We start from the raw sequence: 454282 nt of genomic DNA, 5'->3' as shown, positions 1-454282 counted from the left end.
CGCCGAGGGCCCTGTCCGCCATCTCGAGGATCAGCTCCTCCTTCGCGGTGACATGGCGATAAAGCGCCATCGTCGCGACCCCGAGGCCGGAGGCGACGCGGCGCATCGAGAGCGCGCGGATGCCCTCCGCGTCCGCGATCCGGATCGCGGCCTTCACCACCCGCTCGCGTGACAGCTCCGCCTCGGTTCTCGGCCCGGGCTTCCGGCCGCGGCTCGCGACGACAGTGCCCGCGCCGGGTTTGGCGACGACCAGGCCGTCCCGCTTCAGCGTGGCGAGCACCTTCGTCGCGGTCGCCATCGCGACGCCCCACTCGGCGATGATCCGGCGGGTCGACGGGACCTTGTCGCCCTCGCGCAGCTCACCGGAGGTGATCCGGTGGCGGATCTCGGCGGCGATCCGCAGATAGGGCGGATCGGTCATGGTCGACTCCCTGCCATAGTGCGCTTAATCTCGGCCTGACTGGCGCACTAGCCTAACCGTACTAGTGCATTGCAGGTTTTCTGCGCTTTTTCCTGGGTTTTGGGCTGGACGTCCATACGTTGTACGCAGTGCTTCAAGACACCGTACACAAGGAGTGGACATGCGGAAGGTCCTGATTTCGGGGGCGGGAATCGCCGGTACAACATTGGCGTACTGGCTGCGGCAGCACGGTTTCGCGCCGACGGTCGTCGAGCGGGCCCCCGCACCCCGCGTCGGCGGGCACGCGGTCGACATCCGCGGGACGGCACTCGGCGTCGTCGACCGGATGGGGGTGCTCGGGCGCCTCCGGGAGCTGAGCACCGGCATGCGCGGGATGTCGTTCGTGAACGGCGCGGGGAAAACCCTCGTGAGGGTCACCGACCACACGCTGACCGGCGGGCTCACCGACAGCGAGGACGTCGAGATCCTGCGGGACGACCTCACCGGCACACTGGCGTCGGTCGCCCAGGAAGGCGTCGAGTACGTCTACGGGGACTGGATCACCGGGATCGCGCAGCGGACCGACGGCGTCCGGGTCACCTTCGCGCGCGGTGAGGCGCGGGACTTCGATCTCGTCGTCGGCGCGGACGGCCAGCACTCGGCCGTGCGATCGCTGGTTTTCGGTGCGGAGAAACAGTTTTCGCACTACCTGGGCACCTGTCTCGCGGTGTTCACCGTGCCGAACTTCCTCGATCTGGACCGCTGGCAGACCTTCCACATGACCCCGGGAAAGCTGGCCGGGCTGTACAGCGCCCGGAAGAACACCGAGGCGCGGGCAATGCTCGGCTTCCAGTCGCCGGAAATCGACTACGACCGTTATGACGTCGAGCAGCAACGGAAGCTGATCGCCGACCGATTCCTGGGCCACGGCTGGGAAGTGCCGCGGTTGCTGCGGGAAATGGAGTCGAGCGAGCTGTACTTCGACTCCATGACCCAGATCCGGATGGACCGGTTCACCGACGGACGCGTCGCGCTGGTCGGCGATGCGGGCTACGGTCCTTCGCCACTTTCGGGACAGGGCACCAGTTTGGCGCTCGTCGGAGCCTATGTACTCGCCGGTTCATTGGCCGCTTCGCTCGACCACCGCGCCGCTTTCGCTTCCTACGAAAGGGAAATACGGCCGTTCGTGCGCCAGAACCAAGCGCTGGCTTCGATGAACCAGAAGAAGCAGACGCGGTTTCGGCAGTGGAAGCAAATCCAGTCGATGCGGCTGCTGCCTTACCTTCCGCTCCGGGGCCGGGTGATGAAGGCGGCCATGCGGCCACTCACGGAGGCGGCGAATGGCCTGGTGCTCAAGGATTACCGATCGCTCGGGGTGTCGGGCACCGGGGCGTGTCGCGAAAGCCACTTTCGCGACGCCTGATGTCCCGAAAGTGGCTTTCGCGACACGACGACCAGGGACTCGCGTGATCGGCCGGACGACACCCGTGACCGGATGGACGACACGCGTGTCCAGACGGACGGCACGCGTGATCGGCCGGACGACGCGCGACGCGATACGGCCGCGAGCGTGTCGGCCATCCAGTCACGCGTGTCGTCCATCGGATCACGCGTGTCGGCCATTGGGTCACGCGTGGCGGCTAGGGCCTGGCCAGGGCTAGTAGCCCTGGTATCCGCCGCCACCGGCCATGGACTTCAGCCCCGGGTGCCCCTCGAAGCCGCCGTACCGCGAGAACGTGTACCGGACGCCCGCGATGATGTTGTCCACCGGGTTGTAGATGTCGTCGTGCCCGGGAAGCTTGTGCGCGTTGAAGGTCGGGTCGATGCACTGCATCAACCCCTTGGACGGCGTGCCCTTCGCCGCGTTGGAGTCCCAGTTGTTGATGGCGTTGGGGTTGCCGCCGGACTCCTTCTCGATGATCGTCCAGATCTTCTGGATATCCGCCTCGGTCACTGGGATCCCGTTGGCCTGCAGGATCTTGATGGCCTCCTGGATCCACTGCTGGACGTTGCCCGGTGGCGTCGTCGACGGCGGGCCACCGCTCGGGCCGAGGCCGCCGCCCCCACCGCCACCGCCGCCGCCTCCGCCGCCACCGCCTCCGGCGTGGAGACCACCGGTGCGCTTCGGGACGGAGCCGTCCTTACCAGGCATCGGGATCTTCGAGTAGCCGCCCTCGATGTCCTTCTTCATCAACTCTTGCGACTTCTGGATCATCTGGTTGGCCTGGTCGAGCAGGCCCTTGACCCGGGTGTCGGCATCGCCGGCGATCTTGTTGATGTCCGTCTTGGCCTTCTGGATGATCTCGGCGGCCGAAGGGCTCGGCGCCGGCTTGTGATCCTTCTCGGCCTGCGCGGCGGCCTGGATCGCCGCGTTCTTGTCCGTCTCCGCCTGGGTGTTCCGCTTGTTGATCGCTTCCTCGGCGCCCTTGTAGGCGTCGGCGACCTGGGTCTTGATGTTGCCGAGGTCGGCGTGGACCCGGTCGAGGTCGTCGACGACCTTGCCCAGCTGCTCTTCGACGTTCTTCCCGGCCTTGGTGATCGACTTGACGTACTCGAAGAAGGCGTCCGCGGCGGGCCCGGCCCAGACCCCGCCGTTCAGCGCCTGGGTCGAATTGGTCAACGCCGCGCTGTGGTCACCCGCGTTGTCGGCGGCCGTCTTGAACTGCTTCGAGGCGTTCTGAATGGCGGCCAGATTGACCTTTTCGATCTGTTCGGCCTTCTTGACCAGTTCGCCCCAGCCGTCCGGCACCCCGGCGCCGACACCGTTCAACCCCACTGCTCAAGCCCCCTTGTTCCCTGGCCCCCGGCCTGGCGAATCGTCACAGATCTCCGTGCACCTTCAGGTTGTCCACGTGGACCGCTTCGGTCTCCTTGATCAGGCCTGCCGCCTTTCGCAGCACGAAGGCCGTGGCCTCCATCAGCTGACCGGCCGAATCGAATTCGTTGTGGACCCCTTGCTTGAACTTGCCGACCGCGCCCTTCGCGTCCCCGTGCTCGTCCACTCCGCCGAAGGGGCTTTCCTTCTCGTCATCCATCCCGGTGACGCCTTTTCTGGTCTTCTCGAACTCGTCCTTGAGCTTCTCCACCTGACCGGCGGCGATCCCCATGGATTCCGGGTCGTACACAGGCACGGTTCGTCATCCCCTTCACGGAAAAACTCGTCTCCGCCCGATCAGACGCGCGGCCGATCAGGACGGTTCCCGCGCATACTTTAAGACCTCGGAAGCAAGCCGTGTGCGCATCCACGCCAACTTCCACCCCGCCGATAATCGGGCGAATCAGAAATCGGCGACTTCCCGGATCCGGGTCGCCAGCAACTGGTTGTCCGCCGGGGTGATGGTCGCCCAATCCCGCCCGTCCCGGTTCCGCGCGACCTGGAACAGGTACCGGCCCGCGTCCGTGTCGTAGAAGGCGACCACGCTGTCCGCCCGCCGGGGGCGGCCGTCGCGGCCCGCGCGTTCGACACCGAACTGGCCGCGTGCCTCCTGGCCGAGCAGCATGCCCGCCACCTCCTGGGCCTGCCAGAGGGGCACGTCCAGGTCTTCCAGCGCGGTCACCAGTGCCTTCGCGTCGCCGCGGGCGGCGGCGTCGGCCTGGACGAGGACGTCGTGGGGGATGCTGATCGACTGGCCCACGCCGGGACCGAGATCACCCGCGACCGAGACCGCGGCTTCGGCGAGGGAGCTCTCCCTGGCGGGGATCAGCCACACCTGGCCGGAGTCGATCACGCCGAGCAACGCCTGGTTGCCGACACTCACCGCCTGGCCCTTGATCTCCCGGTCGGTCCACACCCAGACGTCGATCGCGACCCGAGGGTGCGCGAACAGGTTCAGCATGTCGACCAGCTCGCCCGAGGCCTGGTGCCCCCGCGCGAGACCTCGCGCGCGCAGGGATTCCCAGGCCTCTTCGATCAGCGCCGCCCGCTCCGTGTGGGTCGTTCCGGGGCTCGGCACGTCGAGGGCGACATGGCGGCTGGGCAGCCTTTCGGCTTCCCAGAGCGTTTCGAACTCGAGTGCGGACAGCACCAGGCTGCCGTTGTCGTTCGGCACAGGTTCAGCGCGTTTCGGAGTTGCCGTGGTCGCCGATCACGTCCGGCGACACCAGCCGCTCGTCGGTGAACAGGTCCTTGTCATCGACGCCGTAACGCCTGATGTGCTCCGCGTCCTCCTCGACGTCCTGAGTGGCCGCGCGCTCCATGAATTTCGACTCGGGCTTCGGCTGCTTCGCGCCGATCTTCTCCGACCGCCGCATGGCCTCCTCTTCGGGAAGCTCACCGATCGGGAGCTGACGAGTCGGCTTCACGCCGCCTTCCTGGCGGGGACGGCGGTCGCGTTCCTTGTCGCCGCTCAGCGCACCACCGGCGACACCGGCGCCGAGCGCAGCGGCACCCGCGCCCAGGTCACCAGCGGCCGGGCCGGTGATCTTCGGGACGGCGGGGAAACCGCGGCCGGATTCGTTGCCGGGCGCCATCGGCGCCTGCGGACCGGAACCGACCGAGCGGCCCTTGCCGAGCGCCTGGTCGCCACCCGCGCCACCGCCGATGTTGCCGAAGACACCCGGTCCGGAGCTGGAGCCGGGGCCCTTGCCGAGAGCGCCGTCGACACCGGGTCCGGTGCCGAACGACTTGCCGGCCGGCTGCGCCGACGTGGTGCTGTTCGGCGGTGCGCTGCCGATGGACTGACCCGGCGGGACGTTCGGGATGTTCGAGGAGTTCGGCGCGCCCGGCGGGACGAACGGCGGCGACGTCGGCGAGCCGGTGCCCGGGTACGAAGGCCTGCCCTGCTCGGGCTGCGGGGACGGCCGGTTCGGCGTCACCCAGCCTGCCCCCGGTGCCGGGGCTTTGGACGGCACCGTCGGCGCGGCGGCCGCGGGCGCCGTGGCCCCGGTGTGCGGCGCCGACGCACCGGTTTTGCGAGCCGTCCCGCCGCCCATGGCGACGCCGTAGGCCGGGGTCGGCGCGTCGTAGGACGGCGCCTTCGGGTTGCCGACGGGCTGCGCGACCGGCGGCACGTACTTCGACTCGACGGCGGCCGACGCGGGCCGCACACTGCCGTCCGGCGTCAGGTCCGTGGCCGTGCCCGCCAGGTCGAGCGGGGCGGACCCGCCACCCGATCCGGCGGCCGTCGTGGTCTGGGTCAGGTTCATCGCCTGGGGGTCGGCCAGGGTGTCGGCCGACAGCAGGTTCTCGCCGCTCGTCTTCGCGTAGTCGTTCAACGCCTCCTGCGCCTGCGCCCGCGCGTTGTTCGCGGCGCTGACGCTCTTGGCGTGGTCGGTCTCGAACCCGATGAGGCTCAGGACGACGTCACCGATGGTCAGGCCGCCGGCGCCCTTCCGGACCACTTCCGGATCCGGGAGCTTGTGCAGGGTCCGGTTGAAGGCCTCACCCTGGGCGAAGATCATCTCCGCGGAATGCGAGACCTTCGAGTTCGCGTCCTGGGAGAAGCCCGCCTGCTCGGTGAACACCTGACCGGCGGCACCGCCTGCCTCGCTCTGCCATTCCACGCCGAGCTTGCCCAGCTCGTCGCGCAGCGTCTTGTCGGTGTCCGCGAGCGCGCCCGCGACGGATTTCAACGCGTCGACGGCGATACCGATGCTGCCGGTGCCGTCACCGCTGCGGAAGCGTTCGATCTCGGTCGCGATCCCGGTGTCGGTGTAGCCGTCGAACCGAAGATCGCGGAGCCTGCCCGCGAGGTCGGAAACGTTCACGCCGCCCTCCCTAGTTGCGTGCTTTCAAGGTCTGCAAAGCCGAATCGGCCGCCTGCGCGGACATCTCGCACAGCCGCGGCATGGTGAACGCGCCGGCGGTGACGGCGACCGCCCGCACCGCCAGCGTCTGTCCTCGGGCGACACCGACGAGCGTTTCGCAATCGCCCGGCGTCCCGGCATCACGGTGGTTCTTGATGGCCGGGAACCCGCCGACCGCCGTCGGTTCCGTCGTCATGCTGTTCTTGCGGCGCTTGCCGGTGAACCACTCTTCGACGTCCGCGGTGATCGTGCGGACGTAATAGCCGTGGAAGGGTTGCGCGGCGTCCGAATCGAGGACACAGGTCGGGCCGTCGATCGGTTCCGCGGCCGCGCGCGGTTTGCTGTTGATCTTGAGCTGGTCCAGCTGCTGCTCGGTGAGCAGGGCACACGGGTCGACGCCCTGCAGGTTCAGTTCGGCGGGCCTGGCAGGCAGCGCCGACGCTTTGGCGCCCTGCGTGACCGAGGCCAGCGCCGGTTCGTCGGGGAACGCCTGCCCGCCCGTGTCCGTGGCGCATCCGGCCAGCACGAGGGTGAGCACCCCGCCGGTCACCAGCACACGAGGCCTACGCCCGGTGTACACCACGGTCCCCGAACGCGGCGGCCTTGTCCGCATCACTGGTCTTGTACTCCTTGGCCGCCGTGCGGAGCTGGTTGACCAGGCCCCGCAGACCGGCCACGTAAGCCCGGACCTGCGCGGCGTACGACTGGTCGCCGTCGGCCACGAGCTCGTTCCAGACGCTGGTCGCGTGGACGCTCACGGTGTCGTTGGCCGGTGTGTCGATGCGCAGCTGGTCAAGCCGCGTCATCAGCTTGTCCTGCAACGCGTCGACCTGTTCTTCGACGATCTTCGCGACTTCGAGCAGCTTCGACGGATCGACTCTGATGTCGGCCACCGACGGTGGTGTCGGGACCGCCGACGTGAGGTCCTGGATCTTGCTCGATGCTGCCATTCCCCACCCCTTGGAAACACGCACGGTGACCGTTCGCCCTGCCGAGGCTACCAACGCCGATGTATCGAGCGCTTAAGCTTCTCAGGAAATACCGGGTTAGACGCAGCGGTCGCCCGGACGGTTCCGCCGGGAATTCACGAGACCGGGGTGGCGATCTCTCCCTTGGCGGCGAGCAGGGCGATGTCGGTGCGGTGGTGGGAGCCGGCCAGATGGACCTTCTCGACCGTCGCGTAGGCGTCCTTGCGGGCGGCCTTCAGGTTCTTGCCGGTGCCGACCACCGACAGCACACGGCCGCCGGAGGAGACCACGGCGCCGTCGTCACGGCGGCGGGTGCCGGCGTGGAGCACGCCTTCGAGTTCGCCACCGGTGATGACGTCGCCGGTCCTCGGCTTGCCGGGATAGCCGTCCGCGGCGAGCACGACGGTGACCGCCGCGCCGGAGTCCCACTCCAGCGGCGGCAGTTCGGCGAGCTTGCCGGTCGCCGTCGCGTGCAGGACCTTGCCGAGCGGGCTGCGCAGCAGCGCCAGGACGACCTGGGTTTCCGGGTCGCCGAACCGGCAGTTGAACTCGATGACCTGCGGGCCCTCGGAAGTCAGCGCGAGACCGGCGTAGAGCAGGCCGGAGAAGGTGGCTCCGCGGTTGTCGAGCTCGTCGACCACGGGCTGCACGATGCGGGCGACGACGTCGTCGACCAGGTCCTTCGGCGCCCACGGCAGCGGGGCGTACGCGCCCATGCCGCCGGTGTTCGGGCCCGCGTCGCCGTCGCCGACGCGCTTGAAGTCCTGCGCGGGCAGCAACGGGACGACCGTGCGGCCGTCGACGAAGCAGAAGAGAGAGGCCTCCGGGCCATCGAGGAAGGACTCCAGGAGCACCGGGTGCCCGCCGTCGAGCAGCATCAGGGCGTGCTTGCGCGCGACGTCGACGTCCGTGGTGACCACGACGCCCTTGCCCGCGGCGAGGCCGTCGTCCTTGACCACCCAAGTGGGGCCGAAACGGCCGAGCGCGGCGTCGAGGCGGGCCGGGTTGTCGACGACCTCGCAGTGCGCCGTCGGCACCTTCGCGGCCGCCATGACGTCCTTGGCGAACGCCTTCGAACCCTCGATCCTGGCCGCGGACGCGGACGGGCCGAAGCAGGCGATGCCCGCCTTCCGGACCGCGTCGGCGACACCGGCCACCAGCGGGACCTCGGGACCGACCACCACCAGATCCGCCTGCCACTGCTTGGCGAGGGCGGAGACGGACTCGGGGTCGGCCGCGTCCACGCCGAGTTGTTCGGCCACCGCGGCGGTGCCGGCGTTACCCGGGGCACAGGCCAGTGCGGTGACGGAAGGGTCTTCCGCGACCGCGAGGACAAGTGCATGCTCACGGGCGCCGGACCCGATTACCAGTACGCGCACGACGCACAGGGTAACCGGGCCGGTGAGCCCCGAACACGTCGCCGTCCTCGAGCGGGTGGTTCCATCCGGCGTTCACCCGGCGGTCAGCGCTCCGCCGGTCCGTCTTCGCCGTCCGGACGCCTCCTGCGTCAAGGGTTGCGCGGTACCCCGAGTTCAAGCGAAAGAGGTTACCCACCATGCGAAAGCGCCTGGGCGTGCTCGCCCTGTCCGGACTCGCCGTACTCAGCGTCACAGGGCTGGCGGGCGCTGCCGAGCCGAGCGCCCAAGATGTGTCGGCGCTGGCGAAGGGCCACGATGGGCCGGTGATCGTCGGACACCGCGGCGCCCCCGGCTACCGCCCGGAGCACACGCTCGCCTCGTATGAGCTCGCCTACCGCCAGGGCGTCGACTGGGTCGACGTCGACCTCGTGCCCACCAAGGACGGCCAGCTCGTCGCCCGGCACGAGAACGAGATCGGCGGGACCACCGACGTCGCGAAGCACCCCGAGTTCGCGAACCGGAAGACGACGAAGGTCATCGACGGCACGTCGTTCACCGGCTGGTTCACCGAGGACTTCACGCTCGCCGAGCTGAAGACCCTGCGCGCGACCGAGCGGATCCCGCAGCTGCGGCCGAACAACAAGATCTACGACGGCCGCTACCAGATCGCCACCTATCAGGAGGTGATCGACCTGACGCGCCGGCTTGGCCGCGAACTGCGCCGTGAACTGGGGACGTACCCGGAGATCAAGCACTCGACCTACTTCTCGTCGATCAAGAACCCGACCGAGCCGAAGCTGGTCGAGCTGATCAAGCGCAACGGGCTCAACCACCCGAAGGCGCCGGTGATCATCCAGTCGTTCGAGGTGTCGAACCTGATCGCGCTCTCGCGTCAGGTGCGGGTGCCGCTGCTGCAGCTGACCTCGGCGACCGGCGCTCCGGCCGACTTCGTCGCGAAGGGTGACCCGCGGACGTACGCCGACCTCGTGACGCCTGCGGGCCTGAAGGAGATCTCGAAGTACGCGGACTACCTGGGCCCGGAGAAGGCGCAGGTCATCCCGGTGGTGAACGGTGCGCTGGGACAGCCGACCAAGCTCGTCGCCGACGCGCACCAGGCCGGCCTGAAGGTCGGGCCGTACACGTTCCGCAACGAGAACAACTTCCTCCCGCAGAGCCTGCGCTCGTCGGCGAACCTCGCCGAGTACGGCAACGCGTTCGCCGAGCAGGAGGCGTTCCTCAAGGCCGGCGTCGACGGGTACTTCGCGGACCACCCGGACACGGCACTGGAGGCCGTGAAGGCGTTCCGGGGGCGCTGAGCAGCTGCCCAGTACATGAAGGCCCCCTTCCTCGCGCCTGGTGCGAGGAAGGGGGCCTTCATGTATTTCAAGAGCGCCGGTTCGGCTGGTCCAGGGTGGCGACTCGGGCCCGCAGGGCTCCGACCGTGTGGATTTCGGGGCGTTGGACGACCAGAAATCCACACGGTGCCCGCGCGACAGGCCCGGTTACCGCGGCCAGACCGCCTGAGGCGTGACAGGTGTGTGGAAATAGAGACGTTCAACGTCCCTGTTTCCCCACACCTCTCACCCACGGTGACACTCGCACCGCGCCGGGCGAGCTATTCCTTGCATCCGGAGGGGGGCGAGGTCTTGACGGGACCTTGACATGCGCAGGTCGGCGGGCCTAATTTCGGCGGATCTCAATGGTCTGTCCGCATACCTTTGAAGTGGGTGCCCGATGGATGTCTCTGACAAGCAGGCCGCAGAACCCGCCGACGAAGACAGTGCCCGGCTCCACCAACTCGGCTACGCGCAGGAACTCCGGCGCACGATGTCGGCGTTCTCCAACTTCGCCGTCTCCTTCACGATCATCTCGATCCTGTCCGGTTGCCTGACCCTCTACGGGTTCGGCATGAAGACCGGCGGACCCGCCGCGATGATCTGGGGCTGGCCGCTGGTCGGTCTCTTCGTCATCCTGGTCGGGCTGGGCATGGCCGAGGTCTGCTCCAGCTACCCGACCGCGGGCGGCCTCTACTACTGGGCGGCGAAGCTCGCCCCGCGCAACGGCGCGGCGTGGTCGTGGTTCACCGGGTGGTTCAACCTCATCGGGCAGATCGCCGTCACCGCGGGGATCGATTTCGGTGCGGCGTTGTTCCTCAACGCCTTCCTCGACCTGCAGTTCGGGTTCGAGGCAACGCCGGGGCACACGATCCTGCTGCTGGCGATCATCCTCGTGATCCACGGGCTGCTGAACACCTTCGGCGTCAAGATCGTCGCACTGCTGAACAGCATCAGCGTGTGGTGGCATCTCGCGGGTGTGCTGGTCATCGTCGGGGTGCTGATCATCGTTCCCGAGAACCACCAGGACGCGTCGTTCGTCTTCGGCGAGTTCGTGAACAACACCGGCTGGGCATCGCCCGTCTACGTCTTCTTACTGGGCCTCCTGCTCGCGCAGTACACACTCACCGGGTACGACGCCTCGGCCCATATGACCGAAGAGACCAAGAACGCGGCGAAGGCCGGACCGCGGGGGATCATCAACTCGATCCTCGTCTCCCTGGTCGCCGGCTGGATCCTGCTGATCGGCCTCACCTTCGCCATCCAGGACTACGAGGGCGCCGCCGGCTCCGAAACCGGGGTGCCGCCCGCGCAGATCTTCATCGACGCGACCGGGGCGACGACCGGCAAGTTCCTGCTGCTGATCTGCATCGGCGCGCAGTTGTTCTGCGGGATGGCGTCGGTGACCGCGAACTCGCGAATGATCTACGCCTTCGCTCGCGACGGCGCGATCCCGGGTTCGAAGTTCTGGCACCGCATCAACAAGCGCACCCAGACGCCCACCAACGCGGTGTGGCTGGCCGCGGGCGGCGCGCTCCTGCTCGCTCTGCCGTACCTGTGGAGCGCGACCGCCTACGCGGCGGTGACCTCGATCGCCGTCGTCGGCCTGTACGTGGCCTACGTGATCCCGGTGTTCCTGCGGGTGCGCAAGGGTGACGATTTCGAGCCCGGACCATGGAACCTCGGCCGCTGGGGGAAGCTCATCGGGACCGTCGCGACGGTCTGGGTGTGCTTCATCTTCGTGCTGTTCATGCTCCCGCAGGGATCACCGGTCACCATCGACAGTTTCAACTACACGCCTATCGCCTTCCTCGTCGTGCTCGGTGGTGCGGCGGTGTGGTGGTTCGCCTCGGCGCGCAAGTGGTTCACGGGCCCGAAGGTGCAGGGTTCCGAGGAGGAACTCGCCGCGGTGGAAAAGGAACTCAAGGAACTGGGGTAGCGGCGCCCTCCCGGGAGCGGCCGGCGCGGACTCCGGTCACCGCGGCCGCTCCCAACGCCCCGACTCCGGCGAAGGCGTAGAAACCCCACGGGTAGGCGATCCCGGCGGTCAGCAGCGCACCGCCGAGGATCGGCCCGCTGATCGCGCCGACCCGGCCGACACCCGCCGCCCAGCCGATTCCCGTGGCTCGCATGGCATCCGGGTACGTCTTGCCGATGTAGGCGTACACGAGCACCTGCGCGCTGAACACGAAACCACCGGTGAGGAACACGGCCGCGTACAGGCCGGCAGCAGGCAGCTTCACGCTCAACAGGGCCAGGAACACCGCCGCCCCGAGGAACCAGAAGATCACCGCCGGCCGCACGCCGACCTTGTCCGCCACCCGGCCCGCGACGAGAAGGCCGACGACGCCGCCGAGGTTCAGCGTCAGCAGCAGCCCGAGCGCCGCGCCCAGCGGATATCCGGCCTGGCGCATGATCTCCGGCAGCCAGGTGTTGAGCCCGTAAACCAGCAGCAGCCCCATGAACGACGTCACCCAGAACGCGATGGTCGCGCGCAGGAGCCCACCGCGGAACAGCCCGCCGACGACTTGCGCGGCCGACTTCTCCTGCGTCTCCCGTGCCTGCTCGAAGGTCTCGGATTCCGGCAGGTACTTGATCATCAGCGGCACCAGCACGAGCGCGGGCAGCGCACCGGCGACGAACATCGCCCGCCAGCCGAGCGGCTGGATCAGCCAGATGCCGAGCAGGGCCGTGAGCACCGCGCCGACGTGATAGCCGGTCATCACCGTGGTGGTCGCGCTGCCGCCCTTCCCCTTGCGGGCGTACTCGGTGACCAGCGCGATCGCCGTCGGCAGACAGCCGCCGAGGCCGAGCCCGGCGAGGAAGCGCAGCAGACCGAAGACGAACGCCGACGGCGAGATCGCGCAGAGCGCGGTGAACGCCGAGAAGGCGGTGACCGCGATGATCAGCGCCTTGCGGCGGCCGATGAGATCGGTGATCGTGCCGATCGCCATCGCGCCGATCATCATGCCGATCAGGCCGAACGTCGAGATCACCGACGCCGAGCCCGGCGTCAGGCCCCAGACGTGGTCACGGAGCAGCGCGGGCAGCACCGTGCCCAGGACGACCAGGTCGAATCCGTCGAGCAGTACCGCCGTCCAGGCGAGTGGGACCACCCACGAACGGGCCGCGGCAGGGGACATTGGGGACCTCCAGTTTGTTCGCTATGCGCACGAGTATGCACAATACGAACACTGTGAGCAAGGCCACTGGGCCCCTGAATGTCATGAAAGGGGCGTTCAGGACGATGAATGTCCTGAACGCCCCTTTCATGACGTGCGAGTTCAGCGCTTGACGAGGTCTCCGAGGACGCTCCAGGTGCGAAGCCGCTCTTCCGCGTTACGGATGCCGCTCTGCGTCGCGACGACCTCGGTCGCCCCGGCGTCGAAGTACCGCCGGATTTCGGCCGCGACGGTCTCCTCGTCCCCGGCGATCACCAGCTCACCGGCGGAATCGACGCCTTGGAGGTCGAAGACCGCGCGGTAGGAGGGGATGTCTCGGAAGAACGCGTACTGCCGGTCGACCTGGGCCCGGACGGCGTCGGGATCGTCGGTCACCACGACCGGGACCATCGCGATGATCCGCGGCACCGGGCGGCCGGCGGCGGCCTTGGTGATCTCCGGGACGATCAGCCCGGACAGGGCCTTGGGCCCGGCGAGGAAGGGGATCGTGCCGTCGGCGAGTTCGCCGGTGACACGCAGCGCCTGCCGTCCCATCGCCGCGATGATCACCGGGATGTCCGAAGACCCAGCGACGGTCAGCGAAGCCGCGAAGCCTTTGGCGTGCGCCCGAACCGTCTCGCCGTGGAAGTCGACTTCGCCGCCTTCGAGCACCTGCCGAAGGATGGTGAGGTACTCGCGAAGGTGTTTGATCGGCGACGGGTACTCGACGCCGTACGCCGGTTCGAGCCAGTTCTTCGCGCCGGTTCCGAGACCGAGGACGAACCGGCCCCCGGTGGCGGCCTGCGCCGTCTGCGCGAGACCGGTGATCAGCAAGGGATGCCGCGGGTAGATCGGGACGACACCGGTCCCGACGGTGATTCCCGGGACGGCGCGGCCCGCGAGGGCGGCGACGGTGATCGCGTCGTGCTCCATCTGCTGGGAGAACCAGACCGACGTCAGGCCCGCGTCGGCGGCTTGCCGGGTCTGCGTGATGAGTTCGTCGACGATGTTGACGGCGTCCGCGGTGTCCCCGGACGGGAGTGCCACTCCGATGGTCATGTTCAACGCTAACCGCGCTGTCGAAAGGATATTTCGCTGTTCACGGACTGAGATCACGCGCGCGGTTCGCGGTGTTGCCCCACCCTGGGCGGCGTCCGAATCCCCGATCCTGGAGTGGCCCGATGTCGCTGACCGATGTCATCGAAGGAACCAAGACCGCCGTCGACGCCGACCCCCGCAACGCCGCCGTCTCGTTCAGCGTCGCCAACGCCTTGAACCCCGGAACCGCGACGCAGGTGGACGTGCGGGTGCGCGACCACTCGTTCGCCGTCGACGAGCCCGCCGCCCTCGGTGGCACCGACACCGCGGCGAACCCGGTCGAATACGCGCTCGCCGCGCTGGGCTCGTGCCAGGTGATCACCTATCAGTTCTGGGCGGCGAAGCTCGGCGTGCCGCTCGAAGGGGTGAAGGTGACCGTGGACGGTGACATCGACCTGCACGGGTTCTTCGGGTTCTCGGAGACTCGCCCCGGCTTCGGCGACGTACGCGTTTCGGTCGAGCTGAGCGGGCCCGCGGGGGCGGAGGTCTACGAGGACCTGAAGCGGCAGGTGGACGAGCACTGCCCGGTGCTGGACCTGTTCCGGAACCCGACGCCGGTGAAGACCTCGCTCACCTGAGTCGTGAGTGGCTAGGACGGTTAGAACCGTCCTAGCCACTCACGAGGTCAGACGAACTCGTGCCGCACGATCGTCTGCTCCCGGCCCGGACCGACGCCGATCGCCGAGATCCGCGCGCCCGAGAGCTCTTCGAGCCGCTCGACGTAGGCACGCGCGTTGGCAGGCAGCTCTTCGAAGGTGCGGCAGCCCGAGATGTCCTCGAACCAGCCCGGCAGCTCTTCGTAGATCGGCAGCGCGTGGTGCACGTCGGTCTGCGTCATCGGCATGTCGTAGGTACGGAAGCCGTCGACCTCGTAGCCGACGCACACCGGCACCTTCTCCAGGCCGGACAGCACGTCCAGCTTGGTGAGGAAGTAGTCGGTGATGCCGTTGACCCGCACCGCGTAGCGCGCGATGACCGCGTCGAACCAGCCGGTGCGCCGCGAGCGGCCGGTGGTGACGCCGAACTCGCCGCCCTGCTTGCGCAGGTACTCGCCGGACTCGTCGTCCAGCTCGGTCGGGAACGGGCCGGAGCCGACACGCGTGGTGTAGGCCTTGAGGATGCCCAGGACGGTGTCGATCTTGCCGGGGCCGATGCCCGAACCCGCGCTCGCGCCGCCGGAGGTCGGGTTCGACGACGTCACGAACGGGTAGGTGCCGTGGTCGACGTCGAGCAGGGTGCCCTGCGAGCCTTCGAGCAGCACGGTCTCACCGCGTTCGAGGGCCTGGTTGAGCTGGAGTCGCGTGTCGGCGATGCGGTGCGCGAACTTCTCGCCCGCGGCCAGCACCTCGTCGGCGACCTGGTTCGCGTCCAGTGCCTTGCGGTTGTAGACCTTGACCAGCACCTGGTTCTTGAACTCCAGTGCCGACTCGACCTTCTGCCGGAAGATCTTCTCGTCGAGCAGGTCCTGCACGCGGACGCCGACGCGGGCGATCTTGTCCTGGTAGCAGGGGCCGATGCCGCGGCCGGTGGTGCCGATCTTGCGGCTGCCGAGGTAACGCTCGGTGACCTTATCGATCTCCACGTGGTACGGCATGATCAAATGCGCGTCGGCGGAAATCAGCAGCTTGCTGGTGTCGACGTCGCGTTCCTCCAGCCCGGCGAGCTCGTCGAGCAGCACGCCCGGGTCGATGACGACGCCGTTGCCGATGACGTTGGTGACGCCCGGCGTGAGGATCCCGGACGGGATGAGGTGGAGGGCGAAGTTCTGCCCGTCGGGAAGGACTACGGTGTGGCCCGCGTTGTTACCGCCTTGGTAACGCACGATCCACTGGACGCGGTCGCCGAGCAGGTCGGTGGCCTTGCCCTTGCCCTCGTCCCCCCATTGGGCCCCGATCAGCACGATGGCCGGCATGTGACACTCCAGGTGTTCGGCGACTTGTGGTTTGGCGCTGGTAAATGCCGGTGCATGAGCGTAACGGAGGGCCTTCGGGTGCGCGGAATAGTGGTGGTCTGTCCCGAGGGCGAGCCCACACTCCCGGAGATCGACGACGTCGAAATGGTGCACGTCCCGAGCCGCCCCGGCAAGGCGGATATCGACCCCTTGCTGGGGGAACACGATCACCTGGTGGTCGCGGGCACCGACGCGGACCTCGCGGCCGTCGCGCTGAGGCTGTTACGAAAAGAACAGCTCTCGGGCGTGTCGCTCGGTTTCGTGCCGTCGTCGCCGGACTCCGACGTCGCCCGCATCTGGAGCCTGCCGACGCAGCCGCTGCGTGCCCTCTCGCTCGCTCTGCGTGGCGAGGTCGACCCGGTGCCGTTGATCCGCGACGACACCGGCGGGGTACTGGTCGGGCGCGGGGTGATCGGGATGATCCGCGGCGTGGCCTACTGCGACGAGCACACCGTGCTGCGCGGGCCCGCGCGCTCGATCGAGGTCGAGCCGGACACGAGCGGCCCCGGAATGATGGTCCGGGTGACGAAGGGGACGCTGTTCAAGCGGCCTTCGACGCATTACGCGCGGGCGTTCCAGCTCGGTTGCATCCCGACCCGGCCGAGCATCGACGGCGTCGCCCATCCGCGCGCGATGAGCCGGTGGACCTGGTACCGGCACACGGAGGACCTCCGGCTGGTCCGCGGGCTGGACTAGCGGCACCCACTAGCCCGTTTGGCTCAGAACCTTCAGCTGGACTTTCCGAAGATTTTTCGGCGACGGACACCCTGTCCTACCTGCTCGTGACACCGTCCGTTCACGAACAGCCAGCAGAGTGTCATCCGATGGTGTTGCGTGGGCCATATCCGTACCGCAAGGTGACCAGGTCCCCAAACCTGACACGGAGGCAGCAATATGCCAACTGCGCTTGCTGTTCGTCGCTCCTTCACCGTTCTCGCCGTCTCGGCGATCGTCTCGGCGGGCGTGGCCGGCGTCGCCGAAGCGACGCCCCCTGGCATCCCGTCGGCCGACACCGCCAAGACCCAGCTCGCCGCGCTGACCGTCAAGCCGGACGGTTCGTCGACCGGGTACAGCCGCGACAAGTTCCCGCACTGGTCCGATCAGGGCAACAGCTGCAACACCCGCGAGGTCGTGCTGAAGCGGGACGGCACGAACGTGCAGCAGGACAGCAGTTGCGCCGCCGTCTCCGGCAGCTGGTTCAGCCCGTACGACGGCGCCACGTGGACCGCGGCGTCCGATGTGGACATCGACCACGTGGTCCCGCTGGCCGCCGCGTGGCGCACCGGGGCGTCGTCGTGGACCACGTCGCAGCGGCAGGCGTTCGCGAACGACCTCAGCGCACCGCAGCTGATCGCCGTCACCGACAACGTCAACCAGGAGAAGGGCGACAAGTCGCCGGACGCCTGGAAGCCGCCGACCGTCGGCTACTGGTGCACCTACGCGAAGATGTGGACCACGGTGAAGTACAAGTACAAGCTCTCTATCAAGTCCGCGGAGAAGACCGCGCTGACGGACATGCTCAACCGCTGCTGAACCACTTTTCCCGTGAAGGCCCCCTTCCCTCGGCTCAGCCGAGGGAAGGGGGCCTTCACGCGCGATGCGCGCTGTCAAGCGGAAAGGTGGGACGTTTCGCGGGCTGGGAGCCGGGCTCAGTATGTGGGCGGGCCTCAAGGGCGTGATTAGCGTGAATCGGGTAGGCGCAAGCAGAAGACGCGCCCCCGTTCCCCGCTGGAGGCCACCCGGTGTCCCGTACCGCCGCCACGTCCTTGCTCGCCCTCACCGCACTTGTCGTCACCGCCTGCTCCTCCGCCGGCGGCTCGACGGGCGCGGACGCCGGGCCGCCCAAACCCGGTGGCACGCTGCGCCTCGGGATCTCGTCGAGCCCGGACTGCGTCGACCCGCAACAGGTCGGCACCAACGCTTCGCTCAACGTCGGCCGGCAGCTGGTCGATTCGCTGACCGATCAGGATCCGGCCACCGGCGAGATCAAGCCGTGGCTGGCCGAAAAATGGGAGAGCAACGCGGATTCGACCGCGTTCACCTTCCACCTGCGCGACGGCGCGACCTTCTCCGACGGCAGCCCAGTCGACGCGGCCGCGGTCAAGACGAGCTTCGACGCGATCAAGGCGCTCGGCCCGAAATCGCAGCTCGGCTCCGGCTATCTGGCCGTGTACAAGGGAACGACGGTCGTCGATCCGAAGACGGTCAAGATCGAGTTCTCCGTTCCCAGCGCCCAGTTCCTGCAGGCCAGCTCGACGATGTCGCTCGGCGTCCTCGCGCCCGCCGCGTACAAGAAGACCGCTGATCAGCGCTGCCAAGGCGACGGCCTGATCGGCTCCGGGCCGTTCGTTTTCGAGAGCCTGAAACAGAACCAGGAGATCGTCCTCGCCAAACGCAAGGGCTACAACTGGGGCTCGTCGCTGTTCAAGCACCAGGGCGAGGCGTATCTCGACAAGATCGCCTACAAGATCGTGCCGGAACCCGGTGTGCGCACCGGAAGTCTCGCGTCCGCGCAGCTCGACGCCATCACCGACGTCCAGCCGGTCGACGAGCCGCAGTTCACCGGCAACGGCTTCACCGAGCCCACCCGCCCGAATCCCGGCGTCGTGTTCAACCTGCACGCCAACGTCACCAAGGGCGTGCTCACCGACGAGAAGGTCCGCCAGGCCGTGGTCAAGGGCATCAACCGGCCCGAGGTCACGAACACCGTGCTGACGCCGAACTACAAGCCCGCCACCAGCATTCTCGGCTCGGCGACGCCGTTCCACACCGACCTTTCGCCGCTGCTCGCCTACGATCCGGCGGGCGCGACGGCGCTCCTGGAGAGCGCGGGCTGGCTGCCCGGCCCTGATGGGATCCGCACCAAGAACGGGCAACGGCTGACCGCGAAGGTCGTCTTCTCGCTCGTGTTCAACCAGAACAAGAGCGTGCTCGAACTCGTCCAGCAACAGCTGCGGAAGATCGGCTTCGACCTTCGGATCGAGCAGCGCACGACGGCCGAAAGCGTGCAGATCACGCAAAGCGGGAACTACGAGTACCTCTGGTACAACACGACGCGCGCGGATCCGGACATCCTGCGCAACCTGTTCTCCACCAAGGCGAACAACCGCAGCAAGCTACCCGCGGAGAACCCGGTCGACGCGCCGCTCGACGCGCAGTCGTCCACTGTGGACCCGGCGAAACGGAAGCCCGCCGCCGAGGAGGCGCAGCGCGCGATCATCGAACACGGCTACTCGGCGCCGGTGTTCGAGCTGACCCAGGTGCTGGCGCACGGGCCGAACGCGCACGGTATCGGTTTCGAGGCGTCGTCCCGGCTTCAGCTGTTCGACGCCTGGGTGTCCGGCTCATGAGGCGGTACCTGCTCCGGCGACTCCTCCAGGCGGTTTTCGTCCTGTGGGCGGCGTTCACCCTGTCCTTCGTGATCCTCTACCTCCTGCCGGGTGACGCGGTCAGCGCGAAGCTCGGCGGAGGCGAGGCCGGCCTTTCGGTCACGCCCGAACAATTGGCCGCCGCGAAGACGGAGTACGGACTCGACGATCCGTTGCCGCTGCAATACGGAAAGCGGCTGGTCGCGGCGGTACAGGGCGACTTCGGCCGCTCGATCGCCACCGGGGAAGACGCCACGGACATGGTCGTCTCGGCGCTGCCGCCGACGCTCGCGGTGACCGGCTTCGCCCTCGTGCTCGCGGTCCTGTTCGGCGGCGGGATCGCGTTCGCCGGCACTCTCACCCGGCATCGCCGGCTGGGCGATCTCCTGCTCGCGTTGCCACCGCTGGGGATCTCGCTGCCGCCGTTCTGGGTCGGGCTGCTGCTCATCCAGTTCTTCTCCTTCCAGCTCAAACTGGTGCCCGCACTGGGTTCGAACGGTTTCGAGTCGCTGATCCTGCCCGCGATCACGCTCGCCATCCCGACCGGCGCGATCATCGGGCAGGTGCTGGCGAAGAGCCTCCGCACGCAGCTCGGGGAGCCCTACGCCGAGATCGCGCTGGCGAAGGGAGCGAGCCGGTCAAGAGTCCACTTCGGACACCTTCTGCGCAACGCGGCGGTGCCGACACTGACCATCGCGGGAGTGGTCGCGGGAAACCTGATCGCGGGTTCGGTGATCACCGAGACGGTGTTCTCGCGTGACGGCCTCGGCCGCGTGACGTCGTCGGCGGTCACCGCGCAGGACATTCCGGTGGTACAGGCGGTGATCGTGCTCGCCGCACTGGTGTTCGTCGTGATCAACCTGCTCGTCGACCTCGTCTATCCCCTGCTGGACCCGCGGATCCGACACCGGGAGACCGCCGATGCCTGACGTTCTCGTGCGCACCCGGCCGAAGCCGGGTCTGCTCCTCGCGATCGCCGTTCTGGCGTTCGCCCTGCTGGCAGCGCTCGTCCCGAGCCTCTTCACCGGGCAGGACCCGCTCGCCGGCGTCCCCGCGGAGAAGATGCAGGGGCCGTCGCTCGGGCACCTTTTCGGCACCGATGAAACCGGGCGGGACATCTTCGCGCGGGTGGTGCACGGTGCCGCGCTTTCGTTGCAGGCGACCGTGATCGCCGTCGTCGTCGCGCTCGTCGCCGGTTCCGCGCTCGGCCTGCTCGCCGGGTTCCGGGGCGGCATCCTCGATTCGGCGATCATGCGTTGCGTCGACGTCCTGCTGGCCATCCCGTCGATCCTGCTGTCGCTGGCGCTGCTCACCGCGCTCGGTTTCGGCACGACCAACGTCGCGATCGCGGTCGGGGTCGCGAATCTCGCGCAGTTCGCCCGGCTGATGCGGGCCGAAGTGCTGCGTGTCCGCAGTGGCGTGTTCGTCGAGGCCGCCCGCGCCGGAGGCGTGCGGTGGACCGGGGTGCTCGGACGGCATGTGCTGCCCAACGCGCTCGGCCCGGTGCTCGCGCTCGCGACCCTCACCTTCGGCACGGCGGTGCTGGAGGTGAGCGCGCTGAGCTTTCTCGGCTACGGCGCCACCCCGCCGACCCCGGAGTGGGGCTCGCTGGTGGCGGGCGGCCGCGGCTTCCTCGCCACCGCCTGGTGGATGACGACCTTCCCCGGACTCACCGTCGCGGCCGTGGTGCTGTCCGCGAACCGGCTGTCCAGAGCGATCGAAGGAGACGTGCGGTGAGCGAACTGCTGACCATCCGCGATCTCGCGGTTTCCTACAAATCCGTGCCCGCGGTGAACGGCGTGGACCTGTCCATCCACAAAGGACAGATCGTCGCCGTGGTCGGCGAGTCCGGCTCCGGCAAGAGCACGACGGCGCACGCGGCGATCGGGCTGCTGCCGCGCGGCGGGCGGATCGACCGCGGCGAGATCACCTTCGACGGCCGTGACCTCACGAAACTCTCCGACCGCGCCTGGCGTTCGGTGCGGGGACGCGAGATCGCCCTGGTCCCCCAGGACCCGACGGTGTCGCTCAACCCCGTGCACCGGATCGGTGACCAGGTCGCGGAAGTGCTGCTGATCCACGGCCTGGCGGACAAGCGCACCGCGGGCGCCGAGGCGGTGGAACTGCTGCGCAAGGCCGGGATCGCCGACCCGGAAGCGCGGGCACGCCAGTATCCGCACGAGCTGTCCGGCGGGCTCCGTCAGCGCGCGCTGATCGCCGCCGCGCTGGCCGGACGGCCGAAACTCGTCATCGCCGACGAGCCGACGAGCGCCCTCGACGTCACCGTGCAACGGCAGATCCTCGACCATCTCGAAGAACTCGCGGCCGACGCGGGCACCGCCGTCCTGCTGATCACCCACGACCTCGGCGTCGCGTCCGACCGGGCGTCGCGGATCGTGGTGCTGTCACAGGGCGAAGTCGTCGAGGAGGGCGCGACCGGCGAGATCCTGGCGGCACCGTCCCGCAAGTACACGCGGGATCTGCTCGCCGCCGCGCCGAGCCTGTCCGACACGCCGTTGCGGGAGCCGAAGCCGCCGTCGTCCGACTTCCTGGTCTCGGTCCGCGACCTCGGCAAGACCTTCGGAACCGTCCGCGCCGTGGACGGCGTCTCGTTCGGCATCGCCCGCGGCCGGACGCTCGCGCTGGTCGGCGAGTCCGGTTCGGGCAAGTCGACCACGGCGCGGATGATCCTGCGGCTGGAGACACCGACCGACGGCGTCGTCGAGTTCGACGGCGAGGACATCACCTCGCTGCGCGGAGAAGAACTGCGCAGGCTGCGGCGCCGGTTCCAGCTGGTGTACCAGAATCCGTACGCGTCGCTGAATCCGAAGTTCAGCATCGAGGACGTCATCTCCGAGCCGCTGCGGGCCTTCGGCGTCGGCACCAAGGCGGAGCGCCGGGCGCGGGCGGCGGAACTCGTCGACCAGGTCGCGCTGCCGTCGTCGGTGCTGAAGCGCAAACCCGCCGAACTTTCCGGCGGGCAACGGCAACGGGCGGCCATCGCGCGGGCGCTCGCGCTGCGCCCGGAGCTGATCGTCGCCGACGAACCCGTGTCCGCGCTGGACGTCTCGGTGCAGGCGCAGATCCTGCGGCTGCTCGCCGACCTTCAGGACGAACTCGGCCTGACCTACCTGTTCATCTCGCACGATCTCGCCGTGGTCCGGCAGATCGCGGACACCGTCGGCGTGCTGCGTGGCGGCGAACTCGTCGAACTCGGTCCCGCTCAGGACGTCCTCGAACGGCCGGGCGCGGATTACACCCGGGAGCTGCTCGCCGCCATCCCCGGCCGGAAACCGTTGGAGACCCGATGAAATTCGCGCTCTTCTCGCTCGTCGCCAATCACCCCGATCCGGCGACCGGGGTGACACCGACCCAGCACGAGCGCTTGCGCCGGGTCGTCGACGAAGCGATCTTCGCCGAGGAACTGGGCTTCGACGCGTACGGCGTCGGCGAACGGCACGGCGAGCCGTTCCTCTCTTCGGCGCCGCCGGTGCTCCTGGCCGCGGTGGCCGAACGCACCCGGCGGGTCCGGCTGCTGACCACGCTGACCGTGATCAGCGTGCTCGACCCGGTCCGCGTCGCCGAGGACTACGCGACGCTCGACCAGCTTTCCGGCGGGCGGCTGGACCTCATGATCGGGAAGGGCAACGACCCCCGGCACTTCCCGCTGTTCGGCCTCGAAGAGGACCGGCAGTGGGAGTACCAGGCGGAGAAGTTCGCCCTGCTGCGCAGACTCCTCCTGGAGGAGGGCGTGACGTGGGAAGGCGAATTCCGCCCGCCGCTGACCGACGTCACGACGCAACCGCGGCCGTTCCACGCACGGCCGCGGATCTGGCACGGGAGCGCGTCGAGCACCGAGTCGACCGAGCTGGCGGCGAAGTTCGGCGACCCGCTGTTCACCGCGAACGGCTTCCATCCCAAGAAGAAGTACGCCGATCTGATCGACCACTACCGCCGTCGCTGGGCGGACCACGGCCACGATCCGGCGGACGCGCTCGTCGGTTCGGGCGCGGGCGGGCTGTACGTCGCCAAAACCTCGCAGGAGGCACTGGACGGCTACCGGCCGTACTTCGAGGCGCTGATGAAGACACCCGCGTACCAGCACAACAAGTCCGAGTTCACCACTTTGGAGGACAAGATCACCCACGGTTCCGCGCTGGTCGGGAGCCCGGAGCAGGTGATCGACAAGATCGGCGACTACCACGCGTCCTTCGGGCACGAGGTGCAGGCGGTGTCCGTCGACGGCCTGGAATCCGGGGAGGCACGAGAAGTCCTGGAGCTGTTCGCCGCCGACGTCGTCCCGACCGTGCGGAAGGAACTGCCCTCGCGGGTCTGGGAAAGCCAGTACTCGCGTGCTTGAAGACGTAACTCGCGTGATACGTCTCCAATCACGTGAGTTACGGCTCTGATCACGTGAGTTACGCCTCCGCGACCAGCTTCAAGATCTCCCGCGCGACGACGTCGTTCTGCCGGAACGGGAGGGCGTTCGTCCGCGGCCGGGTGAACGCCCCGGCCGACCGCGCGGAGGTATGCGGCCCGAGCGCGAACCGGCGGGGATGCGGGCGGCCCTCGCGGTCGAGCATCCGGCCGTCGGAGACTCGGGTGTGGATACGCCCGGCGAGCAGCCGGTCACCGGTCACGGGGTCGAGCACGGTCTCCTCGCCGAGCGCGCCACTGGCGTGCAATTGGCGCAAAAGGGCATCGGAAGCCCTGGCTACACTCGGTTCGGGCAGCCGCGCCTCGACGAGTGTCCTGGCCTCGGTCTCGCCGGGGAAACTCGCGCCGGAAGCGACGAAGGCCCGCCGTTCCTCGTCCGCCGACACCCGCGTTTCCGCGCCCAGGAAGGAAACGAGGCCGGCCTCCTGGAGGGCGAGCAGTTCTTCGAGCCGTCGCGGCGGCGGTCCGCTGGCGAAATAGGAGAAGAAGCCGAGGAACCAGCCGTCCAAATCGGACAGTTGAGAGACCGCGTCGAGCCGACCGGTCTGCACCAGCGCGGGAAGCTGACCCATCGCGGACAGCAGTGCGGTGAACGCGCCCAGATCCGCGCTGTACTCGGGGTCCGCCCGTCGGCTCAAGTCCGCTTCGACGTACTCGCGTAGTTCCTTGCCGTACTCCTCGGCGGTGCCGAAGTCCTTGCCCGCCATGGGCCGGTCGAGACGATCCAGGTCCAGCCGGTCGTCCGGCGACGGCACCGCGCGCGCCACCAGCGCGTCGAGTTCGCCGGGCGCGGCGTCCGCGAAGGCGTCGGCGAAGACGGCGAAATCCATGCGCACGCGCTCGGGGTGAGCGGTGAACAGTTCGCTGTAGTAGGCCCACGCGATCTCCTTCGAGATCAGCGGCCAGACGTCGCGGCGGAAATCGATCCGCCCGGGCGCGGCGCACAGCTTCCCGATGGCGTGGGCGTCGAAGAACTTGGGCAACCGCAGGGGTTTCCCGCGCAGCCGATAACCGATCTTCGCGTGGTACGGCACGCCACGCCGCGAACCGACGTGCAGCACGGGCTCGGCGCCGGACGGGTGATACTTCAGCCCGCCGCACGCCTGCTCTTCGAAGCGGCCACCGCGGCCTTCGGTCAGCAGCAGCATCAGATCGACGAACGCGAGGCCGAATCCGCGTACCAGAACGGTTTCTCCCGGACCGATCGCCGAATAGTCGACGTCGGCGGTGTAGCCGGCCGGATAATAGGCGAGATCGTGGCGGGCGGCGAAGTCCGCGAGCGCGGCTTCCTGTTCGTCCGGTTCGGCGTCGAGGTGCCCGACGGTGAAGAGGACCGCGTCCACCGCCAAGGGTTCCGCGTGGCCTTCCAGCCAGAGCGACTGCGGCTCGCCGTCTTCGAGCCGCACCGCGCGGGTCCGGTGCTCGACGACCTCGATCCCGGCCGGGAGTTCGGCGCGCACCTTGCGGTGGAACCAGGCGAGGTACGCGCTCTGCAACCTTCGCGTCGGGAAGTGATCGCTTTGCAGTGCCTGGAGTTCGGCACGCAGGCTGTCGTCGATTCCGGTGCCGAGCCCGCCCGAGCGGACCAGCCGCGCCCACTCGATCAGCGACGGGCCCGGCCTGATCGGACCGTCGATCCGCACGGTGTCGTCGGTGAAGACCGTGACGTCCTCGGGCATGGAGTTCATCCGCAGCAACGGCGACTGCTCGTAGCGCCAGACCCGCCCGGCCCCGGCGGGAAAGGGATCGACGAGATGCACCACCAGCCGCCGCCCGCCGAGCAGCTCGGCGGCGTTGGCACCGAGCCGTTCGAGCACGCCCACCCCACGTGGACCGGCGCCGACCACCGCGAGCACGTAGGGAAGGTCTGCGGTACTCACGAGGCCGAAGCTACGCCGGGATTCCGGACGGTGTGCGGGTTCTCAAGGAGCGGAACCCGTTGCCACGGCGGAGAACCGGCGCGTACTCGTCGAGCAGGGGGACACGGACGAGAGGAACGCGCGATGCCGGTCGAATTCCTGGGTATCGGAGGCACCAACGACGGTTCGGAGACCCATCCGCGATCGGGCGGCGTCTTCGACAAGGACTACACGCTGCGCCTCGCGCGGGCGCACGAGGACTTCGGCTGGGACCGCGTGCTGTTCGCGTACGGCTCCAGCGGACCGGACCCGGCGCAGGCAGCCGCATACGTCGCGTCGAAGCTCGACAAGCTCCAGATCCTGTTGGCGCACCGGCCGAACGTCTCGTATCCGACCTTCGCGGCCAAGACGTTCGCCACGCTGGACCGGCTTTCGGACGGGAGGCTGACGGTCCACTTCATCACCGGCGGCAGCGACCACGAACAGCAGCGTGAAGGCGACTACCTCACCAAGGACGAGCGCTACTCCCGCACCCGCGAGTACATCCAGATCGTGAAGCAGGCTTGGACATCCGAAGAGCCCTTCGACCACGAAGGCGAGCACTACCGCTTCGCCGACTTCGTCCTCGACGTCCGTCCCGCGCAACAACCACGCCCTGGCGTCTCGTTCGGTGGTTCGTCTCCGGCGGCGTACGCGGCAGGCGGGGCCGAAGCGGACATCTTCTGCCTCTGGGGTGAGCCTCTCGCGCAGACCGCCGAGCAGATCGAGTCCGTCAAGGCCGCGGCCAAGGCCGCCGGGCGGACCGATGTCCCGCGGATCCAGGTCGCCTTCCGCCCGATCATCGCGCCGACCGAGGAACTCGCCTGGGAGAAGGCCTATCGCACGGTCGACGCCATCAAGGCCCGGACGAACGGGGGCAGGCAGCTGACGCGGCGGCATTCGCTCACGAATCCGGAGAACACCGGCTCGCGGCGGCTCCTCGCCGTCGCCGCCGAAGGGGAACGATTCGACCGGGCACTGTGGACCCCCACCGCGGCCGCGACCGGTGGCGCCGGGAACTCCACCGCGCTGGTCGGCACGCCCGAAACCGTCGCACAGGCCCTGCTCGACTACTACGACCTCGGTGTCGACATCCTCTCCGCGCGCGGTTACGACATGCTCGGCGACACGATCGACTTCGGTCGTCACGTCATCCCGATCGTGCGCGAAGAGGTCGCCAAACGCGACGCGGCTCGGGCGGCTTCAGCCCGCGAGGTGCTCGCGGTCGACGGCTGAGCCGCCACTACACCGAATGGACGATCGGTCATCCATTCGGGCGAATGTCTCCATACCGCCTGATGGACCCGACGGTCGCGGAGTGGAGTCGGAGGGCGTTCGCGCACCGTGCGAACGCGAGCGGCCCGGGGTACCCCACAGCGTGTCTTCGCGGCGCCGTATCCCCGCGCCGGGCGACGCGGGCCCGGCGCGATTTTCCCGGCGAAACCCCCAAAAAGGCCGAAATTCGCAGGTCCGAGCCGAGGGACCGGTCACCGGGACATCTTCGCGGACGGCCGTCCCTCCACGAAAAAGATCTCCAACTCCAGAAACCCGGCGAAAGAACCTAGCCAATCACCAACAGTCAGGAGACACTTACGTGAACGAATGACGCTTCGTGACGAGCTCGTGACCGCGTTACTCTCGGTCACGAGTTTGTCGCGTAATAAGGACCCTATTGGGGGCAGCATGGCTTCGGCCGGACGGGTCACTTACCGAGAGGTGTTCGGTGTAGCCGAGTTCCGTTCGCTCTGGTTCGCCGAGCTGTTCTCGATCTTCGGTGATCAACTCGCCAGGGTCGCGCTCTCCGTCCTCGTCTTCACCGAAACCCGCTCCGCGACCCTGACCGGTCTCACCTACGCGCTGACCTACGCCCCTTCGCTGCTCGGCGGCATCTTCCTCACCGGGTTCGCGGACCGGTTCCCCCGGCGGACCGTGATGGTGGTCGTCGACCTGGTGCGGGCCTTGCTGATCGCGCTGGTCGCGGTGCCGGTACTGCCGTTCTGGGTTTTGTGTGTCCTCGTCGGCGCCGTCTCGCTGCTGAATCCTCCGTTCAAGGCGGCCCAGCTGGCCCTGCTGCCACAGATCCTCGAAGGCGACCGGTTCGTCGTCGGTATGGCGATCCGCAGTATGACCGTCCAGTCGGCACAACTGGCCGGATTCGCCGGCGGCGGTCTCCTGCTGACCGCGCTGGAACCCCATATCGCCCTCGCGCTGGACGCGGTCACCTTCGTGGTCTCGGCGCTGTTCGTCCGGTTCGGGCTGAAGTCGCGTCCGGCCGCGGCGTCCGGCGAGAAGCGCAAGTCGTTCTTCGCGTCGATCGGCTCGGGCGGGAAGATCGTCTTCGCCAGCTCGGGGTTGCGTTCACTGCTGCTGTTCACCTGGCTGATGGGCCTGCTGCCGGTGTACGAGGGCATCGCGGCGCCTTACGTCGCGTCGTCCGGCGGCGGCCCCGAGGTGATCGGCCTCCTGCTGGCCGCCGACCCGATCGGCAGCGTGATCGGCGCGTTCATCTACTCGCGCTGGGTGCCGGCCCACATCAGACCGAAACTGATCGGGCCGCTTTCCGCGTTGACGGCGATCCCGCTGCTGCTGTGCTTCCTGCAGCCGGGACCGTGGGCGTCGATCGTGTTGTTCGTGCTCTGCGGCGGCTTCGGCACGGTGGCGCTGATGCAGGCGACCGCGTCGCTGACGCTGGCCGTGCCGGACGAGAGCCGGGCACAGGTCATGGGGCTGTCGAACACCGGATTGACCACGACGATGGGCGTGAGTCCCCTGATCGGCGGCGTCCTGGCGGACCAGGTCGGCCCTCAGTCGACGGTCGGCGTCTTCGGGCTTGCGGGATTGGCGCTGACCGTCCCGCTCGCGTTGAGCTGGTTCCGGACCCTCAGCCGCGACCCGGAACGATGGCAGGAAAAAGACGCCGCGCGCGCAGAACATTGAGCTGTTCCACGCGCCGGCCCGATCGCGCGGACGTCTGGCGCGCGCCCCAGTTCACTGATCCCTACCGGCCATCGCTGGCACCTTTCCCTCGACCTCTCAGAGAAAAGTACACACCTAGGGAGCTTGTCGACAGCCCGCAAGTCGGTAGAAGCTGTCCGTAAGTAGGGGGTTTCGGAGAATGACGCAAGAGTCAGGGGGAAAGATGATCACATCGGAGGAACACGCTGGACATCGTTCGGCTCTCACGGTAGCGACGTGGGAGCTGTGGAAGAGGCCCAAGCACTGGATCGCCTACACCGGGCTGTCCGTCGCGACGATGCTGGCACTGACGGGGGTCTTCGCCGCATCCATCGCCATCATGTCTTCGCAGGTCCTGCTGTGTTTCCTCCTCGCGGGCCTCGCCATCGCGCACACCGAGGCGACCCGCCGGATCGAGCGTCAGCGGCGCAGCATGAGCGTCACCCCGCATATCAACATGACCTCGGTCTGGGTCCTGCCGGGCGCGATTCTGCTTCCGCCGCAGTTGACCGCACTTCTCGTAACCGTGATCTATCTTCACCTCGGATATCGCAGCTGGGCAGGCCTTCACACGGTCAACCCCCATCGAACTGTGGCGAACGCCACATCGATGACGCTCACCGCGTTCGCCGCGTGGGCGGCCGTGCAGATCGTCGGTGCCGACACGGCGTCGGTGACGTCGATCTGCGCCGCGAGCCTCGCCTTCTTCCTGATGAACGCCGTCTTCACCGGCACCGGCCTGTACTTCGCGGCGCCCAAGAAGGCGACCGTCCAGACGCTCCTCGGCTCTTGGGACGACAACATCCTCGAGGCCTCGACGGTCTGCATCGGCGCGCTCGTGCTCGCCGTCCTGCCGCATCAGCCGGTGCTGGTGCTGCTCGTCTTCCTGCCGCTGTACCTGCTGCAGCGCTCCGTGCTGATCAAGCAACTGGAGGAACTCGCCACCACCGACCAGAAGACCCAGCTGCTCAACGCCACGACCTGGCAGCAGGGCGCCGTCCGTGAGGTTTCCCGCGCCGAGCGCGAGAACGGCCAGTTCGGCGCGCTGATGATCGACCTCGACCACTTCAAGAGCATCAACGACACGTACGGCCACCTCGCGGGCGACGACGTGCTCAAGGGCGTCGCGGCACTGGTCAAGTCCGAAACGCGGACGCAGGACCTCGCCGGCCGCTTCGGCGGTGAGGAGTTCGTCGTGCTCCTGACCTCGTCTTCGAAGCAGGAGTCCGTCGCGGTCGCCGAGCGGATCCGGCAGCGGATCAGCGAAATGGTCATCAGGACCCAGGACAACGAGGGTAACCCCGTCGTCATCGAGCAGCGGACGGCGTCCGTCGGCGTCGCGACGTACCCGCTGGACGGCCGGACGATCGACGAGGTCATGGCCTCGGCCGACGCCTCGGTCTACGCGGCCAAACGCAACGGCCGCAACCGCGTCGTCTCGTCCCCGGACCTGGCGTCGGTCACCGAGGAAGCGCTGGAGGCCGTCGCGGCCTAGCGCAGCCTTTCCATCACGTCGGCGGCCTCGGTCCGCAGGCGGACGACGCCGCCGACGGTGAATTCGGTGAGCAGGTCGATGAGCGCGTCCGCTTCGGGCGGCTCACCGTCCCAGCTCGCCTGGACGAGTGCCTCGGTCATCGCGAAGAACAGCGTGACCAGCGCCTTGTCCGCGCGACCGGAGTCGACGCCGTGGCGGGCCCAGCGCTGCCTGCTCGCCTCGGTGTAGACGGCGGCGAGCCGTTCCCGCAGCCGGGTGAGGGCTGGGTCGCCCATGCGCTCCGCCTCGCGCAGGACGGGGAAAGCGTCGGGGTTCGCCGCGACGAAGGCGAACATGTTGGCGTAGTTGGCGCGCGCCCAGGACCGCAGTTCGGGCTGTGAGAGATCCAGGGCGGGTGCGCCGATCGCCTCGAAGGCCCGCTCCTCGATATCCGCGACGACCTGTGCGAACAACGTCGTCCGATCGCCGAACTGCTCGTAGACGGCCTGGCGGGACACCCCCGCGCGCCGGGCGATCTGCTCGATCGTCGCGGCCTGCGCGCCGTGCACCGCGAAGACACCGGCGGCCGAACTCAGCACCCGCGCGCGTTGCTCGCCGATCGGGAGTTTGCGGGGTCTCCCTCGCGGCGCCGGACTTGACATTGTGCGCCACCTCACTGACTCTCTTTTTCGACACGTCTGTCGAAAATGTTTGTGCTCAACGAGGAGCAAGCATGCGTCCAGGATCCCGGCCCGGTGTTTCCGCCGCCGTCTCAGCGGCCACCATCGCGGCCCTGCTGACCTTCGGGGCACCACAGGCAACGGCCGCCCCGTCCTTCTACGATCCCCCGTCGCCACTGCCCGCGGGTGCTCCCGGCGACATCATCCGGCACGAACCGTCCACCTTCTACGTCGATCCGGTGAAACTCATCAAGGCCGACGCGGACGTCCAGCGGATCATGTACCGCAGCACCGACACCCACGGCAAGGCCAACGCCGTGACCGGCACCGTCCTCACCCCCAAGAAAGCGTGGACCGGCGCGGGCGAACGGCCGGTCATCGGCTACGCGGCCGGGACGCAGGGTGTCGGCGACCAGTGCGCGCCGTCGAAAGCCCTCGCGGCGGGCATGGAGTACGAAGGCCCCTTCATCGCCGGGCTGCTCCTTCGCGGCTACGGCGTCGTCGTCACCGACTACGAGGGCCTCGGCACCCCGGGCGTCCACACGTACGTCAACCGCGTCGCCGAGGGCAACGCCGTCCTCGACTCGATCCGCGCGGCACAGCGCCTGCCCGAAGCGAACCTGCCGGACAACGGGCCGGTCGCGACCGCGGGCTACTCGCAGGGCGGCGGGGCGTCGGCGTCGGCCGCCGAACTTCAGCCGTCGTACGCGCCTGAACTCAAGCTGAAGGGCTCGTACGCGGGCGCCGTCCCGGCAGACCTGGCCGAGGTCGGCAAGAACATCGACGGGCACTACGCCTTCGGGTTCCTCGGATTCACGCTGGTCAGCATGGACGCGGCGTACCCGGAACTGAACATTCCCGCCCTGCTGAACGCGAAGGGCGTCGAAGCGTTCGAGAAGGTGAAGCAGGAGTGCACCGGGGACGCGATCTTCGGACACGCGTTCACCCAGTCGAAGGACCTGACGAAGGACGGAAGGCCGCTGACCGCGTACCTCGGCGAAGAGCCGTACAAGACGCGAGTCGGCGAGCAGCTCATCGGAGCGCGGAAGCCGGGCGCGCCGACGCTGGTCGTCCACAGTGCACTCGACGACATCGTCCCTTATGCGCAAGGGCGGACGATGGCGCGCTCGTGGTGCGCGAAGGGCGCGAAGGTGCAGTTCTCGACTTCGCTGGTCCCGACGCACGTCGGCGGGGCGATCCGGGCTTTCCCGGAGGCTTTCGCCTGGCTTGAGGGACGCTTCGCGGGGCTGCCTGCCGTCGGGAACTGCGGGCTGTTCTAGCTCGTGAGTGGTAAGGACGGTTCTAACCGTCCTTACCACTCACGAGACCCGACCGGGGTTTCGCCGCGAGTCGTCCGTCTGATCACGCGTGCCGTCTGTCCAGTCACGCGTGTCGTCCGTCCAGTCACGCGAAACCGCCGCTCGCGCACCGGCGGTAGGGACTAAGCCACCGTCGGCGCTAACCGTCCTAACCACTCACGAGGTCACTTGAGGCCGGTGGCTTCCGCGGCGGCGGGGTCCGAGTCGCTCAGGAAGGTGCGGCAGCGGTCGTACTCCTCGGTCTCGCCGATCTTGCCGGCGGCCTTGCCGAGGACCGCGAGCGAACGCAGGAAACCCTGGTTCGGGCGGTGCGACCACGGCACCGGGCCGTGTCCCTTCCAGCCCGCGCGGCGAAGCTGGTCGAGGCCGCGGTGGTAACCGGTGCGGGCGTACGCGTACGCGGCGACGGTCTCGCCGGCATCGAGCGCCTTCTCGGCGAGGGCGGCCCACGCCTCGCTGTAGTCGGGGTGTTCGGCGGCGACGGCGGCCGGATCGGTCCCGGCGTCCAGCGCCGCCTGCGCGGCGGTGTGCTCGGGGAGATGCGTCGGCTGGGGGCCGAGGAGGTTCGTCATACGGCCATTGTGCCGACCGCGTGTGACTAGAAAAACAGGCTCCCGAGAATGCCCCCACCGGCCAGCACCAGAGCGGCGACGAGGACCGCCGCGACGAGTCGTTTCGGCATCATGGCGGCACACCTTGCCCTGCTTCGCACGCCGACCGCAAATCCGCCACCCCTACGGGTGAACCCCGATTTTCGACCCCAAATGCTCATCCCGTGATCTGGAGCAGGGAAGATGGCCCGCATGACAAAGGCGACAGAAGTGACCGGGGACCTTTCGCCGGGTGTCATCCCCCGCAGCCCGATCGCGAAGACCAGGCTGTTCTTCAAGCTCCACTGGCACCGCGGCGCGCCGGGACAGGCGACGCCGGACTGGGTGCTGAACTTCTGCTACTCGATGTGGCTGGCGGCGTTCGCCTTCAAGCTGGTCGGCTCGTCGTGGGACATGTCGTGGCATTTCATGTGGCTGCGCGACGATCTCGCCCCGCCGCACCTGATCAACACCGTCGGCACGGTGATCATCATGGTGCTGGTGGCGATCCACAGCTACACCGGGATGGGCGCCGACCGGCGGTCACTGCGGCTGATGCAGATCGGGCTCGTGGTGTTCCTCATCGCGGCGCCGCTGGACGTCATCAACCACCGGGTCAACGGTCTCGACCTGACCGCGTGGAGCCCGTCGCACATGATGCTCTACATCGGAACGGGCATCATGCAGGCCGGCGTGATCATGGGCTGGCTGAAGTACGCCAAGCCCGGCCGCCTGCGCACCGGTGTCCTGATCGGACTGTGGGCGTTCTTCCTGGAGAACACGTTCTTCCCGAACGGTCAGCAGGAGTACGGCATCCTCGGCCTGCGCGCCTGGGAGCGCGGCACGCCCGAGGCCGAGCCCGAGCTGCTGAACTTCGCCGCCAACCAGATCGGGCATCCGGTCGACCGGGTGGCCGTCGAATACTTCACGATGCCGATCGACGACTGGGTCTACCCGCTGTGGGGTATCGGCGTGATGGCGTTGATCTTCGCGCTGGCGCGGCACACCACCGGCTTCCGCTGGGCCGGGACGACGGTCGCCGCCGCCTACCTCGCGTACCGGTTGGTGATGTGGCCGCTGCTGCTCGGGATGGGCTTCCCGGTCTCGGTCGTGCCATTTTACCTGCTCGCCGTCGGCCTCGCCGTGGACCTGGCCTTCCGCATCGGCCGAGACCATCCGCTGCTGACGGCGGGCGCGGGCGCGCTGCTGGTGACGGCGTTCGGCTACGGGATGCTGTGGGTGCAGTCGCAGTTCCGGCCGTGGATCCTCGGTGACGCGCAGACGGAGTCGGCGCCGCCGGTGGCCTACTGGACGGCCGCGGTCTGCCTGGTCGGCGTCGGCGTGCTGTGGGCCGCCGCCGGGCCGGGGACGCGGGCGCTGAACTCGCTGCTGGAGAAGCGCCGCGAGAAGACGACGCTCCCGGCCGCCTGAGGCTCCGAGTACGTGAAGGCCCCCTTCATTGCGTCTAGCGCAGTGAAGGGGGCCTTCACGTACTTACGTATTCAGCGGACTGGTCAGAGCTTCTTGCCCGCGGAGCCCAGCGACTGGGCGGCCTCGACGACGCGCGTGGCCATGCCGGCCTCGGCGGCCTTCAGGTAGCTACGCGGGTCGTAGACCTTCTTGTTGCCGACCTCGCCGTCGATCTTCAGGACACCGTCGTAGTTCTTGAAGAAGTGGTCCGCGATGGGCCGGGTGAAGGCGTACTGCGTGTCGGTGTCGACGTTCATCTTCACGACGCCGTAGGACACCGCCTCGCGGATCTCCTCCGGCAGCGAGCCGGAACCGCCGTGGAAGACGAGCTCGAACGGCTTCGAACCGGCCGCGAGGCCGAGCTTCTTCGCCGCCGCCTCCTGGCCGCCCTTGAGCACGTCCGGGCGCAGCTTCACGTTGCCGGGCTTGTAGACGCCGTGCACGTTGCCGAAGGTCGCGGCCAGCAGGTAGCGGCCGTTCTCGCCGGAGCCGAGCGCGTCGATCGTCTTCAGGAAGTCGCCCTCGGCGGTGTACAGCTTCTCGTTGATCTCGGCTTCGACGCCGTCTTCCTCGCCGCCGACGACGCCGATCTCGACCTCGAGGATGATGTTCGCGGCCGCGGCCTTGGCGAGCAGCTCCTGCGCGATCTCGAGGTTCTCGTCGAGGTCGATCGCGGAGCCGTCCCACATGTGGCTCTGGAACAACGGGTGCTGACCGTTCTTGACCCGCTCGGCGGAGATCTCGATCAGCGGGCGGACGAAGCCGTCGAGCTTGTCCTTCGGGCAGTGGTCGGTGTGCAGCGCGACGTTCACGTCGTACTTGGCGGCGACGACCTGGGCGAACTCGGCGAGCGCGACCGAACCGGTCACCATGTCCTTGACCTTCTGGCCGGACGCGAACTCGGCGCCGCCGGTGGAGAACTGGATGATCCCGTCGCTCTCCGCCTCGGCGAACCCGCGGATGGCGGCGTTCAGGGTCTCCGACGAGGTCACGTTGATGGCCGGGTAGGCGAATTCGTTCGCCTTCGCCCGGTCGAGCATCTCCGCGTAGACCTCGGGGGTGGCGATGGGCATCGTTTACTCCTCCTCGAAGCAGGCTGGTGCACCTCTCGGCCGCATCGTACGAGGTCGGCCGGGAGGTGCCTACAGCCGTCGCGTCAGAGGAGGACCGCGGCGAGCGCCCGGTAGACCGGCAGGGGGTCCTGGTTCAGTACCTGGATGTTGACGTGGTCCGCCCCGGCCTCGATATGCGCGGTGACGCCGCGGGCGACCGTTTCGGCGTCGCCGTGCACGGCCAGTGCGTCGACCAGCTTGTCGCTGCCCTCACCCGCCAGGTCCTCGTCGGTGAAACCGAGTTTCCGCAGGGAGTTCGTGTAGTTGACGAGGCCGAGATAGAACTTGACGGTCTTCCGGCCGATCTCGCGGGCCTTCTCCGGATCGGTCTCGAGGACGACCTTCTGCTCGGGCGCGAGCAGCGGGCCCTCGCCGAGGATCTCGCGCGCCTGACGCGTGTGCTCGGGCGTCATCAGGTACGGGTGGGCTCCCGCCGTGCGGTCTCCTGCGAGTTTGATCACCTTCGGGCCTAGCGCGGCGAGCGCGCGGCCTTCGACGGGCACTCCGGCGGCGTCGAGGGCGTCGAGGTATTCGACCAGCGCGGCGTACGGCTTCTTGAACTCCGCGGTGTGCTCGCGGTGCCCGGCGCCGACGCCGAGGAGGAAGCGACCCGGGTGTTTCGCCTCGATGCGCTTGTACGACTCGGCGACCGTGGCCGCGTCGTCCTTCCAGATGTTGACGATGCCGGTGGCCACCTTGATCGTCTTCGTCGCGTCGAGCAGTTCCTCGGCCTTCGCGAGGTCGCCCGCCGGTGATCCACCGATCCAGATGGCGCCGTAGCCGAGTTCCTCCACCTCGCGTGCGAGCTCCGGGGTGAGCACGCCTTCGAGCTGCCAGATGCCGATCCTGCCGAGTTCGATTCCCATGATCCGAGCCAACGCCCTTTCCCGCCGATGTCTTCCCTTAAGTTCGGAGTATGGCGAAACTCGGCAACACCGACCTCGACGTCCGTGGGATCAACCTCGGCGGGAACGTCTTCGGCTGGACCGCGGACGAGCAGCAGTCCTTCGCCGTCCTCGACGCCTACACGGCGGCCGGCGGCAACTTCATCGACACGGCAGACCTTTATTCGGCGGGCGGTTCCGAGACGATCATCGGCGAGTGGCTGACGAAGCGCGGCCGACGCGACGACGTCGTCATCGCGACCAAGACCGGTATGTGGGAAGAGCGGAAGGGCCTGTCGGCGGCGAACATCGCGGCGGCGGCCGAAGACTCGCTCCGGCGACTCCGGACCGACCACATCGACCTCTACTACGCGCACATCGACGATCCGGACACCCCGATCGAGGAGACGCTGCGGGCCTTCGACGCGCTCGTGCGCGCCGGCAAGGTCCGCTACGTCGCGGCGTCGAACTACTCGGCCGAACGGCTGAGCGAAGCACTGTCCATTTCGGACCGCGAGGGGCTGGCGAAGTTCGTCGCGCTGCAACCGCACTACAACCTCGTCGAGCGGGACTACGAGCGGGACCTGGCGCCGACGGTCGACCGCGAAGGACTGACCGTCTTGCCGTATTTCTCGCTGGCCAAGGGTTTCCTCGCCGGGAAGTACCGCTCCAAGGACGACCTCGGCGACAGCCCGCGCGCCGCCCGCGCTTCGTCCTATTTGGACGAACGCGGCGAGCGTGTGCTCTCGGCGCTCGACGAGGTCGCGGCATCCCGCGACGTCTCGGTCGCCGCCGTTTCCCTCGCCTGGCTGTTCGCTCAGCCGACCGTCACCGCGCCCATCGCGAGCGCCCGCTCGGTCGAGCAGCTGAACGACCTCCTGCCCGCCGCCGACCTCTCGCTCACCTCCGACGAGATCGACGCCCTCACCGCCGCCTCGCGCTGAAAACCCCCGCAATTCGTCACCTACTCGCGATGGTTCGCATCGCCAACTATCGCGAGCAGGTGACGAATTGCGGACTTACTTGCGGGTAGCTTACTCCGGGTAGGTTGGGGTACCGTCCGAAAGCCTTAGGGCTCGGACGAGGAGGCAACGTGGCCAAGAACAGCGTGAACGGCAAGGTCGTCCTGATCACCGGCGCCGCCAGGGGCATCGGCGCGGGGCTCGCCGAGCGCCTGGCCGCGCAGGGCGCGAAGGTCGCACTGGTCGGCATCGAAGCCAAGGAACAGCAGGCCGTCGCCGACAAGATCGGCCCCAGCGCCCACGCCTGGGAAGCCGACGTCACCAGCTGGGACGACCTCGAGCGCGCCACCGCGGGCGTCGTCGAGCATTTCGGCGGCATCGACATCGTCATCGCGAACGCCGGTATCGCGACCTCCGGTTTCGTCCGGTCGGTGGATCCGGCCGCCTTCGAGAAGGTCATCGAGGTCGATCTCCTCGGCGTCTGGCGCACCTTCCGCGTCACCCTTCCGCATGTCATCGACCGCAAGGGCTACCTGCTCGCGATCTCCTCGCTGGCCGCGATCACCCACGCGCCGGGCATGGCCAACTACGCCGCCGCGAAGGCGGGCGTCGAAGCGTTCTGCAACAGCTTCCGCGCCGAAGTCGCCCACCTCGGCGTGAAGGTCGGCGTCGCACACCCGACCTGGATCCGCACCGACCTCGTCGAGAGCGCCGACCAGCACCCGGTCTTCGGCAAGCTCCGCGCCGGCATGCCCGGCCTGCTCGGCAAGACCTACCCGCTGTCCGTCGCGCTCGACCACCTCCAGGCCGGGGTCAACAAACGCGCCCGCACCGTGCACGTGCCGCGCTGGGTCGGCGGTCTCAAGCTGATCCGCGCGTTCCTGCCGCCGATCATCGAGATCGGCGCGAAGGGCCGGATCAAGAAGGCCGACGCCGCGGCACTCATGGACATCAAGGAGCGCGGCGCGTACGAATCTTCAGTGACCGGCCAGGCAGGCCGGGCCGCCACACGGAAGGGCTGACCCTATGTCCCGTCGCGACCAGATCCGCATGTCACCCGACGAACTCGCCGCCTTCCTCGACGAGCAGAAGGTCATCAACGTCGCGACGATCGGCCCGAACGGCCGCCCGCATCTGGCGCCGCTCTGGTACTACCCGCACGAGTCCGGCGTCGCGACCTGGACCTATGGCTCGTCCCAGAAGGCGAAGAACCTGGAGCGCGACCCGCGCGCCACGGTGCTCATCGAGGACGGTGACAGCTACGACAAGCTCCGCGGGATCTCCCTCGAAGCCGACGTCGAGGTCATCACCGATACCGCCGTGGTCACCCAGATGGGTATCAACCTCATGCAGCGGTACGCGGGCGCGAAGCCAGGGGACCCGGTGCCCGACGAGCTCTCGGGGTTCATCGGCAAGCAGGCCCCGAAGCGGATCGGGCTGATCTTCCGGCCGACCAAGATCGTGAGCTGGGACCACACGAAGCTCGGCGGCACATACTGACGGGTAGGTAGTACTAGCAAGTAACTGTTACTTGAGGTAACGTCATCTGGGCCCGAACGCCTCGAAGTGGAGGATTGCCAGATGACCGAGCGATTCAAGGTCGTGATCGTGGGCACCGGGTTCTCCGGGCTCGGCCAGGCCATCCAGCTCGAAAAAGCCGGGATCTCCGACTACGTGATCCTGGAGAAGGCGGACGAAGTCGGCGGTACGTGGCGCGACAACTCGTACCCCGGCTGCGCCTGCGACGTGCAGTCCCACATGTACTCGTTCTCGTACGAGCAGAACCCGGACTGGTCGCGGTCGTTCTCGCCCGCCCCCGAGATCTTCCAGTACCTCAAGGACGTCACCGACAAGTACCGGCTGCGGCGCAAGATCCGCTTCGGCGTCGAGCTCACCGGCGCGACGTGGGACGACACCGAGCGCCGCTGGCACGTGCACACGAAGTCGGGCGAGTTCGAGGCGCAGTTCCTGGTCTCGGGCGTCGGCGGCCTGCACATCCCGCAGGTGCCCGAGCTGCCCGGCATCGAGAAGTTCAAGGGCCAGACCTGGCATTCCGCGCAGTGGAACCACGAATACGACCTTCGCGGCAAGAAGGTCGCCGTGGTCGGCACCGGTGCCAGCGCGATCCAGTTCGTCCCGAAGATCGCCCCCGAGGTCGACGAGCTGACACTGTTCCAGCGCACGCCGCCGTGGATCATGCCGAAACCCGACCACGCCATGCCGGGCTGGGCCAAGACCGCGTTCCGCCGGATCCCCGGCGTGCAACGGCTTTACCGCAACGCGCTGTACTGGTTCCTCGAAGTGCGCGCCGTCGGCTTCAACGGTCATCCCGCGATCATGAAGGCGGGCGAGGTGATCGCGAAGCGCCACATCGGCAAGGCCATCAAGGATCCGAAGCTGCGCAAGAAGGTCACCCCCGACTACACCATGGGCTGCAAGCGGGTGCTGATCTCCAACGACTACTACCCGGCGATCGACCGGTCCAATGTGGACGTCAACACCGAAGGCGTGCGTGAGGTCACGGCGCACGGCGTCGTCGACGGGAACGGCGTCGAGCACGAGGTCGACGCGATCATCTACGGCACCGGCTTCAAGGTCACGGATGCCTTGGAATACCTGGACATCACCGGGATCGACGGCCGCGACCTCGCCAAGGAATGGGCGACCGAGGGGATGCGGACGCACAAGGGCATCGCCGTCTCCGGCTTCCCCAACCTGTTCTTCCTCCTCGGCCCGAACACCGCGCTGGGCCACAACTCGGTGGTCTTCATGATCGAATCGCAGGCGCGGTACGTCGTCGACGCGATCAGGCTCGCCGATTCGCGTGGCGCCGCCGCGCTGGACGTCCGCGCCGGTGTGCAGGAGAAGTTCCAGCGCGAGATCCAGGACAAACTCGTCAAGGGCGTGTGGACCCAGGGCGGCTGCAAGAGCTGGTATCTCGACGCGAAGGGCGTCAACCGGACGATCTGGCCCGGGTTCACCTGGCGCTACTGGCTCGACACCCGCAAGGTCGACGCGAGCGACTACGAACTCAGCGGGAGGTCGTCGTGACGGACCACGAGCAGATCGTCCTGCACGCGCGCGACGTCGAGTTCGACTGGGCGTCGTTGCCGATGCACTGGATCCCGGGCGAACCGCAGGCGACGCACACGATCAACGTGCTGCATCTGGCGCTGCCGGAGGGCGAACGCTGGTTCGTCGAGGTGTTCAAGCAGGCCGTGCCGCTGATCCGCGACGAACGCCTCAAGGAGGACGTCCTCGGCTTCATCGGCCAGGAGGCCATGCACGCCGAGGCGCACGACGGCGCCGCCGAACACCTCGAAGCGGCGGGCGTCCACGTGCGGCCGTACATCGCGCAGATGGAGTGGATGTTCCGCCGCCTGCTCGGCGACCGGGAGCTTTCCGCCAAGCGGCGCGAGGAATGGCTGATCGAACGGCTCGCCGTCATCGCCGCGATCGAGCACTACACCGCTTTCCTCGGCCAGTGGATCCTCGACGCCGAAGCGCTCGACAAGGCGGGCGCCGACCCGACGATGCTGGATCTTCTGCGCTGGCACGGTGCCGAAGAGGTCGAGCACCGCTCCGTCGCCTTCGATCTGTTCATGCACCTCGACGGCCGCTACGCCCGCCGCGTGCGCAGCATGCTCGTGGTGACGCCGGTGCTCGCGTGGGTCTTCCTGCGGGGCACCAGGTTCCTCATGAAGAACGATCCGACCCGGCCGGGAAAGACGAGTTTCCGGACCTATCTGCGCGTCGCGAAGCTCGGGCTTCTGCCGTCGGGCAAGCAGTTGCGGCGCGAGATCCGGCCGTACTTCCGGAAGTCCTATCACCCGACGGAAACCGGCAACACCGATCAGGCCGTCGCGTATCTCGCGAGTTCGCCTGCCGCCTTGGCCGCCGACGAACCCCGATGACGGCACCGTCGCCGCCGACCAGACCGCTGCGGCTCGACGGCAGCGGGCGGACCGACCGCGCGATGGCGTCGCTGACCGGTGTCGTCGCGCTGTACCGCAGGCTCAGCGGGGTGAGCGGCCGCCGTCGTCCGCCGGTGGCCACCGTCGACCGTGATCTCCCGCTGGTCGTCGACGAGGTCCGTACCGAAGCCGACGGCGTCGCCGCCCTGCGGCTGGTGCACGAAAACGGCGAACCCCTGCCGCGATGGCGGCCAGGCGCGCACATCGACCTTTCGCCACGGCCCGGGCTGACCCGTCAGTACTCCCTGTGCGGCGATCCGGACGACCACTCCGCCTACCGCGTCGGTGTCCGCTTGATCGGCGAGGGATCGGCGGCCGTGCACGCGTTGAAGAAGGGCGCCCGGGTCACGGGGCGCGGCCCGCGCAACGCGTTCCCGTTCGTCGCGAGCCCGGCGTACCTGTTCATCGCGGGCGGAATCGGGATCACGCCGATCCTGCCGATGGTGCGACAGGCCGCCGCGGCGGGCGCGGACTGGCGGCTGGTCTACACCGGGCGCGACGAGGCCTCGATGCCCTTCCTGGCGGAATTGTCCGAATTCGGGGAGCGTGTCTGGATTCGTCCGGACACGGACTACGGGATTCCCGCTTCGGGCGCCGAACTTCTCGAAGGGGCACAGGAAGGCGCGCCGGTCTACTGCTGCGGCCCGGTTCCGATGATCGTCGGCGTCCGCACGGACGCGGCACTGCGTGCATCGGGACCGGTGTTCTTCGAACGGTTCTCGACGCCGCCGATCGTCGGCGGCCGGCCGTTCCGCGTCGAACTGGCCCGCAGCGGCAGGGTTTTGGACGTGCCCGCCGACCGGACGACGCTCGACGTCCTGCGGGAAACCGTGCCCGGTATCGCGTATTCGTGCCGCCAGGGGTTCTGCGGGACGTGCGAACTGCCGACGGTGACCGGCGACCGCGTCCGGGTCTGCGTCGAACGCGAGCCGGTCACCCTTGATCTCTGAACCTTCAGGCTTCCTTCGGGATCCAGGAACCGATCACCGGCTTGAACTCGCGCACGGTCCGCTCCGCGACGACACCTTCGAGGTGGTACGGATCCTGGTCGATGATCTCCAGGAGCGCCGCCTCGTCCGCCGCCTGGTACATCGAGATGCCGCCGGAGCCGTCGCCCAGCGGGCCGCCGAGCGCGACGACGCCCTGGTCGGCGAGGCGGGAAAGGAATTCCCGGTGCCGGGGACGCACGTCCGCCAGCTTCTCCTGCACGTACGTGATCTCCACCAGGAACCAGGCCATCGACATCTCCAAGGTCGCTCCAACGGACGCCCCAGCTTCTCAGGATCCGATCAGGCAGGACTCCCGCCCCACCCGATACGCTGATCGAGCGCCACGCACAGGTTGTGCTTCAAAGGGGTAAATGAACAGGTAGGGGTACATGCTCGAGGGCAATGCGGAACGCAGTGTCGAGGCGACCCTCGGCCACCTGCGCACCATGGACGGACCGGTCACGCCACCGCCGCCTGCGGCACCGCTGACCCTTGAGGATCTCTATCGCCAGCACCGGATGCGGCTCGTCCGGCTGGCCATCCTGCTCGTGGACGAACCCGCGACCGCCGAGGACGTCGTCCAGGAGGCCTTCACCGGGCTGCACCGCAACTGGGGGCGCCTGCGCGACGCCGCCGCGGCCGTCGGATACCTGCGCACCGCCGTGGTCAACGGATCACGCAGCGTGCTGCGCCGCCGCAAGACCGCGCGCGAGTACGTCGCACCGCACGCCGTCAACGCGCGTTCGGCCGAAAGCCTCGCCATGCTGTCGAGTGAACATCAGGCCGTGGTGAGCGCTTTGTCCAAACTGCCCCCTCGCCAGCGCGAGGTTCTGGTCCTCCGTTACTACGGTGGGCTGAGTGAGGCCGAAATCTCCGAGGCCGCCGGGATTTCGAAAGGTACCGTTAAGTCAACCGCCAGCCGGGCGCTGGAGGCACTGCAGAAAGCGATGCAGTCGCCGAACTGACACCCGGCCTTAATCTCGAGCGCTGGGTTGTGCCGCCATGCTTGGTCCAGACCAATATATGCTGGGGGGCGTGAGAGGCGCCGGAGATTTCGTGATCGTGGGCGGCCGGGTCGTCGCCCCGGACCGTGTACTCGACGACGGCTGGCTGGCTATCGCCGCCGGCAAGATCGTCCAAGTCGGTTCCGGGGCACCCCCGGACATCGATCGCGTCGACGTCGACGGATGCCTGGTCGTGCCCGGCTTCGTCGACACCCACTGCCACGGCGGTGGGGGCGGATCGTTTTCCAGTTCGAACCCTGAGGAGCTGCTCCGCGCGGTCCGCGCGCATCGGCGGCACGGGACCACGACCATGCTCGGCAGTCTGGTCTCGGATCCCATCCCGGTGCTCAGGGACCAGATCGCGGCCCTGCGTGAGCTGGTCCAAGAGGGTGAACTTGCCGGAATTCACCTTGAAGGACCCTTCATCTCGAAGGCGCGGTGCGGAGCGCACGACCCGGCGACGCTGATCGAGCCGGACACGGCGACGGTCAACGCGCTGCTCGGCGCCGGCCGCGGCGACATCCGGATGGTCACCCTCGCCCCCGAACTCCACGGCGGGATCAAGGCGGTCCGGCAACTGGCCGAATCGGGCGTCATCGCCGCCATCGGGCACACCGACGGCGTCGAGGACCAGATCATCCCCGCCATCGACGCGGGCGCCTCCGTCGCGACGCACCTCTTCAACGCCATGCGGCCTCTCCACCACCGCGAACCCGGCCCGATCGGCGCCCTCCTCGACGACGAGCGCATCACCGTCGAGCTGATCTGCGACCTCGTCCACGTGCACCCGACCGTGCTGCGGCTGGCCGCGCACCACGCGGGCAAGGGCCGGACGGTGCTCATCACCGACGCCATGTCAGCCACCGACGCCGCCGACGGCAGCTACATCCTCGGCCGCCTCGAAGTCGACGTCCGTGACGGTGTCGCCACCCTGGCGGGCAACGGTTCGCTGGCGGGCAGCACGCTGACCATGGACGCGGCCTTCCGCAACATGGTCCGCGGCGCGGGCATCGACCTGCTCGACGCCGTCCGCGCGACCTCCGGCCGCCCCGCCGAACTGCTCGGCATCGCCGACCGGACCGGCTCGCTGCGCGCCGGGCTCGCGGCCGACGTCGTCGTGCTCGACCGCGACCTGCGGCCGGTCAGGGTGCTTCGTCAGGGCGAGTGGGTCAAGGACGACGCTGCGGCTACATTGAGCGCCACGGCCCCGCTGAGCGGGGCGGTCGAAGGCGGTGTGTCGGTCAGCGACGGGTAGCGGCGAAAGGAGTCCCGGATGAGCGAGCCCAAGGACCCGGAGAAGCTCCTGGCCGACGCCTTGCGCGCTCAAGCCGTCTTCGCGCCTTCGGCGGAGCGGGCTTCCGAGTCGACCGCGGACAAACCGGCCGAAACGGACACCGAGAGTAACTCCGCATCCCCTGGGGAACACGAGCTGCCGCTTCAGTATGGGCTGCTTTCGGGCGCCGGCGCCGACTCGCTCGAACGGGAGCGCGTCGCATTGGAGGACGCGGAAACGGCCAGGTTGGCGGAGCGTCCGGCTCCGCCTCCGGCACCTACGCCGAGCAGCCCGCCTCTGCCCGCGTACTGGGTGTTGCTGCTGGCTGTCCTGCTGGGGCTCGCCGCCGGCTCGGTGATCGGGCTGCTCACGCTGATCTGAGCCGCCCTCTCCCGCCGAGTCAGGGCACTCAGCGTCACCCTGTACCGTTTTGGTGTGATCCTGGCGCAGAACAACGTGACGACGATGGGCCTCCTGCCGGAGTGGCTGGACCCGCAGCACCTGCTCAGCGGACTGACCGTTCCGGTCATCACCGTGCTCTGCCTGATCATCTTCATCGAAAGCAGCATCTTCCCGGTGCTGCCCGGTGACTCGCTCCTGTTCACCGCGGGCCTGTTCATCGCGAACGGTTCGATCGAGGCGCCGTTGTGGCTGGTGTGCGTCCTGGTCACCATCGCCGCTCTGATCGGCAACGCGGTCGGATACGGCCTCGGCTGGAAGGTCGGGCCCTGGCTGTTCCGCAAACCGGATTCGAAGTTCTTCAACCAGAAGTACGTGGACCAGACCCACGCCTTCCTGGAGAAGCACGGACCGAAGGCGGTCGTGCTCGCGCGGTTCGTGCCGTTCGTCCGGACGTTCATCACCTGGATCGCCGGCATCGGCAAGATGGACCCGAAGAAGTACTTCGTCTACACCGTCATCGGCGGCATCCTGTGGGCCGCCGGGATCACCGCGCTTGGCCACCTGCTCGGCGGCGTCGCGTTCATCCGCGACAACGTGGACGCGATCTTCATCCTGATCGTGCTGGTGTCCGTGGTGCCGATCGTGATCGAGTACCTCAAGGCCCGCCGCGAGAAGAAGCACGCGAACACCGCGACCGGCCTGGTCGCCGACACCGCCGAGGACATCACGCAGCAGATCCCGCGCGTGCGGGACTGACCCTTCCGCCTCGCAATTCGGCACCTGGTTGCGATTCTTGCGTCGGCAAGGATCGCAACCAGGTGCCGAATTGCGTCAAAGGGAGAACATCGAGCCCGGGTTGAAGAGGTTCCCCGGGTCCAGTGCCTGCTTGATCTGCCGGTGCACGCGGATGCCGACCTCGCCGATCTCCTTGGCGAGCCACTCGCGTTTGATCCGGCCGATGCCGTGCTCGCCGGTGACCGTTCCACCCAGCGACAGGCTGACGTCGAGGATCGCGTCGAAGGCCGTCCGCGCGCGGGCGAACTCCTCCTCCGAGTCGGGCGCGTAGACGATCGTCGGATGCATGTTGCCGTCACCGGCGTGGCCGACGACGGCGATCCGCAGCCCGACCTCTTCACTGATCCGCTCGCAGCCGGCGATCAGTTCGGCGATACGCGTGCGCGGCACGCAGACGTCGTCGGTCAGCCAGACGCCGTACATCTCCAGCGCGGTGAGCACGACCCGCCGTGCCTGCAGCAGCATCTTGCCCTCTTCGAGATCCTCGGTGGCGTAGGCCAGATCCGCACCGCAGTCGACACAGATCTGTTCCAGCGCCGCGAGTTCCCGGCGGGCGACCTCGCCGCCGGAGTCGGATTGCGCGAGCAGCAGGGCTTTGCAGTCCGAGCTCGTGCCGAGGTCGGTCTTGAGGTAGGTCTCGGCCGCTTTGATGGAGGTCGCGTCCATGATCTCCATGAGCGACGGCACCAGTCCCTCACGCACGACTCGCGCGACGGCCTCGCCCGCGGCCTCCGTGCTGTTGAAAGCGGCGACGAGCGTGGCGGGCAGCTGCGGCAACGGTTTCAGCGCGACGGTCGCCTGGGTGATCACGCCGAGCGTGCCCTCACTGCCGACGAAGAGCCGCGCGAGGTCGTAGCCCGCAACGCCCTTCACGGTGCGGCGCCCGGTCTTCAGCACCGAGCCGTCGGCCAGCACGACTTCCAGCCCCAGCACGGAATCCGTGGTGACGCCGTACTTCACACAGCACAGCCCACCGGCATTGGTGGAGAGATTCCCGCCGATGGTGCACCAGTCGTAGCTGGACGGGTCCGGCGGGTAGAACAGGCCGTGCTTCTCCACCGCGTTGCGGAAATCGAGGTTCACCACGCCGGGCTGCACGACGGCGAGCCGGTTGCCTTCGTCGATCTCGACGATCTTGTCGAGCTTCGTCAGCACCAGCACGACACAGCCGTCGATCGCGTTCGCGGCGCCGGACAGACCACTGCCGGCGCCGCGGGGCACGATCGGCACCTCGAACTCCGCACAGGCCTTGACCACGGCCCGCACACCCTCCACATCGGACGGCAACACCACCGCGAGGGGTTTGCCGCTGTCGGCCAGCGGCATCATGTCGCGCGAGTAGGCGTCCGTGACGTCGGTGTCGGTGAGCACCGCGGCGTCGCCGAGACGCTCGCGGAGCCGGGTGACCAGGGCATGGTTGCTCATACCCCCATCGTAAGCTCGATTAGATCCGCACTGCGGAAGTTTTTTTCCGATCGAGCAGAACGAAGGCCTGAACACCTGTATAGACGAGCACGGCCACACCCGCCCATGCGGTGACGTGCACCCCCTGGGTGAAGGCTTCGCGAGCCGATTCCAGAAGGGCCTGTCCCGCGGCAGGGTCGAGCTGCTGCGCCGTCGCGACCGCGCCGCCCAGCGTGTCCCGGGCGGATTCGGCCGTCCCTTCCGGCAGACCGGACCGGTAGACCGCGGTCGCGACACTGCCGAGGATGGCCGTGCCGAGCGCACCGCCCAGCTCGAACCCGGTCTCGGAGATCGCCGAAGCGGCTCCGGCGCGTTCGGCCGGAGCGGCCGAGATGATCAGGTCGTTCGTCAACGTCTCCGACAGGGCGACACCACCGCCGAGCAGCGTGAACGACACCACGACGTACGCGAGCCCACCGCCGGACGACACCTGGGTCAGCGCCAGGAAGCCGACCGCCGCGACCAGGAGACCACCGGAGACCAGCAGCGAAACCCGGATCCGCTTTGCGAGCCAGGCCGCGAGGAGCGCGCCGGCGATACCGGCGACCGTCGCCGGGAGCATCCACAGCGCGGCGACGACGGGGGTCAGCCCGAGCACCAGCTGCAGGTACTGCGGCACCAGGAACAGCAGGCCGACCATGGCGAACACGCCGAGCATGTTCGTCACGACGGAGCCGCTGAAGGCCCGGTTCGAGAACAGCGTCAGGTCGAGCATCGGCTCGTCGAGACTGTTCTGCCTGCGGACGAACACGACACCGAGCGCGAGCCCGAGCACGACGCTGACCGCGGCCTTCCAGGTGAAGCCGTGTTCGGCGACCAGCTTGATGCCGTAGACCACCGGCAGCATCGCGGCCAGGGACAGCAGCGCCGACAGCGGGTCGAAGCGGCCCGGCTTCGGGTCACGCGCCTCCGGCAGCAGGAACGGGCCGACGATCAGCAGCACGACCATCACCGGGACGTTGATGAGGAAGACCGAACCCCACCAGAAGTGCTCCAGCAGCCAGCCGCCGAGCACCGGCCCGACCGCCATACCGCCGGAGAACCCGGCACTCCACACGGCGATCGCGATCCGGCGCTGTTTCGGGTCGACGAAGATGCTGCGGATCAGCGAGAGGGTCGACGGCATCAGCGTCGCGCCACCCACGCCGAGCAGCGCCCTGGCGATGATCAGCATGAACGCGCTGGTCGAGAAGGCCGCGAGCACCGACGCGGCACCGAACGCCGCGGCGCCCATGAGCAGCAGCTTGCGACGGCCGATGCGGTCACCGAGCGTGCCCATCAGGACCAGCAGACCGGCCAGCATGAACGAGTAGATGTCGACGATCCACAACTGCTCCGCACCGGTGGGTGCCAGATCCTCGGACAGGAATGGCAGCGCGAACCCGAGCACCGTCATGTCCACGCTGATCAGCAGCACCGGAAGTACCAGTACCGCCAGCGCCCACCACTGCTTGCGCCTCGCCATGGCGCACTCTCCTTTAGCTAAACCGTCTGGACGGTACAGTTACCGCCTCCGTCGAAGGTAAACCGTCCAGACGGTATAGTCAACCGATATGGCGAAGCCCACCGCGAAGGAACGCATCCTCGACTCCTACGAGGAGATCCTCATCGAGCAAGGCCCCGGCGGGGTCACCCTCGACGCCGTCGCCGCGCACGCCGGGGTCTCGAAGGGCGGCCTGCTCTACCACTTCGGCTCCAAGGAAGCCCTGGTAGAGGGCCTGATGGAACGTCTCGCCACCTTGTCGGACGAAGACCTCGAACAGGCACAGAAGGCACCGGAAGGCGTCGTTTCCTGGTACCTGCGCACCGCCATCACCGACGTGACCCAGCGCAAACCGCTGCACCGCACGACCATGGCGACGATCCGGATCATGCTCAACGAACCGCGGGTCGCCGAGGTCGTCCAGGTCTACAACCAGAAGATCCACGACCTGATCAGCGAGCACGTCGACGACCCGCTGACCGCCGAACTGATCATCCTGGTGGGTGACGGCCTCTACCTGCGGGCGGCGCTCGGCCGGGACGACGCGAGCCCCCTGCTCGACCGGATCGACGAGATCAAGGCCCGCCTCCAGCGCAATTAGTCACCTACTTGCGATGAACGCCCCCCTCGCGCGCGCAGTCCCACCGTAAGCAGGTGACTAATTGCGGGAGAGGCCGTAGACGCGCTCGATCGGGATGGTGAGCAGGACGCGCTGGTCGGCGACCATGGCGTCACGGAACTCGTCCCAGTCCGGATGTTCGCCCCGGGCCCGCCGGTAGTGGTCCACCAGCGCGTCGACGGTCGCGTCGTCGCGCGAAGCGGCGGTCGGCGTGAGCACTGCCGGGCCTTCGACGACGACGTAGCCGTCGCCGCTCTCGGTCGACACGTGGAACGTCGCCCGCGGGTCGCGCTGGAGGTTCTTGGTCTTGGCGCGCGGCGCGGTGATCGAGATCAGGATGGCGCCGGCGTCCGCGTCGTAGAGGTAGTTGACGGTCGACAGCTGCGGCCTGCCGTCCCGCTTGACGGTGGCGAGGGTGCCGAAGTTTCGGGCGGCGAGGATCGCGTAGAGCGCGGAGTCGGTCATGCCTCCATCAAAGCAAAAGTGCAGCTCAGGGCGAACCGGACAAACATGCACGAATAAATGTGCTTGCATGCGGCAACTAAAGTGTCATCCGACACACAACATCACTTTCTCCTTGCGATGCGAGCCCTGGGAGGAACATCCTTGCTCTAGGCAACTAGTTGCAGTGACCAAGCAACCGGCGAGAGAGACCACCATGACACCCACGACCCCCGGCACCAGGTCGAAGGCCGACCTCGATCTGGCCGACACCCTCGGGCACGAGCTCGTGCGGCTCGTGCGCCTGGTCAACCGGGCGAAGTCCCAGGTGTCCAAGCAGGGACCGGACGGTATCGAGCGGGCCGCGTACGCGATCCTCTTCTGCCTCATCCACGTCGGCCCCCAGCGGACCAGCAAACTCGCCGAGTTCCTGCACTCCGAGATCTCGACCATCAGCAGGCAGTCGAGCTCTCTCGTCCAGCACGGGCTGGTCGAGCGCCTGGCCGATCCCGAAGACGGCCGCGCCTGCCTGCTCGCACCGACCGCCGAAGGACTCCGGGTGTTCGAGGAGAACCGGAAGCAGCGGAACCAGTGGCTCGCCGAGGTACTCGGTGACTGGTCCGACGACGACCGGAAGACCCTCAACTCGCTGTTCCACCGGTTGAACGACGACATCGAGAAGACATCTCCACAGTTCGCCGACCCCGCGTCGGCGTCGAAGGCCAAGGGGGCCTGAAGCAATGAGTTCCGCAGTAGAAAGTCCGCCAGCCGTCCACGAAGACGGTCCCCGGCTCAGTCACCGTCAGATCGTCACGATCCTGATCGGCCTGATGTCGGGCATGTTCCTGGCGGCGCTCGACCAGACGATCGTGGGCACCTCGATCGTCCGGATCGCGAACGACCTCAACGGGTTCGACCTGCAGGCCTGGATCACCACGGCCTACCTGATCACCTCGACGATCGTCACGCCGATCTACGGCAAGCTGTCCGACATCTACGGGCGCAAGCCGTTCTACATCGCCGCGATCTCGATCTTCCTGATCGGCTCCGTCGCCTCGGCGTTCGCGACGTCGATGTACGAACTGGCCGCGTTCCGCGCGATCCAGGGCCTCGGCGCCGGCGGTCTGATGTCGCTGGCGATGACGATCATGGGCGATATCGTGCCGCCGCGGGAACGTGCCCGCTACCAGGGGTATTTCCTCGCCGTGTTCGGTATCTCCACCGTGCTCGGCCCGGTGCTCGGCGGATTCTTCGCCGACTTCGACACGCTCGGCACCGTCTTCGGCTACCAGATCGACGGCTGGCGCTGGGTCTTCCTGATCAACGTGCCGATCGCGATCGTCGCGCTGTTCGTCGTCGCCCGCGTGCTCAACGTGCCGCACCAGCGCCACGACCACAAGATCGACTGGTGGGGCGGGCTGGCGCTCATCGTCGCCGTCGTCCCGTTCCTGATCGTCGCCGAGCAGGGCAACAAGTGGGACTGGGGCTCGCAGAACGCGATCATCTGCTACGTCATCGGCGCCATCGGCGTGGTCGCCTTCATCTTCATCGAGAAGCTGATGAAGGACGCGGCGCTGATCCCGCTGCGGCTGTTCAAGAACTCGACCTTCACGGTCGCCATCATCGGCGGCATCATCGTCGGTGTCGCGATGTTCGGCGCGATCATGATGATCCCGCAGTACATGCAGGTGGTTCAGGAGTTCTCGCCGACCGAGTCGGGGCTGCTGATGATCCCGCTGATGGCGGGCATCATGAGCGCCTCGATCATCTCGGGCCAGATCACCAGCAAAACCGGACGCTACAAGGTGTTCCCGGTGATCGGCACGCTGCTGATCGCGGGCGGCGCGTTCTTCTTCGCGCAGGTCGAGTACAACAGCGCGCTGTGGCACCCGCTGGTCGCGGCCGCGATCATCGGGCTCGGCCTCGGTTCCTGCATGCAGACGCTGATCATTGCGGTGCAGAACGCCGGTCCGCGCAGCGACATGGGCGTCTCGACCGCTTCGGCGACGTTCTTCCGGCAGATCGGTGGCACCGCGGGTGTCGCGGTGTTCCTGACCATCCTGTTCAACGTCCTGCCGGGCAACATCACCAAGGCGTTCGGCGGCAACGCGCCGACCGGGGAAGGCGCCGCGGCGCTGGGCGACCTCACCACGAACACGAGCGGTATCGCGAACCTGCCCGAGGCCATCAAGACCCCGGTGCTGATCGGCTTCACCGAGTCGATCACCACGGTGTTCTACGTGGCGGGCGCGGTCGCGCTGCTGGCGACGCTGGTCCTGATGTTCATGAAGGAGATCCCGCTTCTCGGCGGCTCCGCTCCTTCGGCGGCTTCGGCCCTCGAAGGCGGCGAAGCACTCGTCGAAGAGGACGACGCACCTGTCGAAACGGCCTCCGAGAAGACGGTCGTGACCGCGCCCGTCGAGGTGGGCAAGCACGCCATGACCAACGGCAACGGGGCCTACCGGGCGGGATCCGCGCAGATCAGCGGGCACGTCCGCCGGGACGACGCCACGAACGTCGCGGGCGCGGCGCTGACCCTGATCGACCACAACGGCAATCAGGTGGCCAGGACGCACACGAACGAGAACGGCGTCTACTCGTTCGCCGGGATCGTGGGCGGGCGGTACACGCTCGTCGCCAGCGGCCGCTGGTTCCGGCCGGTCGCGGCGACACTGACCGCCACCGGCGCCGGGGTGCTGCGCCACGACTTCGAACTGGTCAGCACGATCCTGCTGAGCGGGGTCGCCCGCACCGACGGCGACCGGGTGGTGCCGGACGCGCGGATCACCGTGCTCGACTCCTCGGGCGGTGTCGCCGCCGTGGCGAGGACCGACGCGGAGGGCAACTACACGGTCAGCGACCTGCCGGCCGGGACCTACACGGTGATCGCCAGCGGTTACCCGCCGGCGACCAGCCGGGTGGAGCTGCTGGGCGGTGACCAGGCCGAACATGACGTCCGGCTGAGCTACGACCAGGCGCTCGACGAGCTTGTCGAGCACTAGTCACAAGCGCTATGAACGGGCCGTTCCTTGCGAAATTCGCAAGGAACGGCCCGTTCATAGCGTGGGTGGGGCGCATGACCGGACCTTTCGGACACCCCGATTCCACCGATCGGTGAAGTGCGGTTGGCGAAGTACACGTAGGCTCGCGTCGTGACTGAGGTGTACACCGAGGCCGCGGGCATCGGCGTGAGCTGGCTCGACACCGCCGGGCCGGTGCTCGTCTGGGTGATCGTGCTGAGCTTCATCTTCGTGGAGTGCGCGCTGATCATCGGACTCTTCCTGCCCGGCGACTCCCTGCTGTTCGCCGCCGGGGTCGTCCTCGCGCAGCACGGCTCCGACCTGAACGCGTGGCTGCTGTCGGCCGCGGCACTGCTGGTCGCGATCCTCGGCAACCAGGTGGGGTATTACATCGGCCGGTCGACGGGCACGAAACTGATCGCGCGCCGCGGCGGCAAGGTGCTGAACCGGCACAACCTGGACCGCGCCAGGGCCTTCCTGGATCGCAAGGGTTTCTTCGCCATCGTCGCCGCACGCTGGATCCCGTGGATCCGCACGCTGGCGCCGCTCATCGCGGGGACCGCGCGGATGGATCCGCGCCGGTTCGCGCTCGCGACCGCGCTCGGCGGGTTGCTCTGGGTGCCGACGCTGGTGCTGCTCGGCTACTACGGCGCCGGCCTGCTGGACCAGCTTCCGTGGGTGAAGACGGTCGCGCTCTGGGTGAGCGTCGCGTTCTTCGTGGTGGGCACGGCCTACGGCGTGATCCGCTATCGCCAGGAGATGCGGCGGCCCGCCGAAGAGACCGAAGAGAGCACGGCCTAAACCTCGGGATCCGCCCAGATCTCCAGCTGGATGCCGTCGGGGTCGCGGAACACGATGACCGACGAGCCTTCCAAGGTCCGAGAACCCTTCGACGGCGTGTAGAAAACGCCGTATTCCGACAGCCGCGCTTCCCATTCGGCCAGCTCCGAGCGCGAAGAGACCTTGAACGCCACGTGGTCCAGACCTGTGCGCCGTTCGTCGAACCGCGGCCGCTCGGTGTCCTGGTGCTCGACGAGTACGACCGCGAAACCCTCGCTGGGCGACCTGAGCACGACCTTCCGCAGACCCGTTTCGGGGTCCTCGCGACGCGTGAACTCTTCGAGTTCGAGCACTCGGGCGTACCAGGGCACGCTCCGGTCCACATCGGTCACGGTGAGTGCCAGGTGGTGCACAGACATGAGCTTGGACATCGGGGATGACCGTCCTGATCAAGAGCTTGGGGGCGCAACCAGGGTGACACAGGCGCCTCTGGCCACGAGGTGATCCGCCGACTTCCCACATGAATCGTGATATCCGCCGGGAAACAGTGTTAAAAAGTGGCTGAACCGCACGCGGAGCCGATATCGCCCCGTGACCGCTCCGTGGCCCCGGGTGTCAACGGCCTCCGCCGACGGTCAGCACCGTCCCGGTGGTGTACGACGCGGCCGGGGAAAGCAGCCACAGCACGGCTTCCGCGACTTCGCCGGGTTCGCCGGCCCGCCCCAGCGGAATGGTCGGCGCGATCCGCTCCATGCGATCGGGCATTCCCGCCGCCGCGTGCAGTCCGGTGTGGATCATGCCCGGCGCGACGGCGTTGACCCGGACGGATTCTTTCGCGACTTCTTGCGCCACGCCGTAGGTCATCGTTTCGACTGCGGCCTTGGTGCCCGCGTAGTGGACCCATTCGCCGGGCGAACCGGTTCGCGCGGCGGTGGAGGACAGCGTCACGATCGCGCCGCCGTCACCGCCGTACCGGGTGGACATCCGGCGGATGCCCTCGCGGACGCACAGGAAGACACCCGTGATGTTGACATCGACGACACGACGGACCACGTCGACGTCGTATTCGTCGAAGCGGCCCGGGGTGTTGCCGGTGATCGCCGCGTTCGCGACCAGCCCGGCGAGCGGGCCGAGCTCGACGGCGGCGTCGAACAGGGCCACCACGTCGTCTTCGGACGCGACATCGCCGCGCTGGGTGATCGCCCGGACCCCGTGCTTCCGGACGCGCGAGGCGACGTCTTCGGCCGCTTCGGCGTCACCCGCGTAGTTGACGACGACGTCGTAACCGCGCGCGGCGGCCAGTTCGCAGACCGCCGCGCCGATGCCCTTGCTACCGCCGGTGACGACGAGAACACCACTCATATGGCGAAGTTGACCAGCGGGAGGTTCTCCAGGACCAGGTCGGCCCGGCCGCTGGTGGACGCGATCAGATCGGCGTTGCGCTGGTCGGAACCGAGCGCGCGACGGCGCGCGTCGACCAGCGAACGACCGTAGCGGCGGTGCCGTGAGACGAGCCGCTCGATGCGCTCGGGCTCGTCCGGCGCGAGGAACCACGACTCGGCGAGGATCGGCTTCACGCCGCTCCACGGGTCGTCCTGCATGAGCAGGTAGTTCCCCTCGGTGATGACCAGCGGGACGTCCGGCGTGACCGCGACGGCGCCGGCGATCGGCTCCTCGATCTCCCGGCGGAATTCGGGCGCGTAGACGGTCTCGCGGCCTTCGGCCAGCCTGCGCAGCAGGTGCACGTACCCGGCCGCGTCGAAGGTGTCCGGCGCGCCCTTGCGCTCCACCCGTCCGAGCCGCTGGAGTTCCACCTGCGCCAGGTGGAAGCCGTCCATCCCGACCACCGCGGCCCTCGTGCCCAGCGCCTTCGCCAGGCCCCAGGCCAGTGTCGTCTTGCCGGACGCGGGGGCGCCGACGATCCCGAGCACGCTGCGCTGTCCCGGCTTCGCCAGCGCCTGTGCCCTGTTCAACAGGTCCTCGAACACCGGAGGCATGGCAGTCATCCTTCTCCCATCTTCGCGACCGCGGCCGTCCACGACCTCGGTCCTTCATGCCGCACCCGTTCGGCGGCCACCTCGTTGGCGAACGCGATCCAGCCGGGGACGTCCCCTTCGCCCCTGGCGACCGCGTACGCGAAAGCGCCGTGCCAGACGTCGCCCGCGCCCAGCGTGTCACGCGCCCGGGTGACAGGGACGGGGACGGCACCGGATCCGTCCGCAGTCGACCAGCGCACGGGGTCGGGCCCGGCGGTCGTGATCACCACGCGGACGCCGTACTCGCGCGGGTCGTCCCCGCGGTACAGCGACGAGCACGCGGCGATGTCGACCAGCGGCAGGAGTTCGGGGAAGACCGGCTTCCAGCTCCCGGCGTCGAGCACCACCGGTATCGCGCGCTCCTTCGCCCAGCGCGCGACCTCCAGCGCCACCTCCGGATGGTGCCCGTCCACCAGCACACACCCGGGCAATTCGCCACCTGCTTGCGCTAGTCGCGCGCGCAAGGATCGCAAGTAGGTGACGAATTGCGGGGAGGCGTGGGCGTTGCGCGAGACGACGGTGCGCTCGCCATCGGAGTCACGGACGACGATGGCGCTGATCGCGGGCGGATCGGGCCGTCCGGGATCGAGGTCGGCCAGGTCGACGCCGTGCGCTTCGAGGTCCGCGCGGGCGAGTGCCGCCAGCGGGTGCGCACCGGCGACCGTCAGGAGCGTCGCCCCGGCGCCGAGCGCGGCCACGGTCACCGCCGCGTTCGTCGCCGGCCCCCCGGCGGCGACGTCCATCGACAGCGAACGCACCTTCTCGCCCGGCGCCGGGATCTCGGTGACGCGCTGAACCTGGTCGACGGTGCACAGGCCCGCCAGCAGCACCCGCACTAGCATCGAAGTACTTTTTCCCGCTGAGAGGCCATCAGCTCAGCCCCGTGTGGACGGCCGAAGCGACCTCTTCGACCTCGCCGTTCTCACCGATCTTCAACGCACCCGTGAGCAGGCCGACGACCTGGTTCATGGTGTGCGTCTTCGGCGAGACCACCGCGACCCGCTTGCCGAGGCGGTGCACGTGGATGCGGTCGGCGATGTCGAACACGTGCGGCATGTTGTGGCTGATCAGCACCACCGGGAGGCCGCGTTCGCGGATACGGTTGATCAGGTCGAGCACCTTGCCGGATTCGGCGACGCCGAGCGCGGCGGTGGGCTCGTCCATGATCACCGCCTTGGTGCCGAACGCGGCCGCCCGCGCGACCGCGACACCCTGACGCTGCCCGCCGGACAGCGTTTCCACCGGTTGCGTGATGGACTTGATGTTGATGCCGAGTTCGTCGAGGATCCGCTGCGCGTCGGCCCTCATGGTCGCGGTGTCCAGTTTCCTGAACAGCTGCCCGAAGAGGTCCTTACGCCGCTTTTCGCGGCCAAGGAACATGTTGGACGCGATGTCGAGCGCGGGCGCGACGGCGAGATCCTGGTACACCGTCTCGATCCCGTAGTGGCGAGCGTCCAAAGGGGACTTGAAGTGTACGGTCTCACCGTCCACTTTGATCTCACCGGAATCCGGGATCACCGCGCCCGAAAGGGCTTTGATGAGGCTCGACTTCCCGGCACCGTTGTCGCCGACGACGGCGAGCACCTCGCCGGGGAACAGTTCGAAGTCGGCACCGTCGATGGCGGTGACCCGGCCATAGCGTTTGACCAGGCCCTGCGCGGACAACGTGGGTGTCGTCATGACTGCCGCCTCCTCGCGAAACGGTCGACGCAGACAGCGCCGATGAGCAGGGCACCGGTGGCGACGTCCTGGTAGAGCGCGTCCACCCCGAGCTGGGTCAGCCCGGACCGCAGGACCGCGACGACCAGCGCGCCCATCATCGTGCCGAGTACGGAACCCCGGCCGCCGAACAGGCTGGCGCCGCCGAGCACCACCGCGGTGATCGAATCGAGGTTGCCGAGCTGGAAGGCGTTCGGATCGGCGTTCGGCACGCGGCCGAGCGCCTGCCAGGCGGCGATCCCGACGATCACCCCGGCGACGATGTACACCGAAAGGATCGTGCGGTTGACCTTGATGCCGGACAGCCGCGCGGATTCCGGCGCGTTGCCGACCGCGTAGACGTGCTTGCCCCACGGAGTTCGCGTGAGCGCGTACCAAAGTCCCAGGTACATCAGCAAGGCCAGCGTCATGCCGTAGGTGATCGGGATGCCGCCGAAGAGGTACCGGCGGGTGCCGAGCCATTTGAGCAGTTCGTCGGCGACCGGGACGGCCTGGCCGCTCGCGAACAGTTTCGCGGCCGCGGTGAGCACGGTCAGCAGGCCGAGCGTGACGATGAACGGCGGCAGTTTGATCCGGGTGACCAGCGAACCGGTGACCATCCCGATCACCACCGTCGCCACGATTCCCAGCAGCAGAGCCCAGATCCCGGAGACACCGCCGACCACGAGCTTCGCCATGATCAGCGTCGCGAGCACCATCGCGGCCGCATTCGCCAGGTCGATCCCCGCGGTCAGGATGATCAGCGTCTGCCCGAGGGCGAGCGTGCCGACCACCAGGGACTGTTGCACCACAAGGGAAAGGTTGTCGAGATCGAGGAAGGTGTCCGTCGAGAGGGAGAACACCACGATCGCGACGAGCAGGGCCAGCGCGGGCCCGACCGCGGGCGCGCGGAGGAAGAACTCACCGATCGACGGACGCTCGTTGTTCTTGAGGGTTGCGGTGGTCACTTCGTCCCCCAGCAGTTCTCGAGGCCCCACTTGGTGTCCTGGCTTTCCACGCCGGGGATCGGCTTGTCGGTGATCACCGCGGATCCGGTGTCGACGAACCCGCCCGGCTTCTTGCCGGTCTTGGCGTATTCGACGGCGGCGAGGACGCCCTGCTCGGCCATCTTCTTGGGGAACTGCATGACCGTGGCGGCGTACTGGCCGTCGCGCACGTTCTTGACGCCTTCACAGCCGCCGTCGATCGAGCCCATCACGATCTGGTTCACGAGACCCCGGGCCTGGAGCGCGGCGTAGGTGCCGCGACCCATCGGCTCGTTCATCGTGTAGACGGCGTTGATGTCGGTGGTGCGCTGCAACAGGTTCTCGACACCCTGCTGCGCGAGGCTCTGGTCGCCGTTCGCGGGCGTCTTGCCCTTGATCTCCGGCGACGCGTCGGTCAGCCCGATGCCCTTGAGGAACCCGGTATGCCGCTGGGTGTCCACTGTGGACCCGGCGGTGCCGTCCACCATGAACAGCTTCGGCGGCTTGCCTGCCAGTGCGGCCTTGACGTACGCGCCTTGCCGACGTCCGGCCTCGAAGTTGTCCGTGGCGAAGGTGGCGTCGACGGCGGTGTCCGGTTCGGTCGCCGTGTCGAGGGCGATGACCAGCACCCCGGCCTTGCGGGCGCGATCGATGGCATCGAGGACGCCGGTCGAGGAACTCGGCGTGATCAGGATGGTGTTCGCACCCTGCTGCATGAGGTTCTCGATGGCCCTGACCTGGCCGTCGTTGTCGCCGTCGAACTGGCCGGCGAGCGCGCTGAACTCCGCGCCGTTCGCCTCGGCGGCGGCCTTGGCGGCCGCTCTCAGTTCCACGAAGTAGGGGTTGGTGTCGGTCTTGGTGACCAGGCCGACCTTGGCCTTGCCGCCGCCGCCCGCGTTCGAACCGCCACCCCAGTGGCGTTCGACGGTGCACCCGGCCGAGGTCACCGCGAGTGCGGCGGCCATGGCGAGCGCGGCGAGACTGCGCTGTCTCATGGGGGATGCCCTCCGATTCAAGGCTGTCCGTGATGGACCGGAAGGTAGACAGGGTTATGCTCAGTCGCAAGCGTTTGCGCAAACGCTTGCCAGCTGACTTCACCGAGGAACGTTGATGCCGCCGTCTCGCTCGTCCCGCCCCACCCAACGCGACATCGCCGAGCTCGCGGGAGTCTCGATCACCACCGTGTCACACGTGGTCAACGGGACGCGGGCGGTGGCCGAGGAGACCAAACTGGCGGTCCTCCGCGCGATCGAGCAGACCGGCTACACCGGCGACGCCATCGCCCGCTCGCTGGTGACCGGCGGGACGAGGTCGATCGGCGTCGCGATCTCCCTCATCGCGAACCCGTACTTCGCCGTCCTGATCCAGGCGATCGAACGCGAAGCCGCGCTGGCCGGGTACACGGTCTTGCTCGCGGACACCCACGACACCGTCGACACCGAGCGTGAGACCGTGCGGACCCTGCGTTCACGCCGGGTCGACGGGCTGCTGATCACGCCGTCGCCGGGCGACGGTTCGGTGATCGGCGAGCTCGTCTCGCTCGACGTCCCGACCGTGCTCATCGACCGGCTGTCCACCCGCACCGACGTCGATCAGGTCGGCGCCGAGAACATCCAATCGACGTCCGCGCTGACCGCGCATCTGGCCTCGCTCGGACATCAGCGGATCGGCATGATCAGCGGCACCGCCGGGCTGAGCACCAGCGAAGAGCGGATCCTCGGCTATCGGCTGGGGCTCGGCCGCTCGGGTTTGACCTGGTCGGAGGACCTGGTCGCGTGCGGGCAGTCCTCACAGGCGGGCGGGGCCCTGGCGCTGAGCACGCTGCTCGCGCTGCCGGAGCCGCCGACGGCGCTGGTGGTCGCCAACGACACCATGATGGTCGGGGTGCTGCACGAGTTGCGGCGCCGCGGGCTGCGGGCAGGCGTCGACCTCCCGGTGGTGGTCTACGACGACGTCGAATGGGCCGATCTGGTCGATCCGCCGCTGACCACGATGGCGCAGCCGATCGAGGAGATAGGCACACAGGCGGTACGCCTGCTGCTGGCCAGGATCAACGATCCGGCACGCAAGGCCCAGACGATGCGGATTCCGCCTACGCTCCGCCATCGCGCGTCCTGCGGATGCGCTCTCGTTCACTCACATTGATGATTGTTGGGAGACTTTCCGGTCTCGCCGCCGAGTGACGCTCGGTCAGCCGTTACCGTCATTCAAGCTCGAATGAAGGCGTGGAGCGATGACCGCACTGTCCCCGGCGTTACCCCTGTGGGAGGACACCCCTGTCACCCACCGGTTCGGGGTGGCCATGGCGATGCACGCGAACCCGTATTCGGGTGAACTCGTCCGCGCCATCCGCCGCGCCGCCCGCCGTCACGGCTGCGAGATCACCCTCGCCGACACCGGCGACAGCGTCGCCGAAGAAGCCGCGGTCATCCGAGCGCTGCGCGCGGACCGCGTCGACGGTGTCCTGCTCGTCCCGGCGGCCGGTGACGAAGCGGTGATCAACGGGCTGGTCCGGATGGGCGTGCCGACCGTGCTCGTCGACCGGATGGCCGGCCGCAACGACGTCGACCAGGTCGGCTCCGAGAACATCCAGGCCGTATGCGCGCTCGTGCGGCACCTCGCCGGGCTGCGGCACCGCAAGATCGGCTTCATCTCGGGCGAAGAGGACATGACCACCTACGAGGAGCGGGCGCTGGGCTACCGGCTCGGCCTCGGCCGGTCCGGCCTCCGGTGGACGTCGCAGCTGGTCGCGTGCGGACAGTCGACCCCGGGCGGGGCGGCCGCCGCGACCGCGAAACTGCTCGACAGCTGGCCCTCGCCGACCGCGCTCGTGGTGGCGAGCGAGGCGATGATGATCGGCGTCCAGTACGAGGCGCACCGGCTCGGCATCCGGATCGGGCGGGATCTCGCGATCGTCGGCTACGGAGACATGGAGTGGGCGGGCCAGGTGACCCCGGCGGTCACCACGATGGCGCAGCCGATCGAGGAGATCGGGCGCAAGGCCGTCGAACTCCTGCTGGCCCGGATCACCGACCCTGAGCGACGACCCGAATCCGTACGGCTCGCACCGCGCTTCATACACCGTCAGTCGTGCGGCTGCTGAGTCACAACAGCGCGCCGTCGGAACCTCAGCGGTAAAGAGTGCTTCGGATCTCGCTGGTCAGAACGCCGCCGCCGGGTGAAGATGGCGGAATGACCGACCTGTGGACCGTGCACACCGCCGACCTCGAAGCAGGCGTGCTGAGGGCGGCACGCGCTCTGCTGGACGACGCTTTCGACGGTGATTTCAGCGACCACGACTGGGAGAACGCGCTCGGCGGCATGCACACGCTGGTGTGGGAGAGCGGCGAGCTGATCGGGCACGCGTCGCTGGTGCAGCGGCGGCTCGTGCACGACGGCCGGGTCCTCCGTACGGGTTATGTCGAGGCGGTCGCCGTCCGGTCGGATCACCGGCGGCGCGGGCACGGCGCCGCGATGATGGACGCGCTGGAGCGGGTCCTGCGGAAGGCGTACGACCTCGGAGCGCTGTCGGCGTCCGAAGACGCACTGGAGTTCTACGCGTCGCGGGGCTGGCTGCTGTGGCGCGGTACTTCGTCGGCTTTGACACCTTCGGGTATCGAGGCGACGAAGGAGGACGACGGTTCGATCCACGTGCTGCCGGTCGGGGTCACTCTGGACCTGGACGGGGAGATCACCTGCGACTGGCGCTCCGGTGACGTCTGGTAACCCCCGCAATTAGTCACCTACTTGCGACGGTCCCAGAACGTGACGCTCGATCGAGTGTCGCAAGTAGGTGACTAATTGCGGGGTCGGTGGTCCAGGGTGGCCGCGGCTTCCAGCAGCATCCACGCGCTCACCTGAACGGACAGGTCGCGTTCGGGCGCGTCACCCGCGAGGGGGAGAGAAGGCGCCGGAGTCGCCCAGTCGGCGCTGAAGAGCGGCCCGTGCGGTGTCTCGGTGGCGCCGGACCAGCAGGCGTCAGCCGACCGGATGACCAGGTCGCGCGCCACCCCGCTCGGCAACAGCGGCGCCGCGAGCGCCAGGTAGCGGGCGAGGATCCCGGCGAACAGACCGCCGTCGCCACCTTCCTGGCCCCGGATCACCCCGTTCGGCGCGACGTGTTCCGCGACGGCCCCGATCGTGCGCCCCACTCTGTCCATTTCGGACAGTTCAAGACAGGCGCCGAGGTAGACCCCTTGGCAATACGTGAAAATATGCTTGACCAGTTCACCGCTGCCGACCCGCAGGCCGTCCCACACCAGTCCGGAATCCGGGTCGACGAGCCGCTCGGTCATCCAGTCGGTCAACCCGCGAGCGTGCTGCGTGGCGCCTTCGCGGGCGTGGAAGATCGCGGCCGGGCCGTTCGCGGGGGCGTTCTTGAAATCGTCGCCGGCGCGCCACCAGATCCCACCGCCCGCGTCATCGGTCCAGCCCTCGCGCAGCCGCGAACTGATCGCCTCCAGCCCGCCCCGGACGTCCAGCCCGAGATGCCCGACGCGTTGCAGCGCGAGGCCGAGCCAGGCGATGTCGTCGTAATAGTCGTTGATCCACTTGCCGAAGTTGCGCAGCCGCACGGACCCCACGAACCGGTCGATCAGCTTCAACCGATCCGGTGAAGGGTCCCGCAGCTGGGCGTCGACGAGGGTGTCCAGCAGATGGGCCTGCCACCAGTAGTTCCAGTGCCAGTGGACGCGCTGCCCCGCCGACGGCGGCCAGCCGCTGCGGCCGAGCACGGTCCCGGGCAGCCCCCACACACGGCGCAGATGCCGGTCGCGGATCGCGCGCTCGGCGATCGCGGCCCGGTCGGCGAGAGCAGTCATCGCGCCATCATCCCTTGCCCGGTGACATACCGCTCAGTATGTTGGGAGTACTCCCGAACCCGCGAGGTGCTTCATGACCACGGCGCACGTGACCTGCCCGCTCTGCGAAGCCACCTGCGGGCTGGAGGTGACGATCGACGAGAAGAGCCTGGTCACCCGGGTTCGAGGCGACAACGAGGACGTCTTCTCGCAGGGCTACATCTGCCCGAAGGGCGCTTCGCTCGGCGCGCTGCACCATGACCCGGACAGGCTCACCGCGCCGCTGGTGAAACGCGACGGCGAGTTCGTCGAGGTCACCTGGGACGAGGCCTTCGCCGAAATCGACCGGCGGCTCCGGCCGATCATCGACGAGCACGGCAAGAACGCCGTCGCCGTCTACTCCGGCAACCCGACGGTGCACAACGCGGCACTCGTGCTCTACGGCCGCGTGTTCTTCAAAGCCTTGGGCACCAGGAACTTCTACACCGCGACCACGGTCGACCAGATGCCGAAGCACTTCTCCTCCGGCTACCTCTTCGGCGACCCGCAGACCATTCCCGTCGCCGACCTCGACCGCACCGAGCACCTGCTCATCCTGGGCGCGAACCCGTTGGTGTCCAACGGAAGCCTGATGACCGCCCCGGACGCCCGAGGGAAGCTGCGCGGGATCCAGCAGCGTGGCGGCAAGGTCGTCGTCCTCGATCCGCGCCGCACCCGGACCGCTCAGCTCGCCGACGAGCACCACGCGATCCGGCCGGGCACCGACGCGTTGTTCCTGTTCGCGCTGGTCAACGTCCTGTTCGCGGAGAACCGGGTCACTCCGGGAGAGCACGTCTCCGGTGTCGACGAGGTTCGCGTGCTCGCGGAGCCGTTCACCCCGGAGGCGGTCGCGCCCGCGACCGGGATCGACGCCGCCGAGATCCGCCGTATCGCGCTCGAACTCGCGGACGCCGGGCGCGCCGCGGTGTACGGCCGGATGGGGACGACGACGCAGTCGTTCGGCACCATCGCGAGCTGGCTGGTCGACGTCGTCAACACGCTCACCGGCAACCTCGACCGCGAAGGCGGCGTGATGTTCCCGCTGCCCGCCCTCTGGCGGCCGCGCCGGTCCGCGCCGTTCACCAGCGGCCGCTGGACGAGCCGGGTGCGCGGGTATCCCGAGGTGCTCGGCGAGCTGCCCGTGGCCACGCTCGCGGACGAGATCGAGACGCCCGGCGAAGGCCAGGTGCGGGCGCTGGTGACCATCAGCGGCAACCCGGCGCTGAGCACGCCGAACTCAGCGCGGCTCACGGAAGCGTTGCGGCAGCTGGACTTCATGGTTTCGCTGGACGTGTACCTCAACGAGACCACGCGGCACGCAGACGTCATCCTGCCCGGGCCGTCACCGCTGGAGCGGCCGCACTACGACGTCGCGCTGTACGCGCTCGCCGTGCGCAACGTCGCGAACTGGACACCACAGCCGCTGGAAACCGACCTGCCGCAGGAATGGGTGACCCTGCTGCGGATGGCGGGGATCGCCGCCGGCCAGGGTCCGGACGTCGACGTCGCCGCCTTCGACACGATGGTCGCGGGCGAAACGGCGCGGCGCACCGGCGTCGACCTGTCGCTCGCCGAAGGCCGCACGGGACCGGCGCGGATGATCGACCTGATGCTGCGCGGCGGACCGTACGGGCTGAGCCTGGCCGATCTCGAAGCCGCCCCGCACGGCATCGACCTCGGCGCGCTGAAACCGCGGCTGCCGGAGGCGCTCGCCACCGCGAGCGGGAAGGTCGAACTGGCGCCGGACGCGATCACGAAGGACGTCCCCCGTCTGCGCGCGGAACTGGACAAGGCCCCGGACGGCGGGCTGCTGCTGATCGGACGGCGGCATCTGAGCTCGAACAACTCGTGGATGCACAACCTGACGCCGCTGGTGCGCGGCGGGAACCGGTGCACCGTCCAGGTGCACCCGGACGACGCCGCCCGCCTCGGGCTGGCCGACGGCGGGCTCGCGGCGGTGACGTCGAGGGCGGGGAAGCTCGAAGCGCCGGTGGAGGTCACGGCCGACGTCCGGCCCGGCGTGGTGAGCATGCCGCACGGCTGGGGTCACGACCTCGAAGGAACGCGGACACGGGTCGCGGCCGCGCACGCCGGGGTCAACTCGAATCTGGTCGCCGATGAGACCCTGCTCGACGTCCCGTCCGGGAACGCCGTGCTGAACGGCATCCCGGTCGAGGTGACCCCCGTCTCCCGCAATTAGTCACCTACTTGCGGACCAGGCTTGGGACAGGTCGGCGTGCTGCCGGATCCAGGCGTGCATGACGATCCCGGCGGCCACGCCGGCGTTGATCGAGCGGGTCGTGCCGAACTGCGCGATCGAGACGACCAGCGCGGCCGTCTTCTGTGCCTCGGCCGACAGACCCGGCCCTTCCTGGCCGAACAGCAGGACACACTCGCGCGGCAGCTCGGCCGTCTCGACGGGCTGCGAGCCGGGAGTGTTGTCGACGGCGACCACGGCGAGCCCTTCCGTCGCGGCGAAGGTCAGCAGCCCGTCGACGTCCTCATGGTGGAGAAGGTGCTGGTAACGGTCGGTCACCATGGCGCCGCGCCGATTCCAGCGCCGCCGCCCGACGATGTGCACCGCGGCCGCGGCGAACGCGTTCGCCGTCCGGACCACGGTGCCGATGTTGTGGTCGTGCTGGAAGTTTTCGATCGCCACGTGGAACGGATGCCGACGGCTGTCCACATCGGACACGATGGCCTCGCGCCGCCAGTACCGGTACGGGTCGACGACGTTGCGGCGGTCGCCGTTGGCCAGGAGTTCGGGGTCGTAGCGCTCGTCCGAAGGCCACTCGCCCTCCCACGGACCGACGCCGACCTCTTCCTTCGCCACCCATTCGGTGGGACCGGCTTCTTCCGAGTTCACCCGAGGATTGTCACTCAGCCCATGCTGACGCGGTGCGCCGGTGCGTCCCCGTCGTGGTGACGGTGACGCCAGCGCTGGTACGCGCCGATGTAGGAGATGATCACCGTCGCCATCGCGATCACCACGACGACCGGCAGCGACGAGCGCGGGAACACGGTGTCGTACAGGTAGTACGCGTTGAAACCGCCGGGCAGGTCGCCGAGGCCCTGCTGGTGCCGGAAGTAGTTCTCCGCCGCCGTCAGCGGGCAGGGCCACGGGAAGACGTTGACGAGGACACCCCATGCGGCGAAGAACACATGCACGAAGATCACCTTCGGCCACCGCCACGCGAGAAAACCACCGAATCCGATGAACAACAGCGCGAAAATGTGCACCGCGACTGTCACGTTCGCCAGGAAACCCGCCACCTCAAGCCCCCTTTCACACCCCTACCAGGGACGTTACCCCTCTCCGATTGAGAAACGCTCACGAAAAAACGGGGCATCCTCCGTTCGCACGGAGGATGCCCCGTTCGGGACGCTTTACTCAGGACAGACCGAGATCATCCTTGTTCAGAATGTAACGGTATTCGAGGCCTTCCTTCTCGATGGCCTCGCGCGCTCCGGTGTCCCTGTCGACGACGGTCGCGACGCCGACCACGTTCGCGCCGGCCTCGCGCAGCGCCTCGACGGCGGTGAGCACGCTGCCGCCGGTGGTCGAGGTGTCCTCGACGGCCAGCACGCGCTGCCCCAGCACCTCGACGCCTTCGATCCGGCGCTGCATGCCGTGTTCCTTGACGGCCTTCCGGACGACGAACGCGTCGAGCACGACGCCGTCGGTCGCCGCGGAGTGCAGCATCGCCAGCGCCACCGGGTCCGCGCCGAGGGTCAGGCCGCCCGCGGCGACGTAGTCCCAGTCGTGCGTGAGCTGGCGGAGCAGCTTCCCGATGAGCGGGGCGGCCGCGTGATGGAGCGTCGCCCGCCGGAGGTCGATGTAGTAGTCGGCCTCCTTGCCCGAGGACAAGGTCACCTTGCCGTGCACGACGGCGAGTTCGCCGACCAGTCTCGCCAGTTCGAGTTTCGCCGCTTGATCAACACCGGGGTACGCCACGGCCGAGAGTCTTACACACGGCCAGCCGGGTCCTTCGACGGTAGCTCTAGTCATTGCCCGCCGTCGCCGCGTCGACGGCTTGGCCGCGCGTCGCCGCCCAGGCCGGGACCAGGGTCGCCGCCAGCGCGAGCGCCGCGGCGAGCCCGATGATGGTCAGGTAGATCAGCGGGGAGCCCATCGGCAGCAGGGAATCGGCCGCCACCAGGCAGAACGGGACGATCGAGCCCGCCGCGACGATGGTGCCGAGCACGATTCCGACCAGCGCGACGAGCCCGCCCTCGAAACCGGCCATCCGCAGCACCTGCGCCCTGGTCGAGCCGGTGAGCCGCTGGAGACCGAACTCGCGGCGCCGCCGGACGGTCGCCATCACGAGCGTGTTCGCGACCGAAATCACCGTGTAGGCGATGATCATCCCGACCAGCAGGTAGTTCACCCACGCGCCGACCGCCTGGTCCTTGTCGTGCGCCGCGACGAGTGCCGCGCGGTCGCCGACGGAGACCGGCAGCCCGGCCGTCGCCTCGCGGAGCCGTTCGGTGAGCGCCGCCGGATCGACGTCCGGAGCGGCGCGGACCAGCATCTGCGGGGCGAGCCCGGCGGTGGTGTGCGGGGCGAGCAGACCGGCCGGGAGCAGCAGGCTCTCGAAACCGGGGCGCTGGCTGGTCACCGCGACGACCTTGACGTCGACCGGCACACCATCGCCGAGCCGCAGGCCCAGGGTGTCGCCGACGCCGCGGCCGAAGTCCTTCGCGAAGACCTCGGGGAGCGCGACGGTCATGCCGGTCAGCGCCTTCAGATCGCCTTGGACCACCTTGGTGTCGGTCGTCGCGCCCGCGCCGGAAGCGGTGAGGCCGACCGCCGGACGGCCTTCGTCGGAGGAGTCGTACGGGTTCTCGAGGAACACGCTGCTGGTGACGTACTCGGACGCTCCGGCGACCCCGGGCACGGCCTGGATCCGCTGGACGAGGTCCGGGGACAGGCCGCCCGCGGCGGAGGCGATGACGGCGTCGGCGCGGACGTCTTCGGTGAACGCCTGGTTCGCCAGCTCCTGCTGGGTGGTCTGCAGGTAGATGTTCGCGGTCGCGATCCCGACGGCGAGCATGATCGGGGTGACCGCGCCCGCCGCCCGGACGATGCCCGCCCGGGTGTTGAGCACGGCGAGCCGCGCGTCGATCCCGCCGAGCAGCCGCAGCGGCCACTGCAGGATCGCCGTCATCACCTTGGCGACGCCGGGAGTGATCATCGCGACGCCGAGCGCCCAGAGGATCACGGCGGGTCCGGCGGTGCTGGCCGCGATCGGGCCGGTCATCACCGCGACGGTCACGATGGCCAGCGCGGTGCCGCCGCCGAAGCAGAGCGCGGCGACGATGACGCGCGTCGGGGTCAGCCAGCGTCGGGTGACCGCGGCCTCGGCGAGCGCCTCGGTCGGCCGGATCTTCCCGGCGCGGCGGCCCGCGAAGAAGGCGGCGATGAACACCGCGAGCATCGCGGCGCCCGCGCCGACTACGGCGGGCAACCAGCCCTGGTAGAACCGCAGCACCGCGGGCACCACACCGTTTTCGACAAGCTGCCCGAACAGCCACTCGCCCAGGAACGGGCCGAGTACCGCGGCGAGCGCGGTGGCGAGCAGGCCGACGGCCAGTGCTTCGCCGAGCACCATGCGCCGGAGCTGGCGCGGGGTCGTGCCGATCGCCCGCATCAACGCGAGTTCGCGGGAACGCTGCTGGGTGGACAGGCTCAGTGTGCTGGCGACGACGAACATCGCGACCATCACCGAGAGCCCGCCGGACACCGCGGCGATGACGATCAGGTTGGAGCCGCTCGAATCGGCTTCGGGGAATTCCGCGACACCGCGGTCGATACCGGTCAGGACGTTCGCCCCGGTAGCGACCTCGGCGACCTTCGCCCGAACCGCTTCGACGTCCGCGCCCGGCGTGGTGAAGACGCCGATGACGTCGGCCTTGCCGGGGTGCCCGGAGAGCCGGGCGGCATCGGCGGCGGAGAAGAAGACGGCTGCCTGCGTGATCGAATGCGGAGCACCGGCCACACCCGCGACACGGAATGTTTCGGTCTTGCCGCGCGCGGCGACCTCGACGAGGTCACCGGGCTTCGCTCCCGACGCGGATTCGACGACCACCTCACCCGCGGCCGGCGCGGCACCCGCGGCCAGCGAGTACGGGGTCAGGACGGCGGAGTCCCAAGCGTGACCGAGGCCGGGCTTCCCGCCCGCCGCGAGCGGGAAGCTCACTTCGCCGACGACGTTCGAGACACCGGGTACGGACCTCAGCCGGGAGACCAGCCCGTTGTCGAGCCGGACGCGTTCGGGGAGCCGCGCGTCTTCGAACTTGCGCTTGTCGTCGGGTTCGAGGGAGGCCGGATCCTTCTTGGGAAGTTCGAAGGTCTGGCCGCCGATGACGACGATCGGCGCGGCGGCGAGGCGCTGGGGTTCCGCGTTGCCGCGGATCCCCGTCTCCATCAGGCCGCCGCACGAGGCGACGATCAGCGCGCCGAAGAAGACGGCGATGAAGGTGCCGATGAAGCCGCCCTTGCGCAGGCGCAAGGTCCGGAAGGCGAGTCGCAGCATCACACACCCGCCCTGACCGGGCTGCCCCAGGCACCCAGGTGGGTCATGCGTTCGGCGACGACGTCCGCGGTCGGCGCGTGCAGTTCGTCCGCGATCCGGCCGTCGGCGAGGAAGATGACGCGGTCCGCGTAGGAGGCGGCCATCGGATCGTGGGTCACCATGATCACCGTCTGGCCGGTCGTCCGGACGGAATCGCGCAGCAGCGCGAGGACCTCGGCGGCGGTGCGGGTGTCGAGCGCGCCGGTCGGTTCGTCGGCGAAGACCACCGCGGGCCGGGTGACCAGCGCCCGCGCGATCGCGACCCGCTGCGCCTGCCCGCCGGAAAGTTCGCCGGGAAGGTGCTTGCGGCGGCCGGAAAGCCCCACTCGGGCGAGGATCTCCTCGACCAGGCGCCGGTCCGGCTTCGCGCCGGCGAGCTGCTGCGGGAGCGTGACGTTCTGCTCGACGGTCAGCGCCGGAAGCAGGTTGAAGGCCTGGAAGATGAAACCGACCCGGTCGCGGCGCAGCTTCGTCAGCTTCGTCTCGCTCATCCCGGCCAGCTCTTGCCCGTCGAGCACGACGGACCCCGACGTCGGCCGGTCCAGCCCGGCCGCGCAGTGCAGGAAGGTGCTCTTGCCCGAACCCGACGGGCCCATCACCGCGGTGAAACCGCCGCGCGGGAACGCCAGCGTCACCCCGTCCAGAGCGACGACGCCCTTGCCGTATTCCTTGCCGACGCCGTCGAGCCGGACCGCGTCACCGTGCCACCCAGTGTTCATGGGGAAAACACTAGGAATCCCAGGTCGGAAGCACCCTGGGGCAAGCGTGCGTCTCCTGGGTAGGGCGGGCCCTACCTCACCGCGCCGGTCCTGGCATCGACGTCGACGTCGTGCTCGACACCCTTGCCGTCGCGGAGCCCGACCTCCCAGACGAGGGTGCCGTCGGCGGCGTAATCGACCTCCATCTCGTCGAGCTCACCCGGCTGGCGTTGCTGCGCGGCCTGGAGCGCCTTGACCGCGTCGACACCCGCCTGTTCGACCTTCGCCAGGTCGTCGCTCGGTTTGGCGGTCTGCTGCTTGCCGAGGACCTGGCCGCCGTCCGGGCTCACGCGCACCTTGTGTTCCTGCCCGTGTGACGCGACCTTGATCTCCCACCCGTCGTTCGCGGGCTCCACGTCGAACACCCGCCCGTCGGGCAAGGCGCTCGCCGCCGCTTGGATCGCCTTCACCGGCTGGGCTTCGACCGGCCCCGGTCCGGCCGGGGCGGGCGCCGGTTCGGTGGAACACGCGGCCAGCGCCAGCACTCCCGCGATGACAACACGTGATGATTTCATGATCCACGCGTACCCGCCCGGCACGAGCTCGAACCGTCGTCAGGCCGATGGCGCCGATGGCACTGTGGGGTGATGGTCTCGAACGGACAAGGCTGGCTCCAGATCGGCGAGCTGACGACGGCGTTCGCGCTGTCGGCGGCGATCGGGCTGGAACGGCAGCTCAGGGGCAAGAGCGCCGGACTGCGGACACAGACCATCGTGGGCACGGCGTCCGCACTGATCCTTTTGGTCGGCAAGTACGGTTTCGGCGATATTCTCGCGACCGGGCAGGTGGTACTCGACCCGTCCCGGGTCGCCGCGCAGATCGTCTCCGGTGTCGGGTTCCTCGGCGCCGGGCTGATCATCACCAGGCAGGGCGCGATCCACGGGCTCACCACGGCCGCCGCCGTCTGGGAGACCGCGGCCATCGGCATGGCGGCGGGTGCCGGTCTGCTGGTGCTGGCGGTCGTGGTGACGGCCCTGCATTTCGTGGTGGTACTCGGTTTCACCTGGCTGGCCGGGCATCTCCCCGGCGGCACGGGCACGACCAGGCTTCGCGTGAGTTACGTGGACGGGCAAGGCGTCCTGCGCGACCTGCTGGCGCTGTGCACGAGCCATCGATGGTCGATCACGTCCCTGCGGATCGCCGACGACCGCGACGGCGAGGTGACGGTGACGCTCGACCTCACCGGTCCCGATGCCACCACCGCCCCCACCGTGCTCGCCGGGGCCGACGGCGTGCGGTCGATCGAGACCGCCGACGACGACTGAGCGCGGCTAAGTGCGGCCCTTGCCGCCGAAACCGCCGCCGAGTTTCCGCAGCACCGCCCTCGGCAGCAGCCCGCCGACCGCGACGAGCACCTTGTACTGCAGGCTCGGCACCGAGAGCACCTTGCCGCGGCGCAGATCCGCCAGTGCCTCGTCCACGACCTGCTCGACACCGAGCCAGAACGCCTTCGGACCGGGCTTGTCCAGACCGGCCCGCTCGTGGAACTCCGTGGTGGTGAACCCGGGGCAGAGCGCCATCATGCGGATGTTCGCCGGCAGCGAGGCGGCGATGCCCTCGGTGAACGAGGTGACCCAGTTCTTGCTGGCGGTGTACGTCGAGCCGCGGCCGCTGAAGAAGCCGGCGACCGAGCTGACGTTGATGATCGCGCCTTCGCCGCGGTCGATCATCCCCGGCAGCGCCGCGCGGGTCAGCCGCAGGACGGCGGTGACGTTGACGTCCAGCTGACGCTGCAGCGCGTCCGGCGGGATGGTCCAGAAGTCGCCGTTGAGGCCGAAGCCCGCGTTGTTCACCAGGAGGTCCACCGGCGCTTCGGCCAGGCGGTCCTCGACCAGGGTCCGTCCGTCCACTTCGGACAGATCGGCGGGCAGGACGACGACGTCGACGCCGTGCGCCTCGACCAGTTCCGCGGCGAAGCCCTCCAGCCGGTCGACGTCGCGGGCGACGAGCACGAGGTCGTATCCCTCGTCGGCGAGCCTGCGCGCGAACTGCGCGCCGATGCCGGCGGTGGCGCCGGTGATCAGGGCGGTCTGTGTCATATCGGGAACCTACTCCTCGGTCGGGTTCCGGGAAGGTACTCGGATGGGACAAGCGTGGGGGTCACCCACCGTGGGGATTTGACGTGCAACGGCCGGAGTCGGGAAGTATCGTGCGGCCCCATGGGGAAGCACAGCAGGCGCAAGCCGAGCTACCTGCCCAAAGTCGCGGTCGGCGCGGCGCCGCTGGCGCTGTTGCTCGCCGGCCCGGCCTCCGCGCTCGCCACTCAGACCGACCCGTCGATCCCGCTCCCACTCGATCACCAGCGTGAAGGCAGCCTCGATCGCGGAGTCGGCTTCACCAGCGAAGGCGACACGACCGTCTTCCGCGGTTTCCTGACCAACACCGAACGGAACGTCTTCAGCAAGGACACCGGTGACGTCAAGACCGTCGCGGACGTCCGCCGCTCGGTGAGCGAGACCATCGAGACCCGCGACGGCGTCACAGCCCGCCCGGACAAGATCGGCGCGCTCGCCGCGGCGAAGACCTCCGAGGCCGTCAAGCAGGGCCAGCGAGAAGCGGTGAAGGTCGAGCGTTACGGCAGCGTCGTCGCCGGGAACGAGACCGAACTCGAACGGACCGGCGCACGGCTGACCGAGGTCGCGCTCGACCCGCGCACCGGCGTCCCCACCTTCGTCTCCGAGGACAGCCGCGGTCTCCGCGCCGCCGAAGGGACCTATCACGCCGTCCGCCCGCTGCCCGGGGTCGGCGTCATCAACGAGACGGAACAGCGTGCCGGCGGCGGCCTCGACCGGGCCATGCGGCTCGACGGCGGTTTCTCCGGGGAACTCGGCGGAGTGCTGGAGGCCGGGCGGTCGTCCGGACACGCGGTCGACGTCGGCGACCTCGTCGCCGTCGGTTCGACCTCGGCGCAGCACGGCAACGGCCGGTTCAGCGGGGTCCTGCCACTCGATGTCGGCTCGGGCGCGGGTTACGGCCAGGAGCACGCTCTCGGCGGCAGCGTCGGCCCGTCGTCCGGGCTGGTCACCACCGGGCAGAACCTGAATCTGGCACACCACGGCGCCGGGCTCTCCGGCTCCGGTGCGCACACGATCAGCGGCGACCTCGGCCTCGGTGAAGTCGCGTCCGTCCGCGGCACCTCGACGTCGTCCGTGCGCGGGATCCTGCCCAGCACCGACCCGGCTCAGGCAGGGCACCTGACGCAGTCCGGAACGCTCGACCTGACCCTGCTCGGTCAGCCGTCGCACACCGGCTTCGTCGCCGGGGCACTCCCGCTGGAACTCAAGCAGTCCTGATCAGGCCTGGGGCTCGATGTCATCGGCGGCCTCGGCCTGCCAGTGACGGCCCGGGGTCGAGGCGTTGTCGTACTCCTCGTCGAACGGGTCCACGATGTCGGCGATCTCGCCGAGGTCGCGCAGCAGCCGCTCGAGCCGCGACGGCCCGGCGTTCGGGGCGACGCTCGCGAGCACCCACTCGTTCTCCAGCCACGCCACGCCGACGTCGCCGCCGAGCGAGTCCGCCGCGTCGACGAGATCCTGCGTGATCACCTTGCGGGCCCCCTCGGAGTCGTCCGCGAAGGCGTAGCGCTGACCGATCGGGCCGAGCATCTCGGGCATGTCCTGGCGCTGGAACGGCACGCTGGACAGCCACATCTCCAGCGGCACCTCGTGCACGCGGTTGCACCGCACGGCGACCACGACCGCCGGGATCTGGCCCTCGGTCTCGATGTCGAAGATGAAGACGGGACGCCGCCCGTCGGAGGTGAAGGTGGACCCGGCGACGACGTTGACCGCCAGCTGGGCGCCGAAGTACCCGATCGCGCCGTTGGACCACTGCCGCGGCAACCGTTCGTCCTCTTCGACGAACTGCCAGCCGCGCAGCTCGGCCCAGCGCATGCGCTCGCGATTGCGCGAGCCCTCCTTCGCCCGGTCGGCCGCGAGCAGCGCCAGCCCCGCCACCAAGGCGACGGCGGCGATGACGAACCAGATCCACGCCGGAATACCCACGACGGTCAGGGTATCCCCCTGCCCTCACCGGATGTGACCGCCGGGCGCCGTGTCGCGCCACCCCTTTCGGTGCCGCGCCCGGGAAAGACCACGAAAGACGCTGCGAAAGGTCGACAAATCGCTGTGTCGCCAAGGTCATGAACGAGCCGGGTCAGTCCTCCCGGGTGATCGCCAGAGCAGGCGAGCGGGTCGCGAAAGCCACTTTCGCGACGCCTGATGTCCCGAAAGTGGCTTTCGCGACATCGTCACCCAGCGGTCCCGGGCGGGTCACCGGCGGCTCGGGCTCGCTTGCTTTACCCGGCAAGGGAACCGGGTCTCACCCAGGTGCCTACGGTCTGGCGATCGCGCGTGATCAGACGGACGGCACACGTGATTGGACGGCCGGCTCACGTGATCGCCGGATCTCGTTCGGGCACCAAGGCTCGTGAGTGGCGAGGACGGTTCTAACCGTCCTCGCCACTCACGAGGCCTCAGTCCACCCGGGTGACCGTGAGCGCGGCCGACGCCTCCTCGGCCGGGATGTCCACCCGCACCGTGTCGCCGTCCCGGATTTCACCGGCCAGCAGCTGTTTCGCCAGCTTGTCGCCGATCGCCGACTGCACCAGCCGCCGCAGCGGCCGCGCGCCGTAGATCGGGTCGAAGCCGTTCAGCGCGAGCCACTCGCGTGCTCCGTCGGTGACTTCCAGCGTCAGGCGACGCCGCGACAGCCGCGTGGCGAGCCGCTCGATCTGGATGTCCACAATGGACGTCAGTTCGTCGGTGCCCAGCGCGTGGAAGACCACGATGTCGTCCAACCGGTTCAGGAACTCCGGTTTGAACTGCCGCTGCACCACCGACATCACCGCGTCGGTGCGCTGCCGCTCGTCGAGCGACGGGTCGGCGATGGCCTGCGAGCCGAGGTTCGACGTCAGCACCAGGATGGTGTTGCGGAAGTCCACCGTGCGGCCCTGGCCGTCGGTGAGCCGTCCGTCGTCGAGCACCTGCAGGAGCACGTCGAACACGTCCGGGTGCGCCTTCTCGACCTCGTCCAGCAGCACCACCGAGTACGGCCGCCTGCGCACCGACTCGGTCAGCTGGCCGCCCTGGTCGTAGCCGACGTAGCCCGGAGGCGCCCCGACCAGGCGCGCCACCGAATGCTTCTCGGCGTACTCGCTCATGTCGATCCGCAGCATCGCGCGCTCGTCGTCGAACAGGAACTCCGCCAGCGCCTTCGCCAGCTCGGTCTTGCCGACACCGGTCGGGCCGAGGAACAGGAACGAACCGGTCGGCCGGTCGGGGTCGGCGACGCCGGCCCTGGTGCGGCGCACCGCGTCCGAGACGACCTGCACGGCCTCCTTCTGCCCGACGACCCGCTTGCCGAGCTCCTCCTCCATCCGGAGCAGCTTGCCCGTCTCGCCCTCCAGCAGCCGTCCGGCCGGGATGCCGGTCCACGCGCTGACCACGTCGGCGACGTCGTCCGCGCTGACTTCCTCCTTGAGCATGACGTTCTGCTGGCTGACCTCGCTGGCCGCGATCGCGGCCTCGAATTCCTTTTCCAGCGCGGGAATCCGGCCGTAGCGGAGTTCGGCGGCCTTGCCGAGGTCGCCGTCGCGTTCGGCGCGTTCGGACTCGCCGCGCAGCTGCTCCAGCTGCTCCTTGAGGTCACGGACGCGTTCGATCGAACCTTTTTCGTTCTGCCAGCGCGCGGTCAGCGCCGTCAGCGTCTCCCGCTTCTCGGCGAGTTCCGAGCGCAGCGCGGCAAGGCGGTCCTTGGAGGCGGCGTCGTCCTCTTTGGACAGTGCCATCTCCTCGATCTCCATCCGCCGCACGGCGCGCTCGACCTCGTCGATCTCGACCGGCCGCGAGTCGATCTCCATACGGAGCTTCGACGCGGCCTCGTCGACCAGGTCGATCGCCTTGTCCGGCAGGAACCGGGCGGTGATGTAACGGTCGGACAGGGTCGCGGCGGCGACCAGCGCGGCGTCCGTGATGCGCACGCCGTGGTGCACCTCGTACCGCTCCTTGAGCCCGCGCAGGATGCCGATGGTGTCCTCAGTGGACGGTTCACCGACCAGCACCTGCTGGAAGCGCCGCTCCAGCGCGGCGTCCTTCTCGATGTGCTGGCGGTACTCGTCGAGCGTCGTCGCGCCGACCATCCGCAGCTCACCGCGGGCGAGCATCGGCTTGATCATGTTGCCGGCGTCCATCGCTCCCTCGCCGGTCGCACCCGCGCCGACGATGGTGTGCAGCTCGTCGATGAACGTGACGACCTCGCCCGCGGAGTCGGTGATCTCCTTGAGCACGGCCTTCAGCCGCTCCTCGAACTCGCCGCGGAACTTGGCCCCCGCGACCATCGAGCCGAGGTCCAGCGCCACCACACGCTTACCGCGCAGCGACTCCGGCACGTCACCGGCGACGATGCGCTGGGCGAGCCCTTCGACGATGGCCGTCTTGCCGACGCCGGGTTCACCGATCAGCACCGGGTTGTTCTTGGTGCGCCGCGAGAGCACCTGCACCACGCGGCGGATCTCGGTGTCGCGGCCGATCACCGGGTCCAGCTCGCCGGCGCGGGCGCGCTCGGTCAGGTCGACGCCGTACTTCTCCAGCGCTTTGAACGTGCTTTCGGGATCCGCGCTGGTGATCCGCGCGGAACCGCGCACCTTGGCGAACGCCTCGCGCAGCGCGTCCGGGGTGGCACCGTGCCGCTTGAGCAGTTCGGCCACCGGCCCGCCTTCGGTGGCGAGGCCGACGAGGAGATGCTCCGTCGAGACGTACTCGTCGCCCAGTTCGGTCGCGAGCTTCTGGGCGTGCGTCAGCGCTTTGACGGCGTTCGTGTCGAACTGCGGGCTCGACACGGTGGCGCCCGTCGCCGACGGCAGCGCCGCGATCAGTGGCTCCAGCTCCTTGTGCACCTGCGCCGGATCGGCCCCGACCGCGGTCAGCAGCGGTGCGGTGAGCCCCTCACCCTGCGCCAGCAGGGCGCCGAGCAGGTGCGCGGCCGCCACGTGCGGGTTTCCCGCCATCGTGGCCGCCTGCGCCGCCGACGAGATCGCCTGCTGGGTCTTCGTGGTCGGGTTGAAAGCGTCCATCCCTCACCTCGTACTAGGTCGTGCAAAAGCTTGTCGACAGGTACAACGTCAGCAAAGTTGAGTCTGTTCCGCTCAACCCTGAAAATTTTCAGCCCCCGTCGGGGACACGGCCTCCACGGGCAGACGCGGACCCACCCGGCCGAGGCCGACGACGGCCGTACAGGCACACGCGGCCACGAGCACCCACGGGATCCAGACTGCCACGGAGAACAACGCCACGACGGCCGGAGCGATCACCGCCGCGAGCGTGAACGCGTACTGGAAGGCCGCCAGATACCGGCCCCGCGCCTCCGGCGGCGCCGCGGCTTCGGCCAGCGCCCCGGACCGCGGGCCGAACGCGAGGTCGCCCGCGGCGAGCACGAGGGTCGCGCCGAGCAGGTAAACCGGCTGGAAGACCTTCGGCACGAACACCACCAGGAGGCACGCCAGGCACCACACCGCGAACAACGCCGAGCCCGCGCGCATGGCGGCGATCCGGGTCATCCTCCGGGTGAGCCGCAAGGCGACGACTCCACCCAGACTGGTGACGACGGTGAGCAGCGCGATGATCGCGCCGGGAAGCCACCTAGGGCCCTGCAAGGCGTTGAAGACGTACACCGGCATCCCGATGAGGAAGAAGTCCATCGTCAGCGCGAACAGCCCGCTGAACACGATGAGCGCCAGGTACGGGCGGTTCCGCCAGACCCGCGCGGATCCCGAGGGGCGTGGCGGGTGCCGCGGGGCGGGGGTGACCAGTGTCGCCAGGATGGCCGCGGCGACGACGAAGGTCGCGACGTCGATCATCACGGCGACGTACAGGCCCTCGCGCCCGATCCACACCAGCAGTCCGGCGGCCGCGACCCCGCCCAGCCCGAAGCCCGCGGAGCGGACCATCGCGGCTTCGGCGAACGGCCGGTCCTTCGGCCCCTCACCCGCGACGTCGGCGATGAGCGAGAACTGCGAGCTGTAGAACAGCTGTTGGCCGGCCGCGAGCATGACGGACGCGCCGACGACGCCCGCGAACCCGTCCGCCAGCAGGAAGGCGCCCACTCCGGCGGCCTGCAGAACGTGGGAGCAGATCATCACCGTCCGCGGGCCGATCAGATCGACGAGGCGCCCGGCGAGCGCGGGAACGAGCAGACCGGCGAACGCACCGAGAGTGACCGCGGCCCCCGCCTGGGCGAGCGGCAACCCCACCACACGGATGACGAAGACCAGCCCGAGCGGAAGGAAGAGTCCCGAGCCGAAGTTGTCGATTCCCAAGGCGACCAGCAGCGCGACCCGGTTACGCACCGGATAAACGCTACCGGCGTGACGGCCAGACGAAAGGTCCGTTCAGTCAAGACCGGCGGGTAGGAACGGCCGCCGTCAAACGTCGCAGGTGCGGACGGACAGGGCCGCTCGGACGTCCGCGTTCATCTCCGCCAGCCGCGTGGTCAGTTCGAGGACCTTTTCGTCGTCCCAGTCACCGAGCGCGCGCTCCATGAACTCCAGATATCCGGCCCGCCTGCGGCCCAGTTCTTCGCGGCCGCGCTCGGAGATGCTGATGATCGACGCACGGCCGTCCTCGGGCGCGGGACGGCGGTCCACCATGCCCGCCGCGGACAGCTGGGAAATTTGACGACTTATGACCGAAAGGTCCACAAAGCGTCGTTTGGCCAACTCCGATGGGCGCGCTTCGCCGTGCTTCGCCAGGTCGGACAACAGCATCGCGGCCGCCGGATGCAGGCCGGGGTCGTCCTGCCAGGCCTGCATTATCCAGGCGTGCTGCAGCTGGGAGGCGGCCTTCAACTCACGCATCAGTTCGACCCTGGCGTCGTCGGCGGAGCTCATCGGTGCCTCCTGGCTACTTGTACAGTACAACTTTATTCGGCGACACTTGCGTAAGACAACTATTTACCTCGTGAGATCCCCCACTGCGGGCCGGTTTCGAGTACACCCGTCCGGAGCAACGATGCGGGCAAAAGGGCTCTCGGCGGCTAGTCTCGCGAACGAGCCGGAACCAGCCGACCGGCCCGACAGCCACTGACCGGAGAGGTGAATGATCCGTGAATTCTTCTCCAGTGGATCCTCGTCCGTGAAATTGGGGAACTGTCTTCCGGCATGCGCTACCCGATCAGCGACTCCCAGCCCGTGACTGCCGACGCGGTCAGTCCGGTGCCGCGGTCCTCGGCGCCGAGAGAAGCCCCGCCCGCGGTCACCGCGATGGTGCGGCTCATCCGGGACACCTGGGCGAAGTCGGAGCCCTTCATCCCGGAGATCTCCCAGTTCTTCTACGGGATGCTGTTCACCCTCGCGCCGGCGACCCGCGACTTCTTCCCGATCAACATGGAGGTCCAGCGCGGCAGGCTGGTGCGCGCGCTGGTCCACATCGTGCAGATGGTCGACCGGCCCGACGACCTCGTGCCGTTCCTGACCCAGCTCGGCCGCGACCACCGCAAGTTCGGTGTCATCCCGCGGCATTACGAGGCCGTCGGCACCGCACTGCTCGCCGCGCTGAAGAACCACCTCGGTCCGGACTGGACACCGGAGGTCGAACGGGCCTGGGCGGAGGCGTTCACCATCGTCGCCCGCGCGATGCAGGAGGCCGCCGCGGCCGACGTCAACCCGGCGTCGTGGTCGGCCACCGTCCTCGAACACCGGCGGCTCACCTGGGATCTCGCCCTGGTCCGCGTCCAGCCCGAATTCCCGGTGCCGTACCAGCCCGGTCAGTACATGAGCGTCGAAGTCCCACAGCGGCCGAGGCTCTGGCGCTACCTGTCGCCGGCGAACGCGCCGCGCGAGGACGGTGGCATCGAGTTCCACGTGCGCGCCGTCGACGGCGGCTGGGTTTCCCGCGCCATCGTCAGCCACACGCAGCCCGGTGACGTCTGGCGGCTGGGGCCGCCGCTCGGCAGGCTTTCGGTCGACCGGACCGACGGCCGCGGCGTCCTGATGATCGCCGGTGGCACCGGTATCGCGCCGCTGCGCGCTATCCTGGACGACCTCGCGCAGTGGGGCGAGAACCCGAAAGTCCAGCTGTTCTACGGCGGACCGTCGCGTGAGGACCTTTACGACCTCGACGAGCTGCGTGCCCTCGCGGCCACGAACCCGTGGCTCACCGTGACACCGGTGGTCGAACACGGTGAAGAGGCCCCCGGCTGCGTGCAGGGCACGCTCGCGGAAGCCGTTACACAGCAAGGATCCTGGCCGGGGCATCGGATCCTCGTCGCCGGTTCGCCCGCGATGATCCGCGCGACGGTGTCCCGGATGCTGGTCGCGGGCAGCGCGCTCGACCAGATCGCATACGACCCCTTCACCATCGACTAGGAATTCGATTCCACAATGGTGATCAGCCACGGGACGCCTACCGTTACGTGACGCGGTAATCACAGAGAAAAACCCACCCGATCGGCGGATCACGCTTTCCCGCGCCGGTGGCGAAAACCACTGGTGAGCAAGGAAAGTCCCGCTCGCTTGATCACCTTTACTTAGTGCCAGACGGTGTTGACGGCGCGTATATCGTCTGCTCCGTTCGAGCGGGAAACAACCATTCGTGGATCCTTTCGCGACGTTCGGGCATACAGTCGGGAACCCTCGGGGGAACACGAGCACGATGACATCGGGTCTGGAGAATATGCCCGATCCAACTGGAGAAAATCGTTCACCCATGACTGCCGAAACAGTGAAGTACGAGCATCCACCGAGTTCGTCGAGATCTTCACCGATTCCCGTTCCGCCCTTGATCGAAACGCCGTCGGCGGACAAGACCGTCGAGATGGCCAAGCTCATCAGGGAGAGTTTCGCCGCCGTCGAAACGAAGGCCGAAGAGCTGTCCCAGTACTTCTACGGCGTGCTCTTCTCGGTTTCGCCCGACGCCAGGGCACTGTTCCCGATCAACATGGCCACGCAGCGAAATCGTTTGCTGCGCGCACTCGTCTACGTCGTCCAGATGGTGGACCGGCCCGACGAACTGGCCACGTTCCTCGCTCAACTGGGCCGTGACCATCGTAAGTTCGACGTCCTCGGGCGCCATTACGACGCCGTCGGCGTCGCGCTGATCGCCGCGCTGAAAAGGTTCCTGAAGGACGACTGGACACCGGAACTGGAAGACGCCTGGGTCACCGCGTACGGCGTCATTTCGAAGAACATGCGCGAGGCCGCGGGCAAGGAGATCGGACCCGCGTGGTGGAAGGCGACCGTCGTCGAGCACCGCCTCGCCTCCCGCGACGTCGCCGTGATCAAGGTCCGCACCGATCAGCCGCTTCCGTACCGGGCCGGCGGCTACGTCAGCGTCGAAGTCCCCCAGCGGCCGCGGATGTGGCGGTACTTCTCGCCCGCCACCGCGCCGCACCAGGACGGGACGATGGAGTTCCACGTGCACGCCGTGCGCGGCGGCTGGGTCTCGCGCGCGATCGTCCACCACACCCGGTTCGGCGACGTCTGGCGCCTCGGCCCGTCGCTCGGCGCGCTTTCGGTGAACCACACGGAAAGCCGCCCGCTGCTGATGATCGGCGGTGGCACCGGCGTCGCGCCGCTGCTCGCCCTGCTCGACGACATGTCGCGCTGGAAGAACAATCCGCCGGTGCACCTGTTCTTCGGCGGCCGCCGTCCGGAAGACCTCTACGCCCTCGACGAACTGCGCGGGCTCACCGTCACCTGTCCTTGGCTGACGGTGACCCCGGTGACCGAGGAAGGCACCATCGCCGGCGGCGACCGCGGCACGCTGGCCACGGCGGTCACCCAGCGCGGCGCCTGGAAGGAGCGCGACGTGTACGTCGCCGGGTCGCCGTCGATGATCCGGGCGACGATCGCGAAACTGATCGCCGCGGGCACTGATCTGGCGCGGATCAAGTACGACCCCTTCACCCTGGACTGAGGCGATGCGTCCTTCGTATTAGGCCGATCGGCTGTTCCACCTGGTCTCGACGCAGCAGTAGGTCAGTGAATCATTGACCGCGGTCACCGGCGGATTTATGGTCTAGACCACATTGCTCCCCCTCACGGGAACACCGTCGTTCCATCCCCCAGGAGCCGGCATGACCGTCAAACGCAAGCTCGTGGCAGCCGCCGCCGGTGCGATCCTCGCCCCGATCGCCATCGTGGCCATCCCGCAGGTGGCCAGCGCCCACGGCTATGTGCTGTCCCCGCCCAGCCGCCAAGCGAACTGCGCCCAGGGCAAGGTTTCCGGCTGCGGTGCCATCGTCTACGAACCGCAGAGCGTCGAAGGCCCCAAGGGGCTCCGCAGCTGCAACGGTGGTCTTCCCGGATTCGCCGAGCTCAACGACGAATCGAAGCCGTGGCCCGCCGCGTCGGTCGGCAACAGCGTGACCTTCAACTGGAAGTTCACCGCCTACCACCGGACCACGAACTACGAGTACTACATCGGCGGCACCAAGATCGCCGACATCAGCGGGAACAACTCCGCGCCGAAGGACCCGACGTCGCACACGGTGAGCCTGAACGGCTTCAGCGGCCGCCAGAAGGTGCTCGCCATCTGGAACATCGCGGACACGCCGATGGCCTTCTACAGCTGCATCGACCTGCAGATCGGCGGCGGCAACCCGCCCACGACCAGCAATCCGCCGACCACCAGCAACCCGCCCACGACGTCGAACCCGCCGACCAGCACCACCAACCCGCCCACCGGCGGCACCTGGGCGGCCGGGACGTCCTACTCGGTCGGCAGCACGGTGACCTACGGCGGCGCCACCTACCGGTGCCAGATGGCGCATACGGCGATCCAAGGCTGGGAGCCGCCGAACACACCCGCGCTGTGGACGCGGCAGTGAAGCTGGCCGTCGTACTCGTCGCCGGTCTCGTGGCCCTCGCGGGCTGCGGGGCCGGCGACGGCTCACCCCCCAACGCCGGCGCCCCGCTCTCCCCGGTCCCCCAATCGGCGGGTGCGTCCGCGGCGTACAACGACGCCGACGTGATGTTCCTGCAGATGATGATCGCCCACAACGACCAGGGCGTGGAGATCGTCAAACTGGTGAAGGCCAAGCAGGGGCAGAAGCAGGAGCTGACGAATCTCGCGGCCGCCATCGAGGCGACACAGCAGACCGAGACCTCCGACATGCGGAACTGGTTGAAGGCCTGGGGCAAACCCGAGACGGGCTCGGCGGATCCGCACGCGCACCACCATCACGGTGGCGACGGGCTCACCGACAAGGGACTGCTCGAAGCACTGTCCAAAAAGGATGGTGCGGAGTTCAGCCTCGACTTCGCCGACATCTTCGTCGCGCACCAGCACAACGGGGTCGCGCTGGCGAGGACCGAACTGAAGGACGGCAAGAACCCGGAGGCGAAGGCACTGGCCCAGCGGATCATGGACTCGCGCACCGGCGAGGTCCAGCAGATCCGGACCCTGGTCCCCGGCCAATAAGGCGATTCGTCACCTGAATGCGGCTAGTGAGGTAAAGCGAACGCGTCGCGAAAGCCACTTCCGGGACATCAGACGTCGCGAAAGTGGCTTTCGCGACACGTCTCGGGCGTGAGGTGCACGAAGGGGCAGGTCGGCGGCATAGCGCAGGGCCCCTCGGGACACAGGCCCTGCGACCATCTGGTCCGACCGCTCGCCCCTGCCGCCCGCCGACGTTGCGAAAGCCACTTTCGCAACGTTGAAGGTTGCGAAAGTGGCTTTCGCAACCTGCCACCTTGGTCGACCCGCATTTAGCGGACTAAGTGCGCTTCTTGGGCTTCCAGACCACGAGCGCCGTCTGCTGCCGCAGCGGGACGAGATCCTTGCGGTAGGAGGCGTGCACGGCCGCGGCCGTCTGTTCGGCGGCGACGTACGCCGCGGTCAGTTCCTCGGTCAGTTCGGCGATCCGGGCACGGAGCGCGTCGACCTGGTTCTCCAGCTCGATGATCCGCTTGATGCCGGCGAGGTTGACACCGTCCTCTTGGGACAGTCGCTGCACTTCGCGCAGCAACGCGATGTCCCGCATCGAGTAACGCCGTCCACCGCCGGAGGTCCGGCCCGGCGACACGAGACCCTGGCGGTCGTAGGACCGCAGGGTCTGCGCGTGCAGGCCGGAAAGCTGCGCCGCCACCGAAATGACGAACACCGGGGTGTCCTCGTCCGCACCGTGCGGCAGCCCGCCGAACATCGTGCTCACCTGCCTTCGAGAAGTTCGGTGATCTCCGGTCGCGGATCGTGGTCGGCCATGGCCTCCGCGTAGGCCTCCAGCGCTTCACGGGCCTTGTCGTCCAATTTGGCCGGGATGGCCGCCTGCAGGGTGACCAGCAGATCGCCCTGCGAGCCGTCGCGCTTCGCGATTCCCTTGCCGCGCACCCGGAGCACGCGACCGCTCGCCGTGCCCTGCGGCACCTTCAGCGAGACCTTGCCCTCGAGCGTCGGCACGGTGATCGTGCCGCCGAGGGCCAGTTCCGTGAAGGACACCGGCACGGTGATCGTCAGGTCGAGATCCTTGCGCCCGAACACCGCGTGCGGAGCGACGTGCACGCGGACGTACAGGTCGCCAGGCTGCGCGCCGCCACGGCCAGGTTCGCCCTGGCCCGCCAGGCGGATCCGCTGGTCGTCGGCGACGCCCGGCGGGATCCGCACGGTCAGCGTGCGGGTGCGGGTGCTGATGCCCTCGCCCGCGCATTCCGGGCAGGGGTCGTCGATGATCGTGCCGCGGCCACGGCAGTCACGGCACGGCTCCGAGAACGCGAACGCGCCCTGGCTCCGGCTGACCAGCCCGCTGCCCTGGCAGGTCGCGCACGTCCTCGGGGAAGTCCCCGGCTTCGCGCCGTTGCCGCCGCAGGTGGAACAGGTCGCCGGGCTCGACAGCCGCAGCGGCAGGGTCGCGCCCTTGACCGCTTCCGCGAAGTCGATCCGGACGTCGGTCTCCACGTCCGAGCCGCGCTGCGGACGGTTCGCGGTGGCACCGGCCGCGCCGCCGCGGCGGCCGAAGAGACCGCCGAGGATGTCGCCGAGACCGCCGAAACCGCCCTGCTGCTGACCCGCCTGACCGAAGATGTCGCCGACGTCGAAACCGCCGCCACCGCCCGCACCCGGGAAACCGAACCCGCCGGGACCGCCGGAGCCGAAGAGGCGGCGGGCCTCGTCGTACTCCTTGCGCTTGGACGTGTCGGAAAGAACGCCGTACGCCTCGGAGACCGCCTTGAACTTCTTCTCGGCCTCCGCGTTGCCCGCGTTCGCGTCGGGGTGGTTCTCCTTGGCCAGCTTGCGATAGGCCTTCTTGATCTCGTCCGCGGTGGCGTCGGAGGAGACGCCCAGCTCACGGTAGAAGTCCTTACCGATCCATTCCCGTGCACTCACCGAACGTCTCCTCCTTTCACGCCGTATCGCCGATCAGCGGTTGTTCTCATCGAAAAGTTCGCCCTCGAGCGGCAGCTCGCCGCCGACGGGCTGGTCTATCGGTTCAGTCGTGGAACCGCCCGGCTCGTGGTCGGTGACCCCGACCAGCGCCGCACGCAGCACGCGTTCGCCGAAGCGGTAACCGCGGCGCATGACCGTGGTGACCGTCGGCCCGGCGACGTCCGGCGACGTGCTGTGCTGGACGGCCTCGTGCACGCTCGGGTCGAAGGGCTCGCCCTCCGCGCCGAACGCCTCGAGCCCCGACCGCTGCAGGCTTCCGACTAGCTTCTCGCCGACCGCCTTGAAGGCGCCCGTCAGATCGCCGTGCTGCTCCGCGCGCTCGAGGTCGTCGAGCAGCGGGAGCAGATCGTTGACGACCGACGCCTTCGCGCCGGCGACGACCTGCTCGCGGTCGCGGTCCACGCGCTTGCGGTAGTTGGCGTACTCCGCCTGAAGACGCTGGAGGTCGGCTGTGCGTTCCGCCAGCTCCTTCTCCAGACCGGTGGCCACCGACACGGAGTCGTCCACAATGGACTCCCCGAGGCCGGGGCCCGCGTGTGCCGCGGGCCCCGGCTCTGGCGGGACAGCCGCCTCTTCGGCAGGAGCGGCGTGCTTCGGCCCCTCCTTGGGTTCGGCCTCCGGGGCGGCCGAGCGGACCTCACCGGTCAGCGGATCGATCCGCCTACGGTCCCGCACGACCACCGGTTCCTCCGGGCCCTGGCCCTCGGTTTCGTCGTAGCGTCCGGTCACTTCTTGTCCTTCTCGTCCTCTTCGACGATCTCGGCGTCGACGACGTCGTCCGCCTTGGCCTGCGAGCCGGCGCCCGCGCCCGCCGCACCGGCGGCGCCTTCACCGGCGGCACCCTCGGCGCCCGGGGTGGCGTTGGCGTAGAGCGCGGTGCCCAGCTCCTGCGAAGCGGTGTTCAGCTTCTCGATGGACTCGCGGATCTTCGCCGAGTCGGTGCCCTTGAGCGCCTCGTTGGCCTCGTCGATCGCGGACTTCACCTTGCCCTTGAGCTCGTCGGGCAGCTTGTCCTCGTTGTCCTTGACGAACTTCTCGGTCTGGTAGACCAGCGTCTCCGCCTGGTTGCGGGTCTCCGCCTCCTCGCGGCGCTGCTTGTCCTCCTCGGCGTGCGCCTCGGCGTCCTTGACCATGCGCTCGATGTCGTCCTTCGGCAGCGCGGAGCCACCGGTGATCGTCATCGACTGCTCCTTGTTCGTGCCGAGGTCCTTCGCGAGGACGTGCACGATGCCGTTGGCGTCGATGTCGAAGGTGACCTCGATCTGCGGCACGCCACGCGGGGCGGGCGGGAGACCGGTCAGCTCGAACATGCCGAGCTTCTTGTTGTGCGCCGCGATCTCGCGCTCACCCTGGAACACCTGGATCTGCACCGAGGGCTGGTTGTCGTCCGCGGTGGAGAAGATCTCCGAACGCTTGGTCGGGATCGTGGTGTTGCGCTCGATGAGCTTGGTGAACACGCCACCCTTGGTCTCGATGCCCAGCGAAAGCGGGGTCACGTCGAGCAGCAGGACGTCCTTGACCTCACCCTTGAGCACACCGGCCTGCAGCGCCGCGCCGACGGCGACGACCTCGTCCGGGTTCACGCCCTTGTTCGGCTCGCGACCGCCGGTCAGCTCCTTGACCAGCTCGGACACGGCGGGCATGCGGGTGGAACCACCCACGAGCACGACGTGGTCGATGTCGCCGACGGCGACACCCGCGTCACGGATGACGTTGTTGAACGGCTTGCGGGTGCGCTCGAGCAGGTCCGAGGTGATCTTCTGGAACTCGGCGCGGGAGAGCTGCTCGTCGAGGAACAGCGGGTTCTTGTCCGCGTCCACCGTGATGTACGGCAGGTTGATGCTGGCCGAGTTCGAGCTGGAGAGCTCGATCTTCGCCTTCTCGGCGGCCTCACGGATGCGCTGGAGCGCCATCTTGTCCTTGGTGAGGTCGATGCCGTTGGACGACTTGAACTTGTCGACCAGCCAGGTGACGATGCGCTCGTCCCAGTCGTCACCGCCGAGGTGGTTGTCACCGGAGGTCGCGCGGACCTCGACGACACCCTCGCCGATCTCCAGCAGCGAGACGTCGAACGTACCGCCACCGAGGTCGAAGACCAGGATGGTCTGTTCCTTCTCGCCCTTGTCGAGGCCGTACGCCAGCGCCGCCGCGGTGGGCTCGTTGACGATGCGGAGCACGTTCAGGCCGGCGATCTGCCCGGCCTCCTTGGTGGCCTGCCGCTGGGCGTCCTCGAAGTAGGCGGGGACGGTGATGACCGCGTCGGTGATGGTCTCGCCCAGGTACGCCTCGGCGTCGCGCTTGAGCTTCATCAGCACGCGGGCGCTGATCTCCTGCGAGGTGTAGGCCTTGCCGTCGATCTCGGTCTTCCAGTCGGTGCCGATGTGCCGCTTGACCGACCGGATGGTCCGGTCGACGTTCGTCACGGCCTGGTTCTTCGCCGGCTGGCCGGTCAGCACTTCGCCGTTCTTGGCGAAGGCGACGATGGACGGGGTGGTGCGGGAACCTTCCGAGTTGGCGATGACCGTCGGCTCGCCGCCCTCAAGGACAGCGACGACCGAGTTGGTCGTGCCGAGGTCGATGCCGACCGCTCGCGCCATGGTGTGATCCTCCTGCTAGTTCGTGACCTGCACGTTTCGACCCAGCTTGAGTGGGCTCAACGCAAGTTGTATCGGGATGGTGGGGCTTCCGTCAAGCCGGACTTGAGTCACCCTCACTCAACCTTGCATCCGGCTCAACGAGCAGCACGGCCGTCTTGTTCCCGGATCTACCGGCAGACCGTGCCGGGAGCGGGTGTGACACCGCTCACCAGGTACTTCACCTCTTCGGTGCGCACGCAGGCCGAGTTGAGCAGCCCCGTGTGCCCGTACCCGGCGTCGACCAGCAACGTCGAGTTCTCGATGTTCCGCGCGAGCCCCTTCGCCCACACCAGCGGCGTCGCCGGATCGTGTTCGCCGCCGACCACGAGGATCGGTGCCGTGCCCTGGACGCGCTGTGGCCGCGGCAGGTACGCCGAAGGCACCGGCCAGCCCGCGCACCCGCTCGCCATGTCCCAGAACTCCGAATACCGCCAGCCGTGCGGCGAGAGGGTCTTCACCAAACCCTGCATCGCCCGCATGTCGGCGTAGGAGGTGAACGGCGAGCCGAAGTCGTGACAGCCGATCGCGCGATACGCGCCGTAAGACGGGTCGAGCTGGGAGTACGGCACCAGCCCGTCCGCGTTCCCCGCCGTCGCGGCCTCGATCGCCTTCGCGAGGTCCGGCCAGAACGCCGGCAGGATCAGGCCGCCGTAAGCACCGGCCGCCAGCTCCTCCGCGGTCACGTTCCGTCCGAGCTGTTTCGACGGCACACCCCCGGGCGTCCGCATCAGCGCGTCGTAAGCGTCGAGGACGTCCTTACCGCGAAGCGCGCAGTCGGCCGACGTCGTGCACCACCGCGCGAAGTCCTTGAGCGCGCTTTCGGTCGCGATGGCCTCTTCGAGGACCGCCTGCCTGGTCGGCCGCGAATGGTCGACCGCGCCGTCGAGCACCATCGTCCGGACGCGCTTCGGGTACTTCTCCGCGTACACGGCACCGAGTTCGGAACCGTAGGAGACGCCGAGCCAGTTCACCTTCGGCTCGCCGAGAGCGCCCCGGATCGCTTCGATGTCGTCCGCGGCGTGCCAAGTGTCCACAGAGGACAATCCAGGCCCGGTCCTTTTCAGGCATTCGCCGCCCGAAGCGCGGTTGTGCGCGAGGAGCTTGTCGTAGTCGGCGCGGCTTCGCGGAAAGCGGCTGATCGCCGGATCGTGCAGCCCCGGCCCGCAGGCGATCGCGGGCCTGCTGTCGCCGACGCCGCGCGGGTCGAACCCGATGACGTCGAACCGCTGCCGCACTTCGGCCATTTCCGGCTGGTCCAGCGCGAAACCGCGACCGCCGTACTTGAGCACGGTGACGCCGGCCCCGCCCGGCCCGCCCGGATTGGTCAGCAGCGAACCGACACGGCGCGCGGGATCGGTCGCGGGCAGTTTCGCCAGCGCGATCGAAAAGCCGTCGCTCACCGGCAGGCTCGCGCATTCCAGCGTCGGCGCGTACTCGGTGGCGCACGGCTTCCAGTCGATCCCGGGCGCGGCGGACGCGGGCAGCGCGGAAAGCGGCAGCAAGGTCAGCGCGGTGATCGCGGCGAGCGTCTTCATACGGGCTTCACCGTGATCGAGCCGGTGCCGGACTGGAGGTCCAGGACGTTCGCGGATGCCTGGTCCCGCCGGATGCCACCGGTCTCGACCTTGCCCGTGTCCGTCTTGGCGCGGACCTGGTACGCGCCGTCAGGGACGGACACGACGACCTCCCCCACCTCCGCGTTCGCGGTGACCGCGCCGGGCTTCGCGAGACCGACCTCGATGTCGCCGGTGCCGGTGCGCAGGTTCACCGGCCCCGACGTGTTCAGCACCTGGAAGTCGCCGACGTCGCCCTTCAAGTCGACCGAAGCCGCACGGGCGAGCGTGACCTTGCCGGTGCCGATGAACCCGGAGACCGCCAGCTCGCGCGGCACCACGACGTCGTAGTCCACGCCGCACTGCTGACAGCCGCCGAGGACCAGCGTGCCGTTTTCGACGCTGTGGGTCTTGCCGGGATTCTTGCCGGTGTACGTCACTTCGCGGCGCAGCGAGACGGGCGCGCCGTCCTCCACCCGGAGCGTGACCGCGCCGACCGGGACGTCCACCCGGATCGCGGTGACCTGCTCGGTGACGGGTGCGCCGTCGCTCAGCTTCTGCTGGAATTCCCCTGTGCAGCCGACGATCCCGAAGGCGGTCAGCGCGCCGAGAGCGAGGGCGCCGAGGACGCGCTTTTCCTTGTTTCCCATGAGAAAGTGTTCCCCCGATATATCCGTCAGGCCGCTTTGACCTTGACGCTTCCGCTGTCGGTGTTGAGATCGAGCTTGTGCTGGGCCGAACCGGACTGGTTGACGTCGATGTCGCGACTGCCGCTGCCGGTGCTGCCGGTGACGTTGTACTCGCCGGCCGGGACGGTGACCTCCACCGAACCGCTGTCGGTCCGCGCGGCGACGTCGGCGCCCTTGACCAGTTCGAGTTCGATGCGGCCGCTGTCGGTGCGGGCCTCGACGTTGCCGCCGAGCCGTTCCCCCTTGATGGCGCCGGACGCCGCCTGCACCGTGACGGCCTGGCCGATGTTCGCCAGCTCGACGCGGCCCGCTTCGGACCGCACCTTCACGGTGCCCGGCACGTCGGTGACGGACACGTCGCCGGAATCGACCATGATGTCCACAGTGGACACTCCCGCGACGTCGAGCGCCCCCGAGTCCAGCTTGCCCGAGACCGGGACGCCCGCCGGGACCACCACGTCGTAGCGGACCTCGCAGGTGGTGCCGCAACCGGCAAGGACCAGCGTGTCGCCTTCCACGCGGAAAGCGTCGCCAGGCTTGTTCCAGCGGTACTGGAACTCCTGGTGGATCCGGACCGGCCCCTCGCCGGTGCGGATCTTGACCCGGCCCTCGCCGTTGTCGATCCGGACGCTGCGGATCGGCTGGGTCACCTCCGAGGTGGCCTCCGCGTCGGACGGCCACCACCAGCCGAGGCCGGTGAGGACACCGACGCCGATCAACGCGATGCCTCCGATCGCGAGGAGTGGGCGCGCCATGGTCTTGAGTCCCTCCAGAGCAGGTTTTCGTGTAGCTCGACGCTAAGGGCAGCGCGGCGGGTTGGACATAGGGGTAACCCCCGGATTCGTCCCTGATCCCGCACCGGGGTCCTCGGGGTCATAACCTGGCTCCGTCATCTGTTCGACGATCAGGAGGACGCATGCCGCAGGCACCCGATCCGTACGAATTCCTGCCCGATCTGCCTGCCTTCACCTTGAGCAGCACCGACATCGAGGAAGGCGGCTTCCTGCCGACGCCCCAGCTTTCCGGGATCTTCGGCGCGGGCGGCGAGGACCGTTCCCCGCAGCTGTCCTGGGAGGGCTTTCCCGCCGAGACCAAGAGTTTCGCGGTGACCTGCTACGACCCCGACGCCCCGACGGCGAGCGGGTTCTGGCACTGGGCGGTGTTCGACATCCCCGCGTCGGTGACCGCGCTCGCCGCGAACGCGGGCGACGAAGCGGGCTCCGGCCTGCCGGAGGGCGCTGTGACCCTGAAGGGGGACGGTGGCGTGAAGCAGTTCCTCGGCGCCGCACCGCCGCCCGGACACGGACCGCACCGGTACATCTTCACGGTGCACGCCGTCGACGTCGAAAAGCTGGAAGTCGGCGAAGACGCTACGCCTGCTTTCCTCGGCTTCAACCTCTTCAGCCACGCCATCGCCCGGGCGTCGCTCACGGCCCTGCACGAGAACAAGGGCTGAACCGGCTGTCCGTGAAGGCCTCCTTGAGGGACTCTGGGTCCCTCAAGGAGGCCTTCACGGACTTGGTGGCCAAGCGCACCCGTCAGACCTGCCCGTTCGCCCGGCTTCGCTCCATGTACTGCCCGTCGGGCGGGTCTCCGAAGCCGAACTGCCGGTACAGACCGTGCGCGTCGGCGGTGTGCAGCATCCACCGGAACTCGGCTCCCGGCCCGTTGTCGATCATCTCCCGGACCAGTTCCTTGCCGAGCCCCGCGCCGCGCGCCTCGTCGACGACGAAGACGTCCGCGAGGTACGCGCTGCCGATGGTGTCCGAGAACGCCCGCGCGAACCCCACCAGCCGTCCACTCGAAGTCTCGTATGCGCCGACGACCCGCCACGCGTTCCGGAAGACCTTCTCCACCAGTTCGCGGTCTCGCCACTTACCCCAGTAGACCTCGGTGGACAGGCACTTCCACACCACGTCGAGGTCCATCCGTGCCGGGTCGTCGTCGAGTTCGTATGCGCCGACAGTCCTCATGATCCGAACGCTACCCAGCAGGTCAACGAGGTTTCAGCAGGTAGTCCACCACCGGCCGCAGCTCTTCCGCGGACGGCGGTTCGTCGTCGATGAGGCCCTGGATCAGCAGGCCGTCGATCCCGGCGAGGAACACCCGGAACGCGACTTCGTCGTCGTGGCGGACCATCGAGGTGAGCACGTCCAGCCAGCGCCGGGCGGCGGGCCGCAGCTCGGGTTTGCGCGCGGCCAGCAGGTACAGCTCGTACTCCGCCATCGTCCGCCCGCGGCGCGGGCCCAGCGCCTCCGCGAGCAGCCCGGCGACCTCTTCCGCGCCGCGGCTGCCGCGCGAGCGGGCACGGTCGATCATCCAGTAGACCTCGGTCGCCATATCCCTCGCGCACGAGATGAGGGTGGCGACCAGCAGGTCGTCGAGGCTCGAGAAGTGATAGGTGGTCGACGCCGTCGGCACGCCCGCCTCGGCGGCGACCGTCCGATGGGTGACACCGGCGACGCCGTCCCGTTCGATCACGCGCAGCGCGGCGGCGAGGATCTCCTCGCGCCGCTTCTCGCCCCTGGCCTTGCGACCGTCGACCTGGATCTTCACTTAGTGCGCGCCTCCTGCCTCGATCAGCACGACGCCGCCGATCACCAGCACCAGCCCGGCGATCACGGAGAGGTTGACGGGTTCCTTGAAGAAGACGATGCCGACGGCCGCCACCAGCGCGACCCCGGCCGCGGCCCAGATCGCGTAGGCGACGCTGACCGGCACGCCCGCCTTCAGTACGTATGCCAGCGCGACGAACGCGAAGGCGTACCCGGCCACGACGACGATCGACGGCCCCACCTTGCTGAAACCCTCGGAAAGTTTCAACGAGACCGTGGCGGTTACCTCAGCGGCGATGGCCAAAGCGAGAAGAAGGTACGCACCCATGTCACAAAAATTACCTGGACGATCGTCTTAAAACCAAGAGAGGCGTACACCACATCGGTGGGACTTGGGCGCGGTCAGTGGGTTACCCATCAGTAAGAAGCATTAGTCTGCCCGAACCACCACACGCTTCACTCGGACGAAAGGCACCCGACGATGGGCGCTGTACAGCTGACGCTCGGCGGGATCTCGGTCCTGCTCGGCGTCGTCGCCTGGGGAATGTTCTTCGCGACCATCGCCCGCTTCGTGCGGGTGATCCGCCTCGGTCAGCCGGACTCGACCCGCAACGGCCCGTTCATCCCGCGCATGAAGACCCTGATCAAGGAATTCGCCGCGCACACCCGGATGAACAAGGTCAAGAGCGTCGGCCCGGCGCACTGGCTGGTCATGTGGGGCTTCCTGATCGGGTCGCTCGCCCTGTTCGAGGCGTACGGCGAAGTCTTCGTTCCCACGTGGGGCTGGCCCATCCTCGACGACTGGTCGCTGTTCCAGCTGCTCATGGAGCTGCTCGGGGTCGGCACCATCGTCGGCATCCTGGTGCTGATCTGGGTCCGCCAGAAGAACCACCCGCGCCGCGCCGACCGGCAGTCCCGCTTCCAGGGCTCCAACTTCAAGTGGGCGTACTTCATCGAGGCCGTCGTGCTCATCGAGGGCATCGGCATCATCGGCGTCCGCGCCGCGAAGTCCGCGCTGAACGTCCACGAGACCCCGATCTGGGCCGCGTTCGTCTCGCACCCGATCGGTGAGCTGCTGCCCGCCAGCCCGGACCTGGTGTCGGTGTTCGCGTTCGTCAAGCTGATGAGCGCCACGATCTGGCTGATCGTCATCGCCCGCACGATGACCATGGGCATCGCGTGGCACCGGTTCAGCGCCTTCTTCAACATCTACTTCAAGCGCGAGGACGACGGCGGGGTCGCGCTGGGCGCGCTCAAGCCGATGATGAGCAACGGCAAGGTGCTCGACCTCGAAGAGGCGGACCCGGACGAGGACACCTTCGGCGTCGGCAAGATCGAGGACTTCAGCTGGAAGGGCTGGCTGGACTTCTCCACCTGCACCGAATGCGGCCGCTGCCAGTCGCAGTGCCCCGCGTGGAACACCGGCAAGCCGCTGTCGCCGAAGCTCCTCATCACGCAGCTTCGCGACCACGCCTACGCGAAGGCGCCGTACCTGCGCGCGGGCGGCAAGCGCGACATGGCCGGTGACGAGATCGGCCTGTCCGGGGACAACATGTACGCCGGTATTGACGTCCTCGCCATCGCGGAGTCCCAGAAGGCCCTCATCGGCGACGACGGTGGCGTCATCGACCCCGAGGTGCTGTGGTCCTGCACCTCCTGCGGCGCCTGTGTCGAGCAGTGCCCGGTGGACATCGAGCACGTCGACCACATCGTCGACATGCGCCGCTACCAGGTGATGATCGAGTCCGCGTTCCCCAGCGAGCTCAACGGGATGTTCAAGAACCTGGAGAACAAGGGCAACCCGTGGGGCCAGAACGCCAAGGACCGGCTCGCCTGGACCGAGGACCTGGACTTCGAGGTGCCGGTGTTCGACGGCGACCTCGGCGACACCGAGTACCTCTTCTGGGTCGGCTGCGCCGGCGCGTTCGAGGACCGCGCGAAGAAGACGACGCGCGCCGTCGCGGAGCTGCTCCACATCGCCGGAGTCAAGTACACCGTGCTCGGCTCGGAGGAGTCCTGCACCGGTGACCCGGCCCGCCGCGCGGGCAACGAGTTCCTGTTCCAGATGCTGGCGCAGCAGAACGTCGAGATCCTGAACTCGGTCTTCGAGGGCCGCGAACGCAAGGCGCGCAAGGTGGTCGTCACCTGTGCCCACTGCTTCAACACCCTCGCGAACGAGTACCCGGAGCTGGGCGGCCAGTTCGACGTCGTGCACCACACGCAGCTGCTCAACCGCCTGGTGCGCGAGAAGCACCTGACCCCGGTGGCCCCGGTCGCCGAGGACGTCACCTACCACGACCCGTGCTACCTGGGCCGCCACAACAAGGTCTACGACGCTCCTCGTGAGCTCGTCGGCGCTTCGGGCGCGCAGCTGCGCGAAATGCCGCGGCACGGCGACCGCTCGATGTGCTGTGGTGCCGGCGGGGCGCGGATGTGGATGGAAGAGAAGATCGGCAAGCGCATCAACGTCGAACGCGTCGACGAGGCGCTCGGCACCGCGCCGTCCAAGATCGCGACCGGCTGCCCGTTCTGCCGCGTGATGCTCACCGACGGCGTCACGGCGCGCCAGAGCGACGGGCAGGCGAGCGAGAAGGTCGAGGTCGTCGACGTCGCCCAGCTGCTGCTGACCGCCGTCAAGCGGAAGCCGGAGCCGCAGCTGGTCCCCGCGGGGGCGCCCTCGTTGGACGCCGTCTCGGACGCCGAACTCGACGGAAAGGCCGACGTGCCCACCGACGAAACGGCCACCGGAACGCCGCTGCCGGAGGAAGACAAGTAGAACGTCACAACCGGAGGGGATATTCTCTCGCACATAATGCGAGAGAATGTTCCCTCTTGTTTATGGCGTCCGGGCCATTCGGTCCCGTTACCCGTTCGGCGGTACACCGTGGCGATAGGCTGCAGCGGATCCGAAAAAAGGGGCGAGGAAATCAATGGGCAACCGGCACGAACTCCGCTCGGTCAAGGAACACCGGCTCGCACTGCCGGGATCGCCGACCGTTCGCCCGCCCGCCCGCGTCCCTTCGTCCGCGGCATTCGCCAGGATGGCCCAGGAAGCGACCATCCCCAGCATCCCGGCCGCCCGGCGGCCGCCGCGGCAGGAACGTCGTCGCACGCGCGTCCGCCCGTACGTCCGCACGGGCGGACGCACGCAGTCCAAACGGAACTTCGCGATCGAAGCGATGATTTCCGTCCGGAACGACGCACCGTGGAACGCGCCGGGGTTCAGCGTCGAATTCCATTCCGTGAGAACTCTCTGCCGACGGCCGACTTCCGTCGCCGAAGTAGCGGCGTCACTATGCGTTCCACTCGGCGTTGCAAAGGTCCTTTTGGGTGATATGGCCGAACTCGGTTTGGTCACCGTTCATGAAACACAGGCTGAATTCGACGGTCATCCGGCACTCGCCTTGATGGAACGTGTCCTGCAGGGATTGCGTCGCCTGTGAGATCACCGCACTCGCACTACGCTACGCAAGGTGAGTGAAGAATCCGGTGACGAAAGCACCCTGACCGTGGTGCTGGCCGGCGGGGTCAACCTCGCCATCGCCGTGCTGAAACTGATCGCCGGGATCATCACCGGCTCCGGCGCGATGCTGTCGGAGGCCGCGCACTCGGTGGCCGACACGATCACCGAAGTCCTCCTGCTGACCGCGCTGAAACGGTCGGACCGCCCCGCCGACCGCGTCCACCCGTTCGGCTACGGCAAGGAGCGCTACTTCTGGTCGCTGCTCGCGGCGGTGTCGATCTTCGCCTCCGGCGCGATGTTCGCACTCTACGAAGGCTTCTCGACGGTCTTCGGTGAGGAGACCGAGCAGACCGATCCGATCGTCGGCTACGTCGTCCTCGCGATCGCGTTCGCCCTGGAGTCCGTCTCGTGGTTCCAGGCCGTGCGGCAGGTGCGGCGCGACGCCGCGGAATCGGGCCAGAAGGTCTCGGTCTATCTGCGGATGATCGACGATCCGGCCCCGAAGACCGTCCTGTTCGAGGACTCGGCCGCCCTGATCGGCCTGCTGCTCGCGTTCGCCGGGATCGGGCTCCACCAGCTCACCGGATCACATGTCTGGGACGGCGCGGCGTCGATCGCGATCGGGGTGCTGCTGGCGCTCGTCGCCTACATGCTCGGGCGCACCAACCGCGGCCTGCTGATCGGCAGGCAGGCCGATCCCAGGCTGGTGCGCGGCGTGCGGGACCACCTGATGGGCACGCCCGAGATCGAGGCCGTCGTCGATCTGCAGACCATGCTGATGGGCACCGATCAGGTGCTCGTCTGCGCCCGCGTCGATTTCGACGATTCCCTCGGCGCCGCGGAGGTCGAACGCGCCTGCGTCCGGATGGCGGCCGAACTGGCGGAGACGTTCGGCGACGTCACCGAGGTGTTCATCGAACCCGTCCCGCGCACGGACACCGAACTGCGCGCGGCCGTGCTGGCGCGCTACGGCGACTGGGGCAAGGGTCAGTAGCCGAAGTTCTGCGTCCAGTACATGCCCTTGGTGTTGACGCCGACGCCGATCTTCTTCAGCTTGCAGTTGAGGATGTTCGCGCGGTGCCCCGCGGAGTTCATCCAGGCGTCCATCACCTTGGCGGCGTTCGACTGGCCCTTGGCGATGTTCTCGGCACCGGGCTTGTCGTAGCCGGCGGCGCGGATGCGCTGGTCGAACGTGACGCCTTCCGGTGTCGTGTGCGAGAAGTAGTTGCGGGCCGACATGTCGTCGCTGTGGCCCTGCGCGGCGGCGGCGAGATGCGACTCGTTGCTCACCGGCGAGCAACCGGCGTCGGCGCGCTCGGCGTTCACGAGGTCGATGACCTGCCCGGCGAGCGAGCTGTCCTGCGAACGAGGCGGCTCCGGCGCCTTGCTCGACGAGGGCTTGGGGGCCTCGGAGGTCGGAGCGGGCGGCTCGGCCGCGGCGGACGACGAACTCGGCGGCGCGGAAGAAGACGTGGCGGCGGCGGAAGACGAGGTCGGCGCGGGCGAACCGGTCGCGGGGCCGCCAGGGGCCGGAGCGGACGTCTGACCGAAGTACGAAGGAGGCTTCGCGAGGGCGTCGCCGGGCCTGCCCTTGGTGTCGGGAACACTCAGTGAAAGATTACTCAGCGCAGTACCTTGGAACCGATCGGTCACCATCAGGTAGCTCGCACTGGCGATCACTCCGCCCAGCAGGACGCTGAGCGTGACCAGCAGTAACCGGCTTCGTGTTCTATTGGGGGACACGGGGCCGAAAACTATCACGAACTGGTTACGGCAATACCCCCGAAAGTAGTAATACCGGTCAGCGGCCGAGGCGACCCGTGGAGTCGTGCGTGATCGCCGTCGCGTCGGCGAGGAACCGGATCACGGTCTCCAGCTCCCCGTCCGTGTACTTCTCGCAGGCCTCGCGGACCGACTTCACCAGGTGATCCCACAACGGCGCGGCCGAGGCCATCGCCGCCCGGTCGATCTCGATGAGCACCTTCCGCCGGTCCTCGGGATGCGGCTTCCGCGCGACGATCCCCTTGTTCTCAAGCCTGTCGATGAGCGCGGTGATCGAGGCCGGCGCGAGCCCCGCAAGCCGCGAGAGCGCCTTCGGCGTCTGCGGTCCGAAGCGGGCGAGGTAGTCGGTCACCTTGCTTTCGACCACCGAAAGGCCGCGCTGCTCGGCGATCGCGGCGTGGAACATGACCGTCTCGGTCGACAGCGCTCGCGACCCACCGAGGACCCGCTCGATCAGTTCAGCTCGCTCGCTTGACACGCCGGCCAGCCTAGCGGACTCTTTAGTTCGACAGAACGAATTAGTTTCTAAGATATTCGATGGGGTGAACTACATGGCGAAGGTACTGATCGCCGGCGGGGGTATCGCGGGCACGATCACGGCGATCGCCCTGCACGAGACGGGTCACGAGCCGGTGATCCACGAGGCGTACGACCGGACCGCGGAAGGTGTCGGCGCGTTCCTGACCCTGGCAGTGAACGGTCTCGACGCGCTGGGACCACTGGGCCTGAAAAGTCTGGTCAAAGGACTGGGCTTCGACACACCGCGGATCAAGATGCGGCTGGGCGGCGGCCGTGAACTCGCCGACCTCGCGCTCGGTGGACAGCTTGAGGACGGCACCGTGAGCCAGACCGTGCTGCGCTCCGAGCTGTACATCGGACTTCGCGACGAAGCCGTCAGACGCGGCATCGAAATCCGCTACGGCAAGCGTCTGGCCGATGCACGCGAGACCGCTTCGGGCGTACTCGCGACCTTCGAGGACGGCTCGTCGGCCGAGGGCGACCTGCTGGTCGGCGCGGACGGGCTCCGCTCGCGGGTGCGGACGGTCATCGACCCGCGGGCGCCGTCACCGCGCTACGTGCCCCTGCTGAACACCGGCGGCGTGACCGAAGGCCTGCGGCTGGACGACGAACCCGGCGTCATGCACATGACGTTCGGCAAACGGCTGTTCTTCGCCCACGTCGTCCACCCGGACGGCGGCGTCTGGTGGTTCGCGAACGTCCCCCGGAAGCACGAGCCGTCTCCGGCCGACCTCGCGGTGACGACCACCTGGCGAGACGACCTGATCCGGCAGCTGGCGGTGGACCGCACCCCGGCCGCGCGGATCGTGCGCGCGACACCGGAGATCTACCGGCCATGGGCGACGTACGACTTCCCGAGCGTGCCGGCCTGGCGGACGGACCGGATGGTCATCATCGGCGACGCCGCGCACGCGACCTCACCGGCGGCGGGGCAAGGCGCCGCGATGGCCATCGAGGACGCCGTCACGCTGGCGCGATGCCTGCGTGACGTGCCCTCGATTCCCCAGGCGCTCGCCGCCTACGAAGGACTGCGCCGCGAACGCGTCGAGGCCGTCGTCGAGCGTGGCAAGCGCAACGGCGACGCGAAGGCGGCCGGGCCCGTCGGACGCTTGATCCGGGACTTCTTCCTCACGCGCGCGTTCAAGAACACGCCGGAGGAGGACCCGAACGCCTTCATGTGGCGGCACCGGATCGACTGGGCAGCCCCGGTGGGCTGACGCGCTACCTCCAGGTGTCGACGCGGTGGAAGTTCTTGTACGCGCGGCTCGGGGTCGGCCCCCGCTGCCCCTGGTAGCGCGAACCGGCCTCGTTCGAGCCGTACGGGAACTCCGCCGCGCTGGACAGGCGGAAGATGCAGAGCTGACCGATCTTCATCCCCGGCCAGAGCGTGATCGGCAGGTTGGCGACGTTCGACAGCTCCAGCGTGATGTGACCGGAGAAGCCGGGGTCGATGAAGCCCGCGGTGGAGTGCGTGAGCAGCCCGAGGCGGCCGAGGGAGGACTTGCCTTCCAGACGGCCGGCGAGGTCGTCGGCGAGCGTGACGGTCTCGTAGGTGGAGCCGAGGACGAACTCCCCGGGGTGAAGGACGAAGGGGTCTTCGCCCTCCTTCTCGACCAGCGAGGTCAGCTCGTCCTGCTGGAGCTGCGGGTCGATATGCGTGTACTTGCTGTTGTCGAACACGCGGAAGTAGCGGTCGAGTCGCACGTCGATGCTCGACGGCTGGACCATCGTCGGGTCGAACGGGTCGACGCCGAGACGGCCGGCGTCGAGCTCTTTACGGAGGTCACGGTCGCTGAGGAGCACGCGATCAGCGTAGTCAAGCGGCCTTCATGTGCCTGCCGTAGGTCGGGTCGAGCCCGAACACCTTGGTGACCTGCCGCAGGTAGTGGCGCCGCCCGGCGGCCCCGAGCAGCTCCTGGAGCGCCGTCGCGCCGGGCACCACCCGCCGGACCGTCTCGGCGGCGAAGTTGACGCCTGCCGCCGCGACCACGGCCGCCTGCGCGATCGGATCGTCGGGCAGCTCCAGGAAGTCGGCGTTGGTCTTGCCCAGCAGAAGCCTGCTGATCGCTCCGTGCCCGGCGACCGACACGTGCGCGAGGACCTTGCCGAGCGCGCCCCGGCCCTCGCCGATCCCGGCGTGGGATTTCATGAGCGCGGCGGCGAGCCGTTTGGAATCGTCGTCGGGGATGAACTCGGTGCTGGCGAGCAGCCACAACAGACGCCAGGCGTCGTCCTCGCCGGCGGGCAGGAGTTCCTCGTCGACGCCCATCAGCCAGCCGACGTAACGCCAAAGGTGCAGGATGTCGGCGCGCTCGCGGGCGCTGTAGCGGAGCCCGAGCAGTTGCGTGCCGAAGACGTAGACGAGCGAGAAGAGCAGGAGCGTGCCCGCGGTCTGGACCTGGTTGACCGGCTTGTCCCAAGCGGCGTAATCCCAGTCCTTGCGGCGATTCATGGCCGCGCGGACATGGGCGTGCACGATCCGCACCCGCAACGCGGACTCGTACCCGCGCCCGCCGGGCACCAGCGCGCCGGGCGTCGTCACGTGGATCCACCACGTCGCCGTCTCGACGAGACGTCGCGCCGCCTTGTACTCGATCTCACCGGTGCCGACGAGCGCCTTCGTGGCGCGCGACGCGAGATAGCCACCCATCAGCGAGACGTCGCCGAGCGGGAAGAGACCGAGCAACCCGGCGCGCGTGATCGCCCGCGCTCCGCGATCCAACCGGTCCGGGTCGACCCAGTACGGCGTCGCCTCGACGTCGCGGAAGAAGGCTTCGAGTTCCTCCGGCGGACTCTCGACGCTGTCGATGCCTTGCCGCAGCGCCTGTTCGAACTGGCCCTGGGCACCTTGGCGCAACAGCGGCACCAGCACGTCGGCCGCCGGATCCTCCCGCTGCGCGAACCGCCGCAACCGAGCCACCTGGCGCTCGTCACCCCTGATGTCGCCCTCGATGAACAACCTCGACGCGACGCGGAAGCCGCCTTGACGGAACAGTTCGGGATCAGGCAGCCGTTCGCCCATCCGGATCACCTCCGAGGTCGACAACAAGTGTTGTCACTTTTGCGGGCGGCGTCAAGGATGGGGTGGGGCTTGGCAAGGGGAGATCCGGACCATGTATGCTGGCCACGCACTGCGGATGTAGTTCAATGGTAGAACATCAGCTTCCCAAGCTGAATACGCGGGTTCGATTCCCGTCATCCGCTCTCACGCGAAAGCCCCAGGTCAGTGGATGTCCACTTTGGACCTGGGGCTTTCGCTTTGCTTCGGAGTCCCGATGACCGCAACCCTGCCGGACGATCTTCGCGCCGACGTCCAGACGCTCTGGGACTACCACGACATGCGCCACGAACTCCGGCCCGCGGACGTCGGAATCGGACTCGGCAGCCACGACCTCGGTGTCGCCACCTACGCCGCGGAACTGTTCCACGCCGGGATGTTCCCGCTCGTCGTCTTCACCGGGGCCAACGCCCCGACCACCATCGAACGCTTCCCGCGCGGTGAGGCGGTGCACTACCGCGAGCACGCACTGGAGCTGGGCGTCCCGGATGACGCCATCCTGGTCGAGCCCGAGGCGCGCAACACCGGAGACAACATCGCGCTCACGCGTCGCCTGCTGAAGACTCGCGAGGTCGGGTCGGTCGTTCTCATCTCACGGCCCTATCAACAACGGCGCGCATACGCGACCTGCAAGAAGCTGTGGCCGGAGGTCGACGTCATCTGCGCTTCCCGGCCCTTACCGCTGGATGACTACGTCGAGAGCATCGGCGACGTGGACCGCGTGATCACCATGCTCGTCGGTGACACACAACGGATCACCGTCCACGCCGAGCGCGGTTTCGCCATTCGACAGCCGATTCCAGGCAGCGTGACCGACGCCTACAATCGCTTGGTACAGGCCGGTTTCAGGAAACGCCTCCTTTGATATCAGCGTATTCGCGGTCGCAGGAGAACTTCAGGGCAACAAGGTGAACGCGGCAACATGCTTTGGCTTGACTACAGAGAAGTGACGCGTATCGAGGGTCGCCACACGTGTGATGCCAAGCCGCACTGCGATGGCGATGACGCACGCATCATGGACCCGACGGTGTAAAGCCCGTCAGCGACGTCCGGAGGAAATCGGCCTCTGCTGAGGCGCGGCACGGGAGCCGAGCATGCAGCCGATCTCCACCCAGCAGCGGCTCCGGCAAGATCAGTGGTTCGAGTGTCGAAGCCAGGAGCTCCGCGCAGCGTTCGTGGTCATCATCGCGCAACACCGGTGGCGACCTGAATCACGCGGACTTACTCGATCCGCCGCCGAGTTCGTCACGGGCCAATTCCTTGGCACGCCGACCAAGATCATGTTCGCCGTCGAACACACCTACAGTACGGAAACGACGGCGCCGCGGCTCGGCGCCCAGTGGCGCCTCAGTCAGCCGCCTGAGCGCTGCCAGCGCGGCAGACACCCGCTCATCGGGGACGGCCGTGAGGAGACGGCGCGCCTCCTCACGGGGAGCAGCCGAATTTGGGCTTTCGCCAGTCGTCATGCCTTCATCCTGGTCTCAATCAGGCGCGCGACCCGTGAACACAACCCTTGGACGGCCACCCCGAACGAGCGTCGCCCGCAGGTCAGAGCCCGCTTCCGATCATCAACCGGAAGGACTACTGAGCCGATCGGCTCGACACTCTTCCCCTGCTATCCGGCTTCGCCTGGCAATGGCCAGGACCGCCGGGCGAGTTTTTGATTACCGTGCCAGGTATGGAGATCCGGGAATTCACCGAAGAGGACTGGGCGCACGTCTGGCCGATCGTGCGCGAAGTAGTGCGGGCCGCGGACACGTACACCTACGACCCGGACCTCACCGAGGACGACGCCCGCCGGACATGGGTCGAGGCGCCGCCGGGCCGGACGGTGGTCGCGGTCGAGGACGGCCGCGTGCTCGGAACGGCCAAGATGGGGCCGAACCGCGGCGGGCCCGGATCGCACGTGTCGACGGCGAGCTTCATGGTGGACAAAGACTTGCGCGGCAAGGGGGTCGGGAGCGCGCTGTGTGCGAACGCCCTGGAGTGGGCCAGGGAACGGGGATTCGCGGGGATGCAGTTCAACGCGGTCGCCGAGTCGAACGTCGCCGGAATCCGGATCTACGAACGGCTCGGGTTCGAGACCGTCGGCACGGTACCGGGCGCGTTCGAGCACCCGACGCTGGGGCGCATCGGGCTTCACGTCATGTACTGCGACTTCGGCCGGACAGAATGAACGAGACGATCAAGAGACACGTGGTCACGGCAGTCGTGGCCGCGACGGCGGTTGCCGTGACCGCGACCTGGCTGCTGAACCGCGACGTCCGGCCGACCACCGTCGAAGGCTGGGCGCGGCCGAACTCGGCCGGCAACACGGTCTGGCTCACCGAGACACCGGAGGGCAACTCGAAGGGCGAAGGCTTCATCCTCGCGGGCGCCCGGTGGACCAGCGCCGACAACATCTGGCGTGATGGCTCATCGGGGCCCACCTGTGTCGGCACGGACACCATGGCCGCCACCCACGTCCAGCTCGGAGTCGTCGACGTCCAAGCCGACGGGATGTCGTGGCGCCACGCCGTCTGGCTGCGCTGCTTCTAGCCTTCGACGAGTTCCCACGGGGCGTCGGCGCTCGGCCGGTCGTACACCTGGCCGGGCGCGGCGCTCAAGACCAGGGCGACGTCCGGGTACAGCGTGACGGCGTGTTCCATTTCGAGGGCTTCGACCTCGAAATCCTCGTTTTCCGGCACCTGGAAGCCGACGAGCAGCCAGCTGCCGTCGGCCTCGCGGACGACCTGGCGCACGGCGCGGGCCGGGGCGGCGGGGTCGGTGGAGATCTCGGCGAGTTCGGTGCTCACGTGGACTTCCTCCAGCGGCGAGCCCGGATGCGTCCACGCGGCGAGGCGGGCGGCGCGCACCAGGAGGTCTTCCTCGTCGTCGTCCGAGTCGGCGACCGAACTCAGCAGCCACGAACGCCGCTCCGGATCCCAGTCGGCGGCCATACCGGTGGGGAGGCCGGCGAGCGCGGTGAGTTCGGGGATGAGCTCCACCGCTTCCCGCAGCGGCAGCGCACCGAACGCGTCCTTGTTCTCCTCCATGTCCTCGGAGAACTCGTTGCCGTCACTGATGAACCAGTCGCCGTCGTCGTCCAGTACGACGAACGCGAGGTTCGACGGGTCCTCCACCAGCGACCGGGAGATGATCACCGGCGACTCGGGATCCTGACTCAGCGGCCAGTTCTCGCTCGACATGCTGGGCTCCCAACGGGGTTGTCCGGCTGTGGGGCACCATCCCACCATCTTCGGCGTTCCCGCCGCGCACCGGACCGGCGGAAGCTCATTCGCTGAGGTCGTACTCGTCGACGTCGAGGGCGGCGGCGGCTTCGGTGAGGAACGCGAGCACGGCTGGCGAGAGGTGCCAGCCGAATTCCTCGCCGCCGTCACGGTGGTGGAAGTACCGCACCACTTGCAGCACCGCGCTGGCGCCTTCGTCCACCAGCTTCCGGATTTCCGGCCGGACCGGGGCGAGCCTGCCGATCACGCTCTCGATCTGGTCGTCGACCGGTTCCGAACCGCGATGCGTCACCTTCCAGGCGTGCATCCGCGGCAACCGGTGTTCGGCGGACCGCGAACCCAGTACCAGGACCTCGTCGGGCTCCATGCCGAGCCGCGCGGTGATCTCCCCGGCGGTCACGGTTTCGCTCTTCAAGGCGAAGTAGCAGTACTGGTGGACCTTCATACGCCCGGCACCCTAGCTTTCGGGCAGGCTGACCAGGTGAAACGTGATCAATCGCTTATCGAACGGCTCGCCTGGGAGCGCAACGCGTGGTTCTGCACGCTCCGGGCCGACGGATCACCGCACGTCACGCCGGTGTGGTTCGTGTACCTCGACGGCGTCTTCTGGATCGGCAGCGGCGAGCGGAATGTGAAGGTGCGCAACGTCGGCAATGATCCGCGCGTCAGTCTCGCGCTGGAAGACGGCGACGCGCCGGTCGTCGCCGAAGGCCTGGTACGCGTCCATCGCGGAACGCTGCGCGCGGACGTTCTCGAGGCGCTGGCGGCGAAGTACGACGGCTGGGCGGCGGGCGAGGAGATCGAACCGTTCGGTGCCAGGGTGCTGCTGGAAGTCCCCGTTAAGCGGTGGCTGCTCGCAGGTGTCGCCCAATAGTCTGGAAAGTCCCGATACCGATCTTGGGATGGACGATGCTGACCGGTGAACTGATCCGCTTGCGCCCGTTGGAACCCGAGGACGCGGACACGCTGTGGCGATGGCACAACGACCCGGAGGTCACGCGCTGGCTGACCGCCGACCATCCGGAATCCCTCGCCCAGATCCGCGAGCGCTTCGCCCACCGGAAGCCCAACAGCTTCAGCCAGGTGGACTTCGCGATCGAGAGCCTCGCGGTCGGCACGTTGATCGGCACCTGCACCCTGCGCGACGCCACGCCCGAGGGAGGCCGCGCGGAGCTCGACATCTATCTCGGCGAGAAGGACCACTGGGGCGGCGGCTACGGAACCGACGCCATGCGCACGCTCTGCCGCTACGGCTTCGACATGATGCGGCTGCACATGATCGCGCTGTGGGTGGTGGTCGACAACGAGGCCGCGATCCACGTCTACAAGAAGCTCGGGTTCCAGGTGGACGGCAGGCACCGGCAGTCGTTCCGCGGCCAGAACGGCGAGTGGCACGACGAGTACCTGATGAGCCTGCTCGAAGGGGAACTCCGCTAGTCGTTCAGTCCTTTCGTGAGCCTGGCGGGGGCCTTCATCCGCCAGGCCTCCTCGATGAGTTCGCGCAGTTGCGTCTTCTCGACCTTCTCCAGGTCGACGAGGATCGCGCCGTAGCCGTCGTAATGCGGTGTGGTGAAGTACGCGGGGTCGCCGGAGGCCAGCAGCGCCTCCTTCTCCGCGTGCTCGCACAGCAGCATCAGCGCACCTTCGGCCTCGGTGCGCAGGCGGGCGAAGCTTTTGCCCGCGACCTTGAGCGACGGCGTGCGGTACGAAGTGGACTCCTCGACCTCAGGCAGCCTGCCCGCCATCTCCACGACTTCTTGCCAGGTCGTCATGGCGGCCATTGTGCCCTGGGTCACTGACAAAACCACCCCGTAGACGCCATGAACGGTCCGTTACTCGCAAATTTTGCGAGTAACGGACCGTTCATGGCACTCGCGAGGGCTACGGCAGGACGGTGATCCGGTCCGCGGGAGGCGGAGCGATACCGGGGTGCGCCCCGAAGTACGCGATCAGCGCGTCGAGGTCCACCGGACCACCCGACAGGTTGGTCCCCTTCGTGAACTCGGTGAAGCCGTCCCCGCCGGCGGCGAGGAAGTTGTTCACCGAAACGCGGTACGACGCCGCCGGGTCGATCGGCGTGCCGTCGAGCGTCAGGTTCGAGACGCGTGTGCCCTGGGCAGCCGACGCCGAGTACGAGTACTTGAGCGACTTCGAGATCTGCAGGATCCGCACGACCCCGTTGGCCTGCCACTGCTGTTCGAGCACGTTCTTCAGGTCGGCCCCGGTGAGCGTGATGGTCTGCATGATGTTCGCGAACGGCTGCACGGCGAACGCCTCGCCGTAGGTCACGACGCCTTCGCCTTCGCCGGCGGGCGACGACTTGTGGGTGAAGTCCGTGCGGATCCCGCCCGGGTTCGTCATCGCGATCTGCGCGCCGTTCGACTTCGTGGCTTCGAGCTGGGCGTCCGCGATGACGTCGCCGAGCGGCGATTCACCGGAGGGGGCGCCCTTGGCGGACAGGTCCGCGGTGATGGTGCCGACGGCCTTGTTCGCGATCGGCGCGGCCTTGGTCCTTGCCTCGTCGATCAGGTCCTGCACGTCGCGGTCCGGTTTGACGTCACGGGTGACGATCTGGTTGTGGGCCTTGGTTTCACCACGCACGACGTCGAGGGTACGGCGGTCGATCTTCAGGTCGACGACCGACAGCAGACGCCCGAACGACGCGCCCTGGATCACCGGGCGCGGTCGGCCATCGGGATCGTTGATCAGGCAGTTGTACTGCTGGTGGCTGTGCCCGGTGAAGATGGCGTCCACTGTGGACGTCACTTTCTGCGCGATGGCAGTGGCCGCGCCCGGCTTGACCTTGCATTCGTCCGGACCGGCGGTCTCGGAGTTGTCGCCCTGGTGCAGCAGCACGACCTGCGCCTTGACTCCGACCATGTCGAGCAGCTTGGCGGTGCGGTCGATGGCCTGGACCTCTTCGCCGAACTTCAGGCCCTTGATCGCCTCCGGCGTGACGACCTGCGGCAGATCCTTCAGCGTCGCGCCGATGACGCCGATCGGGACACCGCCGGAGAACTCGATGCTGAACGGCAGTAAGGCCGGGAGGCCGTTCTCGTAGTACACATTGGACCCGAGGAAGGGGAAGTTCGCGCCCTTGAAGGACTCGCGGAACTGGCAGCCGTCGGTCGGGTGACAGCCGCCGTGCTGCATCCGCCGGAGTTCCTTGAGCCCTTCGTCGAATTCGTGGTTGCCCACCACGGAGGCTTCGACCCCGAGCCGGTTCAGCAGTTCGACGGTCGGCTCGTCGTGGAACAACGCCGAGATCACCGGTGACGCGCCGATACTGTCACCTGCCGAAAGGACGACCGAGTTCTGCGCTTCGCCGCGAAGCTTCTTCAGGTGCGTCGCGAGGTAGGCGGCACCTCCCGCGTCGACGGTCTTGCCGCCGGGGAGCGTGACACGGCCACTCGAACCGGACGGCGGTTCGAGGTTGCCGTGCAGGTCGTTGAAGGTGATCAGCCGGACGTCGGTGGTCGCCGACGTGGCGGACGCGGGCGCGGCGACGGCGGCCAGCGCGGTCAGCGCGGCACCGGCGACCACGGCCAGCCGGGTAGTGAGTTTCATGCTTCCTCCGATTCGCACGGCGGAGGAGTCTGCCTCGCGGATTCGACCTTCACCAGGGCAGAAAGACGGACGATAGGCAAACGTCACCCGGCGACCGGCAGATAGAGACGTTCGCGCCGGCGGGTGACGTCGTTCGGCATCGGCTCCAGTTCCCCCGTCGCGATGAAACCGAGTTTCAAATACAGCCGCCGGGCGTGGTCGTTGTCCTCCGCGACGTGCAGCCACACCTCGCGCGCGCCATGGTCCTCGGCCGCCGACCGCACTTCACCCATCAGCTTGGCGCCCAATCCCCGGCGGCGGGCTTCGGGCGCGACCCACATCGAGTAGAGGATCCAGTCGTCCTCCCGCACCCGTCCGGCGACGAGACCCACCGGACGCCCGTCGTCGAAGGCGGCGAACCAAACGTCCCCGGTCAGCTTCGCGAGCCACTCCTCGTCGGATTGCGCGCGTTCGGCCGCGGCGATCGAGCCGTAGTTCTCGGGCGTGTCCGTGAGGGCACGCAGGCGGATCTCACGGAAGACGTCGAGATCCGCGGGGATGAGCCGTCGAACGAGCACCATCCGGGCAGAATCCCACGTCCACCGGCGGAACAGGGAACGAATATCGCCGATCGGCCAAGATCCGGATCGGCCACTCGGCCGATCCGGATCCGGCAGCGGCGGCCCTTCGACCGAAGTGGCCGCACCCGGTTGATCCATAACGTCGTGGCCATGACGAACGCACAGGTCACCGCCCTGCAGTACGGCTTGATCGCCTTCTTCGCCCTCTGGGCGACGGTGCTGATCCCGCAGCTGATCGTCCTGCACGCGCGGCACGGCCGGGTGCGGCTTCGTCCCGTCCTGACCACGGCCGCCGTGCTGCTCTACACCACCATGACGCTGGCGGTGACCTTCCTGCCGCTGCCCGGCCCCGGCTTCAAGAGGCTGAGCCAGACCGTGCAGCTGAACCCGTTCCAGTGGGTCTCCGACATCCACACCGAACTGCTCAAGCACGGGCTGCCGATGGCCGACTGGTTCACCACCCAGACCTTCCAGCAGGCCACCATGAACGTGCTGCTGTTCGTCCCGCTCGGCTTCTTCGCCAGGGCGCTCTGGAAGCGCGGCCTCATCGGTACGACGCTGATCGGGCTCGCCGCGTCGATGCTGATCGAGGTCACGCAGCTGACCGCGAACTTCGGCACGGCGCCCTACGTCTACCGGATCTTCGACGTCGACGACCTGCTCAACAACACCGGTGGCGCGATGCTCGGCTGGATCGCCGGCGCCCTGCTGCTCAGCCTCGTGCGGAAGCCCGCTCCCTCAACGGTCGAGGTGCAGCCGCTGCGCGGCGAGCGGGTCGACCTCGCCCAGGTCCGCTAGCCTCGCCTGCCGCCGCTGGGCCGCGCGCCGCGCGGCCCGCCGGTCTTCCGCGATCACCAGCACGGTGGCCACGACGAAGATCAACGCGACCAGGCCGAGGATGAGCGAGAGCTGCAAAACGCCTCCTCGAAGACGACCTTGTGTGCGAGATCACAAACAGTACGCACATCGTGGTGACTTGACCACCCCTTGAGACGAAAGTGGGTGTCCCAGGTCACGCGGGGTTCGCCGAGAACCAGGTCCGGTCGTCGGTACACCAGCGCTCGAAGACCAGGCCTGCCCTGGTCAGCGCGGCGTTCAGCGCCTCCGAGTCCAGACGCCGGCAGGTGAAGGGCTGGCTCCACGATCCGCCGGCCACCGAGTACCGCACGACGGCCGACAGCAGGTCGCCGTCACGGACGACGCGCTCGAGTCGGACGTCGACCTCGCCCAGCCTGCCGCCCTGGGCTTCACGGACCGACTCGAACCACTCCGGCGGATGCCACTCGACGAGCACCCGGCCACCGCGCGCGACGTGGGCGCGAGCAGTGGACAGGAAGGCCTCGCGATCGACCGCGGAAGCGGTGTTGACCAGGTGGCTGCCCAGCAGTACCGCGTCGAAGACCCGGCCGAGCCGCAGTTCCTCGATCTTCGAACACACCTTGTCCGCGCGGACGTGCGCGAGCATCTCCGGCGAGTCGTCCACCGCGACCACCTGATGCCCCAGGTCCAGCAGGGCGTGCGTGATCCGCCCGACGCCGCTGCCGAGTTCCAGGATCGAGGCGCCGTCCGGGATCGCCGCGTGCACCGTCTCCGGCTCGTCGCCGGGCGGCAGCAGCCGGTAGACCTCGACCGGACAGCCGTCGGCCGTGAACGCCCCCTGCTCCATATCCGCCAGCTTGCCGGAAACTGGCACGGTGAGGACCAAACCGACCAAGGACGAGCTGGCCGCCGCCTACGGCAAGACCATCGACGACGTCATCGCGCCCGATCTGGACGTGCTGTTCTGCGGGATCAACCCCGGTCTCTACTCGGGCGCGCTCGGTCTGCACTTCGCCAGGCCGGGCAACCGGTTCTGGCCGGCGCTGCACCGCGGCGGTTTCACCCCGCGCCTGCTCGACCCCAGCGAGCAACACGAACTGCTCGGCCTCGGCCTCGGCATCACGAACGTCGTCGCGCGGACGACGGCGCGGGCCGACGAGCTGACCCCGGACGAATTCCGCGAAGGCGGGCGCCTCCTCGCCGCGAGGGTCGCCGAATACCGGCCACGCTGGCTCGCCGTGGTGGGGATCACGGCCTTCCGGACGGCGTTCGGGCTGCCGAAGGCGAAGATCGGCCCGCAGGACGGCGAGATCGGCGGGGCACGGGTCTGGGTTCTGCCCAATCCCAGCGGATTGAACGCGCATTGGACACCCGCGGCGCTCGGGGACGAATTCGGCCGCCTTCGCATCGAAGTCCACTCTGAGTAGCGAACTTGTCAGGTTCTGACCTCCGCGCGCTCATTCGAGCAAGAGTTCCACCACCAGCCGATACGCAGAGTTTGCCGAGACGGAGCGATACATCTATGAGGGGGATATCGCGTCACGTGCTCCCACCTACTGACTCGTAATAGTTACGAGGTGTCATCTCCGTCCGGTCCCGCAGGGGGACCGGTTGACGAGGGTGACCACGCCGGGGGGCGGTGGTCACCGAATGGACTTACGGGTCCTCTCGTCCGGAGATGGCGGGGCAGGAAAACGGAGGGGTCCGTGATGAGAAGCATCGAGCCGAACCGAACTCAGGCCGGCAGGCCTGGCGGACTGTCACCAGGCGGCCGCGGACTCGGCGTGGCCGCCGTCGATCCGATCCCGATCTTCTGCGAGGGCCTGAGCTCCCTGGTCCATCGCACGCCGGGCCTGCAGTGGCTCGGGCACGCGGCCAGTCATCACGCGGCGCTCCAGCTGTGCGAACAGCTCAAACCGGACGTCATCGTGCTGGATTCGGCGCTCGACCCGAACTGTCATCTGTCCCGCCTGCTCAGCGGCGGCGATCCGGCGCTGGTCATCATCACGATGATCAGGGACACGAACCGCACGCAGCAGTACCTCGCCGCGGCGATCGCGGCGGGTGTGCACGCGATCGTGCCGAGGGCGACCGACGGGCGGCATCTGGCCGAGGCGATCCGGCGCGCGCACAGCGACCGCCGCTACATCGACCCGACGCTGGCGGCGCTGACCGCGCGGCCGAAACGCCAGCCCGTGCTCCCCAAGCCGGGCGACGCCCCCAAAGCGGCGACCGCGCGCGGCCTGATGCCGCTGTCCCGCCGCGAGTACCAGGTCCTGCAACTGGTGGCGGAGGGACTGGAGAACTCCGGGATCGCGAAGATCCTGTTCCTGTCCGTGGAAACCGTGCGGACGCACGTCAAGAGCATCCTGCGCAAACTTTCCGCCCGTGACCGGACACATGCGGTGACGATCGCGTTCCGCTCCGGCATCCTGGTGGCGAACCCGGACGACGGGCACACCCCGGTCGAGACGCCCGCCGCTTCTTCGATCGCGCCGTCATCGCGCTGAGACCCCCCGTATTGCTGATTTACACATCACAACAGTGGCCATTCACTTGCCGCCGGTTACCCACAGGTAATATCCTGAAGTTACCGGCGAGTAGGGGACGTGTGCCCGGCCGGGGAGCCGAACACATTGGAGTGACGAAATGGGCCACTACAAGAGCAACGTCCGAGACCTGGAGTTCAACCTCTTCGAGGTACTCGGCGTGCAGGACCGCCTCGGCAAGGGCGTCCTCGCGGAATCCGACGAGGAGACTGCCCGCGGCGTGCTGACCGAGCTGAACAAGCTCGCTTCCGGTCCCCTCGCCGACTCGTACGCCGACGCGGACCGCAACCCGCCGGTGTACGACCCGAAGACCTTCTCGGTGAAGATCCCCGAGTCGTTCAAGAAGAGCTACCAGGCGCTGATGGACGGCGAATGGTGGCGGCTGGGCCTGCCGAACGAGCTGGGCGGTTTCGGTCTGCCCCCGACCGTGCAGTGGGCCGCGGCCGAGCTGATCCTCGGCGCCAACGCGCCGCTGTTCATGTACATGGCGGGCCCGAACTTCGCCGGCATCGTCGACAAGAACGGCACCGACGAGCAGAAGCGCTGGGCGCAGATCATGATCGACCGCGGCTGGGGCGCCACCATGGTGCTCACCGAGCCCGACGCCGGTTCCGACGTCGGCGCCGGCCGCGCCAAGGCCGTCAAGCAGGAGGACGGCTCCTGGCACATCGACGGCGTGAAGCGGTTCATCACCTCGGCCGAGAACGACATGGTCGAGAACATCATGCACCTGGTGCTCGCCCGTCCCGAGGGCCCCGGCATCGAGACCCGGCCCGGCACCAAGGGCCTTTCGCTCTTCCTCGTGCCGAAGTTCCACTTCGACGGCGAGACCGGTGAGCTGGGCGAGCGCAACGGTGCCTTCGTCACCAACGTCGAGCACAAGATGGGCATCAAGGCCTCCACCACCTGCGAGCTGACCTTCGGCCAGCACGGCACGCCCGCCAAGGGCTGGCTGCTCGGCGAGGTGCACGACGGCATCGCGCAGATGTTCCAGGTCATCGAGTACGCCCGCATGATGGTCGGCACGAAGGCCATCGCGACGCTGTCGACCGGTTACCTCAACGCGCTCGAGTACGCCAAGGAGCGCGTCCAGGGCGCCGACCTGCCGAACATGCTGAACAAGGCGGCGCCGCGCGTCACCATCACCCACCACCCGGACGTCCGCCGCTCGCTGATGCTGCAGAAGGCGTACGCCGAGGGCCTGCGCGCGGTGTACCTCTACACCGCGACCTTCCAGGACCAGGTGTGGACCGGCGAGGGCGACGAGGCTTCGCAGAAGGTCGCGCACGGCGTCAACGACCTGCTGCTGCCGATCGTCAAGGGGGTCGGCTCCGAGCGCGCGACCGAGCAGCTCGTGCAGTCGCTGCAGACCCTCGGCGGGTCGGGCTTCCTGCAGGACTACCCGATCGAGCAGTACATCCGTGACGCGAAGATCGACTCGCTGTACGAAGGCACCACCGCCATTCAGTCGCTGGACTTCTTCTTCCGCAAGATCGTCCGCGACAAGGGTGCTTCGCTGGCCTACGTCGCCGGGGAGATCACGAAGACCATCGAGTCGGAGATCGGCAACGGGCGGCTCAAGAACGAGCGCGGCCTGCTCAAGCAGGCGCTGGAAGACACCCAGGGCATGCTCGGCTCGCTGATCGGCTACCTGACCTCGTCGCAGGAAGACCCGCAGAACATCAACAAGGTCGGCCAGCACACGGTCCGCCTGCTGATGTCGGTCGGCGACCTGCTCATCGGCTGGCAGCTCATCAAGCACGCCGAGGTCGCCATCGGCAAGCTCGACGCGGGCGCGTCCGCGAAGGACGTCCCGTTCTACGAGGGCAAGCTCGCCGTGGCGTCGTTCTTCGCGAAGAACGTGCTGCCGGAGCTGACGTCGCGTCGCGCGATCGTCGAGGCCGCGGACAACAGCCTCATGGACATTCCCGAAGCCGCGTTCTAAACGGTTTCGTGACGAAAGGCCCTCTCCCGCGTGGAGGGGGCCTTTCTGGTTTCGAGGGCGTTGCGGCCGGGCATCTCCGTGCTGAGTCCGCCCTCCCGGCGGAGACCTCGGCAAAGGAGTCTCAATGACAGTCACCGGCATCATCACGGCGATCGTGGTCGGTTTGATCCTCGGGGTGCTCGGCAGGTTCTTCGCCCCCGGCAAGCAGTCCATCCCGATCTGGCTGACCATCGTCGTCGGTATCGTCGCCGCCTTCATCGGAACGGCGATCGCCCGTGGGCTCGGCTACGCGGACACGAAGGGCTTCGACTGGCTCGAACTCATCACCCAGATCGTCCTCGCCGGTATCGGGGTGACCCTGGCCGCGAACCTCTACGGACGCCGAGGTGTCACCCGGTAAGGGGTCTTGAGGCGCGATGAGCCCGAATCGGTGTCACCGTGGGCTCATCGATCTCCAGCGAAGGAGGAACCATGTTGGGTGGCCTTTGGGGCATCATCACCACGATCGTGGTCGGGCTGATCCTCGGTGTCATCGGCCGGATGCTGGCGTCCGGCGATCAGAAGATCCCGATGTGGCTGACGATCGTGGTCGGCATCATCGCGGCTTTCATCGGCAACTGGCTGGCCGGTGTGTTCGGTGTCCGTGACACCCCGGGCATCGACTGGATCCGGCACGCCTTCCAGGTCGGCGCCGCCGTCGTCGGCGTCATCGCCGCGGCCGCCATCTACGCGAAGGTGAAGGGCGGCGGGCACCGCGCCGTGACCTGATCGGGGCCGGCACATCGCCTATGGTCGGCCCCTGTGACCACTCGACTCGATCTCAGTGGCCAGGGGCTGACCTCCCTGTCCGGCCTTCCCCTCCCTGCCTCGCTCGAACATCTGGACCTGTACGACAACCAGCTGACGTCGATTCCCGACGAGCTGTGGTCGCTGTCCGGGCTCCGCGTGCTGAATCTCGCCGCCAACCGGCTGACCGCCCTCTCGCCCGCGATCGGCGCCCTGCGGAACCTGCACACGCTGGATCTGGGGCACAACGAGCTTCCGGCCCTGCCGGACGAACTCGGCGAACTCTCCGGGCTGACCGAATACCTCTACGTGAGCGACAACCGGCTCACCGAATTCCCCGCCGCGCTCTGTTCGCTCGGACGGCTGAAATACCTTGGCTGCACGGACAACCGCATCCCCACCCTTCCGGATGACCTCTCCGGGCTGGCCTCGTTGCGCGAATTCCGCTTGTACGGCAACGGGCTGACCGAACTGCCGGAGTCCATCGGGACGCTCTCCGCGCTACGCGAACTGCATCTGCGGAAGAACCTGCTGACGTCCTTGCCGTCCTCCATCGGGGAGCTGAGCGAATTGCGTCAGCTGGATCTGCGCGAGAACAAGCTCACTTCGCTGCCGTCGTCCATCGCCCGGCTGTCCAAATTGGACAAGCTGGATCTGCGCTGGAACAAGGAACTGCGGGAGCCGTCGTGGCTCGCGGACTTCGAGGCGCGCGGCTGCATGGTGCTGCGGTGAAGCTCAGGCGCAGATGACCGCGGCCCGCGGCGAATAGGTCGCGTTGCGGGTCTCCCGGCGGACCTCCGTCCCGGTGACCACGTCGATCAGCACGCGGGTGTCCGACGTGCTGAACCCGGCCGTGCCGGGATCGGGTACGCAGCCGGGCCCCGACCCCATCTGCACCGGCTGAGGGACGTAGGAGTGCCGCTCGCCGCCGACGCTCTGCACCGAAAACCGTTTCGTGCCCCAGATCCGCACGGTCACCGAACCGTTCGCGGGGAGCACCTGGATCGCGATCCCGGTCGGGGCGTCGTTGACGATCTGCAGCTCGACCGGCGAACCGTCGTCGTTGATCGCCTTCACGTCGCGCGCGACCGGATAGCGGTCCAGGTAGTGGTCGTGTTCCAGATGCCCGCCGTCGGCCAGGCCCGCCAGGTACGCGGCGTTGTAGAGCGTCGTCGCGAGCTGGGAGACGCCGCCGCCGACCACGACCGGCCCGGTGCCGTCTTCGTTCACCGGAGCGGGGACGTACCCCGCGTCCGCCGTCCTCACCCCGGACCGCGCGCCGAGGCTGAACGTCTCGTTCGGCTTCACGATGGCGCCGGAAACCCTGCTCGCCAACGCCTGCACGTTCGTCATCGCCGGCCCGCTCAGTCCCGACGTGGTGAATTCGCCGATGACCTCGTTGATGCCGAGGACGTTCGCCGCGTCGGTGCTGACGGCCGGGCTGCTGGCGTCGTAGACCGCCTTCAGCTCCCGCTCTTCGCTCTTCGCGAGCACCGAGGTCAGCGACGAGAACGTGTGGTCCCAGTTGATCTTCCGCGCGTCCTTCGAGGGCTGCACCGCCGGCCTGTCGCCGACGAAGACGATCTGCGCGTCCGCCCCGTCGGTCTCGGTCTCCTTGAGCTGGGGCTGCGCGGCCGCGCGCAGTTTGCCCTGGTCGATGCGGACTTCGAGGTTCCCGTCGTCGCGCGCGGCGAACTGGAAGGACTCCGCGATCGTGTGCGGTTTCAGCGTCGCGTCCTTGCCCTCGCCACGGATGACGAGCGGTTTCGCGACCGCGGGGACGACGATTTTGACGAGCGCCGCGTGCACACCGGGCGAAGTCGCCTTCACGGGCGCGACGTTCACCTTGAACTCGACGCCCTCGTCGCTCAGCCAGCGATCCGTGACGGCGGTGACCGCCTCCTTGACGTCGGCCACCGTCTGCCCGTGCCGCGGCTCGACCGCGGCCGCGACGACCCCGCCGTCGCTGCCCGGAACGGGCTGGAACGTGATGTTCCCTTCGACCGGCGGGCGGTTCAGCTTCGCGGCGGCGAGGTCCGAGACGGCCTTTTCGAGCTTCGGCGCGTCGGTCCAGGTGACGACGCCGACCTCACGGCTGCTGAAGAACGACATCAGCCGCGTGTACGGGCTCAGCGGCTGATGTCCGGCGCGCCCCAGCGTCTGCGGCCAGTCCAGGCCGAGACCCGACGACGTCGGGTACAGCACCGTCCGGACGTCGCCCGCCCGCACCCGCACCGGCTCGATCAGCCTGGGCTCCAGCTCACGGCGGAGCTTCGACTCGGCCTCCTTGTGCGTGAGGCCGCCGACGTCGATCCCCGCGACCGTGACACCGCGCGGGACGTCCCCGGCGCTGACGATCAGATCGACCGCATAAGCGACCACGAAGAGGCCCATGAGCACCCCGGTGACCATGAGGGCCTTGCCGAGCCCCCTGCGGAGCTTCGACGCGGGCGTAGGTGGCGGCTGGACCACCCGGTCGCCCTCGAAGAGCTCGTCCACCAGGTCCTGGTCGGAGTCCGGGAGGAGGTCGTCGGTGAACAGGTCGTCTTGCCCATCGCGTGCCAACTCTCCCCACCCCTCCCGCAGCCGAGCTACAAGTACAACCCCGTGCCGTGTTCGGTCCGTTCGGTCGCCACGGCGTGGATGTCACGTTCCCGCATCACCAGGTGCCCCTCGCCCTGGATCTCGACCTCGTGCTGGTCGTCCGGGTTGAACAGCACACGATCGCCGGTCTTGACGTTCCGCACACTGTTGCCCACGCCCAGTACATCACCCCACGCGAGGCGCCGCGCGACCTGCGCGGTGGCGGGAATGACGATGCCGCCGGAACTCCGGCGCTCGCCGTCCTCGGGGGACAGCTTCACGAGCACCCTGTCCTGCAGCATCTGAATCTCGAGTTTCGGCCGATCTGACACGAGTACGACTCTACTTACCCGGATCGCCCGCCATGACCAGGCTCAGCGCGGTTTCCCCGCCCTTTTCGAATCGCACCGGCACGCCCCAGTCCTGGCGGGTGATGCGGCACGCGGGGTGTTCGCCTCCGTCATCGCAGCTGGCGGCCTGCGCGACGACCTGCAGGACCCCGCCGGAGACGCCCTCGGCGAAGCGGAGCTTGCGGAACAGGTCCGTGCCCACCCCGGCGCCGTCGGCGAGCAATTCGGGCGGCGACGCGCTGATCTCCAGCCGCGTCGACGGGCCGAACCGATCGTCGAGCTTCTCGCCGGGCGGCGGGGTGAAGACGACGGAGAACTCCAGCTCACCCGGCGCCAGCACGGTCGGCGGACGGCGGACCGCGTGCGCGTCCCCGGCCACCGCCTGCTCCCCGAGCGGCACCGGGCCGACGCGGCTTCCCGCCGACTCGACGACCAGCAGTTCACCGTCGTGCACCAGCAGACCGGACGGCTCCGCGAGCCCGGTCGCGAGCGTGGTCACCTGCCGGGTGATCGGGTCGTAGCGGCGGATGGCGCCGTTGTAGGTGTCGGCGATCGCGATGGTTTCGCCGGGCAGCACGGCGAGCCCGAGCGGATGCTGCAGGAGCGCCTTGTCGGCGGGCCCGTCGACGTGCCCGAAGGAGAACAGGTCGACGCCGACCGCGGTGTGCACGGTGAACGTCTCGCCCTCGGGCTGGATCCAGCGCAGCGCCGACGTCTCCGCGTCCGCGAGCCACAGCTTCCGCCCGTCGGGCGTGAGACCGGACGTCTGCGCGAAGAACGCTTCGTGGACGTCGCCGTCACGCAGGCCCTCGACGGTCGTCCCGGCGAAGCGGCGGATGGTGCCCGAGACCGGCTCGAACACGCTCAGCGTGTGGTTGCCCGCCATGGCGACCACGACGCCGCCCGCGGGCCCCCACCAAGCGACGTCCCAGGGGCTGGTGAGATCGATGTCGAGCGCCTTGCCGGTGTCGACGCCGTCGCGCCACTGACGGCCGGTGCCGGCGACCGTGGAGACCTCGCCGGTGATCAGGTCGATACCGCGCAGCCGGTGACCGGCCGTGTCGGCGACGACGGCGTGGTACCCCGCGCGCTCGGCGACTTCGTACGGCAACAGGGTGATCCCGGACGGTTCGGTGAAGCTCGCCAGGTCGAACGGCCCGTCCTGCGCACCGCGTTCGCCGCTGCCGAAGCGGCGGATGATCGTCTCGCCGTCGGACGCGAACTCGACGATCGAGTGGTTACCGGTGTCGGCGACCAGGATGCGGCCTTCGGCGGTGGTGACGGCCTTGCTCGGGAAGCGCAGCTCGGTGCGCTGCTCCTCGACCGGGACGTACGGGCTGCCACCGCGGCGCAACGTGCCCTTGGCCTCGTGGGTCGCGACGAGGTCGGCGATCACCCGGCGCAACGCCTCGGCGTGCCCCTCACCGGCGGCGACGTGGACGACGTAACCCTCGGGGTCGACGACGACCAGCGTCGGCCACGCCTTGACCGCGTACTGCGACCAGGTGGCCATCTTCGGGTCGTTGAGGACCGGGTGGTGCACCTCGTAGCGCCGCACGGCGGCCTCGATCGCGGCCGGCTCGCCCTCGTGCAGGAACTTCGGCGAATGCACGCCGATGGTCACCAGGACGTCGGCGAACTCGGCCTCCAGCGGGCGTAGTTCGTCCAGCACGTGCAGGCAGTTGATGCAGCCGCTGGTCCAGAAGTCCAGCAGGACGACGCGGCCGCGCAGCCCGGCGAGCGTGATCCGCTCGCCGCCGGTGTTGAGCCACCCGTCGCCGTCGAGCTCGGGAGCCCGGACGCGGGACTGCGTTCGTGGGGAAGTCACGACATGAGTGAACTACACCCGTGGCCGTGCTGTTCCGAGGTCCAGGCGTTGAGAGGGCGAGCTCACCCCGAGGGAGGAGGCCCATGTGGGTGATGAGGGAGTGGTGTTAAAAGGGAAGGCGTCTTCGCGGTGCGCAATTTAGGCTCGAACACATGTCCACTGTTGAGCACGCCTTCACCATCGAGGAGGCACACGACCTCCAGGCGAGCTTGGCCGAACCCGTGCGTCCCGGGTTGAGCGAGGCCGAGCTCGACGACGTCGAAGCCCGCTTCGGCTTCCGGTTCGCCGCCGACCACCGCACTTTCCTCTCCGCCGGGGTGCCGATCGGCGACCGCTGGCCGGACTGGCGCTGCGGCAACCCCGACCAGCTGCGGAAACGCCTGGACTGGCCGGTCGACGGGGTGCTGTACGACGTCGAACACAACGGCTTCTGGCCGTCGGACTGGGGCATGCGCCCGATCGACCTCGCCGACGCGCTTTCGCGGGCCCGCTCGCAGCTGGCGTGCGCCCCTCAGCTCGTGCCGGTCTGCGGGCACCGGTATCTGCCCGGGATCGCCGGGAGCTCGGGATATCCGGTGCTTTCGGTGTATCAGACCGACATCGTCTACTACGGCTACGACCTGCGGGGATACCTGCGGCACGACTTCTGTGACCAGCCCTTGGGCCCGCCGCCGCCCGGCGGGCCGCGTCAGATCGAGTTCTGGTCGCGGTTCGTGGAGTGAGCGGACTCGGCGGCGGCCTTCAGCCTGGCCAGCGTCGCGGCGATGTTCGCGCGGTTGGCGTCGTCCCGCTTCCAGACCCCGGTGAACAGCGACGTCGGCCCGCGTAGCCAGCCCGGCCGCCGGTCCCACGTGCTTTCGACGGCCACGCAACCGTCAGCCGTCGCCTCGATGTCGTACTGCCAGCGCGCGACGGGGAGACCGGCGAACGTGGTCACCTCGAACGCGAACCGTTTGCCCTCGTCGGCGTCGGTGATCGTCGAGAGGGTGCTCCAGCGACGGATCCCGCGGCGGTTGCGGCCGCGGAACCGGGCGCCGACGGCGGGCTCCTTCGCCGCACCGACCCAGCGGTGTCCTTCGTACTCTTCGGCCATGTCCGCGAGGGCGCCCGGGTCGCTGACCAGGGCGTACACCTTCTCGGGCGGGGCGGCGATCGCGATCTTGCCGGTGGCGCTGCGCTGCGTCATCACATACCTCCGTACTGAGGGTATGTGAAATACCCTCAGTTGTCGCGGCGGAGCATGCGGCTTATGCCGGCCGCCACCGTCGTCGCCAGCACCCAGCCCGAGGCGGTGAACCCGGCCGCGACCCAGTTGTCCATGCCGTGCATGTACCAGCGCGACTTGTTGCCGAAGTCGACGATCGGGACCAGGAGGTCGATCGTGTAGAGCACCGGATTCCACTGCAGCCCGGTGTCGTCCTGGTTGACCAGGCACCGCGGCCCGCTCACCGTGAGCTTCGGATTCGTGATGCAGTCGTCGACGCCGAGCCCGAACCACAGGCTTCCCAACACGAGCAGCGTCAGCAGCCAGCCCAGCGCGCGCACCGGCCGGAAGCCGTAGCCGACCATCGACCGCTGCAACCAGCTCCACACGTGCACGCCGGGCCCGAAGAACTTGAAGCCCTTCGCGAGCGCCTCGTACCGGAACTGCTGCTTCTTCAGCAGCACCGTGGAGGCGTGCTCTTCGTTACCGGACGCGCGCAGCGTCGCCGCCAGCTGGTCGTAGGGCCCCGGGCGGTAACCGTCCATCGCCTTGCGCAGCAACGCGATCCGATGGTCGATCGCCCGGTCGTCGTCGAGCGCGATGTCCTCTTGCAGTGCGTCGTACCGGAAATCCTCCAGCTCGATGCCGGTCGTCGACGCCCAGAACGCCTCGTTGTCGCCCAGTGTCCCGCAATGCGCGCGCCGCAGCACGATCCGGCCGTCCGGCGGGACACCGGGCGTGAGCAGGAATTCGTCGGCCGAGACATCACTGCCGTCGAGCGCGATCCCGTGCTGCGGCAGGGAACCCAGCCGCGCGCCGCGGAAGTCGACGCGCCGGGCGACCTGTGCGCCGTCGAGGTTGACCCCGCCCTGCGCGACGAACGGGCGCTCCTTGTTCTCGGTGAGGATCAGGTCCCGGCCGATCCGCGCGGTGCGGACGTCCAGCGAGTAACTGGTGCGCGTGCGGGCGCCCGGCTCGGTCAAACTCGTGCCGAAGAGGTTCACGCTGCCGCCGATTTCGGCGCCCTGCAACCGCAAGGTGCCCTGGACGGTCGCGTCGGTGAGCTGGAAATTGCCCGCGATCTTCGCGCGCCGCGCGGAAAATACGTCGCGGCGCGGGTGGAGGAACATCGAGTTCCACGCCAGCACGTTGCCGCCGACGGTGATGTCGGCCATGCGCAACTGCCCGGACGGCACCCGCAGGCTCGTCGCCTCCAGGTCGCCGCCGATGGTGGTCCCGTCGAGGTGGATCGCGCGGTCGTAGTAGGGAATGGTCTGCCCGCGGACGACCTGGACCTCGGCACCGGCCAGCCGCAGCGAACCGCCGATCCTGGCGTTGACCATCCGCAGCGTCCCGGTCGCCTGCATCCCGTCGCTCAGCTCGAGGTTTCCCTTGACCGTCGAGCGATCCGCGACCAGCGCCGGCCGCGGATCGATGTAGGGATCGTTCGACTTCCACGCGTCGACGACGATCGGCCCGGACTGGTTCACCGAAAGCCTCGCCTCGCGGAAGATGATGTCACTGTCCACAGTGGCGCTCGGCAGGAACATGATCCCGCTGGCGGAGAAGCGTTTCCGCTGCGCGGCGGGCCCGTAGTTGTCCACCTCGCACAACAGGCTGCCGCCGATGTGGATCCCGTTCCCGTTGAGCGCGAAGCCGTCCCGGTTGTTCAGCGTCGCGCCGGAGAAGTTGACGTTACCGCCGGCGCGCATGCCGGGGATGCGGACTTCCCCGTTGGCCACCAACCGATACGCCAGCAACGCGCCGACGATGTTGACCCGGTCGGCCTGGATCGCCTTGCCGCGCGGATGCGTGATCACCGTGCGGGTCAGCACGACCGAGCCCTCGATGACCGCGTCGGTGAGGTTGACCGCCGCGTTCGGCATCCCGCGCTCGCGATCGTCACCGCGCTGGACCGTCGTCTCCTCGATTTCGTGCTCGGCGTCGACGTGCACGACACTGCGGATGAGGCGGACGTCGTTGCGGGTGCGGAGGTTGCGCGCCTTGAGCCCGGGCAGCCAGCATTTGCGGAACACGAGCCCGAGCAGATGCGCCTCACGGACGTCCGGCGGATGCTCGAACCTGCACCGCTCGAACCGGAACAGGTACTTGATGTCGGCCGCGCGCAGATCGAGCGTCCCGGTGATGTACGCGTCCTCGACCTGCACGATCGGCGCGTTGGTCGCCTGACGACGCCAGCGGAGCAGCCCCGTCGTACCCGGCTTCATCAGCTCGGACGCCGGGACCTCGTACCGCTTGTCGGGGTTGGGATCGAACGGATCGAGCGGTGGCAGCGACGTGTCGCCGTTCTGGTCGCCTTCCCCCGGATCGCGCGGCCCGTTGTTGCGCCGAAAACCCGGCATCGTTTCGTTCCCTCCCCCGTCGTTCCTCGGGCACCAGCGAAGCCGATCACACACGGGATTCGCAAGTGGCCCAGGACATCAGACCGGAACCTGCCACGGGGTACGACGGCAGAACGGCCGTCCGGGGTTCCGGACCAGGCCGTTCGGGTTCGGGGTGGTGATCTTGGCCGGATCGGCCGCCGGTTCAGCGGTTCGCTGCTACGGTCACGCACCGCAGTCGGTGATGACTACGGGTAGGTCGCGCCCTTCGGGGCCCGTGCGGGGAGCACGAGATGAAGCGTTTCTTGGTCTTGGCGGCGGCAGCATCGCTCTTGAGCGGTGGTTGCGGCACACAGGTAGCTGGCAGCCCGACGAGTTCGCCGTCTTCGCCGCGGCTTCCGTCCGATGGAGCACCGGCGGTGACGAAACCGATCGCCGCCACGGCGACCGTCGAGGCTGACCCGTGCAGCGCCATCCCCACCACCGAGATCGAGGCGATCGGCGGAAAGATCAAGAGGACGCGAGTCGACGACCTGACCATGGGGAACGCCTGCGCCTGGATCTTCCAGGAAGCGCCGAACACCCTCAGCGCTGGTCTCGTCACTGGGAACAAGGACGGTCTAAGTGCCCTCTATGCACAGAACGCAACTGGTGGCCTCACCACCTTCAAGCCGGTCGATCCGTCGGTGTTCGAGATGACCTCGTCAACACCGTCATCCCGCGCCTGACCGACCACCATCCTTCCTACTCGGACCCATGCGGGATGGCGACCAAGGTCGCGGCAGCGGCGATCACGAACCTCGCCGGCGCTTAGCTCGCCGACGACTCGCTTCATTCGGAGGGGATAGCGCGTCTGTCTCCTCCCAAGCCCTGCGATCCGGCCAGCCAAAATGGTCATCCGGGACGAAGTGCACCAGATCGGATCGAGCGACCCATCTTTCGATGGCGATCTTCACGAAGGTGCTGATCACCGGTTTACCTGCTGCTATCGTCACCGGTTGGAGTCGGTAGGGAACTACGGGTAGGTCGCGCCCCATCGCGGCCCGTGCGGGGAGGCACGACATGACCAGACCGGGAAGCGGCCCTCGAGGGGTCTACGACCAGCTGAACACCACGCCGCCGCAGGCACCGCCGCCGGGTGCGGGGATGATCTCCGGTGCAACTGCTGCGCCACCTCCGGCTGACCCGGATCAATACACCAAACTCGGCAGTGGCCAGGCGAAAGCGGACTTCGCGGCCGCTTCGGCTAACAACGGCTGGGAGTTCGACCCGGCAGCCATGGACAAGGTCATCAAGGCGCTCCAGGACAGTCTGGACAATGACTACAGCCGTGCCAATACCGAGGCGACGTTCCTCACCGGGATCGATGCCATGGGTACAGAGGTGGGCAGCGAGGGATACGTAGCCAAGGCCAACGCGTCCGGCGCCGCCTACCAGGAGTTTCTCCGCAGCGCGGTGGACTACACCACTGCCTATGTGGATACGTTGAGGCAAATCCGTGACGCGTACCAGCGGCAGGACCAAGCCGCTTTGGACGCTATCCGCGACGTCGGAAAGGCAGTTTGAATGGGATCGCGTTCGGCCCTTTTGGTTTTGGCGACAGCAGCGTTGCTCGTCAGCGCATGCAGCGATTCCAACAACGGCAACCCGACCACACCAGCGCCCTCGTCCCCCGCCGGCCAGGCGAGTTCGCTACCGCGGGCCGGTGCGCCGAACATCGATCAGCCTCTCGACACCGCTGCCGCCGAAGCCGATCCTTGCAGCGTCGTGAAGAACGACCAGGTACAAGCGTTCGGCGGGGGCGCGGTGGACCGATCCCGCGTGGAAGAACTGTCCTCCGGCAAGGTCTGCACCTGGGTCTTCGCCAACGGGCTGGGCACGATCAGTGCGGGCATGAACACCGGCGAACGTGACGGCCTGAGTCACCTGTACGCGTTGAACGCACAGGGCAGCGGCCTCACTACCTTCAAGCCGTCGGAACCGATCGACGGGTATCCGTCTGTGGTCTTCGCCAACGGCGGCGAACGCAGCTATGTCTGCAATCTGGCCGTCGGTGTCCGCAACGACCTCATGTACACGATCATCGCGACACCTGGGACCAGTAACCCGAACCGGTCTGATCCGTGTGGCATGGCCACCAAACTGGGTACGTACGCGATTCAGCATCTCAAGGCGGCGCAATGACCTACAGCGGCTGGGAGATCTTCGAGAAGCTCAACGCCAACCCCCAGACCACGAAGCGGCTCGACGCGGCGCAAGTGGCCTCCCACAAGCTGTTGGTGATCCACGAGGACATCAGCAAGGCGATGGAGAACAGCCAAACCGCGCTCAGTTCCTTCTGGAAGGGCAAGGCCGCCGACAGCGGCGTAGCGGGCCTGGCGCCGCTCATCGCGACCTCCAAGATCGCGGGCGAGAACATGGATCGCGCTCGCCAGTCGATGTTCGATCAGAACGCCTCTTTCCATTACACGCGTGGCAATGTCCGTCCGGTCGAGAAGGAGCGCGCGGGGGACAGCGGGCCCGAGGACGTCTTGTCCATCGGCGCGAGTGACGACGAGATCGCGGCGGCGAAGTTCGACGCGGACACGAAGCACAACGTCGAGATCTACGAGCCGTATTACCAGAGCACTCAGCCGCGGCAGCAGTCGCTCGCGCCGGCCTATCCGGCCGCGCACGATCCGAACGTCTCGTCCGGGCCGATCACGCCGGATCCGGTCGATCCTGGTCAGACCAAGGTCAGCGGGTTCAGCGGCGGGCCCGGCGACTCCGGGCGGCACAGTGGCCCCGGGGGGTATACCGGCGGGCCGAGTTCGTACAGCGCGCCTCCGGGCGCCGAGGGTTATCAGGCGCCGAGGCCGCCGCAGGTCCCGCAGCCGCCGAGGATTCCGCAGGTTCCGCGACCGCTGCCTTCGCCGCAGCCGAACGATCGAACCGAGCTGTCCCAGTGGGACCGAGGGACGCAGGTGCGGCCCGGCGACCACCGCCCGCCGAGCTTCGGGCCAGGCCCAGGCGGCCCTGGACCTGGTGGCGGTAGCGGTTTCGGCCCGGGTTCGGGTGGGTTCAGCGGCGGTTTCGGGCCCGGCGGAGGGTTCGGGCCAGGCGGCTCGACGGGTGGGCCGGGGAGTATGGGGCCCGGCCGCGGCGTCGGCGCCGGTATGCCTGGCGAAGGTGCGATGCGCGGTACACCGGCGGGAGGGCCCGCGGCGGCGGGACGCCCCGGCGCGCCTGGCATGGGTGGCGGCGGGATGGGCGCCGGTGCCGGCAAGGGCAAGGGCGGCGAGGACGAAGAGCACCAGCGCAAGATCACGCTGCAGGAAGAGGACGGCGACACCCTCTTCGGCGGCTACGACGGGGACAAGCCGGTTCCGCCGGTGATCGGCGCGTAATCGTGCTGCGGAAACCCGTCGAGCTGACGCTCCAGACCTACGAAACCCTGCTGGACCACCACAATCTCGGCGACATCCATCCGACGCTCGTCCGCGGCGCGCAGTGGTACCTGCCCGAGGAACGCCGCGAGCTCGCGGCGACCGCACAGTCCGAATTGGACGGACAAGGTCTGCTCACCCGTGGCCGGATCGACGACGAATTCCTTGACACGCTGCGGTTTCTGCAGCGGCCGGCGGTGGAGTACTACTCGTGGGTGAAGTCCGAGGGCCGTGAGCGGACCGTTCGCGCCGCGGGCAGCGGCCGGGAAGCGGTCACGGTCGTCTTGGTCGACAAGGTCGTCTACCTGACACCGACGCGGCCGGACACGCTGGCGCAGGATTTCACCGGTCTGCTCCCCGAGGCCCCCGCCGCGCGCACACCGTCCCTGAACTGTTCGGAAGACGACCTGCAGGTTCTGATGAAGGGCGAAACGCTGACCGGCGGCGGCCCGAGCGTCCGTGACGCCAAGAAGATCCTCCAGTGGATCCGGTCGCCGCATACCTTCTTCGGCAGGCTTTACGTCGCCATCCGTGACGGCGGCGGCAACCGGAAACGCGTCGAGAGACCACCGGGCTGGATGGACACCGATCAGGGCCGCGTCGTGTTCGGCCCGGACGCCAAGGGCTGGGTGAGCCTCATGGGCGCCGGGCCGCACGAAATCGTCGCGAAGGTCGTCCAGCTGGAGTCGCAGCTCCGAGGACGCTAACCCTGGTGGTTCGGGTTCAGGACCCGTGAGAGGAACGTCTTCGTGCGTTCCTCCTGCGGGTCCCCGATCACCTGGTCCGGCGCGCCCTGCTCGACGACGACGCCGCCGTCCATGAACAGCACGATGTCGGCCACCTCGCGGGCGAACTGCATTTCGTGTGTGACGACGAGCATCGTCATGCCCTCCTGCGCGAGCTGCCGCATGACCGCGAGGACGTCGCCGACCAGTTCGGGGTCCAGCGCCGAGGTCGGTTCGTCGAACAGCATGACGTCGGGGTCCATCGACAGCGCCCTGGCGATCGCGACGCGCTGCTGCTGCCCGCCGGAAAGCTGCGTCGGCAGCGAAGACTCCTTCTCCGCCAGCCCGACCTTCGCGAGGTTTTCCCGCGCGATGCGCACCGCCTCGTCCTTGCCGCGCTTCAACACCTTGCGCTGCGCGACGGTGAGGTTGTCGAGCACGCTCAGGTGTGAAAAGAGGTTGAACGACTGGAAGACCATGCCGATCTTCGTGCGGGCGCCGTCGATGTCGACGTCCGGGTCGGTGATCTCGCTGCCGTTGACGACGATCTTGCCCTGCTGTGGTTCCTCGAGGAGGTTGACGCAGCGCAGGAGCGTCGATTTGCCCGAGCCCGACGGGCCGATGATGCAGACGACCTGGCCCCGCTGGACCGTCAGGTCGATGCCCTTGAGCACCTCGAGCTCGCCGAACGCCTTGTGCAGTCCCGAAACCTCGACGATCGTCTGGGTGCTCATACCGTTCCTCCGCCGGGCACTCCGGCTCCGTATTTCTTCTCTAGCCGCTGCTGCAGGATCGACAGCGGGATGGTGATGACCAGGTAGCACAGACCGGCGACGACGATCGGGGTCAATCCCTTGGCCTCGAGCAGTGCCTGGCGGCTGAACTGCGCGAGTTCCTGCTGCGCCGGGGTGGTGCCGAGCAGGAACGCCAGCGACGAGTCCTTCGTCAGCATGATCAGCTCGTTGGCCAGCGGCGGCAGGATGATCCGGAACGCCTGCGGGATCACGACGGTGATCATCGTGCGAGCGGGTGACATACCGAGCGAACGCGCGGCCTCGACCTGTCCGCGCGGCACCGCCTGGATCCCGGCGCGGATGGTTTCCGCCATGTAGGCGGACGACACGATGCCCAGTGCCAGCATGATCGCGACGTTGCGCGGCAGGGTCGTGTCGAACGCGGTCGGCACGCCGATGCCGACGGCGAGGAAGATCAGCAGCGCGGGCAGGCCGCGGAAGAACTCGATGTACCCGCGCGCGAACCAGCGGTACGGGCCGACCGAGGAAAGTCTCATCAGGGCGAGCAGCAGGCCCAGCCCGAGGCCGAGCGCGAAGCCCAGCGCGGTGAAGACGATGGTGTTCTTCAGTGCGACGGTGATGACGTCCGGGAACTGCTTGGCGGCGACTTCGAGGTCGAAGAACGCCTTGCCGATCCGGCTCCAGTCGGCCAGCAGCGCGAGCACGATGACGATCACCAGCAGCAGGACGTACTGCCCGGTCCGGAAGGCCGAACGTCGCTGGCGGCGGCTCAGAGCCATTTCTCTCCTCAAACAGGTGGCGACAAGCCTGTGGCCGGTGCGTGGGCACCGGCCACAGGGCGGCTTCAAACTAGTGCTAGGCGGCACCGCCCGGCTGCCAGGTCGGCGCCTTGCCGAACCACTTCTGGTAGATCTGCGCGTACGAGCCGTCCGCCGCGGAGGCCTTGAGCACCTCGTTGATCTTGCCGAGGAGGGCGCTGTTGCCCTTCTTCACGCCGATGCCGTAGAACTCGTTCGTCTTGAACTCGGTGACGACCGTCGTGTCCGGGTTCGTTTTCGCGAAGTCGTAGAGCACGCCGTTGTCGTTGACGCCCGCGTCGACCGTGCCGTTCTTGACGGCCTGCTCCAGCAGCGCGAGGTCGTCGAAGGTGACGATCTCGGCGCCGGCGGCCTTCTCCTTGGCGTAGTCGGCGCCGGTGGTGGCCGACTGGACACCGATCTTCTTGCCCGCGACGTTGGACAGGTCCTTGATCGGCGAACCGGTCTTGACCAGCAGCGCCTGGGTCGCCTCGAAGTACGGGTCGGAGAAGTCGAACTTCTCCTTGCGCTTGTCGGTGATCGTCATCCCCGCGGCGGCGAGGTCGCATTGCCCGGTGTTCATCGCTTCGCCGGACTCGATGGTTTCGAAGGCGATGTCGACGATGCTCTGCTCGACCCCCAGCTTCTTGCCGACCAGGTCGACCAGGTCGACGTCGAAACCGACGATCTTGTCACCCTGCTTGACCTGGAAGGGCTGGTAGGGCAGGTGCGTGCAGGTGGTGACCTTGCCGGACGCGACGAGCTGGACGCCGCCGGCCGCGGTTCCGCCTTCCTCGCCGCACGCGGACAGCGCACCCGCGGCCAGGGCGAGCGCCGGGATCAGGGCGAGCGCTTTGAATCGAGCCACGTCGTCACTCCTCGTAGTTCCCATGTGTCGAGAGCACGCATATTGCCACTCATCCGGCGGCAAGCACAGCACTACGACGTTACAGCGCCGTTTCGGCCGTCACGGGCGTTGCATGAGGTATCGCGCCGGCATGGCAGGGTGAGCGAGTATGGCGACCATGAACAACAACTCGGCGCCGCGGCTCCCACCTGCGGGCCGCCGCCCTCGGACGACGACGTCGGCGCGACGCGCGGCGAAACCCGGGGCGCAGTTCGACGGCTATCTCTCGCCGTCCCGGCCGCACTCGGGCGCGTACGACGAGATGTTCATGGCCGACGGCACGGTCCGCCAGCCGTACCGGGCGCTGTACGAATCGATCTCCGCGCTGACGTCGGCCGACCTCTCGTCCCGGTCGGCGGCGATCGACCGGGCCATGGTGGACCAGGGCATCACGTTCTCGCTGTCCGGCCAGGAGCGTCCGTTCCCGCTCGACCTGGTGCCGCGCGTGATCACCTCCGCCGAATGGAGCAAACTCGAACGCGGTGTGGCGCAACGGGTTCGCGCGCTCGAAGCGTTCCTCGCCGATGTGTACGGCGACCGGCAGATCCTGCGCGACGGCGTGCTCCCGCGGCGGCTGATCACCTCGTGTGAGCATTTCCAGCGCGAGGCGTTCGGGATCAACCCGCCCAACGGCGTCCGCATCCATGTGTCCGGTGTGGACCTGGTGCGGGACGAGGAGGGCACCTTCCGGGTGCTGGAGGACAACCTCCGCAACCCGTCCGGCGTGTCGTACGTGATGGAGAACCGCCGCACGATGGCGCGCGTGTTCCCGGACCTGTTCGCCCAGCACCGGGTCCGCCCGGTCGGCGATTACGCCTCGCATCTGCTGCGCGCGCTGCGGGCGGCGGCCGCGGCGAACGTCGCCGACCCGATGGTCGTCGTGCTCACACCCGGCGTGCACAACTCCGCCTACTTCGAGCATTCGCTGCTGGCCCGGCTGATGGGGGTCGAACTGGTCGAAGGCCGCGACATGTTCTGCCGTGACAACGTCGTCTACCTGCGCACCACCGAGGGCGAACGGCAGGTCGACGTCATCTACCGGCGGATCGACGACGAGTTCCTCGATCCGGTGCACTACCGGCCGGATTCCGTGCTCGGCGTGGCCGGGGTCCTGAACGCGGCGCGCGCGGGCAACGTGGTGATCGCCAACGCGGTCGGCAACGGCGTCGGCGACGACAAGCTCGTCTACACCTACGTGCCCGAGATGGTGAAGTACTACCTCAACGAAAAGCCTCTGCTGCCCAACGTGGACACCTTCCGGTGCTGGCTGCCGGACGAGTTCGACCACGTCATGCAGCACATGGACGAGCTGGTGATCAAACCGGTCGAAGGTTCGGGCGGCTATGGCATCGTGTTCGGCCCGGAGGCGACGCCTGCCGAGCTGACCGCGCTCAAACGCAAGGTCCGGGCGCACAAACGCGGCTGGATCGCGCAGCCGGTGGTCCAGCTGTCCACCGTTCCGTCCAAAGTGGACGACAGGCTGGCGCCTCGGCACGTCGACCTCCGCCCGTTCGCGGTCAACGACGGCAAGGAGATCTTCGTGCTGCCGGGCGGGCTGACCAGGGTCGCGCTCCCGGAGGGCAGCCTGGTGGTCAACTCGTCGCAGGGCGGCGGCTCGAAGGACACCTGGGTACTGGCGACGCGGTCCTCGACCGCGGAACGGGAACTGGAACGGCCCGCGCTCGGTGCGCTGTCCCAAGTGGACGGTCTGGTCGCCGAGCAGGGCCCCGAGCTGACCACCACCCAGCAACAGCAGCAGCAACAGGCATAAGGGAGGTTGATGTGCTCGCCCGCAACGCGGAATCGCTGTACTGGATCGGCCGGTACGTCGAACGCGCCGATGACACCTCCCGGATCCTCAACGTCTCCGTGCACCAGCTGCTCGAAGACGCGAGCGTCGACCCGGACCACGCGAGCCGCCAACTGCTCGCCGTCCTCGGCATCTCACCGGAGGGCATGGACACGCTCGACGTGTGGAAGCTGACCGAACTGGTCGCCTACGCCAAGGACAATCCCGCGTCGATCGTCGGTTCGATCAACTCCGCCCGGGAGAACACGCGCGGCGCCCGCGAGGTCGTTTCGACCGAGCTGTGGGAATGCCTGAACGCGACGTGGAACGCGGTGCCGGACAGGCAGCGGTACGCGCGCCGCGCCGGCCCGCACGCCTTCCTGTCCTTTGTGGAGGAACGGGCGGCGATGTTCGCCGGGCTCGCGGATTCCACGATGAGCCGCGACGACGGCTGGCTGTTCATGGTGCTCGGCAGGTCGGTCGAACGTGCGGACATGGTGGTGCGGCTGCTGCTCTCGCGGGTCCAGGACAGCGCGTCGTCACCCGGCTGGATCACGGTGCTCCGTTCGGCTGGCGCGCAGGACACCTACCTGCGGACCTATCGCGGCGCGCTCGACGCCGGCCGCGTCGTGCAGTTCCTGTTGCGGGACACGCTCTTCCCGCGTTCGGTGTTCCACGCGCTGCGGCAGGCCGAGGAATGCCTGGAGCGGCTGGACCCCGGCGTCAATTCGAGGGCCAACGAGAAGTCCGAGGCGCTGCGGCAGCTGGGCCGCGCGCGCAGCGAGCTGGAGTTCCTGCGGCCGTCGGACCTGCTGGAGGACCTGCCGAAGCGGCTCGGCGCCCTGCAGACTTCGATCAAGGACATCGGCGACGCGGTTTCGGTGCAGTACTTCCATTCGTCGCCTTGGGTGGCCTGGAGCGGTGCGGAGGTTTCGCTGTGACCTGGCAGCTTCGGGTGGCCCACCGGACCGGATACCGGTACGCGACGCCGGCCACGCAGTCGTACAACGAGGCGCGGCTGACCCCGCGCTCCGACCGGCGGCAGACCACGGTCGTGAACCGGGTCGAGACGACGCCCGCGACCCGCGCCTACCGGTACACGGACTACTGGGGCACCGTCGTGACGTCGTTCGACCTTCACGCGCCGCACACTGAGTTCACCGTGCTCGCGACGTCGGTGGTCGAGACCGCCGACGAAGGCGAGCCGGTCCGCTCGGCGACGTGGAGGGACCTGCGGAGCGACACCGTCGTCGACCACCGCACCGAGTACCTGACGCCGACGCCGTACACGCCCCGCGACCCGGAGCTGACGAAGGTCGCGCGCGAACTGCGGAAGGGGCTCGAGCCGGCGGAGGCCGTGCTCGCGGTCTGCGAATGGGTCAACAAGCAGCTCAAGTACCAGCCGGGGACGACCGGCGTGCACAGCACGGCGACCGACGCGTGGCGTGCGCGCGAAGGGGTCTGCCAGGACTTCGCGCATGTCACGCTGGTGATGCTGCGCGCGATCGGCGTCCCGGCGCGGTACGTCTCCGGGTACCTGCACACGAAACCGGAGGCGAAGCTCGGCGAGACGGTCGAAGGCGAAAGCCACGCCTGGGTCGACGTCTGGACCGGCGGCTGGTGGGCCTACGACCCGACGAACGCGATCCCGGTCGGACCGCGGCACGTCTGGGTCGCCTATGGCCGCGACTACGCCGACGTGCCTCCGCTCAAGGGCATCTTCACCGGTGGCGGCCAGTCCACTTTGGACGTCTCGGTGCAGCTGACCCGGCTGACCTAGACGCGCCGCCGGAGCAACAGCCAGAGCAGGTACGCGCCGCCGAGGGCCGCCGCGACGACGCCCGCTGGCAGCAGCGAGAACTCCAGCAGACGCTGGCCGAGGTAGTCCGCCGCGACGACCAGCGTCGCCCCGACGAAGGCCGACGCCGCCAGATTGGGCCCCGGCAGACGCGTCATCCGGCGCGCCAGCTGAGGCGCCGCGAGCGCGATGAACGGGAGCGGCCCGGTCGCCGCGGTGGCGGCGGCGACCAGCGCGACCGCGACCAGCACCAGGGTCAGCCGTACCCGGTGGACGTCGACGCCGATACCGGTGGCGGTGTCGTCGCCCATCTCCAGCATGCGCAGCGCGCGGCCGTGCGCGAACACGATCGGGACGAACACCGCCATCGCGACCGCGAGCGGCACGAAGTAGCTCCAGTCTCGGCCGGAGAGGTCGCCGACCAGCCAGCCGACAGCCTGCGCGGCGGCTTCGAGGTTCGCCTTCACCAGCAGGTACGAGTTCACCCCGACCAGCACCGCGCTGACGGCGATCCCGAGCAGCACCAGCCGCGAACTCAGCAGGCCGTGCGGTGCGCACAACGCCATCACGACCAGCGCGGTCAGCAGGCCGCCTCCCAGCGCACCGAACGAGACGAGGCCGGGGCCGGAGCCGAAGAGCAGCAGGGTCACGATGCCGCCGGTCGCCGAACCGGTGGTGAAGCCGATGATGTCCGGGCTGCCGAGCGGATTACGGGTGATCGTCTGGAAGATCGCCCCGGCCAGCGCGAGTGCGGCGCCGACGAGGATCGCGACCAGCACGCGCGGAAGCCGTCCCATGACGACCAGGTACTGCGCCTTCGTCCCTTGGCCTGCCAGGGTCGCGAGCACTTCACGGGGGCTCATCTCGTAGTCGCCCGTGCCGACCGAAAGCACGACGAGCGCCAGGACCACCAAGGTCAGCGCGGCGATGACGATCAGCGATCGTCTGTCCAAACAGGACTCACGACGCACGAGCGAGGTCATCGGCGCACCGCCTTGAGCCGGCGCGCCACGATCACGAACGCGATCCCGCCGACGACGTCGGTCATCACGCCGACCTGGATCTCCCCTGGCGAACCGAGCAGACGGCCGAGGACGTCGCAGCCGAGCAGCAGTACCGGTCCGAGCAGCGCCGACAGCGACATCACCCAGCGCTCGTCCTGGCCGATCAGCGTCCGGACGACGTGCGGGATCATCAGGCCGACGAAGGCGATCGGCCCGCAGGCCGCGGTCGCCGACGCCGAAAGCAACCCGACGGCGACCATCCCGGCGGCGCGGACGAGCGCCGGATTCGCGCCGAGACCGCGGGCCGTGTCCTCACCCAGCGCCAGCGCGTTCAGCGCCCGGGCCAGCACGATCGCGATGACCACACCCGCGACGAAGAACGGCAGCAGCACGGTCAACTGGTCGGCGTTCCGGTTGACCAGCGAGCCGACCAGCCAGAACCGCATGGCCTGCAGGTTGTGCGTATCGACCATCTGCATGCCCTGGTTGATGCCGACGAACACCGCCTGGACGGCGACGCCGGCCAGGACCAGCCGCAGCGGGCTCGTGGCGCCGCGCGTCCCGCCGATCACCGAGACCAGCGCGGTTCCCGCGAGCGCCCCCGCGAAGGCGAACCAGACGTACTCGCCGGGCGAAGTCACCGAGAACACCGCGGAGCCGAGGACGATCGCGACGGCGGCGCCGTGGTTGATGCCGAGCAGACCGGGTTCCGCGACCGGGTTGCGGGTGATCGCCTGCATGAGCGAGCCCGCCAGCGCGAGCGCCATCCCGACCAGGACGCCGAGCACCGTGCGAGGGAGGCGATCGTCGCGGACGACGACGTCGGTGTAGCTGCCGTCGTAGGCGAAGAGCGCGTGCAGGACTTCGCCGAGGGACAGGCGGTTCGAGCCGAAGCCGATCGACAGCAGGATGACCGCGGCGAGCGCTGCGAGCGACCCCGTCAGGACCAGCGTTCGCACGGAAACGCTGGTCCTCGGTGATCTGACGCGCTCCGTGACCTGGACCATGGCGTTCACGATAAGGGAAGGCTAGCCTAACGCCGAACTTCGGTCCCTCGGTGAAAGAAGATCCTCCATGCACCTCTCTCGACGCGGCTTCCTCGCCGGCACCGCGGCGCTCGGCGCGACCGGCCTCCTGACCGCCTGCGGCTACCAGGAAGAGGCCCCCACGCAGGGAGCGGGCGCGACCTGGTCGTTCACCGACGACCGCGGCCGCAAGCTCGAAGGCGAGCGGCCGACCCGGATCGTCGCGCAGGTGACCGCCGCGGCGGCGCTGTGGGACCTCGGCGTGAAGTCGATCGGGATCTTCGGCCCGTCGAAGTTCGCCGACGGCAAACCGGATCCGCAGGCTGGCGGCGTCGACCTGAACGCGGTGACCTCGCTCGGGAACGTCTACAACGAGTTCAACTTCGACAAGTTCGTCTCGCTGAACCCGCAGTTGCTGGTCAGCGTGATGTACCTGAAGGACCAGATGTGGTACATCCCGGACACGCAGACGGAGAAGATCGACAAGGCCGCGCCCAGTGTCGGCGTCCGGCTGCAGGGGCTCGCGATGCCGGAGGGGATCGCGAAGTTCATCGCGCTGGCGAAGGCGCTCGGGGCCGACACGGAAACTCCGGCGATCCAGGCCGCGAAGGCCGAGTACGAGAAGGCCGACGCCGCGCTCGGTGACGCGATCAAGAAGGCCTCCGGGCTGAAGGTCCTCCTGATCTCCGCGCAGAAGGACACCGTCTACATCGCGAATCCGCCGTCGTTCGCGACCTCTAGGCACTATCAGAACAAGGGGATGAACTTCGTCCTCCCCGAGGCGCCGGACGCGAGCCAGGGCGGTTACTACCAGCAGATCAGCTGGGAGAACATCGGCAAGTACACCGCCGACGTGATCATGTACGACAACCGCGGGGGGTCGCTCTCGCTCGGCCCGGACGGGCTCGGCGGCGTGCCGACCTGGGCCCAGCTGCCCGCGGTGAAGGCCGGGAAGCTGATCCCCTGGAACAACGAGACTCCGTTCTCGTACCAGCGCTTCACGCCGCAGCTGACGGAACTGACCGCGGCGCTGAACAAGTTCGCCTAGGTCAGGAGCGAAGGCGGCGGTACCCGCTCAGCCCAGGAACTCCCGCAGCGCGGCCGCGAGGTCGGCCGGGTTCTCCTCGGCCACGTGGTGCCCGGACTCGATCGCGAAACCGCGGACGTCGTCGGCCCATTCGCGCCACACCGCGATCGGGTCGCCGTACAGCTCGGCCATGTCGTCGCGGCTGGACCACAGCATGAGCATCGGGCAACCGACCTTCCGCCCGGCCGCCTTGTCGGCGTCGTCGGCTTCGCGGTCGGGCCCGAGGCCGGCGCGGTAGTCCTCCAGCATCGCGTGGACCGTCTCGGGATCGTGGATCGCGCGCAGGAAGTCGGCGTGGTTCTCCGCGCCCATCGCCTCGGGATCGCCGCCGTACCAGGCGTCCGGGTCCGCGTTGATCACGCGCTCGGCGGGTTTCGCGAGCTGGCCGAAGAAGAACCAGTGCCACCATTCCCGCGCGAACTTGGCGTCCGCGCGGGTGAGCGCTTCACCGATCGGGACGCCGTCGAGGACGACCAGCTTGGTGACCGCTTCGGGGTGGTCCATGGCCAGCCGGTGCGCCACGTAGCTGCCGCGATCGTGCCCGACCACGGCGAACCGTTCGTGGCCGAGATGCCGCATGAGCGCGACGACATGCCTGGCCATGGCGCGTTTCGAGTGCGCGGAGTGGTCTTCGGTGGTCTCGGGTTTCGAGGACTGGCCATAGCCGGGGAGATCCGGGCAGACGACGGTGAACGCGTCCGCGAGCCTTGGCGCGACGTCGTACCAGGTGGTGTGGGTGCGGGGATGTCCGTGCAGAAGCACGACGGGTGCGCCCGATCCGCCGTGGCGGACCCTGAAGGTCACTTCGCCGGTGTCGACGTTCGCAAGCTCGAAACCCTCGAACATGATCCTCCCGTACACGCCATGAACGGTCCGTTACTTGCGAATTTTGCAAGTACCGGACCGTTCATCGCAGCGTGAGCGGGGAAATCAGCTCCGGGCGTGCGCGTCCAGGATGTGCGCGACCGCCTCGGTGACCCGCTGCGCGAAATCGATGTTCAGCCACTCGTCCGGCACGTGGATGTTCGAGTCCGGCCCGCAGGCGCCGGTGACCACGAACTGCGCGTCCGGGTACTTCTCGCCGAGCAGCCCCATGAACGGGATCGACCCGCCCATGCCGAAGCTCTTGTGCGGCGCACCGAAGACCTCGCCGCTCACGTGGTGCAGGACGTCGTCGAGCCACGGCGCGGTGTCCGGCGCGTTCCAGCCGTTCTCGGCCTGGAAATCGCCGAGTTCGACCGAAGCGTCGTACGGCACGTCGGTGGTGAGGACGCGGCGGACCGCCTCCATCGCGGCCTTCGCGTCGGCCGTCGGCGGAAGGCGGAAGCTCAGGGTGAGCGTGGTGCTGTCGCGCAGCACGTTGCCCGCGTCGGCCGGGAGCGGGAAGCCCTCCGCGCCGATCACCGACAGCGTCGGCCGCCACGAGTTGTTGAGCAGCAGTTCCAGGTCGTCGTCGGACACCGTGCGGCCGACCACCGGGAAGAGCGTCTTCGCCGCGCCGGGCGCGATCTCGACGACACCGCGAGCGTCCTCGACGCGGTTCTCCGGAATGTCGACGCTCAGCTCGGCGAGCTTGATCTCGCCGGTCTCGGCGTTCTCGATCCGGTCGAGCAGGACACGCAGGACGCGGAACGAGCTCGCCACGATGCCGCTGGCCATACCGGAGTGCTGCGCGGACTCGAGCACCTTCACGGTGACGTTGACGTGCAGCATGCCGCGCAGGCTGGTGGTCAGCCAGAGCCGCTGGTAGTCGGTGCCACCGGCGTCGAGGCAGACGACCAGCGAGACCTCGCCGAGCTTCTCCTTCAGGTGCTCGACGTAGGCGGGCAGGTCCGGGCTGCCGGACTCCTCGCCGGTCTCCAGCAGCACGACCGCGCGGGAATGCTCACCGCCGGCGGCGCGCACGGCCTCGATCGCCGTCGTCGCCGCGTAGCCGGAGTAGCCGTCGTCGACCGCGCCGCGGCCGTACAGCCGCCCGTCGCGGATCACCGGCGTCCACGGGTCGAGCCCCTCGGACCAGCCGCCGACCGGGGGCTGCTTGTCGAGGTGCCCGTACATGAGCACGGTGCCCTTTTCGGCCGCTTCGGACGTCGCCGGGATGTCGACGACCAGCAGCGGGCTGCGGCCTTCGAGCTCCACGACCTCGAGCGTCGCGCCGGGGATCCCCCGTGCGGCGATCCAGGAGCGGACGTGCTCGACGGCGGCGGCCAGATGCCCGGTCTTCGCCCACTCGGAGTCGAACGCCGGCGACAAGGCGGGGATCGCCACCAGGCCGGACAGGCTGGGAAGGACGTCGTTCGTCCAGTTCGAAACCACGGTTTCGCGTACGGATTTGTGCTCCACGTCCGCCATCCTGCCACGGGTCGCGGAGGGTGTGATGGATCACAGCGGCGGGCACGGATCGTCATCGATCAAGCCGGACAGGACACCCGTCCGGACGAGTCGTCCGCTGGTCGGCCCGCGGGTGAATCCCCTACTTTCGGCGGCCCCACACTCGGGCTTCCTAGCATTTTCCCTGATCAGGCACCCTTTCTCAGCAACAAATCAGCATCCGCCACTGACCAAAACGGCATCCGGCATGCCAGGATGTCCGCACGAACCGTCAACGCCGACGGTGACCCAGCGCTTCAGATCCGACGCGCTGGTCCCCGCCGGCGCAGTCACTGTGGCCGCCACAAGTGGCCGCCAGAGGCGCCGACATCAAGGAGAGCAGCGCATGCCGTCCGAACACTGGACGCACCCGGAGCCTGGAGATGGTCCCGCCGCCGTAGCGGCGCAGCCTTCCCCTGAACAGGTGATCGCCGGTTTGCGAGCAACGAGCGAAGGTGGCGCTGAGCTGACTCAGCTGCTCACCCCCGAAGGCGAACGGATCTCTTCGCCGCAATTCGACCGCTACGTCGACGACATCGACGCCGAAGCCCTCAAAGGCCTGTACCGCGACATGGTCCTGGTCCGCCGCGCGGACCGCGAGGCCAACGCGATGCAGCGCCAGGGCCAGCTCGGCATCTGGGTGCCGCTGCTCGGGCAGGAAGCCGCGCAGATCGGCTCCGGCCGCGCGCTGCGGAAGGGGGACATGGCGTTCCCCAGCTACCGCGAACACGGTGTCGCGTACACCCGCGGCGTCGACCTCAAAGAGGTGCTCGGCATCTTCCGCTGCACCGACCACAGCGGCTGGGACTACAAGGCCCACGGTTTCCACCCGTACACCATCGTGATCGGCAACCAGGTGCTCAACGCCGCCGGCTACGCGATGGGCCAGAAGTTCGAGGGCAAGGTCGGCGACGACGACAGCGAAGCGACCATCTGTTACTTCGGTGACGGGGCGACTTCGCAGGGCGACGTGCACGAAGGCTTCGTCTGGGCCGCTGTCTACGACGCGCCGCTCGTGTTCTTCTGCCAGAACAACCAGTGGGCGATCTCGGAGCCGACCGAACGCCAGTCGCGCCTGCCGCTGTACCAGCGCGCCCGCGGCTACGGCTTCCCCGGCATCCGCGTGGACGGCAACGACGTCCTCGCCTGCCTCGCGGTCTCCCGCTGGGCACTGGAGGAGTGCCGCCACGGCAACGGCCCCGTGCTGATCGAGGCGTTCACCTACCGGATGGACGCGCACACCACCACCGACGACCCCACCCGCTACCGGCTCTCCGACGAGCTGGAGGAGTGGAAGCTGAAGGACCCGATCGAGCGCGTCCGGGCGTACCTCGCCCGCGGTGGCGGCGCCGACCAGGCGTTCTTCGACCAGGTGCAGGCCGATTCGGACGCGTTCGCGGCCGAGCTGCGCGAGTACTGCTTCAACATGCCCGAACCGCCACCCGAGCGGATCTTCTCCAACGTGTACGCGGAATCCACGCCGCTGCTGGACGCGCAGCGCGAAGAGTTCCTGTCCTACATGGACGGTTTCGTCGGGGCGGAGGGACACTGAAATGAGCGACCTCCAGAAACTCACCATCGGCAAGGCGATCAACCTCGGCCTCCGGCGCGCCATGGAAGAGGACCCGAAGGTCCTGATCATGGGTGAAGACGTCGGCAAGCTCGGCGGCGTCTTCCGCATCACCGACGGCCTGCAGAAGGACTTCGGCGAGCAGCGCGTCCTGGACACGCCGCTCGCGGAGTCCGGCATCATCGGCACCGCGGTCGGCCTCGCCGTCCGCGGTTTCCGCCCGGTATGCGAAATCCAGTTCGAAGGCTTCATCTTCCCTGGCTTCGACCAGATCTCCAGCCAGGTCGCGAAGCTGCACTACCGGACGCAGGGCAAGATCAAGATGCCCATCGTGATCCGGGTGCCGTTCGGTGGCGGCATCGGCGCGGTCGAGCACCACTCGGAGTCGCCGGAATCGCTGTTCGCGCACATCCCCGGCCTGAAGGTCGTGTCGGTTTCGAACGCCGTCGACGCCTACTGGGGTATCCAGCAGGCGATCAAGTCCGACGACCCGATCCTGTTCTTCGAGCCGAAGAAGCTGTACCACTCGGGCGCGATGAAGTCCGAGGTGGACACGGAGGGCACGCCGGACGAGCTGTTCAAGTCCCGCGTCGTCCGTGAGGGCACGACGGCCACGGTCGTCGCGTACGGCCCTTCGGTGAAGGTCGCGCTCGACGCCGCGGCCGCCGCCGAGGACGAGGGCAAGTCCCTGGAAGTCATCGACCTGCGGACGCTGTCCCCGCTCGACCTGGAGCCGGTGTTCGAGTCGGTGCGCAAGACCGGGCGGCTCATCGCGCTGAGCGAGGCGCCGTCGGAATCGTCGCTGACCTCGGAGATCGCCGCGCGCGTGCAGCAGGAATGCTTCTACTCGCTGGAAGCCCCCGTGCTGCGGGTGACCGGATTCGACACGCCGTACCCGCCCGCCAAGCTCGAGGAGCACTACCTCCCCGACCTGGACCGGGTGCTGCACACCGTCGACCGTTCGCTCGCCTGGTAAGGGGGAAATCGCTGAAATGCCCGAGTACAAACAATTCCCCCTCGCCGACACGGCCGAGGGGCTGACCGAGGCCGACATCATCGCCTGGCAGGTCAAGCCGGGTGACAAGGTCACGGTGAACCAGATCGTCGTCGAGGTCGAGACCGCGAAGGCCGCCGTCGAACTGCCCATCCCGTGGGCGGGCGTGGTCACCGAACTGCTCGTCGAACCGGGCCAGACGGTGGAGGTCGGCGCGCCGATCCTCACCATCGACGTCGACCCGGACGGCAAGGCGGCGCCCTCACCCACCGCCGCGCCCGTGGCGGAGGAGCCCGCGGAAGAGGAGATGAAGCCGCTGGTCGGCTACGGCTCCAAGGCCGTGGTCACGCAGCGGCGTGCGCGCAAGGGCGCGGCTCCTGCCGCTCCTGCCGCTCCTGCTCCGGCGGCACCTGCGGCGCCTGCTGTGGCTGCGGTGTCCTCAAAGCCGAAGGGCGGGTACGTGCCACTGGCGAAGCCGCCGGTGCGCAAACTCGCCAAGGACCTCGGCGTCGATCTGCACGCGCTCACCGGCACCGCCGAGGGCGGCGTCATCACCCGTGACGACGTGCAGGCGGCCGCCAACGGTTCCGCCGCTCCGGCCGCCGCTGTGTCCAGTGTGGACAGTGGCTACGACCCCGCGACGCGGGAACGCCGGGTGCCGATCAAGGGCGTCCGCAAGGCCACCGCCGCCGCGATGGTGCAGAGCGCCTACACCGCCCCGCACGTCACGGAATTCCTCACCATCGACGTCACGCCGATGATGGAGTTCCGGGAGAAGCTCAAGAAGTCTCGCGAGTTCGCCGGGGTCAAGGTCACCCCGCTGACCTTCGCGGCGAAGGCCGTGTGCCTGGCGGCCAAGCGCACTCCGGACGTCAACGCGGTGTGGGACGAGGCGGCGCAGGAGATCGTCTACAAGGACTACGTGCACCTCGGGATCGCCGCGGCCACGCCGCGCGGGCTCGTCGTGCCCAAGGTCCGTGACGCGGATTCGATGTCCCTCAAGGAACTCGCGATCGCGCTCACCGAGCTGACCGACGTCGCCCGCGAGGGCAAGACCACCCCGGCGGCCATGCTCGGCGGCACGATCACCATCACCAACGTCGGCGTCTTCGGCGTCGACACCGGGACGCCGATCATCAACCCCGGCGAGTCCGCGATCCTGTGCCTCGGCGCGATCAAGGACACCCCGTGGGTGGTCGACGGCGAGATCAAGGTGCGCAAGGTGCTCCAGCTGTCGCTGAGCTTCGACCACCGCGTGGTCGACGGGCAGCAGGGTTCGGAGTTCCTGGCCGACGTCGGCGCGCTGCTGGCCGACCCCGCGGTCGCGATCACCTACTGACGTTTCGCGCGTGAAGGCCCCCTTCCCTCGGCTCAGCCGAGGGAAGGGGGCCTTCACGCGCTTCAGCCTTAATCGCTTGACGGAGTGAGCGCTCACTCCGCAGACTGGAGACATGACAGAAACCGCCGCCCGGCGTAGAGCGCCGGGGATGAGTGCCGACGAGCGGCGCCGGATGATCGTCCGGTCCGTGCTGCCCTTGCTGGTGGAACACGGCGCCGGTGTCACGTCGAGCCAGATCGCGCGCGCCGCGGGCATCGGCGAGGGCACGGTCTTCCGCGTGTTCAAGGACAAGGACGAACTGTTCGCCACCTGCTTCGCCGAAGCGCTGAAACCCGACCAGGTACTCGACGCGATCGCGGTCATCGACCTCGACCAGCCCCTCGACGACAGACTCGTCGAGGCGGCCGACGCGCTCAGCGCACACCTTCAGCGCATGGGCGCGCTCATGGCGGTCATGCACGGCTCCGGCAAGCGGCCGGAACATCGCCACGGCGACCGCAGGGACCGGGGGAAGGAGTCGATGAGTGCCATGCGCGACGCCATGGCCGAGCTGTTCAAGCCGGAGAAGGACCGGCTCCGCCTGCCGCCGGCGCAGTCCGCGGCGCTTTTCCTGTCGTTGCTGTTCAGCGGCCGGATCCGGTTCGGCGAAACCGGCGACGAACCCACCACGATGGAACTCGTCGACGTGTTCCTCAACGGCGCCTTGGCGGCCGCGTGATCGGCCCGCCCGGCGGGGGAGGCGGCCTGGAACTGTTCATGGCGCGCGGCGGTAGGCGACGCCGTCCGCCGTCGACGGTGCCCGACAGCGGCCTGACCGGCCCGGTCGACATCCCGGAGCCCGAACCCGAAGCCCTCCCGAAAGACCTGAAGTCCCGGCTCAACCGCATGTGGGTCAACGTCGCGGGCACGGTCCGCGGCCTGCCGAAGGTCGCGAAGCTGACCTGGCAGGCAAGCCCGGTGCTGACCATCGTGATCACGCTGGTGACGCTGCTTTCCGGCCTCCTCCCGACGGCGACCGCGTACGTCGCGAAGCTGCTGATCGATTCGGTGGTCGCGGCGATCCAGGGGCACGGGACGAAGAGCGCGATCGTCGGTGTCGCCCTCTTCCAGTTCGGCATCCTCGTACTCACCGCGATTTCGCAGGCGCTGACCACCTACGGTCAATCCCTGCTGCAGGAACGGATGACGCTGACCATCCGCCACCAGGTGATGGACCACGCGAGCGAACTGCACCTTTCGTACTTCGAGGGTTCCGCGTCCTACGACATGCTGCGCCAAGCCGCGCAGGAGGCGCCGACGCGGCCGCTGTCGATGATGAACTCGGCACTGGGCCTGATCCGGACGTTGATCACCTTCGGCAGCATGATCGCATTGCTCGTCTCGATCAGCCCGCTGCTGGCGCTCGTCGCGCTCGTGGCACCGATCCCCGCGTTCATCTCCCAATCGAAGTACGGCGCCCGCGCGTTCTGGCTGACGGTGATGATGTCCCCGCTGAAACGGCGGATGGACTATCTGTCCTCTTTGGTCACCACGGACACGTACGCCAAGGAGACCAAGCTGTTCGGGCTCGGCCCGTACTTCGTCGACCGGTTCCAGCGGCTCGGCCAGGTCTTCTACGACCGGCAGCGCACACTGACCCGCAAGCGCAGCGTCAGCTCGACGTCGTGGGGCCTGCTCAGCACCGCCGCGGGCTCCGCGATCGCGCTGTACATCGCACTGGAGGCCGTCGGCGGCAGGCTCACCCTCGGCGATCTCGCGCTGTACACGGCCGCCGCGGCATCGGTGCAGACGTCCGTCCAAGGGTTGTTCACCGCGTTTTCCGGGATGTACGAGAACAATCTCTACCTCGACACGCTGTATCGCTTCCTCGGGACGAAACCGGAGATCGTCGCGCCACCGGAGCCGCGCCTCCTTCCGTCCACTGTGGAGGGACACATCCGGTTCGAAGAAGTGTCCTTCACCTATCCCGGGGCGGCCGACCCCGCTCTCGACGGCGTGAGCTTCGAGATCCGGCCGGGCGAGACGGTCGCCGTCGTGGGCCGCAACGGCGCCGGAAAGTCGACACTGTTCAAACTGCTGTGCCGGCTGTACGACCCGACGGGCGGGCGGATCCTGCTCGACGACGTCGACATCCGCGAGTACGACCCGGTGGAACTGCGGCGGCGGATCAGCGCGATGTTCCAGGACTACGTGACGTATCAGGGCACCGCGGCCGAGAACATCGGGCTCGGCGACCTGACGCATCTCGTCGACCGGGAGCGGATCGAGACGTCGGCGAAACGGGCCGGTGCCGACGAGCGGATCGAGCGCCTGCCCAGCGGCTACGACACCCCGCTCGGCCGCTGGTTCGACCAGGGCGTCAGCCTGTCCGGTGGCGAATGGCAGAAGATCGCGCTGTCCAGGGCGTTCCTGCGGGAAGCGCCGATCCTGATCCTCGACGAACCGACGTCCGCACTGGACGCGCAGGCCGAGCACGACCTCTTCTCGAGGTTGCGTGAGCTTTCGGAGGGGCGCACGACGCTGTACATCTCGCACCGGTTCTCCACCGTCCGGCAGGCGGAGCGGATTCTGTTGCTGGAGCGCGGAAAGGTCGCCGAATACGGGACACACGACGAGCTGATGGCGGCGAAGGCGGGCTATGCCGAGCTGTTCACGTTGCAGGCCGCCGCTTATCTCGACGAGGCCTGACGATGCGGCGGATCATGGTCGTCGGGTGCGGCGGCGCCGGGAAGTCGACGTTCGCGCGACGGCTCGGCGCCGCACTCGGCCTGCCGGTCACCCATCTCGACCGGCTCTACTGGCGGCCGGGGTGGACACCGGCGCCGGACGCCGAGTTCCACGCCGCGCAGCAGGAGATCATCGCGTCCGATTCCTGGGTGATCGACGGGAACTACGGAGCGTCGATGCATCTCCGGCTCCCGCGCGCGGACACGATCGTCTTCCTCGACCTCCCGCGCCGCATCTGCCTCCGGCGGGTGCTGGTGCGGAGCTTGCGCGAGTACGGGCAGGACAAGCAGGCGCCCGGCTGCCCCGAAAGGCTGGACCTGGAGTTCTACTCCTACGTCTGGCGCTGGCCGAAGCACCACCGGGAGCGGACGGTGCGGCGGCTGGCGGAACAGGGAGCGCACGCTCGGCGGATCGTGCTGACCAGGCCGCGTGACGCGGAGGAGTTCCTGCGCCGGATCGGTTGACCCAGGTCACCGTATCGGGGGTTGGGAGCAAAACGGGCAAGCCGTACGTTGTCCCAGTATGGCTGTCGCGTTCCTGCTCTATGTCGTCGCCGAGATCGCCGCCGTGTGGGCGGTGGGCTCGGCCGTTGGCGTCCTCGGCACGATCGCGCTGCTCTTCGCCGGCGCATTCGTCGGCTCCTGGCTCGCGCGCCGCGAAGGCGGCCGTGCCTTCCGTGCGTTCGCCGAGTCCGCGCGGCTCGGCCGACCGGCCGACGCGGAGAAGGAACTCACCGACGGGATGCTGATCGGGCTCGGTGGTCTGCTGATCCTGCTGCCCGGTTTCGTCAGCGACGTCATCGGTCTGCTGTTCATCCTGCCGCCGACCCGGAGTGTCGCGCGGAAGGTCTGGCAGAAGCGGATGGCGCGCCGGGCGGTCAAGTTCGCCAACCGCACGCGCGGGCCGGTGATGGTCGTGGACAGCGAGGTCGTCGTGGACACGCCGCCCGCGGAGGCCGCCAAGAAGCAGCCGCCGGTGATTGAGGGCCGCATCATCGAGGGCTGAAGAGCGCCTTTCGGCCCTCACTCGACTTCGCCACTAGCTTCGCCACTACACTGCTAGTGGCGAAGCTAGTGGCGAAGCTAGGACGGCGGCGTGCTCACCGAAGAACTCACCGAGATCATCGCGAATCTGCGTGCGCTCGGTGGTGATCATGCGTTCGTGGAGGCCAAACGCGCCGAGACGAAACTTCCCAAGAGTGTCCGCGAGACACTTTCGGCCTTCGCCAATACCAACGGGGGCGTGTTGATCCTCGGCCTCGACGAAACCCGCCGGTTCGAAGCGACCGGCGTCCGGGATCCGGCGAAGCTGGAAGCCGATCTGGCCTCGATGTGTTCCGAGAACCTCGAACCACCCCTCCGGCCGCTGATCGGGACACACCGGTTCGAAGGCGCTGACCTGGTAGTGGCCGAAATCCCCGAACTTCCCCCAGGCAGCAAGCCCGCGTACAACCGCGGCACCGGCATGACGCAGGGAAGCTTCATCAGAGTCGCCGACGGTGATCGGAAACTGAGTCCCTACGAGGTCCAGTTGATGGTGGCGAACCGAGGCCAACCGCGAGACGACGAGCAACCCGTCCCAGGCACGACGGTCGCGAACCTCGACGGAGCACTGACCGAGACCTTCCTGAGCCGCCTCCGCCGTCACCGCGGACGGGCCTTCGCGAACCTCGACGACGCCTCGGCATTGCGTCGCGCGAAAATTCTCGTCGGAGACGAGTTGTCGTTGGCCGGGCTCCTGTCGTTGGGCGAGTATCCGCAGGAGTTCTTCCCTCAGCTCATGCTGACCTTCGTCCACTATCCGACCCGGTCGGGCCCGGACGCCCGAAGCGGTACGAGGTTCATCGACAACGTCGCGGCCGAAGGGCCGATTCCGGCGATCGTCGACGAAGCCCTTGTCGCCCTCCGGCGCAACATGAAGCGCCGATCGACGATTCGCGGCGCGGGGCGAGCCGAGACTTGGGAATACCCCGAAACCGCTTTACGCGAAGCCGTGGTCAACGCCCTGGTCCATCGCGACTACTCCGGCCCATCGCAGGGAACTCAGGTGCAGGTCGAGATGTATCCCGACCGGCTCGTCATCCGCAATCCCGGCGGCCTCTACGGATCGGTTCGCGAAGAGAACCTCGGGGTGGAGGGCACGTCCTCAGCGCGGAACGCGACCTTGCTGAAGATCCTGGAAGACACCCCGCTGCCCGGCTCGGATCGCCCGATCTGCGAAAACCGCGGCTCTGGAATACCGGCGATGCTCGCGGCCATGAGGGACGCCAAGCTCAGTCCACCGCGGTTCGCCGATGACATCTCCACTTTCTCGGCCACCTTCCCCAATCACACGCTGATGGGAGACGGCGCCGTCCAGTGGATCGCGTCGCTTCGTGAACACGGCTTGACCGACAGCCAGTGCCACGGCCTCGCGATGTTGTTCCACGGCGAGACGCTCAACAATCAGGCTTACCGGAACGCGAACGACCTCGACTCTCGTGTCGCCACCGAAGAGCTCGGCGATCTGGTCGCCCGCGGGTTGCTCGTCCCGACCGGCGGAAGGCGGTACGCGCACTACACGCTCGCCGACGATGTCGTTCCAGTGGCCGCCGACGGCCCGGAGCGGGAGCAACGTCGCGCCGATCGCCGTGAGGAGATCCTTTCGGCACTCGACGAAAGGGAAGCAAGTCGCGCCGATCTGGTCGCGGAGACCGGTCTTCCCGATCGGACGGTATCCCGCTGGATCGGTGTTCTCCTCCGCCAAGGATTGATCGAGGCGACAGAGAAGAATCTGCGTAGCCCCAACGTCCGTTATCGCCGCACGACTCAGCGAACCCTCGACGAGACCGGCCGTTAACTCCCGCTCGGCTTCGGGATGTCGAAATACCCGCTGAACCGCACCGCCGGCGCGTACTCGCCCTTGACCTTCACCTTGCCCGTCACGAACATCGCCGCCACCGCCGCGTTGCCGGTGGCCATCCGGATGAAGTCGTCGACGGACAGCGTGATGGTGGTGTCCGGAGTACGCGCGAGATCGGTACTGGAAACGCAGACGCCGTCTTCGATGACCGTTTGAAAACGATCGAAACCGTCTTCTCCGTCACCGTCGGTGAAACGCCACGCGACGACGAAGTCGACATGCCGCGCGCGTTCGGGAACGAAATGGTCCGACATTCTGCGGAAAATCTCGTCGAGGAAAGCCGAACGCAGTTCCGGATGATCGGCGATGGCCTTGAGCTGCTCCCGCGACGCGCGTTGCACGACGTCGACGAGCACCTCGGTCTCCAGTGAGCTCAGCTCGATGCCCGCACCGGTTTCGCCCAGCATGTGCAGGGTTTCCAGCACCTGGGTGAACTGCTCGGGGCTCAGTTTGGCGAGCTCGAGTTTCTCCGCGAAGGCGTTGACGACGTGCTCGCCACCGGTGCGCGTTTTGTGCGTCCTCGACGGACGGGAAAGGCGTACCTTGTCCCGCCAGCGCCGGTTCGGAGAATTTCGGGGCACGGCACGGAAGTGTATCTGCCCGGCCGGGCTCAAGCCGGTTTCGGCAGGTCGAAGAAACCGATCAGACCGGCCGCGAATGCCAGGTCACCTTTTACTTTGATCTTTCCCGTGACGAATAGCACAGCGGGCGTCGCCTGATGGGTGATGAGCCGGAAGAAATCGACGGGCGCGATCGTGATCGTCACCCTCGGCTTCTCCCTCATGTCGCGACTGACCGTGCACTCGCCGTGCTTGATCACCGTCTCGTAGCGGTCGTACCCGCCGTCGCCGGTGCCGCCGGACAGCCGCCAGTGCACCACCGCGTGCAGTGTCTTCGCGCGGTCCTGCCGGATGTGGGCGCCCATGCGGTCGAAGATCTCGCGCAGCACGCGCTCCCGGAGCGGCCTCTCGGCGACGACGCTCTCGAGTTGCGTACGCGAGGCACGGGCGACGAGGTTCGCGAACCGGACCGGGTCGACCTTCCGGAGGTCGAACGCGGGCGCGGATTCGGCGAGCCGGCCCAGCGCGGTGAGCAGCCGCCGGACGTCGTCCTTGCCGAGGTCCTTCGGGTCGATGGCGCCCGCGACCTCGTTGACGTCGAGAGAGTGCGCTTCGGCCGAATCCGGCTCGATCCGGTCCAGCGCGTCGACCAGCGCGCGGCCGGTCAGCCCCACGATCTCGGTCATCTTCCCTCCAGTTCCGCCTACCCGAGCGTAAGGCTACCCGCGAGTAGGTAAGCGGGCAAGCGTGCCGAAATCACCCTTGCCGGTGGTAGCCCGGTAGCGTCTTACGCGAACTAAGGGGAGGTCCTGAGTGTCCGAGGAAGTACCGCGTCCCGCCGAACGCGCCAAAAGGCTGCCGAGAGCGGTGCGGGAACGCCAGATCCTGGACGCAGCGGTCTCGGTGTTCTCGCGCTACGGCTATCACTCCGCGTCGATGGACGAGATCTCCGAGGTCGCCGGCGTGTCCAAGCCGATGATCTACACCTATCTCGGCTCGAAGGAAGACCTCTTCGGCGCGTGCATCCGCCGCGAAGCCACCCGCCTGCTGGAGGCGGTGCAGGACGGGATCAAACCCGACCTGCCGCCCGACATGCAGCTTTGGCACGGGCTCCGCGCGTTCTACCGGTTCGTCGCCGACTACCGCGAGTCCTGGACGGTGCTGCACCGGCAGGCCATGACCGTCGGCGGCGCCTTCGCCGCGGAGATCACCGACATGCGCACCCGCGCGATCGAGCTGGTCGCCGCCCTGGTCGTCTCCGCCGGCACCCGCAAGGGCCTCGGCGAACAGGCCGAGTTCTCCGGTGCCGGGCTGTCCGCCGCGCTGGTCGGGGCGGCCGAGTCGCTGGCCGATTGGGCCCTCGACCACCCCGACGTCTCCGACGGCGTGCTCGCCTCGTGGCTGATGAACCTGGTGTGGCTCGGGTTCAACGACCTCGTCGAGGGCGAGATCTGGAAGCCGTCAGAGAGCGACGACTGAGCCCTCCAGGTGCGGCTTCGGCTTGCGCGCGTTCCACAGTTCGAAGGCCCAGCCGTCGCCTTCACTCCAGGTGGTGAAAGCGACCTTGGCGGGCAACAGGACCGGCTGCTTGAACTTGACGTCGACGGTGAACGCCTCCGGGAGCCTGCCCTCGAACGCCGCGAGCGCGTGCGCCTTCGTCCACATGCCGTGCGCGATCGCGGACGGGAACCCGAACGCCTTCGCGGTGATCGGGTGCAGGTGGATCGGGTTGCGGTCGCCGGAGACCTCGGCGTAACGGCGGCCGATGTCGCCGGGCACGTGCCAGATCGCGTTGGCCGTCGGCTGGGTGAGCTGACCACGCGAGGTCTTCTCGCCGCTGCCGCCACCGCGGCGCAGGTACGTGCTGACGTCCGTCCACACAGGACTGTCATTGACCAGCAGCTCACTGACGACGTCGAACTGCTTGCCCTTCTCGTGCGGGCGCAGATCCTCGGCGCGCACGCGCAGGGTGAACGACTCGTCGAGCCGCAGCTGCCGGTGCTGGGTGATCCGGTTCGCGACGTGCACCATGCCCAGCAACGGGAACGGGAAGTCGGCCTCGGTCATCAGCGCCATCTGCAACGGGAACGCGAGGATATGCGGATACGTCGCCGGGAGCACGTCGTCCAGCCGGAATCCGCACACCTGGTTGTACGCGGCGAGGTGCGCCGGGTCGACGACGACGCCCTCGCGGACGAACTCGGTGCCCGGCAGCGTGTCCCCGCCGCTCTTGCGCAGCGAGCCGAGCAACGCCTTGGGATACAGCGAAGACAGGCTCGGTGACTCGTGGAGTTCCTTGACGGCCATGCTCACGCCCCCAGCAGTGCCTGGCCGCAGACGCGGACCACGTTGCCGTTGACCGCGGCCGAAGCCGGGTTCGCGTACCAGGCGATGGTCTCGGCGACGTCGACCGGGAGCCCGCCCTGGCCGAGGCTGGACAGCCGCCGCCCGGCCTCACGGATGAACAGCGGGACGGCGGCGGTCATCTTGGTCTCGATGAAACCGGGCGCGACGGCGTTGATCGTGGCGCCGTACTCGGCGAGCTTCGGTGCGCCGTCGTTCACCATGCCGATGACGCCCGCCTTGCTGGTAGCGTAGTTGGTCTGGCCGACGTTGCCCGCGATCCCGGCGATCGAGGAGACGCCGATGATGCGGCCGTTCTCGTGCAGCACCTTGTCGGCGAGGAGCTTCTCGTTCACCGCGAGCTGCGAGGCGAGGTTGACCGCGATGACCGAGTCCCAGCCGCCTTCGGTCATGTTGCCGAGCGTCTTGTCCCGCGTGATACCCGCGTTGTGCACGACGATGTCGACACCGCCGTGGCGCGTGGTCAGGTACTCGGCGAGCTTCTCGGGCGCGTCGGCGGCGGTGATGTCCAGCTGCAGCGACGAGCCGCCGACCTTGTTCGCCACCTTGGACAGGTCCGCGCCCTGCGCGGGGATGTCGAGCGCGACGACGTGGGCGCCGTCTCGGCCGAGCACCTCGGCGATGGCGGCGCCGATACCGCGGGAAGCGCCGGTGACCAGGGCGACCTTGCCGTCGAGGGGCTTCGTCCAGTCGGCCGGGGCGGAGGCGGTCTTGGTCTCGGTGCCGACGCGGATGACCTGGGCGTCGACGAAGGCGGACTTCGCCGACAGCAGGAACCGGAGCGTGGACTCAGTGGCCTCTTCGGCACCTTCGGCGACGTACACGAGCTGGGCGGTCGCGCCGCGCTTCAACTCCTTACCGACGGAACGGACGAAGCCTTCGAGAGCGCGCTGCGCGATCCGCTCGTGTCCCTCGGCCAGCTCCGGCGGGGTCCCGAGGACGACGACGCGGCCCGACGGCCCGACGCTCCGGATCACCGGGTGGAAGAAGTTGTAAACCTCGCGAAGCTGCTTCGGGTCCTTCACGCCTGTCGCGTCGAAGACGAGCGCGGCGTGCTTGTCGGCCGCCGTCGAGAGGACCTCGACACCCGCGCGGTGCAACTGGGCCTCGATCACCTTTTCGAGGCGGCCGCCCGGCGCGGCGCCCAGAAGTGCGGCACCCTCGAGAGCGGGCTGACCGGGCTTGTACCGGCGGAGCGTGGCGGGATTCGGCAGGCCGAGCTTCGGCACCACGAACTTCCCCACCGGGGATTTCGTGAACTGCTGGTACCTGTCAGCCATTACATGCCTCCCGTGCAGTTTGCGTCACGTCGCAGTCTAACCTACTCGCTAGTAGGTTACAGTGTGAGAGAGCCTACGGAGGAGTGGAAAAAATGGCCACGAAAAGGACGGCACCCGTGCGCAAGGTCGCGATCATCGGCGGCAACCGGATCCCCTTCGCCCGCTCGAACGGTCCGTACGCGAAAGCGTCGAACCAGGACATGTTCACGGCCGCCCTCGACGGCCTGGTCAGCCGCTTCTCCCTGCAGGACGAGGTGATCGGCGAGGTCGCCGCCGGCGCCGTGCTCAAGCACGCCCGCGACTTCAACCTCGCCCGCGAAAGCGTCCTCGGCAGCAGGCTGAACCCCGCCACCCCGGCGTCCGACGTGCAGATGGCCTGCGGCACCGGCCTCCAGGCGATCATCAACGTCGCCAACAAGATCGCCCTCGGCCAGATCGACTCGGCCATCGCGGGCGGCGTCGACACCACGTCCGACGCGCCGCTGGCGGTCAACGACGACCTGCGTCAGATCCTCGTGCAGCTCAACGCCGCGAAGACGCTGCCAGAGCGGTTGAAGCTCGCCGCGAAGCTGCGCCCCGGCCACATCGTCCCCGAGATCCCGCGCAACTCCGAGCCGCGCACCGGCCTGTCCATGGGCGAGCACGCCGCGCTGACCGCGAAGGTCTGGGAGATCACGCGCGAGGCGCAGGACGAACTCGCCGCCACCAGCCACCAGCGCCTCGGCGCCGCGTACGACAAGGGTTTCTTCGACGATCTGGTGACGCCGTACCTGAAGCTGGCGCGTGACCAGAACCTGCGGCCGGACTCGAGCGTCGAGAAGCTCGCGAAGCTGAAGCCCGCCTTCGGTGGCCCCGAGGGCACGATGACCGCGGGCAACTCCACGCCGCTGTCCGACGGCGCGTCGACGGTCCTGCTCGCGACCGAGCAGTGGGCCAAGGCGCGGAAGCTGCCGGTGCTGGCGTACCTGACGTTCTCGCAGACCGCGGCCGTCGACTACGTCCACGGCGACGAGGGCCTGCTGATGGCGCCCGCGTACGCCGTCCCGCAGATGCTCACGCGTGCCGGGCTCACCTTGCAGGACTTCGACTTCTACGAGATCCACGAGGCTTTCGCGTCGCAGGTGCTGGCCACCCTCAAGGCGTGGGAGGACCCGCAGTTCGCGAAGTCGAAACTGGGCCTCGACGAGCCGCTCGGCTCCATCGATCGGGCGAAGCTGAACGTCAACGGTTCTTCGCTGGCGGCCGGGCATCCGTTCGCCGCGACCGGTGGCCGTATCGTCGCCACCCTCGCGAAGCTGTTGAACGAGAAGGGGTCCGGCCGCGGGCTCATCTCGATCTGCGCCGCGGGCGGCCAGGGCGTCACGGCGATCCTCGAGAAGTAATCCGTTCGCCTGGAGCGGATCGGGGAAAAACCCCGGTGCCTTTGTCGGTGCCGGGGTCTAGGTTGACCGCATGTTCGCAGTTCAGGCGAAAGCGCTGGTCAAAACCTACGGGTCCACACGCGCGCTCGACGGGGTCGACCTGTCGATCCCGACGGGCAAGGTGCTGGGCCTCCTGGGGCCGAACGGTGCCGGGAAGACGACGACGGTCCGCATCCTGACCACGCTGCTCCGCCCCGATTCGGGCGAGGCGGAGGTGGCCGGGCACGACGTACTGGCCCACCCCGACGCCGTCCGGCGGTCGATCGGGCTCTCCGGGCAGTACGCCGCCGTGGACGAGAACCTCACCGGGTTCGAGAACCTGTACATGGTCGGCAGGCTGTACGGGAGCAAGAAGGCCGCGGCGAAGTCCCGGGCGCGTGAGCTGCTCGCCCGGTTCCGGCTGGAGGACGCGGCGGACCGCCCCGCCAAGACCTACTCCGGCGGGATGCGGCGACGGCTCGACCTCGCGGGCGCGCTGGTCGCCGAGCCGACCGTGGTGATCCTCGACGAACCGACCACCGGGCTCGACCCGCGCGGCCGGATCGACACCTGGGAGGTCATCAAGGAACTCGTCGCCGACGGCACCACGGTGCTGCTGACCACGCAGTACCTGGAGGAGGCCGATCAGCTGGCCGACTCGATCGTGGTGATCGACAAGGGGAAGGTCATCGCGCGCGGCACCGCCGACGAGCTCAAGCAGGAGATCGGCGGCGAGCGGCTCGAACTGGTCGTGGCGAACACGAGTGACCTCGCGATCACCACGCAGGTGCTGACCGAGGTCGGCTCGGGCACGCCGTCGGTCGACGAGCACACCCGGAAGGTCGACGTCCTGGTCGAGGGCGGGCCGAAGGCGTTGATCGAGGCACTGCGGCGGCTGGACGGCCACGGCGTCGCCATTCAGGACGTCGCGCTGCACCGGCCGACGCTCGACGACGTGTTCCTTTCGCTGACGGGGCACGCCACGGACGAGGGGGAAAAGAAGTGAGCGCGGTCGCGAAGGCCTTTTCCGACGGTGGCGTGATCACCTGGCGGAACCTGAAGAACGTCCAGCGCAACCCGGACTGGCTGATGGCCGCCACCCTGCAGCCGATCATGTTCGTGCTGCTGTTCGCGTACGTCTTCGGCGACGCGATCGGCGGGGAAGCGGGAGGGCTCGCGTACCGGGAGTTCCTGATCGCGGGCATCTTCGCGCAGACGGTCGCGTTCAACTCGGCCTTCACCGTGATCGGCTTCGCGAACGACCTGCAGAAGGGCATCATCGACAGGTTCCGTTCGCTGCCGATCTCCCGCCTCGCGGTGATCTTCGGCCGGACGACGTCGGACCTGGTGATCAGCGTGGTCGCGCTGGTCGTCATGTCGCTGTGCGGGCTGCTCGTCGGCTGGCGGATCCGCGGCAGCTTCCTCGACGCGGTACTCGGCTACCTCGTGATGCTGATGTTCGCCTGGGCGCTGTCCTGGGTCGGTGCGTGGATCGGGCTCGTCGCGCGCAGCGTCGAGGTCGCGCAGAGCGCCGGGCTGATGTGGATGTTCCCGCTGAGCTTCATCTCGACGGCGTTCGTCCCGGCGGACAAGCTGCCGGGCGTGCTGAAGGCCATCGCCGACTGGAACCCGTTCACCGCGGTGATCAACTCGGCCCGTGACCTGTTCGGCAACCGTTTCGGCGCGGCCCCGACAGGCTGGCCGGCCGAGAACGCTTCGCTGTACGCGATCCTGTGCTGCGTCGCCATCATCGCGATCTTCGCGCCGCTGGCGACGGCCCAGTACAAGAAGGTCGCGAGCCGCTGAGAATTTTTCCGAACGAAATGTCGAACCGTCGTCGAGCCGCTCGACGCGTCGGTGAAGGCGGGGTAGAAACAGCCCCGCCAAGACACTGAGGAGCAGCGATGCGGTTTCTGATGATGCACCGGCTCGACGAGAGCGCCCCGGAAGCCTGGAACCCCAGCAAGGAGTTCATCGAGAAGATGGGCGCCTTCATCCAGGACTCGTTCGAGAAGGGCTTCCTGATCACGGCCGAGGGCGTGCACCCGTCGGAGAAGGGCGCGAAGGTCCGCAAGGTGCGCGGCGGCAAGATCACCGCGACCGACGGCCCGTTCACCGAGGCCAAGGAGGTCATCGGCGGGTTCGCGCTGATCAACGCCAAGGACCTGGCCGAGGCCGTCTCGTTCGCCGAGTCCTATGCCGCGCTGTTCGACGAGATCGAGGTCGAGGTGCGCACCGTCGTCGAGGCGGAGGACATCGAGGCCTTCACCTCGTGACCGCACGCAATTAGTCACCTACTTGCGACCTCTTCTCGGCGCAAGTAGGTGACTAATTGCGGGATTTCAGCTGGTCAGACGCTTTTCGGCCTTCTTCGCCAGCTTCTCGGCGCGCTTCTCCGTCTTCGACGCGGCGCGGCGGGCACGCCAGCCGAGCGACGGCTTGCCGGCGGTGTCCGCGGCGGCCAGCAGCAGGCCACCGGCGAGGCCGGCGTTCTTGATGAACTGGATCTGCTGCTGCTGGCGCTCGGCCGGTTCCTTGATCTCCCAGAACCGGTGCGCGGCCAGCGTCGTCGGGACGAGGCTGCCGAGCAGCAGGAGCGAGGCCAGGCGCGGTGCCTTGCCCGTGGCGAGCGCGAACCCGGCGCCGACCTTCACCGCGGCGTCGATCCGGACGAGGGTGGCGGGGTCACGCGGCACCGATTCCGGCACCACGCCCTCCAGCTTGTCGAAGGACTCGGTGAGGAACGGCTCCGCGGCCTTGGCGTGCCCCTGGGTGTCCCTCAGCGCGCCGATCCCGCCGGAGATGAAGATCGCGGCGAGGAGCGGACGTGCGACGCGACGGAGAATCACGGTCGTAACCTTTCTGATCCGGACCCGGGAAACAAACCTAACCCCAGTCTTCCCGCCCGCCACCCCGCCGAACCGCGCTAACGGTGTATCCGGGAATATTTCTCTGGCACTAGACAGGGCTAGATTGCGTTAGCGGGCTCGATACGCCTTGGGCAGCTTGAACCCGCGGTCGGCCGCGACCTCCCGCAGCCGGTCCGGGTAGTCGGTGATGATGCCGTCGACGCCGTCGTCGACCAGTTTGTGCATGGTGGCCGGGTCGTTGATCGTCCAGGGCACGACCTTGATCCCCGCCCGGTGCGCCTCGGTGACCAGCGCCTTCGTCGTGAACGGCCGGTAGTCCGGGTCGCCGACCTTGCCGCCTTGCGGGTTGCCGTGCACCGGCGAGAGCGCCTTCGCGCCGAACGACTTCACCGCGCGGACGGGGCTGCCGCCGAAGTCGTCGATGTCGAGCCCGCCGAGCCACGGTGACTTGCCGGGCTGCCCCACCTGAAGGAACTCGGGCTGAGTCAACGCGACCGTCGGGAGCCAGGGCGCGACCTCGCGGAACCGCATCAGCGCGCCCCAATCGAAGCTCTGGATCGAGACGTTGTGCGCGAAGCCGCCGCGCACGATCTCGCGCACCGCCCGCTGGACGAACTGTTCACGCGGCGCCGTCTCGTGCGGCGCGGCGGCCTCGACCTTCGTCTCGATGTTGAACTTGATACCCCAGGCTCGGTGGTCGCGGGCGAGCTGGAACAACTCGGCGAGCGTCGGCATCTTGGCGCCAGGGGAGAGCGTCTGGCCGGGGTGGGCGGGCTGCCGGATCGAACCGCAGTCCAGCGTGCGGACCTGCGCGAACGTCAGGTCCTTCACGTATTTGCCGACGTACGGATACGCCGGATCGCCGGGCGTCGCGGGCGCGGTGTCGCGGCATTTCGCGGGTGTCGTCTTGCGGTCGTGGGTGATCACCTCGCGACCGTCCTTGGTGATCTGGATGTCGAGTTCGAGCGTGGTCACCCCCAGCTCCATCGCCTTGCCGAACGACGCGAGCGTGCTCTCGACCGTGAGGCCGAGTCCGCCGCGGTGAGCCTGGATGTCGAAGGCGCGACGCGGATGCGCGTCGGCGACCCCGGCCGTCGTCAGGGTCAGCGCAGCGGCGATGACCAGCGCGAATGTCTTCATTCGTGAACCATGCCACGGTCGGGTGAACTTCGATTGACTTTGACGCAACGTCAACCTCTACCTTCGTGGACATGCCGAACGAGAAGGAGTGGTCGATCCAGGACATCGCCCGCTCTGCCGGAACCACGAGCCGCACGCTGCGCCACTACGGCGACATCGGGCTGCTCGAACCGAGCCGGGTGGGGAGCAACGGATACCGCTACTACGACCAGGACGCGCTGGTGCGCCTGCAACGGATCCTGCTGCTTCGCGAACTCGGGCTGAGCCTGCCCGCGATCGGCGAAGTCCTCGAGGGGGAGCAGGACACGACGGCGGCGCTGCGCACGCACCTGAAGTGGCTGGAGCAGGAGCGACAGCGGCTCGGACGGCAGATCGAATCGGTCAGGACGACCTTGAAGAAAACGGAGAGAGGTGAACAACTGATGGCAACGGAAGTGTTCGACGGCTTCGACCACACGAAGTACGAGAAGGAGGTCACCGAACGCTGGGGCGCCGACGCCTACAAGCAGGGCGATCGGTGGTGGAAGTCGCTGAGCGCCGAGGACAAGAAGGCGCACCAGCAGGAGCAGAAGGACATCGCCGCCGCTTTCGGTGAGGCCCGCGCCAAGGGTCTGCCCGCCGACGGCGACGAGGCCCAGGCGATCACGCAGCGGCTGTACGAATGGCTTCGGCCGGCCGTGCGTGCAGTCTCGAAGGGCTACTTCGCCGGTCTCGGGCAGCTGTACGTCGACGACCCGCGTTACGGGCAGTACGACGAGAAGCAGGGCGCGGGCACCGCGGAGTACATCCGTGACGCGATGGCGGTCTACGCCGAGCGCAACCTGCGCGACTAAAACGAGGGACGGGGCTGCAGACCCGTCCACTCGGAGTAACCCGGCGCGACACGCCTATCCCTCTATGGCGGAATATCGGGTCCACGCTAGAAACGCCGATAGCGTGTGAGAGTGGATCCCATCCGCAACCCCTTCGCCCCGGGCGCCGGTCAACGGCCGCCCGAACTGGCAGGCCGTGTGCGCGAGCTCCAGGCCTTCGAGGTCGTGCTCGAACGGGTCGCCCGCGGGAGACCCGAACGCAGCCTGATGCTGACCGGGCTGCGTGGCGTGGGCAAGACCGTGCTGCTGGGCGAGCTGCGCTCGCGGGCCATCAAGCACGGCTGGGGCGCGGGCAAGATCGAGGCCCGCCCGGACACCGAACTCAGGCGCCCGCTCTCGGCCGCGCTGCACCGCGCGATCCGCGACCTCGCCGTGCGCCATCGCGCGCCGGACCGGGTCGAGCAGGTGCTCGGCGTGCTCAAGGCGTTCGCGCTGCGCGCCAACAAACCGGACGCGAAGCTCCGTGACCGCTGGCAACCGGGCATCGACGTGCCCGCCGCGCAGGGCCGCGCCGATTCGGGCGACATCGAGATCGACCTGGTCGAATTGTTCACCGAGGTGGCGGAGCTGGCGGCCGACGTCGGCACCGGGGTCGCGCTGTTGATCGACGAGATCCAGGACTTGCTGCCGGAGGACGTTTCCGCGCTTTGCGCCGCCTGCCACGAACTCTCGCAGTCCGGGGCGCCGCTGGTCGTGGTCGGTGCGGGGCTGCCGCACGTGCCCGCCGTCCTTTCGGCGTCGAAGTCGTACTCGGAACGCCTCTTCCGCTACGCGCGTATCGACCGGCTGGAGCGCGAAGACGCCGACCTAGCGGTGATGGCGCCCATCGAACGCGAGGACGCCGGCATCGAACCGGAGGCGCTGGACGCCTTGTTCGACGCGTCGGGCGGATATCCGTACTTCATCCAGGCCTACGGCAAGGCCGCCTGGGATGCCGCTCCGGCGGATCCGATCACCGTGAAGGACGTCCAGGTCGCGGCACCGGAGGCCGAATCGGAACTCGCGGTCGGCTTCTTCGGCTCCCGCTACGAGCGCGCGACGCCCGCCGAACGCGAGTACCTGCTCGCGATGGCCGAGCTGACCCAGGGCCGGGACGAGTCCGCCGGTACCGCCGATGTGGCCGTCTACCTGGGGCGGAAGCCTTCGTCACTGTCACCGGCGCGGGACAGCCTGATGAAGAAGGGCCTGGTGTACTCCGCGGAACGCGGGCATATCGCCTTCACCGTCCCGCACTTCGGTCACTACCTGCTCGGCCGGGACTAAGTCTCTCTCCGGGTTTATCGGCTCAACGCTAGAAAGCGGTAGATATTCCTACCGTCGCTTCATCGCGCCCTCTTCGGCCGTATAGAGCAGACACTAGAGACGGTCGGCGTTATCAAGAAGTGATCGGCGCCACCAAATCTCTCCGGTTTTACGCTCTAGTTGCCGATGATTCATCGGCAGGTGTGCCAAGTCACCGGATAATCGTTGGATTCCTTGTGAAAAAGGGTGCATACTAGAAGCACAGCCACGAAGACGCAAGATCTACTCCCAAGGGGATGACAAAAACCGATGAACAACATCGCCGCCAAGCTCCGTGCCCGTCGCGCCGAGGCTCGCACTCGCCGGGCCCTGAACCGGGCGATCGACACCGCGGCCACCGCGACCGTTCGTCAGGAGCTCATCGCTATCTCCCAGGCGCGTCACACGCACATGCGCTGACCCGAGGACAACCGTTGTAGGTGTCGCCCATTCGAGTGACCTACGACACATAGTGCGTGAGGTGTAACGCCGCGGAACGCGGCGTCGATACCCACTACGACCCCGTGATGCTGGCGGACCCCCGACCTGGCAGCATCACGGGGTTTCCATTTGTTCACCCCCGAAAGATTTCTTGCCTTCACCGCTTCGCGGAGTAACACTTGACTCAGTCAACGAATATGTTGAGGTGGTCAAATGAATCGATCCGCGGACCGGGTGGCGACCGTCCGGGCCTTCAACCGCCTGTACACCGGCGTGATCGGCATCCTCGACGAAGGACCGGCCGACGCCGAGTACTCCCTGAGCGAAGCCAGGGTCATCTTCGAACTCGCGCAGCAGGATTCGACCCAGGTCACCGACCTGCGCAAACGTCTCGACCTCGACGCCGGATACGCGAGCAGGCTGCTCGCGAGGCTCGAGGGACGAGGCCTCCTCACCCGTGAGCGCAGCGACGAGGACGCTCGCCGTCAGATCGTCCGGCTGACCGACGACGGCCGCAAGGCCTTCGCCGTCCTGGACAACCGGTCGGTGGGCCGGATCGGCTCGCTGCTCGGGAAGTTCGGCGAAGACGAGCAGGAGCGGCTGCTCGGCGCCATGGACACGATCTCGTCGCTGGTCGGCGAGCGCGCCTCGAATCCCGCACTGGTCCTGCGCCCGCCCCGGCCGGGTGACTTCGGCTGGGTCGTCCATCGCCACGGCGCGCTCTACTCCCGCGAGTACGGCTGGGACGAACGGTTCGAAGCGCTCGTCGCCCGTGTCGTCGCGGAGTACGTCGACAGGCGCGGAGATCCGCGCCAAGCGGGTTGGATCGCCGAACTCGACGGCGAGCGCGTCGGCAGCGTTTTCTGCATGCCCGCCGAAGACGGCACCACCGCGAAGCTGCGGATGCTGCTCCTGGAGCCGGCCGCACGAGGCCGTGGCGTCGGGAAACGCCTGGTCACCGAATGCGTCGAGTTCGCGAGGGCATCGGGTTACCGGGCGATGGAGCTCTGGACGGTCTCGCTGCTGGACGCGGCGCGGGCGATCTACCGGAAGGCCGGCTTCCAGCTGGTGAGCGAAGAGACGATCACGGGCTTCGGTTACGAGCTGACCGGGCAGACCTGGCGGCTGGAGCTGTGAGGTGTTCGTCGTCTACTGCCCCACCCGCGACCGCCACCGATGTCGATTCGCGGAGCGCTCGTTCGTCTAGGGACCATCGATTCCCAAGGAGGACGCCATGCCCCAGTACATCGGATTCATCCGCTCCACGACGGACTCGCACGACCACCTCGGCCCCGACGAAGCGCAACGTGTGCTCGAGAGCTACCTGGCCTGGGCTGACGAACGCACCAAGGAGGGCCGCTTCGTCGGCGGCGGCGGGCTGTCGAAGAGCGGCCGGGTGCTGCGCGGTTCCGGCGGCGAGGTCGGCGCGACCGACGGACCGCACACCGAGGCCACCGAGATCGTCGGCGGCTACCAGGTGATCGAAGCCGCGGACCTCGATCAGGCGGAGAAGATCTTCGCGACGCATCCGCATCTGGCGTTCGGGCCGATCGAGGTGCGCAAGGTCGGCGAACGCGGTTGTGAGGACTGATGCCGTCATGAGCCGCCCGGCCGGCGTGGTGGAGCATCTGTTCCGGCACAGTGCCGGGCGGATCGTCGCCACGCTGGCCAGGGCGCTCGGCCCCGAACGGCTGGACCTGGCCGAAGAGGCCGTGGCCGACGCGCTGGAGCAGGCGCTGCGCACTTGGCCGCAGTGCGGAGTTCCGGACAACCCGCGGGGCTGGTTGTTCCGGGCCGCACGGAACCGGGCGATGGACGTCGTCCGGCGCGAACAGACCCTGCGCACTCTGCTCCCTCGGCTCGTGGAACTCGACGGCCACGAAACCGGCAGGCGGACGGACGACGAACTCGTGTTGATGCTGCTGTGCTGTCATCCCGCGCTGCCGACGGTCTCGCAGGTGGCGCTGACGTTGAAGACCGTCGGCGGGCTCGGGGTGAACGAGATCGCGGCGGCCCTGCTGACGAAACCGGCGACGGTGGCGCAGCGGCTCGTGCGGGCGAAGAAGTGGTTGCGGGAGTCGGGGAAGCCGCTTTCCCTGCCGGGGCCGGACGCACTGGAGTCCAGAGTGGACAGTGTGCTGGCCGTGCTCTACCTGCTCTTCACCGAGGGCTACGACGCGACGACCGGAGAGGTCGCGGTGCGCGGTGAACTGTGCGGGGAGGCGATCCGGCTGGGGCGGCTGCTGCTGGCCGAGCCGAAGACGGATCTGCCGAGGGTGCGGGCGCTGGTCACGCTGATGCTGCTGCAGGGGAGCAGGCTGCCCGCGAGGGTCGACCGGGACGGTGACCTGCTGCTGCTCGACGAGCAGGACCGTGACCGCTGGGACCACGCGATGATCGCCGAGGGGACGCGGCTGTTCGAGCAGGCGTGCACTGGGCCGGAGATGTCGGCGTACCACGTCGAGGCGGCGATCGCGCTGTGCCACGGCACGGCTTCGCCACCGGACTGGCGCCGGATCGTCTCCCTGTACGACGATCTGCTGGCGCTGCGGCCGTCACCGGTGGCGCGGCTGAACCGCGCGATCGCGCTTTCGATGGTGGGCGGCGCCGTCGCCGGGATCGCCGAACTCGAAGCCATCGAGGCCGACCTGCCGGACTACACCTTGCTGCCCGCCGTCCTCGGCGCCCTGTGGCTGCGGGCCGGCGACCCCGTGCGCGCCGCGGAGCACTACCGGCGAGCACTCGCGCTGCCCTGCTCGGAACCGCGTCGCCGCTTCCTCACCCGACGCCTGACGGCCTGCGCGACAACTCCCTGACCAGCGCTTTTAGCTCGCTCTGGGCGTACCCCACCCCCCACCACTCCCAGGGGGGCGCGCCCCGCACCAGCGTATCGGGAGGGGGTGTCGCGGGGTGGGGTCCGGAGGCATTCGGGGGCGATTTGTCCACAATGGCGGCGGGGTGTGGACAACTCGGCGTGCGGGGGCATGGGGCACGGTGGACGTGATGCGAAAGCCACTTTCACCACGTTGAAGGTTGCGAAAGTGGCTTTCGCAACGCGTCGGCCTCCCGCAAGCGGAGCCGGCGACGTCGAAGACATCCGCAGTTCACGCGGGCAGGGTTATCTGGGGGAGTGAACTGGACGGCGTACGTCGACGGCTACTGCGAACGCCTCGTCCCCGGCCTCTGGGGCGAGCCGCTCAACAGCCTCAGCAATCTCGCGTTCCTGATCGCGGCGATCGCCGTCTGGCGGCAACCGAAGGGCCGCGTGTTCGGCGTCCTCATCGGACTGGTGTTCCTCGGCAGCACGGCGTTCCATCTGCTCGCCACCCGCTGGTCCGCGGCGGCCGACACCGGCTTCATCCTGGTGTTCGTCCTGTACTACGCCGCCGTGTTCCCGCACGTGTTCTTCGGCGTCCGCAGGCGGCTGGCCTGGCTCGGCATCCCCGTTTTCCTCGCCTTCACCGCCGCCGTCGCGGCACTGGGCGGCGGGCTGTATCTCTCGGCGTTGATCGGGCTCGTGATCTTCGCGGTCATCCTCCGGGGTGAAGATCGCCGCAGGTTCGCCGTGGCCGCCGGCGTCTTCGGGGTATCCCTGTCGTTCCGCACGGCCGACCACACGGTCTGCGGGAACTTCCCCGCCGGGACGCACTTCCTGTGGCATCTGCTGAACGGCCTCGTCCTCTACCTGGCGGCGACCGCGGCCACGAGAAAGGCCGCGTCCCGGCAGGACGCGGCCCCTTCTCGCAGCTGACTCAGTGGACGCCGATTTCGCGGAGCCCCTTGTCGTGCTCGTCGGCGTGGTAGTCCTCGGCCTCGGTGTCGTCCGTGCCGTTGAAGACCTTCAACCGCCGTGCGATCACCGTGAAGATCACCGCGATCAGCAGGTTCGCGATCAACGCCACGAAACCGACGTAGATCTGCAGCTGCGAACCGCTGAGCGGGTGCCAGCCGAAGATCGACAGATCGCCGAGCTTCAGCGCCGAGCCACCGAAGTGCGCCTTGCCGGTCGCCGGGTTGGGGATGTTGTAGAGCATGATCAGGCCCCAGCCGATGCCGACCACCCAGCCGGCGATCAGGCCCCAGCGGTGGAACCACCGCGTGTAGAGCGAGATCGCGACCGCGGGCAGCGTCTGCAGGATCAGCACACCGCCGATGAGCTGCAGGTCGATCGAGAACTGCGGATCGATGAACAGGATGAACGCCACCGCGCCGAACTTCACGATCAGCGAAGCGAGCTTGGCCTGCTTCGCTTCCTCGCCCGGCGTCGCGTTCTTCTTGATGTACTCCTTGTAGATGTTGCGAGTCCACAGGTTGGCCGCCGCGATCGACATGATCGCCGCGGGCACCAGCGCGCCGATGCCGATCGCGGCGAACGCGATCCCGGCGAACCACGACGAGAACTGCGTGTCGAACAGCACCGGGACGACGGTGTTCGTGTCGGGCTTGCCGGTCGCGTTGTTGGTGATCGGCGAGACCGACGCGCTGATCGCGACGTAGCCGAGCAGCGCCAGCAGACCCAGCACCAGCGAGTACGCCGGGAGCGCGACCATGTTCCGCTTGATCACGCTGCGGCCGCGCGAGGCGAGCACGCTGGTGAGCGAGTGCGGGTACAGGAACAGCGCGAGCGCCGAACCGAGCGCCAGCGTGGCGTACTGCAACTGGTTGTTGGCGTTGAGCAGGATGCCGTCCGCCTGCGACGGCGTCTTGTCGAACTTCGCGTCGGCCGCGTCGAAGATCGCCGACCAGCCACCGAGCTTCGAGGGCAGGTAGATGATCGCGACGATGATCACGAGATAGATCAGGATGTCCTTGACGAACGCGATCAGCGCGGGCGCGCGGAGACCCGACTGGTAGGTGTAGACCGCGAGGATGATGAAGGCGACCAGCAGCGGCAGGTGACCGACGATGCCGGAGCCGTTGATGCCCATGGTCCTCAGCACCGCTTCGAGGCCGACGAGCTGCAGCGCGATGTACGGCATCGTCGCGATGATGCCGGTGATCGCGATCAGCAGCGCCAGCGTCGGCGAACCGAACCGGCCGCGGACGAAGTCGGCGGGCGTCACGTAACCGCGAACGCGCGAGACCGACCACATGCGCAGCGCCGGCATCAACACGATCGGGTAGACGATGATCGTGTACGGCAGTGCGAACAGGCCCATCGCGCCGGCGCTGAACATCAGCGCGGGGACGGCCACGAACGTGTAGGCCGTGTAGAGGTCACCGCCGAGCAGGAACCAGGTGATCCACGAGCCGAACTTGCGGCCGCCGAGCCCCCATTCGTCCAGGTGGTCGAGGGTGTTGCCGGCCTTCCAGCGCGACGCGACGAAGCCGAGCACGGTGACCACCGCGAAGAGGATGGTGAAGATGATCAGCTCTGGCCATTGGATGTTGGTCACTTGGCGTCCCCCTCATCGAGTTCGTCCACGGACAGCCGGTCGGGACGCTCACTGGTCGGCTTGTCCTTGGTCATCACGAAGACGATCCAGGTGCACAGGACACCGACCGCCACGAACACGAATTGGAACCAGTAGAAGAACGGCATCCCGAACAGCCGGGGACCGTCCGTATTGAACAAGGACGTGATCAGCACCAGCAACGGGATGATCAGCAGGAGGTTCCAGGGGCTGAACTGAAAGCCCCTCACCTTCCCGTCTGCCTTACCTGACGCCATCGGACCTCACCTAACGTTCCCGTACCCCCGGATGGTCCCGATGACCCTAGAACCTCTCACCCGCCCGGGTCACGCGTACCCGATATCGATTTGATCAGCGACGCCCCATACGACGAAGGGCGGTTGCCGTCGGAGTCCCCGCCGGATATCAATAGCCGCAGTCGCGAACAGGAACTTCGCACGCAACATCAAAGGGGCATCGGATGAAGAAACTCCGCTATGCGGTGGTGATCCCGGCTGTCGCCGGCACCATGCTGGCCGGGTTCACGCCTGCGTTCGCAGGGCCGGAGGCTGCCGGGCAGCAGCCGCTGAACTCCACCAACATTCCGGCGAAGTACGCGGACCAGAAGCTGGACTGGCACAAGTGCACCGCCAGTGAGCTGCCGTCCGCGCCGCCTCCGGGGGCCGAGAACATCGAGTGTGCGACGTACCGCGCGCCGCGTAACTGGTACAAGACGAACGAGAACATCGACCTGACGATCGCCGTCAGCCGCCTCGCCGCCACCAGCGGCAAGGCGACGGCCAGCGTCATCACGAACCCGGGTGGCCCCGGCGCTCCGGGCCGTAACTTCCCGGCCCGTCTGCGCAACCAGACGAAGCTGCGCGTGAACCAGGAGATCATCGGTCTCGACCCGCGTGGCACCGGCAAGAGCACGAACATCACCTGCGGCAACGCGATCGGCACCGGCTCGGACCTCGACCCGCGCGACCGCAGCCGGGCGAACCTGAACCTGATCCTGGACGCCACCAAGTACGCGGCGGACTCCTGCCAGGTGAAGTCCGGCGAGCTGGGCCCGCTCATCAACACCGCGCAGACCATCCGCGACATCGACCTGCTGCGTGTTCTGCTGGGCCGCGACAAGATCAACTGGGTCGGCTACTCGGCGGGCACCTGGATGGGCGCGCACTACGCGCAGCAGTTCCCCACCCGCACCGGGCGCTTCCTGCTCGACTCCGCGACCGAGTTCACCACCACCTGGCAGAACTCGTTCGACTGGCAGCCGCTCGGCTTCGAGCGCCGCTGGCGTCAGGACTTCCTGCCGTGGATCGGCAAGTACGACAAGGTCTACGGCTTCGGCAAGACCGGTGAAGCCGCGCGTCAGACCTACGAGAAGGTCCGCTTCGCGCTGACCCAGAACCCCGTCGAGGTGGACGGCGTCCCGGTTTCGGCCAACGCCCTCGACTCGACCATCGCGTCGTACCTCTACTCGAAGCGCAACTTCACGGCGCTGGCCGACTACCTGGTCAACCTGAAGACGCTGACCGAGGGCACCGCGACGCAGCAGCAGAAGACGTCGGCCGCGCAGAAGGTCAAGGCGGAGACGGTGGACGGTGACGGCGTCATCGGCCCGCAGCCGCTGTTCGTCCCGACCGACGGCGACTCCTACAACGCCAGCTTCTGGACGATCCCCTGCAACGAGGGCCCCTGGTACGGCAACCGGAACAGCGTGATCCGGCAGTCGCAGAAGCTGATCGACCGCGATCTGCCGCTGCTCGGCGCCGGCTGGCTGATCCAGCCGTGCATCTTCTGGAAGAACAAGCCGGTCGACCTGCCGAGGCTCGACGGCCGCGGTGTTCCGCCGGTGCTGATCGTCCAGTCGGTGAACGACCCGGCGACCCCGATCGAGGGCGCGACCCGTGCGCACCGCGCGTTCGCCGGCTCGCGGATGATCACCGTGACCGGTGAAGGTGACCACGGTATCTACGCCGGCGGCAACGCGGGTGTGGACAAGGTCGTGGAGGACTACCTCGTCGACGGCAAGGTGCCGAACGACCAGAGCCTCCCCGGACTCCCACTTCCGGTGCCCGCGGGCGCCTGAAGCCACTAGGGATTGTGGCCCCGTCGAGTTTCGGCTCGGCGGGGCCCTTTTCTTGGGGTTGTCCACGACCTGTGCACAGAGTTGTCCACAGGCTGGGGGTAACTCGGTGGGGACAACTCGGTCTCCGGCACGGAAGTCGCGTGCGTGAGGCCGTAACTCGCGTGATCGGGGCCGTAACTCGCGTGCTTGGAGGCGGAACTCGCGTGCGCGTGGCCGGGCCGGTATTAGTATTGGGCCTATGGTGCGAGTGCCGTTGACGGACGAGGAACGCGAGCGCGGCGAGCGGCTGGGGCTGGCGCTCCGTGACGCGCGCGCGGCGTCTTCGCGGAGCATGGTCGAGGTCGCGGCGGAGGCCGGGATCTCGGTCGAGACGCTCCGGAAGATCGAGACCGGTCGGATCCCGACGCCCGCCTTCTTCACCGTGATGGCGATCGCGGACGCCGTCGGACTGCCGCTGGACGCGCTGCGGGCGGCCGCCGAGGGCGGCGGCGGACAAGTCGCCGAAGCGAGTTAGGGACGCAGGACGGCCAGGGCGTGTGCCCGGTCGTTCAGGTAGAGAAAGCCGTCGATGGGCAGGTCGAAGCTGTTCAGCAGGCTTTCCAGCGTGGCGTATTCGTCCACGCCCAGCCGCAGGTTCTCGTTCAGCGCGTGCGCGACGAGGACGTCGGCCAGTTCTTCCCACTCGCCCGACCAGTGCAAGGTGCGATAGAAGGCCAGGACGTCCGGTGCGATGCGGTCGCCGATCTGGTCGAGCAGGCTGTCACCGAAGAAACTGATCCGGCCGTCGGCCAGGTCGGCGACGGTCGGGTTCGCCGGGTCGGCGGCGGTGTCGGGATTGCGGACCACGCCGGGGCCCGCCACCGGATAACCCGTCTTGACGTGGCCGTTGTCCTCGACCAGCACGATCAGGTGCACGCCGTACCGTTCGCCGGCGCACCGCCAGCGGCCGTTGTGCAGTCTGACGCGGGGTTCGCTCGGATCGTTCGCGACGTCCTTGATCACCGCGATGATCTGCTCGTCGGTCCAGCCCGCGGGGAACTCGCTGGTCGCCCGCCGTCCCTTTCCCGGTGCGTGCCCGCCGCCCACTCGTGCTCCTTTCGTCGCATCGAGGGTAACCCGCGTTCGGAGTATTCGAATGATCCGAACGCGGGAACGGGTGACCTCAGGCGAGCACGCTGAGCAAGACGGCACCGACGACGAGCACGTCGAGTCCCCGGAGGGCCTGGAATCCGGCGGCCCCACCGCTGACGTCGTAGTTCATCGGCGGCCGGGTCGCCGTCCGCGAAGCGGCGACGACGGCGAGCGGGACCGCGAGCCACACCGGCCATCCCGGGACCACCCCGAGTGTCAGCGTCACCAGGCCGAGCAGAATCCCCCAGACTAGGCCGAGCAGCGCGATCACCAGGCCGTTGACCAGCCGTAACTCCCAGTCGGACGCGCCGAGCCACCGCCTGCGGCCGGGGTTGCGCCACAGTTCGCCGAGCCCGCCGACGAACGGCACGAGCGCCGCGTACGCGCCGATCGCGAACAGCGGCGTGGGCGGGATGGCCGGAAAGGCCAGGTGCGCGACGCCGACCAGGCACGCGATCACCACGCCGGCCGCCGCGTAGCGCATCCGGCCCAGCACCCCGGCCCACGCGAGCCGCAACGTCGTCGGACGCCGCAGCGACAGCCACGGCACCGGCTTCGATTCCGGGATCAGCAGCATGGGGTCCATGAAGACCGCGGCCATCGCCCGCAGGAGCCGCGCGTTCCAGCCGTCGACGAGTTCCTGGCGCCCGGCCCCGGACATCGGCTCGCCGCCGAAGGCCACCGCGACCGCCACCACGAACAGGGCGCCGGCCAGCACCTCGACGGCGATCGGGCCCCATCCCGCGGCGGCGAACGCCAGACCGGCCATGGCGAGCACGACCGGCGCGAGCGTTTCCCCGCGGATCGCCGTCCGCCGCGCGGTGACCGCGGCCAGGATCGCCCCGGACGCGGTCAGCGCCGACATCGCGATCCAGACGTCCTTCGAGCCGCCCCCGATCGCGGTGACCAGCGCCCCGGTGTAGCCGACCACCAGGACCAGCCCGGCCCAGAGCGTCCACATCCGTTTGACGACGACACGGCGCCTGTCGACGCGGGCGAAGTCCATCCAGGTCAGCGCCGCCGGTTCGGCCCAGACGAAACCGCGGCGCAGCAGGCCGCGCCAGAAAATCGCGCACAGCACGATCAGCAGCCCGAACACCGCCGGAAAGTCTACAAAGGACTGTCCGAAAAGGAAATCCCGGAGTTTCGGCAGGTTCTGGAAGGCGGTGAACAGCGCGCCGAAACCGAACAGTGCCAGGAAGGTCTGGTAGTCGCCGTTGAACAGACCGCCGAATCGCTGTCGTCCTGGGACGTGTGTGGGGGCTTTCGTGGTCACCACAGCACGAGGGTGGAATCGGCCGCTTCGAGCAGCGGGGGATGGTGTGTGGCCACGACGACGGCCGCCCCGGCGTCGGTCGAACGCTTGATCAGCGACGTCAGCCATTCCTTACCCGCGGCGTCGAGCGCCCGTTCGGGCTCGTCGAGCAGCAGGACTTCGTGCGGGCGCGCGGTCGCGCCGAGGAGCAGCAGACGACGGCGTTGCCCGGCCGAGAACTTGCCAGCGGTGACCTTCGCGCGTTCCGAAAGCCCCGCGTCGGCCAGAAGCGCGTCGAAATCGCCGAGATCGGCACCGAACGAGCCCTCCAGCAGTTCGAGATGCTGCAACGGGGTCAGCTCGGCGAAGAAGTCGGAATCGTCGAACAGCACGGAAACCTTGCGACGGAAGGAAACCTCGCGTTCGTCGGGCTTACCGCCCGCGACGACGACGCGGCCCCGCTGCGGAGTCTGCGTTCCGTAGAGGCACCGCAGCAAGGTCGACTTCCCGACCCCGTTGGGGCCGACGATGACGGCGCATTCGCCCGCCTCGACTTCGAAGTCGAGGCCGTCGAACAGCCAGTGCTCCCCGGCCTGGACGCCGAGCCCGCGTACGTCGATCATTTGTCGCGCAACAACTCGATCACCGGGGCGAGCGCGTCCATGTTGTGCTCCAGCACGGTGAAGTAGGTGAAACCGAACCGCTCGCGGTGCCCCAGGATCTGTTCGGCGATCTGCTCGTCGGTGCCGACGAGGGCCGTCGGAAGTTCGGCGAGCTGGTCGACGGTGAGCTTGCCGTCGAGTAGTTCCCGCAGGCTTTCCAAACCCGTTCGCCGGTCTTCGACCACGGCGACGAAATGCGCGAGGATATTGAATTCGGCTTCACGGCCGTTCAGTTTCCCGCGGACGAAGTTCACCCGCTCCTCGATTCCGGCGGCGTCGTCGACAGCGAGCGCGCCACCGTCGGGAACGGCCGCCGTACCGGTGAATCCGATGATGTCGGCGTGCTCGGCGGCGAGTGTGAGCAGCCTGTCCCCGCGTCCGGCGATCATCAGCGGCGGGCCCGGCTTCTGCACCGTCGGCGGTTTGTGACTTTCGTCGGCATAGAGCCTTTTGAGCACCTTGATGGTGTTCTCGAGATGATCGACGCGCTTTCCGGCGCGCGGGAACTCCATACCCGCCGCTTCGAATTCGGCCTTCACGTAACCGGCCCCCAGGCCGAGTTCCAGCCTGCCCTCGGTGAACTGGTCCGTGCCGGTGACGTCGCGGGCCAGCAGCACGGGGTTGTAGAAGGCGGTGTTGATGACGAAGGTGTTGAGCCGGGGGCGGCTCGTCACCTCGGCGGCGAGCACGAGGGCCGGGAACGGCGGTGCCATGCCGAGATGGTCGGCCGCGCCGATCACGTCGAAGCCGAGATCCTCGGCCTTGCGGCACTTCTCGACCCACGCCGCACGGGTCTCCGGGACGACCATGTTGACGCCGAACTTGACCATGCGGCCACGGTACCGAGCGCGCAAGAAGAAGGCCTCATCCTCGGGAATGACTCCGAGGATGAGGCCTTCTCCGCCGTTCAGGCGATCAGCCGAGGCGCTGCTTGAGCGCGTCCAGCTCGTCACGCAGCGAAGCCGGGACCTTGTCGCCGATCTTCTCGAACCACTCCTCGATCAGCGGCAGCTCCTGGCGCCACTCTTCGGCGGAGACGTCGAGCGCGGCCTGGATGTCGGCCAGCGGCTCCTTGAGGCCCTCGGTGTCGAGGTCCTCGGCGTTCGGCACGAAACCGACCGGGGTCTCGTTCGCGTTGCCCTTGCCCTCGACGCGGTCGATGACCCACTTCAGGATCCGCGAGTTCTCGCCGAAGCCCGGCCACAGGAAACGGCCGTCGTCGCCACGGCGGAACCAGTTGACGTAGAAGATCTTCGGCAGCTTGTCCGCGTCGGCGTTCTTGCCGAGGTCCAGCCAGTGCTTGAAGTAGTCACCGGCGTGGTAGCCGAGGAACGGCAGCATGGCCATCGGGTCGCGGCGCACGTTGCCGACCGCGCCGGCGGCGGCCGCGGTGGTCTCCGACGACATGGTGGCGCCCATGAACACGCCGTGCTGCCAGTCGCGGGCCTCGTTCACCAGCGGGACCGTGGTCTTGCGGCGGCCACCGAACAGGATCGCCGAGATCGGCACGCCCTGCGGGTCGTCCCACTCGGGCGCGAGGATCGGGCACTGCGACATCGGCGTGCAGTAGCGCGAGTTCGGGTGCGCGGCCTTCTCTTCCGACTCGGGCGTCCAGTCCTGCTTCTTCCAGGAGGTGGCGTGCGCGGGCTTCTCGCCCATGCCCTCCCACCAGACGTCGCCGTCGTCGGTGAGCGCGACGTTCGTGTAGACCGTGTTGCCCTTTTCGATGGTGCGCATCGCGTTGGGGTTGGTGTGCCAGTCGGTGCCCGGGGCGACGCCGAAGAAACCGAACTCGGGGTTCACCGCGTACAGGCGGCCGTCCTCGCCGAACCGCATCCACGCGATGTCGTCACCGAGCGTCTCGGCGCGCCAGCCGGGGATGGTCGGCTGCAGCATGGCGAGGTTGGTCTTGCCGCAGGCGCTCGGGAACGCCGCCGCGACGTAGTGGACCTTGTCCTCGGGCGAGATCAGCTTGAGGATCAGCATGTGCTCGGCCAGCCAGCCCTCGTCGCGGGCGATGACCGAGCCGATGCGCAGCGAGTAGCACTTCTTGCCCAGCAGCGAGTTGCCGCCGTAGCCGGAGCCGTAGCTCCAGATCTCGCGGGTCTCGGGGAAGTGCGAGATGTACTTGGTGGTGTTGCACGGCCAGGAAACGTCCTCCTGGCCCGGCTCCAGCGGCGCGCCGACGGAGTGCAAGGCGGGGACGAACTCGCGCTCGGTGCCGTCCTCGGTGACGAACTTGTCCAGCGCGGCCTTGCCGGCGCGGGTCATCACGCGCATGGAGGCGACGACGTAGGCGAAGTCGGTGATCTCGATGCCGAGCTTGGGGTCCTCGGCTCCGAGGGGGCCCATGCAGAAGGGGATCACGTACATCGTGCGACCGCGCATGCATCCGCGGTACAGCTCGGTCATCGTGGCCTTCATCTCGGCCGGGTCCATCCAGTTGTTGGTGGGACCGGCGTCCTCTTCGTTCTCCGAACAGATGAAGGTGCGCTCTTCGACCCGGGCGACGTCATTCGGGTCGGAAGCCGCCCAGTACGAGTTGGGCTTCGCGTCGAGCTGCACGAACGTGCCGGCGGAGACCAGCTCGGCGTTGATGCGCGCGGCCTCTTCGTCGGACCCGTCGACCCACACCACGCGGTCCGGAGTGGTCAGTTCGGCGACCTCCCGGACCCAGGACAGCACGCCACTGTGCGTCGTAGGCGCATTTTCCAGTCCAGGGATGGCGACTGCGGTCATCTCTACTCCTGACTTCCGACGGCAGAAGCCCACACCGGGAACGACGCTGTTCCGATGCGGGCTTCGATGCCGGCGACCGAATGGCTTCGCACACCGGCGGGAAAGCCGGTGTGCAGGTTTTGGGATTCCCCGAGAGTAGCCGGATGACCGGCAGGTAACCGAGAGCTGACCTGTCGGTTCTCTCACAAGAACGATAAGGGAATCGATTCAGTATCACCGGAATGGGCCATACGCAGAAATTCTTCCGGTGATCGATGGCACAGGCGCGAGGCGCGCGAAGGACGAATCGGACACGAGAAAGCCCGGTACGAGGTGTCGTACCGGGCTGTTCTGTGACCAGGATTACAGGAATAGCGGCTTCGAATTGGCCTGGACCATTCTTGTATTGGTCCAGGCCATTTCGGGAATCAGTTGGGGCTGATCCACTGACCGGTGGCGGAATCGATCTTCGCCACCCCTTCGAGTGTTTCGGTGCCCGCGCCACCCCACGCCGCGTCGCCCGCCGGGTCCCCTTCGGTCGCCGGGACGCTCGCGAAGGCCGCGCCGATGTCGTTGTTGACCACACCGCTGCCGACTTCGGTCCACTGGCCGGGCCCGGTGTGCTCGTAGGTCTTGGAGTTGCCGGAAGCGTCGGTCTCCACCGCGATGTCGGCGCTGCCGTCGCCGTCCTTGTCGGTGAAGGCGATCGTGCGGCCGTCCTCCGTCTGAATGACGGCGGTATCGGGGGTTCCGTCACCGTCCGTGTCAATGGTGGGCGGGCCGACCTCGACGTCGCCATTGGGCATGTCGGCGTGCATGGTGCCGCTGGTGCCCGCGTCGGAACCGTCGTCGTTTCCGCCGCCACCCGCTTCGACCCAGGCGCCGGATGCCTCGTCGTAGACGGCCTCCTGGACGACCTTGCCGTTCTCGTCGAGCACCGCGTACTGGTCGGCCTCGCCGTCGCCGTCGGTGTCGACGAACGCCTGGCCGGTGCCGTCCTCGTGCTGGATGACCGCGGCGTCGTTGACGCCGTCCTTGTCGAGGTCGTAGTTGAGCTCGGCCTGGTACTCCTCGCCGTCAACGTGGACGGTGACCGCTTCGGTGGAGCCCGACTCGGTGTCCGTGCCGCCGCTCTCGTCGACCCACATGGGATAACCCCCTCGTTGACCTGCTGGTGTGTCGAAGCTTATGACTCACCGTAGGCCGGTTCGGTTCCGGTCCACAACAGGACCACCCACCCGAGCCGTCGGGAGCGGGAGCACCGCGAAAGGTGGTCGATCGCCACGCCGGCTGCCGCGTCGCCGAGGAAAGGTCACGCTTGATTGTCGCGCAGTGACCGAATGCGACCGAGCAGTGCCTCAGCGCGGTCCCTGCCGTCCGACACGTCCTTCAGGCGCTTCGCGACGACCGAGATCTTCTTCGCCCGTTCCTGCGCGCCCATCTTGATCGTCTTGTCGACTTCCTTCAGCTCCGCCTCGATCGCGTCGATGCGGCGGCCGAGGGCTTCGTCGAGCGCCATCGACAGCTGCTGTTCGGCCTCGATCAGCTGCTCCGCGACGAGCTGGTCCAGCGTGGACCGCGCGTCGGCGATCGCCTCGACCAGCCACTGCTTCATATGCTGCTTGTCCGACGCGTGTTTGCGGGTCCGCGCCATCCACCAGCCGGCGCCGAGGCCGATGATGATCGTGGCGGGCAGGATCACCGGGTTCAGGATCGCGACCCCGGCCAGCGGCAGCGCGGCGACCTTGCCGGCGCCGAGGCCACCGGAAACCCCCATGAAGATGAGCAGTTTGTCCTCGGCCGTCGGCGGTTTCTTGTCCGGCGGGCGCAGCACGACCGGCGGGCCGCCCGCCCTGGCGAACTGGCCGCGGATGATTTCGAGCTCTTCGGGCGAGAACAGCTCCGAAAGCGCGACGTTGGTGACCTGGTTGAGCCGCTGCGAGAGCAGCATCGAGATCCGCTGCGACGTCGTCTGCAACGCGATGTCGACCTGCTGGGGCAGCGCGGCGAGGGCGTCCCGTTTCGCGCCGTCGATCAGCTGCCGGAAATGCGTCGACGCGTCGCGCATCTGCCTGCTGGTCTCGTGCCCGACCTCGACGCGCGTCCGCTGGATCTCCGCGCGCAGCTTCAGCTGCCAGCCCCGCGTCGAAGACCGGCGTTCGGTGGTGAGGTCGTCACGACGCTGGCGCAGCTGTTCGGCTTCGGCCTCACCGGCGGACAGCGCGCGGCTTTCCGCCTGAAGTTTCGCCTTGAGCTCGCCGAGCGCGCTCGACAGCGCGCGCAGGGTGTTGGCCTCGCCCAGCATCGCCGAGCGGCCGACCAGCATCTCCTGCAACGCGCCCTGCAACGCGGCGATCCCGGCCTTCTCGCGCAGCATCGTGGCCATCTGCTCGTTCGGGGCCTTGGCCGCCGTCTCGAACATGCGCGCGGAAACCGGGTGGAACACCGCGTCGGCGAACCGGGGGGCGTGCTCGGCGAGCAGCCGCCGGTCGGCTTCGAGGACCTCGCGCCAGCCGCGGAACTGGTCGGTCTTGGTCAGCGCGAACAACACGGTCTCGACGCGTTCGCCCATGTCGTGCAGGAAGTGCAGCTCCTGCGCGGTGAACGGCGACGACGCGTCCACGACGAACAGCAGCGCGGTGGCGCCGGCGGCGGCCTCCTTCGCCAGTTCCCCGTGCATCGAGTCGAGCCCGCCGACCCCAGGCGTGTCCACAATGGACACTCGTTCGAGCAGTGGGACCGGACCCGAGACCTCGACGTAACGCGGCGGGATCTGTCCTTCGGGCAGTTCGTGCGCGGCCGAAACCCAGTGGATCAGTTCGTTGAGGTTGATCGGCACCGGCGCCAGCTGGCCCGGGTAGCAGGCCTGCGCGGACCATTGTTCGCCGTGCTCGAAGACGAGATAGGTCGCCGTGGCGACGTCGGCGTCCACAGGGGACAGTCCCGGCATGGACAGGAGCGCGTTCACCAGCGAGCTCTTGCCGCGGTTGGTCTCACCGACCACCACCACCGACGGCTTCTTCGGCCGCGCCTTCCGGATGTCCTCGACCCATTTCGCGGCCTGAGGATCGGCTTCGCGGACGACGGTGAGCAGTTGTTCGCGCGTGCTCTTCACGACCGCCGGGAGGTTGGCCGCCGCGCTCGGAGCCGTCACTGGGCCTTCTTCGCGTAGACGATGACGATCGGCGCGCGCAGGACCCGCTCGTGATCGGCGAAACCGACCACCTCGGTCTCCGCGACGAGCCCTTCGAGCGCCGGATCCTCGGTCGCGACCGCGCCACCCGCCTCGTGCACGGCGGGGTCGAACCGCTCGCCGTCCGGGCGCAGGGCACGGACGCCGATCCCGGCGAGACCGTGTTCGAGCCGCTCGACGACGCCGCCGCTGCGCGCGCGATCGAGGGCGTACAGGCACAGCTGGATCAGCGTCTGCCTGTCGGCGAGAGCCTGTTCGAGGTCGGCCGGACCCGTGGTCGTGGACTCCACATCGGTGTTCGACGCGGCTTCGACGGCCTCGGTTCCCTCGGACGGCGAAGTCTCGCCATCCGCTTCGGCGATGATCGCCGCGGAGATCTGGCCGGTCGGCACATCGTCCGGATTCACGCTTTCGATCTGCACAGTTTCGACCGCCTTCTTGCGCAGCCAGGCACCCACCCGAATCGACCCCCGTAACTGGTGTCCCGGGCTTATCGATCAGCCCGGGGAGATTTCACCAGTGTCGGCCACGAGCCCGCCGGCCGGGGGCGAAATCGGCAGAACGGGACGGAGGAATCTGGCGATCAGCTCCTTCATCACCGCGAGTTCCGCCGCCGGATCGAGGTCCGGCTCCAGAATCACGCGGGAAAGTGGCGCGTCGACCAAGGCGACGAGCCAGCTGGCCACCGTCTTCGGCTCGAAACCGGGATCGATCCGGCCCGCGTCCACCGCCCGCTTCACCAGGCCGACGAGACCGTCGCGCAGCGCGCGGTCGTTGCCCTGGATGAGCCTGGCCAGCTCGGCGTCACGGGAACACTGCGCGGCGACCTCGAGGACCAGCTTGGCGATGACCGGATGCAGAAGCTGTTCCGAGACGTGGGTGATGACCTGGAGGACGGCTTCCGCCGGATCCTCGATCTCTTCGGCGGCTGCGAGCAGGGCAGCGGTCTCGTCGGCGTCCTGCTCGAAGATGCCGACGAACACCGCGCGCTTGTTGGGGAAGTAGTGGAACAGGCTGCCGGTGCTGATCCCCGCGGCACGGCAGATCTCCGCCGTCGTCGTCTTCTCGAAGCCCTTCATCGCGAAACAGCCCGCGGCGGCGTCGAGGATGGCGCGGCGTTTCGCCTCGTGTTTGGCCGGGTCGACCGTCCTCATTTCACCGCCGGTGGCTCGTCCTGCCACGGGTAGCCGTGGTCGAGGAAGGCCTTGGCGACGGCTTTGCGGTCGACGTCGGCCTTCTGCCGGACCAGTTCCCGCCCGTCGGAGGCGAGCAGGACGAGCTCCTTGCCGTCGAGGAAGACGGCCTCCAGCTGTGCTTCGTACGCGCGACTGCGGCCCTTGGTGGTCAGCGTGATGCGGGTCGGCGTCACCTTGACGATCAGCCGCTCGTGCGCCCAGACCGCTGCGAAGAACAGGCCGAGGGCCAGGCCGACGCCGATCCCGGTGACCGTGCCCCATGGCCGCGGCATATCCGAGACGAGCTGGAAGGGGCCCTTGAACGGGACCCAGCTCAGGGACGCCACCCAGCCCGAAATCGACTGGAGGAACCAGCCCAGCGCGGCGCCCGCCAGCGGGCAGCCGAGCCAAGAGGCCGTGCGCAGCCACTGGGGCTCGTCGACGATCGTTTCCATGCGCTCATTATTAGACCGAGCGCTCGGTTTATCAATCCCACGCAATTAGTCACCTACTTGCCTGGACGTTTTCCGGCGCACGGAGGCGCTCCAGGGGCAAGTAGGTGACTAATTGCGTGGGGGGTCAGTCGCGGATCTGCTGCCAGATGAGGAAGTACGCCCGGTGCACGACGTGCGCGACGCGGCTCTGCGCGGGCGTCGCGCCGAAAGATGCGAAGGAGCGCCACCAACCGGCGCGCTCCAGGGCGTGGGCCGCGAGCTCGGTGCGCGGAGCGCCCGGCTTGCCCAGCTGGGCGCCGATGTCCGCGTTGCTGCCGACCCGCAGGACCTCCTCGGACAGGTCCTCGGGCATGTCGACGGCGCCGGACGCGACCAGCGTGAGCGCTTCGAGCAGCCGCAGCTGGTGTGCCTCGGGCTTGGCGAGCAGGACCTCGATCGCGTCGTGGACGCGCTGCCGTTCGGCCGGGTCGCCGGACGCGTGGGCCAGCGCCGTGACCGAGGCCAGCGCGGCCGCCGCCTTGATGCCGTCGGCGCGGGCGGCGAAGACGATGCTCAGCCGCTGGCGGACGGCTTCGAGCCCGGAGGCGTCGAGCAGCTTCCGCCGCAGCGAGCCCGCGGTGATCTCCGGTTCCTTGCGGATCGCCTCGACGGCGTACCGCACGCCGAACAGGTCCAGCTTCTCCAGCAGCCGCAGCCGGGTGCCCGCGGCGACGTCGCATTCCCAGCTGGTGAAGATGTCCGCCGAGATCAGCATGGTCTCGAGGATGTCGTCGTCCATCTCGGCCAGCTGACGCAGCGCTTCGGCGTCGGGCGAGGTGAACCCGCCGGACTCGGCCGACTCCGCGATCAGCCCGATCACCGGCAGCACGTCGGCGACGCGGGGCTTCAGCGTCGCGGCCTGCTTCTCCGACAGCAGCGTCGCGGCCTTCCACACGTCGCCGCCCGAGCCTTCGACCGACTCCGGCGCGATGGTGTCCGCCTTGTTGAGCACCGCGATCGCGTTGACCGGGCCCGCCTCGCGGCTCGCCGTCGCGGCGGTGAACGCGGCGAGCGCCTGCTGGTCGTCGGCGCGTACGCCCTGGGTGACCACGTAGAGGACGGCTTCGGCGCCCGCGACGGCGTTGCGCGAGGTGTCGTCCAGCTCGTCGGAGCCTTCTTCCTCCTCGTCACCGTCTTCGGGCTTGCGGTGCTTCGCCGCGCCCAGCAGCTCCTCGGTCCGCGACACCGAAGCCGCGTCGAGCGAGCCGAGGCCCGGGGTGTCGATCACGGTCATACCCTGCAGGACCGCGTTGGTGAGGTACGCCTCGATATGCGAGACCTTGTCGATGTCGATGCCCAATTCGGCCGGGATCATCCCGTCGGCGGAGAAGGGCAGCACCTGTTTGCGGCCGTCGTTGAAGACGATCTCGACACGGTCGACCGTGCCGTACTGGAACCTGGTGACCAGCCGGGTGCACTCGCCGACGTCGGTCGGCGCGACCCGGCGCCCGATCAGGGCGTTGACCAGGGTGGACTTCCCCGATTTGATCCGGCCCGCGACGGCGACCTGCAACGGGCCGCCCAGACGCCGCAGCACCTCGGCGAAACCGGCCGCGGTCCGCGCGGACACCTGGGGCTGGAGGCGGTGGCAGAGGTTCGCCACCGACATCGACAGCGGGCCGGCCAGACGCCCCTGCTCCGGCGCTGAGGTCACGGTGCCCACCCCTCCCAGTCGTCGAGCACACCGAGGGGAATCGTGCCATGCCGCTCATCCTCGGGTCGCACCGAAGGTGGTACCGGCGACCGACGCGCGAGCGGCACCGGCCGACATAGTGTTACCAGGTGCGACGGTTGAGCCTCTGGATGCGTGCCCACCCCATGGCGGGGGACAGTCTCATCGCCGTCGTCCTGCTGCTGACCGACCTGCTGGTCTACGTGGCGGCGACCGAAACGCCGGAAGTCCCGATGCCGCCTTGGTACGTGACGGTGCCGCTGGACATCGCGATGGTCGCCCCGCTGGTCTTCCGGCGGAAGGCGACGCTGTGGTCGGCGTACCTGGTGCTGCTGATCGGCATCCCGCACGGCGCGCTGGAACTGGGCGCCGCCAGCGCGTTCGCCGTGATGATCAGCATCTACTCGGTACTGGTCTACGTCGGCCGCAAACAGGGGCTGCTGTATCTGGTGGCGACGCTGGTCACTTCGGGGATCCAGCTTTGGGTCGATCCGCCGGAGGACGTGTGGGTGCTGGCGATCATCGGCGTCTTCTCCAGCGCACTGTGCTGGACGCTCGGCGAGTTCGCCGGCGCGAGGCGCGCCTATCACGAGGAGGTGGAAGCCAGGTTGCATCTACTTGAAACGGAACGGGACCAGGCGACCAGGATCGCCGTCGGCGAAGAACGCGGACGTATCGCCCGTGAGCTGCACGACGTCGTCGCGCACGCGGTGAGCGTGATGGTCGTGCAGGCCGACGGCGCGTCCTACGCGGTCGACGGGAATCCCGAGATGGCGAAACGGGCCTTGCAGACGATTTCGGAGACCGGCCGCGGCGCGCTCGCCGAGCTGCGGCGGCTGCTGGACGTGCTCCGCAGCGACGGCGACGACGAGCCGCGCGTGCCGCAGCCGGACGCCAGCGCGCTGACCGACCTGGCGGACCGGATCCGCCAGGCGGGGGTGCCGGTGACGCTGGCGATCGGTTCGGACGCGCTCGCCGGGCTGCCCGCCGGGGTGTCCCTCGGCGTGTACCGGATCGTGCAGGAGTCGCTGACGAACACGCTGAAACACGCAGGCCAGGGTGCGCAGGCCGAGGTGGTGGTGCGGCGGGAGGCGGACGTGATCGACGTCAAGGTCACCGACGACGGCGCCGGCCGCGCGAAACAACTGGTGCCCGCGGCGGCTAAGCACGCCGCGCCGCCTCGAAGACTCACCGTCCCCGGTGGGAACGGATTGATCGGAATGAGGGAACGGGCGAACGTCTTCGGCGGCACGCTGGAGGTCGGGCCCGCCCCCGGTGGAGGGTGGCAGGTGCACGCGAGGCTCCCGGTTAGGTTGGCGACGTGATACGGGTGGTGGTCGTCGACGACCAGGAATTGATGCGCGTCGGGTTCCGGATGGTCCTGGGCGCACAGGCCGACATCGACGTCGTCGGCGAGGCGGGCGACGGCGCGCAGGCCATCCGCCTGGCGGAGGAACTGCGGCCCGACGTCGTGCTGATGGACGTCCGGATGCCGGTGCTGGACGGGGTCGAGGCGACGAAACGGATCGTCGAGGCCGGGACGGCGCGGGTGCTCGTGATGACGACGTTCGACCTGGACGAGTACGTCTATTCGGCGTTGCAGGGCGGGGCGAGCGGCTTCCTGCTGAAGGACACGCAGCCGGATCACCTGGTGTCGGCGCTGCGGGCGGTCGCTTCGGGCGACGCCGTGGTCTCGCCGTCGGTGACCCGGCGGCTGCTCGACCGGTTCGTCGGCGGCGGCGGGAAACCCCTGCGGGACGCGGCCGAGCTCGACGTCCTCACCGAACGGGAGCGGGAGGTGCTCGTGCTGATCGCGAAAGGCCTCTCGAACCTGGAGATCGCCGAGACGCTGTTCCTGTCCGAGGCGACGGTGAAGACGCACGTCGGGCGCATCCTGTCGAAGCTGGATCTGCGTGACCGGGTGCAGGCCGTGGTGCTCGCGTACGAGACCGGGCTGGCGCGTCCCGGGGTCACCTGAGAAGCGCCTCGGAAAAGTGGTCATTCGGTGAGCACTTTGCGGTGGATCCTTGTCCTCAGAGCCACTACTTGAGGAGAAGGAAATGCTGCGAGGTCTCACCACCACCACGTTCTACGCCGACGACATGACCGCCGCGATCGAGTGGTACTCCGATCTCTTCGGGATCGAGCCGTACTTCGTCCGCAACGGTCCCGACGGAACGCCGGCGTACGCCGAGTTCCGGATCGGCGACTACCAGCACGAGTTCGGCCTGGTCCGCGGCGACTTCCGGCCGTCGATGGCCCAGCCCGGCCCCGGTGGCGCCATCGCGAACTGGGCCGTCGACAACGTCGAGGACGCCTTCACGAAGCTGCTCGAGAAGGGCGCGAAGGAGTACGAGCCGATCATCGAGCGCGGGCCGGGCTTCGTGACCGCGGCCGTCGTCGACCCGTTCGGCAACGTCCTCGGCGTCATGTTCAACCAGCACTACCTGGACGTGCTGGCCGGGAAGAACTCGTGAGTGGCTAGGACGGTTCTAACCGTCCTAGCCACTCACGAGGCTCCAGGCCGGCGCCTCAGCGGTACAGGGCGTGCTCCGCCGTCTCCGGATCCTTGCCCGCGTCCCGGACTTCGGCCATCCACTTGCCGAAGTCGGGGCGTGAGCCGTCGACGTCGGCCAGGCCGTACTCGTTCATCAACGTCCACGACGCGAGCGTCTTGCCCGCGAACCGCGAGACCTCCGGGTCGGTCGCCAACTTCGCGACACCCCGCCCGAGCAGCGCCGGGGTCTCCGAGATGGCGAAGTCGACCGGAGCGGACTTGCCCACCGCGTCCCGCCAGGTCTCCTCGGTGACCCCGAAGTGGTCGAGCATCGCCTCCGACCGCAGGAAACCCGGCGTGACGGTCATGCCGACGCAGTCGTACTTCTTCAGTTCGGCGCCGAGCGCCCTGCCGATCGCGCGGATGCCGCATTTCGCGAGGAAGTACGGGATCCCCGCGCCGACGTACTCGTCGTGGTCGCCGTCGGTGACCTCGATGACGAGGCCGCCCTCCCGCTTCACCACCAGCGGGAGAAGCCGGTGCAACGCGATCAGATGCGTGTCGATCGCGTTGTGCACCAGGGTGAGCGCGTCGTCGAGGCTGGAGTCCCAGTACGCCCCCTCGAAGTCCGCGTACTGGTCGCCGCCCCAGACGTCGTCGACCAGTACGTCGATCCGGCCGTCCACTTCAGACTCGATTCGCCGCTTCAGCGCGTCCACATCGGACACCACGGTGAAGTCGGTCCGGACGGGGATGCCCCACCCGCCCGCCGCGTCGACGAGCTCCGCCGTGTCTTCGATCGTCTCCGAACGCTTCATCGGCGACTGGTGTTCACGCGTCGTACGGCCGGTGACGAACACCGTCCAGCCGAGCCTGCCCAGCTCCACCGCGATCGCCCGGCCGCATCCCCGCGTCGCCCCCGCGACCACGGCCACTTTCCGGTCCATTCAGGACACTCCTTTCCACGCGGTCAGCACCGCGTCCACGTCTTGCCCCATCCGTTCGGCGATCCGGCCCTTCGGCCGGATCGACCAGTCCAGCGCGGCCCCGTTCGCCACCCCCAGCAACACCCGCGCCGCGCGGACGACACCCGGCGCACCCGGGAGGTCACGCGCCGCGACGCGTGTCAGCCGTCGCAATTCCGCTTCCACGGCGGTGAAATGTTCACCGAGCAGGGCACGCAGCTCCGGGTCACCGATGTCCACGCCCAGCTGCCCGAGATGGTTCGCCGCCGTCTCCGCGTCGCCCAAGCCCTCGTAGACCACGACGACCGCCGCGCGCAGCGCCTCCACCGGATCGTCCAGCTCGCCACATTCCCGCATCCGCCCCACGACGGATCGCGTGTTCGCCCGGCTCAACGCCAGCAGAAGGCCGTTCTTCGAACCGAACCGCTGGGCGACGGTGCCGACCGCGACACCGGCCTCCGCCGCCACCTGGGCCAGCGTGAAACCCGGTCCGACCATGCCGATCACGGTTCCCGCCGCTTCCAGCAGTCGCTCGTCGGTGATGGTGCGGGGTCTCGCCATGTCATTATTGAACCACGGTTCATTAACCAGGGCGAATCAGGGTCACTCTCAGGGGTATCACCGATCGCGTACGCCGCCGGAAGACGGCAAGCTACGTCTCAGGTCGGGTATCAGGTTGGCACCTCAGGATGACGCGCTCGGCCACCCACATGGACGACGATTGTTCTCGCAGTCGCCGAGGGGAGCAGACATGATCGAGGCAGCAGGCCTCACCAAGCGGTACGGCAAGACACTGGCGGTGAACGATCTGTCCTTCTCCGTCGCGTCAGGGGAGGTCACCGGCTTCCTCGGCCCGAACGGGGCAGGCAAGTCGACGACCATGCGGATGATCCTCGGCCTGGACAATCCGACCGCGGGCCAGGTGCGCATCGGGGGCAAGCTCTACCGCGAGCTGAAAGATCCACTGCGGACGGTCGGCGCACTGCTGGACGCCAAATGGGTGCACCCCAACCGGTCGGCGCGGGCGCATCTGCAGTGGATGGCGCGGTCCAACAGGATCCCGGCGAGCCGGGTCGACGAGGTACTCGACATCGTCGGGCTCACCAGCGTCGCCGGGAAGCGCGCCGGCGGATTCTCCCTCGGCATGTCGCAGCGGCTGGGGATCGCGGCGGCCCTGCTGGGCGACCCGGAGGTCCTCCTCTTCGACGAGCCCGTCAACGGTCTCGACCCCGAGGGCATCCTCTGGATCCGCAAGTTCATGCACCGGCTGGCCGACGAAGGCCGCACGGTGTTCGTTTCCTCGCACCTCCTCTCGGAGATGGCGCTGACCGCGAGCCACCTGGTCGTGATCGGCAAGGGGCGCCTGATCTCGCAGTCCTCCACCGAGGACTTCGTGGCACGGGCCGCCGAGAACACGGTCAAGGTGCGGTCGCCGCAGCTGCCCGCGCTGCGCGCCGCGCTGACGCAGGCGAGCGCCCAGGTCGCCGACGCCGACCGAGCGATCGTGGTGTCCGGTTTGGACAGTGACAAGATCGGCGAGATCGCCGCGGCCAACCAGATCGTGCTGCACGAGCTCAGCCCGCAGACCGGCTCCCTGGAGCAGGCCTTCATGCAGATCACCGGCGACTCGGTCGAGTACCACACAGGTCTCGAAGCCGAAGCAGCCGAAGTGGTCATCGCCGCCCAGTAGCCGATCACTCTTGTTGAGGAAAGAAAAGCCATGACTCTGCTCGCCGTGGAACGCATCAAGCTGTTCACCACCCGCTCACCCTGGTGGTGCGCGCTGGCCGCACTGGCGGTCGTGATCGGTTTCGCCGCCATCATCTCCGGTGCCGCACCCGAAGGGGAACTCACCGACGTCAGCCTGACCCAGTTCGGTTACGGCTTCGGCATGGCCGTGATCATGGTGCTCGCCGCGCTTTCGGTGACCACCGAATACCGCTTCAGCACCATCCGGACCACCTTCCAGGCCGTACCGAACCGCACCGCGGCGCTGCTGGCCAAGACCGGCGTGGTCGCGGCCCTGTCGCTCGTGGTCGGCGAGGTCGCCGCGTTCGGCGCCTGGGGTCTCGCCTCGGTCATGCGGCCGGAAGACCTCGCGCTGAACACCGCCGCGGAGTGGACCAGTGTCGCCGGGGTGGGCGTGGTGTTCGCACTCGCCTCGGTGATCGCGATCGCCGTCGGCATCCTGATCCGGCACAGCGCCGGGGCCATTTCGCTCGTGCTGATCTACGCCCTCGCGGTGGAGAACCTGATCCAGCTCATCCCGAAGATCGGCAAGGACATCTACGACTGGATGCCGTTCCACGTCGCGGACCGCTTCCTCACCGGTTCGGGTCCCGCGGCGGCGGAAGCGCCGCTGAGCCAGGCCGGATCGCTGGCCTACTTCGCCGGCTTCGCGCTGGTGCTGCTGGTCATCTCGCTGGTCGTCGCGAACAAGCGCGACGCGTAAGAACTTCCACAGGGGAGAAAGCCGGATGCCTCGCTCGGGGGGAGTGAGGCATCCGGACGGGGAGAAAAGGGGAACAAGGACCGGGCCGCCTATCGGGGGGCAGCCCGGTCCTTTCCCGCGTAATGTCAGGATCCACTGGAGGGAGGGCTGATGATCGAAGCCACCGGACTCACGAAGCGCTACGGCGACAAGCTCGCCGTCGACGGACTTTCCTTCACCGCCGAAGCGGGCCGGGTGACGGGATTCCTCGGCCCCAACGGGGCGGGGAAGTCCACCACCATGCGGATGATGCTCGGGCTCGACAACCCCACGTCGGGCTCGGTGACGATCGACGGCATGGCCTACCGCGAGCTGCGTGATCCACTTCGGACGGTCGGCGGCATGATCGACGCCACCTGGCGGCATCCCGGCCGCACCGCGCGCGAGCACCTCCGGTGGATCGCCGCGACGAACGGCCTCCCGGACAAGCGCGTCGACGAGGTACTCCGGCTGGTCGGGCTCGACTCGGTCGCCCGCAAACGGGCCGGGCAGTTCTCGCTCGGGATGTCGCAGCGGCTCGGGATCGCCACGGCGCTGCTGGGCGACCCCCGGGTGTTGCTGTTCGACGAGCCGGTCAACGGGCTCGACCCCGAGGGCATCGTGTGGATCAGGAAGCTGATGCACGCGCTCGCCGCCGAGGGGCGCACCGTGTTCGTGTCCAGCCATCTGCTGCCGGAAATGGCGCAGACCGCGCAGGACCTCGTCGTGATCGGCCGGGGAAAGCTGATCTACCAGGGCACGATGGAGGAGTTCGTCGGCCGGGCGAAGGGCCTCGGCGTGCGGGTCCGCAGCCCGCATCTGCCCGAACTGCGGACCGCGCTCACCGGCAAGGGCGCCGAGTTCCGCGAGGAGGACGGCGCGCTCGTCGTGTCCGAAATGGACAGTGACACGGTCGGCGAGCTCGCGTTCGCCGCCGGCGCGACCCTCCATGAGCTGAAGCCGCTCGCCGGCTCGCTCGAACAGGCGTACATGCAACTCACCGCCGAGTCCGTCGAGTACGGCGCCGGCGTACCGGAGGTGGCCCGATGACCGCGGCGAACATGCTCCGCGCGGAGCGGATCAAGCTCCTGAGCACGCGCACTCCGTGGTGGTGCGCGGCCATCGCGGTGGTGGTCGCACTGGCCTACACCGCGCTCTTCTTCGGCTTCGTGCCGCTCGAAGGCCAGTCAGGCGTCACCTCGACGCAGGTCGCCAGCGCGCTCGGCCGCACCGTGGTGCTGGTCCTCGCCATCCTCGCGGCGGCGACGGAGTTCAACTGGGGCACGATGAAGCTGACCTTCCAGGCGGTGCCGTCGCGCGTGCCCGCCCTGCTGGCGAAGGGCGCCGTCGTCGGGGTGTTCTCCGGGCTGATCGGGCTGCTGGTGGGCTTCGGCTCGTGGGCGGTCGCGTACCTGATCAAACCGGCCGCCGACCTGGGCCTGGCTTCGGGTGCCGATTGGCGTGCGGTGGCGGGTCAGGGCCTGACCTTCTTCCTGACCGGCCTGCTCGGCGTCGGCCTCGGCCTGCTGTTCCGCAGCCCCGCGTTCGCGCTCGGGTTCGCGCTGGCCTGGACACAGGTGCTCGAAGGACTCGTCGTGCTGATTCCGAAAGTGGGCGACGACATCTACCAGTGGATGCCGTTCTTCGCGGCGAATCAGTTTTCCGGGCCGGACCTCACGGTGTCGATGTTGAAACTCGAACCACCGCTCGGGCCGTGGGGTTATTTGGCTTATTTCGGCGGCATCTGCGTGATTGTCTATGCGGCTGGGCTGATGATCACCCATCGAAGGGATGCGTGAGCTTTTACCGCGGCCAAAGGAGTTAAGTCCACGTTAAGAGCCTGTGGCTTCTCTCACACGGAGCGGACATACTGTTCCACACCGGGCGATGCTCGGGATGAGCCTATTTTTCGGCTCTCGGCCCCGGAGGTGATCCTTGACGGTGGATTCCGGTCAGGGAGTAGAACGCATGATCCCGCAAGCCCGCACGGAAAGTATGCAGCCCCGGCTCGAGCCCATGCTCGACCTCGAATGGTCACAGGCGATCGAACTGCCCCGCACGGTCGCGTCCGCGACCCGGCCATCCGATATCCGCCGCGCCTGGGTACACCGCGCACCCGAAGATCTCGTTGTCGCGCTGTACCGCGCGTCCAGTGGAATGCACGGCGAAATCCCCGCGCCGTGGTGGCTTCGCGCCGTCGTGGAAGGCAGGCTCGAATCGCGGGAACTCGGTTTCCGCATCGAAGATCGGATCGCCGGTCTGCTCGGCAGGCGTCCCGGCTGGGAATTCGTCCCGTGGGCCGCGGACGGAGAATCCGGTTACTGGGAGTTCATGCCCTCCGAACGCGGAGCGTCCGGGCATTCGATCCCGACCACGGTGCTGAACACCAGCCGGCACGACGGCTGGATCGACGTCCTCCCCGCCCATTCCAGTACGACGCCGTCGCCGATCGCGGTCGCCGGATTCGCCGGGCTGCGCTCGCGGCTGGGGGAGTTCGAAGCGGTCCGGTAACCCCCGCGTTTAATGGGCTGGTGGAAAACGAGGACCAGCCACGGATGCGCAGCGTGGTCAGCTATGTCAAACGCGGCGGCCGGATGACCGTCGGGCAGCAGCGAGCCTGGAACGAACTCTGGCCGTCGCTCGGCCGCACCGTCGGCGAACTGCCCGAAGGACCGGTGGACTTCGACGACTGGTTCGGCAGGCAGGCGCCGGTGCTGGTCGAGATCGGTTCGGGCATGGGCGAGACCACGTCCCAGCTCGCCGCCGCCGCGCCGGAACTCAACTACGTCGCGGTCGAGGTCTACGACCCGGGGCTCGGCCAGCTGATGTTGCGCGCCGAGAAGCTCGGGGTGAAGAACCTCCGGCTGATGCACGGTGACGCCGTCGTGCTGCTGACCTCGCATGTGGAGCCGGGCTCGCTGGCCGGGGTCCGGCTGTTCTTCCCGGACCCGTGGCCGAAGAAGCGGCACCACAAGCGGCGGATCGTGCAGCCGGAGTTCGTCTCGCTGGTGGCCTCGCGGCTGGCGCCGGGCGGCACCTTCCACATGGCGACCGACTGGGAGAACTACGCCGAGCAGATGATGGAGGTCTGTTCGGCCGAGCCGCTCCTGCGCAACCGGCACGCCGGCGAGCCCGGCGGCTGGGCACCGCGGCCGGAGTGGCGGCCGATCACGAAGTTCGAGAACCGCGCCGACGTCGAGGGGCGGATCTCGCACGACCTGATCTTCGAGCGGGTCTGACGACGGCACGGAAAGGGCCGGTCAGGACGTCCCCACGTCCTGACCGGCCCTTTCTGCACACCCCGCGCCTTGGAACGCCCCCTGCGCGTCCCCGATGCCCGTTCGTCCCTCCCCCGACAGAGAGACGACCGGGCACCCGGCCCGTGGGTGGATCACCACCGACTCCACCCACGAGACCTGCCCGCCCGGGCGCCATGACGCCATTCGGGCGAATCTTTTACTCGTCGGCCAGCGGCTCCGACTGCACCCGCTTGAGCGCCGGGGTCGAGACGGATGCCCCGAGCAACGCCACCCCGATTCCCAGCACCACGGGTGCCAGCAGCCACGGGCTCAGCACGACCGCCTCCTTCTCGACCAGGCTGTAGAGCCCCATGCCGACTCCGATCCCGACCACACCCGCGCCGATGGTGGCCACCATCGCGGGCAGGGCCGCTTCCATCCGCAGTGCCCTCGACAGCACCCGGACCGGTGTCCCGGCCGCGATGAGCGCCCCGAAGGTGCGGCGGCGGTCCATCACCGAGCCCGCGGTCGCCACGGCCGCGCTGCATCCGGCGAGCACGCCGGCGGCGATCAGGCCGATCACGGTGACCCGGCGCAGGTCGCCGAGCTCCTGCTGCTGACCGATCAGGTGCAGGCCACGGCTGCCGACCTCCTGACCGGGGGCCGCCCCGACCAGCGCGGTCCGCACGACCTCGCCGTTCTCCGGGGTGGTCGGCACGATCACGTCGAAGCGCTCCGGAGTGATGCCCGCCGGCACCAGGGCCGGGTCGATGACGATCGCGCTGGACGTGTCTTCGTCACCTCGCGGGAGGACGTGCACGGGAGCCTTCGGGTCCAGCGGCGTGCCGGCCTTGTCGTACTCCGACGTCACGCGATACGCCGCCGGGTCGAGCGCGGACCCGCTGTAGATCGCGGGACCCGACTGGCAGGAACCGGCGATGTTCACCCGCAGGAGTTTCGTGGCGTCTTCGCAGGTCATCACGAAGGCCCGGTTCAAGCTCTGGGAGCGGGTGCCCAGCTCACCCGTGGCCAGGTAGACCTGCCCGACCGAGACGGCCTTCTCGGTGATCCCGTAGCGGGTGAGGGAGGCGTTGGCCTGGTCGGCCGTCTGCTGCGCGTGGGCCGCGTCGGATTCGGCGTAGAGGACGTTGTCCTTGAAGGTCCGGCCGCCGCCCGCCATTGATTCGAACGAAGGCAGCAGGGTGAGCGCCATCGAGCCGGTGAAGACGGCCAGCACGACACCCGCGGTGGCGCGGTAGGCGCTCTTCGGGTCGTCGCGAAGCCTGCGTCCGGCCAGCAGCGATGCCGGTTTGCGCCAGATCCGGACGAACGTGCCGCCGACCGCCGAGGTGACCCACGGTCCGATGATCGCCGCCGACCCGACCAGCAGGAACAGGCCGAGCATCACCATCGGCAAGCTGGCGTTGTCCTGGCTGATCGCGAAGAGGAAGAAGGCACCGGCCACGGGGACCGCGAGCAGCCGCCACCAGTGGAGCGGTTTGCGGGCGTGTGCCGAAGCCGCGAACAGCGGCGTCTTCAGCACTCGGCGGATGCCGAGGACCCCGGCGAGGACGACCAGCAGCGGGATCGCCACGGCGACCGCGATGGTCGAGCCGACCGACAGGCTGAAGTCCGACGCGAGCCAGGTTCCGCCACCCCACGGGACGAACGTCGAGAGGCCTTGGAGCGCCGGTGCCACGAGGATGCCGAGCAGCGCGCCGACCGTGGCGGACAACGCCGTCTCGGCGGCGACGATCTTCGTCACCTGGCCGGGAGTCGCCCCGGCCAGCCGGAGCGCCGCCATCCGCAGCTCACGCCGGGCGGCGGTGAGCCTGGCCGAGGACGCGACGAGCACCAGGCTCGGCACGAGCAGGACGATCACCCCGACCCAGGCGAGCAGTTCGAGCAGCGGATCGGGCTTCGCTTCCTTGTTCGGGAAGCCGTCCGCGGCCATCGCCGTCTTCGGCATCGACTCCGGGGTGTGGCCGACCACGGCGACCAGCTGCTCCGGATACATCAGCGATTCGGGTCCGAGCGCGTCGACGAGTTTTCCGAACCGGTCCCCGAGCTGCGCCTGCGGCGTCGACTGGATCAGTTTCCCGAGGGCGGGGGAGACGATCGACTCGCCGGGCGCGGGCAGCCGAGGGATGCCCGGAGGCAGGCTGAGCATCGGCGAAGTACCGGTCTGGGCGATGTCGACGCGGGTGATCTCGCGGTCGCCCGAGTAGTCCTTGTTGGCCGCCATCAACAGCGGCGCCGCGCCCTGGCTCTCCCCGGACTGGGAGTAGTAGCTGCCGATGTCCTGCCAGATCGCCCGCTGGGAGCGGGCCTGCGTGGCACCGGGAAGGGAGGCCAGCAGGAGCACCAGGCTGGTCGCGACGGCGACCCCGACCGCGGTGAGGATGGCCGACGTGCGGGTCCGGCGGTCGACCCGGAGCACCCGCATGGCCAGCTGGAAGCTGTTCATCAGGCGGCCAGCCTCGTCGCGATCAGGCCGTCCCGGATGGAGACCGTGCGCGGCATGGCTTCGGCGAGCTCGCGGTCGTGGGTCACCACGATCACCGCGGCACCGCTGTCGGCGGCCGCGGCGAGCAGCGCGTCCATGGTGGCGCGGCCGGTGCGGGTGTCGAGCGCGCCGGTCGGCTCGTCGGCGAAGATCACCTTCGGCCGGTGCGTCAGCGCCCGTGCGATCGCGACGCGCTGCGCCTCGCCGCCGGAAAGCTCACCGGGGCGGCGCTTCTCCTTGCCCGCGAGGCCGAGCTTCGCCAGCCATTCGCGGCCGGCCTCGATGGATTCCTTGCGCCCCTTGCCCCCCAGCAGCGACGGTAGCGCCACGTTCTCCTCGGCGCTCAGTTCCGCGACGAGCATCCCGGACTGGAACACGAAGCCGAACTCGGTGCGCCGCAGTTCGCTGCGCTTGCGCTCGTTGAGCTGGTCGACCCGCTGCCCGGCCAGGAAGATCTGCCCGGAGTCGGCGCGGAGGATGCCGGCGAGCACGTGCAGCAGGGAGGTCTTGCCCGAGCCGGACGGCCCGACGATGGCGACCGCGTCACCCGCCTGGATGTCGATGTCGATCCCGGCCAGCGCGTGCTGCGTGCCGTACCGCTTCACCAGCCCGCGGCCCGAAAGCACCGGCTGCCCTGTCCACTGTGGATCTACCACCGTGATTCTCCCTAGTCAGTCACTTGTGTTCTGCTTCGGGAAAGAGCTTCGCGGTGGACCACGTGTGTCCACTTCGGGCAGACGGCCAGTGCTGATCACCCGCGCATCGGCCGATCGGCCGATGCGGCTCGGGCCGGTCGGCCAAGGTGCGGACGCCCGCCGATCCTCTACCGTCACGGTGTGACAGCAGGCCCGGCCCAGAACAAGTTCCCCGCGCGGGTGAGTGCGCTCGCGCGACGTATCGGCATGCCCGCCGTCGTCCTGCTGGCCGCGCTCGCTTTCGACCTGATCTTCGTGACCGACGCCGCTTTCGACGACACGGGCGCGCGCGGGATCGACCTCCTGCTCTTCCCCGGCATCTTCGCGATGGTGTTCTGCGCGCTCTGGGCGCAGAAGCGGGCGGCCGTCGCCGCCGTCGCGGCCTCGGTCGTGCTGGTGGCGTACACGCTGGTCGTCCGGTACTTCACCATCCCGACCTACTCGAGCGTGCTCGCCCACCTGTCCATCACCGAGGTGGTCGCGGGGGTCGAGGTCCTGTTCTACGCCGCGCGCCGGACGCGGCCGGGTGTCGCGTTCGCCGTGATCACCGGCCTGGTGCTGGCCACGCTGACCGCGGTGTCCGGCCGGTACTACCCCGGCAGCGAGTCGAACGGCACCATGGCGCAGGCGATGCTGTTCGGCGGGCTCCTGCTGGGCGGCACGCTGCTCTTCGCGATCCCCGGGCGCGACCGGACGGCGCATCCGAAGAACTACGAGAAGCTGCAGAAGCTCAACAAGCTGGTGATGGGCCAATGGCCGCTCATCGGCATGCTGGGCATCGCGCTGATCCTGGAGTTCGGCTTCACCTACGAGAGCGGGGCGCACGGCTTCCCGATCCTGGTCTGCTCGATCGTCGCGGCGATCATCGCGGTCGCGGCGCCGCGACGGCCCGCCGACGCGATGGTCGCGCTCACCGCGGTCATGCTGCTTTCGGCTTTGGTGACGCCGTTCCTCCGGCTCCGCTACGACTACGCCACGCCCGGTGGGGTGCCGGGGACGCAGATCGTCGCGGGGATGGGGCTGGTCGTCACGCTGGTCCGGGCGGTCGGGCTGAGCAAGGCCGCGCCCCGGATCGCGGGGCTGTCGGCGGTGGTCGCCGTGGCGTCCATCCTCAACACCAAGCGGCCGACCCCGACGCTGATGACCGATCCGGACGACATCGCCGGATTCGCCGTGGCCGCGGTGCTGCTGCTCGGCATCTCGGTGGCGGTCGGCCTGGCGTTGCGGTCCCGGGATTCGGAACGCACGCAGGTCATCCAGTCGGCGATCACCGACGCGCAGACGTCGGAGCGGATGGCGCTGGCGCGGGAACTGCACGACGTGGTCGCCCACCACGTCACCGGGATCGTCGTGCAGGCGCAGGCGGCGAAGATGATGGGCGAGAAGAACCCCCAGGTCGCGGTCGAGGCGATGGGCCGGATCGAGGACGCCGGGGTGGAGGCGCTCGCGGCGATGCGGCGGCTCGTGCGGAGCATGCGCGGTGACGCTCCGGCCGGGAGCAGCGAGTTCAGCGAACAGGCCACCACCGATCTCGCCGCCGACCTGCGGACGCTGATCGAACGGTCGAACCACGGCGTGAAGACGTCGATGAGGCTCGAACTGCCGCCGAACGTGCCGCACGAGGTCGGGCGGTCGGCGTTGCGGCTGGTGCAGGAGTCGCTGACGAACATCGGCAAGCACGCGTCCGGCGCGAAGGAGGCGCTGGTCATCGCCGAGGTGACCGAGAACGAACTGCACCTCCAGGTGACCGACGACGGACGCGAACCACAGGGCCGTCCGGCCGGCGGATCGGGCGGCTACGGTCTGATCGGCATGCGCGAACGGGTCGCCCTGTTGCACGGCCGGCTCACCGCCGGACGGGCGCCGGGCGGCGGATGGCGCGTCGAAGCATGGCTACCCCTCGAAGGAGAAGAGTGATCCGGGTATTGATCGCCGACGACCAGGACATGGTGCGGATCGGCTTCCGGATGATCCTGGACGCGCAGGACGACATCGAAGTGGTCGCCGACGTGCCGGACGGTGTTTCGGCGGTCGCGAAGGCGCGCGAACTGCGGCCGGACGTCTGCCTGCTGGACATCCGCATGCCGGGGATCGACGGCCTCGAGGTCACCAAGCAGCTCGCGGGCCCGGACGTCGCCGATCCGCTGAAGGTCGTGGTGGTCACGACGTTCGACCTCGACGAGTACGTGCACACCGCGCTGCGGAACGGCGCGAGCGGGTTCCTGCTGAAGGACGCCGGGCCCGCGCTGCTGATCGAGGCCGTGCGCGCGGCCGCGCGCGGGGACGCGCTGGTCTCGCCACAGATCACCGTCCGGCTGCTGAAGCATTTCGACGGCGGGGCGGTGAAACGCGACGTCACCCCGCCTTCGGAACCGCTGACCGCGCGGGAGCTGGACGTGGTGAAGGCGGCCGCGAAGGGGCTGACGAACACCGAGATCGGGGCCGAGCTGTTCCTGTCGCTGTCCACGGTGAAGACGCATCTGGCGTCGGTGCAGGGCAAGGTCGGCGCGCGGAACCGGGTGGAGATCGCGGCCTGGGCGTGGCGGAGCGGCGTCGTGGACTGAGCGCGCGGCGCGGGACTCTCGATCTTCTGAAGCCGCGCCTGGCGACGAGATAGCGGGCCGGTGCGATAAATGGCACCCGTAAGCTCCATTCATGCAACGCCGTTTCCACGCTCCTGTCGTTCTCCCCGCCGACCCCGCTTGTTCGTTGCTGCGTGATGCCGTGGTCGACGTGGACGAGACGGGCCGCGTCACCCATGTCGGCCCCCTGTCCGGGGCCCCCGAAACGTCCGCTCCCGTGACCCGGTTGAGTGGCATCCTCCTGCCCGGCCTGGTCAACGCGCACGCGCACAGCCCGATGACGCTGCTGCGCGGCATGGGCGGCGATCTGCCGCTGCTGCCGTGGCTGACCGAGATCATCTGGCCCACCGAAGCGAAGCTGGAGCCCGCCGACATCCGCACCGGCATGATGCTGGGCTCGATCGAGATGCTGCGGCATGGCGTCACGACCAGCGCGGAGATGTACTTCGAAGGCGAGCAGCTCGCCGACGCGGTGCTCGCCACCGGTGGCCGGGTGGTGCTGGCTCCGCCGATCATGGAACTGCCGGGGATGGACTGGCGCGCGATGCTGAAGAGCATCGAACGCTGGATCGACACCGACGGTCTCCGGTTCGGCCCCGGCGAACGGATCGAGGTCGGCTACGGGCCGCACTCGGCGTACATGCTGAACGAGGAAGCGCTGCGGGCGACCGCGGAATCGGCGGCCGAGCGGGGCGCGCTGGTGCAGATCCACGTCGCCGAGGCGGCGCTCGAAGACGTCAAGCAGCGTGAAGCGCACGGCTCGGTGCCCGCGCTGCTGGAGAAGGTCGGGATGCTGCGGGGCCGGACGCTGGCCGCGCACGCGATCCACCTGTCGGACGACGACATCGCGCTGTTCGCCGCGCGCGGCGTCGGGATGGCGCACTGTCCCGGATCGAACGCGAAGCTCGCCTCGGGTATCGCCCGGGTGACGGACCTGCGGAAGGCGGGCGTCGCCGTCGGGCTCGGCACCGACGGCCCGGCGTCGAACGACGACATCGACCTGTGGGAGGAAGTGCAGCTCTCGGCGATGTTCGCGCGGCTCGCGACCGGCGACTCGACCGTGCTGACCGCGGCCGACGCGTTCCTGCTCGGCACCCGCGGCGGCGCGGACGCGCTGGGCCGGACCGACATCGGCGCGCTGGAAGCCGGCCGGTGGGCGGATATGGTGCACGTCGACCTCGACGACCCGGCCTTCGCGACCGGTATCGACGTCCCCGACGAGCAACTGCTCTCGAACCTGGTGTGGGCCGCGGGCTCACGCCGCGTCCGCGACGTCTGGGTGGCGGGCGAAAAGGTCGTCGGCGACGGCGAACCCCTGCGGGTGGACCGCGCGAAAGTGCAGACCGAAGTCGCCCAAACCTCCGCGCGGCTGCGCTCTTAACTCACCTACGCAGCCCCCCACCCATCCCAGGGGGCGGCCCCGAGGCCAGTCTATCGGGGGCGGGGTCAGGGGCCTGCGGAAAAGTGCTGCTCAGGGGCTGGTTGTCCACAACTGGGCGGGGGTGTGGACAACTGGGCCGCGCGCCCAATGTGACATGGGGGACGCTGAGTGGCCCCGGTGCCACATTGGGCGCAAGTCACGACCGAGCGAGCCGAGACCCGGGTTCCCAATGTCGCATTTGAGGCGCTGAGCGTCTCAAATGCGACATTGGGAACCCGCGCGCGGGCCGCGGAGCGGAAGCCAGCGGAGCGGAAGCGGGAGCGGGAGCGGGCGAAGCCGCGGCTAGACCAGGCCCCGCGGCCGGAGGGTCACGTCGGTCGGGTGCGCGTCACCGGTGGCGGAGACCGCGGCGAGGACGGCGGCCGCGACGGATTCGGGACGCAGGAAACGTTCCGGCTCGTACGCGCGGCCTTCGTCGGCGACGATCGCCTGCTGCATTTCGGTGTCCGTGCGGCCGGGGTAGATCGACGTCACCCGGAGTGCGGACTCCTCCTCGCGCAGCGAGTCGGCGAAGGCCCGGACGGCGAACTTGCTCGCGGCGTACGGGCCCCAGCCCGGCCGCGCGTTCTGCCCGGCGCCCGAGTTGATCACGACGACGTGCCCCTTCGAAGCACGCAGCGCGGGCAGCAACAGCCTGGTCAGCGTGACGACGCCGAGGACGTTGACCTCGAAGTTCGCCCGCCAGTCGGCGTCGGTCGCGGTCTCGACCGTGCCGAGCCGCGCCACGCCCGCCGAGTGCACCAGTACGTCCAGCTCGCCGATTTCGGCGGTCGCCGTCTCCAGTGCTTCAGTGTCGGTCAGGTCGATCGGCCACGGCTTCGCCTCGGGCAGGGTGTCCGCCAGTTCGCCGAGTGCGCCGGCGCCGCGGCCGCCGAGCAGCAACCGGTGGGTCGGGGCGAGCGCGCGGGCGGCCGCGGCACCGATTCCGCGGGTGGCGCCGGTGACGAGAGCGAGGGGAAGATCAGCCATACCGTCACGCTAGTACGGCGGTCTCGCGTGCCCGAAAGGCGATCTCGCGTGATCAGACGGCGAACTCGCGTGATTGAAGGCGTAACTCGCGTGATCAGGGGGCGCACACGACGGGAGGCGTCGCCACCCTCGGGAACCGGATGGAACCACGTGTGAACGACCCGGTGAGGTTGTCCACGAAGCGGGCGGCCGTCAGGGGTTCCCGCACCGACGCGTCGATCGCGACGAGATCCGGGCAGTCGAGCGCCGCTCGTGCGGCGGCGACGTCCGCGGAGCGGACCGGGCCGCCTTCGGCGATCGGGAGCCGAGCCGAATTCGCCAGCTCCCATACCGGGGGCAGCCATTTCTGGTGGCCGGGACGGCCGCCGGGGAGCGACGTCGAATGCGCGGCGAAAGGGTTCGCGAGGCCGTAACCGTCGCGCAGCCGCATGTCGAGCGGGATCAGCAGGCCGAGCGCGCCCATGCTGTCCGCCGCGACGGTCACGTACGGCCGGTCCGACGGGTACGCGTACCAGCGTCTGGTCGCGTAGTCCTGGATCAGCACCGCCGGGTCTTCCACACCGCGGACGGCCGCCAGCGCCGACGGCATCAGCGGGTGACCGGCGTAGTCCGCCGCCAGGATCGGATGTTCGTGCCCGGTCGACCGCGACCAGAACGCTTGCTCGTCCGTGACACCCACAGCACTTGGAGAAGCCGAATACGCCGGACGGAGCGACGCGGCGGCCACGAACGCCCAGATCCCGACGGCGACCAGAAGCGACACGGTCACCCGCGTCACCGGCAGGGCCAGCACCGGCAAGAGCAGGCAGAACAGTGCCGGGAGCAGCATGCGCCCGTGCATGAAATCTCCGCCGACCCGGATCACGTACCCCGCGAGCAGCCCCGCTCCGGCCACCGGAACCGCGGTGAGCACCACGAAGGTCTTGTCCATAGTGGACGAAACCGTGACGACCGCGGCGGCGAGCAGCACCAGCGGGAGCCACAGCCAGTACGGCTGCACAAGATCGGCAAGGTACGCCCATCCGCGGGCCCAGTTCGCTTCCGACGCCTCCTTGACCAGTGCGGTGTTCGGCGTCAGGAGACCGTAGTAGCCCATCCGGAACACCTGATACGCCAACGGGAGCGCGGCCGCCACGGCCATCAGGCCCACCGCCCGGCGACGTCCCGGCCGCGCCAGGACGAGCAACGCCACCAAGGCGACGGCGCTGAAGAGCGCGAGGTCGGGCCGCACCAACGGCCCCAGCCCGGCGACCAGCGCGACCGGCCAGGTCCGTAGATCGTCCATTGTGGACGTACGGCGGACGAGCAGCCACCAGGTACCACCCAGCCACAAGGTGATGAGGCCGGTCTCGAGCCCGGACGTCGCGAAGTCGCGGAACGGCGGCAGCGCGCAGACCACCAGCGCCCCGGCGGGCGCGAGTCCGTGGAACGCCAAGGGCTGGTAGAGCCGCCGCGCGCCGTCCAGTCCGAAGAACAACCCGGCGACGGAGAAGACCAGCCCGGTGATCACGGAGACCCATTCCAGCGGTACCCCCGGGGTCAGCCCGAGCACACTCAGGATGGCCGTCCACAAAGGACTTGTGTTGGTCTCGACCCGCTCGCCGACATTGAACACCGGCCCGTTGCCCGCGAGGATCTGCCGGACCGTCCGCAGCACGATCAGCCCGTCGTCGCTCATCCAGCGGCGGCGCCAGGCCAGGTCGGCGTAGACCATCAGCACCAGGCCGAACCCGAACCAAGTCCAGGTCGACGGCCTCAGGTACCAGGCGCGCGAAGGCCAGCCGGGCGTGCTCTCACCCGTGGTCGTGTTCGTCTGCGTCATGGCCCCGCCCGGCTCGGTTGCGTGCGCAGGAGATCAGGTCCGCGGGCCGCGCGTCAAACCGCGCGGCCGGACAGGCAGGACTGTGGCCATTTCCTCCCTTCCATGGCGAGCCGCGCGGTGACCTCGAAGCCCGCCTGCCCCAGCAGGTCCGCGACCCGGCCGGGATCCAGCAGGTAGGCGTCGTAAGTGACCGGATGGCCGTACGCCGTCTCCGGGCTCAGGCGCTCGTCACCGACGTGGAATCCGAGCAGCAGGCACCCACCGGGCGCGAGCGTGCGGCGGAACTCCGCGAACACCGCCGGGAGTTCCTCCGGCGGCAGGTGGAAGATCGACCACCAGGCGACAAGGCCGCCCAGCTCGCCGTCCGGGAAATCCAGGGCGGTCATCGAGCCGACCGAAAACCGCTGGTCAGGGTACTGACGACGGGCGATGTCGACCATTTTCGGCGACAAGTCGACACCGGTGACGTCCAGGCCGAGCGACGCCAGGTGGGCGGTGACGTGGCCAGGACCGCAGCCGACGTCGGCGACCGGGCCGCGCACCTGCTCGGCGAACGCGGCCAGCATCGCGCGGCTGATCGGTTCTTGGTCGAAGAGCGGTCCGATCCGCGCCGCGTAGTCCTCGGCGACGGTGTCGTAGGACTCGCGGGTGGCGTCTAGATGGGAAGTCACGATCGGCGACGTTAGCGGCGCCCACCGACACTTTGCGGCCAAGGCGTAACTCGCGTGATCAGACGGCGAACTCGCGTGATTGGAGGCGTAACTCGCGTGATTGGACGGCGATCACGGCTCGAGCAGGCCGGCGTCCCTGGTCAGGTCTTCCGGGGAGCCGGGCGTGGCGACGGGCGTGCAGCCGGTGGCGGGGTCCGCCGCCGAGTCGGTGCCGTCGTGATGTGCGGCGCCGGACCTCGTCAGGCGGCGCGAGCCGACGTCGAAGCACACCTGGTGCGAGCCCGGAAGCACACGTTCGAAGGCGTATCGCCCGTCCGGGCCGGTCATGGTGGAGCCGACCTCCTTGCCGGAAGCGTCCTTCAGGGTCACTTTCACGTCCGGGACGCCGAGCTCGTCACGGCTCTGGAGGCCGTCCTCGTCCTTGTCCAGCCACACGAAGTCGCCCAGCCTGCTCGTCGGCGCGACGAGACCCGCGGCGAGCGTCAGGTCCTGCCGCTTGCGAGGGCCGACGGTGGTGGTCGCGGTGCAGCCGGTCGCCGGATCGGCGTCCGAATCCTTCGCGTCGTCGCCCGCGTCCTTCGCCGCGTACGTGAAGGGAAGCCCGGCGATGTCGAAGCAGACCTGGTAGATGCCGTCCTTCAGCTTGGTGAAGCGGTATTTGCCATCGGCGCCGGTGGTGAGCGTCCCGAGCGCCTTGCCCGACGCGTCCTTCAAGGTCACCTTCACGCCCTGAACGCCCGGCTCCCCGGAGTCCTGGAGGCCGTTCCGGTCGACGTCGTTCCAGACGAACTCGCCGATCTCGTCGATCGCGGGCGGCGGGGTGACCTTGATGGTCGTGGTCGCGGTCTTCTTCGGCAGGGTTCCGCTGGCGACGGTCACGGTGCTGACGTGGCCGTTGTCCGCTTCGGTGACGTTCTTGTGGTCACAGGTGACGGTCGCGGACTTGCCGGCTTCGAGGGTCGCGATCGGGGCGGGGTTCACGTCGCAGTACGGGTCTTCGACCTTGATGGCGGTCAGCGTCGTGGTGCCGTCGTTGGTGACCGTGAAACGGTAGTTCGCGGTGGTGCCCGCCTCGAGCGTGGCCGTGGCGCCCCAGGCGCCGCTTGCCGGGTCCCGCACCTCCGCCTTCGCCGAGAACGAGTCGACGCGCAGGTGGACGCAGTCCCACATGACCCAGTTGCGGTCGGTGGCGGCGAAGAACTTCACCGAACCGGCCGACGGCGGGGCGATCGACGGCGGGAAATCCTGCCGGGCCAGTTTGCCGTCGGCCTCGACGGCGTGCACGACCTTGAGCTTGTTCTCCAGTACGACCTTGCCGGACCTGTCGTAGAACCGCAGCCCCGTCTCCTGGACGGCGTCCGCGCGCCGGAGGTTGCCGTCGTTCGTGCCGGTCCAGTCGGTCAGGGTGTAGACGCCGCCGGGCACGAACTTCATCGCCGCGTAGGCGGTGCTGACCATCTTGTCCGGCGTCGAGATCAGGGCGTATTTACCGCCGTCGGGCTGATAGCCGCCGGCCGTCGACAGCCGGGGCTGCTTGCTCCGCGGCGTGCCGGGAGGCACCGGGGCGGCCGGGTTGAACGTGTACCCGGCGGGCGGGCTGCCCTGCTCGACGCTCGGATTCGGCGCGGCGCCACCGGTACAGCCGGACGGGACGGTCGCGGCCCGTGCGGACGCGGGAAGGATGCCCGCCACAAGTGCGCCTGCCGTCATCAACACCAGTGCCCTTTTCACAGGGCTGAAGCTAATGAGCGCGGCGGGGATCCGTAATCACCGAACGGTGTCGTCCGGCGCCCCGATCAGGCAGAACAAGTCTCGCCGAGAGTGATCGGGGCGCCGGAGGCCACTACTTGACGCCGATGCGGCCGACCTGGCCCCAGCGGCCCTTCTTCCACACCGACACGATCGACGGCCGCGGCTGCGACGTGCCGCCGTCCGGCCAGTGCGACGCCGGGCTGCCGGAGTTCGGCGCGTCCTCACCGGGGTGCTGGACCGCGACGAGCACCAGGTGATCGGTCACGACCGGGCCGCAGGCCTCCCCACCGTTCGGCACGGTGAGGAACTGCTTGACCTGACCGCGCTGAGGCCCGGTGACCGGCACCGAGAAAAGGCCGTCGTTCGAGCCGAGCGCGTTGCCGTCGGTGGAGATCCACAGGTTGCCGTGCCGGTCGAACGCGACGTTGTCGGGGCAGGAGATCGGGCTGACCTGCTCCTTCGGGAAGCCGCCGAAGTAGGTGTCCGCCGTCTTCGGGTCACCGCAGACCAGGAGGAGCCGCCAGGAGAACTTCGTCGACGCGGCGTCTCCGCCGTTCTCTTCCCACTCCAGGACGTGGCCGTTGCGGTTGTTCGGCCGCGGGTTCGCCTCGTCGACGTTCGCCTTGCCGGCGGGGCCGCGCTGGCTGTTGTTGGTCAGCGCCGCGTAGATCCGGCCGTTGACCGGGTTCGGCTCGATGTCCTCGGGCCGGTCCATCTTGGTCGGCTGGACCTTGTCCGCCGCCTCACGGGTGAAGACGTAGACCTCTTCGGCGGTGAAACCGTCCACAAAGGACTTGTCACCGGCGGCCAGCGGGATCCACTCGCCGACACCGTCGAATTCGCCGTCCGCCGGCAGCTTGCCGGTGCCGTCGATCTCGGCGGCCGGGCTGTCGCCGGTGAACCGGCCGACGTACAGCGTGCCGTCGTCGAGCAGCGCCGAGTTGTGGCGACGCGCGTGCGCGCTCTTGCCCGGCTTGTACTTGCCCTTGGAGACGAACTTGTAGATGTACTCGAACCGCTCGTCGTCACCCGAGTAGACGGCGACGCGGCCGTCCTTGGTGATCTTGATGTTCGCGGCCTCGTGCTTGAACCGGCCGAGCGCGGTGTGCTTGATCGGCGTCGAGTTCGGGTCGTTCGGGTCGATCTCCACGACCCAGCCGAACCGGTTGGCCTCGTTGGGCTCCTGCGCGAGGTCCCAGCGCTTGTCGAACCGCTCCCACTTACGGGTGCTTTCGGTGCCGGAGAAGCCGTAGCGCTTCAGGCGTGCCGCCGCGACGGGGTCGGTGACCTTGGCCGCGTTGGCGAAGTACTGGTTGACGTTCTCCTCGCCGGAAAGCACGGTTCCCCAAGGGGTCACGCCGCCGGCGCAGTTGTTCTGCGTGCCGAACACCTTGCGGCCGGTCGGGTCCGCGGAGGTCTTGAGGTACTTCGAACCGGCGGCCGGGCCGCGCACCTCGAACGGGGTGTTCAGCGTGATGCGGCGGTTGAACGGGCTCGGCGTCACCCGCAGGGCGCCACCGATCGGGTCGCGGAAGGCCTGGACGACCGAAAGGCCGTGCGCCGCCCACGCGATCTTGACCTGCTCCTCGGTCGGGTTCTTCGGGTCGTACTGGTCGACCGGGAACATGTGGACCTCGGTGGTGTACTCGTGGTTCACCACCATGAGGTTGCGGATGCCCAGCGGATCCTGCGGGATCAGGCCGACGAAGTCGCAGTTGTAGCCGAACTGCTTCGCCTGCGCGGCCGCGGTCTGCTTGTGGAAGTCGAACTTCGGCGCGCCGAATTCGACGGCGTCGCCCCAGCGGATGACGACGCGCTGCTCGTAACCCTCGGGGATGGTGACCGCGTCGAGCGTGTTCGGCGGCACCGCTTCGAAGTCGGTGCCCGGCACCGGACGTCCGGGGCGGCCCGGTTTGCCGTGGCCCGCGGCGGAAACGTCAGCCGGGGTCTCGGCGGCGGCCGTGCCGGACAGCGCGGCGAAACCACCCGCTGCCGCGGCCATCACGGCGCTCGCCTTCAGCGCGCCACGGCGGGACAGCACGTTCTTGACGACGTCGCCGAAGTACTCGTTGTCCGACGTGTTCGGCTCGGGGTGGGCGCACGCGTTGCCGCAGCGGTACTCGCAGGTGACCGCGGAGCGGCCACCGGGGTGGGAGGTGATCAACGGCAGCAGCCGCTGAGGCTCGAAGGACACAGGGCCTCCATGGTCGCGGTGGGTACACGTAGTCCAGTCGGGGGAACGCCGTGACGTTAAGCGACCAAAACGATCCAGCTCTGGCCAGAAGATGAACAGCGCGCGAACGAGCGATGGCGCGCTGCCGGACCCGGCGGCGCGCCATCGACCAAAAGTACTGCTAGATCGTTGCTTGTCGACTAAGAACCGATGTCGGCCAGGCCGTGCCTGCCCGGTTTCCACACCGCCACGACCGAGGGACGGGGCTGGGTTTCGCCGCCGTCCGGCCAATGGGAGGCCGGTTTGTCGGCGTTCGCGCCGTCCACTTCACCCGGATGCTGGACACAGACGGTGACGATCTTCCGATCGACGATCGGGCCGCAGGTCTCCGCGCCGCGCGGCACGGTGAGGAACAGCTTGAGCTCCCCGCGGTTGCGGCCTTCCAGCGGCACCGAGTAGAGACCGTCGTTGATGCCGAGGGCGCCCGCCGAGTCGGTGGAGATCCACAGGTTGCCGTGCCGGTCGAAGGCCACGTTGTCCGGGCTGGAGATCGGCGAGACCTGGTCCTTGGGGAAGCCGGCGAAGTAGGTGTCCGGCGAGGCCGGGTCACCGCAGACGAGGAACAACCGCCAGCTGAAGGTCAGCGCGAGCGCGTCCCCGCGACGCTCTTCGAGCTCCAGCACCTGGCCGTGCTTGTTGTTCAGCCGCGGGTTGGGCTCGGTGGCGCCTTCCTTGCCGGGGTTGCCGCGCTCGACGTTGTTGCTCAGCGCGCAGTAGATCCGGCCGGTGTACGGATGGGCCTGGATGTCCTCCGGACGGTCCATCTTGGTGGCGCCCACCTTGTCGGCCGCCTCGCGCGTGAAGACGTAGACCTCTTCGGCGGTCATTCCGTCCACAAAGGACTTGTTGCCCGAGGCCAGCGGGATCCACTCGCCACCGCCGTCGAATTCACCGTCACTGGGCAGTTTCCCGGTACCGTCGATCTCGGCGGGCGGGCTGTCGCCGGTGAAGCGGCCGACGTACAGCGTGCCGTCGTCGAGCAGGGTCATGTTGTGGCGCCGGGCGTGCGCGCTGTTCCCCGGCTTCATGCGGCCCTTCGAGATGAACTTGTAGATGTACTCGAAGCGCTCGTCGTCACCGGAGTAGGCGACCACGCGGCCGTCCTTGGCGACGCGGATGTTGGCCGTCTCGTGCTTGAAGCGGCCCAGATGCGTGTGCTTGACCGGGGTGCTGTCCGGGTCGTGCGGATCCAGCTCGATCACCCAGCCGAAGCGGTGTGCCTCGTTCGGCTCCCTCGCGATGTCCCAGCGCGCGTCGAACCGCTCCCACTTGCGGGTGGTCGCGGTGCCCTTGATGCCGTACCGCGCGTAGCGCTTGCGCTTCACCGGATCGGCCACGGTATCCGCGTTCCCGAAGTACTGGTTGATGTTCTCCTCGCCGGACAGGATCGTGCCCCACGGTGTGACACCGCCCGCGCAGTTGTTCATCGTGCCCAGCACCACCGTGCCGGTGGGGTCGGCGGCGGTCTTGAGCAGGTCGCTGCCCGCCGCCGGACCTGCCAGCTTGAACGGCGTGTGCAGCGTGATCCGCCGGTTGTAGCGGGACATCTTCGGCCGCAGGTGCCCGGTGTCGCGTCCGCGCGACACCTGGACGACGGTCAGCCCGTGGGCCGCCCACGCGATCTTGACCTGTTCCTCGGTCGGGTTGTTCCGGTCGTAACCGCGGAACATGAACTCTTCCGAGGTGTACTCGTGGTTGGTGACCAGGAGCGCGGAGAGCCCCCAGTGGTCGAGCGGCAGCAGCGCGGCGAAGTCGCAGTTGTAGCCGAACTGCTTCGCCTGCGCTTCGGCGGTCTGATGGTCGAAGTCGAACTCCGGCGCGCCGGGCAGCACCGCGTCACCCCAGCGGATGACAATGCCCTGCTCGTAGCCCTCGGGCACCACGACGGCGTCGAGGGTGTTCGGCTGGACCCGCTCGTAGTCCGTGCCGGGTGGCGGCTTCGGACGGCCCTCGGGGGCGGCGGAGGCGGGCGCGGCCAGCGCGAGCGGGGTGCCCGCGGCCAGCGCGACGACGGCGGTCGCCTTCAACGCGCCGCGGCGGCTCACCGCGCCGAGCACGTCGGCGAAGGTGGGGTTGTCCGACGTGTTCGGCGCGTCGTGGAAGCACGCGTCGCCACAGCGGTAGGTACAGGTCACTGACGCCCGGCTTGGTGAGTGGCCGGCCAGCAACGGAAGGAACTTCACGCGGACCTCCGGTCAGGCAGTTCGGGAGGTCGACGCTAAGGCACCGGACCGACGAGAGGAAACCCCTCGTTGGTCCGGTGTTCACCCTTTGTTCTGATTCACATCTCTTCGCCAACGAGGACGGCTTCGGCCGGAATCGTGTGCGGGTCGGCGGACTTCTCGCGGATGGTCAGCAGGGCGCCGGCCAGCACGCAGAGGATCGCGGCGATCACGAACGGCGCCTGCTTGGCGCCGAACCACTCGGCCAGGTGACCGACGACGGTCGCGGCGACCGCGCCGCCGAGCCAGCGGCAGAAGTTGTACCCGGCGCTCGCGACCGGACGCGGGGCGCCGCTGATCGACATCGCCGTACCGGTGAAGAGCGTGTTGAGCAGGCCGGACACCAGACCGGACAGGATGATGCCGACGACCAGTACCGGCTTGCTCGGGATCGCCATGACCAGCAGGAGGACGGCGTAACCGAAGACGGCGACCACGGTCGCGTGCCGCTCACCGAGCTTCGCGGCGAGCTTCGGCGCCAGCACCACGCCCGCGACGGCGACCGAAAGGCCCCAGCCGCAGAAGATCAGGCCGACGGCGACGGCGCTCCACTCCAGCACGAACGGCGACCACGCCAGCACCACGAAGAACGCGGCGGTGTAGAGCGCGGAACCGATCGACGTGCGCAGCAGCCCACCGTGCTTGAGCGCCCGGAACGGGTCGAGCAGCCGGATCTTGGGGCGCTTCTCCTTCGCGTCGGCGGTCAGGAAGATCGAGCACAGCACGAGACCGCACAGCATCAGCAGCGAAGTGCCGAGGAACGGGCCACGCCACGAGATGCTGCCGAGCAGGGCACCCAGCAGCGGGCCGACCGCGAGGCCGACGCCCAGCGCGGCTTCGTAGAGCAGGATCGCGCCCGCCTGGCCACCGGTCGCGGCGCCGACGATGACCGAAAGCGCGGTCGCGATGAAGAAGGCGTTGCCGAGTCCCCAGACCGCGCGCAGCCCGATGAGCTGCTCGATCGACCCGGACGCGGCGCACAGCGCGGTGGCGACCACGACCAGCGTCAGCCCGACGACCACGGTCCGCTTGGCCCCGAACCGGGCACTCATCGCGCCGGTCACCAGCATCGCGACCGCCTGGACGCCGAGGTAGCTGGAGAACAGCAGGGTCACTTCGGAGGGCGTCGCCTTCAGCCCCTCCGCGATCGACAGCAGGATCGGGTCGACGAGCCCGATGCCCATGAACGCGATGACCGCGGCGAACGCGGTGATCCATACCTGTTTGGGCTGCCCCTTGACGGCGTCCAACAGGCTCGAGTGGTGCTCAGCGCTCATCGCGGATCAGTTCCTCCTTCTTGTCTTCGTGCAGCAATCGGGTGAAGGCGGGGAGCGCGGCTTCGATCGCGACGCGGTCAGTCTCGTCGAGTTGGAGGAGGCGTTCGCGGAGGAACTCCTCCCGCGCGACGATCAGCTGGCGATGGAAGCGCTGCCCCACCTCGGTGACCTCGACGAGCACCGCCCGGCCGTCGGCGGGATCGCGGCGGCGGCTGACCAGGCCCAGCCGTTCGAGACGGCGGACGACGTCGGTCATCGTCGGCATCCGGACCCGTTCCAGGTCGGCGAGCGTGCTCATCCGGCGCGGACCGCCGTTGAGCAGCTCCGACAGCACCGAACCCTGCGTCAGGGTGAGCTGCACCTGCGGCGTCTCCCGGCGGACGAGGTAGTACAGCCGGAAGACCAGCGGGCGGAGCCGGTGGGCGAGGTCGGCGACTTTCGTGGTCACTTAGCCATGCTAACTAAAATTACTGAGCATGGCTAAGTAATCTGCCGCACAGGTTCGCCGGACAGCGCCTAGGGTTGGGGGTGTGGAAGCGGTGATCTTCGATCTCGACGGTGTCCTGGTGGATTCGGAAAAGATGTGGGACGAGGTCCGCCGGGCGGTCGTCCACGAGTTCCACGGCACCTGGCGGGAGGAATCGACCAGGGCCATGCAGGGGATGAGCACCCCGGAATGGGCCGCCTACCTGGCGCACGACCTCGGCGTCCAGTTGCGGCCCGCGGACGTCGCGCAGGTGGTGATCGACCGGATGGCGCGGCGGTACACGGAGAAACCGCCGATCATCCCGGGTGCGCCCGGCGTCGTTCGGGAGGTCGCGAAACACTGGCCGGTGGCGATCGCGAGCTCGTCGCCGCCGCTGCTGATCAAGGCGTTCCTCGACATCACGCGGCTGCCGGTGCCGACGGCGGTTTCGTCGGAGCAGGTCGGCGCCGGGAAGCCGGCACCCGACGTGTACCTGAAGGCGGCCGAGCTGCTGGGCGCGGAGCCGAAGAACTGCGCGGCCGTGGAGGACACGACCAACGGGCTGCGCGCGGCGCTGGCCGCGGGGATGACGGTGTACGCGGTGCCGAATCCGCATTTCCCGCCGGATCCGGCGGTGCTGGAGCAGACGACGGTGGTCGGGAAGATCACAGACCTGCCGTCGGCCCTTCAAGACTGACCGGACGGCGGCCTGGCGCGACCACGAAGGTCTCCCAAAGGGCGCTCGCGCCCGACGGAGACTTCACCGTCGAGCGCCCTCTTTCGGCCGAAGGCCCACGGAAACACGATGAAGGGGCGCCTCCCCGCACAGGTGAGTGACGTGCGGAACGGCGCCCCTTCGGCGGGTTTGCGTCAGCGCTCGACAGAACCAGAGATGAACTTCTCGACCTCGTCGCGCGCGGTGGCGTCGTCGTACTGCTCCGGCGGCGACTTCATGAAGTACGAGGAAGCCGAGAGGATCGGGCCGCCGATACCGCGGTCTTTCGCGATCTTCGCGGCGCGCACGGCGTCGATGATGATGCCCGCCGAGTTCGGCGAGTCCCACACCTCGAGCTTGTACTCCAGGTTCAGCGGCACGTCGCCGAAGGCACGGCCTTCGAGCCGGACGTAGGCCCACTTGCGGTCGTCGAGCCACTGCACGTAGTCGGACGGCCCGATGTGGACGTTGCCCTTGCCGAGTTCGCGGTCGACCTGCGAAGTGACCGACTGGGTCTTCGAGATCTTCTTCGACTCGAGCCGCTCCAGCTCCTTCATGTTCAGGAAGTCCATGTTCCCGCCCACGTTGAGCTGCATCGTCCGGTCGAGCTGGACGCCGCGGTCTTCGAACAGCTTCGCCAGCACGCGGTGCGTGATGGTGGCGCCGACCTGCGACTTGATGTCGTCACCGACGATCGGGACACCGGCCGCGCGGAACTTCTCCGCCCACTCGGGGTCGGAGGCGATGAACACCGGCAGCGCGTTGACGAACGCCACCCCGGCGTCGATGCAGGCCTGCGCGTAGAACTTGTCCGCCTCTTCGGAGCCCACCGGCAGGTAGGAGACGAGGACGTCGACCTCGGCCTCGCGCAGCGCGGCGACGACGTCGACCGGGGTCTCGTCGGACTCCTCGATCGTCTCGCGGTAGAAGCGGCCGAGCCCGTCGTAGGTGTGCCCGCGCTGCACGGTGACACCCAGCGGCGGCACGTCGGCGATCTTGATCGTGTTGTTCTCCGAGGCGAAGATCGCCTCGGACAGGTCACGGCTGACCTTCTTGGCGTCCACGTCGAACGCGGCGACGAACTCGATGTCGCGGACGTGGTACTCGCCGAACACGACGTGCATCAAACCGGGCACGCGAGTGCCGGCATCTGCGTCACGGTAGTACTGAACGCCCTGGACCAGCGAGGCCGCACAGTTGCCGACGCCCACGATGGCCACCCGAACGCGGCGGTTCTCGCCCATGCCGGTTTCTCCTTCATTAGTCCAACAGTTGTAGGTAATGCGCAGCGCGCCGGAGAGCGCCTCAGGTCTCCGGGCCGCGCTGCTCGGCCTGTTCGTGCGCGATCAGCTCGTTGAGCCAGCGCACCTCCCGCTCACTGGACTCCAGCCCGAGCCGGTGCAGCTCACGGGTGTAGCGGTCGATCTTCTCCTCGGCCCGCGCCATTGCCGTCCGAAGTCCTTCACGGCGTTCCTCGACCCGACGACGGCGGCCTTCCAGGATTCGCATCCTGACGTCGGCCGGTGTCCTCGAAAAGAACGCCAGGTGGACGCCGAAGCCTTCGTCGTCCCACGTCTGCGGCCCGGCGTCGCCGAGCAGTTCGGCGAACCGTTCCTTGCCCTCGGCGGTGAGCTTGTACACCCGCTTGCCCCGGCGTGCCCACGCCCGGTCTTCCACCTCTTCGAGCTCCTCGACGAGGTAACCGGCGCGAAGCAGCCGACGCAGGGTCGGGTACAGCGAGCCGTACGAGAACGTCCGGAACATCCCGAGCGTCTCATGCAAACGTTTGCGCAGCACGTAGCCGTGCATGGGGGTCTCGTGCAGCAGCCCCAAGATCGCGAGCTCGAGCACACCGCACCCCCTTCCGGGAACAAACCGCGACCGATCGCGTTGGCCACCGTGACCGGCTCGGTCAACCTACCGGCCCACTATATCGCGCCGATACATCGAAGTGGTGTAGCTAACCCCGACCGGGTACCCGGAAAACCCGGCGAAATTCACCGGAGAGTTATCGAATCGTCGGCGTGTCCGGCCGCATACGGACCGTCCCGCCGACAACGGGGCGTGGACCACACAGCAAGAGCCCGTACTCTGTTGGCGTGCGAAACCAGCGGCAGGTCGTGGACTACGCCTTACAGCGGCGCGCGCTGCTCAAGGGCGTCCACTCCGGACGGGTCGGCACATACGACGTCTGCGACGCGGGCCCGTACCTCCTCCGGGCCGCCAAATTCCACGGCCGACCAGGCGATCAGGACTGCCCGGTCTGTCATCGGGAGGAACTGACCCTGGTGTCGTGGGTGTACGGCGACGAGCTCAAGCACGCCGCCGGATCGGCCAAGACACCGGACGAACTGGTACGGATGGACGGGCACTTCGCGGAGTTCACCGTCTACGAGGTCGAGGTCTGCGGGAGTTGTCACTGGAACCACCTGGTGCGGTCCTTCGTCCTCGGAACAGGAGATCCGGGAACCACCCGGCCACGGACCCGGTCGCAGAGGACAGCGGGTCAGTGACAGGTATCGAAAACGCAGTTGACCACAGAGCGGCGTCCCCCGAAGCGCCGGTCTGGGAGGCCCATTCGTGAACGACGACCGCAATCGCTCCTGGCCTGGCCAGGAGCCTGATGCACCTCGCCGTGCCCAATGGCCGGGCGAGGCCGACGATCCCGGCTGGCCGAGCGAAGACCCGCCGCGCCGCCCCCAGCGCCGGACTCCCCCGAACGGCACCCCCCGCTCGGCGAACCCGCGCGCCGCCAACCCGCAGTGGCCGGGCGGCGAGGCCGGCGGCCCCGAGTGGCCCTCCGACAGTGAACCCCGGGAACCCCGGGAACCCCGCCGTCCCGCCGCGCCGCGCCGCCCCAACGGCATGCCCCCGCGCAGGCAGGGCCCCCCGCCGCCCGGTGGCCGCGCCGCCGGTGACCCGCGCGCCCGCAACGGTGGCGCCGGGCACCGCCCACCGCCGCCCCCGCCCGGCGACCGCCGTCCTCCCGCCCCGGCCGATCAGGCGACCGCGATGGTCCGGCCGGTCGAGCCGGAACCGTACGAGCGCGAGCCGGAACTCATCACGCATCACGCGCACAACGGGACCGAAGACCCGTACGGCTACGACCCGTACGACGACCGCTATGACGATCGTCACCCGAGCGCCGCTTTCGGCGCGGAGGGCGAGGATCCCTACGACGACGAGCCCGCCGAAGACGAAGAGGACGGCAAGAAGAAGGTCCTCACGCCGAAGCAGCGCAAGAAGCGCCGATGGCGGATCGTCCGGCGTGTCCTCTACGCGATGTTCGGCCTGTTCGTCGTGGTGCCCGCGATCGCGTTCGTCATCACCTACTTCCTGGTGGACGTCCCGTCGCAGGAAAGTGTCGCGAGCCTGCAGAGCCAGCCGATCACGCTGATGTACGCCGACGGCAGCCCGATGGGCAAGATCGCGCCCGCCAGCGGCGGAAGCCGGTACCTGCTGAAGCCCGGGGAAGTCCCGGAAGTGGTCAAGAAGGCCGTGTACGCGGCCGAGGACTCGTCGTTCGAGACCAACTCCGGTTTCGACGTCGGCGGCATCCTGCGCGCGGTCTACAACAACGTCACCGGCGGCCAGGGCGGCGGTTCGACGATCTCCCAGCAGTACATCAAGAAGGCCACGGCCAACGAGGCGCCGACGCTCACCCGTAAATGGACCGAGCTGGCCAAATCCTTCAAGATGAACAACCAGATGTCCAAAGAGGAGATCATCACCGCCTACCTCAACACCATCTACTTTGGCCGCGGCGCGAACGGCATCGAAGCGGCCGCACAGGCCTACTTCAAGAAGCCGGCCAAGGAACTCGGCGCGTCCGAGGCGGCCCTGCTCGCCGGCCTGATCCAGGGCCCGAGCCGGTCCGAGAACGACGCGTACGCACAGCGGCGCTGGAACTTCGTGATGGACCAGATGGTGGCGAACAAGTGGCTCGACCAGGGTGAGCGCGCCGCCGCGCAGTTCCCGAAGCCGATCCCGAAGGCGCAGGCGAAGGCCGACGACGCCGGGACGCTGAGCCTGCACATCCGCAACCGGGTGATCGACGAACTCGAAGCCCGCGGCTACGACCAGGACCGGCTGCACCAGGGCGGCTTCAAGATCACCACGACGATCGACCCCAAGGCGCAGAAGATGGCCGAGGAGTCCGTCGCCGAGGGGATGAAGGGCCAGACCGACGAGAACATCCTGAACGCGCTGGTCGCGATAGACCCCAAGACCGGCGGCGTGGTCGCCTACTGGGGCGGCCCGGACTGGACGAAGAACGACAAGGGCCAGGACGTCCAGGCCATCGACTGGGCGAACGTGCCGCACAACCCCGGTTCGGCGTTCAAGGCCTTCGACCTGACCGCGTTCCTCAAGATGGGCAAGGGACTCGGCGAGACCTTCGACGGCTCCAACAACCGCAAGTTCGACGGCCGCACGATCCGGAACGCGGGCGAGAGCTCCAACTGCGGCACGCAGTGCACGGTCGCCGAGGCGATGAAGGTCTCCGCGAACACCGTGTTCTACGACATGGTCCGCAACGAGACGAAGGTCGACCCGGTGGCCAAGGCCGCGAAGGAAGCCGGCGTGATGGTGGAGGCCGACGGCGGCAAGGCGAAGCTGAGCCCCGACATCAACATCGCGCTCGGCGGTGGTGGCACGGTGACCACCGCGGAGGACATGGCGGCCGGTTTCGCCACCTTCGCTGGGGAGGGCGTCCGGCAGAAGCAGCACTTCGTCGCGAAGCTGACCAACTCGCAGGACGAGGTCGAGTTCGACGAGACGACACCCAAGGGCACGCCCGCGTTCAGTGACGACGCCGACAAGAGCAAGCAGATCGCGGGCAACGTCACCGACGCGCTCGAAGAGGTCATCCCGTACTCGAAGCTCAAGTGCCCGAAGGGTCACGAGTGCGCGGGCAAGACCGGGACGCAGCAGTACGACTTCAAGGACAGCGACCCGGCGAGCTACCGCGACCGCAACGCGCAGACCTGGATGGTGGGCTACACGCCGAGCATCTCGACGTCGGTGTGGGTCGGCGGCGACGGCAACAAGCCGCTGCACGACAAGAACAACAAACCGATCTACGGCCGGACGATCGCCGGTCCGATCTGGGAAGACTTCATGTCCCGGTACATGACCGGCAAGCCGTCGGAGAAGTTCGACAGCGTCAAGCCGATCGGCAAGGACGCGCGGTACGTGCCGACGACGACGGCGCAGAAACCACCGCCGACGACGTCGACACCCGAGACGCCGACGACCACCCCGACGCCGACGACGCCCACCGAGCCGACCGAGACGACGCCGACGAAACCCACCAAGCCGACGAAGCCGAGCTGGACGCGGCCGGGCCCGGGGACTTCGGATCCGTTGTTCCCGAACGCCGAAGATCCGTGACGATCGGGCTGAGCAGGTGCTGAAAGGTGTGCCGGGCGAGCGCCCGGCACACCTTTTTTCTTCCCGCCGATGAACCTGAACCGATCCCATACGTCTTGACTAGAAGGAGACCTGCGACCGCAGGACCGCGCTCACCACGGAAGGTTCGGAGGACGTCCCAGTGAACGACGATCCCCACGGCGGATGGCCAGGTCAGGACCCTGACCCCGCACGTCGTCCGCAACGCCCGGCCGGACCGCCCCGCCGACCCGCCGGCCCGCCCCCCGGGCACGGGCAGCGGCAGGCTCCCCCGGGGCAGGCACCGTGGCAACGCCAGGGGCCGTCCCAGCAGCAGCCGCCACCGCGGCGGCCGCAGCGGCCACCGGTCGCGCCGCAGCACGAGCCGGACCTCATCACGCATCACGAGCACAACGGCACCACCGACCGCGGCTACGAAGAGCCGTACGACGATGAGCCGTACGCCCCGGAGACCGACGAAAACGGGAAGCCGATCCTCACCCCCGCGCAACGCAAGAAGCGCAGGTGGAGACGGATCCGGCGAGTGCTGCTCGCGCTCTTCTGCCTCTTCGTCGTCATCCCGGCGATCGCGTTCGTGATCACCTACTTCGCGGTCGACGTGCCGTCACCGCAGTCCGTCGCGGCCACGCAGGGCCAGGCGGTGACGTACTACTACGCCGACAACACCGAGATGGGCAAGGACGTCCCCAAGGGCGGCAACCGGCAGATCCTGACGCCGGAGCAGATCCCGGACATCGTCAAGAAGGCCGTCATCGCCACCGAGGACGCCTCTTTCGAGACCAACTCCGGTTTCGACATCGGCGGTATCCTGCGCGCGGTCTACAACCAGGTGACCGCGGGCAAGGGCGGTGGTTCGACCATCTCCCAGCAGTACATCAAGGTCGCCAGCGGGGACGACGAATCGTCGCTCGCCCGTAAATGGACCGAACTCGCCAAGTCCTTCAAGATGAACCAGACGTACGAGAAGAAGGACATCATCTCGGCGTACCTGAACATCATCTACTTCGGCCGCGGCGCGTACGGGATCGAGTCGGCCGCGCAGGCGTTCTTCGGCAAGCCCGCCGGCGAGCTGAACGCCTCCGAGGCGGCGCTGCTCGCGGGCCTGATCCAGCAGCCGGGCCGCTCGGAGAACCCGAAGGTCGCGAACGACCGCTGGAACGTCGCGCTGAACCGCATGGTGCAGAACGGTTTCCTCTCCGCAGCGGATCGCGCGAACCTGCAGTTCCCGACGCCGATCCCGCAGGCCGACAAGGAACAGGCCGGGGTGGTCAACCCGTTCATCCGCGACAAGGTCAAGGAGGAGCTCGCCGCGAACGGCATCACCGACGACGTCTACTACCGGGGCGGCTACAAGGTCTACACGACCATCGACCCGAAGGCGCAGGCCGCGGCCGAACAGGCGGTGGCCGACGGGATGAAGGGCCAGACCGACGAGAACCTGCTCAACGCGCTCGTCGCCATCGACCCGAAGACCGGCGGGGTGAAGGCGTACTACGGCGGGCCGTCCATCGTGAAGGGGCCCAACGGACAGGACCTCAAGGGCCGTGACTGGGCGAACACGCCGCAGAACCCCGGATCCTCGATGAAGCCGTTCGACCTCACCGCGTACATGCAGCTCGGCAAGGGCGGCATCAACTCGACGTTCGACGGGTCCAACAACCGGCAGTTCGGGAAGCAGACGATCCGGAACGCCGGTCCCGGCAGTACCTGTTCGCAGCAGTGCACGGTGTCCGAAGCGATGCAGCGGTCGGCCAACACGGTGTTCTACGACATGGTCGTGAACGTGACCAAGCCCGGGCCGGTGGCACAGGCCGCCAAGGACGCCGGGGTCAAACCCGCCCCGGAGGGCACCGCCGAACTGTTCGCCGACAACAACATCGCGCTCGGTGGTGGCAAGACGGTCATCAGCCCGGAGGACATGGCCGCCGCGTACGCGACTTTCGCGGCCGAAGGGCAGCGTCGGGCCAAGCATTTCGTCGTCAAGGTGACCAACTCGCAGGACGAAGCCGCGTACTCGGCTCCGGAAGAGGCGAAGCCCGCCTTCGCCGACGACGCCGACAAGAGCAAGCAGATCGCCGGCAACGTCACCGAATCGCTCAAGGGTGTCATCCCGTTCTCGAAGCTCAAGTGCCCCAACAACCACGAGTGCGCGGGCAAGACGGGAACGCAGCAGCACACCTACCGTCCGGGCGAGCCCGCGTCGGCGAAGGACGCCAACTCGCAGACCTGGATGGTCGGCTACACGCCGTCGATCTCGGCCGCGGTGTGGGTCGGCGGCGACGGCGACAAGGCGCTGAAGGGCAAGAACGGCAAGTCGATCTTCGGTTCGACGATCGCCGGGCCGATCTGGCAGAAGTTCCTTTCCCTGTACCTGAACGGGAAGCCGGGGGAGCGCTTCGAGAAGGTCAAGATCATCGGCGGGGACGACAGCAACACCGTCCCGTCGACGCAGACCCCGCCGGGCGAGGACGAGGGCACGACCGAGACCGGCACGCCGTCGACCGGCCCGTCCACCGGATCTTCGTCTTCGCGGAACGAGGAAGAAGAGACGTCCAGTTCGCGGAACCCGCCTTCGTCGAGTGAGAACAACGGCGGCGAGGAAGGCGGCAACGGACCCGGACGGGGCGGCAGAGGCGACAACGAGTAGCTGAAGGGGCCCTCACCGCATGCCACGGTTTCCGCGGGGGTCGTGAGTGGTAAAGACGGTTAGAACGATCATTGCCACTCACGACCCCCGCGGGAAAGCGCAGGCCGGCCTCCGGCGGCCCTTGAGCTAGAGGGTGACGACGCGCCGTTCGGCACCCGAAAGGTGAGCGGCTTCGATGACCCGGAGCGCCTCGACGGCGGAGGCCGGATCGACCGGGAAGTCGCCCTTGCCGAGCAGCGCGTCGCGCACCTGCGCGTAGAACTCCTCGTACCGGCCGACCTCGGTGGGCACCGTTTCGACGTCGTCGTTCACGCCGAGCACGCCCGCGTCCGACGGCGGTTCGACGGCCCAGCCGGGATCGCCGGGCCGCAGCCCGTCCTTGATCTGCGGCTCCTGGACGTCGAGGCCGTACTTCGTGAAGGTCGCCTTGTCGCCGAGCACACGGAATCGCGGGTTCCGGGTGCCCGCGAGCGCGGACGCCCACAGGTGCGAGCGCACCCCGTTCGTGTGCCGGAGGGCGACGAAAGCGTCGTCGTCGACGGACACCCCGGTGCGGCGCCTGTCGACCTCCGCGTAGACCTCGGCGACCGGGCCGAACAGTTGCAGCGCCTGGTCGACGATATGCGCGCCGAGGTCATAGAGCAGGCCGCCGGCCTCCGCGGGGTCGCCGAATTCGCGCCAGTTGTCCCGCGGCTTCGGCACCCAGCGGTCGTAGCGTGATTCGAAACGGAAGACGTCGCCGAGACGGCCGGTCTCGAGGACCTTGCGAACGGTGAGGAAGTCCGAGTCGAACCGGCGGTTCTGGAACACCGTCAGCCCGACGCCTTTGGCCTTCGCTGCTTCGGCGACCTTCGCCGCTTCGGCCGCTGTCGGCGCGAAGGGCTTGTCGACGACGACGGGCAAGCCGGCCTCGATCGCCCGGAGCGCGAGCGGAACGTGGGTGCGGTTCGGCGTGCTGACGACGACCAAGTCCAGTTCCCCGGCCTTCGCGAACAACGCGTCCGCGTCCGGCAGCACGTCGGCGGCCGGATAGTCGGCGCTCGCCTGCCCGACCCGGTCCGGATTCGAAGTCACGATGGCGGCCGGGGTCAGCCCCGGTGTCGCGTCGACCAGCGGCGCGTGGAAGACACGCCCGCCGGTGCCGTATCCGAAGATCCCCACTCGCAAATCAGCCATGGGAGCCATTAAACAACAGTGTTGCGTAATCAGCCAGTCATGGCAGGATGCGCGCTATGCCGGAGACCGGGGTCAATCTGCGCGGCCTGCGCCAGCACAATCGGACACTGCTGCTCACGCACATCCTGCGCGCGGGCGGCCTCAGCCGCGTCGAACTCGCCGAACGCACCCGGCTCACCCAGCAGGCCGTCTCGAAGATCGTCCCCGAACTCCTCGAAGCCGGTCTGCTGGACGAGGAACGCCAGCCCGCGTCCGGCGTCGGCAAGCCACGCACTCTCCTGCGCGTCCGCGGGGACGCCCGGCACGCGCTCGGCGCCCAGCTCGACCGGGACTCGTTCCGGGTGCTCAGAACCGATCTGACCGGGAAGATCGTCGCGTCACGCGGCGGGCCGCTGACTCCCGGGTTCACCCCTGACCAGGCCGTTTCCGCCCTCGGCGAAGCGACCGAAGCCCTGCTCGACGGCATCGAACGCGAACGGGTCCTCGGCCTCGGCGTCGGCAGTGTCGGCCCTCTCGACCACCGCGAAGGCGTGGTCCGGGACGCCACGAACATGCCGGGCTGGCACCACGTCCCCCTGCGCGACCTGCTCGCGAAACGCACCGGGCTGCCCGTGCGGCTCGACAAGAACACCAACGCCGCCGCCTTCGCCCAGCACTGGCCGGAAGGCGACCCGGCCGCGACCGCCGTCGTGCTCGTCGGCACCGGGATCGGCGTCGGCCTGCTGATCGACGGCAGGCTGTACCGCGGGCCGCGGACCAACGCGGGCGAATTCGGGCACACCACGCTCGCCTTCGACGGACCGCGCTGCGCGTGCGGCCGCCGCGGCTGTGTCGAGGTGCTGCACAACGCGGCGGCGACCACGGAAGAGGCGGCGGGCCTGCTGGGGATCGGTCTCGCCGACCTCGTCCAGGTCCTCGACCTCGAACGGGTCGTGCTGACCGGGCGTTCGGTCCGCGCGGAACCCGAGGTCTACCGCGACACCGTCGCGGCGCGGCTCCGGGAGTTGCTGCCTTTGCCGCATTGGCAACGAATCCAGGTCGATCTCGACGAGATGGGCGACGACGTCGTCGCGTTCGGCGCGGCGGCGGAGGTGCTGGCCGAGTTCTACGACAGCGGCGACGGCGTTTTCGCGTGATCAGAGGGACGACACGCGTGATCAGACGGACGACACGCGTGTCCGGACGGACGACACGGCAGGCCCGGCCCGGTCACCCGGATAGGCGCTAACATCCGCCACGTGTCCGACCAGACGACCCAGCCCGAGGCTCCGCTCTCCCTCACCCCCGGCGAGCGGGTCATCCCGAGCTGGAACGAACCGCTCGTGGCCGCGGCCACGAGACCGATCGGCGGCCCGCTCGGCGAGCACGCGGCCGTGGGACGGCACTGGTTCTGGTCTCCGCAGCGGGTCGGGCTGCTGCTCGCCTGCCTGGCGCTGCTGCTCTCGTGGTTCGGCAAGGCGTCGTGCATCCAGCAGTACACCGACGATTCCGGAACCCATCAGCTCGATTGGCGGGCGGGCCGCCCGTTCGTCGCGATGTGTTATTCGGACATCATCCCGCTTTACAGTTCCGAGCGCCTGAACAATCCGGACACCTTCCCGTACGTGACTTCGTGGACCGAAGACGCGGGAACGGCGAAGGAGACCACGCGGTACATGGAGTACCCGGTCGCGACCGGGCTGTTCCAGTGGATCAACGCGAAGCTCACCGAAGCGTGGCTTTCGGTCGCGGAATCGGGTTGGTTGCCCGGCGCGCTCCCGGTGGCCGTGTACTTCAACATCTCGGCGCTCTGGCTCGCGCTGGCCTGGCTGGTCACGGTGTGGGCGACCGGCCGATCGCTGAAACGCCGCCCGTGGGACGCCGCGCTGGTCGCGATCTCGCCGCTGGTGCTGGTGCACGTGTTCACCAACTTCGACGCCATCGCGACCGCGTTCACCGCGACCGCGCTGCTCGCGTGGGCCCGGCGGCGTCCCGAGATCGCGGGTCTGCTGCTCGGCCTCGGCGCGGCGGCGAAGCTGTATCCGCTGCTGTTGCTCATCCCGTTGTTCTTCCTGTGCCTGCGCGCGGGCAAGGTCAAACACTGGGCGCTCACCGCCGGGCTCGCCGCGACGACGCTCGCGGTGGTCAACATCCCGTTCGCGCTCGCCGCTCCCACCGGCTGGTGGGAGTTCTTCCGCCTCAACACGGCGCGGCCGATGGACCCCGACTCGCTCTACAACGTGATCTCCCACCTTTCCGGTTGGGCCGGATTCGACGGGAAACTCGCCACGGGTCAGACACCGGTCGTGCTCAACACCGTCGTCGCGGTGCTGTTCCTCGCCGCCTGCGCCGGCATCGGGTACGTCGCGATGAAGGCGCCGCGCCGTCCGCGGCTGGGCCAGCTGGCCTTCCTCGTGGTCGCCGCGTTCCTGCTGACCAACAAGGTGTGGAGCCCGCAGTATTCGCTGTGGCTGGTGCCGCTGGCGGTGCTCGCGATCCCGCGCTGGCGGCTGCTGCTCGGCTGGATGATCCTCGACGCGCTGGTCTGGGCGCCACGGATGATGTACTACCTCGGCGTCGACAACAAAGGCCTGCCCGAAGACTGGTTCCTCGGCACCGTCGTCGTCCGCGACCTCGCGGTGATCGGCCTCTGCGTGCTGGTGATCCGGCAGATCCACCAGCCGCGCAGAGACCCCGTCCGCGCCGCCGGGGACGATGATCCGATCGGCGGTTTCCTCGACGGCGCGCCGGACGCTAAGCGCGTTTCAGCACCTCAGGCCCAGGACGTTCCAGCCTGACGTGCTTGCCGAAGTCCTCGGCCCCGAAGTCGTCGATCCGCACGACGACGGCTTCGGGCGAGGTTTCGACCAGGCGGCAGCTGATCCAGTCGTCGCCCTGCTTGACCGACCAGCGCTCGGCGAGGATGGCCAGCCCCTCGGCCTCCAGCAACGCGACGGAGTCGTCGAAGGCGGCGGGCCCGCCCAGCGGGTAGCCGAAAACGGTCAGTGCCTGCCAACGGGTTTCCGGCGCGGGGACGACGTAGCCGACGTGCTCGCCGTCCTCCGCCCGGTACACGGTCCGATTCTTCATGCGGCACAGGTTCGACCCTCTCGTGGCGTGAGGGTCAAGCCGATTCAGCGTACGAGGTAGCCGCCCGTGCTCGTCTCGAAGAACGGCACCGGGCCGGTGCAGGGCAGGACGTCCTGCTCGAAACCGCCGTACGCCCAGCTCCAGCCGATCCGGTCGTGGCCGCGCGGCACGTCCCGCACCGAGAAGCCGACGCGGCGGCCGACCAGGTTCACCGGGAAGCCGGGGATGTCGGCGCGTTCGATCACGCCGGTCAGGACGGCGAGGTCGCCGGCACGCGAGACGCAATCGACCTTGCCGTCGAAGTCGGCGAACGGCTTTCCGTCCTTGGTCAGATGATTCACGTGGAACCGGCCCGACGATTTCCCCGGTTCCCCGTACGCGGCGAAATCGAACCGGACCGGATCGCCCTCGAAACCGGGGAACGTCAGCGGTCCGCCCGCGGATCCGAGCACGACCGAACCGGACGACGGCGCCGCCGTCGCCTGCGTCGCCCCCAGCGTTCCCGCCGCGACGGCGAGCACGGCGACCGCGGCGATCTTCGATTTGATGTTCATGGCTTCCCTCCGGCACCGGGTGTTTCCCGGTCGAGGTCGAGCCTTTCGCGATCGGCGTGCCCCGCCCTCCCGCCGGAGAGGGAACGGTCTCCCTCCCAAGCGCGAGAGCGGGATGTCAGGCGACGCGTTCCCGGACGTAGGCGATGTCCGCGGCCTGTCCGTCGGCCGGGGTCTCGACGACCACCGGAGCTCCGGCCTCGGCCGCGACCGCGACCAGCACCTCGGGATCGATCGTGCCGTCACCGCCGACGACGTTGGCGTGCCGGTCCCGGGTGGAACCGAACTCGTCGCGTGAGTTGTTGAGGTGCACCAGATCGATCCGGCCGGTGATGGCCTTGACCTTCTTGACCGCCTCGGTCAGGTCCCAGCCCGCCGCGTACGCGTGGCAGGTGTCGAAACAGAAACCCGCGCCGAATTCGCCGACCTTGTCCCAGAGCCGGGCGATCGTGTCGAGGTCGCGGGTCATGGCGTTGTCACCGCCCGCGGTGTTCTCGATCAGGATGGGCACGGCGAAACCGCCCTTTTCCTGTTCACGCTCGAAAAGCTTGCGCCAGTTGACGAGACCTTCTTCGACGTCCTCCGCGGAACCGACGTGGCCGCCGTGCACGACGAGCCCTTTCGCGCCGATCGCGGCGGCGCCGTTCGCGTGCTGCGTGACGTTCTTCCGCGACGGGATGCGGATGCGGTTGTTCATCGACGCCACATTGATCAGGTACGGCGAATGGATGAACACCTCGACCGGCGATTCCTTGATCGCCTCACCGTGCGGGTGGGGTTTGGGAGCTTTCCAGCCCTGCGGGTCGGAAAGGAAGAATTGGAGGACTTCGGCTTCGCGTTCGGCGACCGCGGCCAGCGGGTCGTCGTCGCGGACATGGGCACCGATTTTCATGCTGGAGGAATCTACGCGGAGCGAAGCTCCTCCGTTGAGGGCGGTGGTGGGGAGGAAGGCGGAGCCGCGCGGGTTTTTCGCTGTCGCGAACCGGATGGTCACGCTCGTGGGGTAGCGTGAGCGCGTTCCGTTAAACCGCGTGGGTCCTGAGGGGCGGAGGACGAACTCGATGGGGAAGACTGCCGGGCGGATCACGGCTTGGGGATTCGCGCTATCGGTCACGGCCGGCCTCGCGTTCCCGATGACCGCGACGGCCGCCGAGGAACCGAATCCGACCCTTTCCGGCGATTGCGCCGCCACGCTGCAGAACGGGAAGTCCGCAGACGGACTCGTTCTCGACGCGGGTGCTCCGCTGAATTCGCCCGAGGCGCTGACGGTCGGCCTGGACTCGAAGGCCAAGACCGCCGGAGGACGGAAGCCGCTGCTTTCGCTGCCGGTCGGCGATCTGGTCAAGACCACCGGCCTCACCGACAACGCGGTGGGCGACCTCGCCGCGCAGGGTGTCTGCAAACCCGCGCAGGGCACGGTGAACGCGCTCGGGAACCTGACGCAGGGCGTCGCGGACGAGCTGCCGATTCCAGACCCCGAACCCGAACCCGAGCCGCCGAACCCGGAGCCCAAGCCCCCGACACCGGGCCCGGGGCCGGGTCAGCCCGGTGGTCCGGGCAGCGAACTCCCGGTGCAGACCGGTCCGGGTTCCGCCACCGGCATCGGCGGCGACTCGATCGCCGGCCTGATCAGCAACGCGGCGCTGCTCCCCGGCAGCTTCGTCCAGGCGCCGGTGATCACCGAGATCATCCCCGGCGAGGTCCCGCCGCCGACCGTCGACGAGAAGGACGCCGGACACGCGCAGGCCATCCAGGCGCCGGTCGCCCCGGCCAAGCTGCCGCTGCTGCTCGCGGTGCTGGCGCTGGCCGTCGTCGCCGCGGCTCTGGTCCGTGCTTGGCTGCGGGGCAAGCCCGCCTGATTTCACCGAAAGTGACGCCCGCTTCCACTCGAATGCCTGACTTCTTCGAGTGAGCGGGCGTTACTCGTCTCCATTAGCGTCGTTGTGCAGGTAGGTGACCCCGACGACGGAGGAGTCGAAGGCATGCGCGAACGGACACGGAGGGCGACCGCCCTGGGTGCGTCGGCCTTCATTCTCGCGGGCTCGGCCGCCCTCGCCATGCCCGGCACGGCCGCCGCCGCGGAGACCAAGACCGCGACCTGCGGGGGATCGGTGACGGCCAAGCCCGGCGACACGATCCTCGGCAAGACCCCGTTGCTCGGCATTCCGCTCAACCTCGGCCAGGCCGGTCCGGTCTCCGGGGTGCTCACGGGCACGATCAACGCGTTGCTCGGCACGGTCTGCAAGGTGACCGTGACGGTGGTGAACACCGTGGTCGCGCCGGTCCCGGTCGTCGGCGAACCCGCCGCGGAGGCGCTGAACGGCGCGGTCACCGGAACCACCCAGGCCCTGACCGGCGGCGGCAAGCCCGCTCCCGGCACCCAGCCCCAGCCAGGCAAACCCGCTCCCGGCACCCCGGGCAGCGGCGGCCCGCAGACGGGCGGACCCGGCGCTCCCGCGCAGGGCGGCGGTCCGGCGGGTGGCATCCCGGCGGCGAACAGCCCGCTGCTGCCCGGGACCTTCACCCCGAACTTCGGCAACCTGCCGTGGGGTATCAGCACGGGCTACGCGCCGATGCGTGACTACAGCTCCATCCCGATGGCGACGGCCGGTCTCTTCAGCCCGTCGCCCGGCCTCCGGTACGGCGGTCAGATCCCGGGTTACACGCCGCAGTTCGGCGTCACGACCGAGAACCAGAACGGCAATCCGGACGTCCAGACCGCGGGACAGGCCGAAGCGCTACCGCGGGTGAGCGACGGATTCACTCAAGACGGGAAACTGCCGCTGCTGATCGCCGTTTTGGCACTCTCCGGAGTCAGCGCGGGTCTTGTCCGCACCTGGGTCCTCCGCCGAATGGCCGCTTCAAGTTAGTCCTACCGCCTAGTATCTTTCTGGTCACTCCCTCGTTATCCCCGTTGCAGTGATTCCTCATGCACTGCTTCACGCCCCCACCGACCCGGAGGATCGCCCCCGTGCGGAAGACCACCATCTGGCAGACCACCCGCAAGGCGCTCACCGTCACCGCACTCGCGACCATGGTCACCGGTGGCGCGCTCCTGACCGCGGGCACGGCCTCGGCGGCCACCACGCTGGCGAGCGCGTGCAGCGGCACCGTGAACGGCGGGATGGGCGACACCGTCGCCATCACCGGCACCTCGGTCAAGGAACTGGTGCGGGCGGGCGCGCGGGAAGCGGGCACGCTGGCCCTCTACGACGTCGCCGCGAACGACATCGCCAAGGTCAACAAGATCGACCTCGGCACGGTCCCGAACGCCGCGGGCGGTTCGATCGACGGCAAGGTGATCGGCGCGGCCGTGCGCCAGGCGGTCAAGGACACCAAGTCCTGGGGCCTCGGGCTGAACCCCGAGAAGACGCTGAACTCCATCGAGCACAAGGTCGCCGGCAGCTGCGGCCTGACGACGGTCGCGACGAACTACGTCGCCCCGGCCCTGCCGACCCCGGGCACCACGGCCCCGCAGCAGGGCGGCACCGGCGGGACCGGCGGCGGCACCCACGGCGCACCGTCGAACTCGAACCTTCTCCCCGGCGGCAGCAACGGCACCGGCTACGCCCCGCCGCGCGACTACGGCAACCTGCCGGTCGCACAGCCGGGGGTCGCGGTGGCGCCGGGCGTGCGCTACCCGGCCAACAGCCCGCTGCCCGGCGAGGGCGCCCCTCAGTACGGCACCGACGGCCAGGCCGGACAGGGCGGCCCCGACGTCCGCAACGCGGGCAACGCCGAAGCGCTCGCGACCGACGGCCTGCCCGGCGGCGACGTCCAGCTGCCGATGCTGCTCGCGGTGCTCGTGCTCGCCGGCGTGACCGCCGCGCTGGTCCGCACGTGGGTCCTGCGCCGCGTCTCCTGACCGCCAGGTACGCTTACCTGGACAAACCCTCCTGCCACGGACAGTCCGTGGCCGCGAGCCCATAGGAGGTGAGTGGTTGTGTCACGCCATTACGAGGTAATGGTCATCCTGGACCCCACGCTCGACGAGCGTACGGTGGCCCCGACCCTGGACAACTTCCTCAACGTGATCCGCACTTCGGGCGGAAGCGTCGAGAAGGTCGACGTCTGGGGCCGTCGCCGGCTGTCCTACGAGATCAAGAAGCACGCCGAGGGCATCTACGCGCTCCTCGACCTGAACTCGACTTCGGAAGCGGTCAAGGAGCTGGACCGTCAGCTCTCGCTGCAGGAGACCGTGCTCCGCACCAAGGTCATGCGCCGCGAGATCAAGCGCGCCGCGACCGCCGCCGCCAAGGCCTGAGCCGAAGGACTTTCCCGATGGCTGGAGACACCGTCATCACGGTGATCGGCAACCTCACGTCCGACCCGGAGCTTCGCTTCACCCCTTCCGGTGCGGCGGTCGCGAACTTCACGGTCGCGTCCACCCCGCGCACGCTGGACCGTCAGTCCGGTGAGTGGAAGGACGGCGAGGCCCTGTTCCTGCGCTGCAACATCTGGCGTCAGGCGGCCGAGAACGTCGCCGAGTCGCTGACGCGTGGCGCGCGTGTCGTCGTGCAGGGGCGCCTCAAGCAGCGGTCTTTCGAGACCAAGGAAGGCGAGAAGCGCACCGTCGTCGAGCTCGAGGTCGATGAGATCGGCCCGTCGCTGCGCTACGCCACCGCCAAGGTGAACAAGGTCAGCCGTGGCACCGGTGGCGGTGGAGGCGGCGGCTTCGGTGGCGGCGGGGGCGGCCAGTCCGGCCCGCCCGCCGACGACCCGTGGGGTTCCGCCCCGCCCGCCGGTGGCGGCGGTGGCGGCGGTTTCTCCGACGAGCCGCCCTTCTGATCAGGCGCTCCGCCGCGGGCGAAAGCTCCGCGAGACGCCTCGAGACAACCACTACGTAGAAATCCAGGAGAAATACCGTGGCCAAGCCACCCATCCGCAAGCCCAAGAAGAAGGTCTGCGTGTTCTGCAAGGCCGAGAAGAAGGGCCGCCCGGAGAACATCGACTACAAGGACACCAACCTGCTTCGGAAGTACATCTCCGACCGCGGGAAGATCCGTGCCCGTCGCGTGACCGGCAACTGCAGCCAGCACCAGCGTGACATCGCCATCGCGGTCAAGAACTCCCGCGAAATGGCGCTGCTGCCCTACACCTCGACCGCACGCTAAGGAGGCACGTCAATGGCGAAGATCATTCTCACCACCGACGTCGCCAACCTCGGTGGGCCCGGCGACATCGTCGAGGTCAAGGACGGCTACGCACGCAACTACCTGCTCCCCCGCGGCTACGCCATCGTGGCCACCAAGGGCGCGGAGAAGAACGTGCGCACGATCAAGCGGGCGCAGGAGAGCCGTCGCATCCGCGACCTCGACCACGCCAAGGAGATCAAGGCGACCCTGGAAGGCCTCGGCGCCATCCAGCTGAGCGGCAAGGCGGCCGAGGGCTCGAAGAAGCTCTTCGGTTCGATCACCACCGCCGAGATCGTGGACGCGATCAAGGCCGCGGGTGGCCCGCTGCTCGACAAGCGCGTCATCGAGCTGAAGGACCACATCAAGACCGTGGGCAAGCACTCGGTCGGCGCCCGTCTGCACCCCGACGTCCGCGTCGACGTGCGGCTCGAGGTCAAGGCCAAGTAACACCGCTTCGGCAAAGGGCGGGTCGTCTCCAGCGCGGAGACGACCCGCCCTTTGCTTTACGGGGAACCCCACTCGGCCGGGTCACGTCTTAGGATTGACTCGACGTCGAGGCACGGGGACTCAAAAGGGGATCTGGAACCAATGGGTTACGACAGCAACGCCGAGGAAAACCGGCAGCAGAAGGTCACGGTGTCCGCGCCGGCCAACCCCGACAAGCCGGCGGCGGCCGGAGGTGGCGGGTTCACCTTCGACAAGGACAAGATCGACGGCATCATCAAGAAGTGGACGGATCTGCAGGCCGAGCTCAAGAAGGACTACCGCGACGCGAACCTGATGGCGAACGTCAAGGCGCCCGGCAAGGAGTTCGCGAGCGGTGACTGGGAGAAGCTGGCGAACCCGTCGGGCAAGGCGTTCCTGGAGCAGAACCAGAAGATGCAGGACTACGTCAAGAACTACATCGACCAGCTGACCGCCGCCAAGCAGAAGATCACCACGAACGAGGCCGAGACCCAGGCTTCGCTCAACAAGCACAAGGCCGTGTGATGCGACGTTCCCTCGTTCTCCTCCTCGCCGCGGGCGCGCTGGTCGCCGGCTGTTCGAGCACCAAGAACGGCACGGCCTCGTCCGAATCGCCCTTCACGACCGGGGCCGGTTCCCCCAGCGCGTCGAGCGGCTCGTCCGGCTCCGCGCCGAAGGTGTCGAATCCCCTGAAGACCTCGTCGATCGAGAGCGACGCCTGCTCCGCGCTTTCCGCGGCGAAGCGAACGGAGCTCGGGCTCGGCGACGGTGAGCGTGGGACCACGAGCGTGGGCCAGGGCTGCACGCTCTTCGCCGCCGACGACAGGCTGAACCAGATCGACATCAGCCCGGTGCTCGCGAACAAGAACGGCCTGAGCGACGTCTACGACACGAAGGCCAACAACGAGTACTTCGAGCCGACCGAGGTCGGCGGCTACCCGGCGGTGTACGCCGCGTCGCTCGATGCCCGGAACAAGGGCAAGTGCGGTCTCTTCGTCGGCGTGACCGACCAGCTGGCCGTGAACATCCTGGTGCAGTACGACAACGGACCGGGCGCGAGTGATCCGTGCCCCGTCGCGCTCAAAGTGGGGGAAGCGATGATCGAGACGTTGAAGGAGGGCTGACGCGTGTTCCTGCTGCCGATCATCGCCGGGTACTCGGCCTACAACCTGGCGACCACGAAATCCGGCGACTTCGAAGCGTCGGGCGGCGATCGCAAGATCGACTGCTACCACATCTGGGAGAAGATCGTCACCGGTCCGGGCACCGGGTCGATCCAAGAGGGCCAGGCCGCGGCGACCCGGCTCAAGGCCGGTTACCAGGAACGACTGACCACCATCGACAACCTGTCGAAGGAGATGGACGCCGCCTGGACCGGCAAGAGCGCCGAAGCCGCGCAACAGTCCGGCGCGCATCCGCTGCGGGCCTGGATGGAGGACTCCGGCAAGAAGCTGGTGGACTCCGACAAGTACCTCGGTGAGCAGAACACCGCTTTCACCACGGTGAAGGCGAAGGTGCAGCAGGTCCCGAAGGATCCGCCGAAGAACAACCTGCTCAACTCCATCACCCCGTGGACCACCGACACCGACCGCGCGATCCGGGACTACAACGACAAGGGTCAAGCGAACGTCGACGCGTTCAACGAGTACTTCAAGGCCAGTTCCGAGAACGGCAAGAAGCTGCCCACCTACAGCAAGATGGAGGGGCAGAACACGAACGTCGACGTCAACGGCGGCGGCAAGGGGGACAAGGACGGCAACGGCACCGGCCAGGGCGACCGGAACGGGCACAACGGCATGCCGGGCATCTCGACGCCGCCCGGTTCGATGCCGAGCATCCCCGGTTCGAACATGCCGGGTATCGGTACCCCGGGTACGAACATGCCGGGTATCGGCACGCCGGGCTCGAACCTGCCAGGGTCGAATCTGCCGGGCTCGAATCTTCCCGGGTCGAACCTGCCGGGCTCGAACCTGCCCGGCGGGCAGTACAACCCGAACATCCCCGGCAGCAACTACAAGCCGCCGTCCTGGGACGACGGGACGAACGCGTCCGGCTACACCCCGCCGAAGATCCCCGGTGCCGGCGGCTTCGGCCCGGGTGGCGGCGGAGGCGGTGGCGGCGGCTTCGGCGGCACCGACATCCCCGGTGCGGGCGGCTTCGGGCCGGACGGTGGCTTCGGCCCCGGGTTCGGTCCCGGTGCCGGGAGCGGCGCGGCCCTGCCCGGCAACGCGGGCGCGATAGGCGGCGCGGGCATGGGCGGCGGCGCGGCCGGTGCCGGCGCCGGAGCGGGCCGTGGTGCCGGCGGCATGATGGGCGGCATGGGCGGTATGGGAGCCGGTGGCGCCAGGGGCAAGGGCGCCGAGGACGAGGAGCGCAGCTCCAAATTCCTCGTCGGCGACGATCCCAACGAAATCTTCGGAACCGACGAACTCACCGCACCGCCGGTGATCGGCGAGTAGTCGTCACGAGCGGGCCGGGCGCGTGCCAAGATTGGGGCGCGCGCCCGGCTTGTCTTGTTCCGGGCTGGACGATCAAGAACGACTAGGGGGCAGTTCCGGTGCTGGACAAGCAGGTCACGATCACGACCGGCACCCTCATCACGCTGATCCGCCGCCGCGGCGGCGAACCGCACACGATCCTGTCGGAGACACCGACCTGGTACGACGAGGACGCGCAGCGGGCCGAGGACGAGCGGACCAACGAGGAGCTGGCGAGCCAGGGCCTTTTCGGCGCGCGGGGGCTGCATCCCGGGTTCAAGGCGACGCTCGAAGCGATCGCCAGGCCGTCGCTGGAGTACTACGGCTGGATCGACGGCGGATTCGAGGGCAAGGCGCTGAGTTTCACCCTGCTCGCGGGGAGTGCCGGCGGAGAGGGTTTCGTCCTCGCCCGGCACAGCGAGCACGACGGAATCGCGCTCGCCTCGGTGCGGCCGGAAGAGCTGCTCACCGAGTTCCTCGACCAGATCCCGAAGCTCGCACCGGGCCGCGGACGCCCGATCGCCGTCCCGAAGAGCCAGGTCGAAGCGCCGCGCTCGTCGTCAACGGCGCAGGACGAGGGCTTCGAGGTGCTTCGCAGCGGACGGCAGAGCGCCGGCAGCCAGGAGGCCGACGAGCTTCGCCGCATCCTCGCGTTACGCCGTTTGGGGAGCGGAAGCCTCTACGTCGCGGCACGCGGCCGAAGCGGCGCGCGGCAGCGGATCGAACGCCCGGTGAACTACATCGATACGTCCGAGGGCCGGTGGCTGACCGAAGAGGTACCGGGGAGTGGCGAACCGAGGATCGCCTTCACGCCCGCCGACCAGCAGATTCTCGGAGAACGACTACGGAGCGCACAGGGCAGGTTGTTCGCGTCCTGAATCCGGCGCCGGTCGACCGGGCGGATGACCCCTCTACTCTCCGTGGCATTCATCCACAGGGCACCCGTGTGCGCCCGCGTGCGACACGCCGAACGACGAGTTTTGCCCGACACGCCGTCGTGAGTTGAATAAAGTTCTCCACAGTATCTCCACAGGCCCTGACCAGCACTTTTGTCAGACCATCCCACCGTTGCCCACAAGTTGTACACAGGCTTCGGGCCACCTGTGAAGGGTTGCCCCCAGTCATCCCCAGGTTATCCACAGGGCGGTCCCCAGGCGAAATTGCGCTCGTCCTTTCGGGGGGCCTACCGTGCCCGCCGGGCCGGTACGCACCGTGGTGGTCGTCCGGCCGAGAAGGGGAGCACAGGGGAGCACCGGAAGCCGCGAGAGGGACAGGTAGGCGCGGGCGGACCGACCGGGGAAATTCTGGCATAATCGAACGCGTGTTCGATGTCTTGAGGAGGTGGCAGCAGCGGTGGCGCTGACCGACGACCGCAATCCGATGTACGCGGAGTCCGACCCGGGTCCCGGTGACCCCGGTCCGCGTGGCGGCGAGTACGACCGCCAGCCCCCGCAGGACATCGCGGCCGAGCAGTCCGTGCTCGGCGGCATGCTGCTGTCGAAGGACGCCGTCGCCGACGTCATCGAAGCCCTCGGACCCGACGATTTCTACCGGCCCGCGCACCAAGCGATCTACGACGTCATCCTCGACCTCTACGGTCGCGGCGAACCCGCCGACCCGATCACCGTCTCCGCCGAACTGGAACGCCGCGGCGAGCTGGGCCGCGTCGGCGGCGCCCCGTATCTGCACACCCTGATCGCGACGGTGCCCACTGCGGCGAACGCCGGGTACTACGCCGAGATCGTCTCCGAGAAGGCGGTGCTGCGGCGCCTCGTCGAGGCGGGCACGCGGATCGTGCAGTACGGCTACGGCGCGGCCGCGGCCGACGGCGCGAACATCGACGAGGTCGTCGACCGTGCGCAGGCCGCGATCTACGACGTCACGGAGCGGCGCACCAGCGAGGACTACGTCGCGCTGGAAGAGCTACTCCAGCCGACCATGGACGAAATCGACGCGATCGCGTCGCGCGGCGGGCAGTCCCAGGGCATCCCGACCGGGTTCGCCGACTTCGACGATCTGACGAACGGCCTGCACCCCGGCCAGATGATCATCGTCGCGGCACGTCCCGGTGTCGGGAAATCGACTTTGGGATTGGATTTCGCGCGTTCGGCGTCCATCAAACACGGTCTGACCAGCGTCATCTTCTCGCTGGAAATGAGCAGGACCGAGATCGTCATGCGCATGCTCTCGGCCGAGGCCAGGATCCGCCTGGCGGACATGCGCGGTGGCAAGATGTCCGACGACGACTGGACCCGGCTGGCGCGCCGGATGAGCGAGGTTTCCGAGGCGCCGCTGTTCGTCGACGACTCGCCGAACATGACGATGATGGAGATCCGCGCGAAGGCCCGGCGGCTCAAGCAGCGCAACGACTTGAAGCTCGTCGTCCTCGACTATCTCCAGCTGATGACCTCGGGGAAGCGCGTCGAGTCGCGGCAGCAGGAGGTCTCGGAGTTCTCGCGGCAGATGAAGCTGCTGGCCAAGGAGATCGAGGTCCCGGTGATCGCGATCAGCCAGCTGAACCGTGGCCCCGAGCAGCGGACGGACAAACGCCCGATGCTGTCCGACCTCCGTGAGTCCGGCTCGCTGGAGCAGGACGCGGACCTCGTCATCCTGGTCAACCGCCCCGACGCCTGGGAGCGGGACGACCCGCGCGCCGGCGAGGCGGACCTGATCATCGCGAAGCACCGTGCCGGGCCGACGGCGACGATCACCGTCGCGCACCAGCTGCACTACAGCCGCTTCGTCGACCTGTCACACGACTAGAGCAGGAATTCGAAGACGTCCTTGGTGAAGCGGCGATCGCTCATCACGGTGTGGTGCCGTCGTCCCGGATAGACCTTGAGATCGCCGCGGCGGGTCTTGTCGGCCACTCGTTCGGCGAGTTCGAGCGGGTAAAGGGCGTCCGCCGAACCGGCGATCACCAAGGTGGGCGCGGTGATCTCGCCGAGCCGGTCTTCGATGTCGAACGCGTCCTCGGCCCGCAGCATGGCCACCATGCCGTCCGGGTCCGCCGGGCGGCCGGAGGCCAGGCCCAGCAACCCGGCCAGCAGCACCCGCCCGGGCCGGGAGTCCGCCACCGTGGGCGCCAGCGCCATGGCCGCGGCCCGGTGGCGGCCGGCGGCCAGCAGATCCGCGTATCGGCGCTGGACGCGACGGCCTTCCGCGCCGAGCCGGGTGCCCGCGGCGCCGACCACGAGCCGTCGCACCAGGCCGGGATGATCGGCGGCGAACTGCAGTGCGAGGCTGCCGGCGGTGGACAGGCCGAGCACGTCCACCGGGCGATCGAACCGGTGCCGCAACTCCTCGGCGTGGTGGGCGGCGAGTTCGGCCATGGTGACGCCGGGCCGGAGTCCCGGCCGCCTGCCGACCGTCAGCACGGTGAACCGCTCGGCCAGCGGTTTGAGGGACCGCACCTCCGCCCAGCGGGCGAATCCGGTGGGGTTGGCCGAGTCCGGCAGCACCGTCCGGAAGACCACCAGCGGGCTTCCCGTCCCGAACTCTAGGTACGGGGCGCCACCGGCCAATACACCTTCGCGCATGGTCACTCCTTGGTCAGTCCCGCCGATCAGCCGGCCCTTTCCTCTGGCCGTTTCCAGGCATCCGGACAGCGGCACTGTCCGGCGAAGAGGTCACGACCGACGGCCAGGAGCCGTTCGGTGATCCGGACGCGATCCTCGGCGCTGAACGGGGTCGGCATCCTGCTCCTGTACGGCTACGAACGAAACGATCTTTCGTTCATAGCATCTTGACCTCCGTCCGGTTGGAAGAACGCGAGCATTCGCCGGGCGGCGTCCGGTGCGGTCAGGAGTTCGTGGACCCGCGCGGACATCCGGGCGGCGGCGTCGGCGCGGTCGAACATCTCGCGTTCGTAGTCTTCGACAGCGGCGGGGAAGTCGCCCGGATGCGCGGCCAGGGCGAGGCCGAGCAGCGCCCCGTCGAGCAGGGCCATATTGGCGCCTTCCCCCACCGGCGGCATCAGGTGCGCGGCGTCCCCGACCAGCGTGACGTCCGGCGCCGACGGCCAGGTCAGGCCGACGGGAAGAGCAGCGATCGACCGCGGCACCACCGCGTCGTCGCAGGCCGCGATCAGCGCGGTGAACCGCGCGTCCCAGCCGTCGAGTCGCCCGATCAGCCACGCCCGGGCGGCGGCCGGATCGTCGAGCGGCATCCCGTTGGTGCTGAACCAGTCCTCGCCGGTGCCGTAGAAGCTGAGGCCGACGCGCACGGTGCCGTCGCCGTTGCGCTGGGCCGCCAGGGACTTGCCGTCGCCGAGCGCCCAGTAGGTGCCGCGTCCGACCATCTCGGCGAGGCCGGGGTGGGTGCGGTCGACGTCGGGAATGCGCAACTCGACGAAGTTGTGGCCGAGATGCGCCGGGCGGGCGTCGGTGAGCAGCGGGCGGACCCGGGAATGCGCGCCGTCGGCGCCGACCAGCAAGTCGTAACTCGCGGTGCTCCCATCCGTGAAACGCAGGAGGCCGTCTTCGGCGGATTCGAAGGCGCGCCCCCAGCGCACGGTGTCTTCGGGGAGGGAATCCAGCAGCAGATCACGCAGGTCGGCGCGGTCGACCTCGGGGCGCTCGAACGGCGCGTCGTCGGGCGTGTCCTCCTGCAGCACCAGGGTGCCGTCCGGCTCCAGAAGCCGCATGTCCTGGCCTTCATTGCGGGCGATCGCGGAAAACCTGTCGAACAGGCCGGCTTCGCGCAGCGCCCGCTGGCCGGTGTCGGCGTGGATGTCGAGCATGCCGCCTTGACCGCGTGCCGCACGCGACGATTCACGTTCGTACACGACGGCGTCGATGCCGTTGACGTGCAGAACCCGGGCGAGAGCCAGGCCGCCGAGACCCGCTCCGACGATGGCGATGGTCATGATCCCCGCTCCTCGATACAGTGTATTGATCGATACACTGTATCGAGCGATGCGGTGTATTGTCACCGCATGGTGGTGTGGGAGCGGCCGGAGCCGCCGAGTCGTCCGGCGCCGGCTCCGCTGAACCGGGAGCTGATCGTGCGGGCGGCGATCCGGCTCGCCGACGCGGACGGCCTGGACGCGGTGTCGCTGCGCAAGGTCGCCACCGCGCTGGACGTCGGCCCGATGCGGCTGTACGGCTACATCGAGAGCAAGGAAGAACTGCTCGACCTGATGGTCGACGCCGTCCACGCCGAGATCCGCCCCACCGGGGACGGTTGGCGGGAGGCGCTCCGATCACTCGCCGATGCCCTGCGGCTGGCGGTTCACCGGCACGAATGGCTCGCCGACCTGCTCGGCGGCAGGCCCCAGCTCGGCCCGCACGCGCTGGCCACCTCGGAGGCCGTGATGGCGGCGCTGGGCGACGTCGGCATCGACTCCGCGATGCCGGTGGTCTCGGCGGTCAACGCGTACACGATCGGGGCGGTGCGCCGGGAGATCGCCGAGCGCCGGGCGGAACGGGCCACCGGGCTGGACGAGAAGAAGTGGCAGGCCACGCTCGGGCCGTATCTGACCCGCGCCTTCGCCGGCGGCAAGCTCCCAGCGCTGGCCACCGTAGTCCGCGACGCGGTCCACCTGGACGCCGACGAAACCTTCCGGATCGGTCTCGACTTCCTTCTCGACGGCATCGGAGCCCACGTGTCAGCGCCGTGACTGTCCCGTGTCAGCGCGGCCCGCCACCGTGGTCACCATGAACAGGACACTGAAGACCTTCCGCCGCATCGGCCTCACCGCGCTGGCCGCCGCGCTGCTGACCGGGGTCGCCGTGCCGACGGCCTCCGCCGGCCAGGACCGTCCGGAACTGCGACAGCTCGCCCAGGAATTCGTCGACGCCGGATTCGGCGGGATACAGCTCCGCGTCCGCGACGAGCGCGGCGAATGGACCGGCAGCGCCGGGGTGCGCGAGGCGGGCGGGACCGCGAAACCTCCGACCAACGGCCACTTCCGCGTCGGCAGCACGTCGAAGAACTTCACCACGACCCTGGTGCTGCAGCTCGTGGCCGAGGGCCGGATCGGCCTCGACGCCCCGGTCGCCGGTTTCCTTCCCGAGTTCGGGCTGGACTCGCGGATCACCGTGCGAATGCTGCTGCAGCACACCAGCGGGCTGTTCAACCACACCGGCCAGTACCACCCGGACGGCACGGTCACGCCGGGAATCCCGTGGGCGGGCAAGGAATGGGTGGACAAGCGCTTCCACACCTACCGGCCGGAGGAACTGGTCCGGCTGTCGGTGTCCAAGCCCCCGGTCTTCGAGCCGGGCGCGGGCTGGAGCTACTCCAACACCAACACCGTGGTCGCCAGGCTGCTGGTGGAGAAGCTCTCCGGCCGTCCCTTCGCCGACGAGCTGGACCGGCGGATCCTGCGGCCGCTCAAGCTGCGTGACACCTTGTCGCCGGGCGCGTGGGCGGGGATGCCCAAGCCGTACGCTCACGCCTACTACCGTTACGAGGACGCCGGGCAGTGGAAGACGATCGACGTCACCCACCAGAACCCGTCCTGGATCTCCAGCGCCGGCGACATGATCTCGACGACCAAGGATCTCCAGACGTACTTTTCCGCGCTGCAGAGCGGAAAGCTGCTCCCGGCCTGGCTGACGGCCGAGATGCGCAAGACGCACCCCGGCAGCGAAAGCCTTTACGGCTTCTACGGTCTCGGGCAGTTCACCCAGGACCTGGGCCCGGGCTGCGGCATCGTCCTCAACCACAACGGCGGCCTCAACGGCTACGGATCGCTGATGTACAGCTCGCCCGACGGCAGCAAGACGCTGACCGGGTCGGTCACCGCGGGCGTTTCCGAGAAGGACCCGCTGCCGTCGTTCCCGGCGGCGCTGGACAAGCTCGTCCGGAAGGTGTTCTGCGGCAAGTGAACGCGATCCTCGAGTCCCGGGTCGACTACTTCACGCCGAGTGCCCCGTAGTTCCGGACGAACGCGGTCAGCAGCCGCGCGAACTCGCGGCGGTCGTCGTCCGTCCAGTCCGCCATCGCCTCGGCGAACACCGAGCGGCGGAATTCGTGCATGCGCGTCACTTCGGCACGGCCGGTGCCGGTGAGCACGAGGACGGCGCGGCGGCCGTCGCGCTGATCGGCTTCGCGCCGGAGAAACCCGTCCTCGACCGCGCGGGCGACGAGACGGCTGGCGCGCGGCTGATCGATGGTCAGCGCCGCCGCGAGACTGGTGACGGTCCCCGGTTCGCCGCTCTCCTCGGCCGCCTCGACGGCGTCGAGAAGGCCCTGAATCGCCTGGTCCGGCATCGTTTCGGCGCGGTCGCGGGCGAGTTTCGACAGTGATCGCCTCGCCTGGCTCCGCCGGATGGCGATCATCGCGCGTTCCACGTCGGCCACGGCGTCCGTCATTGCTCGTCCTCACCAGGTGCATGCACTGTCGCAGGTAGTTGCCGCCCTACCTGAAGAAGTATCCCCGACGCCGGACGGCGGCCAACCCGGCGCGGGAATAAGACGAAGCCCGACGACGTCGTCTATCCTGGTAGTTGAAAGTTCAAACACCTGGAGCTGACATGACGCCGGTGCTCTACCTCAGCCACGGCGCGCCGCCGCTCGCCGACGACGCCACCTGGACCCGCCAGCTCGCCGGCTGGTCGGCGGACCTCGAGAAACCGAAAGCGATCCTCGTCGTCTCGGCGCACTGGGAAGAGGCACCGCTGACCCTCGGCGCCACCACCACGGTGCCGCTGGTCTACGACTTCTGGGGCTTCCCGGATCGCTACTACCAGGTGGAATACGCCGCGCCCGGCGCCCCCGAACTGGCGGACAAGGTGCGGAAACTCCTGCGCTCGACCCGGACGCCGGTGCACGACGCGCCCGATCGCGGCCTCGACCACGGCGCGTACGTCCCGCTCGTGGAGATGTACCCGGACGCCGACATCCCGGTGCTGCAGGTGTCCATGCCGTCGCTGGACCCACGGGAGCTGTTCGACCTCGGCCGGAAGCTCGCGCCGCTGCGCGACGAAGATGTGTTGATCATCGGCAGCGGCTTCTTCACCCACAACCTGAGCGCGCTGGGCCAGACCGACGGCACCGACGGGGCGCCGCCTTCGTGGTCGAGCGAATTCGACCATTGGGGTGCGGAAACCCTGCGCCAGGGTGACCTCGACGCGCTGCTGGACTTCCAGCACAAGGCACCCGCCGCGGCCATCGCGCACCCCAGGATCGAACACTTCGCACCGCTGTTCGTCTCGCTCGGCGCAAGCTCCGCGAGTGGAGGCGAGACTGCGCCGACGAGTCCTCGGCGGGAATACGTACCTCGGACTGTGATCGACGGCTACTGGCACGGCCTCGCCAAGCGTTCCCTCCAGTTCGACTAGCGGGTTCGAAGGACGCCGGCGCCCGCCACGAGGCCGAGCGCCAGCAGCGTGACCACCGCGAACGACACCGTCAGCGACGTCAGGTCGGCGATCCCGCCGATCAGCGACGGCGCCACGAGACCCGACGAATAGGTGATGGTCGCGACGCCCGCGATCGACTGGCTCGGCGTCGGCCCACTGCGTCCGGCCGCCGCGAAGGCGAGGGGCACGACGACGGAGACGCCGAGCCCGATCAGCCCGAAACCGGCCATCGCCATCACCGGATGGACGGCGAAGACGACCAGCAACCCGCCCAGTGTCGCGAAGGCGCCACCCGCGCGGACGGTGTTGACCGAGCCGAAGCGCCGCACCAGCGCGTCGCCCGAGAGCCGGGCGACCGCCATCGTGCAGGTGAACGCGGTGGTCGAGGCCGCGGCGATCCCCGGCGAAGTGCCGAGGACGTCACGCAGGTAGACGGCGGACCAGTCGAGGCTCGCCCCTTCGGCGAAAACGGCGCAGAACGCGACCGCGCCGATGATCACGGCCGATTTCGGCGGGAGCGCGAACCTCGGCGGCGGGTTCTCGTCCGGTGCGCTGCGGACGTCGAAGACACCCTGACAGATGAGCGCGCCGGCGACGGTGAGCACGGCCGACGCGATCGCGAAGTGGATCCGGGCGTCCAGCCCGGCATGCGCGGCGAGCGTGCCCGCGGCGGAGCCGACGAGCGCACCGGTGGTCCACATCCCGTGCAGCCCCGACATGACCGATTTGCCCATCCTCTCCTCGACGTCGACGCCGAGGGCGTTCATCAGCACGTCGGAGGTACCCGCCGCGGTGCCCATGACGAACAACGCGAGGCACAGGGTGAAGAGGTTCCCCGCCAGCGCGGGGAGGATCAGCGCCAGCGTCCAGTACGCGAGCAGCAGCCGGAGCCCGAGCCTGCTGCCGAGCCGGTGCCCGATCCGCGCGGCGAGCGGCATGGTGAGCGAAGCACCGATGGCGGGGAAGGCGAGTGCGAGGCCGAGCTGGCCCGCGCTGATCCCCGCGTGTTCCTGGATCCACGGGATCCGGGTGGCGAAACTGCCGGTCACCGCGCCGTGCACGGCGAAGACGGCGGCCGTGGCGAGCCGCGCCTGCCGCACCCGCCGCGTCGGCCCGCCGACGGTTTCCACTGTGTTGGTCACTGGGCCCCCAAGGTCCATGAGACGACTCGACGGCGTCAGCGTAAACTATCAGGAAGGGAACCTGATAATTAATTCTGGGAGGATCTGCCGGTGAGTGTCATCCGGATGCCGTCCGCCTCCCCGAGCACGGCACGTGCCATCAACGACCGCCTCGCTCTCGACCTCCTGCACCGCGAAGGCGCACTGACGGCCGCCCAGCTCAAGACGCTGACCGGGCTCTCCCGGCCGACGGTCGCGGACCTCGTCGAACGCCTCCAGGACGCCGGGCTGATCGAGATCGTCGGCGAGGCGGGCGCGGAACGCCGCGGCCCGAACGCGAAGCTGTACGGCATCGTCGCCGAACGCGCCTACCTCGCCGGCCTCGACGTCCGCACCCACGGCGTGGCCGTTTCGGTCGCGGACCTGCTGGGCCGGACCCGAGCGGAGGCCTCGCTGCCGTTCGACCTGGACGTCGACACCGAGGTCGCCGTCGAGCGGGCGATCGCCCTGCTGGAGGCCACCACCGCCGAGGCTGGCGCGACCGAGCTGCACACGATCGCCGTCGGCGCTCCCGGTCTGGTCGACCCTGCGACCGGCGGCCTGCGGCACGCCGGCGGATTGCCCGCGTGGCATGGGCGACTTGTCGACGAGCTCCGGCGACGGCTCGGTGTCCCGGTGCTGCTGGAGAACGAGGTCAACCTCGCGGCCGCCGCCGAACAGCGGCTCGGCGCCGCCCGCGACCGGGACACATTCGTGCTGCTGTGGCTGGGATTCGGTGTCGGCGCGGCCGTCGTGCTCGACGGTTCGCTGCGGCGGGGCGCGTCGGGCGGCGCGGGGGAGATCGGGTTCCTGCCGATGCTGGGCCCCGGAAGGCTGCCGACGGCGACCGACTGCGACGGTGGCTTCCACACCCTGGCGGGCAGCGCCGCGATCTGCGAACTCGCCCGCGCGCACGGCATCCCGGCTTCGACGGCCGACGACGCCGAAGCGGCCGAAGCGGCTGTCGGGTACGCGATCGACGCGAACGCCGAGGAGTTTCTGGAGATCGTCGCGGAGCGGATCGCGATCGGTGCCGCCGCGGTCACCGCGGTCCTGGATCCGGGCTGTCTCGTACTGGGCGGGGAGATCGGGCGGGCCGGCGGCGACGCGCTGGCGTCTCGGGTGAGCCGTCGGCTCTCGGAGATCTCGCCGCTGCGGACCGAGGTCCGGGCGGGCACCGTCGGCGGCGGCGCGGTGCTGGAAGGCGCGGTGCTGACCGCGATGGGCGCCGCCCAGGACGCGCTGTTCACCCCCGGGGGCTGAAACAGAACACAAAGCGGGCCCGGGAGTGTCTCCCGGGCCCGCTTCGGTTCATTCAGTGGCGCTAGCCGACTGGCAGGTTCACATGGTGTGGAACTTCTTGCCGGTCAGGGTGCCGATGAAACGCTGGAACATGCTCAGCGGCGACGAGTCGACGCCCGCCAGAGCCGGGACCTGCGCGGTCGGCATCGCCGGGGTGTTGTTCACCGCGGGCAGGGTGCCCGTGGTGGGCAGCTGCACCGGCAGCGCACCCGCGGTCGGCAGCGCACCCGCGGTGGGCAGGTTGCCCGTGGTCGGGAGCTGCACCGGCAGCTTGCCCGCGGTGGGCAGCCCGTTCAGCGCCGGGAGGGCCGGCAGCTGGGCGAGCTTGGGGGCGTCCGCACGAGCGGCGTCACCGGGCAGACCCGGGGTCTTCGGCAGGGCCGGGACACCGGGCAGGGCCGGGGTGCCGGGCAGCTCGGGCAGTTCCGACTTCGGCAGCGTCGTCGGGACGGCGGTCAGCTGCTTCAGCGCGGTCAGGCCGGCCATCTGCACGGGCAGGGTCGCCACCTGGGGACCGTCGGCGCGGGCGCCACCGATCGCCGGGGTGGTCGGCAGGGTGCCGGCACCGTTCATCGACGGCAGGGCGGGGGCACCGAAGGGCAGCGCGGGCAGCGCGTTGATCGGCATCTCCGAACCGACCGAGTCGGTGAAGGCGCGGGTGTACTCCTCGTCGTTGATCTCGGTGTTGTCGGTCGAGTTCTCGTCCGCGATCGCGAGGATCGGGATCTCGAGCTCGTTCACCGGGATCACGAAGACCAGCGGGTGGTGGAAGTTGAAGCCCGACAGGGCCTCTCCGCTGCCGTCGGTGATGCTGTCGCCACCGGCCTGGCCGGTGATCATGCTGTCCGCTTCGGTCTCGGACACGCCACCGACCGCCGCGATCGCGTTGCCGAACACCTCGGGGTCGACCGCGGCCGGGATGTCGAGGATGTTGCCCGAGAGCGATCCGTCGAGGCCCGAGGTCTCCACGTCTCCACCCGAAAGGGCGTCGACGGTGTTGGCGCCCTCGGCGTCGGCGAGACCCGCGACCGAGACCGCGTCGTGCGTGATCGGCACGATCGGCAGCGCCTGGACGCCGATGATGTTGCCCGAGACAGCGCCTTCATCACCGGTGGTGGTGGCGTCGCCGCCGGCCTCCGAAAGGACGTCGCTGACGCTCTCGCCCTCGGCGATGCCCGCACCGGCGATGCCGTGCCCGGTCAGCTGGCCCGTGCCACCGATCGGCGTCTGGACGATGTTGCCCGCCAGCGCGCCTTCTTCACCGTTGGCGGTGGCGTCGCCACCCGCGTTCGAGTCGGTGAGGTTCGTGCCCTTGCCCGAGGCGATCCCGCCGAGCACCGCGGCGAAGTTGTGCGCCTGGACCGGCAGGGAGACCGGGCCGTAGACCAGGTTGCCCGAGCCCGCGCCACCGTCACCGGTCGCGTGGACGTCGCCGCCCGCGTTGGAGGTGGTGTCACCGTCGGCGCCACCGTGGCCCTGACCGATGAACGCGCCACCGATCCCGAACGCCTGCACCGGCAGCGAAACCGGCACGGTGCCCAGGTTGGAGCTGAGGAAGCCGTTGTCGTCGGCGGTGTTCCCGCCGCCGCCACCGGAGACGACCTTGGTCTCCTCGGCCGAGGCGGTGCCCTGACCGATGAACGAGCCACCCACGCCGAAGACCTCGGCCGGGACTGCGGCCGGGACCTGGACGATGTTGCCCGAGCCGGACGAGTCGTTGCCCGTGGTGCCGTCGTAGTTGCCGGCGGTCACGGTCTTCGTCTCGGACGCCTCGGCGGTCGCCTGTCCGATGTGCGAGCCGGCGACACCGAACACCTCGGGGGCCAGCGCGGCCTGGGTGTTGACGATGTTGCCCGCGAGGGTGGAGTCGTCACCCGTGGTGTGGCTGCCGTCGCCGGCGTTCGCGTCGACGGTGTTCTCGCACGAGGCGACGTTGGCGCTGCCGATGTAGGTGCCCGCGATGCAGGTCACCTCGACGGGAGCGGCCACGGCCGGGTCGACGATGTTGCCGCCACCGGCGGAGCCTTCGCCCTCGCTGCTGACGAAGCCACCGGCGTCGACGGTGCTGGACTGGCTCGTCCCGCCTTCCGTGCCGGTGTTCGCGAGGCCGATCCAGCTGGCGGCCACGCCGCCGACGTTCGCGACGTCCGCGGTCTGCGGCACGATCGCGTTGCCCGCGACGGCCGAGTCCTCGCCGGAGGTCTGCACGTAGCTGGGGACGTTGGCCCAGCCGGGCGTGGTGTCACCGGCGGTGGCGTCCGCCGACGAGCTGCTGTTGGAGTTCGCGAGCGAACCCCACGCGGCGGCCGCGTTGTCGTTGACCTTCGCCGGGAGGGCGATCGGCACCGCGCCGACGTTGCCGCCGAGGGCGGAGTCGTCACCGTCGGTCTCGATCCAGCCGCCGGAGGTGGCCTCGGTCTCGGCCTCGTAGCCGGAGCTGTTGGCGTTGCCGATGATCCAGGAAGCGGCGTTGCCGGTGACCTGGACCGGGGTGGCGAACTGACCGGCCAGCACGTTGCCGGACAGGGCGGAGCCCTCACCGTCGGTGGTGATGTTGCCGGTCTCGGTGGTGCTCTGGCTGGCGGAACCGCCGACCACGCGGCCGGTGCCGCCGGCGAGCCCACCGGCGTTGCCGGCGATCTGCACGGGCAGCGCCCAGTCGAGGGACACGACGTTCCCGGCGAGGCTGGAGTCCTCACCGGTGGTCTCGATGTCCTGGTTGTGCGACCAGGTCTGGTCGTGGGTGCCACCCTCGACCTCGGCGTCGCCGATCACGCCGATGGCGTTGTCGACGATCTGGATCGGGACGACGACGTCACCGACGACCTTGTTGCCCTTGAGGATGTCGTCCGTGGTGGTGAACCCACCGCCGGTCACCCCGCCGCTGATCTGGCGGGAGTCCTTGGCCGCCAGCGGGGCCGGGACCGCGTTCTTGCCGGAAAGGCTGGGGAGCCCTCCGCCGATTCCGTCGCTGCTGCCGCCCGGCGACGAAACCGAGTCGAGCGCCTCCGAGACGGGCTTGGTGACGGCCTTGGTGCTGACCTCGCCCTGGTAGCCGGGGAGGTCGGCCTGGCCGAGGGGCGTGCCAACGGCGTTGTTGTCGATCTCGATGGGAACGGTGACGTTCGCGTCGAGCGGGGAGGCCGGGGTGTCGGGGTTGACGTGTTCGTCAGCCGAGGCGATGCCGGTGCCCAGCATCAACAACCCACCCGTGACCAACGCGGTCTGGAGTCCGCGCTTTGCCCAGGATTGCATGGGGTTTTTCTCCTTCATTTCGGGTTCCCTTTCGGGTTCGAGGAGGTGCTCTCGAAGAAGCACCAGAGGGGGGTGGAGCGGATCGCGGGCGCAAAAAAGCGCACCGCCGTTTCGCGGGGATCAGGAGCGGACGCGAAGCCAAGCCCGGAATCGGGAGGCGTGAGGCGCGTCGGCTACCCCGCGGAGGGAGGTGTTCAGTCGGGAGTGACGCCGGGCTGCGAGCCCGGGGTGAGCGGCATGTACCGCGTGCCTGCCAGCGAGTAGCCGGTCAGGGAACGCTCGACGGCGGCGACGACCCAGGCGGGAACGCCGTGGGTCAGGCCGTCGAGGTGACCACCGGGGGCGGAGCCGCCGGGGACAGTCGGGAAGGAAGGCGCGGCGGGAAGCGGCGCCGGGGTGATCGGACGCGGGAGGTCACCACGGTGACCGTCACGTGCCGGAGCGTCCTCGACCTGATCGAAGGCGCCGTGCTGCTGCACGAAGGCCGGCATCGGGAGGACGGTTTCGGCGGATGCGGGGAACTGGGTCGTCGCCAGCTGCGCGAAGTCGGTGACCTGGTCACCGGCGCCGATGGTGTCCAGCGGCGAGTTCGGGCCGACCGGACCGCCGGTGACCGGAAGCGCCGGGACGAGGTCGCCGTGCCCGTTCGGGTCGAGGAGGTCCCAGACCTTGCGGCCGAAGTCGGGTGCCGGGGTGAACGTCTCGTCCAGCACCTGGCGGGTGTCCTGCGGCTCGCGCACGATGTGCTCGACCGCGCCGAGGGTCCGCTTGACCGGGGTGACCACCGAGTTGTCCGCGAAGTCGGTGACCGCGTCGCTGACGCGCGTCGAGACCTCGTGCCGGTCGGCGCGGATGTCGCCGCAGTGGTGCTTCGCGGAAGCGGATCCGGTCTCGCCCGGCATCGACCACGTGGTGGCGTCCTGCTGGCTGTCGCCGCACATCGCACCGGCGACGTCACCCGCGAACTTCGACGCGCCGTGGGAGACGTCGGTCAAACCGGCCGCGGTGGCGTCGGTGACCGGAGTGACGCTGGTTTCGGGAGCGGAGACCACCGGGGCGACGTCCGCGGAAGCGGAAGCGCCCGAAACGGCCCACGCGGCGGCGGAACCGGCGACGGCGCCGCCGAGCACGAACAGCGCACGCGAAGCGAGACGGCCGAAGCGCGCCGCGCCCCGCCTCTCGTTCTTCGCCGCGTTCGTCACTCGGTCTCCTGTCGCGTCGGTGTGCCGTTCGTGGTTGCGGGACCGAGGTAAGCAAAGTGCGGAAGGCCCGCGCGACTTTGAACCACCTTGATGGCACGATCGTGTGAAGAACACACGGTGTAGCTCTAAATCACGATCAGTGATCGACGCTGGCGGAGCCCGGTTACTCCGGAGTCGACCGGCAGGCGATGTGTCAAGCGTCGCATCGGGCGAATCCGACCCGTGCGCGTCGCCCGGAATGGCCGGGAAACGTCGTCTCGGACCGATACGGTGAGCCCGTGAGCGAGCCCCAGCGCAAACAGCCGGAATTCGACCCGGCGAACCCGTTCCTCTCCGAGTCCACCGAAGACGTCACCAATCTGGTGCCCCGCGGCCTGCGGATCGGCGCCGCGTTGTCGTGGCGCTTCATCGTGGTGATCGCCGCGCTCTACGTCATCGTGTTCCTGATCGGCTATCTGTCGGTCGTCGTGATCCCGCTGTCGATCGCGTTGCTGCTCGCGGCGCTGCTCGCGCCGGCGGTCTCCAAGCTGACGACGCTGAGATTCCCTCGCGGGCTCGCGGCCGGGATAGTGCTGATCGCCGGGCTGGCCGTCCTCGGCGGGCTGCTGACGTTCGTCGTCGCGCAGTTCTCCTCCGGTCTGCCCGAACTGCAGAAGCAGCTGACGGAGAGCCTCAACCAGATCAAGGTCTGGCTCATCGACGGGCCGCTGCACCTGCGCCAGGAGCAGATCCAGGAGTTCATCAACCAGGCGATCAGCTTCCTGCAGAACAACCAGGCGTCGATCACCACGACCGCGCTCACCACCGCGGGCACGGTCGGCGAGATCGTCACCGGCTTCATCCTGACGCTGTTCATCCTCATCTTCTTCCTCTCCGGCGGCGACCAGATCTGGAAGTTCCTGGTCCGCGGGGTTCCGGGCCGGGTGCGCAACCGGGTCGACGTCGCCGGGCGGCGCGGGTTCGCGTCGCTGGTCAGCTACGTGCGCGCGACGGCGGCGGTGGCCGTGGTCGACGCGGTCGGCATCGGCATCGGGCTGGCGATCGTCGGCGTGCCGCTGGTGATCCCGCTGGCGACGCTGGTGTTCCTCGGTGCCTTCATCCCGATCATCGGCGCCGTGATCGCGGGCGCGGTCGCGGTCCTGATCGCGCTGGTGACGAAGGGCATCGTCGGCGCGCTGATCGTGCTGGCCATCGTCATCGGTGTCATGCAGCTGGAAAGCCACGTGCTGCAGCCGATCCTGCTCGGCCGCGCGGTGAAACTGCACCCGCTCGCCGTGGTGCTCGCGATCACCGCCGGTCTCGTCGCCGCCGGGATCGCCGGCGCGCTGCTGTCGGTGCCCCTGCTCGCGGTGCTCAACGCGGGGATCCGGTCGCTGCTGCACGAACGCGATCCCGATCCGGCCGAGATCGACGTCTTGAAGGATCAGGCGGCACAACCCAACGATGCCGAGAAAGCCGCCGAAGCCGAATCATGACCGAGACCCCGCTCTGGCGCGCCGTCTCGGCGCTCGGCACGCGGGACCCGGCCACTCCGCTGTGGCGCGGGGTGATCGTGCTTCGCGTGACCACGCTGCTCTTCGCGCTCGGCTCGTTCGTCGTCCATTACGACGGCTACGCGAACAAGTGGCTGGCGTGGACGTCGTTCGGTGTGATGACGGTGTGGACGGTCGTCAGCAGCGTGTTCTACGCGCGGCCGTCGAGCCGCTGGCCGTGGCTGGTGGGCGTCGATCTCGCGCTGACCGTCGCCCTCATGTTCACGTCGGCGTGGATCCTGACCACCGCGCAGTTCGACGCCAACACCCCGCTCATCACGACGGTGTGGGCGGCGGTCCCGCCCGCGGCCGCCGGCACGCGGTTCGGCGCGGTCGGCGGGGTGTTCGCCGGGCTGGTGGTCTCGGTGGTCACCGGGCTGGTGCGCTGGCGGTTCGACGTCGACGTCGCGCGGGACGGCTTCCTGCTGACCGCGAGCGGGTTCGTGATCGGTCTCGCCGCGACCATGGCCCGCCGGTCCGCGGACGCGCTGACCAGGGCGTTGCGGATGGAAGCCGCGACGGCCGAACGGGAGCGGCTCGCCCGCTCGATCCACGACAGCGTCCTCCAGGTGCTCGCGCGGGTGCGCAAACGGGGCGCCGAATTCGGCGGGGAAGCGGCCGAGCTGGCGAAACTGGCCGGTGAGCAGGAGATCGCGCTGCGGGCCTTGGTCACCACCGAGCCCACGCATCCGAGCGAGAACGGGACCACCGACCTCCGTGCCGCGCTGCAGCTGCTCGCGACGCCGTCCGTGCAGGTCTCGACGCCCGCGGGCGAGGTCCAGCTGCCCGAGCACGTGACCTCGGAACTGGTGGCCGTGGCGCGTGAGGCGCTGTCGAACGTCGAGAAGCACGCGGGCGAAGAGGCGCACGCCTGGGTGCTGCTGGAGGACCTCGGCACCGAGGTCGTCGTCAGCGTTCGCGACGACGGGCCGGGAATCGCGCCCGGCGTTTTGGAACGCGCGGCGGCCGAGGGGCATCTAGGTATCGCGGAGTCCATCAAGGGACGTGTGCGGGATCTGGGCGGCAGTGCCGCCCTGGACACCGCGCCCGGCCAGGGCACGGAATGGGAAATCAAGGTTCCAGTCGCGGCGAGGGGGAAGCGATGACCGGTGAGGCTCAGGTCTCGGTGATGGTGGTCGACGATCATCCGATGTGGCGGGACGGGGTCGCGCGCGACCTGGCCGAACACGGTTTCGACGTGCGGGCCACCGCGCCGGACGCGCCCGCGGCGGTGCGGATCGCGCGCACGGTCCGGCCCGACGTCGTGCTGATGGACCTCAACCTCGGCGAGACCTCGGGGGTCGACGCCACCCGCGAGATCACCTCGGAACTGCCGTCGACCAAGGTCCTGGTGCTGTCGGCGAGCGGCGAGCACAGCGACGTCCTCGAGGCGGTCAAGGCCGGGGCGTCCGGCTACCTGGTCAAGTCGGCTTCAGCGAGCGAACTGGTGGACGCGGTCAAGCGGACCGCGGCGGGCGACCCGGTGTTCACCGCCGGACTCGCCGGCCTCGTCCTCGGCGAATACCGCCGCATGGCCGACGCACCGGACGACGGGCCCGCCCCGCCGCGGCTGACCGAACGCGAGACCGACGTCCTGCGCCTGGTCGCGAAGGGGATGACGGCGCGGCAGATCGCCGAGAAGCTCGTGCTGTCGCATCGGACGGTGGAGAACCACGTCCAGTCGACGCTGCGGAAACTCCAGCTGCACAACCGTGTCGAACTGGCCCGGTATGCCATCGAGCACGGGTTGGACGAGGAGTAGCTCAGCCCTGGGCGACGGCGACCACCCGCTGGTTCCGTTCAGCGGGCAACGGGGTCTTGACGACGGTCCACCCCGGCCGGTCGAGGCGCCAGTTCGCGACGACGTCGGTCGCGATCACCAGGTCGCCGGTCTCGGTCCACTCGACAGCGACCCGTTTGAGCTCGGTCGCGATCGGCATCGCGGGCGCGCGCGTCCAGGTCAGGGTGTCGAGGGCGAGCACCCAGACGTCGGCGGTCTGCGTCGCGGTCCCCGCCCAGGCGGGGTCGCCGAACAGCACGGCGACCTTGTAGCCGTCACGGCTCGGCACCACCATGCCGGGCGCACCGTCGGCCACCGGCCGCTGGACCCGGGTCCGTTGGTCGTTGCGCAGGTCGAGCACGGAGAACTCGGTCAGCTCGGCGAGCAGCATCCGCTCCTTGGTGACCGCCAGCACGCGGGGGAACTGGTGCACGGCGCGGCCGGTGGCGGGATCGATCAGCACGTCCTCGGCACTGGCGGTCCCGCTGTTCACCGTGATCAGCAGTCCCTTCGGTACCTCTTGGCGCACGGCTGTCGTGCAGCTCGCCGGGCGGCCGCGATCGCGCTCCGCGCCGAGCAGGGACACGAATTGGAGGCGGCACAGGTCGTCGCCGTCGTCGCGGATCAGCCAGACACCGCTCTCGTCGGCCGACGGGGCGACGCTGCGGGCCTTGCCCAGCTTCCACGGCTGGTTCGCGGGGTCGCCGTACACGAGGACTTCGGAAGGCTCCAGGCACGATGGCCCGCAGCGGGCGGCCGACAGCACGACCGGGAACTTGCCGACGCGGAGGACCTCGTTGACCCGGTCCCCGCCCGGAGCACCCGGAAGGGGGGTGGTGGCGCCGGTGGCGGGATCGAGCACCGACGGCGGCGACGTCGACATGACGAGCCGGAAACCGCTGTAGTCCACGGGTTCGCCTTCGAGCTTCGACGCTGGTGGGGCGGTCGGCACCGGGACGGCCTCCGGTGGGTCTGCTTCGACGGTGCATCCGGCCAGCAGGAGGACAGCCGCCAGCAGGGCGGCACAGGGGAGAAATGCGGGTCTGTTCAGGGTTTTTCCCCGATCTCGCGCGTGAGATCCGGTTCTACCATTCCAGGCATGGGCGAGGAAGAGCAGCCGGCGACCGAAACCAAGCCGTTGACCGGACGGGACATCCGGGTCTCCGACGCGGAGCGCGAACACGTCGTCGAGGTCCTGCAGAAGGCGATCGGTCTCGGGATGCTGAACCTCGACGAGTTCACCGAACGGACCGACCGCGCCCTCGCCTCCAAGACCCGCGGTGAGCTGAACGCGGTGCTCACGGATCTGCCCGGCCTGGTGCATCCCGAAGCGGCGATGGCGCCGCGGCAGCAGCAGAACCCGTGGGCGCCGCCGAGGCAGCACGCCTACGCGCACCCGTCCGGACAGGTCATGGAGCTCAACGGCAAGTACTCGGCATTGCAGCGCAACGGGAACTGGCTGGTCCCCGAGTCGATGGTGATCCGGAACAAGTACGGCGCCACGAAACTGGACTTCTCCCAGGCCGAGATCCGGCACCCGGTGGTGCATATCGAGCTGCAGGCCAAATGGGGCCCGGTGGAGATCACCATCCCCGAGAACGGCGCCGTCGACACCAACTCGATCACCGACATCAAGTTCGGCAACCTCGACGACCGGACGCGGTCGAACGGCCGCCCCGGCACGCCCCGGTTCGTCATCACCGGGCGCGTGCACGGGGGGTCGCTGATCATCAAGTACCCGCGGCGGGGCTTCTTCGGCTAAATGTGGCGCAGGTGGCGGAGCACGAAGTACGCGACCGCGGCCAGCACCAGCGCGGCCAGCCCGGACACCGCGTGCATCCCGCTCGCGAACGCGTCGTGGGCGGGAACGGCATCGGCGAGCCGGGCCTGGGTCACCGCGTTGCCCAGCGTCCCGACGGTCGCGATGCCCAGCGCGTAGCCGAATTCGTTGCCGGTCTGCGAAAGCGAGGCCGCCGAACCGGCCTTCTCCGGCGGCACGGAGCCGACGACCAGATCCGTGCCCAGGGTGACCAGCGGGCCACCGCACAGGCAGGTGATGGCGAAGGCGATCGACGGCACCACCGGACCGGCGCCCGCCTCGACCTGCGTCAGCAGCAGGAAGCCGGCGATCGCGCCGGCCAGGCCGGCGGCGATCAGCGTCGCGGGGCGGACACGGCGGGCGAGGACCGGCGCGGCCAGGAAGCCGACGGTCGACGCGAGCATGCCCGGCAGCAACGCCAGCGCGGCGCCGACCGGCGAAAGCTCCAGCACGATCTGGAAGAACTGCGCGACGAACAGCATGGTCGTCCCGCCCAGCATGGTGAACGCGCACATCCCGCCGATCGCCGTGGTGAACGCACGGGCGCGGAACAGCGTCAGGTCGATCAGCGGATCCTGGAGGGTTCGCTGGCGCCGCACGAACGCCGCACCGAAGGCCAGGCCGGTCAGCAGTGAGGCCACCGGGACCACGTGGACGCCGTCGCGGGCGAGTTCCTTGATGCTGTAGACCGCGGGCAGGATCGTGACCAGCGAAAGCGCGACGCTCACCAGGTCGAGGCGGCCCGCGTTCTCGTTGCGGTACTCGGGCAGGAGCTTCGGGCCGACGACGAGCAGCAGGACCATCGCGGGGACACCGAGCAGGAACACCGACCCCCACCAGAAGTGCTCCAGCAGCACGCCGCCGACCATCGGCCCGACGATCGCGCCGACGGTGAAGCAACCCGCCCAGATGCCGATCGCGAGCGAACGCTGGCGGCTGTCGAGGAACAGGTTGCTGATCAGCGCGAGCGTCGACGGTGCCAGCGTCGCGCCGGCGATCCCGAGGAGCGCGCGGGCGGCGATGAGCATCAGCGCGGTGGTCGAGAACGCGGCCAGGACGGAGGCCAGCCCGAACGCCGTGGCGCCGATGAGCAGCAGTTTTCGGCGGCCGATGCGGTCGCCGAGGGTGCCCATGGTGACCATGAACCCGGCGATCATGAAGCCGTAGACGTCCATGATCCACAGCTGCTGGACGCTGTCCGCGCCGAGGCTCTGGCTGAGCTTCGGCAGCGCGAGGATCAGCACGAAGACGTCGAGGGAGACCAGGAAGGTGGGGAGGGCCAGCACGGCCAGCCCGACCCATTCCCGGCGTCCAGCCCGCGTCGGGGTCACGGTGGTCGTCATGGTCGGTCCTTTCGTCGCTTCGGTGTCTTCACCTAGGCGTCGAAGCGACGAACCGGATTTCGACATGTCCCCTACTCTCTGTTCGGAGAGCGGGGGACCTTTGCTACCGCTTGGCTGCGGCCTGCCTCGCGGCGACCGGGTCCGAGGTGGCCAGGACGGCTTCGGCCAGGGACTCGCATTCGGCCAGCGTCGTCGCGGCCAGACTCGCGCCGACCGCGCGTACGGCGGGCGCGTTCATCGAAAGGCTGGTCAGGCCGAGCCCGGCCAGCACGAGCGCTAGCCTCAGGTCGGCGGCGGCCTCACCGCAGACACCGGCGGGCTTGCCGGTGTCCTTCGCGGCCTGGCCGATGACCTTCAGGAGACGCAGCAGCCCGGGCTGCCACGGGTCGTTGAGCTTGGCGACCGCGCCGAGCTGGCGATCCGCGGCGAAGGTGTACTGCGCGAGGTCGTTGGTGCCGACGGAGACGAAATCGACCACGTCGAGGATCTCGCGGGCGGTCAGCGCGGCGGCCGGGATCTCGATCATCACGCCGACGCGGGCGATTCCGGCGGCGCGGGCGCGCTCGGCGAACCAGGCGGCCTCGGCGGCGGTGGCGACCATCGGGGCCATCACCGAAACCTCGGCTCCGGAGTCCTGCGCGGCACCCGCGATGGCCTCGAGCTGGCGATCGAGGATCTCGGGCCGGTCGAAAGCGACGCGAAGCCCGCGTACGCCGAGCGCCGGGTTCGGCTCGACCTCGGGCTCCAGGAACGCGAGAGGCTTGTCGGCGCCCGCGTCGAGCGTGCGGACGATGACCGGCTTGCCGCGGAACGGCGTGAGCACGGCGGTGTAGGCCTTGCGCTGCTCTTCGACGCTCGGCTCGGCGGACGCGTCGAGATAGCAGAACTCGGTGCGGAAGAGGCCGACGCCTTCCGCGCCCGCCTCGGCCGCGGCCTGGGCGTCGGTGGCGGAACCGACGTTGCCGAGGACCTTCACCCGGTGGCCGTCGGACGTCGCGCCGGTGCCGTCCCACTCGATCGCGCCGGTCTTGGCGGCCGTGACGACCTCGGCGTCCGGGTCCGCGACCTCGACGACCCCGGTGTCACCGTCCACCGCAAGCGCTTGCGCGTCGAGCGCGAGAAGCCCGCGGACCGCGACGACGGCGGGAATGCCGAGCGCGCGGGCGAGGATCGCGGTGTGACTGGTGGGGCCGCCCTCTTCGGTGACGAGCGCGAGCACCTTGTCCGGGTCGAGACCCGCGGTGTCGGCGGGCGCGAGGTCGCGGGCGACGAGCACGCTCGGCGAGTCCAGGTCCGGAACGCCGGGAGGCGCGATGCCGAGCAGTTCGGCGATGAGCCGGTCACGCACGTCGAGGACGTCACGGGCACGCTCGGCCATGTAGCCGCCCGCGGCCGCGAGCGCGTCGGCGAACTTGCCCGCAGCCTGATGCACCGCACGCGGCGCGGGCAGGTTCTTGTCCTTGACCAGCTGCTCCGCCGAGGAGACGAGCGCCGGGTCGGCCGCCATCGCCGCGGTGGTGATGAGGATCGTCGCGGCCTCACCCGTCGCCGTCTCGGCGAGCTTTTCGAGCCTGCCCGCCACGATCTGCGCGGCCGGGGCGATCCGGGCGGCCTCGGCGGCGGGATCGGCCGGTGCCGGCGTGCTCGCGGGTTCGCCGAGCGGCTCGGCGACCCGGACGACAGGACCGCTCGCGCGGCCGGGACTGACGGCGACCCCGGACAGTGACTCAGACGGCATGGTCTAGACCATATCTCATAGGCGGCGTGACCTGACTCATAGCCGACAGCACAACACAGACCGGGACATCATTCCAGTTCGGATGCCGTCGGATAGGACGGCTGCGCACCTTGCCGGGTCACGGTGATCGCCGCCACCTTCACCGCCCTGCGCGCGGCGTCGGCCAGTTCCTCACCCTTCGCGAGCGACGTGGCGAGCGCCCCCGCGAAAGCGTCCCCGGCACCTGTGGTGTCGACGGCCTCGACCTTCGGCGACGGCACCTCCGTCACCCCGTCCGAGGTCACCACCGCCGCACCCTTCGCGCCGAGCGTCACGACAGCGGCCTTCGGGCCGAGGTCGAGCAGCTTCGGGAAGTCCGCTTCGCCGCCGAGCAGGAAGGCCGCCTCGTGCTCGTTGACCAGCAGGACGTCGAGCCCCTGCAGCGTCTCCGCGGAGAGCTCGGCCGCCGGCGAGAGGTTCAGCAACGTCTTCACGCCGCTTTCGACGGCTTTCGCGACGGCGTGCTCGACGGTTTCGAGCGGGATCTCCAGCGACAACACCACGACCTCGGCGCCGCCGAGGTCGACGTCCTCGGGCCGCAGGGCCGAATTGGCGCCAGGCGAGACGAGAATCGAGTTCTCGCCGTCGGGCGTGACCGTGATGTACGCGATCCCCGTCGGACGCTCGCTCGTGCGCAGCGAGTCCGTGTTCACCCCGGACTCGGCCAGCGACCGCTTGAGCAGCTCGCCGTACGGGTCGTCGCCGACCGCCCCGAGCAGCGCGACGTCGGCCCCGAGCCTGGCCGCGGCGACCGCCGTGTTGGCGCCTTTGCCACCCGGCGACAAGATCGTGTCGCCACCGAGTACGGTTTCGCCACCACCTGGCCGCCGGTCGACCGGGACGACGAGATCGGCATTGGCGGACCCGATGACCAGCACCTGAGAAGTCATGGAGGAAACGATGCCATGACCAGGAGTTGTCCGGTCATGACCCTTCTCCCGGCGAAGATGTGAAGAACTTTGTAACTTTCTCGGCGCGTAGTGCGACAATCAGGCGAGCAGCGGAACGCCGTCACTCTTTCGGGGGATAACCTTCCCCCGGACGTCACTTCGGCGATCACGCCCGCTCTTGAGATGCGTTGCCGCGTCCACGCGGTGACGTTGCCCCGATCCCGGCCGGTGCCGGGAAGAGGGCATCGGGTCGCCGGCGTCGATCACGTAGCCCCCCGAGTGATCGGCGCCGGCGGCGCCCCGGCTCCGCTTTCAGCGCGACGCCGCCGCCTCCCGGAATTCCACGCGTTCAGACCTTCGCATGCTGCTCTCGAACTCGCGTCGCGCGTTGACGCTGAACGGCCGCGCCAACCGATACCAACCACCGGCGAGACTGCCGGACCCGGCGTCGTACGGGTTGCTTCTGGTCAATTCAGCCAACTGCGGATGGCGAATCGCGAACATGTCCGAGCCCGGCAGGAAGTCCAAGTAGGTGGAGCCGTGGTCGACCCCCCACCGGACGGCATCTATCTCATGCCACCACACTCCGACGAAGGTGCCGTACGTCCGGAAGTAGAAGCCACGCGGCCTGAGCTCGAGCACGACTTTTCGCTTCTTGTCGTGCGTCCCGCCCTCGAGCCCTTCGACCACCATCGTCACGGCGAAGAGCGCGAAGAGCACACCGAGCGCACCGGCTCGCACTGCGGTGCCTTCGGTCGCGGCGGCGACCACCAAGGCAGTGACCTCGATCATCAGGGACACGAAACGGAAGACCCACAGTTTGCGCTTGTCCCAGCCGTTCACATGGATCTTCACCACGTCGTCCACGACGTCGAGGGCTTCCTCGCGTGCCGTCTCCACTACCGGTTCGTCGGGCACAGGCCGCACAGCGGTGTTGTCGTCCTCGAGCGCGACGTCGACACGCTTCACGAGAAAGGGCAGAAGCCGCTCCACATCACGAGGCCTGAGGTCGACGTCCGCGACTTGAAGGTCGCCATCGGGCTCACGGGCGAAACCCGCGTCCAATGCGTCGAAACCCTCCCCGGGGCGAATGACCAGCTTGAACTCGTCCGGTGCGGAGCGGTGTGGTGAATATTCTCGGAACTCGAGGCTCAAGATGACCTGGGCGATGTTTTCCCACCGAGCACTCCAGGCCACCACGCCGCCCTTGATCCGCCTGATCCCGGCCGGATCGAAGATCAGCTCGTCCGCGGGCGGAGGAGTCCGGTAGTTACGGAACTCGATTGTCCCGCAGTAGATGAACACGGCGCAGAGCACACCGGCGACGATGCGCACCGCCAGCTGGTAGTCGCTGACCACGGCGATCGTCATGACCACGGTCAAGGTGGCGAACAGAACGACCAGAACCAGATGACCGACGACTCCAGGCGTTCTCGAGATCACCAACTGGTCATCGGCCACTTTGTGTTCCCCTCATGTCGTTCGAAGCCCTACAGCGAACCGGAGATTCGCTGTCCACCCTGTTGCTCGAAGATCGGCGGCTCAGCTGCGAGATCCTCTGGAGCAGATTTCTGGGGTGCGCCTGCCGCGCTGTACGGCCCCATGACCCCAGCCGGAGTCAGCGCCTTTTTACTCGGCGGTTCGTCCTCCTCACCGAAGGTGTCCTCTACCGTCTCATCGATCTTTTTCCCAAGGGCCTTACGTTTCTCCTTGGTGAGATTCGCCTGGAAGTCCTCGCCGTACTTGTCCTTGAGACGACCGGTGACGTTTTCTTTCACCTGGGCGAGGTTTTCGGTGAGGCTCTTGTCCTTGGACGTATCCTCCAAACCGAATATGTGCTTACGAGACTCAGGAAGTTCCTTCCTCGCCTCGGCGACCTTCGACGCGAAGGTCGTGTCGCCGGCACCGTCGACCGCCTTCTTCCCACCATCGGTGAACTTCTTCAGTGCCTTCGGAGTCAGAGCGTCCTTGATCTTGTCGAAGCCATCCGTGAGACGCTTGAAGAGGCCCTTCGCCCTATCGAACGCCTTGGTCAGCTTCTTGATCCAACCGACGCACCTCTGTGCGTAACTGATGGCCTTGGGCGTTCCCTCCGCTGCGATGCCGGCAGGCATCGCAGGCCCCGGGTAGCGCATCGCGATGCTCACGAGCTTTCCGAGACACTCGGAGATCAAGTCACGGACGATGGTTCGCACGACCGCGAGGATCATCTTGCAGACGCTGACCAGAGTCCCGATGGAGTTGGCACCCGAGGCGATGCCCGCATAGAGATCGGCCCGATTCTTGGCGAAGGCCCGATAGGCGTCCGCGGCTTCGCCGGTCCAGTTCGCGCTTTCGCGGTCGACCGCCTTGCCCAAGTCTTCGCTGACCGACTCGAGTTCCTTGCCGATGTTCTCCCAGGTCCCGATCATGTTGTCCAAAGCGACCTGATCACCGACGAGCCAATCGAGTGGTTCACGGAGAAACGGGACGTGTTCGATGATCCAACCGAACGCCGACGCCGCCAGGGTCCCGATGGGATCGGCGACGAGGTCGGCCAGGCCCATCGCCCCGTTGGCGAGATTCGCCAGCCCCTCCGCCCAATCTCCACTCGCGATCTTGGCACCGGTGTCCCAGAAGTCTTGGAGGATTCCCGCGCCTTCGAGTGAGCTCTCGTCCTGCGCGGCGTCTGTCTTGATCAGCGGATTGGGGCCTGGAGCCGCGACGGGTGTTTCTGCCATCGGTCAGTCCTCCACTTTGAAGAGGCTCTTGAACTCGTCCTCCTGCATTTGCTTCCTTTGCTGCCAGGTGTGCACACGATCGGCATGGTCGGCCGAAGCTTCGACGGCCGACTCGATCGCGCTCCGGGCCAGGCTCTGCACAGTGGCGCAAATCGCTGCGAGAGGGATTCCGACCAGGCCGAACGCTTCATCGCCCATGGCCGCGTCGGCAGCAGATCCCGTCAGCGCGACTCGTTGCCCCAGATAGTCGATCGTGTTGCGATGCGCGGCGAGCTCCGCGGGATCGACCTTGAAATCTTCACTACCTTGTGGCTGCCCCATGTTTTCCCTCCCTCGAGAACCCGCTCAGCGCAGGAAGTCGCCGCCGGTGAAGTAGTCGTCCTCGTGGTCCGTCTGCTGCCTGCGCGCGGCACGCGGCGGCGCGGGAGGGGCCGGAGGAGCGGGTGGCTTTGGAGCAGGAGGAGGCGCGTCGAGTTCGTCTTCGGCGACGAAGCGGTCGTCCTCGTCCGCCTCCTGGTGGCCGCCCTCGACGTAGCCCGTCGGTTCGGGCTCCGGGTATTCGTTGTGCAGCTGGTTGACCAGCTCGTTCATCGTCTCGGTGCCCGCGATGGACGGCACGCCGGTCTGCATCGCGGCCGCGAGTTTGCTCTGCGCGCTCTGGACGACGCGGAGGATCTCCTGGGCGAGCGCGGGGTTGTCCCGCACGGACGGGCCGATCTCCAGGCCGACGAGGTTCCCCGCGTGGTTGACCTTGACCGAGATCTGGCCGTCCTTGCTGCGTTCGGACACCGAGACGCTTTCGATCTCGGTGCGCATCTGATTCGCCTTTCGCTGGGCGTCGGCCAGTTTGGCCTCGAAATCAGCGAAGAGCTGCTCAGGGTTCGACACGCGAACCTCCCCTGTTCACGTCGTAGCCGTTCGGCGACCGAGTGTGGCATACCCGTCTGACATCGGGGAACGTTTGGCGGACATCCGCAGCCCGGTCGTGTGGATCACCACAGCGACCTCCGGTTTTCCCTACCCGATTCGACGGCTTACCCGATGTTCTCGCAGGTCAGCGGCTCCTAGCGTGGCGAGCATGACGATTTCGGACTGGAAACGCGCGATCTACGCATTCCTCGTGCTTCCGGGCTACCTCGGGGGCGCGAAGGTCCAGCGCGGGCTGGCGCGGCGCTGGCTCGGGCAGGAGGGCGGGTCTCGGCCGCGGTTCGTGGTGGCCTTCGGTCCGAGCGCGGTGGCGTTCCTGCTCGCGTTGCTGCTCTTCTATCTCGTCGGGCGCATCGCGACCTACGGGCTCTTCTGGACGGGGAGCGACCCCGAGGGCACGTGGGGCGGGCCGACGCTGGCGGGCGCGTGGATCGTGCACTTCCTCATCGCCGCCGGGATGGCCGTTCCGATCTTCCTCGCGCTCCGGCCACTCACGAGGCTTCAAGCTCGCCTTCTGGGGTAATCCCCGTACTGACCACCTAGAATGCCCGGATGACCAACCCCAGCCGCAGGGGCCGCGAGCGGGCGGCGACCGATCAGGACATCCGCCGGACGGCGCGGGCGCTCCTGGTCGAGCAGGGCCCGGAGGCCGTGACCCTGCGGGCGATCGCGCGCGAGCTCGGCATCACGGCGCCGGCGCTGTACCGCTACTACGGTTCCCGTGACGATCTGGTCGAGCATCTTCGCGCGGACGTCGTCGCGGATCTGGCTGCCGGGCTCGCCGAGGACATCGCGCAGTTGCCGGACGAGGGCGCGCTGCAGCTTTTCGCCATCTGCAAGGGATTCCGGCGGTGGGCGCTCACGCACACCAAGGAGTTCACGCTGGTCTTCGCGTCGCCTTCGGGCGATGACACGTTGAGCAGGCTGGACGAGCCGTTCGGGCGGATCTTCCTCGCGGCGGCGGGGCGGGTGCTCGCGATGCACGACCTGGTGACGCCGTCGAACGACGTGGTCCCCGTCGAGCTGCGCGACGATCTCACGTCCTTCCAAGAGGAACTGCTCGCCGTGCTGAAGGAGTCCGGGGCGACGTTCCCGCTCGAAAAGCTCGACCTCGGCGTGACGTACCTGATGATCCAGTTCTGGGCCCGGCTCTACGGGCACGTCACGCTCGAGGTCTTCGGCAATTATCCGATCCCGTTCTCGAAACCGGACGTCCTCTTCGACGCGATGCTGGCCGATCTCGCGCGCGAGATCGGCCTGTCCACCGAGTAGCTACGCCGCGTGCCCGCCGTCGACCGAGACGGTCGAGCCGGTCACGTACTTGCTTTCCGGCCGCGCCAGGAACGACACGGTGGCGGCGACCTCCGACGGCGAGCCGTAGCGGTCGAACGCCGTCAGGCTCCGCTGGTCGGCGGCGTACGGGCCGTCGGCCGGGTTCATGTCGGTGTCGGTCGGGCCGGGGTGGACGATGTTCACGGTGATGCCGCGCGGCCCCAGTTCCCTGGCCAGCCCCTTGGTCATGCCCAGCAGGGCGGTCTTGCTCACCGCGTACAGCGACATCCCGGGGCCGGGCACGCGGTCCGAGATACAGCTGCCGATGGTGATCACGCGCCCGCCGTCACCGAGGTGCCGGGCCGCGGCCTGCGTGGCCACGTAGACACCGCGGACGTTGACCGTGAGCACGCGGTCGATGTCCTCCAGGCTCGTCTGGTCGAGCGGGCCGACGAAGCCGACGCCTCCGTTGTTGACCAGCACGTCGAGCCTGCCGAACTCGGCGACCGCCGTGTCGACCGCGGAAACCACGGCCGCGGCGTCGGCGCTGTCGGCCTGGATCGCCAGCGCGCGGCGGCCGAGCGCCTTGATCTTGTCCACGACACCGGCCGCGAGCGCGGCGTTGTTCTGGTAGGTGAGTGCGACGTCGGCGCCGTCCTCGGCGAGCCGGATCGCCGTGGCGGCACCGATCCCGCGGCTGCCGCCGGTCACCAAAGCCACCTTGCCGTCGAGGGTCATGAGGGTGTTCTCCGTTCGATTTCGTTGTCCTTGAACAACTCCATCGAATCGCCTCATGACCCTCGACGCTGGCGGCTATCGGCCACGGCGCTACAGCACGATGTTGACCAGCCGTCCGGGCACGACGATCACCTTGCGGGGTGTGCCGTCGCCGACCAGGGCGGCGACCTTCTCGTCGGCCAGCGCGGCGGCCTGCACGGCATCCTTGCCCGCGTCGGCGGGCACGGTGACCCGCGAACGCACCTTGCCGTTGACCTGGATCGGGTACTCCACGGAGTCCTCGACCAGGTACTTCTCGTCGACGACCGGGAACGGCCCGTGCACCAGGGAATCCGCGTGGCCCAGCCGCTTCCACAGCTCCTCGGCCAGGTGCGGGGCCAGCGGCGCCAGCATCAGCACCAGCGGCTCCACCAGTTCCCGCGGCGTGGCCTCGGCCGAACCGTAGGTCTTGGTGACGTAGTTGTTCAGCTCGATCAGCTTCGCGCCGGCCGTGTTGAACCGCATCTCCGCGTAGTCCTCGCGGACCCCGGCGACCGTCTTGTGCAGCTGCTTGCGGTCCTCGTCGGTCGCGTCCACAGTGGACACCCGCAGTTCGCCGGTCTCCTCATTGACGATCAGTCGCCACAGCCGCTGCAGGAACCGTTGCGCGCCGACGACGTCCTTGGTCGCCCACGGCCGCGAGACGTCCAGCGGGCCCATCGACATCTCGTAGAAGCGGAAGGTGTCGGCGCCGTAGTCGGTGGACATCTGGTCAGGCGTCACGACATTCTTCAGGCTCTTGCCCATCTTGCCGTATTCCTGCTTGACCTCTTCGTCGCCGAAGAAGAACTTGCCGTCCCGCTCCTCGACCTGGTCGGCCTGGACGTAGACGCCGCGTGCGTCCGTGTAGGCGTAGGCCTGGACGTAGCCCTGGTTGAACAGTTTCCGGTACGGCTCCTGCGACGACACGTGGCCCAGGTCGAACAGCACCTTGTGCCAGAACCGCGAGTACAGCAGGTGCAGCACCGCGTGCTCGACACCGCCGACGTACAGGTCCGTGCCGCCGGGGTCGTCGACGCCGTGTTCGGCGGGACGCGGACCGACCCAGTAGGACTCGTTCTCCGGCGCGACGAACACGTCCGGATTGGTCGGGTCCAGGTACCGCAGCTGGTACCAGCAGGAACCCGCCCAGTTCGGCATCGTGTTGATGTCGCGGCGGTAGGTCTTCTTGCCCTGTCCCAGATCCAGCTCGACCTCGACCCAGTCGGTCGCGCGGGCCAGCGGCGAGGACGGCGTGCTGTCCCGGTCCTCCGGGTCGAAGGTCACCGGCGAGTAGTCGGCGACCTCGGGCAGTTCGACCGGCAGCATGCTGTCCGGCAGCGGGTGGACCTGGCCGTCCTCGTCGTAGACGACCGGGAACGGCTCGCCCCAGTAGCGCTGGCGCGAGAACAGCCAGTCGCGCAGCTTGTACTGGACGGTGCCGCGGCCGTGGCCGTTCTCCTCCAGCCAGCCGATCATCGTCTTCTTGGCCTCGTCGACGCCCATGCCGTCCAGGAACCCCGAGTTGATCGCGGGTCCGTCGCCGGTGAACGCCTTGCCATCGAAGCCTTCCGACGGCTGGACGGTACGGATGATCTCCAGGCCGAACTTCTCGGCGAACTCCCAGTCACGGGTGTCCTGGCCGGGGACCGCCATGATCGCGCCGGTGCCGTAGCCCATCAGCACGTAGTCGGCGACGAAGACCGGGATCTCCTTGCCGTCGGCCGGGTTCACCGCGTAGGAGCCGGTGAAGACGCCGGTCTTCTCCTTGCTCTCCTGACGGTCCAATTCGGACTTCCGCGCCGCCGCCGCACGGTAGGCGGCGATCGCTTCGGCGGGTGTCGCCGCGTCACCGGTCCAGCGGGCGTCGACGCCTTCCGGCCAGGTGGCGGCGGTCAGCTCGTCGACCAGCGGGTGTTCGGGCGCGACCACCAGGTACGTGGCGCCGAACAGGGTGTCGGGGCGGGTGGTGAAGACCTCGATCTTCTGCTCGCCCGCCTCGAACGACACGCGCGCACCGTGCGAGCGGCCGATCCAGTTGCGCTGCATGGACTTGACCTTCTCGGGCCAGTCCAGCAGGTCCAGGTCGTCGACCAGCCGGTCGGCGTAGGCGGTGATCCGCATCATCCACTGACGCAGGTTGCGGCGGAAGACCGGGAAGTTGCCGCGCTCACTGCGGCCGTCGGAGGTGACCTCTTCGTTCGACAGCACCGTGCCCAGGCCGGGGCACCAGTTCACCGGCGCCTCGGACAGGTAGACCAGGCGATGCGAGTCGATGATCTTCAGCTGCTCGGCGCGGGTCAGCTCGCACCAGTTGCGGCCGTCCGGCGTACGTCGTTTGTCCTGCGCGTACTCGGTCTCCAGTTCGACGATCGGCCGGGCCTTGCCCGCCTTCTCGTCGTACCACGAGTTGTAGATCTGCAGGAAGATCCACTGGGTCCACTTGTAGTAGTCCGGATCGATCGTCGAGATCCGGCGACGTTCGTCGTGCCCCAGGCCCAGGCGCCGGATCTGGCGCAGGTAGGTCTCCATGTTCTCTTCGGTCGTCTTGCGCGGATGCTGCCCCGTCTGCACCGCGTACTGCTCGGCGGGCAGGCCGAAGGCGTCGAAGCCCATCGTGTGCAGCACGTTGCGGCCGATCATGCGGTGGTACCGCGCGAAGACGTCGGTCGCGATGAAGCCCAGCGGGTGCCCGACGTGCAGGCCGGCGCCCGACGGGTACGGGAACATGTCCTGGACGAACAGCTTGTCCGACGGGACCTCCCCGCTCTCGTCCGCGAGCGGGCCCACCGGGTTCGGCGCGTGGTAGGTGCCGTGGTCGGACCAGTAGTCCTGCCAGCGCTGCTCGATCTGGCCCGCCAGCTCCGCGGTGTAGCGGTGCTGAGGTGCCGCGTCGGCGCCTTCGCTCGCCTGGTTCATCGCCGAAATCCTCCGTGCTCATCCACGTCAAGCCACTCCAGAAACAACTCGACCCCTCAGCCCGGAGGGCATGAGGGGTCGCCGCGCTGGTCCCGGCCGTTCGGCCGAGTTCAGCGCGGCAGGCTAAGGAGCAGCCGAGCCGTGTCCATGAGTCCAGTTTAACGCGCTGGTCAAAGCCGTTCCGAGGGGACCGCCAGAGCGATGAACTGGGTCACCTGCGTCGCGGAGAAGTTATTGTCGCTGACCAGTACCAGGCTGCGCTCGCCGTTCGGGAGCCGCGGCCCCCAGGTCATCCCCTCGACGTTGTCCACAGTGGACAACTTGAAGTCCGCCAGGTCCGCGAGCAGGCGCTTCTTGACCGGCTTGACCTTCTTCGCGTCAGCCAGCGACGGCGTCTTCAGGACGTTCGTGGCGCCCTTGGTGTCGATCTCGTAGATGCGGACCTTGTTGCCGACGCCGGTGACGAACGAACGCTCCATCACCAGGTAGCGCGTCGGATCGGCCTGGTCGACGGCCAGCAGCGACGAGATTCCGGTGGTCGCGAACGCGCCGGGCGGGTTCGGCGACGCGAAGACCTTCTCCTGCGGGTACGCGTACTGCGCGAGGACCGGCCCGAACCGCGACTGGAGCGTGATGCGCGAAAGGGCACCTGACGTGGTGTTCGCCTCCGGGCCGTCCTGCAGCAACGGGCCCTCCGCCGAACTGGCGATCAGCGACCCGAAGCCCGCGTACGTGAGTCCTTCGAGAGCGAGGTTCTGCCGCGGCCCCGTCGTCTCGGTCATCTTCTCGTTGGCGGGAATCGGCAGGTCACGGACGTAGGAGCCGTCGCGCTCCGCCTCGCGGATCGACGGGTCGATCCGGGCCGCCGCCGAGCGCTCGCCCTCCTGGGACCAGACGTACCGGCCGGTCCAGGGGTCGACACGCAGCTCTTCGGGGTCGATGGTCTGCATGTTCGGCGGCTGCGCGGGGTCGTTCTTCGCGAGCGGCGGGTACGGAGTGCCGTCGGGACGCAGGAGCGGCTTGGTGCCGGTGAAGGTGACCGGGCCGAGTCCCTTGGCGTCGAGGGAGAACTTCGCCGTGTAGAACCGCGCCGGGTTGAGGGCCGAGCGGTCGTCGCAGATCAGCGCGTACTCGCCGGTGCGGGGGTCGAAATCGATGCTGGAAAGGCCGCCGACGACGGTGCCTTCGTAGGGCAGGGCGTTCGGGACGATCTGTTCCCCGATCAGGCGAAGCGGACGGTGACCCGCTTCGGCGGCGGGTGCGGCCATCAGGGTGAGAGGGACGGCCCCGATCAGGGCGGCACTGAGAACTCGGCGTGACATGGCCTGTAGCACAGTCGATCAGGGTATCCGGCAGGTTGCCGGGACGTCACGCTTATCCTCGTGGAGTGTTCGTCATAGCGCTGGTCCCGATCGTGCTGGGTGTCCTCGTCGGCTGGGGTGGGTTCCTCGGCCTGCGCGAGAAGCTGCCGCGTGACCGCGGCGCCGGCGTGCGCACCGCCGCCACCATGCGCAGCGAGGACGCCTTCCGCCTCGGCAACAAGGTCGCCGGGGTCCCGACGCTGGCGGGCGGCGTGATCGCCGTGCTCGCGGGGATCGCCGCACTGGTCATGCCGACGACGTTCGGGCTGCTGCTCGCTTCGTTCGTGGGCGTGATCGGGATGATCGCGCTGGTCGCGGCCGGGGGAGTACTCGGCAACCGCGCGGCCGCGACGGTGCCGGAGCCCGAGCCGGAGCGGCCCGCCGGATGCAGCGGCTGCGCCTGCGGCACCTGCGGCGTCTTCAAGAAGGCCGACACCGCCACCGCCTAGTTGCGCTGGAGGTCTCCCGGGTGGGTGGCCAGCAGCGCCAGCGGAATGCCCTGACGCCGCAGCACCTGACCCCACAGGTCGTGGTGCGGCGAAGCGAGGACGTCACTGGGCAGCGCCGGGACGATCACCCAGTCTTCGCGTTCGATCTCGTTCGCCAGCTGGCCGGAATCCCAGCCCGCATACCCGGCGAAGACCCGCACACCGCGGACCTTCGGCACCAGGATCTCGGGATCGGTGTCGAGGTCGACCAGCGCGACCGGGCCGCGGACGGCGATCACGCCGGGCACGCTCGACGCCGTCTCGCCGGTGCGCAGCGCGGCCAGGCACAACGCGGTCTTCTTCTCGACCGGACCGCCGACGAACACCGACTGCGGTTCGGCGACGTGCCCGCCCCAGTTGGGCAGCACGTCGTACACCGGAACGTCACTCGGCCGGTTGAGCACGACGCCGAGCGTTCCCTCGTCCCGGTGATCGATGACGAACACGACGGTCCGCCGGAAGTTGGGATCGAACATCGTGGGGGCGGCGACCAGGAGCGTTCCCGGTTCGACCTCGGCGTCCGCTGGCACGTCCGCCATGATCCCACTTCGAGCGGGGACAAATCGTCCGGCTCTGGGAACAACAGCATCACGAGCACCGTTGGACACAACGGTCGGTGCGCTTTCCGTGTCCCCCGGGCTCACTGAAGAACCGCCTTTGTGGAATACCGTCCGGCTGGAGCCACACTGCGCATAGCCGCCGAGAGGCGACCTCAAAGCGCATCGGCCACCTTTATAGGCTGACGCCGTGACGACCACCGCCACGGCGCCCACCAGGGCGTACGTTCGCGACCGTGACTTCCGCCGTCTGCTGTTCACGCGGTTTTCCGCGCATTGGGGCAACGGCATGTACCAGGCCGGGCTGGCCGGTGCCGTCCTCTTCAACCCCGAACGCGCCGCCGACGCGCTCGCCATGGCGGGCGGGTTCGCGGCGTTGCTCCTGCCGTATTCGCTCGTCGGCCCGTTCGCGGGCGCGCTGCTCGACCGCTGGGATCGCCGGAAGGTCCTGATCTTCGCGAGCCTCCTGCGGTCGGCCACCATCCTCGCGACGGCGATCGCCGTGGGTACGGGAGCGGCCGGGATCGGGCTGTTCTCCCTGGCCCTGGCGTCCGAAGGCATCTCGCGGTTCATCGGTTCGGGGCTGTCCGCGTCGCTTCCGCACGTCGTCGAGGAGAAGTCCGTGGTCGCCGCGAACGCCTTCGCCGCGACTTGGGGCTCGGTGCTCGCCGTCGTCGGTGGCGGCTGTGCGATCGGCCTCCGGGCGCTGACCGGGGCCGACGACGCCGGTTCCGCGTGGGTCACCGCCGTCGCCGCGCTGGGCGGGATCGGCGCCGCCGTCCTGGCCTCGGGGTTCGCACGCGGGCTGCTCGGGCCGTCGACGGTCGACGAGCCGTCGAACCCGGCACTCGCCGTCGCCCGGGGCCTGGCGGACGGCGCGAAGGCGGCTTGGCGGACGCCCAGCGTGACGGCCGGGTTCGTCGCGCTGTTCGCCCATCGCGCGTCGTACGGCATCTCACTGCTGGTGACCGTGCTGCTGATGCGCAACCACTTCACCGACGCGGGCATCTTCCGCGCGGGGATGGCGGGGCTGGGCCAGATGGCCGCGTTCGCCGGTGCCGGGATCCTCGTCGCCGGGCTGCTGACCGCCCGCCTGCTTCGACGGCTCGGCAGGGTCCGGGTGGTGGTGGGCGCGCTGGTGCTGGCGGCGGTCGCGCAGTCCGCGCTCGGCCTGCCGATGGTGGTGCCGGCCGCGTTGCTCGCGGCGTTCCTGGTGACCGGTGCCGGGCAGGTGCTGAAACTCTGCGTCGATTCCTCGGTCCAGCTCGACGTCGCCGACGAGGCCCGAGGACGGGTCTTCGCGCTCTACGACACCCTCTTCAACATCACCCAGGTCGCCGCCGTCTCCCTGGCCGCGACGGTGATCCCGGACGACGGCCGTTCGCCGGGACTCCTGATCACGGCGGCCGTCCTCTACCTGGTGGGCGCCGCCGGATACCTGCTCGCGGTGCGAAAAAGGAGAACGGCTGATAAGGCTCCGCCCTTGGCATTAGGGTGACGCTTACCGACACCGGGTGGCGTATGCCCGGGATCAAGCACTCGCGGGGGCTCAAGTGACGACGGCCGGCGACGACAGCGCACGCCTCGAAGCGCGCAATGCCGCCATGAAGGACCAGGTCGACACGCTGCTCGAACAGTTCGAGCGCCAGACGGCCCAGCTTCGGGACGCGCAGGAAGCCGCTTCGCAGACATCGGCGACGGTGGTTTCGCAGGACGGCCTCGTCCGCGCCACCATCGACGCGACCGGCACCCTCGCGAAGCTCGAGATCCAGCCGAACGCCTTCGAGCGCACCAATCCCGCGCAGCTGGCCAACACCGTGCTGACCCTGGTCCGCCAGGGATCGCTGCAGGTCAAGCAGCAGGTCGCCGAGCTGATGGCCCCGATCACCGAAGGGCTGCCGGACCTGTCGGACCTCATCGAAGGCGCGCCTTCGCTGCAGGGGCTGATGCCGGCGATCCCCGACTTCCTCGCGGAAGCGGAGGAGACGGCCGCGCCCGCGAAGTCCGACGAAGACTTCGACGCCCCGCTGATGATCAAGGACGACGCCCCGCCGCCGCCTCCGCCCGCACCTCCCGCGCCGCCGGCACCGAAACCGGTCCCGAAACGGGTGCGTCAGCAGGACGACGATGAGGAAGAGCCGCCCTCGAGCTGGCTGACCAGGGGGGTCTGATGCCGAACGGTGGGGGTGGAGCCGGATTCACCGCGGATCCGGAAGCGGTGAAGACGGCCGCGGCCAAACTGGGGATCGCGGCGGACCAGCTGGACGAAGCGGGCAAGGAACTGGTGGCCGCGATGAACTCGCTCGGCCAGTGCTGGGGCAACGACGACGCGGGCAAGGAGTTCGCGAAGGACTACGAGCCCGGCGCGCAGGGCTCGTCCGAAGGGTTCGCGAACGTCGTCGAGGCGCTGCGGGGCATGCAGCACAACGTCGAACGGTCGATGACCGCGTTCACGAACGCCGAGGAAGAGATCAAGTCGACGTTGGACAAGAAGGTCTAGCGCCGTGGGTATGGAGATGCCCGACGCGGTCAAGTGGCTCTTGCCGATCGTCGTCGGGGAAAGCTGGCCCGAAGGCGACGAGGACAAGCTCCGCGAACTGCGCGACGCCTGGCACAACGCTTCGAAGGCGATTCAGCCGATCGCCGACACCGCGACCAAGGGCGCCACAGAAGTCCTCGGTGGCTGGAGCGGACAGGGCGCGGAGAAGTTCGCCGAGGCCTGGAAGAAGTTCGTCGAGGGCGACGAGGCGTACTTCAAGTCGCTTGCCGATTCCTCGAAGGCGCTCGGCGACTCGTGCAACGCGACCGCGCTGGACGTCGAGTACACGAAGTACATGATCATCATCTCTCTGGTGATCCTGGCCGCGCAGATCGTCGCGATGATCGCGGCCGCGGCGGTGACGTTCGGTGGCTCCACGGCCGGGATCGCGCCGGCGCAGATCGCCACCCGCATGACCGTCCAGATGATCTTCCGGCAGCTGATGCAGAAGCTCGCGCAGGAAGGCTTCAAGAAGGTCGCGAAGGAACTCCTGGAGAAACTCCTCAAGGAGGGCCTGAAGAAGATCGGCAAGGAGGTCCTGCAGAACACGGCGATGAACCTCGCCATGGACGCGGGCATCCAGGGCCTGCAGATGGCCAAGGGCGACCGCGAGAGCTGGGACTTCAGCAAGACCAAGGATTCCGCGATCAGCGGCGCCGTCGACGGCGTGGTCGGCGCGGGCAGCAGCAGTATCGGCAAGGGCGCCACCAAGGGACTTTCCGACAGCGTCGGCGGCCAGATCGTCGACAGCGCGGCGCGGGGCGCGGTGCGCGGCGCGGCCGAGGGAGTCGCCAGCACGGTCGGGCAGGCCGCCGTCACCGGTGACCTGGACAAGCTTTCGGCCAAGGACGTCCTGATGGGCGCGTCCGGCGGTGCCGTGGGCGGTGGTGTCGACGGGGCGAAGAGCCAGATCGGCGACATCAAGGCCGCGAACACGCCCGGCGCCACGGCGGGCGACGGTCCTTCCACGCCCGACGTGGACACTGGGGATTCCGGGACGCCTTCGCGTACTCCGGACACTTCTTCGCGGGCGGACTCTTCGTCGGACTCGGGCTCTTCCTCGGATTCCTCTTCTCGGCCGGACTCGTCGTCGGACCCGGCGCCACGGTCCACTTCGGACAGTCGCTCGGACGGTGACTCCTCACCGCGGAGTTCGTCCGGCTCCGCTGATCCGCAGCCGCGCGCCGAGAACGGCCCGCAGCGGGCTGCCGACAGCGACCGGGTCAGCCAGTCCTCGACGCAGGCTCCGGAACGTCCGGCGGACGCCCCGGCGAACACCGGTGACGGTCAGCGTGCGCCGCAGACCCACCAGAACGCCCCGGCGGCGGCCGCGGACAACGGTTCCGGTCAGCAACAACAACAGCAGCAGGCCGCGGCGGGTAATCAGCAGCAGGCACCCGCCACCCAGTCGCAAGCCCCGGCGCAGGCTCCCGCGGCGAGCCCTGCCCAGACGCCGGCGGGCGCTCCGGCGCAAACACCGGCTTCGAGCCCGTCACAAGGACCGGCGTCCAGTCCGGCACCGAGCCCGTCACCGAGTTCTTCGCCCAGCCCGACACCGGGTCCTTCGCCGAGCCCGTCGCAGTCCAGCGCGATGCCGCCCGCCGCTTCCACCGGCGCGCCGTCGAGTTCGGGCGGGTACGGCATGGCGTCGAACCCGGGTTCGAGCTCGCCCGCTCCGTCGGGTGGCTACGGCATGGCGCCCGGCGGCAACCCGCCCGGCAACGGGCCCGCCCCCGGCGGCTTCCCGCCGGGCGGACACGATCCGTCCCGGCCGGTCCGGCCGAACGACGGCGTCCAGGCCGCGGGTTTCGCGGGCAACGGCGGACCGCAGCAGCCGCGGTTCGACCAGCCGCCCGCCCCGATGCCCTTCCAGGGCCAGCAGCCGATGCAGCCGCCGCCTCCGGGTGGTTTCGCGCCGCCTCCGCCGCCGCCTCCCGGTGGCGGTGGCCCCATGCCGCCGCGAGGACCGCAGGGGCAGCCCGGCCCGATGGGCCCGCGTCCGCCGCAGCAGCATCCCGGTCAGGGTGGATATCCGCAGGACCGCGGGCCGCGTCAGCGTCCTCAGCAACCGCCGCAGCCTCCCGGTCCGCAGGGTCCGCCGCGGCCGCCTCAGGGTTATCAGGGCAGGCCCGGACCTGGCCCTGGCCCGAACGGCGGGGTCCCGCCGCGTCCGCAGACGCCTCCGCCCGGTCCGCCTCCGGGCAACCGCGGTCCGGCGGGCCATCCGCCGCCTCCGCCGCGGCCCCAGCATCCGGGCAACGGTCCGTTCCCCGGCAACCGCGGCCCCATGCCGCCGCCGCCCGGTCACCACCCAGGTCAGCCGGGGCGTCCGGGACAGCAGCCCGGCAGGCCGATGCCGCCCGGCGCCGAGCCGCCGCGCTTCGGTGGTCCGCAGCGTCCTCCGCAGGTCCCGGCACCGCGTCCTGGCCATGACCCGAACGCGGGGCCCCAGCAGCAGCCGCAGCAGCAGCCGCCGGCGCGGCCGGTGGAGCACGCGCCGCGGCAGGTGCCTCAGGACCACGGCGCGAACGCGCCCAAGGACACCGAGCTCCCGAAGGACACCCAGCCTCCCAAGGACGTCGAGACTCCCAAGGACACGGACGTCCCCAAGGACACCGAAGCCCCCAAGGACGTCGAGGCACCGAAGGACACCGAAGCGCCCCAGGACGTCACGCCCGACGACAAGACCACTGTCGACGAGCCGTACCTGACGGATCCGGACTTCCACACGGACGATCCGGCCGCCTACCGCGCGCTCGCCGAGACGCAGATCGACAAACGCGGTTTCGACAAGGACACCGGGGAGGCGCGGAGCGAACAGGTCCGCCGCGAAGGTCTCGCCAAACGCGACGCCCACGGAGATCCGCGCGTCAGGGAGATGTCGGATCAGGGCGCGTACGCGGTGCACAGCTACACGCGCACCGACATGGCCGAGCGGATCACGCACGCCCAGCGGCACGGTGGCGCGGAGCTGGAAGCGCTCCGTCCGCATATCGAGGCGATCACCTCCGGCCTCAACGAGATGCCCGCCTACGAGGGGCTCGTCTCGCGGCGGGTGAACTTCAACGGCAACGAGAGCGCGATCCGGGCCTTCCTCGAAGCTCACGCCAAGGGCCAGGTCATCGTCGACCCGCAGATGCTGAGCACGTCGCGGGTCACCCCGGAGAATCCGCACAGCACCTTCCCCGGCGAAGTCGAGATGCGCATCCAGTCGAAGACCGGACGCCATATCGAAGACCTCGCCTCGAAGAAGGAAGAACGCGAAGTCCTGATGAAGTCGGCGACGCAGCTGCGCGTCACCGACATCAAGATGGGGCCGGGGCATCCCGAGCACCCGCACTACAAGAAGCGTCTCGACGACGGATCGCCCAACGACCTGCCGAAGTGGATCGTCGAATGCGAAGAGGTCGTGGCCGGTGACGACGGCCATCTGACCACGGAGCAGGTGCAGCAGAAGGTCGCCGAGCGGCGCGACTACAACAACGCCGTGCAGGAGCGGCTGGCGCAGGAAGCCGCCGACCAGGAGGCTCAGCTGCGCCGCGATCACCCGGAGCTGTTCCAGAGCCAGGGTCTCGCGGGGCTCGAAACCAAGCTGGCCGACGGCAAGGGCGGCTGGATCGACGCCACCGACGCCCCGGCCAGGGACATTCCCGAGCCCCCGAAGGAGCACGCTCCCGACGGCGGCTGGTCCGAGCTGGCCAAGCCACTCGAAGAGGGCGGGACGCCGGTCATCCACGCCGGTTCGACCGACACGCCGCATCAGCAGGTCCGGCTGGTCATGGACGAGATCCCGGCGATCGGCGAGGCCAACACCCGCAACTACTACGCGCCCGAGTCGTGGAAGGACGGCTACCAGACCAACTCGGCCGAGGCGCTGGTCGCGTTCGAGGACCGGATGAACGGCGGCGACTCGGTCGCCGCGCCGTCGACCGGCGGTTCACCGCTGCAGCACGTCAGCGACCGGCTCGGCGGGCAGTGGTCGGATCGGAACGGTTTCGCCGACATCGCCCGCGAGGTGGGCGAACGTCCGGTCGGCGCGCGGACCGCGGTGGCGTTCGAACATCACGCCGCCGCCGATCCGACCGCGCCGGAAGGCTCGCCGCGGTCCAAGGACCGGGTCGAGACCCGGATCGTCGCCGCGGTGAACACGCCGCACGGTGTGGTCTTCGCCGACCCGATGACCGGGCGGCTCGCGACGCTGCCCGACGATCCGACGTCGATCAAGGCGATGCCGATGGGTGGCGGCGACGCTCCGCACGTCCGCTCGCCGGAGGCACCGGAAACGAGGCACACCGAAGCCGAAACCCCGGTCCAGGAGCAGGCGCCCAAGACCGAACTCGACATCGCCGAGCGGCTCAAGGGTCCGGAAGAAACGCCGAAGCGACTCGACGAGAGCTACCTCTCCGACGACGGTTTCCGTGGCACTCCGGAGGATCACAAGAGCCTCCGGGACCGCTACGACAGCACCGAACTCGCCGAGCAGGCTCGTGAGAAGGCGGTCAAGCGGCTCGAAGCCAGCCCGCTGAAGGACCGCGTCTCACCCGAGGCCGCCGAAGCGATCTACTCGTACTCGCGCGAACACGCGTACGCGATCAACGAAGCCAACCGCAAGGGTGAGGCGCACCCCGACTTCGAGAACGCCCAGCGCAGCACCCGGGCGATCGTCGGCGCGCTCAACGAGCTGCCGGACTTCCACGGCGAGGCCATCCGCGGCATCGACACCAAGGGTGACATGCGGGCCGCGGCGATCATGGCGGCGCACTACGAGCCAGGCCAGACCGTCCCCGAGCCGACGATGACCAGCTCGACCATCAAGACTTCGCCGGACACGAAGTCGAAGTTCGGCGAAGACGTCGAAATCCACATCGTCTCGAAGACGGGCAAGGACGTCTCGTCGCTCGCCGAGAATCCCGGTGAGAACGAGGCCATCAACAAGCCGGCCACCCAGCTTTACGTGCACAGCAAGGAGTTCAAGACTCCGCCGCTGGTCGACCGGCCGAAGTGGGTCATCCACGCCGAAGAGGTCACTCCCGGCGACCCGCGCTACCTCGACCCCGAGACCGCCAAGCAGAAGATGGACGAGCGGCGGGCCCGGCACGCCGCGGAGGCGCCGGAACTCGCGCGTCTCGCGCAGGCGCAGTCGATGGCGCGCCTCGGCGGCTTCGACGAGCCGCAGACTCCGCACGTCACCACGGAGAACCCGGCGCAGCACAGCGTCGCGGACGCCGACAAGGGACCCGAGTACGGCGAGCAGCCCGTCACCGACGACACCATGGAACTGCCGGTCCCCGAACGGGACTACTCGTCGATGGCGGTCGCGACGAACCCGCCGAGCGAACCGGCGATCCACGCCGGTTCGGCGAGCCCCGCGCAACAGGCCGCGTACCTCGCCGACCGGCACCCCAGGCTCGGCGAGGTCAACCCGCATTTCCACGACCCCGACGCGCTCGCGAACGGTTACCGCTCCAACTGCACCCGCACGCCGGGTGCGTACATGGACCGGCTGAACGGCATCGACTCGACGGCCGACCCGCTGCTCGTGCACGAAATGGACAGCCGCGGCACGCTGGAACACGTCGAAGAGCGGTTCGGCGGGCAGTTCTCCGATCGCGCCGACTACGACACCGTGATCCGCGAGATGCGCGGCATGCCGACCGATCACCACGCGGTCGTGGCGGTGAAGTACCTCGACGAGAACGGCGTCGAACGCGGCCACGTCGCCATGGTGGCGAACACGCGCGACGGCGTCGCGTTCCTCGACCCGCAGTCGGGCGCGCTGATGAACCTGCCGCAGCCGCCGCTGGGCGTGAAACTGATGCACGTCGGCGTCCCGGAGGGCCCTTCGGCTCAGCACACCGACGGGCAGACCACGCGGACGGAGACTTCGTCGACGCGGCCGGTCGACCCGCGGATCGCGTTCGCCAGGGACGACACCCCCGACGTGCCGCCGTCGCGGATCGGGCCGGACGGCCGTCCGATCGTGACCTCGCCGAACGACGCGGGCTACGGCATGGCGTCCCAGTCGCTGCCGGAACCCTCCTCGCACGTCTCCCCGCAGGAGCGCGCCAACGCCGACCGCCTGCTCGCCACGCCGGAGTTCGAGGCGGCACTCGCCGGGCTCGACGACACCCGGGACCGGGTCAGGATCACGACCGACGACGGCGTCCAGCACGACCTCGGTCCGCTGAGCGACTTCATCCGCGACCACCTGCCGGGGCAGCCCAAGCTCGTCGAGCTGATGCTGAACCCGGACAACCGGTACCTCACCGACTCCCTGCTGCACAACCCGAAGACCATCGGCAGCCTGCTCCAGCATCCCGAAGCCATTCCGATGCTCGCGGACGCGGTCGGGGAGGCGGCTTCGCACGACAACCAGCTGATCGACCGGGTCGAACAGGCGGGGCCGGGCGAGACGCCGCTGACCCCGGAGCAGCGCGAGATCGCCGAGGCGGCGGCCGCGGTGGCCGCCGGTGCGCCGCCGGAGCACCGGGTCCACGCCGGATTCCCCGAAGAGCACATCGGGGACATCGCCAAGATCAAGGAATTCCTCGCCAGGGAAGAGGCCGCCTGGGCCGACAACCAGGGGCACCTCAACCGGATCGTCGCCGAGCTCGCCGGGGAGGACGACATCCCCGGCGCCCGGACCGAGCCCAAGACGGAAAGCCGGGCGCTGGCGAAGATCGCCAAATACGACGGTGACGCGTCCCGGCTGGTCGACCTCGTCGGCGCGAAGATCCAGTTCAACACGGTCGCGGACGCCTACCGGGCGCTGGACGCGATCATGAAGCGGGACGACCTCAAGATCGTCAAATTCGAGGACCGCTTCGCGAATCCTCAGGCGAGCGGTTACCGCGACCTGCAGATGAACGTCCGGCTGCCGAACGGGCACGTCGCCGAACTGCGACTGCATCTGAAGAGCATCGACGACGTCGCCGTCTTCGAGCACGCTCTCTACGAGGTCCGCCGGGACTTCCCGACGTACAACCGCGCGATGGACGAGAACATCCCCGACTCGGCGGGCGAAGACGCGAAGAGCAAGGGCAGGCTGACCGTGTTGCAGGCGCAGCTGGAAGCCGCGCTGATCGACCAGGTGCGGGTGAAGTTCATGGACGGCCTGAAGCTGGGGCTGCCGAAACCCCCCGAGGAGAGCGCGTGATCGAGACACCGGCCTACTTCACTTATTACGCGCAGACCTACCGGGTGGACGCGACGCCGGACGGCGGCCTCACCGGGTATCTCCTCAATCTGCGCACCGGCGAGTTCGACGAGGATCCGAGCCACGTCCGTGAGGTTCTCCGCGCGATGGCCAGTTCGGACATCAGCAAGGTGCCCGAGCAGAAGTTCGTGCAGGAGACCGAGTTCGCCCGCGCGCGCTACCTCAAGGGCGAGGGAGCGGTCTTCGCGCTCTACGACACCATCGACGGCCTTCACGACCAGGCTCGACGAGAAAACCGCGACATGCGGCCACAGGAAGTGGCCTTGATCCAGTCGCTGCGCAAGCGCACCTTCAAGATGTGGGAGGACGAGCTGGCCCGCCGCGCCGCCGGGGAGCCGCCGTCGTTCCGGGCGGAGCCGCGTTTCCCCGCCTACGAACCCCCGGACGAAGGGGACTCGGAATGAGCCCGCTCAGCCGGCCGGACCGGGCGTGATGATTCACGTGGAACAACTCACCTCAGAACAACAACGCGGGCTGCTGGTCGAAATCGGCAAGCTCATCCGCGCGGGTGTCGCCGACGCGGCCCATCCGGCCGTCGCCGATTTCCGGCAGGCCGGGGAGCACACCGAACTCGCGGGGCACAACTGCACGCCCGCGCCCGAGCTGACCGAACTCTTCGGCAGGCTTCGCACCGGCATGTACACGACCGGCCGGGGGACCTGGTTGCAGTCGCGGTTCACGCTCAAGCCCGACGGCACCTTCGATTTCGACTTCACCCTCGACGACGAACCGGCGTGGACCGAGCCACCGGGGACTTCGGCGTACCCGGACGAGCTGGCCGCTTTCCCGCGCGAGGACGAGCACGTTCCCGACTGGTGGCGGCTGCGCGCGCAGCTGCCGTTGCGCGTCGAGTTCCGGCACGCGCGGATCGTCGACGCGTACACCGAGGGCGAGCCGCCCGTGGTGGAGAGACCGGAGCTCGACGAGTCCGAAGCGCCGCTCGTCGCGCAGTATCTCGAACGTGAGCCGGCGATCCTCTCCGGCAGCGGGCTCGGCAAGGACATCTTCGATCCCGAGGCCGACGGCGACGTCCCCGAGAGCTACCACACCGACGGCACCTGGATCTGGCACGCTTCCGTGCCGCATTACCTGCGGAAATACGGGATCCCGCCGGAACCGGATCTGGTCGAGCACATCCGAAGCCAGCGATTCCAGCCGCCGTACGTCGAGCACCTCGTGCGGCGGACCGCGGAAGCGGATCTGCTCGGCAAACCGCGGCCGAAGCCGGGCCGCTCCGACGTCAAGAAGACCGAGGGCGACATCGCCGCGGAGCTGGAGACGTCGCCGAATCCGGCACTGACCGACGAAGAACTCCTGGTCGTGCTGGTCAGCAGGCTCGGCGAGCACGCCGTCTGGCCGGAGGCCTACCGCATCGGCGACCGCGCGGACGGCGCCTGGTGCCTCAACTTCACCGAGAAGGGCTGGGAGGTCGCGGCCTACTCGGGCGGCACCCCCGTGTCGCCGAAGTACTTCGACAAGCTCGAAGACGCGTCGCATCAGCTTCTCGGCGCGCTTCTCCTGCATCCGGCGAGGATGACCGCCGGGCACGAGACGCCACTGGAGACGGCGAAGGAACTCGCCGACTGGCCGGTGCAAGCGGCGCCGGGTGAGCCTCCCCTCACCTTGCTCCGCAACAAGCGCGTGAGCCGGATGGTCGCCGGTACGGTCGTACTGCGGTTCGGCGAGGAAACCGGCAATCTGGTTCACCACGGAGGGGTACGGTTCGCCACGACGTCCCTGCCGCTGGAACGGGAGCGCGTCGGTGGGACCTACCGGCTGCGACGCCCGCTCCACGTGATCATCGGTGTCACCGTCCCGTGGGCGAACATGCCCGGCGGGGCGGTGGCCTACGTGCTCCCGAGGACCATCGCCGAGCACGTGTCCGACGGCAGCCTGGAGAGGATCGAGTAGGTGGAATCGGCGGAAGCGGTAGCCAAGGTCGAAGAGTGGCTGCGCGCGGTCCACGGTCCGGACGTGTCCGAACCGGGCGGCGCCGGCCTGCGCGTGAACCACGAGAAGGTCCTGCGCATCCCCGAGGGCTGGTCTGTCCCCTACAACACGATCGCCTTCCTCGACGAGGGTCATGCCGAGAAGGAGATCTTCCCGCCGCCGTCGGTGATCGTCCGCGAACCGGACGGCGAGCTGCGCCAGGCGCATCCGCAGCCGGGCGGGCTCAGCGTCCCGGTCGCGTTCCCCGGCCAGGAGGCCTGGCGCGAGGTCGTCGACCCCGAGTACGCCAAGGCCGGGCTCGGTGACCTCGGTGTCCCGCCGCCGGTCGTCGCGGGCTGGGTCAAGGTCAACGCGGAAGGCGTGCAGACCGGGGAGGAACGGGAGAACCCGGAGTACAAGGCCGGTCCGGTCCGCCGTGGTTACCCGAAGCCGGAGAACAAGCTCGAAACGCTGCTGTCGTTCGCCAGCGTCGGCTGGCTGACCAGGGAGCAGCTGCTCGTGGGGCTGCTGCGCTGCGAGGTCTACGTCCCGCTCGACCTGGCGTCGGGCAAGACGGAGCGCTTCTACTTCAACGAGGAACGCGCCGAGCTGAGGGTGTTCAGCTCGTCCAGGAACCTTCCGTCCCGTGAGCACGGGTACTGGAAGGTCGACATCGCCACCCTCGCGGGTTACGAGAGCCCGCCGAACCTGGTGATCAACGGCGGTCCCGCGACGTTCGAGGACGTCAGTGGCGCCGAACTCGCCGAGACCGCGCTCCGGTTCCCGCGCCGGGGCCCCGGCGTCGACGTCAACGAGCGCTGCCCGGAGGCCGACCCGGAGCTGGAGGCACTCGCCGCCGACACCGCCGCGAAGATGGGCCTGTCCGAACCGGTGAAGCCACCGCTGGCCGCCGCCGAACGGGCTCGCCGCCGCGGGTTCGAACTGAGTGCCGAGGAATGCCAAAAGACCGTCCTCGGGCAGTCGTGGCTGGCCAGACTCCGGCAGCCCGAACCACCTCGCGGCCGTCCCAACGACCTTCGGGCCAACGGCCTGGCGCCCGCCTACGACAACGAAGGCCAGATCCAGCCGCGTCTGGACACCTTCGGCAAATATTTCGAGCGAGACCGCTCCAGCTCGCGTTACGGCTGGCAGCGCGTCACGGGCGCGTACGTCGGCTTCGCCCTCGGTGAGGCGCTCGGCGCGGCCGTCGACCGGATGCGGCTCGACGAGATCCACAACACCTACGGCCCCGACGGGGTCACCGATCTGCCGGTCGCGTTCGATCTGCCCGGCCGGATCGGGCCGCTCACCCAGCGGCTGCTGTTCTACACCGAGGCCGTGATCCGCAGCCCGCATCGCGAGCAGCCGGAGAACCGCGACGCCGAAAAGGCGCTCGGGACGGTCGCGCGCAATTCGCTGATGCGCTGGCTGCACACCCAGGGCGCGCCGCTGGACAACGCCGACGGCTGGCTCGTGAAAGTGCCGGAACTCCGCGTCCGCCGCACCCCCGACGACGCCGAACTGAACGCCTATCACGCGCTGGCGACCATTTCGCCGACCGCGATGCCGATGAGCGGGCCGGACGCGCTGGTCGCGGCGCTGCCGGCGGCGATGACCGCGGCCGGGCCGGGAAGCGCGATGAGCGGCGGCGTCCGCCAGGCGGTACGCGACCTCGTCGCGGTGACCCACCCCGGCGAGGTCGACGTCGAAGCGGCGACCTACCTGACCTGGCTGTTCGAACCCGCGCTGACGTCGGAAGCGTTCAGCTACCCGATCTGGAACACCTCCCGGGAGATCTTCAGCGACCAGAACCCGCACCAGCGGGGGCCGGTCTGGGCGGATCTCAAGGCGATGGTCGCGGAATCGGTGCCGTTCTTCGGCAAGCACGGCCTGCCCGATCTGCGGGTCCCGGAGCTGATCGGCGACGGCAAGGGCACGCTTTCGGTGCTGGGCCGCGCGTTCGCGGCGCTGTCCGGTTTCGAGAACTACCCGGAGCAGGCGCTGCTGCGGGCGGTCAACCACTCGGGCCGCAGCGCGATCACCGGCGCCATCGCCGGTGCCCTGCTCGGCGCCCGCACCGGCATCCCCGGTCTGCCGCAGAAGTGGGTCGAGCAGCTGGAACTGCGCTACCTGGTGGAGAACATCGCCACGGACGCGTTCTGGCACTTCGACCGCCACTCGGCGCTGCACGAGGTCGACGGCTGGGCCCAGCGGTATCCGCGCTGGTGAACGGAATGGGGACGATGAACGAAGAGGAAGCCGTCAGCCGCGTCGAGGAGTGGCTGACGGGCCGAGGCGGGGAGGGGACCGGCGCGTTGCGGGTCCGCCGCGACTACGTCGTGCGCGCGACCGACGGCTGGAACGTCACCTACAACACCGTCGGCTGGCTCGACGGGACCGACCCCGGCGCCGGCCTGTTCCCCAGCCCGGTCGCCTTCGTCCCGGACGACGGCGGCGAGATCCGCCTCGACCTGGAGCTGATGGCGGTTTCGGCGGCGGGCGGCGACAGCGACGCTTTCACCCGTTGGGCGGAGGTCGTCGATCCGGAATTCGACCCGGACGCGGTCCCCGGCCTGCCCGTGCCGAAGGCGGCGATCCTGCGCTGGGAGCAGCACACGCTGTTCGGCGAGCCGACGGGCGCGGTCCGCGCGAACCCGGAGCACCGGCCGGGGCCGCGGTTCTCCGGCCGCCCGGCACCGGAAAGCCCGGTCGAGACACTGCTCGGCTACCTCCGCGTCGAGTGGATCACTCCGGAGGAATTCGTCCACTGGATGCTGGACCTCGACGTCCTGGCCCCGGCGAAGGACGGCCACCTCCAGGTCCGCGACTTCGGCGACGCCGGCGCCCGGTTCGTCGTCTACACCTCCGAGGCGCAGGTGCCGTCGGAGTACACGATGTGGCAGCGAGTCCAGCCCCGCGTGCTCTTGCGGCGGGCCAAGGACAACCCCGGAGTCGGCCTGCTGGTCAACCCGGGACGGCCGGAGACCTTCAACGTCTATCCGGAAACACTGCGGCAGGTCGCCGACCTCGAACTCCCGGCTGGCACCGAACGCCCGGAATCCGTCGGGCGCCCCGCGTACTTCAGCGGGGAGTACGAAGGCGCCGCCGTCGCGAACCTGCGCAGCCTCGTCGACCAGGCCAGGGACAACGGTTACACCCTGAGCGGCGAAGAGCTCACCCGCTACGTCCGCGCCGCGACGCTGTCGTTCGAGCGTTCCCGGGCGAAGCACGACGGCCGTCCGCTGCCGGAACTGCCCGAAGACCTGTTCACCAACGGGCTCGTGACGCACTTCTACGACAACGGCGAACCACGCCCGAGCGCCTGGACGTTCGGGAAGTTCTACGACCCGACGCTCCCCGTGGGCAGCTTCGCGTACCCGCGGCTTCTCGGTGCGTACGTCGGCTTCGCGCTCGGCGACGCGCTGGGCTCGGGCGCCGATCCCGCCGACGGCTTGCCACTCGGCGGGCTGACCCGGCAACTGCTGTTCCACACCGAATCGGTGATCCGCGGTCTGGACCCGACCCCGGACAAGCCCGAGATCCCGGCGTCGCTGCCCGCGGGCGGACGGCCGGACGGCTGGGTCGCCAAGGCCACCGAAGGCGCGGGTCCGCCCCCCGCGGAGTTCTCGGCCATGCTGGCGACCGCGCTCGCCGCGACGGTGACCGGTGGGGTGCAAGGACCCGCCGACAGCACGTTCTACGCGATGAAGGTCGTCCGCGAATTGGTCGGCTCGGCGGCGGGACACGAGGTCGTCCACGGCGCGGAACTGCTGGTGAACGTGTTCCGCGCCCAGCTCGCCGCCCGGAACGGCGAACCGGCGGTCGCGAACTTCCTCGAAGGCTTCGACGAGTACAGCGGCGAGGTCGGGGAGCTGGTCAAGACCGTGCTCGACCTCCGGAACGAGGTCGACGGCGATGACGTCGAGCAGTTCGACAGCATCGGGGACGGCAGGACGCCGCTTTCGGTGCTCGGCCGGGCGCTGTTCGCCGCCGCCAAACGCGGGTACGACGCCGAAGCCGCGCTGGCGCTGGCCGCTCGCGGCGGCACGGTGACCGCGGCGCTGACGGGGGCGATGGTGGGCGCCAGGCTCACCGTGCCCGGTCTGCCGGAGTCGTGGCTCGCCGCGTACGCCGACCTCGGCGTCGTCGACGCCATGGCGGGCGACGCCTTCTACTACTTCAACCGCTTCGGCCTGCCCCGCGAGCCCGAAGAGCGGCGACGCTGGGACGCGAACCGGTACCCACGAGGAGATCAGTAGAGAAATGCGCGAGTGGCTTCAGGATCCGGCGACCAGGTCGCGGCTGCGCGGCAGCCTGTACGCCGGGGCGCTCGGCGACGCGCTCGGCGCGAAGACCGAGTTCGACTCGATCGACCGCATCCGCGAGATCGCCGGACCGGCCGGGATCACCGGCCTGATCCCGGCGTACGGCGGGCTCGGGCGGATCACCGACGACACCCAGATGACGCTGTTCACCCTGGAAGGCCTGATCAGGGCCCACCACGGAACCGGTCCCGTCGAACAGTCCCTGCAGATGGCCTACCAGCGCTGGCTGCACACCCAGGGCGTTTCGTGGGAGCGGGCACGCGGCCCGGAGAACACGAGCCCGGAACCGGACGGCTGGCTGATCACGAACCGCGAGCTGTTCAGCCGTCGCGCGCCCGGCCTGACCTGCTTCAGCGAGCTGGAGGCGTACGGCAAGACCGGCGTACGCGCCGGCATGGACAAGCCGGTCAACAACTCGAAGGGCTGCGGCGGGATCATGCGCGCGGCGCCGGTCGCCCTGTGGTCGGACGACCTCGCGGAGGTCTTCCGGCTCGGCGCGGAGAGCGCGGCACTGACGCACGGTCACCCGAGCGGGTATCTCTCGTCGGGTGCTTTCGCGGTGATCGTGCACGAACTGCTGCGCGGGAAACCGTTGCTCGACGCCCTCACGGCCGCCCGTGCCGAACTGGAGAAGTACCCGGGACACGAGGAGCAGAGCGTCGCACTCGACCAGGCGCTCGCCCTGGCCGGGGAAGGGCCGCCGACGCCGGAGAAGCTGGAGACGCTCGGACAGGGGAACATCGGCGAAACCGCGCTCTCCATGTCGGTTTACGTCGCCCTGACCACCACGGACCCAAACGTCGCGCTGCTCGCGTCGGTGAACCACAGCGGCGACAGCGACTCGACGGGCTCGGTCTGCGGAAACCTCGTCGGCGCCCTGTACGGGGAGGAAGCGCTCGAGACGAGCTGGCTCGTGGAGCTGGAATTGAGCGAAGTGATCGGACAGCTGGCGGACGACGCGCTCGCGGAGTTCGGCGGGAACGCCCCGGGTGACGACCGGTGGTACGCCCGCTATCCGGCCCACTAGATTTACCCCCGGTTTGGGGAACTTGGGGAGGGGACACATAGTGCGTTACCGGGTTCAAGCGGCGGAGCGGCCGGATGGCCTGTACGCCGTCTGGGGGGACACCGTCTTCGCGGCCCAGCGGTCGACCGAAGACGGCACGCTGCTGCTCATCGCGCCGCCGGGGGAAGCGGCGCCCGAGGGTTTCGACCGCGACTGGAACGGCCGCCCGGCCCGGGTCGTGCTGAACGGCGAGGTCGGCGCGACCTTCAGCCTCCAGTCGTACGGCCGGTTCGACGACGAGCACTTCCAGATCGCGCCGAACACCGGCGGCGGCGACCTGACCTTGCGCTGGGCGGGCGAGGACGCGGCCCGCGCGGCCGAACTGGGCCTGACGGACTTCTCGACCACCGCCCCGCCGTCGCGGCTGACGGCGTTGTGGCAGACCAGGCACGACTTCGTCGAGACGCCGGAAGCGCGGCCGGAGATCGGCACGGGTGACCAGGGCGCGCTGCTGCGTGCCATCGGCCGGACCCTGCTGCGGGTGCTGCCGCCGGGCTGGCAGCGGGTCGGCGCCCAGTTCCGGCAGGTCGGCGACTACTCCGAACTCGAAGTCCGCTCGGTCGGCGACGAGGGCAACGGCCCGGTGTCGGTGTCGATCGCGGCCCCGCCGGAGCTCGGTTCGCTGTTCGCGCGGCTGCGCGCGGCGATGCACCAGCCCGAGACCGGCACCTGGTTCCAGGGCACCTTCACGCTCGACGCGGAATCGCATTTCGACTTCGACTTCGACGCCGAGCAGGAACCGACCTGGCGGCTGGCGCCGAACGAGGGCGGGAAGCCATCGCCGCGCGCGTACGCGACCGAGCTCGCCATCCACCCGCGCGACACCAAGCACGTCCCGGCCTGGCTTTCGGCCAAGGCGGGACTGCCGCTGGACATCGTGTTCCGGCACGCGAAGGTCGTCGACGCGCACAACGAGGGTGAACGACCGGTCGTCAACCGGCCGCCGGTACCGCCGGATCTGATGCGCGGCGTCCTGGACTACCTCTTCCGCTCGCCGGTGGCGCTGACCCGGCCGGGTCCGCAGCCCGACATCTTCACCCCGAACGGCCCGCCGGACGTGCCGAACGCCTTCCACACCGACGGCGTGTGGATCTGGCCCGCGGCCGTACCGCATTACCTGCGCAAGTACGGGGTGCCGCCGGAGCCGGAGCTGATCGAGCACATCCGGGCCGCCGGCTTCCGGCCGCCGCTGGTCGGCGAGCTGGTGCGGGCGACCGCCGAGGCGGAGATCGTCGGCAAGCCGCGGCCGCCGCAGACCGCCGCGGACCTGCCGGACGAAAGCGCCCGCACCCGCGTCGAACGCGACGGCGAACCCGCGCGCGACATCCGCGCCGTCGAGGTGCTGGACGTCCTGTACCAGCGGCTGGCCGAGCACGGAGTCGCGCCGACGGCCTATCGGATCGGTGCGAACGCGGTGCCGGAGCCGGGGCTCTGGACCCTGCGCCGCACCGAGAGCGGCTGGGAGGTCTCTCGCCCGCCGACGGACGAGCCGGTGGCGTTCGCCAAACTCGAAGAGGCGGCTCGCTTCTTCCTGGGCACCCTGCTGCTGTACCCGGCGCGCGCCGCGGTGGGCGCGAACGAGGAGTCCGACAACCCGGCCGACTGGCCGATCCTGCCGCTGCGGGGCGAGCCGCCGCTGAACTTCTTCCGCCGCAAGCGGATCGTCGTCCTGCCGTCGGGCACCACGGTGCAGCGGTTCGGCAACGAGACCGGCAACCTCGTGCACGCCGAATCGGCGCGGTTCATCGAGACGTCGCTGGCCGCGGACCGCGAACGGGAGCGCCGTCTGTACCGCGTCGTGCGGCCGCTGCGCGTGGTCACCGGCATCACCGCGCCGTGGAACGGGACCCCGGGCGGGGCCGTGGCCTACGTGCTGCCCCGGCCGATCGCCCAGCATCTCGAAACCGGCGCGCTTTCCCGCGTCCAGTAGCGCGCCGAGGTCCCGAACTCGCGTGGCTCGGGCAGGAACGCGCCCAGACACGCGAGTTACGCCTTCAATCACGCGAGTTACGGCTCCGCTCACGCGTGGTGGCGGGGTTCCACGACGAGCCGTCCGTCTGATCACGCGTGACCGCCGTCTACGCACCGCGGTGGTACCTGAGACACACGTGGCTGGAGGCGTAACTCGCGTGATTGGAGGCGTAACTCGCGTGACCGAACTCAGGAAGCGGTGATCAGCACCGCGGGCGACCACCAGTAGTCCGCGAGCGGCTCGATCCGGATGCCGGTGAAGCCCGCTCCCTTCAGCTGCGAAGCCCAATCGGTGGCGGGCTGCTCCCAGTTCGTGCGGTCCGCGCCGGGTTTGACCAGGCCGAGCAGGATCGGCAGCAGGAACCCCTGCGCCACCAGCGACGCCTCCTTGCCGTACTCCGAGATCCCGCGTTCGTAGCGGGTGACCAGGGAAAGCAGGTACTCGGGGGAGTCTTCGTCGTATTCGGGCACGTCGAACTCGGCGAGCACCAGGCACGACGTGCGCGGCCGGAGCGCACGCAGGACCTCGGTGCGCTCGGCGGTCGGGATCGACTGGAGCGCGAAGGTCGACTGCGTCAGCTGCCACTGCCGGTCGTCGTCGCGGGCGAGGAACTCCTGCGCGGTGGCGTCCCAGGTGTGCAGGCCGTGTGTGCCGTCGAGCTGCTTCCGCGTTTCCGCGAGCAGCGCGCTCGACGGTTCGACCAGGTCGATCCGGCCCGGCTGCCGATCCGCCTGTTCGAGGGCGGGGACGACGGCGAGCCCGTCGCCGCAGCCGAGATCGAGCAGCGAACCGACGCTGCCGTAACGCCGGGCGAGCATGGCGCTGAGCCGGCGGTAGAGCTCGACGTTCCCGCCGCCGCGGATGAACGCCGTGAACGCGGCGGGCTGGTCGTACACATCTCCGCCGCCGCCTTCGGTCAGGTACCGGTGCAGTTCGCGGCCGAGCGTGGATCCGGCACGCTCGGCGAGGTCCGCTGCCGTGGCCCGGTCACCGTCGCGGTACGCGGTGAGCGCTTCGGCCAGGACGTCCGTTTTCTTCATGTTCTCCTGTTTACCGTCAGAAAGGCACCCAAAGGGTGACTCTGGTGCCATTGCCCGGAGCCGACTCCACCCTGGCGGTCCCGCCGACCTCGTTCAGCCGGGCGGTGATGGACTCGCTGATCCCGAAACCGGCGGGCCGGGAGTCGATGCTGAATCCGGCACCGTGATCGCGGGTGATCACCGCGACGCCGCCTTCCTGCTCCTCGACCCGGACGACGACCTTGTCCGTCCCGGCGTGTTTGAGGGTGTTGCGCAGGGACTCGCGGACGGCGTCGCGGATGGCGATCTGCCGGACCTCCGAAAGCGTGTCGTCGTCGAGTTCGGCGATCACGAGCTGGGCGCGCAGGCCGTCTCGTGCCATCTCCGCAGCCAGCGACGCGAGCTTCTCGCCCAGTGGCCGCGAACCGGCCTCCGACCGTTCCGAAGTCTCGCTCTCGATCGTCCGGCGCAGTTCCATCGACTGCGCCCGCGCGAGCCGCTGCACCTCGGCGAGCCGCGCGACCGGGTCGCCCTTGTTGGCCAGCGCGATCGCTTCGAGGGTCTGTAGCACGGAGTCGTGCAGCATCCGGTGCTGGCGGGCGCGTTCGGCGATGCGGCCGTTGCGGATGCCGTACGCGAGGGCCAGCCGCGTGCCCAACCCGATCAGGACGAGGGCGCCGCTCGCGGTGAAGAGGACGCCAAGGATCGACGGGAAGGTGGCCATGGCGTCTCCGGGCGCGGCCTGGCCGGTGCCGATCAGAGACGCGAGCATCCGCACCGGGAAGCTGCCGACGGCGAGCGCCGCCGCGGCGGGCATGCCCAGCGCGAGCGCCAGCAGGGCGACCTCGCCGAGCAGGTGCTTGCCGGGGATCGCCATCGCCTCGGTGAAGACCGAAGCCGGCACCAGCGCCCCGACCGCGAGCGGCGCGAGCAGCGTGAACACGAGGTCGATCGCCAGCAGCCGGGCCGCGAACTGCGGGCGGAACGGCGCCGAGCGCAGCATCCACCGGATGCCGTACAGCGAGAGCCCGACCGAACCGAGCGCCGCCAGCCCGACCGGCCCGATCCCGATCATGCCGTGCGTGGAGACGTAGACGCCGAACGCGCCGGGCACCGCGAAGAGCCGGTAGACCAGCGGGACGAGGGCGACGTAGCGGGCGGCTCTGAGCAGCAGGTTGTCGCGATGGGCCGTGTCGATGGGGCCCGACATGTGCTGGATCCGCCGGAGCGCGCGCATCGGTGTCGGGTCGCCGACCTCGTCCGACAGCTCGCTCGTCGCCGTCGCCAGCGCGGGCGCGCCACGACGCAGCAACGTCACCAGAAAACTGGGCGGCCGCTTCGCCATGGATTTTCCCCCTGCCCGGAGCACCGGCAGGAGTATCTCCGGTTACGCCACATGGATCCAGAGACCAACGGGGTTTATCTCAGCTGATGGCGCCGAAAACGGGACGAACCGGGCGTCTTCGCCCGGTTCAGCCGCCGATACCGTTCTCGGCGGCCCACTTCTTCAGCTCGGCCACCGCTTCGTCGTGCTCCAGCGGACCGCGGTCGAGCCGCAGTTCCTTCAGGTGCTTCCACGCCTTGCCGACGTCGGGCCCCGGCTTGAGGTCGAGGATCCGCATGATCTCTTCGCCGTTGAGGTCCGGGCGGACCTTGTCGAGGTCCTCCTGCGCCTGGATCGCTTCGATCCGCCGCTCGAGGTCGTCGTAGGTCGCCTGCAGCGCGGCCGCCTTCTTCCGGTTGCGCGTGGTGCAGTCGGCCCGCACCAGCTTGTGCAGCCGGGGCAGCAGGTCGCCGGCGTCCGTGACGTAGCGCCGCACCGCCGAATCGGTCCACTCGCCCTTGCCGTAGCCGTGGAACCGCAGGTGCAGGAACACGAGCTGGCTGACGTCCTGGACGATCTCCTTCGAGAACTTCAGTGCGCGCAAACGCTTGCGCGCCATCTTCGCGCCGACGACCTCGTGGTGGTGGAAGCTCACGCCGCCACCGGGCTGGAACTCGCGCGTCGCGGGCTTGCCGACGTCGTGGAGGAGCGCCGCGAGCCGCAGGATCAAGTCCGGCTCCGACGTGGGTTCGTGCGACTTCTCCAGGTCGATCGCCTGCGCGAGCACGGTCAGCGAGTGCTGGTAGACGTCCTTGTGCTGGTGGTGCTCGTCGATCGCCAGCCGCATCCCTGGCACCTCGGGCAGCACGCGGTCGGCGAGGCGGGTGTCGACCAGCAGCTCGATCCCGGGCCTGGGGTCGTCCGCCAGCAGCAGCTTCGACAGCTCGGCCTGCACGCGCTCGGCGGTGATCCGGTCGATCTCCTCGGCCATCGACGACATCGCGTCGACCACCCGCGGCGCCGCGGTGAACCCGAGCTGCGCGGAGAACCGCGCGGCCCTCAGCATGCGCAGCGGATCGTCGGCGAAGGACTCCTGCGGGGTCGCGGGGGTGTCGAGCACCTTGTCCTGCAGCGCCTGGAGCCCGTCGTGCGGGTCGACGAAGGTCTTGTTCGCGAGGTCGATCGCCATCGCGTTGACCGTGAAGTCGCGGCGGAGCAGATCTCCCTCGATGCTGTCGCCGAAGGTGACCTCGGGGTTGCGGCCGACGCGGTCGTAGCTGTCGGCGCGGAACGTGGTGATCTCCAGGGTCATGCCCTGTTTGGTCACGCCGACGGTGCCGAACGCGATACCGACGTCCCACACCGCGTCGCCCCAGGCGCTGACGATCTTGAGCACCTGGTCCGGCCGCGCGTCGGTGGTGAAGTCGAGGTCGTTCGACAGCCGGCGGAGCATCATGTCCCGGACGCTGCCGCCGACCAGGTACAGGCTGTACCCCGCCTTCGCGAAGAGCTTCGCGAGCTCGTCCGCCAACGGGGAGATGCGCATCAGCTCGGTCACGGCGTTCTGCATCGCAGTGCTCTTCCCCGCAATCGCCTGCCCGGCGACCACCTTGTTCACGACAATCCCACCACGATTTGGATGTACTTACTACGGCCCGGCCCAACACGGGCACGGAGAGCCAGCGTACCCGTACCGCCGTTTGCTCTAGCATCGCAGCATGTCTGGATCAGCCGGGCGCTCCGGCGCTTCGAAGCCGGGCCGCCGGCGGAGGCGCAGGCGGGGAAGGCGGCTGACCACGGTCGACGAAACCTCGGCCGGTGGACTCGTCGTCGACGCCGAACGGGCGAACGCCGCGCTGATCGGGCGGCTCGACCGGCACGGCAGACTGCTGTGGTCGCTGCCGAAGGGCCACATCGAGGACGGTGAGACGGTGGAGCAGACGGCTGTGCGCGAGGTGAAGGAGGAGACCGGCATCTCCGCGCAGGTCCTGCGGCCCCTCGGCACCATCGACTACTGGTTCGTGGCCGAACGACGGCGGGTGCACAAGACGGTGCACCATTTCATCCTGGAATCCACCGGCGGCGAACTTTCGGACGAGGATGTCGAGGTGACCGAGGTCGCCTGGGTGCCGCTCGCCGACCTGGAGACCAAACTCGCCTACTCCGACGAGCGCAAGCTGGTCCGGAAGGCCAAAGAACTCTTCGCGCAGCAACAGCACACCGCCGAGGGAGCACCTGAGTGAAGCGGCTTGCCGCCACTGTCCTGTCGATCCTGTTCCTGGCCTTCAGCGCGTTGCCCGTCGCGGTCGCGCAGGCCCAGGAACAGCCCCGGCTGCGCGTGGACCTCGATCAGCTCAACCCCCGCGTGATCACCTCGACGTCGGCTTCGCTCACCGTGACCGGCCGCGTCACCAACATCGGCGACCGGCGGATCAGCAAGCTGGGCGTCCGGCTGCAGCTGGGCACACGGCTGCAGAACGAGCAGCAGATCGGTGACGTCCTCGCCGGTGACAAGTTCAAGGATCTCGCGGCGACGGAGTTCGTCGATCTCGAACCGGACGTGCTGGAGCCCGGCCAGAGCGCCGCGCTGGACCTGGCGGTCCCGCTCGGTCAAGCCGCCAAGCTGCAGTTCCCGAGGCCCGGCGTGTACCCGCTGCTGGTCAACGTCAACGGCACCCCGGATTTCGGCGGCCCGGAACGGCTGGCGGCGGTCACCCTGCTGATGCCGGTGCTCGGGGTCCCCGGAAAGCCACCGTCACGGCCCCCGGCAATGTCTTCGGCGCCGTCGACCAGCCTGCTGTGGCCCATCGCCAACAGCGCCGTGCACGTCGTCTCAGCCCCCCTGGGCGGCCCGCTGACCCTGGCGGACGAGCGGCTGGCGGACGAACTGGCCCCCGGCGGACGGCTGGATTCACTGGTCGAGGCGGCTCGCGCGGCCGAGGCCGACACGAAGGTCTCGTCGTCGTTGTGCCTGGCCATCGACCCCGACCTGGTAGCGACCGTCGACGCGATGACCCGCGGCTACCAGGTCGCCGGCGGAGCTCCCGGCAAGGGCGTCGAGACCGCGAAGAACTGGCTCGGCAGGCTGAAGGCGCTGGTCGCGGGCCGCTGCGTGGTCACCCTCCCGTTCGCCGACGCCGACCTCACCGCGCTGACGAAGGTCCGCGCCGGCGACGCCACCGACACCGCGCTCATGACCACCGCGCTCGGCGGCGCGGGGACGATCAAGAACCTGCTCGGCATCCAGCCGCAGGACGGCGTGCTCTGGCCCGGCGGCGCCCTCGACTCGCAGACCGTCGAAGCGATCGGCAAGGCGGGCGTCAAGACCGTGCTGACCGATTCCGGCAAGCTCCAGTCCCGCACGCCGCTTTCGAGCGGGGTGTCGATCGAGGGCACGGAGCTGCGCGCGCAGCCGATCGACGCGCTGGTCTCGTCCGCCCTGAACGGTTCGGGGTCCACCCAGAACGGGCTCGGCGCCATCGCCTTCCGTGCCGGCCTCGGCGGGCAGAACGAGGGGCCGGAACGCTCGCGCCTGCTGATCGCGCCGCCGCGGCAGTGGGCCGCGACCGGCACCGAACTCACCACGTTCCTGGAGCGGATGGGCGACTTCTACACCGCCGGTCTCCTCAAGTCGGCGCCGCTGCCCGAGTTGCTCGGCGAAAGCCCGTCCGGGACGGCGTCGGTCAACTACGACCCGCAGGATCTGACGGCCTCGACCAGCGGCGACGTCACCGCGAAGATGTCCCAGCTCGACAACGAGACGCTGGGCCTGTCGTCCGCGATGACGATGGACGCCACCAAACGGGTGCGGCCGGCCGACGTGGTCGCCCCGGTCCGCCTCGCCCTCATCCGGGCCGCGTCGACGTCGTGGCGCGGCGCGGACGCCGCGACCGTCACCGGCAACGCCCGCGGCGATCTGGAGGCGATCCGCAGCCAGGTCACCGTCGAGCGGCCGAAGCAGACGATCGCGCTGGCTTCCGGCGCGGCGCCACTGCCGGTGTTCATCACGAACAACCTGCCGGTCGGCGTCGCCGTCCAGGTCGCCCTGAAGAACAACGTGGGCCTGCGCCCGACCGACGACACCCAGTTGCAGGCTCAGATGGTCCCGGCCAACAGCGCCCGTAACCGGCTGCTCCCGGTCGAGGCACTGCGGGCGGGCCGGTTCAGCGTCGACGTCTCGCTGACCACGCCCGACGGGACGCCGCTCGGGTCGGCCGCGCGGTTCGAGCTGACGTCCACGGAGTACGGCGCGATCACCATCATCATCACCGTGACCGCAGCCGGTGCGCTGCTGCTCCTGTCGTCCCGGCGGATCTACCGGAGGATCAAGGACTCGCGAGCCGATCGGGCGAACGAAACCACCCCGCGTGTGACCGAGGACGCACAGGTTTAAGTGTTTCCGGGCGTTGCCGATTACCCTGGGTCGAACGATGCCGCCGGGCATCACGTAGCCGAGCACCGAGGATTGGGCACGCGTTGGAAAGAGAGCCGGGTGTACCGCCCGAGCGTGCAGGCCGTCCCCGGCGCGAAGGTACTCCGCCCCCGCCCCGCCGCACCGATGGACCCGCACGCCGTCCGGAGCGTCGTCAGCCGCCACCGCAGCAGCCCCCGCCCGAACGCGGTGAGCGGCCGCGGCGGGCCACGCCGCCGCCCCCACCGCCGGTCGACGGCCGCCGCCAGCGGGTGGCAGGCCGTCCCGACGACGAGACACGGCGGCTGAGGCCACCGCAGACCCCACCGCCGCCGCCGAACCAGGCACCGCCGCGGAAGGTGCCCCCTGCCCAGGGGACGCCTCCGCCGCCGCCGACCCGTCGCCAGCCGGTTCCGCCGCCGCAGGGCCCGCCGCTGCCGCAGCCGTCCCAGAATCCGCCCCCGCGGCGTCCGGCGGCACCTCCGGCCCAGCCGCCTCAGGCGCTTCACCAGACGCCGCCGCCGCCTCATCGCGGGCGCCGCCAGCCGCCACCGGTCCGCCCATGGCAGGTCGACCGGCGCGACGAACCCGACGCGACGCGGTTCATCCCGCGCACCCCCGGCGTCCCGATGGGATCGCGCTGGCCGGTCGCCGACCCCGACGTCCTCCGCCCGTACGACCAGCTCGCCACGCAGGTCATGCCGGCGATCAAGGACGCGCCGCTGGTCAAACCGCGGCCGGGGGAGACGGGCGAACAGGACGTCGCCGCTCCGGCGAAGGCACCGTCGATCGCGAAGTCGAGCGGCCGGATGGCGATCGCCTCGCTGATCAGCCGCATCACCGGCTTCGCCTGGAAGCTGTTGCTGGTCGCGGCCATCGGCGCTCAGGTGGAAAACGACTCGTTCAACGTCGCCAACACCATGCCGAACATCATCTTCGAGCTGCTGATGGGCGGGGTGCTGTCCAGCCTCGTGGTCCCGCTGCTCGTGCGGTCGCAGGACGACAAGGACGGCGGCGAGGCCTACACCCAGCGGCTGGTCACGGTGGCGGGCACGCTGCTCGTCCTCGGAACGACGATCGCCGTCTTCGCGGCGCCGTTGATCACCAAGCTCTACGTCGACGACAAGGGACAGGCGAATCCCGACCTGGTCACCGCGTTCGCGTACCTGCTGCTGCCGCAGATCTTCTTCTACGGCCTGTTCGCGCTGCTCTCGGCGGTGCTGAACGCGAAGAACATCTTCGGCCCGACGGCGTGGGCGCCGGTGATCAACAACCTCGTCGTCATCTTCACCATCCTCGTGGTGTGGATCATGCCGGGGAACATCTCGACCGATCCGGTGTCCATCACCGACCCGAAGCTGTTGACGCTGGGCATCGGCGTGACCTCGGGCATCGTGGCGCAGTCGGTGCTGCTGATCCCGCCGCTGCTGAGGTCGGGGTTCAAGTTCAAATGGCGCTGGGGCATCGACAAGCGCATGAAGGAGTTCGGCGGGCTGGCCTTGTGGACCGTCGGCTACGTCGCGGTCAGCCAGATCGGGTACACGATCACGACCCGGGTCCTGACCAGTGGATCGCAGGGTGGGGTGACCGCGTACAGCAACGCGTGGCTGCTCTTCCAGCTGCCGTACGGCGTCATCGGGGTGTCCCTGCTGACCGCGATCATGCCGAGGATGAGCCGCGCCGCGGCCGACGGCGATCACAAGAAGCTGATCGGCGACCTCTCCTACGCCTCGCGCATCTCGACGGTGACGCTCCTCCCGATTTCCGCCGTCATGACCGTCGTGGGTGGATCGGTCGGTATCGCCCTGTTCACCTTGGGCAAGGGAACGGTCGAGGCCGCGTCCCGGATGGGCGAGGCGCTGGCGATCAGTGCGTTCGCCCTGCTGCCGTACGCGCTGGTCATGCTGCAGATGCGGGTGTTCTACGCGATGAAGGACGCGCGGACGCCGGTGCTGATCATGATCGTGATGACCGTGGTCAAGGTGCCGCTGCTGTACCTGTGCCCTGTGCTCCTGTCGCCGGACAACATCGTGCTCGGCGTGATGATGGTCAACGGCCTCACGTTCGTCGTCGGCGCGATCCTCGGCCAGGTCTGGCTGTGGGTGACCCTCGGAAACCTCCGGAGCAAGCGGGTTCTCGGGGTGATCCTCTTCACGGTCGTCGCGAGTGTGCTCGGGGTCGGCGCGGCCTGGCTCGCCGGGCAGATCGTCCCTGACTCGTTCGGGCCTACTTTCCAGGCCTGGGCGAAACTTCTGCTGCAGACAGTGGTCGGGATCATGGTGTCGTTCGGCGTGCTCATGGCCTTGAAGGTCGAGGAATTGAAGCCCGCCACGGCGAGGATCACCCGGTTGATCAAGCGCGGATAACGATTCACGTACGGATGGCGCGCGTTCACGGGTCGTATTCTGGGTACTCTCGAGGCGGGAGCTACGCGGGAGAGTGCGGTGGATACGAGACGGAGCGAACAGGCAGGGGAGGCCGGCCAGATGGGCATTCGGGCCCAAGGCGGGTCACTGGCCCCTGGCCGGGTCGTCGGTGACGGCCGGTATCGCCTGCTCGCACAGTTCGGGGTGGACGAGCGGGCCGCCGCGCATCTTTGGCGTGCCCGCGACGGGCAGCTGAAGCGGGACGTGGCGCTGACGCTGCTGGTCGGCGACCCCGCGGACGCGGAAGCCGCCCGGCTCGCGCGCCGGACGCTGGAGCGTGCCGCGCATGCCTCGAAGTTCGGTCACGGCGGAGTCGCGCGGGTTCTCGACGTGCTCAGTCTCGGCAGCGGCGTCACCTCGAGCGAAGGTCTGCTCGGTGTCGTCGTAGCGGAATGGACCAAGGGCAGCGACCTGGTCGACCTGGTGGCGCAGCGCCCGGTGGCGCCCGCCGCGGCGGCCCGGATGGTGCAGGCGCTGGCGGAAGCCGTCGACCACGCCCACCAGAACGGCCTCGTCCTCGGCCTCGACCACCCGCAGCGTCTCCGGCTCACGCCGGACGGCGCGCTGAAGCTCGCCTTCCCCGGCCCGTTGCCCGAAGCGACCCTTCGTGACGACGTCAAGGCACTCGGCGCCGTCCTGTATCTGCTGCTGACCGGCCGTTGGGCCCTTCCCGGCGGCCCGGCCGCGATCCCGGCGGCGCCGCACGCGCCGACCGGCCGCGTGATCCCGCCGCGTTCGCTGGTCCCGACGGTGCCGGTCGAGCTGTCCTCGCTCGCCGTCCGCACCATCGAGGACGGCGGCCATGGCGGCATCCGCACCAGCGCCGCCATCCTGCGCGTGCTGGACCAGGTCGCCGAAGCCGAAGAGCGCACCCAGCTGATCAAGGCCGTCGGCGAGGAAGAAGCCGTGGCCGAATCGGACGGCACGGTCTGGACGACGAAGAAGCCGGTCAAGGACGTCGCGCGCCGCAAGAAGCTGGCGTTCGGGGTGACCGTGCTGGTCGTCGCGACCGTGGTCATTCTCGCGTGGGGCGGGATGATGCTGATCAACCTGTTCCAGGGCGAGTCGAAGTCCAGCGGTCCGAAGATCAACGTCGCCGCGTCCTCTTCGCAGGCCGCGCCGCCCTCGGGCGAGCAGCCGCCGCCCGCCCAGCAGAAGCCGTCCCCCGCCGTGGGTGCCGCGGTGAAGCCGTCGGCCGTGGCCGTCTTCAACCCGGGCAGCAAGGGCGACAGCCCCGGCAAGGCCAGGAACGCCACCGACGGCGACACGGTCACCTCGTGGAAGACCGACCAGTACGACAAGCAGTTCCCGGTGCTCAAGGACGGCGTCGGGCTGGTCGTGACCTTCAAGGACCCGATCAACCTCACCCAGGTCAAGATCGACGCGGCGAGCCCCGGTTCGAAGGTCGAGATACGCTCCGCCGACAAGAAGAACCCGAAGCTCGACGAGACGAAGGTCGTCGGGGCCGGGGACCTCGCGGCGGGCGAATCGACCATCGCGTTGCAGCAGCCACAGCAGGGTCAGTACTTCATCCTCTGGATCACTCAGCTGGGTGAAGACGACAGCGGAAAGTTCGTCACCGAACTCAAAGAGCTGACCTTCCTGCCTGCGGGGTGACGGCGGACACCGGGTCAGTAGGCTCTCCCGGGTGACAGCTGCAGCTCCCACGGACGCGGATCTCATAGCGGCGCATGCCGCTGGAGACCCGCACGCGTTCAGTGAACTGGTCCAGCGACATCGAGACCGCATGTGGGCGGTGGCCCTCCGCACCTTGCGGGATCCGGAAGAAGCCGCGGACGCCCTGCAGGACGCGTTCATCTCCGCGTTCCGAGCAGCGGGCAACTTCAGAGCCGAATCGCAGGTCACGACGTGGTTGCACCGGATCGTCGTGAACGCGTGCCTCGACCGCATCCGGCGGGGCAAGGCCAGACCGACCGTTCCGCTGCCCGAGACCGGGCAGTTCAACGAGCCCGCTTCACCGCGTGACTCGATGTCGGAACGCGAGACGAGCCTGGTCGTCAAGGAAGCCCTCGACCAGCTCCCCGAAGAGCAGCGTGCCCCGATCGTGTTGGTCGACGTCGAGGGATACTCCGTCGCCGAGACGGCGAAGATGCTCGGCATCGCCGAGGGCACGGTCAAGAGCCGGTGTGCCCGAGGTCGCGGAAAGCTCGCGAAGGTTCTCGGACATCTACGGAACCCCGATGCGATTGCGAACGTCCCAACTCACGAAAGCAAACGAGAGCGCGCTACCCCGCAACGGGGTGCCAGGCGTCCTCAGGGCACGCCGGGTGACGGGGAGGGACGATGACAGACGAGAGCAGGGGGATCGGTGGGACCGTCGGTCCGCCGTGGTCTGTCGATGTGCTCGCCGACCTGCACGCAGGGGTGCTGGACGAGCGGGAAGCGGCCGAGCTGTGGCCGCGGGTGAACGCCGACCCCGAAGCACTGGCGATCATCGAAGCACTCGAAGCGACCACGGCCGACCTCGCGGACCTCGCGAACGCGCCGGTCGCACCGATGCCGGCGGAGTACGCGGCCCGGATCGATGCCGCGCTGGCCGCCGAAATGCGGGTGTCGCCTGCGTTTCAAGGCGCATCTGAAGGGCAGCAGGAGCAGGTCGCCCCGGTGGTGGACCTCGCGGCCGCACGGCGGCGGCGGAACAAGCGGATCGGCTGGGGCGCCGGGATAGCGACCGTGGCGGCGGCGGCCATCGCCGCCGTGGCGATCGTCGTCCCGACCACGCGGGAGCCGGATTCGGGCGGTATCGCGCAGCCCGCGCCGTCGGCTCCTTCCGGGCCTTCGGTCGGCGGAGACGGCGGTGGCGCCGAAGCCCTCGTCGGCAAGGCGATCGGCGTCCGCGACTTCGGCTCTCTGAAGACCGAAGAGCGCCTCGACGCCTGTGTCGCCGCTGCCGGCATGGACGCCGACGTACGGCCGGAGGGCATCCGGCCGGTGAACGTGGCGGGCAAGGACGGCGTGATGGTGATCTACACCACAGGCAAACTGGCCCAGTTCCGCATCGTCGCTTTCGGTGCCGACTGCGGCCCTGGCAACCCGGCGGTCCTGTTCGACAAAATCATCGGACAGAAGTAACCGACCGAAACCTCACTGGTCCCTCGCTCCCCACCAGCCCCATTTCGGAGGGAGCGAGGGACCTTTGCTACCGCGCTAGCTTTCCTAGCGGCGCTAGAGGTCGGATCTCCGCCTCGGCGCAAGGGGGGAGAAAGTAGCGCCGGTCACCACGGGAACACCGGCCCCTACGATCGTGTTGAGCCTGGTGAACAGGTCACTACGAGCGGAGGTCACGGGTGGCTGCCGAGGAGATCAGGAACCTGATCATTGTGGGGTCGGGTCCTGCGGGATACACCGCCGCTGTCTACGCGGCACGGGCGCAGCTCGAACCACTGGTGTTCGAGGGCACCCAGTTCGGCGGTGCGCTGATGACGACGACGGAGGTCGAGAACTTCCCCGGCTTCCGCGAAGGCATCCAGGGTCCCGACCTCATGGAAGAGATGCGGGAGCAGGCCAAGCGTTTCGGCGCCGACCTGCGCCAGGAGGACGTCGAGTCCGTCGAGCTGACCGGTGACGTCAAGTACGTCTTCGCGAACGGCAAGCGCTACGCGGCCCGCGCGGTCGTGCTCTCGATGGGCGCCGCGGCCCGCTACCTGAACGTGCCCGGCGAGCAGGAACTGCTCGGCCGCGGTGTTTCCGCCTGCGCCACCTGCGACGGTTTCTTCTTCCGTGACCACGACATCGTGGTCGCCGGCGGCGGCGACTCGGCGATGGAGGAGGCGACCTTCCTGACGAAGTTCGCCAAGTCCGTGACGATCGTCCACCGCCGCGAGGAGTTCCGCGCCTCCAAGATCATGCTGGAGCGCGCCCGCGAGAACGAGAAGATCAAGTGGGCGCTCAACAAGCAGATCACCGAGGTCGAGGGTGAGGGCAAGGTCGAGGGCCTGAAGCTCAAGGACACGGTCACCGGCGAGGAGTCCAAGCTGGACGTGACCGGGTTCTTCGTCGCGATCGGTCACGACCCGCGCAGCGAGCTGGTGCGCGGTCAGGTGGACTTGGACGAGGACGGCTACGTGCTCACCAAGGGCCGCACCTCGTACACGAACCTTCCCGGCGTTTTCGCCGCGGGCGACCTGGTCGACCGCACATACCGGCAGGCGATCACCGCCGCGGGCTCGGGCTGCGCCGCGGCGATCGACGCGGAACGATGGCTGGCGGAGCACGCCGGTGTCGAGGCCGCCCAGGAGACCCCTGAGCTGGTCGGTGGCGGCTACGGCGCCACCACCAACTGACTTTTCCCACACCGGAGTTTCACCATCCAGAAGGAGACACCATGGCCAACACCGTGACGGTGACCGACAAGAGCTTCGTCGACGACGTGCTGACGAGCGAGAAGCCCGTCCTGGTCGACTTCTGGGCGACCTGGTGCGGTCCGTGCAAGATGGTCGCCCCGGTGCTCGAAGAGATCGCGGCGGAGAACGGTGAGAAGCTGACCGTCGCGAAGCTCGACATCGACGCCAACCCGAACACTGCGCGTGACTACCAGGTGATGTCGATCCCGACGCTGATCCTGTTCCAGGGCGGCAAGCCGGTGAAGCAGATCGTCGGCGCCAAGCCGAAGGCCGCGCTGCTGTCGGATCTCGCCGACGTCCTCTGATCTCGCGTTTCACCAGCCGAAACCCGGGGCCTGCCCAGGCTCCGGGTTTCGTCGTCCCGGGGATTGGGTACATCTCACCGTTACGGCGACGCCTGGACGGGTTCCACGAACGGGGACTTGACGCACCGACCGGGCCTCCGCGCTCACCGAGAGTTCACAGGGCACAATAGAGCACCGGGGTTCGCCCCGCAGGATTTTCACAGTCGTGCATCGAGTTCGATCGGTGCCCAAAGGGAAGAGCGAGGAGTGCATGCGGGTACTCCGCCGCGGTGACGCCGGACCGGACGTCGCCGAGATCAGGTCCACGCTGGCGGCGATGGAGCTGCTCCCGCCGGTGACCGAATCCGGGGAGTACGAGGTCTTCGACACGGCGATGGAACATGCCGTGCGGGCGTTCCAGCAGCGCCGTGGGCTCATCACCGACGGTCTGGTGGGTCCGGCGACCTATCAGGCGCTTCGCGGCGCCGGCTTCCATCTCGGCAGCCGGCCGCTGACCTACATGTTCTCCGCCCCCATGCAGGGTGACGACGTCTTCGCGCTCCAGGAGCGGCTGACCGAGCTCGGTTTCGACGCCGGGCGCCCCGACGGGCACTTCGGTCCCCAGACCGAACGCGCGCTCAAGACCTTCCAGCGCGACATGCGCCTGGTCGCCGACGGTATGTGCGGCCCGGCCACCATCCGTGAGCTGCACCGGCTCTCTTCGCCGCGCGCCCGCGGCGGCCGCCCCGTTTTCCTGCGCGAGCAGGAGCAGGTGCGGCAGGCGGGCCCCCGGCTGCGCGGCAAGCGCATCGTGATCGACCCGGGCCACGGCGGCGATGACCTCGGGGTCGTCGCGGGCGGTCTGCGTGAAGCGGACATCGCCTGGGATCTGGCCCGGCGGCTCGAAGGCCGGATGCAGGCCACGGGCATGGAGGCCCTGATCTCGCGCGGCCCGAACCAGAGCCCGACGGAGGGTGAGCGGGCGAAGTTCGCGAACGAGGCGGGCGCGGACCTGTTCCTTTCGCTGCACAACGACAAGAACCCCTCGCCCAAGGCGCAGGGGGTCGCGAGCTTCCACTTCGGCACCGGCAACGGCACCACGTCGACCGTCGGTGAGCTGCTGGCGGGCTTCATCCAGCGCGAGCTGGCCGCCCGCACCGGCATGCTCGACTGCCGCACGCACTACAAGACCTGGGAGATCTTCACCCGCACGCGCTGTCCGGCGGTGCGGATCGAGATCGGTTACCTGACCAACCCGGAAGACAGCCGCAAACTGGCGGACCCGGCTTTCCGCGACGTCGTCGCCGAAGGCATCCTGGTCGCCGTGAAGCGCCTGTACCTCCTCGGCGAAGGGGACCAGCCGACCGGCACGTTCACCTTCGCGGACGTCCTGGCCCACGAACTCGCCAAAGCGGAGTAGCCAGTCCTCCACACCCGCACGCGGGCGCACATCCCTCTGCCGAAGCCCTCGGCACAACCGGTTGTGTGCCCCCTCGCCCGGGCACGCCATCCCTAGCTCCACCCGGCGCGCAGCCCCCGCCCTTCCCGGGGGGCGTCCCCAGGTCCAGCCTACCCATCCACAGATTTTCCACCGCTCCTATCAGCGATCTGTGGATAACTCGGCGGGTTACCCACAGCTGTCCCCAGGCCGGGGGATGGTCGCTGCGCGCGCTCGAAAACTCTGCTAAAGCGGGCGATGAAGGGCGGCGCGGAAGGTCAGGCGCGGCCCATGCTCGGCTCGGCCGTCGTGATGGAGACCTGGCCGAGCAGCCGTTCGAGGGCCGCCTCCACGTCTTCCTTCCACGAGATCGCCGAACGCAGTTCCAGCCGCAGCCGCGGCCACCGCGGGTGCGGGCGCACGGTCTTGAATCCGACGCTCTGCAGGAACGCGGCGGGCAGCACGCAACTGTGCCCGCCGTCCGGATCGGTCTCGTCGGGCTTGGCGTCCCCGAAGGCCTCGATCGCGCGGACACCGCGTTTGGTGAGATCCTTCGCGACGGCCTGCACCAGCATCCGGCCGAGCCCACCACCCTGGAATTCGGGAAGCACCTGGAAGGCGGTCAGCAGGACGGCGTCGGGGCCAGGAGGCGAAGTCGGGAAGGCCAGCGAGCGCGGCACGGCGTTCGGCGGCGCGTAGAGCACGAAGCCGACGGGCAGGGTGTCGCTGTAGACGATGCGGCCGCAGGAACCCCACTCCAGCAGCACGCTGGAGACCCAGGCTTCCTTTTCGACCTCGGTCGCGCCGTATTCCTCGGCCTGCGCCTTCATATGCGGCGCCAGCTCCCAGTACACGCAGCGGCGACAGCTCTTGGGCAGGTGTTCGAGGTTGTCCAGGGTTACGCCCACGACGCGACGCGACACAGACAAACCTCCCTGAATGAAGATCACCCGACGCAGCCTTGTCCCGAGCAGGGCTCACCGAAGGGGTCCAGACCGAGGATAGGCCGATGTGATGAACACCGGAAGGCCAGGGCCCCTCAAGGGAGGGTGGTTACACTCGATGGAACTACCAGTCGGTAGCGACTATGTCCACTTCGAAGCACGGGTGAAGCGCCTGATGACCGAGAATCGCCCTGTCCGGCCGGAGCCCGGCCGACACAACCTCGACCCTCATCTCGACCGCTACGCCGCGCGTACGGCCGGGATGACTGCTTCCGAGATCAGGGCGTTGTTCGCGGTGGCCAGTCGCCCCGAAGTGGTGTCGCTCGCCGGCGGGATGCCGAACCTCGCCGCGCTCCCGCTGGACACGCTGTCCGCGCAGGTCGGCGAGCTCATCGCCCAGGAAGGCCTGGTCGCGCTCCAGTACGGCTCCGCGCACGGCATCCCGTCGCTGCGTGAGCAGATCTGCGAAATCATGGCCCTCGAAGGCATCAAGGCCCACCCGGACGACGTCGTCGTGACGGTCGGCTCCCAGATGGGGCTCGACATGGTCACCCGGCTGTTCTGCGATCCGGGTGACGTCATCATCGCCGAGGGCCCGTCGTACGTCGGCGCGCTCGGCTCGTTCGCCGCGTACCAGGCGGACGTCGTCCACGTCGCGATGGACGACCACGGCCTCGTCCCCGAGGGGCTCCGCGCCGCGCTCGCGGAGACGCGGAAAGCGGGCCGCCGGGTCAAGTTCCTCTACACGATCCCCAACTTCCACAACCCCGGCGGCGTCACGCTGGCCGTCGAGCGGCGCGCGGAGATCGTGGAGATCTGCCGGGAGAACGACATCCTCATCGTCGAGGACAACCCGTATGGGCTGCTCGGCTTCAGCGGGCAGACGTACCCCGCGCTCCGCTCGATCGACCCCGACAACGTCGTTTACCTGGGCTCTTTCTCGAAGACGTTCGCTTCCGGCCTACGGGTCGGCTGGGTGCTCGCGCCGCACGCCGTCCGGGAGAAACTCGTGCTCGCGGCCGAGTCCGCGACGCTTTGCCCGCCGACGCTTAACCAGTTGATCGTGTCGCGATACCTCGCGACGCACGACTGGATGGGTCAGATCAAGACCTTCCGCGAGAACTACCGGGAGCGCCGGGACGCGATCCTGTCCGCGCTCGATCAGCACATGCCCGCCGGCTGCAGCTGGACCAAACCCGATGGCGGTTTCTACGTCTGGATGACCGTACCCGAAGGTGTGGACACGAAGGCGATGCTGCCGCGAGCCGTCACGGCCCGCGTCGCGTACGCCTCCGGAACCGGTTTCTACGCCGACGGTTTCGGCAGCAGACAACTTCGACTTTCCTACTGTTACCCCACGCCCGAGCGGATCCGCGAAGGCGTCCGGCGGCTCGCCGCGGTGCTCGAGTCCGAAATGGACCTTGCGCGTACCTTCGGCAACGCGAGCCCACGCTCGATCTCGGGGCCGCAGAACCCCTCTCCGGACACGGTCTGATCGGCCGGACGTCCCCAAGCACAAAGGAGTTTCGGTGGTCGACCGCACCGTTGCCGTACTCGCAGGCGGACTTTCCCACGAACGCGATGTCTCTCTCCGCTCCGGACGCCGGCTCTCGGTCGCGTTGCGGGCGGAAGGTCTCATCGTCGAGGAGTGGGACACCGACGCGGGCCTGCTCGAACGTCTTCGCACCCAGCGTCCCGACGCGGCCATTGTCGCCCTTCATGGTGGTGAAGGGGAGAACGGCGCGGTTCAGACGGTGCTGGAGATGCTCGACGTGCCTTACGTGGGCACCAGCTCGCGGGGCTGCCGCCGCGCGTGGGACAAGCCGACTGCCAAGGCACTCGTAGCCGACGCGGGCTTCACCACGCCGGACTGGGTCGTGCTGCCGCACAGCACCTTCCGCGAACTCGGCGCGCAGGCCGTGCTCGACTCGATGGTCGAAACGCTGGGCCTGCCCATGATCCTCAAGCCGGACCAGGGCGGTTCGGCGCTGGGCGCCCAGGTCGTCAAGGACGCCGCCGAGATGCCCGGCGCGATGGTCGGCTGCTTCGCTTACGGCGACACCGTTCTCGCCGAGAAGTTCGTATCCGGCGTCGAGGTGGCCGTGACGGTCATCGAAGGCGAAGAAGGACCCGAAGCCCTGCCCGCGGTCGAGATCGTGCCGGAGAGCGGCGTGTACGACTACACCGCCCGCTACACCGCCGGGCTGACCGACTTCTTCACCCCCGCGCGGATCCCCGACGACGCCGCCAAGGCGGTCGGCGAACTGGCCGTCGCCGTGCACCGGCAACTCGGGCTGCGCGACATCTCCCGCACCGACGCCGTCGTCGCCGAAGACGGCACGGTCTACTTCCTCGCGGTGAATCTGTCGCCGGGCCTGACCGAGACGTCGATCGTCCCGGTGGCGATCGAGGCTTCCGGCGCCACCCTCGGATCGGTCTTCGCCGGTCTCGTCGGACGGGCGATTTCCCGCAAGAGCTGAACCGGCTCGACGAAGGGGGACTTGCCCACTATGGGCAAGTCCCCTTGTCTATTTCCGGGCCACGACGACGCTTCCTGCTCGACGGTGAGGCGCCCGGACGAAGGGAAGGCCGGTCATCGCCGGGACCATCCGCGTACCCAGGACAGCAGCTCTTCATCGCGCAGCGAGCCGATCACGACATCTGCGGGGAAGTCCTGATGCTTCAACGTCGGTACCCCGATGACGGGCACGCCGGCCGCTCGCGCCGACCGAAGGCCGGTTTCGGAGTCCTCGAACGCCAGCGCGTCGGCAGGCTCGACGTTCAACAGAGCACAAGCGGTCAAGTACATCTCTGGATCCGGCTTCGGCGCGGTCACCTCGTCGGCGGCCAGTTTCACGGGAAACATTCCGGCCAGGTCGCCGCGAACGAGTGCGGCGTCCAGGAGCGCCCGGGGCGAGTTGCTCGCGACGGCGACCGGTACGGCCGCGGCGGTCAGTTCGACCAATTCACGCGAGCCGGGCATCGCCTCCGCTTTCGCGGTGACAACCTCGGTCACCAACCTCAGCAACTCGTCCGCGATCTCGGCGCCGGCATCCGGTTCGCCGAACGCCGCCGCCATCGCGTCGGCGGCGGCCGGGAGCGACTTACCGATCACCAACGCCTTCTCGTCCGCTCCGAACGGGAGCCCGCGCCGCGCGAACAGTTCGGTCTCGGCGACCGACCAACACGGCTCGGTGTCCATGAGCAATCCGTCGCAGTCGAAGACGACCGCGCGGGGATTTCGGCCGCCGAAGAGCCCCTTCATACCTGCCCCCAGTTCAAGCACTCAGTGTTACCGCTCGTACGACGCCTAGCTATCGTCACCGTGACAAAACGGCCCGGTGTGATCCCTAATCGGTTTCGCGTGTCTGATTTGCCTGATTTTGATCCATCAGCGCCACGATGCGTTCAAGATCGTCAACGGACCCGAATTCGAGGGTGATCCGCCCTTTGCGGCGACCCAAGTCGACCTTCACGCGAGTGTCGAACCGGTCGGAGAGCCGGTTCGCCAGCTCCTGGAGACCGGGAGCCTGGATCGGCTTGCGGGGAGCGGGCTTCGGCTTGGCCGGCTTTTCGCTTTTCTTGAGCGTGACGGCTTCCTCGGTCGCCCGGACCGACATGCCTTCCGCGACGATCCGCGCCGCCAGCTCTTCCTGACTGTCGGCGTCTTCGAGGGAGAGCAGCGCCCGCGCGTGGCCCGCCGAAAGCACCCCGGCCGCGACTCGTCGCTGGACCGCGAGAGGGAGTTTGAGCAAGCGGATCGTGTTGGTGATGACCGGTCGGCTGCGCCCGATCCGGCCCGCCAGCTCCTCGTGCGTGACCGCGAACTCGTCGAGCAACTGCTGATACGCGGCCGCCTCTTCGAGCGGGTTCAGCTGGACGCGGTGGATGTTCTCGAGCAGCGCGTCGCGCAGCATCGCCTCGTCGGCGGTCTGGCGGACGATCGCCGGGATCGCCTCCAGCTCCGCCAACTGGGAGGCACGCAGACGCCGCTCGCCCATGACGAGTTCGTACTCGTCGGTGCCGAGCTCCCGGACCACGATGGGCTGCATGAGCCCGAACTCGCGGATCGAGTGCTCCAGCTCGTTGAGCGCGTCCTCGTCGAAGACCTGCCGCGGCTGCTTCGGGTTCGGCTTGATCTGGCTGACCGGCACCTCGCGGTAGACCGCGCCGGCGACCGCGCCACCGTGCGAACCGGCCGCGCCGTTGGCCGCGAACCAGCCCTTGTCGTCCGGCCCGGCCGGCTTGCTCGCGGGCGCGGACGGGACGGGGGAGCCGTTCTCGGCCGGGGCCGCCGAACCCGGCGGCGGGCCGGTGGGGATCAGGGCGGCGAGCCCGCGCCCGAGCCCCCCTCTGCGCTCGCTCATGCCGTACCGCTCCTTTCCTTCATCTCCACCCCACGTTGTGCGATCTCCTTGGCCGCGTCCACGTAGCTCATCGCGCCCCGGGAACCGGGGTCGTACGCGAGGACCGTCTGCCCGTATCCGGGGGCCTCGGAGACCTTCACACTGCGGGGGATCACCGTCTTGAGCACAGTGTCCCCGAAGTGGTTTCGGACCTCGTTCGTCACCTGATCGGCCAGCTTCGTCCGGCCGTCGTACATGGTGAGCAGGATCGTGGAGACACTCAGCTCGCGGTTCAGGTGCGCCTGGACGAGCTCGATGTTGCTCAGCAACTGCCCCAGACCTTCGAGCGCGTAGTACTCGCACTGGATCGGGATCAGCACCTCCTGCGCGGCGACCATCGCGTTGACGGTCAGCAGGCCGAGCGACGGCGGGCAGTCGATGAAGACGTAGTCGACGCCGATCTCATCGAGGATCTCGGACGACAGCGCCTCCTTGAGCCGCATCTCACGAGACGCCATGGAGACGAGTTCGATCTCGGCACCGGCGAGATCGATGGTCGCGGGCACGCAGTAGAGGTTGGGCGACTGCTCGCTCTGGGCCGCCGCCTCGGCGAGCGACACCTCACCGATCAGCACCTCGTAGATCGACGGCGTGCCGGATCGGTGGTCGATGTCGAGCGCGGTGCTCGCGTTGCCCTGGGGGTCGAGGTCGATCACGAGCGTCTTGAGCCCGTGGACGGCCAGGGCGGCGGCGAGGTTCACCGTGCTCGTCGTCTTGCCGACGCCGCCCTTCTGGTTGGCGACCGTCAGCACCCGCCGGCGATTCGGCCGGGGGAGCGCACCCTCCTTGGGGTGCAGCACGCTGGCGGCGCGGACGGCTTCTTCGGCGATGGGCGTCCAGCCGAGTTCCTGGCCGGCGCTCGCAGGGTCGGACGGCGGGGGAGTCACCGGTCTCGAGCCTCCTCTGTATTAGACGTGGGAGTCGTTCTGCGTTGTTTCACGTGGAACCGGTCTAGCTACGCCTGCGCGATCGAGACGGTTTCGGGGGCAGACGATGGATCACGACGACCGTGCTGGGGACCTCAAGCACCTTGGTGCCGCACTCGAAGACTTCCGGCTCACCGCCGCCTGCCTTCCGGACGGCGGCGCGATCGCGTTCGATTTCCTCTCCAGCGCTCGCTCCTTTGAGGGCGACCAGAGCACCTTGGGAGCGCACGAGCGGGAGACACCAGTTCGCGAGCCGGGCCAACGGAGCGACCGCCCGGGCGGTGACGACATCCGCGTCACCGAGCTCCTCACGTACCTGCCGCTCCTCCGCGCGCCCGCGGACAACGGTGATGGGGAGTTCCAGCTTCTCGGCAACCTCGGCCAGCCAGTCGACCCGGCGGGCCATCGGTTCGAGCAGAACGATATCGAGGTCCGGCCGGCTGATCGCGAGCGGTACACCCGGAAGCCCCGCGCCCGACCCGACGTCGACCACGCGGGCGCCGTCAGGGATCCGCTCGCCGATCACGGCGGAGTTGAGGACGTGGCGCTCCCACAGCCGGTCGAGCTCCCGGGGCCCGATGAGCCCGCGCTCGACACCGTACCGCTCCAGGAGTTCGACGTAGCCGACGGCTTGCTCGACGCGGTCTCCGAATACTTCAGACGCCGCGCTCCGTACCGATGCGGCGACCCCGTCCAAGCCCACTCTCGCTCCTCAACCCTCGACGCCGTTTCACGTGAAACGCGCTCCACTGATTGTCCATGACGCCGACCGCAAAGCGGGGAGACAGTCCGAAGTTGTGGACAACTCCACTCGCCCACGCGCGTTTCACGTGAAACGCCACGCGTGTAATTCACCCCGGCAACAACGAAGCGGCCCGCCGGAAGACCGGCGGGCCGCTTCGTTCGAGTAACCGTCAGGCGGGGAAGATGACGACCCGGCGCTTCGGGTCCTCGCCTTCGCTCTCGCTCTTGACCCCGTCGACCGCGGCGACCGCGTCGTGCACGACCTTCCGCTCGAACGGGCTCATCGGCTGCAACCGCACACGCTCGCCGGAGGAGACCACCGTCTCGGCGGTCGAACGACCGAGCTCGCGGAGCTCCTCGCGACGGTCCGCGCGCCAGCCCGCGATGTCCAGCATCAGACGGCTCCGCGAACCGGTCTCCTGCTGCACCGCCAGTCGCGTCAGCTCCTGCAGCGCCTCGAGGACGGTGCCGCGGGGGCCGACGAGCTTCTCCAGATCTTCGCCGCCGTCGATGCTGACGATCGCGCGGCCCGCTTCGACATCGAGGTCGATGTCGCCGTCGTAGTCCAAAAGGTCGAGCAGCCGCTCGAGGTAGTCGCCGGCGATGTCGCCCTCCTTCACGAGGACGTCGTCGTCGACACCTCCCTTGCGAGCGGTCTCTTCAGCGGCGGCCTCAACGTCGGCCGCGCTGTTCTCCTCGGCGTCGATCGTGTCGATCGTCTCCGCCATTACTGGTCTCCTCTCCGGCCCGGATCGGCGTCAGCGACGCTTCCGGCCCGATTTCTTAGTCGAGTCCGAGATGAGACCGGGCACGTCCGCACCGTTCTCCTTCGAGCCGTTCGTCGACGACTCGGCTGTTCCGTCTGTGGTGTCCTTCTTCTCCGTGGCGGAGGAGTCGGTCTGGGCGAAGCCGTGCGGCGAGCCCGCCTTCTTGACCTGACCGCCGGAGGACTGCTTGTTCCTCTTCTGCTGGACCGGCTTCTGGCCGGGGCGCGGCGCGGTCGGCTTCTGGCCGGGCTTCGGGCCGAGGTTCGCGCGCTTCTCCTTCTCGGCCGCCTTGCGGGCCTCTTCTTCCTTGTCGATCTTCGTGTAGACGAGGCGCTGCTGCATCAGGGTCCAGCCGTTGTTGGCGAGCCAGTAGATGAGCAGACCGATCGGGAACAGCGCACCGAAGACGAGGACACCGATCGGGAAGACGTACATCGTCAGCTTGTTCATCATCGCGGTCTGCGGAGTGGCCGACTCGGGGTTCTGGCGCTGGACCGAGTGCCGCGCGGTGAGGTGCGTCGCGATACTCGCGACGATCATCAGCGGGATCGCGACCGGAGCGACGCCCCAGTGGAAACCGGCGGCCGTGTTCCCGCCGCTGACCATGTCGACGCCGGTGTAGATCGCGTCGCCGAGGTTGACGCCGAACAGCTTCGCGTGAACGTAGGACTCGACGCCGGCCTGATCGAAGAAGTAGTTCTCGGTCTTCGGCCCGCCGTACGGGTTGATGGTGAACATCCGCAGGACGTGGTTCAGACCGATGAAGACCGGGATCTGAAGCAGCATCGGCAGGCAACTGCCCAGCGGGTTGACGCCGTGCTCCTTCTGGAGCTTCTGCATCTCCATCGCCTGGCGCTGCCGGTCGTTGGAGTACTTCTTCTGGATCTTCTTCATTTCCGGCGCGAAGTCCTGCATCTTCTTCATCGACCGGACCTGGTTCACGAACGGCTTGAACATGATGCCGCGGACGGTGACCGTCAGGAAGATGATCGCGAGGACCCAGGAGATCGCGTTCGCCTCACCGAACACGAGCCCGAAGACCTTGTGCCAACACCACAAGATGAAGGACACGGGGTAGTAGATGAAGTCGAGCACTGAGCTACTCCTCGATCGGTGTTTCAGGTCGGCGGTGGCGCCACGAGAACGTCTCGGGTACCGGGTCGCGCCCGGGCATGGTCCACGGGCCACAGCGCAGCAGACGCCGGACCGCGAGATAGCCACCGCGGCCGGCGCCGTGCCGGGTCAGTGCCTCGACGGCGTACGCGCTACAGCTCGGGTAGAACCGGCACGCCGGAGGAAAGAAGGGGGAGATCGCCTTGCGGTACAGCTTGATGGGCAGGAGCAGCACCCATGCCACCGGGCCGGGCCGGGCGTCTTCGGTGGTCTCGTTCTCGGTGGCTCGCATGCCGTTACACCGCTGATCCGTTGTCGGGTGGTCGCGTCTGGCGGGACTTCCCGGACAGCCCGAGACGCCGCAACGACGCGTCGAGGTCCGAACCGAGTTCCGCGCTGGACGCGTCCGCGGCCGGTGGTAGTGCCCGTATCACCAACGAGCTTCCCGGCGGCAGTGTTCCGAGCCTGGCGGAAACGAGATGCCTCAATCGGCGGGTGACGCGGTGGCGGACCACCGAGTTCCCCACGGCCTTGCTCACCACAAAACCCGCCCGGGCCGCTTCGGCGGCATCGGGCGGGTCCGTGGTCAACGCATGGACGACGAGGCGGCGCCTGCCTGCCTTGGCCCCACGCCGCATCACGGCACGGAAATCCTCACTGCGCCGCAACCTCGCGGCGGCCGGCAGCACGACGTCCCTCGACGGCGGCCGGATCAGGCGGACAGTGCGCCGCGGCCCTTGCGACGGCGAGCCGCCAGGATGGCCCGGCCGGCGCGGGTCCGCATCCGAAGCCGGAACCCGTGGACCCGGGCGCGTCGGCGGTTGTTCGGCTGGAAGGTGCGCTTACCCTTGCTCACGACTAACTTCTCCTGTTTCTCGGCCGCCGGGAACGGTTCGACCCGTTCCTGGCGTGTCGTGCTGACGCACGGCAGTCTCTGGTGTCTCCTACCAACGTGTGGCCTCGTCACGTCGAGCGACGACAACGTGGGCACGCGAAACGCCCCCGCTGTATACGGGAGACCTTACGAGGGTACGCACCCACCGCTCGAGCCCGGCAGGCACCCCCTCGACCACGCACCGCGACGGTACGGGGAGAGTGATCACCGACGACGCGAGGGCATCGAATGGCAACACGCCGTACACCGTGAAATGCTTGCGCGCGAGGATGCCTTGTGGCAACGAGCGGGGCTTGTTAGCGTGCCCCTCCCGGGTTTACGCCGAGGTGGAACGGTGCAGGCGCCCGGGTGTCCTCACCGGATGTGGAGGCATCCCGTCGGCCTACGTCGAGCCCGCAGGTGACGTCACCGCGGGCCGCCGTACATTAGTGCACAGCTGTGGACAACTATGTGGATATTTGCTGTGCGCATGAGCCGATCGGGCCAGGATGACGCTCGACCCGGCGTTTCGGGCCGCTGAGCGATATCGCCGCAGCGCACCGATGAGGGGAGGGGAGTCAGGCAGGTGTCCGATCACCAGCACAATCTTGGCGTCATCTGGGAACAGGTCGTGCGCGAGCTGTCGGACGGCACCCTCTCCCCGCAGCAGCGCGCCTGGATGCGGGTGACCCGGCCGATCGGCCTGCTCGACGGCACCGCGCTCCTCGCCGCACCCAGCGACTTCGCCAAGGAAGCGATCGAGCGCGCCCTCCGCGGCGCCATCACCGAAGCCCTCTCGCGCCGGCTCGGCCGCGCGGTCTCCCTCGCGGTGAAGGTCGACAGCACCGAGCCTTCGATGCCTCCGCCGCCGCCCTCGCCCGGTCCCCGCTACGAACCGACGTCACCCAGCCGGGTGGAAAACGGTTCCGGTCCGGTGCCGGGTCCTCCTCCATTGCCCGAAGGCGACGGCATGCTGTCTCCGACCAGGCCCCGGCCCGAGCCTCCGAAGCCGAGGCCGCCGAGGCAGCAGCCGGTGGACAACAGCCTCAACGATGGCGATGACAGCGATGAAGAAGTCGACGAAGAGGGCGAGGCTCTCGCCGCCGTGACCGAGATCTGGCCGACGTTCTCCGGACAGCCGATCGCGGGTCAGCCGTACACCGCGCCCGCACAGCCGCAGACGTCGAAGACGAAGCTAAACGAGAAGTACACGTTCGACACCTTCGTCATCGGCGCGTCGAACCGCTTCGCGCACGCGGCCGCGGTCGCCGTCGCCGAGGCGCCCGCGCGTGCGTACAACCCGTTGTTCATCTGGGGAGAGTCCGGACTCGGGAAGACCCACCTGCTGCACGCGGTCGGGCACTACGCCCAGCGGCTGTTCCCCGGCATGCGCGTGCGGTACGTGTCGACCGAAGAGTTCACCAACGACTTCATCAACTCGCTGCGCGACGACCGCAAGGTCGCCTTCCAGCGCCGCTACCGCGACATCGACATCCTGCTCGTCGACGACATCCAGTTCCTGGAAGGCAAAGAAGGTACGCAGGAAGAGTTCTTCCACACCTTCAACACCCTCCACAACGCGAACAAGCAGATCGTCGTCTCCTCCGACCGCCCGCCGAAGCGCCTCGAAACGCTGGAAGACCGGCTGCGCACGCGGTTCGAGTGGGGCCTCATCACCGACATCCAGCCGCCGGAACTCGAAACCCGGATCGCGATCCTTCGCAAGAAGGCGGCGCAGGACCGGCTCGCGGTTCCCGGCGAGGTCCTGGAGTTCATCGCTTCACGCGTCGAGGCGAACATCCGGGAACTCGAAGGCGCGCTCATCCGCGTCACCGCCTTCGCGTCGCTGAACCAGCAACCCGTCGACGTCGCACTCGCCGAAATCGTGCTCCGGGACCTCATCCCGGATTCGCACGCGCCGGAGATCACCGCGCCGACCATCATGGGCGTCACGTCCGAGTTCTTCGACGTGACACTCGACGACCTCTGCGGCCCCGGCAAGACGAAGGCGCTCGCGACCGCGCGCCAGATCGCGATGTACCTCTGCCGCGAACTCACCGACATGTCCCTGCCGAAGATCGGGCAGACCTTCGGCGGCCGCGACCACACGACCGTCATGCACGCGGACAAGAAGATCCGCAAGGAGATGGCCGAACGACGGCGCATCTACGACCAGGTGCAGGAACTGACATCGAGGATCAAGCAGCGCGCACGGCAGTAGTTTTTATCGAGCGCTGAAGGAAACGTGCCGAAGGGGCGTCGTTCCGCTTCCAACTCAGGTTGAGAGCGGAGGGCGCCCCTTCATCACGTTTCCTTGAGCCTTCGGCCCGAAAGAGGGCGCTCGACGGGTGAAGTCTCCGTCGGGCGCGGGGCGCCCTTGGGGAGACCGTTGGGTCATCTGAGTATCGATCCCTTGGCCGACAAGGGTTTCGGGGGCTCTCACCGTCCAGGTGGGAGCCCTTCTTCGTGTCCAAAGTGGCCTGGCGGGCGTGTAGGGGCGCGAAGGGCGGGTACATGAGGAGAAGCGGCGAAGGGCGCGAAGGCGCCTACGCTGCCTTCGCGTTTTTCCTTGTGTACAAAGGGAATCCACAGGGTGTGGGTAGACTGTGCACAACTCCGGTGGGGCCGGGAGCTGCGGTGATCAAGATTCCGTCCACATCGCACTCACAGGCCATCCACAGCATTTCCACACCAAGATCCCCACGCTGTCCCCAGGTTGCCCACATCTTGTGCACAAGGGTGACGGAGGCTGCTCGGATCACTCTCCCGAGCGATTCCGGTCACGAACGCCGCCCACAACCCTGGGGACGAACCGCCCCACAACTGGGGATAACCGTGGGGACAACTGTGGATGACTGTGGACAGATCGAGCGCCGCCCGAAACCATCCACCGACGGCCCGAGCTGTCCACCGTCCGTACACACCCGGAGTCCACAGCCTCGGAGGCGCCCGGACCTGCGCGAACGAGCCTTGTCCACACAATCCACAACGCCTATTACTACTGCTGTCTTTTCTTCTTCTCTAGAAGAGAACAAAACAAAAACAGGCGAAGGACGAATCTGGGGACAGCCGGTGAGCCGTGTCGTCTTGTCGACAAAAGCAAGGGGAGGCCGAGGTGACGCGGACCCCGGGGACGGCCTAACGTGGGTCCCTGCACCTGGTCTGCGTGTCGACGTGCGTTCGCGTCCTCGCTCGGACCGAACAACACCTGCGAGGCACCTGGCCATCGCGCTCTCCGGCCGAGGTGACCCGTTGAGCTTTCGAGCCGTCAGGGGCTCGGCTGTCGAAAGGAAGCGCGCATGAAGATCCGCGTCGAGCGTGACGGGCTGGCCGACGCCGTCGCGTGGGTGGCGAGAAGCCTCCCGTCGCGGCCTCCGGTCCCGGTGCTGGGCGGTGTCCTGCTCGATGCGGGATCCGACGGGACGAGTGACGCCCTCACCGTCTCCGGATTCGACTACGAGGTCTCCGCCACGGTCGGCGTCCCGGCCACCATCGCCGACGGCGGCCGTCTCCTGGTCTCCGGCCGGTTGCTGGCCGACATCACCAAGTCGCTGCCCGCGCAGCCGGTCGAGATCTCCGTCGACGGCGCCCGCGCGACCATCACCTGCGGCTCCGCGCGTTTCTCCCTGCCGACCATGCCGGTCGAGGACTACCCGCAGCTCCCGTCCCAGCCCGCCTTCGCCGGTGAACTCACCGGTGACGCGTTCGGCCAGGCGGTCACCCAGGTCGTCGTCGCCGCGGGCAAGGACGACACCCTCCCGATGCTGACCGGCATGCGGCTGGAGATCTCCGGCTCCTCGCTGACCTTGGTCGCCACCGACCGCTTCCGCCTCGCGATGCGCGAGTTCACCTGGGAGCCGGCCGAGGGCCTGTCCGACGCCGCGGTGCTCGTCCCGGCGCGCACGCTCGCCGAGGCCGCGAAGACGCTCGGCGCCAGTGGAGCCAAGATCCGGCTCGCGCTCGCCAGCGGCGAAGGCCTCCTCGGTCTCTCCGGCTCCGGTCGCTACACCACGACCCGGCTTCTCGACGCGGAGTTCCCGCCGTACCGGCAGCTGCTGCCGGCGCAGCACACGTCGCGCGCGGTCATCGAGGTCTCCGCGCTCGCCGAGTCGATCAAGCGTGTTTCGCTCGTCGCCGAGCGTGGCACCCAGGTGCGGCTGGAGTTCAACGACGGTTCGCTGCGGCTCTCCGCCGGCGGCGACGACGAGGGTTCGGCCGAAGAAGAGCTTCAGGTCGACTACGAGGGTGAGCCGGTGACCATCGCGTTCAACCCGGGTTACCTCGTCGACGGGCTCGGCGCGCTGAACGCCAACCGGGCGGAATTGACGTTCACCACCCCGAACCGGCCGGCGCTGATCAAGCCCGCCGACGAGGAGGGCAACGTCGTCCCCGGCTACCTGTACCTCCTGATGCCGGTTCGCCTCCCGGGCTGACCGGCCGCCACTTCTGTTCGCACCAAAGGGGATCTTCATGGCTCAGCTGGGACTCATCGGCCTCGGCAAAATGGGGTTCAACATGCGTGAGCGGCTGCGCGCGGCCGGTCACGAGGTGGTCGGCTACGACCGCAACCCCGACGTCACCGACTCCACCTCTCTCGAGGACATGGTGTCCAAACTGGACGGTCCCCGGATCGTCTGGATCATGGTGCCCGCCGGCGAACCCACCCGGCAGACCGTCGCGGAGCTCGGCAACCTGCTGTCCGAGGGCGACCTCGTGATCGACGGCGGCAACTCGAAGTACACCGACGACCGGATCAACGCGGACCTGCTCGCGACGAAGAAGATCGGCTACCTCGACTGCGGGGTTTCCGGTGGCGTGTGGGGCAAGGACAACGGCTACGGCCTGATGGTCGGCGGCGCGGCTTCGGACGTCGAGAAGGCCATGCCGATCTTCGACGCGCTTCGCCCGGAGGGCCCGCGTGACGAGGGCTTCTCGCACGCCGGCGCCGTCGGTTCCGGTCACTACGCGAAGATGATCCACAACGGCATCGAGTACGGCATGATGCAGGCCTTCGCCGAAGGCTTCGAGCTGCTCGAAGCCGCGAAGGTCGTCGAGAACGTGCCCGCGGTGATCAAGGGCTGGCAGCGGGGGACCGTCGTCCGCTCGTGGCTTCTCGACCTGCTCGTCCGCGCGCTCGACGAGGACCCGGAACTGGACGACCTCGAGGGTTACGTCGAGGATTCCGGCGAAGGCCGGTGGACTCTCGAAGAGGCGATCAACAACGCGGTCCCGGCGCCGGTCATCTCGGCCGCGCTGTTCGCGCGGTTCGCTTCGCGCCAGGAGGACTCCGCCGCCATGCGGGCCGTCGCCGCGCTGCGCAACCAGTTCGGCGGGCACTCGGTCAAAAAGGCCGGCGACTAGGCAAACGGGTTGTACTTAAGACATCTGCAGGTCACCGACTTCCGGTCCTGGCCACAAGCCGATCTCGCGCTCGAACCCGGCCCGACCGTCCTCGTCGGACAGAACGGCCGCGGCAAGACGAACCTCCTCGAGGCGATCGGCTACATCGCGACCCTGGGCTCGCACCGCGTCGCGACCGACGCGCCGTTGGTGCGGCACGGGTGCGAACGCGCGCTGATCAGGGTCGCGGTGGTCAACGAAGACCGCGAGCTGACGGTCGAGCTGGAGATCACGCCCGGCAAGGCGAACCGCGCGCGGGTCAACCGCGGCGCGGTCGGCAAGCCCCGTGACGTGCTCGGGATCCTGCGCACGGTGCTGTTCTCCCCGGAGGATCTGGCGCTCGTGCGCGGGGATCCCGGGGAACGCCGCCGTTTCATGGACGAGCTCCTCGTGCTGCGCGCGCCCCGGTATGCCGGCGTCCGCGCCGACTACGAGAAGGTGCTGAAGCAGCGGAACGCCCTGCTCAAGACGGCGGGCAAACGACGTACGGGACGCGAAGACCCGTACGCGTTGTCGACGCTCGACGTCTGGGACGACCACTTGGCGGTGGCGGGCGCCGCGTTGCTGGCCGCCCGGCTCAACCTGATCGCGGACCTCGCGCCGTACGCGGCCGCCGCGTACATGGGGGTCGCGCCGGACTCGAGACCGGCGAAGATCGCGTACAAGTCGAGCCTGGGCGAAGCGATGCCAGAGGGCTACGGCGTTCCGGACGGTCCTCGCGCTGACCAGGCGGTACTCAAGGACGTGCTGGTCGAGGCGCTGAAACGGTCGCGGAACCTGGAGCTGGAGCGCGGGGTGAGCATGGTCGGCCCGCACCGGGACGAGCTCGATCTCATCCTCGGCGAAGCACCGGCGAAGGGCTACGCGAGCCATGGGGAGTCCTGGTCGTTCGCCCTCGCGCTGCGTCTGGGAAGCTACGAGCTCCTGCGTGGCGAGGCCGGGGAACCGGTACTTCTGCTGGATGATGTGTTCGCCGAGCTGGACCGGCGTCGCCGGGCCCGGCTGGCGGAGGTGGCGGCAGGCGCCGAGCAGGTGCTGGTGACCGCCGCCGTGGACGAGGACGTGCCCGCCGAACTGGCCGGGCACCGGTTCCTCGTGGCGGATGGTGAGATCAACCGAGGGTGACCGGCATGCAGCGGACACCCCGGGTGATCGGCGCCACAGCAGTTGCCCACCGATCTGGGGACAAACCTGTGGACAGTGTGGATAACACCGGGAACGCGTTATCGCCCCGCGTGACCAAAGGGCCTGATAAGCGGCTTGACACCCCCCGTCCGGGCGGTAACCCGGGTGAGGGAGCCTTGTTCGACACGCAGCGTGAACAAGCCGCGGTACCGAACGGCCCAGTCGATACCGAAAGCAAGGAATCGGCTACGGGCCGTGACCTGGCTCGTGCCGCGCTGGACGCCGCGAAGGCCAAAGCCAAGGCCCGTGGCGTTGAACCGGGCGTGCGCCGCGGCCGTGTCACCGGCGGGGGAGCCGGTTCGGCAGGGCAAAGCCCGCGACGTCGTCGTTGGTCAGGGCCGGGTGCCGACGCCCGCGACCCGCAACCGCTCGGCAGGCTCGCCTCCCGGATCGCGGTCGACCGCGGCTGGAACACGCGGCTGGCCAACGGTCAGGTCTTCGGCCATTGGGCACGGCTTGTGGGTGAAGAGGTCGCCGAACACGCCCAGCCGGTGGCCCTGAAGGACGGTGAGCTGACCGTCCGCGCGAGCTCGACGGCGTGGGCGACGCAGCTTCGCCTGCTCCAGGGGCAGCTGCTGGCGAAGATCGCGAAGGGCGTCGGGCACGGCGTGGTGAAGAAGATGCGGATCCAGGGGCCGACGGCGCCGAGTTGGCGGAAAGGGCCGCGGCACGTGCCGGGACGCGGCCCGCGTGACACGTACGGCTGATCCGAGTTGCGCTTCGGCGCGACTTGCCTTCGAAGACCGTGCCATCAAAGCCCCGAGAAGGCGCCCAGAGTGCTTCGCGAACGTCAAGACTCTTCTTCGAACGAATTAGCGCGCCTGTGAGCAAATCAGGGGTGTCCTTGCCGCATGTCTGCGAACGCGGCCAAGTACACTGGAGATGAGCGAGCGTCCGCTCGGGCGAGACGAGGAGAATCAACGCCTGTGACCGAGAACAAGAGCGAGTACAACGCGTCGTCGATCACGGTGCTCGAAGGCCTCGAAGCCGTCCGCAAGCGTCCCGGCATGTACATCGGTTCCACCGGTGAACGCGGCCTCCACCACCTCGTCCAGGAGGTGGTCGACAACTCCGTCGACGAGGCGATGGCCGGTTACGCGACCAAGGTCGAGGTTACCCTGCTGGCCGACGGTGGCGTGCGCGTCGTGGACGACGGCCGCGGCATCCCGGTCGACATGCACCCCAAGGAGATGAAGCCGACTCTCGAGGTCGTGCTCACCGTGCTCCACGCGGGCGGCAAGTTCGACAGCGACTCCTACGCGGTCTCCGGTGGTCTGCACGGCGTCGGCGTCTCCGTGGTGAACGCGCTCTCGACCAAGCTGATCGCCGAAGTCAAACGCGGCGGACACAGCTGGCGGCAGGTGTACACCGACCAGATCCCGGGTGAGCTGGAGGATCTCGGCCCCGCCGAGGACACCGGCACCACGATCACCTTCTGGGCCGACGGCGACATCTTCGAGACCACGACGTACAACTTCGAGACGATCTCCCGGCGTCTCCAGGAGATGGCCTTCCTCAACAAGGGCCTGACCCTTTCGCTGCGCGACGAGCGCGTCGCCGACGAAGAGACCGAAGCGGACGCTTCCGGCCAGGCGGCGCGGGTCAAGGAGAAGACCTACTGCTACCCGGGTGGTCTCGAAGACTTCGTCAAGCACATCAACGGCAGCAAGGACCCGATCCACGCGTCCGTGATCTCCTTCGAGGCCAAGGGCACCGGCCTCGAGGTCGAGGTCGCCATGCAGTGGAACAACGGCTTCACGCCGTCGGTGTACACCTTCGCCAACACGATCAACACACACGAGGGCGGCACGCACGAAGAGGGCTTCCGCGCCGCGCTCACCCGCGTCGTCAACGCGTACGCGCGCGAGAAGAAGCTGCTCAAGGAGAAGGACGCCAACCTCTCCGGTGACGACGTGCGCGAGGGGCTCGCCGCGATCGTCTCGATCAAGCTCTCCGAGCCGCAGTTCGAAGGCCAGACCAAGACCAAGCTGGGCAACAGCGAGGCCAAGACGTTCGTGCAGCAGACCTCGAACGAATGGCTGGCCGACTGGTTCGAGCGCAACCCCACCGAGGCGAAGACGATCATCAACAAGTCGATCTCCTCGGCGCAGGCGCGGATGGCCGCCCGCAAGGCGCGCGATCTGGTCCGCCGCAAGGGCGCGCTGGAGATCGGCGGGCTGCCCGGCAAGCTCAAGGACTGCCGCTCGACCAACCCGTCGGAATGCGAGCTCTACATCGTCGAGGGTGACTCGGCGGGCGGTTCGGCCAAGGAAGGCCGCGACTCGATGTACCAGGCGATCCTGCCGATCCGAGGCAAGATCATCAACGTCGAGAAGGCCCGTATCGACCGCGTCCTCAAGAACACCGAGGTCCAGTCGCTGATCACCGCGCTCGGCACCGGTATCCACGAAGAGTTCGACATCGAGAAGCTGCGCTACCACAAGATCGTGCTGATGGCCGACGCCGACGTGGACGGCCAGCACATCACCACGCTGCTGCTCACCTTCCTGTTCCGGTTCATGCCCCCGCTGATCGAGCACGGACACGTGTTCCTCTCGCGCCCGCCGCTGTACAAGATCAAGTGGCCGCGGCAAGACCCGGAGTACGCCTACTCCGACCGTGAGCGCGACGCCGTCATCCAGGCGGGTGTCGAAGCCGGCCGGAAGCTGCCGAAGGACGACGCGATCCAGCGCTACAAGGGTCTCGGCGAGATGAACGCCGAAGAGCTGTGGGAGACCACGATGGACCCGGCGAACCGGCTGCTCGGCCAGGTCACCCTGGACGACGCCGCGCAGGCCGACGACCTGTTCTCCGTCCTGATGGGCGAGGACGTCGAAGCCCGCCGTTCCTTCATCACGCGTAATGCCAAGGACGTGCGTTTCCTAGACGTCTAGCGACGTCCCGCTCTTTTGTCCCCTTAGGACTGCTCCCACGAGAAGGACCTCATGACGGAAACCTTGCCGCCTGCTCCGGACCACGACCGGATCGAACCGGTCGACATCCAGCAGGAGATGCAGCGCTCCTACATCGACTACGCGATGAGCGTCATCGTGTCGCGGGCACTGCCGGACGTGCGAGACGGCCTCAAGCCGGTGCACCGCCGCGTGCTGTACTCGATGTTCGACTCCGGCTTCCGCCCCGACCGCGGGTACAACAAGTGCTCCCGCGTCGTGGGCGACGTGATGGGCAACTACCACCCGCACGGTGACTCCGCGATCTACGACGCGCTGGTGCGGCTCGCTCAGCCGTGGTCGCTGCGGTACCCGCTGATCGACGGCCAGGGCAACTTCGGTTCGTCGGGCAACGACCCCGCCGCCGCCATGCGGTACACCGAGTCCCGGCTGGCGCATCTCGCGATGCACATGCTGCAGGACATCGAAGAAGAGACCGTCGACTTCTCCGACAACTACGACGGCCGCACCCAGGAGCCCGACGTCCTGCCGTCGCGGTTCCCGAACCTGCTGGTCAACGGTGGTTCCGGGATCGCGGTCGGGATGGCGACCAACATCCCGCCGCACAACCTGCGCGAGGTCGCCGACGGCGTCAAATGGGCGCTGGAGAACTTCGAGGCCAGCGACGACGAGCTGCTCGCCGCGCTGCTGGTCCGGATCAAGGGCCCGGACTTCCCGACCAGGGCGATGATCCTCGGCAACTCCGGGATCGAGGACGCGTACCGCACCGGCCGCGGCTCCGTGCGCATGCGTGCGGTCGTCGAGGTCGAAGAGGACGCCAAGGGCCGCACGATCCTGGTCGTGTCCGAGCTGCCGTACCAGGTCAACCCGGACAACCTGGTCGAGAACATCGCGAACCTGGTCCGCGACGGCAAGCTCACCGGCATCTCCGACATCGCCGACGAGTCCAACAGCCGCAGCGGGATGCGGATCGTCGTCACGATCAAACGTGACGCGGTCGCGAAGGTCGTGCTGAACAACCTGTACAAGCACACCCAGCTGCAGCAGAACTTCGGTGTCAACATGCTGGCCCTGGTCGACGGCGTGCCCCGCACGCTGCGGCTGGACCAGATGATCCGGCACTACGTGAAGCACCAGATCGACGTCATCGTCCGCCGGACCCGCTTCCGGCTGCGCAAGGCCGAGGAACGCGCCCACATCCTGCGCGGTCTGGTCAAGGCGCTGGACATGCTCGACGAGGTCATCGCCCTCATCCGGCGGTCGCCTTCGGCCGAAGAGGCCCGGCCCGCCCTGATGAGCCTGCTCGACGTCGACGAGATCCAGGCGACCGCGATCCTCGACATGCAGCTCCGCCGCCTCGCGGCACTGGAGCGGCAGCGGATCATCGACACCCTGGCCGAGATCGAACTCGAGATCGCCGACCTCAAGGACATCCTCGAGAAGCCCGAGCGGCAGCGCTCGATCATCGCCGAGGAACTGCAGGAGATCGTCGACAAATACGGCGACGACCGGCGCACCAAGATCATCCCGTTCGACGGTGACGTGTCGGTCGAAGACCTCATCGCGGTCGAGGACGTCGTCGTCACCATCACCCGCACGGGTTACGCCAAGCGGACGAAAACCGATCTGTACCGCTCGCAGAAACGCGGCGGCAAGGGCGTCCAGGGCGCGACCCTCAAACAGGACGACATCGTCCAGCACTTCTTCGTCTGCTCGACGCACGACTGGATCCTGTTCTTCACGAACAAGGGCCGCGTGTACCGGGCCAAGGCCTACGACCTGCCCGAGGCCAACCGCAACGCGCGCGGCCAGCACGTCGCGAACCTGCTCGCGTTCCAGCCCGACGAGCAGATCGCCCAGGTCATCGAGATCCCGAACTACGAGGTCGCCCCGTACCTCGTGCTCGCGACCCGCCGCGGCCTGGTGAAGAAGACGAAGCTCACCGACTTCGACTCCAACCGCGCCGGCGGCCTCATCGCCGTCAACCTGCGCGAAGGCGACGAGCTGGTCGGCGCGGTCCTCGCGGCCGCCGAGGACGACCTGCTCCTCGTGTCAGCGGAAGGCCAGTCGATCCGCTTCCACGCCACCGACGAAGCCCTGCGTCCCATGGGCCGCGCGACGTCCGGTGTGCTGGGCATGCGGTTCAACGACGGCGACGAACTGCTCGGCATCAACGTCGTCCAGCCGGACCGGTTCCTTCTCGTCGCCACCGCCGGCGGCTACGCCAAGCGCACCCCGACCGAGGACTATCCGGTGCAGGGCCGCGGCGGCAAGGGTGTGCTCACCATTCAGTACGACCAGAAACGTGGCAGGCTGGTGGGCGCGGTCATCGTCGACGCCGAAGACGAGCTGTACGCGATCACCTCCAGCGGCGGGGTGATCCGGACTTCGGCCGGACAGGTGCGCAAGGCAGGCAGGCAGACGAAGGGGGTGCGGCTGATGAATCTCGACGAAGGAACCACTCTTCTCGCGGTCGCACGCAACGCGGACGAGCCCTCAGACGTCGCCACTGCAGGTAGTACTGAAGGAGAAGAAACCCCGGCGTCGGAGCAGGAGTAGACGACGCCCCACGTACTGGGTAAGGACTGACACCTCGTGACACCATCCGAGAAGCCCGAAGCAGGCGGCGCGCAGGCGGGTTCGTCGAGCCCGCCCTGGCAGCGCGACAGCGGCGCCGGGGAACCCGAAGGCTCCAGCGAGCAGACGGTCTCGGTGTCTTCGGTCGCCACCGAAGACGTGGCCCACTCGGACCCGCAGCGGGACGCGACGACCGTGACCGACTATCACGGTGTCAGCGGCACGGCCGCGAAGAGGCTCTTCGGTGACAGCGGAGAGGGCGACCCCGCCCCCTCCGCCATCCCGTCGGCCTCCCGCACCCGTGCCGCACCGACCGCTCTCCGCCGCCCCGGCCGCGGACCGCGTCGCGCCAGCCTGCAGATCAAACGCTTCGACCCCTGGTCGGTGCTGAAACTGTCCCTCGTCCTCGGCGTCGCGCTGTTCTTCGTGTGGCTCGTCGCCGTCGGCGTCCTGTACACCGTCCTCGACGGCATGGGTGTCTGGGACAAACTCAACGGGACCTACTCGTCGCTCGTCGGCGGCGAAGGGGCCGACGCGCCGGCCGACCCGTTGATCAGCGCCGGCCGTGTCTTCGGGATCGCGGCCATCCTCGGCGCCATCAACATCGTGCTGATCTCGGCGCTGGCGACCGTCAGCGCCTTCATCTACAACGTCTCCGCCGACCTCGCCGGAGGCCTGGAAGTGACCCTTTCCGAACGAGAGTGACCCGGTTGCAGGGCGCCGAAAGGCGTCCTGTAATCTTCTCCTCGTTCGGGCCCATAGCTCAGGCGGTTAGAGCGCTTCGCTGATAACGAAGAGGTCCCAGGTTCAAGTCCTGGTGGGCCCACTCCGAAAGCCGGTTCGCGATTCTCGCGGGTCGGCTTTTTCGTTGCCCGGCCCTCGGTTCCACGTGGAACGTCGGGCACCAGGCGTCCGGCGAACGACGTGCAGTAGCATCGGTGGGTAAGCGGAGCAACTCGGCGGAAAGAGGGGGCTTCTGATGAAGAAGCTGTTGGCACTCGCGGTCATCGCGGGCGGCGTGCTGTTCGTGATCAAGCGCAACAAGGCCGCCAAGGCCGAGGCCGACCTCTGGCGTGAGGCCACCGCTCCCACCGAGCGTCCGTTGGGCTCCGCTTCCACGAACGGAAGCGCCCCGGCCAAGGCCGCGGACGCGTCCCGCAACAACTGATTTCGGCGCGGGCGGTTATCATGATCGCCTGCGACCGGGGGCTGTAGCTCAATTGGTAGAGCACCGCCTTTGCAAGGCGGGGGTCAGGGGTTCGATTCCCCTCAGCTCCACTCTGGATCCACGAAGACCACCCGCACTCCGGGTGGTCTTTTCGTTTCCCGGCAGAATGCGCGCATGGGTGTGCTCTTCGACTACTTCGCCGCGCCGGACCACGACGCCGCGGCCACCACGATCGACCTCGACGGCGGTCCGGCCGAGGCCTCCTTCCCGACCGTCGCGCTCAAAGGTTTGGACCCGTTCGTACAGCTGGGCACGCTGGAGTCCCTGCTCACCGGTGCCGACTACGACACCGTCATCGAACGCGACCTCGCCCCGGTCGCCATGGCCGACGACGGCGCGCGTCTGGTCGTCGCGCTGACCGAAGAGTTGTCCGCTGGGCTGTCCGACGCCGACGAGGCTCGCCTGCGTGAGGTGGCCGAGCCCTGGTCCCGAACCGAGGAGTTCGGCGGTCAGGCCGATCCCGCCGACCTGGTCGCCGTGCTGACCGAGCTTGCGGAACTCGCCCGCACGGCCACGACCAGGGGCGACCGTCTCTACTGCTGGGCCTGCGTCTGACGGGTGACGTTCGTCACCGTACGCGGATGACAAAGTCTCGCGTCCAGCCAAGTCAACGCTGCTTACATGAGGGTGGAATCCGGACAGCGAGGTGAACATGGTCAGTTTCGAAACCGACCTCGACGATCTCAGGTTGTCGAGCAAGGAACTGCAGAATGCCGCGGACATAGTCAGTACCGCCCATACCGGGGTGCGAGGGCAGGACGTGCCCGCTCCCGACCCGGTCACGGGAGGCCTTCTCCCCGGCTTTTTCGCGCCGGACACCGCGTTCGGGAAAACCCTGGGCATGCGCGGGGTTTCGGCGGCCTACGAGGAACACCGCCAGGCCGTCGAGAAGATGCTCGCGAAACTGCACCGCAGCACGCAGGACGCGTCCCGCGCCTTGGAGCGGGTGGCCGAACTGTACGAATCCGTGGACGAGGACAACAAGCAGCGAATGAACCGCGCGGCATACGGGAACCAGGGGTAGCGGCGTGGACGACGGGTACTTCACCGCACTGGACGCGGAGACCACCGCCGGAACTGGCGACTACAGCGAACTCCTCGAGGGGATCTCCCACGATCTCCAAGCCGGCGCCGAAAAGGCCTACACGGCGCTGGACCTCCTTTTCCTGGACTGGACGTTCGGCAGCGACGTCGACATGACCGGCGGTCGCAAGGAACAGGTCCGCGACTTCTTCCTCGAGTTCTCCGAGGCGGAGCTCGTCGGCGAGAACAGCCTGCAGACCATGATCGAGGCCTACGAAGGTCTCTGGAACGCTTTCCAGGACACGAAAGCGCCGCTCGACCGGTCCTTGGTCCTGTTGCTCAAGTGGCGCGGTGAAGGCGCCGAGACCGCCAAGAGCTACATCCAGGGTCTCGTGAACACCTACGCCCGCGTGGGCACCAAACTCACCGTGCTGGAAGCCGACATCGTGGCCGCGCGGGACGCCATCGCGACCGCACGGGCCGACCTGAGCGCTCTCGCCGCTTCCTTCCTGACCGCCGCGGAAAAGTACCGCGACGACCAGGAACGGCAGGACGAATCCGCCCTGCAGAAGGCACTGGCCGCGACCTTCGCCGCCGCTGTCACCGCTCTGCTCGTGGCGGCCGTGCCACCGGCCGGTGGTCTCACCGCGGCGGCGTTCTTCACCACCGCGAACGGGGTGCAGGTCGCCGGCGCGGCGGCCGGAGCCGGGCTCGCCACGGCGGCCACCGTGCAGGCCGACATCGTCGGGGACAGCCCCGAGATGATCTACAACAGCTTCCACGACGGTGTGGTCAACATCAGGGAAGGCATGTTCCGTGCGTCGGAGTCGCTGATCTCGAAGATCAACACCGAGATCAACAACCTGCCGATCATTCCCGAGCCGCCGGACGTCAGCCCCGGCGAGACCTTCGATCCCGGCAACTTCGAAACGGAGAACACCGACAAGGGAACGGAAAAGCGGGTCCGGGACAAGAACGTCGACATCTCGAACGACGGCAAGTTCCAGGAACCGCCGAGGGAACTGTCGCCGCTCCCGGTCGACTGACGGAGGATCGTGGCTGACAAACCGGCACCCAGGAAACCGGTCAACGACCGGCAAGCGATGCTCGAGGCGCTGGCCGCACTCTCGGTGGAGGCGTCCTCGCCGGACGGTGCCGTTTCCGTTTCGGTCAACACCGACGGTGTGATGACGCGGCTCAGGGTGAGCGAAGCCGTGTCGCGGATGTCGCCCGCCGAGATCGCGGACACCGTCATGCGGACCTACCAGGAAGCGCAGCAAGGATCCGCGAAACGCAGTGCGGAACTGATGGCGCCGATCGGCAACGCCGGGTACATCACCGACAGGCTCCGCTGGCGGCTCGGGTTCACCCCTTCGTTCCAAGAGACAGGGGAAACCGTCGCGCCGGTCTCGCGCCGCCCGCCCGCGAGTACCGAGAACGTGGTGCTCAAGGACCGTTCGGAAGAACCGGCAGGGCCCGCCGGGGACGAACTGCCCGAACCGGCGGAATCCGACGACCAGTACTACGAGCAAGGCCTGCGGTACCGGCCTTCCTGGTGATACGGCTTGCCCTCAAGCGCGCTTCAGCGTGCACGCTGGCCCGGCGGCGGAAGATCATCCGCCGCCGGACTGGAGGGCTTGAGGTATGGAACGTGGTCCCCATGAGGGCGTCGTGCTCGCGCTGGCGTGCGCCGGATCGTTCGTCGTCATCCTCGACGCGACGATCGTTTCCGTCGCCCTGCCCGCGATCCGGTTCGGCCTTGGTTTCCCCGACGCCGCGCTGACCTGGGTGGTGAACGCGTACACGCTCGTTTTCGCCGGTTTCCTGTTGCTGGGCGGGCGATTGTGCGACGGGTTCGGGGCCCGGCGGATCTTCGTGCTCGGGATGAGCCTGTTCACCGTCGCGCGGCTCGCCGCCGGGCTGGCCGGTTCGCCGGAAACGCTGCTCGTCGCCCGTGCGGTGCAAGGGTTCGGTGGCGCGCTGCTGATGCCGGTGACGTTGTCCTTGCTGACCACGACCTTCACCGAACCCGCCCGTCGCGCGCGGGCCTTGGGCACCTGGAGCGCGGTGGGGGCGGCCGCGGCCGCGGCTGGGCCGGTGATCGGCGGCTTGCTGACCCAGTGGGCGGGCTGGCGCTGGGTGTTCTTCGTCAGCGTCCCGATCGGCGTCGTGGCCGTTTTCGTCGCCGGAGCGGTGCTGCCGCTCCGAGATCGAAGCCGTCTTCGCGGCAGGCTGGACGTGCTCGGCGCGGTGTTGTCGGTGACCGGACTCGTCGGCGTGGTCTACGCGGTGATGCGTTCTTCGGCCGACGGCTGGGGAAGCGGATCCGTGCTGCTCCCGCTGATCGGCGGGGTCGTCCTGCTCGGTGTGTTCGTACTGCACCAGCACCGGTGGGCCGACGAACCGCTCGTCGCGCTCGGGATCTTCCGGCTGCGTTCGGTCAGCAGCGGAAACGTGGTGATCTTCCTGCTGGGGCTGGGTTTCTTCGCCAGCCCGATCATGCTTTCGCTGTACCTGCAGGACGTCCACGGTTACTCGCCGCTGCGAGCGGGGCTGGCCTATCTGCCGGTGGGGGCGGCGATGTTCGCCGGCGCGCGGACCGCGAGCGGGTTGTCGGTGCGAATCGGCCCTCGGCGGGCGGCGGCGCTGTACTGCGCGATCGGCGCGGTGGGTTTCGCCGGGGTCGCGGCGCTGGCCGGTGCGCATTCTTCCTACGTCGTCTCCGTGCTGGTGCCGGGAATGGTCTTCGGATTCGGGACGGCCGCGGCCTTCACGCCGATCACCGTGGCCGCCACCAGCGGGGTGCCGGAACGCCAGAACGGCCTGGCCGCCGGTCTGCTGAACACGGTCCGGCAGACCAGCAGCGCGCTCGGTCTCGCCGCGTTGACCGCGCTCGCGGCGGCCGTGACCGCGAGTTCGCCGTCCGGCCTGCCGAAGGGAGAGGCGCTGGTGCACGGCTACACCGCCGCGTTCCTCGCCTCCGCCGCCTGCCTCGCGGCCGCCGCGGTGGTCGCGGCGGTGGCGATGCCGGGACTCAGCTCGCCGCCGCGTGGGCGGGCAGGTCGACCCGTTCACGGAACCAAGGACAGTCCTCAAGGTTCCCCTCGCGGCGGCAGGTGAGGAGCTCGACCAGGTAGTCGTGCGCGGTGTCGAGCCGCGCACGCTCCTGTTCGATCTCGGCGAGCCTGCCCGTCACCACCTCCCGCCAGCGGTGCTGTTCGGCGAGCAGCTCGGAGATCCTGGTCAGGCCGAGCCCGCCGATCCGCCGCCAGTGCTTGATCAGCGCGATGCGATACAGCTGGTCGTCGTCGTAGTACCGCTGCCCTGAGCGGCGGAAGGCCGTGATGAGCCCGCGGCGTTCCCAGTAATGGAGGGTCGAGATCGCCAGCCCGAAATGGTCGGCGGCTTCGCGAACCGGCGTCAAGGAATCCATACGACCAGTGTATGTTAGGTTACCCTAACTTTCGAGCCAGCCAGGTGAAGGTCCAGCGGTAGAAGGCCGGCGCCGCGAGGCTGGTGTTGATTGAGTGACCGCTGCCCCGCACGATCTCGTCGGCCCCGCAGTCACCGTTTCCGCAGACCAGCGTGTCGTGCTCGCCGAGGACGTACGCCGTCGGGACCTTCGGTGCCGATCGGTTCGCCGCGCCGGGGCCCACCGAACGGAGTTCCGCCGACGCCAGCGTGTCCTTGAGGGCTTCTTCGACGGGAATGATCGCCGGATCGTAGGTGCCGGGGTGGTGGAAGGTCTGCGCGCGGGTGCCGGGACGTGTCGTGAAATAGCCGCGGGCCCAAGGCTTTCCGGCGAACTTCGGGTCCAGTTCGGCCGGATGGAACGGCGACGCGGCTTCGGTCCGCGCGCCGGGCCGGTCGCGGGGGATACCGCTGACGATCACGGCGTCGACGCCACCCCGTCCGGCGGCCCGTTCCGCGACGAGCCCTCCCATCGAGTGTCCATTGAGGACGATCGTGCGGAACCGCGGGCGCAGCTGCCGGACGACCTGGTGCACGGCCTCGCCGCCGGCCTCGAAGTCGAGCGTTTCCGGATCCGGACGGCTGCTACGGCCGTAACCGAGCCGGTCGAGATTGAGCGTCGCGTAGCCCGCGCGGGTCGCACTGTCCACATAGGAGTATCGACGTGGCTGGTACGGCCAGTCCCAGTAGGCGCGGTCGTAGGTCCCGCCGTGCAACAGAATCTGGACCGGAGTGCGCGGGGTGAGTTTCCCCCGGACGCAGAGTTCGCCCGCGATCGTCTGGCGTTCTCCGTTCACCAGGACCGCGAAGCGTTGTTCGGCGCAGCGGGCCGGGCGTTCCGAGGCGATCGCGGTCGTGGTTCCGGACAGGGAGAGGAATGCGGTGAGCAGTGCGGCTTTCGCGAGGAATTTCATGGCGAAAGCGTCGCTCGCGGGCCGGGGTCGCGTCGTCGTGCCGGTGTGGGGATCGGCGGCTACGTCAGACGCGCACCATGCCGCTCTGGTAGGCGAAGACCACGAGCTGGGCCCGGTCGCGGGCGTGGACCTTGGTCATCGCCCGGCTGACATGGGTCCGCACGGTCGCCGCGCTGATCACGAACTCCCGCGCGATCTCTTCGTTCGACATTCCCCGTGCCACGCGAAGAACGACTTCATGCTCGCGTTCGGTGAACGCCGAGCCGTCGGCACGGGGCAGGGAAGGTGACGGCCGCGCGGTGAATTCCGCGATCAGGCGCCTGGTCACGCTCGGGGAGAGGAGAGCGTCTCCCGCCGCCACGACGCGGACCGCCTGGATCAGATCGGCGGGCCTGGTGTGTTTGAGCAGGAAGCCGCTCGCTCCGGCGCGCAGCGCGTCGAAGACGTATTCGTCGAGGTCGAACGTCGTCAGCATGAGGACACGGACACCGGAAAGCCGTTCGTCCGCCATGATCCGCCGGGTGGCTTCCAGCCCGTCCGTCCCCGGCATCCGGATATCCATCAGCACCACGTCGGGCACGGTTTCCGCGACGACGGCCACCGCCGTCTCGCCGTCATCCGCTTCACCCACCACGGTGATTCCGGCTTCCAACCGGAGCAGCGCCGCGAACCCGGACCGCACCAGCAACTGGTCGTCGGCGAGCACCACCCTGATCACGGCCATCGCGCGCTCACCCGGAACCTCCCGTCCTCGCGGCCCGCGGTCAGTGTGCCGCCGGTCGCCCTGGCCCGTTCACCCATTCCGCTGATCCCGGCACCGGGAATGTCCGGACCGGGCGCGCGGACTTCGTTGATTACGTCAAGCCGCAGACCGCTCTCGTCGGCCCGCACCGTCACCTCGGCGGCAGGCGCTCCGTGTTTCGCGGCGTTCGTGAGCGATTCCTGGACGATCCGGTACACCGCGCCGCCGACCGGCCGCCCGATCCCGGGAGCGTCGAGGTCCAGCGTGACGGCCAGGCCCGCCTGATTCGCCGAAGCGACCAACGCGGGAAGGTCCGCCATCCCCGGTGCCGGCGCGAGCGGGGCGGAGTCGTCGCGCAGCAGCCGCACCATCGCGTTCAGCTCGTCGAGGATCGTGCCGCTGACCGAGCGGACGACTCCGAGCGCTTCCTTCGCCACTTCCGGGTGATCGTCGATCACGTGCTCGGCCAATCCCGACTGGACGTTGATGACCGCCATCGCGTGGCCGACGCTGTCGTGCAGATCCTGGGCGATGCGCAGCCTCTCACCGAGGACGCGATCGCGTTCCGCCTGTTCGGAGGCGGCGGCACGCTCCCGCCGCGCTCGAAGCGCGTCGGCCGCGAAGACCGCGAAGCCTGCCCAGCCGACGAAGACCAGATCGAGGACGCCCGCCCCACCGGTGGCCAGGTTCGCGCCGACGACGATCACCGCCATACCGCCCGCGACGGCGTACGCGAGCCGTCGCGGCCGCAGGGTTCCGAGCGCGAACAGCGGCACGAGACCGGCGAACAACACCGGACCGTCGGGATAGCCGAACCCCAGGTAGAGCAGGAGCGCAAACGCTTCCGTCCCGGCCGCGGCCACCGGGAGCCGCCACACGGCGGCGAGCGCGAGACAAGCGAGCGCGACGACCGCGAAGCCGAACGCGTCGACCGGGCGTTCCCCCTGCCCGGGTTCGAGATTCGCCGTGCCGACGACGAGCAGCGCGCCCACCGCGAGCCAAGCGGCGACGGCTCCGCCCCTGATCAGCCACTTCACCCGCCCAGTCTGCCGAAACCGGACGGCGTGCGCGTCCGCGTTCCGTGGAGGCCGCCTACGTCAGATGTGCAGTAGCCGCTCGTCGAGTCCCGCCAGGTAGTCGCGGCCGAATTCGCCGTTCTCCAGGTCGCGCCACAGCGTCGGCGGCAGATCCTGCGACACCTCGGGCGAGCGTGACGCGGCGGCCAGCGCGATCGTCGCGACGGTGTCGACGTCGCCGGTGAGCGCGACAGCGGCGTGGAGCATCCCGCTCAGGCTCCGGCCGGTCGCGAGCGTGGTCAGCGCGGCGCGCACGCTCATCCACCCCTGCGGCCCGACCTTGCCGGACCACGGCAGCGCCCAGCCGCCGTGCCCGACGTCTTCCGGAAGGATGCCGTCGATCCACCGCGCGACCTCGGAAAGCGGGCCCACCCGATGGTGGCAGTAGTGCACGGCCAGCGCGGCGGCCTGCGCCGCGGCGATCCCGGCCGGGGTGTCGTGGGTGATCCTGGCCTGCAGTTTCGCGTGGTAGAGGACGTCGTCGACGGTCGGCAGGAGCCCGATCGGCCCGGCGCGCATGGCCGCACCGCTCTTGTCGCTCTGCGGCCGAAGCCGCCGCAGCAGCTCTTCGCCGTCCCGGACCTCGCTGAGCAATTGATGGAAACGCGGCGCGTAGCCGTCGTGCGGGTCGCGGTGGTACGCGCGCACGAACTGTTCGGCGAGCAGCAGCGGTGTCCAGCGCCGCCCCGACACGAGCACCTCGGCGATGGCGATCGTCATCTGCGTGTCGTCGGTGTAGCGACCGGCCGGGGCGCCGGGCTGCCCGTGATGCGGCACGTACCCGGTCAGCTTGTTGTGTTCGGCGACGAAGCTCGGGTACGCGTGCTCGAAGGAGCCTCCGTACGCGTCGCCTATGGCCAGTTCGACCAGCATCCGGTCATCGTGCCAGGCTGCGGGGTATCGCCCGATACCCATACCGTGGAGTCATGGCGACCGACAAGCTGCGCGCGTGGTGGGCACATCGGCAGGGGCTCGACGGAACGCTGCACGGGGCGTCGGCGGCCGCCGTGCTGGAGCGGACCGGCTGGATGCGCTCGGTCGGCGGATCGGCGCCCTACCTCGGGCTGTTCGCCAGAGCCCGCCTCGATCGCGAGACGGTCGACGCGGACGTCGCGCGGCTCGCCATCCACGAACTGCCTTCGGCGCGCGGCTGCACCTACGTGCTGCCGTCGGCGGATTTCGAGCTCGGCCTGACCGTCGGGGCCGCGGCGCCCGTCGGTGAACTCGCGGCCGCGGAGAAATACCTCGGCGTCACACAGGCCGAGATCGAGCAGTTGTGCGTCACCGTCGCCGATCTGCTCGACGGCTCCGGCGAGCCGCTCAGCCCGGCCGCGATCAAGGACGCCGCCGGATCGGCGGTGCGCAACCTCGGGGAAGCGGGGCGCAAACGCGGCACCACCACGACGTTGCCGCTCGCGCTCGGCCTGCTCCAGGCCCGCGGCGACATCCGCCGGGTCCCGGTCGACGGGCGGCTGGACCAGCAGCGCTACGGCTACGTCCGCTGGACGCCGTCCCCGCGCGGCGGACTGTCCGATATGGACACCGCGCGGACGGAACTCGCCCGGCGGTACTTCTCGTGGGCGGCCCCGGCGTCGCTGAAGCATTTCCGCTGGTTCTCCGGTTTCACCGCCGCCAGTGCGAAGAAGATCGCGGAACAGCTGGAACTCGTTCCGCTCGACGGCACCGATCTCTTGCTGCCCAAGGAGATCGCCGACGAATTCGCCGCGTTCACCGTGCCGTCCGAGCCGTCGTACGCGCTGCTCGCCGGAATCGACGGCATCCACCTTCTGCACCGAGAGCTGCCGCGGCTGCTCGCCGACGCCGACGTCGAACGGCCGGTACCGGGAGGCCGCGCGGGGGAGACGCTGGGCGGGCAGGCGGATCCGCCGAGTCATGTCATCGTCGACCGGGGCCGCATCGCCGGCCTGTGGGAGTTCGACACCGGGACGGGCAAGATCGTCCACCGGTTCTTCGGCGATGAAGACGCCGCGCTGCGTGAGACGATCGCGCGGACCGAGGAGTTCGTCCGTGACCAACTGGGCGACGCCCGGAGCTTCAGCTTGGATTCGCCGAAGAGCCGGGCGTCGCGAGTGGCCGATCTCAGGCTTTCGCCTCGTTGATCAGGATGTCGACCGCCTTGTCGTTGCGGGCGGTCTGCTCCGGGATCACCGAAGCGGGCGGGTAGAAACCGTCGATCCCGCCGTCCTTCGGGTACATCTCGAAGGTGTAGCTGAGGATCTTGTGCTTGCCCCACGCCCAGTCGTTCACATCGCCGTCGGTGACGTACAGATCGCTGGACTGCTCCGGCGTGTAGCCGTTGGTGGCGGCCATCTGCTTGCCGACGTCGGCGAAGCGCTTCGCTTCCTCTTCGCTCAGGCCCGTGTCGGTGTCGGCCTTCGTATAGCCGTACGGCCAGAGCACCAGCTCGGAAAAGGTGTGGAAGTCGATGTGCGTCTTGATCTGCTGCGCGCCGCCGACCACGCGGGAGTCGACGAAGTCCGCGACCGCCTTGGTCTCGGGCTCGGAGAAGGCCGACGGACCGTGGTAGTCCTCGGCCGACGGGCTGTTGCTCGACCCGCCGCAGCAGTTCCACTTGTAGCCCCAGTTGCGGTTCGGGTCGGTGCCGATCGCGTTGCTGCCCGGCACGGGCTTCCGCGTCTTGCGCCAGCCCTGGTACTCGCCGCCGGTGATGTCGTACTCGGAGCCGTCCGGGTTGACGTTCGGGATCACGTAGATCTCGTGCTCGTCGACCATCTTCTTAATGGCCGCGTCGGTCGCGTAGCCGCTGGTGAAGCGCTGCACGATCCGCAGGCACATCTCGGTGGTGAGGTGTTCGCGGGCGTGCTGGTTGCAGGTGAACAGGACCTCGGGCTCGTTCTCGTCCGTGCCCGCGTTGTCGCTGATCTTCAGCAGGTTCAGCTCGCGGCCCTCGTGGGACTTGCCGACGCTGGACAGCGTCGCGATGTCGCCGTGGTCCTTCGCGGCTTTCTGCAGCTCAGCGGTCGTTTCGGCGTAGGTGTGGTACGCCTCGTCACCCGGCGGGAAGTCGCCGGCGACCGCCGCTGTGCCCGCGCGTCCGCTCCGCTGCTTGAGCATGCTGTCGAAGTCGCCGAGCGGCTTCAGGCCGAAGCCGTCGGCGCGCAGGGCGGCGGCCTGCCCTGGCGTGGCGACGACGGTCAGCGCGCCGCCGCGCGAGCCCGCGACATCGACGCCGGTACGAGCGACCGCGGTGCGTTGGTCCGGCGTGGACGCGCCCTCCACCGAGTACAGCCCTCTCGCCGGGTCGCCGGTCTGGGCGCTCGCGACGGGCGTCGTGACGGCCAGCAGGGCGAGCCCTGTGGCGGCCAAGGCGCCCCCGATGCGACGGCGTGTGGACATTTCGCCTCCGAACGATCTGGGGACAAGGTGGGCGTTCACCGTCGCCGAAGTGAATCATCCACGACAACCCGACGATCGTCGTTCCCAGTTACCGTTTATGGCCAGAGGCGTTCTTTGTGCCAGCTTCCGTGCTCGCGCCGGTAACGGAGCCGCCTGTGCCGCCGGTCGTGGCTCGCCTGCCAGAACTCCACTTCGGACGGCGTCACCAGGTAGCGGGTCCAGGTTTCCGGTGCCACGCCGGGATTCTCCTCGACCCACCGCTCCGCTTCCGCGGCCGCGCGGTCGAGATCGGCCGGATCTCCGAGCACCTCGGACTGCCTGCCGATGAACGCCTCCACCCGGGACGCCGGCGGCCGGGCGGTGAAATCGGCGGCGGACACCTCGGGATCGGCGGCCGAGACCGGGCCGCGCAGGCGCACCTGACGGCCTCGTCCCGGCCAGAAGAAGGTCAGCGCGGCGAACGGATTCTTCGCCAGCTGAACACCTTTCGGGCTTTCGGAACTCGTCGCGACCGCCCAGGTGTCCCCGTCGACGTCCTTGAGGATCACCACCCGCGCGTCCGGCACCCCCTCGGAGTCCACTGTGGACAGAGTGACGGCGTGCGGCGCCAGTACGTGTTCGCCCGCTTCGTCGAGCCATTCCAGGAAAAGCTCGCGCGGGGTCCCCGGTGCGGCCTCGATGTCGAATTCCGGAAGTTCCTCGGGGAACGACGGCCAGCCACGCAACGTGCGGTTCATCAGTACCCCGGCGGGCGCTGCGGCGGATAACCGGGCGCGGGCGGCGGATAGTGCGGCGGATGCTGCCCCGGCGGCGGACCCTGCGCGGGCGGCGGCCCGACCGGGTACTGCGGTGGCGGTGGCTGCTGTGGCTGCCAGCCGGGAGGCGGCTGCTGACCGGGCGGCGGCCCAGGCGGCATGGGTGGCTGCTGGCCCTGCGACTGCGCCCACTGCACCTGCTGATAGACCTCGGCGGGCTGCGGGAAACAGAACGTCAGCTTCGCGTTGACCGAACCCTGTACCGCCGCGCCCCACAGCTTCCCGCCGACGAACGCGTACATCTGCGCCGCCGAAACGTCGACGGCCACCATGCGCGTCTCACCGCCGAACTGGTTGCCGGATTTCGCCGACGCGGCCTGCGCGGCGTCCGGGTACACGCGGTCGCCGATCAGCCCGGCGATGACCACCGAAGCGGCCGTCCAGCCGACCGTGCCCATCACGTTCGCACGCGCGTGCTGCGTCGCCAGCCCGGTGAAGTCGTACAACGCGGGCGCGGTCACCTCCGGGATCGCCGCGGCGACCACGCAGTAGTTCATCGTCGACATCATCACGGACTCGGTGAACAGCCCCACGACGGCCGCGCTCGGGCCGATCTGGACGGTGTTCAGCCTGCCCCCGCTGCGCTGGATACGTTCCGCCACCGCACCCAGGTACTGCTCCTTGCTGAGCACTGACCCTCCCGAAGACTCCTCGCGCAGCGCCATCGTCGCACGAAAACGGCGATCTGCTTCACTGGACGCCACTATGCGACGTCTTCTGATCTTGCCGCTCGTCGTGCCGCTGCTGGCGGCCTGCGGGCCGACGGAACAGCCGCCGCCCGCGGCGAGTTCGCCCGCGCCGTCGAAGACCGCGGCGCCCAGCATCCCGCCCGCCCCGGAACCCACCGGCAAAGGCCCGTGCCCGTATCTCGGCACCGACTTCGTCTCGGACGCCAACGGTCAGAAGGTCTCCAAGGTCAAGACCTCGGCCGATCAGCCGCATCCGACGTGTTTCTTCTATGCGCTGAGCGGGAAACTGCAGCTCACCGTGCGCGTGTACGTCGGGGAACCCGCCGTGGCCAAGGCACTGGTGGACCAGGCCGCGCCCATCGACACCTCGAACCCGGCCGACGAACCGGCGGGCTGGAAGGGCGGCTACCAGCCTTCCGGGGAAGGCGCCGTTTACGCCGTCGCGAAGGGCGGGAACGCGGTTGTCGTGACCACCAACCAGAAGCAGAGCATCAAAGCACGTACGGTGGCGAAGGAGGCTATCGGTGAGCTGAAGCTCTAGGTAGTGGTATCCACACGTCAGAGTGAAGTTGATCTTGTACTACCCTGTGCCGCACGCGCGAGGTTTCGCGGGACCAGCGCGGGCGCCAGATCCGGCGGAGGCCGCCTTGCGGTGTGGCTCGGCGGCACAAAAGATCATTTCTCCCCATAAGACAAAAGGACAGGTTTCGTGGCTGACACCCTCAAGGAAATCTTGCTCGACTCCAGCCGTCGCCCGGCGGTCGTGAGCGACTTCGAAGGTCTCGTCGACGCCGAGGTCTCGGACAAGGGCGGCGTTTCGGGTGCCGTCGTGAAGACCGGCTTCGCCGCCGTCAAGAAGATCAAGCCGGGCATCATCCCCGCCGCCGTCGACACCCTGCTCGACGACTTCACCGGTGCGCTCGAGCCGTTCTACGGCGACTACAAGGCCAAGGGTGGCAACGACTTCGGTGCCTACCTGGTCAGCCGCAGCGACGAGGCCTCGGACGCGCTCCTGTCGGTCACCGACTCGCGCGCCGAGAAGAGCAGCCGCGACAGCATCAAGAAGGTCTACTCGAAGCTGCGCCCGAACGGCAAGAAGAACGTCGAGGAGGCCCTTCCCCGCCTCGGCCAGCTGATCGACAAGCACGCCGCGAACGCGTGACCCGTTCAGCCACGCGCTGAGCCGAACACCCGAAGGGGCGCCGTCCGCTCTCGACATCACGTCGGGAGCGGCGGCGCCCCTTCGTAATTCTGACACCTTGTCAAAGCTACCGTTCCGCGGATATCTTACAACATGTAAGAGATAAATCCGGCGGCTTGGGGAGCACGATGACGCCCTTTCACGGCACCGATCCGAAGAAGTTCATCGCGGACTTCCACCAGTCCTTCCACGACGAACTGGTGAACAGCGACGAAGACGCGGGCGTGATCGTCGACCGCTATCACACGCCGGACATCGTGCAGATCGCCGACGGGCACCGGATGGACCGGGACAAGCTCGTCGCGCACACCCGTCCGGTCCGCAAGAACCGGCCTGCCGGTCGGATGGAAGTACACGAGGCGATGGCGAACGGCGACCGGATCGCCGCGCGGAGCACCCTGCACGTCACGAATCGCGGCAAGGACCTCACGATGGAGGTCTACTTCTTCGGGGAGTTCGCCGCCGACGGCCGGATGCGCCGGGGACACACGCTGACCCGCACCGTGCCGTCGACATGAGCGCGCGCACCTACACCGTGCGCGGAATGGCCTGCGGGCACTGCGCGGGTTTCATCGCCGAGGAGATCGAGACCATCGCGGGCGTGACCGGCGTGGTGGTGGACGTCGACGACGGCACGGTCACCGTGTCCAGCGACCGGGATCTCGACGTCGCGGTCGTCCGCGCCGCCGTCGAAGAAGCGGGCTACGAACTCGTCCCCGGAACATGAAAGGGCCGCCCAGGACCGGTGAGTGGTCCTGGGCGACCCTTCGCGACAAGCAGAAAAGAGTGAGGCGTCAGTTCTTCTTGTCGGCGGAGCTGGCGTTCGAAGCCTGGTGCCCGTTCTTCGGAGCCGCGGGCTTGGCCGCACCCGAACCCGCGGCCGGACCGGAAGCGGCGGGCTTCGCGGGAGCGGCAGGCTTCGCCGGTGCGGGCTTCGGCGCGGCCGCGGCCGGAGCAGCGGGCTTGGCCGGAGGAGCGGGCGGAGCCTTCGGCGGCGCGGGCGCGACCGGCGGCTCCTGCTTGGAACGCAGCGCGTACGCGGCACCGGCGCCGACGACCGCGATACCGATCACCCACGGCCAGCGACGACGCTTGCGCGTCCCCTTGGCCGCCGACTTCGCCTCGACGAGCGCGGCCTTGAAGTCCTTCTTCGCGGCCTTGAAGTCCTTCTTGCCCCGGCGCTTGGACTCACCGGCGGACTTCGCGGCCTGGATGGCGGCCTTGCGGGCCTTGCGGCCCGGCTTCCGCATCTCGGAAATCCTCGCCAGCGCCTCCTTGCGAGCCGCCTTGGAGCTGCGCTTGAGCTCCTTGCGGGTCAGTTCCGTCTTCTTCGCGAGCTTCTTGCGCGCGCGACGGCTGGTCTTAGCGATCTCACCGGCGCTCTCGGAGAGCTTCTGCTCGGCTACCTCGACGGCGTGGGCGGTGGCTTCCTTACCCGCCTCGACGGCACGTTTGCGCAGGCCGAGCGCGCCGGCCTTCGCCGACTCGCTCACCGAATCTGCGGCCCGGGTCATGGCCTTCACCTCATCAATCGTTTTGATTCTGCTTCGTTGCTTGTAACCTATCGTGCCCCTTTTCCCCAGATCTTGCCGCAGATGGCACGATGAAGCTCGTGACTGAAAGCAAGGGATCCCTCATTGGTGGCGCGCTGAAGGCCACTCTGCACACCAACCAGGGTGACATCAACCTGAACCTGTTCCCCGACCACGCGCCGAAGACGGTCGCGAACTTCGTCGGGCTCGCCGAGGGCAGCAAGGAGTACACCCAGCCCAACGCGCAGGGCACGAACTCGGGCCCGTTCTACGACGGGTCGATCTTCCACCGCGTCATCGACGGCTTCATGCTCCAGGGCGGCGACCCGACCGGCACCGGCCGCGGCGGCCCCGGCTACAAGTTCGGCGACGAGTTCCACCCGGAGCTCCAGTTCTCCAAGCCGTACCTGCTGGCCATGGCCAACGCCGGACCCGGCACCAACGGCTCGCAGTTCTTCATCACCGTCGCGCCGACGACGCACCTGAACTTCAAGCACACCATCTTCGGTGAGGTCGCGGACCAGGCTTCCCGCGACGTCGTCGACGCGATCGGCCGCACGGCGACCGGTCCGGCCGACCGTCCGCTGCAGGACATCGTCATCGAGAAGGTCAGCATCAGCCGCGAGGGCTGATCGTAGAGCCGGTTACGGGGGATTTCGGTAGGTTGGTGGCATCGTGAGCCAACCACCGAATCCCCAGTACCAGCAGGCCGCCATGCCCGGTTGCTGGTGGCACCCGAACCGGCCGACCGGGCTGAGCTGTTCACGCTGCGAGCGTCCGGCCTGCCCGGATTGCCTGCGCGAAGCCGCCGTCGGCTTCCACTGCACCGACTGCATCCAGGCAGGACGGCAACAGGACCGAGCCCAGCAGAAGCAGTACCGCGACGCGGGTTACGGCGCGCGCACCCTCGCGGGCGCCCAGCCCGCTCAAACGGCCGTCGTGACGCCTGTCCTCCTGGCGCTCAACGTCATCATCTTCTTCATCACGGTCGCCCAGTCCGGCAGCATCGTGAACAACAACTTCTCCGAGCTCTTCCAGCTCGGCCAGCTGTGGAATCCGGCGACGCTGGCCGGCGACGAATGGTGGCGGATCCTCACCTCGGGCTTCCTGCAGTACGGCCTGCTGCACATCGCGAGCAACGCGTTCTCGCTGTGGTTCGTCGGCCGCCCGCTGGAGACCGCGCTCGGCCGCGTCCCGTTCACGGTGCTGTATTTCGTTTCGCTGCTCGGTGGCTCGGCCGCGAACCTGGTCTTCAACGGTCTCGACGCCGGTCCGGTGGTCGGCGCGTCCGGCGCCATCTTCGGGCTCATCGGCGCGTACACGGTCATCGTCATCAAGCTGAGGCTCAATCCGACCTGGTTGCTGGTCATCCTCGGCCTGAACGTCTTCATCACCTTCCAGGTGCCCAGCATCTCGATCCTCGGCCACGCCGGTGGCTTCGTCGCCGGTCTGGTGGCCACCTTCGCGCTGCTGTACGCCCCGGAAAAGAACCGGCTGAAGTGGCAGCTCGGCGGGATCGCGATCGTCGTGGTGGCGATGATCGGGCTCATCGTCTGGAAGGACTCGCAGACGATTTCCGCGTCCTGCGAGCTCACCACCAGCCGGGGCGCGCCCACGTACGTCTGCTACCCGGAGTAGTCCCGGTTCCCTCGAGTGGGTTATCCGAAAACCCGGTGGAGAAGCAACAAGGCCGGGTACCTTCGAGTTGATCATTGACATCATCAACTTGGGGGTTGAGATGAAGATCCGGAAAGCAGCAGCTCTCACCGCCGTCGCCCTGATGGCGTCGGCCTTGGCACCGTCGGTCGCGCAGGCCGGGCAAGCCGCCGAGACCTGCCAGACCTACACCAAACGCTATTTCCTCGGCTCGGGCAGTGCGATCACGCTGCGTGTCGCCTACGTCGACGCGGCGTTGAAAATCTGCTTCGGCGATCCCGGCGTCACGTCGTCGGCGGCGACGCAGACCGTCGGCACGACAGGGCCGGGCGCCGCCACCGGCTGGGAGATCACCGCGGGCCAAGCGGTGGTCGAGGACCAGCGGCCCCGGCACGTCAAAGCGAAATTCAGCGGGTCGCTGCGCAACTGCGTCGTCAAGATCAACCCGATCTGCTCGCCGGCCGCGCCGTACGAGATCTACGGGGAGTACGCGCCGCCCGCCGTCGGCCCGGCCGTTCCGGGCTGGTCACACGGCCCGAACGGCGACGTCCACTACTACGACAACGCCTGACCCTTGAGGGCGGTGAGGACGTCCAGGACGTCCCTGGGGTCCTCACCGAGGTCGATCCGGCCGAACACCAGCAGGTGGTCGCCGGATTCGACCTCGAGGGTCAGGCTGTCCCGGCCGAGCCGTCGTGTCGTGCGCACCCGCAGCCGGGCTTCGGACCAGGAGTAGCGGTGCGCGCCGCCCACGGTCCTGGCCAGGATTCCGTCGGGTCCGGCGGCCAGCCGGGGACGGAGCAGGGTGCCGTGCAGCGCGAGCGCGCCCACGGACAGCATCGCGAGTCCGGTCAGGATCGTGCCGCCGACGTCGCCGCCGAAGGCCAGCCACAGCACGCCTGCCAGCAACAACAGTGTGATCACCCAGGCCACTACCACAACGTTCTGCTGCGGCGCCCAGGAGGTGGGGTAGTTATCCACAGGGGTTATCCACACTGGGGATGAGTCACACCGGTGTAATTAGGCGTCAAGCCGCCATCCGGGGTAATGCTCACCGCCACCGCATCGTCATGAGCAACCCGGCGATCATCAGCACGAAGCCGATGGCGAAGTTCGTGTTGCCCAGATCCGCCATGAAGGGGATCTTGTCGCCCGCGATGTAGTTGACGACCAGCCACATCAGGCCGATCAACATGAGGCCGAACATCACGATCTTGTAGAACAGATTCGACGGGCCCGCGGCCTTGACCTTCACCGGCGTGCGGCGGTCGGTCGGCGGGGTGTACGCCGTCTTCTTGCGGACCTTGGACTTCGGCATCGTGTTCCTCGCGTACTGTTCGGCTTCCCTGGTGGCGATGACCCGCTTTCGGGTGCGCAACCAGCGCCACGTGCACACGTTAACGTAAACGAGCGCCGCTGGGCACCGTCCGGGACCGGTCGATTTCCCGCACTGTGACAATGGTGTCACACACGGTTCGACACTGTGCCGGTTCGATACTGCGGCTTGGTCCGAGACTGAGGAGCTTTGCGTGGTGGCTGATCGGGAAGAGCCGGGCGGAGACCGGCGGCGGTACTCCGAACGACCACCCGGTGGGGGCCGTCCGGCCCCCCGGCGTAGGCCGGAGGACGCAATTCCGCCGCGCCGGGCCCCGGGAGAGGCGCCGACGCCTCGACGGAGGCCGCCGGAGGGAAGGGCGTACGACGGACCTCCGGCGCGCCGCCGGACGGACGCGCCGCCGCCGCGCCGTCGTCCCGCGCCGCCACCGGGGTCGACCGAAGAGACCGTCATCTTCGAACCGGTCGGCGGTGGCACCGCGACCGAGGAACGGCCGCCGCCGCGCGAACTGGGCAAGGGCGGCGCCGCCATCCGGACCGTCGGCGAGCTGCTCATCACGGCGGGCCTCGTGGTGCTGCTGTTCATGGTCTACGAGGTCTACGTGACCGACCTCTTCTCCGCCGGCAAGCAGTCCGAGGCGAGTTCGGAACTGGACGGTGAGTGGGGCAAGGACCGGCAGCTGCATCCCGACCTGGTCGACGGGAAGGCGTTCGCCAGGATCCACATCCCGGTGTTCGGTGCCGACTTCAACTTCACCATCCAGGAAGGCACCACCGAGGCGGCGCTCGAAGTCGGGCCCGGCCACTACAAGGGCACGGCGCTGCCGGGCGAGCCGGGCAACTTCGCCATCGCCGGCCACCGGGTCGGCAAGGGCGCGCCGTTCAACGACCTGGACAACCTCAGCTCGTGCGACCAGATCATCATCGAGACGCAGACCGACTTCTACATCTACAAGGTGCTGCCGTACAAGGACGAGGTCGAAGGCTGGGCCGCGGGCAAGGGCGCACAGCCGAAGTGCAAGAACGTCGGGACGCTGCGTGACCCGAACGCCCCCGACGGCGGTGCCTACGGCGAGACCAACGGCCGCCGTATCGTGTTCCCGACCAAGGGCGACACGGTGAACCCGGTGCCGTACAAGGACCCGGAGATCCTGCCGAAGGCCGACCAGGTCTCGCTGCTCACGCTGACGACGTGTCACCCGAAGTTCTCGGCGAAGGAACGGCTCATCATCCACGCGGTGCTGGCTCAGCAGGTGCCGAAGAACCAGGTCGGCTCCTACGCCGAACTCCTGCCCAAGATCTCGGAGGCGCGCTGATGTACGGCTGGATCTGGCGCAAGCTGCCGGGCCCCTTCGCGGTGAAGCTGGCGACGGCGGTCGTGCTGGCGCTGGGGATCGTGGCGTTGCTGATGTTCGTCGTCTTCCCGTGGCTGGAACCGCGCCTGTGGTTCAACGAAGTGAGCGTCCAGTAGACGCGCGGTTCGGCGTCTTCCTCGTCTCCGGGCGGTTTCCGGGACAGGAGGACGCCGATGTCCTGCGCCGGTCGGTCGACGCCGCCATCGCCGCGGAACGGGCCGGGTTCGACGACGTGTGGTTCGCCGAGCACCACTTCATGCCGTACGGCGTCTGCCCGTCCGCGATCACCCTCGCCGCGCACGTGCTGGGCCGCACCGAGCGGATCGCCGTCGGCACCGCGGTGAGCGTGCTGTCGGTCGCGCATCCGGTGGCGCTCGCCGAACAGTGGTCGCTGCTCGACGCGGTTTCCGGCGGACGGCTGCGGATCGGTGTCGGCCGGGGTGGGCCGTGGCAGGACCTGGAGGTCTTCGGCACCGGCGCGTCCCGCTACGAAACCGGGTTCGAGGAGAGTCTCGACCTGCTACTGGCCGCGATGACGTCGGAGACCGTCTCCGCCGAGGGGGAGCACTTCGCGTTCCGCGAGGTGCCGATGGTGCCGCGGCCGGAGCGGGCTCCGCGCATGGTCGTGGCCTGCGGGGACGCCGGCTCACGCGCGGTCCGGCTCGCCGCCGAGCGCGGGCTGCCGATGCTGCTCGGGCTGCACACCGACGACGACGGCAAGATCGAAACCCTTGCCGCGTACGGGGATTCCGCCGCCGGGCATGTCTCGACGGTGATGTGCCAGGTCGGGGACGACGCGCTGGACGTCGTGCGGTCCGCGTTGCCGGGCTCTCTCAAGGAGGGATTCGCCGGGCACGTGTACCTGGACGGCAAGCGTGGGCTCGACAAGGATCCCGTCTCCTACACCGACCGGCTGTGCGAGCTACACCCGATCGGCGGCGTGGAGTACTGCGTCGACCGGCTGGGAACGAGCATCCGGCGTACCGGGGTCTCCCACGTGATCATGATGGTGGAAGCGTCCGGTACGCCGGAGGGAACGCTCGAGAACATCGCGCGGATCGGGGAAGAGGTCCTGCCCGCGCTGCGCAGGGGTTAGCAGTCGCGGAGTTCCGGGCTCTGGTTCAGCAGCTGGCCGCGGACGGAGACGAACGCGCGGTAGCGGTCACTGTCCACTTGGGACTTCTTGAACACGGCGACGCGGTGGCAGTTCTGGAAGGCCAGCTTCACGCCGAAGTGCCGTTCCAGCCCGCCGCGGATGGCGTCCGAGGCCAGCGCTCGCAGCAGCTGGCCGCGTTCGGCCTCGCTCGGCGGCGGCGTCTCGTTGTCGGCGAACCCATCGGCCGCGCCCTCCGCCTCCGCGATGACACCGGTGATCACGGTCCAGGCGTAGGGCAGGGACTCCCGGACACAGGCGACGAATTCGGCGTCGGAGACCTCCCCGCGCTCGGCCTTCTCCAGCAGCGCGGGTGATACATCCAGAGACATCGAACCTCCGAGAGAGACACGGTGAACGTGGGCCATCTACCTGACTACTCACCCGCGGCCCGGGCCACAAGAGAAAACGATCATCATCACCACTTTGGCGGAAGCCGTCGTCACTCCCAGCGAAAAAGCTTCGCCGCCACGACACAACTGCCCATCGCGAAAGCCGCCAGAACGGCGAGTTGCAGCGGCTGGGCGCCGGTGCCGGTCCAGGCGTCTTCGAGCGCTTTGACGCCAGGCGGGATGTACGCGCCGATGTCGCGGACGGCCTCCGGAAGCAATGGACGCGGCAGCCAGACGCCGCCGAGGAACATGACCGGGATGTAGGCGATCATCGCGATCCCGCCCGCGGCGCGGCTGGTCTTGGCGACCGCCGCGGCGATCAGGCCGAGGCCGAAGATCGCGATCGTGCCGAGGACGAACGTCAGCAGGAAGCCGAGCGGGTGACGGGGGCTGGGGACGTCGAAGACGACGCCCGCCGTCACGAGGAGGATGCCGACCCCGCCGATCGTCACGGTGACGTTGATGATCAGCTGCGCCAGCAGCAACTGGACCGGGTGCACCGGGGTGGTGGCGAAGCGGCGGAGGACGCCCTGTTCGCGGTAGGACGCGATGATCCCCGGGATCGCCTGCAGGCCCATCATGGCCATCGTGAGCACGATCATCGACGGCACCCAGGCGTCGAGGAAACGCATGCCCGTCGTCGTGCCGCTCTCCGCGCGAATACCGGGGATCATCCCGAGTACGGCCGTGATGGCCGTCGGCAGGAGAAGCCCGCTGATGACGAATCCCGGCGTGCGGAGGGCGATTTTCGTTTCGGTGAGGGTGATCTTGGCGAGCGTGTTCATTTCGTCTCATGCTCTCGGTCGCGGCCGGTCAGGGCCACAAAGGCTTCGTCCAAAGTGGATTTACCGACGCGGTCGCGGAGTTCGCCGGGGGTGCCGGTGGCGACCACGCGACCGGCGTCGAAGATCGCCAGGCGGTCGCAGAGGCGTTCGGCCTCGTCCATGAAGTGCGTGACGAGGAGGACGGTGACGCCGGTGTCGCGCACGGTCTCGACGAGCTTCCAGGTGTCGCGGCGGGCGTGCGGGTCCAGTCCGGTGGTCAGCTCGTCGAGGACGGCGACCTCGGGGCGCCCGACCAGCGCGAGCGCGATCGAGACGCGCTGCTTCTGCCCGCCGGAAAGCTTGCCGAAGTACTTGTCCCGCTGCTCGGTGAGACCCAGTTTCGCGAGCAGGTCACCGGTGTCGGCGGGGTTCGCGTAGAAGGACGCGTAGAGGTCGAGCGCCTCGTGGACCTTGATCTTGTCCGGCAGGTGGCTCTCCTGGAGCTGCGAGCCGAGGCGCTGCCGCAGCGCGGCGTGGTCCTTGCCGGGGTCGAGGCCGAGGACCGACAGGGTGCCGGAGTCCGGCGTCCGCAGGCCCTGGAGGCATTCGACGGTGGTGGTCTTGCCCGCGCCGTTGGTCCCGAGGATCCCGAAGATCTCGCCCTGTTCCACGTGGAACGAAACGTCGTCGACCGCGACGTGCTCCCCGTACGTCTTGCGGAGGTTGCTGACTTCGATGAGTGGCATGCGAAAAACGTTATGGCGCAACGGACTTGGCCAGAATGGCGCTGAACCCACAACCGGGGTGGGGCTGGACCCACCCTGATCGGGGGCCTGTGGTCACTGTGGCCGGCCGGGGCGGTGGGGAAGACTTCGTCGCATGTTCCGCACCTACCTCACCTCAGCGCGCCGGGGCTTCGTGCTCGCGGGCTTGGCACTGGTGAGCTGGCTGGACCTGCTGCTCGAACTGGTGGGTTTCTGCCTGCTCTGTGTCGGCCTGGTCTTCGCCTACACGCTGGCGCTCGAAGGGACGCGTCCGCGCGCCGCGCTCACCCGGCGGCTGGCCGGACGCTGGTGCGGTGTCGACGTCGAACCGCCCTACCGGCCGGCGCCGCCGGAGCCGGAACGCGAGCGCGACGGCTGGTACCGCGACGGGAACAGCCTGTTCAAACGGTCGTGGTTCATCCGGTGGACCAAAAGGTTCGAGTGGATCTCCGACGATCCGGCGACCGGCCGCGACCTCGGCTGGCAGCTGTGGAATCCGCTCGCGGGTCTGCTGCTGGTGCCCGCGGTCCTGCTGGCCGGGCCGCGCGCGCTCCGGCTGTACGGGAAATGGACGCGCTGGTGGCTCGGACCCCGCCCGGCCCGGGACCGGGACGGCCGGGTCAAAGGCGGGCTGAAGGCGCTGGGATTCCAGCTGGGCCTGCTCGCGCTTTCGATCGCACAGCTCGGGATGGTGCTCCCGACGTTGCTCAGCCTGATCTGGCCGTCGCCACTGTTCCCGACGATGGTCGTCGCCGGCCGCTCGGTGACCGACACCCTGCGCCGTGAGGCCAAGAACTGGACCGGCGTGCGGATCGACCGCCCGTACCTGCCGGAGCCGCCGTTCCCCGTCCCCCGCGCGGACGGGATGTACCAGCACGGAAGGCAGCTGTACGACACGCCATGGTGGCCGGCGCGGCTGGCGCGCCTCCGCTGGGCGATGTCCGACCGCGCGACCTGGCGCGACATGGCGGCCGCGGTGGTCAATTCCGTGGTGCTGCTGCTGATGGCGGTGCCGTCCGCGGCGCTGGTGTTCCTCGGTCTCTGGGGTGTGGTCGCGCTTTGGGTCTCGCGGCCGTTCGGGCAAGCACTCGCGCTGACTCCTGTGGCCGTGGCGGCGTTCGTCGCCGGGCTGGCCGCAGCGCCGTGGCTCGCTCGCCAGGGAGCGCGCTTCGCGAAGCTGCTCCTGGGGCCGACAGAAGCTTCGCGACTGGCGCAGCGTGTCGAACGGCTGAAACAGACGCGGACCGACGCGTCGGTCGCGCAGGCCGCCGAGCTGCGGCGTATCGAGCGCGACCTGCACGACGGTGTCCAGTCGCGGCTGGTCGCGATGGGCATGAAGCTGGGCGCGGTCGAAGCGCTGATCGACAGCGATCCGGCCGCGGCGAAACGGCTGGCCGCCGAGCTCCGGCGGACGTCGTCCGAAACGCTGACCGAGTTGCGGCTGCTGGTGCGCGGGATTCACCCGCCGGTGTTGTCCGAACGGGGTCTCGGCGACGCGGTGCGGGCGATGGCGCTCGACAGTCCGCTGCGGGCCTCGGTGACCGGCGTCCTGCCTCGGCTGGAGCAGCCCGCGGAGGCGTGCGCGTACTTCGCGATCAGCGAGCTGTTGGGCAACGCGGCCAAGCACGGCGAGGCGCGGCGAGTGTCGATCGACCTGGACTACGACGACGGTCTGTTGCGGATCGAGGTGACCGACGACGGGAAGGGCGGCGCGAACGCGGCGCGGGGGAGCGGGATTCGCGGGATCGAGCGCAGGCTGGGCGCGTTCGACGGTACTTTTGCTCTGACCAGCCCGCTCGGCGGGCCGACGAAGGCGATCATGGAGCTCCCGTGCCAGCTCGACCCCGATGCGTCGTCGCCGAGGACCAGTACCTCCTCCGAGACGGCTTGACGCATCTGCTGACCGCGCACGGTTTCGACGTCGTCGAGGCGGTGGGCACCGGGCCGGAACTGGACCGGGCGCTGCGTACACACCGGCCCGACGTTTCGGTCGTTGACGTCCGTATGCCGCCGACGCTCACCGACGAGGGGCTTCAGGTCGCGCTCGCGGTGCGGCGTGACATCCCCGGCTTGCCGATTCTCGTTCTGTCACAACACGTCGAGCAGCTCTACGCGCGTGAGCTGCTCGCCGACGGCGCGGGCGCGATCGGCTATCTGCTGAAGGACCGCGTCTTCAACGCCGACCAGTTCATCGACGCGGTGCGGCGGGTGGCGGCCGGCGGGACCGCGATGGATCCCGAAGTGATCGCGAAACTGGTGGCGGGCAACGCTTCCGACCCCCTTTCCGCGCTGACCCCACGCGAACGCGAGGTGCTCGGACTGATGGCGGAGGGCTGTTCCAACGCCGCCATCGCCGGACGGCTGCACTTCAGCGAAGGTGCGGTCGGGAAGCACACCGCGAACATCTTCGCGAAACTCGGCATCGTCGCCTCGGACGACACGAACCGCCGCGTCCTGGCGGTCCTGGCCTACCTGGGCTCCTGACCAAAGCGCGTGAAGGCCCCCTTCCCTCGACTCAGCCGAGGGAAGGGGGCCTTCACGCGCAGCTTTCAGGAGCGCGAGATGCGGGTCATCTCGTCGCGTTCCACGACCTTCACGCGGTCCCGGCCGTGCGGGACGCCGAGGGACTTCTCGTGGGCGTCGAGCTTGCCCCAGCCTTCCCAGGTGGTGAAGGGAACGCCGCGTTCGGTCAGGAAACCGAGGATCGCGTCAGGGTCCTCGACGGCCGGGGCCGTGAGGTTGTCGGCGTCAGCCAGCAGGCTCGCGATCGTTTCGGCCGCGTCTCCCTTGGTGTGGCCGATGAGGCCGACCGGACCGCGCTTGATCCAGCCGGTCACGTAGACGCCCGGCACCTGCTCCTCGTCGATGTCCAGCACCCGGCCCGCCTGGTTCGGCACGGTCCCGGTGGTGTGGTCGAACGGGATCTCCGGCAGATGCGACGACAGGTAGCCCACCGCGCGGTAGACGGCCTGGACGTCCCAGTCGTGGAATTCGCCGGTACCCCGCACGTTGCCGTCACCGATCAGTTCGGTGCGCTCGGTCCGCAGCCCGGTCACCTTGCCGTCTTCACCGACGATCTCGCACGGCGAGTGCAGGAAGTGCAGGTGCAGCCGCTTCGGCCGGTCACCCTGGTCGCGGATCGCCCACTCCTGCAGCGTCTTCACGACCATGTCGATCTGCTTCGAGGCCCGCAGCGCGGCGATGCTGCCCTCGTCGAACTCGATGTCCTCGGGATAGACGATGACCTCGACGTTCGGCGAGTGGTCCAGCTCCCGCAGCTCCAGCGGCGTGAACTTCGCCTGTGCCGGGCCGCGACGGCCGAACACGTGCACGTCGGTGACCGGGCTGGCCTTCAGGCCCTGGTAGACGTTGTCCGGGATGTCGGTGCTGAGCAGCTCGTCGGCGGTCTTCGCGAGGATCCGCGCCACGTCGAGTGCCACGTTCCCGACCCCGAGGACCGCGACCGAGGTCGCGGTCAGCGGCCAGGTGCGCGGCACGTCCGGGTGTCCGTCGTACCAGGAGACGAAGTCGGCGGCGCCGTAGCTGCCGTCGAGGTCGATCCCGGGGATGTCGAGCGCGCGGTCGGCCATGGCGCCGGTCGAGAAGATCACCGCGTCGTAGAACTGGCGCAGGTCGTCGAGCTTCAGGTCGGTCCCGTAGTCGACGTTGCCCAGCAGCCGGATGTTCGGCTTGTCGAGGACCTTGTGCAGGGCGGTGACGATGCCCTTGATCCGTGGGTGGTCGGGCGCGACGCCGTACCGGATCAGCCCGAACGGCGCCGGCATGCGCTCGAACAGGTCGATCGTCACGTCGGCGTCGGACTTGTCGAGGATGTCGGCGGCGTAGATGCCGGCCGGACCGGCACCCACGATGGCTACACGAAGAGAACGGCTCACTCCTACCACGGTAAGTTAGGCAGCCCTAACAATCATTGTGATCTGGCGTACGGTCCACCTGGTGGGAGCCGCTAAGCTGGCTTCATGCGCGTGCTCGTCGTCGACAACTACGACAGTTTTGTCTACAACCTGGTCCAGTACCTGGCCCAGCTCGGCGCCGACTGCACCGTCTGGCGGAACGACGTGGTGGACGTCGGCAAGCTCGGCGAGTTCGACGCGGTACTCGTCTCTCCCGGCCCCGGAACCCCGGAACGCGCTGGTCAGAGTATGGACGTCATCCGCGAATGCGCCGAGAAGCGCATCCCGATGCTCGGCGTCTGCCTCGGCCACCAGGCCCTCGGCGTCGTCTTCGGCGCCACGGTCGACCGCGCCCCGGAACTGCTGCACGGCAAGACCAGTCAAGTCCACCATTCGGGTGTAGGTGTGCTGGCCGGGCTCCCCGCGGAATTCACCGCCACGCGGTACCACTCGCTGACCGTTCTGCCCGAAACCATCGACGAAGCCGTGTTCGAGATCACAGGCCGCACCGACTCCGGTGTGGTGATGGGCATGCGGCACCGTGAGTTGCCGCTCGAAGGGGTCCAGTTCCACCCGGAATCCGTGCTCACCCAGGGCGGGCACCGGATGCTGGCGAACTGGATGGCTTCCGCCGGGCACCCGGTCCCCGACGCCACGGTCAACGAACTCGAAGAGGCGACCCGCGCGCTGCAGAAGGCCGCTGCTGCGTGACCTCGCTGATCCGGCTCGAAGGGGTCGGTAAGCGCTACGGCCGCGGTGAACCCGTGCTCGCCGACGTCGACCTCGACGTCCCGGCCGGTCGCGTGATCGGTGTCCTCGGCTCGAACGGCTCGGGGAAGTCGACGCTGCTCAGGATCCTCGCGGCACTTTCGCGGGTGACTTCGGGAAACGTCGTGGGCAGCCCGCGGGTCGGCTACCTGCCGGACCGCTTCCCGGCGGGACAGCGGATGAGCGCCCGGGCGTACCTGCGACATATGGCCCGCATCGACGGGAATGTCGACTTGTCGGCAATCGATCCGCTGTTGGGCCGGCTGGCGCTGGTCGGCGGCCCGGACGCGCCCTTGCGGACCCTGTCTAAGGGCAACGCTCAGAAAGTCGGTCTCGCACAGGCCGTCCTCGCCGAGCCGGAACTGCTGATCCTCGACGAGCCTTGGTCCGGGCTCGACGTCGAAGCCCACACGGCGCTCGGTGAACTCGTCGCCGAGACCAAGGACCGGGGCGCGAGCGTGGTCTTCACCGACCACCGCGCGGCCGTCGTGCATGCCCACGCCGACGTCGTCTACCGGATGGACGTCGGCCTCCTGACCCCCGTCGAAGCAGGCGCGACAAGGATCGTCCTGCACGGGCCCGACGGTGACTGGTCCTCGGAACCGGGCGTCAGCCAAGCCGTGGCCGAAGGCGGGAAAGTCGTCCTGACCGTCGAAGCCGGGCACACGGACGCGGTCCTGCTGCGTGCGCTCAACCGCGGCTTCTCGGTCCGGGAGGTGGCGCCGTGCTCGCCATGACCCGCTACTACCTCGCGCTGCTCGGCCATTCCCAGCGCTACCTTCCCGCGATCCTCGCCTACCTCGCGGTGAACACCGTGCTCTACACGGATCCGAAATCGCCGCTGCTGCCGCAGTACGGGATCAGCGCGGGTTCGCTCCTGGTGGTCTCGTGCTGGCTGACGATCGCGATGCTCGACGTCGAAGACCCGGTCCAGCGCCTGGTGACCTTCAGTCACGCACGACGCTGGCGATCGGTCCTCGCCGGTGCCACGCTCGCCGTCTTCGGCTGCGCGGTCGTGCTGATTCTCGTCACCGTGCTCTGGTCGGGGCTCCGGACCGGCGGCTTCACGATCGGCACCTTCGCCCTGGGCGCTTCGGCGCACGCGCTGTGCGCCCTGTTCGGGATCGCGATCGGTCTGCCCTGTTCGCGGCTGCTCGTCCCACGCGTCGGCTGGTCCGTGCTGGCCGCGATCTTCGCCCTCGCGGCCGTGCTCCTGGTGAAATGGCTGCCGCTGGCGAACCCGCTGCTGCGTGCCTTGACCTCGCAACAACCGCTGGCCGTCCCGTTCACGGTGGCGGCGGTGGCCGCGGTCGTTTGCTTACTGCTGAGCGCGACAGCCGTCGGAAACCTGCTGCGGCGCAACGCCTGATGCCGCGTCTCATCGTGCTCAACGGCCCACCCGCCTGCGGGAAGTCGACGCTCGCGAGGCTGTACGCCGAAGATCACCCGTTGACGCTGAACCTCGACATCGACCGGATCCGCAGCCTGCTCGGCGCCTGGCGCGACGACCCCGCGAAAGCCGGAACACTCGCCCGCGACCTCGCCGTGAGCGCCGCGCGGACCCATCTGCTCGCGGGCCGAGACGTGATCGTCCCGCAGTTCCTCGGCCGCGCCGCTTTCCTCGAACGACTGGAAACCCTCGCCGTGGAGACGGCCGCGGAGTTCCACGAGATCGTCCTCCTCGACACCAAGGACAACGTGCTCCGGCGGTTCGCCGAACGCACCCGCGCCGCGGCCGAACCCGAACACGTCGAGGCGCACGAGATGCTGGGCGGCCCCGAGCGGCTCGCGGCCATGTACGACAGGCTCGTGGAACTCATCGCGACGCGACCGAAGGCGGTCGTGGTGCACACCAGCGCCGGGCGGGTTCAGCAGGCCTGCCAAGGACTGCTCGACAGCTTGGCGCCCTAGTCAGTGGTCGACAGTGCAGGTAAGGCGATCACCTTGACCAGCGGAGCGAGGTCGGTGAAATCCGGGCCGTTGCGGGTGACCAAAGGAATGCGATGGATCGCCGCGACCGCCGCTATGAGGAGATCCATTCGCCGTCCCCGTGGCTGCCTGCCGCCGTCGAGCACCATGGCGTACAGCTGGCCGTACATGCGAGCGGCCTCCGGTGTGAACGGGAGGCACACCATCCGTGCCTCCACGCGCTGGAGGCGTACCAGCCGGGAGGCTCTGTCGCGGGGACGGGCAGCGCCGTGTACTCCGGCCGCCAGTTCGGCGAGCGTGATCGAGCTGATGGCCGCAGGCGCGTCGAGTGAAAGTTCCTCGGGACGAGGAAGGGCGATGACCGCCGAAGTATCGAGCAGAACCCCTTCGGTCACTGCTCCGGCTCTCCCGGGCCACGGTGAGGATCAGGGTCCGCCGCGCGATCGACGTCCGCGAAAAACCGCTCGGGATCTTCCGACGGAAGATCACCGAGGAGTTCAAGCAGCTCACCGAACGGAACGAAGGTCGGCTTCTGGCTGTGCGGAACGATATCCGCGACAGGCGTGCCGTTGCGCGTGAGGACGAAGCTGTCGCCTTCTTCGACCGCGCGCATGATGTTCGGTGTGTCGTTGCGCAGCTCGCGTTGAGTGATCCGCCGGGCCATAGACGCAGTGTAGCGCTTCGTAGCGATATGGTTCGGCGGTATGAAGAAGGGCCCCGCACGGAAACCGTACGGGGCCCTCTTCACGTCAGCGATCGATCATCCAGGGGGGAACAGCCGTGAGCTCGAACTCGACGTCGGCGTCTCGTCGCCTTCGACGATGAACAGCGTGATCGGCGCGTTCTTCGCGATCTTCGACCCGGCCTGCGGGTTGGTCTTGCTGACCTTGCCCGCCTGGTCCCGGTCGCCGTTCTTGTCGGCCTGCGTGTCCAGGTTGCCGGTCCAGCCCAGCTGCTGCAGCTGGCGGAGTGCCTGGTCTTCGGTCATGCCCTTCAGGTTCGGCATGTCGAAGGTCTCCTGGCTGCCGTTCGACACCGACAGCTTGACCACGCTGCCGACAGCGAGCTTGCCGCCGTTCGGGGTCTGCTCGAGCACCGTGCCCTTGGGCTGGTCGGAGTCCACGTTGGTGACCGATGGGGTGAACCCGGCCGCCTTCAACCCGGCTTCGGCCTCGGACTGAAGTTTGCCCTTGTAGTTCGGGACCGTCTTCAGTTCCTTGGACTTGCCGACCGTGATGTCGACCTTCGAACCCTGGTCGACCTCGGCCTGCGAAGCCGGGTTCTGCGAGATGACCTTGCCGGCCTCGTTCGTGTCTTCGGTCTCTTCCTCGGTGGTCGCACCGAGCTTCAGACCGGCTTCGGTCAGCGCGGCCGTGGCCTCGGCCACGCTCTTGCCCTTGAGGTCCGGGGTCTTGACCTTGCCCGGTTTCGCGCCGACGGTCAGCGTGATCTTGTCCGTGGTCGGCGTCACCTGGCCCTCGGCCGGACTGATCGCGATGACCTTGTCGATCATGTTCTCGTCGCAGGCAGGCAAACCGTTGACGGCTTCACCGGTGCAGGGCACCTTCTTGGTCGGCTCGAACGCGTTGAAGCCCGCGCCCCGGAGCGTGTCCTTCGCGGAGGCCTCGGACTGGCCCGTGACCTTCGGGATCGCCTTGCTCTCCGCGCCGGTGCTGTTGAAGGCGTTGGACAGCCACATGATCAGCAGCACCACGGCGGCCAGCGAGACCACGAGACCGGCGATGAGCCAGGCACGCTTCTTCTTTTTCGCGGCCGGGTCCTCTTCGTCGTCCTCGTACTGGTCGTAGCGCGGCGGCACCCGGCGGTCGGAGTCCATGACCTGGGTGCGCTCGTCCTCCGACATCACCATCGGCGCGGCCGGACGCTGGCCGGACAGCGTCCGGACCAGGTCCGAACGCATCTCCGCCGACGACTGGTAGCGGTTCGCCGGACCCTTCGCGAGCGCCTTGAGCACGACGGCGTCGAGCTCGGGCGCCACGGCGGGGTTCACCGACGACGGCGGGTTCGGGTCTTCCCGGACGTGCTGGTACGCCACCGCCACGGGCGAGTCGCCGGTGAACGGCGGCTCGCCGGTGATGAGTTCGTACAGCACGCAACCGGCGGCGTAGACGTCGGAACGCGCGTCGACGGACTCACCGCGCGCCTGCTCCGGCGAGAGGTACTGCGCCGTGCCGATCACCGCGGCGGTCTGCGTCATCGCGGACTGCCCGTCGTGCATGGCGCGCGCGATGCCGAAGTCCATCACCTTGACGGCGCCGTTCTTCGTGATCATCACGTTCGCCGGCTTGACGTCGCGGTGCACGATGCCGTGCCGGTGCGAGAAGTCCAGCGCCGCGCAGACGTCGGCCATGACCTCCATCGCCCGCTTCTGCGACATCGGCCCTTCGGTCTTCACGATGTCCCGCAGAGTCCGTCCTTCGACGTACTCCATGACGATGTAGGGCAGCGGGCCGAACTCGGTGTTCGTCTCGCCGGTGTCGTAGACGGCGACGATCGCCGGGTGGTTCAGTGCCGCCGCGTTCTGTGCCTCGCGACGGAATCGTTCCTGGAACTGGGGATCCCGCGCCAGGTCGGCACGCAGGATCTTGATCGCCACCTCCCGGCCCAGGCGCACGTCGTGGCCGTGGTGGACCTCCGACATGCCTCCGTAGCCGAGCGTTTCGCCCAGCTCGTAGCGGTTGCTGAGCAGTCTTGGTGTGCTCATCTCTGCGTGCCGTTCCATTCCGTCCAAGGTTTGCTGCTCATCATTCCCGGATTCGCCTGTCCGGCCGGCTCCTCGGTGCCGCCCTCCGTCGGCACCGCTGGGTATGCGGATGTCGGCGAAGGACCTTCGGATTCTTTACCCGGAGCCGGCGCGTGTTCACTAGTTTCCACGCCGCCCGACTGGGGTCCGTTGCCCGAACCGACCAGTCTCACGATGAGGAAGGCTCCTGCCACCAGTACTGCGATCAGGATCACCGCGAGCAGCACCCACCAGCCCCATTGTGGCCGTCTGCCCGGCAGACGGCGCACCGCCATCGGCGGCGGGCCGCCGACCGGGTGCATCGCCGGATGCGACGCCGGTCCGACGGCCACCATCGGGTTCGGCGGCGAAAGCGGGCCGGGCTGCATCACGGGCTGTCCCGCCGAGTACGCCACGTTCACCAGCCCCGACGGGGTCGGCAGCGGAAGCCCGGCGCGGACCGCGGCCACCGCGGCGGCGAACTCGCCACCGCTGTTGTACCGCTGTCTCGGATCCTTGATCAGGGTCGCTTCGATGACCGCGCGGGCACCCGGCGGCACGTCCGGCGGCAACGGCGGCGGGAGGTCGCGGATGTGCATCATCGCGACGGTCACCGCGTTCTCCGAAAGGAACGGCCGGTGCCCGGTGAGGCATTCGTAGCCGCACACGGCCAGCGAGTAGACGTCGCTCGCCGGTTCGGCGTTGTGCCCGAGCGCCTGCTCGGGGGCGATGTAGTGGGCGGTGCCCATCACCATGCCGGATCTGGTCACGGGGGCGGCGTCGGCGGCCTTCGCGACACCGAAGTCCGTGATCTTCACCTGCCCGGCCGGGGTCACCATGATGTTGCCGGGTTTGACATCCCGGTGCACGAGACCTGTTTCGTGCGCGGCCTGCAGCGCGTTACCGGCCTGTTCGAGGATGTCCAGGGTGCGCTCGGCGTTCAGCCGTCCTTCGCGGGAGATGATCGCGGCCAGCGGGTCGCCTTCGACCAGTTCCATCACCAGATACGCGATCGACAGCTCGTCCGCGACCGTCTCGCCGTAGTCGTGCACCGCGGCGATGCCGGGGTGGTTCAGCGAAGCCGTCATCCGGGCCTCGGTCCGGAACCGGTGCAGGAACTCCGCGTCGCCGGACAGCTCCGCCTTCAGGATCTTGATCGCGACCGTCCGGTCCAGCCGCGTGTCACTGGCCTGCCAGACCTCGCCCATCCCGCCGACGGCGATCCGGTTCGTCAGCTTGTACCGGTCGGCCAGCAGCTGACCCGAGGACAGCATCCGCTATCCACCCCCGAGCATGGCGTTGACGGCGGCGCGGCCGATCTCCGCGGCCACGGTGCCACCGGTCGCTTCGAGCCCGCGGTTACCCCCGGACTCGACGATCACCGAGACGGCGATCTTCGGGTCCATCGCCGGCGCGAACCCGGTGTACCAGGCGTGCGGCGGGGTGTTCTTCGGGTCGTTGCCGTGCTCGGCGGTGCCGGTCTTGGAGGCGATCTGGATGTCGCCGCGTTTGCCGGCGCCCTTCGTGTTCTCTTCCGACGCCAGCATCATGTCGCGCAGGATCGCGGCGTTCGCGCTGGACATCGCGGCGTCACCGGTCAGTTCGGTCGGGGTGTAGTCCTCGATGGTCGACAGGTTCGGCGCCAGCAGCGACTGCACGAGCTGCGGCTTCATCGCCATCCCGTTGTTCGCGATGGTCGCCGAAAGCAGCGCGTCCTGAATCGGGGTCAGCCGCACGTCGCGCTGGCCGATGGCGCTCTGGTACAGGGCCGCCTTCGATTCCAGCGGGCCGAGGGAGGAGCCGGCGACCCGCATCGGCACGGTCAGATCCTCGCCGATGCCGAAGTTCTTGGCCGTGGCGTTCAGCTTGTCCTTGCCGAGCTCGCCCGCGATCTCGGCGAAGGGCACGTTGCACGAGTACCGCAGCGCTTCCTTCAGCGTGCTGCCCTTGCAGGCCGCGCCGCCGTAGTTCTCCAGCGTCGTCTGCGTGCCGGGGAGCTTCACGTTGGGCGCGGTGTTGACCGGCATGTCGGCGGTCTTGCCGTCCTCGAGCGCGGCCGCCGTCACCAGCAGCTTGGCCGTCGAACCCGGCGGGTACGTCTCCGAGATCGCGCGGTTCAGCATCGGCTTCTTCGGATCGTCGCGCCACTGCGACCAGGCCGCGACCTGCTCCTTCGTGGTGTGTGAGGCCAGCTTGTTCGGGTCGAACGACGGCGTCGACACCATCGCGAGGATGCGCCCGGTCTTGGGCTCCAGCGCGACCACCGCGCCGGTGTAGCCCTTCTGCGTCATCAGGTCGTACGCGGCCTTCTGCACGGCCGGGTTGATCGTCAGCCGCACGTTCCCGCCGCGCGGGTCGCGGCCGGTGACCATGTCCGAAAGGCGCCGCACGAACAGCCGAGGGTCGGAACCGTTGAGGACGTCGTCCTCGGACCGCTCCAGGCCGCCCGAGCCGTAGTTGATCGAGTAGTAGCCGGTGACCGGCGCGTACATCGGGCCGTCGGCGTAGGTCCGGATGAACTTGTACTTGTCGTTCGACGGGTCGACCTTCGCGAGCGCGGCGCCGTCGGGCGTCACGATCAGCCCGCGCTGGCGGGAGTACTCGTCGTAGAGCACGCGCACATTGCGGGAGTCGGTGCGGTAGTCGTCGGCCTTGACCACCTGGATGTAGGTGGCGTTGGCCATCAGCAGCACCACCATGACGAGCATGGCGACACCCACCTTGCGGAGCGGGGTGTTCACGAGGGGCTCCCCTCACCGGTCGCGGGCGGCCGCTGGACCATCACCGTGTGCGCTTCGGCGAGCGGCGCTTGCGGCTGCTGCGGCTTCGGCCGCACGGCGGGTTTGCGGGCGGCGTCGGAGATTCGGAGCAGGAGGGCCACCAGGATGTAGTTCGCGAGCAGTGAAGAACCACCGCGGGAGAGGAACGGGGCGGTGATCCCGGTGTTCGGGATCAGGTTCGTGACGCCACCGACGACGACGAAGATCTGCATGACCAGGGCGAACGACAGACCGCCGCCGAGGAGTTTGCCGAAGGTGTCGCGCACGGCGAGGGCGCTGCGCATCCCGCGCATCGCCAGGATCAGGTACAGCATCAGCATCGCGGTGAGCCCGATGAGGCCGAGTTCCTCGCCGATCGCGGTGGTGATGAAGTCCGTCTTGGCCTCGGGGACCATGTCCGGCCGTCCGGCGCCGAGGCCGGTCCCGCCGACGCCGCCGGTGCCGAGCCCGAACAGTCCCTGCGCGACCTGGTAGCCGCCGCCGGGGTCGTCGTAGGTGGCCAGCGGGTCGATCCAGTTCCGGACGCGCTGCTGGACGTGCGTGAACAGGTTGTAGGCGATGATCGCGCCGGCGGCGAAGAAGCCGACCCCCAGCACGACCCAGATGACCCGTTCGGTGGCGACGTACAGCATCACCAGCGTGACACCGAAGAACAGCAGCGACGTGCCGAGGTCCTTCTCGAACACCAGCACGCCGAGGCAGGCGGCCGCCGCGATGAGGATCGGGCCGAGGTCACGGGCACGCGGCAGTTCGACGCCGACGATCCGCTTGCCCGCGACCATGAACAGGTCGCGTTTCGTCACCAGGAACGAGGCGAAGAAGATCATCAGCAGGATCTTCGCGAACTCACCCGGCTGGATCGAGAAGAAGGGCAGCTTGATCCAGACCTTCGCGCCGTTGACCTCCGAGAGGCTCGACGGCAGCACCGCGGGCAGCGCGAGCGCCACGATCCCGACCAGGCCGCACGTGTAGCCGTAGCGGGTCAGCGTGCGGTGATCGCTGATCACGACCAGCACCACCACGAACAGCACCAGCGAGATCGCCGTGAACAGCACCTGCTTGGTGACGTCCGGCGTGTACTCCTTGCCCTGCTGGATCGCGCGTTCCGCGAGCGCCAGGTCGATCCGGTGGATCATCACCAGGCCGAGCCCGTTCAGCAGCGCGACACACGGCAGGATCACCGGATCCGCGTACGGCGCCCAGCGGCGGACCGCCAGATGCGCCGCCGTCAGCACCGCGAGGTACGACAGCCCCAGCCAGATGATCGAGCTGGTGAGTTCCTGCTCCTGGTTCGCCTCCACCAGCACGAGCGCGACGGTGACGATGAAGGTCGCGAACGCGAGGAGGACGAGTTCGGTGCCGCGCCGCTTGGGCAGCTCGCGCGGAGGGTTCGTGGCGAACTGGGCCGAAGCCGGATCGGCGAGCGGCGTGCTCATCAGTTACCGCCCCCTGGTGCTGCCGTGGTCGGCGTCGAGCAGTCCCTCCCCGCTGGCTGATTCGCCGAACTGGGCGAGGCGGGGGTAGAAGGGGCGGCAGCCGACGACGACACCGGCGGTGCCGATTCGGTGGGCGGCGTGGAAGTCGAGCTGGAGTCGGGTTTGCAGTCGGCCAGCTGCTTGTGTGGCCGCAGGAAGTCGTCGATGTACTTGCGGGCGTCGTCGAGGTTGTCCTTCTTGACGCCGTTCTTCACCGCGATCCGCGCGTCCTCCTGCAGCGCCGGCACCAAGAGCTTGTCGGTGCACAGCCCGCCAGGGGGGCACGAACCCTGCTCGAAGGCGTGCAGGTCGATGCCGAGGACACTGCCGGGGACGCCGCGGTAGATCACGACCTCCTCGCCGGGACCCTCGCCGACGTAGTACTGGCTCAGCACGAAATACCGCGTGGCGATCGCCGCCGCGGCCAGCACGATCAGGACGACCACAGCTCCCGCCAGCCAGCGAAATCGCCTCCGGCGCTTGACCTTCGGGTCCTCCTGCTGGGGCTGGACCTCGGGCCGCGGCTGCGGCGCGGGCTGGGTCAGCGCGCGGGCACGGGCGGCGGGGGAGTCGCCCTGGTGGAACTCGTCACTGCCGTCCCCGGCGGCGCCGCCCACGATGGGCGCGTCCTCACCGAAGTCGACGTCGACGACGTCGGCGATGATCACCGTGACGTTGTCGGTGCCGCCGCCCTTGAGCGCCAGCTCGATCATCCGGTCGGCGCAGGCCTGCGGATCCGGGATCTGGATCGCCTCGGACAGTGTCTCGTCGCTGACCATGCCGGACAGGCCGTCCGAACAGATCAGGTACCGGTCACCGGCGCGGGCCTCGCGCACGGTCAGGCTCGGCTCGACCTCGTGGCCGGTGAGCGCCTTCAGCAGCAGCGACCGCTGCGGGTGCACCGCGGCCTCTTCCGGCGTGATCCGGCCCTGTTCGAGAAGTTCGTTGACGAAGCTGTCGTCCCGCGTGATCTGCGAGAACTGACCGCCGCGCATCAGATACGCCCGCGAGTCGCCGACGTGCACGACACCCATCCGCGAACCGGCGAACAGCACGGCGGTCAGGGTGGTGCCCATCCCGTCGAGGTCCGGGTCCTGCTGGACGAGTTCGGCGATGGCGGCGTTGCCGTTCTGGACGGCCTCGCGCAGCTGAGCGAGAAGATCGTCGCTCGGATCGTCGTCGTCGAGTGGGGCGAGGGAGGCGATGACGACCTTGCTGGCCACCTCACCCGCGGCGTGACCGCCCATGCCGTCGGCGAGGGCGAGCAGGCGGGGACCGGCGTACACGGAGTCCTGGTTGCTGGAACGCACCAGGCCCCGGTCGCTGCGAGCCGCGTAGCGGAGGACGAGAGTCATGGCCGAAGCTCGATCACCGTTTTGCCGATCCGGATGGGGACTCCGAGCGGGACCCGGAGGGGTGCCGTGACCTTAGCCCGGTCGAGGTACGTCCCGTTCGTCGAGCCCAGATCTTCCACGTACCAATCCTCCCCGCGCAGGGCGATCCGGGCGTGGCGGGTCGACGCGTAGTCGTCGTCCAGCACCAGGGTCGAGTCGTCGGCGCGGCCGATCAGGATCGGCCTGCCGTCCAAGGCGATCCTGGTTCCTGCCAGCGCACCATGGGTCACGAGCAGCTGCTGCGGCGATTTCCCGCCGCGCGGCTTCTTGGTTTCCTTCTTCTTGCGGCCGAACGTCGGGACGGCGACTCGCAGCCCGGAGGCCGCGTACAGATCCGACCGGACGACACGCAACGCGGCGAACACGAAGAGCCAGAGCAGCACGAGAAAGCCCACCCTGGTGAGTTGAACGACCAGCTCTGGCACTTGTTGTGTCCGCTCCCGTTTCTCCTGTACGCCGCGGAGAGCCCGTGCCGTCCGGGATGGTCGGCTCCGGACAGCGCTGCTCTCCGCGTACGACCCGAGGTGCCGATCCACCACAGGTCCCGCACCGCAATTCTGCGATACCCCCTCCGGACGCCGCCGGTCAGCCCTGCGTACGGAACACGAGAGACGAGTGGCCCACGCGGATCACGTCGCCGTCGGCCAGCTGCCAGGTCTGCACCGGGGTGCCGTTGACGGTCGTGCCGTTGGTCGAACCGATGTCCGCGAGCGTCGCGCTCTGGCCGTCCCAGGTGATCTCCAGGTGACGGCGCGAGACGCCGGTGTCCGGGAGCCGGAAGTCGGCGTCCTGGCCGCGGCCCACGACGTTCCCGCCCTGCTTCAGCGAGTACGAACGGTTCGAGCCGTCGTCCAGCTGGAGGCTCGCGGAGAGCTGACGACCGGCCGCCGGCTGGCCGCCGTAACCGCCGCCCTGCGCGTACGGGTCCGCGGCGGGCTGGCCGTACTGCTGCTGGCCACCGCCGTACTGGTCGTACCCGCCCTGCTGCGGCTGGCCGCCGTACTGGTCGTAGCCGGGCTGCTGCGCGGCACCGCCGTAACCCTGGTCGTATCCGGGCTGCTGCGCGGCACCGCCGTACTGGTCGTAACCCGGCTGCTGCGCGCCGCCATAGCCCTGGTCGTACCCAGGCTGCTGGGCACCGCCGTACTGGTCGTAGCCGGGCTGTTGCGCGCCGCCGCCGTAGCCCTGGTCGTACCCGGGCTGCTGGGCACCGCCGTATTGGTCGTACCCGGGCTGCTGCGCGCCGCCGTAACCCTGGTCGTAGCCGCCCTGCTGCTGGCCGCCATAACCCTGGTCGTACCCGGGCTGCTGCTGGCCAGCCTGCTGTCCGTAGCCGTACTGGCCCTGCTGGCCGTACGGGTCACCCTGGTCGTATTGGCCGTAGCCGGGGGGCTGGCTCATTGCTGGGTCTCCTGCGTTGCTGGGTCGTGCCGACCGTGGCGAACCTTCGGCGCCGTGGGGCTTGACGTCGGGATCGACGGACGAACGGGTCTTGAACTGTCCAGTATGCAGCGCCTCGTTGCGCTCGAGCGAAACTACGACGTCACCATAGGTGTCCCATCCGTGCTCGGCGAGGTGTTCCTTGACCGCCTCCGCCAGCACCGTGGTGACCCGACGCTCGTCTCCGGCCATACGTTCGTGATCAGCCTGCCCCAACGACACGATGTAGTGATTGGGAGCGAGCTGTCGACCACCGGCCAGCTCACGAACGTTCTCCTCGCTCTCGCGCTCAAGCGCCACCGCCACTTCCTGCGTGACGACGTTGCCACCGAACATGCGCGCGAAGGTATTGCCCACGAGGTTCTCGAGCCGCCTATCAAAGCGCTCAACGCGGCCCACCGGGCAACCTCCTCACACGTGTGCTTCCCCGTCGATCCTATCCGGGTACGGCCAGTCGGACACGGCCCCCGGTGAAACCCGTGAAATCCGCCTGCTACGCTTTGCGAGCTGTCAGAGAACGAAGCACTCGGGCGAGTGGCGGAATGGCAGACGCGCACGGTTCAGGTCCGTGTGTCCGAAAGGACGTGAGGGTTCAACTCCCTCCTCGCCCACTCTTGGTTGAAGGCCCCTTCGCTAACGCGACGGGGCCTTCTTTCGTGAGGTCGTCGGTCGTCAGTACCCGGGGGCCGAGCCCCCCGGACCCCCCACGGTGCGTCCGGCGGCGGTTGGTGGGGTGGTCGCTCAAAGGCAAAGAAAAAGACCCGGCCGGGGCCGGGTCTTGGTGGTGCGGGTGTGGGTCAGTTCACGCCGACGAGGTCGACGACGAAGATCAGGGTTTCGTTCGGCTTGATGACGCCGCCCGCGCCGCGCTCGCCGTAAGCGAGGTGCGGCGGGATGGTCAGCTTGCGACGGCCGCCGACCTTCATTCCGGCAACGCCCTGGTCCCAGCCGGGGATGACCTGGCCGGCGCCGAGGCCGAAGCGAAGCGGCTCGCCGCGGTCCCACGACGCGTCGAACTGTTCGCCGGTCGAGTGCGAGACGCCGACGTAGTGCACCGTGACGGTGTCGCCGGACTTGGCCTCCTGGCCGTCGCCGACGGAGATGTCGGTCGTCTCCAGCTCGGAGGGTGCGGGCCCCTCGGGGCGGTCGATCTGGGGCTTCTGCGAAGACATGCCCACAAGCTACCTGTGCAGGTCCGGGGTCCGCAGGGCGAGTGTTCCGCCGAACGGTGGCAAGAACGCGAATAGTCTTCACAAATTTGGATACCCGTGGGTAGTGTGCGCCTCGTCACTCTCCGACGACGGAGGTCTTTCATGCGACGAGGCATACGGGTCTTGACGACGCTGGCGGGGCTGACGCTGGTGGCGGGCACCGTCCCGGCACTTCAGGCGAACGCCGCGGAAGCGCCACCGAACTCGGTGGTGGCGGCCGCGCTCGACGACTACTGCGGCGGCCAGTGCGGCGACATCCTCCCGCCCGGCACCAAGGGGAACGCCACCCTCGCGGAGATCCTGGCGCACAAGGCGTTCGGTACCCGGCCCGCGCATTCGGCCGATCAACTCGGCAAGTACGCCTCGCTCGCCGACGGGTACAAGACGCTGACGACGGACAAGATCAACCAGTTCTTCAACGACGCTTCGTTCGGGGTGCCGTCCGGGCAGGTCGAAAGCACGATCCAGCCGCGTTCGGACGTGACGATCACCCGCGACAAGGCGACCGGCGTTCCCCGGATCGTCGGCACGACGCGGCCGGGCACGATGTACGGCGCCGGATACGCCGCCGCGCAAGACCGCCTGTGGCTGATGGACATCATGCGCCGCGTCGGCCGCGGTCAGCTGACCTCGTTCGCCGGGGGCGCCCAGGGCAACCGCGAACTCGAGCAGAGTTTCTTCTCCTCGGCGCCGTACACCGAACAGGAACTGCAGAAGCAGATCGACAACGCGGCGGCCGGCGGCCCGCGCGGCGCGCAGGGCAAGGCCGACGCCGAGGCCTACGTCCAGGGTGTCAACAAGTACATCTCCGACGCGCACGGCGGCCGCTACTTCCCCGGCGAATACGTGCTCACCGGGCACGTCGACGCGATCACGAACGCCGGGACCATCGAGCCGTTCAAGCTCACCGACCTCGTCGTCCTCGCCGCGGTCGTCGGAGCGCAGTTCGGCGCCGGTGGCGGCGGCGAGGTGCAGAACGCCATCGCGAAGCTGGCGATGCAGGAGAAGTACGGTCTCGAACAGGGCGACAAGGTCTGGAAGAGCCTCCGGTCCGAGGACGACCCCGAGACCGTCAAGACTCTCCACAATGGACAGACCTTCGACTTCGGCAAGGCGCCGTCGAATCCGCAGGGCGCCGCGATGCCGGACAAGGGTTCGGTCACCGGGCAGCAGCTGGTCTTCGATCCGACCGGTTCCGCCGGGACGGCGACCCCCGCCAAGGTGGACGTGCCCGCCCCCGAGGACCAGAAGGCCGTCCGCGGCATCTTCGACGACGGCGTCCTGCCGGGCAACATGTTGTCGGAGAAGCACGGCATGTCCAACGCGCTGGTGGTCTCCGGCGCCAAGACCGCGAGTGGTCACCCGGTGGCCGTCTTCGGCCCGCAGGCCGGCTACTTCGCGCCGCAATTGCTGATGCTGCAAGAAATCCAGGGGCCGGGCATCAGTGCCCGCGGTGCCTCGTTCGCGGGGATCAGCATGTACGTGCTGCTCGGCCGCGGCAAGGACTACTCGTGGAGCGCGACCTCGGCGTCGCAGGACATCGTCGACACCTACGCCGTCGAACTGTGCGAGCAGAACGGTTCCGCGCCGACGAAGAACTCCGGCTTCTACCGGTTCCGCGGCCAGTGCCTGCCGTTCGAGATCGTCGAACGCAAGAACGCCTGGAAGCCCACCGTCGCCGACGGTACGGCGGCGGGTTCGTACACCCTGCGCAGTTTCCGGACCAAATACGGGCCGGTGACGAGCCGGGCGCTGGTCGGTGGCAAGCCGGTGGCGTACGCGTCGCTGCGGTCGACGTTCCAGCACGAGATCGACACGATCATCGGCTTCCAGAAGTTCAATGATCCGGACGCGATCAAATCCGCGCAGGACTTCCAGGCCGCGGCGGCCGACGTCAACCAGACCTACAACTGGTTCTACGCCGACTCCCGTGACGTCGCGTACTTCAACTCGGGCTCGAACCCGGTCCGCAACCCGAACGTCGACCCGGCCATGCCGGTGAAGGGCGACGCCGGATTCGACTGGCAGGGCTGGAACCCCGACGGCAACCTCGCGAACTACACGCCGTCGTCGCAGCATCCGCAGTCGATCAACCAGGACTACTACATCAGCTGGAACAACGCGCAGGCCAACGGTTACGCGGCCAGCGGCGCGGACAAGAGTTCCGTGCACCGCGGCGATCTGATCGACGCGCGGGTCAAGAAGATGATCTCCAGCGGCACCAAGGTGACGCGGGTGAACCTCACGCAGGCCATGGAGGAGGCCGCGCTCGCCGACCTCCGCGCGGAGAAGGTGCTGCCGGAACTGTTCAAGGTGATCGACAAGGCGCCGGTGACGGGGCCGGCCGCGGACGCGGTGGCGAAGCTGAAGACCTGGCTCGCCGCGGGCGGTCTGCGTTCGGAGACTTCGCCGGGCAGCAAGGCCTACGCCAACGCCGACGCGATCCGCATCATGGACGCGTGGTGGCCCCTGCTGGTGAACGCCCAGTTCAAACCCGGCATGGGCGACGCCTACGCCGCCATGATCGGGGTGCTGAAGATCAACGAGTCACCGTCGGGCTGGCAGAACGAGGTCCCCGGCAAGCACGTCGGCCAGTCGCACGCGGGTTCGTCGTACCAGGCGGGCTGGTGGGGCTACGTGCACAAGGACATCCGTTCGGTACTCGGGCAGAACGTCGCCGGTCCGCTCGCCGTGAAGTACTGCGGCGGCGGTGACGTCACTGCCTGCCGTCAGGTGCTGCTCGACTCGCTGACGCAGGCGGCCGCGCAGCCGGCCAACACCGTTTACCCCGGTGACGGCGACTGCGCCGCGGGCGATCAGTGGTGCGCCGACACGATCATCCACCGCGCGCTCGGCGGCATCACACAGGACAAGATCAGTACCCAGAACCGGCCGACCTTCCAGCAGGTCGTCGAGTTCCCGGCGAAACGCGGCGACAACATCGCGAACCTCGCCACCGGCCGCTCGGTGAGCGCGACCAGCCACGAGACGGGCTGGTACAACTCGCCGCCGTCCAACGCCATCGACGGGAACCTCTCGACGCGCTGGGCGAGCGACTGGAGCGACGACCAGTCGATCACCGTGGACCTCGGCTCGGTACAGCGCGTTTCCCGCGTGGTCCTGCGGTGGGAATCGGCGTACGGCAAGGCGTACAAGGTGCAGGTCTCGTCCGACGGGACGAACTGGCGGGACGTGGCGTCCATAGTGGACGGAGACGGCGGGCAGGACAACGTCGCCTTCGAAGCCGTGGACGCCCGCCATGTCCGGATGGCCGGTGTCCAGCGCGGCACGAAGTACGGCTACTCCCTCTACGAGTTCGAGGTGTACGCCCACTAGCGGGGGAAGGTTACGGTGGCGGGGTGGACACGAACGACTGGTCACCCCGCACCCTCGCCGTCGCCGCCGGACGCCCGGAGGGCCCCGGCGAACCGCTGAACGTGCCGATCGTCGCCGCGAGCACCTTCGACGCCGGCGCCGATCGCGCGTATTCGCGGGAGGACGGCACCCCGACCTGGGAGGCCCTCGAAGCCGCGATCGGCGCGCTCGAAGGCGGGCACGCCACCGCGTTCGCCTCGGGGATCGCGACGCTCAGCGCCGTCGTCGACACCCTGCCGGTCGGCGCGAGGGTCTGTGTCCCGACGTTCTCCTACGCGGGGTCACGCGGCCTGCTCGCGCACGCGCAGCGCATCGGACGCCTGGTGGTGACCGAGATCGCGCCGGACGACACGGCCGCGTGGGTCGCCGCCGCGGACGCCGACCTGCTCTGGCTCGAATCGCCGACCAATCCGACGCTCGACGTCATCGACATCGAGACGATCGCCGCCGCCGCGAACGGCCTGGTCGCCGTGGACAACACGTTCGCCACCCCGCTCGGGCAACGGCCGCTGGACCTCGGCGCCGACATCGTCGTGCACAGCGCGACGAAACTCATCGGCGGTCACAGCGATCTGCTGCTCGGCCTGACCATCGCGGCCGACGAAAACGTCGCGAAGGACCTGCGCGACGCGCGCACCAGGTTGGGGGCGACGCCGGGAGCGCTCGAAGCGTGGCTGGCCCTGCGGGGGCTGCGGACGCTCCCGGTCCGCCTCGCCGAGCAGACGCGCACGGCCGCGCTGCTGGCGGCGCGCCTGGTCGACCACCCTGCCGTGACCCGGGTGCGTTACCCCGGCTCCGGCACGATGATCGCGTTCGAACTCCCGGACGCCCAGATCGCGGACAAGGTCATCGGTTCACTGCGGCTGATCCGTGCCGCCACCAGCCTCGGCGGCGTGGAGAGCCTGGTCGAGCGGCGGGCCTGGCTGGCGGGCGACGCCCATGTGCCCGCCGGGCTCGTCCGGTTCAGCGTCGGGCTCGAAGATCCGGAAGATCTGTGGACGGATCTGGCCTCGGCACTCGGCTAGCTTGAGCACGTGGACGAGACGAAACCGCCGCGGCGGCTCGGTCAGCTGCTACGGGGCCTGTTCTGGCTTCTGGTGCTCGGCTTCCTCGCGATCGTCGCGGCGGGTCTGCTGGCCGAACTCGCGGCGTCGCCCTGCCCGAGCGACACGATCTGGGCCTGTGCCGCGGAAAACCGGACCTTCGCCACCTTCCTGCCCGCGATCGGGTTCGGCCTCGGCCTCCTGATCGCGGTCGTGGGCGGGGGCCGGGCGGTGCGGAACCGGACGTCGCCGAAGGCCTGGCTGTTCGGCGCGGGCCTTCTCGGCGCGCTCTCCCTCGCCGTGGCCTTGTTCCTGGTGTTCTGATCGTGACCTTCGGGTTGCCCGGCACCGGAATCCGGCACTAAGTGGTCAGGACTTCACCGAAACGTGGTCCGAACGTGTGAACCTTTCGGTGGCGCGCCTGCGGAGAGTCTTCGAAAAAGGGAGATCCGGCCAGGAAAACCGGCGATTCCAGGCTGTTCCCGGGTCGGGGAAAAAATACTTCCGCACTGCAACCGTTCCGGCCCTCCGGGTGTTAACATTCCTTCATCGCTGCGGGATTTCCTTCTGCTGAGCGACTTTCGGGCCCTTGTATCGGGCGGGGACATTCCGGTGTTACCGGTTTTCGCCGTGGTTCTTGTCACGACATTTCCGCTACGGCTCCGCTGTACTTTTCCGGCAGGATCACGCTGTCACCCGAACGTGGGATTCCTTTCGGGTGGTCGCAGGGTGGGGGTCACCCTGTGTTGCGATGTTTTCCACTGGGAGATCACTTTGAAGAAGACGTTGGGCCGCCTCGCGGGCGCGGTGCTGGCCGGCGCCGTCATCTCGCTGGCCGTGACGCCGGTCGCGATGGCGCAGACCGAAACGACGACCACGCCTCCGGCTCCGTCGAGCGAGACCGCGACCTCGACGCCTTCGTCGCCGGGTGGCGACGTGACCTCGACTCCGCCGGAGTCGAGCGCCCCGGCCTCGTCGTCCTCGCAGGAGCCGACGCCGACCAGCAGCGACAAGCCGACTTCCGGCAAGCCGTCGCCGACCACCACCTCGGAGAAGCCGACGACCACCACCCCGCCGATGCCGGAGCTGAACGTCGGCGCCGGATACGTCGAGGGCAAGGAAGGCGCGCTGGCCATCCTCTGTGGTTCGGAGCCCACCGACGTCAACGCGCCGGACTACATCATCACCGACGCGTTCCAGGACGGCGCCGACGCCTTCGTCTGGATCTACGTCGTCGAGGCCAAGCCCGGCTTCAACGGCACCACGAGCACCTTCACCTGGACCTGCGACGGCAAGCCGGGCAAGGGTGACATCGAGATCGAGGGGATCGGCGGCGGCGCGACCGCACCGGGCGCCGACAAGCCGGGCAAGCCGAAGAAGCAGGTCAAGCTGAAGCCCAAGGGCGGCATCGAGACCGGTTTCGGCGCCACCGCGGCCTGATCCGATGAAGCTTCTGACGAAGGGCGGCCGCCTGGTCGCGGCCGCCCTTGTGCTTTCCCTCGCGCTGACGGGATGCGGCACCGACGAACCCGCCCCGCCCGCCGCGCAGCCGGCGGCGGCGGAATCGGCACCGCCGGTGGTCAAACCGTTCAACGGGACTCGCCCGACGAACGTGAAGATCCCCAAGATCGGCGCGGAATCGAGCCTGGTCACGGTCGCGATCGGCAGGGACGGCAAGATGTCCGTCCCGCCGGCCAAGAACCCGATGCAGGCCGCCTGGTACCGGCTTTCCCCGGTGCCCGGCGACGTCGGACCGGCGATCCTGCTCGGTCACGTCGACGGCAACAAGCAGCCGGGCATCTTCTACAAGCTCAACGAGCTCCACCCCGGTGACGAGGTGCTCGTCGACCGCAGCGACGGCAAGAGCCTGAAGTTCGTGGTCGAGAAGAAGGACCAGGTTCCCAAGGACCAGTTCCCCGAGGAAGCGGTCTACGGCAACACGGACAAGCCGCAGCTGCGGCTGATCACCTGTGGCGGTGTCTTCGACCAGGAAGAGCACAGCTACAAGGACAACATCATCGTCTACGCGAACCTGGTCGCCTGACGAGCGCCGTGAACGGGCCGTTCCTTGCGAAATTTGCAAGGAACGGCCCGTTCATGGCATCCGGGGACATGCTCAACCCAGGCCAGCGGCCGGGAACGGGAACCCGTCGGGAGCGGCCGCCTCGGTGTCGACCCACTTCCGCATCCCCGCGTCACAGGCCGCGTAACCCCAGTTGATCAACCGCTCCTGCAGCACTTCCGGCAGTTTCGTCAGGCGCGTCGGCGTCTCCGCGAGCTTGTGCGTGAGATCCACGGGCGCCTTCAGCGAATCCTTGAGCTCGAAGTTCTCGAGATCGACGTAGGAACCCCAGTAGGCGCCGCCGAAATCCTTCTCCACATAGGACTTCAGCAGCGCACCCCGCCGCAGCTCGCGCACCTGGTTGTCGATCACGTCGAGGACGCGCAGCAGCTGGCGCCCCCAGTCGCGAGGGACCCTCCGCCTGACCTTCATCCGCTTGCCCGCGTCGCTGACGAGCACCGTCGCGTGCCCCTCGACCGGGTCCAGGCCGAGGTTGTCGTAGACGCCGGCGTCGCTGAGCACGATCTTGCGTTTCCGCTCGTCGGAAAGCGGGTCGTGGATCACGACGGGCGAAAGCATCGGCGGGAACGCGGAAGACGCGGCCACCGCGGTCGCGAGCGGGATGTTCCCGTGCGGTCCGTTCTGCCGGAAGAACCACCACAGCGCGCCGTCCTGGAGGTTCGTCGCGGTGAAGACGAACTGCGGGCCGGCGGGGTCGATGTCCTTGAGGCAACAGTCGCCGAACAGGTGCTTCGCGTACACCCGCGCCAGTTCCTCACCGGCGCTCCGCCAGGGAATCGCCATGGCCAGCAAGGTGACCGGGATGTCGAGCCGGGTGCGTGCCAGGTTCCGGACCGGCGCGACGACCTTGTCGGAAAAGTTGTCCGCGACACCGTTCACGAACTTCAGGTCCGACCACGCGTAAGCGAGCACGCCCGCGGCGATCGAGCCGCCGGAGACACTCGAAAACGTCGAGATCTTCGACAGCCAGCCGAGTTCGTTGAGCCGCCACAGGGCCCCGGTGTGGAACAACATCGCGCGGTAACCGCCGCCGGACAGGGCGAGACCGACACCTTGGCGTGCTGTCGAAGGCTTCTTGACATCCCCCACCTGAGCGAGTGTAGAGGCGGGTCAAGCGAGCAGTGGCCGCAAGAGGCGACGTTGCTCTTCGGGGACGTACTCGGCGTAGTTGTCGTACAGCGCCTGTTTCGCGAGCCGCGACGCGCGCTCGCCGTCGGAGTCGCGGATGGCTCCCAGTACCTCTTCGTGGTGTGCCAGCCAGTTGCGCATCAGTGCCGTCCGGTCGTCGGCGTGTTCCAGCTTGTCCTCGATGAGTTCCAGTACGACACCGCGGACGACCTCGCCGCTGATCACCAGCAGCGGATTCCCGGTCGCGCGGGCGATGGCCTCGTGGAACGTGACGTCCGCGTGGGAGAACTCCGCGAACCCCTTCGACACGCCCTCACCCATCGCCTCCAGCGCCGCGCCGAGCTCGGCGAGATGGTCTTCGGTCCTGAGCTGCGCGGCGAGCAGATGTGCGGAACCGTCGAGGACCATGCGGAACTGCAACAGCTCGGAAAGGCCGATGTGGTCGGCGCGCGCGAGCCGGTGCATCGACCGGTGCAACGCGGCGGGGGAGGCGGCCAGTACCTCGGGCCCGCGGGGGTCGCCCGGGCGCGAGCGGATCATTTCCGCTGCTTGCAGCACGCGCAGAGCTTCGCGCACGGTCGAGCGGCCGACGTCGAACTGCACCATGAGTTCGCGTTCGCTCGGCAGCCGGTCGCCCGGTTTGATCCGGCCGCTGAACACGGCTTCCTCGATCTGTTCGACGACACGCTGGTACGCGCGGACAGGGGCGACCGGCTCGAATTCCATCTTGACCCTGCCGTCTCGTCTGGTTTACTGGTCAGACCAGTCTACCGGTCAGGGGGCAGGATGAAAGCCCGGATTCACGCGGCAGTGTGGATGTTGCTGCTCGTGGCGTCCGGCTGCTCCGCCGGTTCGAGTGCCACGGTCGCCAAGGATCCCGGCACGCTCGCCATCGGCTACACCGCCGAACCCGCGAACTTCGACTTCACCCGCACGGACGGCGCCGCCATCCCGCAGGCCTTGCTCTACAACGTCTACGAGGGCCTGGTGAAACTCGACGCGGACGCGAAGATCGTGCCGCTGCTGGCCGAATCGTGGACGGTCTCCGAAGACCGCAGAACCTACGATTTCAAGCTCCGGAAGAACGCGAAGTTCAGCGACGGGGCGCCGTTCACCGCCGAAGACGTCAAGTTCTCGCTGATGCGCGTGAAGACCGACTGGACCGTGTCGATCAAGTCCACCATGGACGTCGTCGACCGGGTCGACGTCGTGGCGCCGGACCACGCGCGGGTGGTGCTCACCAAGCCCAGCAACGGCTGGCTGTTCAGCCTCACCAGCCGCCTCGGTGCGATGTTCAGCCGCACCGGCGTCGCGGACCTGGCGAACAAACCGATCGGCACCGGGCCGTACACGGTGTCCTCGCGCAGGCGTGGCGATTCGATCGTGCTCAAGGAGAATCCCGCGTACTGGGGCAGGAAACCGGCCTACTCCACGGTGGTCCTCAAGTACATCAAGGATCCGACGGCGCTCAACAACGCCTTGCTCAGCAACGGGATCGACGTCATCTCCGCGATCACCGTGCCGGATTCGATCCCGCAGTTCCAGAGCGACGACCGGTTCACCGTCGTCGAAGGCACGACGAACAGCGAGGTCACGCTCGCGTTCAACAACTCGCGCCCGCCATTGAACGACGTCCGGGTACGAAAAGCGCTGTCGTACGCCATCGACCGGAAGGCCTTGCTGGACACGGCTTGGGGCGGCCGCGGCACGCTGATCGGCAGTATGGTCCCGCCGACGGACCCCTGGTACGAGGACCTGTCGAAGGCGTACCCGTTCGATCCCGCGAAGGCGAAAGCGCTGCTCGCGGAAGCGGGACAGCCGAATCCGACCCTGCGGCTGAGGATCCCGAACCTGCCGTACGCCGTCTCGTCCGCGCAGGTGGTGGCGTCGCAGCTGGCGGATGTCGGGGTCACGGTGACGATCGAGCCGCTGGACTTCCCGGCGGTGTGGCTCAAGCAGGTCTTCACCGACCGCGACTACGACCTGTCGATCATCCAGCACGTCGAGGCGCGCGACATCGTCACCTTCGGCAGGCCGAAGTACTACTGGGGTTACGACAGCAAGCCCGTTCAGCAGAACCTGGCGAAGGCCGACGCCGGAACGTCTCAGGAGCAGGTCGACGCGATGCGCCAGGTCGCGCGGCGGCTGTCCGAGGACGCCGCCGCGGACTGGCTCTTCCTCTTCCCCAACGTGATCGTGGCGAAGAACAAGGTGACCGGGTTCGTCCGCAACCAGGTCAGCGAGTCCTTCGATCTCACGGGATTGGCGCCGCGATGACGGTCAAGGTGCTCCGCCGCGTGGCGATCCTGGTGGCCAGTGTGCTGGTCGCGTCCATCGTGGTGTTCCTGTTCATGGCCGTACTGCCGGGAGACCCGGCGCAGGTCGCGCTCGGCGTCAACGCGACACCGGAACTGGTCGCGAAGACACGCGCCGAATTCGGCATCGACAGGCCCTTGGTGACGCAGTACTTCGACTGGATCGGCGGTGTCCTGCAAGGCGACTTCGGCCGCTCGTACGTCACGCGCGAGGAGATCGGGCCCGCGCTGGCCGACCGCCTCGGCGTCACGTTGTGGCTGGTCGGGGCCGGGATGCTGGTGGCGCTGCTGATCGCCGTCCCGGCCGGGACGTTCGCCGCGGTGCGGCATCGGAGGGCCGACGGCACCGCGGTTTCCGGGCTGTCGCAGATCGGCGTCGCGATCCCCGCGTTCCTCGCCGGCATCATCCTGGTGCAGATCTTCGCGGTGCAGCTGCGCTGGCTGCCCTCCGGCGGCTGGACACCGCCCGTGCAGGATCCGGGCGAATTCCTCCGTGGCCTCGTTCTTCCCGCCTTGTCGCTGGGACTCGTGCAGGGCGCGGTGCTCACGCGCTATGTCCGGTCCGCGGTGCTCGACACGCTCGGCCAGGACTACCTGCGCACAGCGCGGTCCAAGGGACTGCGGCCGTTCCAAGCGTTGTTCCGTCATGGTCTGCGCAACGCCGCCGTGCCGGTGGTGACGGTGCTCGGCCTGCAACTGTCGACCCTGCTGATCGGCGCGGTCGTCGTCGAGCGCGTGTTCGTCCTGCCGGGGCTGGGCAGCCTGCTGCTCGACTCGGTGGCGTCGCGGGATCTGTTGTCCGTGCAGGGGATCGTGCTGGTCCTGGTGGTCGGCGTGCTGCTGGTGAACTTCGTGGTCGACGTCCTCTACACGGTGCTCGACCCGAGATTGCGGGGTTCCTGATGCGTAGCCGCAGTCTCGTGATCGGCGGCGTGCTCGTCGCGCTGATCGTGCTCGCCGCGCTGCTTTCGTTCGTGTGGACGCCGTTCGACCCGGTGAAGGTCGACGCGGCCAACCGGCTGCACGACTTCAGCGGCGCCAATCCGCTGGGCACGGACAGCTTCGGCCGCGACGTGCTCAGTCAGCTCATGGTCGGCGCGCGGACGACGCTGTACGTCGGTGTGGTCGCGGTCGGCATCGCCGCGGTGATCGGGACCCCGCTGGGCATCCTCGCCGGGATGTCGTCGCGCTGGCTCGGCGAGTTCGTCATGCGGGTCAACGATCTCGTGCTCGCGTTTCCCGCGTTGCTGCTGGCGATCATGTTCGGCGCGGTGTTCGGGGCGGACACGCTGACCGCCATGGTGGCGATCGGCATCGCGACCATCCCGTCGTTCGCGCGGATCGCCCGGTCGGGCACCCTGCAGGTGATGAGCAGCGAGTTCGTGCTGGCCGCGCGGTCGGCCGGGCGTTCGCGGCTGAACATCGCGGCGCGGCACGTGCTGCCGAACATCTCCGGGCTGCTGATCGTGCAGGCGTCGGTGTCGTTCGCGATCGCCGTGCTCGCGGAAGCGGCGCTGTCGTTCCTCGGGTTCGGCACGCGGCCCCCGACGCCGTCGTGGGGCCGGATGCTCCAGGAATCCCAGATGTTCCTGACCCTGCACCCCCGGCTCGCGCTCGTGCCCGGCGTCGCGATCGCCATCGCCGTCCTCGGGTTCAACCTGCTCGGTGACGGCCTCCGCGATCGTCTCGACCCCCGATTGGCGGCGCGGCTATGACCCTCGAAGTCCACGGTCTCGGCATCGGCGGCCTGGTTCGCGATGTCTCATTCGGTATCGCACGCGGTGAGCGGGTCGGGCTGATCGGCGAGTCGGGTTCCGGGAAGTCGCTGACGGCGCTGTCGATCATGGGCCTGCTGCCCGAAGAACTCGCCGCGTCCGGATCGGTGAAACTCGACGGCCGCGAACTGCTGGGCGCGCCGGAGAAGGAACTGTCGCGGCTGCGCGGCAACGAGATGTCGATGGTGTTCCAGGAACCGATGACCGCGCTCAACCCGGCGATGCGGGTGGGCGCGCAGGTGGCCGAACCGATGCGGATCCACCGAAACGGCGGGAAGGATCCCGAGGCTTTGCTGGCTTCCGTGGGATTGCCCGGTGTCGCTCGTGCGTATCCACACCAACTGTCCGGTGGGCAGCGGCAACGCGTCGTCCTCGCGATCGCGCTGGCCAACGATCCGAAGCTGCTGATCTGCGACGAGCCGACGACGGCGCTGGACGTCACCGTGCAGGCGCAGATCCTGGAGCTGATCCTCGACGGCGTCCGGGAGCGGGAGAGCGCGCTGCTGTTCATCACGCACGACCTCGCCGTCGTGGCGTCGGTGTGCGAGCGGGTACTGGTGATGCTGGACGGCGAGATCGTCGAAGCCGGCACGACGCGCGAGGTGCTGACCGCACCGAAGCACGAGTACACGAAGAAGCTCTTGGCCGCTTCGGATCTGGAGGCGAGCCGATGATGATCTCGGTACGGGACCTGGAGCGTCGCTACACGCGCCGCGACGTGCATGCGCTGCGCGGCGTCTCTTTCGACGTCGAAGCAGGTCAACGCTTTGGGATCGTGGGCGAGTCCGGCTCGGGAAAGTCCACTTTGGTCAGACTGTTGGCCGCGCTGGACAAGCCGACGGCGGGCAGCGTCTCGTTCCAGGGCGAACGGATCGACACGCTGCCGGAGCGCAAACTCGGCTTCCTGCGGTCGGAACTGCAGATCGTCTTCCAGGATCCGATGGGTTCGCTCGATCCGCGGATGCGGGTGCGCGACATCATCTCCGAGCCGTTGGGCCGCCGGGATCCTTCGCGGGTTTCGGAGCTGCTGAAGGCCGTCGGCCTGCCGGAAGACGCCGCCGGCCGCTATCCGCACCAGTTCTCCGGCGGGCAACGGCAACGCATCTCGATCGCCCGGGCCCTCGCGCCGAATCCGAGCGTCCTCATCGCGGACGAGCCGGTGAGCGCGCTCGACGTGTCGGTGCGGAAGCAGATCCTCGACCTGCTCGCGTCGCTGGTCGAGCTGTACTCGCTGACGCTGATCTTCGTCTCGCACGACCTCGGCGTGGTGCGGCACGTCTGCGACCGGGTCGCGGTGATGCGGCGCGGGGAGATCGTCGAGATCGGCGACGTCGACCAGGTCTACGACGCGCCGGAACACGAGTACACCAGGGAACTGCTGGCGGCCGCGCCGAATCTGCGGGCCGAGCTGGCACGGTTACGGGGAGAAGACGATGGCTGAGTATCCGGAAGGGCTGCCGATCGGTGGCGACTGGGTGTCCACTGTGGACTACTCGGCGGTGAGCTTCCCCTATGACGGTAGCGAGATCGGCCGGGCCCCGGTCGGAACTCCGGCGCTGGCCACGCGCGCGATCGACGAGGCCGTCGCGGTGTTCAAGCAGGTCGCGGCGCTGCCGTCGCGTACCCGGCGTTCGCTCCTGAACGACGTCGCCGCCGCTCTGGAAGCCCGGCGTTCCGAGTTCGAGCAGCTGCTGGTGCTGGAGACCGGCAAGCCGCTGGTCGACTGCCGCGTCGAGGTCGCGCGCACGATCGTCACCTGGCAGGCCGCCGCGGAGGAGGTCTCGCGGCTGCACGGCGAGACGGTGCCGCTCGATTTGCTGCCGTCGGGTGACGGGCTGGTCGGGTTCTGGAAACGCAAGCCGATCGGTGTGGTGGTCGGCATCGCCGGGTTCAACTATCCGCTGCTCCTGGCATCGCACAAGATCGCGCCTGCCATCGCCGCGGGCTGTCCGGTGGTGGTGAAACCCGCGCCGCAGACACCGCTGGCCACGTTGTGGCTCGTGCATCTGGTGCGCTCGCAGACCGACCTGCCCGCGATGGTCCAGCTGGTCACCGGCGACGCGGCCGTCGGCTCGGCGCTGGTCACGGACCGGCGGGTCGGCGCGGTGTCGTTCACCGGATCCGCACTGGTCGGGCACCGGATCGCCCGTGACGCCGCGCCCACGAAGACGTTGCTGGAGCTCGGTTCCAACGCCGCCCTGGTGGTCGCCGAGGACGCCGATCTCGACGCGGCCGCGGACGCCGTGCTGCGCGGCGGGTTCTACGCCTCCGGGCAGGCCTGCATCTCCGTGCAGCGGGTGCTGGTCGTCGACGCGGTCGCCCAGGAATTCACCGAACGGGTGCTCGCGCGGCTCGGTGAGGTCGTCATCGGCGACCCCCGAGACGAGAAGACACGGGTCTCGGCGCTGATCGACCCGGGCTCCACCCAGCGCGTCCAGGAGTGGGTCGACAAAGCGACTTCCGCCGGTGCGCGGGTGGTCGGGGGCGGTGTGGACGGCACGGTGATCCGGCCGACCGTGCTGCTCGACGTGCCCGACGGTGTCGAATGCTGGGACGAGGAGATCTTCGGCCCGGTGGTCTGCGTCCGCTCCGTGTCCTCTGTGGACGAAGCGTTCGACGCGGTCAACGCATCGCGCTACGGACTGCACGCCTCGGTGTTCAGCACGTCCCTGAAGACGGCGTTCCGCGCGCTCGACGAGCTCGAAGTCGGCGGCGTGGTCGTCAACGAGGTGCCCGGTTTCCGGTCCGACACCATGCCGTACGGCGGCGTGAAGGACTCCGGGATCGGGCGGGAAGGGCCGCGGTTCGCGGTCGAAGAACTGACCGTGACGAGGATGGCGGTGCTGCGCCCGTGAGCTACGAGAACCTGTTCCGGCTCGACGGAAAGCGAGCCGTCGTCCTCGGTGGCGGCAGCGGGATCGGCCGCGAATCCGCGAAGGCGCTGGCCGCGCACGGCGCCGAGGTCGTCGTCGCGGATCGCGATGTCGCCGCCGCCAAGGAAACCGGTGTGGGCGAGGCGTACGAGATCGATCTGCTCTCGGACGGCGCGGCCGCGCGGGCGGCGGCGGAACTCGGCGAGATCGACATCGTGGTGCTGACCGCCGCGACCAACGTGCGCAAACGGCTGCTGGAGTACACGCGCGAGGAATTCGACCGGGTGATCGCGCTGAACCTCGGCGCCACCTTCGAGGTCGTCCGCGCGTTCGGCGCCGGGATGGTCGAACGCGGGCGGGGGAGCATCATCGGGTTCTCGTCGATCCGCGGCACCACGGTCGAACCCGGCCAAGGACCGTACGCGGCGACGAAAGCCGGGCTGGTGCAGCTGTTCCGCACGGCCGCGGCGGAGTTCGGCCCGGCCGGGGTGCGGGTCAACGCGATCGCGCCCGGTGTCGTCGAGACTCCGCTGACAGCGCAGATCAAGGCGAATCCGCGCTGGTACGACGCGTACGCGACCAAAGGCGCGCTCGGCCGATGGGCGCGCCCGGACGAACTCGCGGGCGCCGTCGTCTACCTGGCGTCGGACGCGGCGTCGTTCGTCACCGGCTCCGTGCTGGCGGTGGACGGCGGCTGGACCGCGGTCGACGGCCGCTTCGAACCGCCCGCGACGTAAGGAGTGTTGCCGTGCCGGAGTTGCCTGATCTGACCGCCGTCGAACTGGTCGCGCAGTACCGTGCCGGGACGCTGTCGCCGGTCGAGGTCACTGAAGCCGTCCTCACGCGTATCGAGGCACGCGAACCCGAGCTGCACGCGCTCTACGCGTACGACCCGAGCGGCGCGCGCGAAGATGCGAAGGCGTCCGAAAGTCGTTGGCACGCAGGGGAACCGCTCGGTCCGATCGACGGCGTTCCGCTGACGCTCAAGGAGAACATCGCGACCCGCGGCACCCCGGTCCCGCTCGGCACGGCCGCCACGTCGTTGGAACCCGCGACCGAAGACGCCCCGGCGGGCGCTCGCGTGCGCGAGTCCGGCGGGGTCCTGCTGGGCAAGACGACCATGCCGGACTACGGGATGCTGACGTCCGGGCTGTCGAGTTTCCACACCGCGTCGCGGAATCCGTGGGACACCACGCGCACGCCCGGCGGCTCCAGCGCCGGTGCCGGTTCGGCGGCCGCCGCCGGTTACGGTCCGTTGCACGTCGGCACCGACATCGGCGGCTCGATCCGGCTGCCCGCCGGCTGGTGTGGCCTCGTCGGGCTGAAGCCGAGTTTCGGCCGGGTGCCGGTGGACCCGCCGTTCCTCGGCCGCGTCGCCGGGCCGATGACGCGGACCGTGGCGGATACCGCGCTGCTGATGAGCGTTCTGTCCGGTGTGGACGGTCGCGATCACCTTTCGCTGCCTGCGTCCTCTGTGGACTGGACGTCGCTGTCTTGCGAGGTCAAGGGCTTGCGGATCGGACTGCACCTCGATCCCGGGGTCGGACTTCCGGTGCTGCCGGAGACGATCGCCGCCGTCACCGAAGCCGCCCGACTGTTCGAGGCCGCGGGTGCCGTCGTCGAGCCGGTTTCGCCGTTCCTGCGCCGCGAAATGCTCGACGGCCTCGACACCTTCTGGCGCGTCCGCGCCTGGTCGGACATGTCGGCCCTGCCCGAAGACCGCCGCGCGAAGGTCCTGCCGTACATCGCCGACTGGGCCGCCGGCGGTGCCGACGTCAGCGGTGTCGACACCTACCGCGGTTTCGCGCAGATCGACGCCATCGCCGTCGCGACCCTGCGCGCGACCGAGCGCTTCGACGTCGTCCTGTCCCCGACCTGCCCGGTCTCGGCCCCGCCCGCCGAGTGGCCCTCGCCGACCAACGACCCGCGCCGCCCGTTCGAGCACATCGCGTTCACCGTGCCGTACAACATGTCCGGCCAGCCCGCGGTCTCGATCAACTGCGGCTACACGAGCGACGACCAGCCCATCGGCCTCCAGATCAGCGGCCGCCGCTTCGCCGACCTCGACGTCCTTCGCGCCGCTGCCGCCTACGAAACCCTTCGGCCCACTCCACGCCCTTGGCCCTGAGTCGAGACTCCCGCAATTCGCCACCTGGTTGCGATCCTTGCGCGCGCAACTACCGCAATCAGGTGCCGAATTGCGTCAAATCCTGGCGTCGATCGCGGCCAGCCAGGCGGCGAAGTGCGGACACTTGGCTTTGAGCCCTTCAATGCCCAGATCGGCGATCGCCAGCGGTCCTTCGAGAGTCTTGACGTAGTCGGGGCAGTATCTGGCCAGGCGCTTCGAAGGCGCGTTCTTCGGGTCGTCGTTGACCAGTTCAGGCCCGCCGGCTTCGGCACAGTCCTGTTCGATCCGTTCGGCTATCGCGGGGTCGTCGCGTAAGAGGGCGAGCTGGTCACCGGCGGCGAACACCCAGGACTCCAGTTCGTGCTGGACGAGATGAGGCACGAAGCGGTGATCACCCACTGCTGTCCGCAGCGCCTCTTCGACGTGCTCGACCTTGCCGGTGGCGGCGCCTGCCGGACGTGTCGCCATACCCGGCGCGTCCGAAGGGAAGCCGTAGTAGTCGAACAGCGTCGTCAGTACGGCGAGACGTGGGCTGGCGAGCAGTTCCTTGATCTCCCGGTACAGCTTCGGCCACGACGTGACGCCGCCGCGGTAGGTCACGGACGAGGTCTGTGTGCGAACCGTCGAATAGGTGACGAACCAGCCGTGCCGCTGGAGATGGCCGGACAGCAGATCCCGGACGACGGTCGCTTCCGTCTGGCCTTCCACCAGCAGATGCAGACGCTTCGGTTCAGGCATCGAGAACGCTGCCCAACGATCCCGGTTGCCCGCCGATGATGTTCTTCTCCCAAAGCTCGCCGAGTGAGTATTCGTCGAGCCAGTGTTCCAACGCGGTCTTGTTGGGCCGGGTGAAGACCGAATCGCCGTCACGTAGCTCGACGACGATGAGGTCTTCGGCGGAGAACTGGTTCATCAAGGTCACCGACTGGGTCGCGATCAAGACCTGACTGCGCGTGGAAGCGACCCGGAGCATGTCCGCGAGCTGGACGATGGCGAACGGGTGCAGACCCAGCTCCGGTTCGTCGAGCACGACGAGCGCGGGAATTTCCGGCTGAAGCAACAATGTGACCAGGCAGACGAAACGCAGCGTTCCGTCGGACATCTGGTTGGCCGAAAAAACGGTTTCGGAGTTCTGCCGCTGCCAGCGAAGCAACACGCGGTCGGTGCTGTCCGGCTGGAGAACGAAGTCGCGGAAGAACGGGGCGACCAGCCGGATCGCACCGACGATCCGGCGATACGCGACCTTGTCCGCCCGGTCTTCGCTGTCCCGGAGCCGCAGCAGGACCGCGGCGATGTTGCCCGCGTCCGCGCGCAGAGCCAGGTTGTCCGCGGTCGGGGAAAGGCGCTTCACCGGGGCATCGACGCTCGTGTCATGGAAGTGATAGACGCGGCAACCTTGGAGTAACTCGATGATGTGCGACGCCACCGACTTGCTCCCACGCTCTTCGACGACGTCGTTGAGGCGGCTTTCCCGGTGCCCTCGTCCGATCGATTTCGTCCAGGGCTGTTCATGGCCGGGACCGTGGTACGAAATCACTTCTTCGTCGAAGATCAGTTCTTCACCGGGTGCCGCCGCCAAATGAGCCTGGTAGCTGTTGGGTGGCGCCTCCAGCTTGAGGCTGATCCGCAGGGTGTCCGCGGCGTCGTTGATCAGCGCAGACGCGCCGCCGTTGCGTCCCACGAACAGGTTCAGCAGATCTTCGCTGATCCTGCCCAAGAGCTCGAAGGCGTGGACGAAGTTGCTCTTGCCCGCGCCGTTCGCGCCGATGAGCACGTTCATCGCGCCCAGTTCGACGCGCGCCGAACGGATCGAGGTGAACCCCTCGATCTCGATCGACGTCAGCCGCTGTCGGGTCATGGGCACAGCTTAGGCAGGCGTCCATATGAGTTGCCTAACGACCGCATTCAGAGGTCTAAATGCGTCAGTTGCCGATCGCTTCGGCCAGCGCCAGGATCCGCCGCGCGTTGTCCACGTGCAGGTTCTCGATCATCCGCCCGTCCACGGTCACGACGCCCTGCCCGGCCGCCTGCGCCTCCTCGAACGCCGCGATGATCTTGCGCGACCGCGTGATCTCCTCCTCGGACGGAGCGAAGATCCGGTTGCACGGCTCCAGTTGCGACGGGTGGATCAGCGTCTTGCCGTCGAAGCCGAACTGGCGTCCCTGCACGCATTCGGCCTCGAAGCCTTCGAGGTCCTTCACGTCGTTGTAGACGCCGTCGAGGATCGCCTTGCCGGTCGCCCGCGCGGCCAGCAGCGCGAGCGAAAGCCCGCCCAGCAGCGGCGCGCGGCCGGGGACGAACTCGGCGTGCAGTTCCTTCGCCAGGTCGTTCGTGCCCATGACCAGCACGGTCAGCCGTTCGGACGCCGAGGCGATCTCCTCGGCGTGCAGCATCGCGACCGGCGTCTCCACCATCGCCCAGATCTTCGTGTGGTCCGGCGCGCCGCCGAGCTCGAGCGCGCGCTCGATGTTGTGCACTTCGGCGGCGGAGTTCACCTTCGGCACCACGATCGCGGCCGGGCCCGCCTGCGCGGCGGCGCGAAGGTCGGCGTCGTGCCATTCGGTGTCGAGGCCGTTGACGCGGATGGTCACCTCGCGCGAGCCGTACTCCTTCGACGACGCGGCCGCGCAAACGCGTTCACGCGCGGCTTCCTTCGCGTCGGGCGCGACGGCGTCTTCGAGGTCGAGGATCAGCCCGTCCGCGTCGAGCGTCTTGGCTTTTTCCAGCGCTCTTTCGTTCGCGCCGGGCATGTAGAGGACTGAACGTCGGGGGTTCATGCGGAAGCCTCCTGATCTTTTCGGGTCGCGCGTTCTGGCCGGCAGGCCTCGCTGACGCGGCTGCGGGTCGTCGTGCGATGGCGACTGACGGGTACTCGATCAGTCGCGGCCCGTAGACGTGTCCGCGATCGCGCGATGTCAAACACTCGTGGCGGCGTCGTACGTGGCGGCGAGTTCAGGATCGTCGGCGGCGAGGGCGTCCGCGAGTTCGGCGACCACTCGGCATTGCTTCACCGAGGCGTCGTCCTGCATCTTTCCGTCGATCATCACCGCACCGGTGCCGTCACCCATCTCGGCGATCACGCGCCGCGCCCACGCGACGTCCTCGGGCGAGGGCGAGAACACCTTCTTTGCGATGTCGATCTGCACCGGGTGCAGGCTCCAGGCGCCGACGCAGCCGAGCAGGAACGCGTTGCGGAACTGGTCCTCGCAGGCCACGACGTCGCGGATGTCGCCGAACGGCCCGTAGTACGGCAGGATCCCGTTCGCCGCGCAGGCGTCGACCATCCGCGCGACGGTGTAGTGCCACAGATCCTGCTGATACGTCGTGCGTCCCTCGTTCAGGTCCTCACCGGTCGGGTCGGTGCGCACCAGGTAACCGGGGTGCCCGCCACCCACCCGGGTGGTCTTCATCCGGCGGCTCGCGGCGAGGTCGGCCGGGCCGAGCGAGATGCCCTGCATCCGGGGGCTCGCGCCCGCGATCTCCTCGACGTTCGCGACCCCGCTGGCGGTTTCCAGGATCGCGTGCACCAGCAGCGGTTTCGTGAGCCCGGCCCGCGCTTCGAGCTGCGCGAGCAGCCTGTCGACGTAGTGGATGTCCTGCGCGCCTTCGACCTTCGGCACCATGATCACGTCGAGTTTGTCGCCGATCTCGGTGACCAGCGTGATCAGGTCGTCGAGCACCCACGGCGAGTCGAGGCTGTTGACACGGGTCCACAGCTGCGTCTTGCCGAAATCGGTCGACTTCGCGATGGAGACGAGCCCGTTCCGCGCGGCCTCCTTGCGATCGGCGCGCACGGCGTCTTCGAGGTTCCCGAGCAGGATGTCGACCTTCTTGGCGATGTCCGGGACCTTGGCGGCCATCTTCTCGTTGCTGGGATCGAAGAAGTGGATCATCCGCGAAGGAGGTACGGGGATCTGGCGGAGCGGTTCCGGCGCCCCCACCGCGAGCGGGGCGAAGAAATCCTTCGGCGAACGCATCGTTCCTCCATCGCAACGGGCTAAGTGACCGACGAGTAACCCTAAACCCGGAAGCCGGGGAACCGCTGCGGCGCAGCTCACCTCCAAGGGGACACGATCGGGAATCGCGGAGGAATCTGTGGACGACTGGGCCTTGCCGGGTTTCACCGAGATGGGGTCGCTGGGCGAAGGGGGATTCGGCCGGGTCGTGCTGGCCCGCCACGACGAATCCGCGCAGGTCGTGGCCATCAAATATCTACACGCACGGTTCGTGGCCGACCCGCGGAGGCTGGCCGAATTCCGCCATGAGGCGCAGATCCTGAGCCGTGTTTCGGGGCCCCACATCGCCCGTCTGCACCAGTTCGTCGAGACCCCGCAAGGGGCCGCGATCATCATGGAAGCCGTTCACGGAATCTCCCTGAAAGAGATCCTCGGCCGCCAGGAGAAGCTCGAACCCGAAGCCGCGCTGGCCATCCTCAAGGGCTCGCTGCTCGGCCTCGCCGGCGCGCACGCCGCGGGCACCGTCCACCGCGACTACAAACCGGCGAACGTCCTGGTCACCCGCGAGGGGCAGAGCAAACTCGTCGACTTCGGCATCGCCGTGCTCGCCGGGCAGGCCGGGGTCGCCGCGGGCACGCCCGCGTACATGGCGCCCGAGCAGTGGGCGGGCGGCATCGCCACACCCGCGACCGACGTCTACGCCGCGACCTGCGTGTTCTTCCAGTGCGTCGCCGGGCACCGGCCGTACGAGGCCGAACAGACCGAAGTGCTGCGCACGCTGCACGAATACGCCCCGATCCCGTTCGGCGAGGTCCCCGAACCGGTCCGCGACCTCATCGCGCGCGGCATGGCGAAGGACGTCGCCCAGCGGCCCTCGGGCGCGGCTGAGTTCGTCACCGAACTGGAGGCGTCCGCCAGGAAGGCGTACGGCGAGGACTGGGAGCGCAACGGCTGGCACTGGCTCGCCAAAGGCGCCGGGGTCCTGGTCGCTCTCTCCCCGCTGGCCCTGCTCGGAGCCGGCACGGCCGCGGCACCGGTCATCGCGGGCGGAGCGGCGGCCACCGGCGGCGGGATCGCGGTCGGCCTCAAGGTGACCGCCGCGATCGCCGCCGTCACCGCGGCCGCCGTCGGTACGGTCGTCGTGGTCAACGCCGACAGCGACGAAGCGCCGCCCCAGACGACGACCGTCGCCGCGATGAAGGTCGACCTCCTCACCCGCACCGAGAAATTCGACGGCTTCGACTACAACGGCAAGTACGTCCGCATCAGCGGTTTGAAGGACAAGGCGGCCGAAGAGCGGGTCAACAAGGCGCTCATGGCGCCGATCGACGGCTGGCTCGCCGACATCTGGCCCGACGGCTACCCGCCGCAACGGGAACCCGACGGCGACATCCCGCATATGAAGACCGAGGCCGAGATCCTGCGCCAGGACGACAAGCTGCTCACGGTCGTCTACAAACGCTCGATCGACTCCGTCCAGTTCGGCAACCACGGCGGCTTCAGCATCCGCCCGATCGTCATCGATCTGACGAAGGGCGAACAGATCCCCACCGCGCGGCTCTTCGACAACGTCGACGGCACCGCCGGCCGGATGCGCATGCTCGAAGACATGCTCTTCGACGCCGCCAGGCCGGGCGACTGCCTCGCCGACGCGCCGAGCGAACCCGGGCACCTGCCGGTCGGCGCGATGTCGGATCCGTGGTCCGTCACCGGCGACGCCGTGCTGCAGGCGGCGCCGACCGCGAACGGGATGACGTTCTACGTCTACGGATCCGTGCTCGGCTACCCCCGGGTCTGCGACCCGACGCAGGTCACCGTCGAATACCGCCATCTCCTCCACCTGATGAGCCCAGCGGTCATGAATCTGCTCGGCGGCCCACAGGCGCAACGCACCAAAGAGGTCGACGTCGGTGCTTTCACCATCACCACCCCGGAAAAGTGGTCGCTGCTCTCCGGCGCCCTCATCGAGCGCCACCTGGTGACAGCCGACCAGTGCGCGGGCGGGATGCAGCCCGTCCAGTGCGCGAACGTCGTCTTCAGCGACAACTCGCGGTCCGACCCGGCCACCCCGCCGTATGAACCGGGCAAGCCGTACAACCGCTCGGCCGGTCCGCGTCCGTGTCATTCGATCGGCGCACCCGGGGAGACCCAGGGGGCGCCTACCCTCCAGATGAAGGAACTTCGCCCGGTCGGGACGAAGAGGGCGGCTTATGAAGAGTGGCGGCTCACGTGTTCTGGCGGCGGTAGCGTCACCCAGCGGGTCTGGTTCCTGCCGAAAACGCAGCTCGTGATCGTCGACGAATGGAACACTCCAGGCCTCGACAAGATTCTGGAAGAGGCCCGATGGAACTGACCGACGAGTGGAGACTGCCCGGCTTCACCGAGCTGGAGCAGCTGGGCACGGGCACCTTCGGCCGCGTGGTGCTCGCACGCCAGGACAACACCGGACACGTCGTCGCGATCAAGTACCTCTTCTCCCGCTTCGCCTCGGACCCCGCGCATCTCGCCGCGTTCCGGCAGGAAGCGCTGGCGCTGCACCGGGTGTCGAGCCCGCACGTCGTGAAACTGCACGAGTTCTTCGAGACGCCACAGGGCGCGGCGATCGTCATGGAGGCGATCAACGGCGTCTCCCTGCGTTCGGTGCTCCAGGCCGAAGGCGCTCTCGAACCCGAAGCCGCCCTCGCGGTGCTGAAGGGTTCGCTGCTCGGGCTGGCCGCGGCACATTCCGCCCAGGTCGTCCACCGGGACTACAAACCGGCCAACGTCCTCGTCGCCGACACCGGGGAAAGCAAGCTGGTCGACTTCGGCACGGCCGTCCTGGCGGGGGAACGGGGCCCGTCGGTCGGCACGCCCGCGTACATGGCGCCCGAGCAGTGGTCGGGCGGACAGGCCACGCCCGCGACCGACGTCTATGCCGCGACGTGCGTGTTCTTCCAGTGCGTCGCCGGGCACCGGCCGTATCAGGCCGACGACACCGAAGTGCTCCGCACGCTGCACGAACACGCGCCGATCCCGTTCGGCGAAGTCCCCCAGCCGGTGCACGAGATCGTCGCGCTGGGGATGGCGAAGGACCCGACGAAACGACCGGTCGACGCGCTCATGTTCGTCAGTGAGCTGGAACGCGTCGCCCGCGCCGGCTACGGCGATGAATGGGAACGCAAGGGCTGGTCACGGCTGGCGAAGGCGGCGGGTGTGCTCGCCGCGGCGACCCCGTTGGTCCTGCTCAGTGCCGGTACGGCGGCCGCGCCCGGGGTCGCCGCCGCCGGGACGGGCGCCGCGGCCGCGTCGACCGGTGGGATCGCGGCCGGACTGAAGATCGCCATCGGTGTCGCCGCGGCGACGGCCGCCGTGGTCGGCTCGGTGGTCGTCTTCTCCGACGCGAGCACACCGCCACCGTCACCGCCGACCACACAGCAGGCCGTCGCGCTCAAGGTCGCCATGAAGACCCGGACCGGGACCGTGCCCGGGACGACCCTCACCTACGACGGGGACTACCCGGAGGTGACCGGTTCGCCGGATCAGGCCTGGCTGAAGCGCGTCAACGACGCCCTGACGGCGCCGATCGACGAGTGGAACCGCAAAACCGGCCCGGGCGCCGCCAAGCTGGAGCCGGAACGCGGCCCGTACAAGCTCCTCACGAAGGCCGACGTGCGTTCGCAGAACGAGCGGTACCTCTCGGTGCGCTACATGCACGACCTCGAGAACAAACCGCATTCGACCTGGGGAAATGGTCGTGCGGCGGTGACCATCGACCTGAAGGAGGGCAAGGCGCTCACTCCCGCCGAGCTGTTCGCCCCCGGAAAGTTCACCGACGACGGGCTGCGGACCCTCGCCGAACTGCTCTGGCCCGACAAGCAGCAGTGCGGTGCCCTCAGCAGCACCTTCCCGTACCAGCCCCTCAAGACGGCCGACCTCGCCGAAGAGCCGAAAGTGTGGCTCGCGTTCACCCCGTCGGACGTCGAGATCACCGTCGACCTCAACCTGCTCGGCTTCGCCACCGCCTGCGGAGTCCAGAACTACACGCTGCCGTACGACAAGCTGACCGGTCTTCTGAACCCGGAACTCGTCGAGGGCGTGACCGGCGGGAAACCGCTGAAGGGAACTTCGTCCGCTCCGCCCGCGCCAGGATTCACCGACGTCTCGGCCGGCGCGCTCACCCTGCATCTGCCGCAGGACTGGTCCGTGGTCTCGCAGGGGCTGGAGAAGGTCCTCGTCGCCCCCGGCTGTCCGGATCCCAAGAAGTACTTCAACTGCAAGTACGTCCTCCTCACGGACAACAGCCTGCAGTCCGCCGAGCAGCCGCCGTACCGGCCCGGTGAGTTCTACCGGCGCAGCGCGGGCGGCCGGGCCTGCAACGCCGCCGGGCGGAAGGACCTCCGCCAAGAGGGTGACGCCGTCCGCACGGTTTCCACCACCGCACCGGTCAGCGGGGCTTCGGCGACCTACGAGGAGTGGACGATCCAGTGTGTTCCTCGTGGACAGACGGGCGGAAGCGGCGAGACACAAGTGACTCAGCGGATCTGGTTCGTTGCGGACAGGCAAATCGTGGTGATGGACGAATGGCGGACACCCGGCGTCGAAGAACTCCTCCGCACCGCGACGATCTCCTGACCTGACCTGCGAAGGTCCAAAGTGGAATGAGTATTCGTTGGGCTGAATGGCCCAATGTCCCGCCGCGTCGTCTGTGACCGTTCGGAGACGCCGGGTAACACCATTTACCTCTCCCTCACTCGGTTGGCGGCACGTCGGACTGAAGTCCGATGACCGCCTACCGACCGGTCACCGATGACAAGGCGCCGCCGATCGCAGCCACTCCCGTTGTCCGGCGCCGTCGCCTCCCGGCCCTGTTAGACAGTTCATGTGCCGCTTCCACCGAGGTGGCACGGGGATGACGAGCCCTAGGGAAACCAGGTTCGAAGGAGGCGGAACGTGGCGGCTACACCGAACATGGAGAGCTCGACGGTCGCCGGTGGCGCGAAGCGCAGCCGGTCACTGCCGAGCCGGGTGGTGCCGCCGATCGAACTGCCCGCGAGCGTCGGGGAGCTTTCGCGCAAGGCGGCGGCCCTGCTCGGCTGGAACGGCATCGTGTTGCCGGAGACCACCGTGCTCGGCCGCAAGATCTGCGTGGTCGCCCGGCTCCGTACCGACGTGCACGCCGAGCGCATCGCGATGGGCATGGGTCCCGTCGTCGATCGCGCCACCGTCGACACCTGGACATGGCCAGAGCTGGCCGCGACCGCACCCGCGCCGGCCGCCGAGATCATCGGCGTCCTCGCGGTCGCCCGGCACTGGCGCACCGCGATGGCCTCCGCGGTTCCGTTCGCACGTTACGGCGAGGCCGCGATGGTTCTCCCATCGCCTGCCGTACTGACGGAAGACTACGTCGGCAACTGCCTGCCGCGTGCCCGCGCCTACGGGCTCGGCATCGTCACCGCCGACCCCAACGCGGTCGCCGACCTCGACCTCGAGGGCCACGGCGAGCGCATGATCCTCGACGAGGACCCCGTTTCGCGCCTGGTCAACGAGATCGTCTACGACCAGCTGCTGCGCGAAACCGAGCTCCCTGCCGAAGTGGACTGAACGCGCTACGGTCGGGTCCATGCGAGTAGTCATTGCGGGTGGACACGGACAGATCGCGCTGAAACTGGAGAAACTCCTCTCCGCACGCGGTGATCAGCCCGTGGGGATCGTGCGCAACCCCGGTCACGTCGCCGATCTCGAGGCGGCCGGTGCCGAAGCGGTCGTCCTCGATCTGGAAAAGTCCGATGTGGACGCCGTCGCCAAGGCGCTCGACGGTGCCGACGCCGCAGTCTTCGCGGCGGGCGCCGGGCCGGGCAGCGGCACCGCCCGCAAGGACACTGTGGACAGAGCGGCCGCGGAACTGTTCGCGGCCGCCGCCGAGCGGGCGGGCGTCCGGCGGCATATCCAGGTCGGCTCCATGGGGGCGGACAACTGGGAGACCGCGGACGTCCCGGACGATTTCCGGATCTATCTCAAGGCCAAGAAAGCGGCCGAAGACGATCTGCGGGCCCGCGATCTCGACTGGACGATCCTTCGGCCGGGACAGCTCACCGACGACGAGGGCACCGGCAAGATCCTGATCGCCGAATCCACCGGACGCGGGCCCATTCCCCGCCAGGATGTCGCCGCGATCCTCGTCGCGCTGCTCGACACCCCGTCGACGGCGGGCCGCGTCCTCGAAGCGATCTCGGGTGATACTGCTATCTCTCAGGCCTTTTCCGCTCTGTGAAACTCTAGTGTGTGGACGTAATCCGTCTTTTGACTGAACGGAGTAGGTCCTTGCGCGAGGACATCGCGGTCTTCAGCGGCAGTGCACATCCCGAGCTCGCCGAAGAGATCTGCGCCCATCTCGGCGTTCCCCTGCATCCCGTGAAGGTGCAGCGGTTCGCCAACGATTGTCTCGAAGTCCAGCTCGAAGCGAACTGCCGCGAGCGCGACGTCTTCCTGATCCAGCCACTGGTACGGCCGGTGCAGGAACATCTCGTCGAGCTGCTGCTGATGCTGGACGCCGCGCGGGGCGCGTCGGCCAAGCGGATCACCGTCGTCATGCCGCACTACTCGTACGCCCGATCGGACAAGAAGGACGCGCCGCGGATCTCGATCGGCGGCCGTCTCGTCGCCGACCTCATGGCGACCGCCGGCGCCGACCGGGTGCTCGCGATGACGCTGCATTCGCCGCAGGTGCACGGCTTCTTCAGCGTTCCGGTCGATCACCTGCACGCGTTGCAGGAGCTGGCCAAGCACTTCCGCCAGTACGACCTCTCCGCGACCACCGTCGTCTCGCCGGACCTCGGCAACGCCAAGGAGGCCGCGCATTTCGCCCGGCTGCTCGGCGTTCAGGTCGCCGCCGGCGCGAAGCAGCGCTTCGCCGACGACAGGGTCGAGATCAGCTCGGTGATCGGTGAGATCACCGGCCGCGACGTGATCGTGCTCGACGACGAGATCGCCAAGGGCAGCACGGTGATCGAGCTGCTCACCAAGCTGCGCGAGCTGAAACCGCGGTCGATCCGCGTCGCCTGCACGCATGGGCTCTTCTCCAGCGGCGCGCTCGAGCGGATCGGCAGCCAGCCCGACGTGCTGGAGGTCGTCTGCACGAACACGGTGCCGATCCCGCCGGAGGAGCAGAGCCCGAAGCTGCGGGTCCTGTCCATCGCGCCCGCGCTGGCGGAGGCGATGCGGAGGATCCACAACGGCGAGTCGGTCAGCGCCTTGTTCGAAACGGCTTAGGCGGTGCCGAGGACCCGGTCGAGGTAGGTGTTCGTGAAGACCCCGGCCGGGTCCACCTCCTTGCGGACGCGCAGGAAGTCGTCGAAGCGCGGGTACCGCGAGCGCAGAGTCGCGGCGTCGAGGTCGTGCATCTTGCCCCAGTGCGGGCGGCCGCCGACCTCGCCGACGATCGACGCGAATCCGGCGAAGTACTCGCGGTAGGGCATGCCGACGAACTGGTGGATCGCGATGTAGGCGGAGTCGCGGCCGTTCGCGGTCGAAAGCCAGATGTCGTCCGCGGCGGCGACCCGCACCTCGACCGGGAACGCGACCGGGTTCTCCAGCTTCGGGACGAACGCGCGAAGTTCGGAGAAGACGTCGTGCAGTGCTTCGCGGGGGATCGCGAACTCCGACTCGACGAACCGCACGCCGCGATGAGTGACGAAAACGCGATGCGACGTGTCGCTGTACTCGCGGGCGGAGAGGATGTTCGAGGCGAATCGGCCGAGCGGCTGGACGAGTTTCGGTACCGCGCGGCCGAGACGGCACAGCCCGCCGAACGCGATGTTCTCCGTGACCTCGTAGTCGACGAATTCCTTCAGCTTGGTCAGCGGGCGGCGTTCGCTGCCTGCCGGAAGCCGGTTGTTGCGTTTGACCAGGGCGTTCTTGCCGTAGGGGAACCAGTAGAACTCGAAGTGGTCGTTCTCGTCGGCGAACCGGTCGAAACCTTCGAGGACCTGCTCGAGCGGTTCCGGTCGCTCCTGGGCGGAGAGCAGGAACGAAGGTTCACACTGCAGGGTGACCGTGCTGATGACGCCGAGCGCGCCGAGTCCGACCCTCGCCGCCGCGAAGAGATCGGGGCGCTCGTCCGCCGAACAGGTGACCACGGTGCCGTCGGCGAGCACGAGTTCGAGTGCGGCGATCTGGGTGGCGATGCCGCCGAGCCGGGCGCCGGTGCCGTGGGTGCCGGTGGAGATCGCGCCCGCGACGGTCTGCGCGTCGATGTCGCCGAGGTTGGTCATGGCAAGGCCCAGCGCGTCGAGTTCGGCGTTGAGCTGCTTGAGCGTGGTGCCCGAACGGACCGTGACCAGGCCTTTCGCGACGTCGGCCGACGCGATCCCCGTCCAGCCGGTCAGGTCCATGGCGTCGGAATCCGCCGCGGCGATCGCCGTGAAGGAGTGGCCGCTGCCCAGGGGGCGCAGGCGCCGTCCGTCCGCGGCGGACCGGCCGATCGCTTCGGCGATCGCGGCCGTGTCCCGCGGTTGATGCACGCGAAGGGGCGACGCCGTCGCGGTGCCGGCCCAGTTGCTCCACCGTGTCATGCGCCCACCTAACTCTCGTCTGTGAGTGCCGAAACAGTAAGTGAATAGTATTCGCGTTTCAAGCCCTTCTGTCGTACCTTAGTTCGGGTGACCAGTGCGACGGTGTACGACTTGGCGACGAAGGACCTGGATCCTCCGTTCGCGGTTGTCGACTTGGATGCGTTCGACGCGAACGGCGCCGACCTGCTGCGGCGGGCTGCCGGGAAACCGATCCGCGTGGTCAGCAAATCCGTGCGCTGCCGCTATCTGCTCGAACGGGTCCTCGCGCGGCCCGGTTTCGAAGGCCTCATGTGCTACTCGCTCGCCGAGGCCGTCTGGCATGTCGAGCAGGGGACGTCCGAGGACATCGTGGTGGCGTACCCGACCGCCGACCATGGCGCGCTGCGGCGGCTGGCGGCGAACGACCGGGCGCGGGCGGCGATCTCGATCATGGTCGACTCGCCCGAGCATCTCGACCTGGTCGACGCCGCGCTGGGGCAGGGGCATCCCGAAATCCGCGTCTGCCTGGAGCTCGACGCTTCGTGGCGGCCGCTGCCAGGAGTGCACGTCGGTACCCGGCGCTCGCCGGTGTTCAGCCCGCGACAGGCCGCGGACCTGGCACGGACCATCTTGTCCCGCAAGGGTTTCCGGCTCGTCGGGATGATGGCGTACGAAGGTCAGATCGCCGGGCTCGGCGATGCGGCGGGCGGCGGCGTCAAGAACTCGCTCGTCGGCTGGATGCAGCGGAAGTCCATTGTGGAAATCGCGAAACGCCGCGCGGCCGCGGTCCGCGCGGTACGGGCCTTGGCCGACCTGGAGTTCGTCAACGGCGGTGGCAGCGGCAGCGTCGAATCGACCGGCGCCGAAGCGGCCGTCACCGAGATCGCGGCGGGCTCGGGCCTGATCGGGCCGACGCTCTTCGACGGCTACGCGCACTTCTCGCCGCGCCCGGCCGCCATGTTCGCGCTGCCCGTCGTCCGCCGTCCGGCACCGAAGGTCGCGACCCTGTTTTCCGGCGGCTACATCGCTTCGGGCCCCGCCGAGTCTTCCCGACTCCCGACGCCGTACCTGCCCGAAGGTCTCTCGCTGCTCGGGTTCGAGGGCGCCGGCGAAGTCCAGACTCCCGTCTCCGGCGAAGCCGCCCGGCACCTGCGGCTCGGCGACCGCGTCTGGCTGCGCCACGCGAAGGCGGGCGAACTCGCCGAACGCTTCACGCACTACCACGTCGTCGTCGGCGACCGCGTCGACCGCACGGTCCCCACCTACCGAGGCGAATCCCAAAACTTCGGCTGACCCGCGCGACCCCACCCCCCACCCATCCCTGGGGGGCGCGCCCCGCACCAGCGTATCGGGAGGGGGTGTCGGGGATGGCGGTTCCGAGGGGTGAGGGGCGAGGTTGTCCACAACTGTGGGTGGGTGTGGACAGCTTATGTGGATAACTGGATAAGGCCAGGTCGGAGGCTGTCTCGACGGGGTTCCTGGGGGTTGTGTGACTGGTGGGACTGGGGATCGGGCATCGGTGGACACGAATGGAGCAAAGGGGGATCCACCGGTGACGCGAAGGCCCCCTTGAGGACGTTGAGCGTCTCAAAGGGGGCCTTCGTGACGTCCAGGAAGGCCGTCAGGAGTCCATAGTGGACTGAAGGCGCCACCAGTCGGGCCGAGCTGAGTGTCCCCAATGTCGCATCAGGGACGCTCAGCGACTCAAATGCGACATTGGGAACCCCAGCGAACCCCCGACGACATCCAGAGCCCCCCGAAAAACCTTCAGGCTTCGCCGAACTTACTCGCCAAGTACCCCTTCACCACCGACTTCGCCTCCGCCACGATCCGCTCGTCTCCTCGCGGGTCCCGGCGGAAGGCCAGCTTCAGCAGAGCGTCCGCCGTCTCGTTCGCGATCGTCAGCGCGAACCGGATGTCGTCGGGCGGCGACTGGATTCGCGCCGAAAGCACGTCGGTGAGCGCGTCGACGATGACGGCGTTGTTGTCGCGGGTCTCGTCCAGGAGCTGCCGGTCCACGACGTCACCGAAGTGGACCTTCGAGAAGCCGGGTACCTCGCGGTGCATCGCGAGGTAGATGTCGAGGATCGAGTCCACGACGTCCCACCAGTGTTCGGGCGCGAGTTCGTTCAGGGTTTCCGACACCGAAGCGACGAACCGTTCGAGGTTCCGTTGCGTCAGCGCCTGCACCACGGCCCGCTTGTCGGGGAAGAACTGGTACAGCGAACCGACGGCCACGCCGGCGCGTTTCGCGATCAGCGTGGTCGTCAACGCGTCGTAACCGAGTTCGTCGATCAGCTGGGCGCTGGCGTCGAGCATCTGCTCCACCCGCTTGGCGCTGCGCTGCTGGACGGGCTGCCGCCGGAGCGGAGTGGTCTCCGCTTGCGGTTTCGCGGCCTGGATGTCGGACACTCGGGCTCCTCCTTCGCTGATCTGCGACTTTATCGTGCCGACAGGGTTCCCCCCGGTCGAGTGAAGGCATAGTATCTGAGAACTTTTCATGTTCGGCCGAGTCTGAAGAGGAAAGGTGTGCCACCGGTGGAGAATCCGACCTTCCCGTCCGAATTCCTGTGGGGTGTTTCGACCTCCGCCTTCCAGATCGAGGGGGCGACCGGGGAAGGCGGCCGAGGACAGTCCATTTGGGACACTTTCACCGAAACGGAGGGAAAGATCGCGCGGGCTGAGCACGCCAAAGTAGCCGCCGATCACTTCCACCGCTACTCCGAGGACATCGCCCTGATGGCGGAACTCGGCGTCGGCGCCTACCGGATGTCCTTCGCCTGGCCCAGGATCCAGCCTGACGGCGGCGGCAAGCCCAACGCCGAAGGCCTTGCCTTCTATGACGAATTGCTCGACGAAGTCTGCGCCGCCGGCATCGCGCCCACCGGGACGCTGTTCCACTGGGACCTCCCGCAGGCGCTCGAAGACAAGGGCGGCTGGCTCTCCCGTGATACCGCCGAACGCTTCGGGGAGTACGCCGCCATCATGGGCGAACGGTTCTCCGATCGGGTGAAAATGTGGATCCCGCTCAACGAGCCCATGGTCATGTCGATCTTCGGGTACGCGATCGGTGAATACGCGCCCGGCAAGACGCTCCTGCTCGACGCCTTGCCCACCGCGCACTACCAGAACCTCGCGCACGGGCTCGCCGTCCAGGCCCTCCGCGCCGCCGGTGCCCGCAGCGTCGGCACGGCCAACAATCATTCGCCGATCTGGCCCGCCTCCGATTCGCCGGAAGACAAGGCCGCGGGCGAATGGATCGACGCCCTCATCAACCGCACCTACGCGGATCCGGTGCTGCTCGGCCGATATCCCGAACAAGTCGTCGACCATCTCCCGGCGGGTTTCGCCGGCGATCTGCCCACCATCGCGCAGCCGCTCGACTTCTACGGGGTGAATTACTACGAGCCGCAGGGCGTCGCCGCGCCGGGTGAAGGCAATCCGCTGCCCTTCGAGCTTCGCGCGATCGAGGGATATCCCATGACCACCAACGATTCCCCGATCGTCCCGCACGGGCTGCGCGATCTGCTCGTCGGTTTCCACGAGCGCTACCGCGAGCACCTCCCGCCCGTCTACATCACCGAAAACGGGTGCAGTTTCGACGACGTCGTCGCCGAAGACGGGCACGTCCACGACCAGGAGCGCATCGACTTCCTCGACAGTCACCTCGTCGCGGTGCGGGAGGCGATGGACGCCGGTGTCGACATCCGCGGGTACTTCGTCTGGTCGCTGATGGACAACTTCGAATGGTCGAAGGGCTACCAGCCGCGCTTCGGCCTGGTGCACATCGACTACGAGACGCTGAAGCGGACGCCGAAGGATTCCTTCGGCTGGTACCGGGAACTGATCCGCCATGAGTGAGGTCCGGGAGCTGCCCGAGGCGCTCGCCGAACCGGTCGCCAGGGTCCGCGCGGGCTGGATGAGCCTGCTGTTCTTCGCGAACATCGCGCTCTGGCTCGGCGTGTACGCGCCCATCCAGGTCCTCCTGCCGAAACAGGCCGAGTTGCTCGACGCGGCCGACAAGGAAGCGGTGTTCAGCCTGGTCACCGGGATCGGCGCGGTCGTCGCGCTGATCGCCAACCCGGCCATCGGCCTGCTCTCGGATCGCACCTGCTCCGCCCGCGGCCGCCGTCATCCGTGGACGGCGGCCGGCGCGGCGGTCGCCGCGGCCGGCCTGCTGATCCTCGCGTTCGCGCCGAACGTCGCGGTCATGGTGCTCGGCTGGTGCCTGGTCCAGGCGGGACTGAACGGGATGCTCGCGATGCTGGTCTCGGCCATCGCGGACCGGGTGCCCGTGCCGCAGCGCGCGCAGGTCGGCGGGCTCGTCGGCATCGCGCAGATGCTCGGGACCGTGCTCGGCGCGGTGGTGGTCGTGGTGATGCTCGACCTCGCCGGTCTCCCGCTGGGATACGCGGTGTGCGCGGCCATCGTGCTGGCGGGTGCGGCGGCGTTCATCCTGCGTACGCCGGACGCACGGCTGCCGATCGCGTTCCGCCCGTCGGCCCGGACCCGTGACGTGCTGGCGAACCTGTGGATCTCCCCGCGCAGGCATCCCGACTTCGCCTGGGCGTGGGGATGTCACTTCATGATCAACCTCGGCAACGCGTTCGGGACGCTGTACCTGCTGTTCTTCCTCAAGGACGCGGTGCACTACGAAGATCCGGACACCGGCCTGTTGATCATGATGGGTCTCTACGGCGCCGCGCTGGTCGTCGGCGCGCTCGTCGCCGGGCATTTCTCCGACAAAACGGGACGGCGCAAGCCTTACGTCCTCGCGGCATCGGCGGTGATGGCCGTCGCGGCGTCGCTGCTCGTCGTCTGGCAGAACTGGACGGCCGCGCTCGCGGCGTCACCGTTGCTGGGGGTCGGTTTCGGCGCGTACATGGCCGTCGCGCTGGCGATGCTCACCCAGGTGCTGCCCGCCGCGCAGGACCGGGCGAAGGACCTCGGGGTCATCAACATCGCGAACTCGCTGCCGCAGGTGGTGGCGCCGATGCTGACCGCGCCGATCCTGGCCTACCTGGGCGGATATTCGAGCCTCTTCGCGGCTTCGGCGCTGTCCACCGTCATCGCCGCGGTGCTGGTCACGCGGGTGAAGGGCGTCCGCTAGGCCGTACGTTGGAGACCGCGGACCGGTGCCGGTCGGGGGAGGGGAGTGCAACGGCACCGGCCCGCGGGGTTCGGGGGATGACAGCGCGCTCCGGGGCAGGTATCGCGCTGCGTTTGTGATCATCAACCTAGCGACCGATTAGTGGCTTCGCTAGGTGTTCTGCCGATAATTTTCGATTAATCGCGGTGGGGACCGGAGTGATTACCGAGAGCGGCTCGTGACGTTCGGGGGTACGCGCGAACCGCTTCCGGCGGAGGCGAGATCGTGGCGTGGTTGCCGAGGGGGCGCTCGGACCGCCGTTCACTCGCCCGGCTTCTATGCGTGCACGCCGCCGATGGCGGCACGACGCGGGTTGACCAGCGCGTGCCTGCCGGTGGTTTCGGCCGCGCTCACCCTGCTCTGCCCGGGGACGCGGCGGCGGCTTTCGCGCCGGTGGTCCTGGGTGGCCGCGGTCTGCTGGGGGGCGAGGCCTCCGGCGACCAGGTGCTCGTGCGCGACCTGCCATACCGAGCAGGGGGCCTTGCACTTGTGCCACCGGGTCGAGCACGTGGGGCAATCCCCGCGCTCGTCGGGCTCGTGCGCCTTGAGCATCGCGCGCCAGCCTTCGGTCAGGCGGGGGAGCTCCGAGCGGGCGACCGAGACGAGCGACTGCGCGTCGGCCCGGGTCGCGAGATCGGAGAGCATGTCGAGGCGTTCCCAAACCGCGTTGCGGAGAACTTGCCCTAGGACCTGATCCACGGAGAACTCACCGTTACCTTTCCGCCATCTTGGCGGCTTCGTTGAGCGCTGCCCTGAGCTGGCCGAGCTGGCCGGACGTCAGGCGCGCGGTCTCTCCCGGCGGCGAGACGAGAACCACCTGGTTGTCTTCGACGAACACGGTGACGGCACGTTCACGGCTGATGAGATCGCCGCACTGCACCCGCCAGACCAGCTGTCCGCCTTCGTAACGGCGCACACTCGCGGTACGAGGATCGACCGGGGCGGAAGGGGAGACCGGACGGTTGGCGCCGGGGGCGACGGCGACCGTCTGCTGACCGGCGGGGCCGGCCGCACGCAGGTGGCGCGTGGCCATACCGGGCCGTCCCGCGGTGATGGAGCCTGTTGCGATCGAGTCCACGAACTCCACTGGCTCTTCTCCGCTCTCTCGTTCCACGTCGTCTTCGTTTCCGCGTGTCCGCACCTTTAGGGGGTTCGGAGACTTGGTAGCTCTCTGTGATCGCTGCCGGTGGCCGGTCGGTCACGGAGATCTGACAACTACAGTGATGTGAAACCGAGTGCGATAGAAGGTCGAACCGCCGTCATAGCGGTGACCGGACGAGGTTTCACGGTAAGCGGTCAAACGACTTCTGCCGGGCCGATCACGACGGGCGATCCGGTGTTTCGCACGGTTGAATAGGTGTGCCTACGCTGTTTCTCGACCCCAACGGAACTGTGAGGGGGCGCAATGGACGCCAGTATCGGTGGCGGCGCTGTCGCCGGCTCGGACACGAGTGCCTCGAGCACTCCGGGCCGCCAGAGTCACCCCGTGCCGCCGGATGCCTGGGAGCAGCCGGAGATGCGAGCCGCACTGGCCACACGGGAGATCTCCTCCGTGTACCGGCTGTTGCGCAAGCACGGTGTTTCGCAGCGTCAGATCGCCGCGATGACCGGCCAGTCGCAGTCCGAGGTGTCCGAGATCCTCAAGGGTCGCCAGGTGATGGCGTACGACGTGCTCACCCGCATCGCTGACGGCCTTGGTGTCCCCCGGGGATACATGGGTCTCGCCTATGACGAGGCGACAGCGATAAAGGTCGTCGGTGCTGCCGACGGCCAGCAGGCGGAGGAGGACGAGTCCGTGAAGCGACGGAGGTTCCTCGCGCACGCCGCCCAGGTCACGATGGGTGCGGCGGTGTTCGGTCCGGAATCGGGTACGTGGTCGGCGGGGCCCGCGAAGACGCCCGCCCCCGGGCGGATCGGCATGACCGACGTCCGCCAGGTGGAAGCCGCGACCAGAGCGCTCCGATCCCTCGACTACCAGTACGGCGGCGGTTTCTGCCGCGACGCCGTGGTCGCCCAGCTGTCCTGGGGACAGCAGATGCTCGAGTCCAACGGCACCGAGATGGTCAAGAGCAGGCTGTACGTCGCGCTCGCCGACCTGCACAGCCTGGCAGGCTGGACCTCCTTCGACACCGGCCTCATGGATTCCGCCCGCGGTCACTTCGCGAACGCGCTGGACCTGGCCAAACAGGGCGACAGCCATCCGCTGGTGGCCAACGTGCTGTACCGGATGGGCCGGGTCTACCTGCACAACGACGCCCCCAACGACGCGTTGAAACTGTTCCAGCTCGGCCAGATCGCCGCCCAGGAATCGGGCTCGGAGCTGGCGGTCGCCGTGCTCTGCGCCAACGAGGCCTGGGCGTACGCGATGATGGGCAACGAGGAGCAGGCCACGAAGCTGCTCGGCCGGAGCAAGGACGAGTTCGCCCGCGCCGATCTGGCCGAGGCCGAGTCCTGGGTCAAGTTCTTCACCGAGACCGACGTCTACGCCATGATCGGCACGGTCCACACCGTGCTCGCCGAGAAGAACGCCGAGCACACCAAGTACGCCATCCCGGCGCTCACCAAGGCCGTCGAGTCCTACACCGACGACATGGCCCGCAGCAAGACGTTCATGCTCAGCGCCTTGGCCACGAACCACCTGCTCGAAGGCGATCTCGACCACGGCGCGAAGGTGGGTTCGAAGGCCATCGACTGCGCCGAGGGCATCAAGTCGGAGCGGGTGAAGGACCGGATGCGGCCCTTGCAGGTCGAGGCGGAACGCCGCCGGAACAACGCGGACGCCCGTGACCTCGCCGACCGCCTCAACTCCTTCTACGCAGCCTGAGCCGATCGGTCCGGGCGGCCGGTTCACGCCCGCCATCCTGCGCGACGCCCTCGGGCGGACGTGCGATCTGCTGGGTGTGGACCCCGAAGGCGCCCGCCTGCTGAGGTTCACCAACAACGCCGTCTACGAGCTGGCGAGCGCGCCGTTCGTCGTCCGGATCGTCGGATCGACCCAGCTGCGGCACCGCGTCGGCACGGTCGTGCGGGTCGCGCGGCACTTCGAACGGCACGACGTGCCCGCCATCCGCCTCGTTCCCGGCCTCGACCAGCCGCTGCCGGTCGGCGAACATCTCGTGACGGTCTGGTGGAAGGTGCCGGGGACCGGCCGGAAGGCCAAGGCGGCCGACCTCGCCGCGCTCCTGCGCCGGGTCCACGCGCTCGAACCGCCGGAGGGGCTCGCCGAATGGGCGCCGTTCGCCGCGATCCGCGCCCGGGTTTCGGACGCGGAGGAGCTGGACGACGGCGATCGGCGGTTCCTGCTGGAGCGCTGTGCCGAGGTCGAAGCCGCGCTCGCGAACCTCGACTTCCCCCTGCCTCGTGGTCTCGTGCACGGGGACGCGCACACCGGGAATGTGATCCCGGGACCGGACGGGCCGGTGCTGTGCGATTTCGATTCGTCCTGTGTCGGGCCGCCGGAATGGGATCTGACGCCGCTCGCCGTCGGCCGCGAACGGTTCGGTGATCCACCCGCCCGCTATCGGGTGTTCGCGCTGCGATACGGATTCGACGTGACCACCTGGTCCGGTTTCTCGGTACTGCGCGCGATCCGTGAACTGAAGCTCACGACGAGTGTTCTCCCGATTCTCCGCAGCCATCCCAGCGTGCGGGATGAACTGCGGAAACGGCTGAACGATCTCCGGAACGGACACACCGGGGCACGCTGGAACCGGTATCGGTGACGCACCCGGGAAAGGCATCTGCACGTGCATTCGCCGACGGCGAATGACCGTTCGTCGCTTGTCCGAATTCGCCGATCAATCGGTGACGAATTCGCCCGGGCTAATCACTTCTCCCGGCCCAATGCTCCCCCGAATGTGCAACTTGCAACTACGCTGAGTCATTCGGTGCGGCGAGTTCACCCGGTCGCCGCGTACCGATCGGTGCCCTCGGATCAGAGTCGCTCCAGTCGCGTGCGCAGAGCGTCAGCCTCCGGGCGGCCGAGGCCGACGAGGATGGGCAACGCCCGGTCGTAGAACCCCCTGGCCTCCTCGGGGTTTCCCTCCGCCTCGGCGACCTCGCCGAAGGCGGACAGCGCCCGGGCGACCTCGAACCGTGAACCGCTGGCCTCCATGGTGGCGAGCGACGCTTCGAGTTCGGTCCGCGCGGCCGCGAGATCCCCGGTCGCGGTGAGGGCACGGCCGAGTTCGGTCCGGGCGCGGGCCACGTTGTAGGGATCGGCGGCCAGCACTTCGCGAGCGCGGGTGAGGTGCTCGATCGCGGCTTCCGGCCGTCCGGCGCGGAGCTGGGTCGAGCCGAGGTTGATCAGCGCGAGCCCGATGTCGTGCGTTCGGTTTTGGAGTTCGCTCAGCCGGTGGTCCTCGGTGAACCAGTGCACCGCGTCGTCGAGCCTGCCCTGCGCCAGCGCGACCAGGCCGAGCCCTTCCACCGACCGGATCTCGACGACCTCGTTCCCGGCCTTCCGCGCGGCTTCGCGGCCCGCCTCGTAATGCGCGACGGCTTCGTCGTACCGGCCGGTGCCGCGGCAGGCGGCGCCGCTGCGGTTGTGCATGAGAGCCTCGGCGGAGGCGTTGCCCCACGCACGTGCGCACCGCACACCGGCCTGGCTCACCTTCAGGAAGTCCGGATAGTGCTTGCGCAGCAGGAAGAGCGGCCACATCGCGGCGGCGAGCTGCCAGCCGAGTTCCGGCAGCTGCCACGTTTCGGCGGTCTCGACGGCGGCGATGAGGTTCTCGCGTTCCTGTTCGAGCCAGGCGAGTTCCTCGTCGGCGGACTCGAACGAGACCGGCGTCGGCGGCCGGTATTCATACCGGTACGGGATCGGGTCCTGATCGGGGACCGTCATCGCGGTGGTCTTGGAGGCCGTGAACAGGTACCACTCGAGCATGCGGCGCACCGCGATGTCGCGGTCGTACTCGTTGCCCGCCGTCTTCTCCTTGGCGTGCAGCCGCGCGAGGTCGTGGAAGGTGTACCGGTCGTCGCCGCGGTCGATCAGCAGTCCGACGTCGACGAGCTGGTCCAGCAGGTCTTCGGCGACCTCTTCGCGGACGGCGATCGACGCGGCGGCCACGCCGACGCCGAAGTCGGGCCCTGGATGCAGGCCGAGCGCCGCGTACAGCGCGGCCGCGTCCGAGGGGAGTTCGTCGTAGGAGAGGTTGAAGCTGGCTTCCACCGATTGCGCCTCTTTCGTCGAGAGCGTGGCCAGTCGACGATATTCCTTCCCCAGCTCGGTGGCGATCTTCTCCAGCGACATCTTCGGCCGCCCCGCGAGCTTGGCGCTGACCGTGGTGAGGGCGATCGGCAGGCCGCCGCACAGTTCGGCGATGGCCCGCGCCTGGGCGGCTTCGGCGCCGACCCGCTCCGCGCCGACCGCGCGGCCCAGCAGTTCGGCGCTGTGCGCGGAACCGAAGGGGGCCAGCTCGACCAGCCGCGCGCGATGCTCGGTCTGGAGTCTGCCCAGACGGCGCCTCGACGTCACGATCACGAGGCTTCCGCCGCCGGCGGGCAACAGCGGCAGCACCTGTTCGGTCGAACCCGCGTTGTCGAGCAGTACGAGCAACGGCCGCTCGGCGGTCGTCGTGCGGTAGAGGGCGGTGAGCTCTTCGACGTCCGCGGGCAGCCCTTCCGGCGGAACACCCAAGGCTCGGAGGAACCGGCCGAGCGCTTCGCTCGCGGAGAGCGGGCCGTTGGTGCTGAAGCCGCCGAGATCCGCCCAGAGGTGCCCGTCCGGGAACCGGTCGCCGAGGTGCCGGGCCCACGCGGTGGCCAGCGCCGTCTTCCCGATCCCGCCTTGACCGCTGATCAGGTGCACCGCCGGTCCGTCGGTGTCGTCCTCGGCCAGGAGGTTTTCGAGCAGGGCGAGCTCTGCCGCGCGATTGGTGAAATGCGCGGGCGCGGGTGGGAGCTGACGCGGCCCCGAACTCACCTGCCTGGTGAGTTTCACCGCCGATCGCTGGCGCGGTACCTGTGGCGTGCTGACTTCACTTTCACCCGGCAACGGGCCGCCCATCTACCATCCCCTCTTCGGGTTAACCCCAGCGAACGCGTAGAGCATCCCGGCGCAGGTCCGATGAGGACAGCGAAATCGGTCAAATGCGGCCGGATGGAGCAAGGCGTGTAACAGCTCGCGAAAAAGTCGTGCCGGTGATGTCGAGACCGGCCCGGCGGCTTCGTCCCCTTGGCGGACGCGGCCGGAGTGGCCGCGCGAACCGGAGGGACGGATATGCGCAAGCTCATCGTTCAGCAGTGGGTCACCGTCGACACCATCGCCGCGGAGGAGGACGGCGGCCTGAGCTTCGTGCCAGGGGAACCCTTCTCCGAGAAGACCGAACCGGCGTTCAAGGCGAGCGTGATGGGGCTCGTCGAATCGGTCGACACGATGATCCTGGGCGCGAAGACCTACGCCATGACCAAGGACTACTGGCCCCACGCCGAAGAGCAGGGCGAATACGGCGAGAAGCTCAACAACCTCACCAAGTTCGTCGCGTCGTCCAAGCTGGAGGACGCCCCTTGGGGCGGCTTTCCCGCCGCGACCGTGACGCGCGACCCGGCCGCCACCGTCCGCGAGCTCAAGGAACAGAGCGGCAAGAACCTGTGGCTGTGGGGGAGCCTGACCCTGATGCGGTCGCTGCTGGACGCCGGCCTCGTCGACGAGGTCAGGATGATGGTCTGCCCGGTGGCGCTCGGCAAGGGGACCCGTGTCTTCGAGGATCGGCGGAACCTGAAGCCGATCGAGGCCACCGCGTTCGAGAACGGTGTCGTGATCCTGCGGTACGCGGTGGAGAACTAGGTCGTCGGCACGACCGGGGCTCGCGTGAGGACGACGGCGAAGCCGAACGCGAGCCCCATCACGGTCAGCTCCAGCGTCGCCCACGCGGCCAGCGCCGTCCGGTTGTGCCGGACGATCCGGGGCATCAGCTTCCAGCGCGTGTACGCGCCGAGGCCCGCGATCACGCCGGTGCACAACAGCTTCAACAGCACCAGTTGCCCGTACGGCGTGGTGAAGACGCCTTCCCAGAAACCGAGCGACGGGTTGAGCGAGATCTCGATCAGCCCGTTGAACAGCCCGGTCGCCGCGCCGAGGATCAGGCACAGCGTCGCGAGTTTGGAGAACCGCGGCAGGGCGTGTGCCAGCAGGGTCCGGTTCCCGACGAGCAGCACCGCCATCGCGCCGAGCCCGCCGGTCCAGGCGACGGCGCTCATCACGTGCAGTTCCATCGAGATCATCGTGTAGTCGTGGTAGTTCCAGTTCGACGCGTGCCCGGTGACCGGCAGCGGCAGCAGCGCGAACAGGCCGAGCCCGACGCGGACCTCGGCGGGCACCTTCTCGCCGTGCTTCAGGGCGAGGACGCCGAGCCCGGCGTGCAGCAGGGCCAGCACCGCCACGATCAGCAGCGCCTTCCCGGCGCCGACGTCGGCGATGTAGCTGCCGACGTCGGACATCGACAGCGTGCTGGAACCCGGGCGGTATTCGGCGGTCTGCAGGATCAGCGCGACGAGCGCGGTGGTCGCCCAGACCAGCGCGGCCGCGACGCTCGCGGGCCGCGCGATCCGCATGATCGGTTCGGAGAGCTTCGGCCGGTCGTAGCCGACCAGCACCGAAAGCAGCGCCAGCCCGATCGTGGCGACCGCCGAGATGTCCAGCAGCACCCGCACGATCGGGATCGAGACCGAGACCACCTCGCTGACCTGCGCGACCCCGGGGACCGGGGCGGTGGCCGTCAGCGCGACACCGATCAGTGCGCCGACGATGCCCGCCGTCACCACGCAGAACAGGACGGCGACGCGGGCACGCGAGGTGGTCTCGGCCTGGGTCATGAGCCGCTCTTCTCCTTGTCACCCGCGCCGGTGCGCAGTGCGACGGTCAGTCCGACGGCGAGCAGTACGACGGCGCCCGCGATCCACACCCAGATCGGCACACCGGACGAGCCCTCGCCGCCGGTCGCCGGGGCCGTCTCCGCCTGGCCCGCGTTGCTGCGCGCGGCGTCGGCGCTCGCCGGGGTCCCGGTGCCCGCGGCGGTGAGGGTGAACGGCACCTCACCGGTCACGGCGTGCCCGTCCGCGGACAGGATCCGGTAGCCGATCTTGTACTCGCCCGCCGGGCCGAGCGGCCGCAGCGGCACGGTCACGACGCTGTCGCGGACCTCGACCTGGCCTTCGGCCCACTGGCCGCCGCCCGGGCCGATGACCGCGATCTGGTTGACGTTCGCGTTCTGGACGTACTGGTCGAACGTGAGCGTGATCTTCGCGGGCCCGGCGGCGATCGAAGCGCCCTTCGCCGGGTCCGAGGAGATCAGGACGTTGTGCGCCAGGGCCGGGGTGGCGGTGGCGAGCCATGCCACCCCGGTGATCGCCAGCGCGACGATCGCTTTACGCATTCACTTACCTTCGGTGTCGCTCTTGCCGGAAACGGCGGTGGCGCGGCGGGCGCGCAGGGTGGCACCGGCGCCGACGCCGAGGCCGAGCGCGCCGACGACCAGGCCGGCGCCGCCGAGCCAGCGGGCGGTGTTGTCGGACGACGAGGACCCGTGGCCTTCCGCGGAAGCGGCCTTCGTGTCGGTGCCGTGACCGCCGCCGTGTCCGTCGGCGCTCTTCTCGGCGAGCTTCACCGTCGGCGCGGGGTGCTCGGGCTCCTCACCGGAGGCCGGGGTCGGCTGGTTCCACTCGACGACCTTGCCGTTCTCGTAGGTCTGGGTGGCGGGGAACTCGATCGTGTCGACGTTGGCCGGGAACTTGCCCGCGCTGATCTGGAACTCCTGGAACTCGGTCGACCCGGCGGCGATCTTGGTGCCGGGCTCCGCGGTCCAGGAGACCTTGGTGACGGCCTCGGTGATCTGCGTGCCGGAGTCGGTGGTCACCGGGGCGGGCAGCTTGGACTTGACGACCTCGGCCTTCCAGCCGGGAAGCGGCTTGGCGCGCACGGAGCTGAGCGCGTACTCGGGCTTGACGGTGATCTCGACCTTGACCGTGCCGGCGTCCTTCTCCTCGTTGGGGACGCGGAAGAAGATCGATCCGTAGCCGCCCTTCGACGGCTGGGGGCCGTAGACGTTGGCGGTGACGTGGGCCGAGGCGACCCCGGCGGACAGCAGGCCGGCGATACCGACGGTGGCGGCCAGGAAACCGGCGCGCTTGAAGACGTGCTTGGACACGAAGAACTCCTGAACGTGATCGAGACGGCGGGTTCGGGGACCTCGCCGATTACGGGGGATGAGCTGGGGTTCAGGAGAACAGCGGCGGGCCGCGCCTGCCGTGGACGCGGCGGAGGTCGACGCCGACGAGATGCCCGGGTCCGGCCGGACGGGCGAGCACCGGGGCCGCCACCGCGGCGGGCACCGGGAGCGCGTTGAGGATGAAGGGGACCAGCGCGCGCAGGCAGGAGAGGACGCCGAGCAGCAGTCCGTCGGCCTTGGCCAGCAGCAGCGCGGTGATCAGCGTGGCGACGACGTGCGCGACGGTCATCGCGAGGCCACCCGAGATGGGGGCGGGCTCGTCGTGCACGAGTTCGTGCGTGCTCAGCGAACTGAGCACGAGGTGCATCACGACCTGACCGGCGCCGAGGTCGACGATGGTGGCCAGCGGCCCGCGTGCCTTCGCGGCGAGCGCGGCGGCGTTCCAGCCGATCAGCACGGTGAGCAACAACGTCATCGCCGTATCGGGGAGATCGCCGTCCCCGATCATGTGAGCGGTCACGGCCAGCGCCCCGGAACTCACACCGAGCAAGCCGCCACGTACAGCGCGTAACGCGCTTCGGTGATGGCGGCCTTTACTCACGGGTGAAGGGTATTCGACGGACATCCGCGTGGTCGATCTCCTCCCGGCTGATGAGCAGGGGGAAAGACACCGTCGGGACGGCGCGTGCGTTTGCCCATTTAGGCCGAATGGGGAAGGTTTGCAGGATAAAAGGCGGTAAACAGGGGTTTGACCGCGCGGCTTTTGGGTAGTCAGGCTCCCGATACAGCTACTCCGAATGGGTGAGGAGTCTCACTCAGAGGCGGCGGGAGAACCAGCACGCGATGAATCTCTTCGAGTACATCTCGGATCGGTGGGACAGACTCGCCCTCCAAGGGCTCCTCCATGTCAGCGCGGTCGTGCAGTGCACGATCCTGGCCGCCGTCCTCGGCGTGGTGATCGGCGTCGCCGTCTACCGCAGCCCGATCGGGTCGGCCGTGGCCACGGCGCTGGCGAGCACGATCCTCACCGTCCCCTCCTTCGCCCTCCTGGGGCTTCTCATCCCCGTGTTCGGCCTCGGCGCGAACACCACGGTCATCGCCCTCGTGCTCTACGCGCTGCTGCCGATCGTGCGGAACACGATCGTCGGGCTGAGCGGCGTGGATCCGGCGGTCAGCGACGCGGCGCGCGGGATCGGCATGAGCCGGTTCGGCGTGCTGACCAGGGTGGAGCTGCGGCTCGCCTGGCCCGCGATCCTCGCCGGGATGCGGGTCGCGACGCAGATGCTCATGGGCATCGCGGTCATCGCGGCCTACGCGAAGGGACCGGGCCTCGGCTCGGAGGTCTTCTCCGGCCTCACCAACGCGGGGAGCACGAACTCCCTCAACCAGGCATTGACCGGGACGCTCGGCGTGGTCGTCCTCGCACTGGTCCTCGACGCCGTTTACGTCCTGATCAACCGTTTGACCGTCTCTAGGGGTGTCCGTGGCTGAGTCTCCTGAAAGCGTATCCGGCGTCGAAATCGAGCTGGAGAACGTCACGAAGCGCTACCCCGGCACCCGTGAGCCCGCGGTCGACGACTTCTCGATGGTGGTGCCCGCGGGCAAGATCGTGGTCTTCGTCGGCCCGTCCGGCTGCGGCAAGACCACGACCATGCGGATGATCAACCGGCTGATCGAGCCGACGTCGGGCCGCATCACCATCGGCGGCGACGACGCGCTGAAACTCGACGTCGACACCCTGCGCCGTCGTATCGGCTACGCGATCCAGCAGGCCGGGCTGTTCCCGCACTTCACCGTCGCGCAGAACATCGCCGTCGTGCCGGGGCTGCTCGGCTGGGACAAGAAGAAGGTCAACGACCGGGTCGAGGAGATGATGGACCTGGTCGGGCTGGACCCGGCCGATTTCCGCGACCGGTACCCGCGTCAGCTGTCCGGTGGACAGCAGCAGCGCGTCGGCGTCGCGCGGGCACTCGCGGCGGACCCGCCGGTGCTGCTGATGGACGAACCCTTCGGCGCGGTCGACCCGATCACCCGCGGCAACCTGCAGGACGAACTGCTGCGGCTCCAGACCGAGCTGAAGAAGACGATCGTCTTCGTCACCCACGACTTCGACGAGGCCGTGAAGCTCGGCGACAAGATCGCGGTGCTCGGCAACCAGTCGAAGATCCTCCAGTACGACACCCCGGACGCCATCCTCGCGAACCCGGCCGACGACACCGTCGCCGGTTTCGTCGGCGCCGGTGCCTCGCTGAAGCAGCTGACGCTGCTGCGGGTCCGCGACGTCGAGTTGAAGCAGGACGCGCTGACGGCGACGGTGAGCGAGTCGCCGTCCAGCGTGCGCGAGAAGCTGACTCAGCAGCGGAAGCATTTCGTGCTGGTGCTCGACCAGCGCCGCCGTCCGATGCGGTGGGTGCACGTCCGCGAGCTGACCAAGGCGACGTCGCTGTCCACCGCGGGCAAACCGCTGCGCGACTACGTCAGCCTCCAGTCGACCCTGCAGGACGCGCTCGAAGCGATGCTCGCCGAGGGCGGCAGCGTCCCGGTGACCGGCGCGCGCGGCGAGTACGCGGGGACGATCGAGCTCGACACCGTCATCTCGACGATCCAGCAGCTGCGCGAGGAGCACTCCGACGACAGCCCGGCGGAAGGTGTGACCGCATGACGGCCGCCGTGGATACCGGCTTCTCCACCGAATCCTCGTCGAGAAGTGCCGAACGGGTCCGGCTGTTCGCCCAACCTGCCGCGGTGCTGCTGATCGTCGCCGGCGTGCTGATCTGGGTCTTCGCCAGTGACCTCACCGCGACGGAGAAGGAAACCCTCAACGCCGCCGGGCTGCTGGCCGCGCTGCGCGACCACCTGGCGATGACCGTCGTGGTCACCGCGATCGTGGTCGCGGTGGCGGTACCGCTCGGCGTGCTCGTCACGCGGCCCTGGGCGAAATGGGCGGCGCCGGTCTTCCTGGCGGTCGCGAACATCGGCCAGGCCGCGCCCGCGCTCGGTGTGCTGGTGCTGTGGTTCATCGTCACCGGCGCCACCGGCGGGCTGTGGGTCGCGGCGCTGCCGCTGGCGTTCTACTCGCTGCTTCCCGTGCTGCGGAACACGATGGTCGGTCTGCAACAGGTCGAGCCCGCACTGATCGACGCCGGCCGCGGGATCGGCATGTCGGCCTCCGGCGTGCTGTGGCGGGTGGAGTTCCCGCTGGCCATCCCGCTGATCCTGGCCGGTCTGCGGACCTCGCTGGTGCTGGCCGTCGGCACGGCGACCTTCGGCATGTTCGTGAACGCCGGCGGTTTCGGCCTGCTCATCGACACCGGCTACAAGCTCAACCTGACGAAGGTGCTGATCACCGGCTCGGTGCTCGCCGTCGCACTGGCGCTGCTGGTGGACTGGCTCGGCGCGGTGGCGGAACAGTTCTTCGGACCGAAGGGACTGCGCTGACATGCGACTCAAGGCGATCTTCGGCGCGGCCCTGTTGTGCGGCACGCTTTCCGCGTGCGGGCTCGAGGTCAACACCGCACTCCCGTACAAGATCGAACCCGGTTCGATCCAGCCCATCGAGTCGCTCAAGGGCGTCAAGGTGACGGTGGGGTCGAAGGACTTCACCGAGAACATCATCCTGGGCTACATGGCCGAGATGGCGCTTTCCGCGGCGGGCGCGGAAGTCGTCGACCTGACCGACATCAAGGGCTCGAACTCGTCGCGGCAGGCGCTGCTCGCCGGACAGACCGACGTCACCTGGGAGTACACCGGCACCGGCTGGATCAACTACCAGGGCAACGAACTCCCCGTCCCCGGCGGGGAACAAGCCCAGTACGAAGCCACCAAGGCGGCGGACGAGGCGAAGTTCGGCGTCACCTGGCTGAACTACTCGCCGCTCAACGACCAGTACGCCTTCGCGGTCACCGAGGCCTACGGCGCGGCGAACAACCTGAAGACGACGTCGGACCTGGCGGCGTTCCTCAAACAGAAGCCCGACCAGAACGTGTTCTGTCTGGAGACCGAGTTCACCAGCCGTCAGGACGGTTTCCCCGCCGCCGTGCGCGCGTACGGGTTCCAGAACCCGGTGATCAAGAACTTCGGCATCGGCACGATCTACTCGGCCGTGGCGAGCGGGACCTGCCCGATCGGCGAGATCTTCACGACCGACGGCCGGATCGCCGGGCTCAACCTCCGCGTCCTCGAAGACGACAAGAAGGCGTTCCCGCAGTACAACGCGGTGCCGACGTTGCGGACGGAATTCCTGAAGCAGTACCCGGAACTCCGCGGACCGCTCGAAGCCGTCGCCGCGGCCCTCGACAACGAGCAGATGATCGAGCTGTGCAAGCAGGTCGACGTCGACGGCCGGGACCAGGGCGAGGTCGCCTACGAGTGGATGAAGAAAAAGGGCTTCATCAAGTAAGGCCTCGTGAGTGGCTAGGACGGTTCTAACCGTCCTAGCCACTCACGAGCAGGTCAGATCCCCAGCCGGTGCAGCAGCTTGCCTTCGAGCTGGTCCAGCTCCCCGGCCACGGCGCGGTGCGCCGCCTTCCGCCGCGCCGCCGGCATCCGCTCCGAAGCGCGAACCGTCGCCGAAAGCTGCTCCAGCGTTCCCTGGGTGTCCTTCGCGAAGGCCGCGTCGGCGTCGGTCGCCTTCGCGGACCTCTTCAGCTCCGCGAGCCCCTGCGTCAGCCCCGCGATCCGCGCGTGCAACGCGGCACCGCGTCCGCTGTACTCGCCGAGCTGGTCGACGGCGACGCCGAGCTTCTTCGCTTGATAACGGTCGTACAGCTCTCGTGCGGCACCCGCCGCTCGAACGGCGTACGGCGCGATCACCGGCAGTACGGCCGGTCCGAGCACTTTGGCCACCGCGACGGCGTTCTTCGCCTTCTTCGGGGTAAACCTGCCTTCGCCCTCGACGGCTTTGGCCTTGCGCGCCATGGCACCTCCTACGCTGTGTCACAGACGAACTTACTGGTCCCCGATGTGGCGGGCATGTCGGCTTGCCGGACGCCTTCTAGAGTGTTGTCTGTGAGTGACGAGGTGCTACTGGACGCGGGAGCGGTGAGCCGCTGCCGGCGTCGCGTGCACCTGGAACACGATCCGGCGATGCGCGAGGTCCCGCTCGCCCCGCCCGACCCAGCCGCACAGCAGCGGATCGCCGACGCGTCGGCGCATCGCGAGGCGATCGTGCAGCGCCTCATGGACGCGACGGGACCCGACGCGACCTGGGTCAAGATCCCCCGCGACCTTCCGGCCGCCGAGCGCGTGCAGCTCACCGAAGCGGCCTTCGCAGCCGAAGCGCGCTACATCTGGGGCGCGCTGCTCCCGGTGGATCGTGCCGGTCACCGGCGTGGTGGCTCCGAACTCCTGGTCCACAGCGGCGACGGCTACGTGCCGGTGCTGGTCGTGCGGCACCGCATCACCGATCGCGGCGCGGGCGCGCCGACCACGGCGATGACCGACCTCGACCCGGCCAACCGGGTACCCGATCCGGCGCGAAAGGTCCGCTCGCAGCCGCGGGACCAGATGCGGCTCGCGCACCTCTACCGGATGCTCGAAGCGCTCGGGAAGCACGAAGGACACCGCGCCATCGGCGGCGTCATCGGGCTCGACGCGGACGTCGTCGTCTGGCACGACCTGTCCGCGGCCACCTGGCCGGGCGGCCGAAGCGCGCTGACGGAGTACCAGAGCCGCTTCGCCGACAGGCTCGCCATCGCGAGCGCCGCCGCCGAAGGCGAGGAGCCGCTCGCAGAGCCGTCCCGTGTCCTCGAATGCCGGCGCTGCCCGTGGTGGCCGACGTGCGAGGTCGTGCTCACCGAGACCCGCGACGTCAGCCTGGTCGTCCGCGGCGAGGACGCGATGGAACTCCGCCGCGCCGGAGTGTCCACAGTGGACAAGCTGGCCGCGCTCGATCCGGCCGACGTGCCGCCGCCGATGAACTGGACCGGCGGCACGTTCGCCGACGCGATCATCCTCGCGCGCGCCTGGCTCGCCGACCTCACGATGGTGCGCAAGGTCGACCGCGTCGAGGTTTCGCGCGGCGACGTCGAGGTCGACGTCGACATGGAGAGCTTCGGCGATTCCGGCGCGTACCTGTGGGGTTCCCTGCTGACGGGCGCGGACATCGGGATGCAGCAGGGTTATCGCGCGTTCGCGACGTGGGAGCCGCTGCCGACCGCGGACGAGGCCCGGTCGTTCGCCGAGTTCTGGGCCTGGTTCACCGAAGTCCGCGAGCGCACGCTAGCTGCGGGCCTGACCTTCCGCGCCTACTGCTACAACGCGCTCGCCGAGAACCGCTGGCTCTTCGGTTCCGCCGACCGGTTCGGCGAGTATCCCGGCGTGCCGAAGAAGGCCGAGATCGCGTCCTTTGTGGACTCCGAGGAATGGATCGATCTCTTCCGCAGCGTCACCGACCAGTTCCTCTGCTCGCAGGGCAAGGGGCTCAAGGTGATCGCGCCGGTCGCCGGCTTCGCCTGGCGCGACCCGGAAGCGGGTGGCGAGGCGTCGATGCGGTGGTACCGCGACGCCGTCGGAATGGACGGCGGAGTGCCGGACGCCGCCCAGCGGGACCGCCTGCTGCGCTACAACGAGGACGACGTCCTGGCGACGCACGCGCTGCGGAACTGGATGACCGACCACGCGCAGACGTCCGTGCCGTACATGAACGACCTCTGACCACCCGATCACCGGGCACCTTGCGATCACCCTCGTCCTCGCGGATACTCGTGGACGAGTACTCGTCTACGAGGGGGCCCGGTGAAACGGCGGAAGGTCGGGAATCTGCTGGCGCTGGCGATCCTGTCCACGCTGAACGAGCGCCCGATGCATCCGTACGAAATGGCCTCGATCCTGAAGAGTCGCGGCAAGGACCGCGACATGGGGATCAAATGGGGCTCGTTCTACACGGTCGTCGGCAACCTGCGGAAACACGCCTTCATCGAGGCCGTCGAGAGCGGCCGCGAGGGCGCCCGTCCCGAACGCACGGTGTACCGGATCACCGACGCCGGCCGTGACGAAATGCTCGACTGGCTGCGCGAACTGCTCGGCGAACTCGCGCCGGAGGAGCCGAAGTTCGTCGCCGGGCTGTCGGTGCTGGGGTGGCTCGGGCCGGACGAGGTGATCGCCCTGTTCCGCACCCGGCTGGCCGCACTGGACGAAGACATCGCCGCGACGCGGGCCGAACTGGCGTGGCTCATCGAGCAGATCCCGCGGCTGGTGCTGCTCGAACTCGAATACCACCTGGCGATCCGAGTGGCGGAAGCCGAATGGGTCCGCTCGATCCTCGGAGAACTGACTTCCGGTGCCATGCCCGGTCTCGCCGAATGGCGGGCCCTGTTGGCCGAAAGGGGGACTACCGGCTAGCCGAAAGAGCCCCGGCGAGGTGTTGCAGCACCCCGCCGGGGCGACGATCCCGCAACCGGAGCCCGGCCACGAGACGGCACTTCGAGGATAACCGGGCTCCGGGAATCAACCTGGAGTGACCATGACGAACATCAAGGACAGGAAGCGCTTCAAGCTCATCCCGGAGATGGGTGGTGCGCTGGCGCGGAACTACGCCCGGCAGCGCGGCACCGAACCGCAGATCGAACTCTGGCGGACGCAGGCCCGCGAACTCACCGCGAACCTGCCGGAAGGCGCGAAGATCCTCGAGGTCGCCTTCGGCCCCGGCTACTTCGCCGTCGAGCTGGCGCGGCTCGGATTTTCCGTCACCGGACTGGACGTCGCGCCGACGTTCGTCCAGATCGCGAGCGAGTACGCGCGAATCCAAGGCGTGGACATCGAATTCCGCGAGGGCGACGTCGCGGCGATGCCGTTCGGCGACGAGACGTTCGATTTCGTCGTCTGCCAGGCCGCGTTCAAGAACTTCGTGCGGCCGGTGAAGTCGCTCGACGAGATGTACCGCGTGCTGCGCCCCGGCGGTACGGCCGTGGTGCAGGACATGAACCGGGATGCGACCGACGGCGACATCATGCGTGAGGTCGCGGGCATGAAGCTCGGCAAGCTGGCCGCGCTGACGACCCGGCAGACGCTCGGCCAACTGCGGCGGCGCGCTTACACGCCTGTCGATTTCAGCGGGCTGGTCGCGGAAACCGCGTTCCGGACGTGCGAGGTCACCACGGACGGGATCGGCCTGGACGTCCGCCTCACCCGTCCCTGAACTGCTAGAACGGGGCGTTCCTTGCAAATTTCGCAAGGAACGCCCCGTTCAAAGCACGCGAGGCAGGCTCAGCGAGGGGCCATGCGCAGCGAGCCGTCCATCCGGACGACCTCGCCGTTCAGGTAGTCGTGGTCGATCAGCGACAGCGCGAGCTGCGCGTACTCGTCCGGCCGCGCGAGCCGCTTCGGGAACGGCACGCCCTCGGCCAGCGAAGCGCGGAACTCCTCGCTCACCGTCGCCAGCATGGGGGTGTCGACGATGCCCGGCGCGATGGTCAGCACGCGGATCCCGTGCGACGCCAGGTCGCGCGCGGCGGGCAGGGTCATCCCGACGATGCCGCCCTTGGACGAGGAGTACGCGACCTGCCCGATCTGGCCGTCGAAGGCGGCGATCGACGCGGTGTTGATGATGACGCCGCGCGCGTTGTCGGCCAGCGGCTCGGTCTTGGCGATGGCCTCGGCGGCCAGCGTCAGCACGTTGAAGGAGCCGATCAGGTTGATCTGGACGACCTTCGCGTACAGGGCGAGGTCGTGCGGGCCCTTCTTCGAGAGGATCCGCGCGGACGGCCCGATCCCGGCGCAGTTCACCACGGTCCGCAGCGGCACCCCGGACTCGGCCGCGGTCGCGACCGCCGTGCGCACCTGCTCCGGGTCGGTCACGTCGGCCTCGACGTAGGTGACGTTCTCGACCTGCTCGGCGTTCTCGATGGCACCGGCGAGGTCCAGCGCGAAGACCCGCGCGCCCTTCGCGGCGAGCGCCTTCGCGGTCGCGCCGCCGAGCCCGGACGCGCCACCCGTGACCAGCGCCGCGGTATCGGTGATCTGCATGTTCTCCCTTTCGTCGGCAACCGTTCATAGGTTAACGCTCGTTCGCATCGGGCCCAGGTGGGATGGCTCACTCCGGTGCGCAGCATGTCGTGAGGAGTATTCGGACCTGAAGCATTCCGTTCGCTCGGAGGTCAACTCCGGCTGTCACCTTCAGCAGCATGAGCGCTGCTCGGATCGTGGTGGTGGGGACCGGTTACGTCGGATTGACCACGGGAGCCTGCTTGGCCGGCCTGGGGCATCGAGTCACTTGCGTCGATGTCGACCAGGCGAAGGTCGCAAGGCTCTCCGCCGGACGGGTGGACATCCTGGAGCCGGGATTGTCCGAGCTGGTGTCGAGGGGGCTGACCAGCGGAAGACTCGAGTTCGTGGTCGGCGCGCGCGACGCCGTTCGCGACGCGGAGGCCGTTTTCCTTTGCGTCCCGACGCCGATGGGCGCGGGCGGCTCGGCGGACCTGCGGGCGGTCGAGGCCGTGACCACCGAGATCGGCGACGTCATCCCGCCGGGGTGCGCGCTGATCACCAAATCGACCGTTCCGGTGGGGACGTCGAAGCGTATCCAGGCGATGCTCGGCCGCTCGGACGTGCCGGTCGTGTCGAACCCCGAGTTCCTGCGTGAGGGCACCGCGGTGGAGGACTTCCTCGGCCCCGACCGGATCGTCGTCGGTTCGGACGACGTCGCGGCCGCCCGCTGGGTCGGCGATCTCTACGCCGACCTCGCCGCTCCCGTCGTCGTCGCCGACGCGGCCAGCGCGGAACTGGTGAAGTACGCGGCGAACTGCTTCCTCGCGATGAAACTGTCCTATGTGAACTCGATCGCCGAACTGTGCGAACGCCTCGGCGCGGACATCGACCTGGTCACCGAGGGCATGGGCTACGACCGGCGCATCGGCCGCTCGTTCCTCAAGCCCGGCCCCGGCTGGGGCGGTTCGTGCCTGCCGAAGGACACCAGCGCGCTGGTCCGCGTCGCCGAGTCGGTGCAGTACGACTTCACGCTGCTCACGTCGGCGATCGAGGAGAACATCGCGCAGCGGGACCGGATCGTCGCGAAGATCGCCGGCGCGGTCGGTGGCACGCTGGCCGGTTCGCGGATCGGTGTCCTCGGGCTGGCGTTCAAGGCCGGGACGAACGACCTGCGTGACTCGCCCGCCCTCGCGGTCGCTTCCGTGCTGGGCGCGCTCGGCGCGGAACTCACCGCCTACGACCCCGCCGTCGGCGGCCACATCGACGGAATGACGGTGGTCGACGACCCGTACCAGGTCGCGAAGGCGGCCGACGCCGTCGTCGTGCTGACGGAATGGGACGAGTTCAAGCGGCTCGACTGGACCTACATGGCCGAGCAGATGGACGGCGACTCGGTCGTCGACACGCGCAATCTCCTCGACCCGCAACGGATCCTGGACGCCGGCCTGTCGTGGCAGGGCGTCGGGCGGCCGCGTGCGGCGCTGCGGCGGAAGGTCGCCGTCTCCTGACCCACCTGCCTCCCGCGGGTGTCATGAACGGGCCGTTCCTGGCGAGATTCGCCAGGAACGGCCCGTTCATGACACGAGGGAGACGAGCTTCATCAGCCCCTCCACGACCTCCTCGGCCGTCGGGCCGTTCTCCGGGTCGAGCATGTGCTGCAGCATCACCCCCGAGTTCAGGGCCGTGGCCACCGCGCCGATCCGCCGCTCGTCCGCCTCGGTGAGGGTGTCTTCGTCGATCCCGAGGATGCCCGCCGCCATTCCCCGGCGGCCCTCGCGTTGGGCGGCGGCGAGCTGCTTCCGCAGCTCAGGGTGATGTTCGGACTGCACGAACGCCTCGATCGAGGCGATCCACAGCTGCCGGTTGCGCCCGTAGGAGTCGATCATCGCGCGCCAGGACGCCGCGTACTGCTCCGAGGGTGACGCGTCGGGGTCGACGGCGCTCATCATCTCGACCTGGATCTCCCGGCCCCAGTCGTCCATCGCCTGTGAGAACGCCGTCAGCAGGAGGGCTTCGCGCGAGCCGAAGTGGTAGCCGATCGCCGCGTGGCTGACCCCGGCCGCCGTCGCGATGTCCCGCACTGTCGTGCGTGACCAGCCTTTTTCCTTCAAGCACTGGATGGCGCCCGCCATCAGGTCCTCGCGGTTACCCATGCCCGAGATCCTAGACCACACGGTTTATCCACTTGGTTTAACCAAATGGATTGACCAAGCGTGCAAATCTGCCGTACGGTCGTCCCGTCACCACCACGAACCCCAGGGAGCAGCCATGACGACCACCGTTCTGATCTCCGGCGCCGGTATCGCGGGCCCGGCCCTCGCCTTCTGGCTGCGCAAGCGCGGATTCGCGCCGACCGTCGTCGAACGCGCCCCGGCTCTGCGTGAAGGCGGCAGCGCGGTCGACTTCCGCGGCGAGCAGATGGCCCTGCTGAAGCGCATGGGAATCCTCGACGACATCCGAGCGAAGGAGACCGCGATGGGCGCGCAGGTCATCGTCGACGTCCGGGGTAAGAAGGTCGCGCAGATGCCTTCGGTCTTCTTCAGCGGCGAAGTCGAGATCGAGCGCGGAGATCTGACTCGCATCCTCTACGACCACACGAAAGACGACGTCGAGTACGTCTTCGGTGACTGGATCACCGGGCTGGACGAGGTCGAGGACGGTGTCGATGTCGCCTTCGCCCACGGCGAGTCACGCAGATTCGACCTGGTCGTCGGCGCGGACGGGCTGCACTCGGGCGTGCGCCGGCTGGCGTTCGGCGACGAAGAGCGATTCCGCACCGACCTCGGCTTCCATGCCGCGGGCTTCACCGTGCCGAACCACCTCGGCCTCGACCACCTCGGCCAGATCTGCAGCGTCCCCGGCCGCACGGTCATGGTCGCCAGCGGTCGCGACAGTTCGGCCCTCAACGTCAGCCTGGTCTTCGCGTCGGAGTCGCTGGAGGTGCGTCGCCGCGATGGCGACGCGCAGAAGAAGATCCTTGTCGAGCGCTACGCCGACTTCGGCTGGGAAGCCCCGACGCTGCTTGAAGGCCTCGGCGACGCCGAGGCGTTGTACTTCGATTCGCTCAGCCAGATCCACCTCGACAAGTGGTCACAGGGCCGGGTCGTGCTGCTCGGTGACGCGGCCTGGTGCGCGGGCCCGGGCGGTTCGGGCACCGGGCTCGCGATGATGGGCGCGTACGTCCTGGCCGGGGAACTCGCCGCCGCGCAGGGCGACCACGAAGTCGCTTTCGCGCGCTACGAAGAGAAGCTGCGCGGTCCGGTGAAGGTCTCGCAGAAGCAGGCGGCCGGGATCGGCACGTTCCTCGCGCCGAAGACCCGGTTCATGGTCGGCTACCGGAACTTCCTGTACCGGGTGCTGGGCTCCCGGCCGATGACGAAGGTGTTCACCTGGATCACCTCGCGGGCGGCGAACGCGGCGACGCTCGAAAACTATGACGCTCCGGTGACCGCGCGAGGATAGTTTCGGTGGGTGCTGGAGGAGAAGGAGTTCCGGAAGGTCTGTTACGAGGCGGCCCGGCGAACACGTGGCCAGGTCGCCCGCTTCGTGCCGTGCGAAGCGGGACGGAACTTCGACACCGGCGAGATCGCTTATGACCATCGAACCGTCGCGGTGGTGTGGACACAGGAGTGGGACGAGGACGGAAGGTGGGAGATCTTCGGCATCGCGGACGCAGCCATCGGCTTCGGAACGATCACCTTCGTCGACGAGCCGGGATTGCTGGCTGTTCTGAGAGAGCTCCTTCCCGGGCATCGGTTGTACTCCCGGGCCGAACTTGAAGCGCCGATTGACGTCACGGCACCGCGTTGGAAGAACCACTATGCCGCCCAGCGCTGGCGCCCCCACTGCATTGGTCATGCCCTCTTCAGCTGCTGGGACTGAAAAAGTAGTTAGCAAAGCGTAGTATCGGCCTCGTGTTCACGACCAGGCCGGAACTGGCCGGCACCCATGGCATGGTGGCATCGACGCACTGGCTGGCCTCGGCCACCGGGATGGCGGTGCTCGAAAACGGCGGCAACGCCTTCGACGCGGCGGTGGCGGCCGGGTTCGTCCTGCAGGTCGCCGAGCCGCATCTGTGCGGCCCGGCGGGGCAGGTCCCCGGCATCTTCGTCACCGCCGCTGATCGCACCCCGCGCGTACTCGCGGGTCAGGGGGTCTCGCCCGCGGCCGCGACGCCGGAGTACTTCGCGGAGCTCGGGCTCGACCTGATTCCCGGCAGCGGGTTGCTCCCCGCGACCGTCCCCGGCGCGTGGGACGGCTGGCTGCTGCTCCTGCGGGATCACGGCACGAAGTCGTTGCGCGACGTGCTCGGTTACGCGATCTCGTACGCGCGCAACGGGATTCCGCTGGTCAGCCGGGTCGGTGACACGATCCGCGCGGTACAGGACCTCTTCACCGAACATTGGCCGACGTCGGCGGCGTTGTGGCTGCCTGACGGCAAGCCCGCCGAAGGGCTGCATCGCAACCCCGCTCTCGCGGACACGTGGGAGCGGCTGGTCGCCGAGGCCGAGTCGGTCAGCGGGCGGGAGGCGCAGATCGACGCCGGGCGCCGCGCGTGGTCGCAAGGTTTCGTCGCCGAGGCGATCGAAGCGTTCAGTCGCAAGGCTTTCCGTGACGATTCCGGGCGCGATCACGCCGGTCTCCTCACCGGCGAGGACATCGCGGGCTGGGAAGCGACGTACGAGGACGCGCTGCAGGTCGACTTCGGTGACTGGGGCCTGGTGAAGATGGGCGCCTGGACGCAAGGCCCGGCGCTGCTGCAGCAGGCGCGGTTGCTGGACGGCCTGCGCGATGAATTGTCCTATGTGGACGGGATCCCGACGGAACGCACGGTGCACTTGGCCGTCGAGGCGACAAAGCTGGCGTTCGCGGATCGTGAGGCTTGGTACGGGGATTCGTCCGACGTGCCGATCGAGTTGCTGATCTCGCGCGAGTACGCGGACTCCCGCCGCGCGTTGATCACCGAAGAAGCGTCCGCCGAACTCCGGCCAGGAGGCCCCTCGCCGCGGCTGCCCGCGATTCTCGAAAAGCTGCGCGGACTGGAATCCGGTTCCGGTGCGACCGGGGAGCCGACGGTCGGGCCGCTGGGCGAGACTCGCGGCGACACCGTGCACATCGACGTCGTCGACGCGGCCGGGAACATGATCTCGGTGACGCCGTCGGGTGGCTGGTTGCAGTCGAGCCCGACGATCCCGGAACTGGGATTCTGTCTCGACTCGCGGGGGCAGATGTTCTGGCTGGAACAGGGGTTGCCGAACTCGCTGGCGCCTCGGAAGCGGCCGCGGATCACGCTTTCGCCGTCGATGGGCCTGCGTGACGGCGAGCCGGTGCTCGCGTTCGGGACGCCCGGCGGCGACCAGCAGGACCAGTGGCAGCTGTGTTTCTGGCTGGCGCACACGGTCGGCGGGCTGAACCTGCAGGAGTCGATCGACTCGCCCGCGTGGCATACGACCGCGTTCCCGAGTTCGTTCTATCCGCGTTCGTGGACGCCGCGGGAAATCGTGGTCGAATCGCGGCTCGGTCAGTCCACAATGGACGCTCTCGCTGCCCGCGGGCACGCCGTCGTCGACGCGGGACCTTGGGCGCTCGGGCGGCTTTCGGCCGTGTCGCGGTCCGCCGGCGTGCTCCGCGCCGCGGCCAACGCGCGCGGCATGCAGGGCTACGCGGCCGGCCGCTGACGCTCACGAGGTCACGGGTGCGGCTGCTCCCAGAGCCAGAATTCGATGCCCTGGTCATCGACGCAGTCGGCGCTCAGGCCGTAGGGCTGCTGTTCGGTTTCGCCTGCCTGGCCGCCTTGGGCGCGGACACGGTCGAGGGCGGCGGCGAGGTCGTCGACGGCGTACATGAGTTTCCAGCCCACCTGCCGTCCCGGGCCGCCCCAGAGTCCACCTTGCAGGCCGGAACCTTCGACACCCCAGCCGCCTTCGACCCGCCCCGGCGAGAACTGCCAGCCCAGAACGGCGCCGTAGAACGCCTTCGCGCGTTCGTCGTCGGGGACCTGGAAGGTGAAGTAGCCCGCTTCGCCGTGCCGGATCGGCGTAGGTCCCGAGGCGGGCCGAGGCGTCGCCTGCGCGACAAGCCACCGCTGGCCGTACGGGTCCTTGATCTCCCCGCTCAGCCCGTGGCCCTCGTCCGCGACGGGACGCCGCAGTTCCGCGCCCCGCTCCACGGCCCGCGCGGCCGACGCGTGCGCGTCCGCGACCTCGACCCGGATCAACGGGCCACCGGTGGGCGCCACGACGATGCCCAGTTCGGGGAATTCCTCCGCGAACATCAGCACGCTGTCCCCGATGGCCAGCTCCGCGTGCCCGACGCGGCCGTCCTCCATCACGACCGGATCGGACCGTCGCCGCGCCCCGAACACCTCGACATAGAAATCGAGCGCGGCACGGGCGTCCGTCACCACGAGGTACGGCGTCAAAGAGCGAACTTCGGCTTCGGTAGTGAGTGTTTCCGTCATATCGGCTCCGTTCAGGACGGCGCGACGAAGGTTGTCGCGCAGTTCGGCGGCGAAGAGCGGGTCAGGCTCGACAGGCTGCGAGGGCGCGCGAAGCGCGTCGAACGGATCAGGCATCGCGACCCTCCTTCTCCTGGTAAGCACGCCGGAACGCGGCACGGGCCCGCACGAGCAACGCCTCCGTGGCGTGCACGGTGCGCTCGAGATGGCCGGCGACCTCCGGTACCGGGAGGCCGTCGACGTAGCGAAGCGTCAACGCGGCCTGGTGATGCGCTCCGAGCGACGCGAGCACCTCGCGTGCCAGAAGCGCGTCCAGTCGTTCGTCCCACGGATCGGTGTAGTCCTCCTCGTGGACGAGCCGCAGCCCGCGTTCCTCACGTGCTTTGCGCCGCCAGTGATCGGCGAGCTTGTGCCGGGCGACGCCGATCAGCCACCCGGTGCTCACTGGAGGTGCGAACTCCTTGCGACAGGCCCTCACCGCGCCGAGGAACGTCTCGGACGTCAGCTCCTCGGCGAGGGTGCGATCACCGCACCGGGACAGCAGGTACCCGTAAACCTCCGGCAGCGCCGTCTCGTAGAGCGAAAGCAGCGCGAAGGCCGGGTCCCGGTGCACCCGTGGTTCCGTCACATCCCCATCGTCGCTCGGGGAGCCGCGACTCCGACGGGTGAAATCGAACTTTCTCAGGTTCGCGGATCCGGCAACCGCCGGGCCACTGTGATCACCCCGACCGTCAGCACCGCCTGAATCCCGATGACCAGCACGAACGCGCCCTTCATCCCGAGCGGCCCGGCGTCGGTCGACGCGAACAACGTCCCCAGCGTCGCCACGCCCAACGCCATCGCGGCCTGCTGCGAAGTCGTCAACATCCCGCTGCCGACCCCGGCGATCTCCGGCGGCACCTTCGACAGGACGATCCGGAACACCGTCGTCATCGCCAGCCCCTGACCGAGACCGCACAGCAGCATCCCCGGCACGAAATCGAGCACCCCCAGATCCGGCCACTCCAGCAGCACGGTGCCGATCAGCGTCAGCAGCCCGAGCAACTGCACCGAGAGACCGGCGGCCACCACCCGCTGCCCGAACCGCGTCACCAGACGGCTGCTGACCAGGCACATCGCGAAGAACGCGAGCGAAAGCGGCGCCGTCGCCAGTCCGGAACCCAGCGGGCCGAGGTGCAGGCCGTCCTGCAGCGTCACCGCGAACACGAACATGAACGCGCTGAACCCGACGAAGAACGGCACCCCGACCAGCAGCCCCTGCCGCACGCTCGGCATCCGCAGCACCGAAGGCGGCAGCAACGGGACCCCGCCTTGGCGTTCCAGCCGGCGTTCGACGTGGACGAATCCGGCCGCGGCGAACGGGAAGACGACGAGCAGCGCGATCGTCCACAGTGGCCAGCCCAGCACCGGCCCTTCCGCCAGCGGGAGCAGCAGCGACACCAGCGCGATCGCGAGGAAGACCGTGCCGGGACGGTCGACGCCGAGCGGGTTCCGCGAGCGGCTCTCCGGGATCAGCCGTCGCGCGATCAGCAGACCGGCGATGCCGACGGGCACGTTGACCAGGAAGATCGGCCGCCAGCCGGTGCCCAAGAGATCCGCGGCCACCAGTGCCCCACCGAGGAACTGGCCGAGCACCATCGAAAGCCCGGCTGTCGCGCCGTAGAGACCGAGCGCCTTGGACCGGCGCTCGCCGGTCGTGGTCGCCTGGATGATCGACAGCACCTGCGGCAGCATCAGCGCGGCGGCCGCCCCCTGCGCGGCCCTCGCCAGCACCAAGGTCAACGCCGTCGGCGCGATCCCGCAGAGCAGGGAGGTGAAGGTGAAGGAGGCCAGCCCGATCAGGAACAGCTTGCGGCGGCCGAAGGCGTCACCGAGCCGTCCGCCGACGACGAGCAGGACGGCGTAGGCGATCCCATAGGCCGCCACCACCAGTTCCAAGGTGGCGGACGAGGTGCGGAGATCCGACCCGATCGCGGGCAGGGCGATGTTGACGATGAAGAAATCGACGAGCGGAAGTGCCGCCCCCAGCAGCACGGTGACCAGGCCCGCCGAGGTCAGGGCCGGTCCGGCGGCGACGCGAGCGGGCGTCACCGGAACTTGCGTGGAAGTCATGAGTACCACGATCAACCGATCTCGACCCTGGTACCAGGAGCGTGGTTATCCTGGTACCGCCACTACCTGGTAACCGGCTCCGAGCTTTGCGAACCTGATGAGGTGACCATGACCGTCGATTCGCGAGTGGCCGAGGTGCGACGGCACGAGCTGGCCGCCTTCCTGCGCAGTCGCCGCGAGCGCATCACCCCGGACCAGGTCGGCCTGCCGGTCGGCGGCAGGCGCCGCACGCCGGGACTGCGCCGCGAGGAGGTCGCGCAGCTGGCCGGGGTCGGGGTCACCTGGTACACGTGGCTCGAACAAGGCCGCGACATCAACGCGTCCGAGCAGGTGCTGGACGCGATCTCCCGCACCCTGCGGCTCGACCCGCACGAGCACACGCATCTGTTCACCCTCGCCGGCGCGCCCGAGCCGCCACTGGACAAGGACTGCAAGCTCCTCAGCCAGAACGTCCATCGGATGATGGACAAACTGGAGCCGTTCCCGGTCTGCGTGCGCAACGCGCGATGCGACATCCTCGCCTACAACCGGGCCTACGACTGGCTGATGGGCGGCCTCGACGCGATCCCGTTCGAGGACCGCAACACCCTGATCCAGTGCCTGACCAATCCCGAGTGGCGCCGCCGGCTCCCGGACTGGGAAGTCAACCTCCCCCGCGTGGTCGCCGGATTCCGCGCGGCGATGGCCGAGCACATCGCCGAACCGGCGTGGAAGAACCTGGTCAAACGGCTGCGGCAGGAGTCCGAGCTCTTCGAGCGGATGTGGAAGGAGCACGACGTCTCCGGCGAGCGGATCGTCCTCAAGCGGTACCTGCACCCGGACGTCGGCCTGCTGCGATTCGAATTCTCGTACCTGTACCTCGGGAGGCGTTCCGAGATCTCCCTGGCGACGCTGACCCCGGCGGACGAGGAAACCGCGGCGAAACTGCCCGGCTCCTTCTGAAGGGGGAGGTGGACCAGGCTCGCGGGGGAGCCTTTCCGCGGCGCGGACGCCGACGCTGGGGAGCATGACCGCAGCGATGGCCCCACCCAAGATCTCCAGCGTCCGCCTGATCGTCTGCTACGCCGCGATCCTGGGCACTCTCCCGTACCTGACCCTCAAGGCGTCCTGGGTCACCGGCGGCGGCCTCGGCCTGCGCGATCCGTCCTTTGTGGACTCCGACGTGATGATGTTCGCGAACCTGGTCACCGGCGGGATGGACGTCGTCGCGGTGCTCCTCGCGCTGGCGTTCACCTACTCCTGGGGCCGCCGGATCCCCGCGCCGCTGGTCCTGTTCCCGATCTGGATCGGCACCGGGCTGCTCGCGCCGATCGTGCTGAACCTCCCGGTGATCGTCGCCGATCTGTCCAGGGCGCAGCTGACCGAAATGCCGCTGGAGAACTGGGTCTGGGCCGTCGTCTACGGCGGCTTCGCCTGGCAGGGCATCCTGCTGCTGACCGCGTTCGTGCTCTACGCCCGCGATCGCTGGTGGTTCGTCGTCACCGGCACCGTGAAGCCGGGCACGATCGGGGTGGCGGGCCTGCTCGGCATCGCCGCCGCGCTCGTCACGGCGATCGGCCACACGATCTGGGCGTTCGGGCCCGGCGGGATCGCGGCCCGCGGTCAGGACGTCGTGATCGCGGTGCTCGGTGTGCTCGCCGCGCTCGCGCTGGCGAACGTGGCACGCGGACGGTTCTGGCCGCGGCTGGTGCTGGTGTGGACCGGCGCCGGGGCGATGGCGGGCACGGGGGCGTGGGGTTTGTTCACCGCGTTCACCATGGGATCCACCGGCCATGTGGCGGTGCTGGCCGTCCAGGTGATCGGCGGAGTGCTGATGATGATCTCGGTCCTGCGACGGCTACCGGCGGTCGAGCAGGCGACGTGATTCCTTGCTGAAGCCGGGAACCGTGTTCTCGAATCTTTCGAGGAATTCGCTCAATGTTTCCGGTGGCCGTTCGAGGGCGCTGACCTGTTCACGTAAGCAGCGAAGAGTGGCCGCCGGATACAGATCGAGCTGATCGAGCAGAAAGTCGTCGGGGTGAATCGCCTCGATCCGGTAGGGCTCGAGGGCTGAGGGCGGGAAGTCCTTGAGATTCGCTGTCACGATCACCGCGGCGTTCGCGTGTACCGCGGCGGCCAGCACATGTCTGTCCTTCGGATGATTGGTCATGGCAGGAATCAGCGGCCTGTAGCCGGTGACCTCGGAGTCCGGGAAGGCCGAGCGCATGCCGGTCAATCGTCGCTTCACCCGCGCCGGCTCAAGACCGAAATGCCCGACGAGATTCCGCTCGACCTCATCGAGCACTTCGCCCGACCACAGAACGCGGTAAGTGCCGGTCTCGGCCAGGCGCAGCAAGAGATCCGTCAATCGGATGGGAATGAGCACGCAAGCATCGAGGAAGGCGGGAAAGGGCACGGCTAGCGAGTCTGGATGAACCCGTCGACGATGTCATCGCTGCCATCCCGGCTCGCCGAAGCTGTCAGCTCATCGAGTAATCCTTGCCGTTCCGCACGAGAGCGTGCCCGGTATTCGAGCAGGTCACTGAGGAGGACCCGCCGGTGACGTGCCGGTTTCTCGAACGGGATCTCGCCGGATTCCAGCAGTTTGACCAGGGTCGGCCGGGAGACGTTGAGCAGGTCGGCCGCCTGCTGGGTGGTCAGGACGGCGTTCAACGGCGCGATGTTGATGGCGAAGCCCTCGGACATGGCCTTGACGACGTCCCTGAGAACGTCGTAGACCTGCTCGGGCAGGGTCACTTCGCTACCGTCCGGGCCCACCAGTTTCGCCTGCTGGGCCCGGGATGCCGCGACCATGAACTCGTCGAGCCGCCGGAGTTCCCGACGGGCGTCCGGCTCGGTGGCGGAAGGCGGCAGCACGGTGTGCTGTTCGATCGTCGATGTCATGTCGCCTCCCTCGGCCGGTCAGGACCCCTCCAGGGTAATCGAAAAAAACGAAAGACGCATCCCGGGCGACGGCTACCGCAGGCGGCGTAACCGGGAAGCCGCTTTTCAACGGACGCGACGCGCCCCCGCCGCGGGTAGCTTTCGTCCTGTGCTGCTGAAAGAACGGTTTCCGTGGAGCCTCTGGGTGGGCAGGGTGCTGCGCGTGGTGCTGCCGCTGGGGTTCGTCCTCGGTGCCACGAGCGGTGCCTCGCGCTGGCAGCCGGACTCACCGCAGCTGACCACGTCCGGGGCGCTGTGGCTGGTCGCCATCGCGGTACCGCTGCTGATCGTCCACCGCTTCCCGATGACGATCTTCCTGCTCACCTCGGCGCTGACGCTCGGCTACTACACGTCCGGCAACCCGGGCGGACCGGCGATCGTGCTGCCGACCATCGCGCTGTTCCTGCTCACCAAGATCCGCGGGCCGATCGTCGCCGGCGGCGCCGGTGGAGCGCTCCTGGCGGCGGCGGGGGTCGCGTTGTTCGCCCGGCACGGGCTGGCGGGTTTCGATCTGCGGGCCGGGCTGGGGCTGGTCTGGGTGATCGCGGTCGTCGGGATCGGCACGGCGGTGCGCAACGGGATGGCGGCCGCGCGGGCCCGCCGCGAGCAGGCCGACGAGCACCGGCACCGGATGGCCGAACAGGAGCGGCTCGCCATCGCCCGCGAGGTGCACGACGTCGTCGCGCACAGTCTCGCGATGATCAACGTCCAGGCCGGGGTCGCCGCGCACGTCGCCGACCGGCGTCCTGAGCAGGCGAAAGAGGCGCTGCTGAACATCAAGGAGGCGAGCGCTTCGGCGCTGAAGGACCTTCGCGCCACGTTGGCCGTGCTGCGTTCCGGTGAGGACAAGGCACCCGCGCCGAGCCTCGCCCAGGCCGACGAGCTGTTCGAGCACGCCCGCGCCGCCGGGTTGGAGGTCCGCGTCGACGGCGAGCCGGGGGAGCTGCCCGCGCCCGTCGACGGCGCCGCGTACCGGATCCTGCAGGAATCGTTGACGAACGTCGTCCGCCACGCGCACCAGGCTCGGGGTGTCGACGTCAGTTTCGAGCGGAGAACCGGTGCGCTGACGCTGCTCGTCCGCGACGATGGCCGTGGCGCCGTCGATCCCGCGCCCGGTCACGGCCTGCGGGGGATGTCCGAACGGGCGGCCGCGCTGGGCGGTGCGCTCACGACGTCCGTGGTGGACGGCGGCTTCCAGGTCCGGGTGGACCTGCCCATCAAGGGGGAAGAATGACGATCCGGGTGGTTCTCGCCGACGACCAGGTGCTGGTTCGCGCCGGTTTCCGGGTCTTGCTGGAGACCGAGGACGGGTTCGAGGTCTTGGCCGAGGCGGGTGACGGCGAGCAGGCCGTCGCGGCCGCCGTCGAACACCGGCCGGACATCGTCGTGATGGACGTCCGGATGCCCGGCGTCGACGGGCTCGAAGCGACGCGGCGGATCACCGCGAATCCCGAGCTGGCCGGGGTGAAAGTCCTGGTCCTGACCACGTTCGACGTCGACGAGTACGTCTACGAGGCGTTGCGTGCCGGCGCGAGCGGCTTCCTGCTGAAGGACACCGATCCGGTGGAACTGCTGCGGGCGCTGAAGGTGGTCGCCGCGGGCGAGGCCCTGCTGGCGCCGACCGTGACCAGGCGGCTGATCGCGGAGTTCGTCGACCGGCCGGAGAACCGCCGGATCGACGTGAGCGCCGTCCGCGAGATCACCGACCGCGAACGCGAGGTCCTCGGCCTGGTCGCCGGCGGGATGTCGAACGACGAGATCGCCGCGCATCTGGTGATCTCGACGGCGACCGCGCGTACCCACGTCAGCCGCATCATGACCAAGATCGGGGCACGGGACCGGGCGCAGCTGGTGGTGCTCGCCTATGAATCAGGCCTGGTCAGCCCCCGCCGCTCCTGAGGTCAGCCGCGCTTCAGCTGAAGCGCCAGCCGCACGACGAACACGACGGCCAGCACGGCGACCAGGGCTATTTCCCAGGCCATGGTGGCTCCTCCTCGTCCGGCATCCGAACGCTCCGATGCTCTGCCCTTAAGGCGCATCAGAGGGGGAGGACGTTCACCGACACGGCCCGTCTCACTCGGATGGATTAACCACCCGAGCCCCTCCCGCAGCCAGATGTCGCCGCCGGAGTCCATCAGCCTTGATCATCCGGCGCGGCCGCGGAGTGTGCGGCACCGAGCGAAGTTCCCGGTGCCGCACATCGATGTCGTCAGTTGTTGCGTTCGGTCGGCGGTGCCTTCTGGACCTGCGCGTTGAGCAGAGTCCGGAACGCCTGCTCGGCCTGCGCCTCGGGGCCGAAGGCCTCGACGATGATCACCCGGTTGTAAAGGACGTACACGGCGCGATAGACGGTCGAGTCGGGTGAGTTCCCGAGGAAGACCGGTACCCCGCGCATCGCGAGGTCGCGATCGGCGGTGAGACCGCCCTCCAGCTGTGCGTTCCCATACTCCTGGGCGACCTTCGAGGCGCCCTGCGCGTCAGGGAAGTCGAGGGCGATCAGGCTGAGCGTGACCTCGCCGTCGGTGTTGGTCTTGAGCAGGCATTCGGTCATCTTGGCGCGCTCGATCTGCGCGATCATCGGCTCCGGCAGGAACTTGGCCGTCTTCAGCTTCGCGATGTCGAACGTGCCGCCACCGGCGCGAGGCGTGCCGGTCAGGTCGGTCAGCGCCGCGGCGTTGGCCGATGGCTCGGGCTTGGCCGCCGGCGGTTCGGGGAGCGGCGTCGTGCTCGGCGGAGGCGGAGGCTGCTGCTGACTCGAGGTCTGCTGCGCGGTGGGGTTGTCACCGACGGTGTTCGAGAGAAGCGCCCACACGCCGACGCCGACACCGGCCAGCACCACGACGGCGATCGCGGCGATGACGATCTTGCGCTTGCTGCCGGACGACGGCTTGATCTGGAACGACTCCGGTCCCTGGCTGACCCAGCTCGTGTCGTTGCCGGACGGCGCCAGCGGCGGGAACTCCGAACCGCCCCAAGGCGGGCTCTGGTCCTCCGGAGTGTTCCAGCCACCCTGCTGCTGCGGCGGCGGCGCGGGCTGGGCGAACCCGCCGCTCGGCGAGTGCTCACCGGGACGCTGCGGGTACGGCTGCTGGAACCCGCCCGCGGGCGAGCCGGGGTGCTGCTGCGGGTGCTGTTGCTGGGGCGGCTGTTGCTGGGGCTGCCACGGCGGGACGACCTGGGTGCGTTCGGCGGCGCCGGTGTCGGACGACGACACCACCTGGGTCGCGTCGGCCGAGGGCTGCGGGGGCTGTCCCGGCGGCGCGACCGGCTGGATGATCTGCGTCTCGGCGGGGTTCGCTCCCGGCACCTGAGGGGCCTGGGGGTGCTCAAAGGACACGGCCTGCGAGAGCACCTGGTCACGCCGAGTGCGGTAATCGTCGGCCGTGAGCTTCCCGGCCGCGAGTTCCTCGTCGAGCCTGCGCAGCTCTTCCTGCCAGGTCACCCCGTACCCCCTTATGGATCAGTCGTCCCCGAGCGACGAAGGATCTTGTCGTCGCGGCCTCCATGACCGCACCGGGCACATTGTGCACGGGAGGCGGCCGAGCGTCGCGACCTACCACCTAGTCGTAATATTCGGGCGTCCGATCCCGCCCGTCGTCGGCTTACCTCGGTATTTGCGCGAGGACCCTGGCGAGCCGGTCGATGGCCTCATCGCGCAGGAGCCCCGACGACCCGCCGACCACATTGCGCTCCACGAACTCGAACACGACGACGTCCCGGTCTTCGAACAGATTCTTCAGCGTCCCGTCGTCACCCCCGGCCACCGTGTCGGTGTGGACGATCGTCAGGTCCCTGCAGGTGGCGGCGAGGAACGGGCTGGCGAACTGGCTGAACGAGTCGGCGACCACCGCCATATTGGGCGTGATGGTGCCGCGGGGGGTGTCGGGCTGGGTCAGCCGCAGCGGGGTCTTGAAGTCGCTGGCGAGGTACCGCGTCCGATCGGCGCCGCCGTCCGGAGCCAGCGCGTAGGCCCGCAGAGTGCGGTCCACCGGCCGCCCCAGCAGCCGCTCGAGGTCGGCAGGCCACGACCGGATACCGCTCTCCTTCGCCTCCCAGGTCGCGGTGACCCCGGGCGTGATCGCCTGCGCGAGCGCGTAGGTCATGGTGAGCCCGGCTTCGAACGTCCAGTGGGTGTCGTTCGGGACGTACACCGACCGGCCGAGGCGCCGCTCGGTGTCGGCGAGCGCGCCACGCAGATCGATCGCCCTGGTCGCGGCGGGCACCTTGCCCCAGAACTCGGCCGTCCGCGGGGGCGCGCAGTCATGACCGGCGTACTGGTCCGGCAGCTGCGCCGGCTTCATGGTGGACTTGTCGGGCGCGAAGACGAGTTCGAACCGGCGTCCCGACGCCTCGACCGCTTGACGTAACCGGTTCAACAACGTGACCACCCGGTCGAGGTCCATCACCGGCTCGCACCGGGTGTGCATGTCCTCCCCGAAGTACAACCAGCCGTCCTTGCCGACGATGACCTGGGGGTAGGCCTGCGGTCCCTTCGGCACGCGCCCCGTGCTCGGGGTCCCCGCCGTGCTGTCCTGCGCACCGGCCGCGGCGCCGGGCGGGTCGCCGAAGACGCCGGTACTGATGCCGTCCGCCGCGTTCACCCCGGCCTGGCGCAACGGGAGGTGGTCGGTCGCCCAGCCGGACAGCCCGGTGAAGAAGCTCCAACCGTCCCCGAAACCGGGGAATTCACGCAGCGGGCGGTTTTCGAACGGCTCGGTCCGGACGCCGACGACGAGCAAGAACACAGGGACGAAGAAGAAGGCGAGCGCGCAGGTCAGCGCCGTCCGCTGCCGGCTGCTGTGCCGTGGCCGGTAAAGGCTGTGCTCGTTCGGCAACCACGATTCCGGTGTCTTGAGCAGCTCTGTCGGCCCGGACGACGTCGGTGGGGGAGTGACGAACACACCCGCGATCGTAGCGGGGCGTGCCCGCCTCCGGAGGCGAACGTGAAGACCGGTCTCCCTGGCGGATAGTCTCCTCGTCATGGGCAAGGGGACTCCTGGCGAGCGGTTGATCGAATGGACCGGCGAGCGGTGCGTGCCGTGGGCCGATGACGTCCAGGTGATCTACGAGCACTATCACCGCTACGCGTTCGCCACCCGGTTCGCCGCCGGGAAACGGGTGCTCGACCTCGCCAGCGGCGAAGGCTACGGCAGCGCTCTGCTCGCCGGTTCCGCCGCCGAGGTGGTCGGCCTGGAGATCGACCCGGTCACCGTGGAGCACGCCCGCGCCCGCTATCCGGAGGTCACCTTCGAGGTCGGTTCGATCACCGACCCGGAGGCGCTCGCGGGGACGGAGCCGTTCGAGCTGATCACCTGTTTCGAGGCGATCGAACACGTCGAGGCGCAGGACGCGATGATGGCCCTCGTCCGCGCCCGGCTCGCGCCGGGCGGGATCTTCCTGTGCAGCACCCCGGATATCGCCGTGTACAGCGGCGACCACGGGAACCAGAACCCGTTCCACGTCCACGAGCTGACCGAGTCGGCGTTCCGGACGTTGATGGAGAAGAGCTTCGAGCACGTCACCCTCTTGCGGCAGAACGTCGCGGTCGGTTCGCTGATCCACGACGGCGGAACCTCGGCGGCCGAGCTGTTCCGGCTCGAGCGGGGCGACGGCGACGAGTGGCAGGTCTCCGCCGGTGCGCCGCACACTTACTTCATCGCGGTCGCGTCCCCGGCGCCGATCACCCTGCCGACCGCTTCCATGCTGGTGGACCCGCGTCTGACGCTGGTCGCCAAGGCCAACGCCGAAGCGCGGACGCACGCGGCCGAGGCGGAGCGGGTGCGTGTCGCACTGGACCGTGCCGAGGACGGGCTGCTCCGGGCAGGCGAACAGGCCGCCCGGCAGGCGGGCGAAATCGCGGAGCTCACGGCCGCCGAACGGCGTGCGGCGGAGGAACGCGACCAGGCTGCCGCCCGGGCCGAGAGCGCCCGCGCCGCACACCGCCGGGCCGCGAACGAACTCGCCCTGCTGCAGCGGAAGGCGGCCAACGACCGCGACCGGCTGCAGTGGCTCGGCCGGAACAACGTCCAGCTGAGCGAGACGGTCGGTCGCCTCGCCGCCGAGAACTCCCAGCTGCGCGCCGAGCAGTCCGCGCTCGTCCAGCGCGTGCTCGGCACGTACCGAGGCGCGATCGAGAAGTTCGCTCCCCGGGGCACTCGCCTGCGTGACTTCTACGAGACGGCGCTCGGCCGTCCCACGGGAGCAGACCCGATCGGGGCGGCCGTACCCGGCCCGGTCGCGGTCACCACCAGCGACGAGCCGATCGTCAGTGTCGTCATCCCGGTCTACGGCAACTGGTCCTACACGCGTGCCTGCCTCGACTCGATCCAGCGTCACCTGCCCGCCACCCCGTTCGAGGTCATCGTGGTCGACGACGCGTCGCGCGACGACTCCGCGGACCGGGTCGCGCAGTGCGCCGGGATCCGGCTGGTGCGGGCGCCACGGAACCTCGGTTTCGTCGGCGCGTGCAACCTCGGCGCCGGACACGCGCGCGGCGACTTCGTCATGTTCCTCAACAACGACACCGAGGTCCGGCCCGGCTGGCTGGACGAACTGGTCGACGTCGTGGAGACCCGGCCGGACGTCGGGCTCGTCGGCTCGAAGCTGGTCTACCCGGACGGCAGGCTGCAGGAATGCGGCGGGATCATCTGGGCCGACGGCTCCGGCTGGAACTACGGCAGGCTGCAGAACCCGGACCTACCCTGGTTCCAGGCACTGCGCGACGTCGACTACTGCTCCGGGGCCGCGGTACTGGTCCGCCGTCAGCTGTTCGAGCGGATCGGCGGGTTCGACGAGCGGTTCTCACCCGCCTACTACGAGGACACCGACCTCGCGTTCGCCGTGCGGGCGGCCGGGTTCCGGACGATGGTGCAGCCGTCGTCCGTGGTCGTCCACCACGAGGGTGTCTCGAACGGAACCGACCTCTCCGCCGGGGTCAAGCGGCACCAGGAACTGAATCGCAGCGTGTTCGTGGACAAGTGGAGCGTCCAGCTGCGCGACCACCTTCCGTCGGCCGACGCGCGCGCGTTGTGGTCGGCACGGCAGCGCACCGAGGACGGCCATCGCGGTGGCACCGTGCTCGTGATCGACCACCAGATCCCCACGCCGGACAAGGATTCCGGGTCGGTGCGGATGGCCAGGATCCTCGAGCTGTTCGTCGGGCTGGGGCATCGCGTCGTCTTCATGCCGTTCAACAACGCGGTGCCGGAGCCGTACGCGAGCCGGCTGTACCGCATGGGCGTCACCGTGATCACCGGCGTGGACGAGCAGTTGGAGTTCCTGCGCGACGCCGGTCCCGACCTGCGGCTGGCCGTGCTCTCGCGGCCACATGTCGCCTGGCAGTGGATCGAGCAGGTCCGCCAGCACGCGCCGAACTGCCTCATCGCCTACGACACCGTCGATCTCCACTTCGTCCGGCTCACCCGACAGGCCGATCTGGTCGCGCAACTCGGCGACACGGGCGAAGAGGTGACCTTGCGCCGGCGCGCGGAAGTGCTGCGCGAGTCGGAACTCGGCCTGACCAGGCTCGCCGACGTCACCTTCGTCGTGTCCGACGTCGAACGGGAGCTCCTGCGGGAACTCGTCCCGTCGGCCAGGGTCGAGGTGCTGTCGAACGTGCACTACGCCGACGGGGCCTCGTCGGTTCCCGACGGTCGCGACGGAATCGTCTTCGTCGGCGGCTTCGATCACGTGCCGAATCAGGACGCCGCACACTGGATCGCCACCGAGATCATGCCGCTCGTGCGCGAGCGCAGGCCCGACGCGGTCGTCCAGATCGTCGGCAGCAACCCGCCCCCCGCGGTGCTCGAGCTCGAGCGCGACGGCGTCATCGTGCGGGGCTGGGTGGAGGACCTCGATGAGATCTACCAGACCGCGCGGGTGGTCGTCGCGCCGCTGCGGTTCGGGGCCGGCGTGAAGGGGAAGCTCGGCGAGAGCCTCGGTTACGGGGTGCCCGTCGTGGCGACCTCGCTCGCCGCCGAGGGCATGCACCTCACGCACGGTCAGGACGTTCTGCTCGGGGAGACGGCCGAGGAACTCGCCGACCGGATCGCCACCCTGCTCGAGGACGACAAGCTGTGGATTCGTCTGTCCGAGGAGGGCAAGACCGTGGTGGAGAGCCGGTTCGGCGCGGAACTGGCCCGGCGGACCCTCACCGACGTCCTCGCGCTGGGCGGCCAGGCCTGATCAGCTCGGCGGCAGCGCTTCCTTGAAGGTGGCGCGTGTCTTGTCGAGGCTGGTGCGGAGCTTGTTCTTGTCCAGGGCGAACGGCTGCGACGCCCACAGCACGACGGCGACCTTGCCCGAGGTGTACCACGTGCCGTCCATGCGGCGTGCCCCATCGCGTCCGGTGGCGGTCTCGGGGTCGTCGGCCCGCAGGGTGAATCCGCCCGCCTGGGAAGCCTGCATCAGGTAGGCGACGACGGCCTTCGCGTCTTCGTCCGATCGCGTGGGGATGACGTACGCGAGATAGCCGGTGTCGCCGTCGCTGGAGCCACGGAAGACGACGCTGGTGGCACCGTGCTGGGCGAAGATCTGCGCGGATTCCTTCGGGAAGAGCTTCAGCTCGACCCCTTTGTCGAGCGAGACCGTGGAGTTCTCGGGGAGCGGCGAGCCGGGCAACGCCGGAACGCGGTCCTCGAGTGTGGCCTCCGGAGCGGGCTGGCCGGCGCTTGGCCCGCCGAGGGCGTCCGGTGCCTGCGCGATGGCGGGCGGCGATTGCCGATCGGGACCGTTCGCCGTACCGAGCCACAGGGTGCCGCCGATGACCAGCCCGAGCACGACCAGCACGGCGGCGGCGACGAACAGCCAGGTCGGTTTCTTCTTGCCGACGACGGCGTAGTCCTCCGGGGCCGGAGCGCTGTGCCGGGGACCGGCGTCGGGGGCCAGCGGCGGCAGGTCGCGGGGCAGCTGCCGGGTATCCGCGCGCCGGGGCTGGGACGGCTCGGCGCGCAGGTACACCGTTGGGTTGATGTCGGCGGGCGACGGCGCGGTGGTCTTGTGGTCGGGGAGGCGGGGCACGGAGTGCCTGGCCTTCGGGGTTTCGGCGGTCGGCGGTGGCACGGGCGGAAGCGTGACGGTGGGCAGCTCGACCTGCCGCATGGCCGGGTTGGCGCTGTGCCACGGCGCGCTTGGACGGCTCAACGGCGACGCGACCGGCGACGGCATCGCCCCGCCGGAGGCTTCGGCGAGCAGTTCGTCCCGTCTTTTGCGGTGCTCCGCGTGCCCGATACGACCCGAGGCCAGCTCGACGTCCAGCTGCCGAAGCTCGTCTTGCCAGCTCATATAGCCCCCTGCCGCCGGGTGTGGGCAGCCAGTGTCGCATGACCCGGACGGGTGGTTGATATTGGTCTTTCGCATTCTTGCGTCCGTTTCGGCGCAGGTCCAGCACGGTCCGGAGGCGACGGTGCGGACCCACCGGGGTGATGCTCTTCCGGCTGGTCAGCGGCGATCGAGCGGTCCCGCCGGTACGGTGGCGGACGTGGGAAGTACCGGGTGACGGAAATCGACGAGTGTCGCGGCGCGCTGCGCGAGCTGGCCATCGGCAGGCTCGCCGGACGTGACGTCCGCACCTCGCATCTGGTCGAGGCCGGGCTGGACGCGATCGTCGCCGGACTCGACACCCCGTCCCTCGCCTTGCTCGCCGGGCTCGAATCCTCCGCCGAAGCCGCCGTCGACAAGGCGTTCGGCCAGGTCGTCGACGAACTCGGGCTCGAACTTCCCGCCGATCCGACGGCCGCCCGCTGGCTGCTGGTCCACGGCTGGCTCACCGCGATGGTCGAAGGCCGCCTCTCGCCCGCGGCCGGCGGCGCGCTGGTCAGCGAGGTCGGCGAGCTGCTCGGGTCGCCGCCGTCGTTGCGCGGGATCGCGCGGTGGTCGGCGATGCTCGACGGCTGGATCCCGACCGACCTCACCCCGAGGGACGTCTGCGAAGTGCCGATCCTCGAAGAGTCGGCCGAGCTGCTCGAAGGACCTTGGCCGCCTTCCCCGCGTCACCCGTAAAGCCCCGGTTTCTGTCGTACATGTGTTCTAAAATGGGCGTTGTACAGCAGGAACAGCGGCGAAAGGCAGACACGGATGGCCTACATCACCCTGCCCACGTTCGTGGGGTACAGCACGAGCTCGGGTCCCTCGCGTTCCTCGTTCGTCCGGCGCTGGCGCCGTCAGTACGAGGACCCGGCCCGGGGCGGGTTCAACTTCTACCTCCGCGCCGCGAACGCGATCCGTGCCGGGCGGATCTCCGGGCGGGATCGCGAGGTACTGCGGGCGCTGGTCGAGAACGCGGACGAGCGCACACGGCCGCACTACACCGAGATCGCCAACGGCTGGCTGCGCTACGTCGGGCGGCGCGACCTGCGGACGGCGGAGGTCGGCCGGTCGCGATGGCGGCTCGGCTCGCTCGAAGTGGGCATCAACCCCCATCTCGGCCTGCGCAAGGGCGACGGCCCGGTGTACGTGACGTGGCTCTACTTCAAGGAGGAGCCGTTGAGCCGGGACGCCGCGCAGATGGTGCTGTGGCTGCTCGAACAGACCATGGACGAGCTGCGGCCGGGCGGGCGGCCGCTGGTGATCGACGTCCGGCGCTCGAAGGAGTTCGCGTTGTCGCCGCGCGATCGCGACAAGGTGCGGCCATGGGTGCGGAGTGAGGCCTCGGCCTTCATGAGTCTTTGGGAGGCGGCCGCGTGAACGAACGACGGCGAGCCCGCATTCGGTGGGCTCGCCGTTCACACACCGTCATTCTCACGGTTCTGGCGACGGCGCAAGACACCTGATCAGGTGACAATTTCGCGGAGAATGCCCACGAGCTGGACAACTTGGGCCCCGAACACGAAGCTTTCCCAGTCTTAATCGGCCGAACCACCGAGGGTCGCTCGTGAACAACGCTTGGGAAGCCATCTCCAGGGTCGCAGATGAGCCCGCCTGGTACTGGGTCTACGACAAGCTCGCGTTCTGGCCGAGCACCTACGCGCACGCCTGGCCCGGTTTCCGTGAACCCGCGCCGTCTGTCGCGTGGGATCTCGCGCCTGGGGGTCTCGACCGGTCGTCACCGGAATTCCGGCTCGGTCCGTACGCCGTCGAGCAGAACGACGTCGCCCGCGTCGCGCTCGCGGCGTTGAAGGACTGCGTCGCCGAGGACGAGTGGGTCTGGGTCCTCCACTGGCAGCACCAGTCGTACCGCTTCTACCCGCATCGGCACGCCGCGCTCGACCCGTGGCCGGTCCCGGTGTTCCCGCGCACCGACTACCACATGTTCCTGGCGAACGACTTCCGCTTCGGCACGCTCGGGCACCCGTGGGAACGGACGTTGTGCGTGTACGGCGACAAGCTCGTGCCCGCCTTCGAGAAGCACGGCGAACAGATTTTCAAGAGCGTGCTGCGGCGGGACGGGGCGCCGGCCGTGCTGGCGGGCGGACCTGCCTAAACTCAGGCGGGTGTTCGAATACCACGGGTGGGTGACCATCCAAGCGAGCCCTTCCGGTGACGACGACGCCGCGCTGCTGGAGCGCATCGTCGAGCGGGTGCACCGAGCCGTCCGCGACTTCGGCGACGCCGACCTGCTCGACCTCCGCTGGGCCGCCGGGGTGCCGGTGCTGCATCTGGGCGGCATGGACAAGCACGGCACGGCGATCGCGCCCGAGCTGGTTGACCTATTCACCCGCGTGGGCGATCTCGCGCCCGGTTCCTACGGTCTCCTGCACGTCTGGGACGACCAGGATCCCGACCACGACAACGAGTTCAAGGTGTACCGGATGGCCCGCGGCCTGGTCACCGAACGCGGCGACGACCACCTGTCGCCGGTCGCGCCGACCGTGATGGACGGCTACGAGATCTGAACGCAACCCTTCTTGAGTAGCCGTACTCAAGACACCGCGGGGACCTCGGCGCGACCGTGGTACGCATGACGAAACCCTCCGCAGCGCCGCCCACCACCGTCGCGTTCTTCGTCCAGGCCGCCCTCTCGTTCGGCTTGGCACTCCTCGCGGTCATCGTCGGCATCTGGTACCTGCCGGTCGACGGCTGGGTCCGCGGCTTCCTCGCCCTCGGCATGCTCTTCCTGACCACTTCGGCGTTCACGCTCGCCAAGTGCATCCGCGACCGGCAGGACGAGAACACCGTCGTCAGCAGAGTCGACCAGGCCCGCGTCGACAAGCTCCTGTCCGAGCACGACCCCTTCAAAACGCCCGCGCTCTGAGCCGCCGACATATGCGCAATCCGAATTACTACGGTCGTGTGAACCCACTCACCGAACCTGTAGCACTTAGTAACTGAAAAGCCCAGCACGACGATGGCGAGGCACATAAAGATCAACGCGCCCGACAACCGACTCGCCAACGCGAGCGACAAGGAACGCGGGGGTCCGGGGGCTCGGGCCCCCGGGAATTATGGTGAGCAAGCCATGGTCCAGGCGTTCCCTGGACACACCACGCCCACTTGCGAGCGGATGACGGGATTCGAACCCGCGACCCTCACCTTGGCAAGGTGATGCGCTACCAGCTGCGCTACATCCGCATGTCTTGCTCTGCTCCGGTACTCGTTTGAAGCAGTGGAACAACCATACACCGACCCTCTGTAGCGGTTTCGACCCACCCCTACAGGTGCTCCGGTGTCACACCTGGCGTACAAGGGGTGACGACGGCTGCATACCTCCGTATGGTGTCCCCATTCGACCGAATGGTGAGTCCTTCGGGGAGGAGGTGCCTGGCCGGATGACCGAGCAGGGCACGGTGCCGCTTCAGGCGGCCTCGGAATCCGACGAGCAGGCATTGCTCCAGCGTCTCCGTGATGGGGAGGACGCCGCCTTCGGGGAGCTTTTCGAACTTCACGCCGCCGCGGTGCGGCGGCTGGCCCGCAGTCTGGCCGCCGACCGGTCGGAGGCGGAGGACATCACGGCCGAAACCTTCTTCCGGGTGCTTCAGGCGTTGCGCCGGGGTGCCGGGCCGCGGGACTACGTCCGGGCGTATCTGCTGACGGTGGCTCGCCGGGTCTCGTGGGAGTGGCACGGCGCGCGTCGTGACGTGCCGGTGAGCGACGACGAGCTGACCTTCCGGGCCGGGGCGGGGGCGGACACGCACGCCCGCACGGCCGAACATTCGCTGATCACGACGGCGTTCACGAGCCTGCCGGAGCGGTGGCGTTCGGTGCTGTGGCAGACCGAGGTCGAAGGCGAGCAGCCGTCGATGGTCGCGCCGCATTTCGGGTTGAGCGCGAACGCGACGGCGGCGCTGGCCAGGCGGGCACGGCAGGGGCTGCGGGCGGCGTACCTCCAAGCGCATCTTTCGGTGAACCGCGGGCCGGATTCGTGCCGGGCCGTGGTGGAGAAGCTGGGCGGGTTCACCGCGGGCAGTGTCACCGGTGCCGAGGCCCGCCGGATCAAGAGCCACCTGATCGGGTGCCAGTCCTGCCGGGCGACACACGACGAGCTGCGTGACGTCTGTTCTTCGCTGCGGGCGCACGCCGGTGTCGTCGCCTTGCTGGTGCCGGCGGCCGCCGGTGCCCACGCGAGCGGGGCGTTGTCCGGGCTCGCCGCGTCGGTCAAGGCGCTTCTGCTCGGATCGAAGGTGAAGGTCGGCCTGGCGGTGGCGTCGACGGCCGCCGCGGGCGCGGTCGGGATCGTCGCCGGTCCGGCCGTGTTCGGCACCGACGTGACGCATACCGTGGGCCTGTCCGGGGGCGGCCAGCCGGAGCTGGCGTTGCTGCCGGCGCAGGTCGCACCGCCCGTCCAGGGCGGACCGGTGGAGCTGCCGCCGCAGCGGATCGCCGAGGACCGGATGCACGGCAAGGGCGATCGGCCCGCCGTGACCGGGCGCGGCCCCGGCGCGGAACTCGGGGTGTCGGACCTGCCGAGCCTGCCGGGTGCCGGCACGTCGGGGAAGGATCTCGGCGGCGGTGACGGTCGTGCCGACGGTGCTGCCGGCGCCGAGAACGGCGTGCTGACACCGGACGAGCAGAACCCGGCGCAGGAGACCGCGCCGCGGAACGAGGTCCCGGAACCGGGAACGGGCACGAACCAGACCACCACGAAACGGGACGACATCCCTCCGGGGGAGTCGCTGAGCCCGACGTCCACGACGACTTCCCGGGACGAGACGGAGCCGTCGAACACGCCGGAGTCGACGACTGACCCGGAAGGGTCCACTTCGCCGTCGACGAGCACGCCCGGCAGCGAGACCGGGACACCGTCCGCCGACCCTTCGGAAGACGAGCCGAGCCCGGTCAAACCGACTTCCCACTATCCGGAGCCGGGTGTCGACTACCCGACGTGCCCATAACGCCCGAGCGGGGATATCGCCTTCGAACTCTCGCGAATCCGGCTCCCGTCACGGTACGGTGGAGCTCGCTCACGACGAGCGAGCGGCCGCGCGGGAGGCGACTGAATGAACCGGCTGGTGCACGGCGAGGACGGCCGTGACTGGGTGGTCCGAGCCCAGATGGAATGGCGTGCTCCCGCGACAGCGGACGATTTCGAGCACGATGTGGCGGGCAGCTACGGCCCGGGTATCGCGATGATCGCCGTGACGGCGCTGCTCGCGATCGTGCTCATCATGTGGACGCCCGCCGACGTGAGAATCCCGTCCTGGGTTCCGCTGGCGCTCCTGCTGGTCGCGTTGTTCTTCCCGCTGCGCTGGATCCTGCGCCGCCCGTGGACCGTGGTCGCCGAGACCGAGGGCGATCTGGCGGGCGACCGGCCTTCGGAGCGCTGGGTGGGCACCATCCGCGGCATGTTCACCGTGCGTGGCGAGGTCTCGAAGATCTCGAAGACCATCCAGAAGCACTCGCTGCCGGATTTCGACGGCCCCTTGCACCCGGTGGAGTAGTCGCGGCGGCCTGAACGCGCGAGACTGGGGCCATGCCCGAGTTACCCGAGGTCGAAGCGCTCGCTCACCACCTGCGTGAACACGCGGTGGGCAAGACGGTCTTCCGTGTCGACGTGGCGTCTCTCAGCGTGCTGAAGACGGCGACCCCGCCGTGGACGGAGCTGCACGGCCGCGAGGTCACCGGTGCCGGCCGGTTCGGCAAGCACCTCGATCTCGTCGCCGGTGATCTCCACCTGGTCGTCCATCTGGCGCGGGCGGGCTGGCTGCGCTGGTCCGACGCGTTGGCCCCGGCACCGCTCAAACCGGGCAAGGGACCGATCTCGCTGCGTGTCCACCTCGACGCCGCCGCCGGTCCGGGCTTCGATCTCACGGAGGCCGGGACCAAGAAGGGGCTGGCGGTCTGGATCGTGCGCGATCCGGAGAAGGAGGTCGCGAGTATCGCGCGCCTGGGGCCGGACGCGCTTTCGCTGGACCGCACGGGGCTCGAGAAGTTGTTCGCCGGGCGCACCGAACGGCTGAAGACGTCGCTCACCGATCAGTCGCTGATCGCCGGGATCGGCAACGCCTACTCCGACGAGATCATGCACAGGGCGAAGCTTTCTCCTTACGCCACCACCGGAAAGCTGTCCGAAGGCGCGCTCGACGGGCTCTTCGAAGCCATCAGCGAAGTGCTGACCAGTGCGGTGACGCGCTCTGTCGGCCAGTCCGCGGCCCGGCTCAAGGGGGAGAAGCGGTCCGGGCTGCAGGTGCACGCCAGGACCGGACTGCCGTGTCCGGTCTGCGGCGACACGATCCGCGAGATCTCGTTCGCGGACAAGTCCTTCCAGTACTGCCCGACCTGCCAGACCGGTGGGAAACCCTTGGCCGACCGGCGGATGTCGCGCCTGCTCAAGTGACTCACGAGGTCAGCAGAGGGCGGCTTCGATCGCGGGCGCCGGGATCTTCGGCACCCGCTGCCCGCCGTGCACGTCCGCGGCGAGGTCGTACACGTTCAGCGCCAGCACGATCTGTTTCGAGCCGTCCGCGGTGCTCATCGAGACGCTGAAGAATCCCGGGCCGGCACCGGTGTTGCCCCAGAACGTCTTCGTGACGTCCCCGCATTTCACGTCGAGCGTCTCGATCCCCGCTCCGTAGGCGCCACCGTCCTCGTTCGGCACGAGCCGCTTGAGTTCGGCCTGTTGCGCGGGCGCCAGGAGCCGTCCTGCCAGCAACGCGCGGTGGAACGTCGCGACGTCGTCGACGGTCGACACCATCGCGCCCGCGGTCCAGTCGTACGACGGGCTGAACACCGTCATGTCTTCACCGCGCATGTCGTACCCGTGCAGATGCGGGCCGCGCAGGAACGGCGACCACAGCGGGAAATACGTCCGTCCGAGGCCGAGCGGACCGAGGATCCGGCGCTGGATCTCCTCGCGGACGTCGTTGCGGGTGATCTTCTCGATCATCTTGCCCAGCACCAGATATCCGGTGTTCGAGTACTTCACGCCGGTGCCCGGCGCGAACGAGGGCGGGTCGGCGAGCGACCGCCGGATCACCTCCGACGGCGTGATGACGTGTGCCCGGTTCCCGTGGACGAGGTACGGGTCGAAGAAACGCGGATCCAGCGGGTCGTGCAGGCCCGAGGTGTGGTTCAGCAGCATGCGCGGCGTGATCTTCTCTGGTTCGTAGCCCGGTCCGCGTACGACACCGGGCAGCCATCGCTCCACCGGATCGTCGAGGGACAGCGAGCCTTCGCCCGCCAGTTGCAGCACCACCGTGGCGACGAACGCCTTGGTGTTGCTGGCGATCCGGAACCGGTGGTGCGGCCCCGCGGGTTCGCGCGTGGCCTGGTTCGCGTATCCGGCGCCGAAGCGCGAGACCGCCTCACCGGTCCGGACCTGGACGACCGCTCCCGGGAATCCCCCTTCACCGACGAGATCGCCGACGGCCGCGCGTACCGGATCCCCGGCCGCGGCCGCCGTCCCGCTCGCCAGCAGGACCCCCGCCAGCACCCCCGCCGCGAGTTTCCCCGATCCGCGCATGGTGTTCCTCCCCCGGAAGCGATTGCCTGCGTACAGTCTTCCCGGCGCGACGGGGAGTGACCATGGGGACGGCGCCCGGGTCTTGGGTAGGGTCGGCCCCACCCTCAGTTGTCACAACTCAACGGAAAGTGGGGAGCAGGCCTTGCACCCGGTTGGTCGAGCGCAGAGCATGGACGCCGTGTCCGGGCTCGAGATCGCGCAGATCATCCCTTGGGGTGTGGCGCTGCTGCTCGCGATCCTCGTCGTCGTCCTCCTGATCAAGCTGAGGCGTCCCGCGAGCATCGTGGAGAACGCGGTGCTGCAGGCCGTCCACCGGATGTCGAAGGCGACACCGGATCTTCGCGAGGGGCTCGACGAGCAGGTCGCCGACAAGATCACCAGTCAGCTGCTGGAGATGCTCGACTGCGTCGCGGTCGGCATCACCGACAGCGAAGGCACGCTGCTGTCGTGGGACGGCGAGGCCAACGACCACTACGTCGACCTCGTCGAAGCCATCGGCAACGCGATCCGCAAGCACCGGCGCGAGGTCGTCGCGCACGACAAGATGCCGTGCAACCATCGCGGCACCTGCCGGATGCGGACGGCGGTGATCGTGCCGCTGATCGTCGAGGGTGAGACCGAGGCCGCGCTGCTGGTCGTCGGGCGCACGCGCGGGCGGCTGGTGCAGATGGCCGACGCCGTCGCGCAGTTCGTCTGCACCCAGTTCGAGCTGGCGCGCCTGGACGAATCGAAGAACCAGCTCCAGCAGGCGGAGATCAAGGCACTGCGCGCGCAGATCTCGCCGCACTTCGTCTACAACGCGCTCAACACCATCTCGTCACTGATCCGGACGGATCCGGAGGAAGCGCGAGAGCTGCTTCAGGACTTCGCGGACTTCACGCGCTACTCGTTCCGGACGTCGGGCATGTTCACCTCGCTCGCCGAGGAACTGCGGAACATCGACCGGTACCTGACCATCGAGAACGCCCGCTTCGGCGGACGGCTCGAAGTGCGGATGAAGATCGCGCCCGAGGTGCTTTCGGTGGTCGTGCCGTTCCTGATCATCCAGCCGCTGGTGGAGAACGCCGTCAAACACGGCCTCGCGTCCAAGCCGTCCGGCGGCTGCGTCACGGTGATCGCCGAGGACTACGGCGCCGAAGCGCTGATCAGTGTCGAGGACGACGGCATCGGCATGGAGCCCGCGAAGCTCGCGGACCTCCGCAGCCAGCACCGCACGGGCGCGCACGTCGGCCTCGGCAACATCAACCAGCGGATGCAGCAGGTGTTCGGCCGCGACTACGCGCTCATGGTCGAGACGGCGCCCGGCGCCGGTATGAAGGTGACCCTGCGGGTGCCGAAGTTCATGCCCGGCGTGCGGCCGAATCTGCCGGACTTCTCCGCCGACAGCGCGACCGTCCCGCCTCAGGGCGGCCCGAACGAGTCCAGCGGGGTGAGCGGTTCGCGCAGCGGCGTGCTGCCGTCGTGAATGTCGGTAAAACGTCGGTAGCCTGGCGGTATGAGCGTTGCGGACAAGCTGACCTCCCGTCTCCCGATGATCGGCGATCGGGGTGAACGCAAGGACGTCGTCGCCGTGGTGAAGCTGCACGGGGTGATCACGCCGACCCCGTCGCCGCTGGCCAGAGGGTCGATCAACCTCGCCGCCGTCGAATCGGCGCTGACGCGCGCGTTCGGGCACGAGCGGCTGAAGGCCGTCGCGCTGCAGATCAACTCGCCGGGTGGCGCGCCGACGCAGTCGGGCCTGGTCGCCGAGCGGATCCGCCAGCTCGCCGACGAGAAGAACGTGCCGGTCCTGGCCTTCGCCGAAGACGTCGCCGCGTCCGGCGGTTATTGGCTGGCCTGCGCCGCCGACGAGATCTACGCGCACCGGACGTCGATGGTCGGCTCCATCGGCGTGATCAGCGGCGGGTTCGGGTTCACCGGTCTCCTGGAGCGGTTCGGCATCGAGCGGCGGCTGCACACCGCGGGGGCGAACAAGTCCCGGCTCGACCCGTTCAGCCCGGAGAAGCCGGAAGACGTCGAGTGGCTGAAGAAGATGCACGGACAGCTCCACGAGCTGTTCGTCGACTGGGTCACCGAACGCCGGGGCGACCGGCTTTCCGGTTCCGAAGACCTCTTCACCGGGGACGTCTGGCTGGGTGCCCGCGCGGTCGAGCTGGGCCTGATCGACGGCGTCGGCAGCCTCCGACAGGTGATCTCCGAGCGGTACCCGGACGCCGAGATCGCGATCGCCGAACCGAAGAAGCCGCTGCTGGCTCGGCTGGGCATCGGCGCCCCCGCCGCGGCGAGCGCGCTGCTCGACGCCGTGCAGTCGAAGGCCACCTGGAGCCGCTTCGGCCTCTGACCCGCGTGCGAAGAACGGCCCGGTCCTCGTGGATCGGGCCGTTCTTCGCGTTCAGTGCAGATCGGATTCACCCGAACGGTGGTAGGCGGAAGTGGTTCAGACCAGGTCTCATATCGGACATACCGCTTTGTTGTGAACGGCAACAAACCTCGACAGCGTTGACGAGGAGGTCCGATGTCCGTTAATCGTTCCCGTTGGAAGATCGCGCTCGCCGCCACCGCCGGCGCGGCTCTGATCACCGTCCCGCTCACCCTGCCCGCATCCGCCGCCGTCCCGCCCCCGCCGTCCGGCTGGACCACCGTGTTCACCGACGACTTCACCGGCGCCGCGGGGTCGCTCCCGTCGAGCGCGAACTGGATCGTCGACACCGGCCACGGCTACCCCGGCGGCCCGGGCAACTGGGGCACCGGCGAGATCCAGAACTACACGGCGAACCCCGCGAACCTCGCCCAGGACGGCTCCGGGAACCTGCGGATCACGCCGCTGCGTGACGGTGCGGGCAACTGGACGTCGGCGCGGATCGAGACGCAGCGCACGAACTTCAAACCGCCGGCGGGTGGCGCGCTGCGGATCGAAGGCCGGATCCAGATGCCGAACGTCACCGGCGCCGCGGCGCTCGGCTACTGGCCCGCGTTCTGGGCGCTGGGCTCGCCGTACCGCGGCAACTACTGGAACTGGCCCGCCGTCGGCGAGTTCGACATCATGGAGAACGTCAACGGGATCAACACGGTCTGGGGTGTGCTGCACTGCGGCGTCAACCCCGGCGGCCCGTGCAACGAGACCACCGGACTGGTCGGCAGCCGCACCTGCCCCGGCGCGAGCTGTCAGAGCGCGTTCCACACCTACACCTTCGAATGGGACACCAGCGTCAGCCCCAACGTGTTCCGCTGGCTGGTCGACGGGCAGCAGTTCCATTCCGTCAGCCAGAACCAGGTCGACGCCACGACGTGGGCCAACATGACGAACCACGCGGGCTACTTCGTCCTGCTGAACGTCGCCATCGGCGGCGCGTTCCCGAACAACAACTCCGGCACCACCACACCGGGGCCGGGAATCGTGCCGGGACACCCGATGCTCGTCGACTACGTCACCGTCCTGACCCGCGGCGGCGGCACGACCCCCACCACGCCCACGACCACCACGGGGAACCCGGGTGGCGGCAGCGCGTACGGCACGATCCAGGCCGAGTCGTACGGCCAGGCAGCCGGGATCGTCAAACAGGCCACCTCCGATTCCGGGGGTGGCCAGAACATCGGGCCCGCGGGCAACGGTGACTGGGCGTTGTATCCGGGCATCGACTTCGGGACGCAAACGGGCAGGCAGTTCCAGGCGCGCGTCGCGTCCGGAGCGGCGGGCGGCGTGAGCGGTCTCGTCGAAGTCCGGCTCGGCAGCCGGTCCAATCCGCCCGTCGGCAGCTTCGCCGTCGCCAACACCGGCGGCTGGCAGAGCTGGCGGACCATCCCGGCGAATATCAGCGGCGTCACCGGAAGACACGACGTCTACCTGACCTTCACGAGCGGCCAGCCCGCCGATTTCGTGAGCGTCAACTGGTTCACCTTCACGCCGTGAAGGGATAGATGTGGCACGGCGAGGCGGTTCGTGTCACCGGAAAAGATGACGGCACCGGTCACCCCAGGCGCGGGGGTGCCGGTGCCGTCCTTTTCGTTCGACTTTCGTGAAGCGGGCTGGACAAGGCACGCGGCAATGGGCAGGATGCGTCTCACTGTGAGTGCTCACGATGACACCCGGAAGCTCATCGTCCTGGCGGTGGACGATGAGCCCAAAGGGCTAGACGAACTCGTCCATTGTCTCCGCAACAGCCCGCACGTCGCCCTCGTCTATCCGGCGATCGACGCTTCGGAGGCGCTGCGTCTGCTGTCCGCGGACGACCCGCGGCTGGCCGACCGCAAGGCCCGCGGGCTGCCGATCGTGGACGCGGTGTTCGCCGACATCGACATGCCCGGTCTGTCCGGCATGGAGATGTCGCGGGTGTTCGCCGCGCTGCGCCCGTCGCCGGCGCTGGTGTTCGTGACCGGGCACGCGGAAGAGGCCGTCAACGCCTTCGACCTCGGCGCGCTCGACTACGTGCTCAAGCCGTACCAGCAGGATCGTCTCGATCGCGCAGTCACGCGCGTGATGGACAAACTCGCCGCCAACGCCGCGCCGAAGTTCGGCCAGGAAGGCGGACTGGGACAGGTCAAGAACGACGACGAGGTCATCCCCGTCGAGCTCGCGGGCACCACGAAGCTCATCCCGCGGTCTTCGGTCCGCTGGGTCGAGGCGCAGGGCGACTACGCCCGGTTGTTCACCACCGACGGCAGCCATCTGGTCCGCATCCCGCTCGCTCAGCTCGAAGAACGCTGGGAGAAGGCGGGTTTCGTCCGCATCCACCGGTCGTTCCTGGTCTCGCTGCCGCTGATCACCGAACTGCGCATGGGGCAGGGCGGCTATCAGGTCGTGATCGGTAACGAGGAGAAGGTGCTGCCGGTGAGCCGCCGCCACACGCGCGCCCTCAAGGACAGGCTGGTCGGCGCCAACCGGTCGACGTGACCGACGACTTCTACCGCCGCGTCAACGGCGTCCGCGAACCGGACCCGACGCTCGGCAAGAGCAGGAAACCGGCGGTGCCCGAGGGCGCCGCCGTCGAACCCGTTCCCGGCGCGCCGTCCGGGCCGAAGCACGAGCAGGCCAAACCCGAACATCACGCGAAACCCAAGCGACAGCGGGTGATCCTCGCCGATCCGCGGCAGGCCACCAGCACCCTGCGAGCCAGGGTCGAACTCGAAGAACAGACCAGCTGGGGAAAACTCCTGGTCCGGGATCTGGTGAAGATCCAGCTGCGGACGGCCTCGCTGCTGGCGCTGCTGGTGATGGTCACGCTGTGTTCGCTTCCGGTGCTGTTCTATCTGATCCCGTCCTTCGGCCGGGTGACCGTCGTGGGCATCCCGGTGCCCTGGCTGATCCTCGGTGTGGCGCCTTTCCCGTTCCTGTTCGGCATCGGTCTTTGGTACAACCGGCTAGCCGAACGGCACGAGCGCGACTTCGTCGACATGATCGAGAACTGATTGCGGAGCTGCACATGCGAGGATCCACACCGTGCAGCTGAATTCGTGGGCCATCGCCGGCATCGTGCTGGTGGCGGTCCTGACCTTCTACCTCGGACATCGCTCCTCGAGGTCGGCCGTCAGCACGCACGATTTCCTCGTCGCCCGGCGCACCGTGCGGTCCCGGCGCAACGCGGCCGCGATCTCCGGCGAGTACCTGTCCGCCGCGTCGTTCATGGGCGTCGCCGGCATCGTGCTCAAGGACGGCGCGGACGCCCTGTGGTTCCCGATCGGCTTCACGGCCGGCTATCTCGCGCTGATGCTGTTCGTCGCCGCGCCGCTGCGGCGGTCCGGCGCCTACACGCTGCCGGACTTCGTCGAGATGCGGCTGGGATCGACGATGCTGCGCCGCTTCTCGACGGCGTTCGTGGTGTTCATCGGGATCCTCTACATGGTCCCGCAGTTGCAGGGTGCCGGGCTGACACTGGCGACCATCCTGCCGGTGCCGGCGTGGGCGGGCGCGATCCTGGTGACCTGTGTGGTCGGCTTCAACGTGATCGCGGGCGGCATGCGTGCCATCACCGTCGTCCAGGCCTTCCAGTACTGGCTGAAGCTGTTCGCCATCGCGGTGCCTGCGTTCATCCTGTGCATCGTGTTCCTCGGCTCCGGCGGGCCGGGCAGCGCGCGCCCGCTGGGACAGCCCGCTCCGCCGACGTTCACCGAGAACACCACCGTCACGGTGCAGACCGACGTCACGCTGAAGGTCACCACGGTGACCGTGCTGGAGGCGTACGGCCAGGTGGAAGGCGCGCGGGCCAACGGTTTCGCGGTGTGGGCCCCGGAAGCCGCGCACAAGGTCACCAAGGGCACGACGCTGAAGTTCACCGCGGGCACGCCGGTCCCGGTGGTCAGTGAAGCGCCCGCCTCCAACAGCGACTGGCTCCGCCCTGGTTCGGGCGGCCTCACCGATCTGCTGCAGGTCTATTCGCTGATCCTCGCGACCTTCCTCGGCACCATGGGCCTGCCGCACGTCCTGGTCCGCTTCTACACCAACCCCGACGGCAAGGCCGCACGCCGCACGACGGTGCACGTCCTGCTGCTGCTCGGGTTGTTCTACCTGTTCCCGACGCTGCTGGGCGCGCTGTCCCGGATGTACGTCCCGGAACTGCTGGTGACCGGGAAGACCGACGCCGCCATCCTCCTGTTGCCGTCCGCCGTTCTCCCCGGCCTGTGGGGCCAGATCCTGGGCGCGGTGACTGCGGCCGGTGCCTTCGCGGCGTTCCTGTCCAGTTCGTCCGGGCTGCTGGTGAGTGTCGCCGGGGTCGTGTCCACCGACGTCCTGCCCGGTCGCGTCCGCGATTTCCGGGTGGCGACGGCGATCGTGGCGATCATCCCGTTCGCCCTGGCGGTCCTGCTGCCGTCGGAGGACCTCTCGCTTTCGGTCGGGATGTCGTTCGCGCTGGCCGCGTCGACGTTCAGCCCGCTGCTGTTGCTCGGGGTCTGGTGGCGCAAGCTCAGCTGGCCCGGCGCGCTGGCCGGGATGCTCGTCGGCGGCGGGCTGGTGCTGACCGCGCTGGTGGTCAACATCGTCAGCAAGTACACCGGCGGCTGGGCGCCGTGGTTCGCGAACCAGCCCGCGCTGATCACCGTGCCGGCGGCGTTCCTGACCACCTATGTGGTGAGCCGCGCGACCGGATACGGGCGGCCGGACGACGTCCACGGTGTGATGCTGCGGTTGCACGCGCCCGATCCGCTCGGGTTCATGCGGGATCGTGCGGTCGCCCGGTTCGGGCAGGCCGAAGAAAAGGCGGAGAAGATCGAGAAGCCTCGGTCAACCGGTAAAGGCCGCCACCGGAAGTAATTCACTCTTTCGAGTCGCGAACCTCTACGCACAGTCGTACCGTTCACTCAAATGGATTGCTCCTCTCACGCCCTAAGAGGGGCATGATCTTTCGTGACAACGAAGTCATCGAATGGTCGCGTAGACGGGAGGTCCGACGTGAGCGATACCGATCAAGGTCTCGGGTCCGATCCGGAATCCGACTGGGAAAAGGTGCAGGCGAGCCCGGAATTCGTCGAGCTGCGGCGACGGCTGCGGGTATTCGGTTTCCCGATCTCGGCCCTGTTCCTCCTCTGGTATCTGCTCTACGTGCTCGTCGCCGACTACGCGACCGGGTTCATGAGCACCAAGCTCTTCGGCAACATCACCGTCGGCCTGGTCTTCGGCCTGCTGCAGTTCGTGTCCACCTTCGTGATCACCGGCCTCTACGTCCGGTACGCGAACCGGAAACTCGATCCGCTCGCCGACAAGATCCGGCACGAGGTCGAAGGGGCCGAACGGTGAATACGCTGGCAGCGGGCGTACAGGGCAGCAATCCGGCGCTCAACATCACCATTTTCGCGATCTTCGTCGCGATCACGCTCGTGATCGTTTTCCGGGCGAGCCGGAATACGAAGACCGCGTCGGACTACTACGCGGCGGGCCGCGCGTTCACCGGTCCGCAGAATGGCGTCGCGATCTCGGGTGACTACCTGTCCGCGGCGTCGTTCCTGGGTATCGCCGGTGCGATCGCGATCAACGGTTACGACGGTTTCCTCTACTCGATCGGTTTCCTCGTCGCCTGGCTGGTGGCGTTGCTGCTGGTCGCGGAACTGCTGCGCAACACCGGCAAGTTCACCATGGGCGACGTGCTGGCGTTCCGGATGAAGCAGCGCCCGGTCCGCGCGGCGGCCGCGATCTCCACGCTCGCCGTCTCGTTCTTCTACCTGCTCGCGCAGATGGCGGGGGCGGGCGGCCTGGTGAACCTGCTGCTCGGCATCGAAGGGAATCTCGGCCAGGACCTGGTGATCGCCGTCGTCGGCGTGATCATGATCCTGTACGTGCTGATCGGCGGGATGAAGGGCACCACCTGGGTCCAGATCATCAAGGCCGTCCTGCTCATCGCGGGCACGTTCGCCATGACGCTGTGGGTGCTGGGGAAGTACGGCTTCAACCTGTCCAGCCTCTTCCAGGCCGCCGTCGACAAGGGCGGGCAGACAGGGGAAGCGCTGCTCGGGCCGGGCAAGCAGTACGGCAAGACCGGCACGACGAAGCTCGACTTCCTGTCGCTGGGCATCGCGCTGGTGCTCGGTACCGCGGGCCTCCCGCACGTGCTCATGCGTTTCTACACGGTGCCGACCGCGAAGGACGCGCGCCGTTCGGTGGTGTGGGCGATCGCGCTGATCGGTGTCTTCTATCTGTTCACGCTGGTGCTCGGCTACGGCGCGGGTGCGCTCGTCGGCCCGGACGTGATCGCGAAGGCGCCGGGGACGACCAACTCGGCGGCCCCGCTGCTGGCGCTCGAGCTGGGCGGCCCGATCCTGCTCGGGTTCATCGCGGCGGTGGCGTTCGCGACGATCCTCGCGGTGGTCGCGGGCCTGACGATCACGGCGTCGGCGTCGTTCGCGCACGACGTCTACGCCAACGTGATCAAGAAGGGCAAGACCGCCCCGGACAGCGAGGTCCGTGTCGCGCGGATCACCGCGCTGGTGATCGGGGCCGTCGCGATCGTCGGCGGGATCCTCGCGAAGAACCAGAACGTGGCGTTCCTGGTGGCGCTCGCGTTCGCGGTGGCGGCGTCGGCGAACCTGCCGACGATCCTGTACTCGCTGTTCTGGAAGCGGTTCAACACCCAGGGCGCGCTGTGGAGCATCTACGGCGGGCTGAGCGTGTGCGTCGTCCTGATCGTGTTCTCGCCGGCGGTCTCGGGGAAGCCCGTCGACCCGAAGACCGGGAAGAGCGCCTCGATGATCCAGGGCGTCGACTTCCACTGGTTCCCGCTGGACAACCCGGGCATCGTCTCGATCCCGGTCGCGTTCTTCCTCGGCTGGCTCGGCACCGTGCTGTCCAAGGAGCACAACCAGAAGAAGTACGCCGAGATGGAGGTCCGCTCGCTCACCGGTGCCGGGGCGGAAAAGGCCGTCCGGCACTGAGTGCCTCTTCACGCGCGCGCAACGGGACGGGATGCGAGGATGGGAGTGTGGTGAGCCCTGCTGACATCCCGACCGTCGCCGTCCGTGACCTGCCGAAGGACGGTGTCGCGCTGCTCGACGTCCGTGAGGACGACGAGTGGGCCGCCGGGCATGCCCCGGGTGCCAAGCACATCCCGATGGGTGAGCTGCCCGCTCGCGTCGGCGAACTCGACGACCTGCCCGACGACCAGCCCGTCTACGTGATCTGCCGCAGCGGCGGCCGGTCCGCGCGCGCCGCCGCGTGGCTCAACGCGAGCGGCTGGGACGCGGTGAACGTCGCCGGCGGGATGGGTTCCTGGAAGCAGGAGGGACGCCCGATGGTCGGCGAGCATCCCGGCGTCGATCCCGAAGTGCTGTAACCCGTGCAGCCAGGCCACTACCCGCCGAGAGCGCCGGTGCCGCCGGTGCGCCCCACGCCGATGCGGCAGCCGGCGCGGCATCGCGTCCGCTGGGTCGCGTCGCCGCCGCCCGGTGCCTTGCCGCAGCGGCGCGAACCCGTGGCCGAACGCTACGCCGGTCCGCCGTCCTATCCGGTCCCGCCGCGATGGGGATTCCCGAATCTGGTCTGGCGGCGGTCGACCGCGGTCCCCGGGACGGCTTCCGGCGAGGTCACCGCGGGGGAACGGCTGCGGGTGATCACGCGCAGCCTCCTGCCCGTGCTGTGGACCTTCGCCGCGCTCGCGGTCGTCGCCTCCGCCGCCGAAATCTGGCGCTACGTCCTGCTCGTGCAGAGCCGCGACTCCGCGTTGTCGACGTCCGTCGTCTCCGTCTCCGACAGTTTCGTGATCACCGCCGGCCTGCTCACGACGATCCTTTCGCTGCTGCCGTCGGGGCTCACCGTGTGGTGGCTGCTCGTGGCCAGGCACGCCGCCGCGGACAGATGCGGCGAGGTGCCGCCGAGGCGGCTGTGGCACGTCCTGGTGTTCGTACTGGTGCCGGTGGTGAACCTGATCATGGTGCTGCCGGTGGTCGCCGAACTCGAACACGCCGTCCTGCGCCGGACGCGGGAAACCCGGCCGAAGCCGTCGCGGCTCGTGCTGATCTGGTGGGGCGTCTGGGCGCTCAACTGGGTGCTGCTCGGGCT

Annotated in this window: 433 protein-coding genes and 5 tRNA genes (2 of these 438 only partly in view); 244 read left to right on the top strand and 194 right to left on the bottom strand. The window is 68.6% G+C overall.

Annotation, left to right across the window (positions count from 1 at the left end; translation table 11 throughout):
- Positions 1-421 carry the 5' portion of a TetR/AcrR family transcriptional regulator C-terminal domain-containing protein gene (locus tag CVV72_RS30620; protein WP_219147230.1) on the bottom strand. Its footprint begins 482 nt before the window's first position, so 421 of the gene's 903 nt are visible here — the first part of the coding sequence; its start codon is at positions 419-421; its stop codon lies beyond the left edge, outside the window.
- A 160-nt stretch (positions 422-581) separates the two neighbouring features.
- Between CVV72_RS30620 and CVV72_RS30615 the strand changes: the two genes are divergently transcribed.
- Positions 582-1823, top strand: coding sequence for an FAD-dependent monooxygenase (locus tag CVV72_RS30615; protein WP_219147228.1), 1242 nt, complete (start codon positions 582-584; stop codon positions 1821-1823).
- A gap of 234 nt (positions 1824-2057) precedes the next feature.
- On the opposite strand, the gene CVV72_RS30610 is transcribed toward CVV72_RS30615, so the two are convergent.
- From CVV72_RS30610 to purD, 7 genes are all read right to left on the bottom strand, one after another.
- Entirely contained in the window at positions 2058-3176 is a 1119-nt protein-coding gene (locus tag CVV72_RS30610; protein WP_219147226.1) for a transglycosylase SLT domain-containing protein, read from the bottom strand.
- Between the two features lie 43 nt (positions 3177-3219).
- A complete protein-coding gene (locus CVV72_RS30605; RefSeq protein ID WP_219147224.1) occupies positions 3220-3531 on the bottom strand; it encodes a hypothetical protein in 312 nt (103 codons plus the stop codon).
- A 147-nt stretch (positions 3532-3678) separates the two neighbouring features.
- Positions 3679-4449: an ESX secretion-associated protein EspG gene (locus CVV72_RS30600; protein ID WP_219147223.1), complete on the bottom strand. Its 771-nt coding sequence runs from the start codon at positions 4447-4449 to the stop codon at positions 3679-3681.
- A 4-nt stretch (positions 4450-4453) separates the two neighbouring features.
- Positions 4454-6106 (bottom strand): hypothetical protein, encoded by a 1653-nt coding sequence (locus CVV72_RS30595; RefSeq protein WP_219147221.1) that lies wholly within the window; start codon positions 6104-6106, stop codon positions 4454-4456.
- A gap of 10 nt (positions 6107-6116) precedes the next feature.
- On the bottom strand, positions 6117-6758 hold the full coding sequence (locus CVV72_RS30590) for a DUF3558 domain-containing protein (RefSeq protein ID WP_255632310.1): 642 nt from the start codon (positions 6756-6758) through the stop codon (positions 6117-6119).
- Positions 6709-7095, bottom strand: coding sequence for a PE domain-containing protein (locus CVV72_RS30585; RefSeq protein WP_219147219.1), 387 nt, complete (start codon positions 7093-7095; stop codon positions 6709-6711). The genes CVV72_RS30590 and CVV72_RS30585 overlap by 50 nt, the downstream gene beginning before the upstream one ends.
- A 134-nt stretch (positions 7096-7229) precedes the next feature.
- On the bottom strand, positions 7230-8492 hold the full coding sequence (gene purD / locus CVV72_RS30580; protein WP_034312495.1) for a phosphoribosylamine--glycine ligase: 1263 nt from the start codon (positions 8490-8492) through the stop codon (positions 7230-7232).
- A 176-nt stretch (positions 8493-8668) separates the two neighbouring features.
- On the opposite strand from purD, the gene CVV72_RS30575 reads away from it, so the two are divergent.
- Complete coding sequence (locus CVV72_RS30575) at positions 8669-9787, top strand: glycerophosphodiester phosphodiesterase (protein WP_219147217.1); 1119 nt, start codon at positions 8669-8671, stop codon at positions 9785-9787.
- A gap of 418 nt (positions 9788-10205) precedes the next feature.
- Positions 10206-11744 carry an amino acid permease gene (locus CVV72_RS30570; protein WP_219147215.1) on the top strand — a complete coding sequence of 513 codons (1539 nt, stop codon included), beginning with the start codon at positions 10206-10208 and terminating at the stop codon, positions 11742-11744.
- Here the strand turns inward: CVV72_RS30570 and CVV72_RS30565 are convergent.
- The gene (locus CVV72_RS30565) at positions 11728-12948 is read right to left on the bottom strand and encodes an aromatic acid/H+ symport family MFS transporter (RefSeq protein WP_219147212.1); all 1221 of its coding nucleotides are present in this window, start codon (positions 12946-12948) and stop codon (positions 11728-11730) included. The genes CVV72_RS30570 and CVV72_RS30565 overlap by 17 nt on opposite strands.
- A 141-nt stretch (positions 12949-13089) precedes the next feature.
- A complete protein-coding gene (locus tag CVV72_RS30560) occupies positions 13090-14025 on the bottom strand; it encodes an LLM class F420-dependent oxidoreductase (RefSeq protein WP_219147210.1) in 936 nt (311 codons plus the stop codon).
- A 122-nt stretch (positions 14026-14147) separates the two neighbouring features.
- Here CVV72_RS30560 and CVV72_RS30555 point away from each other — a divergent pair, with 122 nt between their 5' ends.
- Positions 14148-14642: an OsmC family protein gene (locus tag CVV72_RS30555; RefSeq protein WP_219147208.1), complete on the top strand. Its 495-nt coding sequence runs from the start codon at positions 14148-14150 to the stop codon at positions 14640-14642.
- A gap of 47 nt (positions 14643-14689) precedes the next feature.
- Here the strand turns inward: CVV72_RS30555 and CVV72_RS30550 are convergent, their stop codons facing one another.
- Positions 14690-15976: an adenylosuccinate synthase gene (locus tag CVV72_RS30550; RefSeq protein ID WP_034312482.1), complete on the bottom strand. Its 1287-nt coding sequence runs from the start codon at positions 15974-15976 to the stop codon at positions 14690-14692.
- Between the two features lie 54 nt (positions 15977-16030).
- On the opposite strand from CVV72_RS30550, the gene CVV72_RS30545 reads away from it, so the two are divergent.
- From CVV72_RS30545 to CVV72_RS30515, 7 genes are all read left to right on the top strand, one after another.
- On the top strand, positions 16031-16711 hold the full coding sequence (locus CVV72_RS30545; protein WP_370641828.1) for a hypothetical protein: 681 nt from the start codon (positions 16031-16033) through the stop codon (positions 16709-16711).
- A 198-nt stretch (positions 16712-16909) separates the two neighbouring features.
- On the top strand, positions 16910-17548 hold the full coding sequence (locus CVV72_RS30540; RefSeq protein WP_219147206.1) for a DUF1524 domain-containing protein: 639 nt from the start codon (positions 16910-16912) through the stop codon (positions 17546-17548).
- Between the two features lie 209 nt (positions 17549-17757).
- Positions 17758-19365 (top strand): ABC transporter substrate-binding protein, encoded by a 1608-nt coding sequence (locus tag CVV72_RS30535; protein ID WP_219147205.1) that lies wholly within the window; start codon positions 17758-17760, stop codon positions 19363-19365.
- Positions 19362-20312, top strand: a complete 951-nt coding sequence (locus tag CVV72_RS30530; protein WP_219147203.1) for an ABC transporter permease — start codon at positions 19362-19364, stop codon at positions 20310-20312. The genes CVV72_RS30535 and CVV72_RS30530 overlap by 4 nt, the downstream gene beginning before the upstream one ends.
- The gene (locus CVV72_RS30525) at positions 20305-21120 is read left to right on the top strand and encodes an ABC transporter permease (RefSeq protein WP_219147201.1); all 816 of its coding nucleotides are present in this window, start codon (positions 20305-20307) and stop codon (positions 21118-21120) included. Before CVV72_RS30530 ends, CVV72_RS30525 begins: the two co-directional genes overlap by 8 nt.
- Entirely contained in the window at positions 21117-22694 is a 1578-nt protein-coding gene (locus CVV72_RS30520; RefSeq protein WP_219147199.1) for an ABC transporter ATP-binding protein, read from the top strand. The genes CVV72_RS30525 and CVV72_RS30520 overlap by 4 nt, the downstream gene beginning before the upstream one ends.
- Positions 22691-23743 (top strand): LLM class flavin-dependent oxidoreductase, encoded by a 1053-nt coding sequence (locus tag CVV72_RS30515; RefSeq protein ID WP_219147196.1) that lies wholly within the window; start codon positions 22691-22693, stop codon positions 23741-23743. The genes CVV72_RS30520 and CVV72_RS30515 overlap by 4 nt, the downstream gene beginning before the upstream one ends.
- Positions 23744-23801: 58 nt before the next feature.
- Here CVV72_RS30515 and CVV72_RS30510 read toward each other — a convergent pair whose 3' ends face one another.
- The gene (locus CVV72_RS30510) at positions 23802-25700 is read right to left on the bottom strand and encodes an FAD/NAD(P)-binding domain-containing protein (RefSeq protein ID WP_255632309.1); all 1899 of its coding nucleotides are present in this window, start codon (positions 25698-25700) and stop codon (positions 23802-23804) included.
- A 123-nt stretch (positions 25701-25823) separates the two neighbouring features.
- On the opposite strand from CVV72_RS30510, the gene CVV72_RS30505 reads away from it, so the two are divergent.
- From CVV72_RS30505 to CVV72_RS30495, 3 genes are all read left to right on the top strand, one after another.
- Positions 25824-26954, top strand: a complete 1131-nt coding sequence (locus CVV72_RS30505; protein ID WP_219147194.1) for an LLM class flavin-dependent oxidoreductase — start codon at positions 25824-25826, stop codon at positions 26952-26954.
- Positions 26955-27401: 447 nt separating this feature from the next.
- Positions 27402-28655 carry an MFS transporter gene (locus tag CVV72_RS30500; protein WP_219147192.1) on the top strand — a complete coding sequence of 418 codons (1254 nt, stop codon included), beginning with the start codon at positions 27402-27404 and terminating at the stop codon, positions 28653-28655.
- 202 nt (positions 28656-28857) lie between these two features.
- Positions 28858-30168 (top strand): GGDEF domain-containing protein, encoded by a 1311-nt coding sequence (locus CVV72_RS30495; protein WP_219147190.1) that lies wholly within the window; start codon positions 28858-28860, stop codon positions 30166-30168.
- Here the strand turns inward: CVV72_RS30495 and CVV72_RS30490 are convergent.
- Positions 30165-30746: a TetR/AcrR family transcriptional regulator gene (locus tag CVV72_RS30490; protein WP_219154226.1), complete on the bottom strand. Its 582-nt coding sequence runs from the start codon at positions 30744-30746 to the stop codon at positions 30165-30167. The genes CVV72_RS30495 and CVV72_RS30490 overlap by 4 nt on opposite strands.
- Positions 30747-30880: 134 nt before the next feature.
- Here CVV72_RS30490 and CVV72_RS30485 point away from each other — a divergent pair, with 134 nt between their 5' ends.
- Positions 30881-32107 carry a lipase family protein gene (locus tag CVV72_RS30485; RefSeq protein WP_219147188.1) on the top strand — a complete coding sequence of 409 codons (1227 nt, stop codon included), beginning with the start codon at positions 30881-30883 and terminating at the stop codon, positions 32105-32107.
- Between the two features lie 203 nt (positions 32108-32310).
- Here CVV72_RS30485 and CVV72_RS30480 read toward each other — a convergent pair whose 3' ends face one another.
- Positions 32311-32718, bottom strand: coding sequence for a DUF3151 domain-containing protein (locus tag CVV72_RS30480; RefSeq protein ID WP_038521526.1), 408 nt, complete (start codon positions 32716-32718; stop codon positions 32311-32313).
- Between the two features lie 231 nt (positions 32719-32949).
- Here CVV72_RS30480 and CVV72_RS30475 point away from each other — a divergent pair, with 231 nt between their 5' ends.
- Positions 32950-34167: a hypothetical protein gene (locus CVV72_RS30475; RefSeq protein ID WP_219147186.1), complete on the top strand. Its 1218-nt coding sequence runs from the start codon at positions 32950-32952 to the stop codon at positions 34165-34167.
- Positions 34168-34250: 83 nt separating this feature from the next.
- Here the strand turns inward: CVV72_RS30475 and fbaA are convergent, their stop codons facing one another.
- Together fbaA and CVV72_RS30465 are read right to left on the bottom strand one after the other, a co-directional pair.
- Positions 34251-35279, bottom strand: a complete 1029-nt coding sequence (fbaA, locus tag CVV72_RS30470) for a class II fructose-bisphosphate aldolase (protein WP_219147184.1) — start codon at positions 35277-35279, stop codon at positions 34251-34253.
- Positions 35280-35362: 83 nt separating this feature from the next.
- Positions 35363-36184, bottom strand: a complete 822-nt coding sequence (locus tag CVV72_RS30465; protein WP_219147182.1) for an LLM class F420-dependent oxidoreductase — start codon at positions 36182-36184, stop codon at positions 35363-35365.
- Positions 36185-36234: 50 nt separating this feature from the next.
- On the opposite strand from CVV72_RS30465, the gene CVV72_RS30460 reads away from it, so the two are divergent.
- The 6 genes from CVV72_RS30460 (at position 36235) to CVV72_RS30435 (ending at position 42088) form a co-directional block, all read left to right on the top strand.
- Positions 36235-37146, top strand: a complete 912-nt coding sequence (locus tag CVV72_RS30460; protein ID WP_219147181.1) for an aldo/keto reductase — start codon at positions 36235-36237, stop codon at positions 37144-37146.
- 149 nt (positions 37147-37295) lie between these two features.
- Positions 37296-38186, top strand: a complete 891-nt coding sequence (locus CVV72_RS30455) for an SDR family oxidoreductase (protein WP_037334573.1) — start codon at positions 37296-37298, stop codon at positions 38184-38186.
- 4 nt (positions 38187-38190) lie between these two features.
- Positions 38191-38664 carry a pyridoxamine 5'-phosphate oxidase family protein gene (locus tag CVV72_RS30450; protein WP_219147178.1) on the top strand — a complete coding sequence of 158 codons (474 nt, stop codon included), beginning with the start codon at positions 38191-38193 and terminating at the stop codon, positions 38662-38664.
- Between the two features lie 81 nt (positions 38665-38745).
- The gene (locus tag CVV72_RS30445; protein ID WP_219147176.1) at positions 38746-40215 is read left to right on the top strand and encodes an NAD(P)/FAD-dependent oxidoreductase; all 1470 of its coding nucleotides are present in this window, start codon (positions 38746-38748) and stop codon (positions 40213-40215) included.
- The gene (locus CVV72_RS30440; protein WP_125686002.1) at positions 40212-41078 is read left to right on the top strand and encodes a metal-dependent hydrolase; all 867 of its coding nucleotides are present in this window, start codon (positions 40212-40214) and stop codon (positions 41076-41078) included. Before CVV72_RS30445 ends, CVV72_RS30440 begins: the two co-directional genes overlap by 4 nt.
- Positions 41075-42088, top strand: a complete 1014-nt coding sequence (locus tag CVV72_RS30435) for a PDR/VanB family oxidoreductase (protein ID WP_219147174.1) — start codon at positions 41075-41077, stop codon at positions 42086-42088. Before CVV72_RS30440 ends, CVV72_RS30435 begins: the two co-directional genes overlap by 4 nt.
- Positions 42089-42092: 4 nt before the next feature.
- Here the strand turns inward: CVV72_RS30435 and CVV72_RS30430 are convergent, their stop codons facing one another.
- Positions 42093-42377: a YciI family protein gene (locus CVV72_RS30430; RefSeq protein WP_219147172.1), complete on the bottom strand. Its 285-nt coding sequence runs from the start codon at positions 42375-42377 to the stop codon at positions 42093-42095.
- Between the two features lie 139 nt (positions 42378-42516).
- Here CVV72_RS30430 and CVV72_RS30425 point away from each other — a divergent pair, with 139 nt between their 5' ends.
- The 4 genes from CVV72_RS30425 (at position 42517) to CVV72_RS30410 (ending at position 45562) form a co-directional block, all read left to right on the top strand.
- On the top strand, positions 42517-43092 hold the full coding sequence (locus CVV72_RS30425; protein WP_007032484.1) for a SigE family RNA polymerase sigma factor: 576 nt from the start codon (positions 42517-42519) through the stop codon (positions 43090-43092).
- 91 nt (positions 43093-43183) lie between these two features.
- Complete coding sequence (nagA, locus tag CVV72_RS30420) at positions 43184-44386, top strand: N-acetylglucosamine-6-phosphate deacetylase (RefSeq protein WP_219154224.1); 1203 nt, start codon at positions 43184-43186, stop codon at positions 44384-44386.
- 18 nt (positions 44387-44404) lie between these two features.
- Positions 44405-44785 (top strand): hypothetical protein, encoded by a 381-nt coding sequence (locus CVV72_RS30415; RefSeq protein WP_219147170.1) that lies wholly within the window; start codon positions 44405-44407, stop codon positions 44783-44785.
- 54 nt (positions 44786-44839) lie between these two features.
- On the top strand, positions 44840-45562 hold the full coding sequence (locus CVV72_RS30410; protein WP_219147168.1) for a DedA family protein: 723 nt from the start codon (positions 44840-44842) through the stop codon (positions 45560-45562).
- Between the two features lie 75 nt (positions 45563-45637).
- Here the strand turns inward: CVV72_RS30410 and CVV72_RS30405 are convergent, their stop codons facing one another.
- Together CVV72_RS30405 and CVV72_RS30400 are read right to left on the bottom strand one after the other, a co-directional pair.
- The gene (locus tag CVV72_RS30405; RefSeq protein WP_219147166.1) at positions 45638-47026 is read right to left on the bottom strand and encodes an FAD-binding oxidoreductase; all 1389 of its coding nucleotides are present in this window, start codon (positions 47024-47026) and stop codon (positions 45638-45640) included.
- A 19-nt stretch (positions 47027-47045) separates the two neighbouring features.
- Entirely contained in the window at positions 47046-48530 is a 1485-nt protein-coding gene (locus tag CVV72_RS30400) for an MFS transporter (protein WP_219147163.1), read from the bottom strand.
- 88 nt (positions 48531-48618) lie between these two features.
- On the opposite strand from CVV72_RS30400, the gene CVV72_RS30395 reads away from it, so the two are divergent.
- On the top strand, positions 48619-49149 hold the full coding sequence (locus CVV72_RS30395) for a TetR/AcrR family transcriptional regulator (RefSeq protein WP_219147161.1): 531 nt from the start codon (positions 48619-48621) through the stop codon (positions 49147-49149).
- 57 nt (positions 49150-49206) lie between these two features.
- Here the strand turns inward: CVV72_RS30395 and CVV72_RS30390 are convergent, their stop codons facing one another.
- Positions 49207-49632: a PPOX class F420-dependent oxidoreductase gene (locus CVV72_RS30390; protein WP_034312416.1), complete on the bottom strand. Its 426-nt coding sequence runs from the start codon at positions 49630-49632 to the stop codon at positions 49207-49209.
- A gap of 193 nt (positions 49633-49825) precedes the next feature.
- Here CVV72_RS30390 and CVV72_RS30385 point away from each other — a divergent pair, with 193 nt between their 5' ends.
- From CVV72_RS30385 to CVV72_RS30375, 3 genes are all read left to right on the top strand, one after another.
- Positions 49826-50344, top strand: a complete 519-nt coding sequence (locus CVV72_RS30385; protein ID WP_219147159.1) for a MarR family winged helix-turn-helix transcriptional regulator — start codon at positions 49826-49828, stop codon at positions 50342-50344.
- Between the two features lie 4 nt (positions 50345-50348).
- Entirely contained in the window at positions 50349-52610 is a 2262-nt protein-coding gene (locus CVV72_RS30380; RefSeq protein ID WP_219147157.1) for an MFS transporter, read from the top strand.
- Positions 52611-52760: 150 nt separating this feature from the next.
- Entirely contained in the window at positions 52761-53429 is a 669-nt protein-coding gene (locus CVV72_RS30375) for a DedA family protein (RefSeq protein ID WP_034312411.1), read from the top strand.
- Here CVV72_RS30375 and CVV72_RS30370 read toward each other — a convergent pair.
- The 7 genes from CVV72_RS30370 to CVV72_RS30340 all read right to left on the bottom strand — a co-directional run bounded on the left by CVV72_RS30370 (position 53426) and on the right by CVV72_RS30340 (position 59123).
- Positions 53426-53839 carry a VOC family protein gene (locus tag CVV72_RS30370; RefSeq protein ID WP_125679557.1) on the bottom strand — a complete coding sequence of 138 codons (414 nt, stop codon included), beginning with the start codon at positions 53837-53839 and terminating at the stop codon, positions 53426-53428. The genes CVV72_RS30375 and CVV72_RS30370 overlap by 4 nt on opposite strands.
- Before the next feature lie 184 nt (positions 53840-54023).
- On the bottom strand, positions 54024-54770 hold the full coding sequence (locus CVV72_RS30365) for an SDR family oxidoreductase (protein ID WP_219147155.1): 747 nt from the start codon (positions 54768-54770) through the stop codon (positions 54024-54026).
- Positions 54767-55414, bottom strand: coding sequence for a nucleoside/nucleotide kinase family protein (locus tag CVV72_RS30360; RefSeq protein WP_034312404.1), 648 nt, complete (start codon positions 55412-55414; stop codon positions 54767-54769). Before CVV72_RS30360 ends, CVV72_RS30365 begins: the two co-directional genes overlap by 4 nt.
- On the bottom strand, positions 55411-56286 hold the full coding sequence (locus CVV72_RS30355) for a PfkB family carbohydrate kinase (RefSeq protein ID WP_255632308.1): 876 nt from the start codon (positions 56284-56286) through the stop codon (positions 55411-55413). Before CVV72_RS30355 ends, CVV72_RS30360 begins: the two co-directional genes overlap by 4 nt.
- Positions 56287-56314: 28 nt before the next feature.
- Positions 56315-57124, bottom strand: a complete 810-nt coding sequence (locus CVV72_RS30350; RefSeq protein WP_034312401.1) for an ATP-binding cassette domain-containing protein — start codon at positions 57122-57124, stop codon at positions 56315-56317.
- The gene (locus tag CVV72_RS30345) at positions 57121-58110 is read right to left on the bottom strand and encodes an ABC transporter permease (protein WP_219147153.1); all 990 of its coding nucleotides are present in this window, start codon (positions 58108-58110) and stop codon (positions 57121-57123) included. Before CVV72_RS30345 ends, CVV72_RS30350 begins: the two co-directional genes overlap by 4 nt.
- On the bottom strand, positions 58107-59123 hold the full coding sequence (locus CVV72_RS30340) for a substrate-binding domain-containing protein (RefSeq protein ID WP_219147151.1): 1017 nt from the start codon (positions 59121-59123) through the stop codon (positions 58107-58109). The genes CVV72_RS30345 and CVV72_RS30340 overlap by 4 nt, the downstream gene beginning before the upstream one ends.
- Before the next feature lie 115 nt (positions 59124-59238).
- Between CVV72_RS30340 and CVV72_RS30335 the strand changes: the two genes are divergently transcribed.
- The 3 genes from CVV72_RS30335 (at position 59239) to CVV72_RS30325 (ending at position 61854) form a co-directional block, all read left to right on the top strand.
- On the top strand, positions 59239-60273 hold the full coding sequence (locus CVV72_RS30335; RefSeq protein ID WP_219147149.1) for a LacI family DNA-binding transcriptional regulator: 1035 nt from the start codon (positions 59239-59241) through the stop codon (positions 60271-60273).
- Between the two features lie 88 nt (positions 60274-60361).
- Positions 60362-61231 (top strand): LacI family DNA-binding transcriptional regulator, encoded by an 870-nt coding sequence (locus CVV72_RS30330; protein ID WP_034312391.1) that lies wholly within the window; start codon positions 60362-60364, stop codon positions 61229-61231.
- Between the two features lie 89 nt (positions 61232-61320).
- Positions 61321-61854, top strand: coding sequence for a GNAT family N-acetyltransferase (locus tag CVV72_RS30325; RefSeq protein ID WP_219147147.1), 534 nt, complete (start codon positions 61321-61323; stop codon positions 61852-61854).
- 71 nt (positions 61855-61925) lie between these two features.
- Here the strand turns inward: CVV72_RS30325 and CVV72_RS30320 are convergent, their stop codons facing one another.
- Positions 61926-62948, bottom strand: a complete 1023-nt coding sequence (locus CVV72_RS30320; RefSeq protein ID WP_219147145.1) for a glycoside hydrolase family 76 protein — start codon at positions 62946-62948, stop codon at positions 61926-61928.
- A gap of 73 nt (positions 62949-63021) precedes the next feature.
- Here CVV72_RS30320 and CVV72_RS30315 point away from each other — a divergent pair, with 73 nt between their 5' ends.
- Positions 63022-65166: a molybdopterin oxidoreductase family protein gene (locus CVV72_RS30315; protein ID WP_219147143.1), complete on the top strand. Its 2145-nt coding sequence runs from the start codon at positions 63022-63024 to the stop codon at positions 65164-65166.
- Here the strand turns inward: CVV72_RS30315 and CVV72_RS30310 are convergent, their stop codons facing one another.
- The 6 genes from CVV72_RS30310 to CVV72_RS30285 all read right to left on the bottom strand — a co-directional run bounded on the left by CVV72_RS30310 (position 65167) and on the right by CVV72_RS30285 (position 70814).
- Positions 65167-65832: a TrmH family RNA methyltransferase gene (locus tag CVV72_RS30310; protein WP_219147141.1), complete on the bottom strand. Its 666-nt coding sequence runs from the start codon at positions 65830-65832 to the stop codon at positions 65167-65169. It lies immediately after the preceding gene.
- A gap of 14 nt (positions 65833-65846) precedes the next feature.
- On the bottom strand, positions 65847-66239 hold the full coding sequence (locus tag CVV72_RS30305) for a DUF2784 domain-containing protein (protein WP_016338129.1): 393 nt from the start codon (positions 66237-66239) through the stop codon (positions 65847-65849).
- 118 nt (positions 66240-66357) lie between these two features.
- On the bottom strand, positions 66358-66921 hold the full coding sequence (pyrE, locus tag CVV72_RS30300) for an orotate phosphoribosyltransferase (protein WP_016338130.1): 564 nt from the start codon (positions 66919-66921) through the stop codon (positions 66358-66360).
- Between the two features lie 46 nt (positions 66922-66967).
- Positions 66968-69502, bottom strand: a complete 2535-nt coding sequence (locus CVV72_RS30295) for an ABC transporter permease (protein WP_219147139.1) — start codon at positions 69500-69502, stop codon at positions 66968-66970.
- Entirely contained in the window at positions 69502-70260 is a 759-nt protein-coding gene (locus CVV72_RS30290) for an ABC transporter ATP-binding protein (RefSeq protein WP_219147138.1), read from the bottom strand. Before CVV72_RS30290 ends, CVV72_RS30295 begins: the two co-directional genes overlap by 1 nt.
- A 71-nt stretch (positions 70261-70331) precedes the next feature.
- Complete coding sequence (locus tag CVV72_RS30285) at positions 70332-70814, bottom strand: PepSY domain-containing protein (RefSeq protein ID WP_219147135.1); 483 nt, start codon at positions 70812-70814, stop codon at positions 70332-70334.
- A 69-nt stretch (positions 70815-70883) separates the two neighbouring features.
- Here CVV72_RS30285 and CVV72_RS30280 point away from each other — a divergent pair, with 69 nt between their 5' ends.
- Positions 70884-71564: an MgtC/SapB family protein gene (locus tag CVV72_RS30280; RefSeq protein ID WP_219147133.1), complete on the top strand. Its 681-nt coding sequence runs from the start codon at positions 70884-70886 to the stop codon at positions 71562-71564.
- Positions 71565-71570: 6 nt separating this feature from the next.
- On the opposite strand, the gene CVV72_RS30275 is transcribed toward CVV72_RS30280, so the two are convergent.
- A complete protein-coding gene (locus CVV72_RS30275; RefSeq protein WP_219147131.1) occupies positions 71571-72338 on the bottom strand; it encodes an SDR family oxidoreductase in 768 nt (255 codons plus the stop codon).
- 120 nt (positions 72339-72458) lie between these two features.
- Between CVV72_RS30275 and CVV72_RS30270 the strand changes: the two genes are divergently transcribed.
- Entirely contained in the window at positions 72459-73592 is a 1134-nt protein-coding gene (locus CVV72_RS30270; protein WP_219147129.1) for a hypothetical protein, read from the top strand.
- Here CVV72_RS30270 and CVV72_RS30265 read toward each other — a convergent pair whose 3' ends face one another.
- The 4 genes from CVV72_RS30265 to CVV72_RS30250 form a co-directional block, all read right to left on the bottom strand.
- On the bottom strand, positions 73593-74303 hold the full coding sequence (locus CVV72_RS30265) for a hypothetical protein (RefSeq protein WP_125679540.1): 711 nt from the start codon (positions 74301-74303) through the stop codon (positions 73593-73595).
- Positions 74304-74773: 470 nt separating this feature from the next.
- The gene (clpB, locus tag CVV72_RS30260; protein ID WP_219147127.1) at positions 74774-77371 is read right to left on the bottom strand and encodes an ATP-dependent chaperone ClpB; all 2598 of its coding nucleotides are present in this window, start codon (positions 77369-77371) and stop codon (positions 74774-74776) included.
- Positions 77372-77443: 72 nt separating this feature from the next.
- Positions 77444-78643: an MFS transporter gene (locus CVV72_RS30255; protein ID WP_219147126.1), complete on the bottom strand. Its 1200-nt coding sequence runs from the start codon at positions 78641-78643 to the stop codon at positions 77444-77446.
- A 75-nt stretch (positions 78644-78718) separates the two neighbouring features.
- The gene (locus CVV72_RS30250) at positions 78719-79183 is read right to left on the bottom strand and encodes a MarR family winged helix-turn-helix transcriptional regulator (protein ID WP_219147124.1); all 465 of its coding nucleotides are present in this window, start codon (positions 79181-79183) and stop codon (positions 78719-78721) included.
- A gap of 372 nt (positions 79184-79555) precedes the next feature.
- Between CVV72_RS30250 and CVV72_RS30245 the strand changes: the two genes are divergently transcribed.
- The 4 genes from CVV72_RS30245 to CVV72_RS30230 all read left to right on the top strand — a co-directional run bounded on the left by CVV72_RS30245 (position 79556) and on the right by CVV72_RS30230 (position 83714).
- Entirely contained in the window at positions 79556-80659 is a 1104-nt protein-coding gene (locus tag CVV72_RS30245; protein WP_255632307.1) for a globin domain-containing protein, read from the top strand.
- 448 nt (positions 80660-81107) lie between these two features.
- The gene (locus tag CVV72_RS30240) at positions 81108-82208 is read left to right on the top strand and encodes a globin domain-containing protein (protein ID WP_219154221.1); all 1101 of its coding nucleotides are present in this window, start codon (positions 81108-81110) and stop codon (positions 82206-82208) included.
- Positions 82209-82368: 160 nt separating this feature from the next.
- Positions 82369-83121, top strand: a complete 753-nt coding sequence (locus CVV72_RS30235) for a lytic polysaccharide monooxygenase (RefSeq protein ID WP_219147120.1) — start codon at positions 82369-82371, stop codon at positions 83119-83121.
- Complete coding sequence (locus tag CVV72_RS30230) at positions 83106-83714, top strand: DUF305 domain-containing protein (protein ID WP_255632306.1); 609 nt, start codon at positions 83106-83108, stop codon at positions 83712-83714. The genes CVV72_RS30235 and CVV72_RS30230 overlap by 16 nt, the downstream gene beginning before the upstream one ends.
- A 295-nt stretch (positions 83715-84009) precedes the next feature.
- Here CVV72_RS30230 and CVV72_RS30225 read toward each other — a convergent pair whose 3' ends face one another.
- The 7 genes from CVV72_RS30225 to CVV72_RS30195 all read right to left on the bottom strand — a co-directional run bounded on the left by CVV72_RS30225 (position 84010) and on the right by CVV72_RS30195 (position 91309).
- Complete coding sequence (locus CVV72_RS30225) at positions 84010-84438, bottom strand: heat shock protein transcriptional repressor HspR (RefSeq protein ID WP_034312642.1); 429 nt, start codon at positions 84436-84438, stop codon at positions 84010-84012.
- Between the two features lie 5 nt (positions 84439-84443).
- Positions 84444-85616 carry a molecular chaperone DnaJ gene (gene dnaJ, locus CVV72_RS30220; RefSeq protein ID WP_034312352.1) on the bottom strand — a complete coding sequence of 391 codons (1173 nt, stop codon included), beginning with the start codon at positions 85614-85616 and terminating at the stop codon, positions 84444-84446.
- A gap of 33 nt (positions 85617-85649) precedes the next feature.
- Positions 85650-86405 carry a nucleotide exchange factor GrpE gene (grpE, locus tag CVV72_RS30215; RefSeq protein WP_219147119.1) on the bottom strand — a complete coding sequence of 252 codons (756 nt, stop codon included), beginning with the start codon at positions 86403-86405 and terminating at the stop codon, positions 85650-85652.
- On the bottom strand, positions 86402-88273 hold the full coding sequence (gene dnaK, locus CVV72_RS30210; protein ID WP_219147117.1) for a molecular chaperone DnaK: 1872 nt from the start codon (positions 88271-88273) through the stop codon (positions 86402-86404). The genes grpE (CVV72_RS30215) and dnaK overlap by 4 nt, the downstream gene beginning before the upstream one ends.
- A 167-nt stretch (positions 88274-88440) precedes the next feature.
- The gene (locus CVV72_RS30205) at positions 88441-89847 is read right to left on the bottom strand and encodes an alpha/beta hydrolase (protein ID WP_219147115.1); all 1407 of its coding nucleotides are present in this window, start codon (positions 89845-89847) and stop codon (positions 88441-88443) included.
- Complete coding sequence (locus CVV72_RS30200; RefSeq protein ID WP_219147113.1) at positions 89844-90515, bottom strand: DUF4097 family beta strand repeat-containing protein; 672 nt, start codon at positions 90513-90515, stop codon at positions 89844-89846. The genes CVV72_RS30205 and CVV72_RS30200 overlap by 4 nt, the downstream gene beginning before the upstream one ends.
- 26 nt (positions 90516-90541) lie before the next feature.
- Complete coding sequence (locus tag CVV72_RS30195; RefSeq protein ID WP_219147111.1) at positions 90542-91309, bottom strand: DUF4097 family beta strand repeat-containing protein; 768 nt, start codon at positions 91307-91309, stop codon at positions 90542-90544.
- A gap of 161 nt (positions 91310-91470) precedes the next feature.
- On the opposite strand from CVV72_RS30195, the gene CVV72_RS30190 reads away from it, so the two are divergent.
- On the top strand, positions 91471-92010 hold the full coding sequence (locus CVV72_RS30190) for a YbhB/YbcL family Raf kinase inhibitor-like protein (protein ID WP_219147109.1): 540 nt from the start codon (positions 91471-91473) through the stop codon (positions 92008-92010).
- An 82-nt stretch (positions 92011-92092) separates the two neighbouring features.
- Here the strand turns inward: CVV72_RS30190 and CVV72_RS30185 are convergent, their stop codons facing one another.
- Genes CVV72_RS30185 through CVV72_RS30175 form a run of 3 tightly spaced genes read right to left on the bottom strand, consistent with a single transcriptional unit; the run spans position 92093 to position 93437 of the window.
- Positions 92093-92527, bottom strand: a complete 435-nt coding sequence (locus CVV72_RS30185; RefSeq protein ID WP_219147107.1) for a GNAT family N-acetyltransferase — start codon at positions 92525-92527, stop codon at positions 92093-92095.
- Between the two features lie 22 nt (positions 92528-92549).
- Positions 92550-93110, bottom strand: coding sequence for a TetR/AcrR family transcriptional regulator (locus CVV72_RS30180; RefSeq protein ID WP_219147105.1), 561 nt, complete (start codon positions 93108-93110; stop codon positions 92550-92552).
- Positions 93111-93437, bottom strand: coding sequence for a multidrug efflux SMR transporter (locus tag CVV72_RS30175; RefSeq protein ID WP_126736129.1), 327 nt, complete (start codon positions 93435-93437; stop codon positions 93111-93113). It lies immediately after the preceding gene.
- Between the two features lie 153 nt (positions 93438-93590).
- On the opposite strand from CVV72_RS30175, the gene CVV72_RS30170 reads away from it, so the two are divergent.
- The 3 genes from CVV72_RS30170 to CVV72_RS30160 all read left to right on the top strand — a co-directional run bounded on the left by CVV72_RS30170 (position 93591) and on the right by CVV72_RS30160 (position 97566).
- Positions 93591-95885: a (Fe-S)-binding protein gene (locus CVV72_RS30170; protein ID WP_219147103.1), complete on the top strand. Its 2295-nt coding sequence runs from the start codon at positions 93591-93593 to the stop codon at positions 95883-95885.
- A gap of 265 nt (positions 95886-96150) precedes the next feature.
- The gene (locus tag CVV72_RS30165; protein ID WP_241783610.1) at positions 96151-96552 is read left to right on the top strand and encodes a DUF742 domain-containing protein; all 402 of its coding nucleotides are present in this window, start codon (positions 96151-96153) and stop codon (positions 96550-96552) included.
- A gap of 30 nt (positions 96553-96582) precedes the next feature.
- Positions 96583-97566 carry a cation diffusion facilitator family transporter gene (locus CVV72_RS30160; protein ID WP_219147101.1) on the top strand — a complete coding sequence of 328 codons (984 nt, stop codon included), beginning with the start codon at positions 96583-96585 and terminating at the stop codon, positions 97564-97566.
- On the opposite strand, the gene CVV72_RS30155 is transcribed toward CVV72_RS30160, so the two are convergent.
- Both CVV72_RS30155 and CVV72_RS30150 read right to left on the bottom strand, forming a co-directional pair.
- Complete coding sequence (locus CVV72_RS30155; protein ID WP_219154219.1) at positions 97560-98252, bottom strand: CAP domain-containing protein; 693 nt, start codon at positions 98250-98252, stop codon at positions 97560-97562. The two genes, CVV72_RS30160 and CVV72_RS30155, sit on opposite strands and share 7 nt — an antisense overlap.
- A gap of 121 nt (positions 98253-98373) precedes the next feature.
- Positions 98374-98832 (bottom strand): MarR family winged helix-turn-helix transcriptional regulator, encoded by a 459-nt coding sequence (locus tag CVV72_RS30150; RefSeq protein ID WP_219147099.1) that lies wholly within the window; start codon positions 98830-98832, stop codon positions 98374-98376.
- A 73-nt stretch (positions 98833-98905) separates the two neighbouring features.
- On the opposite strand from CVV72_RS30150, the gene CVV72_RS30145 reads away from it, so the two are divergent.
- Entirely contained in the window at positions 98906-100090 is a 1185-nt protein-coding gene (locus tag CVV72_RS30145; protein WP_219147096.1) for an NAD(P)/FAD-dependent oxidoreductase, read from the top strand.
- A gap of 4 nt (positions 100091-100094) precedes the next feature.
- Here the strand turns inward: CVV72_RS30145 and dcd are convergent, their stop codons facing one another.
- Together dcd and CVV72_RS30135 are read right to left on the bottom strand one after the other, a co-directional pair.
- Positions 100095-100676 carry a dCTP deaminase gene (dcd, locus tag CVV72_RS30140; RefSeq protein WP_125679521.1) on the bottom strand — a complete coding sequence of 194 codons (582 nt, stop codon included), beginning with the start codon at positions 100674-100676 and terminating at the stop codon, positions 100095-100097.
- A gap of 13 nt (positions 100677-100689) precedes the next feature.
- The gene (locus tag CVV72_RS30135) at positions 100690-101895 is read right to left on the bottom strand and encodes an oxygenase MpaB family protein (protein WP_219147095.1); all 1206 of its coding nucleotides are present in this window, start codon (positions 101893-101895) and stop codon (positions 100690-100692) included.
- Positions 101896-102006: 111 nt separating this feature from the next.
- On the opposite strand from CVV72_RS30135, the gene CVV72_RS30130 reads away from it, so the two are divergent.
- The 4 genes from CVV72_RS30130 (at position 102007) to CVV72_RS30115 (ending at position 104469) form a co-directional block, all read left to right on the top strand.
- Positions 102007-102077, top strand: a tRNA-Gly gene (locus CVV72_RS30130).
- Positions 102078-102148: 71 nt separating this feature from the next.
- Positions 102149-102796 carry a YdcF family protein gene (locus tag CVV72_RS30125; protein WP_219147092.1) on the top strand — a complete coding sequence of 216 codons (648 nt, stop codon included), beginning with the start codon at positions 102149-102151 and terminating at the stop codon, positions 102794-102796.
- An 813-nt stretch (positions 102797-103609) separates the two neighbouring features.
- Positions 103610-104107, top strand: coding sequence for a GNAT family N-acetyltransferase (locus tag CVV72_RS30120; RefSeq protein WP_219147090.1), 498 nt, complete (start codon positions 103610-103612; stop codon positions 104105-104107).
- A 20-nt stretch (positions 104108-104127) separates the two neighbouring features.
- Positions 104128-104469 carry a hypothetical protein gene (locus CVV72_RS30115; protein WP_219147089.1) on the top strand — a complete coding sequence of 114 codons (342 nt, stop codon included), beginning with the start codon at positions 104128-104130 and terminating at the stop codon, positions 104467-104469.
- Here the strand turns inward: CVV72_RS30115 and CVV72_RS30110 are convergent.
- The gene (locus CVV72_RS30110) at positions 104466-105119 is read right to left on the bottom strand and encodes a hypothetical protein (RefSeq protein ID WP_219147087.1); all 654 of its coding nucleotides are present in this window, start codon (positions 105117-105119) and stop codon (positions 104466-104468) included. The two genes, CVV72_RS30115 and CVV72_RS30110, sit on opposite strands and share 4 nt — an antisense overlap.
- 85 nt (positions 105120-105204) lie before the next feature.
- Positions 105205-105606 (bottom strand): DUF4279 domain-containing protein, encoded by a 402-nt coding sequence (locus CVV72_RS30105; RefSeq protein ID WP_219147085.1) that lies wholly within the window; start codon positions 105604-105606, stop codon positions 105205-105207.
- Between the two features lie 36 nt (positions 105607-105642).
- Here CVV72_RS30105 and CVV72_RS30100 point away from each other — a divergent pair, with 36 nt between their 5' ends.
- Positions 105643-106035, top strand: a complete 393-nt coding sequence (locus tag CVV72_RS30100; RefSeq protein WP_219147083.1) for a pyridoxamine 5'-phosphate oxidase family protein — start codon at positions 105643-105645, stop codon at positions 106033-106035.
- Positions 106036-106070: 35 nt separating this feature from the next.
- Complete coding sequence (locus CVV72_RS30095; protein ID WP_219147081.1) at positions 106071-106598, top strand: GNAT family N-acetyltransferase; 528 nt, start codon at positions 106071-106073, stop codon at positions 106596-106598.
- On the opposite strand, the gene CVV72_RS30090 is transcribed toward CVV72_RS30095, so the two are convergent.
- The 3 genes from CVV72_RS30090 to CVV72_RS30080 all read right to left on the bottom strand — a co-directional run bounded on the left by CVV72_RS30090 (position 106595) and on the right by CVV72_RS30080 (position 109288).
- Positions 106595-106933 carry an MmcQ/YjbR family DNA-binding protein gene (locus CVV72_RS30090; RefSeq protein WP_219147079.1) on the bottom strand — a complete coding sequence of 113 codons (339 nt, stop codon included), beginning with the start codon at positions 106931-106933 and terminating at the stop codon, positions 106595-106597. The genes CVV72_RS30095 and CVV72_RS30090 overlap by 4 nt on opposite strands.
- Before the next feature lie 109 nt (positions 106934-107042).
- On the bottom strand, positions 107043-108728 hold the full coding sequence (locus CVV72_RS30085) for a bifunctional UDP-sugar hydrolase/5'-nucleotidase (RefSeq protein ID WP_219147077.1): 1686 nt from the start codon (positions 108726-108728) through the stop codon (positions 107043-107045).
- 83 nt (positions 108729-108811) lie between these two features.
- The gene (locus tag CVV72_RS30080) at positions 108812-109288 is read right to left on the bottom strand and encodes a GNAT family N-acetyltransferase (RefSeq protein ID WP_219147075.1); all 477 of its coding nucleotides are present in this window, start codon (positions 109286-109288) and stop codon (positions 108812-108814) included.
- A 150-nt stretch (positions 109289-109438) separates the two neighbouring features.
- Between CVV72_RS30080 and CVV72_RS30075 the strand changes: the two genes are divergently transcribed.
- Positions 109439-110086 carry a VanZ family protein gene (locus CVV72_RS30075; RefSeq protein WP_219147073.1) on the top strand — a complete coding sequence of 216 codons (648 nt, stop codon included), beginning with the start codon at positions 109439-109441 and terminating at the stop codon, positions 110084-110086.
- On the opposite strand, the gene CVV72_RS30070 is transcribed toward CVV72_RS30075, so the two are convergent.
- Positions 110027-110203 carry a hypothetical protein gene (locus CVV72_RS30070; RefSeq protein ID WP_219147071.1) on the bottom strand — a complete coding sequence of 59 codons (177 nt, stop codon included), beginning with the start codon at positions 110201-110203 and terminating at the stop codon, positions 110027-110029. The two genes, CVV72_RS30075 and CVV72_RS30070, sit on opposite strands and share 60 nt — an antisense overlap.
- Before the next feature lie 97 nt (positions 110204-110300).
- A complete protein-coding gene (locus tag CVV72_RS30065; RefSeq protein WP_255632305.1) occupies positions 110301-110981 on the bottom strand; it encodes a bifunctional 2-polyprenyl-6-hydroxyphenol methylase/3-demethylubiquinol 3-O-methyltransferase UbiG in 681 nt (226 codons plus the stop codon).
- 1 nt (position 110982) lies between these two features.
- Between CVV72_RS30065 and mug the strand changes: the two genes are divergently transcribed.
- From mug to CVV72_RS30035, 6 genes are all read left to right on the top strand, one after another.
- A complete protein-coding gene (gene mug, locus CVV72_RS30060) occupies positions 110983-111534 on the top strand; it encodes a G/U mismatch-specific DNA glycosylase (protein ID WP_219147069.1) in 552 nt (183 codons plus the stop codon).
- 282 nt (positions 111535-111816) lie between these two features.
- Positions 111817-112617, top strand: coding sequence for a response regulator transcription factor (locus tag CVV72_RS30055; protein WP_219147067.1), 801 nt, complete (start codon positions 111817-111819; stop codon positions 112615-112617).
- Between the two features lie 139 nt (positions 112618-112756).
- Positions 112757-114601 carry an acyl-CoA dehydrogenase gene (locus CVV72_RS30050; protein ID WP_219147065.1) on the top strand — a complete coding sequence of 615 codons (1845 nt, stop codon included), beginning with the start codon at positions 112757-112759 and terminating at the stop codon, positions 114599-114601.
- 124 nt (positions 114602-114725) lie between these two features.
- Complete coding sequence (locus CVV72_RS30045; protein WP_125679496.1) at positions 114726-115001, top strand: GlsB/YeaQ/YmgE family stress response membrane protein; 276 nt, start codon at positions 114726-114728, stop codon at positions 114999-115001.
- A gap of 71 nt (positions 115002-115072) precedes the next feature.
- On the top strand, positions 115073-115369 hold the full coding sequence (locus CVV72_RS30040; RefSeq protein ID WP_037307283.1) for a GlsB/YeaQ/YmgE family stress response membrane protein: 297 nt from the start codon (positions 115073-115075) through the stop codon (positions 115367-115369).
- Positions 115370-115402: 33 nt separating this feature from the next.
- Positions 115403-116119: a leucine-rich repeat domain-containing protein gene (locus CVV72_RS30035; RefSeq protein WP_219147063.1), complete on the top strand. Its 717-nt coding sequence runs from the start codon at positions 115403-115405 to the stop codon at positions 116117-116119.
- Positions 116120-116122: 3 nt separating this feature from the next.
- Here the strand turns inward: CVV72_RS30035 and CVV72_RS30030 are convergent, their stop codons facing one another.
- The 3 genes from CVV72_RS30030 to CVV72_RS30020 are packed head-to-tail and all read right to left on the bottom strand — an operon-like array spanning position 116123 to position 120148.
- Positions 116123-117952, bottom strand: a complete 1830-nt coding sequence (locus CVV72_RS30030; RefSeq protein ID WP_219147061.1) for a VanW family protein — start codon at positions 117950-117952, stop codon at positions 116123-116125.
- 26 nt (positions 117953-117978) lie between these two features.
- A complete protein-coding gene (locus CVV72_RS30025) occupies positions 117979-118272 on the bottom strand; it encodes a co-chaperone GroES (protein ID WP_007032412.1) in 294 nt (97 codons plus the stop codon).
- A 40-nt stretch (positions 118273-118312) separates the two neighbouring features.
- Positions 118313-120148, bottom strand: a complete 1836-nt coding sequence (locus tag CVV72_RS30020; RefSeq protein ID WP_219147059.1) for an NHL domain-containing thioredoxin family protein — start codon at positions 120146-120148, stop codon at positions 118313-118315.
- Between the two features lie 152 nt (positions 120149-120300).
- On the opposite strand from CVV72_RS30020, the gene CVV72_RS30015 reads away from it, so the two are divergent.
- On the top strand, positions 120301-120870 hold the full coding sequence (locus tag CVV72_RS30015; protein ID WP_219147057.1) for a hypothetical protein: 570 nt from the start codon (positions 120301-120303) through the stop codon (positions 120868-120870).
- Here the strand turns inward: CVV72_RS30015 and CVV72_RS30010 are convergent.
- Together CVV72_RS30010 and CVV72_RS30005 are read right to left on the bottom strand one after the other, a co-directional pair.
- Entirely contained in the window at positions 120837-121334 is a 498-nt protein-coding gene (locus CVV72_RS30010; protein WP_219147055.1) for an SRPBCC family protein, read from the bottom strand. The genes CVV72_RS30015 and CVV72_RS30010 overlap by 34 nt on opposite strands.
- A 35-nt stretch (positions 121335-121369) precedes the next feature.
- Positions 121370-123715 carry an oxidoreductase gene (locus CVV72_RS30005; protein WP_219147053.1) on the bottom strand — a complete coding sequence of 782 codons (2346 nt, stop codon included), beginning with the start codon at positions 123713-123715 and terminating at the stop codon, positions 121370-121372.
- Positions 123716-123987: 272 nt separating this feature from the next.
- On the opposite strand from CVV72_RS30005, the gene CVV72_RS30000 reads away from it, so the two are divergent.
- The 5 genes from CVV72_RS30000 (at position 123988) to CVV72_RS29980 (ending at position 127826) form a co-directional block, all read left to right on the top strand.
- Positions 123988-124422, top strand: coding sequence for a DUF3558 family protein (locus CVV72_RS30000; RefSeq protein WP_255632304.1), 435 nt, complete (start codon positions 123988-123990; stop codon positions 124420-124422).
- A 334-nt stretch (positions 124423-124756) separates the two neighbouring features.
- Positions 124757-125260, top strand: a complete 504-nt coding sequence (locus CVV72_RS29995; protein WP_219147051.1) for a hypothetical protein — start codon at positions 124757-124759, stop codon at positions 125258-125260.
- On the top strand, positions 125261-125878 hold the full coding sequence (locus CVV72_RS29990; RefSeq protein WP_219147049.1) for a DUF3558 domain-containing protein: 618 nt from the start codon (positions 125261-125263) through the stop codon (positions 125876-125878). It begins immediately after the preceding gene.
- Positions 125875-127080, top strand: a complete 1206-nt coding sequence (locus CVV72_RS29985; protein ID WP_219147048.1) for a hypothetical protein — start codon at positions 125875-125877, stop codon at positions 127078-127080. Before CVV72_RS29990 ends, CVV72_RS29985 begins: the two co-directional genes overlap by 4 nt.
- Positions 127081-127082: 2 nt before the next feature.
- Positions 127083-127826, top strand: a complete 744-nt coding sequence (locus CVV72_RS29980) for an ESX secretion-associated protein EspG (RefSeq protein ID WP_219147046.1) — start codon at positions 127083-127085, stop codon at positions 127824-127826.
- Here CVV72_RS29980 and CVV72_RS29975 read toward each other — a convergent pair.
- The 3 genes from CVV72_RS29975 to CVV72_RS29965 form a co-directional block, all read right to left on the bottom strand.
- The gene (locus CVV72_RS29975; protein WP_034314132.1) at positions 127823-128578 is read right to left on the bottom strand and encodes an amino acid ABC transporter ATP-binding protein; all 756 of its coding nucleotides are present in this window, start codon (positions 128576-128578) and stop codon (positions 127823-127825) included. The genes CVV72_RS29980 and CVV72_RS29975 overlap by 4 nt on opposite strands.
- Positions 128575-129378 (bottom strand): amino acid ABC transporter permease, encoded by an 804-nt coding sequence (locus CVV72_RS29970; protein WP_016338198.1) that lies wholly within the window; start codon positions 129376-129378, stop codon positions 128575-128577. The genes CVV72_RS29975 and CVV72_RS29970 overlap by 4 nt, the downstream gene beginning before the upstream one ends.
- Positions 129379-129454: 76 nt before the next feature.
- The gene (locus CVV72_RS29965) at positions 129455-130264 is read right to left on the bottom strand and encodes a basic amino acid ABC transporter substrate-binding protein (RefSeq protein WP_219147045.1); all 810 of its coding nucleotides are present in this window, start codon (positions 130262-130264) and stop codon (positions 129455-129457) included.
- 148 nt (positions 130265-130412) lie between these two features.
- Between CVV72_RS29965 and CVV72_RS29960 the strand changes: the two genes are divergently transcribed.
- From CVV72_RS29960 to CVV72_RS29950, 3 genes are read left to right on the top strand one after another with little or no spacing between them, the layout of a single operon-like run.
- Complete coding sequence (locus CVV72_RS29960) at positions 130413-132074, top strand: circularly permuted type 2 ATP-grasp protein (protein ID WP_219147044.1); 1662 nt, start codon at positions 130413-130415, stop codon at positions 132072-132074.
- An 11-nt stretch (positions 132075-132085) separates the two neighbouring features.
- The gene (locus CVV72_RS29955) at positions 132086-133033 is read left to right on the top strand and encodes an alpha-E domain-containing protein (RefSeq protein WP_125679481.1); all 948 of its coding nucleotides are present in this window, start codon (positions 132086-132088) and stop codon (positions 133031-133033) included.
- Entirely contained in the window at positions 133030-133872 is an 843-nt protein-coding gene (locus CVV72_RS29950; protein WP_219147043.1) for a transglutaminase family protein, read from the top strand. The genes CVV72_RS29955 and CVV72_RS29950 overlap by 4 nt, the downstream gene beginning before the upstream one ends.
- Here the strand turns inward: CVV72_RS29950 and CVV72_RS29945 are convergent.
- Together CVV72_RS29945 and CVV72_RS29940 are read right to left on the bottom strand one after the other, a co-directional pair.
- Positions 133869-134873 (bottom strand): iron chelate uptake ABC transporter family permease subunit, encoded by a 1005-nt coding sequence (locus tag CVV72_RS29945; RefSeq protein WP_219147042.1) that lies wholly within the window; start codon positions 134871-134873, stop codon positions 133869-133871. The genes CVV72_RS29950 and CVV72_RS29945 overlap by 4 nt on opposite strands.
- Entirely contained in the window at positions 134870-135853 is a 984-nt protein-coding gene (locus CVV72_RS29940) for an iron ABC transporter permease (protein WP_219147041.1), read from the bottom strand. Before CVV72_RS29940 ends, CVV72_RS29945 begins: the two co-directional genes overlap by 4 nt.
- Before the next feature lie 115 nt (positions 135854-135968).
- Here CVV72_RS29940 and CVV72_RS29935 point away from each other — a divergent pair, with 115 nt between their 5' ends.
- Complete coding sequence (locus CVV72_RS29935) at positions 135969-136967, top strand: ABC transporter substrate-binding protein (protein ID WP_219147040.1); 999 nt, start codon at positions 135969-135971, stop codon at positions 136965-136967.
- Between the two features lie 27 nt (positions 136968-136994).
- On the opposite strand, the gene CVV72_RS29930 is transcribed toward CVV72_RS29935, so the two are convergent.
- Positions 136995-137852: an alpha/beta fold hydrolase gene (locus tag CVV72_RS29930; protein ID WP_219154214.1), complete on the bottom strand. Its 858-nt coding sequence runs from the start codon at positions 137850-137852 to the stop codon at positions 136995-136997.
- A gap of 84 nt (positions 137853-137936) precedes the next feature.
- Complete coding sequence (locus CVV72_RS29925) at positions 137937-139349, bottom strand: M20/M25/M40 family metallo-hydrolase (protein WP_219147039.1); 1413 nt, start codon at positions 139347-139349, stop codon at positions 137937-137939.
- Between the two features lie 373 nt (positions 139350-139722).
- On the opposite strand from CVV72_RS29925, the gene pdhA reads away from it, so the two are divergent.
- The 8 genes from pdhA to CVV72_RS29885 all read left to right on the top strand — a co-directional run bounded on the left by pdhA (position 139723) and on the right by CVV72_RS29885 (position 148844).
- A complete protein-coding gene (gene pdhA, locus CVV72_RS29920) occupies positions 139723-140928 on the top strand; it encodes a pyruvate dehydrogenase (acetyl-transferring) E1 component subunit alpha (protein WP_219147038.1) in 1206 nt (401 codons plus the stop codon).
- A 1-nt stretch (position 140929) separates the two neighbouring features.
- Entirely contained in the window at positions 140930-141922 is a 993-nt protein-coding gene (locus CVV72_RS29915) for an alpha-ketoacid dehydrogenase subunit beta (protein WP_219147036.1), read from the top strand.
- A gap of 16 nt (positions 141923-141938) precedes the next feature.
- Positions 141939-143279 carry a dihydrolipoamide acetyltransferase family protein gene (locus tag CVV72_RS29910; RefSeq protein ID WP_219147035.1) on the top strand — a complete coding sequence of 447 codons (1341 nt, stop codon included), beginning with the start codon at positions 141939-141941 and terminating at the stop codon, positions 143277-143279.
- A gap of 148 nt (positions 143280-143427) precedes the next feature.
- Positions 143428-143997 carry a TetR/AcrR family transcriptional regulator gene (locus CVV72_RS29905; RefSeq protein ID WP_219154213.1) on the top strand — a complete coding sequence of 190 codons (570 nt, stop codon included), beginning with the start codon at positions 143428-143430 and terminating at the stop codon, positions 143995-143997.
- A 26-nt stretch (positions 143998-144023) separates the two neighbouring features.
- Positions 144024-145967, top strand: a complete 1944-nt coding sequence (locus tag CVV72_RS29900; RefSeq protein ID WP_219154210.1) for an ABC transporter ATP-binding protein — start codon at positions 144024-144026, stop codon at positions 145965-145967.
- Between the two features lie 2 nt (positions 145968-145969).
- The gene (locus tag CVV72_RS29895; RefSeq protein WP_219147034.1) at positions 145970-146470 is read left to right on the top strand and encodes a DNA topology modulation protein FlaR; all 501 of its coding nucleotides are present in this window, start codon (positions 145970-145972) and stop codon (positions 146468-146470) included.
- A 58-nt stretch (positions 146471-146528) separates the two neighbouring features.
- Positions 146529-147011 (top strand): FxsA family protein, encoded by a 483-nt coding sequence (locus tag CVV72_RS29890; protein ID WP_034314171.1) that lies wholly within the window; start codon positions 146529-146531, stop codon positions 147009-147011.
- A gap of 90 nt (positions 147012-147101) precedes the next feature.
- Positions 147102-148844, top strand: coding sequence for an ATP-binding protein (locus tag CVV72_RS29885; protein WP_219147033.1), 1743 nt, complete (start codon positions 147102-147104; stop codon positions 148842-148844).
- Here the strand turns inward: CVV72_RS29885 and CVV72_RS29880 are convergent.
- Both CVV72_RS29880 and CVV72_RS29875 read right to left on the bottom strand, forming a co-directional pair.
- Positions 148841-149488: an SCP2 sterol-binding domain-containing protein gene (locus CVV72_RS29880; RefSeq protein ID WP_370641826.1), complete on the bottom strand. Its 648-nt coding sequence runs from the start codon at positions 149486-149488 to the stop codon at positions 148841-148843. The genes CVV72_RS29885 and CVV72_RS29880 overlap by 4 nt on opposite strands.
- 29 nt (positions 149489-149517) lie before the next feature.
- On the bottom strand, positions 149518-150153 hold the full coding sequence (locus CVV72_RS29875) for an SCP2 sterol-binding domain-containing protein (protein WP_219147032.1): 636 nt from the start codon (positions 150151-150153) through the stop codon (positions 149518-149520).
- Between the two features lie 127 nt (positions 150154-150280).
- Between CVV72_RS29875 and CVV72_RS29870 the strand changes: the two genes are divergently transcribed.
- Entirely contained in the window at positions 150281-150946 is a 666-nt protein-coding gene (locus tag CVV72_RS29870) for a TetR/AcrR family transcriptional regulator (RefSeq protein WP_007032385.1), read from the top strand.
- Here the strand turns inward: CVV72_RS29870 and CVV72_RS29865 are convergent.
- Together CVV72_RS29865 and CVV72_RS29860 are read right to left on the bottom strand one after the other, a co-directional pair.
- The gene (locus CVV72_RS29865; protein ID WP_219147031.1) at positions 150929-151774 is read right to left on the bottom strand and encodes a MaoC/PaaZ C-terminal domain-containing protein; all 846 of its coding nucleotides are present in this window, start codon (positions 151772-151774) and stop codon (positions 150929-150931) included. The two genes, CVV72_RS29870 and CVV72_RS29865, sit on opposite strands and share 18 nt — an antisense overlap.
- A gap of 2 nt (positions 151775-151776) precedes the next feature.
- On the bottom strand, positions 151777-153111 hold the full coding sequence (locus CVV72_RS29860) for a 3-oxoacyl-ACP reductase (RefSeq protein WP_219147030.1): 1335 nt from the start codon (positions 153109-153111) through the stop codon (positions 151777-151779).
- A 92-nt stretch (positions 153112-153203) separates the two neighbouring features.
- On the opposite strand from CVV72_RS29860, the gene CVV72_RS29855 reads away from it, so the two are divergent.
- The 4 genes from CVV72_RS29855 to CVV72_RS29840 all read left to right on the top strand — a co-directional run bounded on the left by CVV72_RS29855 (position 153204) and on the right by CVV72_RS29840 (position 156787).
- Positions 153204-154493 (top strand): acetyl-CoA C-acetyltransferase, encoded by a 1290-nt coding sequence (locus CVV72_RS29855; protein WP_192747204.1) that lies wholly within the window; start codon positions 153204-153206, stop codon positions 154491-154493.
- A gap of 70 nt (positions 154494-154563) precedes the next feature.
- Positions 154564-155517: an ATP-binding cassette domain-containing protein gene (locus CVV72_RS29850; protein WP_219147029.1), complete on the top strand. Its 954-nt coding sequence runs from the start codon at positions 154564-154566 to the stop codon at positions 155515-155517.
- Positions 155514-156317, top strand: coding sequence for an ABC transporter permease (locus CVV72_RS29845; RefSeq protein WP_125779924.1), 804 nt, complete (start codon positions 155514-155516; stop codon positions 156315-156317). Before CVV72_RS29850 ends, CVV72_RS29845 begins: the two co-directional genes overlap by 4 nt.
- A 98-nt stretch (positions 156318-156415) precedes the next feature.
- Complete coding sequence (locus tag CVV72_RS29840) at positions 156416-156787, top strand: YciI family protein (protein ID WP_091598314.1); 372 nt, start codon at positions 156416-156418, stop codon at positions 156785-156787.
- Positions 156788-156853: 66 nt separating this feature from the next.
- Here the strand turns inward: CVV72_RS29840 and CVV72_RS29835 are convergent, their stop codons facing one another.
- Positions 156854-157360 carry a DoxX family membrane protein gene (locus CVV72_RS29835; protein ID WP_219147027.1) on the bottom strand — a complete coding sequence of 169 codons (507 nt, stop codon included), beginning with the start codon at positions 157358-157360 and terminating at the stop codon, positions 156854-156856.
- Between the two features lie 129 nt (positions 157361-157489).
- Positions 157490-158521: a glycerophosphodiester phosphodiesterase family protein gene (locus tag CVV72_RS29830; protein ID WP_219147025.1), complete on the bottom strand. Its 1032-nt coding sequence runs from the start codon at positions 158519-158521 to the stop codon at positions 157490-157492.
- Positions 158522-158592: 71 nt separating this feature from the next.
- On the opposite strand from CVV72_RS29830, the gene CVV72_RS29825 reads away from it, so the two are divergent.
- From CVV72_RS29825 to CVV72_RS29795, 7 genes are all read left to right on the top strand, one after another.
- A complete protein-coding gene (locus CVV72_RS29825) occupies positions 158593-159354 on the top strand; it encodes a MerR family transcriptional regulator (RefSeq protein ID WP_219147023.1) in 762 nt (253 codons plus the stop codon).
- Positions 159355-159465: 111 nt separating this feature from the next.
- Positions 159466-160656 carry an ATP-binding protein gene (locus CVV72_RS29820; RefSeq protein ID WP_007032375.1) on the top strand — a complete coding sequence of 397 codons (1191 nt, stop codon included), beginning with the start codon at positions 159466-159468 and terminating at the stop codon, positions 160654-160656.
- Between the two features lie 288 nt (positions 160657-160944).
- Positions 160945-161094 carry a hypothetical protein gene (locus CVV72_RS29815; RefSeq protein WP_007032374.1) on the top strand — a complete coding sequence of 50 codons (150 nt, stop codon included), beginning with the start codon at positions 160945-160947 and terminating at the stop codon, positions 161092-161094.
- A 234-nt stretch (positions 161095-161328) separates the two neighbouring features.
- Positions 161329-162252, top strand: a complete 924-nt coding sequence (locus tag CVV72_RS29810) for a helix-turn-helix domain-containing GNAT family N-acetyltransferase (RefSeq protein WP_219147022.1) — start codon at positions 161329-161331, stop codon at positions 162250-162252.
- Positions 162253-162349: 97 nt separating this feature from the next.
- The gene (locus tag CVV72_RS29805) at positions 162350-162706 is read left to right on the top strand and encodes a YciI family protein (protein WP_219147020.1); all 357 of its coding nucleotides are present in this window, start codon (positions 162350-162352) and stop codon (positions 162704-162706) included.
- A 7-nt stretch (positions 162707-162713) separates the two neighbouring features.
- Positions 162714-163931, top strand: coding sequence for an RNA polymerase sigma factor (locus tag CVV72_RS29800; RefSeq protein ID WP_219147019.1), 1218 nt, complete (start codon positions 162714-162716; stop codon positions 163929-163931).
- A gap of 314 nt (positions 163932-164245) precedes the next feature.
- Entirely contained in the window at positions 164246-164866 is a 621-nt protein-coding gene (locus tag CVV72_RS29795; RefSeq protein WP_219147018.1) for a hypothetical protein, read from the top strand.
- A gap of 1 nt (position 164867) precedes the next feature.
- Here CVV72_RS29795 and mctP read toward each other — a convergent pair whose 3' ends face one another.
- Positions 164868-166511, bottom strand: coding sequence for a monocarboxylate uptake permease MctP (mctP, locus tag CVV72_RS29790; protein WP_219147017.1), 1644 nt, complete (start codon positions 166509-166511; stop codon positions 164868-164870).
- Positions 166508-166786, bottom strand: a complete 279-nt coding sequence (locus tag CVV72_RS29785; RefSeq protein ID WP_034314210.1) for a DUF3311 domain-containing protein — start codon at positions 166784-166786, stop codon at positions 166508-166510. Before CVV72_RS29785 ends, mctP begins: the two co-directional genes overlap by 4 nt.
- Before the next feature lie 203 nt (positions 166787-166989).
- Here CVV72_RS29785 and CVV72_RS29780 point away from each other — a divergent pair, with 203 nt between their 5' ends.
- Together CVV72_RS29780 and CVV72_RS29775 are read left to right on the top strand one after the other, a co-directional pair.
- Complete coding sequence (locus CVV72_RS29780; RefSeq protein WP_219147016.1) at positions 166990-168606, top strand: alpha/beta hydrolase; 1617 nt, start codon at positions 166990-166992, stop codon at positions 168604-168606.
- Between the two features lie 238 nt (positions 168607-168844).
- Positions 168845-169120 (top strand): helix-turn-helix domain-containing protein, encoded by a 276-nt coding sequence (locus tag CVV72_RS29775; RefSeq protein WP_219147015.1) that lies wholly within the window; start codon positions 168845-168847, stop codon positions 169118-169120.
- Here the strand turns inward: CVV72_RS29775 and CVV72_RS29770 are convergent.
- From CVV72_RS29770 to CVV72_RS29720, 11 genes are all read right to left on the bottom strand, one after another.
- Positions 169117-169692 (bottom strand): EndoU domain-containing protein, encoded by a 576-nt coding sequence (locus CVV72_RS29770; RefSeq protein ID WP_219147013.1) that lies wholly within the window; start codon positions 169690-169692, stop codon positions 169117-169119. The two genes, CVV72_RS29775 and CVV72_RS29770, sit on opposite strands and share 4 nt — an antisense overlap.
- A gap of 76 nt (positions 169693-169768) precedes the next feature.
- A complete protein-coding gene (locus tag CVV72_RS29765; RefSeq protein WP_219147011.1) occupies positions 169769-171016 on the bottom strand; it encodes a DUF6297 family protein in 1248 nt (415 codons plus the stop codon).
- Positions 171010-171615, bottom strand: a complete 606-nt coding sequence (locus tag CVV72_RS29760) for an ABC transporter ATP-binding protein (RefSeq protein WP_219147009.1) — start codon at positions 171613-171615, stop codon at positions 171010-171012. The genes CVV72_RS29765 and CVV72_RS29760 overlap by 7 nt, the downstream gene beginning before the upstream one ends.
- A complete protein-coding gene (locus CVV72_RS29755; RefSeq protein WP_219147007.1) occupies positions 171612-172484 on the bottom strand; it encodes an LLM class F420-dependent oxidoreductase in 873 nt (290 codons plus the stop codon). Before CVV72_RS29755 ends, CVV72_RS29760 begins: the two co-directional genes overlap by 4 nt.
- 85 nt (positions 172485-172569) lie before the next feature.
- Complete coding sequence (locus CVV72_RS29750) at positions 172570-174393, bottom strand: phosphoenolpyruvate carboxykinase (GTP) (RefSeq protein WP_219147005.1); 1824 nt, start codon at positions 174391-174393, stop codon at positions 172570-172572.
- A gap of 407 nt (positions 174394-174800) precedes the next feature.
- Entirely contained in the window at positions 174801-175520 is a 720-nt protein-coding gene (locus CVV72_RS29745; RefSeq protein ID WP_219147003.1) for a DUF6802 family protein, read from the bottom strand.
- A gap of 164 nt (positions 175521-175684) precedes the next feature.
- The gene (locus CVV72_RS29740; RefSeq protein ID WP_219147001.1) at positions 175685-177526 is read right to left on the bottom strand and encodes a dynamin family protein; all 1842 of its coding nucleotides are present in this window, start codon (positions 177524-177526) and stop codon (positions 175685-175687) included.
- Positions 177523-178023 carry a nucleotide exchange factor GrpE gene (gene grpE / locus CVV72_RS29735; RefSeq protein WP_219146999.1) on the bottom strand — a complete coding sequence of 167 codons (501 nt, stop codon included), beginning with the start codon at positions 178021-178023 and terminating at the stop codon, positions 177523-177525. The genes CVV72_RS29740 and grpE (CVV72_RS29735) overlap by 4 nt, the downstream gene beginning before the upstream one ends.
- 39 nt (positions 178024-178062) lie before the next feature.
- Complete coding sequence (locus tag CVV72_RS29730; RefSeq protein WP_219146997.1) at positions 178063-178719, bottom strand: TetR/AcrR family transcriptional regulator; 657 nt, start codon at positions 178717-178719, stop codon at positions 178063-178065.
- Positions 178716-179195, bottom strand: coding sequence for a hypothetical protein (locus CVV72_RS29725; RefSeq protein ID WP_219146996.1), 480 nt, complete (start codon positions 179193-179195; stop codon positions 178716-178718). Before CVV72_RS29725 ends, CVV72_RS29730 begins: the two co-directional genes overlap by 4 nt.
- 124 nt (positions 179196-179319) lie before the next feature.
- Positions 179320-180843, bottom strand: a complete 1524-nt coding sequence (locus tag CVV72_RS29720; protein ID WP_219154206.1) for a dynamin family protein — start codon at positions 180841-180843, stop codon at positions 179320-179322.
- A 209-nt stretch (positions 180844-181052) separates the two neighbouring features.
- Here CVV72_RS29720 and CVV72_RS29715 point away from each other — a divergent pair, with 209 nt between their 5' ends.
- The 3 genes from CVV72_RS29715 (at position 181053) to CVV72_RS29705 (ending at position 183383) form a co-directional block, all read left to right on the top strand.
- Positions 181053-182231 carry a sensor histidine kinase gene (locus tag CVV72_RS29715; protein ID WP_219154205.1) on the top strand — a complete coding sequence of 393 codons (1179 nt, stop codon included), beginning with the start codon at positions 181053-181055 and terminating at the stop codon, positions 182229-182231.
- Positions 182228-182884, top strand: coding sequence for a response regulator transcription factor (locus tag CVV72_RS29710; RefSeq protein ID WP_034314242.1), 657 nt, complete (start codon positions 182228-182230; stop codon positions 182882-182884). Before CVV72_RS29715 ends, CVV72_RS29710 begins: the two co-directional genes overlap by 4 nt.
- A gap of 82 nt (positions 182885-182966) precedes the next feature.
- The gene (locus CVV72_RS29705; protein WP_219146993.1) at positions 182967-183383 is read left to right on the top strand and encodes a VOC family protein; all 417 of its coding nucleotides are present in this window, start codon (positions 182967-182969) and stop codon (positions 183381-183383) included.
- Positions 183384-183438: 55 nt separating this feature from the next.
- On the opposite strand, the gene CVV72_RS29700 is transcribed toward CVV72_RS29705, so the two are convergent.
- Both CVV72_RS29700 and CVV72_RS29695 read right to left on the bottom strand, forming a co-directional pair.
- Entirely contained in the window at positions 183439-184350 is a 912-nt protein-coding gene (locus CVV72_RS29700; RefSeq protein ID WP_219146991.1) for an SDR family NAD(P)-dependent oxidoreductase, read from the bottom strand.
- Complete coding sequence (locus CVV72_RS29695) at positions 184351-184929, bottom strand: TetR/AcrR family transcriptional regulator (RefSeq protein WP_219146989.1); 579 nt, start codon at positions 184927-184929, stop codon at positions 184351-184353.
- 190 nt (positions 184930-185119) lie between these two features.
- Between CVV72_RS29695 and CVV72_RS29690 the strand changes: the two genes are divergently transcribed.
- The 6 genes from CVV72_RS29690 (at position 185120) to trmB (ending at position 190077) form a co-directional block, all read left to right on the top strand.
- The gene (locus tag CVV72_RS29690) at positions 185120-186058 is read left to right on the top strand and encodes an ABC transporter ATP-binding protein (RefSeq protein ID WP_219146988.1); all 939 of its coding nucleotides are present in this window, start codon (positions 185120-185122) and stop codon (positions 186056-186058) included.
- 30 nt (positions 186059-186088) lie between these two features.
- A complete protein-coding gene (locus CVV72_RS29685; protein WP_219146986.1) occupies positions 186089-186820 on the top strand; it encodes an ABC transporter permease in 732 nt (243 codons plus the stop codon).
- A 150-nt stretch (positions 186821-186970) separates the two neighbouring features.
- On the top strand, positions 186971-187888 hold the full coding sequence (locus CVV72_RS29680) for an ABC transporter ATP-binding protein (protein WP_219146984.1): 918 nt from the start codon (positions 186971-186973) through the stop codon (positions 187886-187888).
- Entirely contained in the window at positions 187885-188637 is a 753-nt protein-coding gene (locus CVV72_RS29675; protein ID WP_219146982.1) for a hypothetical protein, read from the top strand. Before CVV72_RS29680 ends, CVV72_RS29675 begins: the two co-directional genes overlap by 4 nt.
- A 169-nt stretch (positions 188638-188806) precedes the next feature.
- On the top strand, positions 188807-189349 hold the full coding sequence (locus tag CVV72_RS29670; protein WP_219146979.1) for a hypothetical protein: 543 nt from the start codon (positions 188807-188809) through the stop codon (positions 189347-189349).
- Positions 189350-189393: 44 nt separating this feature from the next.
- Positions 189394-190077: a tRNA (guanosine(46)-N7)-methyltransferase TrmB gene (gene trmB / locus CVV72_RS29665; RefSeq protein ID WP_219154203.1), complete on the top strand. Its 684-nt coding sequence runs from the start codon at positions 189394-189396 to the stop codon at positions 190075-190077.
- 217 nt (positions 190078-190294) lie between these two features.
- Here the strand turns inward: trmB and CVV72_RS29660 are convergent, their stop codons facing one another.
- On the bottom strand, positions 190295-192544 hold the full coding sequence (locus CVV72_RS29660) for an FtsX-like permease family protein (protein WP_219146977.1): 2250 nt from the start codon (positions 192542-192544) through the stop codon (positions 190295-190297).
- Complete coding sequence (locus CVV72_RS29655) at positions 192544-193239, bottom strand: ABC transporter ATP-binding protein (protein WP_016338261.1); 696 nt, start codon at positions 193237-193239, stop codon at positions 192544-192546. Before CVV72_RS29655 ends, CVV72_RS29660 begins: the two co-directional genes overlap by 1 nt.
- Before the next feature lie 180 nt (positions 193240-193419).
- On the opposite strand from CVV72_RS29655, the gene CVV72_RS29650 reads away from it, so the two are divergent.
- The 3 genes from CVV72_RS29650 (at position 193420) to CVV72_RS29640 (ending at position 197241) form a co-directional block, all read left to right on the top strand.
- Entirely contained in the window at positions 193420-195195 is a 1776-nt protein-coding gene (locus CVV72_RS29650; RefSeq protein WP_219146975.1) for a sensor histidine kinase, read from the top strand.
- A complete protein-coding gene (locus CVV72_RS29645; protein WP_034314268.1) occupies positions 195192-195842 on the top strand; it encodes a response regulator transcription factor in 651 nt (216 codons plus the stop codon). Before CVV72_RS29650 ends, CVV72_RS29645 begins: the two co-directional genes overlap by 4 nt.
- Before the next feature lie 91 nt (positions 195843-195933).
- Positions 195934-197241 (top strand): amidohydrolase family protein, encoded by a 1308-nt coding sequence (locus CVV72_RS29640; RefSeq protein WP_219146973.1) that lies wholly within the window; start codon positions 195934-195936, stop codon positions 197239-197241.
- 342 nt (positions 197242-197583) lie between these two features.
- Here the strand turns inward: CVV72_RS29640 and CVV72_RS29635 are convergent, their stop codons facing one another.
- The 8 genes from CVV72_RS29635 to CVV72_RS29600 form a co-directional block, all read right to left on the bottom strand.
- A complete protein-coding gene (locus tag CVV72_RS29635; RefSeq protein WP_219146970.1) occupies positions 197584-198270 on the bottom strand; it encodes an SDR family oxidoreductase in 687 nt (228 codons plus the stop codon).
- Between the two features lie 94 nt (positions 198271-198364).
- Complete coding sequence (locus tag CVV72_RS29630; protein ID WP_219146968.1) at positions 198365-200092, bottom strand: hypothetical protein; 1728 nt, start codon at positions 200090-200092, stop codon at positions 198365-198367.
- A gap of 53 nt (positions 200093-200145) precedes the next feature.
- Entirely contained in the window at positions 200146-200763 is a 618-nt protein-coding gene (locus tag CVV72_RS29625; RefSeq protein WP_219146967.1) for a class I SAM-dependent methyltransferase, read from the bottom strand.
- A 111-nt stretch (positions 200764-200874) separates the two neighbouring features.
- A complete protein-coding gene (locus tag CVV72_RS29620; protein ID WP_219154202.1) occupies positions 200875-202479 on the bottom strand; it encodes an SdrD B-like domain-containing protein in 1605 nt (534 codons plus the stop codon).
- Positions 202480-202606: 127 nt separating this feature from the next.
- Positions 202607-204709, bottom strand: coding sequence for a PhoX family phosphatase (locus CVV72_RS29615; RefSeq protein ID WP_219146966.1), 2103 nt, complete (start codon positions 204707-204709; stop codon positions 202607-202609).
- Positions 204710-204888: 179 nt separating this feature from the next.
- Positions 204889-206931: a PhoX family phosphatase gene (locus tag CVV72_RS29610; RefSeq protein ID WP_219146965.1), complete on the bottom strand. Its 2043-nt coding sequence runs from the start codon at positions 206929-206931 to the stop codon at positions 204889-204891.
- Between the two features lie 98 nt (positions 206932-207029).
- The gene (locus CVV72_RS29605) at positions 207030-208247 is read right to left on the bottom strand and encodes an MFS transporter (RefSeq protein WP_219146964.1); all 1218 of its coding nucleotides are present in this window, start codon (positions 208245-208247) and stop codon (positions 207030-207032) included.
- Complete coding sequence (locus CVV72_RS29600; RefSeq protein WP_219146963.1) at positions 208237-208695, bottom strand: MarR family winged helix-turn-helix transcriptional regulator; 459 nt, start codon at positions 208693-208695, stop codon at positions 208237-208239. The genes CVV72_RS29605 and CVV72_RS29600 overlap by 11 nt, the downstream gene beginning before the upstream one ends.
- 82 nt (positions 208696-208777) lie before the next feature.
- On the opposite strand from CVV72_RS29600, the gene CVV72_RS29595 reads away from it, so the two are divergent.
- Positions 208778-209410, top strand: coding sequence for an HAD family phosphatase (locus CVV72_RS29595; protein ID WP_219146962.1), 633 nt, complete (start codon positions 208778-208780; stop codon positions 209408-209410).
- A gap of 173 nt (positions 209411-209583) precedes the next feature.
- On the opposite strand, the gene CVV72_RS29590 is transcribed toward CVV72_RS29595, so the two are convergent.
- Positions 209584-210672 carry an inositol-3-phosphate synthase gene (locus CVV72_RS29590; protein WP_219146960.1) on the bottom strand — a complete coding sequence of 363 codons (1089 nt, stop codon included), beginning with the start codon at positions 210670-210672 and terminating at the stop codon, positions 209584-209586.
- Positions 210673-210733: 61 nt separating this feature from the next.
- Entirely contained in the window at positions 210734-211279 is a 546-nt protein-coding gene (locus tag CVV72_RS29585; protein WP_005168208.1) for a PadR family transcriptional regulator, read from the bottom strand.
- 248 nt (positions 211280-211527) lie between these two features.
- On the opposite strand from CVV72_RS29585, the gene CVV72_RS29580 reads away from it, so the two are divergent.
- The 3 genes from CVV72_RS29580 to CVV72_RS29570 all read left to right on the top strand — a co-directional run bounded on the left by CVV72_RS29580 (position 211528) and on the right by CVV72_RS29570 (position 217484).
- Complete coding sequence (locus tag CVV72_RS29580; protein WP_034314297.1) at positions 211528-211941, top strand: DUF5318 domain-containing protein; 414 nt, start codon at positions 211528-211530, stop codon at positions 211939-211941.
- 499 nt (positions 211942-212440) lie between these two features.
- Positions 212441-214819, top strand: coding sequence for a transglycosylase domain-containing protein (locus CVV72_RS29575; protein ID WP_219154201.1), 2379 nt, complete (start codon positions 212441-212443; stop codon positions 214817-214819).
- Positions 214820-214979: 160 nt separating this feature from the next.
- The gene (locus tag CVV72_RS29570) at positions 214980-217484 is read left to right on the top strand and encodes a transglycosylase domain-containing protein (RefSeq protein ID WP_219146958.1); all 2505 of its coding nucleotides are present in this window, start codon (positions 214980-214982) and stop codon (positions 217482-217484) included.
- A 126-nt stretch (positions 217485-217610) separates the two neighbouring features.
- Here CVV72_RS29570 and CVV72_RS29565 read toward each other — a convergent pair whose 3' ends face one another.
- Positions 217611-218660 carry a Gfo/Idh/MocA family oxidoreductase gene (locus tag CVV72_RS29565; RefSeq protein WP_219146956.1) on the bottom strand — a complete coding sequence of 350 codons (1050 nt, stop codon included), beginning with the start codon at positions 218658-218660 and terminating at the stop codon, positions 217611-217613.
- Positions 218661-218716: 56 nt separating this feature from the next.
- Between CVV72_RS29565 and CVV72_RS29560 the strand changes: the two genes are divergently transcribed.
- Both CVV72_RS29560 and CVV72_RS29555 read left to right on the top strand, forming a co-directional pair.
- Entirely contained in the window at positions 218717-219796 is a 1080-nt protein-coding gene (locus tag CVV72_RS29560; protein WP_219146954.1) for an ROK family transcriptional regulator, read from the top strand.
- A gap of 102 nt (positions 219797-219898) precedes the next feature.
- Positions 219899-221437 carry a glycosyltransferase family 87 protein gene (locus CVV72_RS29555; RefSeq protein WP_219146952.1) on the top strand — a complete coding sequence of 513 codons (1539 nt, stop codon included), beginning with the start codon at positions 219899-219901 and terminating at the stop codon, positions 221435-221437.
- Here the strand turns inward: CVV72_RS29555 and CVV72_RS29550 are convergent.
- The 3 genes from CVV72_RS29550 to CVV72_RS29540 form a co-directional block, all read right to left on the bottom strand.
- On the bottom strand, positions 221394-221729 hold the full coding sequence (locus CVV72_RS29550; RefSeq protein WP_219146950.1) for a hypothetical protein: 336 nt from the start codon (positions 221727-221729) through the stop codon (positions 221394-221396). The genes CVV72_RS29555 and CVV72_RS29550 overlap by 44 nt on opposite strands.
- Positions 221730-221773: 44 nt before the next feature.
- Positions 221774-222283: a hypothetical protein gene (locus CVV72_RS29545; RefSeq protein ID WP_219146948.1), complete on the bottom strand. Its 510-nt coding sequence runs from the start codon at positions 222281-222283 to the stop codon at positions 221774-221776.
- A gap of 115 nt (positions 222284-222398) precedes the next feature.
- A complete protein-coding gene (locus CVV72_RS29540; RefSeq protein WP_219146946.1) occupies positions 222399-223172 on the bottom strand; it encodes a deoxyribonuclease IV in 774 nt (257 codons plus the stop codon).
- 169 nt (positions 223173-223341) lie between these two features.
- On the opposite strand from CVV72_RS29540, the gene CVV72_RS29535 reads away from it, so the two are divergent.
- The 12 genes from CVV72_RS29535 (at position 223342) to dnaB (ending at position 233120) form a co-directional block, all read left to right on the top strand.
- Positions 223342-224139: a hypothetical protein gene (locus tag CVV72_RS29535; RefSeq protein ID WP_219146944.1), complete on the top strand. Its 798-nt coding sequence runs from the start codon at positions 223342-223344 to the stop codon at positions 224137-224139.
- 123 nt (positions 224140-224262) lie between these two features.
- Positions 224263-225150: a hypothetical protein gene (locus CVV72_RS29530; protein WP_219146942.1), complete on the top strand. Its 888-nt coding sequence runs from the start codon at positions 224263-224265 to the stop codon at positions 225148-225150.
- A gap of 101 nt (positions 225151-225251) precedes the next feature.
- Positions 225252-226145 carry a hypothetical protein gene (locus CVV72_RS29525; RefSeq protein ID WP_219146941.1) on the top strand — a complete coding sequence of 298 codons (894 nt, stop codon included), beginning with the start codon at positions 225252-225254 and terminating at the stop codon, positions 226143-226145.
- 78 nt (positions 226146-226223) lie between these two features.
- Positions 226224-226544 (top strand): 30S ribosomal protein S6, encoded by a 321-nt coding sequence (gene rpsF, locus CVV72_RS29520; protein ID WP_016338288.1) that lies wholly within the window; start codon positions 226224-226226, stop codon positions 226542-226544.
- Between the two features lie 17 nt (positions 226545-226561).
- Positions 226562-227068: a single-stranded DNA-binding protein gene (locus tag CVV72_RS29515; protein WP_034314331.1), complete on the top strand. Its 507-nt coding sequence runs from the start codon at positions 226562-226564 to the stop codon at positions 227066-227068.
- 77 nt (positions 227069-227145) lie between these two features.
- Positions 227146-227394: a 30S ribosomal protein S18 gene (gene rpsR, locus CVV72_RS29510; protein WP_005168122.1), complete on the top strand. Its 249-nt coding sequence runs from the start codon at positions 227146-227148 to the stop codon at positions 227392-227394.
- A gap of 12 nt (positions 227395-227406) precedes the next feature.
- A complete protein-coding gene (gene rplI, locus CVV72_RS29505) occupies positions 227407-227862 on the top strand; it encodes a 50S ribosomal protein L9 (RefSeq protein WP_005168124.1) in 456 nt (151 codons plus the stop codon).
- Between the two features lie 141 nt (positions 227863-228003).
- Positions 228004-228405, top strand: a complete 402-nt coding sequence (locus CVV72_RS29500) for a hypothetical protein (RefSeq protein ID WP_034314333.1) — start codon at positions 228004-228006, stop codon at positions 228403-228405.
- Complete coding sequence (locus CVV72_RS29495) at positions 228405-229004, top strand: DUF3558 domain-containing protein (RefSeq protein ID WP_219146940.1); 600 nt, start codon at positions 228405-228407, stop codon at positions 229002-229004. Before CVV72_RS29500 ends, CVV72_RS29495 begins: the two co-directional genes overlap by 1 nt.
- 3 nt (positions 229005-229007) lie before the next feature.
- Positions 229008-230339, top strand: coding sequence for a PPE domain-containing protein (locus tag CVV72_RS29490; protein ID WP_219146939.1), 1332 nt, complete (start codon positions 229008-229010; stop codon positions 230337-230339).
- A 98-nt stretch (positions 230340-230437) separates the two neighbouring features.
- Positions 230438-231235, top strand: a complete 798-nt coding sequence (locus CVV72_RS29485; protein WP_219146938.1) for an ESX secretion-associated protein EspG — start codon at positions 230438-230440, stop codon at positions 231233-231235.
- A gap of 475 nt (positions 231236-231710) precedes the next feature.
- Entirely contained in the window at positions 231711-233120 is a 1410-nt protein-coding gene (gene dnaB / locus CVV72_RS29480) for a replicative DNA helicase (protein ID WP_007032313.1), read from the top strand.
- Here dnaB and CVV72_RS29475 read toward each other — a convergent pair.
- Positions 233117-233896, bottom strand: a complete 780-nt coding sequence (locus CVV72_RS29475) for an alpha/beta fold hydrolase (RefSeq protein ID WP_219146937.1) — start codon at positions 233894-233896, stop codon at positions 233117-233119. The two genes, dnaB and CVV72_RS29475, sit on opposite strands and share 4 nt — an antisense overlap.
- A 173-nt stretch (positions 233897-234069) precedes the next feature.
- Positions 234070-235224 carry an NAD(P)/FAD-dependent oxidoreductase gene (locus CVV72_RS29470; protein WP_219146936.1) on the bottom strand — a complete coding sequence of 385 codons (1155 nt, stop codon included), beginning with the start codon at positions 235222-235224 and terminating at the stop codon, positions 234070-234072.
- A gap of 69 nt (positions 235225-235293) precedes the next feature.
- Between CVV72_RS29470 and CVV72_RS29465 the strand changes: the two genes are divergently transcribed.
- Both CVV72_RS29465 and CVV72_RS29460 read left to right on the top strand, forming a co-directional pair.
- Entirely contained in the window at positions 235294-235977 is a 684-nt protein-coding gene (locus CVV72_RS29465; RefSeq protein ID WP_219146934.1) for a TetR/AcrR family transcriptional regulator, read from the top strand.
- A gap of 37 nt (positions 235978-236014) precedes the next feature.
- Positions 236015-237190, top strand: coding sequence for a serine hydrolase (locus CVV72_RS29460; protein WP_219146932.1), 1176 nt, complete (start codon positions 236015-236017; stop codon positions 237188-237190).
- 25 nt (positions 237191-237215) lie between these two features.
- Here the strand turns inward: CVV72_RS29460 and CVV72_RS29455 are convergent, their stop codons facing one another.
- On the bottom strand, positions 237216-237677 hold the full coding sequence (locus tag CVV72_RS29455) for a MarR family winged helix-turn-helix transcriptional regulator (RefSeq protein ID WP_219146930.1): 462 nt from the start codon (positions 237675-237677) through the stop codon (positions 237216-237218).
- A 161-nt stretch (positions 237678-237838) separates the two neighbouring features.
- On the opposite strand from CVV72_RS29455, the gene CVV72_RS29450 reads away from it, so the two are divergent.
- Positions 237839-238645, top strand: coding sequence for a dioxygenase (locus CVV72_RS29450; RefSeq protein WP_219146928.1), 807 nt, complete (start codon positions 237839-237841; stop codon positions 238643-238645).
- Here CVV72_RS29450 and CVV72_RS29445 read toward each other — a convergent pair.
- On the bottom strand, positions 238642-239808 hold the full coding sequence (locus CVV72_RS29445; protein WP_219146926.1) for an MFS transporter: 1167 nt from the start codon (positions 239806-239808) through the stop codon (positions 238642-238644). The two genes, CVV72_RS29450 and CVV72_RS29445, sit on opposite strands and share 4 nt — an antisense overlap.
- 90 nt (positions 239809-239898) lie before the next feature.
- On the opposite strand from CVV72_RS29445, the gene CVV72_RS29440 reads away from it, so the two are divergent.
- Positions 239899-241089, top strand: a complete 1191-nt coding sequence (locus tag CVV72_RS29440; protein ID WP_219146924.1) for an ROK family transcriptional regulator — start codon at positions 239899-239901, stop codon at positions 241087-241089.
- A gap of 78 nt (positions 241090-241167) precedes the next feature.
- On the opposite strand, the gene CVV72_RS29435 is transcribed toward CVV72_RS29440, so the two are convergent.
- On the bottom strand, positions 241168-244383 hold the full coding sequence (locus CVV72_RS29435; protein WP_255632302.1) for a PE-PGRS family protein: 3216 nt from the start codon (positions 244381-244383) through the stop codon (positions 241168-241170).
- Positions 244384-244577: 194 nt separating this feature from the next.
- A complete protein-coding gene (locus CVV72_RS29430; RefSeq protein WP_219146920.1) occupies positions 244578-245585 on the bottom strand; it encodes a hypothetical protein in 1008 nt (335 codons plus the stop codon).
- A gap of 278 nt (positions 245586-245863) precedes the next feature.
- Here CVV72_RS29430 and CVV72_RS29425 point away from each other — a divergent pair, with 278 nt between their 5' ends.
- Genes CVV72_RS29425 through CVV72_RS29415 form a run of 3 tightly spaced genes read left to right on the top strand, consistent with a single transcriptional unit; the run spans position 245864 to position 248879 of the window.
- Positions 245864-247060 (top strand): AI-2E family transporter, encoded by a 1197-nt coding sequence (locus CVV72_RS29425; RefSeq protein WP_219146918.1) that lies wholly within the window; start codon positions 245864-245866, stop codon positions 247058-247060.
- Entirely contained in the window at positions 247057-248223 is a 1167-nt protein-coding gene (gene macS, locus CVV72_RS29420) for a MacS family sensor histidine kinase (protein WP_219146916.1), read from the top strand. The genes CVV72_RS29425 and macS overlap by 4 nt, the downstream gene beginning before the upstream one ends.
- A complete protein-coding gene (locus CVV72_RS29415) occupies positions 248220-248879 on the top strand; it encodes a response regulator transcription factor (RefSeq protein ID WP_125679388.1) in 660 nt (219 codons plus the stop codon). Before macS ends, CVV72_RS29415 begins: the two co-directional genes overlap by 4 nt.
- 1 nt (position 248880) lies before the next feature.
- Here CVV72_RS29415 and CVV72_RS29410 read toward each other — a convergent pair whose 3' ends face one another.
- Positions 248881-249849 carry a hypothetical protein gene (locus CVV72_RS29410; RefSeq protein ID WP_255632301.1) on the bottom strand — a complete coding sequence of 323 codons (969 nt, stop codon included), beginning with the start codon at positions 249847-249849 and terminating at the stop codon, positions 248881-248883.
- 147 nt (positions 249850-249996) lie between these two features.
- Between CVV72_RS29410 and CVV72_RS29405 the strand changes: the two genes are divergently transcribed.
- Positions 249997-250659, top strand: coding sequence for a DUF1707 domain-containing protein (locus tag CVV72_RS29405; protein WP_219146914.1), 663 nt, complete (start codon positions 249997-249999; stop codon positions 250657-250659).
- Here CVV72_RS29405 and CVV72_RS29400 read toward each other — a convergent pair.
- From CVV72_RS29400 to CVV72_RS29370, 7 genes are all read right to left on the bottom strand, one after another.
- The gene (locus CVV72_RS29400) at positions 250656-252059 is read right to left on the bottom strand and encodes an MFS transporter (RefSeq protein WP_219146912.1); all 1404 of its coding nucleotides are present in this window, start codon (positions 252057-252059) and stop codon (positions 250656-250658) included. The genes CVV72_RS29405 and CVV72_RS29400 overlap by 4 nt on opposite strands.
- A gap of 103 nt (positions 252060-252162) precedes the next feature.
- Positions 252163-253797 carry a phosphoenolpyruvate--protein phosphotransferase gene (gene ptsP / locus CVV72_RS29395; RefSeq protein ID WP_219146910.1) on the bottom strand — a complete coding sequence of 545 codons (1635 nt, stop codon included), beginning with the start codon at positions 253795-253797 and terminating at the stop codon, positions 252163-252165.
- 68 nt (positions 253798-253865) lie between these two features.
- Entirely contained in the window at positions 253866-254726 is an 861-nt protein-coding gene (locus CVV72_RS29390) for a ribokinase (RefSeq protein ID WP_219146908.1), read from the bottom strand.
- A 312-nt stretch (positions 254727-255038) separates the two neighbouring features.
- Entirely contained in the window at positions 255039-256187 is a 1149-nt protein-coding gene (locus tag CVV72_RS29385; protein WP_219146905.1) for a hypothetical protein, read from the bottom strand.
- 29 nt (positions 256188-256216) lie between these two features.
- Complete coding sequence (locus tag CVV72_RS29380) at positions 256217-257446, bottom strand: WXG100 family type VII secretion target (protein ID WP_219146903.1); 1230 nt, start codon at positions 257444-257446, stop codon at positions 256217-256219.
- 3 nt (positions 257447-257449) lie between these two features.
- A complete protein-coding gene (locus tag CVV72_RS29375; protein ID WP_219146901.1) occupies positions 257450-257767 on the bottom strand; it encodes a hypothetical protein in 318 nt (105 codons plus the stop codon).
- Positions 257768-257791: 24 nt separating this feature from the next.
- Positions 257792-258334: a YbaB/EbfC family nucleoid-associated protein gene (locus CVV72_RS29370; protein WP_219146899.1), complete on the bottom strand. Its 543-nt coding sequence runs from the start codon at positions 258332-258334 to the stop codon at positions 257792-257794.
- A 190-nt stretch (positions 258335-258524) separates the two neighbouring features.
- On the opposite strand from CVV72_RS29370, the gene CVV72_RS29365 reads away from it, so the two are divergent.
- A complete protein-coding gene (locus tag CVV72_RS29365; RefSeq protein WP_219146897.1) occupies positions 258525-258896 on the top strand; it encodes a hypothetical protein in 372 nt (123 codons plus the stop codon).
- A 29-nt stretch (positions 258897-258925) separates the two neighbouring features.
- Complete coding sequence (locus tag CVV72_RS29360; protein ID WP_219146895.1) at positions 258926-259645, top strand: TetR/AcrR family transcriptional regulator; 720 nt, start codon at positions 258926-258928, stop codon at positions 259643-259645.
- Here CVV72_RS29360 and CVV72_RS29355 read toward each other — a convergent pair whose 3' ends face one another.
- From CVV72_RS29355 to CVV72_RS29345, 3 genes are all read right to left on the bottom strand, one after another.
- Positions 259646-260383 (bottom strand): SDR family oxidoreductase, encoded by a 738-nt coding sequence (locus CVV72_RS29355; RefSeq protein ID WP_219146893.1) that lies wholly within the window; start codon positions 260381-260383, stop codon positions 259646-259648. It abuts the gene before it with no gap.
- A 90-nt stretch (positions 260384-260473) separates the two neighbouring features.
- Complete coding sequence (gene leuS, locus CVV72_RS29350; protein ID WP_219146889.1) at positions 260474-263320, bottom strand: leucine--tRNA ligase; 2847 nt, start codon at positions 263318-263320, stop codon at positions 260474-260476.
- Positions 263321-263490: 170 nt separating this feature from the next.
- Complete coding sequence (locus tag CVV72_RS29345) at positions 263491-264642, bottom strand: esterase-like activity of phytase family protein (protein ID WP_219146887.1); 1152 nt, start codon at positions 264640-264642, stop codon at positions 263491-263493.
- A gap of 65 nt (positions 264643-264707) precedes the next feature.
- Between CVV72_RS29345 and CVV72_RS29340 the strand changes: the two genes are divergently transcribed.
- Positions 264708-265130, top strand: a complete 423-nt coding sequence (locus tag CVV72_RS29340) for an SdpI family protein (RefSeq protein WP_126734731.1) — start codon at positions 264708-264710, stop codon at positions 265128-265130.
- Here the strand turns inward: CVV72_RS29340 and CVV72_RS29335 are convergent.
- A complete protein-coding gene (locus CVV72_RS29335) occupies positions 265127-265708 on the bottom strand; it encodes a YqgE/AlgH family protein (RefSeq protein WP_034323973.1) in 582 nt (193 codons plus the stop codon). The two genes, CVV72_RS29340 and CVV72_RS29335, sit on opposite strands and share 4 nt — an antisense overlap.
- A 208-nt stretch (positions 265709-265916) precedes the next feature.
- Between CVV72_RS29335 and CVV72_RS29330 the strand changes: the two genes are divergently transcribed.
- The 10 genes from CVV72_RS29330 to CVV72_RS29285 are packed head-to-tail and all read left to right on the top strand — an operon-like array spanning position 265917 to position 284731.
- On the top strand, positions 265917-267224 hold the full coding sequence (locus CVV72_RS29330) for an MFS transporter (protein ID WP_219146885.1): 1308 nt from the start codon (positions 265917-265919) through the stop codon (positions 267222-267224).
- A gap of 55 nt (positions 267225-267279) precedes the next feature.
- Positions 267280-267897: a YbaB/EbfC family nucleoid-associated protein gene (locus CVV72_RS29325; protein WP_255632300.1), complete on the top strand. Its 618-nt coding sequence runs from the start codon at positions 267280-267282 to the stop codon at positions 267895-267897.
- Positions 267897-268226: a WXG100 family type VII secretion target gene (locus CVV72_RS29320; RefSeq protein ID WP_219146883.1), complete on the top strand. Its 330-nt coding sequence runs from the start codon at positions 267897-267899 to the stop codon at positions 268224-268226. The genes CVV72_RS29325 and CVV72_RS29320 overlap by 1 nt, the downstream gene beginning before the upstream one ends.
- Positions 268227-268236: 10 nt before the next feature.
- Complete coding sequence (locus CVV72_RS29315; RefSeq protein ID WP_219146880.1) at positions 268237-275421, top strand: toxin glutamine deamidase domain-containing protein; 7185 nt, start codon at positions 268237-268239, stop codon at positions 275419-275421.
- Positions 275418-275885 carry a hypothetical protein gene (locus CVV72_RS29310; RefSeq protein ID WP_219146878.1) on the top strand — a complete coding sequence of 156 codons (468 nt, stop codon included), beginning with the start codon at positions 275418-275420 and terminating at the stop codon, positions 275883-275885. Before CVV72_RS29315 ends, CVV72_RS29310 begins: the two co-directional genes overlap by 4 nt.
- A gap of 37 nt (positions 275886-275922) precedes the next feature.
- A complete protein-coding gene (locus tag CVV72_RS29305) occupies positions 275923-277392 on the top strand; it encodes a TNT domain-containing protein (RefSeq protein ID WP_219146876.1) in 1470 nt (489 codons plus the stop codon).
- Positions 277393-279639: an ADP-ribosylglycohydrolase family protein gene (locus tag CVV72_RS29300; protein WP_219146874.1), complete on the top strand. Its 2247-nt coding sequence runs from the start codon at positions 277393-277395 to the stop codon at positions 279637-279639.
- A 14-nt stretch (positions 279640-279653) separates the two neighbouring features.
- Positions 279654-281669: a YrhB domain-containing protein gene (locus CVV72_RS29295; protein ID WP_219146872.1), complete on the top strand. Its 2016-nt coding sequence runs from the start codon at positions 279654-279656 to the stop codon at positions 281667-281669.
- 4 nt (positions 281670-281673) lie between these two features.
- Complete coding sequence (locus tag CVV72_RS29290; RefSeq protein WP_219146869.1) at positions 281674-282762, top strand: ADP-ribosylglycohydrolase family protein; 1089 nt, start codon at positions 281674-281676, stop codon at positions 282760-282762.
- Between the two features lie 40 nt (positions 282763-282802).
- Positions 282803-284731 (top strand): TNT domain-containing protein, encoded by a 1929-nt coding sequence (locus CVV72_RS29285; RefSeq protein ID WP_219146867.1) that lies wholly within the window; start codon positions 282803-282805, stop codon positions 284729-284731.
- Between the two features lie 230 nt (positions 284732-284961).
- On the opposite strand, the gene CVV72_RS29280 is transcribed toward CVV72_RS29285, so the two are convergent.
- The 3 genes from CVV72_RS29280 to CVV72_RS29270 all read right to left on the bottom strand — a co-directional run bounded on the left by CVV72_RS29280 (position 284962) and on the right by CVV72_RS29270 (position 288686).
- A complete protein-coding gene (locus CVV72_RS29280) occupies positions 284962-285813 on the bottom strand; it encodes a class I SAM-dependent methyltransferase (protein ID WP_219146865.1) in 852 nt (283 codons plus the stop codon).
- Positions 285814-285829: 16 nt separating this feature from the next.
- The gene (locus CVV72_RS29275; RefSeq protein WP_219146863.1) at positions 285830-287137 is read right to left on the bottom strand and encodes a sensor histidine kinase; all 1308 of its coding nucleotides are present in this window, start codon (positions 287135-287137) and stop codon (positions 285830-285832) included.
- Positions 287138-287264: 127 nt separating this feature from the next.
- Positions 287265-288686 carry a CCA tRNA nucleotidyltransferase gene (locus CVV72_RS29270; protein WP_219146861.1) on the bottom strand — a complete coding sequence of 474 codons (1422 nt, stop codon included), beginning with the start codon at positions 288684-288686 and terminating at the stop codon, positions 287265-287267.
- 148 nt (positions 288687-288834) lie between these two features.
- Between CVV72_RS29270 and CVV72_RS29265 the strand changes: the two genes are divergently transcribed.
- From CVV72_RS29265 to CVV72_RS29225, 9 genes are all read left to right on the top strand, one after another.
- Positions 288835-289359: an NUDIX hydrolase gene (locus CVV72_RS29265; RefSeq protein WP_125679360.1), complete on the top strand. Its 525-nt coding sequence runs from the start codon at positions 288835-288837 to the stop codon at positions 289357-289359.
- On the top strand, positions 289356-291509 hold the full coding sequence (locus CVV72_RS29260) for a DUF6049 family protein (RefSeq protein WP_219146859.1): 2154 nt from the start codon (positions 289356-289358) through the stop codon (positions 291507-291509). Before CVV72_RS29265 ends, CVV72_RS29260 begins: the two co-directional genes overlap by 4 nt.
- Before the next feature lie 647 nt (positions 291510-292156).
- Positions 292157-293893, top strand: coding sequence for a murein biosynthesis integral membrane protein MurJ (murJ, locus tag CVV72_RS29255; protein ID WP_255632804.1), 1737 nt, complete (start codon positions 292157-292159; stop codon positions 293891-293893).
- 120 nt (positions 293894-294013) lie between these two features.
- Positions 294014-295570 (top strand): protein kinase family protein, encoded by a 1557-nt coding sequence (locus CVV72_RS29250; RefSeq protein WP_219146858.1) that lies wholly within the window; start codon positions 294014-294016, stop codon positions 295568-295570.
- A 31-nt stretch (positions 295571-295601) separates the two neighbouring features.
- Positions 295602-296261: an RNA polymerase sigma factor SigM gene (gene sigM / locus CVV72_RS29245; RefSeq protein WP_037333997.1), complete on the top strand. Its 660-nt coding sequence runs from the start codon at positions 295602-295604 to the stop codon at positions 296259-296261.
- Entirely contained in the window at positions 296258-297046 is a 789-nt protein-coding gene (locus CVV72_RS29240) for a hypothetical protein (RefSeq protein ID WP_219146857.1), read from the top strand. Before sigM ends, CVV72_RS29240 begins: the two co-directional genes overlap by 4 nt.
- 215 nt (positions 297047-297261) lie before the next feature.
- Positions 297262-298257, top strand: coding sequence for a thioredoxin-disulfide reductase (trxB, locus tag CVV72_RS29235; RefSeq protein WP_034321873.1), 996 nt, complete (start codon positions 297262-297264; stop codon positions 298255-298257).
- Positions 298258-298298: 41 nt separating this feature from the next.
- Positions 298299-298622 carry a thioredoxin gene (gene trxA, locus CVV72_RS29230; protein ID WP_034321876.1) on the top strand — a complete coding sequence of 108 codons (324 nt, stop codon included), beginning with the start codon at positions 298299-298301 and terminating at the stop codon, positions 298620-298622.
- Between the two features lie 250 nt (positions 298623-298872).
- Positions 298873-300021 carry an N-acetylmuramoyl-L-alanine amidase gene (locus tag CVV72_RS29225; protein ID WP_219146856.1) on the top strand — a complete coding sequence of 383 codons (1149 nt, stop codon included), beginning with the start codon at positions 298873-298875 and terminating at the stop codon, positions 300019-300021.
- A gap of 296 nt (positions 300022-300317) precedes the next feature.
- Here the strand turns inward: CVV72_RS29225 and CVV72_RS29220 are convergent, their stop codons facing one another.
- Positions 300318-300962, bottom strand: a complete 645-nt coding sequence (locus tag CVV72_RS29220; protein ID WP_125679353.1) for an N-acetyltransferase — start codon at positions 300960-300962, stop codon at positions 300318-300320.
- Positions 300963-301158: 196 nt separating this feature from the next.
- Between CVV72_RS29220 and CVV72_RS29215 the strand changes: the two genes are divergently transcribed.
- Together CVV72_RS29215 and CVV72_RS29210 are read left to right on the top strand one after the other, a co-directional pair.
- Positions 301159-302478, top strand: a complete 1320-nt coding sequence (locus CVV72_RS29215) for a PLP-dependent aminotransferase family protein (protein ID WP_034322023.1) — start codon at positions 301159-301161, stop codon at positions 302476-302478.
- Positions 302479-302512: 34 nt separating this feature from the next.
- The gene (locus tag CVV72_RS29210) at positions 302513-303463 is read left to right on the top strand and encodes a D-alanine--D-alanine ligase (RefSeq protein ID WP_125679351.1); all 951 of its coding nucleotides are present in this window, start codon (positions 302513-302515) and stop codon (positions 303461-303463) included.
- A gap of 113 nt (positions 303464-303576) precedes the next feature.
- Here the strand turns inward: CVV72_RS29210 and CVV72_RS29205 are convergent, their stop codons facing one another.
- From CVV72_RS29205 to rpmH, 9 genes are all read right to left on the bottom strand, one after another.
- Positions 303577-304248: an HAD family phosphatase gene (locus CVV72_RS29205; protein WP_219146855.1), complete on the bottom strand. Its 672-nt coding sequence runs from the start codon at positions 304246-304248 to the stop codon at positions 303577-303579.
- A gap of 85 nt (positions 304249-304333) precedes the next feature.
- On the bottom strand, positions 304334-305350 hold the full coding sequence (locus tag CVV72_RS29200; RefSeq protein WP_034321893.1) for a ParB/RepB/Spo0J family partition protein: 1017 nt from the start codon (positions 305348-305350) through the stop codon (positions 304334-304336).
- A complete protein-coding gene (locus tag CVV72_RS29195; RefSeq protein ID WP_016338354.1) occupies positions 305347-306276 on the bottom strand; it encodes a ParA family protein in 930 nt (309 codons plus the stop codon). Before CVV72_RS29195 ends, CVV72_RS29200 begins: the two co-directional genes overlap by 4 nt.
- Before the next feature lie 64 nt (positions 306277-306340).
- A complete protein-coding gene (rsmG, locus tag CVV72_RS29190) occupies positions 306341-307018 on the bottom strand; it encodes a 16S rRNA (guanine(527)-N(7))-methyltransferase RsmG (protein ID WP_219146854.1) in 678 nt (225 codons plus the stop codon).
- A gap of 211 nt (positions 307019-307229) precedes the next feature.
- Complete coding sequence (locus tag CVV72_RS29185) at positions 307230-307787, bottom strand: R3H domain-containing nucleic acid-binding protein (RefSeq protein WP_125679346.1); 558 nt, start codon at positions 307785-307787, stop codon at positions 307230-307232.
- 30 nt (positions 307788-307817) lie between these two features.
- Positions 307818-308921, bottom strand: coding sequence for a membrane protein insertase YidC (yidC, locus tag CVV72_RS29180; protein WP_219146853.1), 1104 nt, complete (start codon positions 308919-308921; stop codon positions 307818-307820).
- Between the two features lie 4 nt (positions 308922-308925).
- Positions 308926-309231: a membrane protein insertion efficiency factor YidD gene (gene yidD, locus CVV72_RS29175; RefSeq protein ID WP_219146851.1), complete on the bottom strand. Its 306-nt coding sequence runs from the start codon at positions 309229-309231 to the stop codon at positions 308926-308928.
- 4 nt (positions 309232-309235) lie between these two features.
- Positions 309236-309628, bottom strand: a complete 393-nt coding sequence (gene rnpA / locus CVV72_RS29170) for a ribonuclease P protein component (RefSeq protein WP_126734759.1) — start codon at positions 309626-309628, stop codon at positions 309236-309238.
- 23 nt (positions 309629-309651) lie between these two features.
- Entirely contained in the window at positions 309652-309795 is a 144-nt protein-coding gene (gene rpmH, locus CVV72_RS29165; protein WP_005154511.1) for a 50S ribosomal protein L34, read from the bottom strand.
- A 604-nt stretch (positions 309796-310399) separates the two neighbouring features.
- Between rpmH and dnaA the strand changes: the two genes are divergently transcribed.
- The 16 genes from dnaA to CVV72_RS29085 all read left to right on the top strand — a co-directional run bounded on the left by dnaA (position 310400) and on the right by CVV72_RS29085 (position 327258).
- Complete coding sequence (gene dnaA, locus CVV72_RS29160; RefSeq protein WP_034321912.1) at positions 310400-312034, top strand: chromosomal replication initiator protein DnaA; 1635 nt, start codon at positions 310400-310402, stop codon at positions 312032-312034.
- A 1078-nt stretch (positions 312035-313112) separates the two neighbouring features.
- Complete coding sequence (dnaN, locus tag CVV72_RS29155; RefSeq protein WP_020632653.1) at positions 313113-314246, top strand: DNA polymerase III subunit beta; 1134 nt, start codon at positions 313113-313115, stop codon at positions 314244-314246.
- A gap of 37 nt (positions 314247-314283) precedes the next feature.
- Complete coding sequence (gene gnd / locus CVV72_RS29150; protein WP_034321914.1) at positions 314284-315174, top strand: phosphogluconate dehydrogenase (NAD(+)-dependent, decarboxylating); 891 nt, start codon at positions 314284-314286, stop codon at positions 315172-315174.
- A gap of 9 nt (positions 315175-315183) precedes the next feature.
- Complete coding sequence (gene recF / locus CVV72_RS29145; protein WP_219146849.1) at positions 315184-316338, top strand: DNA replication/repair protein RecF; 1155 nt, start codon at positions 315184-315186, stop codon at positions 316336-316338.
- A gap of 260 nt (positions 316339-316598) precedes the next feature.
- Positions 316599-317105: a DciA family protein gene (locus CVV72_RS29140; protein ID WP_255632803.1), complete on the top strand. Its 507-nt coding sequence runs from the start codon at positions 316599-316601 to the stop codon at positions 317103-317105.
- A gap of 219 nt (positions 317106-317324) precedes the next feature.
- Positions 317325-319292: a DNA topoisomerase (ATP-hydrolyzing) subunit B gene (gene gyrB / locus CVV72_RS29135; RefSeq protein WP_219146847.1), complete on the top strand. Its 1968-nt coding sequence runs from the start codon at positions 317325-317327 to the stop codon at positions 319290-319292.
- Positions 319293-319343: 51 nt separating this feature from the next.
- The gene (gene gyrA / locus CVV72_RS29130) at positions 319344-321869 is read left to right on the top strand and encodes a DNA gyrase subunit A (protein ID WP_219146846.1); all 2526 of its coding nucleotides are present in this window, start codon (positions 319344-319346) and stop codon (positions 321867-321869) included.
- Between the two features lie 36 nt (positions 321870-321905).
- Positions 321906-322592: a DUF3566 domain-containing protein gene (locus CVV72_RS29125; protein WP_219146845.1), complete on the top strand. Its 687-nt coding sequence runs from the start codon at positions 321906-321908 to the stop codon at positions 322590-322592.
- A gap of 47 nt (positions 322593-322639) precedes the next feature.
- A tRNA-Ile gene (locus tag CVV72_RS29120) sits at positions 322640-322713 on the top strand.
- Between the two features lie 153 nt (positions 322714-322866).
- Positions 322867-323055 (top strand): DLW-39 family protein, encoded by a 189-nt coding sequence (locus CVV72_RS29115; protein ID WP_034321928.1) that lies wholly within the window; start codon positions 322867-322869, stop codon positions 323053-323055.
- 37 nt (positions 323056-323092) lie between these two features.
- Positions 323093-323165 (top strand) — tRNA-Ala (locus CVV72_RS29110).
- Between the two features lie 64 nt (positions 323166-323229).
- Positions 323230-323670, top strand: a complete 441-nt coding sequence (locus CVV72_RS29105) for a hypothetical protein (RefSeq protein ID WP_219146844.1) — start codon at positions 323230-323232, stop codon at positions 323668-323670.
- A gap of 97 nt (positions 323671-323767) precedes the next feature.
- Entirely contained in the window at positions 323768-324139 is a 372-nt protein-coding gene (locus CVV72_RS29100; RefSeq protein WP_219146843.1) for a hypothetical protein, read from the top strand.
- Positions 324140-324143: 4 nt separating this feature from the next.
- Positions 324144-325184, top strand: coding sequence for a hypothetical protein (locus CVV72_RS29095; RefSeq protein WP_219146841.1), 1041 nt, complete (start codon positions 324144-324146; stop codon positions 325182-325184).
- Positions 325185-325193: 9 nt separating this feature from the next.
- On the top strand, positions 325194-325697 hold the full coding sequence (locus CVV72_RS29090) for a YbaB/EbfC family nucleoid-associated protein (protein WP_255632299.1): 504 nt from the start codon (positions 325194-325196) through the stop codon (positions 325695-325697).
- Between the two features lie 85 nt (positions 325698-325782).
- The gene (locus tag CVV72_RS29085) at positions 325783-327258 is read left to right on the top strand and encodes a DHA2 family efflux MFS transporter permease subunit (protein WP_219146839.1); all 1476 of its coding nucleotides are present in this window, start codon (positions 325783-325785) and stop codon (positions 327256-327258) included.
- Here CVV72_RS29085 and CVV72_RS29080 read toward each other — a convergent pair.
- The 5 genes from CVV72_RS29080 to CVV72_RS29060 form a co-directional block, all read right to left on the bottom strand.
- Positions 327173-327571 carry a MerR family transcriptional regulator gene (locus CVV72_RS29080; RefSeq protein ID WP_219146837.1) on the bottom strand — a complete coding sequence of 133 codons (399 nt, stop codon included), beginning with the start codon at positions 327569-327571 and terminating at the stop codon, positions 327173-327175. The two genes, CVV72_RS29085 and CVV72_RS29080, sit on opposite strands and share 86 nt — an antisense overlap.
- Positions 327572-327590: 19 nt before the next feature.
- Positions 327591-328523 (bottom strand): alpha/beta hydrolase, encoded by a 933-nt coding sequence (locus tag CVV72_RS29075; protein WP_219146836.1) that lies wholly within the window; start codon positions 328521-328523, stop codon positions 327591-327593.
- Between the two features lie 64 nt (positions 328524-328587).
- Positions 328588-329247 carry a response regulator transcription factor gene (locus CVV72_RS29070; protein WP_219146835.1) on the bottom strand — a complete coding sequence of 220 codons (660 nt, stop codon included), beginning with the start codon at positions 329245-329247 and terminating at the stop codon, positions 328588-328590.
- The gene (locus tag CVV72_RS29065; RefSeq protein WP_219146834.1) at positions 329238-330302 is read right to left on the bottom strand and encodes a sensor histidine kinase; all 1065 of its coding nucleotides are present in this window, start codon (positions 330300-330302) and stop codon (positions 329238-329240) included. Before CVV72_RS29065 ends, CVV72_RS29070 begins: the two co-directional genes overlap by 10 nt.
- A 60-nt stretch (positions 330303-330362) precedes the next feature.
- Complete coding sequence (locus CVV72_RS29060) at positions 330363-331214, bottom strand: ADP-ribosylglycohydrolase family protein (protein ID WP_219146833.1); 852 nt, start codon at positions 331212-331214, stop codon at positions 330363-330365.
- Positions 331215-331267: 53 nt separating this feature from the next.
- Between CVV72_RS29060 and CVV72_RS29055 the strand changes: the two genes are divergently transcribed.
- Complete coding sequence (locus tag CVV72_RS29055) at positions 331268-332461, top strand: DNA glycosylase AlkZ-like family protein (RefSeq protein ID WP_219146832.1); 1194 nt, start codon at positions 331268-331270, stop codon at positions 332459-332461.
- On the opposite strand, the gene CVV72_RS29050 is transcribed toward CVV72_RS29055, so the two are convergent.
- The 3 genes from CVV72_RS29050 to CVV72_RS29040 form a co-directional block, all read right to left on the bottom strand.
- Positions 332442-333719, bottom strand: coding sequence for a M14 family metallopeptidase (locus CVV72_RS29050; protein WP_219146831.1), 1278 nt, complete (start codon positions 333717-333719; stop codon positions 332442-332444). The genes CVV72_RS29055 and CVV72_RS29050 overlap by 20 nt on opposite strands.
- Positions 333720-333814: 95 nt before the next feature.
- Positions 333815-334456 carry a pyridoxal 5'-phosphate synthase gene (locus tag CVV72_RS29045; RefSeq protein WP_219146829.1) on the bottom strand — a complete coding sequence of 214 codons (642 nt, stop codon included), beginning with the start codon at positions 334454-334456 and terminating at the stop codon, positions 333815-333817.
- A complete protein-coding gene (locus tag CVV72_RS29040) occupies positions 334456-335166 on the bottom strand; it encodes a hypothetical protein (RefSeq protein ID WP_219146828.1) in 711 nt (236 codons plus the stop codon). The genes CVV72_RS29045 and CVV72_RS29040 overlap by 1 nt, the downstream gene beginning before the upstream one ends.
- Positions 335167-335239: 73 nt before the next feature.
- Here CVV72_RS29040 and CVV72_RS29035 point away from each other — a divergent pair, with 73 nt between their 5' ends.
- From CVV72_RS29035 to CVV72_RS29020, 4 genes are all read left to right on the top strand, one after another.
- Positions 335240-335764: a DUF2020 domain-containing protein gene (locus CVV72_RS29035; RefSeq protein WP_219146827.1), complete on the top strand. Its 525-nt coding sequence runs from the start codon at positions 335240-335242 to the stop codon at positions 335762-335764.
- 168 nt (positions 335765-335932) lie between these two features.
- Positions 335933-336385, top strand: a complete 453-nt coding sequence (locus CVV72_RS29030) for a hypothetical protein (protein WP_034321948.1) — start codon at positions 335933-335935, stop codon at positions 336383-336385.
- Between the two features lie 167 nt (positions 336386-336552).
- Positions 336553-336942 carry a nuclear transport factor 2 family protein gene (locus tag CVV72_RS29025; RefSeq protein ID WP_219146826.1) on the top strand — a complete coding sequence of 130 codons (390 nt, stop codon included), beginning with the start codon at positions 336553-336555 and terminating at the stop codon, positions 336940-336942.
- A complete protein-coding gene (locus tag CVV72_RS29020; protein WP_219146825.1) occupies positions 336939-337151 on the top strand; it encodes a cation transporter in 213 nt (70 codons plus the stop codon). The genes CVV72_RS29025 and CVV72_RS29020 overlap by 4 nt, the downstream gene beginning before the upstream one ends.
- Positions 337152-337218: 67 nt before the next feature.
- Here the strand turns inward: CVV72_RS29020 and CVV72_RS29015 are convergent, their stop codons facing one another.
- The gene (locus CVV72_RS29015; protein ID WP_219146824.1) at positions 337219-337938 is read right to left on the bottom strand and encodes a hypothetical protein; all 720 of its coding nucleotides are present in this window, start codon (positions 337936-337938) and stop codon (positions 337219-337221) included.
- Positions 337939-338027: 89 nt separating this feature from the next.
- Between CVV72_RS29015 and CVV72_RS29010 the strand changes: the two genes are divergently transcribed.
- From CVV72_RS29010 to CVV72_RS29000, 3 genes are all read left to right on the top strand, one after another.
- Positions 338028-338588 (top strand): peptidylprolyl isomerase, encoded by a 561-nt coding sequence (locus tag CVV72_RS29010; protein ID WP_034321953.1) that lies wholly within the window; start codon positions 338028-338030, stop codon positions 338586-338588.
- Positions 338589-338631: 43 nt separating this feature from the next.
- On the top strand, positions 338632-339594 hold the full coding sequence (locus tag CVV72_RS29005) for a rhomboid family intramembrane serine protease (protein ID WP_219146823.1): 963 nt from the start codon (positions 338632-338634) through the stop codon (positions 339592-339594).
- A 100-nt stretch (positions 339595-339694) separates the two neighbouring features.
- On the top strand, positions 339695-340183 hold the full coding sequence (locus CVV72_RS29000) for a hypothetical protein (RefSeq protein WP_219146821.1): 489 nt from the start codon (positions 339695-339697) through the stop codon (positions 340181-340183).
- Here the strand turns inward: CVV72_RS29000 and CVV72_RS28995 are convergent.
- Both CVV72_RS28995 and crgA read right to left on the bottom strand, forming a co-directional pair.
- Positions 340168-340545 (bottom strand): PH domain-containing protein, encoded by a 378-nt coding sequence (locus CVV72_RS28995; RefSeq protein ID WP_219146819.1) that lies wholly within the window; start codon positions 340543-340545, stop codon positions 340168-340170. The genes CVV72_RS29000 and CVV72_RS28995 overlap by 16 nt on opposite strands.
- Positions 340546-340663: 118 nt before the next feature.
- On the bottom strand, positions 340664-340930 hold the full coding sequence (crgA, locus tag CVV72_RS28990) for a cell division protein CrgA (RefSeq protein WP_034322048.1): 267 nt from the start codon (positions 340928-340930) through the stop codon (positions 340664-340666).
- A gap of 313 nt (positions 340931-341243) precedes the next feature.
- On the opposite strand from crgA, the gene CVV72_RS28985 reads away from it, so the two are divergent.
- Genes CVV72_RS28985 through CVV72_RS28975 form a run of 3 tightly spaced genes read left to right on the top strand, consistent with a single transcriptional unit; the run spans position 341244 to position 343398 of the window.
- Positions 341244-342263: a class E sortase gene (locus CVV72_RS28985; RefSeq protein ID WP_219154194.1), complete on the top strand. Its 1020-nt coding sequence runs from the start codon at positions 341244-341246 to the stop codon at positions 342261-342263.
- Positions 342263-342418, top strand: a complete 156-nt coding sequence (locus CVV72_RS28980; protein WP_005161850.1) for a hypothetical protein — start codon at positions 342263-342265, stop codon at positions 342416-342418. Before CVV72_RS28985 ends, CVV72_RS28980 begins: the two co-directional genes overlap by 1 nt.
- Positions 342391-343398, top strand: a complete 1008-nt coding sequence (locus CVV72_RS28975) for an LLM class flavin-dependent oxidoreductase (RefSeq protein ID WP_219146817.1) — start codon at positions 342391-342393, stop codon at positions 343396-343398. Before CVV72_RS28980 ends, CVV72_RS28975 begins: the two co-directional genes overlap by 28 nt.
- Here CVV72_RS28975 and CVV72_RS28970 read toward each other — a convergent pair.
- The 3 genes from CVV72_RS28970 to CVV72_RS28960 all read right to left on the bottom strand — a co-directional run bounded on the left by CVV72_RS28970 (position 343395) and on the right by CVV72_RS28960 (position 345357).
- Complete coding sequence (locus CVV72_RS28970; protein WP_005161845.1) at positions 343395-343787, bottom strand: SCO5389 family protein; 393 nt, start codon at positions 343785-343787, stop codon at positions 343395-343397. The two genes, CVV72_RS28975 and CVV72_RS28970, sit on opposite strands and share 4 nt — an antisense overlap.
- Before the next feature lie 110 nt (positions 343788-343897).
- Positions 343898-344632, bottom strand: coding sequence for an ABC transporter permease (locus CVV72_RS28965; protein ID WP_219146815.1), 735 nt, complete (start codon positions 344630-344632; stop codon positions 343898-343900).
- Positions 344629-345357, bottom strand: coding sequence for an ABC transporter ATP-binding protein (locus tag CVV72_RS28960; protein ID WP_219146812.1), 729 nt, complete (start codon positions 345355-345357; stop codon positions 344629-344631). The genes CVV72_RS28965 and CVV72_RS28960 overlap by 4 nt, the downstream gene beginning before the upstream one ends.
- Positions 345358-345490: 133 nt before the next feature.
- Here CVV72_RS28960 and CVV72_RS28955 point away from each other — a divergent pair, with 133 nt between their 5' ends.
- Positions 345491-347266 (top strand): sensor histidine kinase, encoded by a 1776-nt coding sequence (locus tag CVV72_RS28955; RefSeq protein ID WP_219146810.1) that lies wholly within the window; start codon positions 345491-345493, stop codon positions 347264-347266.
- Entirely contained in the window at positions 347206-347859 is a 654-nt protein-coding gene (locus tag CVV72_RS28950) for a response regulator transcription factor (protein WP_219146807.1), read from the top strand. Before CVV72_RS28955 ends, CVV72_RS28950 begins: the two co-directional genes overlap by 61 nt.
- Positions 347860-347924: 65 nt before the next feature.
- Here the strand turns inward: CVV72_RS28950 and CVV72_RS28945 are convergent, their stop codons facing one another.
- A complete protein-coding gene (locus CVV72_RS28945; protein WP_219154192.1) occupies positions 347925-349244 on the bottom strand; it encodes an FAD-dependent oxidoreductase in 1320 nt (439 codons plus the stop codon).
- 111 nt (positions 349245-349355) lie between these two features.
- Between CVV72_RS28945 and CVV72_RS28940 the strand changes: the two genes are divergently transcribed.
- The 4 genes from CVV72_RS28940 to CVV72_RS28925 are packed head-to-tail and all read left to right on the top strand — an operon-like array spanning position 349356 to position 351968.
- Complete coding sequence (locus CVV72_RS28940) at positions 349356-350000, top strand: aminodeoxychorismate/anthranilate synthase component II (protein WP_219146805.1); 645 nt, start codon at positions 349356-349358, stop codon at positions 349998-350000.
- Positions 349997-350794 carry an ATP-binding cassette domain-containing protein gene (locus tag CVV72_RS28935; protein ID WP_219146803.1) on the top strand — a complete coding sequence of 266 codons (798 nt, stop codon included), beginning with the start codon at positions 349997-349999 and terminating at the stop codon, positions 350792-350794. Before CVV72_RS28940 ends, CVV72_RS28935 begins: the two co-directional genes overlap by 4 nt.
- Positions 350782-351426, top strand: a complete 645-nt coding sequence (locus tag CVV72_RS28930) for a hypothetical protein (protein ID WP_219146800.1) — start codon at positions 350782-350784, stop codon at positions 351424-351426. The genes CVV72_RS28935 and CVV72_RS28930 overlap by 13 nt, the downstream gene beginning before the upstream one ends.
- Positions 351426-351968 carry an AAA family ATPase gene (locus CVV72_RS28925; protein ID WP_219146798.1) on the top strand — a complete coding sequence of 181 codons (543 nt, stop codon included), beginning with the start codon at positions 351426-351428 and terminating at the stop codon, positions 351966-351968. The genes CVV72_RS28930 and CVV72_RS28925 overlap by 1 nt, the downstream gene beginning before the upstream one ends.
- Here CVV72_RS28925 and CVV72_RS28920 read toward each other — a convergent pair.
- From CVV72_RS28920 to CVV72_RS28880, 9 genes are all read right to left on the bottom strand, one after another.
- The gene (locus tag CVV72_RS28920) at positions 351965-352381 is read right to left on the bottom strand and encodes a type II toxin-antitoxin system VapC family toxin (protein WP_219146796.1); all 417 of its coding nucleotides are present in this window, start codon (positions 352379-352381) and stop codon (positions 351965-351967) included. The genes CVV72_RS28925 and CVV72_RS28920 overlap by 4 nt on opposite strands.
- Positions 352378-352650, bottom strand: a complete 273-nt coding sequence (locus CVV72_RS28915; RefSeq protein WP_219146794.1) for a type II toxin-antitoxin system Phd/YefM family antitoxin — start codon at positions 352648-352650, stop codon at positions 352378-352380. Before CVV72_RS28915 ends, CVV72_RS28920 begins: the two co-directional genes overlap by 4 nt.
- Before the next feature lie 96 nt (positions 352651-352746).
- Positions 352747-354711: a Stk1 family PASTA domain-containing Ser/Thr kinase gene (gene pknB, locus CVV72_RS28910; RefSeq protein ID WP_219154190.1), complete on the bottom strand. Its 1965-nt coding sequence runs from the start codon at positions 354709-354711 to the stop codon at positions 352747-352749.
- Positions 354708-356003 carry a protein kinase gene (locus CVV72_RS28905; protein ID WP_219146792.1) on the bottom strand — a complete coding sequence of 432 codons (1296 nt, stop codon included), beginning with the start codon at positions 356001-356003 and terminating at the stop codon, positions 354708-354710. Before CVV72_RS28905 ends, pknB begins: the two co-directional genes overlap by 4 nt.
- A gap of 3 nt (positions 356004-356006) precedes the next feature.
- A complete protein-coding gene (locus CVV72_RS28900; RefSeq protein WP_034322005.1) occupies positions 356007-357470 on the bottom strand; it encodes a penicillin-binding protein 2 in 1464 nt (487 codons plus the stop codon).
- Positions 357467-358945: an FtsW/RodA/SpoVE family cell cycle protein gene (locus tag CVV72_RS28895; protein WP_034322009.1), complete on the bottom strand. Its 1479-nt coding sequence runs from the start codon at positions 358943-358945 to the stop codon at positions 357467-357469. Before CVV72_RS28895 ends, CVV72_RS28900 begins: the two co-directional genes overlap by 4 nt.
- Positions 358945-360339 (bottom strand): protein phosphatase 2C domain-containing protein, encoded by a 1395-nt coding sequence (locus CVV72_RS28890; protein ID WP_219146790.1) that lies wholly within the window; start codon positions 360337-360339, stop codon positions 358945-358947. Before CVV72_RS28890 ends, CVV72_RS28895 begins: the two co-directional genes overlap by 1 nt.
- Positions 360336-360803, bottom strand: coding sequence for an FHA domain-containing protein (locus tag CVV72_RS28885; RefSeq protein ID WP_219146788.1), 468 nt, complete (start codon positions 360801-360803; stop codon positions 360336-360338). The genes CVV72_RS28890 and CVV72_RS28885 overlap by 4 nt, the downstream gene beginning before the upstream one ends.
- 160 nt (positions 360804-360963) lie before the next feature.
- Entirely contained in the window at positions 360964-362217 is a 1254-nt protein-coding gene (locus CVV72_RS28880; RefSeq protein ID WP_219146786.1) for a DUF3662 and FHA domain-containing protein, read from the bottom strand.
- Positions 362218-362346: 129 nt separating this feature from the next.
- Here CVV72_RS28880 and CVV72_RS28875 point away from each other — a divergent pair.
- Positions 362347-362429, top strand: a tRNA-Leu gene (locus CVV72_RS28875).
- A 186-nt stretch (positions 362430-362615) separates the two neighbouring features.
- Here CVV72_RS28875 and CVV72_RS28870 read toward each other — a convergent pair.
- Positions 362616-362990 carry an FKBP-type peptidyl-prolyl cis-trans isomerase gene (locus CVV72_RS28870; protein WP_034324241.1) on the bottom strand — a complete coding sequence of 125 codons (375 nt, stop codon included), beginning with the start codon at positions 362988-362990 and terminating at the stop codon, positions 362616-362618.
- A 141-nt stretch (positions 362991-363131) separates the two neighbouring features.
- On the opposite strand from CVV72_RS28870, the gene CVV72_RS28865 reads away from it, so the two are divergent.
- The 5 genes from CVV72_RS28865 to CVV72_RS28845 all read left to right on the top strand — a co-directional run bounded on the left by CVV72_RS28865 (position 363132) and on the right by CVV72_RS28845 (position 369491).
- On the top strand, positions 363132-366365 hold the full coding sequence (locus CVV72_RS28865; RefSeq protein ID WP_219146784.1) for a penicillin acylase family protein: 3234 nt from the start codon (positions 363132-363134) through the stop codon (positions 366363-366365).
- A 23-nt stretch (positions 366366-366388) separates the two neighbouring features.
- The gene (locus CVV72_RS28860) at positions 366389-367429 is read left to right on the top strand and encodes a PLP-dependent aspartate aminotransferase family protein (RefSeq protein WP_219146783.1); all 1041 of its coding nucleotides are present in this window, start codon (positions 366389-366391) and stop codon (positions 367427-367429) included.
- A 9-nt stretch (positions 367430-367438) separates the two neighbouring features.
- Complete coding sequence (locus CVV72_RS28855; RefSeq protein WP_219146782.1) at positions 367439-367771, top strand: hypothetical protein; 333 nt, start codon at positions 367439-367441, stop codon at positions 367769-367771.
- 450 nt (positions 367772-368221) lie between these two features.
- Positions 368222-368887 (top strand): hypothetical protein, encoded by a 666-nt coding sequence (locus tag CVV72_RS28850; protein WP_219146781.1) that lies wholly within the window; start codon positions 368222-368224, stop codon positions 368885-368887.
- 4 nt (positions 368888-368891) lie between these two features.
- Positions 368892-369491 (top strand): class F sortase, encoded by a 600-nt coding sequence (locus tag CVV72_RS28845; RefSeq protein WP_219146773.1) that lies wholly within the window; start codon positions 368892-368894, stop codon positions 369489-369491.
- Positions 369492-369563: 72 nt separating this feature from the next.
- Here CVV72_RS28845 and CVV72_RS28840 read toward each other — a convergent pair whose 3' ends face one another.
- Both CVV72_RS28840 and CVV72_RS28835 read right to left on the bottom strand, forming a co-directional pair.
- The gene (locus tag CVV72_RS28840; protein WP_255632801.1) at positions 369564-370544 is read right to left on the bottom strand and encodes a patatin-like phospholipase family protein; all 981 of its coding nucleotides are present in this window, start codon (positions 370542-370544) and stop codon (positions 369564-369566) included.
- A 96-nt stretch (positions 370545-370640) separates the two neighbouring features.
- Positions 370641-371384 carry a FadR/GntR family transcriptional regulator gene (locus CVV72_RS28835; protein WP_219146771.1) on the bottom strand — a complete coding sequence of 248 codons (744 nt, stop codon included), beginning with the start codon at positions 371382-371384 and terminating at the stop codon, positions 370641-370643.
- A gap of 60 nt (positions 371385-371444) precedes the next feature.
- On the opposite strand from CVV72_RS28835, the gene CVV72_RS28830 reads away from it, so the two are divergent.
- From CVV72_RS28830 to CVV72_RS28795, 8 genes are read left to right on the top strand one after another with little or no spacing between them, the layout of a single operon-like run.
- Entirely contained in the window at positions 371445-372935 is a 1491-nt protein-coding gene (locus CVV72_RS28830) for an ABC transporter substrate-binding protein (protein ID WP_219146769.1), read from the top strand.
- Positions 372932-373876 (top strand): ABC transporter permease, encoded by a 945-nt coding sequence (locus CVV72_RS28825; protein ID WP_219146767.1) that lies wholly within the window; start codon positions 372932-372934, stop codon positions 373874-373876. The genes CVV72_RS28830 and CVV72_RS28825 overlap by 4 nt, the downstream gene beginning before the upstream one ends.
- Positions 373876-374688: an ABC transporter permease gene (locus CVV72_RS28820; protein WP_219146765.1), complete on the top strand. Its 813-nt coding sequence runs from the start codon at positions 373876-373878 to the stop codon at positions 374686-374688. Before CVV72_RS28825 ends, CVV72_RS28820 begins: the two co-directional genes overlap by 1 nt.
- A complete protein-coding gene (locus tag CVV72_RS28815) occupies positions 374685-375422 on the top strand; it encodes an ABC transporter ATP-binding protein (RefSeq protein ID WP_219146763.1) in 738 nt (245 codons plus the stop codon). The genes CVV72_RS28820 and CVV72_RS28815 overlap by 4 nt, the downstream gene beginning before the upstream one ends.
- Positions 375419-376189: an ABC transporter ATP-binding protein gene (locus tag CVV72_RS28810; protein ID WP_219146761.1), complete on the top strand. Its 771-nt coding sequence runs from the start codon at positions 375419-375421 to the stop codon at positions 376187-376189. Before CVV72_RS28815 ends, CVV72_RS28810 begins: the two co-directional genes overlap by 4 nt.
- Complete coding sequence (locus CVV72_RS28805) at positions 376182-377603, top strand: aldehyde dehydrogenase family protein (protein ID WP_219146759.1); 1422 nt, start codon at positions 376182-376184, stop codon at positions 377601-377603. Before CVV72_RS28810 ends, CVV72_RS28805 begins: the two co-directional genes overlap by 8 nt.
- Positions 377600-378358, top strand: coding sequence for an SDR family NAD(P)-dependent oxidoreductase (locus tag CVV72_RS28800; protein WP_219146757.1), 759 nt, complete (start codon positions 377600-377602; stop codon positions 378356-378358). Before CVV72_RS28805 ends, CVV72_RS28800 begins: the two co-directional genes overlap by 4 nt.
- A gap of 11 nt (positions 378359-378369) precedes the next feature.
- Positions 378370-379749 (top strand): amidase, encoded by a 1380-nt coding sequence (locus tag CVV72_RS28795; RefSeq protein ID WP_219146755.1) that lies wholly within the window; start codon positions 378370-378372, stop codon positions 379747-379749.
- Between the two features lie 75 nt (positions 379750-379824).
- Here the strand turns inward: CVV72_RS28795 and CVV72_RS28790 are convergent, their stop codons facing one another.
- From CVV72_RS28790 to CVV72_RS28775, 4 genes are all read right to left on the bottom strand, one after another.
- Positions 379825-380487: a DUF4276 family protein gene (locus CVV72_RS28790; RefSeq protein ID WP_219146753.1), complete on the bottom strand. Its 663-nt coding sequence runs from the start codon at positions 380485-380487 to the stop codon at positions 379825-379827.
- Positions 380480-381607, bottom strand: coding sequence for an AAA family ATPase (locus tag CVV72_RS28785; protein ID WP_219146751.1), 1128 nt, complete (start codon positions 381605-381607; stop codon positions 380480-380482). The genes CVV72_RS28790 and CVV72_RS28785 overlap by 8 nt, the downstream gene beginning before the upstream one ends.
- A gap of 64 nt (positions 381608-381671) precedes the next feature.
- Positions 381672-382526 (bottom strand): CoA ester lyase, encoded by an 855-nt coding sequence (locus tag CVV72_RS28780; RefSeq protein WP_219146749.1) that lies wholly within the window; start codon positions 382524-382526, stop codon positions 381672-381674.
- 138 nt (positions 382527-382664) lie between these two features.
- Entirely contained in the window at positions 382665-383726 is a 1062-nt protein-coding gene (locus tag CVV72_RS28775) for a CoA ester lyase (protein WP_219146747.1), read from the bottom strand.
- Between the two features lie 118 nt (positions 383727-383844).
- Between CVV72_RS28775 and CVV72_RS28770 the strand changes: the two genes are divergently transcribed.
- The 5 genes from CVV72_RS28770 to CVV72_RS28750 all read left to right on the top strand — a co-directional run bounded on the left by CVV72_RS28770 (position 383845) and on the right by CVV72_RS28750 (position 390953).
- Positions 383845-386058, top strand: coding sequence for a serine/threonine-protein kinase (locus CVV72_RS28770; protein WP_219146745.1), 2214 nt, complete (start codon positions 383845-383847; stop codon positions 386056-386058).
- Positions 386049-388316, top strand: a complete 2268-nt coding sequence (locus CVV72_RS28765) for a serine/threonine-protein kinase (RefSeq protein WP_219146743.1) — start codon at positions 386049-386051, stop codon at positions 388314-388316. The genes CVV72_RS28770 and CVV72_RS28765 overlap by 10 nt, the downstream gene beginning before the upstream one ends.
- A 318-nt stretch (positions 388317-388634) precedes the next feature.
- A complete protein-coding gene (locus tag CVV72_RS28760; RefSeq protein ID WP_219146742.1) occupies positions 388635-389285 on the top strand; it encodes a hypothetical protein in 651 nt (216 codons plus the stop codon).
- A 19-nt stretch (positions 389286-389304) separates the two neighbouring features.
- On the top strand, positions 389305-389955 hold the full coding sequence (locus CVV72_RS28755; protein WP_219146741.1) for an NAD(P)H-binding protein: 651 nt from the start codon (positions 389305-389307) through the stop codon (positions 389953-389955).
- A gap of 50 nt (positions 389956-390005) precedes the next feature.
- Positions 390006-390953, top strand: a complete 948-nt coding sequence (locus tag CVV72_RS28750; RefSeq protein ID WP_034309354.1) for a ribose-phosphate pyrophosphokinase — start codon at positions 390006-390008, stop codon at positions 390951-390953.
- Here CVV72_RS28750 and CVV72_RS28745 read toward each other — a convergent pair.
- A complete protein-coding gene (locus CVV72_RS28745) occupies positions 390950-392254 on the bottom strand; it encodes a D-arabinono-1,4-lactone oxidase (RefSeq protein ID WP_219146739.1) in 1305 nt (434 codons plus the stop codon). The two genes, CVV72_RS28750 and CVV72_RS28745, sit on opposite strands and share 4 nt — an antisense overlap.
- 87 nt (positions 392255-392341) lie before the next feature.
- Between CVV72_RS28745 and CVV72_RS28740 the strand changes: the two genes are divergently transcribed.
- On the top strand, positions 392342-393526 hold the full coding sequence (locus tag CVV72_RS28740; protein ID WP_219146737.1) for an amino acid deaminase/aldolase: 1185 nt from the start codon (positions 392342-392344) through the stop codon (positions 393524-393526).
- Positions 393527-394000: 474 nt separating this feature from the next.
- On the opposite strand, the gene CVV72_RS28735 is transcribed toward CVV72_RS28740, so the two are convergent.
- The gene (locus CVV72_RS28735; protein WP_016330531.1) at positions 394001-394645 is read right to left on the bottom strand and encodes a TetR/AcrR family transcriptional regulator; all 645 of its coding nucleotides are present in this window, start codon (positions 394643-394645) and stop codon (positions 394001-394003) included.
- 126 nt (positions 394646-394771) lie between these two features.
- Here CVV72_RS28735 and CVV72_RS28730 point away from each other — a divergent pair, with 126 nt between their 5' ends.
- Positions 394772-396094 carry a GH1 family beta-glucosidase gene (locus tag CVV72_RS28730; RefSeq protein WP_219146736.1) on the top strand — a complete coding sequence of 441 codons (1323 nt, stop codon included), beginning with the start codon at positions 394772-394774 and terminating at the stop codon, positions 396092-396094.
- Positions 396087-397343, top strand: coding sequence for an MFS transporter (locus tag CVV72_RS28725; RefSeq protein WP_219146734.1), 1257 nt, complete (start codon positions 396087-396089; stop codon positions 397341-397343). The genes CVV72_RS28730 and CVV72_RS28725 overlap by 8 nt, the downstream gene beginning before the upstream one ends.
- A gap of 315 nt (positions 397344-397658) precedes the next feature.
- Here CVV72_RS28725 and CVV72_RS28720 read toward each other — a convergent pair whose 3' ends face one another.
- A complete protein-coding gene (locus CVV72_RS28720; RefSeq protein ID WP_219146733.1) occupies positions 397659-398081 on the bottom strand; it encodes a hypothetical protein in 423 nt (140 codons plus the stop codon).
- Between the two features lie 13 nt (positions 398082-398094).
- Positions 398095-398469, bottom strand: a complete 375-nt coding sequence (locus tag CVV72_RS28715; protein WP_016330535.1) for a hypothetical protein — start codon at positions 398467-398469, stop codon at positions 398095-398097.
- A 318-nt stretch (positions 398470-398787) separates the two neighbouring features.
- Between CVV72_RS28715 and CVV72_RS28710 the strand changes: the two genes are divergently transcribed.
- Together CVV72_RS28710 and CVV72_RS28705 are read left to right on the top strand one after the other, a co-directional pair.
- On the top strand, positions 398788-400206 hold the full coding sequence (locus CVV72_RS28710; protein ID WP_370641824.1) for a helix-turn-helix domain-containing protein: 1419 nt from the start codon (positions 398788-398790) through the stop codon (positions 400204-400206).
- Positions 400166-401104, top strand: a complete 939-nt coding sequence (locus CVV72_RS28705) for a phosphotransferase family protein (protein WP_370641823.1) — start codon at positions 400166-400168, stop codon at positions 401102-401104. Before CVV72_RS28710 ends, CVV72_RS28705 begins: the two co-directional genes overlap by 41 nt.
- Positions 401105-401316: 212 nt before the next feature.
- On the opposite strand, the gene CVV72_RS28700 is transcribed toward CVV72_RS28705, so the two are convergent.
- Positions 401317-403326, bottom strand: a complete 2010-nt coding sequence (locus CVV72_RS28700; RefSeq protein ID WP_255632298.1) for a tetratricopeptide repeat protein — start codon at positions 403324-403326, stop codon at positions 401317-401319.
- A gap of 279 nt (positions 403327-403605) precedes the next feature.
- On the opposite strand from CVV72_RS28700, the gene CVV72_RS28695 reads away from it, so the two are divergent.
- Complete coding sequence (locus tag CVV72_RS28695) at positions 403606-404172, top strand: dihydrofolate reductase family protein (RefSeq protein ID WP_219146730.1); 567 nt, start codon at positions 403606-403608, stop codon at positions 404170-404172.
- Here CVV72_RS28695 and CVV72_RS28690 read toward each other — a convergent pair.
- The 4 genes from CVV72_RS28690 to CVV72_RS28675 all read right to left on the bottom strand — a co-directional run bounded on the left by CVV72_RS28690 (position 404169) and on the right by CVV72_RS28675 (position 407093).
- A complete protein-coding gene (locus CVV72_RS28690; RefSeq protein WP_219146729.1) occupies positions 404169-405200 on the bottom strand; it encodes a copper resistance D family protein in 1032 nt (343 codons plus the stop codon). The genes CVV72_RS28695 and CVV72_RS28690 overlap by 4 nt on opposite strands.
- Positions 405197-405760: a copper resistance CopC family protein gene (locus CVV72_RS28685; RefSeq protein ID WP_016330540.1), complete on the bottom strand. Its 564-nt coding sequence runs from the start codon at positions 405758-405760 to the stop codon at positions 405197-405199. Before CVV72_RS28685 ends, CVV72_RS28690 begins: the two co-directional genes overlap by 4 nt.
- Positions 405761-406531 (bottom strand): YcnI family protein, encoded by a 771-nt coding sequence (locus CVV72_RS28680; protein WP_219146728.1) that lies wholly within the window; start codon positions 406529-406531, stop codon positions 405761-405763.
- A 70-nt stretch (positions 406532-406601) separates the two neighbouring features.
- The gene (locus CVV72_RS28675; protein ID WP_219154187.1) at positions 406602-407093 is read right to left on the bottom strand and encodes a hypothetical protein; all 492 of its coding nucleotides are present in this window, start codon (positions 407091-407093) and stop codon (positions 406602-406604) included.
- 302 nt (positions 407094-407395) lie between these two features.
- Between CVV72_RS28675 and CVV72_RS28670 the strand changes: the two genes are divergently transcribed.
- From CVV72_RS28670 to CVV72_RS28655, 4 genes are read left to right on the top strand one after another with little or no spacing between them, the layout of a single operon-like run.
- Positions 407396-408043: an ABC transporter permease gene (locus CVV72_RS28670; protein ID WP_007030477.1), complete on the top strand. Its 648-nt coding sequence runs from the start codon at positions 407396-407398 to the stop codon at positions 408041-408043.
- A complete protein-coding gene (locus CVV72_RS28665; RefSeq protein WP_370641822.1) occupies positions 408030-409214 on the top strand; it encodes an ABC transporter ATP-binding protein in 1185 nt (394 codons plus the stop codon). The genes CVV72_RS28670 and CVV72_RS28665 overlap by 14 nt, the downstream gene beginning before the upstream one ends.
- Entirely contained in the window at positions 409211-409990 is a 780-nt protein-coding gene (locus CVV72_RS28660) for an ABC transporter permease (RefSeq protein WP_219146726.1), read from the top strand. The genes CVV72_RS28665 and CVV72_RS28660 overlap by 4 nt, the downstream gene beginning before the upstream one ends.
- A 1-nt stretch (position 409991) precedes the next feature.
- Positions 409992-410951 carry a glycine betaine ABC transporter substrate-binding protein gene (locus CVV72_RS28655; protein ID WP_219146724.1) on the top strand — a complete coding sequence of 320 codons (960 nt, stop codon included), beginning with the start codon at positions 409992-409994 and terminating at the stop codon, positions 410949-410951.
- 53 nt (positions 410952-411004) lie between these two features.
- Here the strand turns inward: CVV72_RS28655 and CVV72_RS28650 are convergent, their stop codons facing one another.
- Positions 411005-411469 carry a DUF6474 family protein gene (locus tag CVV72_RS28650; RefSeq protein WP_125679227.1) on the bottom strand — a complete coding sequence of 155 codons (465 nt, stop codon included), beginning with the start codon at positions 411467-411469 and terminating at the stop codon, positions 411005-411007.
- 90 nt (positions 411470-411559) lie between these two features.
- On the opposite strand from CVV72_RS28650, the gene CVV72_RS28645 reads away from it, so the two are divergent.
- The 3 genes from CVV72_RS28645 (at position 411560) to CVV72_RS28635 (ending at position 414689) form a co-directional block, all read left to right on the top strand.
- Complete coding sequence (locus CVV72_RS28645) at positions 411560-413206, top strand: TM0106 family RecB-like putative nuclease (RefSeq protein WP_219146722.1); 1647 nt, start codon at positions 411560-411562, stop codon at positions 413204-413206.
- A gap of 81 nt (positions 413207-413287) precedes the next feature.
- Positions 413288-413893: a PadR family transcriptional regulator gene (locus CVV72_RS28640; protein ID WP_219146720.1), complete on the top strand. Its 606-nt coding sequence runs from the start codon at positions 413288-413290 to the stop codon at positions 413891-413893.
- A gap of 121 nt (positions 413894-414014) precedes the next feature.
- On the top strand, positions 414015-414689 hold the full coding sequence (locus CVV72_RS28635) for a class I SAM-dependent methyltransferase (RefSeq protein ID WP_219146718.1): 675 nt from the start codon (positions 414015-414017) through the stop codon (positions 414687-414689).
- A 68-nt stretch (positions 414690-414757) separates the two neighbouring features.
- Here the strand turns inward: CVV72_RS28635 and CVV72_RS28630 are convergent, their stop codons facing one another.
- Positions 414758-415516, bottom strand: a complete 759-nt coding sequence (locus CVV72_RS28630) for an SDR family NAD(P)-dependent oxidoreductase (protein ID WP_219146716.1) — start codon at positions 415514-415516, stop codon at positions 414758-414760.
- A gap of 158 nt (positions 415517-415674) precedes the next feature.
- Between CVV72_RS28630 and CVV72_RS28625 the strand changes: the two genes are divergently transcribed.
- Positions 415675-416985, top strand: a complete 1311-nt coding sequence (locus CVV72_RS28625; protein WP_091598234.1) for a UDP-glucose/GDP-mannose dehydrogenase family protein — start codon at positions 415675-415677, stop codon at positions 416983-416985.
- 66 nt (positions 416986-417051) lie between these two features.
- Here the strand turns inward: CVV72_RS28625 and CVV72_RS28620 are convergent, their stop codons facing one another.
- The gene (locus CVV72_RS28620; RefSeq protein ID WP_219146714.1) at positions 417052-417630 is read right to left on the bottom strand and encodes a TetR/AcrR family transcriptional regulator; all 579 of its coding nucleotides are present in this window, start codon (positions 417628-417630) and stop codon (positions 417052-417054) included.
- A 115-nt stretch (positions 417631-417745) separates the two neighbouring features.
- On the opposite strand from CVV72_RS28620, the gene CVV72_RS28615 reads away from it, so the two are divergent.
- Genes CVV72_RS28615 through CVV72_RS28605 form a run of 3 tightly spaced genes read left to right on the top strand, consistent with a single transcriptional unit; the run spans position 417746 to position 421155 of the window.
- Entirely contained in the window at positions 417746-418939 is a 1194-nt protein-coding gene (locus CVV72_RS28615) for an FAD-dependent monooxygenase (protein WP_219146713.1), read from the top strand.
- A 9-nt stretch (positions 418940-418948) separates the two neighbouring features.
- The gene (locus tag CVV72_RS28610) at positions 418949-419359 is read left to right on the top strand and encodes a hypothetical protein (protein ID WP_219146712.1); all 411 of its coding nucleotides are present in this window, start codon (positions 418949-418951) and stop codon (positions 419357-419359) included.
- Positions 419360-419391: 32 nt separating this feature from the next.
- On the top strand, positions 419392-421155 hold the full coding sequence (locus CVV72_RS28605) for a gamma-glutamyltransferase family protein (protein WP_219146711.1): 1764 nt from the start codon (positions 419392-419394) through the stop codon (positions 421153-421155).
- A gap of 11 nt (positions 421156-421166) precedes the next feature.
- Here CVV72_RS28605 and CVV72_RS28600 read toward each other — a convergent pair whose 3' ends face one another.
- Genes CVV72_RS28600 through CVV72_RS28590 form a run of 3 tightly spaced genes read right to left on the bottom strand, consistent with a single transcriptional unit; the run spans position 421167 to position 424046 of the window.
- Entirely contained in the window at positions 421167-422051 is an 885-nt protein-coding gene (locus CVV72_RS28600; protein ID WP_219146710.1) for a VOC family protein, read from the bottom strand.
- Positions 422044-422562, bottom strand: a complete 519-nt coding sequence (locus CVV72_RS28595; protein WP_034309873.1) for an RNA polymerase sigma factor — start codon at positions 422560-422562, stop codon at positions 422044-422046. Before CVV72_RS28595 ends, CVV72_RS28600 begins: the two co-directional genes overlap by 8 nt.
- Before the next feature lie 53 nt (positions 422563-422615).
- A complete protein-coding gene (locus CVV72_RS28590; protein ID WP_219146708.1) occupies positions 422616-424046 on the bottom strand; it encodes an MFS transporter in 1431 nt (476 codons plus the stop codon).
- Between the two features lie 108 nt (positions 424047-424154).
- Here CVV72_RS28590 and CVV72_RS28585 point away from each other — a divergent pair, with 108 nt between their 5' ends.
- Positions 424155-424988 carry a helix-turn-helix transcriptional regulator gene (locus CVV72_RS28585; RefSeq protein ID WP_219146707.1) on the top strand — a complete coding sequence of 278 codons (834 nt, stop codon included), beginning with the start codon at positions 424155-424157 and terminating at the stop codon, positions 424986-424988.
- A gap of 64 nt (positions 424989-425052) precedes the next feature.
- Positions 425053-425910, top strand: coding sequence for a hypothetical protein (locus CVV72_RS28580; protein WP_255632297.1), 858 nt, complete (start codon positions 425053-425055; stop codon positions 425908-425910).
- On the opposite strand, the gene CVV72_RS28575 is transcribed toward CVV72_RS28580, so the two are convergent.
- Together CVV72_RS28575 and CVV72_RS28570 are read right to left on the bottom strand one after the other, a co-directional pair.
- A complete protein-coding gene (locus tag CVV72_RS28575) occupies positions 425884-426441 on the bottom strand; it encodes a PIN domain-containing protein (RefSeq protein WP_255632296.1) in 558 nt (185 codons plus the stop codon). The two genes, CVV72_RS28580 and CVV72_RS28575, sit on opposite strands and share 27 nt — an antisense overlap.
- 2 nt (positions 426442-426443) lie before the next feature.
- On the bottom strand, positions 426444-426929 hold the full coding sequence (locus tag CVV72_RS28570) for a helix-turn-helix domain-containing protein (RefSeq protein ID WP_219146705.1): 486 nt from the start codon (positions 426927-426929) through the stop codon (positions 426444-426446).
- A gap of 148 nt (positions 426930-427077) precedes the next feature.
- On the opposite strand from CVV72_RS28570, the gene CVV72_RS28565 reads away from it, so the two are divergent.
- Complete coding sequence (locus tag CVV72_RS28565; protein ID WP_219146704.1) at positions 427078-428202, top strand: sensor histidine kinase; 1125 nt, start codon at positions 427078-427080, stop codon at positions 428200-428202.
- On the top strand, positions 428199-428867 hold the full coding sequence (locus tag CVV72_RS28560) for a response regulator transcription factor (RefSeq protein ID WP_034309531.1): 669 nt from the start codon (positions 428199-428201) through the stop codon (positions 428865-428867). Before CVV72_RS28565 ends, CVV72_RS28560 begins: the two co-directional genes overlap by 4 nt.
- A gap of 2 nt (positions 428868-428869) precedes the next feature.
- Here the strand turns inward: CVV72_RS28560 and CVV72_RS28555 are convergent, their stop codons facing one another.
- The 3 genes from CVV72_RS28555 to CVV72_RS28545 form a co-directional block, all read right to left on the bottom strand.
- The gene (locus CVV72_RS28555) at positions 428870-429103 is read right to left on the bottom strand and encodes a hypothetical protein (protein ID WP_219146703.1); all 234 of its coding nucleotides are present in this window, start codon (positions 429101-429103) and stop codon (positions 428870-428872) included.
- A gap of 74 nt (positions 429104-429177) precedes the next feature.
- The gene (locus tag CVV72_RS28550; protein WP_219146702.1) at positions 429178-430410 is read right to left on the bottom strand and encodes a DUF1707 domain-containing protein; all 1233 of its coding nucleotides are present in this window, start codon (positions 430408-430410) and stop codon (positions 429178-429180) included.
- A 160-nt stretch (positions 430411-430570) separates the two neighbouring features.
- Positions 430571-431869, bottom strand: coding sequence for a hypothetical protein (locus tag CVV72_RS28545; protein WP_255632295.1), 1299 nt, complete (start codon positions 431867-431869; stop codon positions 430571-430573).
- Positions 431870-431948: 79 nt separating this feature from the next.
- Between CVV72_RS28545 and CVV72_RS28540 the strand changes: the two genes are divergently transcribed.
- Positions 431949-435152: a glycosyltransferase gene (locus CVV72_RS28540; protein WP_219146700.1), complete on the top strand. Its 3204-nt coding sequence runs from the start codon at positions 431949-431951 to the stop codon at positions 435150-435152.
- Here CVV72_RS28540 and CVV72_RS28535 read toward each other — a convergent pair whose 3' ends face one another.
- Positions 435153-436250: a hypothetical protein gene (locus tag CVV72_RS28535; RefSeq protein ID WP_219146699.1), complete on the bottom strand. Its 1098-nt coding sequence runs from the start codon at positions 436248-436250 to the stop codon at positions 435153-435155.
- 210 nt (positions 436251-436460) lie between these two features.
- Between CVV72_RS28535 and CVV72_RS28530 the strand changes: the two genes are divergently transcribed.
- From CVV72_RS28530 to CVV72_RS28510, 5 genes are all read left to right on the top strand, one after another.
- Complete coding sequence (locus tag CVV72_RS28530) at positions 436461-436967, top strand: hypothetical protein (protein ID WP_219146697.1); 507 nt, start codon at positions 436461-436463, stop codon at positions 436965-436967.
- A gap of 75 nt (positions 436968-437042) precedes the next feature.
- Complete coding sequence (locus tag CVV72_RS28525; protein ID WP_219146696.1) at positions 437043-437651, top strand: hypothetical protein; 609 nt, start codon at positions 437043-437045, stop codon at positions 437649-437651.
- Positions 437652-437838: 187 nt separating this feature from the next.
- On the top strand, positions 437839-438387 hold the full coding sequence (locus CVV72_RS28520) for a DUF2716 domain-containing protein (protein WP_219146695.1): 549 nt from the start codon (positions 437839-437841) through the stop codon (positions 438385-438387).
- Between the two features lie 10 nt (positions 438388-438397).
- Positions 438398-438799 carry an immunity 7 family protein gene (locus CVV72_RS28515; protein ID WP_219146694.1) on the top strand — a complete coding sequence of 134 codons (402 nt, stop codon included), beginning with the start codon at positions 438398-438400 and terminating at the stop codon, positions 438797-438799.
- Between the two features lie 65 nt (positions 438800-438864).
- Positions 438865-439158, top strand: coding sequence for a YiaA/YiaB family inner membrane protein (locus CVV72_RS28510; RefSeq protein ID WP_219146693.1), 294 nt, complete (start codon positions 438865-438867; stop codon positions 439156-439158).
- Between the two features lie 244 nt (positions 439159-439402).
- Here the strand turns inward: CVV72_RS28510 and CVV72_RS28505 are convergent.
- Positions 439403-439475: transfer RNA gene (locus CVV72_RS28505), tRNA-Gly, on the bottom strand.
- Between the two features lie 197 nt (positions 439476-439672).
- On the opposite strand from CVV72_RS28505, the gene CVV72_RS28500 reads away from it, so the two are divergent.
- The 3 genes from CVV72_RS28500 to CVV72_RS28490 all read left to right on the top strand — a co-directional run bounded on the left by CVV72_RS28500 (position 439673) and on the right by CVV72_RS28490 (position 442677).
- The gene (locus CVV72_RS28500; protein WP_219146692.1) at positions 439673-441235 is read left to right on the top strand and encodes a sigma-70 family RNA polymerase sigma factor; all 1563 of its coding nucleotides are present in this window, start codon (positions 439673-439675) and stop codon (positions 441233-441235) included.
- A 105-nt stretch (positions 441236-441340) separates the two neighbouring features.
- Entirely contained in the window at positions 441341-441781 is a 441-nt protein-coding gene (locus CVV72_RS28495) for a DUF983 domain-containing protein (RefSeq protein WP_126732525.1), read from the top strand.
- 32 nt (positions 441782-441813) lie between these two features.
- Positions 441814-442677, top strand: a complete 864-nt coding sequence (locus CVV72_RS28490; protein WP_219146691.1) for an Fpg/Nei family DNA glycosylase — start codon at positions 441814-441816, stop codon at positions 442675-442677.
- 9 nt (positions 442678-442686) lie between these two features.
- Here CVV72_RS28490 and CVV72_RS28485 read toward each other — a convergent pair whose 3' ends face one another.
- Positions 442687-443802, bottom strand: a complete 1116-nt coding sequence (locus CVV72_RS28485) for a serine hydrolase (RefSeq protein ID WP_219146689.1) — start codon at positions 443800-443802, stop codon at positions 442687-442689.
- A gap of 169 nt (positions 443803-443971) precedes the next feature.
- On the opposite strand from CVV72_RS28485, the gene CVV72_RS28480 reads away from it, so the two are divergent.
- From CVV72_RS28480 to CVV72_RS28435, 10 genes are all read left to right on the top strand, one after another.
- A complete protein-coding gene (locus CVV72_RS28480; RefSeq protein WP_219146687.1) occupies positions 443972-445267 on the top strand; it encodes a histidine kinase in 1296 nt (431 codons plus the stop codon).
- 30 nt (positions 445268-445297) lie between these two features.
- The gene (locus tag CVV72_RS28475) at positions 445298-446143 is read left to right on the top strand and encodes a S49 family peptidase (protein WP_219146685.1); all 846 of its coding nucleotides are present in this window, start codon (positions 445298-445300) and stop codon (positions 446141-446143) included.
- 174 nt (positions 446144-446317) lie between these two features.
- The gene (locus CVV72_RS28470) at positions 446318-447712 is read left to right on the top strand and encodes a glycoside hydrolase family 16 protein (protein ID WP_219146683.1); all 1395 of its coding nucleotides are present in this window, start codon (positions 446318-446320) and stop codon (positions 447710-447712) included.
- Positions 447713-447856: 144 nt separating this feature from the next.
- Positions 447857-448693: a LytTR family DNA-binding domain-containing protein gene (locus CVV72_RS28465; protein ID WP_219146681.1), complete on the top strand. Its 837-nt coding sequence runs from the start codon at positions 447857-447859 to the stop codon at positions 448691-448693.
- Positions 448690-449208 (top strand): QueT transporter family protein, encoded by a 519-nt coding sequence (locus tag CVV72_RS28460; protein ID WP_034309573.1) that lies wholly within the window; start codon positions 448690-448692, stop codon positions 449206-449208. Before CVV72_RS28465 ends, CVV72_RS28460 begins: the two co-directional genes overlap by 4 nt.
- Before the next feature lie 31 nt (positions 449209-449239).
- On the top strand, positions 449240-451048 hold the full coding sequence (locus CVV72_RS28455) for a cation acetate symporter (protein WP_219146679.1): 1809 nt from the start codon (positions 449240-449242) through the stop codon (positions 451046-451048).
- Positions 451049-451186: 138 nt separating this feature from the next.
- Positions 451187-451531, top strand: a complete 345-nt coding sequence (locus tag CVV72_RS28450) for a DUF485 domain-containing protein (protein ID WP_219146677.1) — start codon at positions 451187-451189, stop codon at positions 451529-451531.
- A complete protein-coding gene (locus tag CVV72_RS28445; protein WP_219146675.1) occupies positions 451528-453159 on the top strand; it encodes a cation acetate symporter in 1632 nt (543 codons plus the stop codon). The genes CVV72_RS28450 and CVV72_RS28445 overlap by 4 nt, the downstream gene beginning before the upstream one ends.
- Positions 453160-453206: 47 nt before the next feature.
- Positions 453207-453557, top strand: coding sequence for a rhodanese-like domain-containing protein (locus CVV72_RS28440; protein ID WP_219146673.1), 351 nt, complete (start codon positions 453207-453209; stop codon positions 453555-453557).
- Positions 453558-453593: 36 nt separating this feature from the next.
- Positions 453594-454282, top strand: partial view of a DUF4328 domain-containing protein gene (locus CVV72_RS28435; protein WP_219146671.1) — the 5' portion only. 238 nt of this gene lie beyond the right edge of the window; 689 of the gene's 927 nt are visible here — the first part of the coding sequence; it begins with the start codon at positions 453594-453596; the stop codon falls past the right edge of the window.

This window comes from Amycolatopsis sp. TNS106 (genome assembly GCF_019330265.1).
GTDB lineage: Bacteria > Actinomycetota > Actinomycetes > Mycobacteriales > Pseudonocardiaceae > Amycolatopsis > Amycolatopsis lurida.
This window is presented reverse-complemented; position numbering and strand designations above follow the sequence as displayed.

What these genes read in the sequence shown, in the direction of transcription:
- CVV72_RS30615 (WP_219147228.1), top strand. Translation starts at nt 582, where the DNA reads ATGCGGAAGGTCCTGATTTCGGGGGCGGGAATCGCCGGTACAACATTG.
- CVV72_RS30590 (WP_255632310.1), bottom strand. Translation starts at nt 6,758, where the DNA reads ATGCGGACAAGGCCGCCGCGTTCGGGGACCGTGGTGTACACCGGGCGT.
- CVV72_RS30585 (WP_219147219.1), bottom strand. Translation starts at nt 7,095, where the DNA reads ATGGCAGCATCGAGCAAGATCCAGGACCTCACGTCGGCGGTCCCGACA.
- CVV72_RS30575 (WP_219147217.1), top strand. Translation starts at nt 8,669, where the DNA reads ATGCGAAAGCGCCTGGGCGTGCTCGCCCTGTCCGGACTCGCCGTACTC.
- CVV72_RS30570 (WP_219147215.1), top strand. Translation starts at nt 10,206, where the DNA reads ATGGATGTCTCTGACAAGCAGGCCGCAGAACCCGCCGACGAAGACAGT.
- CVV72_RS30565 (WP_219147212.1), bottom strand. Translation starts at nt 12,948, where the DNA reads ATGTCCCCTGCCGCGGCCCGTTCGTGGGTGGTCCCACTCGCCTGGACG.
- CVV72_RS30560 (WP_219147210.1), bottom strand. Translation starts at nt 14,025, where the DNA reads ATGACCATCGGAGTGGCACTCCCGTCCGGGGACACCGCGGACGCCGTC.
- CVV72_RS30555 (WP_219147208.1), top strand. Translation starts at nt 14,148, where the DNA reads ATGTCGCTGACCGATGTCATCGAAGGAACCAAGACCGCCGTCGACGCC.
- CVV72_RS30550 (WP_034312482.1), bottom strand. Translation starts at nt 15,976, where the DNA reads ATGCCGGCCATCGTGCTGATCGGGGCCCAATGGGGGGACGAGGGCAAG.
- CVV72_RS30545 (WP_370641828.1), top strand. Translation starts at nt 16,031, where the DNA reads ATGAGCGTAACGGAGGGCCTTCGGGTGCGCGGAATAGTGGTGGTCTGT.
- CVV72_RS30540 (WP_219147206.1), top strand. Translation starts at nt 16,910, where the DNA reads ATGCCAACTGCGCTTGCTGTTCGTCGCTCCTTCACCGTTCTCGCCGTC.
- CVV72_RS30530 (WP_219147203.1), top strand. Translation starts at nt 19,362, where the DNA reads ATGAGGCGGTACCTGCTCCGGCGACTCCTCCAGGCGGTTTTCGTCCTG.
- CVV72_RS30525 (WP_219147201.1), top strand. Translation starts at nt 20,305, where the DNA reads ATGCCTGACGTTCTCGTGCGCACCCGGCCGAAGCCGGGTCTGCTCCTC.
- CVV72_RS30515 (WP_219147196.1), top strand. Translation starts at nt 22,691, where the DNA reads ATGAAATTCGCGCTCTTCTCGCTCGTCGCCAATCACCCCGATCCGGCG.
- CVV72_RS30505 (WP_219147194.1), top strand. Translation starts at nt 25,824, where the DNA reads ATGCCGGTCGAATTCCTGGGTATCGGAGGCACCAACGACGGTTCGGAG.
- CVV72_RS30500 (WP_219147192.1), top strand. Translation starts at nt 27,402, where the DNA reads ATGGCTTCGGCCGGACGGGTCACTTACCGAGAGGTGTTCGGTGTAGCC.
- CVV72_RS30495 (WP_219147190.1), top strand. Translation starts at nt 28,858, where the DNA reads ATGATCACATCGGAGGAACACGCTGGACATCGTTCGGCTCTCACGGTA.
- CVV72_RS30485 (WP_219147188.1), top strand. Translation starts at nt 30,881, where the DNA reads ATGCGTCCAGGATCCCGGCCCGGTGTTTCCGCCGCCGTCTCAGCGGCC.
- CVV72_RS30480 (WP_038521526.1), bottom strand. Translation starts at nt 32,718, where the DNA reads ATGACGAACCTCCTCGGCCCCCAGCCGACGCATCTCCCCGAGCACACC.
- CVV72_RS30475 (WP_219147186.1), top strand. Translation starts at nt 32,950, where the DNA reads ATGACAAAGGCGACAGAAGTGACCGGGGACCTTTCGCCGGGTGTCATC.
- fbaA (WP_219147184.1), bottom strand. Translation starts at nt 35,279, where the DNA reads ATGCCCATCGCCACCCCCGAGGTCTACGCGGAGATGCTCGACCGGGCG.
- CVV72_RS30465 (WP_219147182.1), bottom strand. Translation starts at nt 36,184, where the DNA reads ATGGGAATCGAACTCGGCAGGATCGGCATCTGGCAGCTCGAAGGCGTG.
- CVV72_RS30460 (WP_219147181.1), top strand. Translation starts at nt 36,235, where the DNA reads ATGGCGAAACTCGGCAACACCGACCTCGACGTCCGTGGGATCAACCTC.
- CVV72_RS30450 (WP_219147178.1), top strand. Translation starts at nt 38,191, where the DNA reads ATGTCCCGTCGCGACCAGATCCGCATGTCACCCGACGAACTCGCCGCC.
- CVV72_RS30445 (WP_219147176.1), top strand. Translation starts at nt 38,746, where the DNA reads ATGACCGAGCGATTCAAGGTCGTGATCGTGGGCACCGGGTTCTCCGGG.
- CVV72_RS30435 (WP_219147174.1), top strand. Translation starts at nt 41,075, where the DNA reads ATGACGGCACCGTCGCCGCCGACCAGACCGCTGCGGCTCGACGGCAGC.
- CVV72_RS30430 (WP_219147172.1), bottom strand. Translation starts at nt 42,377, where the DNA reads ATGGCCTGGTTCCTGGTGGAGATCACGTACGTGCAGGAGAAGCTGGCG.
- CVV72_RS30425 (WP_007032484.1), top strand. Translation starts at nt 42,517, where the DNA reads ATGCTCGAGGGCAATGCGGAACGCAGTGTCGAGGCGACCCTCGGCCAC.
- CVV72_RS30415 (WP_219147170.1), top strand. Translation starts at nt 44,405, where the DNA reads ATGAGCGAGCCCAAGGACCCGGAGAAGCTCCTGGCCGACGCCTTGCGC.
- CVV72_RS30405 (WP_219147166.1), bottom strand. Translation starts at nt 47,026, where the DNA reads ATGAGCAACCATGCCCTGGTCACCCGGCTCCGCGAGCGTCTCGGCGAC.
- CVV72_RS30400 (WP_219147163.1), bottom strand. Translation starts at nt 48,530, where the DNA reads ATGGCGAGGCGCAAGCAGTGGTGGGCGCTGGCGGTACTGGTACTTCCG.
- CVV72_RS30395 (WP_219147161.1), top strand. Translation starts at nt 48,619, where the DNA reads ATGGCGAAGCCCACCGCGAAGGAACGCATCCTCGACTCCTACGAGGAG.
- CVV72_RS30390 (WP_034312416.1), bottom strand. Translation starts at nt 49,632, where the DNA reads ATGACCGACTCCGCGCTCTACGCGATCCTCGCCGCCCGAAACTTCGGC.
- CVV72_RS30385 (WP_219147159.1), top strand. Translation starts at nt 49,826, where the DNA reads ATGACACCCACGACCCCCGGCACCAGGTCGAAGGCCGACCTCGATCTG.
- CVV72_RS30380 (WP_219147157.1), top strand. Translation starts at nt 50,349, where the DNA reads ATGAGTTCCGCAGTAGAAAGTCCGCCAGCCGTCCACGAAGACGGTCCC.
- CVV72_RS30370 (WP_125679557.1), bottom strand. Translation starts at nt 53,839, where the DNA reads ATGTCCAAGCTCATGTCTGTGCACCACCTGGCACTCACCGTGACCGAT.
- CVV72_RS30365 (WP_219147155.1), bottom strand. Translation starts at nt 54,770, where the DNA reads ATGAGTGGTGTTCTCGTCGTCACCGGCGGTAGCAAGGGCATCGGCGCG.
- CVV72_RS30360 (WP_034312404.1), bottom strand. Translation starts at nt 55,414, where the DNA reads ATGACTGCCATGCCTCCGGTGTTCGAGGACCTGTTGAACAGGGCACAG.
- CVV72_RS30355 (WP_255632308.1), bottom strand. Translation starts at nt 56,286, where the DNA reads ATGCTAGTGCGGGTGCTGCTGGCGGGCCTGTGCACCGTCGACCAGGTT.
- CVV72_RS30350 (WP_034312401.1), bottom strand. Translation starts at nt 57,124, where the DNA reads ATGACGACACCCACGTTGTCCGCGCAGGGCCTGGTCAAACGCTATGGC.
- CVV72_RS30340 (WP_219147151.1), bottom strand. Translation starts at nt 59,123, where the DNA reads ATGAGACAGCGCAGTCTCGCCGCGCTCGCCATGGCCGCCGCACTCGCG.
- CVV72_RS30335 (WP_219147149.1), top strand. Translation starts at nt 59,239, where the DNA reads ATGCCGCCGTCTCGCTCGTCCCGCCCCACCCAACGCGACATCGCCGAG.
- CVV72_RS30330 (WP_034312391.1), top strand. Translation starts at nt 60,362, where the DNA reads ATGACCGCACTGTCCCCGGCGTTACCCCTGTGGGAGGACACCCCTGTC.
- CVV72_RS30325 (WP_219147147.1), top strand. Translation starts at nt 61,321, where the DNA reads ATGACCGACCTGTGGACCGTGCACACCGCCGACCTCGAAGCAGGCGTG.
- CVV72_RS30320 (WP_219147145.1), bottom strand. Translation starts at nt 62,948, where the DNA reads ATGACTGCTCTCGCCGACCGGGCCGCGATCGCCGAGCGCGCGATCCGC.
- CVV72_RS30315 (WP_219147143.1), top strand. Translation starts at nt 63,022, where the DNA reads ATGACCACGGCGCACGTGACCTGCCCGCTCTGCGAAGCCACCTGCGGG.
- CVV72_RS30295 (WP_219147139.1), bottom strand. Translation starts at nt 69,502, where the DNA reads ATGCTGCGACTCGCCTTCCGGACCTTGCGCCTGCGCAAGGGCGGCTTC.
- CVV72_RS30290 (WP_219147138.1), bottom strand. Translation starts at nt 70,260, where the DNA reads ATGAACACTGGGTGGCACGGTGACGCGGTCCGGCTCGACGGCGTCGGC.
- CVV72_RS30285 (WP_219147135.1), bottom strand. Translation starts at nt 70,814, where the DNA reads ATGAAATCATCACGTGTTGTCATCGCGGGAGTGCTGGCGCTGGCCGCG.
- CVV72_RS30275 (WP_219147131.1), bottom strand. Translation starts at nt 72,338, where the DNA reads ATGACACAGACCGCCCTGATCACCGGCGCCACCGCCGGCATCGGCGCG.
- CVV72_RS30270 (WP_219147129.1), top strand. Translation starts at nt 72,459, where the DNA reads ATGGGGAAGCACAGCAGGCGCAAGCCGAGCTACCTGCCCAAAGTCGCG.
- clpB (WP_219147127.1), bottom strand. Translation starts at nt 77,371, where the DNA reads ATGGACGCTTTCAACCCGACCACGAAGACCCAGCAGGCGATCTCGTCG.
- CVV72_RS30250 (WP_219147124.1), bottom strand. Translation starts at nt 79,183, where the DNA reads ATGAGCTCCGCCGACGACGCCAGGGTCGAACTGATGCGTGAGTTGAAG.
- CVV72_RS30245 (WP_255632307.1), top strand. Translation starts at nt 79,556, where the DNA reads ATGGTGCGGCTCATCCGGGACACCTGGGCGAAGTCGGAGCCCTTCATC.
- CVV72_RS30240 (WP_219154221.1), top strand. Translation starts at nt 81,108, where the DNA reads ATGGCCAAGCTCATCAGGGAGAGTTTCGCCGCCGTCGAAACGAAGGCC.
- CVV72_RS30235 (WP_219147120.1), top strand. Translation starts at nt 82,369, where the DNA reads ATGACCGTCAAACGCAAGCTCGTGGCAGCCGCCGCCGGTGCGATCCTC.
- CVV72_RS30225 (WP_034312642.1), bottom strand. Translation starts at nt 84,438, where the DNA reads ATGTTCGGCGGGCTGCCGCACGGTGCGGACGAGGACACCCCGGTGTTC.
- dnaK (WP_219147117.1), bottom strand. Translation starts at nt 88,273, where the DNA reads ATGGCGCGAGCGGTCGGCATCGACCTCGGCACGACCAACTCGGTCGTC.
- CVV72_RS30205 (WP_219147115.1), bottom strand. Translation starts at nt 89,847, where the DNA reads ATGAAGACGCTCGCCGCGATCACCGCGCTGACCTTGCTGCCGCTTTCC.
- CVV72_RS30200 (WP_219147113.1), bottom strand. Translation starts at nt 90,515, where the DNA reads ATGGGAAACAAGGAAAAGCGCGTCCTCGGCGCCCTCGCTCTCGGCGCG.
- CVV72_RS30195 (WP_219147111.1), bottom strand. Translation starts at nt 91,309, where the DNA reads ATGGCGCGCCCACTCCTCGCGATCGGAGGCATCGCGTTGATCGGCGTC.
- CVV72_RS30190 (WP_219147109.1), top strand. Translation starts at nt 91,471, where the DNA reads ATGCCGCAGGCACCCGATCCGTACGAATTCCTGCCCGATCTGCCTGCC.
- CVV72_RS30185 (WP_219147107.1), bottom strand. Translation starts at nt 92,527, where the DNA reads ATGAGGACTGTCGGCGCATACGAACTCGACGACGACCCGGCACGGATG.
- CVV72_RS30175 (WP_126736129.1), bottom strand. Translation starts at nt 93,437, where the DNA reads ATGGGTGCGTACCTTCTTCTCGCTTTGGCCATCGCCGCTGAGGTAACC.
- CVV72_RS30170 (WP_219147103.1), top strand. Translation starts at nt 93,591, where the DNA reads ATGGGCGCTGTACAGCTGACGCTCGGCGGGATCTCGGTCCTGCTCGGC.
- CVV72_RS30165 (WP_241783610.1), top strand. Translation starts at nt 96,151, where the DNA reads ATGGCCCAGGAAGCGACCATCCCCAGCATCCCGGCCGCCCGGCGGCCG.
- CVV72_RS30145 (WP_219147096.1), top strand. Translation starts at nt 98,906, where the DNA reads ATGGCGAAGGTACTGATCGCCGGCGGGGGTATCGCGGGCACGATCACG.
- CVV72_RS30135 (WP_219147095.1), bottom strand. Translation starts at nt 101,895, where the DNA reads ATGGGCGAACGGCTGCCTGATCCCGAACTGTTCCGTCAAGGCGGCTTC.
- CVV72_RS30125 (WP_219147092.1), top strand. Translation starts at nt 102,149, where the DNA reads ATGACCGCAACCCTGCCGGACGATCTTCGCGCCGACGTCCAGACGCTC.
- CVV72_RS30120 (WP_219147090.1), top strand. Translation starts at nt 103,610, where the DNA reads ATGGAGATCCGGGAATTCACCGAAGAGGACTGGGCGCACGTCTGGCCG.
- CVV72_RS30110 (WP_219147087.1), bottom strand. Translation starts at nt 105,119, where the DNA reads ATGTCGAGCGAGAACTGGCCGCTGAGTCAGGATCCCGAGTCGCCGGTG.
- CVV72_RS30105 (WP_219147085.1), bottom strand. Translation starts at nt 105,606, where the DNA reads ATGAAGGTCCACCAGTACTGCTACTTCGCCTTGAAGAGCGAAACCGTG.
- CVV72_RS30095 (WP_219147081.1), top strand. Translation starts at nt 106,071, where the DNA reads ATGCTGACCGGTGAACTGATCCGCTTGCGCCCGTTGGAACCCGAGGAC.
- CVV72_RS30090 (WP_219147079.1), bottom strand. Translation starts at nt 106,933, where the DNA reads ATGACGACCTGGCAAGAAGTCGTGGAGATGGCGGGCAGGCTGCCTGAG.
- CVV72_RS30085 (WP_219147077.1), bottom strand. Translation starts at nt 108,728, where the DNA reads ATGAAACTCACTACCCGGCTGGCCGTGGTCGCCGGTGCCGCGCTGACC.
- CVV72_RS30080 (WP_219147075.1), bottom strand. Translation starts at nt 109,288, where the DNA reads ATGGTGCTCGTTCGACGGCTCATCCCCGCGGATCTCGACGTCTTCCGT.
- CVV72_RS30075 (WP_219147073.1), top strand. Translation starts at nt 109,439, where the DNA reads ATGACGAACGCACAGGTCACCGCCCTGCAGTACGGCTTGATCGCCTTC.
- CVV72_RS30055 (WP_219147067.1), top strand. Translation starts at nt 111,817, where the DNA reads ATGAGAAGCATCGAGCCGAACCGAACTCAGGCCGGCAGGCCTGGCGGA.
- CVV72_RS30050 (WP_219147065.1), top strand. Translation starts at nt 112,757, where the DNA reads ATGGGCCACTACAAGAGCAACGTCCGAGACCTGGAGTTCAACCTCTTC.
- CVV72_RS30045 (WP_125679496.1), top strand. Translation starts at nt 114,726, where the DNA reads ATGACAGTCACCGGCATCATCACGGCGATCGTGGTCGGTTTGATCCTC.
- CVV72_RS30040 (WP_037307283.1), top strand. Translation starts at nt 115,073, where the DNA reads ATGTTGGGTGGCCTTTGGGGCATCATCACCACGATCGTGGTCGGGCTG.
- CVV72_RS30025 (WP_007032412.1), bottom strand. Translation starts at nt 118,272, where the DNA reads ATGCTGCAGGACAGGGTGCTCGTGAAGCTGTCCCCCGAGGACGGCGAG.
- CVV72_RS30015 (WP_219147057.1), top strand. Translation starts at nt 120,301, where the DNA reads ATGTCCACTGTTGAGCACGCCTTCACCATCGAGGAGGCACACGACCTC.
- CVV72_RS30010 (WP_219147055.1), bottom strand. Translation starts at nt 121,334, where the DNA reads ATGACGCAGCGCAGCGCCACCGGCAAGATCGCGATCGCCGCCCCGCCC.
- CVV72_RS30005 (WP_219147053.1), bottom strand. Translation starts at nt 123,715, where the DNA reads ATGCCGGGTTTTCGGCGCAACAACGGGCCGCGCGATCCGGGGGAAGGC.
- CVV72_RS30000 (WP_255632304.1), top strand. Translation starts at nt 123,988, where the DNA reads ATGAAGCGTTTCTTGGTCTTGGCGGCGGCAGCATCGCTCTTGAGCGGT.
- CVV72_RS29995 (WP_219147051.1), top strand. Translation starts at nt 124,757, where the DNA reads ATGACCAGACCGGGAAGCGGCCCTCGAGGGGTCTACGACCAGCTGAAC.
- CVV72_RS29990 (WP_219147049.1), top strand. Translation starts at nt 125,261, where the DNA reads ATGGGATCGCGTTCGGCCCTTTTGGTTTTGGCGACAGCAGCGTTGCTC.
- CVV72_RS29985 (WP_219147048.1), top strand. Translation starts at nt 125,875, where the DNA reads ATGACCTACAGCGGCTGGGAGATCTTCGAGAAGCTCAACGCCAACCCC.
- CVV72_RS29975 (WP_034314132.1), bottom strand. Translation starts at nt 128,578, where the DNA reads ATGAGCACCCAGACGATCGTCGAGGTTTCGGGACTGCACAAGGCGTTC.
- CVV72_RS29970 (WP_016338198.1), bottom strand. Translation starts at nt 129,378, where the DNA reads ATGGCTCTGAGCCGCCGCCAGCGACGTTCGGCCTTCCGGACCGGGCAG.
- CVV72_RS29960 (WP_219147044.1), top strand. Translation starts at nt 130,413, where the DNA reads ATGGCGACCATGAACAACAACTCGGCGCCGCGGCTCCCACCTGCGGGC.
- CVV72_RS29945 (WP_219147042.1), bottom strand. Translation starts at nt 134,873, where the DNA reads ATGACCTCGCTCGTGCGTCGTGAGTCCTGTTTGGACAGACGATCGCTG.
- CVV72_RS29935 (WP_219147040.1), top strand. Translation starts at nt 135,969, where the DNA reads ATGCACCTCTCTCGACGCGGCTTCCTCGCCGGCACCGCGGCGCTCGGC.
- CVV72_RS29930 (WP_219154214.1), bottom strand. Translation starts at nt 137,852, where the DNA reads ATGTTCGAGGGTTTCGAGCTTGCGAACGTCGACACCGGCGAAGTGACC.
- pdhA (WP_219147038.1), top strand. Translation starts at nt 139,723, where the DNA reads ATGCCGTCCGAACACTGGACGCACCCGGAGCCTGGAGATGGTCCCGCC.
- CVV72_RS29915 (WP_219147036.1), top strand. Translation starts at nt 140,930, where the DNA reads ATGAGCGACCTCCAGAAACTCACCATCGGCAAGGCGATCAACCTCGGC.
- CVV72_RS29910 (WP_219147035.1), top strand. Translation starts at nt 141,939, where the DNA reads ATGCCCGAGTACAAACAATTCCCCCTCGCCGACACGGCCGAGGGGCTG.
- CVV72_RS29905 (WP_219154213.1), top strand. Translation starts at nt 143,428, where the DNA reads ATGAGTGCCGACGAGCGGCGCCGGATGATCGTCCGGTCCGTGCTGCCC.
- CVV72_RS29895 (WP_219147034.1), top strand. Translation starts at nt 145,970, where the DNA reads ATGCGGCGGATCATGGTCGTCGGGTGCGGCGGCGCCGGGAAGTCGACG.
- CVV72_RS29890 (WP_034314171.1), top strand. Translation starts at nt 146,529, where the DNA reads ATGGCTGTCGCGTTCCTGCTCTATGTCGTCGCCGAGATCGCCGCCGTG.
- CVV72_RS29875 (WP_219147032.1), bottom strand. Translation starts at nt 150,153, where the DNA reads ATGACCGAGATCGTGGGGCTGACCGGCCGCGCGCTGGTCGACGCGCTG.
- CVV72_RS29865 (WP_219147031.1), bottom strand. Translation starts at nt 151,774, where the DNA reads ATGGCCGTCAAGGAACTCCACGAGTCACCGAGCCTGTCTTCGCTGTAT.
- CVV72_RS29860 (WP_219147030.1), bottom strand. Translation starts at nt 153,111, where the DNA reads ATGGCTGACAGGTACCAGCAGTTCACGAAATCCCCGGTGGGGAAGTTC.
- CVV72_RS29855 (WP_192747204.1), top strand. Translation starts at nt 153,204, where the DNA reads ATGGCCACGAAAAGGACGGCACCCGTGCGCAAGGTCGCGATCATCGGC.
- CVV72_RS29850 (WP_219147029.1), top strand. Translation starts at nt 154,564, where the DNA reads ATGTTCGCAGTTCAGGCGAAAGCGCTGGTCAAAACCTACGGGTCCACA.
- CVV72_RS29840 (WP_091598314.1), top strand. Translation starts at nt 156,416, where the DNA reads ATGCGGTTTCTGATGATGCACCGGCTCGACGAGAGCGCCCCGGAAGCC.
- CVV72_RS29830 (WP_219147025.1), bottom strand. Translation starts at nt 158,521, where the DNA reads ATGAAGACATTCGCGCTGGTCATCGCCGCTGCGCTGACCCTGACGACG.
- CVV72_RS29825 (WP_219147023.1), top strand. Translation starts at nt 158,593, where the DNA reads ATGCCGAACGAGAAGGAGTGGTCGATCCAGGACATCGCCCGCTCTGCC.
- CVV72_RS29815 (WP_007032374.1), top strand. Translation starts at nt 160,945, where the DNA reads ATGAACAACATCGCCGCCAAGCTCCGTGCCCGTCGCGCCGAGGCTCGC.
- CVV72_RS29810 (WP_219147022.1), top strand. Translation starts at nt 161,329, where the DNA reads ATGAATCGATCCGCGGACCGGGTGGCGACCGTCCGGGCCTTCAACCGC.
- CVV72_RS29805 (WP_219147020.1), top strand. Translation starts at nt 162,350, where the DNA reads ATGCCCCAGTACATCGGATTCATCCGCTCCACGACGGACTCGCACGAC.
- CVV72_RS29800 (WP_219147019.1), top strand. Translation starts at nt 162,714, where the DNA reads ATGAGCCGCCCGGCCGGCGTGGTGGAGCATCTGTTCCGGCACAGTGCC.
- CVV72_RS29785 (WP_034314210.1), bottom strand. Translation starts at nt 166,786, where the DNA reads ATGGCGTCAGGTAAGGCAGACGGGAAGGTGAGGGGCTTTCAGTTCAGC.
- CVV72_RS29780 (WP_219147016.1), top strand. Translation starts at nt 166,990, where the DNA reads ATGAAGAAACTCCGCTATGCGGTGGTGATCCCGGCTGTCGCCGGCACC.
- CVV72_RS29775 (WP_219147015.1), top strand. Translation starts at nt 168,845, where the DNA reads ATGGTGCGAGTGCCGTTGACGGACGAGGAACGCGAGCGCGGCGAGCGG.
- CVV72_RS29760 (WP_219147009.1), bottom strand. Translation starts at nt 171,615, where the DNA reads ATGATCGACGTACGCGGGCTCGGCGTCCAGGCCGGGGAGCACTGGCTG.
- CVV72_RS29755 (WP_219147007.1), bottom strand. Translation starts at nt 172,484, where the DNA reads ATGGTCAAGTTCGGCGTCAACATGGTCGTCCCGGAGACCCGTGCGGCG.
- CVV72_RS29750 (WP_219147005.1), bottom strand. Translation starts at nt 174,393, where the DNA reads ATGACCGCAGTCGCCATCCCTGGACTGGAAAATGCGCCTACGACGCAC.
- CVV72_RS29745 (WP_219147003.1), bottom strand. Translation starts at nt 175,520, where the DNA reads ATGTGGGTCGACGAGAGCGGCGGCACGGACACCGAGTCGGGCTCCACC.
- CVV72_RS29730 (WP_219146997.1), bottom strand. Translation starts at nt 178,719, where the DNA reads ATGAGGACGGTCGACCCGGCCAAACACGAGGCGAAACGCCGCGCCATC.
- CVV72_RS29725 (WP_219146996.1), bottom strand. Translation starts at nt 179,195, where the DNA reads ATGGAAACGATCGTCGACGAGCCCCAGTGGCTGCGCACGGCCTCTTGG.
- CVV72_RS29720 (WP_219154206.1), bottom strand. Translation starts at nt 180,843, where the DNA reads ATGTCGGTGGCGAACCTCTGCCACCGCCTCCAGCCCCAGGTGTCCGCG.
- CVV72_RS29715 (WP_219154205.1), top strand. Translation starts at nt 181,053, where the DNA reads ATGGCGGGGGACAGTCTCATCGCCGTCGTCCTGCTGCTGACCGACCTG.
- CVV72_RS29705 (WP_219146993.1), top strand. Translation starts at nt 182,967, where the DNA reads ATGCTGCGAGGTCTCACCACCACCACGTTCTACGCCGACGACATGACC.
- CVV72_RS29700 (WP_219146991.1), bottom strand. Translation starts at nt 184,350, where the DNA reads ATGGACCGGAAAGTGGCCGTGGTCGCGGGGGCGACGCGGGGATGCGGC.
- CVV72_RS29695 (WP_219146989.1), bottom strand. Translation starts at nt 184,929, where the DNA reads ATGGCGAGACCCCGCACCATCACCGACGAGCGACTGCTGGAAGCGGCG.
- CVV72_RS29690 (WP_219146988.1), top strand. Translation starts at nt 185,120, where the DNA reads ATGATCGAGGCAGCAGGCCTCACCAAGCGGTACGGCAAGACACTGGCG.
- CVV72_RS29685 (WP_219146986.1), top strand. Translation starts at nt 186,089, where the DNA reads ATGACTCTGCTCGCCGTGGAACGCATCAAGCTGTTCACCACCCGCTCA.
- CVV72_RS29680 (WP_219146984.1), top strand. Translation starts at nt 186,971, where the DNA reads ATGATCGAAGCCACCGGACTCACGAAGCGCTACGGCGACAAGCTCGCC.
- CVV72_RS29675 (WP_219146982.1), top strand. Translation starts at nt 187,885, where the DNA reads ATGACCGCGGCGAACATGCTCCGCGCGGAGCGGATCAAGCTCCTGAGC.
- CVV72_RS29670 (WP_219146979.1), top strand. Translation starts at nt 188,807, where the DNA reads ATGATCCCGCAAGCCCGCACGGAAAGTATGCAGCCCCGGCTCGAGCCC.
- trmB (WP_219154203.1), top strand. Translation starts at nt 189,394, where the DNA reads ATGCGCAGCGTGGTCAGCTATGTCAAACGCGGCGGCCGGATGACCGTC.
- CVV72_RS29660 (WP_219146977.1), bottom strand. Translation starts at nt 192,544, where the DNA reads ATGAACAGCTTCCAGCTGGCCATGCGGGTGCTCCGGGTCGACCGCCGG.
- CVV72_RS29640 (WP_219146973.1), top strand. Translation starts at nt 195,934, where the DNA reads ATGCAACGCCGTTTCCACGCTCCTGTCGTTCTCCCCGCCGACCCCGCT.
- CVV72_RS29635 (WP_219146970.1), bottom strand. Translation starts at nt 198,270, where the DNA reads ATGGCTGATCTTCCCCTCGCTCTCGTCACCGGCGCCACCCGCGGAATC.
- CVV72_RS29630 (WP_219146968.1), bottom strand. Translation starts at nt 200,092, where the DNA reads ATGACGCAGACGAACACGACCACGGGTGAGAGCACGCCCGGCTGGCCT.
- CVV72_RS29605 (WP_219146964.1), bottom strand. Translation starts at nt 208,247, where the DNA reads ATGAGCGCTGAGCACCACTCGAGCCTGTTGGACGCCGTCAAGGGGCAG.
- CVV72_RS29590 (WP_219146960.1), bottom strand. Translation starts at nt 210,672, where the DNA reads ATGGGCGAGAACCGCCGCGTTCGGGTGGCCATCGTGGGCGTCGGCAAC.
- CVV72_RS29575 (WP_219154201.1), top strand. Translation starts at nt 212,441, where the DNA reads ATGGTCCGGCCGGTCGAGCCGGAACCGTACGAGCGCGAGCCGGAACTC.
- CVV72_RS29565 (WP_219146956.1), bottom strand. Translation starts at nt 218,660, where the DNA reads ATGGCTGATTTGCGAGTGGGGATCTTCGGATACGGCACCGGCGGGCGT.
- CVV72_RS29560 (WP_219146954.1), top strand. Translation starts at nt 218,717, where the DNA reads ATGCCGGAGACCGGGGTCAATCTGCGCGGCCTGCGCCAGCACAATCGG.
- CVV72_RS29550 (WP_219146950.1), bottom strand. Translation starts at nt 221,729, where the DNA reads ATGAAGAATCGGACCGTGTACCGGGCGGAGGACGGCGAGCACGTCGGC.
- CVV72_RS29545 (WP_219146948.1), bottom strand. Translation starts at nt 222,283, where the DNA reads ATGAACATCAAATCGAAGATCGCCGCGGTCGCCGTGCTCGCCGTCGCG.
- CVV72_RS29540 (WP_219146946.1), bottom strand. Translation starts at nt 223,172, where the DNA reads ATGAAAATCGGTGCCCATGTCCGCGACGACGACCCGCTGGCCGCGGTC.
- CVV72_RS29535 (WP_219146944.1), top strand. Translation starts at nt 223,342, where the DNA reads ATGGGGAAGACTGCCGGGCGGATCACGGCTTGGGGATTCGCGCTATCG.
- CVV72_RS29530 (WP_219146942.1), top strand. Translation starts at nt 224,263, where the DNA reads ATGCGCGAACGGACACGGAGGGCGACCGCCCTGGGTGCGTCGGCCTTC.
- CVV72_RS29515 (WP_034314331.1), top strand. Translation starts at nt 226,562, where the DNA reads ATGGCTGGAGACACCGTCATCACGGTGATCGGCAACCTCACGTCCGAC.
- rplI (WP_005168124.1), top strand. Translation starts at nt 227,407, where the DNA reads ATGGCGAAGATCATTCTCACCACCGACGTCGCCAACCTCGGTGGGCCC.
- CVV72_RS29500 (WP_034314333.1), top strand. Translation starts at nt 228,004, where the DNA reads ATGGGTTACGACAGCAACGCCGAGGAAAACCGGCAGCAGAAGGTCACG.
- CVV72_RS29495 (WP_219146940.1), top strand. Translation starts at nt 228,405, where the DNA reads ATGCGACGTTCCCTCGTTCTCCTCCTCGCCGCGGGCGCGCTGGTCGCC.
- CVV72_RS29475 (WP_219146937.1), bottom strand. Translation starts at nt 233,896, where the DNA reads ATGCGCGAAGGTGTATTGGCCGGTGGCGCCCCGTACCTAGAGTTCGGG.
- CVV72_RS29470 (WP_219146936.1), bottom strand. Translation starts at nt 235,224, where the DNA reads ATGACCATCGCCATCGTCGGAGCGGGTCTCGGCGGCCTGGCTCTCGCC.
- CVV72_RS29465 (WP_219146934.1), top strand. Translation starts at nt 235,294, where the DNA reads ATGGTGGTGTGGGAGCGGCCGGAGCCGCCGAGTCGTCCGGCGCCGGCT.
- CVV72_RS29460 (WP_219146932.1), top strand. Translation starts at nt 236,015, where the DNA reads ATGAACAGGACACTGAAGACCTTCCGCCGCATCGGCCTCACCGCGCTG.
- CVV72_RS29455 (WP_219146930.1), bottom strand. Translation starts at nt 237,677, where the DNA reads ATGACGGACGCCGTGGCCGACGTGGAACGCGCGATGATCGCCATCCGG.
- CVV72_RS29450 (WP_219146928.1), top strand. Translation starts at nt 237,839, where the DNA reads ATGACGCCGGTGCTCTACCTCAGCCACGGCGCGCCGCCGCTCGCCGAC.
- CVV72_RS29435 (WP_255632302.1), bottom strand. Translation starts at nt 244,383, where the DNA reads ATGCAATCCTGGGCAAAGCGCGGACTCCAGACCGCGTTGGTCACGGGT.
- macS (WP_219146916.1), top strand. Translation starts at nt 247,057, where the DNA reads ATGACCGAGACCCCGCTCTGGCGCGCCGTCTCGGCGCTCGGCACGCGG.
- CVV72_RS29415 (WP_125679388.1), top strand. Translation starts at nt 248,220, where the DNA reads ATGACCGGTGAGGCTCAGGTCTCGGTGATGGTGGTCGACGATCATCCG.
- CVV72_RS29405 (WP_219146914.1), top strand. Translation starts at nt 249,997, where the DNA reads ATGGGCGAGGAAGAGCAGCCGGCGACCGAAACCAAGCCGTTGACCGGA.
- CVV72_RS29400 (WP_219146912.1), bottom strand. Translation starts at nt 252,059, where the DNA reads ATGACGACCACCGTGACCCCGACGCGGGCTGGACGCCGGGAATGGGTC.
- ptsP (WP_219146910.1), bottom strand. Translation starts at nt 253,797, where the DNA reads ATGCCGTCTGAGTCACTGTCCGGGGTCGCCGTCAGTCCCGGCCGCGCG.
- CVV72_RS29390 (WP_219146908.1), bottom strand. Translation starts at nt 254,726, where the DNA reads ATGACTTCTCAGGTGCTGGTCATCGGGTCCGCCAATGCCGATCTCGTC.
- CVV72_RS29380 (WP_219146903.1), bottom strand. Translation starts at nt 257,446, where the DNA reads ATGGCAGAAACACCCGTCGCGGCTCCAGGCCCCAATCCGCTGATCAAG.
- CVV72_RS29375 (WP_219146901.1), bottom strand. Translation starts at nt 257,767, where the DNA reads ATGGGGCAGCCACAAGGTAGTGAAGATTTCAAGGTCGATCCCGCGGAG.
- CVV72_RS29365 (WP_219146897.1), top strand. Translation starts at nt 258,525, where the DNA reads ATGACGATTTCGGACTGGAAACGCGCGATCTACGCATTCCTCGTGCTT.
- CVV72_RS29360 (WP_219146895.1), top strand. Translation starts at nt 258,926, where the DNA reads ATGACCAACCCCAGCCGCAGGGGCCGCGAGCGGGCGGCGACCGATCAG.
- CVV72_RS29355 (WP_219146893.1), bottom strand. Translation starts at nt 260,383, where the DNA reads ATGACCCTCGACGGCAAGGTGGCTTTGGTGACCGGCGGCAGCCGCGGG.
- leuS (WP_219146889.1), bottom strand. Translation starts at nt 263,320, where the DNA reads ATGAACCAGGCGAGCGAAGGCGCCGACGCGGCACCTCAGCACCGCTAC.
- CVV72_RS29345 (WP_219146887.1), bottom strand. Translation starts at nt 264,642, where the DNA reads ATGTCACGCCGAGTTCTCAGTGCCGCCCTGATCGGGGCCGTCCCTCTC.
- CVV72_RS29335 (WP_034323973.1), bottom strand. Translation starts at nt 265,708, where the DNA reads ATGGCGGACGTGCCAGCGGACGCCGAGGTCGAACCGGGAACGCTCCTG.
- CVV72_RS29320 (WP_219146883.1), top strand. Translation starts at nt 267,897, where the DNA reads ATGCCGAACGGTGGGGGTGGAGCCGGATTCACCGCGGATCCGGAAGCG.
- CVV72_RS29315 (WP_219146880.1), top strand. Translation starts at nt 268,237, where the DNA reads ATGGAGATGCCCGACGCGGTCAAGTGGCTCTTGCCGATCGTCGTCGGG.
- CVV72_RS29295 (WP_219146872.1), top strand. Translation starts at nt 279,654, where the DNA reads ATGAACGAAGAGGAAGCCGTCAGCCGCGTCGAGGAGTGGCTGACGGGC.
- CVV72_RS29290 (WP_219146869.1), top strand. Translation starts at nt 281,674, where the DNA reads ATGCGCGAGTGGCTTCAGGATCCGGCGACCAGGTCGCGGCTGCGCGGC.
- CVV72_RS29280 (WP_219146865.1), bottom strand. Translation starts at nt 285,813, where the DNA reads ATGAAGAAAACGGACGTCCTGGCCGAAGCGCTCACCGCGTACCGCGAC.
- CVV72_RS29275 (WP_219146863.1), bottom strand. Translation starts at nt 287,137, where the DNA reads ATGGCGAAGCGGCCGCCCAGTTTTCTGGTGACGTTGCTGCGTCGTGGC.
- CVV72_RS29270 (WP_219146861.1), bottom strand. Translation starts at nt 288,686, where the DNA reads ATGCAGAACGCCGTGACCGAGCTGATGCGCATCTCCCCGTTGGCGGAC.
- CVV72_RS29265 (WP_125679360.1), top strand. Translation starts at nt 288,835, where the DNA reads ATGTCTGGATCAGCCGGGCGCTCCGGCGCTTCGAAGCCGGGCCGCCGG.
- murJ (WP_255632804.1), top strand. Translation starts at nt 292,157, where the DNA reads ATGGGATCGCGCTGGCCGGTCGCCGACCCCGACGTCCTCCGCCCGTAC.
- CVV72_RS29250 (WP_219146858.1), top strand. Translation starts at nt 294,014, where the DNA reads ATGGGCATTCGGGCCCAAGGCGGGTCACTGGCCCCTGGCCGGGTCGTC.
- CVV72_RS29240 (WP_219146857.1), top strand. Translation starts at nt 296,258, where the DNA reads ATGACAGACGAGAGCAGGGGGATCGGTGGGACCGTCGGTCCGCCGTGG.
- trxA (WP_034321876.1), top strand. Translation starts at nt 298,299, where the DNA reads ATGGCCAACACCGTGACGGTGACCGACAAGAGCTTCGTCGACGACGTG.
- CVV72_RS29225 (WP_219146856.1), top strand. Translation starts at nt 298,873, where the DNA reads ATGCGGGTACTCCGCCGCGGTGACGCCGGACCGGACGTCGCCGAGATC.
- CVV72_RS29215 (WP_034322023.1), top strand. Translation starts at nt 301,159, where the DNA reads ATGACCGAGAATCGCCCTGTCCGGCCGGAGCCCGGCCGACACAACCTC.
- CVV72_RS29205 (WP_219146855.1), bottom strand. Translation starts at nt 304,248, where the DNA reads ATGAAGGGGCTCTTCGGCGGCCGAAATCCCCGCGCGGTCGTCTTCGAC.
- CVV72_RS29200 (WP_034321893.1), bottom strand. Translation starts at nt 305,350, where the DNA reads ATGAGCGAGCGCAGAGGGGGGCTCGGGCGCGGGCTCGCCGCCCTGATC.
- CVV72_RS29185 (WP_125679346.1), bottom strand. Translation starts at nt 307,787, where the DNA reads ATGGCGGAGACGATCGACACGATCGACGCCGAGGAGAACAGCGCGGCC.
- yidD (WP_219146851.1), bottom strand. Translation starts at nt 309,231, where the DNA reads ATGCGAGCCACCGAGAACGAGACCACCGAAGACGCCCGGCCCGGCCCG.
- dnaN (WP_020632653.1), top strand. Translation starts at nt 313,113, where the DNA reads ATGAAGATCCGCGTCGAGCGTGACGGGCTGGCCGACGCCGTCGCGTGG.
- gnd (WP_034321914.1), top strand. Translation starts at nt 314,284, where the DNA reads ATGGCTCAGCTGGGACTCATCGGCCTCGGCAAAATGGGGTTCAACATG.
- gyrA (WP_219146846.1), top strand. Translation starts at nt 319,344, where the DNA reads ATGACGGAAACCTTGCCGCCTGCTCCGGACCACGACCGGATCGAACCG.
- CVV72_RS29115 (WP_034321928.1), top strand. Translation starts at nt 322,867, where the DNA reads ATGAAGAAGCTGTTGGCACTCGCGGTCATCGCGGGCGGCGTGCTGTTC.
- CVV72_RS29105 (WP_219146844.1), top strand. Translation starts at nt 323,230, where the DNA reads ATGGGTGTGCTCTTCGACTACTTCGCCGCGCCGGACCACGACGCCGCG.
- CVV72_RS29100 (WP_219146843.1), top strand. Translation starts at nt 323,768, where the DNA reads ATGGTCAGTTTCGAAACCGACCTCGACGATCTCAGGTTGTCGAGCAAG.
- CVV72_RS29085 (WP_219146839.1), top strand. Translation starts at nt 325,783, where the DNA reads ATGGAACGTGGTCCCCATGAGGGCGTCGTGCTCGCGCTGGCGTGCGCC.
- CVV72_RS29080 (WP_219146837.1), bottom strand. Translation starts at nt 327,571, where the DNA reads ATGGATTCCTTGACGCCGGTTCGCGAAGCCGCCGACCATTTCGGGCTG.
- CVV72_RS29075 (WP_219146836.1), bottom strand. Translation starts at nt 328,523, where the DNA reads ATGAAATTCCTCGCGAAAGCCGCACTGCTCACCGCATTCCTCTCCCTG.
- CVV72_RS29070 (WP_219146835.1), bottom strand. Translation starts at nt 329,247, where the DNA reads ATGGCCGTGATCAGGGTGGTGCTCGCCGACGACCAGTTGCTGGTGCGG.
- CVV72_RS29060 (WP_219146833.1), bottom strand. Translation starts at nt 331,214, where the DNA reads ATGCTGGTCGAACTGGCCATAGGCGACGCGTACGGAGGCTCCTTCGAG.
- CVV72_RS29055 (WP_219146832.1), top strand. Translation starts at nt 331,268, where the DNA reads ATGGCGACCGACAAGCTGCGCGCGTGGTGGGCACATCGGCAGGGGCTC.
- CVV72_RS29050 (WP_219146831.1), bottom strand. Translation starts at nt 333,719, where the DNA reads ATGTCCACACGCCGTCGCATCGGGGGCGCCTTGGCCGCCACAGGGCTC.
- CVV72_RS29045 (WP_219146829.1), bottom strand. Translation starts at nt 334,456, where the DNA reads ATGAACCGCACGTTGCGTGGCTGGCCGTCGTTCCCCGAGGAACTTCCG.
- CVV72_RS29035 (WP_219146827.1), top strand. Translation starts at nt 335,240, where the DNA reads ATGCGACGTCTTCTGATCTTGCCGCTCGTCGTGCCGCTGCTGGCGGCC.
- CVV72_RS29025 (WP_219146826.1), top strand. Translation starts at nt 336,553, where the DNA reads ATGACGCCCTTTCACGGCACCGATCCGAAGAAGTTCATCGCGGACTTC.
- CVV72_RS29020 (WP_219146825.1), top strand. Translation starts at nt 336,939, where the DNA reads ATGAGCGCGCGCACCTACACCGTGCGCGGAATGGCCTGCGGGCACTGC.
- CVV72_RS29015 (WP_219146824.1), bottom strand. Translation starts at nt 337,938, where the DNA reads ATGACCCGGGCCGCAGATTCGGTGAGCGAGTCGGCGAAGGCCGGCGCG.
- CVV72_RS29010 (WP_034321953.1), top strand. Translation starts at nt 338,028, where the DNA reads ATGAAGCTCGTGACTGAAAGCAAGGGATCCCTCATTGGTGGCGCGCTG.
- CVV72_RS29000 (WP_219146821.1), top strand. Translation starts at nt 339,695, where the DNA reads ATGAAGATCCGGAAAGCAGCAGCTCTCACCGCCGTCGCCCTGATGGCG.
- crgA (WP_034322048.1), bottom strand. Translation starts at nt 340,930, where the DNA reads ATGCCGAAGTCCAAGGTCCGCAAGAAGACGGCGTACACCCCGCCGACC.
- CVV72_RS28980 (WP_005161850.1), top strand. Translation starts at nt 342,263, where the DNA reads ATGTACGGCTGGATCTGGCGCAAGCTGCCGGGCCCCTTCGCGGTGAAG.
- CVV72_RS28970 (WP_005161845.1), bottom strand. Translation starts at nt 343,787, where the DNA reads ATGTCTCTGGATGTATCACCCGCGCTGCTGGAGAAGGCCGAGCGCGGG.
- CVV72_RS28965 (WP_219146815.1), bottom strand. Translation starts at nt 344,632, where the DNA reads ATGAACACGCTCGCCAAGATCACCCTCACCGAAACGAAAATCGCCCTC.
- CVV72_RS28960 (WP_219146812.1), bottom strand. Translation starts at nt 345,357, where the DNA reads ATGCCACTCATCGAAGTCAGCAACCTCCGCAAGACGTACGGGGAGCAC.
- CVV72_RS28955 (WP_219146810.1), top strand. Translation starts at nt 345,491, where the DNA reads ATGTTCCGCACCTACCTCACCTCAGCGCGCCGGGGCTTCGTGCTCGCG.
- CVV72_RS28940 (WP_219146805.1), top strand. Translation starts at nt 349,356, where the DNA reads ATGCGCGTGCTCGTCGTCGACAACTACGACAGTTTTGTCTACAACCTG.
- CVV72_RS28925 (WP_219146798.1), top strand. Translation starts at nt 351,426, where the DNA reads ATGCCGCGTCTCATCGTGCTCAACGGCCCACCCGCCTGCGGGAAGTCG.
- CVV72_RS28915 (WP_219146794.1), bottom strand. Translation starts at nt 352,650, where the DNA reads ATGGCCCGGCGGATCACTCAACGCGAGCTGCGCAACGACACACCGAAC.
- pknB (WP_219154190.1), bottom strand. Translation starts at nt 354,711, where the DNA reads ATGAGCACACCAAGACTGCTCAGCAACCGCTACGAGCTGGGCGAAACG.
- CVV72_RS28905 (WP_219146792.1), bottom strand. Translation starts at nt 356,003, where the DNA reads ATGCTGTCCTCGGGTCAGCTGCTGGCCGACCGGTACAAGCTGACGAAC.
- CVV72_RS28895 (WP_034322009.1), bottom strand. Translation starts at nt 358,945, where the DNA reads ATGAGCACGCCGCTCGCCGATCCGGCTTCGGCCCAGTTCGCCACGAAC.
- CVV72_RS28890 (WP_219146790.1), bottom strand. Translation starts at nt 360,339, where the DNA reads ATGACTCTCGTCCTCCGCTACGCGGCTCGCAGCGACCGGGGCCTGGTG.
- CVV72_RS28870 (WP_034324241.1), bottom strand. Translation starts at nt 362,990, where the DNA reads ATGTCTTCGCAGAAGCCCCAGATCGACCGCCCCGAGGGGCCCGCACCC.
- CVV72_RS28865 (WP_219146784.1), top strand. Translation starts at nt 363,132, where the DNA reads ATGCGACGAGGCATACGGGTCTTGACGACGCTGGCGGGGCTGACGCTG.
- CVV72_RS28845 (WP_219146773.1), top strand. Translation starts at nt 368,892, where the DNA reads ATGAAGCTTCTGACGAAGGGCGGCCGCCTGGTCGCGGCCGCCCTTGTG.
- CVV72_RS28840 (WP_255632801.1), bottom strand. Translation starts at nt 370,544, where the DNA reads ATGTTGTTCCACACCGGGGCCCTGTGGCGGCTCAACGAACTCGGCTGG.
- CVV72_RS28835 (WP_219146771.1), bottom strand. Translation starts at nt 371,384, where the DNA reads ATGGAATTCGAGCCGGTCGCCCCTGTCCGCGCGTACCAGCGTGTCGTC.
- CVV72_RS28830 (WP_219146769.1), top strand. Translation starts at nt 371,445, where the DNA reads ATGAAAGCCCGGATTCACGCGGCAGTGTGGATGTTGCTGCTCGTGGCG.
- CVV72_RS28825 (WP_219146767.1), top strand. Translation starts at nt 372,932, where the DNA reads ATGACGGTCAAGGTGCTCCGCCGCGTGGCGATCCTGGTGGCCAGTGTG.
- CVV72_RS28820 (WP_219146765.1), top strand. Translation starts at nt 373,876, where the DNA reads ATGCGTAGCCGCAGTCTCGTGATCGGCGGCGTGCTCGTCGCGCTGATC.
- CVV72_RS28815 (WP_219146763.1), top strand. Translation starts at nt 374,685, where the DNA reads ATGACCCTCGAAGTCCACGGTCTCGGCATCGGCGGCCTGGTTCGCGAT.
- CVV72_RS28810 (WP_219146761.1), top strand. Translation starts at nt 375,419, where the DNA reads ATGATGATCTCGGTACGGGACCTGGAGCGTCGCTACACGCGCCGCGAC.
- CVV72_RS28805 (WP_219146759.1), top strand. Translation starts at nt 376,182, where the DNA reads ATGGCTGAGTATCCGGAAGGGCTGCCGATCGGTGGCGACTGGGTGTCC.
- CVV72_RS28790 (WP_219146753.1), bottom strand. Translation starts at nt 380,487, where the DNA reads ATGCCTGAACCGAAGCGTCTGCATCTGCTGGTGGAAGGCCAGACGGAA.
- CVV72_RS28785 (WP_219146751.1), bottom strand. Translation starts at nt 381,607, where the DNA reads ATGACCCGACAGCGGCTGACGTCGATCGAGATCGAGGGGTTCACCTCG.
- CVV72_RS28780 (WP_219146749.1), bottom strand. Translation starts at nt 382,526, where the DNA reads ATGAACCCCCGACGTTCAGTCCTCTACATGCCCGGCGCGAACGAAAGA.
- CVV72_RS28775 (WP_219146747.1), bottom strand. Translation starts at nt 383,726, where the DNA reads ATGCGTTCGCCGAAGGATTTCTTCGCCCCGCTCGCGGTGGGGGCGCCG.
- CVV72_RS28765 (WP_219146743.1), top strand. Translation starts at nt 386,049, where the DNA reads ATGGAACTGACCGACGAGTGGAGACTGCCCGGCTTCACCGAGCTGGAG.
- CVV72_RS28755 (WP_219146741.1), top strand. Translation starts at nt 389,305, where the DNA reads ATGCGAGTAGTCATTGCGGGTGGACACGGACAGATCGCGCTGAAACTG.
- CVV72_RS28745 (WP_219146739.1), bottom strand. Translation starts at nt 392,254, where the DNA reads ATGACACGGTGGAGCAACTGGGCCGGCACCGCGACGGCGTCGCCCCTT.
- CVV72_RS28725 (WP_219146734.1), top strand. Translation starts at nt 396,087, where the DNA reads ATGAGTGAGGTCCGGGAGCTGCCCGAGGCGCTCGCCGAACCGGTCGCC.
- CVV72_RS28710 (WP_370641824.1), top strand. Translation starts at nt 398,788, where the DNA reads ATGGACGCCAGTATCGGTGGCGGCGCTGTCGCCGGCTCGGACACGAGT.
- CVV72_RS28695 (WP_219146730.1), top strand. Translation starts at nt 403,606, where the DNA reads ATGCGCAAGCTCATCGTTCAGCAGTGGGTCACCGTCGACACCATCGCC.
- CVV72_RS28690 (WP_219146729.1), bottom strand. Translation starts at nt 405,200, where the DNA reads ATGACCCAGGCCGAGACCACCTCGCGTGCCCGCGTCGCCGTCCTGTTC.
- CVV72_RS28685 (WP_016330540.1), bottom strand. Translation starts at nt 405,760, where the DNA reads ATGCGTAAAGCGATCGTCGCGCTGGCGATCACCGGGGTGGCATGGCTC.
- CVV72_RS28670 (WP_007030477.1), top strand. Translation starts at nt 407,396, where the DNA reads ATGAATCTCTTCGAGTACATCTCGGATCGGTGGGACAGACTCGCCCTC.
- CVV72_RS28660 (WP_219146726.1), top strand. Translation starts at nt 409,211, where the DNA reads ATGACGGCCGCCGTGGATACCGGCTTCTCCACCGAATCCTCGTCGAGA.
- CVV72_RS28655 (WP_219146724.1), top strand. Translation starts at nt 409,992, where the DNA reads ATGCGACTCAAGGCGATCTTCGGCGCGGCCCTGTTGTGCGGCACGCTT.
- CVV72_RS28650 (WP_125679227.1), bottom strand. Translation starts at nt 411,469, where the DNA reads ATGGCGCGCAAGGCCAAAGCCGTCGAGGGCGAAGGCAGGTTTACCCCG.
- CVV72_RS28635 (WP_219146718.1), top strand. Translation starts at nt 414,015, where the DNA reads ATGACGAACATCAAGGACAGGAAGCGCTTCAAGCTCATCCCGGAGATG.
- CVV72_RS28630 (WP_219146716.1), bottom strand. Translation starts at nt 415,516, where the DNA reads ATGCAGATCACCGATACCGCGGCGCTGGTCACGGGTGGCGCGTCCGGG.
- CVV72_RS28625 (WP_091598234.1), top strand. Translation starts at nt 415,675, where the DNA reads ATGAGCGCTGCTCGGATCGTGGTGGTGGGGACCGGTTACGTCGGATTG.
- CVV72_RS28620 (WP_219146714.1), bottom strand. Translation starts at nt 417,630, where the DNA reads ATGGGTAACCGCGAGGACCTGATGGCGGGCGCCATCCAGTGCTTGAAG.
- CVV72_RS28615 (WP_219146713.1), top strand. Translation starts at nt 417,746, where the DNA reads ATGACGACCACCGTTCTGATCTCCGGCGCCGGTATCGCGGGCCCGGCC.
- CVV72_RS28600 (WP_219146710.1), bottom strand. Translation starts at nt 422,051, where the DNA reads ATGCCTGATCCGTTCGACGCGCTTCGCGCGCCCTCGCAGCCTGTCGAG.
- CVV72_RS28590 (WP_219146708.1), bottom strand. Translation starts at nt 424,046, where the DNA reads ATGACTTCCACGCAAGTTCCGGTGACGCCCGCTCGCGTCGCCGCCGGA.
- CVV72_RS28585 (WP_219146707.1), top strand. Translation starts at nt 424,155, where the DNA reads ATGACCGTCGATTCGCGAGTGGCCGAGGTGCGACGGCACGAGCTGGCC.
- CVV72_RS28580 (WP_255632297.1), top strand. Translation starts at nt 425,053, where the DNA reads ATGACCGCAGCGATGGCCCCACCCAAGATCTCCAGCGTCCGCCTGATC.
- CVV72_RS28570 (WP_219146705.1), bottom strand. Translation starts at nt 426,929, where the DNA reads ATGACATCGACGATCGAACAGCACACCGTGCTGCCGCCTTCCGCCACC.
- CVV72_RS28560 (WP_034309531.1), top strand. Translation starts at nt 428,199, where the DNA reads ATGACGATCCGGGTGGTTCTCGCCGACGACCAGGTGCTGGTTCGCGCC.
- CVV72_RS28555 (WP_219146703.1), bottom strand. Translation starts at nt 429,103, where the DNA reads ATGGACTCCGGCGGCGACATCTGGCTGCGGGAGGGGCTCGGGTGGTTA.
- CVV72_RS28540 (WP_219146700.1), top strand. Translation starts at nt 431,949, where the DNA reads ATGGGCAAGGGGACTCCTGGCGAGCGGTTGATCGAATGGACCGGCGAG.
- CVV72_RS28535 (WP_219146699.1), bottom strand. Translation starts at nt 436,250, where the DNA reads ATGAGCTGGCAAGACGAGCTTCGGCAGCTGGACGTCGAGCTGGCCTCG.
- CVV72_RS28525 (WP_219146696.1), top strand. Translation starts at nt 437,043, where the DNA reads ATGGCCTACATCACCCTGCCCACGTTCGTGGGGTACAGCACGAGCTCG.
- CVV72_RS28510 (WP_219146693.1), top strand. Translation starts at nt 438,865, where the DNA reads ATGACGAAACCCTCCGCAGCGCCGCCCACCACCGTCGCGTTCTTCGTC.
- CVV72_RS28500 (WP_219146692.1), top strand. Translation starts at nt 439,673, where the DNA reads ATGACCGAGCAGGGCACGGTGCCGCTTCAGGCGGCCTCGGAATCCGAC.
- CVV72_RS28495 (WP_126732525.1), top strand. Translation starts at nt 441,341, where the DNA reads ATGAACCGGCTGGTGCACGGCGAGGACGGCCGTGACTGGGTGGTCCGA.
- CVV72_RS28490 (WP_219146691.1), top strand. Translation starts at nt 441,814, where the DNA reads ATGCCCGAGTTACCCGAGGTCGAAGCGCTCGCTCACCACCTGCGTGAA.
- CVV72_RS28485 (WP_219146689.1), bottom strand. Translation starts at nt 443,802, where the DNA reads ATGCGCGGATCGGGGAAACTCGCGGCGGGGGTGCTGGCGGGGGTCCTG.
- CVV72_RS28480 (WP_219146687.1), top strand. Translation starts at nt 443,972, where the DNA reads ATGGACGCCGTGTCCGGGCTCGAGATCGCGCAGATCATCCCTTGGGGT.
- CVV72_RS28475 (WP_219146685.1), top strand. Translation starts at nt 445,298, where the DNA reads ATGAGCGTTGCGGACAAGCTGACCTCCCGTCTCCCGATGATCGGCGAT.
- CVV72_RS28470 (WP_219146683.1), top strand. Translation starts at nt 446,318, where the DNA reads ATGTCCGTTAATCGTTCCCGTTGGAAGATCGCGCTCGCCGCCACCGCC.
- CVV72_RS28465 (WP_219146681.1), top strand. Translation starts at nt 447,857, where the DNA reads ATGCGTCTCACTGTGAGTGCTCACGATGACACCCGGAAGCTCATCGTC.